408 protein-coding genes, 10 tRNA genes, 3 rRNA genes, 6 pseudogenes and 1 riboswitch (2 of these 428 running past the window's edge) are annotated in these 455,687 nt (G+C 70.3%); of the genes and pseudogenes, 226 read left to right on the top strand and 201 right to left on the bottom strand.

All coding sequences use genetic code 11. The annotated features are described in order from the left end of the window. From OG627_RS19270 to OG627_RS19240, 7 genes are all read left to right on the top strand, one after another. On the top strand, positions 1-161 hold the final stretch of the coding sequence (locus OG627_RS19270) for a hypothetical protein (protein ID WP_329066757.1). It extends 1,870 nt beyond the left edge of the window; only the last 161 of its 2,031 coding nucleotides appear in the window; its start codon lies off the left edge, out of view; it ends in the stop codon at positions 159-161. A gap of 87 nt (positions 162-248) precedes the next feature. After that, positions 249-1,799: an ABC transporter substrate-binding protein gene (locus OG627_RS19265; RefSeq protein ID WP_329066755.1), complete on the top strand. Its 1,551-nt coding sequence runs from the start codon at positions 249-251 to the stop codon at positions 1,797-1,799. A gap of 115 nt (positions 1,800-1,914) precedes the next feature. Then, on the top strand, positions 1,915-3,594 hold the full coding sequence (locus tag OG627_RS19260) for a TIGR02677 family protein (RefSeq protein ID WP_329066753.1): 1,680 nt from the start codon (positions 1,915-1,917) through the stop codon (positions 3,592-3,594). Further along, complete coding sequence (locus tag OG627_RS19255; RefSeq protein WP_329066751.1) at positions 3,591-4,961, top strand: TIGR02678 family protein; 1,371 nt, start codon at positions 3,591-3,593, stop codon at positions 4,959-4,961. The genes OG627_RS19260 and OG627_RS19255 overlap by 4 nt, the downstream gene beginning before the upstream one ends. Continuing rightward, positions 4,958-9,334, top strand: coding sequence for a TIGR02680 family protein (locus tag OG627_RS19250; protein ID WP_329066749.1), 4,377 nt, complete (start codon positions 4,958-4,960; stop codon positions 9,332-9,334). Before OG627_RS19255 ends, OG627_RS19250 begins: the two co-directional genes overlap by 4 nt. Next, entirely contained in the window at positions 9,331-10,770 is a 1,440-nt protein-coding gene (locus tag OG627_RS19245; RefSeq protein ID WP_329066747.1) for a TIGR02679 family protein, read from the top strand. The genes OG627_RS19250 and OG627_RS19245 overlap by 4 nt, the downstream gene beginning before the upstream one ends. 32 nt (positions 10,771-10,802) lie before the next feature. Next, positions 10,803-11,093, top strand: a complete 291-nt coding sequence (locus OG627_RS19240) for a hypothetical protein (protein ID WP_329066745.1) — start codon at positions 10,803-10,805, stop codon at positions 11,091-11,093. Between the two features lie 28 nt (positions 11,094-11,121). On the opposite strand, the gene tatA is transcribed toward OG627_RS19240, so the two are convergent. Beyond that, the gene (gene tatA, locus OG627_RS19235; protein WP_443073504.1) at positions 11,122-11,487 is read right to left on the bottom strand and encodes a Sec-independent protein translocase subunit TatA; all 366 of its coding nucleotides are present in this window, start codon (positions 11,485-11,487) and stop codon (positions 11,122-11,124) included. 142 nt (positions 11,488-11,629) lie between these two features. On the opposite strand from tatA, the gene OG627_RS19230 reads away from it, so the two are divergent. Then, the gene (locus OG627_RS19230) at positions 11,630-13,207 is read left to right on the top strand and encodes an LCP family protein (RefSeq protein ID WP_329066739.1); all 1,578 of its coding nucleotides are present in this window, start codon (positions 11,630-11,632) and stop codon (positions 13,205-13,207) included. Here the strand turns inward: OG627_RS19230 and mgtA are convergent. The 4 genes from mgtA to OG627_RS19210 all read right to left on the bottom strand — a co-directional run bounded on the left by mgtA (position 13,198) and on the right by OG627_RS19210 (position 17,945). Further along, complete coding sequence (mgtA, locus tag OG627_RS19225; RefSeq protein WP_443073503.1) at positions 13,198-16,200, bottom strand: magnesium-translocating P-type ATPase; 3,003 nt, start codon at positions 16,198-16,200, stop codon at positions 13,198-13,200. The genes OG627_RS19230 and mgtA overlap by 10 nt on opposite strands. 7 nt (positions 16,201-16,207) lie before the next feature. Next, a complete protein-coding gene (locus OG627_RS19220; RefSeq protein ID WP_329066738.1) occupies positions 16,208-16,567 on the bottom strand; it encodes an ArsR/SmtB family transcription factor in 360 nt (119 codons plus the stop codon). A 201-nt stretch (positions 16,568-16,768) separates the two neighbouring features. Next, on the bottom strand, positions 16,769-17,026 hold the full coding sequence (locus tag OG627_RS19215; RefSeq protein ID WP_329066736.1) for a twin-arginine translocase TatA/TatE family subunit: 258 nt from the start codon (positions 17,024-17,026) through the stop codon (positions 16,769-16,771). 199 nt (positions 17,027-17,225) lie between these two features. Next, complete coding sequence (locus tag OG627_RS19210; protein WP_329066734.1) at positions 17,226-17,945, bottom strand: hemerythrin domain-containing protein; 720 nt, start codon at positions 17,943-17,945, stop codon at positions 17,226-17,228. Between the two features lie 204 nt (positions 17,946-18,149). Here OG627_RS19210 and OG627_RS19205 point away from each other — a divergent pair, with 204 nt between their 5' ends. Together OG627_RS19205 and OG627_RS19200 are read left to right on the top strand one after the other, a co-directional pair. Further along, positions 18,150-20,003, top strand: coding sequence for a S9 family peptidase (locus OG627_RS19205; RefSeq protein ID WP_329066732.1), 1,854 nt, complete (start codon positions 18,150-18,152; stop codon positions 20,001-20,003). A 151-nt stretch (positions 20,004-20,154) separates the two neighbouring features. Next, positions 20,155-20,907: an SURF1 family protein gene (locus tag OG627_RS19200; RefSeq protein ID WP_329066730.1), complete on the top strand. Its 753-nt coding sequence runs from the start codon at positions 20,155-20,157 to the stop codon at positions 20,905-20,907. Between the two features lie 51 nt (positions 20,908-20,958). Here OG627_RS19200 and OG627_RS19195 read toward each other — a convergent pair whose 3' ends face one another. From OG627_RS19195 to OG627_RS19170, 6 genes are all read right to left on the bottom strand, one after another. Then, positions 20,959-22,308, bottom strand: coding sequence for a DUF4232 domain-containing protein (locus tag OG627_RS19195; protein WP_329066728.1), 1,350 nt, complete (start codon positions 22,306-22,308; stop codon positions 20,959-20,961). Further along, positions 22,305-22,970 carry a SigE family RNA polymerase sigma factor gene (locus tag OG627_RS19190; RefSeq protein ID WP_329066726.1) on the bottom strand — a complete coding sequence of 222 codons (666 nt, stop codon included), beginning with the start codon at positions 22,968-22,970 and terminating at the stop codon, positions 22,305-22,307. Before OG627_RS19190 ends, OG627_RS19195 begins: the two co-directional genes overlap by 4 nt. Before the next feature lie 408 nt (positions 22,971-23,378). Beyond that, positions 23,379-24,512: an aspartate-semialdehyde dehydrogenase gene (locus OG627_RS19185; protein WP_329066724.1), complete on the bottom strand. Its 1,134-nt coding sequence runs from the start codon at positions 24,510-24,512 to the stop codon at positions 23,379-23,381. 23 nt (positions 24,513-24,535) lie between these two features. Beyond that, on the bottom strand, positions 24,536-25,807 hold the full coding sequence (locus tag OG627_RS19180) for an aspartate kinase (protein WP_329066723.1): 1,272 nt from the start codon (positions 25,805-25,807) through the stop codon (positions 24,536-24,538). Positions 25,808-26,074: 267 nt separating this feature from the next. After that, the gene (locus OG627_RS19175; RefSeq protein ID WP_329066721.1) at positions 26,075-26,359 is read right to left on the bottom strand and encodes a hypothetical protein; all 285 of its coding nucleotides are present in this window, start codon (positions 26,357-26,359) and stop codon (positions 26,075-26,077) included. A gap of 50 nt (positions 26,360-26,409) precedes the next feature. Beyond that, on the bottom strand, positions 26,410-27,702 hold the full coding sequence (locus OG627_RS19170) for a hypothetical protein (RefSeq protein ID WP_329066719.1): 1,293 nt from the start codon (positions 27,700-27,702) through the stop codon (positions 26,410-26,412). Between the two features lie 463 nt (positions 27,703-28,165). Between OG627_RS19170 and OG627_RS19165 the strand changes: the two genes are divergently transcribed. Then, positions 28,166-28,600, top strand: coding sequence for a hypothetical protein (locus tag OG627_RS19165; protein WP_329066718.1), 435 nt, complete (start codon positions 28,166-28,168; stop codon positions 28,598-28,600). A gap of 149 nt (positions 28,601-28,749) precedes the next feature. On the opposite strand, the gene OG627_RS19160 is transcribed toward OG627_RS19165, so the two are convergent. Then, positions 28,750-29,610, bottom strand: coding sequence for a helix-turn-helix transcriptional regulator (locus OG627_RS19160; protein WP_329066717.1), 861 nt, complete (start codon positions 29,608-29,610; stop codon positions 28,750-28,752). A gap of 141 nt (positions 29,611-29,751) precedes the next feature. Here OG627_RS19160 and OG627_RS19155 point away from each other — a divergent pair, with 141 nt between their 5' ends. Continuing rightward, positions 29,752-30,747: an aldo/keto reductase gene (locus OG627_RS19155; protein WP_329066715.1), complete on the top strand. Its 996-nt coding sequence runs from the start codon at positions 29,752-29,754 to the stop codon at positions 30,745-30,747. Between the two features lie 66 nt (positions 30,748-30,813). Here the strand turns inward: OG627_RS19155 and OG627_RS19150 are convergent, their stop codons facing one another. Beyond that, positions 30,814-31,032, bottom strand: a complete 219-nt coding sequence (locus OG627_RS19150) for a DUF397 domain-containing protein (RefSeq protein WP_329066713.1) — start codon at positions 31,030-31,032, stop codon at positions 30,814-30,816. Next, entirely contained in the window at positions 31,029-31,862 is an 834-nt protein-coding gene (locus tag OG627_RS19145; RefSeq protein WP_329066711.1) for a helix-turn-helix domain-containing protein, read from the bottom strand. Before OG627_RS19145 ends, OG627_RS19150 begins: the two co-directional genes overlap by 4 nt. 130 nt (positions 31,863-31,992) lie before the next feature. Between OG627_RS19145 and OG627_RS19140 the strand changes: the two genes are divergently transcribed. Further along, complete coding sequence (locus tag OG627_RS19140; RefSeq protein ID WP_329066709.1) at positions 31,993-32,382, top strand: ATP-binding protein; 390 nt, start codon at positions 31,993-31,995, stop codon at positions 32,380-32,382. Next, positions 32,379-32,582, top strand: a complete 204-nt coding sequence (locus OG627_RS19135; protein ID WP_329066707.1) for a hypothetical protein — start codon at positions 32,379-32,381, stop codon at positions 32,580-32,582. The genes OG627_RS19140 and OG627_RS19135 overlap by 4 nt, the downstream gene beginning before the upstream one ends. 58 nt (positions 32,583-32,640) lie before the next feature. Here OG627_RS19135 and OG627_RS19130 read toward each other — a convergent pair whose 3' ends face one another. After that, entirely contained in the window at positions 32,641-33,414 is a 774-nt protein-coding gene (locus OG627_RS19130) for a hypothetical protein (protein ID WP_329066705.1), read from the bottom strand. A 121-nt stretch (positions 33,415-33,535) separates the two neighbouring features. Between OG627_RS19130 and OG627_RS19125 the strand changes: the two genes are divergently transcribed. Further along, entirely contained in the window at positions 33,536-34,339 is an 804-nt protein-coding gene (locus tag OG627_RS19125) for a class I SAM-dependent methyltransferase (protein ID WP_329066703.1), read from the top strand. A gap of 21 nt (positions 34,340-34,360) precedes the next feature. On the opposite strand, the gene OG627_RS19120 is transcribed toward OG627_RS19125, so the two are convergent. From OG627_RS19120 to OG627_RS19110, 3 genes are all read right to left on the bottom strand, one after another. Then, positions 34,361-35,029 (bottom strand): DUF5063 domain-containing protein, encoded by a 669-nt coding sequence (locus tag OG627_RS19120; RefSeq protein WP_329066701.1) that lies wholly within the window; start codon positions 35,027-35,029, stop codon positions 34,361-34,363. Beyond that, on the bottom strand, positions 35,022-35,621 hold the full coding sequence (gene recR, locus OG627_RS19115; RefSeq protein ID WP_329066699.1) for a recombination mediator RecR: 600 nt from the start codon (positions 35,619-35,621) through the stop codon (positions 35,022-35,024). Before recR ends, OG627_RS19120 begins: the two co-directional genes overlap by 8 nt. Before the next feature lie 66 nt (positions 35,622-35,687). Further along, a complete protein-coding gene (locus OG627_RS19110) occupies positions 35,688-36,023 on the bottom strand; it encodes a YbaB/EbfC family nucleoid-associated protein (protein ID WP_329066697.1) in 336 nt (111 codons plus the stop codon). A 325-nt stretch (positions 36,024-36,348) separates the two neighbouring features. On the opposite strand from OG627_RS19110, the gene OG627_RS19105 reads away from it, so the two are divergent. Next, on the top strand, positions 36,349-37,185 hold the full coding sequence (locus OG627_RS19105) for an SLATT domain-containing protein (protein WP_329066695.1): 837 nt from the start codon (positions 36,349-36,351) through the stop codon (positions 37,183-37,185). Positions 37,186-37,264: 79 nt separating this feature from the next. Here OG627_RS19105 and OG627_RS19100 read toward each other — a convergent pair whose 3' ends face one another. From OG627_RS19100 to OG627_RS19085, 4 genes are all read right to left on the bottom strand, one after another. After that, positions 37,265-37,915, bottom strand: coding sequence for a hypothetical protein (locus tag OG627_RS19100; protein WP_329066693.1), 651 nt, complete (start codon positions 37,913-37,915; stop codon positions 37,265-37,267). A gap of 116 nt (positions 37,916-38,031) precedes the next feature. Next, positions 38,032-40,707 carry a dolichyl-phosphate beta-glucosyltransferase gene (locus OG627_RS19095; RefSeq protein WP_329072793.1) on the bottom strand — a complete coding sequence of 892 codons (2,676 nt, stop codon included), beginning with the start codon at positions 40,705-40,707 and terminating at the stop codon, positions 38,032-38,034. A gap of 137 nt (positions 40,708-40,844) precedes the next feature. After that, complete coding sequence (locus OG627_RS19090; protein WP_329066691.1) at positions 40,845-41,528, bottom strand: GntR family transcriptional regulator; 684 nt, start codon at positions 41,526-41,528, stop codon at positions 40,845-40,847. A gap of 201 nt (positions 41,529-41,729) precedes the next feature. Then, positions 41,730-43,097: an aspartate aminotransferase family protein gene (locus tag OG627_RS19085; protein WP_329066689.1), complete on the bottom strand. Its 1,368-nt coding sequence runs from the start codon at positions 43,095-43,097 to the stop codon at positions 41,730-41,732. Between the two features lie 232 nt (positions 43,098-43,329). Between OG627_RS19085 and OG627_RS19080 the strand changes: the two genes are divergently transcribed. Further along, a complete protein-coding gene (locus tag OG627_RS19080; protein ID WP_329066686.1) occupies positions 43,330-45,366 on the top strand; it encodes a serine/threonine-protein kinase in 2,037 nt (678 codons plus the stop codon). 73 nt (positions 45,367-45,439) lie between these two features. Here the strand turns inward: OG627_RS19080 and OG627_RS19075 are convergent, their stop codons facing one another. Next, positions 45,440-46,051: a DUF6879 family protein gene (locus OG627_RS19075; protein ID WP_329066684.1), complete on the bottom strand. Its 612-nt coding sequence runs from the start codon at positions 46,049-46,051 to the stop codon at positions 45,440-45,442. Then, complete coding sequence (locus OG627_RS19070) at positions 46,044-46,313, bottom strand: hypothetical protein (protein WP_329066682.1); 270 nt, start codon at positions 46,311-46,313, stop codon at positions 46,044-46,046. Before OG627_RS19070 ends, OG627_RS19075 begins: the two co-directional genes overlap by 8 nt. A gap of 226 nt (positions 46,314-46,539) precedes the next feature. Between OG627_RS19070 and OG627_RS19065 the strand changes: the two genes are divergently transcribed. Together OG627_RS19065 and OG627_RS19060 are read left to right on the top strand one after the other, a co-directional pair. After that, the gene (locus tag OG627_RS19065) at positions 46,540-46,953 is read left to right on the top strand and encodes a hypothetical protein (RefSeq protein WP_329066680.1); all 414 of its coding nucleotides are present in this window, start codon (positions 46,540-46,542) and stop codon (positions 46,951-46,953) included. Continuing rightward, positions 46,950-49,112 (top strand): tetratricopeptide repeat protein, encoded by a 2,163-nt coding sequence (locus OG627_RS19060; protein WP_329066678.1) that lies wholly within the window; start codon positions 46,950-46,952, stop codon positions 49,110-49,112. Before OG627_RS19065 ends, OG627_RS19060 begins: the two co-directional genes overlap by 4 nt. 195 nt (positions 49,113-49,307) lie before the next feature. Here OG627_RS19060 and OG627_RS19055 read toward each other — a convergent pair whose 3' ends face one another. From OG627_RS19055 to OG627_RS19045, 3 genes are all read right to left on the bottom strand, one after another. Beyond that, on the bottom strand, positions 49,308-49,472 hold the full coding sequence (locus tag OG627_RS19055) for a hypothetical protein (RefSeq protein ID WP_329066676.1): 165 nt from the start codon (positions 49,470-49,472) through the stop codon (positions 49,308-49,310). Between the two features lie 43 nt (positions 49,473-49,515). Further along, positions 49,516-50,577, bottom strand: coding sequence for a helix-turn-helix domain-containing protein (locus OG627_RS19050; RefSeq protein ID WP_329066674.1), 1,062 nt, complete (start codon positions 50,575-50,577; stop codon positions 49,516-49,518). A gap of 460 nt (positions 50,578-51,037) precedes the next feature. Next, entirely contained in the window at positions 51,038-52,288 is a 1,251-nt protein-coding gene (locus tag OG627_RS19045) for a transcriptional regulator (RefSeq protein ID WP_329066672.1), read from the bottom strand. A gap of 167 nt (positions 52,289-52,455) precedes the next feature. Between OG627_RS19045 and OG627_RS19040 the strand changes: the two genes are divergently transcribed. The 5 genes from OG627_RS19040 to OG627_RS19020 all read left to right on the top strand — a co-directional run bounded on the left by OG627_RS19040 (position 52,456) and on the right by OG627_RS19020 (position 56,564). Further along, positions 52,456-53,091 (top strand): hypothetical protein, encoded by a 636-nt coding sequence (locus tag OG627_RS19040; protein ID WP_329066670.1) that lies wholly within the window; start codon positions 52,456-52,458, stop codon positions 53,089-53,091. Continuing rightward, positions 53,091-53,711 (top strand): hypothetical protein, encoded by a 621-nt coding sequence (locus OG627_RS19035; protein WP_329066668.1) that lies wholly within the window; start codon positions 53,091-53,093, stop codon positions 53,709-53,711. Before OG627_RS19040 ends, OG627_RS19035 begins: the two co-directional genes overlap by 1 nt. Positions 53,712-53,744: 33 nt before the next feature. After that, the gene (locus tag OG627_RS19030) at positions 53,745-53,909 is read left to right on the top strand and encodes a hypothetical protein (protein ID WP_266361575.1); all 165 of its coding nucleotides are present in this window, start codon (positions 53,745-53,747) and stop codon (positions 53,907-53,909) included. Positions 53,910-54,012: 103 nt separating this feature from the next. Continuing rightward, positions 54,013-55,179 carry a YcaO-like family protein gene (locus OG627_RS19025; RefSeq protein WP_329066663.1) on the top strand — a complete coding sequence of 389 codons (1,167 nt, stop codon included), beginning with the start codon at positions 54,013-54,015 and terminating at the stop codon, positions 55,177-55,179. Continuing rightward, on the top strand, positions 55,176-56,564 hold the full coding sequence (locus OG627_RS19020; RefSeq protein ID WP_329066662.1) for a TfuA-like protein: 1,389 nt from the start codon (positions 55,176-55,178) through the stop codon (positions 56,562-56,564). Before OG627_RS19025 ends, OG627_RS19020 begins: the two co-directional genes overlap by 4 nt. On the opposite strand, the gene OG627_RS19015 is transcribed toward OG627_RS19020, so the two are convergent. After that, on the bottom strand, positions 56,498-57,817 hold the full coding sequence (locus OG627_RS19015; protein WP_329072791.1) for an MFS transporter: 1,320 nt from the start codon (positions 57,815-57,817) through the stop codon (positions 56,498-56,500). The two genes, OG627_RS19020 and OG627_RS19015, sit on opposite strands and share 67 nt — an antisense overlap. A 536-nt stretch (positions 57,818-58,353) precedes the next feature. Beyond that, the gene (locus tag OG627_RS19010; RefSeq protein WP_329066660.1) at positions 58,354-58,779 is read right to left on the bottom strand and encodes an ATP-binding protein; all 426 of its coding nucleotides are present in this window, start codon (positions 58,777-58,779) and stop codon (positions 58,354-58,356) included. A gap of 170 nt (positions 58,780-58,949) precedes the next feature. On the opposite strand from OG627_RS19010, the gene OG627_RS19005 reads away from it, so the two are divergent. The 3 genes from OG627_RS19005 (at position 58,950) to OG627_RS18995 (ending at position 60,370) form a co-directional block, all read left to right on the top strand. Then, entirely contained in the window at positions 58,950-59,828 is an 879-nt protein-coding gene (locus tag OG627_RS19005; protein ID WP_329066658.1) for a helix-turn-helix domain-containing protein, read from the top strand. Next, positions 59,825-60,034, top strand: coding sequence for a DUF397 domain-containing protein (locus OG627_RS19000; protein WP_329066656.1), 210 nt, complete (start codon positions 59,825-59,827; stop codon positions 60,032-60,034). The genes OG627_RS19005 and OG627_RS19000 overlap by 4 nt, the downstream gene beginning before the upstream one ends. A gap of 126 nt (positions 60,035-60,160) precedes the next feature. Next, on the top strand, positions 60,161-60,370 hold the full coding sequence (locus tag OG627_RS18995; protein WP_329066654.1) for a DUF397 domain-containing protein: 210 nt from the start codon (positions 60,161-60,163) through the stop codon (positions 60,368-60,370). Positions 60,371-60,504: 134 nt separating this feature from the next. On the opposite strand, the gene OG627_RS18990 is transcribed toward OG627_RS18995, so the two are convergent. Then, positions 60,505-60,978 carry a MarR family winged helix-turn-helix transcriptional regulator gene (locus tag OG627_RS18990; protein WP_329066652.1) on the bottom strand — a complete coding sequence of 158 codons (474 nt, stop codon included), beginning with the start codon at positions 60,976-60,978 and terminating at the stop codon, positions 60,505-60,507. A 123-nt stretch (positions 60,979-61,101) separates the two neighbouring features. Between OG627_RS18990 and OG627_RS18985 the strand changes: the two genes are divergently transcribed. Both OG627_RS18985 and OG627_RS18980 read left to right on the top strand, forming a co-directional pair. Beyond that, a complete protein-coding gene (locus tag OG627_RS18985) occupies positions 61,102-61,998 on the top strand; it encodes a DODA-type extradiol aromatic ring-opening family dioxygenase (protein ID WP_329066650.1) in 897 nt (298 codons plus the stop codon). A gap of 112 nt (positions 61,999-62,110) precedes the next feature. Continuing rightward, positions 62,111-63,046 carry an NADP-dependent oxidoreductase gene (locus OG627_RS18980; RefSeq protein ID WP_329066648.1) on the top strand — a complete coding sequence of 312 codons (936 nt, stop codon included), beginning with the start codon at positions 62,111-62,113 and terminating at the stop codon, positions 63,044-63,046. Between the two features lie 125 nt (positions 63,047-63,171). On the opposite strand, the gene OG627_RS18975 is transcribed toward OG627_RS18980, so the two are convergent. Next, the gene (locus OG627_RS18975; RefSeq protein ID WP_329066646.1) at positions 63,172-65,028 is read right to left on the bottom strand and encodes a bifunctional metallophosphatase/5'-nucleotidase; all 1,857 of its coding nucleotides are present in this window, start codon (positions 65,026-65,028) and stop codon (positions 63,172-63,174) included. Positions 65,029-65,323: 295 nt separating this feature from the next. Between OG627_RS18975 and mshD the strand changes: the two genes are divergently transcribed. After that, positions 65,324-66,244 carry a mycothiol synthase gene (mshD, locus tag OG627_RS18970; protein ID WP_329066644.1) on the top strand — a complete coding sequence of 307 codons (921 nt, stop codon included), beginning with the start codon at positions 65,324-65,326 and terminating at the stop codon, positions 66,242-66,244. 108 nt (positions 66,245-66,352) lie between these two features. On the opposite strand, the gene OG627_RS18965 is transcribed toward mshD, so the two are convergent. Continuing rightward, positions 66,353-66,964, bottom strand: a complete 612-nt coding sequence (locus OG627_RS18965) for a LysE/ArgO family amino acid transporter (RefSeq protein WP_329066642.1) — start codon at positions 66,962-66,964, stop codon at positions 66,353-66,355. 89 nt (positions 66,965-67,053) lie between these two features. Between OG627_RS18965 and OG627_RS18960 the strand changes: the two genes are divergently transcribed. From OG627_RS18960 to OG627_RS18930, 7 genes are all read left to right on the top strand, one after another. Continuing rightward, the gene (locus OG627_RS18960) at positions 67,054-67,950 is read left to right on the top strand and encodes a LysR family transcriptional regulator ArgP (RefSeq protein ID WP_329066640.1); all 897 of its coding nucleotides are present in this window, start codon (positions 67,054-67,056) and stop codon (positions 67,948-67,950) included. Positions 67,951-68,044: 94 nt separating this feature from the next. Further along, positions 68,045-68,521 (top strand): GntR family transcriptional regulator, encoded by a 477-nt coding sequence (locus tag OG627_RS18955; RefSeq protein ID WP_329066638.1) that lies wholly within the window; start codon positions 68,045-68,047, stop codon positions 68,519-68,521. Continuing rightward, positions 68,518-69,423: an ABC transporter ATP-binding protein gene (locus OG627_RS18950; protein ID WP_329066636.1), complete on the top strand. Its 906-nt coding sequence runs from the start codon at positions 68,518-68,520 to the stop codon at positions 69,421-69,423. The genes OG627_RS18955 and OG627_RS18950 overlap by 4 nt, the downstream gene beginning before the upstream one ends. Continuing rightward, positions 69,420-70,346 (top strand): ABC transporter permease, encoded by a 927-nt coding sequence (locus OG627_RS18945; protein ID WP_329066634.1) that lies wholly within the window; start codon positions 69,420-69,422, stop codon positions 70,344-70,346. Before OG627_RS18950 ends, OG627_RS18945 begins: the two co-directional genes overlap by 4 nt. Positions 70,347-70,659: 313 nt before the next feature. Continuing rightward, positions 70,660-72,921, top strand: coding sequence for an RNA degradosome polyphosphate kinase (locus tag OG627_RS18940; RefSeq protein ID WP_329066632.1), 2,262 nt, complete (start codon positions 70,660-70,662; stop codon positions 72,919-72,921). Positions 72,922-72,976: 55 nt separating this feature from the next. Further along, a complete protein-coding gene (locus OG627_RS18935; RefSeq protein ID WP_329072789.1) occupies positions 72,977-74,056 on the top strand; it encodes a CHAD domain-containing protein in 1,080 nt (359 codons plus the stop codon). Beyond that, the gene (locus OG627_RS18930) at positions 74,053-74,520 is read left to right on the top strand and encodes an NUDIX hydrolase (RefSeq protein ID WP_329066630.1); all 468 of its coding nucleotides are present in this window, start codon (positions 74,053-74,055) and stop codon (positions 74,518-74,520) included. The genes OG627_RS18935 and OG627_RS18930 overlap by 4 nt, the downstream gene beginning before the upstream one ends. Before the next feature lie 45 nt (positions 74,521-74,565). On the opposite strand, the gene OG627_RS18925 is transcribed toward OG627_RS18930, so the two are convergent. The 7 genes from OG627_RS18925 to OG627_RS18895 form a co-directional block, all read right to left on the bottom strand. After that, complete coding sequence (locus tag OG627_RS18925) at positions 74,566-74,997, bottom strand: PPOX class F420-dependent oxidoreductase (protein WP_329066627.1); 432 nt, start codon at positions 74,995-74,997, stop codon at positions 74,566-74,568. Positions 74,998-75,108: 111 nt separating this feature from the next. After that, positions 75,109-75,939: a JmjC domain-containing protein gene (locus OG627_RS18920; RefSeq protein WP_329066625.1), complete on the bottom strand. Its 831-nt coding sequence runs from the start codon at positions 75,937-75,939 to the stop codon at positions 75,109-75,111. Positions 75,940-76,051: 112 nt separating this feature from the next. Continuing rightward, on the bottom strand, positions 76,052-76,360 hold the full coding sequence (locus OG627_RS18915; RefSeq protein WP_329066623.1) for a hypothetical protein: 309 nt from the start codon (positions 76,358-76,360) through the stop codon (positions 76,052-76,054). 144 nt (positions 76,361-76,504) lie between these two features. Beyond that, positions 76,505-76,741, bottom strand: coding sequence for a DUF397 domain-containing protein (locus OG627_RS18910; protein ID WP_329066621.1), 237 nt, complete (start codon positions 76,739-76,741; stop codon positions 76,505-76,507). Between the two features lie 101 nt (positions 76,742-76,842). Next, positions 76,843-77,694 carry a helix-turn-helix domain-containing protein gene (locus tag OG627_RS18905; protein WP_329066619.1) on the bottom strand — a complete coding sequence of 284 codons (852 nt, stop codon included), beginning with the start codon at positions 77,692-77,694 and terminating at the stop codon, positions 76,843-76,845. A gap of 40 nt (positions 77,695-77,734) precedes the next feature. Continuing rightward, on the bottom strand, positions 77,735-78,262 hold the full coding sequence (locus OG627_RS18900) for a DUF6879 family protein (RefSeq protein ID WP_329066618.1): 528 nt from the start codon (positions 78,260-78,262) through the stop codon (positions 77,735-77,737). Further along, positions 78,240-78,467, bottom strand: coding sequence for a hypothetical protein (locus OG627_RS18895; protein ID WP_329066616.1), 228 nt, complete (start codon positions 78,465-78,467; stop codon positions 78,240-78,242). The genes OG627_RS18900 and OG627_RS18895 overlap by 23 nt, the downstream gene beginning before the upstream one ends. Before the next feature lie 497 nt (positions 78,468-78,964). Between OG627_RS18895 and pstS the strand changes: the two genes are divergently transcribed. The 4 genes from pstS (at position 78,965) to pstB (ending at position 83,246) form a co-directional block, all read left to right on the top strand. Continuing rightward, complete coding sequence (gene pstS, locus OG627_RS18890) at positions 78,965-80,101, top strand: phosphate ABC transporter substrate-binding protein PstS (protein ID WP_329066614.1); 1,137 nt, start codon at positions 78,965-78,967, stop codon at positions 80,099-80,101. Positions 80,102-80,335: 234 nt separating this feature from the next. Beyond that, the gene (gene pstC / locus OG627_RS18885; protein ID WP_329066612.1) at positions 80,336-81,334 is read left to right on the top strand and encodes a phosphate ABC transporter permease subunit PstC; all 999 of its coding nucleotides are present in this window, start codon (positions 80,336-80,338) and stop codon (positions 81,332-81,334) included. Then, the gene (pstA, locus tag OG627_RS18880) at positions 81,331-82,413 is read left to right on the top strand and encodes a phosphate ABC transporter permease PstA (RefSeq protein ID WP_329066610.1); all 1,083 of its coding nucleotides are present in this window, start codon (positions 81,331-81,333) and stop codon (positions 82,411-82,413) included. Before pstC ends, pstA begins: the two co-directional genes overlap by 4 nt. A gap of 56 nt (positions 82,414-82,469) precedes the next feature. Then, positions 82,470-83,246, top strand: a complete 777-nt coding sequence (gene pstB / locus OG627_RS18875; RefSeq protein WP_329066607.1) for a phosphate ABC transporter ATP-binding protein PstB — start codon at positions 82,470-82,472, stop codon at positions 83,244-83,246. Between the two features lie 192 nt (positions 83,247-83,438). Here the strand turns inward: pstB and OG627_RS18870 are convergent, their stop codons facing one another. Then, positions 83,439-84,437, bottom strand: a complete 999-nt coding sequence (locus OG627_RS18870) for an inorganic phosphate transporter (RefSeq protein ID WP_329066606.1) — start codon at positions 84,435-84,437, stop codon at positions 83,439-83,441. 5 nt (positions 84,438-84,442) lie between these two features. Further along, entirely contained in the window at positions 84,443-85,063 is a 621-nt protein-coding gene (locus tag OG627_RS18865; RefSeq protein ID WP_329066604.1) for a DUF47 domain-containing protein, read from the bottom strand. A 219-nt stretch (positions 85,064-85,282) separates the two neighbouring features. Between OG627_RS18865 and OG627_RS18860 the strand changes: the two genes are divergently transcribed. Beyond that, complete coding sequence (locus OG627_RS18860) at positions 85,283-85,648, top strand: metal-sensitive transcriptional regulator (protein ID WP_329066602.1); 366 nt, start codon at positions 85,283-85,285, stop codon at positions 85,646-85,648. A gap of 145 nt (positions 85,649-85,793) precedes the next feature. Here the strand turns inward: OG627_RS18860 and OG627_RS18855 are convergent, their stop codons facing one another. The 3 genes from OG627_RS18855 to OG627_RS18845 all read right to left on the bottom strand — a co-directional run bounded on the left by OG627_RS18855 (position 85,794) and on the right by OG627_RS18845 (position 88,314). Further along, complete coding sequence (locus OG627_RS18855; protein ID WP_329066600.1) at positions 85,794-86,597, bottom strand: siderophore-interacting protein; 804 nt, start codon at positions 86,595-86,597, stop codon at positions 85,794-85,796. A gap of 27 nt (positions 86,598-86,624) precedes the next feature. Then, entirely contained in the window at positions 86,625-87,533 is a 909-nt protein-coding gene (locus tag OG627_RS18850) for a PDR/VanB family oxidoreductase (protein WP_329072786.1), read from the bottom strand. 148 nt (positions 87,534-87,681) lie between these two features. Continuing rightward, on the bottom strand, positions 87,682-88,314 hold the full coding sequence (locus tag OG627_RS18845; protein WP_329066598.1) for an MSMEG_1061 family FMN-dependent PPOX-type flavoprotein: 633 nt from the start codon (positions 88,312-88,314) through the stop codon (positions 87,682-87,684). Between the two features lie 137 nt (positions 88,315-88,451). Between OG627_RS18845 and OG627_RS18840 the strand changes: the two are divergent. Then, a pseudogene (locus tag OG627_RS18840) lies at positions 88,452-89,072 on the top strand (TetR/AcrR family transcriptional regulator); the annotation flags it as partial. Between the two features lie 140 nt (positions 89,073-89,212). On the opposite strand, the gene OG627_RS18835 reads toward OG627_RS18840, so the two are convergent. After that, on the bottom strand, positions 89,213-89,443 hold the full coding sequence (locus OG627_RS18835; RefSeq protein WP_329066597.1) for a hypothetical protein: 231 nt from the start codon (positions 89,441-89,443) through the stop codon (positions 89,213-89,215). A 126-nt stretch (positions 89,444-89,569) separates the two neighbouring features. Continuing rightward, on the bottom strand, positions 89,570-90,412 hold the full coding sequence (locus OG627_RS18830; protein WP_329066595.1) for a hypothetical protein: 843 nt from the start codon (positions 90,410-90,412) through the stop codon (positions 89,570-89,572). Positions 90,413-90,552: 140 nt separating this feature from the next. Here OG627_RS18830 and OG627_RS18825 point away from each other — a divergent pair, with 140 nt between their 5' ends. From OG627_RS18825 to OG627_RS18810, 4 genes are all read left to right on the top strand, one after another. Then, positions 90,553-90,741, top strand: a complete 189-nt coding sequence (locus OG627_RS18825) for a hypothetical protein (protein WP_329066593.1) — start codon at positions 90,553-90,555, stop codon at positions 90,739-90,741. Positions 90,742-90,884: 143 nt separating this feature from the next. Beyond that, positions 90,885-92,522, top strand: a complete 1,638-nt coding sequence (locus tag OG627_RS18820) for an FAD-binding oxidoreductase (protein ID WP_329066591.1) — start codon at positions 90,885-90,887, stop codon at positions 92,520-92,522. A 140-nt stretch (positions 92,523-92,662) separates the two neighbouring features. After that, a complete protein-coding gene (locus tag OG627_RS18815; RefSeq protein ID WP_329066589.1) occupies positions 92,663-93,274 on the top strand; it encodes a hypothetical protein in 612 nt (203 codons plus the stop codon). A 59-nt stretch (positions 93,275-93,333) separates the two neighbouring features. Next, entirely contained in the window at positions 93,334-93,960 is a 627-nt protein-coding gene (locus OG627_RS18810) for a sortase domain-containing protein (RefSeq protein WP_329066587.1), read from the top strand. 67 nt (positions 93,961-94,027) lie between these two features. Here the strand turns inward: OG627_RS18810 and OG627_RS18805 are convergent, their stop codons facing one another. Then, entirely contained in the window at positions 94,028-94,759 is a 732-nt protein-coding gene (locus OG627_RS18805) for a phosphatase PAP2 family protein (protein WP_329066585.1), read from the bottom strand. 293 nt (positions 94,760-95,052) lie between these two features. Then, positions 95,053-96,027 carry a C40 family peptidase gene (locus OG627_RS18800; protein ID WP_329072784.1) on the bottom strand — a complete coding sequence of 325 codons (975 nt, stop codon included), beginning with the start codon at positions 96,025-96,027 and terminating at the stop codon, positions 95,053-95,055. Between the two features lie 422 nt (positions 96,028-96,449). Here OG627_RS18800 and OG627_RS18795 point away from each other — a divergent pair, with 422 nt between their 5' ends. The 6 genes from OG627_RS18795 (at position 96,450) to OG627_RS18770 (ending at position 103,983) form a co-directional block, all read left to right on the top strand. Further along, positions 96,450-96,758, top strand: coding sequence for a hypothetical protein (locus OG627_RS18795; RefSeq protein WP_003985768.1), 309 nt, complete (start codon positions 96,450-96,452; stop codon positions 96,756-96,758). A gap of 305 nt (positions 96,759-97,063) precedes the next feature. After that, on the top strand, positions 97,064-97,930 hold the full coding sequence (locus OG627_RS18790; RefSeq protein ID WP_329066583.1) for a hypothetical protein: 867 nt from the start codon (positions 97,064-97,066) through the stop codon (positions 97,928-97,930). After that, positions 97,920-99,323 carry a hypothetical protein gene (locus tag OG627_RS18785; RefSeq protein WP_329066581.1) on the top strand — a complete coding sequence of 468 codons (1,404 nt, stop codon included), beginning with the start codon at positions 97,920-97,922 and terminating at the stop codon, positions 99,321-99,323. Before OG627_RS18790 ends, OG627_RS18785 begins: the two co-directional genes overlap by 11 nt. Beyond that, positions 99,320-100,873, top strand: a complete 1,554-nt coding sequence (locus OG627_RS18780; protein ID WP_329066579.1) for an SCO6880 family protein — start codon at positions 99,320-99,322, stop codon at positions 100,871-100,873. The genes OG627_RS18785 and OG627_RS18780 overlap by 4 nt, the downstream gene beginning before the upstream one ends. A 67-nt stretch (positions 100,874-100,940) precedes the next feature. Continuing rightward, a complete protein-coding gene (locus OG627_RS18775; protein ID WP_329066577.1) occupies positions 100,941-102,401 on the top strand; it encodes an ATP-binding protein in 1,461 nt (486 codons plus the stop codon). Position 102,402: 1 nt separating this feature from the next. Beyond that, positions 102,403-103,983: a type IV secretory system conjugative DNA transfer family protein gene (locus OG627_RS18770; RefSeq protein WP_329066574.1), complete on the top strand. Its 1,581-nt coding sequence runs from the start codon at positions 102,403-102,405 to the stop codon at positions 103,981-103,983. On the opposite strand, the gene OG627_RS18765 is transcribed toward OG627_RS18770, so the two are convergent. From OG627_RS18765 to OG627_RS18745, 5 genes are all read right to left on the bottom strand, one after another. Next, entirely contained in the window at positions 103,980-104,303 is a 324-nt protein-coding gene (locus tag OG627_RS18765; RefSeq protein ID WP_329066572.1) for a GNAT family N-acetyltransferase, read from the bottom strand. The two genes, OG627_RS18770 and OG627_RS18765, sit on opposite strands and share 4 nt — an antisense overlap. A gap of 109 nt (positions 104,304-104,412) precedes the next feature. Further along, a 5S ribosomal RNA gene (gene rrf, locus OG627_RS18760) occupies positions 104,413-104,529 on the bottom strand. Between the two features lie 96 nt (positions 104,530-104,625). Beyond that, positions 104,626-107,747, bottom strand: a 23S ribosomal RNA gene (locus OG627_RS18755). Between the two features lie 304 nt (positions 107,748-108,051). Next, positions 108,052-109,577 (bottom strand): 16S ribosomal RNA (locus tag OG627_RS18750). Together the 16S, 23S and 5S rRNA genes form the textbook arrangement of a ribosomal RNA operon. A 696-nt stretch (positions 109,578-110,273) precedes the next feature. Further along, complete coding sequence (locus tag OG627_RS18745; protein WP_329066570.1) at positions 110,274-110,843, bottom strand: MarR family winged helix-turn-helix transcriptional regulator; 570 nt, start codon at positions 110,841-110,843, stop codon at positions 110,274-110,276. 105 nt (positions 110,844-110,948) lie between these two features. Between OG627_RS18745 and OG627_RS18740 the strand changes: the two genes are divergently transcribed. Continuing rightward, complete coding sequence (locus OG627_RS18740; protein WP_329072773.1) at positions 110,949-112,256, top strand: MFS transporter; 1,308 nt, start codon at positions 110,949-110,951, stop codon at positions 112,254-112,256. Between the two features lie 46 nt (positions 112,257-112,302). Here the strand turns inward: OG627_RS18740 and OG627_RS18735 are convergent, their stop codons facing one another. After that, positions 112,303-114,102 carry an ATP-binding SpoIIE family protein phosphatase gene (locus tag OG627_RS18735; RefSeq protein ID WP_329066568.1) on the bottom strand — a complete coding sequence of 600 codons (1,800 nt, stop codon included), beginning with the start codon at positions 114,100-114,102 and terminating at the stop codon, positions 112,303-112,305. 200 nt (positions 114,103-114,302) lie between these two features. Next, positions 114,303-115,694, bottom strand: coding sequence for an NAD(P)/FAD-dependent oxidoreductase (locus tag OG627_RS18730; RefSeq protein WP_329066567.1), 1,392 nt, complete (start codon positions 115,692-115,694; stop codon positions 114,303-114,305). A gap of 323 nt (positions 115,695-116,017) precedes the next feature. Here OG627_RS18730 and OG627_RS18725 point away from each other — a divergent pair, with 323 nt between their 5' ends. From OG627_RS18725 to OG627_RS18710, 4 genes are all read left to right on the top strand, one after another. Further along, positions 116,018-116,845: a TetR/AcrR family transcriptional regulator gene (locus OG627_RS18725; RefSeq protein WP_329066565.1), complete on the top strand. Its 828-nt coding sequence runs from the start codon at positions 116,018-116,020 to the stop codon at positions 116,843-116,845. 310 nt (positions 116,846-117,155) lie between these two features. After that, on the top strand, positions 117,156-119,387 hold the full coding sequence (locus OG627_RS18720) for a sigma-70 family RNA polymerase sigma factor (RefSeq protein WP_329066563.1): 2,232 nt from the start codon (positions 117,156-117,158) through the stop codon (positions 119,385-119,387). Positions 119,388-119,647: 260 nt separating this feature from the next. Further along, on the top strand, positions 119,648-120,181 hold the full coding sequence (locus OG627_RS18715; protein WP_329066561.1) for an RNA polymerase sigma factor: 534 nt from the start codon (positions 119,648-119,650) through the stop codon (positions 120,179-120,181). Positions 120,182-120,192: 11 nt separating this feature from the next. After that, positions 120,193-120,981: a hypothetical protein gene (locus OG627_RS18710; protein WP_329066559.1), complete on the top strand. Its 789-nt coding sequence runs from the start codon at positions 120,193-120,195 to the stop codon at positions 120,979-120,981. Between the two features lie 95 nt (positions 120,982-121,076). Here the strand turns inward: OG627_RS18710 and OG627_RS18705 are convergent, their stop codons facing one another. After that, entirely contained in the window at positions 121,077-123,176 is a 2,100-nt protein-coding gene (locus OG627_RS18705) for an asparagine synthase-related protein (RefSeq protein ID WP_329066557.1), read from the bottom strand. Between the two features lie 609 nt (positions 123,177-123,785). Here OG627_RS18705 and OG627_RS18700 point away from each other — a divergent pair. The 4 genes from OG627_RS18700 (at position 123,786) to OG627_RS18685 (ending at position 129,311) form a co-directional block, all read left to right on the top strand. After that, complete coding sequence (locus OG627_RS18700) at positions 123,786-125,354, top strand: sporulation protein (protein ID WP_329066555.1); 1,569 nt, start codon at positions 123,786-123,788, stop codon at positions 125,352-125,354. A 174-nt stretch (positions 125,355-125,528) separates the two neighbouring features. Continuing rightward, complete coding sequence (lhgO, locus tag OG627_RS18695) at positions 125,529-126,806, top strand: L-2-hydroxyglutarate oxidase (protein WP_329066553.1); 1,278 nt, start codon at positions 125,529-125,531, stop codon at positions 126,804-126,806. Positions 126,807-127,103: 297 nt separating this feature from the next. Further along, entirely contained in the window at positions 127,104-127,838 is a 735-nt protein-coding gene (gene trmB, locus OG627_RS18690) for a tRNA (guanosine(46)-N7)-methyltransferase TrmB (protein ID WP_329072771.1), read from the top strand. Positions 127,839-127,955: 117 nt separating this feature from the next. Continuing rightward, positions 127,956-129,311 carry a PrsW family intramembrane metalloprotease gene (locus OG627_RS18685; RefSeq protein ID WP_443073502.1) on the top strand — a complete coding sequence of 452 codons (1,356 nt, stop codon included), beginning with the start codon at positions 127,956-127,958 and terminating at the stop codon, positions 129,309-129,311. A 144-nt stretch (positions 129,312-129,455) separates the two neighbouring features. Here OG627_RS18685 and OG627_RS18680 read toward each other — a convergent pair whose 3' ends face one another. Further along, positions 129,456-130,400, bottom strand: coding sequence for an aldo/keto reductase (locus OG627_RS18680; protein WP_329066552.1), 945 nt, complete (start codon positions 130,398-130,400; stop codon positions 129,456-129,458). 420 nt (positions 130,401-130,820) lie between these two features. Here OG627_RS18680 and OG627_RS18675 point away from each other — a divergent pair, with 420 nt between their 5' ends. Next, entirely contained in the window at positions 130,821-131,837 is a 1,017-nt protein-coding gene (locus OG627_RS18675) for a hypothetical protein (RefSeq protein ID WP_329066549.1), read from the top strand. Here the strand turns inward: OG627_RS18675 and OG627_RS18670 are convergent. After that, a complete protein-coding gene (locus OG627_RS18670; protein WP_329066547.1) occupies positions 131,827-132,894 on the bottom strand; it encodes a M23 family metallopeptidase in 1,068 nt (355 codons plus the stop codon). The genes OG627_RS18675 and OG627_RS18670 overlap by 11 nt on opposite strands. 11 nt (positions 132,895-132,905) lie before the next feature. Beyond that, positions 132,906-133,062, bottom strand: a riboswitch (cyclic di-AMP (ydaO/yuaA leader). Between the two features lie 253 nt (positions 133,063-133,315). Then, positions 133,316-134,080 (bottom strand): SDR family oxidoreductase, encoded by a 765-nt coding sequence (locus OG627_RS18665; protein WP_329066545.1) that lies wholly within the window; start codon positions 134,078-134,080, stop codon positions 133,316-133,318. A 236-nt stretch (positions 134,081-134,316) separates the two neighbouring features. On the opposite strand from OG627_RS18665, the gene OG627_RS18660 reads away from it, so the two are divergent. Further along, positions 134,317-135,162, top strand: a complete 846-nt coding sequence (locus OG627_RS18660; protein ID WP_329066543.1) for a helix-turn-helix transcriptional regulator — start codon at positions 134,317-134,319, stop codon at positions 135,160-135,162. 69 nt (positions 135,163-135,231) lie between these two features. Here OG627_RS18660 and OG627_RS18655 read toward each other — a convergent pair whose 3' ends face one another. From OG627_RS18655 to OG627_RS18635, 5 genes are all read right to left on the bottom strand, one after another. After that, a complete protein-coding gene (locus tag OG627_RS18655; RefSeq protein WP_329072768.1) occupies positions 135,232-136,323 on the bottom strand; it encodes a PP2C family protein-serine/threonine phosphatase in 1,092 nt (363 codons plus the stop codon). A 549-nt stretch (positions 136,324-136,872) separates the two neighbouring features. Further along, positions 136,873-136,946 (bottom strand) — tRNA-Met (locus OG627_RS18650). 62 nt (positions 136,947-137,008) lie between these two features. Further along, complete coding sequence (locus OG627_RS18645) at positions 137,009-137,143, bottom strand: hypothetical protein (protein ID WP_329066542.1); 135 nt, start codon at positions 137,141-137,143, stop codon at positions 137,009-137,011. A gap of 171 nt (positions 137,144-137,314) precedes the next feature. Next, positions 137,315-137,530, bottom strand: coding sequence for a hypothetical protein (locus OG627_RS18640; RefSeq protein WP_329066541.1), 216 nt, complete (start codon positions 137,528-137,530; stop codon positions 137,315-137,317). A gap of 452 nt (positions 137,531-137,982) precedes the next feature. Further along, entirely contained in the window at positions 137,983-138,252 is a 270-nt protein-coding gene (locus OG627_RS18635) for a hypothetical protein (RefSeq protein WP_329066539.1), read from the bottom strand. A 279-nt stretch (positions 138,253-138,531) separates the two neighbouring features. Between OG627_RS18635 and OG627_RS18630 the strand changes: the two genes are divergently transcribed. The 4 genes from OG627_RS18630 (at position 138,532) to OG627_RS18615 (ending at position 141,242) form a co-directional block, all read left to right on the top strand. Further along, positions 138,532-139,776: a helix-turn-helix domain-containing protein gene (locus tag OG627_RS18630; protein WP_329066537.1), complete on the top strand. Its 1,245-nt coding sequence runs from the start codon at positions 138,532-138,534 to the stop codon at positions 139,774-139,776. Positions 139,777-139,861: 85 nt separating this feature from the next. Further along, positions 139,862-140,233 (top strand): DUF6415 family natural product biosynthesis protein, encoded by a 372-nt coding sequence (locus OG627_RS18625; protein WP_329066535.1) that lies wholly within the window; start codon positions 139,862-139,864, stop codon positions 140,231-140,233. Further along, positions 140,230-140,397 carry a hypothetical protein gene (locus OG627_RS18620; protein WP_329066533.1) on the top strand — a complete coding sequence of 56 codons (168 nt, stop codon included), beginning with the start codon at positions 140,230-140,232 and terminating at the stop codon, positions 140,395-140,397. The genes OG627_RS18625 and OG627_RS18620 overlap by 4 nt, the downstream gene beginning before the upstream one ends. A 443-nt stretch (positions 140,398-140,840) precedes the next feature. Continuing rightward, positions 140,841-141,242 (top strand): hypothetical protein, encoded by a 402-nt coding sequence (locus OG627_RS18615; RefSeq protein ID WP_329066531.1) that lies wholly within the window; start codon positions 140,841-140,843, stop codon positions 141,240-141,242. 372 nt (positions 141,243-141,614) lie between these two features. Here OG627_RS18615 and OG627_RS18610 read toward each other — a convergent pair. From OG627_RS18610 to OG627_RS18600, 3 genes are all read right to left on the bottom strand, one after another. Beyond that, positions 141,615-141,687, bottom strand: a tRNA-Lys gene (locus OG627_RS18610). Between the two features lie 164 nt (positions 141,688-141,851). Next, a complete protein-coding gene (locus tag OG627_RS18605; protein WP_329066528.1) occupies positions 141,852-144,104 on the bottom strand; it encodes a DEAD/DEAH box helicase in 2,253 nt (750 codons plus the stop codon). 286 nt (positions 144,105-144,390) lie between these two features. Continuing rightward, entirely contained in the window at positions 144,391-145,020 is a 630-nt protein-coding gene (locus tag OG627_RS18600; protein ID WP_329066526.1) for a hypothetical protein, read from the bottom strand. 132 nt (positions 145,021-145,152) lie between these two features. On the opposite strand from OG627_RS18600, the gene OG627_RS18595 reads away from it, so the two are divergent. The 5 genes from OG627_RS18595 (at position 145,153) to OG627_RS18575 (ending at position 147,701) form a co-directional block, all read left to right on the top strand. Beyond that, positions 145,153-145,503 carry a metallopeptidase family protein gene (locus tag OG627_RS18595; RefSeq protein ID WP_329066524.1) on the top strand — a complete coding sequence of 117 codons (351 nt, stop codon included), beginning with the start codon at positions 145,153-145,155 and terminating at the stop codon, positions 145,501-145,503. A gap of 309 nt (positions 145,504-145,812) precedes the next feature. Continuing rightward, positions 145,813-147,336, top strand: coding sequence for a metallophosphoesterase family protein (locus OG627_RS18590; protein WP_443073501.1), 1,524 nt, complete (start codon positions 145,813-145,815; stop codon positions 147,334-147,336). An 80-nt stretch (positions 147,337-147,416) separates the two neighbouring features. Continuing rightward, positions 147,417-147,489 (top strand) — tRNA-Glu (locus OG627_RS18585). Positions 147,490-147,528: 39 nt separating this feature from the next. After that, positions 147,529-147,603: transfer RNA gene (locus OG627_RS18580), tRNA-Asp, on the top strand. A 21-nt stretch (positions 147,604-147,624) separates the two neighbouring features. Further along, positions 147,625-147,701 (top strand) — tRNA-Phe (locus OG627_RS18575). 50 nt (positions 147,702-147,751) lie between these two features. On the opposite strand, the gene OG627_RS18570 is transcribed toward OG627_RS18575, so the two are convergent. The 3 genes from OG627_RS18570 to OG627_RS18560 form a co-directional block, all read right to left on the bottom strand. Further along, on the bottom strand, positions 147,752-148,639 hold the full coding sequence (locus OG627_RS18570) for a cytochrome c biogenesis CcdA family protein (protein WP_329066520.1): 888 nt from the start codon (positions 148,637-148,639) through the stop codon (positions 147,752-147,754). Then, a complete protein-coding gene (locus OG627_RS18565; protein ID WP_329066518.1) occupies positions 148,636-149,583 on the bottom strand; it encodes a DsbA family protein in 948 nt (315 codons plus the stop codon). The genes OG627_RS18570 and OG627_RS18565 overlap by 4 nt, the downstream gene beginning before the upstream one ends. Positions 149,584-149,644: 61 nt before the next feature. Further along, positions 149,645-150,070, bottom strand: coding sequence for a hypothetical protein (locus tag OG627_RS18560; RefSeq protein ID WP_329066516.1), 426 nt, complete (start codon positions 150,068-150,070; stop codon positions 149,645-149,647). A gap of 268 nt (positions 150,071-150,338) precedes the next feature. Here OG627_RS18560 and hrpA point away from each other — a divergent pair, with 268 nt between their 5' ends. From hrpA to OG627_RS18545, 3 genes are all read left to right on the top strand, one after another. Further along, positions 150,339-154,271, top strand: a complete 3,933-nt coding sequence (hrpA, locus tag OG627_RS18555; protein WP_329066514.1) for an ATP-dependent RNA helicase HrpA — start codon at positions 150,339-150,341, stop codon at positions 154,269-154,271. Between the two features lie 94 nt (positions 154,272-154,365). Then, positions 154,366-154,440 (top strand) — tRNA-Asp (locus OG627_RS18550). Positions 154,441-154,687: 247 nt separating this feature from the next. Further along, positions 154,688-154,957 carry a DUF6274 family protein gene (locus tag OG627_RS18545; protein WP_329066512.1) on the top strand — a complete coding sequence of 90 codons (270 nt, stop codon included), beginning with the start codon at positions 154,688-154,690 and terminating at the stop codon, positions 154,955-154,957. 475 nt (positions 154,958-155,432) lie between these two features. On the opposite strand, the gene bldC is transcribed toward OG627_RS18545, so the two are convergent. Further along, a complete protein-coding gene (gene bldC, locus OG627_RS18540; protein ID WP_003949541.1) occupies positions 155,433-155,639 on the bottom strand; it encodes a developmental transcriptional regulator BldC in 207 nt (68 codons plus the stop codon). Between the two features lie 558 nt (positions 155,640-156,197). Next, the gene (locus OG627_RS18535; RefSeq protein WP_329066510.1) at positions 156,198-157,073 is read right to left on the bottom strand and encodes a hypothetical protein; all 876 of its coding nucleotides are present in this window, start codon (positions 157,071-157,073) and stop codon (positions 156,198-156,200) included. 162 nt (positions 157,074-157,235) lie between these two features. Here OG627_RS18535 and OG627_RS18530 point away from each other — a divergent pair, with 162 nt between their 5' ends. Both OG627_RS18530 and OG627_RS18525 read left to right on the top strand, forming a co-directional pair. After that, the gene (locus OG627_RS18530) at positions 157,236-158,327 is read left to right on the top strand and encodes a Leu/Phe/Val dehydrogenase (protein WP_329066509.1); all 1,092 of its coding nucleotides are present in this window, start codon (positions 157,236-157,238) and stop codon (positions 158,325-158,327) included. 421 nt (positions 158,328-158,748) lie between these two features. After that, complete coding sequence (locus OG627_RS18525) at positions 158,749-159,000, top strand: DUF3073 domain-containing protein (protein WP_329066508.1); 252 nt, start codon at positions 158,749-158,751, stop codon at positions 158,998-159,000. 225 nt (positions 159,001-159,225) lie between these two features. Here OG627_RS18525 and purM read toward each other — a convergent pair whose 3' ends face one another. The 5 genes from purM to OG627_RS18500 form a co-directional block, all read right to left on the bottom strand. Beyond that, positions 159,226-160,302: a phosphoribosylformylglycinamidine cyclo-ligase gene (gene purM, locus OG627_RS18520; RefSeq protein WP_329066507.1), complete on the bottom strand. Its 1,077-nt coding sequence runs from the start codon at positions 160,300-160,302 to the stop codon at positions 159,226-159,228. Positions 160,303-160,453: 151 nt separating this feature from the next. Then, the gene (gene purF / locus OG627_RS18515) at positions 160,454-161,980 is read right to left on the bottom strand and encodes an amidophosphoribosyltransferase (RefSeq protein WP_329066505.1); all 1,527 of its coding nucleotides are present in this window, start codon (positions 161,978-161,980) and stop codon (positions 160,454-160,456) included. A gap of 88 nt (positions 161,981-162,068) precedes the next feature. Then, positions 162,069-163,091 (bottom strand): META domain-containing protein, encoded by a 1,023-nt coding sequence (locus tag OG627_RS18510; RefSeq protein WP_329066503.1) that lies wholly within the window; start codon positions 163,089-163,091, stop codon positions 162,069-162,071. A 61-nt stretch (positions 163,092-163,152) separates the two neighbouring features. Further along, positions 163,153-163,968 carry a maleylpyruvate isomerase family mycothiol-dependent enzyme gene (locus tag OG627_RS18505; protein ID WP_329072766.1) on the bottom strand — a complete coding sequence of 272 codons (816 nt, stop codon included), beginning with the start codon at positions 163,966-163,968 and terminating at the stop codon, positions 163,153-163,155. A gap of 210 nt (positions 163,969-164,178) precedes the next feature. Further along, positions 164,179-166,386: a BTAD domain-containing putative transcriptional regulator gene (locus OG627_RS18500; protein WP_329066501.1), complete on the bottom strand. Its 2,208-nt coding sequence runs from the start codon at positions 166,384-166,386 to the stop codon at positions 164,179-164,181. A 193-nt stretch (positions 166,387-166,579) separates the two neighbouring features. Between OG627_RS18500 and OG627_RS18495 the strand changes: the two genes are divergently transcribed. Together OG627_RS18495 and OG627_RS18490 are read left to right on the top strand one after the other, a co-directional pair. Continuing rightward, positions 166,580-167,458: an alpha/beta fold hydrolase gene (locus tag OG627_RS18495; protein ID WP_329066499.1), complete on the top strand. Its 879-nt coding sequence runs from the start codon at positions 166,580-166,582 to the stop codon at positions 167,456-167,458. A gap of 87 nt (positions 167,459-167,545) precedes the next feature. Beyond that, positions 167,546-168,016: pseudogene (locus OG627_RS18490) on the top strand (ATP-binding protein); the annotation flags it as partial. Between the two features lie 16 nt (positions 168,017-168,032). Here OG627_RS18490 and OG627_RS18485 read toward each other — a convergent pair. From OG627_RS18485 to OG627_RS18465, 5 genes are all read right to left on the bottom strand, one after another. Next, positions 168,033-170,390 carry an FUSC family protein gene (locus OG627_RS18485; RefSeq protein ID WP_443073500.1) on the bottom strand — a complete coding sequence of 786 codons (2,358 nt, stop codon included), beginning with the start codon at positions 170,388-170,390 and terminating at the stop codon, positions 168,033-168,035. Positions 170,391-170,431: 41 nt separating this feature from the next. Then, positions 170,432-170,662 carry a DUF2630 family protein gene (locus tag OG627_RS18480; RefSeq protein WP_443073637.1) on the bottom strand — a complete coding sequence of 77 codons (231 nt, stop codon included), beginning with the start codon at positions 170,660-170,662 and terminating at the stop codon, positions 170,432-170,434. 113 nt (positions 170,663-170,775) lie between these two features. Continuing rightward, on the bottom strand, positions 170,776-171,798 hold the full coding sequence (locus OG627_RS18475) for an endonuclease/exonuclease/phosphatase family protein (protein ID WP_329066497.1): 1,023 nt from the start codon (positions 171,796-171,798) through the stop codon (positions 170,776-170,778). A gap of 406 nt (positions 171,799-172,204) precedes the next feature. After that, the gene (locus OG627_RS18470; protein WP_329066495.1) at positions 172,205-172,660 is read right to left on the bottom strand and encodes a DUF7144 family membrane protein; all 456 of its coding nucleotides are present in this window, start codon (positions 172,658-172,660) and stop codon (positions 172,205-172,207) included. A gap of 217 nt (positions 172,661-172,877) precedes the next feature. Beyond that, positions 172,878-173,744: a hypothetical protein gene (locus tag OG627_RS18465; protein WP_329066493.1), complete on the bottom strand. Its 867-nt coding sequence runs from the start codon at positions 173,742-173,744 to the stop codon at positions 172,878-172,880. Here OG627_RS18465 and OG627_RS18460 point away from each other — a divergent pair. Together OG627_RS18460 and OG627_RS18455 are read left to right on the top strand one after the other, a co-directional pair. Then, positions 173,716-173,919 (top strand): hypothetical protein, encoded by a 204-nt coding sequence (locus OG627_RS18460; RefSeq protein WP_329066491.1) that lies wholly within the window; start codon positions 173,716-173,718, stop codon positions 173,917-173,919. The two genes, OG627_RS18465 and OG627_RS18460, sit on opposite strands and share 29 nt — an antisense overlap. Positions 173,920-174,061: 142 nt before the next feature. Further along, on the top strand, positions 174,062-174,727 hold the full coding sequence (locus tag OG627_RS18455; protein WP_329066489.1) for a hypothetical protein: 666 nt from the start codon (positions 174,062-174,064) through the stop codon (positions 174,725-174,727). 225 nt (positions 174,728-174,952) lie between these two features. Here the strand turns inward: OG627_RS18455 and OG627_RS18450 are convergent, their stop codons facing one another. Together OG627_RS18450 and OG627_RS18445 are read right to left on the bottom strand one after the other, a co-directional pair. Beyond that, positions 174,953-175,363, bottom strand: a complete 411-nt coding sequence (locus OG627_RS18450; protein ID WP_329066487.1) for a VOC family protein — start codon at positions 175,361-175,363, stop codon at positions 174,953-174,955. 95 nt (positions 175,364-175,458) lie between these two features. Next, positions 175,459-175,851: an AraC family transcriptional regulator gene (locus OG627_RS18445; protein WP_329066485.1), complete on the bottom strand. Its 393-nt coding sequence runs from the start codon at positions 175,849-175,851 to the stop codon at positions 175,459-175,461. Positions 175,852-176,189: 338 nt separating this feature from the next. Here OG627_RS18445 and OG627_RS18440 point away from each other — a divergent pair, with 338 nt between their 5' ends. Continuing rightward, positions 176,190-177,179 (top strand): ABC transporter substrate-binding protein, encoded by a 990-nt coding sequence (locus OG627_RS18440; protein ID WP_329066483.1) that lies wholly within the window; start codon positions 176,190-176,192, stop codon positions 177,177-177,179. An 11-nt stretch (positions 177,180-177,190) separates the two neighbouring features. Here OG627_RS18440 and OG627_RS18435 read toward each other — a convergent pair whose 3' ends face one another. The 8 genes from OG627_RS18435 to OG627_RS18400 all read right to left on the bottom strand — a co-directional run bounded on the left by OG627_RS18435 (position 177,191) and on the right by OG627_RS18400 (position 187,754). Next, entirely contained in the window at positions 177,191-177,484 is a 294-nt protein-coding gene (locus OG627_RS18435; protein WP_329066481.1) for a hypothetical protein, read from the bottom strand. Then, positions 177,481-177,915, bottom strand: a complete 435-nt coding sequence (locus tag OG627_RS18430; protein ID WP_329066478.1) for an ATP-binding protein — start codon at positions 177,913-177,915, stop codon at positions 177,481-177,483. Before OG627_RS18430 ends, OG627_RS18435 begins: the two co-directional genes overlap by 4 nt. Before the next feature lie 476 nt (positions 177,916-178,391). After that, complete coding sequence (locus tag OG627_RS18425) at positions 178,392-179,333, bottom strand: D-alanyl-D-alanine carboxypeptidase family protein (protein ID WP_329066476.1); 942 nt, start codon at positions 179,331-179,333, stop codon at positions 178,392-178,394. Positions 179,334-180,077: 744 nt separating this feature from the next. Next, complete coding sequence (locus OG627_RS18420) at positions 180,078-181,610, bottom strand: alanine/glycine:cation symporter family protein (protein WP_329066474.1); 1,533 nt, start codon at positions 181,608-181,610, stop codon at positions 180,078-180,080. Between the two features lie 342 nt (positions 181,611-181,952). Next, positions 181,953-183,332 (bottom strand): lysine N(6)-hydroxylase/L-ornithine N(5)-oxygenase family protein, encoded by a 1,380-nt coding sequence (locus OG627_RS18415; RefSeq protein WP_329066472.1) that lies wholly within the window; start codon positions 183,330-183,332, stop codon positions 181,953-181,955. Positions 183,333-183,523: 191 nt separating this feature from the next. Continuing rightward, the gene (locus tag OG627_RS18410; protein ID WP_329066470.1) at positions 183,524-185,308 is read right to left on the bottom strand and encodes a pyridoxal phosphate-dependent decarboxylase family protein; all 1,785 of its coding nucleotides are present in this window, start codon (positions 185,306-185,308) and stop codon (positions 183,524-183,526) included. Continuing rightward, positions 185,305-186,822 carry a diaminobutyrate--2-oxoglutarate transaminase family protein gene (locus tag OG627_RS18405; protein ID WP_329066468.1) on the bottom strand — a complete coding sequence of 506 codons (1,518 nt, stop codon included), beginning with the start codon at positions 186,820-186,822 and terminating at the stop codon, positions 185,305-185,307. The genes OG627_RS18410 and OG627_RS18405 overlap by 4 nt, the downstream gene beginning before the upstream one ends. Before the next feature lie 512 nt (positions 186,823-187,334). Next, positions 187,335-187,754, bottom strand: a complete 420-nt coding sequence (locus OG627_RS18400; RefSeq protein ID WP_329066466.1) for a hypothetical protein — start codon at positions 187,752-187,754, stop codon at positions 187,335-187,337. 264 nt (positions 187,755-188,018) lie between these two features. Here OG627_RS18400 and OG627_RS18395 point away from each other — a divergent pair, with 264 nt between their 5' ends. From OG627_RS18395 to OG627_RS18380, 4 genes are all read left to right on the top strand, one after another. Then, a complete protein-coding gene (locus tag OG627_RS18395; RefSeq protein ID WP_329066464.1) occupies positions 188,019-188,270 on the top strand; it encodes a hypothetical protein in 252 nt (83 codons plus the stop codon). A gap of 204 nt (positions 188,271-188,474) precedes the next feature. Further along, on the top strand, positions 188,475-189,569 hold the full coding sequence (locus OG627_RS18390; protein WP_329072759.1) for an LLM class flavin-dependent oxidoreductase: 1,095 nt from the start codon (positions 188,475-188,477) through the stop codon (positions 189,567-189,569). 2 nt (positions 189,570-189,571) lie between these two features. Continuing rightward, a complete protein-coding gene (locus OG627_RS18385) occupies positions 189,572-190,273 on the top strand; it encodes an FMN reductase (protein ID WP_329066462.1) in 702 nt (233 codons plus the stop codon). Positions 190,274-190,291: 18 nt separating this feature from the next. Then, the gene (locus OG627_RS18380) at positions 190,292-190,741 is read left to right on the top strand and encodes a universal stress protein (RefSeq protein WP_329066460.1); all 450 of its coding nucleotides are present in this window, start codon (positions 190,292-190,294) and stop codon (positions 190,739-190,741) included. 80 nt (positions 190,742-190,821) lie between these two features. Here OG627_RS18380 and OG627_RS18375 read toward each other — a convergent pair whose 3' ends face one another. Then, complete coding sequence (locus OG627_RS18375; RefSeq protein ID WP_329066457.1) at positions 190,822-191,223, bottom strand: RNA-binding S4 domain-containing protein; 402 nt, start codon at positions 191,221-191,223, stop codon at positions 190,822-190,824. A gap of 465 nt (positions 191,224-191,688) precedes the next feature. Here OG627_RS18375 and OG627_RS18370 point away from each other — a divergent pair, with 465 nt between their 5' ends. After that, positions 191,689-192,819, top strand: coding sequence for a VWA domain-containing protein (locus tag OG627_RS18370; RefSeq protein WP_443073499.1), 1,131 nt, complete (start codon positions 191,689-191,691; stop codon positions 192,817-192,819). An 89-nt stretch (positions 192,820-192,908) separates the two neighbouring features. On the opposite strand, the gene OG627_RS18365 is transcribed toward OG627_RS18370, so the two are convergent. Then, positions 192,909-194,117 (bottom strand): sensor histidine kinase, encoded by a 1,209-nt coding sequence (locus OG627_RS18365; protein WP_329072757.1) that lies wholly within the window; start codon positions 194,115-194,117, stop codon positions 192,909-192,911. Between the two features lie 89 nt (positions 194,118-194,206). Then, a complete protein-coding gene (locus OG627_RS18360) occupies positions 194,207-194,860 on the bottom strand; it encodes a response regulator transcription factor (RefSeq protein ID WP_329066453.1) in 654 nt (217 codons plus the stop codon). Between the two features lie 316 nt (positions 194,861-195,176). Here OG627_RS18360 and metG point away from each other — a divergent pair, with 316 nt between their 5' ends. After that, entirely contained in the window at positions 195,177-196,898 is a 1,722-nt protein-coding gene (gene metG / locus OG627_RS18355) for a methionine--tRNA ligase (protein WP_329066451.1), read from the top strand. Between the two features lie 38 nt (positions 196,899-196,936). Here metG and OG627_RS18350 read toward each other — a convergent pair. The 4 genes and pseudogenes from OG627_RS18350 to OG627_RS18335 all read right to left on the bottom strand — a co-directional run. After that, positions 196,937-197,152: pseudogene (locus OG627_RS18350) on the bottom strand (dioxygenase); the annotation flags it as partial. A 155-nt stretch (positions 197,153-197,307) separates the two neighbouring features. Further along, positions 197,308-198,162, bottom strand: a complete 855-nt coding sequence (locus OG627_RS18345; RefSeq protein WP_329066449.1) for a hypothetical protein — start codon at positions 198,160-198,162, stop codon at positions 197,308-197,310. An 11-nt stretch (positions 198,163-198,173) separates the two neighbouring features. Then, entirely contained in the window at positions 198,174-199,172 is a 999-nt protein-coding gene (locus OG627_RS18340) for a hypothetical protein (RefSeq protein ID WP_329066447.1), read from the bottom strand. Further along, positions 199,156-199,665: a SigE family RNA polymerase sigma factor gene (locus tag OG627_RS18335; protein WP_329066446.1), complete on the bottom strand. Its 510-nt coding sequence runs from the start codon at positions 199,663-199,665 to the stop codon at positions 199,156-199,158. The genes OG627_RS18340 and OG627_RS18335 overlap by 17 nt, the downstream gene beginning before the upstream one ends. Before the next feature lie 247 nt (positions 199,666-199,912). On the opposite strand from OG627_RS18335, the gene OG627_RS18330 reads away from it, so the two are divergent. After that, on the top strand, positions 199,913-200,494 hold the full coding sequence (locus OG627_RS18330) for a DoxX family membrane protein (RefSeq protein WP_329066444.1): 582 nt from the start codon (positions 199,913-199,915) through the stop codon (positions 200,492-200,494). Positions 200,495-200,509: 15 nt separating this feature from the next. Here the strand turns inward: OG627_RS18330 and OG627_RS18325 are convergent, their stop codons facing one another. Together OG627_RS18325 and aspS are read right to left on the bottom strand one after the other, a co-directional pair. Beyond that, positions 200,510-200,698: a hydrophobic protein gene (locus OG627_RS18325; RefSeq protein ID WP_329066441.1), complete on the bottom strand. Its 189-nt coding sequence runs from the start codon at positions 200,696-200,698 to the stop codon at positions 200,510-200,512. A 159-nt stretch (positions 200,699-200,857) separates the two neighbouring features. Continuing rightward, entirely contained in the window at positions 200,858-202,657 is a 1,800-nt protein-coding gene (gene aspS, locus OG627_RS18320) for an aspartate--tRNA ligase (RefSeq protein ID WP_329066439.1), read from the bottom strand. 210 nt (positions 202,658-202,867) lie between these two features. Here aspS and OG627_RS18315 point away from each other — a divergent pair, with 210 nt between their 5' ends. Then, positions 202,868-205,114, top strand: a complete 2,247-nt coding sequence (locus OG627_RS18315) for an ATP-binding SpoIIE family protein phosphatase (RefSeq protein WP_329066437.1) — start codon at positions 202,868-202,870, stop codon at positions 205,112-205,114. 16 nt (positions 205,115-205,130) lie between these two features. Here the strand turns inward: OG627_RS18315 and OG627_RS18310 are convergent, their stop codons facing one another. Beyond that, the gene (locus OG627_RS18310) at positions 205,131-206,060 is read right to left on the bottom strand and encodes a hypothetical protein (protein WP_329066435.1); all 930 of its coding nucleotides are present in this window, start codon (positions 206,058-206,060) and stop codon (positions 205,131-205,133) included. A gap of 444 nt (positions 206,061-206,504) precedes the next feature. Between OG627_RS18310 and OG627_RS18305 the strand changes: the two genes are divergently transcribed. Together OG627_RS18305 and OG627_RS18300 are read left to right on the top strand one after the other, a co-directional pair. Continuing rightward, on the top strand, positions 206,505-207,344 hold the full coding sequence (locus tag OG627_RS18305) for a hypothetical protein (protein ID WP_329066433.1): 840 nt from the start codon (positions 206,505-206,507) through the stop codon (positions 207,342-207,344). Positions 207,345-207,567: 223 nt separating this feature from the next. Next, entirely contained in the window at positions 207,568-208,170 is a 603-nt protein-coding gene (locus OG627_RS18300; RefSeq protein ID WP_329066431.1) for a pentapeptide repeat-containing protein, read from the top strand. A gap of 160 nt (positions 208,171-208,330) precedes the next feature. On the opposite strand, the gene OG627_RS18295 is transcribed toward OG627_RS18300, so the two are convergent. From OG627_RS18295 to OG627_RS18285, 3 genes are all read right to left on the bottom strand, one after another. Next, positions 208,331-209,653 (bottom strand): UDP-glucose dehydrogenase family protein, encoded by a 1,323-nt coding sequence (locus tag OG627_RS18295; protein WP_329066429.1) that lies wholly within the window; start codon positions 209,651-209,653, stop codon positions 208,331-208,333. 95 nt (positions 209,654-209,748) lie between these two features. Next, positions 209,749-210,990: a hypothetical protein gene (locus OG627_RS18290; protein WP_329066427.1), complete on the bottom strand. Its 1,242-nt coding sequence runs from the start codon at positions 210,988-210,990 to the stop codon at positions 209,749-209,751. A gap of 122 nt (positions 210,991-211,112) precedes the next feature. After that, entirely contained in the window at positions 211,113-212,348 is a 1,236-nt protein-coding gene (locus tag OG627_RS18285) for an aminotransferase class III-fold pyridoxal phosphate-dependent enzyme (RefSeq protein ID WP_329066425.1), read from the bottom strand. A 280-nt stretch (positions 212,349-212,628) separates the two neighbouring features. Here OG627_RS18285 and OG627_RS18280 point away from each other — a divergent pair, with 280 nt between their 5' ends. Next, positions 212,629-213,993: a transcriptional regulator gene (locus tag OG627_RS18280; protein ID WP_329066422.1), complete on the top strand. Its 1,365-nt coding sequence runs from the start codon at positions 212,629-212,631 to the stop codon at positions 213,991-213,993. 182 nt (positions 213,994-214,175) lie between these two features. Here the strand turns inward: OG627_RS18280 and OG627_RS18275 are convergent, their stop codons facing one another. The 3 genes from OG627_RS18275 to OG627_RS18265 are packed head-to-tail and all read right to left on the bottom strand — an operon-like array spanning position 214,176 to position 215,463. Further along, on the bottom strand, positions 214,176-214,385 hold the full coding sequence (locus OG627_RS18275; protein WP_329066420.1) for a DUF397 domain-containing protein: 210 nt from the start codon (positions 214,383-214,385) through the stop codon (positions 214,176-214,178). A gap of 14 nt (positions 214,386-214,399) precedes the next feature. Further along, the gene (locus OG627_RS18270; protein WP_329066418.1) at positions 214,400-214,612 is read right to left on the bottom strand and encodes a DUF397 domain-containing protein; all 213 of its coding nucleotides are present in this window, start codon (positions 214,610-214,612) and stop codon (positions 214,400-214,402) included. Beyond that, complete coding sequence (locus OG627_RS18265) at positions 214,609-215,463, bottom strand: helix-turn-helix domain-containing protein (RefSeq protein WP_329066416.1); 855 nt, start codon at positions 215,461-215,463, stop codon at positions 214,609-214,611. The genes OG627_RS18270 and OG627_RS18265 overlap by 4 nt, the downstream gene beginning before the upstream one ends. A 276-nt stretch (positions 215,464-215,739) precedes the next feature. Between OG627_RS18265 and OG627_RS18260 the strand changes: the two genes are divergently transcribed. Both OG627_RS18260 and OG627_RS18255 read left to right on the top strand, forming a co-directional pair. Then, positions 215,740-215,988, top strand: coding sequence for a hypothetical protein (locus tag OG627_RS18260; protein ID WP_329066414.1), 249 nt, complete (start codon positions 215,740-215,742; stop codon positions 215,986-215,988). Between the two features lie 20 nt (positions 215,989-216,008). Continuing rightward, the gene (locus OG627_RS18255; RefSeq protein ID WP_329066412.1) at positions 216,009-216,254 is read left to right on the top strand and encodes a hypothetical protein; all 246 of its coding nucleotides are present in this window, start codon (positions 216,009-216,011) and stop codon (positions 216,252-216,254) included. A 57-nt stretch (positions 216,255-216,311) separates the two neighbouring features. Here OG627_RS18255 and OG627_RS18250 read toward each other — a convergent pair whose 3' ends face one another. From OG627_RS18250 to OG627_RS18230, 5 genes are all read right to left on the bottom strand, one after another. After that, the gene (locus OG627_RS18250; RefSeq protein WP_329066410.1) at positions 216,312-217,421 is read right to left on the bottom strand and encodes an AI-2E family transporter; all 1,110 of its coding nucleotides are present in this window, start codon (positions 217,419-217,421) and stop codon (positions 216,312-216,314) included. An 84-nt stretch (positions 217,422-217,505) separates the two neighbouring features. Further along, complete coding sequence (locus tag OG627_RS18245; RefSeq protein ID WP_329066407.1) at positions 217,506-217,835, bottom strand: helix-turn-helix domain-containing protein; 330 nt, start codon at positions 217,833-217,835, stop codon at positions 217,506-217,508. Between the two features lie 44 nt (positions 217,836-217,879). After that, positions 217,880-218,242 carry a type II toxin-antitoxin system RelE/ParE family toxin gene (locus tag OG627_RS18240; protein WP_329066405.1) on the bottom strand — a complete coding sequence of 121 codons (363 nt, stop codon included), beginning with the start codon at positions 218,240-218,242 and terminating at the stop codon, positions 217,880-217,882. A 289-nt stretch (positions 218,243-218,531) separates the two neighbouring features. Further along, positions 218,532-219,482 carry a pirin family protein gene (locus OG627_RS18235; RefSeq protein ID WP_329066403.1) on the bottom strand — a complete coding sequence of 317 codons (951 nt, stop codon included), beginning with the start codon at positions 219,480-219,482 and terminating at the stop codon, positions 218,532-218,534. A gap of 213 nt (positions 219,483-219,695) precedes the next feature. Continuing rightward, positions 219,696-220,208, bottom strand: coding sequence for an SseB family protein (locus OG627_RS18230; RefSeq protein WP_329066401.1), 513 nt, complete (start codon positions 220,206-220,208; stop codon positions 219,696-219,698). Between the two features lie 200 nt (positions 220,209-220,408). Here OG627_RS18230 and OG627_RS18225 point away from each other — a divergent pair, with 200 nt between their 5' ends. The 3 genes from OG627_RS18225 to OG627_RS18215 all read left to right on the top strand — a co-directional run bounded on the left by OG627_RS18225 (position 220,409) and on the right by OG627_RS18215 (position 224,215). Continuing rightward, positions 220,409-222,235: an acyl-CoA dehydrogenase gene (locus OG627_RS18225; RefSeq protein WP_329066399.1), complete on the top strand. Its 1,827-nt coding sequence runs from the start codon at positions 220,409-220,411 to the stop codon at positions 222,233-222,235. Positions 222,236-222,574: 339 nt separating this feature from the next. Then, on the top strand, positions 222,575-223,876 hold the full coding sequence (locus tag OG627_RS18220; protein WP_329066397.1) for a M18 family aminopeptidase: 1,302 nt from the start codon (positions 222,575-222,577) through the stop codon (positions 223,874-223,876). Between the two features lie 117 nt (positions 223,877-223,993). Beyond that, positions 223,994-224,215, top strand: a complete 222-nt coding sequence (locus OG627_RS18215) for a DUF6458 family protein (RefSeq protein WP_329072755.1) — start codon at positions 223,994-223,996, stop codon at positions 224,213-224,215. 44 nt (positions 224,216-224,259) lie between these two features. Here OG627_RS18215 and OG627_RS18210 read toward each other — a convergent pair whose 3' ends face one another. Further along, complete coding sequence (locus OG627_RS18210; RefSeq protein ID WP_329066395.1) at positions 224,260-226,128, bottom strand: NHL domain-containing thioredoxin family protein; 1,869 nt, start codon at positions 226,126-226,128, stop codon at positions 224,260-224,262. Positions 226,129-226,292: 164 nt separating this feature from the next. Here OG627_RS18210 and OG627_RS18205 point away from each other — a divergent pair, with 164 nt between their 5' ends. Next, positions 226,293-226,787: an LURP-one-related/scramblase family protein gene (locus OG627_RS18205; RefSeq protein WP_329066393.1), complete on the top strand. Its 495-nt coding sequence runs from the start codon at positions 226,293-226,295 to the stop codon at positions 226,785-226,787. 46 nt (positions 226,788-226,833) lie between these two features. Here OG627_RS18205 and OG627_RS18200 read toward each other — a convergent pair whose 3' ends face one another. Continuing rightward, positions 226,834-227,649, bottom strand: coding sequence for a carbon-nitrogen family hydrolase (locus tag OG627_RS18200; RefSeq protein WP_329066391.1), 816 nt, complete (start codon positions 227,647-227,649; stop codon positions 226,834-226,836). A 185-nt stretch (positions 227,650-227,834) separates the two neighbouring features. On the opposite strand from OG627_RS18200, the gene OG627_RS18195 reads away from it, so the two are divergent. Continuing rightward, on the top strand, positions 227,835-228,659 hold the full coding sequence (locus tag OG627_RS18195) for a maleylpyruvate isomerase family mycothiol-dependent enzyme (protein ID WP_329066388.1): 825 nt from the start codon (positions 227,835-227,837) through the stop codon (positions 228,657-228,659). A 125-nt stretch (positions 228,660-228,784) separates the two neighbouring features. On the opposite strand, the gene OG627_RS18190 is transcribed toward OG627_RS18195, so the two are convergent. The 4 genes from OG627_RS18190 to OG627_RS18175 all read right to left on the bottom strand — a co-directional run bounded on the left by OG627_RS18190 (position 228,785) and on the right by OG627_RS18175 (position 232,288). Continuing rightward, positions 228,785-230,089, bottom strand: coding sequence for an MFS transporter (locus tag OG627_RS18190; protein ID WP_329066386.1), 1,305 nt, complete (start codon positions 230,087-230,089; stop codon positions 228,785-228,787). After that, positions 230,086-230,760 carry a GntR family transcriptional regulator gene (locus tag OG627_RS18185; RefSeq protein ID WP_329066384.1) on the bottom strand — a complete coding sequence of 225 codons (675 nt, stop codon included), beginning with the start codon at positions 230,758-230,760 and terminating at the stop codon, positions 230,086-230,088. The genes OG627_RS18190 and OG627_RS18185 overlap by 4 nt, the downstream gene beginning before the upstream one ends. A gap of 102 nt (positions 230,761-230,862) precedes the next feature. Continuing rightward, a complete protein-coding gene (locus OG627_RS18180) occupies positions 230,863-231,786 on the bottom strand; it encodes an NADP-dependent oxidoreductase (protein ID WP_329066382.1) in 924 nt (307 codons plus the stop codon). Between the two features lie 130 nt (positions 231,787-231,916). Beyond that, the gene (locus tag OG627_RS18175) at positions 231,917-232,288 is read right to left on the bottom strand and encodes a MerR family transcriptional regulator (protein ID WP_329066380.1); all 372 of its coding nucleotides are present in this window, start codon (positions 232,286-232,288) and stop codon (positions 231,917-231,919) included. 574 nt (positions 232,289-232,862) lie between these two features. On the opposite strand from OG627_RS18175, the gene OG627_RS35535 reads away from it, so the two are divergent. Next, a complete protein-coding gene (locus OG627_RS35535; RefSeq protein WP_443073498.1) occupies positions 232,863-233,012 on the top strand; it encodes a hypothetical protein in 150 nt (49 codons plus the stop codon). A gap of 823 nt (positions 233,013-233,835) precedes the next feature. Here the strand turns inward: OG627_RS35535 and OG627_RS18165 are convergent. Both OG627_RS18165 and OG627_RS18160 read right to left on the bottom strand, forming a co-directional pair. After that, on the bottom strand, positions 233,836-234,384 hold the full coding sequence (locus OG627_RS18165) for a hypothetical protein (protein WP_329066376.1): 549 nt from the start codon (positions 234,382-234,384) through the stop codon (positions 233,836-233,838). A gap of 163 nt (positions 234,385-234,547) precedes the next feature. Beyond that, positions 234,548-234,751 carry a hypothetical protein gene (locus OG627_RS18160; RefSeq protein ID WP_329066374.1) on the bottom strand — a complete coding sequence of 68 codons (204 nt, stop codon included), beginning with the start codon at positions 234,749-234,751 and terminating at the stop codon, positions 234,548-234,550. 428 nt (positions 234,752-235,179) lie between these two features. Here OG627_RS18160 and OG627_RS18155 point away from each other — a divergent pair, with 428 nt between their 5' ends. Beyond that, positions 235,180-236,103, top strand: a complete 924-nt coding sequence (locus tag OG627_RS18155) for an FkbM family methyltransferase (RefSeq protein ID WP_329066372.1) — start codon at positions 235,180-235,182, stop codon at positions 236,101-236,103. A 258-nt stretch (positions 236,104-236,361) separates the two neighbouring features. On the opposite strand, the gene OG627_RS18150 is transcribed toward OG627_RS18155, so the two are convergent. From OG627_RS18150 to OG627_RS18140, 3 genes are read right to left on the bottom strand one after another with little or no spacing between them, the layout of a single operon-like run. Beyond that, positions 236,362-236,742, bottom strand: coding sequence for a hypothetical protein (locus tag OG627_RS18150; RefSeq protein WP_329066370.1), 381 nt, complete (start codon positions 236,740-236,742; stop codon positions 236,362-236,364). Continuing rightward, a complete protein-coding gene (locus OG627_RS18145) occupies positions 236,739-237,470 on the bottom strand; it encodes a GntR family transcriptional regulator (protein WP_329066368.1) in 732 nt (243 codons plus the stop codon). Before OG627_RS18145 ends, OG627_RS18150 begins: the two co-directional genes overlap by 4 nt. Beyond that, positions 237,463-237,705 (bottom strand): hypothetical protein, encoded by a 243-nt coding sequence (locus OG627_RS18140; protein ID WP_329066366.1) that lies wholly within the window; start codon positions 237,703-237,705, stop codon positions 237,463-237,465. The genes OG627_RS18145 and OG627_RS18140 overlap by 8 nt, the downstream gene beginning before the upstream one ends. Before the next feature lie 670 nt (positions 237,706-238,375). Here OG627_RS18140 and OG627_RS18135 point away from each other — a divergent pair. Together OG627_RS18135 and OG627_RS18130 are read left to right on the top strand one after the other, a co-directional pair. Further along, positions 238,376-239,131 carry a GntR family transcriptional regulator gene (locus OG627_RS18135; RefSeq protein WP_329066364.1) on the top strand — a complete coding sequence of 252 codons (756 nt, stop codon included), beginning with the start codon at positions 238,376-238,378 and terminating at the stop codon, positions 239,129-239,131. A gap of 56 nt (positions 239,132-239,187) precedes the next feature. After that, positions 239,188-239,985 carry a hypothetical protein gene (locus OG627_RS18130; RefSeq protein WP_329066362.1) on the top strand — a complete coding sequence of 266 codons (798 nt, stop codon included), beginning with the start codon at positions 239,188-239,190 and terminating at the stop codon, positions 239,983-239,985. A gap of 62 nt (positions 239,986-240,047) precedes the next feature. Here the strand turns inward: OG627_RS18130 and OG627_RS18125 are convergent, their stop codons facing one another. Further along, on the bottom strand, positions 240,048-240,830 hold the full coding sequence (locus OG627_RS18125) for a glycosyltransferase family 2 protein (protein WP_329066360.1): 783 nt from the start codon (positions 240,828-240,830) through the stop codon (positions 240,048-240,050). Beyond that, positions 240,827-241,615 carry a GntR family transcriptional regulator gene (locus tag OG627_RS18120; RefSeq protein WP_329066358.1) on the bottom strand — a complete coding sequence of 263 codons (789 nt, stop codon included), beginning with the start codon at positions 241,613-241,615 and terminating at the stop codon, positions 240,827-240,829. The genes OG627_RS18125 and OG627_RS18120 overlap by 4 nt, the downstream gene beginning before the upstream one ends. 246 nt (positions 241,616-241,861) lie before the next feature. On the opposite strand from OG627_RS18120, the gene OG627_RS18115 reads away from it, so the two are divergent. From OG627_RS18115 to OG627_RS18065, 11 genes are all read left to right on the top strand, one after another. Further along, complete coding sequence (locus OG627_RS18115; protein WP_329066356.1) at positions 241,862-242,143, top strand: hypothetical protein; 282 nt, start codon at positions 241,862-241,864, stop codon at positions 242,141-242,143. Next, positions 242,140-243,105 (top strand): DUF2637 domain-containing protein, encoded by a 966-nt coding sequence (locus OG627_RS18110; RefSeq protein ID WP_329066354.1) that lies wholly within the window; start codon positions 242,140-242,142, stop codon positions 243,103-243,105. Before OG627_RS18115 ends, OG627_RS18110 begins: the two co-directional genes overlap by 4 nt. Before the next feature lie 103 nt (positions 243,106-243,208). Further along, a complete protein-coding gene (locus tag OG627_RS18105) occupies positions 243,209-245,392 on the top strand; it encodes a cell division protein FtsK (protein WP_329066352.1) in 2,184 nt (727 codons plus the stop codon). A 141-nt stretch (positions 245,393-245,533) separates the two neighbouring features. Continuing rightward, entirely contained in the window at positions 245,534-245,788 is a 255-nt protein-coding gene (locus OG627_RS18100; protein ID WP_329066350.1) for a hypothetical protein, read from the top strand. Between the two features lie 44 nt (positions 245,789-245,832). Then, the gene (locus OG627_RS18095) at positions 245,833-246,027 is read left to right on the top strand and encodes a hypothetical protein (protein WP_329066348.1); all 195 of its coding nucleotides are present in this window, start codon (positions 245,833-245,835) and stop codon (positions 246,025-246,027) included. Positions 246,028-246,072: 45 nt separating this feature from the next. Then, positions 246,073-246,327, top strand: coding sequence for a hypothetical protein (locus OG627_RS18090; RefSeq protein WP_114625144.1), 255 nt, complete (start codon positions 246,073-246,075; stop codon positions 246,325-246,327). Positions 246,328-246,429: 102 nt separating this feature from the next. Next, on the top strand, positions 246,430-246,813 hold the full coding sequence (locus tag OG627_RS18085) for a hypothetical protein (RefSeq protein ID WP_329066344.1): 384 nt from the start codon (positions 246,430-246,432) through the stop codon (positions 246,811-246,813). Between the two features lie 192 nt (positions 246,814-247,005). Further along, on the top strand, positions 247,006-248,982 hold the full coding sequence (locus OG627_RS18080; protein ID WP_329066341.1) for a DUF3987 domain-containing protein: 1,977 nt from the start codon (positions 247,006-247,008) through the stop codon (positions 248,980-248,982). A gap of 76 nt (positions 248,983-249,058) precedes the next feature. Beyond that, complete coding sequence (locus OG627_RS35530; protein WP_443073497.1) at positions 249,059-249,412, top strand: helix-turn-helix transcriptional regulator; 354 nt, start codon at positions 249,059-249,061, stop codon at positions 249,410-249,412. Next, entirely contained in the window at positions 249,406-250,821 is a 1,416-nt protein-coding gene (locus OG627_RS18070) for a tyrosine-type recombinase/integrase (RefSeq protein WP_329066339.1), read from the top strand. The genes OG627_RS35530 and OG627_RS18070 overlap by 7 nt, the downstream gene beginning before the upstream one ends. 342 nt (positions 250,822-251,163) lie before the next feature. Then, the gene (locus OG627_RS18065; RefSeq protein WP_329066337.1) at positions 251,164-251,979 is read left to right on the top strand and encodes an SLATT domain-containing protein; all 816 of its coding nucleotides are present in this window, start codon (positions 251,164-251,166) and stop codon (positions 251,977-251,979) included. Here OG627_RS18065 and OG627_RS18060 read toward each other — a convergent pair. From OG627_RS18060 to OG627_RS18045, 4 genes are all read right to left on the bottom strand, one after another. Next, entirely contained in the window at positions 251,972-252,529 is a 558-nt protein-coding gene (locus OG627_RS18060; protein WP_329066335.1) for a hypothetical protein, read from the bottom strand. The two genes, OG627_RS18065 and OG627_RS18060, sit on opposite strands and share 8 nt — an antisense overlap. 467 nt (positions 252,530-252,996) lie before the next feature. After that, positions 252,997-253,083, bottom strand: a tRNA-Ser gene (locus OG627_RS18055). A 449-nt stretch (positions 253,084-253,532) separates the two neighbouring features. Then, positions 253,533-253,901 carry a hypothetical protein gene (locus tag OG627_RS18050; RefSeq protein WP_443073496.1) on the bottom strand — a complete coding sequence of 123 codons (369 nt, stop codon included), beginning with the start codon at positions 253,899-253,901 and terminating at the stop codon, positions 253,533-253,535. Positions 253,902-254,016: 115 nt separating this feature from the next. Further along, positions 254,017-255,630 (bottom strand): S1C family serine protease, encoded by a 1,614-nt coding sequence (locus OG627_RS18045; protein WP_329066333.1) that lies wholly within the window; start codon positions 255,628-255,630, stop codon positions 254,017-254,019. Positions 255,631-255,927: 297 nt separating this feature from the next. Between OG627_RS18045 and OG627_RS18040 the strand changes: the two genes are divergently transcribed. The 3 genes from OG627_RS18040 to OG627_RS18030 all read left to right on the top strand — a co-directional run bounded on the left by OG627_RS18040 (position 255,928) and on the right by OG627_RS18030 (position 258,942). Further along, positions 255,928-256,737: a glycerophosphodiester phosphodiesterase gene (locus OG627_RS18040; RefSeq protein ID WP_329066331.1), complete on the top strand. Its 810-nt coding sequence runs from the start codon at positions 255,928-255,930 to the stop codon at positions 256,735-256,737. Positions 256,738-256,821: 84 nt separating this feature from the next. Next, entirely contained in the window at positions 256,822-257,538 is a 717-nt protein-coding gene (locus OG627_RS18035) for an ATP-binding protein (RefSeq protein WP_443073495.1), read from the top strand. A gap of 438 nt (positions 257,539-257,976) precedes the next feature. Continuing rightward, positions 257,977-258,942 (top strand): DUF5926 family protein, encoded by a 966-nt coding sequence (locus tag OG627_RS18030; RefSeq protein ID WP_329066329.1) that lies wholly within the window; start codon positions 257,977-257,979, stop codon positions 258,940-258,942. Between the two features lie 514 nt (positions 258,943-259,456). Here OG627_RS18030 and OG627_RS18025 read toward each other — a convergent pair. After that, positions 259,457-260,143, bottom strand: a complete 687-nt coding sequence (locus OG627_RS18025) for a bifunctional DNA primase/polymerase (RefSeq protein WP_329066327.1) — start codon at positions 260,141-260,143, stop codon at positions 259,457-259,459. 816 nt (positions 260,144-260,959) lie between these two features. Between OG627_RS18025 and OG627_RS18020 the strand changes: the two genes are divergently transcribed. Beyond that, positions 260,960-262,636 carry a PP2C family protein-serine/threonine phosphatase gene (locus OG627_RS18020; protein WP_329072749.1) on the top strand — a complete coding sequence of 559 codons (1,677 nt, stop codon included), beginning with the start codon at positions 260,960-260,962 and terminating at the stop codon, positions 262,634-262,636. 201 nt (positions 262,637-262,837) lie between these two features. Next, complete coding sequence (locus tag OG627_RS18015) at positions 262,838-264,337, top strand: aminopeptidase P family protein (RefSeq protein WP_329066324.1); 1,500 nt, start codon at positions 262,838-262,840, stop codon at positions 264,335-264,337. A 57-nt stretch (positions 264,338-264,394) separates the two neighbouring features. Here the strand turns inward: OG627_RS18015 and OG627_RS18010 are convergent, their stop codons facing one another. Further along, positions 264,395-264,988, bottom strand: a complete 594-nt coding sequence (locus tag OG627_RS18010) for an ATP-binding protein (protein ID WP_329066323.1) — start codon at positions 264,986-264,988, stop codon at positions 264,395-264,397. A gap of 326 nt (positions 264,989-265,314) precedes the next feature. Here OG627_RS18010 and OG627_RS18005 point away from each other — a divergent pair, with 326 nt between their 5' ends. From OG627_RS18005 to OG627_RS17965, 9 genes are all read left to right on the top strand, one after another. Beyond that, positions 265,315-266,223, top strand: coding sequence for a hypothetical protein (locus OG627_RS18005; protein WP_329066321.1), 909 nt, complete (start codon positions 265,315-265,317; stop codon positions 266,221-266,223). Positions 266,224-266,380: 157 nt separating this feature from the next. After that, entirely contained in the window at positions 266,381-267,166 is a 786-nt protein-coding gene (locus tag OG627_RS18000; protein WP_329072747.1) for a YcnI family protein, read from the top strand. Between the two features lie 193 nt (positions 267,167-267,359). Then, positions 267,360-268,019, top strand: a complete 660-nt coding sequence (locus tag OG627_RS17995) for an SCO family protein (protein WP_329066319.1) — start codon at positions 267,360-267,362, stop codon at positions 268,017-268,019. Next, entirely contained in the window at positions 268,019-268,501 is a 483-nt protein-coding gene (locus OG627_RS17990) for a copper chaperone PCu(A)C (protein WP_443073636.1), read from the top strand. Before OG627_RS17995 ends, OG627_RS17990 begins: the two co-directional genes overlap by 1 nt. 20 nt (positions 268,502-268,521) lie before the next feature. Beyond that, complete coding sequence (locus tag OG627_RS17985; RefSeq protein WP_329066315.1) at positions 268,522-270,630, top strand: copper resistance protein CopC; 2,109 nt, start codon at positions 268,522-268,524, stop codon at positions 270,628-270,630. Between the two features lie 6 nt (positions 270,631-270,636). Further along, complete coding sequence (efeB, locus tag OG627_RS17980) at positions 270,637-272,013, top strand: iron uptake transporter deferrochelatase/peroxidase subunit (RefSeq protein ID WP_329066313.1); 1,377 nt, start codon at positions 270,637-270,639, stop codon at positions 272,011-272,013. A 177-nt stretch (positions 272,014-272,190) separates the two neighbouring features. Then, a complete protein-coding gene (gene pheA / locus OG627_RS17975) occupies positions 272,191-273,126 on the top strand; it encodes a prephenate dehydratase (RefSeq protein ID WP_329066311.1) in 936 nt (311 codons plus the stop codon). Positions 273,127-273,762: 636 nt separating this feature from the next. Further along, on the top strand, positions 273,763-275,040 hold the full coding sequence (serS, locus tag OG627_RS17970) for a serine--tRNA ligase (protein WP_329066309.1): 1,278 nt from the start codon (positions 273,763-273,765) through the stop codon (positions 275,038-275,040). Beyond that, complete coding sequence (locus tag OG627_RS17965) at positions 275,037-275,879, top strand: HAD family hydrolase (protein WP_329066306.1); 843 nt, start codon at positions 275,037-275,039, stop codon at positions 275,877-275,879. The genes serS and OG627_RS17965 overlap by 4 nt, the downstream gene beginning before the upstream one ends. A 428-nt stretch (positions 275,880-276,307) precedes the next feature. Here OG627_RS17965 and OG627_RS17960 read toward each other — a convergent pair whose 3' ends face one another. The 7 genes and pseudogenes from OG627_RS17960 to OG627_RS17930 all read right to left on the bottom strand — a co-directional run. Next, positions 276,308-277,000, bottom strand: coding sequence for a hypothetical protein (locus OG627_RS17960; protein ID WP_329066304.1), 693 nt, complete (start codon positions 276,998-277,000; stop codon positions 276,308-276,310). 348 nt (positions 277,001-277,348) lie between these two features. Further along, positions 277,349-278,068: an ABC transporter permease gene (locus tag OG627_RS17955; protein ID WP_329066302.1), complete on the bottom strand. Its 720-nt coding sequence runs from the start codon at positions 278,066-278,068 to the stop codon at positions 277,349-277,351. Positions 278,069-278,094: 26 nt separating this feature from the next. After that, positions 278,095-279,006 carry an ABC transporter ATP-binding protein gene (locus OG627_RS17950; protein ID WP_329066299.1) on the bottom strand — a complete coding sequence of 304 codons (912 nt, stop codon included), beginning with the start codon at positions 279,004-279,006 and terminating at the stop codon, positions 278,095-278,097. Further along, on the bottom strand, positions 279,003-279,911 hold the full coding sequence (locus tag OG627_RS17945; RefSeq protein ID WP_329066297.1) for an ABC transporter permease: 909 nt from the start codon (positions 279,909-279,911) through the stop codon (positions 279,003-279,005). Before OG627_RS17945 ends, OG627_RS17950 begins: the two co-directional genes overlap by 4 nt. After that, positions 279,901-280,938 (bottom strand): ABC transporter ATP-binding protein, encoded by a 1,038-nt coding sequence (locus OG627_RS17940; protein ID WP_329072745.1) that lies wholly within the window; start codon positions 280,936-280,938, stop codon positions 279,901-279,903. Before OG627_RS17940 ends, OG627_RS17945 begins: the two co-directional genes overlap by 11 nt. 149 nt (positions 280,939-281,087) lie before the next feature. Then, complete coding sequence (locus OG627_RS17935; protein ID WP_329073218.1) at positions 281,088-281,354, bottom strand: hypothetical protein; 267 nt, start codon at positions 281,352-281,354, stop codon at positions 281,088-281,090. A 281-nt stretch (positions 281,355-281,635) separates the two neighbouring features. Then, positions 281,636-281,986 (bottom strand): annotated as a pseudogene (locus OG627_RS17930) (helix-turn-helix domain-containing protein); the annotation flags it as partial. Positions 281,987-282,291: 305 nt separating this feature from the next. Here OG627_RS17930 and OG627_RS17925 point away from each other — a divergent pair. From OG627_RS17925 to OG627_RS17910, 4 genes are all read left to right on the top strand, one after another. Then, positions 282,292-282,435 (top strand): hypothetical protein, encoded by a 144-nt coding sequence (locus OG627_RS17925; protein ID WP_329066295.1) that lies wholly within the window; start codon positions 282,292-282,294, stop codon positions 282,433-282,435. A 52-nt stretch (positions 282,436-282,487) separates the two neighbouring features. After that, positions 282,488-282,841 (top strand): MerR family transcriptional regulator, encoded by a 354-nt coding sequence (locus OG627_RS17920; RefSeq protein ID WP_329066293.1) that lies wholly within the window; start codon positions 282,488-282,490, stop codon positions 282,839-282,841. A 94-nt stretch (positions 282,842-282,935) separates the two neighbouring features. Next, entirely contained in the window at positions 282,936-283,859 is a 924-nt protein-coding gene (locus OG627_RS17915; RefSeq protein ID WP_329066291.1) for an alpha/beta hydrolase, read from the top strand. 504 nt (positions 283,860-284,363) lie between these two features. After that, the gene (locus OG627_RS17910) at positions 284,364-286,187 is read left to right on the top strand and encodes an SDR family oxidoreductase (RefSeq protein WP_329066289.1); all 1,824 of its coding nucleotides are present in this window, start codon (positions 284,364-284,366) and stop codon (positions 286,185-286,187) included. 507 nt (positions 286,188-286,694) lie between these two features. Here the strand turns inward: OG627_RS17910 and OG627_RS17905 are convergent. Beyond that, entirely contained in the window at positions 286,695-287,594 is a 900-nt protein-coding gene (locus tag OG627_RS17905; RefSeq protein WP_329066287.1) for an LLM class flavin-dependent oxidoreductase, read from the bottom strand. A 181-nt stretch (positions 287,595-287,775) separates the two neighbouring features. Between OG627_RS17905 and OG627_RS17900 the strand changes: the two genes are divergently transcribed. Both OG627_RS17900 and OG627_RS17895 read left to right on the top strand, forming a co-directional pair. Continuing rightward, positions 287,776-288,570 carry a VOC family protein gene (locus tag OG627_RS17900; RefSeq protein ID WP_329066284.1) on the top strand — a complete coding sequence of 265 codons (795 nt, stop codon included), beginning with the start codon at positions 287,776-287,778 and terminating at the stop codon, positions 288,568-288,570. A 190-nt stretch (positions 288,571-288,760) separates the two neighbouring features. Further along, positions 288,761-289,627, top strand: a complete 867-nt coding sequence (locus OG627_RS17895; RefSeq protein ID WP_329066282.1) for a Cof-type HAD-IIB family hydrolase — start codon at positions 288,761-288,763, stop codon at positions 289,625-289,627. An 82-nt stretch (positions 289,628-289,709) separates the two neighbouring features. On the opposite strand, the gene OG627_RS17890 is transcribed toward OG627_RS17895, so the two are convergent. The 5 genes from OG627_RS17890 to hisC all read right to left on the bottom strand — a co-directional run bounded on the left by OG627_RS17890 (position 289,710) and on the right by hisC (position 299,043). After that, positions 289,710-291,572, bottom strand: a complete 1,863-nt coding sequence (locus OG627_RS17890; protein ID WP_329066281.1) for a sensor histidine kinase — start codon at positions 291,570-291,572, stop codon at positions 289,710-289,712. A gap of 20 nt (positions 291,573-291,592) precedes the next feature. Further along, entirely contained in the window at positions 291,593-295,156 is a 3,564-nt protein-coding gene (cydD, locus tag OG627_RS17885; RefSeq protein ID WP_329066279.1) for a thiol reductant ABC exporter subunit CydD, read from the bottom strand. Between the two features lie 15 nt (positions 295,157-295,171). Continuing rightward, positions 295,172-296,176, bottom strand: a complete 1,005-nt coding sequence (cydB, locus tag OG627_RS17880; protein WP_329066277.1) for a cytochrome d ubiquinol oxidase subunit II — start codon at positions 296,174-296,176, stop codon at positions 295,172-295,174. 14 nt (positions 296,177-296,190) lie between these two features. Next, positions 296,191-297,699, bottom strand: a complete 1,509-nt coding sequence (locus OG627_RS17875; RefSeq protein ID WP_329066275.1) for a cytochrome ubiquinol oxidase subunit I — start codon at positions 297,697-297,699, stop codon at positions 296,191-296,193. 264 nt (positions 297,700-297,963) lie between these two features. Next, complete coding sequence (hisC, locus tag OG627_RS17870) at positions 297,964-299,043, bottom strand: histidinol-phosphate transaminase (RefSeq protein WP_329066273.1); 1,080 nt, start codon at positions 299,041-299,043, stop codon at positions 297,964-297,966. Between the two features lie 414 nt (positions 299,044-299,457). On the opposite strand from hisC, the gene OG627_RS17865 reads away from it, so the two are divergent. The 3 genes from OG627_RS17865 to OG627_RS17855 all read left to right on the top strand — a co-directional run bounded on the left by OG627_RS17865 (position 299,458) and on the right by OG627_RS17855 (position 303,081). Further along, positions 299,458-300,570: a LacI family DNA-binding transcriptional regulator gene (locus OG627_RS17865; RefSeq protein WP_329066271.1), complete on the top strand. Its 1,113-nt coding sequence runs from the start codon at positions 299,458-299,460 to the stop codon at positions 300,568-300,570. 381 nt (positions 300,571-300,951) lie between these two features. Then, the gene (locus OG627_RS17860; protein ID WP_443073635.1) at positions 300,952-302,100 is read left to right on the top strand and encodes a metallophosphoesterase; all 1,149 of its coding nucleotides are present in this window, start codon (positions 300,952-300,954) and stop codon (positions 302,098-302,100) included. A 147-nt stretch (positions 302,101-302,247) separates the two neighbouring features. Then, positions 302,248-303,081 (top strand): hypothetical protein, encoded by an 834-nt coding sequence (locus tag OG627_RS17855; protein WP_329066267.1) that lies wholly within the window; start codon positions 302,248-302,250, stop codon positions 303,079-303,081. Positions 303,082-303,240: 159 nt separating this feature from the next. Here the strand turns inward: OG627_RS17855 and thiC are convergent, their stop codons facing one another. Then, positions 303,241-305,052: a phosphomethylpyrimidine synthase ThiC gene (gene thiC, locus OG627_RS17850; RefSeq protein WP_329066265.1), complete on the bottom strand. Its 1,812-nt coding sequence runs from the start codon at positions 305,050-305,052 to the stop codon at positions 303,241-303,243. A gap of 208 nt (positions 305,053-305,260) precedes the next feature. Here thiC and OG627_RS17845 point away from each other — a divergent pair, with 208 nt between their 5' ends. Continuing rightward, on the top strand, positions 305,261-306,757 hold the full coding sequence (locus OG627_RS17845; protein ID WP_329066263.1) for a YibE/F family protein: 1,497 nt from the start codon (positions 305,261-305,263) through the stop codon (positions 306,755-306,757). 54 nt (positions 306,758-306,811) lie between these two features. Here OG627_RS17845 and OG627_RS17840 read toward each other — a convergent pair whose 3' ends face one another. The 4 genes from OG627_RS17840 to OG627_RS17825 all read right to left on the bottom strand — a co-directional run bounded on the left by OG627_RS17840 (position 306,812) and on the right by OG627_RS17825 (position 309,103). Next, positions 306,812-307,246 carry an SsgA family sporulation/cell division regulator gene (locus OG627_RS17840; RefSeq protein WP_114624467.1) on the bottom strand — a complete coding sequence of 145 codons (435 nt, stop codon included), beginning with the start codon at positions 307,244-307,246 and terminating at the stop codon, positions 306,812-306,814. Positions 307,247-307,347: 101 nt separating this feature from the next. Next, positions 307,348-308,118 carry an IclR family transcriptional regulator gene (locus OG627_RS17835; protein ID WP_329066259.1) on the bottom strand — a complete coding sequence of 257 codons (771 nt, stop codon included), beginning with the start codon at positions 308,116-308,118 and terminating at the stop codon, positions 307,348-307,350. Positions 308,119-308,420: 302 nt separating this feature from the next. After that, entirely contained in the window at positions 308,421-308,642 is a 222-nt protein-coding gene (locus OG627_RS17830) for a DUF5326 family protein (RefSeq protein WP_329066257.1), read from the bottom strand. Positions 308,643-308,785: 143 nt separating this feature from the next. Continuing rightward, positions 308,786-309,103, bottom strand: a complete 318-nt coding sequence (locus tag OG627_RS17825) for a cupin domain-containing protein (RefSeq protein ID WP_329066255.1) — start codon at positions 309,101-309,103, stop codon at positions 308,786-308,788. Between the two features lie 15 nt (positions 309,104-309,118). Between OG627_RS17825 and OG627_RS17820 the strand changes: the two genes are divergently transcribed. The 5 genes from OG627_RS17820 (at position 309,119) to OG627_RS17800 (ending at position 312,840) form a co-directional block, all read left to right on the top strand. Continuing rightward, a complete protein-coding gene (locus OG627_RS17820; RefSeq protein ID WP_329066253.1) occupies positions 309,119-309,499 on the top strand; it encodes a phage holin family protein in 381 nt (126 codons plus the stop codon). Continuing rightward, positions 309,492-310,046: a low molecular weight protein-tyrosine-phosphatase gene (locus OG627_RS17815; RefSeq protein WP_329066251.1), complete on the top strand. Its 555-nt coding sequence runs from the start codon at positions 309,492-309,494 to the stop codon at positions 310,044-310,046. Before OG627_RS17820 ends, OG627_RS17815 begins: the two co-directional genes overlap by 8 nt. Further along, positions 310,043-311,176 (top strand): cystathionine gamma-lyase, encoded by a 1,134-nt coding sequence (locus OG627_RS17810; RefSeq protein ID WP_329066250.1) that lies wholly within the window; start codon positions 310,043-310,045, stop codon positions 311,174-311,176. Before OG627_RS17815 ends, OG627_RS17810 begins: the two co-directional genes overlap by 4 nt. Positions 311,177-311,415: 239 nt before the next feature. After that, entirely contained in the window at positions 311,416-312,309 is an 894-nt protein-coding gene (locus tag OG627_RS17805) for a LysR family transcriptional regulator (protein WP_329066248.1), read from the top strand. A 51-nt stretch (positions 312,310-312,360) separates the two neighbouring features. Further along, positions 312,361-312,840, top strand: coding sequence for an NUDIX hydrolase (locus OG627_RS17800; protein WP_329066246.1), 480 nt, complete (start codon positions 312,361-312,363; stop codon positions 312,838-312,840). Positions 312,841-312,903: 63 nt separating this feature from the next. On the opposite strand, the gene OG627_RS17795 is transcribed toward OG627_RS17800, so the two are convergent. Together OG627_RS17795 and OG627_RS17790 are read right to left on the bottom strand one after the other, a co-directional pair. Further along, positions 312,904-314,721: a globin domain-containing protein gene (locus tag OG627_RS17795; protein WP_329066238.1), complete on the bottom strand. Its 1,818-nt coding sequence runs from the start codon at positions 314,719-314,721 to the stop codon at positions 312,904-312,906. Positions 314,722-315,039: 318 nt separating this feature from the next. Next, entirely contained in the window at positions 315,040-315,681 is a 642-nt protein-coding gene (locus OG627_RS17790) for an HAD family hydrolase (RefSeq protein WP_329066235.1), read from the bottom strand. Between the two features lie 205 nt (positions 315,682-315,886). Between OG627_RS17790 and OG627_RS17785 the strand changes: the two genes are divergently transcribed. Next, positions 315,887-316,747, top strand: a complete 861-nt coding sequence (locus OG627_RS17785; RefSeq protein WP_329066232.1) for a GNAT family N-acetyltransferase — start codon at positions 315,887-315,889, stop codon at positions 316,745-316,747. Positions 316,748-316,838: 91 nt separating this feature from the next. Continuing rightward, positions 316,839-317,291: a GNAT family N-acetyltransferase gene (locus OG627_RS17780; protein WP_329066231.1), complete on the top strand. Its 453-nt coding sequence runs from the start codon at positions 316,839-316,841 to the stop codon at positions 317,289-317,291. Between the two features lie 105 nt (positions 317,292-317,396). Here the strand turns inward: OG627_RS17780 and OG627_RS17775 are convergent, their stop codons facing one another. Both OG627_RS17775 and OG627_RS17770 read right to left on the bottom strand, forming a co-directional pair. Then, entirely contained in the window at positions 317,397-318,779 is a 1,383-nt protein-coding gene (locus OG627_RS17775; protein WP_329066229.1) for a serine hydrolase domain-containing protein, read from the bottom strand. Positions 318,780-318,788: 9 nt separating this feature from the next. Continuing rightward, complete coding sequence (locus tag OG627_RS17770; RefSeq protein WP_329066227.1) at positions 318,789-319,292, bottom strand: hypothetical protein; 504 nt, start codon at positions 319,290-319,292, stop codon at positions 318,789-318,791. A 237-nt stretch (positions 319,293-319,529) separates the two neighbouring features. Between OG627_RS17770 and OG627_RS17765 the strand changes: the two genes are divergently transcribed. After that, positions 319,530-319,919 (top strand): LysR substrate-binding domain-containing protein, encoded by a 390-nt coding sequence (locus OG627_RS17765; RefSeq protein ID WP_329066225.1) that lies wholly within the window; start codon positions 319,530-319,532, stop codon positions 319,917-319,919. 118 nt (positions 319,920-320,037) lie between these two features. Here the strand turns inward: OG627_RS17765 and dnaB are convergent, their stop codons facing one another. Then, positions 320,038-321,498 carry a replicative DNA helicase gene (dnaB, locus tag OG627_RS17760; protein ID WP_329072743.1) on the bottom strand — a complete coding sequence of 487 codons (1,461 nt, stop codon included), beginning with the start codon at positions 321,496-321,498 and terminating at the stop codon, positions 320,038-320,040. Positions 321,499-321,939: 441 nt separating this feature from the next. Between dnaB and OG627_RS17755 the strand changes: the two genes are divergently transcribed. Then, entirely contained in the window at positions 321,940-323,277 is a 1,338-nt protein-coding gene (locus tag OG627_RS17755; RefSeq protein ID WP_329066223.1) for an MATE family efflux transporter, read from the top strand. Between the two features lie 148 nt (positions 323,278-323,425). On the opposite strand, the gene rplI is transcribed toward OG627_RS17755, so the two are convergent. From rplI to rpsF, 4 genes are all read right to left on the bottom strand, one after another. Continuing rightward, complete coding sequence (gene rplI / locus OG627_RS17750) at positions 323,426-323,872, bottom strand: 50S ribosomal protein L9 (RefSeq protein WP_114624449.1); 447 nt, start codon at positions 323,870-323,872, stop codon at positions 323,426-323,428. Positions 323,873-323,890: 18 nt separating this feature from the next. Next, positions 323,891-324,127, bottom strand: a complete 237-nt coding sequence (rpsR, locus tag OG627_RS17745) for a 30S ribosomal protein S18 (RefSeq protein ID WP_003967857.1) — start codon at positions 324,125-324,127, stop codon at positions 323,891-323,893. 45 nt (positions 324,128-324,172) lie between these two features. Beyond that, positions 324,173-324,775 carry a single-stranded DNA-binding protein gene (locus tag OG627_RS17740; protein WP_329066219.1) on the bottom strand — a complete coding sequence of 201 codons (603 nt, stop codon included), beginning with the start codon at positions 324,773-324,775 and terminating at the stop codon, positions 324,173-324,175. A gap of 74 nt (positions 324,776-324,849) precedes the next feature. Continuing rightward, positions 324,850-325,140: a 30S ribosomal protein S6 gene (gene rpsF / locus OG627_RS17735; RefSeq protein ID WP_006604399.1), complete on the bottom strand. Its 291-nt coding sequence runs from the start codon at positions 325,138-325,140 to the stop codon at positions 324,850-324,852. A gap of 279 nt (positions 325,141-325,419) precedes the next feature. Between rpsF and OG627_RS17730 the strand changes: the two genes are divergently transcribed. From OG627_RS17730 to OG627_RS17720, 3 genes are all read left to right on the top strand, one after another. After that, on the top strand, positions 325,420-325,734 hold the full coding sequence (locus OG627_RS17730) for a hypothetical protein (protein WP_329066217.1): 315 nt from the start codon (positions 325,420-325,422) through the stop codon (positions 325,732-325,734). 132 nt (positions 325,735-325,866) lie between these two features. Next, complete coding sequence (locus tag OG627_RS17725) at positions 325,867-326,985, top strand: lipid II:glycine glycyltransferase FemX (RefSeq protein ID WP_329066215.1); 1,119 nt, start codon at positions 325,867-325,869, stop codon at positions 326,983-326,985. Positions 326,986-327,100: 115 nt separating this feature from the next. Continuing rightward, positions 327,101-328,132 (top strand): alanine racemase, encoded by a 1,032-nt coding sequence (locus OG627_RS17720; RefSeq protein WP_329066213.1) that lies wholly within the window; start codon positions 327,101-327,103, stop codon positions 328,130-328,132. Positions 328,133-328,277: 145 nt separating this feature from the next. Here OG627_RS17720 and OG627_RS17715 read toward each other — a convergent pair whose 3' ends face one another. Together OG627_RS17715 and OG627_RS17710 are read right to left on the bottom strand one after the other, a co-directional pair. Then, positions 328,278-329,768, bottom strand: a complete 1,491-nt coding sequence (locus tag OG627_RS17715; RefSeq protein ID WP_329066211.1) for a glycosyltransferase family 87 protein — start codon at positions 329,766-329,768, stop codon at positions 328,278-328,280. A 149-nt stretch (positions 329,769-329,917) separates the two neighbouring features. Continuing rightward, positions 329,918-332,545, bottom strand: coding sequence for a transglycosylase domain-containing protein (locus tag OG627_RS17710; RefSeq protein WP_329066209.1), 2,628 nt, complete (start codon positions 332,543-332,545; stop codon positions 329,918-329,920). 369 nt (positions 332,546-332,914) lie between these two features. On the opposite strand from OG627_RS17710, the gene OG627_RS17705 reads away from it, so the two are divergent. The 3 genes from OG627_RS17705 to OG627_RS17695 all read left to right on the top strand — a co-directional run bounded on the left by OG627_RS17705 (position 332,915) and on the right by OG627_RS17695 (position 336,187). Continuing rightward, positions 332,915-333,631, top strand: coding sequence for a PadR family transcriptional regulator (locus OG627_RS17705; protein WP_329066207.1), 717 nt, complete (start codon positions 332,915-332,917; stop codon positions 333,629-333,631). Positions 333,632-333,691: 60 nt separating this feature from the next. Further along, a complete protein-coding gene (locus OG627_RS17700; RefSeq protein ID WP_329066205.1) occupies positions 333,692-334,774 on the top strand; it encodes an inositol-3-phosphate synthase in 1,083 nt (360 codons plus the stop codon). Positions 334,775-334,909: 135 nt separating this feature from the next. Further along, positions 334,910-336,187: an MFS transporter gene (locus tag OG627_RS17695; RefSeq protein WP_329066203.1), complete on the top strand. Its 1,278-nt coding sequence runs from the start codon at positions 334,910-334,912 to the stop codon at positions 336,185-336,187. 65 nt (positions 336,188-336,252) lie between these two features. Here OG627_RS17695 and OG627_RS17690 read toward each other — a convergent pair whose 3' ends face one another. Further along, on the bottom strand, positions 336,253-337,719 hold the full coding sequence (locus tag OG627_RS17690) for a CCA tRNA nucleotidyltransferase (RefSeq protein WP_329066201.1): 1,467 nt from the start codon (positions 337,717-337,719) through the stop codon (positions 336,253-336,255). A gap of 211 nt (positions 337,720-337,930) precedes the next feature. Between OG627_RS17690 and OG627_RS17685 the strand changes: the two genes are divergently transcribed. The 7 genes from OG627_RS17685 (at position 337,931) to trxA (ending at position 347,498) form a co-directional block, all read left to right on the top strand. After that, positions 337,931-340,321, top strand: a complete 2,391-nt coding sequence (locus OG627_RS17685) for a DUF6049 family protein (protein WP_329066200.1) — start codon at positions 337,931-337,933, stop codon at positions 340,319-340,321. 45 nt (positions 340,322-340,366) lie between these two features. Continuing rightward, on the top strand, positions 340,367-342,508 hold the full coding sequence (murJ, locus tag OG627_RS17680) for a murein biosynthesis integral membrane protein MurJ (protein ID WP_329066198.1): 2,142 nt from the start codon (positions 340,367-340,369) through the stop codon (positions 342,506-342,508). Between the two features lie 119 nt (positions 342,509-342,627). Continuing rightward, on the top strand, positions 342,628-344,337 hold the full coding sequence (locus tag OG627_RS17675; RefSeq protein WP_329066196.1) for a protein kinase family protein: 1,710 nt from the start codon (positions 342,628-342,630) through the stop codon (positions 344,335-344,337). Between the two features lie 26 nt (positions 344,338-344,363). Further along, the gene (gene sigM / locus OG627_RS17670; protein ID WP_329066194.1) at positions 344,364-345,068 is read left to right on the top strand and encodes an RNA polymerase sigma factor SigM; all 705 of its coding nucleotides are present in this window, start codon (positions 344,364-344,366) and stop codon (positions 345,066-345,068) included. Next, complete coding sequence (locus OG627_RS17665; protein WP_329066193.1) at positions 345,065-346,024, top strand: hypothetical protein; 960 nt, start codon at positions 345,065-345,067, stop codon at positions 346,022-346,024. The genes sigM and OG627_RS17665 overlap by 4 nt, the downstream gene beginning before the upstream one ends. A 119-nt stretch (positions 346,025-346,143) precedes the next feature. Beyond that, the gene (gene trxB / locus OG627_RS17660; RefSeq protein WP_329066191.1) at positions 346,144-347,118 is read left to right on the top strand and encodes a thioredoxin-disulfide reductase; all 975 of its coding nucleotides are present in this window, start codon (positions 346,144-346,146) and stop codon (positions 347,116-347,118) included. Between the two features lie 23 nt (positions 347,119-347,141). Then, positions 347,142-347,498 carry a thioredoxin gene (gene trxA / locus OG627_RS17655; RefSeq protein WP_443073634.1) on the top strand — a complete coding sequence of 119 codons (357 nt, stop codon included), beginning with the start codon at positions 347,142-347,144 and terminating at the stop codon, positions 347,496-347,498. A gap of 79 nt (positions 347,499-347,577) precedes the next feature. On the opposite strand, the gene OG627_RS17650 is transcribed toward trxA, so the two are convergent. From OG627_RS17650 to rpmH, 9 genes are all read right to left on the bottom strand, one after another. Further along, entirely contained in the window at positions 347,578-348,195 is a 618-nt protein-coding gene (locus OG627_RS17650) for a GNAT family N-acetyltransferase (RefSeq protein ID WP_329066186.1), read from the bottom strand. Between the two features lie 303 nt (positions 348,196-348,498). Then, positions 348,499-349,608, bottom strand: coding sequence for a ParB/RepB/Spo0J family partition protein (locus OG627_RS17645; RefSeq protein WP_329066184.1), 1,110 nt, complete (start codon positions 349,606-349,608; stop codon positions 348,499-348,501). After that, positions 349,605-350,681: a ParA family protein gene (locus tag OG627_RS17640; protein WP_329066182.1), complete on the bottom strand. Its 1,077-nt coding sequence runs from the start codon at positions 350,679-350,681 to the stop codon at positions 349,605-349,607. Before OG627_RS17640 ends, OG627_RS17645 begins: the two co-directional genes overlap by 4 nt. Positions 350,682-350,946: 265 nt before the next feature. Further along, positions 350,947-351,663 carry a 16S rRNA (guanine(527)-N(7))-methyltransferase RsmG gene (gene rsmG / locus OG627_RS17635; protein ID WP_329066181.1) on the bottom strand — a complete coding sequence of 239 codons (717 nt, stop codon included), beginning with the start codon at positions 351,661-351,663 and terminating at the stop codon, positions 350,947-350,949. Between the two features lie 103 nt (positions 351,664-351,766). Continuing rightward, positions 351,767-352,282 (bottom strand): Jag family protein, encoded by a 516-nt coding sequence (locus OG627_RS17630; RefSeq protein WP_329066179.1) that lies wholly within the window; start codon positions 352,280-352,282, stop codon positions 351,767-351,769. Positions 352,283-352,296: 14 nt separating this feature from the next. Further along, a complete protein-coding gene (gene yidC / locus OG627_RS17625) occupies positions 352,297-353,580 on the bottom strand; it encodes a membrane protein insertase YidC (protein WP_329066177.1) in 1,284 nt (427 codons plus the stop codon). A 3-nt stretch (positions 353,581-353,583) separates the two neighbouring features. Then, positions 353,584-353,943 carry a membrane protein insertion efficiency factor YidD gene (yidD, locus tag OG627_RS17620; protein WP_329066175.1) on the bottom strand — a complete coding sequence of 120 codons (360 nt, stop codon included), beginning with the start codon at positions 353,941-353,943 and terminating at the stop codon, positions 353,584-353,586. Then, positions 353,940-354,311: a ribonuclease P protein component gene (gene rnpA, locus OG627_RS17615; protein ID WP_329066173.1), complete on the bottom strand. Its 372-nt coding sequence runs from the start codon at positions 354,309-354,311 to the stop codon at positions 353,940-353,942. Before rnpA ends, yidD begins: the two co-directional genes overlap by 4 nt. A gap of 26 nt (positions 354,312-354,337) precedes the next feature. Beyond that, positions 354,338-354,475 carry a 50S ribosomal protein L34 gene (rpmH, locus tag OG627_RS17610; protein WP_030354375.1) on the bottom strand — a complete coding sequence of 46 codons (138 nt, stop codon included), beginning with the start codon at positions 354,473-354,475 and terminating at the stop codon, positions 354,338-354,340. Between the two features lie 362 nt (positions 354,476-354,837). Between rpmH and dnaA the strand changes: the two genes are divergently transcribed. The 11 genes from dnaA to OG627_RS17555 all read left to right on the top strand — a co-directional run bounded on the left by dnaA (position 354,838) and on the right by OG627_RS17555 (position 369,680). Next, entirely contained in the window at positions 354,838-356,616 is a 1,779-nt protein-coding gene (gene dnaA / locus OG627_RS17605; protein ID WP_329066168.1) for a chromosomal replication initiator protein DnaA, read from the top strand. A 929-nt stretch (positions 356,617-357,545) separates the two neighbouring features. Further along, on the top strand, positions 357,546-358,676 hold the full coding sequence (dnaN, locus tag OG627_RS17600) for a DNA polymerase III subunit beta (protein WP_114624692.1): 1,131 nt from the start codon (positions 357,546-357,548) through the stop codon (positions 358,674-358,676). A gap of 77 nt (positions 358,677-358,753) precedes the next feature. Then, a complete protein-coding gene (gene gnd, locus OG627_RS17595; RefSeq protein ID WP_329066166.1) occupies positions 358,754-359,641 on the top strand; it encodes a phosphogluconate dehydrogenase (NAD(+)-dependent, decarboxylating) in 888 nt (295 codons plus the stop codon). Between the two features lie 55 nt (positions 359,642-359,696). Continuing rightward, the gene (recF, locus tag OG627_RS17590; protein WP_329066165.1) at positions 359,697-360,821 is read left to right on the top strand and encodes a DNA replication/repair protein RecF; all 1,125 of its coding nucleotides are present in this window, start codon (positions 359,697-359,699) and stop codon (positions 360,819-360,821) included. Next, on the top strand, positions 360,818-361,441 hold the full coding sequence (locus tag OG627_RS17585; RefSeq protein WP_329066163.1) for a DUF721 domain-containing protein: 624 nt from the start codon (positions 360,818-360,820) through the stop codon (positions 361,439-361,441). The genes recF and OG627_RS17585 overlap by 4 nt, the downstream gene beginning before the upstream one ends. Before the next feature lie 482 nt (positions 361,442-361,923). Beyond that, the gene (gyrB, locus tag OG627_RS17580; RefSeq protein WP_329066161.1) at positions 361,924-364,005 is read left to right on the top strand and encodes a DNA topoisomerase (ATP-hydrolyzing) subunit B; all 2,082 of its coding nucleotides are present in this window, start codon (positions 361,924-361,926) and stop codon (positions 364,003-364,005) included. Between the two features lie 51 nt (positions 364,006-364,056). Further along, complete coding sequence (gene gyrA, locus OG627_RS17575) at positions 364,057-366,723, top strand: DNA gyrase subunit A (protein ID WP_329066159.1); 2,667 nt, start codon at positions 364,057-364,059, stop codon at positions 366,721-366,723. An 88-nt stretch (positions 366,724-366,811) separates the two neighbouring features. Further along, positions 366,812-367,417 (top strand): DUF3566 domain-containing protein, encoded by a 606-nt coding sequence (locus tag OG627_RS17570; RefSeq protein WP_329066157.1) that lies wholly within the window; start codon positions 366,812-366,814, stop codon positions 367,415-367,417. Positions 367,418-367,475: 58 nt separating this feature from the next. Then, positions 367,476-367,549: transfer RNA gene (locus OG627_RS17565), tRNA-Ile, on the top strand. Positions 367,550-367,795: 246 nt separating this feature from the next. Then, positions 367,796-367,930, top strand: a complete 135-nt coding sequence (locus tag OG627_RS17560; RefSeq protein ID WP_003958712.1) for a DLW-39 family protein — start codon at positions 367,796-367,798, stop codon at positions 367,928-367,930. Positions 367,931-368,231: 301 nt separating this feature from the next. Then, complete coding sequence (locus OG627_RS17555; RefSeq protein ID WP_329066153.1) at positions 368,232-369,680, top strand: hypothetical protein; 1,449 nt, start codon at positions 368,232-368,234, stop codon at positions 369,678-369,680. 62 nt (positions 369,681-369,742) lie between these two features. Here OG627_RS17555 and OG627_RS17550 read toward each other — a convergent pair whose 3' ends face one another. Both OG627_RS17550 and OG627_RS17545 read right to left on the bottom strand, forming a co-directional pair. Next, on the bottom strand, positions 369,743-371,155 hold the full coding sequence (locus OG627_RS17550; RefSeq protein WP_329066151.1) for a serine/threonine-protein kinase: 1,413 nt from the start codon (positions 371,153-371,155) through the stop codon (positions 369,743-369,745). Between the two features lie 242 nt (positions 371,156-371,397). Beyond that, positions 371,398-371,946 carry a helix-turn-helix domain-containing protein gene (locus tag OG627_RS17545; RefSeq protein ID WP_329066149.1) on the bottom strand — a complete coding sequence of 183 codons (549 nt, stop codon included), beginning with the start codon at positions 371,944-371,946 and terminating at the stop codon, positions 371,398-371,400. A 183-nt stretch (positions 371,947-372,129) separates the two neighbouring features. Here OG627_RS17545 and OG627_RS17540 point away from each other — a divergent pair. Next, positions 372,130-372,202: transfer RNA gene (locus OG627_RS17540), tRNA-Ala, on the top strand. 177 nt (positions 372,203-372,379) lie between these two features. Here OG627_RS17540 and OG627_RS17535 read toward each other — a convergent pair. Together OG627_RS17535 and OG627_RS17530 are read right to left on the bottom strand one after the other, a co-directional pair. Next, on the bottom strand, positions 372,380-372,925 hold the full coding sequence (locus OG627_RS17535; protein ID WP_329066148.1) for a TetR/AcrR family transcriptional regulator: 546 nt from the start codon (positions 372,923-372,925) through the stop codon (positions 372,380-372,382). A 152-nt stretch (positions 372,926-373,077) separates the two neighbouring features. Beyond that, complete coding sequence (locus OG627_RS17530; RefSeq protein ID WP_329066146.1) at positions 373,078-374,523, bottom strand: serine hydrolase domain-containing protein; 1,446 nt, start codon at positions 374,521-374,523, stop codon at positions 373,078-373,080. 359 nt (positions 374,524-374,882) lie between these two features. Between OG627_RS17530 and OG627_RS17525 the strand changes: the two genes are divergently transcribed. Together OG627_RS17525 and OG627_RS17520 are read left to right on the top strand one after the other, a co-directional pair. Further along, positions 374,883-376,277 (top strand): sensor histidine kinase, encoded by a 1,395-nt coding sequence (locus OG627_RS17525; protein WP_329066144.1) that lies wholly within the window; start codon positions 374,883-374,885, stop codon positions 376,275-376,277. Continuing rightward, complete coding sequence (locus tag OG627_RS17520) at positions 376,262-376,906, top strand: response regulator transcription factor (protein ID WP_329066142.1); 645 nt, start codon at positions 376,262-376,264, stop codon at positions 376,904-376,906. Before OG627_RS17525 ends, OG627_RS17520 begins: the two co-directional genes overlap by 16 nt. A 161-nt stretch (positions 376,907-377,067) precedes the next feature. Here the strand turns inward: OG627_RS17520 and OG627_RS17515 are convergent. Next, positions 377,068-377,654, bottom strand: a pseudogene (locus tag OG627_RS17515) (SDR family NAD(P)-dependent oxidoreductase). Between the two features lie 281 nt (positions 377,655-377,935). Between OG627_RS17515 and OG627_RS17510 the strand changes: the two are divergent. The 9 genes from OG627_RS17510 to OG627_RS17470 all read left to right on the top strand — a co-directional run bounded on the left by OG627_RS17510 (position 377,936) and on the right by OG627_RS17470 (position 388,760). Next, a complete protein-coding gene (locus tag OG627_RS17510) occupies positions 377,936-378,085 on the top strand; it encodes a hypothetical protein (RefSeq protein WP_329066140.1) in 150 nt (49 codons plus the stop codon). A gap of 127 nt (positions 378,086-378,212) precedes the next feature. Further along, a complete protein-coding gene (locus OG627_RS17505; RefSeq protein WP_329066138.1) occupies positions 378,213-379,112 on the top strand; it encodes an aKG-HExxH-type peptide beta-hydroxylase in 900 nt (299 codons plus the stop codon). A 33-nt stretch (positions 379,113-379,145) separates the two neighbouring features. After that, entirely contained in the window at positions 379,146-380,000 is an 855-nt protein-coding gene (locus OG627_RS17500) for an aKG-HExxH-type peptide beta-hydroxylase (RefSeq protein WP_329066136.1), read from the top strand. A 29-nt stretch (positions 380,001-380,029) separates the two neighbouring features. After that, positions 380,030-381,355: an MFS transporter gene (locus OG627_RS17495; protein WP_329066134.1), complete on the top strand. Its 1,326-nt coding sequence runs from the start codon at positions 380,030-380,032 to the stop codon at positions 381,353-381,355. A gap of 28 nt (positions 381,356-381,383) precedes the next feature. Continuing rightward, on the top strand, positions 381,384-382,712 hold the full coding sequence (locus tag OG627_RS17490) for a condensation domain-containing protein (RefSeq protein ID WP_329066132.1): 1,329 nt from the start codon (positions 381,384-381,386) through the stop codon (positions 382,710-382,712). 21 nt (positions 382,713-382,733) lie between these two features. Continuing rightward, entirely contained in the window at positions 382,734-382,964 is a 231-nt protein-coding gene (locus OG627_RS17485) for a hypothetical protein (RefSeq protein WP_329066131.1), read from the top strand. Then, positions 382,961-386,101 (top strand): non-ribosomal peptide synthetase, encoded by a 3,141-nt coding sequence (locus OG627_RS17480; RefSeq protein WP_329066129.1) that lies wholly within the window; start codon positions 382,961-382,963, stop codon positions 386,099-386,101. Before OG627_RS17485 ends, OG627_RS17480 begins: the two co-directional genes overlap by 4 nt. Positions 386,102-386,109: 8 nt before the next feature. After that, the gene (locus tag OG627_RS17475; RefSeq protein ID WP_329066127.1) at positions 386,110-387,903 is read left to right on the top strand and encodes an amino acid adenylation domain-containing protein; all 1,794 of its coding nucleotides are present in this window, start codon (positions 386,110-386,112) and stop codon (positions 387,901-387,903) included. A 5-nt stretch (positions 387,904-387,908) separates the two neighbouring features. Continuing rightward, complete coding sequence (locus OG627_RS17470; protein WP_329066125.1) at positions 387,909-388,760, top strand: alpha/beta fold hydrolase; 852 nt, start codon at positions 387,909-387,911, stop codon at positions 388,758-388,760. Here OG627_RS17470 and OG627_RS17465 read toward each other — a convergent pair. Further along, on the bottom strand, positions 388,755-389,735 hold the full coding sequence (locus tag OG627_RS17465) for a LuxR C-terminal-related transcriptional regulator (RefSeq protein ID WP_329066123.1): 981 nt from the start codon (positions 389,733-389,735) through the stop codon (positions 388,755-388,757). The genes OG627_RS17470 and OG627_RS17465 overlap by 6 nt on opposite strands. A 391-nt stretch (positions 389,736-390,126) precedes the next feature. On the opposite strand from OG627_RS17465, the gene OG627_RS17460 reads away from it, so the two are divergent. The 14 genes from OG627_RS17460 (at position 390,127) to OG627_RS17395 (ending at position 404,647) form a co-directional block, all read left to right on the top strand. Next, complete coding sequence (locus tag OG627_RS17460; protein ID WP_329066121.1) at positions 390,127-391,053, top strand: LysR family transcriptional regulator; 927 nt, start codon at positions 390,127-390,129, stop codon at positions 391,051-391,053. Between the two features lie 102 nt (positions 391,054-391,155). Beyond that, complete coding sequence (locus OG627_RS17455; protein WP_329066119.1) at positions 391,156-391,896, top strand: SDR family NAD(P)-dependent oxidoreductase; 741 nt, start codon at positions 391,156-391,158, stop codon at positions 391,894-391,896. A gap of 6 nt (positions 391,897-391,902) precedes the next feature. Next, positions 391,903-393,186, top strand: coding sequence for a glutamate-5-semialdehyde dehydrogenase (locus OG627_RS17450; RefSeq protein WP_329066117.1), 1,284 nt, complete (start codon positions 391,903-391,905; stop codon positions 393,184-393,186). Between the two features lie 170 nt (positions 393,187-393,356). Beyond that, on the top strand, positions 393,357-393,482 hold the full coding sequence (locus OG627_RS17445) for a hypothetical protein (protein WP_329066114.1): 126 nt from the start codon (positions 393,357-393,359) through the stop codon (positions 393,480-393,482). Continuing rightward, positions 393,479-394,849, top strand: a complete 1,371-nt coding sequence (locus OG627_RS17440; protein WP_329066112.1) for a TrpB-like pyridoxal phosphate-dependent enzyme — start codon at positions 393,479-393,481, stop codon at positions 394,847-394,849. The genes OG627_RS17445 and OG627_RS17440 overlap by 4 nt, the downstream gene beginning before the upstream one ends. Further along, positions 394,839-396,059, top strand: a complete 1,221-nt coding sequence (locus OG627_RS17435; protein ID WP_329066110.1) for a hypothetical protein — start codon at positions 394,839-394,841, stop codon at positions 396,057-396,059. The genes OG627_RS17440 and OG627_RS17435 overlap by 11 nt, the downstream gene beginning before the upstream one ends. Continuing rightward, positions 396,059-397,585, top strand: coding sequence for a class I adenylate-forming enzyme family protein (locus OG627_RS17430; protein WP_329066108.1), 1,527 nt, complete (start codon positions 396,059-396,061; stop codon positions 397,583-397,585). The genes OG627_RS17435 and OG627_RS17430 overlap by 1 nt, the downstream gene beginning before the upstream one ends. Next, positions 397,569-398,882: a type III PLP-dependent enzyme gene (locus OG627_RS17425; protein ID WP_329066106.1), complete on the top strand. Its 1,314-nt coding sequence runs from the start codon at positions 397,569-397,571 to the stop codon at positions 398,880-398,882. Before OG627_RS17430 ends, OG627_RS17425 begins: the two co-directional genes overlap by 17 nt. After that, complete coding sequence (locus OG627_RS17420; RefSeq protein WP_329066104.1) at positions 398,882-399,154, top strand: acyl carrier protein; 273 nt, start codon at positions 398,882-398,884, stop codon at positions 399,152-399,154. The genes OG627_RS17425 and OG627_RS17420 overlap by 1 nt, the downstream gene beginning before the upstream one ends. After that, positions 399,151-400,386, top strand: coding sequence for an acyl-CoA dehydrogenase family protein (locus OG627_RS17415; protein ID WP_329066103.1), 1,236 nt, complete (start codon positions 399,151-399,153; stop codon positions 400,384-400,386). The genes OG627_RS17420 and OG627_RS17415 overlap by 4 nt, the downstream gene beginning before the upstream one ends. Next, entirely contained in the window at positions 400,379-401,545 is a 1,167-nt protein-coding gene (locus tag OG627_RS17410; protein WP_329066101.1) for an acyl-CoA dehydrogenase family protein, read from the top strand. Before OG627_RS17415 ends, OG627_RS17410 begins: the two co-directional genes overlap by 8 nt. After that, positions 401,542-402,189 (top strand): 4'-phosphopantetheinyl transferase family protein, encoded by a 648-nt coding sequence (locus OG627_RS17405; protein ID WP_329066099.1) that lies wholly within the window; start codon positions 401,542-401,544, stop codon positions 402,187-402,189. Before OG627_RS17410 ends, OG627_RS17405 begins: the two co-directional genes overlap by 4 nt. Continuing rightward, positions 402,186-403,154, top strand: coding sequence for a hypothetical protein (locus OG627_RS17400; RefSeq protein WP_329066097.1), 969 nt, complete (start codon positions 402,186-402,188; stop codon positions 403,152-403,154). The genes OG627_RS17405 and OG627_RS17400 overlap by 4 nt, the downstream gene beginning before the upstream one ends. 2 nt (positions 403,155-403,156) lie before the next feature. Next, on the top strand, positions 403,157-404,647 hold the full coding sequence (locus tag OG627_RS17395) for an AMP-binding protein (RefSeq protein ID WP_329066095.1): 1,491 nt from the start codon (positions 403,157-403,159) through the stop codon (positions 404,645-404,647). 117 nt (positions 404,648-404,764) lie between these two features. Here the strand turns inward: OG627_RS17395 and OG627_RS17390 are convergent, their stop codons facing one another. After that, entirely contained in the window at positions 404,765-405,142 is a 378-nt protein-coding gene (locus OG627_RS17390) for a VOC family protein (RefSeq protein WP_329066093.1), read from the bottom strand. Between the two features lie 213 nt (positions 405,143-405,355). Beyond that, a pseudogene (locus OG627_RS17385) lies at positions 405,356-405,770 on the bottom strand (lytic polysaccharide monooxygenase); the annotation flags it as partial. Positions 405,771-406,071: 301 nt separating this feature from the next. On the opposite strand from OG627_RS17385, the gene OG627_RS17380 reads away from it, so the two are divergent. Then, positions 406,072-406,599: a hypothetical protein gene (locus OG627_RS17380; RefSeq protein ID WP_329066091.1), complete on the top strand. Its 528-nt coding sequence runs from the start codon at positions 406,072-406,074 to the stop codon at positions 406,597-406,599. Between the two features lie 214 nt (positions 406,600-406,813). On the opposite strand, the gene OG627_RS17375 is transcribed toward OG627_RS17380, so the two are convergent. The 4 genes from OG627_RS17375 to OG627_RS17355 all read right to left on the bottom strand — a co-directional run bounded on the left by OG627_RS17375 (position 406,814) and on the right by OG627_RS17355 (position 410,138). Continuing rightward, the gene (locus tag OG627_RS17375) at positions 406,814-407,098 is read right to left on the bottom strand and encodes a hypothetical protein (protein ID WP_329066089.1); all 285 of its coding nucleotides are present in this window, start codon (positions 407,096-407,098) and stop codon (positions 406,814-406,816) included. Positions 407,099-407,199: 101 nt separating this feature from the next. Further along, entirely contained in the window at positions 407,200-407,436 is a 237-nt protein-coding gene (locus OG627_RS17370; protein ID WP_329066087.1) for a hypothetical protein, read from the bottom strand. Between the two features lie 783 nt (positions 407,437-408,219). After that, positions 408,220-409,122: a serine hydrolase gene (locus OG627_RS17360; RefSeq protein WP_329066085.1), complete on the bottom strand. Its 903-nt coding sequence runs from the start codon at positions 409,120-409,122 to the stop codon at positions 408,220-408,222. Beyond that, a complete protein-coding gene (locus tag OG627_RS17355) occupies positions 409,119-410,138 on the bottom strand; it encodes a LysR family transcriptional regulator (RefSeq protein WP_329066083.1) in 1,020 nt (339 codons plus the stop codon). The genes OG627_RS17360 and OG627_RS17355 overlap by 4 nt, the downstream gene beginning before the upstream one ends. Before the next feature lie 233 nt (positions 410,139-410,371). Here OG627_RS17355 and bla point away from each other — a divergent pair, with 233 nt between their 5' ends. Then, a complete protein-coding gene (bla, locus tag OG627_RS17350; RefSeq protein WP_443073633.1) occupies positions 410,372-411,313 on the top strand; it encodes a class A beta-lactamase in 942 nt (313 codons plus the stop codon). 309 nt (positions 411,314-411,622) lie between these two features. Beyond that, a complete protein-coding gene (locus tag OG627_RS17345; RefSeq protein ID WP_329066081.1) occupies positions 411,623-412,000 on the top strand; it encodes a DUF6344 domain-containing protein in 378 nt (125 codons plus the stop codon). 256 nt (positions 412,001-412,256) lie between these two features. On the opposite strand, the gene OG627_RS17340 is transcribed toward OG627_RS17345, so the two are convergent. Next, a complete protein-coding gene (locus OG627_RS17340) occupies positions 412,257-413,000 on the bottom strand; it encodes a DUF5324 family protein (protein ID WP_329072736.1) in 744 nt (247 codons plus the stop codon). Between the two features lie 261 nt (positions 413,001-413,261). On the opposite strand from OG627_RS17340, the gene OG627_RS17335 reads away from it, so the two are divergent. Next, on the top strand, positions 413,262-413,789 hold the full coding sequence (locus tag OG627_RS17335; RefSeq protein WP_329066079.1) for a peptidylprolyl isomerase: 528 nt from the start codon (positions 413,262-413,264) through the stop codon (positions 413,787-413,789). Positions 413,790-413,940: 151 nt separating this feature from the next. Continuing rightward, the gene (locus OG627_RS17330) at positions 413,941-414,849 is read left to right on the top strand and encodes a rhomboid family intramembrane serine protease (RefSeq protein ID WP_329066077.1); all 909 of its coding nucleotides are present in this window, start codon (positions 413,941-413,943) and stop codon (positions 414,847-414,849) included. 324 nt (positions 414,850-415,173) lie between these two features. Here the strand turns inward: OG627_RS17330 and crgA are convergent, their stop codons facing one another. Continuing rightward, positions 415,174-415,431, bottom strand: coding sequence for a cell division protein CrgA (gene crgA, locus OG627_RS17325; protein WP_329066075.1), 258 nt, complete (start codon positions 415,429-415,431; stop codon positions 415,174-415,176). A gap of 146 nt (positions 415,432-415,577) precedes the next feature. Between crgA and OG627_RS17320 the strand changes: the two genes are divergently transcribed. The 5 genes from OG627_RS17320 (at position 415,578) to OG627_RS17300 (ending at position 419,853) form a co-directional block, all read left to right on the top strand. Then, entirely contained in the window at positions 415,578-416,345 is a 768-nt protein-coding gene (locus OG627_RS17320) for a DUF881 domain-containing protein (RefSeq protein WP_329066073.1), read from the top strand. 171 nt (positions 416,346-416,516) lie between these two features. After that, positions 416,517-416,690: a hypothetical protein gene (locus tag OG627_RS17315; protein ID WP_329066071.1), complete on the top strand. Its 174-nt coding sequence runs from the start codon at positions 416,517-416,519 to the stop codon at positions 416,688-416,690. Further along, complete coding sequence (locus OG627_RS17310; RefSeq protein WP_329066069.1) at positions 416,687-417,325, top strand: aminodeoxychorismate/anthranilate synthase component II; 639 nt, start codon at positions 416,687-416,689, stop codon at positions 417,323-417,325. The genes OG627_RS17315 and OG627_RS17310 overlap by 4 nt, the downstream gene beginning before the upstream one ends. A gap of 386 nt (positions 417,326-417,711) precedes the next feature. After that, positions 417,712-418,980 carry a class E sortase gene (locus OG627_RS17305; protein ID WP_443073494.1) on the top strand — a complete coding sequence of 423 codons (1,269 nt, stop codon included), beginning with the start codon at positions 417,712-417,714 and terminating at the stop codon, positions 418,978-418,980. A 51-nt stretch (positions 418,981-419,031) separates the two neighbouring features. Further along, a complete protein-coding gene (locus OG627_RS17300; protein WP_329066066.1) occupies positions 419,032-419,853 on the top strand; it encodes a class E sortase in 822 nt (273 codons plus the stop codon). Positions 419,854-419,949: 96 nt separating this feature from the next. Here OG627_RS17300 and pknB read toward each other — a convergent pair whose 3' ends face one another. From pknB to OG627_RS17270, 6 genes are all read right to left on the bottom strand, one after another. Continuing rightward, positions 419,950-421,974: a Stk1 family PASTA domain-containing Ser/Thr kinase gene (gene pknB, locus OG627_RS17295; protein WP_329066064.1), complete on the bottom strand. Its 2,025-nt coding sequence runs from the start codon at positions 421,972-421,974 to the stop codon at positions 419,950-419,952. 168 nt (positions 421,975-422,142) lie between these two features. Beyond that, positions 422,143-423,606, bottom strand: coding sequence for a peptidoglycan D,D-transpeptidase FtsI family protein (locus OG627_RS17290; protein ID WP_329066062.1), 1,464 nt, complete (start codon positions 423,604-423,606; stop codon positions 422,143-422,145). Next, positions 423,603-425,012: an FtsW/RodA/SpoVE family cell cycle protein gene (locus tag OG627_RS17285; protein ID WP_329066060.1), complete on the bottom strand. Its 1,410-nt coding sequence runs from the start codon at positions 425,010-425,012 to the stop codon at positions 423,603-423,605. The genes OG627_RS17290 and OG627_RS17285 overlap by 4 nt, the downstream gene beginning before the upstream one ends. 26 nt (positions 425,013-425,038) lie before the next feature. Further along, complete coding sequence (locus OG627_RS17280; protein ID WP_329066057.1) at positions 425,039-426,547, bottom strand: PP2C family protein-serine/threonine phosphatase; 1,509 nt, start codon at positions 426,545-426,547, stop codon at positions 425,039-425,041. Between the two features lie 141 nt (positions 426,548-426,688). Next, positions 426,689-427,201 (bottom strand): FHA domain-containing protein FhaB/FipA, encoded by a 513-nt coding sequence (locus OG627_RS17275; RefSeq protein WP_114625303.1) that lies wholly within the window; start codon positions 427,199-427,201, stop codon positions 426,689-426,691. A gap of 10 nt (positions 427,202-427,211) precedes the next feature. Next, a complete protein-coding gene (locus OG627_RS17270; RefSeq protein ID WP_329066055.1) occupies positions 427,212-428,063 on the bottom strand; it encodes a DUF3662 and FHA domain-containing protein in 852 nt (283 codons plus the stop codon). 316 nt (positions 428,064-428,379) lie between these two features. Here OG627_RS17270 and OG627_RS17265 point away from each other — a divergent pair. Both OG627_RS17265 and OG627_RS17260 read left to right on the top strand, forming a co-directional pair. Then, a tRNA-Leu gene (locus tag OG627_RS17265) sits at positions 428,380-428,463 on the top strand. 473 nt (positions 428,464-428,936) lie between these two features. Continuing rightward, positions 428,937-430,103: an alpha-hydroxy-acid oxidizing protein gene (locus OG627_RS17260; RefSeq protein ID WP_329066053.1), complete on the top strand. Its 1,167-nt coding sequence runs from the start codon at positions 428,937-428,939 to the stop codon at positions 430,101-430,103. Between the two features lie 184 nt (positions 430,104-430,287). On the opposite strand, the gene OG627_RS17255 is transcribed toward OG627_RS17260, so the two are convergent. Then, positions 430,288-430,902, bottom strand: coding sequence for an FMN-dependent NADH-azoreductase (locus OG627_RS17255; RefSeq protein ID WP_329066051.1), 615 nt, complete (start codon positions 430,900-430,902; stop codon positions 430,288-430,290). Between the two features lie 128 nt (positions 430,903-431,030). Here OG627_RS17255 and OG627_RS17250 point away from each other — a divergent pair, with 128 nt between their 5' ends. The 3 genes from OG627_RS17250 to OG627_RS17240 all read left to right on the top strand — a co-directional run bounded on the left by OG627_RS17250 (position 431,031) and on the right by OG627_RS17240 (position 432,824). After that, positions 431,031-431,381 carry a winged helix-turn-helix transcriptional regulator gene (locus OG627_RS17250; RefSeq protein ID WP_329066049.1) on the top strand — a complete coding sequence of 117 codons (351 nt, stop codon included), beginning with the start codon at positions 431,031-431,033 and terminating at the stop codon, positions 431,379-431,381. 56 nt (positions 431,382-431,437) lie between these two features. Further along, complete coding sequence (locus OG627_RS17245; protein ID WP_329066047.1) at positions 431,438-432,412, top strand: J domain-containing protein; 975 nt, start codon at positions 431,438-431,440, stop codon at positions 432,410-432,412. A gap of 67 nt (positions 432,413-432,479) precedes the next feature. Next, positions 432,480-432,824 carry a rhodanese-like domain-containing protein gene (locus OG627_RS17240; protein ID WP_329066045.1) on the top strand — a complete coding sequence of 115 codons (345 nt, stop codon included), beginning with the start codon at positions 432,480-432,482 and terminating at the stop codon, positions 432,822-432,824. 123 nt (positions 432,825-432,947) lie between these two features. Here OG627_RS17240 and OG627_RS17235 read toward each other — a convergent pair whose 3' ends face one another. From OG627_RS17235 to paaA, 5 genes are read right to left on the bottom strand one after another with little or no spacing between them, the layout of a single operon-like run. After that, positions 432,948-434,024: a 2Fe-2S iron-sulfur cluster-binding protein gene (locus OG627_RS17235; protein ID WP_329066043.1), complete on the bottom strand. Its 1,077-nt coding sequence runs from the start codon at positions 434,022-434,024 to the stop codon at positions 432,948-432,950. Then, entirely contained in the window at positions 434,025-434,549 is a 525-nt protein-coding gene (gene paaD / locus OG627_RS17230; RefSeq protein ID WP_329066041.1) for a 1,2-phenylacetyl-CoA epoxidase subunit PaaD, read from the bottom strand. Further along, positions 434,543-435,286 (bottom strand): 1,2-phenylacetyl-CoA epoxidase subunit PaaC, encoded by a 744-nt coding sequence (gene paaC / locus OG627_RS17225; protein WP_329066039.1) that lies wholly within the window; start codon positions 435,284-435,286, stop codon positions 434,543-434,545. The genes paaD and paaC overlap by 7 nt, the downstream gene beginning before the upstream one ends. Beyond that, positions 435,283-435,573, bottom strand: a complete 291-nt coding sequence (paaB, locus tag OG627_RS17220; protein WP_329066037.1) for a 1,2-phenylacetyl-CoA epoxidase subunit PaaB — start codon at positions 435,571-435,573, stop codon at positions 435,283-435,285. Before paaB ends, paaC begins: the two co-directional genes overlap by 4 nt. Then, positions 435,570-436,628: a 1,2-phenylacetyl-CoA epoxidase subunit PaaA gene (gene paaA, locus OG627_RS17215; protein WP_329066035.1), complete on the bottom strand. Its 1,059-nt coding sequence runs from the start codon at positions 436,626-436,628 to the stop codon at positions 435,570-435,572. Before paaA ends, paaB begins: the two co-directional genes overlap by 4 nt. Positions 436,629-436,743: 115 nt before the next feature. On the opposite strand from paaA, the gene OG627_RS17210 reads away from it, so the two are divergent. Genes OG627_RS17210 through OG627_RS17200 form a run of 3 tightly spaced genes read left to right on the top strand, consistent with a single transcriptional unit; the run spans position 436,744 to position 439,510 of the window. After that, entirely contained in the window at positions 436,744-437,454 is a 711-nt protein-coding gene (locus tag OG627_RS17210; protein ID WP_329066033.1) for a DUF5819 family protein, read from the top strand. Further along, the gene (locus OG627_RS17205; protein WP_329066031.1) at positions 437,451-438,836 is read left to right on the top strand and encodes an HTTM domain-containing protein; all 1,386 of its coding nucleotides are present in this window, start codon (positions 437,451-437,453) and stop codon (positions 438,834-438,836) included. Before OG627_RS17210 ends, OG627_RS17205 begins: the two co-directional genes overlap by 4 nt. Beyond that, the gene (locus tag OG627_RS17200) at positions 438,833-439,510 is read left to right on the top strand and encodes a TrmH family RNA methyltransferase (protein ID WP_329066029.1); all 678 of its coding nucleotides are present in this window, start codon (positions 438,833-438,835) and stop codon (positions 439,508-439,510) included. The genes OG627_RS17205 and OG627_RS17200 overlap by 4 nt, the downstream gene beginning before the upstream one ends. A 27-nt stretch (positions 439,511-439,537) precedes the next feature. Here the strand turns inward: OG627_RS17200 and paaN are convergent, their stop codons facing one another. Further along, the gene (gene paaN / locus OG627_RS17195; RefSeq protein ID WP_329066026.1) at positions 439,538-441,232 is read right to left on the bottom strand and encodes a phenylacetic acid degradation protein PaaN; all 1,695 of its coding nucleotides are present in this window, start codon (positions 441,230-441,232) and stop codon (positions 439,538-439,540) included. A 154-nt stretch (positions 441,233-441,386) separates the two neighbouring features. On the opposite strand from paaN, the gene OG627_RS17190 reads away from it, so the two are divergent. Together OG627_RS17190 and OG627_RS17185 are read left to right on the top strand one after the other, a co-directional pair. Continuing rightward, complete coding sequence (locus tag OG627_RS17190) at positions 441,387-442,907, top strand: 3-hydroxyacyl-CoA dehydrogenase (RefSeq protein WP_329066024.1); 1,521 nt, start codon at positions 441,387-441,389, stop codon at positions 442,905-442,907. Further along, positions 442,904-443,509 (top strand): TetR/AcrR family transcriptional regulator, encoded by a 606-nt coding sequence (locus OG627_RS17185; RefSeq protein ID WP_329066022.1) that lies wholly within the window; start codon positions 442,904-442,906, stop codon positions 443,507-443,509. Before OG627_RS17190 ends, OG627_RS17185 begins: the two co-directional genes overlap by 4 nt. Before the next feature lie 15 nt (positions 443,510-443,524). Here the strand turns inward: OG627_RS17185 and OG627_RS17180 are convergent, their stop codons facing one another. Continuing rightward, on the bottom strand, positions 443,525-444,082 hold the full coding sequence (locus OG627_RS17180; protein WP_329066020.1) for an Lrp/AsnC family transcriptional regulator: 558 nt from the start codon (positions 444,080-444,082) through the stop codon (positions 443,525-443,527). A gap of 174 nt (positions 444,083-444,256) precedes the next feature. Between OG627_RS17180 and pdhA the strand changes: the two genes are divergently transcribed. The 7 genes from pdhA to OG627_RS17145 all read left to right on the top strand — a co-directional run bounded on the left by pdhA (position 444,257) and on the right by OG627_RS17145 (position 452,626). After that, on the top strand, positions 444,257-445,423 hold the full coding sequence (pdhA, locus tag OG627_RS17175) for a pyruvate dehydrogenase (acetyl-transferring) E1 component subunit alpha (RefSeq protein ID WP_329066018.1): 1,167 nt from the start codon (positions 444,257-444,259) through the stop codon (positions 445,421-445,423). Next, the gene (locus OG627_RS17170; protein WP_329066016.1) at positions 445,420-446,448 is read left to right on the top strand and encodes an alpha-ketoacid dehydrogenase subunit beta; all 1,029 of its coding nucleotides are present in this window, start codon (positions 445,420-445,422) and stop codon (positions 446,446-446,448) included. The genes pdhA and OG627_RS17170 overlap by 4 nt, the downstream gene beginning before the upstream one ends. Then, positions 446,448-447,944: a dihydrolipoamide acetyltransferase family protein gene (locus OG627_RS17165; RefSeq protein ID WP_329072734.1), complete on the top strand. Its 1,497-nt coding sequence runs from the start codon at positions 446,448-446,450 to the stop codon at positions 447,942-447,944. The genes OG627_RS17170 and OG627_RS17165 overlap by 1 nt, the downstream gene beginning before the upstream one ends. A gap of 89 nt (positions 447,945-448,033) precedes the next feature. Continuing rightward, positions 448,034-448,945, top strand: a complete 912-nt coding sequence (locus tag OG627_RS17160) for an NTP transferase domain-containing protein (protein ID WP_329066014.1) — start codon at positions 448,034-448,036, stop codon at positions 448,943-448,945. Beyond that, entirely contained in the window at positions 448,942-450,474 is a 1,533-nt protein-coding gene (locus tag OG627_RS17155) for a molybdopterin molybdotransferase MoeA (protein ID WP_329066013.1), read from the top strand. Before OG627_RS17160 ends, OG627_RS17155 begins: the two co-directional genes overlap by 4 nt. Before the next feature lie 20 nt (positions 450,475-450,494). After that, positions 450,495-451,550, top strand: coding sequence for a potassium channel family protein (locus tag OG627_RS17150; RefSeq protein WP_329072732.1), 1,056 nt, complete (start codon positions 450,495-450,497; stop codon positions 451,548-451,550). An 83-nt stretch (positions 451,551-451,633) separates the two neighbouring features. Next, positions 451,634-452,626, top strand: a complete 993-nt coding sequence (locus OG627_RS17145) for an NAD(P)H-quinone oxidoreductase (RefSeq protein ID WP_329066011.1) — start codon at positions 451,634-451,636, stop codon at positions 452,624-452,626. Between the two features lie 143 nt (positions 452,627-452,769). On the opposite strand, the gene OG627_RS17140 is transcribed toward OG627_RS17145, so the two are convergent. Next, a complete protein-coding gene (locus tag OG627_RS17140; protein WP_329066010.1) occupies positions 452,770-453,312 on the bottom strand; it encodes a bacterial proteasome activator family protein in 543 nt (180 codons plus the stop codon). Between the two features lie 119 nt (positions 453,313-453,431). Further along, positions 453,432-455,687 carry the 3' portion of an ABC transporter permease gene (locus OG627_RS17135; RefSeq protein ID WP_329066008.1) on the bottom strand. The gene runs 585 nt beyond the window's last position, so the window shows 2,256 of its 2,841 coding nt (coding positions 586-2,841); its start codon lies beyond the right edge, outside the window; the stop codon is at positions 453,432-453,434.

The raw sequence follows: 455,687 nt of genomic DNA, 5'->3' as shown, positions 1-455,687 counted from the left end.
CGGCGCTGTGGCTGGCCGCCGATCCCCGTAATCGTGTCGCTCATTCCGCCCCCGAACTCAATTCCACCATCGCGGCGATGTTCCACCGGCTGGCCGCCCTGCCCCACAGCGGCGCCGCGGGTCTCCTCCGGGAGGCCGAGAGGTACGAGCCGCGGCCATGACCGCGCCCCCGCCCCGGCCGACAGAGACCAGCCGACAGAGAGCAACAGGCAGAGAGCAGCGGCACGCCGAGAGGAAGCAGCAGCGCCATGACCACGTCGCTCGCAGACGATCTACCCGACGCCAATCCGCCCATTCCGCGATGGCGTTATGTCGCCATCGGGTTTGTCCTCGTCCTGCTCGTCGGCGCCGGTGCCGTCTGGCTCCTGCGGCCGGAGTCCACCGACTGCGCCGAGGGGGTGAAGCGCGTCGAGGCCGGCGACGCCACGCGCTGCGTCGGCCTGACCGACGGCGCGTACCCGTTCACCAAGGATCTGCGCGCTCTGTTCCAGCTGGTCGAGAACGAGAACCGTGAGGTCGACAAGGAGGCCGCCAAAACGGGCGGCACGCCGTACGTCAGCGTCGTCTATCTGATGGGCATGAGCCCCGGTCCCGGCGACAGCAAGAACACCGAGTCCGTACGGCACGAGCTGGAGGGGGCGTACACCGCGCAGCACGAGGCGAACCACGGCCGTTCCCAAGGCCGTTCGCCCAGGATCAAGCTGCTGCTCGCCGACACCGGCAACCGGCCCGAGCAGAACGCGTACACCCTGGGGCAGATCGAGGAGCGCCTGGACGGGGACCGGATCGTCGCGGTCGCCGGGCTCGGCACCAGCCGCATCGACACGAAGGGGATGGTCGCGCGGCTCAACAGCTGGAACATCGCCTCCTTCGGCTCCGTGATCACCGCCGACGAGCTGGAGAAGTCCGACGGTCTGGTGCGGGTGGCGCCGCCCAACGCCGACGAGGCGGCGGCGGCCGTGCAGTTCCTGGGGACCGGGACGTACGCGAAGACGAGGGTGCTCATCGTCAAGGACTCCAACAAGGAGGACCTCTATACGAGGACGCTCGCGGAGAAGTTCGGCGCCGGGTTCCCGGAGGGAAGGCTGGCGGCGGCGGAGCCCATGCAGTACGACTCCTCCAAGACCCGGCTCGCCACCTACTTCAGCAACCAGATGCCGAACCTCTGCCTGGAAAAGCCGGACGTCGTCTACTTCGCGGGCCGGGGACGCGATCTGCCCGACTTCCTGGCCCCGCTCGCCGAGCGCCAGTGCAGCCGGTCCGAGCTGACGGTGCTCTCCGGTGACGACACCTCACAGGTGTTGCAGGCGGACGGTTTCAACGAGGTCAAGCGGTCCCTGCTGAAGGGGAACATCAAGCTCGTCTACACCGGTCTCGCCCACCCCGGCGCGTGGACCAAGGCCCCCCGGTTCTTCGACGTCAACGCGATCGGACCGTTCCTGACCGGCGGCACCTTCAGGACGGCGTTCCGCGACGACAAGCTCGACGACGGCCAGGCCATCATGGGGTACGACGCGGTCCGCACCGCCGTCAAGGCGATCAGGAAGGCCGTCCCTCTGGAGAACTCGAACCAGAAGATCGAGCGCAAGGACGTCATGCAGAACCTGTCCCTTCTTTATGACGCCAACGCCGTGGCCGGGGCGAGCGGATGGATATCCGTGAAGAACAACGGCAGCCCCATGGCCAAGGCCATCCCCATCATCGAGATAGACGGCACCGGCAGCACCACGACCCTCGCCGTCGTCTCCGGCAACGGCACGGGCACTCCGTACGTCCCGAAATCCGCGAACCCCGGATGAGCCGACCGGGCCGGTGAGATGGTCATACGGTCGCGGAGTGTGCGGTTCGCGGGCGCGCGGTGTGGGGTGAGGAAGCCGTTCGCGACTGTCAGTGGCACTGCGTAGCCTCTTCGTCATGCGGGAACCAGCGGCGGACAGCGACGGCTCGTGGGAACGGCTGACCGCGTACACGTATCTCAGTGCTCCGGAGCGGCTGGAGTACGTCGCGGTCATGCGCGTGTTCTGCTCCACGCTGCTGGCGGACCTGGCCGTGCCGGACGTGCTGGCGAAGCTGGCGGACGGCGCCCCCGGCCCGGCGCGGGAGCTGGGGGCCGAGACGCTCACCGCCCGGCTGGAGCAGCTCGTGCGCTGGGGAAACCTGCTGCGCGGCAGCCATACGGTGAAGGCGTCGAGCATCACCGACTACCAGCGGGCCCGCTCCCGCTACCAGTTGTCGAAACTCGGCGAGCGGATCCAGCGCGACGCGGACGAGGTCCTGGCGGGGGCCGACGCGGCGCGCGAGGTGAGCAGCGAGCTGCTGGCGCTGGTCGAGCGCGGGCTGCGCGAGCTGGCCGAGCGGGTGGCGGGTCCGGAGGGCGTGGAGCCGCAGGACGCGCTGGAGCGGGTCAGCACGGTCTTCGTCCAGTTCAGCGAATTCGCCGACTCCGTCAGGGACTTCTACGCGTACCTGGGCCAGGTGCTCGCCCGCTACGACCTGGACGGCGCGGAGTACCAGGGCTTCAAGGAGCTTCTGCTCGACTACGTCGAGGCGATCACGGAGGACGTGTCCTTCCGCGCGCCCCGGATCGCGGCGGTCCTGGAGCTGCTGTGGCCGGAGCTGCCGGGGCTGCTGAAGCGTCTCGACGCGCACGCCGGGGGGCTGTCCGGGGTGGCACCGGGAGGGGGAACCGAGACGCGGGTGCTGCGCAGCCGGGGACGTGAACTGGCCGACTGGGAGGGGCTGCGCGGCTGGTTCACCGATCAGGACGGCATGGGCAGCCAGGTCGACCAGTTGCGGGACGCCACCCTGCGCGCGTTGCAGTCGCTGCTCGCCAACGCGAAGCGCATGCTGCGCTCGGCGTCGGGCGAGATGTCACGGCGCAAGGACCTGCTGCGGCTCGCCCGGTGGTTCGACGAGGCGGCGCCGGAGGAGGCGCACGACATCGCGGTGGCCGCCTTCGGGATGTACGGCGCCCGGCATCTGGGGGTGCCCCCGGCGCCGGACGAGGCGCTGCCCGCGTACACGAGTTGGTGGACGGGACCGGTGGTCGAGGTGCCGGTGGCGCTCCGGGAGCGCGGCAGCCGCGCGCAGCGGGGCCGGGCGTCGGCGGTGGAGGACCACTCGGCGCAGAAGGACCGGCTCCAGCGGGCCGCCCGCGCCGAGGCGGCGGACCGGCGGGCGGCGGCGGACGAACTGCGCAGCGCCTCGGGCCGGTTCGAGAGCGTGGAGCTGACGTCGGCCGCCCTGGCGCTGCTGCTGGAACTGCTGGCGACGGCGCTGGGCAACGCGCGGCTGCACGGCCCGCGCGGGGCTCCCGACACTGCTGGGACTCCGGACAGCGTGGAAGGCACGCACCAGGAACATGGGGAGCACCCGGAATACCGGGAGTACGGGCAGCACGGGCAGTACGCGGACGGGTTCGCCCTGGAGGCGGCCCGCAGCGAGGACGCGGCCCTCGGCGTACGGCTCACCGTCCGCCGGGTCGCGGACACCCGTACGGTGCTGCGCTCGGTCGACGGCGAACTGATCCTGGACGAGCTGGAGCTGAGCGTCGAGGGGACCGTCGACACCCGGGCCGGGGCGGGTTCCTCATGACGCTCCCCTCCGCACACGACGTCGCCCTCGCCGCCGAGCGCCGCAGCGCCGGGCGGCTGCTGCTCGCCCACCCGCTGGTGACGGCCGACGGCCCGTACGCCGAGCTGTTCCCGCTGATCCGCAGGCACGCCGACTGGCTGGTCGGCCGCTTCCAGCAGGTGCTCGGATACCGGCTGCTGGTGGACACCTCGTACGCCCGGCTGTTCAAGGCCGGGCTCGGCCCCGGCTCCGGGCACCGCCTGGAGCGGTCCACCGGGACGCCCTTCACACCGCACACCTACGCCTGTCTCGCCCTGGCGCTCTCCGTCCTGGTGACCGCGCCCGAACAACTGCTGCTGTCCCGGCTCGTCGCCGATGTCAAGGCGGCGGCCGCCGACGCCGGGGTGGAGCTGGAAGGCACCGGCCGGGCGGCGGAGAAGCGGACGCTGGCCGCCGCGCTGCGCCGGCTGGTCGACTGGGGCGTGCTCACGGAGACCGAGGGCAGTGTGGGCGCGGCCGCGCTGGAGGACGGCGGCGAGGCGCTGATCACCGTGGACCGCGAGATCGCCCGCGCCATCGTCGCGGGCCCGCTCACCCAGGCCCGGGACGGCGCCGATCTGGTGCGCCGGGCCGCCGATCCCGGCTTCGGCGGCCCGCGTACGTACGTACGCCGGATGCTCGTCGAGACGCCCGCCGTCTATCTGGACGAGCTGACCGACGCCGAGCGGGACTGGCTGCGGACCCGGCAGCGGCGCGAGGCGCAGGCGTTCTCCGAGCTTCTCGGGCTCGAAGCGGAGATCCGCGGCGAGGGCGTGGCGCTGGTGGATCCGGAGGAGGAACTGACCGATCTGCGGCTGCCGGGCACCGGTACGGTCGCGCAGGCCGCGCTCCTGCTGGTCGAGCGGCTGGTGGAGCGGCTGCGGCCGGACGAGCCCGGGCATCCGGCGACCGGCGGCCGGCTCACCGTCGGGGTGGCCGTCCCGGACGGTCTGGCGGACGCGCTGCTGGCCGAGGTCGTCGCGGAGTACGGCCGGGGCGGCAGCTGGCAGCGCGGCTATCTGGAGGATCCGGCCGCGCTGCGCGAAGCCGTCCTCGACCTCCTGCTCCGGATGCGGCTGATGGCCCGCGCCGGTCCGCCTGAGTCGCTCAGGGCCGGGGGCCACGGTCTGCCGGAGGGGTACGAGGGCGCGCTCCCCGAGGGCCGTTCCGTCATGGAGGTGCACGGCGCCCGTCCGCACGGTGACCGTCCCCTCGGCGCCGAGGGCGCCCCCGACACCGGCTGGGTGCTGCTCGCGGCGGCGGCCCGCTACGCGCCGCGCGTCACCGTCCGTAAGAAGGCGACCGGGCCGGGACCGGACGCCGCCGTACAACAGGAGCTGACGTCATGACCCAGGCCCCGCCGCCCGCGAACACGCCGCCGAGCCCCATCCCCGCACAGCGCTCGACCGGCGCGGACGGCGCGGTCGCCGCCGCCCCCGCCCGCTTCCGGCTCCACCGCGCCGGTATCCGCAACGTCTGGCAGTACGACGAGCAGGAGTTCGCCTTCGGCGACGGGCGGCTGCTGCTGCGCGGCAAGAACGGCGCGGGCAAGTCCAAGGCCCTGGAGATGCTCCTCCCGTACCTGCTGGACGGCGACTCCCGCGCCCTGGACGCCACCGGCACGGGCCGGACGACGCTCGCCTGGCTGATGCTCGACGGATTCGAGCGGACGAACCGGATGGGCTACCTCTGGGTCGAGTTCCGCAGGGCGACGGCCGGCGGCGGCGACAGCTATCTCACCCTCGGCGCCGCCATCCGCGCCTCGCAGTCCACCAAGAGGGCCGTGCCGTCCTTCTTCGTCACCCCGATGCGGGTCGGCGCCGACCTTCATCTGGTGGACGGGGGCAGACCGTTGCCCCTCGACCGTCTCAAAGAGGCCGTCGGCGCGGAGAACGTCACGGACCGCGCCGTCGAGCACCGCTCGCGGGTGGCCCGGGAGCTGTTCGGCATCACCGACACCGCGCGCTACCGCAACCTCACCCAGCTGCTGCACCGGCTGCGGCGCCCCACCGTGGGCGACCGCATCGAGTCCGGCGGGCTCGTCCCGCTGCTCAGCGAGACGCTGCCGGGGCTGGACGACGAGGTCGTGGAGAAGGTGGCGCGCAATCTGCACGACCTGGACGCCGTCCGGGAGGAACTGGGCAGGCTGGAGCGGACCGACACCGCGTTGCGCACCTTCCTCACCACCTACAGCGGCTATCTGACGGGCGTTCTGCTGCGCGGTTCCGAGGGCGTGCGCCAGGAGCTGGACACCCTCGTACAGCGCCGCCGCGAGGCCGGGGACGCCGCGAAGCGGACCGCCGGGCTGCGCGCCCGGGAGGCCGGGGCGGACGAGCGGCTGCTCTCCCTGCGGGAGGAGCGGCGGGCCGCCACCGCCGAACTCGACGCCCTGCGCGCGAGCGAGGGATACCGGAGCGTCGAGGAGCTGTCGGAGCGCCGGAGCACGGTCACGGCGCTGGGCTCCGCGGCCGGTACGGCGTTCGCCGCCCTGATCAGGGCGCACAGCGCCGAGGAGGACGCGGCGGAGCGGCTGGAGCGGGGCGCGCGGCGGCTGGGCGGCAGGCTCGGTGAGCTGGCCACCGAACACCGGACGCTGCTCGCCCAGGCCGAGCGGGCCGGGCTGCCCGTCGCCCACCTGGGCGAGCCGGTCGCCCTGGCGCGTACGGATCTCGCCGGGGCGACGCGCGAGGAGCTGACCGACCCCGACGGCGGCACCAGGACCGTCCGGCACGCGCCGGCCGGCGGGGTCGACGCGGTCGCCGCCGAGCGGGCGCTGCGCGCCTGGCGGGAGCGGCTGGAGGGCGCCAGGACCGTGGCGCGCAACCGGAGCAGGACGGTCCAGGACGTCGCCGGACTGGCCGCGCTGGCGCGCGAGGCGCAGGCGCGGGCGGCGCGCGCGGACGCCGACCGCGAACGGCTGGAGGAGGAGACGGAACAGGCCGCGGGCCGCCTCGCCGAGAGCCGCGAGGCGATCGCCGAGGAGAGCCGCCTCTACGCGCGCGAGGCCGCGTCCTGGGTGCGGCGTGCGGCGGGGGCCGCCGGTCCCGACTGCCCTCCTTTGGAGGGCGTCCTCGCCACCGTGGCCCACGAGACTTCCCCGTACGCGCCGTTCGCGGAGCGCGTGCTGCCCGCCGGGGCGGACACGGCCGTCGAGGAGGCCGCCCGCGCCGCGCTGGATCCGTACGGCGAGGAGCTGACGGCCCGCCGGGACGCGCTCGCCGTCACCGTCAGCCGGTACGAGGAGGAGCGCGACCGGCTGAGCGGGGAGAAGGCCGACTGGGAGCGGCGGACGGATCCGGAGCCGTCCGTTCCGTACCACCGCGCCGCCGGGCGCGCCCCGGGCACCGGAGCGCCGCTGTACCGGCTGGTGGACTTCGTCGAGGGCCTCTCCCCCTCCACCCAGGCGGGGCTGGAGGCCGCTCTGGAGGCGAGCGGGCTGCTGGACGCCTGGGTCCCGGCGGACGGCGCGCTCATCGACCCGCTGACCTGCGACATCCTGATCCGCCACACCCTGCTCCAGCCCGGGGTGCCGGCGCACGGGGGGCCGACGCTGGCCGAGGCGCTGCGGCCGGCCCCGCATCCGGAGAGCGGCGTCAGCGCGGAGCGGGTGGCCCGGGTGCTGGCCGCCGTCGCGCTGGTCCCGGCGGAGGACACCGCCAGGGCGACGGCCGCGACGAGCACCGCGTACTACGACGGCAGTTGGCGGCTCGGCGCCCTGCGCGGCCGCCATATGAAGGACGCCGCGCAGTACGTGGGCGCCGCCGTGCGCGCCGAGACCCGCCGCCGCGGAATCGCGGAGCTGGCGCGGCGGCTCGCTGAGGTGGACCAACTGCTGGCCGCCGACCGGGAGCGGCTGGCCGAGGCCGAGCGGCGCCGCCGCGAACTGGCCCACGCGTGGCGCGAGTTCCCCCGTACCCGACGGCTGGCCGGGGCCTGGACCAGGGCGGAGGGCGACGAGAACGCCGTACGGGAGCTGACCGGCAGGACCGGCCGCGCCGCCCGCGCCGCCGAGGAGGCGCGCACCCGCGCCGTCGCCGCGCGCGGCGAGGCGGAGGCCACCGCCAGCGCCCACGGCCTGCCGACCGATCCCGACGGCCTCGCGCGCGTGGGGACCGCGCTGACCGCGCTGGCCGGCGGCCTCGACCAGCTCGGCCGGGCCGTCGGCGGCACGGCCGAGGGCCTCGGCGGCAGCCGGACCGAACAGGCCGGGTACGAACGGGCCCGCGCGGACCGCTCGGAGACCGAGGGCGAGTACCGGGCCCGCCTCGACGAGCTGCGCCCGGCCCGGCAGGCCCTCCGCACGCTCGAAGAGACCATCGGCTCGGCCAAGGACGAGATCCTGGCCCGCGAGGAGCGGACCGGGCGCCGGATCGCGTCCGCCGTCCGCGCCCTTCCGGTGGCCCGCGCCGCGCTGGACGAGGTGCGCGCGGAGCGGGTGCGCGCGGAGGAGAGCGAGAAGCGCTGCCGTGAGGTGCTGGTGGGCCAGGAGGCCGCCGTCATCGAGGCGGGCGGCCGGCTGCGCGGCGCCCTCGCCCGCCCGGAGGTGGTGCGCGGCGCGGGACTTGAGGGGGTGTCCGGCGCCGGACTCGGGTCCATCGGCGGTACGGCGGCGGGCGCGGCGGAGGGGGCGGGCGGACCGGTGCCGCCGGACGACGCCCCGGGCCGGGCCCTGGACCACGCCCCGGGCGCCGATGTCCGCAGCCGTGTACGGGCCCTGCGCGAGCTGGCCGACACCGTACGGGAGCGGCTGACCCCGCCGAGGCGCGAGGTCTCGGACAGCACCCTGCTCAACCGGCACACGGAGCTGCGCGACCAACTGGCGGGCGGCTACGACGCGCAGCTCGACGAGCGGGACGGGATCAAGATCTGCCGGCTGGTGGACGACCACGGCCACCACGACGTGGCGCTGGTCGGCACGCTGATCGCCGACAAGGCCGCCGAGGCGCGCGGACGGCTCACCGACCGCGAGCGCGAGGTCTTCCGGCGCTTCCTCACCGGCGAGCTCGGCGACCATCTGTCGACCCAGGTGATCGCCGCCGCCCAGCTGGTCGCCGCGCTCAACGACACCCTGCGGACCGTACGGACGTCGCACGGCCTGGGGGTGGAGCTGCGCTGGAAGCTGGACGAGGACGCGGACGCCGACGTCCGCGCGGCGGTCGGACTGCTCAGCAGCCCCTCGGGGCTGCGGACCCGCGAGCAGACCGAGCAGCTCCGCGAGGTGCTGCAACGCCGGATCGAGGAGGCCCGCAGGGCCGATCCGTCGGCCGGTTACGCCGCGCATCTGCGGACCGCGCTGGACTACCGGGACTGGTTCCGCTTCCACACCTTCGTGGTCGAGGACGCGGCCCCGCGCCGCAGGCGCCGGCTCACCGGCCGCACCGGGCTCAGCCAGGGCGAACAGCGCGTGCTGTCCTACCTGGTGCTCTTCGCCGCCGCGGCCGCGCACTTCACCACCCTCGGCGAGTCGGCTCCGCACGCGCCGCGGCTGATCCTGCTGGACGACGCCTTCGCCAAGGTGGACGAGCCCACCCACGGCAGGCTCGGGCGCATCCTGGTCGATCTGGACCTGGACTTCGTCCTGACCAGCGAGCGGCTGATGGGCAACTGGCCGCAGGTGCCCTCCCTGCACATCTACGAGTGCCTGCGCGACCCGCACGTGCGCGGGGTGGCCACACTGCACTACACGTGGAACGGCCACCGGCGGCACCTGGTGTCCTCATGAGCACCGCCCCGGACGGAACCACGCCAGCGCCCGCCTCGCCCGAAGGAACCCCGCCCGCGTCCGCGCGCGCCCTGCCCGACGGGACCCGCGCCTGGCTGGCGGGCCCCGGCCTCGCCCGGCTCTGGGAGGCGGCGCGCGCCCGCCTGGAGCGCAACGGCCTGCGCGCCACCGGCTCGCTGCGCCTGACCGAGCTGGGAGCCCAGGAGAGAACGGCGCTGTCGCAGCTGGTCGGCAACGGCAAGGTCCTCACCGGTACGACGGCCACCGTCGGCCTCGCCGCGCTCGACACGCGGTTGCGCGCCTCGGCCGCCGGGCTCGGCCTGGTGGAGACCCTGGGCGCGCTCGGCCCGCCGCTCACCGACCGCCGGGCGGTGCGGGCGGACGCCGACGCCCGCCGCGCGCGGATCTGGTCGTCGGTGGCGTCGGCCCTGGACGCCTCGCCGCTGGCCGGTGAGGTCTGGGCGCGGGAGTGGTACGAGGGGCTGCGGCGGGCGGGCGTCCCGGCGGGTGTCGAGCCGGACACGGCGACCCGTACGCTCCTCCAGGCGGTGCGGCTGCTGACCGTACTGCTCGCCCCGGCGGAGGCGGTCCCGGCAACGGCGGCCCCGAAGGCGGCGCTCCCGGAGCAGTCCGGGGCCGGACCGGCGCGCGATCCCCGGACCGCCCGGACCTCCCCGGGCACCCGGACCTCCCGGGGCAGGGGTGAACTCGCCGCCGAGGCCACGGGATCCGCGCACGGACTGGACGACGGCACCTGGCTCTCCCGGCTCGTCCAGCGCGGCATCGCCCTCGCCCACGGCGCCGCCCTCCCCGACAGCGCGGCCGAGCGGCGCGCGCTGTGGCGCCTGGCGGGGGTGGCGCCGGACGAGATATCCAGCACCGTGCTCGCGTACGGGCTGCGCCCAGAAGGCGGCGGCTGGCGCGAACAGGCGCTGCGCGAAAGGGCCGTGCACCACGCGGAGGCCCAGCTCACCCTGCGCGAGCTGCGCGCGCTGCGGCTGTCGCTGCCGGCCGGCACGCTGGTCCGGATCTGCGAGAACCCGCGCGTGGTGGAGGCCGCCGCCGACGCGGGCTGCGGCCGGCCGCTCGTCTGCACCTCCGGCAGCGCCACGACGGCCGTCCTCACGCTGCTCGACGCGCTCGCCGCCACCGGCTGCCGCTTCGCGTACCACGGCGACTTCGACTGGCCGGGGATCGCGCTGGCCAACCGGATCATGCGGCGGTACGACGCGCGGCCCTGGCGGCTGCTCGCCGGGGACTACGAGCTTCTGGCGGCCCGCGCCGCCGAGCGGGGCATCCCGCCGCTGCCGCTCGCGGGGCCCCGGGTCGGCGCGGAGTGGGATCCTGACCTGGCCCCGGCGATGTCCGCGCACGGGGTCGCGCTCCACGAGGAAGCCACCCTCGAACCGCTGGTGAACGATCTGAAGTGGCTATAGTTCAAAGATTGCGCAACCTTTAAAGTGTTGTCATGGGATATGAAGCCAGGGCGCACACGACGACGCAAGGGCAGCAGACACACGGATCGTCGGGAACGACGACGACAGAGACCGCATGGGAGATCGCCGTACTCGACGGCGGCCCCGCGGACGGGGTACGGATGCGGGTCGCCGACCGGCCGTCCGTAGTACAGGTGACGTACCCCTGCGAACTGGACGGACCGGCGGGCGGCGCACAGGTCGACGCGCTCTTCGTCTACCGGCGCGACCTGCGCGTGCAGGGCGAGCCACTGCGGTACGGGGTAGACCTGGCCAGCCCTTGACGCGCACCGCCGGACCGGGCGCGCGGCTTCAGCGCTGCGCGCCCGGGGTGACGGGAGCGTCGGTCACCACGGCGGTCACAGGAGTCACGGGGGCCGCGGGGGCCGCGGGCGTCGTCACGCCCGCGGACGATCCGGGAGCGTCCGCGGCCACGGACGCCTCAGCGGCAGCAGCGGCGGGAGCGGTCGGAGCGGGGGCAGGGGCGGCAGCGGGGGCAGGCGCGGCAGCGGGGGCAGGGGCGGCGGCGGATCCGCCGCCCTCCTCCTTCATCGCCATGGCCTCGCTCTTGAGGATGCGCATGGACTTGCCCAGGGCACGGGCGGAATCCGGAAGCTTCTTCGAGCCGAACAGGACGATGATCACGACGGCCACGACCAGCAGGTGCCATGGCTCCAACCCGTTACGCAACATTTTTCGCCTCGCCTTCCTCTCGTTGAAACCTGGAGGCAACCAACCCAGCGGCCGCACCCATCAATAAAGTTGCTACATTGCGCAACTGTACAACCATGGGGTCGGCCGGAGGGATGAGGGCGCACATATGGCAGGCAGCCGCCAGGACACGGCATCCGCGCGTCGCGGCGACGCTGGACGCGCCGACGCGCGCCGCGCCAACGCCCGTTCCGCGGCCTCCCGCAGACGAAAGAAGCGCGGCGGCAAGCTCCGGCTCACGCTCGCGATAACCCTGTCCCTTCTCGTGCTCGCCGCGTCGGGGGCCGGCTGGGTCTACTTCAAGCTCAGCGGCAACATCGAGACCTTCAGTGCCGACGGCCTCTCCGACAACCGGCCCGAGGCCACGACGAAGGGACAGAACGTCCTCGTCATCGGCTCGGACGCGCGGACCGAGGGGAACAGCGCGCTCGGCGGCGGTGACAAGGAGGATGTCGGCCGCTCCGACACCGCTTTCCTGCTGCATGTCTACGCGGATGGAAAGCACGCCGTCGCCGTCTCCGTACCGCGCGACACGCTGCTGGACATACCGCCCTGCCAGCTGCCCGACGGGAGCTGGACGAAGGAACAGACGAACGCCATGTTCAACGCGGCGTTCTCCGTCGGGCAGACCGCCAAGGGAAACCCGGCCTGCACCCAGAACACCATCGAGAAGCTCACCGGACTCCGCGTCGACCACACGATCGTCGTCGACTTCAAGGGCTTCGCGAGGATGACCGAGGTCGTCGGCGGTGTGCGGGTCTGTCTGCCGACGGACCTCTACCAGCGGGACCTCAACCCCAACCGCGCCACCAAGGGCGACCTCATCTTCAAGCAGGGCGTCCAGAAGGTCTCCGGCGCCAAGGCGCTGGACTACGTGCGGATCCGGCACGGCATCGGCGACGGCTCCGACATCGGGCGGATCAAGCGCCAGCAGGCGTTCGTGGGAAGCCTGATCAAGCAGGTCAAGGACGACGGACTCACCCCGACCAAGCTGCTGCCGCTGGCCAACGCAGCCACCGAGTCCATGACCGTCGACCCGGAGCTGGGCACCGCCGACAAACTGATCAGCTTCATGATGGGGCTGAAGAGCATCGACCTGCACAACACGAAGTTCATCACGATCCCCTGGCGCTACCAGGGCGCGCGCGTCGCCATCGTCGAACCGGACGCCTCGCAGCTCTGGGCGGCGCTCAAGGCGGACCGTACGGTCGACGGCACGGACGCCAGCGGCAAGGGCAAGAAGTCGAAGTCGTCCACCGAGCCCTCCCCCTCGCAGAGCACGTCGCCGAAGGTGTCGGGCGACGGTGTCGCCGTCGCCGTCTACAACGGCACGGAGGTCACCGGACTGGCCGCGCGCGGCGGCAGGATCCTCATGGACCACGGCTTCACGCTCACCGGAACCGCGACGGCGAGCACCCAGGACTACGACGCCACCGTGATCGAGTACGGCCCCGGCGAAGACACGCAGGCCAAGACGACGGCGCGGCTCTTCCCCGGCGCGAAGCTCCAGCAGGCGACGGCGCCGGGCATCAACGTCATCGTCGGTTCGGCGTTCGCCAACGACCCGACGGCCGGTCCCGCCGCCGCCGAGCCCGACCCGAGCGAGAGCGCTTCCGTGCCCTCGGCCGTGGCGGACGACGCGCGTTCGGCGGACGACGACCCGTGCTCGAACCTGTCCTACGGCTGAGCGGAGGAAGCGGAGGACGCGGAGGACGCGGAGGATATGGAGGGCGCCGAGCCGGCCGGGGCGCCCTCCCGTATCGCCGCCCCGACCGCCCCCACCGCGTCGACCGCACCGGCGTCCCCGGCCGACCCGATCGCCTCGGCGGCATCGGCCGCCTCCCGAGCCGCGTGGCGCCGTTCGTGGCGCCCCTTGGCGACGACCAGCCCGACCGCGTACAGCGCGAGCACGGCGGCCAGCAGGACGTAGTACACGGCGGGCAGCGCGGGCATGCCCAGCGCCGGGCCGAACGGGGACAGCGGCAGCAGGATCCCGGTCACGGCGAGCCCGGCGGCGGCCCAGCGCACCGGGCTCGGCGCCCGGCGCCGCTCGGAGCCCTCGCGCGGGCGCCCCAGCACCGTACGCCGCACCCCCGTCCGCAGGAGCAGCATCACCAGGGCCTGGGTCAGCAGGTTCTCGGTGAACCAGCCTGAGTGGAAGGCGGCCTGGCTGTCGATCCCCGATCCGGCCGCCGTGTGCAGCGCCAGCGCGAGCACCGCGAAGGTCGCCATGTCGGCGGTGGCGTTGATCAGACCGAAGCGGGTGATGAAGCGCAGGAACGCCCGCGAGCGCAGCTCGCTCGGCCGGCGCAGCGTCTCGGGCGTGGGCCGGTCGTAGGCGAAGGCGAGCTGCGCGGCGTCGAAGCACAGGTTCTGTACGAGCACCTGGACCGGGAGCATCGGCAGGAAGGGCAGCAGCAGCCCGGCGACGAGCATCGCTATGACGTTGCCGAGGTTGGAGGAGAGCGTTATCCGCAGATAGGTGGCGATGTTGCCGCTGGAGTGGCGTCCGGCGGTGATCGCGTGGTCGATCGCGGTGAGGTCCTTCTTCGCGAGGACGACATCGGTCGACTCGCGGACGACGTCGACGGCGTCGCGCGGACAGATTCCGACATCGGCGGCGTACAGCGCGGGCAGATCGTTGACGCCGTCACCGAGGAACCCGGTGGTGTGCCCGGTGGCGCGCACCACGGCGACGATGCGGGCCTTGTGCTCGGGGGTGCAGCGGGCGAAGACGGTGGTGCGCCGGGCGAGGGCGGACAGTTCGGTGTCGGTGAGCGCGTCGGTCCGGTCGGCGGTGACGACCTCGCCGGGCCCCAGACCGAGGTCCAGGCAGGCGCGGGCGGCCGTGCCGGGGTGGTCACCGGTGAGGATCTTGACGCTCACGCCGCGCTCGTCGAAGACCTTCAGCGCGTCGGCGGCGGTGGGGGCGAGGGCGTCGTGGAGGGCGACGAAGCCCAGGAAGTCGAGACCGCGCTCGTCGGCCGGCGTGTAGTCGCGGTGGCGGGCGGGCCGCTCGGCGACGGCGACCGCGAGCAGCCGCAGGCCGCTGTCCGCCTCGCGTGCGGCGAGCGCGGTGAGCCGGGCCCGTTCCTCCTCGTCCAGCGCGCACCGCTGGAGTACGTCGGCGACCGCGCCCTTGACGACCAGGGTGTGGGTGCCGAGGCGGCCGGGCCGCCGGACGACGGCGGTGGACAGCCGCCGCAGCGGATCGAAGGGGAGGGCCGCGACGCCCTCGGCGCCCTCGGTGGCGGCGTCCTCGCCCACGGCGGCGAGGATCGCGCCGTCCAGGGCGTCGGGGGCGGGCAGGTCGGCCAGTTGCAGCGTCCACCAGGCGTTGACCGCGGCCCAGCGCAGCACCTCGGGATCGGGATTGCCCTGCGCGTCCATCGCACGGTCGACCACGGGCCGGTCCTGGGTGAGCGTGCCCGTCTTGTCGAGGAACAGCACGTCGACCGCGCCCAGATCGTGCAGCGCGGGCAGGCGCTTGACGATGACGCTGTGGGCGCGGGCGAGGCGGGCCGCGCCACGGGCCAGGGCGGTGGTGACGATGACGGGCAGCATCTCGGGGGTCAGTCCGACCGCGACCGCCACCGCGAAGGGCAGCGTCTCCAGGCCGCGCCCGCGCAGGGCGGCGTTGGCCATGAGGACGAGGGGCGGGGTCAGCAGCATGAAGCGGATGAGGACCCATGAGATCCCGTTCACCGACCGGTCGAACGCGCTGGGCGGGCGCCGCCCCGGCCGCCGGCGCGCGGCGCCGAACCGCGTGTGCGCCCCGGTCGCGAAGACGACGGCGGTGCCGCTGCCCGAGGCCACGCTGCTGCCCTGGAAACACAGCTGGGGCTGGGCGAACACCCCGGCGAAGGCGGAGGAGGGCACCGGAGCGACCGGTTCCGCCGGACCTGCCTCGCCTGCCGCGCCTGCCGCGCCTGCCGGTCCCACGGGTCCCGCCCGGCCTGCCGGTTGGGCCGGTTCCACGGGTCCCACGGGTCCCACGGGTCCCGCCGGTCCCACCAGTCCCACCGGCCCTGGCGCGTCCACGGCGTACTTGGCGACCGGGGCCGACTCCCCCGTGAGCGGCGCCTGATGTACGGTCAGGCCGCTCGCGCGCAGCAGCCGTACGTCGGCGGGGACCAGATCGCCGGGCCCGAGGCGGATCACATCGCCGGGCACGAGCTGGTCGACGGGGATCTCCCGGGGCTCGTCCCTGCGCGTCACGGTCGCTGTCGTCGCCACCAGTTCGCGCAGCCCGGCCATGGAACGGTCGGCGCGGTGCTCGCCGGACGAGCGCAGCAGGCAGCTGACCGCGACCAGCGACAGGATGACCAGGGCCGTGCCCCAGGCGGCCACACCGGCGGACACCAGACCGAGACAGAGCAGTACGGCGGTGAACGGGTCCCGCAGGCTCCACAGGAACCGGCGCGGCCAGGACGCCGTACGCCACTCGGGCACCGCGTTCTCGCCGTGGCGCAGCAGTCGCTCCTCGGCCTGCGCCTCCGTGAGACCGCGCGGGCCGCTGTCGAGGTGCCGCAGTATCTGGAGGGCGGTGAGCCCGGTCAGATCCGGTGTGCCGTCGGGGCTGCGGGGCCATGCCCGCCGGTCGTCAGGACCGGCGGGAGCGCCGGGCGGCGGCGCGCCGGTCCCCGGCACCACAGGTTCGGGTACGGCGGACTCGGGCACGACGGACTCACACGCCGACGTCGCTGATCCGGCGCGGGCCGGGGGTGTGCGCGGCGCGGTCGGTGAGCTGTCCGACCATCAGCCGGACCACGGTCACGACATCGGAGTCGTCCACGAAGTAGACCTGCCGGCGGCCCTCGCGCCGGGAGCGGACGAGCCCGGCCAGCTTGAGCTTGGTCAGATGCTGGCTCACGGCGGGCAGCGCACCGCCGACCCGCTCCGCGAGCCCGGTCACATCGCTCTCGCCCTGCGACAGCACCCAGACGATGTGCAGCCGCGCGGACGACGCCAGCAGCCCGAACGCGGCAGCCGCCTCCGCCAGCACCTCGACGGGGGGATCCCCGAAGCCGCCGACATCTGCCGTCACATCGCTCTCCCGTTCCCACGCGGACCGTCGGCCCGTATCCGTATCCCTGAATCCTGCTGAACCAGGCGATTCAGTCTAGGGGCACCCTGTGCGCCGGAAGCCGCGCATCGGCCACAGCGGGCGACGGACCGACCCCGGCCGGTGGCGGGGGCGGCGGCTTTCAGGGACGGGCTTTTCGAAGAACGACGCTTTCAGGTGAGGTCAGGAGGAGCGCGTGGGCGGCTGGTCCCGGTCGACGATCGTGCCGGTGACGATACGGCGCCCGGCCTGCGGCTCGCCCGGACGCACGGAGCCCGTCGGGACGCCGTCGGCCTTCCCGTCCTCCTTGAGCGCGGCCTTCTCGCTCTTGAGGATGCGCGCGGCCTTGCCCGCCGAGCGGGTCAGCTCGGGCAGCTTCTTCACCCCGACGATCACGAAGATGACGAGAAGAATCAGGGCCAGCTCACTGAAGCCGAACATCAGGTCTGCTCTCTCCCGGGGACGGACGGGGTCCGGTGAATCCGATGGATCGCACAAACCTCATGGATCTCATGCGGAAACATCAGGTGATACCCCTCAATGTCTTCATCTACCGCGCTATCCGTATCTACAGCGCTGTAGAAGTATCCCGCACGACCTCCCCGGCCAACAAGCCCGCTTCCGGTCGGGCTACCGCGGCCTACCGCGCCCCTTCCAGCTCGGAGACGCCGAGCGCCCTCTTGACGGATCGGTAACGCGCCAGCAGCACCGGGCGCAGCAACCGCACGGACGCCGGGAAATTACTCATCAGGGCCGTGTGGCCCGGCAGCCGGTCCGGGTCCTCCAGCAGCCCGAACACCAGATGCGGGCCGGTGCGCGGAGCGCTCTGGAGGATCGCGCAGCGCAGTCGCGCGACATCGCGGTCCGGCACCCTCGGGATCAGCTCCAGCAGAACCGGCTCCTCCTCGTCGAAGTGCCTGTTCACCAGGGTCTGTACGCGCTGCGCGGAGGGCAGCCCCGACATCGTGGCCTGGCTGATGATCGCCAGGGCCTCGGCACGCCCGCCGGTCACCTCGCGGGCGGCGATCGCGTTGACCGACCGGTCGAGCGCGTGCAGCTCGGCTTCGAGCGCGTCGCGCTCGGCCACCGTCCGGTCGAGTTCGGCGACGGGACCGGGAAACAGCTCGCGCAGCACCGGCCAGAAGAGCCTGACCTCGCTCGCGCGCTGCCCGCCGACGAAGTCGATCAGCCAGCGGGTGGTCGCGATCAGTGTTCTGACGTCGACGGGCTCTCCGTCGGCGAGACGGGTGAAGGCGGTGACGACCAGGGCGGCACCGCGGCGCATGAGCGTATGCCCGGCCACCAGTTCCTCGTGGATACGGGAACGTTCGGCCTTGAGCGCGGGTGAAACAGCCATCATGTCCCTTCCTTCGCGCGGTACGGCACGAGGAGGCGAAAGCGCTCCGGGACGAGGGCACCTCTCTCCCCCAGAGATGCCCGGTGAGAGATCACCTCACACCTCGATCGCACGTCGAACGGGCCGGTGGGAGCGGGATCGCCGAAGTTATCCACAGGCTGGGGCCGACGCGAACGCGATGTCAGGCCCCGGGCGCAGAATGGGGTCATGACTGAGATCACCGATGCGACGCAGGATCCGATGCCGGAGTGGGAGAAGCGCTTCCGGGCGCCGCGGGTTTCGCTGCCCGACTGGGCGGAGGACGCGCCCGCGCGGTCGCTGTTCGTGTCCAACGCGACAGGGACGTACGAGCTGTACGCGTGGGATCGCGCGACCGGCGAGCAGCGCCAGGTGACCGACCGGCCGAACGGGACGACGGACGGCACGCTCTCTCCGGACGGCGAGTGGATCTGGTGGTTCTCGGACACGGACGGGGACGAGTTCGGCGTCTGGATGCGCCAGCCCTTCCTGGCCGAGGCCCCGGCCACCGGCCAGGACGCCACCGCGCCCGAGGACGCCACCGGCCGGGACGAGCCGGCGACTCCGGGGCTCGCCCCCTCCTATCCGGCCGGACTCGCCCTCGGCCGGGACGGCACGGCGGTCGTCGGGCGGTCGACCGACGAGGACGGCTCGACGGTGCATGTCGTGCGGCCCGGGGAGCAGCCCGTCGAGATCTACCGGCACCGGCAGTCGGCCGGGGTCGGGGACCTCTCCCACGACGGCACACTGCTCGCGATCGAGCACACCGAGCACGGGGACGCGATGCACTCCGCGCTGCGGGTGCTGCGGCTGGACGGCTCGGTGGTGGGCGAGCTGGACGACACCGAGGGCGGCACCCGTGAGCTGGGCCTTGAGGTGCTGGGCTTCGCCCCGGTGGACGGGGACCCCAGGCTGCTCATCGGCCATCAGCGCCGGGGCCGCTGGGAGCCCGCCGTCTGGAATCCGCTGACCGGCGAGGAGACCGACCTCGCTATCGAGCTGCCGGGCGACGTCAACGCCGAGTGGTATCCGGACGGGTCGGAGCTGCTGGTCTCGCACAGTTTCGAGGCCCGTGGCGAGCTGTGGCGCTACGACTTCGCCAAGAGCGCGCTGATCCAGGTGGAGACCCCGACCGGGACGGTGTCCGGGGCGACCGCCCGGCCGGACGGCAGCGTCGAGTATCTGTGGTCGTCGTCGGCCAGGCCGCCGGAGGTGCGGTCCACGGCGGGCGGGGTCGTCCTCGATCCGCCGGGGATGCGGGCGCCCGCCTCTGTGCCGGTGGAGGACGCCTGGGCCGAGGGGCCCGGCGGCCGGGTGCACGCGCTGGTGCAACGGCCGGCCGGCAAGGGGCCCTTCCCCACGGTCTTCGAGATCCACGGCGGCCCGACCTGGCACGACAGCGACGCGTTCGCCGCGGGCCCGGCCGCCTGGGTCGACCACGGTTTCGCGGTCGTCCGGGTCAACTACCGGGGGTCGACGGGCTACGGCCGGGAGTGGACGGACGCCCTCAAGCACCGGATCGGGCTGATCGAGCTGGAGGACATCGCGGCGGTCCGCGAGTGGGCGGTCGACTCCGGTCTGGCCGACCCGTCGAAGCTGGTCCTGGCGGGCGGCTCGTGGGGCGGCTACCTCACGCTGCTCGGCCTCGGCACCCAGCCGGACAGCTGGGCCGTGGGGCTCGCCGCGGTCCCGGTCGCCGACTATGTGACGGCGTACCACGACGAGATGGAAGCCCTGAAGGCGATGGACCGCACCCTGCTGGGCGGCACGCCCGAGGAGGTGCCCGAGCGCTTCGAGGCGTCGTCCCCGCTGACGTACGTCGACGCGGTGAAGGCCCCGGTCTACATCTCGGCGGGCGTCAACGACCCGCGCTGCCCGATCCGCCAGGTGGAGAACTACGTGGACCGGCTCGCGGCCAGGGACGCGGTCCACGAGGTGTACCGCTACGACGCGGGGCACGGCTCGCTGGTGGTGGAGGAGCGCATCAAGCAGGTCAGGCTGGAGTTGGACTTCGCGAGGAGGCACCTCGGACTGGACGGGTGACCCGTCCCCGACCGGTCCCCGCGACGGCCTCGGGGACCGGTCGGGGTACCGGTCGGGGTACCGGTCGGGGTACCGGGACGTAAGGGCGGTCCCGGGGCGTAAGGGTGGCCCCGGGACCGGGCGGCGGGGCGGCGTTCCGTACCGTGGAGGGGTGTACCGGTTCCTGGTGACTCCGCGCTGGTTGGGGATCAACCTCTTCGTCCTGCTGGCGATCCCTTTCTGCATCTTCATGGGGACATGGCAGCTCGGACGTTTCGAGGCCCGTGTCGCGAGCCATGAGGCCGCCAAGACGCGGCCCGATCCCGGGGAGCGGCCCGCCGTCGCGCTCGCGACGCTGCTCCCCGTCGACCAGGAGACGTCGGGGCGCCATGTCACGGCGAGCGGACGGTACGAGGACCAGTTCCTGGTGCCCAACCGGAAGCTGGACGGCGCGAACGGCGCGTACGTTCTGACCATGCTGCGCACCGACGACGGCGAGGCGCTGCCCGTGGTGCGGGGCTGGCTGGCCGAGGGCAGGACGGCGCCCGAGCCCCCCAAGGGCGAGGTGACCGTCACCGGATCGCTCCAGGCGTCCGAGTCCACCGGATCCACCGGGGTGACGGCGGGGGGCGGTCTGCCGCAGGGACAGCTCGCCATGATCAGCGCGGCGTCGCTGCTCAACGTCGTGCCGTACGACGTGTACAACGCCTGGGTGACCCTCACGGACGCGCCGGACGGGCTGCGGGCCGTGCCGGCGGCGGCGCCGCAGAACAGCGGGCTGGACCTCAAGGCGTTCCAGAACCTCGGCTACACCGGTGAGTGGTTCGTCTTCGCCGGGTTCGTCGGCTTCATGTGGTTCCGGCTGGTCAGGCGCGAGGCGGAGACGCTCAAGGACCGGGCGCTCGGCCTGGAGACCGCCGCGTAGGACCGCCTGCCCGCGCGCGTCCCTCCGTCATCTGCCCGCGTGCACCCGGACCTACGAGGCGCTGAGCAGCCCCGTCCGGTAGACGGTGCCGGCGCAGGCGTTGGGGATCGTCGCCGACGCGGTCGGCGCGCCCGCCGCCGTGGTGTGGGAGACGTAGACGCTGCCGTCCAGCGTGCCCTCGTCACCGCCGAGCTGGGACTCGGAGCCAGCGCCACCGTTGTCCACGGTGCCGCCGTCACCACCACCGGGCACGCCCCCCGAGGTGTCCTCCGAGGTCGAGGGGGCGGGTGAGGCGCCGGAGGTCGGGCAGGTGTCCGAGGGCACCCAGGCGAACTTCACCTCGTACGAGCCGTTCGGCGCCAGCGACAGCGACGCCACCGCGAGCGACGGGTCGGGAAGTCCGGTGGCCTCGTCGCCCGCCATGTGCGACGCGACACCGACCCTGGAGCCGTCGGCGGCGCCACCGGTACCGATACCGACCGTGCCGCTGCCGGTGACCGTGCAGGCGGAGCCGGAGACGTTGGTGATACGGAACGTCCCGTACACCTTGCCCGACGCGTCGGGGGCTCCCGCCTCCTGGGCGGTGACCGTCAGCTGGCTCGCACCGCAGCTCATCGACTTCGCCGTGTAGTCGCTCGCGGCGTCGTCCCGGCTGGAGGTGCCGCCGCTCCTGCCGCCCTCGGCGGAACCGGCCGAGGCGGTGGCCGGCTTCTCCGACTCCTCGGGGTCGTCCTGGGCCTCGGACACCTTGTCCGAGGGGTGGTCCTTGTCCTTCTTGCCGCCGCCGGAGTCCTTGTCGGCGCCGGTGCCCCCCTGCGCCTCCTCGCCGTGCCCGGCGGCGATGGGACGGGGCCCGTCGGTGCTGGTCGAGTTCGCGACGTGGACGAACGCGGGGATCGCCGTACCGAACAGCAGCGCGGCGGCGGCCATACCCACGACGGCCTGGCGCTTCCTGGCCCGCCTGGTCGGTACCGCCTTGCGCAGATGGTCGAGGGCGCCCTCGGAGGGCTTCAGCTCGCCCACGGCGCCGAGCATCAGACGGCGCAGCGCCAACTCGTCGCCGTCCAGCAGACCGTTCAGATCGTTGTGCGCGTCCTGAGCGTCGTCCGCACCGTGCGTGTCATCCGGGGCCGCGGCCGCGGCGATGGCCGGAAAGGCGCGGGTGACGACGGCGTCGTCCTCACCGTCCGCGGCGCCGTCACCGGCCGCGTCGCCGCCGGCCGCGTCGTCGGCTCCGGCATCGTCGCGGCCGTTCAGCTCGTTCTCCGGCCCGTTGTCCACAGTTCCGTTCCCAGTCACGTCACGCAACGGCCCGATATCCGGACCGTCCTGATCCTTCTTGTGGTTCTCGCGGCTCTCGTGGTTCTCGCGGTTCTCGCGGTTCTTGTCGGCCCCGCTCATGTCGTGGCCTCCATGGCGACGCGCAGCGCCGCGATACCGCGCGACCCGTACGCCTTCACCGAGCCCAGGGATATCCCCAGCGTCTCGGCGACCTGCGCCTCGGTCATGTCCGCGAAGTACCGCAGGGACAGCACCTCACGCTGCCTGCGCTGCAATCCCCGCATCGCCTTGATCAGCGCGTCCCGCTCCAGCAGGTCGTACGCGCCCTCCTCGGCGCTCGCCATGTCGGGCATCGGCTTCGACAGCAGCTTCAGCCCGAGAATCCGGCGGCGCAGCGCGGACCGGGACAGATTCACCACCGTCTGGCGCAGATACGCGAGCGTCTTCTCCGGCTCGCGGACACGATTGCGCGCGGAGTGCACCCGGATGAACGCCTCCTGGACGACGTCCTCGCACGAGGCCGTGTCGTCCAGCAGCAGTGCGGCGAGACCGAGCAGCGAGCGGTAGTGCGCCCGGTAGGTCTCGGTCAGATGGTCAACGGTGGTCCCCGCGGCCACCGTGTCCTCAACGCCCTCGCGCTGGGACGGTATCCGGGCCGGGCGGGCGGCGGGCATGGGCGCGATCACCGGCATACCACCGCCCGGCGCACGGGGCCGCCGCACGGGGCGTACCGCCGGGCCGCGCATGGGGCCGATCGCTGTGATGTCGAGAACCTCTGCCACGCCTGTTGGACACGCTTCCCCCCGCCAGGGTTGTACGCGCACGTCACCCCGTTTGACGTTGCACCAAATACCCTCATGCGTTACCGCTCTCCCCCTATGCCCCATTTGTGCGGCACCGCACAGGGGCGACCGCAGAGACGCTTCCCGGTCAGCCAGCGGTTGCAGTGCAATCACAGAAAGGCGCACACGCATCGTCGAACAAGACAACGTCCCAGTTCAAGTGGCATAGACAGGCGACTTGCTCACAGGACGCTCACAGGGATCTTACAAAGTTTTGAGCTTTGACGGCTTCCGATTTCGGCCGACTACCGTTCCACGGCCCGGAGTTACCGACTTGGGCGGAGTTGCGCCGCCCGCGCACCGCCCGCGCACCGCCCGCGTACCGGCAGGTACCGCCCAAAGGGCGCGTTACGGCTCTGCGGTCAGCTCGACGGCGACGGCCTCGGCGATCTGGGCGGCGTTCAGGGCCGCGCCCTTGCGCAGGTTGTCGCCGCACACGAACAGCTCCAGCGCCCTGGGGTCGTCCGGCGACCGCCGCACCCGCCCCACCCAGGTCGGATCGGTGCCCACCACATCGGCCGGCGTGGGGAAGTCGGCGGCCCCCGGGTTGTCGAACAGCACGACACCCGGCGATGTCGCCAGGATCTCGTGCGCCCGCTCGACGGTGACCTCCCGCTCGAAGCGCGCGTGTACGGACATGGAGTGCGCGGTGATCACCGGCACCCGCACGCAAGTCGCCACCACCGGCAGGCGCGGCAGGCCGAGGACCTTGCGCGTCTCCTCGCGGATCGCCAGCTCCTCCGAGGACCAGCCGTCCGCCTCCAGGTCGCCCGCCCACGGCACCACGTTGAGCGCCAGCGGTGCGGCGAAGGGCCCGGTGGTGTCGCCCACGGCCCGGCGCACATCGCCCGGGCGCGTGCCCAGCTCCGTACCCGCGACCAGGGAGAGCTGCTCGCGCAGCGCGCCGACACCGTCCCGGCCCGCCGCGCTGACCGCCTGGTACGACGAGACGACCAGCTCGGACACCCCGAACTCCGCGTGCAGCGCGCCGACCGCCACGATCATCGACAGCGTGGCGCACCCCGGACTCGCGACGATGCCGCGCGGCCGGGCGCGTACGGCGTGGGGGTTCACCTCGGGCACGACCAGCGGCACGTCCGGGTCCAGCCGGAAGGCGGCCGACCGGTCGATGACGACCACGCCCTTGGCGGCGGCGACGGGTGCCCACTGGGCGGACACCTTGTCCGGTACGAGGAACAGCGCGACGTCGACACCGTCGAAAGCGGCCTCGGAGAGCGCGACGATCTCGGTCGGCTCGCCCCGTACGAGCAGCGTGCCGCCACCCGGACCCTGACCCGTACCCCCGCCGTCCGCGCGCGGCTCGGCGATGAGCCGGATCTCGCCCCAGACATCCGCGTGCTGCGACAGGATCTGAAGCATGACGGAGCTGACGGAGCTGACGGAGCTGACGGAGGCGACGGAAACGGCAGAGCCGACGTCCCCGGTCGCACCCACGACCGCGAGCGTCGGCATGCCGTCCATCGCGTACTCCCGCCTACGGGCCGCTATCGCCCGGTGCCGCCGTACACCACGGCCTCGTCCGAGTCGCTGTCCAGACCGAACGCGGTGTGCACGGCACGTACCGCCTCGGTGACCTCGTCCGCGCGCGTGACGACCGAGATACGGATCTCGGATGTCGAGATCAACTCGATGTTCACGCCCGCGTCCGACAGCGCCTCGAAGAAGCCGGCGGTCACGCCCGGGTTGGTCTTCATACCCGCGCCGACCAGCGAGATCTTGGCGATCTGGTCGTCGTACCTGAGCGAGTGGAAGCCGATCTTCGGCTTCAGCTTCTCCAGCGCGTCGATCGCCTTGCGGCCCTCGGTCTTCGGAAGCGTGAAGGAAATGTCGGTGAGACCGGTCGAAGCGGCGGAGACGTTCTGCACGATCATGTCGATGTTGATCTCGTTGTCCGCGATGGAACGGAAGATCGTCGCGGCCTCGCCGGGCTTGTCGGGGACCCCGACGACCGTGATCTTCGCCTCGGAGGTGTCATGGGCGACACCGGAGATGATGGCCTGCTCCACCTTGCGGTCCCCTTGCGGTTCGTTGCTGACCCATGTGCCGGGAAGCCCCGAGAAGGAGGACCGTACATGGATCGGAATGTTGTATCGGCGGGCGTATTCCACGCACCGGTGCAGCAGCACCTTGGAGCCGGAACTCGCCAGCTCCAGCATGTCACCGAAGGAGATCCAGTCAATCTTCCGGGCCTTCGTCACGACCCGGGGGTCGGCGGTGAAGACACCGTCCACATCGGTGTAGATCTCACAGACCTCGGCGTTCAGCGCGGCCGCGAGCGCGACCGCGGTGGTGTCCGACCCGCCGCGGCCCAGGGTGGTGATGTCCTTCTTGTCCTGGGACACCCCCTGGAACCCGGCGACGATGGCGATGTTGCCCTCGTCGAGGGCGGTACGGATCCGGCCCGGCGTGACATCGATGATGCGCGCTTTGTTGTGGACCGAGTCGGTGATGACGCCCGCCTGGCTGCCGGTGAACGACTGGGCGTTGTGCCCCAGGTTTTTGATCGCCATGGCCAGCAGGGCCATGGAGATCCGCTCTCCGGCGGTCAGCAGCATGTCGAACTCTCGCCCGGCGGGAATCGGGGATACCTGCCCGGCGAGATCGATCAACTCGTCCGTCGTGTCGCCCATCGCCGACACCACGACGACCACTTGGTGGCCGTTCTTCTTGGCATCGACGATTCGCTTGGCGACCCGCTTGATGCCCTCGGCATCGGCTACGGAGGAGCCTCCGTACTTCTGCACGACAAGGCCCACGTGCGCTCCTCGCTCAGTCCCTAGTCACTGTCGGCTCAGTTTAACGAGCGGCCGCTGTTCGACCGGGTAATACCACATCGTGAGATGTCCCGCTCACTCCGTGATCACCACCGCCGCCGAACACGGCCGCTCGGTGGGGATGCATGCCCCCGATGAGGACAAGCACGCGGAAACGTGGTCCACGTCACGAACGCGGCCGCTTCGCGGGGAGGCCGGGGCGGGAGCGCGCGCGGGACCGCGCTGACATCGGACGTGGTCCACCGGACGTCAGTCCACGTAGTCCTTGAGCTTCTCCGTTTCGAGCGTGATCCCGACCGGGTCAGGAAGCTCGACGACGGCGCCGAAGGGGCGCGTGGTGACGGCGCGGTAGACGCCGTCCTCGGGCTCGGCATGGACGGTGACGGAACAGGTCTCGCCATCCGGCACCGCTTTGACCTGGACCTTTCCATTGAGGAACTCAAGCCGCACCATCTCGGGTGCACGGCGCTCAAGCTCTTCGAACTCCTCGATCGACATCTGGGGCTGGGGCCGGTCAGCGGTCCTGGGGGTCATGGTGTCGCCTCCTTCCCTCCATGGTGCCCTGACCAGCATCTCCTGCACGCTCATTCGGCCTCCGTCGCTCGCGCCCGCCGCACGCGCGCGGCGGGCGCGATTGTCGCGGTCGTCGCGGTCGTCGCGGTCGCGTGTGCGCGTACGGCTTCGCTGTGCACCGGTTCGGGGATCGGGCGGGACTTGAGGCCGGCCAGGGCGCGCAGCTGGTCGGCGCGGCGGGCCACCTCCACCTTGGCGGGGACCGCGCGGAAGGTGTCGGGGACCGCGTCGATGATCTCCCCGGTCTCCTCCGCCGCGTCGTACGCCTCCATCTCCTCCCGGCAGTCGACGCACACACCCCGCAGCAGCAGCGTCGTCGTCTCGTCGCTGTCGCAGGAGATGCAGGTCATGACGGCGCGGCTGATGTAGGCGGGCTCGCTCGCGCTGCTCGGCAAGGGCGGCATGTGGTTCTCCAGTCGGACCCGGGCGATCGCGCCGGGGCTGTGCAGGGGCTGGGGCAGCCCGGCGGTCAGGGATCGGGTGATGTGGTCCGGCGTCGCGCCACGCGCCAGCCACTCGGCGGCGAGCACTTCGAGGGCGGAGCATTCGGCGGCGGACAGGGTCATACGGGGCTCGGTACGCCCGAGCCGGGCGAGGACGCGGTACGCGGGTGCGGTACGGGTGTCGGTGGGGGCGGCGGCGGGGGCGGCAGTGGGGGCGGCAGTGGGGGGCTGCTCGGGTTCGTGCTGAGGCTCTTCGCGCTGAGGCTCTTCGCGCTGAGGCTCTTCGCGCTGAGGCTCTTCGTGCTGAGGCTCTTCGTGCTGAGGCTCTTGGGCTTCTGCGGGCCGGGGCATCGACTCCGGTCCGCCGTCCATGTCGGCATCCGCGTCTGCACGCGTGTCGGCATCCGCGTCTGCGCCCGGTCGTGGTTCCGCCCTCAACCGCCGCTCCAGCTCGGTCAGATCGACCCCGCGCAGGCCGCCCACGTACGCCTTCCACCAGGCGTCGTCCCGCGCCGTACGCGAGAAGTAGGTGCGCGTGACCCAGCGGTAGCTGTTGTCCTCCAGCACCAAGTGCTCCTTCACCCGGCGCAGATGACCGGCGTCCGAGAGGAATCTCAACGCCTTGCCGCACGCCTGCTGCCCGTAGTCGGCGAGGTTCGCGGCGAGCGGCTTGTACCCGATCGCCGCGCCCTCGGGCAGCCGGTCGATGTACGCGGCGATCGCCGCTTCGCGGGGGCGCAGATGTACGAAGTCCGCGCTGCCGCGCGGGGCTTGGTCGGGGGCGGAGCGTTTTCCGTACCCCGGTTTGGCGTGGGGGTGGGCGGAGACTGCAAGGGCAGGACTAAAATCCGTGGAAGCCACGATCGACTGCTTTCGATTCGCTGGTCAGGTCCCGGTTGGTGTGGGTAGCACTGCCGGGGCCGCTTTATGCGGCAAGTGATGCGAACGCTAAAGGTTCACTGCGTTATGTGGCAAGCCGATCACGGATTGTCATACTGTCTGCTCAGAGCGGGTTTCGAGAGAGCCCGAGGGGACCGAGCGGACGACGGAGAGAGGGAAGGGAGGGAGGGTTTACCTCAACCACCCACTCCTCTGGAGAGGGCTCGAAGCCCAGAGCCCGGGGCTCGGGGCTTGAGCCCCGGGGACGCCTCCGCCCGGCGGGCCGGCGGGGCCGGGGATCGTACACGACAGGGCACTTGAAGAATCTTTTCTCCCTCAAGCTTTTCGCACCATGGAGGCTAATCACCTTCGTCCCGGCCGACCGCCCCCGAAGTGCGGGTACCTCTTCTGTGCAGGATCAAATCGCCCTAGCACAGGAGAATCTATGCGGAATCGCTTCAAGGCGTTCTTGGTGACGTGCGCGGTGGTCGCGCCGAGTCTGGCACTGGCCGCACCGGCCCACGCCACGTCGTGCGGGGGCGGGGCATCCAGCGTCGGCCCGATCTCCGTCACCGCGTGCGTGACGAAGTCCCTCGGCAAGGGCACTGTCTCCGTCAGGATCGCGAAGAGCCGGGACGGGGAGCGGAATCTGACCGTGCACTGGCGCTACTCGATCTCGGACCGCGGCAAAGGAGGCAAACCGGCGGGGTGGGTACCGCAGAACTGGTCGATCAGCGAGGCCACAGTGTCGAAGTCGTCGACTGACGGGAAGCTGAAGGGAGACATCGGCGCTGAGTGCCTCCGATTGGAGCTGTTCGTAGTGCACGGCGGGAAGACAGGGCGGACGGTGTCGAACTACACCTGCCAGAAGAGCGTCTGACCGGACCCCGGCACCGGGGGGAACCGTGCGCGCCGGGCACTCCCGGCCCCCCGTAGAGTCGTCGTGATCACGTCACGTCGCCGTGATCACGACGAGGTGGGCCTCATGCGGATCCAGAGTGACAGAGCTGACGCGGCCGACCGGCCGCCTCACCGTACGGGCTTGTCCGCCGCCCCCGTGGGGAACTCCTCGACGCCGAGTACCCGCAGCAGCTCCAGCCGTTCGCGGGCCTCGGCGTTCGCCGGAGTGAGCACCAGCAGCAGCTGCCCGTAGTCGGGCGTCATCAGCGTCTCGCAGTCCATCAGCAGCCGCCCCACCCGTGGGTGCGCGATGGTCTTCCGGTCGGCGCGCCGGACCGCCACCTCGTGCTCGGACCAGAGCCGCCGGAAGTCGGCGCTCTCGGCCCGCAGCCGGTCGACGAGCCTCGCGACGGTCGGGTCGCCGGAGCGGCGGCCGGCGGTCGCGCGCAGGTCGGCCACGAGCTGGCGGGACTGGTGCTCCCGCTCCTCGGGCACGCTGGCGGCGCGGGTGGCGGGGTCGGTGAACCAGCGGTACACGGCATAGCGCCGGTCGCCGGAGAACCCGTCGCTGTCGCCCGTCAGCAGCACCGACGTCCGGTTCTGGGCGAGGATCTCGCCCAGGTCGGACAGGACCAGCGCCGGGGTGTCACCGAGCAGATCGAGCATGCGCACCAGACCCGCGCGGGCCAGGCGCGCCGTCCCGTCTGCGGGCGGCGGCTGGTGACCGGCCAGGTGGAACAGGTGGGCGCGCTCGTCGTCGGAAAGGCGCAGCGCCCGCGCCAGCGCGCCGAGCAGCTGGGTCGAGGGCTGGCTGCTGCGGCCCTGCTCAAGGCGTACGACGTAATCCACCGACATGCCCGCGAGCATCGCCACCTCTTCTCGGCGCAGTCCGGCGGTGCGGCGGCGGGGACCATCGGCGATACCCACCTCGGCCGGGCGGATCGCCTCGCGGCGGTGGCGCAGGAAGTCGGCGAGCTGCTCACGTTCCATGGCTCCATGGTGCATCGCTCCATGCTCCCTCCCGGCGGACGGCCGAGCCAGGGAGCGCCGCTCCCATGATGAACGCTCCGCTTTCGGAGGTCGCGGACCCGACGCAAGGTGGGAGGTAGTTCGACGACGAAGGAGCATGTGATGCGCACACGAACCCTGGGCAACACCGGACCTGCCGTCTCCGCGCTGGGCCTCGGTGCGATGGGCATGTCCGATGCCTACGGCGAGACCGACCGCGCGGAGAGCATCGCCACCGTGCACGCCGCGCTGGAGGCAGGCGTCACCCTGATCGACACCGGCGACTTCTACGCCATGGGCCACAACGAGCTGCTGCTCGCCGAGGCGCTGCGCGGCCGGGACCGGGACAGCTACCAGCTGAGTGTGAAGTTCGGCGCGCTGCGGGGGCCCGACCAGAGTTTCGGCGGCACAGACGGCCGTCCCGAGGCGGTGAAGAACTTCCTCGCCTACTCCCTGACCCGGCTGGGCACCGATCACATCGACATCTACCGTCCCGCCCGGCTGGACCCGGCGGTACCGATCGAGGAGACGGTGGGCGCGGTCAAGGAGATGATCGACGCCGGGTACGTACGGCACCTCGGCCTCTCGGAGGTCGACGCGGCGACGATCCGCCGGGCGCACGCCGTGCACCCGGTCGCCGACCTCCAGATCGAGTACTCGCTGATCTCCCGCGCGGTGGAGGCGGAGGTCCTGCCCACGCTGCGGGAGCTGGGCATCGGCATGACGGCGTACGGCGTCCTCAGCCGCGGCCTCATCTCCGGACACTGGTCCGCCGACCGCGCCGGGGCGCCCGGCGACTTCCGCGCCTTCAGCCCGCGTTTCTCCGAAGGGAACGTGGCGCACAACCTCACCCTCGTGGAGGCGCTGCGCCGCGTCGCCGAGGCGAAGGGGTGCACCGTCGCCCAGCTGGCCATCGCCTGGGTGGCCGCACAGGGCGAGGACATCGTGCCGCTGGTCGGCGCCCGCACCCGCGACCGGCTGGCCGAGGCGCTGCCCGCGCTGGAGCTGGAACTCGGCGCGGACGAACTCGCCGAGATCGAGAAGGCGGTGCCGCCGGGCGCGGCACGCGGCGACCGGTACCCGACGGCGTTCATGTCGAGCCTCGGCGTGGGGAACTGAGCCGGGCGGACCGAGCGGGGCTCCACTCCGGCATCCGCACGCTGGCGCAGGGCGCCCCGTCAGCCCCTACGACTCTCCGTTCTCCGCGTTCTCCGCGCACGCGTACGTGAGGAAGGCGACCCATGCGGCGGCGGGGACGGCGAGTTGGGGGGCGCCGGGGGCGGGGACGTGGCGGAGCTTGGAGTCGCGGACGTGGATGGTGGTGGGGCGGGTGGCCACCTCGACGCAGGCTCCGCCCTCGCCACCGCTGTAGCTGGACTTGAACCACATCAGCTGATCGCTCATAGCTCATTCACCATCTGTTCCAGGAAGCGGGTCGAAGCCTCGGTCCCGAGGGCTTCCATGCGGATCATGCCAAGCCGCTCGATCGCCAGACTGACTTGCTCAGGATCGGACGTCAACTCACCCGTAAACGGGCCTTCCGTATACACACTGTGCGCGTGATCGCCCGCCTCAAGCAGCACCATGGGGCCGTCCATAGCCACCGGAATGGCCCTCTTGAACGGGAGCACTTGGAGCGAGATGTTAGACGCCTCGGACGTCTTCAGGAGGTGGAGCAATTGCTCTCGGTCCACCTGCGGACCGCGCAGAGCTGATTCGTACAGTACGAAACAGCACGCCACAGTCGGCTTACGGGTGAGGATCTCCTGACGCTCCCGGCGGGCTGCAACCCTTTCTTCGACCACGTCTTGGCCGAGTGGCGGCGCGAAACCGCCAATCAGCTTCCTCATACACGCATCCGTCTGCAACAAGCCTGGGATCAAGGCAACTTCGTACCACCACAGGCTGATCGCCTCACGCTCATGCGCCATGAAATCCTGCGCCCGCGCCGGGAACTTCTCCCGCCGCAGATACTGCTTCGCCGCGCTCAGCAGCCCCTCCGCACGAAACAAGTCATCCGCCGCGTCCAGCAGCTTCGGCGTCGGCATCCGTACGCCCTGCTCCATCGACTTGATCGTGTCCGGCGCGTACGCGGCGGCCCGGCCCAGTTCCTCCCGGCTCAGGCCCGCCTTCGTACGCCAGCGTTTCACCTGGTCACCCGCGTATCGCCAGGCAATGGGGGTCTGCGTCTGGGACTGCTGTCGCGGCTGAGGGTTCTGGTTCTGAAGGGACACTTCCGACACCTCCGATAGATACGCCACCTTGGGTACCCGGCTCGTCCCTTCCGAGCGTAATCAGACATCAGCACGCTGTGACCATGAACACAGGAATCCGACCCCACCGGGTTGAGTGGTGACCACCGCCATGTCCACCACCATCGTCATGCGCTTCGCCCGCACCGCCGCCTCCGTGCCGTCCGCCCGTTCCTTCACCCGGGGCGTTCTGCGCGACGCCCGCCTCGACCGTTGCGAGTTGGACGACATCCTTCTCTGCGTCTCGGAGTTGGCGACCAACGCCCTGCGGCACGGCGTGCCCGTGGGCGGGGCGTTTCTGCTGCGGGTGCAGCTCGCGGACGCGCACGTGCGCGTCGAGTGCCACGACGCGAACCGCCGGCGTCCGCGCCTACGGCATCCCGCCGACGACGACCAGGGCGGGCGGGGGCTGTTGCTGGTGGAGGCGCTCGCGTCGCGGTGGGGTACGGGGGAGAGACCGTTCGGGAAGTTCGTGTGGTTCGAGGTGGACCACAAGCGGTGAACCCGGACTCCCCGCGCGGCGCCGCCGTCTGCCTGACCGCTGCCGCCGCGCTCGTCGTCGCGGCGATAGGCGTCAGCGTGTACGTCGCGCTGGACGACGCGCGTCCCCGCCCGTACCCCTCGTACCCGTACCCCTCGCCCCCGTACGCGCCCCCGTACGCACAGGAGTCCGGGAGCCCGGGGAGCTACGGGGCCGAGTGACGAAACGGGCCGTGCCTCGGCAAGAGCCGGAGCCACGGCCCGCGTCCGGGCTCCCGTACTACGTGTCGGCGCCCGGGGCCGCGTGGGTGAACAGCGCCTCGGCCTCGGCCACATTGAGCGCCCGCTCGAACCACATGTCGAGGGTGGCGAGGTCGGTGCAGTCGGTGACGCGTGCGCGAATGTCGTCGGACACAGGGAGCGCCCGCAGGTCGAGCAGACGCAGGACCATCTCAGCCCTCGCCTCTACCTTCGCTTCAGCCTTCGCCTCGGCCTTGCCTTCCAGGTATGCCTCCTCGCGGAGCGTTCCCCTGCCCGGGAAGTGCGTGACGAACGTCATCATGTCCCTCCATTTTTCACGGTCCTCGCTGTCCGCGAGACCGATGTCCAACAGGTCGCCGTAGTACTCGGCAGATTTCACATCCGTCGCCCGCAGGGCCCGAGCCAGTGCTTCCAGTATCGCCGGGGCATCCCGGCTGCCGCTATGCGTCATGGCCGAGAAGGCGGCCATTCCGAGATCCCGCGCCGCTACCGAGGCATCCGTGATCACAGGAACGTTGTCCGGCCCCAGCACCAGCGGATGCGTGCTGAGCGCCGTCCAGCCCCTGGCCCCGCACTCGAACGGCCCTGCCGCCCATGTCGCGGTCGACCGGTCTCGGCAGACCACGAGCAGGAGCACCGGAAGCTTGTACTTCGCCTGTAAGTACGCGACGTAGTACGCCCAGCTCGTGGCCTTGTCGTCGTCCCGGCGGCCCTGGGCCTCGATGGCGACAGGCCGGATCGGGAAATGACCGGCGTCAGCCCTGTACTTCGCCCGTACCGCTCGGGGATTCACGACCCCTCGGGCAGGTGGATCAGAGGTCGGCCGGCGGCAGGCCCCGGTGGTCGTGCCACGCGCGGCGACCGGAACCCGACTACCGCCCCCTCCACGAGAATCGCCCTGCGAGAATGGCCGCATGGCTGACGACCGCACGGACCACGGCTATCTGCTGGACAACCGGCAGTCGGAGGCGGGAATCCGCTTCGACGCCCTCAGCGAGCTGTTCGATCCGGTGACGTTCCGGCACGTCGACCAGCTCGGGATCGCGACCGGGATGCGGTGTTGGGAGGTCGGCGCCGGTGGTCCGTCCGTACCCCTCGGGCTGGCCGAGCGGGTCGGGCCCTCGGGGGCGGTGGTCGCCACCGACATCGACGTGTCCTGGACCCGGGACGTCGCCGGTGGCGTGATCGAGGTGCTGCGCCACGACGTGGCGGCCGACCCGCCGCCGCCCGGCAGCTTCGACCTCGTCCACGCCCGGCTGGTCCTCATCCACATCCCCGACCGGACCGAGGCGCTGCGCCGGATGGTCCAGGCACTGCGGCCCGGCGGGTGGCTGCTCCTGGAGGACGCCGATCCGGGACTTCAGCCGCTGCCGTGTCCGGACGAGTCGGGCCCCGAGCAGCGGCTCGCCAACCGGCTGCGGTCCGACTTCCGCGCCCTGATGACGGCGCGCGGCGCCGATCTCTCGTACGGGCGGACGCTGCCCCGGCTGCTGCGGGAGGCCGGTCTCGACGACGTACGGGCCGACGCGTACTTCCCGATCACCTCGCCGGCGTGTGCCGTCCTGGAGGCCGCGACCGTACGGCAGACTCGCGGGCTTCTGGTGGCGGAAGGGCTCGCCACCGACGAGGAGATCGACCGGCACCTCGCGAACGTCGCCACCGGACGCCTCGACGTCGGCACCGCGCCGATGGTCTCCGCCTGGGGACGCCGCCCGTAGATCTCACCCGATGTGCGGGCCCTACCGCACCGTCCGCAGCCCCAGCGGGCCCGCGATCTCCTCCGCCATGACCCTGCCCGCTTCCTCCGCGAGCACCGCCTCGGCGTCCTCCGTCAGCTCCTGGTCCGTGTCCAAACCGTCGAGCGCCGGCAGGGGCTGGTCCAGGCGGACATGGGCGACCAGGGACTGGAGGGCGCGGAGGGTCGCGGAGGCGGTGGAGCCCCAGTTGGAGAAGTAGGAGAACTGCCACCACCACAGTGCCTCGGTCGTACGGCCCGCCCGGTAGTGGGCCATGCCGTGGCGCAGGTCCGTGACGACGCCCGCGATGTCGTCGGAGATACGGGAGGGGACGGGGGCCTTGCGCGGCTCGTACGGGTCGAAGACCTCGGAGTAGACGTCGATCGGCTCCAGGATCACGGCGAAGCGCTCGCGCAGGTCGTCCACGTCCGGCTCGGGGCCGAGATCGGGCTCGTACCGTTCGTCGGGAAGGATGTCCTCGTGCGCGCCCAGCCGGCCGCCGGCCAGCATGAGCTGGGAGAACTCCAGCAGCAGGAACGGTACGGCGCTGTCCGGCTCGTCGCCCTTCGCCACTTCCGTGACGGCGACGATGAAGCTCTCGATCTGGTCGGCGATCTGGACCGCGAAGTCGTCCGGATCCTGGTTGACGGCGTGCAGCGTTGCGTCAGACATCGAGAAGTCGTCTCCCCTCGAAGGCCCGCCCGAGCGTGACCTCATCGGCATATTCCAGGTCGCCGCCGACGGGCAGACCGCTGGCGAGTCGGGTGACCCGCAGCCCCATCGGCTTGATCATGCGGGCGAGGTAGGTGGCCGTGGCCTCGCCCTCCAGGTTGGGGTCGGTCGCCAGGATGAGTTCGGTGACCGTGCCGTCGGCGAGACGGGCCAGCAGCTCGCGGATCCGCAGATCGTCGGGGCCGACGCCCTCGATGGGGCTGATCGCGCCGCCGAGCACGTGGTACTTCCCCCGGAACTCGCGGGTCCGCTCGATGGCGACGACGTCCTTCGGCTCCTCCACCACGCAGATCACCGTCACGTCGCGGCGCGCGTCGCGGCAGATCCCGCAGCGCTCCTCCTGCGCGACATTGCCGCACACGGCGCAGAAGCGGACCTTGTCCTTGACCTCAAGGAGAGAGTGCGCGAGGCGGCGGACGTCGGTCGGCTCGGCCTGGAGGATGTGGAAGGCGATCCGCTGCGCGCTCTTGGGACCGACGCCGGGCAGCCTGCCCAGTTCGTCGATGAGGTCCTGGACCACGCCTTCGTACAACGGATTGCCTTCCTGATGCTGCCGTGAAGTCGGCTACTTACGTACGCTAGTTGGTGCGCGCCTTCCTTAGAAGGGCAGACCCGGCATGCCGCCCAGTCCCTGCGCCAGCGGGCCGAGCTTCTCCTGCTGAAGCTGCTGCGCGTTGTCATTGGCCGCGTGGACGGCGGCGACGACCAGGTCCGCGAGGGTCTCCGTGTCGTCGGGGTCCACCGCCTTCGGGTCGATCACCAGGCCGCGCAGCTCGCCCGAGCCGTTGACCGTGGCCTTGACGAGACCACCGCCCGCCTGGCCCTCGACCTCGGTCGCCGCAAGCTCTTCCTGGGCTCGCGCCAGGTCCTGCTGCATCTTCTGGGCCTGCTGGAGCAGATCCTGCATATTGGGCTGGCCACCACCGGGAATCACGGTCGCTCCTGAGCGTTCAGACGACGATTTACCTGTAAGCCGAGCCTACGTGGTCCCGTCCCGGCGCGCCCTACCCCGCTGGGACGAACTCTTTCGAGTGAGACCTCTCGGCGCCTCTACCTGATCACGGCCCTCAGCTGGGGTGAAATGCCGAGATTTCGATCACACAGCCCACCATTTGGCGGTAGGAAGTGCATGCGGAAATACAGCGGGAGCACAGCGGCAGTACGGCGCGAGTACCGCGAAAGCACCTGTCCCGCACGCGCCACCCGTCCGACACACACCGTTCACGCAGCGTTACACCAGACCGTAGAGGAGTGCCCAGGTGAGCCAGCCGGAGATGCAGCCCGGAGGCCCTGCCCGGGAGGAGGGCCCCTCGTCCGGTGCCAGGTACGGGGAGGGGCCCGGCGAGAGCGCCGGGGGCGCGGGCACGGAGGGCGCGGAAGGCGCGGGGGACGCCACCGGTGAGGCCGAGGGCACCACCGTGTACGGCGACCTGACCGGAGGCCCCTTCCCGCTCGGCGACTGGGGCGAACCGGCGGAGCGGCTCGACGAGCTGTACCGCTGGGTCGAGACGGGGGCGCTGCGCACCGTCGACTGGTACCTGACCGACCGGTTACGCAAGCGACGGTTCGCGCGCGCTTTGCGGGCCACCACGGCCGTCGCCGTGACGGCGGGGGCGGCGCTGCCGCTGCTGGACGTGACGGGCGCGCTGTCCGGGGCCGCCGGCTGGGGGTACCTGTCGCTGATCCTGGGCGCGGCGTGCGTGGCGTGCGACCGGTACTGCGGGCTGTCGTCCGGCTGGATGCGGGCGGTGGCGACGGCGCAGGCGGTGCAGCGGCGCTTGCAGACGCTCCAGTTCGACTGGGCCTCGGAGTGCGTGCGGGAGGTGCTCGGCCCGACGGAGGGCACGGCGAGCGAGGCCGCCGAACGGTGCCTGGCGGTGCTCAGGCGCTTCACGGAGGACGTCACGGAGCTGGTGCGGGTGGAGACGGCCGACTGGATGGTCGAGTTCCGCTCGGGCCCCGCGCCGCTGATGATGCAGTCGCTGCCGCTGGTCGGGACGCGGAACGAGGGCCACGTACAGCCCACGGGCCGCTTCCCGCTCCCGCCGGGCGCCCGGCCGAACATGCCACGGCAGAGGCCGCCGGAGACGCGGTAGGGGAGGGACCGGGGTACGGGGGCGATATCTCTCGCTCCCGTACCCCGTACCCCGTAGCCCCGTACCGTCCCGGGGCGCCTCAGCTGAAGATGATCATCGAGCCCTGGGCCAGGCTCCGGGTCGCCGCCGCGTGCAGACCAAGCCAGACGTGCCGCTCGCGGGCGAACGGGCTGTCGTCGTACGGGACCGAGATCGCCGGTTCCTCCAGGGACGTGGGCCCCTGCGGCGGGGCCGGGGCGGCCGGCGGGTTGGCCGGGTCGATCCCGATCGCCGGGGCGACGATGGCCAGTTCGCGCAGCAGTCCCTGGGTGGAGCCCAAGGGGCCGCCGCCCGCGAGGAGTTCCTCGTTCGAGAGGGGCGCGTCGAAGTCCACGGGGACATAGGCGCCCGCGTGGTCGTAGTGCCAGACCAGGTGCGACTCCTGGGCCGTCGACTCGAACATCTCCAGCAACTGCTCGTAGTCACCGCCCAGTTCGCCGACGGGCGTGACCGCGAGACCGCAGAGCTGGAGCAGATACGCGCGCCGCAGGAAGTGCAGCGCGTCGTAGTCGAAGCCGGCGACCGGGGCGACGTCCCCCGACAGGCCGGGCATATAGGCGAAGACGGGAACGGACGGCAGCCCGGCGTCGCCGAGCGCCTTGTCGTAGACGGCGATCTCTTCCGCGAAGGGATTGTCGGGGCTGTGGCACAGCACATCGACGAGGGGGACCAACCACAGGTCACAGGCCAAGGGAGGCTCGCTCTCCAACGGGTTCGTACGCGTGCGCGCGATGGTCGGGACAGCGTAATGCGGCGGACACGTTCGGCGAAGGGGCCCGGTCGTCCGTCGTCCCCCGATACCGGCCGCTACCGGTCGGCACTCGCGTCCCCCTCGTCTCCCACGTCCCAGATCCAGACCCCGCCGACCCGCTTCCCCGGCCGCTCGAACAGCTTCTCCAGCGTCTCGTACAGCGCCGCTTCATTGGGCCCCGGCGCCAGCACCACCACGCCCGCCTTCCAGAAGTCCAGGTCGTAGCGCGCCTGCGCGCGCCACTGGGCGCCGATCGCCGGGACCTGGCCGCTGTAACGCACATCACGGAGCAGATTGGAGGTGTAGCGGGCCGGAGCGCCGTAGATCCCCGTCCGGTCCTCGCCCCACGGGCCGTTGAAGTACCCCCGGGGCACGGAGAACCCGAAGCCGCTCGCCGACTGCCAGTGCAGGGCCTCCGCGTCGCCCGGGTCGGGCAGGGGTACGGGGACGACGGACTCGCCCTTCGCGACGTACGACCGGTACAGGCCCTGGGAGATGAAGGCCGGGACGTCCGGCCGGTCCCGTACCGGCAGCGACGTCGGGACGATCGGGAGCAGGGCGGCGGCCACCGCCGCCAGGCCGACGATCCGGTGTACGTACCGCTGCGCGGCGCCGAGCCCGGCGAGATCCCCGGGCGCGCCGAGGCCCCCGAGATCCCCGAAGCCACGGCCTCCTTCCGGGCCCCGCTCCCCCGCCGCCGCCCGCGCGTCCACCAGCCGGTCCACCGCCAGCGCCAGCAGCGCGCCCAGCGCCGGGGCGCAGATCATCGCCACCCGGGACTCGATGACCGACTCGAACAGCGGCTGGTGCGCGAGGGCGCGCCACGGTCCCGGCAGCACGACGTCCGTGAAGGGGATACGGACCTTCGGCCCCAGCGACAGCAGCGCCGCCGCCAGCGCCGTGCAGGCCAGCGCCCTGACCACCGCCAGCCGCCACAGCCAGACCACGATGCCCAGGGTCAGGGAGATCAACGGCCAGCCGTAGAAGGCGTTCTGCTCGGTACGGTTCATCGCGAGGCCGTCGGCCGTCGTCTCGTCGCCGAACAGCGCGCGCCCGGAGAACTCCAGGAAGGCGAGCGGGCTGTTGCCGGCGTTGTCGCCGTGCAGCACGCTGTGGTAGCTCTGCGGGCCGAAGAACTGCCAGCCGAGCGGGAAAGCGACCAGCGGCAGACAGACCAGCAGCCCCCACCCGACCCCGCGCAGCAGGGGCCGCAGCGCCGCCCGCGCCACGTCGCGCCGTACGACGCCGTACGCGCAGACGAAGAGCAGCGTCCCCATCACCGCGATCAGCAGCGGCTCCTCGCCGAGGAAGATCTGATACGTGGCGAAGAGGCCGAGCAGGACCCCGTCCCGTACGACGTTCGTCCCGCCTCTCTCCCCGCCCGCCTTTCCGGTCGGCTTTCCGGCCGGCTTCCCGGCGTCGCAGAGCCGCAGGGTCCGGTCGATGATCACCGGAATCATGAACAGCACGAGGAAGTTGGGGTGCGCGTTCGCGTGCGAGATCATCGGCGGCGCGAAGGCGGCGAGGGCCGCGCCGACGGCGGCGGCCGGGCGGTCGCGGGTGAGACGGCGCGCGAACAGCCAGTACCAGGAGCAGGCCGTGGCCGTCAGCCCGAGGGTGAGGACCAGCGCCCAGGTGACGACGGGGCCGAGGGCGAGCGTGACGGGCGCGAGCGGGACGGAGAGCCCGAGCATGACGGTGTTGGCCATGAGGTTCACACCGTCGGGGAAGTTCTGGAACGTCGTGAACAGCGGGTTCCGCAGATGCGCGACGTTGTCGGCGGTGACCGCGAAGAACCACTCCCACTGGTTCTGGTCCGAACCGGCGTCGGCGAGATACGCGTGGTCGAGGTCCGCCCACAGGCCCTTGTAGAGGAAGAGGGAGGCGAGGAGGAAGAGGCCGACGACGGCCAGATCGGTACGGAGGTGGGGGCGGGCGGTGACGCGGTCGGCGGTGCGGCGCACCACGCCCCGGGGGCGGCCCCCGGCGGGCAGTCGCAGCCTCAGCCGTATCAGCTCCAGCAGCACCCTGCCGTAGTCCAGCGGCCGTACCTTCGACCCCGGCTGGTGCGACCAGCGCACCGGCACCTCCGTGACCGGCCGGCCCGACCGCCGGAAGAAGCGCAGTATCTCGACGTCGATGCCCCAGCCGTCCAGCCGTGAATCCGCGAAGGCCGCGCGCGCCCGGTCGCCCTCGAAGAGCTTGAAGCCGCACTGGGTGTCGCTGATGCCGTCAACGGCGACCCGCTGTATCAGCCGGTTGCCGAGGCGTCCGAGCCACTCGCGCACGGCGAGCTGCCGTACCTCTATCCGCGCGTCGGGGTGCGCGCGCGAGCCGATCGCCGCACCGTCGCCGCCGTCCGCCGTGAGCTGCGCGTCGAGGCGGTCGAGTTCGGCGATCGGGGTCGCGAGGTCCGCGTCGGTCAGCAGCACGCGCCGCCCGCGGGACGCCAGCACGCCCTGGCGCAGGGCGTGCCCCTTGCCGTGGTTGCCGTCGCCCGCCAGCACCCGGACGCGCGGCTCGTCGGCGGCGGCCTCCGCCGCGATGGCCGCCGTGCGGTCGGTCGAGCCGTCGTCCACGACGATCAGCTCCCAGCGGCCCCAGCGGTCCGGGGCGGCGCGGAGGTGGGCGACGACGGCGTCGAGGGTGGGGCGGAGCCGGTGCTCCTCGTTGTAGGCGGGGACGACGACGGTGAGGTCGATGCCGGTGAGGTCGATGCCGGTGAGGTCGATGCCGGGGGCACCCGCACCCGCATCCGTACCCACGCCCGTACCCGTACCCGTACCCGTATCGCTCCCCCTGGCTCCCTTGGCCCCCGTACCGCCTTCGGTATCCGCGTCCGCCGGTCCCGCGCCCCTCGCGTGCTCCGTCACCGCCGTGAACGCTCCAGCCTGTCCGCCCACGAGAGCGAATGATCGTCGTACTCGGCGATCACGGTCCGTACCGCCGCCGCGTCGCCCAGGGTCAGCGCGTCCACCAGCCGCTCGTGCCCGCTCCACAGCCACTTCCCGCCCTCGGCGTCCGCACGCAGGAACGGTACGGAGAACACCCACGCCTGGACGCGCAGCCGGTGCAGGAACTCCGCGACGTAGCGGTTGGCGACCAGAGAGCCCAACTCGCGCCAGAAGCGCAGGTCGTAGCCGATCAGGATGTTCAGGTCCCCGCTCCTGGCCGCGCGCGCGGCCTCCTCGGCCCTGCGCCGTACGGAGACCAGCACCGCGCCGTGCGCCCTGGCGGCCAGCCGCTCGCCCGCCAGATCGCGGAAGACGGCGTCCACGATCAGCGCGCGGGCCTCGACCATGCCCCGGAAGTCGTCCACCGAGAACTGGTGGACGCGAAAGCCCCGGTGCTGGTCGGAGTCGAGCAGATCCTGCGCGGAGAGATCGACCAGCGCTTCCCTGACGGGGGTGGCGGAGACTCCGTACTGCTCGGCGATCTGCTTGACGGTGAATTCCTGGCCGGGGAGTAAACGCCCAGCGAGCACTTCGTCACGCAGCGCGTCGGCGATCTGCTGCCGCAACGTATTGCGGGTCACAGGTCCGCTCGCGCGCATGGTCGTTCCGTCCCCTCATCCGGCTCTGGGACACCTTAGACCGACCGGCAGAAGGGGAACGGGAGGGACAGGGGAGGGACGGGTGTGAGCGAAGAGACGGAAGGGGTCGGTTTCCCCGGGTTCCGTCTCTCCGTCTCTCCGTCTCTCCGCCGCTCCGCCGCTCCGCCGCTCCGCCGCTGCGCGAGCGAACGCCGCCGCGCGTTACACCGTGTGCTCGTCCGCGACCGTCAGCGCGGCGTCCAGGATCGCCAGCCCCTCCTTCGCCTCGGCCTCGGTGATGTTGCAGGCCGGGACCACGTGCGTACGGTTCATGTTCACGAAGGGCCACAGGCCGCCCTTCTTGCACGCGGCGGCGAAGGCTGCCATCGGCGCGTTCGCCTCGCCCGAGGCGTTGTACGGGACGAGCGGCTCGCGCGTCTCCGCGTTCCGTACCAGGTCGAGCGCCCAGAACGCCCCCGTACCGCGCACCTCGCCCACCGAGGGGTGCCGGGCCGCCAGCTCGCGCAGCCCGGGGCCGAGGACGGTCGCGCCGAGGTGCGCGGCGTGCTCGACGACCTTCTCGTCCTCCATCACCCCGATGGTGGCGACGGCGGCGGCGCACGCCAGCGGGTGGCCGGAGTAGGTCAGCCCGCCGGGGTAGGGGCGGGTGGCGAAGGTGTCCGCGATGGCGGCGGAGATGGCGACGCCGCCGAGCGGGACGTAGCCGGAGTTGACGCCCTTGGCGAAGGTCAGCAGGTCGGGCACGACGTCGAAGTGCTCGGCGGCGAACCACTTGCCCGTCCGGCCGAAGCCCGCCATCACCTCGTCCAGGACGAACACGATCCCGTACCGGTCGCAGATCTCGCGCACGCCCGCGAGGTAGCCGGGCGGCGGCGTCATGATGCCCGCCGTGCCGGGGATGGTCTCCAGGATGATCGCGGCGACGGTGGCCGGACCCTCGAAGCCGATGGTCGCTTCGAGGTGTTCGAGCGCGCGGGCGCACTCCTCGGCCTCGTCGGCGGCGTAGAAGGGGGAGCGGTAGAGAAACGGCGCGTTGAAGTGGACGACGCCGGCCGTCCCGCTGTCGGACGGCCAGCGGCGCGGGTCACCGGTCAGGTTGATCGCGGTGTGGGTGCCCCCGTGGTACGAGCGGTACGCGGAGAGCACCTTGGGGCGGCCGGTGTGCAGCCGGGCCATCCGGACGGCGTTCTCGACGGCCTCGGCGCCGCCGTTGGTGAAGAAGATCTTGTCGAGGTCGCCGGGGGTGCGCTCGGCGATCAGCCGGGCCGCCTCGGAGCGCACGTCGATGGCGAAGGCGGGCGCGAAGGTGGTGAGCTTCGCGGCCTGCTCCTGGATCGCGGCGACGACGGTGGGGTGCTGGTAGCCGATGTTGGTGAAGACGAGACCGCTGGTGAAGTCGAGATAGCGGTTGCCGTCGTAGTCCCAGAAGTACGCGCCCTCGGCGCCGGCGACGGCGAGCGGGTCGATCAGCTCCTGCGCGGACCAGGAGTGGAACACGTGCGCGCGGTCGGCGGCCTTCACGGCGGCACCGGCCCGGGGGTCGGCGTGCGGGGTGGCGTCAGGGTTCATGGTGGTCAGGGTAGAGAGGAGCGGAGGCGGGGCGATATGGCCACCTTGTATGGCGTGAGCGGCTCAGGTGGGCATTCTGCCGAGCGGACCGGTACGGTCGCGGCCGGTTGATCGACCGATCGACCGTCTGTTCGCCGACGCTCCGTTCGAGATACTCGACGAGTCGGACCCGGCATGCGAGATGATCCGGGGCGACACAGTGCTGGTCTGGTACGGGAGGGGCCGCGCGGCCATGGAAAAGCTGGCAGCAGGAGATCCACGACGCATCGGTGCCTACCGGCTGCTGGCACGGCTGGGCGCGGGCGGGATGGGCCAGGTCTATCTGGCGCGCTCGGACCGGGGCCGTACGGTCGCGGTCAAGCTCGTACACCGTGAGCTGGCCGAACAGGACCAGTTCCGGGGCCGGTTCCGGCAGGAGGTCGCGGCGGCGCGGCGGGTCGGCGGCGCGTGGACGGCGCCCGTGCTCGACGCCGACACGGAGGCCGAGGTGCCGTGGCTGGCGACGGGGTACGTGGCGGGGCCGAGCCTGGCCACGGTCGTGGCGGGCGATCACGGTCCGCTGCCGGAACGTTCCGTTCGTATCCTCGCCTCGGGTCTCGCGCACGCGCTCCAGGACATCCACAAGGCCGGGCTGATCCACCGCGACCTCAAGCCGTCCAACGTGCTGGTGACCATCGACGGCCCGCGCGTGATCGACTTCGGCATCGCCCGCGCGCTGGAGACGGTCGCCGACGAGGGCCTGACCAGGACCGGCGCGCTGATCGGCTCGCCCGGCTTCATGGCCCCCGAGCAGGTGCGCGGGGACCGGGTGACGGCGGCGTGCGACGTGTTCTGCCTCGGCTCGGTCCTGGCGTACGCGGCGACGGGCCGGCTGCCGTTCGGGGGCGCGGAGACGGGCGCGCACGCGCTGATGTTCCGCATCGCGCAGGAGGAGCCGGACCTGTCCGCGCTCCCCGACGCCCTGGTCCCGCTCATCCGCGCCTGCCTGAAGAAGGACCCGGCCGCGCGGCCGACGACGTACGACATCCTGGCCAAGGTGGGCGAGGCGGCGGACGCGGGGGCGGGCCCCGGCGGGGAGCCGTGGCTGCCGGGCGGGCTGCTGGCGCAGCTGGGGCAGCACGCGGTGCAGCTGCTGGAGCACGAGGATCCGGCGACAGGGCAGATACGGATACCGAAGGAGATGAGGACGGAGCGGGCGGCGGCGGAGGCGTCGAAGGGAGCGTCGGAGGAAACGCCGACGGAGGTGAGCGCGGTGAGCGCGCCGGAGCCTTCGGAGCCTTCAGTGACGCCGACGACGCCCGTGACGCCGAAGGGCCCGGAGAGCACGGAGAGCCAGCAGGATCCGGTGAACCCGACCCTGGCCCTGCCACGCGTCAAAGCAGTCAAACCCGTCACACCCGCTGCCACGCCCCCTGCCACACCGACCGCACCGACCGCACCGACCGCACCCATGGCGCAGGCGCGGCCCCCGGCCCCCGGCCCGACTCCTGGCCCGACTCCTGGCCCGGCCCCTTACGGCTACCCGCAACCGGGATACGGCGGTCCGGGCGGGCCGGGCGGGCCGGGCGGGCCGACCCCGCTGCCTCACGGCTACAGCAGCGCCCCCGTACACCCGACGCCCCCGCCGCCCCCGACCTTCGGCCTGACGCCCCCGTACGATCCCACCCCCGAACAACCGCGCCGCAGCGCCCGGGGCACGGCGGCGCTGATCGTGGTCGCGGTCATCGTCGCGGTCTGCGCGGGCGCCTCGGTCTACGCCTTCATGGGCGGCAAGGGCGCGACGAGCGCCGCCGGGGACGACAAGGGCGGCCGGGCGACCACCTCGCAGCCGCCGAAGCCCCCGGCCGAGGACGCGGACGCCTCCCCGTCCCCCTCGCCCACACCGTCACCGGACGCCACCGAGGAGCCGGACGGCACTGTCCCCAAGAAGTATCTCGGCACCTGGAGCGGCGGCCTGGACACCGCCTCCGGCTACAGCACCCGGCTGCTCGTCATCAAGCAGGGCGAACTCGGCGACACCGTCATGACCTTGACGGCCGAGGGCCCGCTGGCGGGCGGCGGCACCTACAAGTGCGTCTTCCAGGCCCCCCTGGCCACCGCCCCCTCCCCCGACGCCCCCCTCCGCATCGGCCCGTCCCAGGTGACCTCCGGCGCCCCCGCCTCCTCCTGCTCCCCCGGCCCGGAAACCAGCCTCACGCTCCAGGCGGACGGCAGGCTGAGCCGGGTGACGACGAGCGGCGAGTCACTGACGTACGAGAAGAACGGCTGAAGCCGCCCGCTTATGAGGTCTGCCCGTCCCGGGTTGAGGCCGAACGGACCGTGGCCGTGGCCGTGGCCGTGGCTCAGTCCGTGACGGTCGGCGGCGGGAGCGGGGCGATCTCGCGGTCGAAGAAGTCGGCGTACGTCTCTCCCCGCGTGTAGAGCTCGTCGAAGCCCGCCGAGGTCTCCGCGATCAGCTCCGGGTCGGTGTAGTGGTCGGCCCCGGCCGCGTTTCCGTCGCTGTCGTACCGCACCTCGAACATCGCCACACTGCCGAGGATCACCACCTCGGGGACATCGCGCTGCTTCTCGATGTCCGCGATGGTCCTGGCGTCGAGCAACCGGATTTGGTCCCCCACCTCGACCCGCAGGCGAAGCACGTGCAGTTCCCACTGCACGTAGGGCGTCACCGGGAATTCCACCACGCGGAGGCGGCGCTGCATCACTCCGAGCCGGTCTGTTTCCTCGACCTGCCGAATGTAGGCGTCGCGCTTCTCCTCAATGAGTGAAAGCGCCTCGTCCCAGCGCCCGGCCGCGAATGCCTCCCAACTCGCGAAGCCACGTTCCTTGAAATTCTGGCCACGCTCCAGCTTATTGAGGTGCCCAATTCCACTCCTGAGTGTGCGGTAATACTCCTCGTGGTAATGAGGGCGGTCCAGTCGCGTCGAGATTCCCTGGGGAAATGAATCAAACATGGGGGATGTCCGGCTTCGCCGCGATGAGCATGCTCCGAGGGATCACCACGAGCCGCTCGTCGGGGCCGATCGAGACTCCGGCAGGCAGTCTCGCACCGAGAGAACCCGACAAGTCCCGCCCGATGATGGCCACATCGCCATTGCCCAGCTCCCATATGTCGGGGCAGTCGGGGGTGTCCGAAGTGACGCCCAGCTCCTGCGGTGATGTGCCGATCCGCCGCAGGAATGTCGTCTCTGGATCCGCTTCCCATGGTCTTGTCACGGCTACCTCCCTCTGTTCGGGCCCGAATAAATTACGCTAGCAGCGTGAGTGAGAATGGCGATCGATTTTCGCACAGAATTCGAAAGAAACAGGCCATCTCGACCCGCGCGCAACCCGCGAGCGGTTTCCGTGACCCGGTATCGCGGTATCGACGCGTGGGGGATCTCTGCGTAAAGTTGCCGCTGAGCCTCCTGGTTCGAGGGAGAGGATTCGGGGGGGGAGAGGCATGGATCCGGAGATCAGTTCACTGGCTCAGAGCGGCGGCGCCACGCTGGTCGCCTTGATGGCGACGGACGCCTGGCAGGCTGCCCGGCAGGGATTCGTCGAGCTGTGGCGACGCGTACATCCGCAGCGCGCCGAAGCGGTCGCCGCCGAACTGGACGCGGGGTACACGGAGGTACGTGCGGCCGCCGTGACCGGCGACCACGAGGTGCTGAGCGAGGTGCGCGCCGAGTGGCAGGACAGTCTGCGACGGCTGCTCGTCGCACGGCCCGAGGCCGCCGCGGAGCTGCGCCGGCTGCTGGACGGGATCGCGCCGCCCGCGTCGGCGGCGGACGCGTCTGTCACACAACGTGCCACCGCCTCCGGGCACGGCCGTGTCTACCAGGCCGGGCGAGATCAGCACATCACCGAACCATGAGCGGTGAGATGGACGGTCGCGCCCAGGACCACGGCCGCGTCTACCAGACGACAGGCGATCAGCACATCACCGAGCACCATCACTACGGGAGTTACGGTCCCGCCGACATGGGCGGACCCGATTCCGTCCGCCGCCCGGCGGTCGGCCAAACGCCCGTGGCCCTGCGCGACCGCGGCGAGGTGCTGGCGCGCTTACGGGAAGGCCTCACGTCGGGCCGAGGGGCTGAGGTGTACGTCCTGCACGGCATGGGTGGCTGCGGCAAGACCGCCGTCGCCCAGGCGTTCTTCGACATCGCCACGGGGGAGTACGGGCGGGTGGGCCTGTGGGTCAACGCCGCCGACCGGGCCACCCTCCGGGCCGGCATGCTGGCAGCTGCGGCGGACCGAGGCGCACGGGACGGCGAACTGCTCGCCGCCCACCAGGGGCATCGCCCCGCGGCGGATCTCGTGTGGCACCACCTGGACCGGTCGCCCGAGCCCTGGTTCCTGGTGCTCGACAACGCCGACGACCCGGCGATCCTCCGCGACGGCAGCTGGTTGCGCGGCAGCCCGCGCGGCACCGTTCTCGTCACCACCCGCCGTGCCGCCGCCCGTTGGTGGCCGGGCGCGGAATTGCAGCACATCGGCGTGCTGCCACGTGAGGACGCCGCCCGCGTCCTGTGCGACCTCGCCCCCCACAGCGGCACGATGGAGCAGGCGACGGAGGTCGCGGAACGGCTCGGGCGGCTGCCCCTGGCGCTGACGCTCGCGGGCGGCTTCCTGGCCCACCAGGTCATCGACCCGTGGACCATGGACCTCTACGGGCGGCGGCTCGAAGAGGACAAAGCGGCGGAGCTCCTCGATCAGGGAGCGGATGTCCTGGCCGAGGAGGATCCTCGGCATCTGGTGCGCCGGACATGGCAGTTGACACTCGATTCGTTCGAGGAGCGCGGACTGCCGGAGCCGGTTTCCCTGTTGAGGCTGCTGGCCCGCCTGGCGCCCGAGCCGCTGCCCCTGTCCGTGCTGAACCGTCCGGAGATCGCCGCGCTCCTCCCGCTGCCGCGCACGGAGGCCGCCCTGCGGGTGCTGGTCGACCACTCGCTGACCCAACTGGTCGACCTCGGCGACCTGCGGTGCGCACACAGCCACGGGGTACTTCTCGACACGGTCGCCGCCGCGACACCTCCGGCGGACCTTCCCCAGCTCAACACGACCGCCGTTCGGTTGCTGGACGCGGCCGTGCCGGCGATCCCGGCCGCCGGACCGTACGATCCCCGGCTGCGACTGCTCGCGCCGCACGCCCTCGCTCTCCTGCGGAAGACCACCGAACCGTCCGGCACGTCGGACGCGCTGGCCGTCGCCACGCGCCTGGCCACGGCACTCCACCGCACCGGGGACTACCTGTCCGCCTGGGAGACCGCCGGCGCGGCGGCCCCGCTCGCGTCGCGGACGCTCGGCGAGGAGCACCGGCTGGTACTCGCCGCCCACGCCAGGACAGGACGCTCGCTCTTCCGGTTGGGGAGGTACGAGGAGGCGGAGCCGTTGCTCCGCCGGGTCCGCTCCACACAGCTCAGGCTGTACGGAGCCGACGACCCCGACACCTTGGACACGGGCCAAGGGCTGCAACTCGTACTCGGCAACAACGGCAAACGCGAAGAGGCCGTCGCGCTCCTCCGGTCCGTCGTAGCGGGCCGCCGGGCCGCGCTGGGCCCCTGGCACCCCGCGACTCTGCGCTCGCGGGTCAGCCTGTTGGCGATACTCACCGCAGGCGAGACAGCGACCGAGGCCGAGGCGGACGAGACGTTCCTGTCGCTGCCCGACGCCTGTACCCAACGCCTGGGCCCCGAGCACGCCGTCACCCTGAGCGCGCGGCACAACCATGCCCGCGCCCAGTTCGTACTCGGCCGCTACCAGCTGGCTGACGACGAAATCCGTCGGGTTGTCGAGGACTACCAACGGGTGCTGGGCCCCGGTTACCCCGCCGTCCTCGCGGCAAGGCAACTGCACGCCCGGACACAAGCCGCACTCGGGCACCAGGAAGCCGCTGTCGTGCTGATGGCCGAGGTGGTCGCCGGACGCGAGCGCGCCCTGGGTCCGGACCACCCCTTCACGGCGTCGGGCCGGGACCTGCTGAAGGAGCTGAGATCCGGACGATGGACCCCGCCTCGACCGCCGGAGTGACGGCACTCCGACGGGGAACGGTCGGCCCGGTCGGGCCCGCCCTTCGGACCGAGTCCTTCGTGGCTTTGGCTGTGCACGTGTAGTGCCCCGGCCGCTCCGACCGGTTCAGCCGCTTTCTTCTCTGCTCCGGCCAGGAAGGAGCGCGGTGCCGCGCGGGCCGAATCCTCCGCCCCGAAGGCGTACTCCAGGCCCAGCTCAAGCGCGTACCGCCGTCATCGCCTTGTCCAGCGTGGTCAGTTCCCGCAGCGCCTCCCGGGCGACGGCCGGATCCTCGTTCTCCAGGTCGCCGCTCGCCCGGTAGTGCCGGGCGCACAGGCCGGGACGGCGGGCGATCCCGATATCCCGGGCCCAGGCCGGCACCGAGCCACGGACCGGGCTGAGTGTGTGTGGTCGGCCTGGCTGCTCATGGTGTCCGGGACGGCTCGTGGTCGGGGGCCGGGGCAGGGGCCGCTGTGGGCGTGGCGGTGTGGCAGGCGCCGCAGCGGCCGGGTTCCGGGGCGCGGAAGGCGCGATCGCAGCGGTCGCAGTTCTGGAGGGGATGCCGGACGGGCGGTGCGGCGGCCGGTGCGCGGAACGGGGGCGGGGGTGGTAGCTGGGCGGTCAGGCGGTACGCCAGCAGCGCGGCCGGACGTCGCAGTCCATCGGGCGGCAGGTCGGCGGTGAGGGCGTGGTGTACGGCGGCGGGCGCCGCATCGCGCTCCAGCCAGGCGGCGACGCCGGGGGCCAGGTGGGCGGTGTCGCAGGCGGAGAGGAGAAGGCGGGGGTCGAGGGCGCGCAGGCCGGCGAGGACGTCGGTGGCCGCGCGGAGGAGGTCCGGGGAAGAGTAGCCGGGCTGCGGTACGCCGGGCAGGGGCCGCTTCTTGCGGGGCGCGGGGCGTGTGGGCTCGGGGCAGGCGGCGGAGGCGGCGGGGCCCTCGTCGGGGAGCGGGGCGTCCGCCGAGGGCGCCGGGGCGGCCTGCGGGCGCGGGCTGCGGGCGGGCTCGGTGGTACGAACCGTCGCGGTGGCGCGATGCCGGGCCGACGCGGGCTGGTTGCAGGAGATCGTACGGGTGACGATCCGGCCGCCGGGGGTGCGCTCGCGGACCCGGCGCAGATAGCCGTGCGCCTCAAGTTCCCGTAACCCGGCGGCGATACGGGTGGCGCCCTCGGGGAAGCGGCAGGCGAGCGTCTTGATGTCGACGCGGGCCCCGGTGGGCAGCGACTGGATGTGCAGACCGAGGCCCAGGGCGACCAGCGACAGCTCGTGGTGCTGGGCGAGGTGGTTGCCGATCACGGTGAAGCGGGCGGTGTGGCGGGAGTTGTCGTGCTCGACACCGGCGGGATGAACGGCCGACGCGGCTGAGGCCGCCCGGGCCGTCGAAGCCGACCGCCGAACACGGGGACGCCGGTTACCCCGTGAGGGGCGCTGACCGCCCGGTAAGGCTGACGGGGCGTGCGGGGGCACGCTAATGTCGTGAGTATCCATCGGGAAGCTTCTTTCTTCCTTGGTGGTCAGGCCCTCGATCGGGATCGTTACTCCCGGCCGGGGGCCGACATATGTCTGGGGTGATGTGGCTTTCTCCCGCAGAGCGTAAGCCAGTCACAGCACCCGAAATCCACCAGAATCAGGGATGTTCACCCGCCCGAGTGAGTGTGAGCGACGGGCGGGTGGGGTGGGGCTTGGTGGGGTTCTTTCTCCCCTCATGTCCTTTGGACAAAGAGCACCGGAGCCGCCGGAACGCGACGGAACGGGTTCCGGTCGCGCGAGACGCAGTTCGGCCCAGACGATCTTGCGCGGGAACAGCCCTGGCCGCGGTAGGTGGGCAGCGGTTGGCGGTAGCGATGGTTCCGGCTCGCGCGCCGCAGAAACGAAAACCGGTTGTGAGAGCCGTTGTCGCCGGCCGGCGCCAAGGCCGCTCACCCAGGTCAGTTCTCGCAGAGCCCTGTCAGGCGAGAACCTGGCCGAGGAGGTCTCGGGGGCGGCCGGCGAGGGCCTGATGGAGGACTTCGGCCCTGGACCGGATCAGGCCGTCACGGTAGGGGCCTGGGAGGCGGTCGAAGACCCCCGCCGCCATACCGGCCGCGGCTGAGGGGTCGCCGTCGAGACGCAGGCAGGCGGCGGTGTCCATCGCGATCAGGGCCCGGGTCATCACCGAGGGAGAATCGGTGAGGTCGAGGGCGTCGTCCTGGGCCGAGTAGGCGGCCTCGGTGTCCCCGAGCAGGGTGTACGCCTGGGAGAGGTGCACGAAGTGCTTCTGTCCTGGGTAGCCGAACCAGGTGTCGGCTGCTTCCTGCCCGTCGAGGCGCTCGACCAGGTCCCGAACGTCGGTGACCGCCGTCCTCGCGCCCCGGTGGTCGCCGATGGCGGCGAGCGAGCGGGCGGTGACGGCCGCCGCCAACGCTCCGGCCGCGGTGGGCGTCCGGCCGGCTGCTCTGCGGGCTCGGGCGGCGATGCGCACGGCCACCTCGGGGGCGCCGTAGTTCAGCGGCACCATCGCGTGCCGTGCCAGCACCCAGGCGGTCATCCTGCGGTCACCGGATTCCCGGGCCGCCTTCTCCGCCGTTGCGAACCAGCGGAAGGCGTCCCCCTTGTCGCCCCGGTCGTGCTGAACGATGGCGACCAGACCGGCGATCCCGGCGGCGGTGCGGGCGAGATCGGCTCGCGCGCCGGCCGGGTGGGGCTGGTTGAGGACCTGGCCGAGGAGGTCGAGATCCGCCTGCATCTCGCCCAGGACGTCGTCAGGTGCCCGGCCGTGGTAGCCGCCCCGGTGGCGCTCGAACGCCGACTCCAGGTAGGCCAGATCACCGGCCCCGGACCCAGCGAGGGCCCCGTCGATGCCCTCGCGGGCCTGCGCGATTCCAGGCAACGCGGTCGCGCCTACCGCGGCGGCCGCCACCCCGAAGAACCTGCGTCGTTTCACGTCCTCTTTCTCCCTGTACTGGCTACGTCGGTGCTGTCGCGATGCGGCGACCGCCCGCTGCACGTCCGCGACGCTCAGCCCGTACGCGCGGGCGATCGTCTCGTGCCGGTCCGGGACCGGTAACCGCTTCTCCAGTTCCCACCTCTTGATGTTCTCCCAGTCGAACCATCTGCCGTTCTGGGCCCGTTGAACGACCTGGGCCTGCTCGTCGCGAGTACGGCCGGCGTCTTCGCGGATCGCTCGCAGTAAGACGCCGATGCCGTCCGGGGTCACCATGACACTTCCCTCCGTCGCCGTCGGGCAAGGACTTCATCCTGGCCCCCCGGAGCGGCCCCCCACCGGAAAATGCACCCCTTCCTGGCCCCTCATTCCTTGTGTTCCCCGGCAGTTCAATGGACGAACACCGGGCGCCACCCGGACAGAGAGACCACCTGGAGGGGATCATGGACACCGAAGCACCCGTGGAACGGCTGCCGGCTCGCGCCGCGTGGGAGGAGACGGGAACGGCTGTTGTTCCCGGTGTCCTTGAGTCGGACCGCTTCAAGGCACTGGCCGAGGAGGCGCACGGCAGGCTCGACCTGGTCACGCCCCACACCCACGAACACACGGCCGCACACCGCGACGGCTCGTTCGCCTCCCCGGTCCACTGCGGCTTCCTCCCGCCCGGCCCGGTGCTGGAGGCCCTGGCCTACGACAGAGCCCTGCTGATGGCTCTGCGCGGGACCACCGGCATTCCCCGGCTGGTCCCGCGCGGGGGCGCCGTGGTCCTCTACCGGGAAGGCGACTTCCAGGGCCTGCACACGGACTCGGTGAAGTCCACCGTGACCGTGGCGCTCGCGCTGACCGAGAACCTGCCGCCGATGGGCTGGGCCCCAGACCTGCTGGGCGCGTTCCCCGACCGTCTCGGAGAGGTCGTCACCGAGCACGGCATCTTCCCCGAAGGCGAGGGCTTCACCACCCTGACCCACCCGTACGGCGACGGCAGTGTCCGGGCGTTCGCCGGGTACCACGTGCCGCACTGGCGCCGACCGATGAAGTCGACGGGCCTGCTGGTGACCATGTCGTTCATGGACCTGTGATGGCCATGACCCCGCGTCAGCTCTGGCTGACGGAAGGCCGGGCGGTCGTTCCCGAGGACGTGGTCGAACCCGGACTCTGGGAGGAGATCGCGGAGGAGGCCGACCGGTGCGAGCCCCACGCGGTCGTCCGCCACAACCAGCGGCCGGGGCCGCTCGTGATGCGGGACGGATCGATCACCTCCCCCCAGCGGTGCCGGGTCCACACCGGCGGAGACGCGCTCAGCCGGCTGGCCATGTCCAAGTGCCTGGCAGAGGTTGCGGGCGAAGCGACCGGCCGCGCCCGCATGACCCCGATCCGTTTCGGCCTGAAGTTCTACGAGCCCGGCGACTACATGCATGTCCACCGCGACGACGGGAAGTGCTCGATCACCTTCTCGTGCGGCCTGACCCCCGGCCTCGCCTCGATGGGCTGGCTGCCCCGCCTGCGGTGGCTGACCACCCGGCAGGTGGCCGACCGCCTCGGCCACGCCCCTTACCCCGACGGCGGCGAGAGCTTCCCGGTCCGCCACCGCGTCCTCACCGGATTCGACGGAAGCCGAATCCCCCACTGGCGTACCCCGCTCGACTCTCCGTCGCGCGAGGTGCTGATCACCATCTGCTTCACCGACCTCTCGGTGTAGCGGCTTCCTTCCCGAGACCCAGGAGGAACGACCATGTCCCAGCAGATCCCGTCTGCCACGACGCAGGCCGTGGACCCGGCCGACTTCGTGGCCGAGCTGCACGCCGAGGGCAACATGCCGCAGAACTCCGGCGGCGACCCGGCCGTGCCCGACTCCGCCTTCCCCGACACCCACACCTACCCGCTGCCGTCCGCCTGACCGGCGCCGTGGGCGGTAGCTGAACCCGCCCGGCCGTTCGGGCACCCTCCGGTGACCCGGGTGCCCGGCGGCCGGGCTTCGTCATCTGCGAAGGGAAGAGCCCATGCGCAAGGCGTACTTCGACGGCACCCACCGGACCCGCCATCCCGATCAGACCTGGGAGTCGATCCGGCCGCTGTTGATGGCGTACGGCATTACCCGCGTCGCCGACGTGACCGGCCTGGACGACATCGGTATCCCGGTGACCATGGCCGTGCGGCCGCTGGCCCGCACGCTGTCCGTCGCCCAGGGCAAGGGGGCGACGCCGGCCGCGGCCCGGGTCTCGGGGGCCATGGAAGCGATCGAGGCGTGGCACGGCGAGCGGGCCGTCCCGACCGCCGAAGTGCGGGCCCCGGCCGACGGCCTGGAGCTGTCCTATCCCGTGACCGCCCTGGAGAGCCACCCCGGCTCTCTGGTCACCGGCCGGACGGTTCTGGACTGGATCACCGCACGGTCGGCACTGGACGGCGAACCCGTGCTCGTTCCGGCGGCGTGCGTGCGGCTGGGCCGTGAAGTCCACAGCCAGTGGCGGTTGCACCTGCCCAGCGCCTCCACGAACGGTCTCGCCTCCGGCAACACCCGCGCCGAGGCCGTCGCCCACGCTCTGGCCGAGCTGATCGAGCGCGACACGATCAGTGCTCTCGCCGACGGGCGGGACCACGGCCGGCTCATCGACCCCGACAGCGTTGAGGACGAACACTGCGCGGCACTGGTCAGCCGGTTGCGGTCGGCCGGGGCCTGGCTGGAGCTGTGGCAGCTGCCGAACCGTTTCGGGGTGCCCGTCATGAGCTGCTACCTGTGGCGCGAGGACCAGCCGGCCCTGCTGGTCTCCGGCTCCGGCGCCCACCTGGACCCCCACGTGGCGCTGTCCCGGGCGATCACGGAGGCGGCTCAGTCCCGCCTCACCCAGATCTCCGGCAGCCGGGAGGACATCCACCCCGCCGCGTACCGGCCCGCCGTACACCATGGCCCCCGGCCCACCGCGAACCCCGGCGCCGGGTGGGCGGAGGTCGCCGCTCAGCACACCACCGGCTTCGCCACGGACGACGGCGAGGCCGAGCACCTGGCCGCCCGTGTCGCGGCTGTCACCGGTCACTCCCCGCTCGTGGTGGACCTCACCCACGGACTCCACCAGCGGCGCGAGTTCGCCGTCGTCAAGGTGCTGGCCCCGGCCCTGCGGTACGACGCCCGGCACGTCATCCCCCGACCGACCCCGGAGGCGGCCGCATGACCGTTCACGTCTTCTCGGGGCCCACCGTGCCCGGAGCACGGGTCCGGGAAGTGCTCCCCGGAGCCGTGACGCACCCCCCGGTCCGCCACGGCGACCTGATGCGGCTCCGTACCGGCCCCGGCGACACCCTGCTGATCATCGATGGCCTCTGGCACCAGAGCGCCCCGGTGCGGCACAAGGAGATCCTGGCGCTGCTGGCCGAAGGCGTCGCCGTGGTCGGCGCCGCCAGCATGGGAGCCCTGCGTGCCGCCGAACTCGCCCCGTACGGGATGGTCGGCATCGGCCGGATCTTCGAGGACTTCCGCAGCGGCGCCCTGGACGCGGACGACGAAGTCGCCGTGCTCCACACCGACGACGGCCTCCCGCTGTCCGAAGCCCTCGTGAACCTGCGGGCCGCCCTGACCCGGGCCGCCGCCGACGGGCAACTGGACGATGCCGAAGCGGACCTGCTCGCCGATCTGGCCCGCTCCCTCCCCTACACCTCCCGGTCGTGGACCGCGCTGGGCCGCATCGCGGCCGGGGAGGGGCTGGGGCCCGCGTTCAGCCGGGCGGACACCTGGCGCCGTACGCATCCCTGCGACGCCAAGAGGGAGGACGCCGAGCGGGCTCTTGCCCTCCTTGCCGCCGGCCTGCCCCCGGCCCCCGGCGCCGGCGCGTGGGCGGGCGAGGCGTGGCAGACCAGCTTCGTCCGGTACTGGCAGGCGGCCTTCCGGCCGGGTGCGGTGGCGTGCGGGCAGCCCGTGAGCTTCCTCGCCCTCCTGCACCATCAGCAGCTGTACGACCCGGGGTTCCCGGCCCGTTGGAGGACGCGGGTCCTGGCCGCCATCGCCCATGAGAGGTGCGACGACGGGTGCCGCCCGGTGGGATCCGCGGCGGTGGAGCGGTCCGCCCTGCGGTGCGCCGCTGCCGCAGGTGTGGAGGTGGGCAGCATGTCGGGCGACCAGCTGGCCCACTGGCTCACCGAGGAGGAGGTGAGCCGGCTTCCGCCCGAGGAAGCACTGGTACGGGTCGTCGTCCGCTCCGCCCGCTTGGACGGGGCTTGGACGGTGTGGCCCGCCACGATGGCCGAAGCGGGCGACCTGCTCGGTTCCGTTCCCCCGGCCGCTGAAGCCGTCGTCGCCGCCTTGGTCCGCAACGCCGAGATCGAGGCGGCCGACCCCCACCACACCACGGCTCACCTGCGCGCCGGGCGCATCGCCTCTCACCTCGCCCAGTGCTGGGGGCTACCCGAGGGATACGGCCGGGCCATGCTCGACGCGGCGGCCCGGGACCGGGCGTTCCGCGACGTCACCGGCGCCATCGAGGTGGCCAGGGCGTTCTACCTCTCCGCCCGTGCCGTGGGCACAGGCCCGCCGGTGTCCTTGGTCGCTCCCGGCGCGAGGTAGAGCCCCCGGACCTGAGCAATGGCCAGCGGTACGACGGAGGCGGCCGTGATGATCAGGGCGCCTGTCGCCAGGGTGGTGCGGAGCCCGAACAGGTGGGAGGCGGGACCGGCGAGGAGATAGCCGAAGGGCACGGGCAGGATCTGTCCGAGTGTCGAGTAGGACAGGGTCCGGCCCAGCCGGTCCGCCGGAATCCTCTCCTGCACCAGCGAAGCCCACACGGTCATACTGACCGCCAGCCCCGTGCCCGCCACCCCCGTGGCGACCACGAGCACGGGCAGCGGCACGGCCGTGGCCATTGCCGCCAGCGGCACCGCCATCGAGCCGGTGCCCGCACAGACGACGACTCCGACCTGGCGTGGCTTCCACATCAGGGCGAGCGCCGCCCCGGCCACCAGCCCGGCGGTGAAGCCGGACACCACCAGTCCCCACGGGGCAGCGCCGCCGAGAACCTGCTGCCCGTACACCGGGCCGAGGAGCTGGTAACCGACCAGCCACACAGGAACGATCACGGCGGCCTGGCAGACCATCACCCACAGCCAGCGGCGGGAGCGGAAGTCGTCCCAGCCCTCGCGCAGGTCGGCGGTGAACCCGGTACGGACCTTGACCGCCTTGGCCTTGAGGCTGATCCGGGAGAAGAGGAGTGCCGAGGTGGCGAACGTCAGAGCGTCCCACCCAAGGGCCCAGCCGGGGCCGGCCACGGCGACCAGGACGCCGCCCAGGGCCGGTCCGGCCACCTTCACCATGTTCTGGCCGATCTTCAGTAGAGCGTTGGCCGCGTGCCGGAGTTCGGCCGGGACCACCTCCACGACGATGCCCCCGGCCGCCGGGGTGAAGAAGGCTCCCGCCGCCCCGCAGACGGCCGACATCGCCACCAGGTGCCAGACCCTGGCTGTGCCCGAGACCAGCAGCAGCACCGCCGCCACCTCCGCGACCGCACAGACGACGTTGGACCACACCATGACGCGGGACCTGGACAGCCTGTCAGCGACGACCCCGCCGACGAGCAGAAGCAGGATCTGCGGTACGACGCTCGCCGCGAGGACCGCGCCCAGCGCGCCAGGCCCGCCGCCGATCCGGAGGACCGCGAAGGCCAGACCGATGGGCGCCACGGCCGAGCCGGTCCAGGAGAGCAGACGGGCGGTGAAGTGCAGCCGGTACGACCTGATGGACAGTGGAGCGCCCGCCTCCCGGACCCGGGCCGCCCAGCTGATACGTGGAACGGGCCCCGCTGGATTCCGATCGTGCAGCAGCACCTTACGCAAGATCCAACTCCGCCCGGAGAACACGAAATCCCGGCAGCGAGACGCCACCGGGAAGGTTGTCCCGACTCTAGAGCAACCCGAAGATCGTGTATCGCAGACGCACCAGCAGGCAGTTGGCAGAGCCGCCACGCCGATGCCCGAACCGGAACTTCTTCTTCTCGCGGGGCTGGACGACTCGACACCGATCGAGGTCGTGGTGCCCGCGGGGCCGAGTGCCGAGTGCCGAGTGCGGGATCAGTAACGAGCCTCCGCTGATCCTCACCGGCGACTCCGGGAACTGAACAGTGGACTCGGAGACGGGCCGGCCGAATCTCAACGGGCGCCACATGCCCCGGACCGGACCGGGCTCTCCGGGCGGCACAGGAGTGAAGCGGCGGTTCGGGCTCCCGGACCGCAGCCCGTGCCGCAGCACACCAGGCATCCGACGGGTGGGCAGGTGGGGGTGGGACTTGGCGGGGTTCTTTCTTCTCTCACGTCCTTTGGAAAAGGCCACTGCAGCCACCGGAACCCGCCGGAACGGGTTCCGGTCACGCGAGACGCACTTCCGCCCAGACGATCTTGCGCGGGAACAGGCCCTCGGTGACTCCCCAGCGGTCGGCGAGCGCGTCCACGAGCAGCAGCCCACGCCCCGACTCGGCGTACGGGCAGAGCCGTTGAAGTACGGGCAGGAGTTCACGGCGCGTGTCGGCGACCTCGATACGGAGGACGTCACCGACGAAGCGGAGTGTGAGCCGGAAGTCGCGCCCGGCCACCCGTCCGTGGGAGGCGGCGTTGGCGGCCAGTTCGGCCGCGAGAAGGCGGCCGGGATCGGAGGGGAGCCCCCAGTCACGGAGTTGACTCTCCGCGAGCAGGCGGGCGAGGCGGGCACCCCGGGGCGTGGAGGAGAGCAGCACGCTGAAGGTGGGCGCGGCGGGGTCGAGTGGGGCCGTGGTCTCGGCGGTTTCCTGAATCACCTCACTCACAGTGGCCGAAAATGCCTACCCTGATAAGTGACGAAACGATTGCGTACGGTCACTGTCCAGTGCTTGTCCGGTGCTGTCTTGGCTGTCGGCGCAGTTGGCACGGGTAGGGCGAGGGCGCCGGGAAAAGCCAAGGGACGGCGCGGGACTACGGAGGAGTGCGGATGTCGGTGGACGGCGAGGCGGTACAAGCCAGGAGCGAGGCGGACGAGCCCGGGTGGGAGGTGGACCCGGACGACGAGTGGGGCGTGGCCGTTATCGCCACGGTGGGACGGCAGTTGAAGCTGCGCCGCGAGGCGGCGGGGATGCGCGCCGGCGAGTTCGGGAGAACGGTCGGCTACGGCGAAGACATGGTGTACAAGATCGAGGCGGGAAAACGGATTCCCCGGCAGGACTACCTGAGCAGGGCCGATGAGGTGCTGGAAGCGGATGGTCTGATCGCGGCGACGTGGGAGGACGTCAAGAAGGTCCGGTACCCGAAGAAGGTGCGGGCGCTGGCCAAGTTGGAGGCCGAGGCGGTCGAGATCGGCATCTACGAGAGCAACGGCATCAACGGACTTCTCCAGACCGCTGACCACGCGAGGGCGTTGTTCATGGCCATGCAGCCCCCGTATTCCCCGGACGAGGTGGAGCGGATGGTGCTCGCGCGCGTGGCTCGTGCGTCGGTCTTCGAGTGCTCCCCCGCACCCGCGCTCAGCTTCGTCCTGGAAGAGGCGGCCGTGCGGCGCCCGATCGGGGGCACAATGGTGTGGCGCCAGCAGCTCGAACGTCTGTTGGAGGTGGGGCGATTGCACAACGTCGTTCTTCAGGTGATGCCGTTGAACAGCGAGACGCACTCCGGCATGGACGGCAAGATCGAACTGCTGAAATTCGCAGACGGCAGGGCCGTGGGCCGCTCCGATGGCGCGTTCAGCGGTCGGCCCACTTCCGAACTCAAACACCTGCGCATCCTTGAGCTGCGTTATGGCACGATCCGGGCTCAGGCGCTCTCGCCCCGGGAGTCGCTGGCCTTCATCGAACAACTGCTGGGAGTCCCAACATGATCCGCAAGACCACTGCCGGGGACGCCTCCGAGCTGGCGTGGTTCAAGAGCAGCTACAGCAGCGGTAACGACGGCACCTCCTGCGTCGAGATCGCGACCACCCCCGGCACCGTACACATCCGCGACTCCAAAACCCTCGAAGGCCCCCGCCTCACCCTCACCCCCGGCGCCTGGGCGAACTTCGTGACGTACACGGTCGAAAGCTGACGCCTCGCGATGCCAACGTGCCCGCGCATGGTCACACCGGGCGCGGGCACGCACGTCGGTTGCGGCTCAGGCGCTCTCGCCCCGGGAGTCGCTGGCCTTCATCGAACAACTGCTGGGAGTCCCAACATGATCCGCAAGACCACTGCCGGGGACGCCTCCGAGCTGGCGTGGTTCAAGAGCAGCTACAGCGACGGCAACGACGGCACCTCCTGCGTCGAGATCGCGACCACCCCCGGCACCGTACACATCCGCGACTCCAAAACCCTCGAAGGCCCCCGCCTCACCCTCACCCCCGGCGCCTGGGCGAACTTCGTGACGTACACGGTCGAAGACTGACGCCTCAACGGGCCGTGGCCCGCGCATGATCGCACCGAGCGCGGGGCACGTGCCGGGCCCGACCGGCAGACCGTGCCATACGACCGGCGCCCCGGCACCCCTCGGTGTCGAAAACCCCGCCCGGAGACGGCCGTTCAGCCTCCTTCCAGTTCCCCGCGCACGGTGGCGGCGACGCGGGTGAGCGCGGCCTCGAAGTGGCGGCGCTGAGCGGCGCTGAGCGGATCGAACACGAGCCGCTTCACCTGCGCGACGTGTTCCGGCGCGCTCTCGGCGAGCTTCTGCCGGCCGGCGTCGGCCAGGGCGGCGAGAGTGTACCGGCCGTCGGTGGGGTCGGGCCGGCGGGCGACCCAGTCGCGGGCTTCGAAGCGGTCCATCACCTTCGACAGGCGGGGCTGGGTGCTGTCGCAGACCCGGGCCAGGTCGCTGAGCCGCATCGTGGCCTCGTCGGCCATGGACAGCTGCGCCAGAACCCCGTACTCGAAGTTGGAGATGCCCGCGTCCCGCTGCAACTGGCGGTCGAGGGCCGCCGGGAGGGCGATGACGACCGTGAGAAGCGCCTGCCACAGGTCCTGCTGATCGTCGTCGAGCCAGGGCGACTGAGTGTCCATGCACCCCATCATACTTGCCCGGGCAACTCGCATCACTTGCCTGGGCAACTCATGATGCGCTACTTTTTGACTTGCCTCGGCAAGTCACAACACTTGCCCAGGCAAGTGAAGGAGCTGATTTCGATGACCACCACGAGCAGCCCGGTCTCCCCGAACGGCCTGACTTCCCCCTTCCCGTCGCGCACACCGGCCGCGGCCTACGACGACCTCCTCGCCCGGGTCCTGCCACAGGCGCGCGAGCAGCGGGTGTGGAACCCCTCCGACGGGCCCCTGCCCAGCCTCTTCGTCAGCCACGGCGCCCCGTTCACCCTCGACGATCCGCAGTGGCTCGGCGACCTCTACGACTGGGCCCGGTCGATGCCCAAGCCCCGGGCCATCGTGGTCGTCTCGGCCCACTGGGAACGGGCCCCGGTCGCGATATCCGCAGCCGCCGCGGCCACCCCGCTCTACTACGACTTCAGCGGCTTCCACCCGCGCTACAAGACCCTTCCCTACGCGACCCCGGACGCCACCGACCTGGCTCGGCGGCTCACGGGTCTGCTGGGCCGGACGCCGGTGCACGAGTTCGCCGACCGCGGCCTCGACCACGGCGCCTTCATCCCGCTCATGGCCATGTATCCCGCGGCCGACGTCCCGGTCGTGCAGCTGTCGATGCCCAGCCTCGACCCCGGCGCCCTGCTCGCACTCGGGGCACGCCTGCGGCCCCTGCGCGACGAAGGCATCCTCGTCCTCGGCTCGGGCTTCATGACGCACAGCTTCGCCGTCTTCCGCAGGCCGGAGCTGGCCGCCGACACCACGGCCTTCGACGAATGGGCCGTCGACGCCCTCGCCCGGGGCGACGCCGACGCCCTCACCGACTACCGCGACAAGGCACCGAGCGCCGCGGTCGCCCATCCGACGGCCGATCACTTCGTACCGCTGCTGCTCACCGTCGGCGCCGCCGACGACCCCGCCAGCGCCGTGAGCGCCATCGACCGCATGGTGATGGGCAACTCCACCCGGTCGGTGCAGCTGACCTGACCTGAGCGCCTCGTCACCTCGTCACCTCAGCGCCTCAGCACCTCAGCGCCTCATCGCCCCATCGCCCCATCGGTCGGCAACGACACCAAGTACCCCCCTGGAGGAAAGTGCCATGAAGGCAATACGTTTCCACGAGTTCGGCAGCAGCGAGGTCCTGCGCTACGAGGACGTCGACCGGCCGGTCCCCGGCACCGGGCAGGTGCTGGTGCGGGTGGCTGCCACGTCGTTCAACCCGGTCGACGACCACATCCGCGCCGGTGCCCTGGCCGCGATGCTCCCGATCACCCTCCCGTACGTGCCGGGGATCGACCTGGCGGGCACCGTCGCCGAACTCGGCGCGGACGTGACGGGCCTGGAGGTCGGCGACCGGGTCGTGGCGATGCTGCCCCTCGACTCCGCGGGCGGCGCCGCCGAGTACGTGCTCGCCCCGGCCGGGTCCCTGGCCCCGGCGCCCCGGACGACGGAGCTGGTCGACGCCGCGGCGCTGCCGCTGACCGGCCTCGCGGCCTGGCAGACGGCGTTCGAGCTGGCCGAGCTGAAGCCCGGTCAGAGCGTCCTGGTCAACGGGGCGGGCGGCGCGGTGGGCAGCCTCGTGGTGCAGCTCGCCGTCGACGCGGGAGCGCACGTGACCGCGGTGGACGCGCCGCGGCACGCCGACCGCCTCCGGGGCTACGGCGCGGACCGGGTCGTCGGCCGCCTCGCCCTCGCCGCGGGCCCGGCCGCCGTGGACGGTCCGTTCCAGGTCGTGGTGAACCATGTGCGCCTCGCCCCGGAGCAGCTCGCGCGGCTGACGGACTACGTCGCCGACGGCGGGGTCGCCGCCAGCACAGCCGGTCCGATCCCCGAGGACCCCGCCCGGGGGGTGCGCAGCGCGAGCCTGTGGGTCCGCAGCGACGGAGCCCAGCTGACCGAGCTGGTCGCCAAGGTGGATGCCGGCAAGCTCCGGCTCCACGTCACCGCCCACCGCCCGGTGGCCGAGCTGGCCGCCGTACACGAGGACGCCGGTGCCGGCCGGCTGACCGGCAAGACGGTCGTGCTCGCTCCCTGATCACACCCTGACCGCACCCGACCGCCCTTTCCGACCATGCCGAAGGGCGGCAGGCCCGTGGCCCGCCGCCCTTCGTGACTCGCTCGTACCGGACTGCTCGTACGTACCGAGCCGCTCGTACCGGACTACTTGATGATCGTGATCCGGTCCGCCGCCGGCGGGGCCAGCGGGTTCGTGGCCGACGAGTTGGCCTTCAGGTAGGCGTTGAACATGTCCAGGTCGGACGCGCCGACCAGCTTGTCCGTGCCCTCGGCCAGGGCCGCGAAGCCGTCGCCGCCGCCCGCGAGGAACTCGTTCATCGCGACGCGGTAGGTCTTCGACGGGTCGAGCGGCTCATTGTTCAGCTTCACCGTGTCCGTGACGACCCGGGCGGCGCCCGTCTTCGTCATGTCGAGGGTGTAGGTGAGGCCCCTGGAGACCTGGAGGATCTTCGGGGACGCCTCGTTCGAGCCGCTGACCTGCTGCTGGAGCGTGGTGATCAGCTGGGCGCCGGTCAGGTTCACCGCGTTCATCATGTTGGTGAACGGCTGGACGGTGAACGCCTCGCCGTACGTCACCACACCGTCGCCCTCGCTGCCCGACGCCTTGTGGACCAGGTCGGACCTGATCCCGCCCGGGTTCATGAAGGCGATCTGCGCGCCGCCCTTGTCCGCCGCCGCCATGCCGTCGAGCTGCGCGTCCGCGATCAGGTCGCCGAGCGGGGACTCGGGGGTGGTGGCGCCGCGGCCGTTGATGTCCGCCGAGATGTAGCCCTGCGGGGCGTTGGCGATCGGCGCGGCGATCTTGTTCCACCGCTCGATCAGCGAGGTCATGTCCTTGGCCTTGGCCTGGTCACGGCTGACGATGTGGTTCGCCGACTTCACGCTCGTCCGCACGATGTCCTTGGTGCGCAGGTCGTACGTCAGCGTGGTGTCCGTGTACAGCTTGCCGAACGACGACGCCGAGGTGACCAGGCGCGGGTTGCCCGCCGGGTCCGGGATGGTGCAGGCGTACGCCTGGTGCGTGTGGCCGGTCACCAGCGCGTCGACCTTGGGCGAGATGCCCTTCGCGATGTCGACGATGGGGCCGGAGATGCCGTCACCGGCGCCGGGGCTGTCGCAGTCGTAGTTGTACGAGGTGGAGGCGGGGGCGCCGCCCTCGTGGATCAGCGCGACGATCGACTTGACGCCCTGCTTGTCGAGTTCCTTGGCGTACTTGTTGACGGTCTCGATCTCGTCGTGGAACTTGAGGCCCTTGACGCCCTCGGCGGTCACGATGTTCGGCGTGCCCTCCAGGGTCACTCCGATGAAGCCGATCTTGACGCCGTTCTTCTTCCAGACCGTGTACGGCTTGAGGATCGGCTTGCCGGTCTTCTCGGACGTCACGTTGGCCGCGAGGTAGGGGAAGTCGGCGCCCTTGAACTTCTTGCCCTTCTCGTAACAGCCCTCTGTCGGGTGACAGCCGCCGTTCTGGAGCCGGGCGAGTTCGACGGCGCCCTCGTCGAACTCGTGGTTGCCGACGCTCGTCACGTCGAGCTCGACCTTGTTGAGCGCCTCGATGGTCGGCTCGTCGTGGAAGAGACCGGACAGCAGCGGGCTGGCGCCCACCATGTCGCCGCCCGCCGCGGTGATCGAGTACGGGTGGCCCTTGCGCGCGGTGCGCAGCGAGGTCGCCAGGTACTCCATGCCGCCGGCCGGTATCGCCTTGACCGTGCCGTCGGCCTGCGTCTCGTTGACCGAGCCCGCCGAACCGGCCGGGGGCTCAAGGTTTCCGTGCAGGTCGTTGAAGGACAGGAGCTGTACGTCGACGGTGCTCGGCTTCGGCTTGGGCTTCGGCTTCTGGTGGCCGTGGCTCTGGCTGCTGCCGTGCGCCGGGGCCTTGGCCTGCGTCTGGCTCTGCGCGGTGGCCGGCATCGCGGCGACCAGGGCGCCGACGGTGGCCAGACCAGCGGCAGCGGCGAGCACCCGCCGTGCCGCGCGGTTCTTCTGCGGTGTCGCTGACATCGATCCCCTTGGATTGTGCGTGTGCTGGGTGAGGTGGGCCGCCGTGGGGGGCTCGCGAAGCTCCGGAAACCGCAGAGGTCCGCGTGCGGCAGCCTAGAGTCAACGCGCGTAGCTCAACAGGGGGGAACGGGTTACGAGCTGGTTGCCATTACGGTCCGGGGTGCGGGCCCCGGCACGCGGCTCCGGCACGCGGCTCCGGCACGCGGCTCCGGCACGCGGCTCCGCTACTGACCTCCGGTACGGGCACGAGCCGGGCCGGCGGCCCGCAGCCGCGCCGTCGCCGTACCCTCGACGCATGACTGACGCAGCAGCCCACGAGCCCGGCCGGCAGATCCAGACCCTCGACGCGCTCACCCCCGAGCAGGCCGAGGAGGTCCTCGGCCTGCTCGCGGAGGCGGCCGACTCGGACGGCGTGCAGGCCGTCTCGGAACAGGGCCGCCTCCAGTTGCGCGGCGGCCACCGGGAGGGCGTTCGGCACTTCCTGCTCAGCGCCGACGGCGAACTCGTCGGGTACGGACAGCTGGAGGACACCGACCCCATCGAGGCGCCCGCCGCCGAGCTGGTCATCCGCCCCGGCCGCCGGGGCCGGGGGCACGGCCGGGCGCTGGGCGCCGCGATGCTGGCGGCCTCCGGGAAGCGACTGCGGGCCTGGGCGCACGGCGGGAAGTCGGCCGCGCGCCACCTGGCGCAGGTGCTCGGGCTGACGCTCTTCCGCGAACTGCGCCAGCTGCGCCGCCCGTTGAACCCGCTGGCGGTCGCGGAACCGGTACTGCCCGCCGGGGTCACCGTCCGTACCTTCGTACCCGGGCAGGACGACGCGGCCTGGCTCGCCGTCAACGCCGCCGCGTTCGCGCACCACCCCGAGCAGGGCGGCCTGACGCAGCGCGACCTGGACGACCGTACGGGCGAGCCGTGGTTCGACCCGAAGGGGTTCTTCCTGGCGGAGCGCGACGGCGAGCTGATCGGCTTCCACTGGACCAAGACGCACGCGCGGGAGCGGCTGGGCGAGGTGTACGTCCTCGGCATCAGGCCCGACGCGCAGGGCGGCGGCCTCGGCAAGGCGCTGACCGCGATCGGGCTGCGGCATCTGGCGGCGGAGGGACTGCCGACGGCGATGCTGTACGTGGACGCGGACAACTCGGCGGCGGTGACGGTCTACGAGCGCCTCGGCTTCGCCACGCACGAGGTGGACCTGATGTACCGCACGGAGTCCTGAGCCCGCGACGTACCGCACGGAGTCCTGAGCGCGCGACGTACCGCAGGGAGTCCTGAGCGCGCGTACCGGTTGCCGGTCGGTCGCGTGGGTCCGACCGCCCCGTACCGCTCACACCCCCGCCGCGAACGCCGCCGCGCCCGCCAGCATCGTCGCGGCCACCAGGCCGTCGAGGACGCGCCAGGACGAGGCGCGGCGGAAGAAGCCTGCCAGGAGGCGGGCCCCGTAGCCGAGCGCGGCGAACCAGCACAGGCTGGCCAGCACGGCGCCGGCGCCGAACTCCCAGCGCAGCGTCCCGTAGGTGGCCGCGACGGCGCCGAGCAGCAGCACCGTGTCCAGGTAGACATGGGGGTTCAGCCAGGTCATGGCGAGGCAGGTCAGCACGGCCCGGCGTCCCGAGCGCACCTCCGGTCCCCCGCCGTTCAGGCCGGAGGGCCGGCAGGCCCGGCGGACGGCGAGCGCCCCGTAACAGAGCAGGAAGAGCGCGCCGACGACGCGCACCGTCACCAGCGCCGACGGCCAGGCGGTGACCAGCACGCCGAGGCCGCCGATTCCGCAGGCGATGAGCAGCGCGTCGGAGAGCGCGCAGATCGCCACCACCGGCAGGACGGCCTCGCGACGGATGCCCTGGCGCAGGACGAAGGCGTTCTGCGCGCCGATGGCGACGATGAGCGAGAGGCCGGTGCCGAATCCGGCGGCGGTGGCGGTGAGCGCGGTTCCCATACGGGCACGCTATGGACCGGGCGGCACTTTAGACCAGCTAAATTTTCTTATGTGCCATTAGCCTACGTAATGAAACGAGGAGTGCCGCCATGATGTCCGAGCTGCCCCACGATCTGGTCCGCACCCTGCTCACGGTGGTCGACGAGGGGACCTTCGACGCCGCCGCCACCGCCCTCCATGTGACGCCCTCCGCCGTGAGCCAGCGCGTCAAGGCGCTGGAGCAGCGCACCGGCCGGGTGCTGGTGACCCGTACGAAGCCGGTGAGGCCGACCGCGTCCGGGCAGGTCGTGGTCCGCTTCGCGCGCCAGCTGGCCCGGCTGGAGGGCGACGCGCGCGACGCGCTCGGGATGAACGACGCCGGGGAGCACCCTCGGCTGTCCATCGCGGTCAACTCGGATTCGCTGGCGACCTGGTTCCTGCCCGCGCTCGCGACGCTCGCGCACGACGCGCGGATCTGCTTCGACCTGCGCCGCGAGGACGAGGCCCACACGACGGAGCTGCTGCGCGAGGGCGAGGTGATGGCGGCGGTGACCTCCTCGCCCGATCCGGTGGCGGGCTGCTCGGTGCGCCGGCTCGGCAGTATGGGCTATCTGCCGGTCGCCGCACCGGAGTTCGCCGCGCGGTGGCTCTCCGGCGACGATGTGGAACGGCTGCTGCCGCCCGCGCCCGTGGTCTGCTTCGACCGCCGCGACGAACTCCAGGACAACTTCGTCCGCGAACTCACCGGCGGGCGCGGCGCGAGCGCCCTGCGCCACCGCATCCCCTCCAGCGAGGGCTTCGCCGACGCCGTGACGGCCGGGCTGGGCTGGGGGCTGGTGCCGAGAAGCCAGGCCGAGCCCCGGTTGCGCGCGGGCGCGCTGGTCGGCTTCGCGCCGGGCCGGACCGTACGGGTGCCCCTGTACTGGCAGCAGTGGCGGCTCGACTCGCCCGCGTTGGCGGCGGTGGCGGAGGCGGTGGCAGCGGCGGCGGCGCGGTCGCTCGAATGACCCCCTGAACGCGGTGCGCGGGTACGGGCGCTTGACGCCGCCGCCTCCGTACGCCACCCTTTCACTACTTCCTTAGTGAAAGGGTGGTTGCGCGGTGATCGAGTACCGCATCGACCGGCGCAGCGGGGTGGCCACCTATCTCCAGATCGTCCAGCAGACCAAGCAGGCCCTGCGCCTGGGCCTGCTGGAACCCGGCGACAAGCTGCCCACGGCCCGCGAGGTCGTGGAGGCCACCGCCGTCAACGCGAACACCGTCCTCAAGGCGTACCGCGAGCTGGAGCGCGAGGGGCTGGCCGAGGGGCGGCGCGGGCTCGGGACGTTCGTACGGGGAACGCTCGGCCGGGGCTCCGAGGACAGCGCGCTACGCGCGGAGCTGGCCGCCTGGACGGACCGGGCCCGCGCCGAGGGTCTGGACCGGGACGACATGGCCGCGCTCTTCACCTCGGTGATGGACGAAGGCTCGAAAGACGGCGCCGCAGCCGGTTTCACGGACGGCAGCACGGACGGCTCCACGTACGGCACCAAGAACGGCTTCGAGAACGGCTTCGAGAACAAGGGGGACGACCGATGACAACGGCCGCGATAGAGGCGACCGGCCTCGGCAAGCGGTACGGACGGGCCGGCCGCAAACACCGCTGGGCGCTGCGCGACTGCTCCTTCCGCGTCCCCGCCGGACGCGTCTGCGCGCTCGTCGGCCCCAACGGCGCCGGCAAGTCCACGCTCCTCGCCCACGCGGCCGGGCTGCTGGCACCCACCGAGGGGGCGCTCCGTACCCTCGGCTCGGCCGAACCCGCCACCGTGCGGGAGCGCGTCGCCTACGTGGCCCAGGACAAGCCGCTGTATCCGCAGCTGACGATCGGCGAGACGCTGCGGATGGGCCGCGAGCTGAACCCCGGGCGCTGGGACGACGCGATCGCCGAGCGGGTCGTCGAGGGCGGAGGGCTCGGCCACGCCCCGCGCGTCCGCTCCCTCTCCGGCGGCCAGCGCACCCGCGTCGCGCTCGCCCTCGCGCTCGGCAAGCGCCCCGAACTCCTCCTGCTGGACGAGCCGATGGCCGACCTCGACCCGCTGGCCCGGCAGCAGCTGATGGGCGTCCTGCTCTCCGACGCGGCGGAGCGCGGCACGACCGTCCTGATCTCCTCGCACATCGTCACCGAGCTGGAGAACGCCTGCGACTATCTGCTGCTCGTGAACGGCGGGCAGGTACGGCTCGGCGGGGAGGTCGAGGACCTTCTCGGCGCGCACACCCTGGTGACCGGCCCCACGGCCGACCTGGCACCGCACACCGTCGTCGAATCCCGCCCCTCGGGACGCGGGTTCACCACGCTGGTACGCCCCGACGGCCCACTGGCCGACGACTGGCGGACGGCCGATCCGTCCCTGGAGGAACTCCTGCTCGCGCATCTGCGCTCGCCGGAGGCGCCGGTACTGCTCACGCCGTCCGCCACGACGAAGACGGAGGTGGCGGCATGAGCGCGCCGACCCTGCGCGGCCGGGCGCCGGCCCTGCGCGGCCCGGACTGGGTGACCGGGCGGCTGCACCGCCGCTCGCTGTGGGCGGCTCTGGTGATCCTGGTGCTGCTGGTGGGGGCCCTGCTCGGCCTGTGGTGGATCACCAACGCCGCGCACACCGACTTCGCCGCCACCGGATGCCCTGTCAACGACGGCCCGGCCGAGTGCGACGTACCGACCCGGCACTACTGGGACGCCGAGTACCGTTTCCGCGCACTGCTCCAGATCCTCGATCTGCTGCTGCCGGTCCTGCCCGCGGCCGTCGGCGCGTTCGTATCGGGCCCGGTCATCGCCCGGGAGCTGGAGAACGGCACGTACAAGCTCGCCTGGACGCAGTCCGGCTCCCCCGCCCGCTGGCTCCTGTCGCGGCTCGCCCTGCCGACGGTGTGGGCGGTGACGCTCACGGCGGCGTTCACCGTGGCGTACCGGCTGGCCTGGGTGCACGGACCGCACCTCGTCTACGAAGCGCACTGGTACGACGACTTCTACTACCTCGGGCTCGGTCCGGTCCTGGTGGGGTACGTGGTCCTCGGCATCGCGGCCGGCGCGCTGGTGGCGCTGCTGACGCGCGGGACCGCCGTGGCGATGGCGGTGACCGCGGTGGCCGTGGAGGCGATCCTGCTGGCCTTCTCGATCGAGCTGCGGGGCCTGCTGCTGCCGGTCACGAGAGTGACGGGCGAGGAGCAGCGGCCGGACAACAGCTGGGTGGTCGACTGGGGCAGGGTGGAGGTTCCCGGCGCGCCCGGAACCCACACCACGTACCACGAGTACCACCCGTCCTCGCATTTCTGGCCGCTCCAGCTCATCGAGACCGGCGTTCTGCTGGCGCTGGCGGCACTGGCGGTCCTCGCGGCGTTCCGGGTGCTGCGGCGACTGCACGCCTGATCGCGCGCGTACGCCCGGCGGCGAGGACGAGAGCCGGCGGGGGCGGCACCGGTACGGGGGTCCGGTGCCACCCCGCCCTCGCCGTACCACCCCGCAGGTCCCCGTACGCCCCCCGCCGGTCCCCGTACCACCCCCGCCGGTCCCCGCTCCGCTTCCTTATACGTCATGTCCCCGTTACCGGCCATTCAGCCGCCCTTGCGACCCTCTCCCAATGCAGCCCGCTGTGCCCCCCACACCGAGGAACGGCAGGATCCACCTCACCCCGGCTCTCTCCGACGCGCCTGTCGTCCCCTCCGAGCGGCACCATGGAGACATGAGCCAGCAGCAGCCCGCCGGGGTACCGGCCCGCAGCCCGCACCCCCAGCCCCAGCCCCCGCAGCAGCCCTCCGTGGGCTTCATAGCAGCGCGCCGGCCCCATACGGTCGCGGCCACGGGCTCGGCGGGCGATCTCGAACCCGATCTGGACTCCGACCTCGACGTGTACGAGGAGAGCGCGCACCCGGACGGTACGGAGCTGCCCCAGGGCCGGTTCCTGGACCGGGAGCGCAGTTGGCTCGCGTTCAACGAACGCGTTCTGGAGCTGGCCGAGGACCCGGCCACCCCACTCCTCGAACGGGCGAACTTCCTCGCGATCTTCGCGTCCAACCTGGACGAGTTCTTCATGGTCAGGGTCGCCGGCCTCAAACGGCGTATCGCCACCGGAGTGGCCACCCGCTCCGCCTCCGGCCTCCAGCCGCGCGAGGTGCTGGACCTGATCTGGACCCGCTCCCGGGAACTCATGGCCCGGCACGCCGCCTGCTACCAGCAGGACGTCGCCCCCGCGCTGGCCGACGAGGGCATCCACATCATCCGCTGGCCCGAGCTGACCGAGAAGGAGCAGGCGCGCCTGTTCACCCTCTTCCGCCAGCAGATCTTCCCGGTCCTCACCCCGCTCGCCGTGGACCCGGCCCACCCCTTCCCGTACATCTCCGGCCTCTCCCTGAACCTGGCCGTCGTCGTACGCAACCCGGTCACCGGCCACCGCCACTTCGCGCGCGTCAAGGTGCCGCCGCTGCTCTCCCGCTTCCTCGAAGCCTCGCCGCAGCGCTACGTGCCGCTCGAAGACGTGATCGCGGCGCATCTGGAGGAGCTGTTCCCGGGGATGGAGGTGCTCGCGCACCACATGTTCCGGGTCACCCGCAACGAGGACCTGGAGGTCGAGGAGGACGACGCCGAGAACCTCCTGAAGGCGCTGGAGAAGGAGCTGATGCGGCGCCGCTTCGGGCCGCCGGTGCGCCTGGAGGTCGAGGAGTCCATCGACCCGTACATCCTCGATCTGCTGGTACGCGAGCTGAAGGTGTCCGACGCCGAGGTCTATCCGCTGCCGGGGCCGCTCGACCTCACGGCGCTGTTCGGGATCTCGGCGCTGGACCGGCCCGAGCTGAAGTTCCCCAAGTTCATCGCGGGCACGCACCGCGATCTCGCCGAGGTGGAGTCCGCGTCGGCGCCGGACATCTTCGCGGCGCTGCGCGAGCGCGATGTCCTGCTGCACCACCCGTACGACTCGTTCTCCACCTCCGTCCAGGCGTTCCTGGAGCAGGCGGCGGCCGATCCGGACGTCCTCGCCATCAAGCAGACGCTGTACCGGACGTCGGGCGACTCGCCGATAGTGGACGCGCTGATCGACGCCGCCGAGTCGGGCAAGCAGGTCCTGGTACTGGTCGAGATCAAGGCCCGCTTCGACGAGCAGGCGAACATCAAGTGGGCGCGCAAGCTGGAGGAGTCCGGCTGCCATGTCGTCTACGGCCTGGTCGGGCTGAAGACGCACTGCAAGCTCTCGCTGGTCGTCCGGCAGGAGGGCGAGAACCTGCGCCGCTACAGCCACGTCGGCACCGGCAACTACCACCCGAAGACGGCGCGGCTGTACGAGGACCTCGGGCTGCTCACGGCGGACCCGCAGGTCGGCGCGGACCTCTCCGACCTGTTCAACCGGCTCTCGGGCTACTCGCGCCGGGAGACGTACCGACGGCTGCTGGTCGCGCCGAAGTCGCTGCGCGACGGGCTGGTCTCCCGGATCAACAAGGAAGCCGCGCACCAGCGCGCCGGGCGTCCCGCCTATGTCCGTATCAAGGTCAACTCGATGGTCGACGAGGCCGTCATCGACGCCTGCTACCGGGCGGCGCAGGCGGGCGTGCCGGTGGACATCTGGGTGCGCGGGATCTGCGCGGTACGGCCGGGGGTGGCGGGGCTCTCGGAGAACATCCGGGTGCGCTCGGTGCTGGGCCGCTTCCTGGAGCACTCCCGGGTCTTCGCCTTCGGCAACGGCGGGGAGCCCGAGGTGTGGCTCGGCAGCGCCGACATGATGCACCGCAATCTGGACCGCCGTATCGAGGCACTGGTACGGATCACCGACCCGGCCCACCGCGCGGCGATCACCCGGCTGCTGGAGACCGGGATGTCCGACACGACGTCCTCCTGGCACCTGGGCGCGGACGGCAACTGGACCCGGCACTCCACGGACGCGGAGGGCCAGCCGCTGCGGCACGTACAGGAAATGCTCATTGACGCGCGGAGGCGCCGGCGTGCAGCACCATGAAGTGGACACCGACCGAGCCGCCGCCCCGGTGAGCGCCGACGAACGGGCCGAAGGGCTGAGCGAAGGACTCGGCGGGAGACTCAGCGGAGGCGACCTCCTCGCCGGGTATCTGCACTCGCGCGCCGGTGACTTCCTGCGCGGACTGCGGGTGTACGGGGAGAGCGGCGCGGACACCGCGTCGGCCGAGGCGGCGGCCCGCACGCTGCGCGGCGCGGCGCGCAGGATCGGCGGCGGGCTGCACACGTTCCGGCCGCTGCTGGACCCCGGCTGGGCCGACCCGTTCCGTACGGAGCTGGGCTGGCTCTCCGGCACCCTGGCCCAGGAGCACGCCTGCACGGCGCGGCTGCACCGGCTGCTCGGGGCGCTGGCCCGGCTGTCGGGCGGCGGGACCGGCGGGGCGGAGCTGCCGGGGGCCCGTACGGAGACACCGCCGGGCGGTCCGCTCCTGGCAGGTCAGCCAGCGGCTGGTGCTCCCCTGTCCGGCCCTCCCCCGGCCGGTCCGCCGCCGGGCGCGCTGACGGTCGGGGCGTCCCGCGCGGGCGCGCTGCTCGAACGCCAACTGACCCTGGCCCGTACCCGCGCCCACTCGGCGACGCTCCAGGCGCTCGGCTCGTCCCGCTTCCACGCGGTGGCCGACACCGTGGCCGTACTCGCCTCCGAAGTCCTGCTGTCACCGCTCGCCGAGGCCCCCGCCGCCGAGATCCTGACCGCCTCGGTGGAGGCCACCGAGCACCGGCTGCTGGACGCCGTGGCCGCCCTCCCGCTGGCCCGCGCGGCCCATCCGTACAACTCCGACGCCCTGGTGCACGGCCTGGCCACCGCGTCCGACGGCGAGGCGCAGGACGCCCCCTGGCACCACGTACGCCGGCTCCTGCGCATGCACCGCTACGCCCGGGAGGTCTGGTGCGAGGGCCTGCCCCCCGACCCGGCGCTACGGGCCGCCGGCCAGGCCCTGGACCGCCACCGCGACGCCGCCGAGGCGGCCGCCGCCGCAGCGAACGCGGCCCGCACCCCCCGTATCGCCCCCGCGACGGCCTACGCGCTCGGCATCCTCCACGCCGACCAGCGCCACGAGGTCGAGGCCGCCCGCTACGCCTTCCAGCAGCTCTGGCACCAGACGGCGGCCCACCGATGACGGCCACCCCGGGCACCCCGGGCACCCCGGGCACCCCGAGCCCCGGCCCAGGCCCCGGCCTCGTACGCGCGGCGGGCTGCGTCCTGTGGCGCCGGGCCCCCTCCGCGACGGACGGGATCGAGATCTGCCTGGTCCATCGCCCCAAGTACGACGACTGGTCCCACCCGAAGGGCAAACTCAAGCGCGGCGAATCCCCCCTGACGGCGGCGGTCCGCGAAGTACGGGAGGAAACGGGCCACCCCTGCACCCCGGGCCCCCTCCTCGACACCGTCCGCTACCTGGCCCAGGGCCGCCCCAAGGAGGTCACCTACTGGGCGGCCGAGGCGGCCACGGGCACCTTCACCCCGAACCACGAGGTCGACCAGGTCCTCTGGCTCCCCCCACCCACAGCCCGCCCCCGCCTCACCCAACCCAGGGACCGCCTCCTGCTGGACGCCCTGCTGGCCTCACCGCACACGACGTGAGCGGACACCCGCGGCTCGGACGCCGGCAGCTCGCACGCCCGCAGGTCAACGGACCTTGGAGCCGTACACGTTGTCGACCGTCAGCGTGATCAGCACGCGTCGGTCGGACACCATGACCGACCGGTACTCGTCCCAGTCCGGGTGCTCGCCGGCAGTGGCGCGGTAGTAGTCCACCAGTGCCTGGACCTCGGGACCGTGCGGGTCGGTCCCCGGCCCGATGAGCGTGACCGAGCCCTCGGCAGTGGCCCACGCCCAACCGTCCGGGCTGGTCACCTCCAACGCGGCCCGAGGATCACGGCGCAGGTTGGCCGTCTTGGCGGTCGCCTCGGTCGAGGACACCCGGATGACACCGGCGTCCCGGTCGTACGACGGCATGACGGGCGAAAGCTGAGGGCGGCCATCGGCCTTGATCGTCGCGAGCACACCGAGGCGGCTGTCCGCGAGCAGCGCGTGCGGGTCAAAAGAAGTGTCTGCCATGTCCGGCCCAACCCGTAACGCGGTGACCCGTATTCCGGGATTCCACCGCCCTGGTCCCGGTCCGCCCGTACGGCCCAAGCCGACATGCGGCCGACCGGCCGGAAGGTCGGGTCAGCTCAGGTACTCCAGCTCCGTCCTCGCGGCCCGGCGCACGGCCACGGCGATGTCGTCCATGTCCAGGGCACCGAGGTACCGCACAAGGGCGTCCCGGGTCTCCCGTACCCGCTCGGCCAGCGCCGCACCGGCGATGTCGCCCGGCAGAACGATCCGGCGGAACGCCGGCTCCTCGATCGCTCCCGCGATCAGCTTCTCGGCCAGCCACAGCGGGGTGCGCTCCCGGATGGCGAAGGTCAAGTGGACGCTGTGCGCGTCAGGATCGGCCACGTACGGGTTGTGAACCCAGCCCCTCGGCAGCAGGAGCGACTGCCCGGGCCGAAGGTCGATCTCGATATCCGGGCCTGCCGCGTCCCATCCCGGGATGTAGTCCTCCCGCCACACGCGCCAGCTCTCGTTGAACTCCCGCATCGGTGCTTCCACCGGAGGAAGCCACAACTGCCACCGCTTGATGCCCGAGATCTGCGCGATCACAGCCAGCTGCTGGTCCCAGTGGTGACGCAGGCCCTGATTGCCGGGCGGGGTCATGAAGGCGTGCACGTAGTTGGAGTAACCCGTCTCCTGCTGGATGTCCCGGGAGACCGCTGCCAAGAAGGGAACGACCCGTTGCAGATTGCCCAGCCTGATGGTGTGGCCACGGTCGTGGAGCGCGCGCAGTTTGGCGGGGTCCGTACGCCCGTGCGTCATGAACGCGTCCCGGTTCAGCGACGGGCCGGGCGCCTTCACCACGGCGATCTCGCTCGCGGGCACGCAGCCGCTGTCGACGTAGTCGTTCAGGAACACCGAGGTGATGATGCGGTCCAGTTCGGTGGCGCCGCGCTCGTACACTCGCGGCTCCTGTGGCCAATGAGTCAGAAGATCAGCGACGCCGTCCTCGGAAAGGAGCAGGCTGAGCGACATGGCGGCCTCTCGACGAGCGACGAATACACGGACGGGCCGGTCAGGCCGGTGAGAGCGGGCACGGAATCCCGGAATGGAAGCGGTGGGGACAGCAGACCACCGCGAACGACACCAGGTTCGTCGATTTGGTGTAGTGGACCCACACGACATCGTTTCCGCGCGGAAGGTCGTCCTCCGCGTATGCGGCCTTCGTGCCGAGATCGGTGTAGGCCTGACTGCCGTCGGCACGGTCGAAGGGCTGGTGCGCGCCGTGCGTCTTCTTCAGCCAGTCGACCGCATCGACGGCATCTGTCCAGGTCAGGTGCGCCTCAGCCTGGTCTCTGCGCATCAGCCAATGCCCCGTCTGCATGGGCGGCAAAGGCGAGGCGAGGAACGCCCGGGTCTGCTCGTCGTTGGGGTGTGCCCCCGGGCGGCGTAGTCCCTCCTGCCCGTAGGTGTGCCTACTGCCGGTCCACGGACCGTACCCGTGCCAGTGTCCTGACCAGTTCACCGATCAGCCCGCCAGGCCCTGCCGCTTGACCCATCCGGCGGCGAAGCCGTTCAGCTCCGCTTCCGTGAAGCGCAGTTCGCGACCGGCGCCCTCGGGCTTGCTGTCCCGGAGGACGTACGCGAACGTCGCGCCGGGGACAGCGGCGATCTCGACGCACGACTCGTGCTCACCGCCGAGGTTGCCGCCGCAGAAGCTCTCGAACGCGGCTTCCTCCGTGGGGAGGCTGTAGAGACCGCTCATGGATGGTCCTCCTGAGACGTCCGGTGTGCGGGGATCCGATGACTGGAGCATCGGTCCGCGGCATCGTGGGCCTCAAGGGACTTCTACGGACTTGCGTGGATTCACCCGAGTGCGTCGATCGCCGCGGTGATCAGATTGCGGGCGCCCGCTCCGTACACCGCGGCGCCGGCCAGCACTTGGAACGTACGTGTGTACTCGGCGACTTCACACGGCTGTGTCACCGTGAGGTTCGCGGACACCAGCTCCACGGAGACCTGTTCGTCGTCGAAGACACAGAAAGACTCGGTCGGCCAGGCGTTGCCACGCTCGATCCCCATGGGAATGACTCCGAGGCTAACGGAGGGCAGGGACGCCACCGTGATGAGGCGATCGAGCTGCCCGGCCATCACGCGGGGGTCACCGATCACGGTGCGGAGGACCCACTCCTCGATGAGCATGGCGAATCGCTGACGCCCCGAGTGAAGGATCCGCTGCCGTTCCATACGCACCGCGACGGCGGCGTCCACGTCGTCCGGAGCCCCCCGCAGGGCCACCACCGTGCTGAGTACAGAGCGGGTGTAATCGGGAGTCTGGAGCAGACCGGGTACGACCCACGACTGGTAGAAGTGGAAGCGCCGGGTTCTCTCGAAGAGAGGGCGTACCGACTCCTGCACGTGTTTCAGGCCGCCCCGCTCCAGCCGCCGCCACTCGACGTACATCCCCTCGATGCCGCGAGCGGTCGCGACGAGGTCGGCGTTCCGCTCCTCCGCCCGGCACAGCCTGGTCCAGACGCGAATGTCGGCATCGGACGGCGTGGTCCTGCCGTTCTCGATGCGCGACGTCTTGGACTCGTGCCACCCGGCCGCCGCCGCCAGAGCGCGCGCCGTCATCCCGGAGTCCTTCCGGATCTCGCGCAGGCGCGATCCGAGGGCTTCCTTGGCTCTCCGCACGTTGGACGGCGACGACTGGGCCACGGGTCCGCTGTCTCCGCCTCACTCGTAGTCGCGGAACGATTCAGGACGGCTCGTACTCCTCGTGCGGAACCGCCCGCTCCCACACCGCCTCGAAGGCTGCCGAGCAGAGCCGTACAACAGCGGGATCGGCCGTACGCTCCTCGTCGCCTTCCGGGGACAGCTCCCCTTCCCCGGTGAAGTGGAGGAAGACGACCAGGCTGTCGTCGAACAGCCAGAAGTCGTTCCCCGGGAGGGCCAGCTCCGAAGCCCGGCGGCGGGGAAGCCAGCGGACCAGTTCGCCGCCCGCGCTGTTCCCGGCCGTCAGGTGGTGCTCGAACCGGATGTAGTCACTGATCGGCTCGGAGACGATCCGAGCCCGGCGAACCTCGACCCCACGGCCGGTGATCTCCCGCATCAACTCCAGCCAGGGCCGCTGATCCGGATCGTTTTCGGCGCAGACACTGCTCCGGTCCTGCTGCCAGGCGGCGAAGCGCGGATCCGACCGCATATAGCCGTCCCGCATCTCCAGGTGCACCGCCGACCGCTTGGCCAGGCGGAACAGCTCGTCAAACGTCGGTTCCACTGTCACCGCCGGCCTCCGGGAAGAACTGCGCCATGTACGTGGGAATCTCCACGACGGTCTCGTGGCCGGGCAGATCCAACTGCGACAGCCGCTCCTCGTCAAGCACCTTCAAGCCCTGGACCAGGTACTTGTCCGCCACGTCGTCGTAATACACGGTCGCTGACTTGCCTTCGGGAGAATTCGGGTCCTTGCCCAGCATGTGCAGGGTCATGATGACCTCCAGTGCCGCGTCGGACGATCAATGCGTCTCAGCTTGCGTCGTACTCACTCGCCAAGACAGAGACTTGCGTGAACTTGCACCGATTCACGCTTCGGAGACGGTCGGCGAGCGCCTTCCGGAGCCCCCGGGCGCTCTCAGGTGTGCGACTCGGGGAGGAAGAAGTCGGCGGACTCCGCCGGAAAGCTCGTCCCGCCGCGGCATGCGGGGGGGCATCGCCGATCTTGTGCCCCGAGGGACGCCGCCCCCTCCCCGCCGGTTCCCGCGGGTTCCCCCACCTGCCGGTTCCCGCCGGTTCCCGCCGCGCGGAGAGGCCCGCACCAGGCCGCCCGCCACGGTTCACCTCCCGTTCACTCGTCCCCGTCGACGGCTTCACCTGTTCTGCCTAATTTCGGCCTTACACGGTGCGCGGATGGCCGCCGCACCCACCACCACCTCGCACGCCGCCGTAGAACGAAAGACACCGGCGGCTTCTGGAAGGAACACCCGAAGTGAAGCTTCAGCGCAAGAACGGGCTGCGCGCCACCGCGCTCGGTGCCCTCGCCGTCTCCGGCGCCCTGGTTCTCACGGCGTGCGGCTCGGACAACAACACCGACGGTTCCGGCGACGCGGCGAAGCAGACCACCGCGGCTTCGAGCGCGATGTGCAAAGACGCCAAGGGGGAGCTGCTCGCCTCCGGCTCCAGCGCACAGAAGAACGCCATGGACCTCTGGGTCAAGAACTACATGGCCACGTGTTCCGGCGTGCAGGTCAACTACCGGTCGTCCTCCTCCGGTGAGGGCATCGTCGCGTTCAACCAGGGCACCGTCGGCTTCGCCGGTTCCGACTCGGCGCTCAAGCCCGAAGAGGTCGCCGACTCGAAGAAGACCTGCACGGACGGCGGCCAGGGCATCAACCTGCCGATGGTCGGCGGCCCCATCGCGATCGGCTACCACCTGGAGGGCGTGGACAGCCTGGTCCTCGACGCCCCCACGCTCGCCAAGATCTTCGACAGCAAGATCAAGAACTGGGACGACGCGGCGATCAAGAAGCTCAACCCCGACGCCAAGCTCCCGAACAAGCCGATCCAGGCGTTCCACCGCTCCGAGGACTCCGGCACCACGCAGAACCTCGGCAAGTACCTGAACGCCACCGCCGCCTCGGACTGGAAGTACGAGGCCGAGAAGAAGTGGCCGGCCCCGGGCGGCCAGGCCGCGTCCGGCTCGTCCGGCGTCGCCACCCAGGTGAAGCAGGTCGACGGCTCGATCGGTTACTTCGAGCTGTCCTACGCCACCTCGCAGAAGATCTCCACCGTCAAGATCGACACCGGCGCCAGCGCCCCGGTCGAGGCGACCTCCGAGAACGCGTCCAAGGCCATCGCCGCCGCCAAGATCAAGGGCACCGGCAAGGACCTGGCGCTGGACCTCGACTACACCACCAAGGCCGACGGTGCCTACCCGATCGTCCTGGTGACGTACGAGATCGCCTGCGACAAGGGCAACAAGCCCGACTCCCTCGCCACGGTCAAGTCCTTCCTGACCTACACCTCCAGCGACGAGGGCCAGAAGCTGCTCTCCGAGGCCGGCTACGCGCCGATCCCGGCGGAGATCAACGCCAAGGTCCGCGAGACGGTCGCCTCCCTCAGCTGAGGACCGGCGACACCGCACGGCAGACGGCTCCTCCCGGGGGCGGGTCCACACCACCGCCCCCGGGGTCAGCCCCAAGCCCCCCGGCCCGGCCCGGCCGAACCAACCCGGACCGGCCGACCCCGGCCCGACCGACCGACCACCCGGCCCGGCCCAACCGGCCGACCCGCCCCATCCCCCCCCATCCGGTGCACCGCCGCCAGGGGAGCCCCGCTCCCCCACACAGACCGGAAAGACATGGCTTCCACCACACCGATAGACACCCCGCCGGCCCCGCCGGCCCCACCCGGCCCCTCCCTCAGCGGTTCCACCGGGCGCGCGGGCGACAAGATCTTCTCGGGCCTCTCCAAGGGCTCGGGCATTCTGCTGCTCGTGGTCATGGCGTCGATCGCGGGGTTCCTGACCTACCGCGCCGCCATCGCCATCTCCAAGGACCAGGGCAACTTCTTCACCACGTTCGACTGGAACCCCTCCGCGAACCCGCCGGTCTTCGGCATCGCGGTCCTGCTCTTCGGCACGGTCGTCAGCTCGATCATCGCGATGGTCATCGCGGTTCCGATCGCTGTCGGCATCGCGCTGTTCATCTCGCACTACGCGCCGCGCAAGGTGGCGGCCCCGCTCGCCTACGTCGTGGACCTGCTGGCCGCAGTGCCGAGCATCATCTACGGCATCTGGGGCGCCCTCGTCCTCGTCCCGTACCTCGGCGGCCTCAACGTCTGGCTCGACCAGTACTTCGCCTGGACGTACATCTTCGACCAGACGCAGCCCGGCGTGGCCCGCAACATGCTCACCGTCGGCATCCTGCTGGCGATCATGATCCTGCCGATCGTGACCAGCGTCAGCCGGGAGGTCTTCCTCCAGGTCCCGCGGATGAACGAGGAGGCGGCGCTCGCGCTCGGCGCGACGCGCTGGGAGGTCATCCGGCTCTCCGTGCTGCCCTTCGGACGCTCCGGCGTCATCTCCGCGTCCATGCTGGGACTCGGCCGCGCGCTCGGCGAGACGATGGCCGTCGCCACGGTCCTCTCCCCGAACTATCTGATCTCGCTCCATCTGCTCGACCCGGGCGGCGGCACGTTCGCCCAGAACATCGCGGCGAAGTTCGACGAGGCCAACCCGCTCGGGCGTGACGCCCTGATCGCCTCCGGCCTGGTCCTCTTCGTCCTCACCCTGCTGGTGAACGGTGCGGCCCGGCTGATCATCGCGCGCCGCAAGGAGTACTCGGGGGCCAACGCATGAGCCACACAGCCATGAAGGACGCGCACACCCCGGTGGAGCCGTCGGGCGGCGGCCGGGGAAGCCTCAGCCAGCGCAGTCTGCCGCGCTGGGCACCGGCCGGGTTCGCGGCGGCCGGCCTCGCCATCGGCGCGGGCGTCGGCGCGGGCGCGGGCCTGAGCAGCAAGGTCCAGTGGGGCCTGATCGCCGTCGTGGCCTTCCTCGTCATCTCGTACGCCGTCACCACGGTGGTGGAGAACCGCCGCCAGGCCAAGGACCGGCTCGCCACCAGCGTCGTCTGGGTGTGCTTCGTCCTCGCCGTCATCCCGCTGGTCTCGCTGCTCTGGACCACCATCAGCCGCGGTGCGCACTCCCTGGACTTCCACTTCCTGACGCACTCCATGGCGGGAGTCATCGGGACGGATCCGAACGGCGGCGTCTACCACGCGCTGATCGGCACCCTGGAGCAGGTCGGCATCGCCACCGTGATCGCCACGCCGATCGGGCTGCTCACCGCCGTCTATCTGGTGGAGTACGGCAAGGGCGCGCTGGCCAGAGCCGTCACGTTCTTCGTGGACGTCATGACCGGCATCCCGTCCATCGTCGCGGGCCTGTTCATCCTGTCGATCATGCTGATGGCCAAGATCGGCCCGTCCGGGCTGATGGGCGCGATCGCCCTCAGCATCCTGATGGTGCCGGTCGTGGTGCGCTCCACCGAGGAGATGCTCAAGCTCGTACCGAACGAGCTGCGCGAGGCCGCGCTCGCCCTGGGCGTGCCGAAGTGGCGCATGATCCTCAAGGTCGTCCTGCCGACCGCGGTCGGCGGCATCTCCACCGGGGTCATGCTCGCCATCGCCCGCATCGCCGGTGAGACCGCGCCGGTCATCCTGCTCGTCTACGGCAGCCAGTTCATCAACATGGACCCGTTCAACGGTGCCCAGTCCTCGCTGCCCTTCTACATTTACGAGCAGTACAAGATCGGCGAGGTCGAGTCGATCAACCGGGCCTGGTCGGCGGCTCTCCTGCTGATCGCGTTCGTGATGGTCCTCAACCTGGTGGCGCGCGGCATCGCCCGCTGGAAGGCACCCAAGACCGGCCGCTGAGGCCCCGATATCCGGCTCCGCCGCCGCGGGGCCCACCGGAAAGAAGCAGTGATCCCATGGCCAAGCGCATCGACGTCAGCGGCCTGACCGCCTACTACGGCTCCCACCGCGCCATCGACGACATCTCCATGACCGTGGAGCCCCGCTCCGTGACGGCCTTCATCGGCCCGTCCGGCTGCGGCAAGTCCACCTTCCTGCGCACCCTGAACCGCATGCACGAGGTCACCCCCGGTGGCCGCGTGGAGGGCAAGGTGCTGCTGGACGACGAGAACCTGTACGGCGCGCACGTCGACCCGGTCGCGGTCCGCCGTACGGTCGGCATGGTCTTCCAGCGCCCGAACCCGTTCCCCACCATGTCGATCTTCGACAATGTCGCGGCAGGACTGCGGCTCAACGGCATGGCCCGCAAGAGCGATCTGGCGGAGACCGTCGAGAAGTCCCTCAAGGGCGCCAACCTCTGGAACGAGGTCAAGGACCGCCTCAACAAGCCCGGCTCCGGTCTCTCCGGCGGCCAGCAGCAGCGCCTGTGCATCGCCCGCGCGATCGCGGTCGAGCCGCAGGTCCTGCTGATGGACGAGCCGTGCTCCGCCCTCGACCCGATCTCGACCCTCGCCATCGAGGACCTGATCGGGGAGCTGAAGGAGCGCTTCACGATCGTCATCGTGACGCACAACATGCAGCAGGCGGCGCGCGTCTCGGACCGTACGGCCTTCTTCAACCTGGCGGCCGTCGGCCAGCCCGGCAAGCTGGTCGAGATAGACGAGACCGAGCGGATCTTCGCCAACCCGTCCGTGCAGGCCACGGAGGACTACATCTCCGGCCGCTTCGGCTAGAGCCGGTCCGGACCAGTCCGGTCCGATCCGGTCCAGATCTGTCCGGATCTGTCCGGTCCGGTCCACGGGTAGAGCGATCCAGCGTCCTGCGGTGCTGCATGGCGGTGCCACCGCAAGACGAAGGGCCCGCCCCTCTCCCAGGGGGGCGGGCCCACACATGCTCATGCGGTCGTACGCGTACGCGCCTTACCGTCAGCCGAACGCCAGGTTCACGATCCAGAAGCTCAGCGCCGCCACCAGCGCCGCCGCCGGCATCGTGATGAACCAGCCCAGGATGATGTTCTTGGCGATCCCCCAGCGCACCGCCTTGACCCGCTTCGTCGCGCCCACGCCCATGATCGCGGAGGTGATCACATGCGTCGTGGAGATCGGGGCGTGGAAGAGGAAGGCCGAGCCGAACATGATGGACGCGCCCGTGGTCTCCGCCGCGAACCCCTGCGGCGGGTCCAGCTCGATGATCTTGCGGCCCAGGGTGCGCATGATGCGCCAGCCGCCCGCGTACGTGCCGAGCGACAGCATCAGCGCGCAGACGACCTTCACCCAGACCGGAATGGCGTCGCCCTGCCCCTCGACATCGGCGATGACCAGCGCCATCACCACGATGCCCATGGTCTTCTGCGCGTCCTGGAGACCGTGGCCGAGCGCCATTCCCGCCGCCGACACGGTCTGCGCTATGCGGAAACCGCGCTTGGCCTTGTGCGGGTTGGTCCTGCGGAAGATCCACATGATGCCGACCATCACCAGATAGCCGAAGACCAGCCCGATCACCGGGGAGATGAACATCGGGATGACGATCTTCTCCAGCACCCCGCTCCAGATCACCTCCGTACCACCGGCCAGCGCCGCTCCCACCATGCCGCCGAACAGCGCGTGCGAGGACGAGGACGGCAGCCCGAAGTACCAGGTGACCAGGTTCCAGACGATCGCGCCGACGAGCGCGGAGAAGAGGATGCCCATCCCCCGCGAACCGTGCGGTGTGGCGATCAGCCCCTCGCTGACGGTCTTGGCGACGCCCTGGCCCAGGAAGGCACCGGCGAGGTTCATCACCGCGGCCATCGCGAGGGCCGCGCGCGGGGTGAGCGCCCGGGTGGACACCGACGTCGCGATGGCGTTCGCGGAGTCGTGGAAGCCGTTCGTGTACGTGAAGCCGAGCGCGACACCAATGGTCACGATCAGCGCAAAGGTGTCCACGTGGTTCAGGACTCCTTGACCGCGATGGTCTCCACCGTGTTCGCGACGTGCTCGAACGCGTCGGCGGCCTCTTCAAGCACATCGACGATCTGCTTGAGCTTGAGCACCTCCATCGCGTCGTACTTGCCGTTGAAGAGATGGGCCAGCAGCTTGCGGTGGATCTGGTCCGCCTGGTTCTCCAGCCGGTTGACCTCGATCCAGTACTCGGTGAGGTTGCTCATCGTCCGCAGATGCGGCATGGCCTCGGCGGTCAGCTCCGCGGCCCTGGCGAGGACCTCGATCTGCTGCTCGACGCCCTTGGGAAGCTCTTCGATGTTGTAGAGGACGACCAGATCGACGGCCTCCTCCATGTAGTCCATGATGTCGTCGAGCTGCGAGGCGAGGTTGTAGATGTCCTCGCGGTCGAACGGCGTGATGAAGGAGGAGTTCAGCTGGTGGAAGATCGCGTGAGTGGCGTCGTCACCCGCGTGCTCGGCCGCCCGCATCCGCTCCGCGATCTCGGCCCTGGCGGAGGAATCCGCCCCGAGGAGTTCCATGAGGAGCTTGGAGCCCGTGACGATGTTGTCCGCGGACGCGGCAAACATGTCGTAGAAGCTCGTCTCCCTGGGGGTCAGACGAAATCGCACGTGGGGTCCTCGGGTTACATGGATTCGGTCAGGGGTGATGCTAGGCGCATCATCCGGCCACGGCTAACCGGCGGTCCCAGTGTCACTCATGGGGCAAGGTGATGAGCACAGGGCCCTGCCCCAAGGCTCACAGACGGGTATCATATACCCAGGTGGGGTATATACCCCTTTTCGGCCGGACAACGGCCGGCACTTCGGTCAGCACAACGGGAGGACGCGATGACGACCACCGAGGCGGCCGGCGCGGCGACGAGCGACGCGCCCTCCGCATCTGCCCCCGTCACCACCGATCACGACCGGGGGGTGCACGGCTACCACAAGCAGAAGGACGAGCACCTCAAGCGGCTGCGCCGGATCGAGGGCCAGATCAGGGGCCTCCAGCGGCTGGTGGACGAGGACGTCTACTGCATCGACATACTCACCCAGGTCTCGGCCTCCACCAAGGCCCTCCAGTCCTTCGCCCTCCAGCTCCTGGAGGAGCATCTGCGCCACTGCGTGGCCGACGCCGCGGTCAAGGGCGGCGAGGAGATCGACGCGAAGGTGGAAGAGGCGACGAAGGCGATCGCGCGGCTGCTGCGTACCTGAAGTACGGGAAAACACCTGACGTACGTGACATAACTGACACGGCCGCCGGTACGGCTGCCGACGCGGCCACCGGCACGGCCGATGCCGTACCAGCAGGCCGTACCAGCACCCCTACCGACAGCCGTGTCGCCGGGTACGGACGGGATCAGCCGGGGCTCGACCTGCCGTGCCGCCAGTAGCCGTAGAACGCGATGTCGGCCTTCGGCACCCCCCGGTCCCGCACCAGATGGCGGCGGACCCCGGTGGCGAGGCCGGACTCCCCGGCGACCCAGGTGTAGGACCGGCCCTCGCGCGGCGACGACTCCCTGACCGCTTCGAGGGCCGGCGTGCCGGGCCGGACGTCCGCGCCGTCGCGGGCCAGCCAGTGCACGCGTACGCCGTCGGGGGCGGTGATGTCCGTACGGACGTCCTCGCCCGAGGCCACCTCCAGGAAGACATCGGCGACCAGTGACGCGGGGGCGTGTTCGAGGATGGCCAGGATCGCCGGCACGGCGCTCTCGTCCCCGGCGAGCAGCTGCCACTCGGCGCCGGCCGGCGGCAGATAGCTGACGCCCATGTCGAAGATCCCCGCCGGGTCGCCGGGCCGGGCGTCCCGGGCCCACGCGGAGGCCGGGCCGGTGTCGTGCAGCGCGAACTCGATGTCTATCTCACCCAGTTCCGGCCGGGTCCGGCGGATGGTGTAGTTGCGCACCCAGGGCCGCCGCGACTTCGGCAGCAGGAGCACCTGCGCCATCCACGCCTCGTTGGACAGCGTCGGCATCCACAGTCCGTCCTGTCCTTCCCGGGGGAAGAAGAGCCGCACGGCCTGGTCGAAGCCCATGGGCTCCAGGTGCTCCAGTTCGGGGCCGCCGAGCGTGACGGTCGCGAAACCCGGTGTCGGCCTGGCGTTCCGGCGCACCTCCAGTGTGATCATTCGTCGCGTCTCGGGTGCGCGCACCTTGGGCAGCATGTCTCTCTCCACTCTCTGTCGTACGGGTCAGAGGTCCACGACGAGCCGCGGGGACAGCGCGCGGGACACGCAGGCGTACATGCGGCCCGCGGGCGCCCCGATGTCGTCCCGGTGCTCGGGCTCCCCGTCGAGGACGGTGAGTTCGCAGCTGCCGCAGACGCCTTCGCGGCAGCCGGAGGCCAGGGGGTGTCCGGCCTGGGTCAGGGCGTCGAGCACCGATTCGTCGGGCGGCACCGGGACCGTCAGCCCCGACCGGGCGCACACCACCTCGAACTCCGTGTTCGGGGCGTACGTCCTGGCCATCGGCCGGAACCGCTCCGCACGCAGCCGCTCGGCGGGGAAGGCGGCGGCCACCGCGTCGAGCATCGGCGCCGGACCGCAGCAGTAGACGAGCGCGCCCGGGGGCAGCGCGGCGGCCAGGGCGGCGAGGTCGGGCCTGCCCTGCCGGCCCGTGGCGACGATCCGTACCCGCTCGCCGTACGAGGAGCGCAGCTCGTCCACGAAGGGCATGGTCGCGAGCGACTGCCCCAGGTAGACGAGCGAGGCCGGGACGCCCGACGCGACCGCCGCCCGCAGCATCGGCAGGACGGGGGTGATGCCGATCCCGCCGGCCAGGAACAGGTAGGCGGGCGCGGGTTCGAGCGGGAAGTGGTTGCGCGGCAGCGAGACGTCGAGGGGACGGCCCGCGCGCAGGAAGCGGTGGACGTACTCCGAACCGCCCCTGCTGAGGCGCTCGTGCCGGACCGCGACGCGGTAGGACTCCCGGTCCGCCGGGTCGCCGCACAGGGAGTACTGCCGGGTCAGCCAGTTCGGCAGGGCCAGATCGATATGGGCTCCCGGCGCCCAGGGCGCGAGCGGACCGGCGGCGCCGCGCAGGACGAGGGAGACGACGTCCTCGGCGACCCGGTCGATCCGGTCGGCGACGGTCCGCTGCATCAGTGACGTACTCACGCTCTCCCCCACGCTTCCACCCGCGACTTCGCCCATGACTTCCGTGACTTCCATGGCTTCCGTGCCTTCCGTGCCTTCCGTGCCTTCATCCGCGGCGTCACCGGCGATTCCCCCCCTCCATGACCTGGCCTGGTCAGAAGAGCTTCCGGTACGCCTCGTCGAGACCCCGGTCGATCGCCTCCGCCGGGATGTCGAGCCCGAGCATGGCGACGGCGAACTCGCCGGCCGACGGGATCTCCTGGGCGAGAGCCTGGCTCGCGGGGTCCCACAGCCGGGAGCGGATGAGCGCGCGGCCGCAGTGCGGGTAGACCTCCGCCACCTCGACGACGATCGCCAGCTCCGGCTCCCTGGCCTCGGTCCGCATCCGGGCCAGCACCTCGGGTTCATCGGTGGGATAGGCCGAGCCGTTGACCCGCAGCGTCTCCCGCACCCCGGGGATCAGGAAGAGGAGCCCGATCCCGTCGTTCTCCGCGAGATTGCGGAAGGTATCCGCGATCTTGTTGCCGGGGCGGTCGGGAATCGCCAGGGTCCGTTCGTCCAGGACCTTCACGAACCCCGGGTAGTCGCCACGGGGCGAACTGTCCGCGCGCCCCGCCGCGTCCGCCGTGGCCATCGCCAGAAAAGGGGAGTGCGCGATGAAACGGCGGCACTGCTCGTCGATGTGGTCGAAGATCTTGGCCTTGGTCATGGGCTCGGGTTCCCCGAGCCGGGCGCGGACCTCGGCCGGCGGCACCCGCCGGGGACGCGTGCCTGCATGTGTCGTCACGAAGACTCCTCACAAGGGCGTGTCGGGGCTCCGGCCCGCGGCTCTACCGCACCGCTGCGCCGCAGCTCATGACAGTATTGTGAGTAATTACTCAGGTCCCGCGCCACTCGCTTTCGCGGGACTGTCCAGGAGGTGCCATGACATCGGGCCGTCGCCGCCTTCAGCCACGTAAAGAGCCACGCCAGGCCCGGGCCGAACTCACCAGGCAGCGCATCCTCACCGCGGCGGCTCACGTTTTCGCCGAGTACGGCTATGCCGCGGGGACCACCAACCGGATCGCGGAGCAGGCACGGATCTCGATCGGCTCGCTCTACCAGTACTACCCGAACAAGGACGCGATCCTCGTGGAGCTGCTGACCCGGCACCTCGACTCCGGGATGGTCACCGCCCTCAGCGGTCAGGACGGCGGGTTCGCCGGCCCCCTCGAAGAGATCGTCCGCGTCCACGTACGCGCCGCGATCGCGAACCACCTCGACGACCCGCAGCTGCTGCGCGTCATGTTCGAGCAGGCGCCGCGGTCACCCGAGCTGATCGAGAAGGTCTCCCGGCACGAGCGGGCGCGCGTCGCCCAGGTGCACGAGCTGCTCAGGACCCACCCGGAGGTCCGGGTCGACGACCCGTACATCGCCGCGCGGCTCGCCGTGTCCACGGTCGAACTCACCGTCCACCAGCTCATCGCCGCGCCCGACCCCATCGACATCCCCGGGATGGAGAGGGAACTCGTCGCGATGCTCACCCGCTACTTCACGGCCGGACCGCCCCGGACCGCGGACCGCCGGGCGCAGGACGGGGACGACGGTGGCAGCGGCGGCGACGACGCTGACGGCGACGGGGCCGGCCGCCAGGACCGGACCACCGCGCCGTCACCTCACGCGCCGCCGGCTCACTCGCCGTCACCTCACTCACCGCCGCCCCCGCAGGGCTCCCGCCGACGGGCGGACCGGGACGGCTGATGGGGGCACGGGGACGGTGCGGAGCGCTCGCGCCGTACGTTCAGCACCTCGTCGATACGGTCCGGGCTGAGCCGGTCCCCGTCGGTGGCCGACGCGGCGATCATCAGCTCCCCGCACCACTCGATCTCGGCGAGGGCCACGTGGTCGTGGACTGTGGGCGTGCGCGAGGGGGCCACGTGCTGTCACCTCTTCCTGCCGGTCTCGACTTCCTAGCGTAGGGAGCCTGATACACACCGCGCATGGCACGTCCGGACCATTTCCGGCTTGGTCCTCGACGGTTACGGAACCCCGTCCGTGGAGCTTCAGGTCCCGATCTCGCCGTCGTAGATGTCGTCCTTCGGGGGAAGCGTGAGGGTGACCGGCTCCCCGAAGGCGTACAGCAGGGTGGTCGACGACACAGCGACCGTACGCCCCTGGTTGACGTAGCTGAACCGGTGGCGCACCTTGCGCAGCCGCCCGGCCTCGTCCAGATACGCGTCGAACGGCACCGCTTCCTTGGCGAACCCTTTCGCCGCCGCCGCCAGCGCCCCGCGCGCGAACGGCGAGGCCGTCCGCGCGGCCCGCCCGATGTCCGCGACGCCCCGGTAGTGCCACACCCGGGTCCCGGCGAGGTCCTGCTCAGCGACGAAGGTCACCTCCGTCGCGGTACGCAGCAGCTCGGCGGCGGTCAGCGGATCCGTCGCGCCGCCCGTGACGAGATTGCCGTCGTCCAGGGTGGTCGAGTCGACCCTGACCCACTTGTCGTCCGGCACCCCGGCGCCGCGGTTCTTCATGTACAGCGTGTCGGGCGCCAGCAGTTCGGTGATGGGCCGGTGCTCGTCCGCGCCCGAGGGGTCCTTGGGCAGCACGAGACGGAGCCGCCCCATCCGCCGCCCGAAGTCGTACCCGCCCTCGCCCCTGATGGTCACCCGGGTCCCGCCGGCCGCCATCTCCATCGACGTACGGGCCTTCGAACTCCCCGCCGCCATCAGCACGTCGGCCGCCGTCCGCACCGACGCCGCGCTCCGCCCCGGCCGGTCGTCGCCCGCCGCGCCACCGGCACCGCTCCCGCCGCCGCCCGCGCATCCGGCGGCCGCGGCCACGACCCCGGCCACGGTCATGGCCGCGAACGCCACACCTCCGCGTCTGTGCTGCCCCGCCACCATCGCCTGCCGACCCCCAACGCCCAACCGCCGCTTGTCCCAACCGCACCCGCACCGGATAACGACGCCCCGCGCCCCCCGTCACGCCGAACCCGCCCGACAGCGTCGGATACCGGACAGCTACGCGCGGGTACGGTGGAGGTGTGTGCGAGCAAGACACCTCCGTTCCCCCCACCGCCACGCCGCCCGGGACCGCGCCGCCCCACCTGACCTCGACGGTCGAACGCGGCTCGTTCTGTCTGGCGCGCTGCACCTGCGGCTGGTCGGGCCCCGCCCGAAGATCGCGCGACCTCGCGCGCACGGACGCGGGCTCGCACGCCGAGAGCACGTAGCCCGCCGCGCGAAAGCGCGCGAAATCGCCCTCCTCGCGAACAACGTCCTCCTCGTGGAACCCGGAGCCGCACGCGCCCCGTCCCGTACAGCAACGGGACGCCGCACCCGCGCCCCGGGCTCAGCCACCCAGGAGGTCCGTCGTATGCAACGGCGCACGCTGCTCACCGCCGCCGCCGCCGCACTGGCCGCGACGACCGTCGCCACCGGCTGCTCGGCCGGATCCTCCGGCGGGTCCACCGACAGGCCCTCCGGCGGAACGGACGCGACGCGCGGCGCGGACGGAAAGGCGGGCGGGGGCTCGGCGGGCGCCACGAGCGCCGCCTCGACCGGCCGCGTCCCCGCGCCCCGCGCCTCCGCCGGAGCACCCGGCTGGAGCGCGCTGGCGCGCGGGCTCGACGGCCGGCTCGTCCGGCCGCAGGACGCCACGTACGACGCGGCCCGCCGGCTCTACAACACCCGCTTCGACGGCCTGAAGCCCGCGGCCATCGCCTACGTGTCCGGCGAATCCGACATCAAGGAGTGCCTCGCCTTCGCCCGCGCCCACGCCACCCCCGTCTCGATCCGCAACGGCGGCCACTCCTACGCCGGCTGGTCCAGCGGCAACGGACGGCTCGTCATCGACATATCCGCGCTCGACTCGCTGAGCCGGGCCTCGGACGGCATCATCGGCGCGGGCGCCAAGCTCGCCGACGTCTACCGCGCCCTCGCGCGCCACGGCCGCACGATCCCCGCCGGATCCTGCCCCACCGTCGGCGTCTCCGGGCTCACCCTCGGCGGCGGCCACGGAGTCGCCTCCCGCGCCTACGGCCTCACCTGCGACAGCCTCGCCTCCGCCACCCTCATCACGGCCGACGGCAAACGGCTGACCGCCGACGCGCGGCGGAACACGGACCTCTTCTGGGCGCTGCGCGGCGCGGGGAACGGCAACTTCGGCGTCGTCACCGAGCTGCGCTTCGACACCCACCCGGCGCCCGGCACCACCTCCGCCTATCTGACCTGGCCGTGGTCGAAGGCCGCCGACGTGATCGCCGCCTGGCAGGAGTGGGGCCCCGGCCAGCCCGACGAGATCTGGTCGTCCCTCCATCTCGACGGCGGGCCCGGCGGTGTCGCCCCCACCCTCTCCGTCTCCGCCTTCTGCCTGGGCGACGAGTCCGAGCTGCGCAACGCCATCGACCGGCTGGGCGACCGCGCGGGCCACGCCGCCTCCGTATCGCTGCGGCAGCGCGGCTACGAGGAGGCCATGCTCGTCTACGCGGGATGCTCCGGCTACACGCGGGAGCAGTGCCGGCTGCCGGGCAGCACACCGGGCCGCAGCGCGCGGGGCGCGCTCAAGCGCGAGACGTACGCCGCCGCCTCCGACTTCTTCGACCGGTCGCTCTCCCCCGCCGGGATCCGCGCACTGGTCTCGGCGGCCGAGGGGTTCACCCTGCTGCCCGTGTCAGCGGGCGGCGAGGGGTCGCTCACGCTCACCGCGCTCGGCGGGGCCGTCAACCGGGTGGACCCGCTGGCCACGTCCTTCGTCCACCGGCGTTCCCGGATGCTGGCGCAGTACGTCGCGGCCTGGCCGCACGGAGCCGCCGGAACCGCCCAGCGGGCATGGCTGAAAAGCGCTCATGGATCGATGCGCGCGCACGCGTCGGGCGCCGCGTACCAGAACTACATCGACCCGACGCTGACCAACTGGCGCTCGGCGTACTACGGCCCGGCAGCCGACCGGCTGAGCAGGCTGAAGAAGCGGTACGACCCCGACCGGCTGTTCGACTTCCCGCAGGCGCTGTAGGGCCGGGCCGATCCGGTCGGGTTCCGGTGCGCGATAGCCCGTACGGCGCACCGAAGTGGCCGTGCGGGCGGGCTGACGGTGGCCTGTAGGTAGCAACAGCCGCAGGGGGGGCACCGAACCCGACTCGCGAGGGCGTACCCATGCAACGAACCGGACCCGGATCGCGGATAGCCGCACTCGTCGTGGCCGCCGTTCTCCTGCTCGCACTCGGCGGGGCCATGGCCGTGGACCGGCCGGCCGCACCGGGCGTGCCGGGCGAACCGGCGCTCACCGACGCGGAGCTGGGCCGGATGCCGGCGCGGGCGGCGGCAGCGGCGTCGGCGTCGGAGACCGCGTCGTCGACATCGAGGGCGCGCCCGCCGACGACCGCCGCCACGCCACGGGCGAGCACGAGCACCGGCGCGAGCACGAGCGCCGGCGCGAACGCGAGCGCGGGCACGAACAGCCGCCCGCCCGCGCGCACCGCCCCGGCGAAGTCCGCGTCCGTACCCGCCCCCGTACCACCGCACGCCTCCGCGCCCACCTCGGCGCCGCCCTCCGCCGTCGGCGCCCTGAAGGTCACCCCCTCCGGCGCGGCCCGGGGAGGCGCCGACCATCTGGCCGTCGTCGAGGCGCCGCGCCCGGCGGGCCCGGCCGGACCGTCGGCCGCGGCGGAACTCGCCCTGGCCATCGGCACCACCGCCGCCGCCTCCGCCGGCACGATCCTGCTGGTACGCCGCCTCCAGCGGCGCGCGACGGGCGGGGAGCACTGACCGCCCGCCCGGCGGCCACCCCACGGCGGACGGAACCGGCGGTCAAGGTGCTCCTCGCCGTGGCGGCCCTGTGCGTGGTGGCCGCCGTACTCCTGCGCGTCTTCCCGCCAGGACCGGGGTCAGGGCCGGCGGGAGGACGGTCGGCGGCCGGCACCGGCGCCACCGCCGAACCCCGCGTCGTCCGGGTCACGGACACGTCGTCCGCGCCCGTACGGCTCCGTATCCCGGCGCTCGGCGTGAGCGCGGGCGTGCTGCCGCTCGCCCTCGACGACGGCGGCACCCTGGACGCGCCGGGCTTCCGGCACGCGATGGAGGTCGGCTGGTACGCCCACGGGCCCCGGCCCGGCGAGCCGGGCCCCGCCGTGCTCGTCGGCCACCGCGACGCCCCGGCCAACCCGGGCACCGTGCCGGTGGTGGGCGGCCGGGACGACATCAAGAACGCGGTCTTCGCGAAGCTCGGCCGGCTGCGCCCCGGCGATCTGGTCGAAGCGGAGCTGGGGGACGGGCGGCGGGTGCCGTTCCGGGTGACGTCCGTGGACACGTACCCGACCAGGGCGTTCCCCACGGAGCTGGTCTACGGTCCGGTGCCGGACCCGCAGCTCCGGCTGATCACCTGCGGCGGGATCATCGACGCCCGCGGCCACTGGGACTCGAACGTCGTGGTCAGCGCGGCGGCGGTGCGCTGAGAGCGGTTCCGCCGGACAGGAGTCGGACGGTCAAGAGTCGGGCGGCCAGGAGTCGAGCGGCCAGGAGTCAGGCGGCCAGGTTGTTGTCGTCGGGCCGCGGCTCGGGGATCCCCAGCGGCCGGGTCCCGCCGACCGCGGCGGCCCCGGACTCCGTACGGTCCCGCTCGCGCGCCGCCCGCGACCGTACGAGCGGACCGAGGCGGTCCGTACGGGCTACGGCGGAGACGAGCGGCGTCAGCAGGGCGAGCGCGAGGGGGGTGAGCAGCAGGGCGACCGCCGTACCGAGCGCGAAGCCGCCGATCACATCGGTCGGATAGTGGACGCCCATGTAGACGCGGCAGAAACCTTCGAGCAGCGCCAGCCCGATCGCGGCGATGCCGAGCCTGCGGTGCGCGACGAAGACGCCGACGGCGATGGCCATCGCCATGGTGGCGTGGTCGCTGACGAACGAGTAGTCCGTCTTGCCGGTGACCAGGACCTCAAGTCCCTTGTGGTCGAGGAAGGGCCGGGGACGCTCCACGAAACCGCGGATCGGGATGTTGATCAGCAGCGCGACCCCGGCGGCCAGCGGCGCCCAGAGGAGCCCGGCGACGGCGGTGACCGAATCCTCCGCCGAACCGGCCCTGCGCACGCTCCACCAGGCCGCGAGCACGACGAGCACCAGCCCGATCATGATCCCGTACTCGCCGGTGAACGCCATGGCGCGGTCGAACCACGAGGGGGCGTCCTTGGCCAGCCCGTTGATGTCATAGAGCAGGCTGACATCGGGGTTCGACCCATCCAGTACGAGTCCAGCCATCTGCCGCGGCCCCTTGCCTTGTCTCCCGCACGCCGCACATCACGTATGCGCGGCCTCCACCAACCCGCGTGGCCGGTGGGGAACATGCTGCGTGATCAGTACCGCAGCCCTCGTCCAGGGAACGGCCCACACGCCGTCCACGTTCCACTCGCTACCGAATGATCACCATGACGTTATCGAAGAGTGACACATAGTCGCAGCTCAGAGCGGCGGCCGGACGAAGAGTTCCGGCCACTCGGCTCTGCGGCGCGACTTCGCGCGTCCTCCGGTTCAGCCGCTCCGAAGGGCCTGGATCAGGCTTCGGGGCGGTTTTCCGGCAGGGTCGTGGGGAGCGATTTCGCGCCGTCCTCGGTGACGCGGGTCGCCCCGAAGTAGTCCGGCGTATCGATCTTGTCGAACCGGATCACGGACCCCGTGTACGGAGCGTTGATCATGTACCCGCCGCCGACGTACAGCCCCACGTGCCGGATCGCGCGCGAATTGGTCAGATCGTCGGAGAAGAAGACCAGATCACCGGGGAGCAGTTCGTCCCGCGAGGGATGCTCGCCCGCGTTGTACTGGTCGTTGGCCACCCGGGGCAGCTCGATGTCCACGGTCCGGTACGCCGCCTGCGTCAGCCCGGAGCAGTCGAACCGGCCTCCCTGGTCCGCCGTGCCGTTGCCGCCCCACAGATAGGGCGTGCCGAGCTTCTGCTGGGCGAAGTAGATGGCGGCGGCGGCCTGCTTGGACGGCTCCACCCGCCCGACGGGCCGGGAGAAGCTCTTCTCCAGCGTCCGGATGACCTTGACGTAGTTCTGCGTCTCCCGGTACGGCGGCACGCCCCCGTACTTGATGACGGCGTACGCCCCCGCGTTGTAGGCCGCCAGCATGTTGCTGGCCGGGTCCCCGGGCACGTCCTTGACGTAACCGGCCAGTTCACAGTCGTACGAGGCCGCCGAGGGGATCGCGTCGGCCGGGTCCCAGATGTCCTTGACGCCGTCGTTGTCCCCGTCGATCGCGTGCGCTTCCCAGGTGCCGGGGATGAACTGCGCGATGCCCTTGGCGTCGGCGGGGCTCTGCGCGGTCGGGTTCCAGCCGCTCTCCTGGTACAACTGCGCGGCGAGGAGGGCCGGATTGATGGCGGGACAGTAGTTGCCCCACTTCTGCACCAGCGGCTGGTACGCGGCGGGCACCGCCCCCTTGGCCAGCGCCACCGCCCCGCCGCCGCCCCCGGCCATGCCGGCCGCGGCGGAATAGGTGCCGATGACGAGCAGGGCGACGAAGCTCATCCCCAGCCCGCCGACGGCGGACACGATCACCCATGCCTTACGCACCGTCAAACACCCTTCGCGTCAGGGCCACCGTCGTGCGCCAGTGTAGGCGGGCGGGGCCGTGATCCGGAGGTGGACGAGGAGAGAACCGTGGAGAGAGCCGAGGAGAGAACCGTGGAGGTTCGGGGAAGTCATGACCGTAAAGGTGTAACAACGACAGTCATTGCCCAAAGTCACGCAGCGTGATACACAGAGTAACCATGTGCGTCCGCGTATATCCGAACTGTCCCAGGTCAGCGCCCCGGCGTCGGTCATATGTGCGGGGATCGGGTAAAGAGAGCAGCCAAGCGGCATACGAGGCCGGTTCCATCAGCGAAGATAGAGCGTGACCCGTGCCATGGGGCACGGGCGTGAACGACCCAACAGGGGCGGTGAGTTACATGTACCTGGCGGCCGAGAAGGGCGACATCACCACCATCATCGGTGGCATCGCACCGAACTGGGGGCCTTTCGGGACTCTGGGCAACGAGGCCCGCGTCATGATCGAGGTAGTGATGGCCGTGGCCATCCTGCTCTGCCTCGGCATCGCGATCTGGGGCGCGGCCAAACAGCGCATCGGGGCGACAGCGCTCAGGGACACGTTCAGCGCCGAGCAGGGCAAGGGCCTGATCGTCGCCGGACTGACCGGTGTCTTCATCATCGGCTCACTGGGCACGCTCTTCACGATCGTGTACGGGATGGCCGTCTAGTGCGCCTCCCCACACGCCTCGCCCCGTCACGGCACTAGCTCCCGCCGGCCCGCGGCTCCCGGCACGCCGTGCCCGAACTTCCTTGCCGGGACACCGTCCTCCGGTATCCAACAACCCCATCCGTACCGGTCGTCCCCGGACCACCCTCAACACCACCCGTCCGTCGCACCCACCGGCTGAGGTTGCGTCTCCCTGATGTCGAGTCACCACACCGCGCCCGCGCGGCAACCAGCACGGCTACCGTCGTACTACGCGGGCATCGCAGGCAACGCGGACCGGCACACGGCTGAGGGGACGTACCCGGCATGAGCTTCGGCGACGACCACGGCTACGGCGGCGACACCGGCCGTACGGACGACGGCTTCGGCGGTACGGGCCAGACCCGCACCCGCCTGCCCGACGGCAGAACCGGCGACCCCTACGACCCCGCCCGCCGCCCGCCCCGCCCCACGCGCTCCCTGGTCACGGTGGTCGGCGTCGTGGTCCTCCTCATCGCCGCCATCGCCTTCGCCAACCGCGGCGGCGGCGAGGGCGGCACCTCCCGCGACACCGCCGGCGGCGGCGGCAACTCGGGCGCCCAGAGCGACCCGACGGCGGCCTCGGGCGTGAAGCCGGTCACCGGCAAGAACGGAACCATCCCCTCCGGCTTCGCCCGCGACGAACAGGGCGCGGCGAGCGCGGCGGCGAACTACGCGGTGGCGCTGGGGTCCGACGGCATGTTCAACGCCACCGGACGCGACGAGATCATCCGCGCGACGCACGATCCCGCCAAGGCCGACGGCCTCCTGACCGACCTGGACGGGGCCTACTCACCCGCGTTCCTCAAGACCGTCGGGCTCAACGAGGACGGCTCCGCCCCCTCGGGTCTCACCTTCGTCTCCAGAACGGTCCCGATCGGCACGAAGGTCACCAAGATCAGCAACACCGCGGCGACCGTCGAAGTCTGGTCCACCGGCCTGGTGGGACTGGCCGGCGAAGGGTCCACCAAGCCCGTGACCGAGACCTGGTTCACCCTCACCGAACAGCTCACCTGGACCGGCGGCGACTGGAAGATCACCTCTTCCAGCCAGACCCAGGGTCCCACGCCGGTCAGCGCCGGCAACAGAGCCTCGTCCGCCGACGAGATCTCCAAGGCTGTTCAGGGATACGGAGGCTTCACCTATGCCCGGTAGCCGTCGCCTCGGCGCATCCTCGCTCGCCGCCTCCCTGGTGAGCGCTTCCGTACTGGTCCTCACCCTCGCCACCCGGGCCGCGGCGGAACCGACGCCGTCCGCCCCCGCCTCGCCCGGCGCGCCCTCGCCGTCGCCGAGCGCCAGTGACAATCCCTGCGAACTCATCGTCGGCCTCGCCAAGGACTACTGCGAGGACGGCGCGAAGGGAGCGGGCTCCGACCGCGCCGGCACCACCTCCAACTCCGCCGACGCCCTCGACCCCCTCTCCTCCCTCGCCCGGGGCTGCGCCGACGCCGCCGCCTGGATCGTCGGCAAGCTGAGCGACGCCGTGCAGAGCACCGCCAACGTCGACTTCACCAACCCCGCCTTCCTCCGCCAGTACGCCGTCGTCTTCGCCGCGTCCACCGTCCTCACCCTCGTCCTGTGGCTCCTCGCGGTCGCCAAGCGCGCCATCCGCGGCGTGCCGCTGACCACCGCGCTCTCCGAGGCCATCGGCTTCCTCTGGCTGACCGTCCTCGCCTCCGCCTTCACCCCGCTCATCCTCTACACGATCGTCTCCGCCACCGACAGCGTCACCGACGTCATCTCCTCCTCCACCGGCGGACAGACCGACGTCTTCTTCGGCGGCTTCGCCGAAGCCCTCAAAAAGGGCGACGACATCGGCGGCGGCCCGATCATGCTCATCGTCGTCGCCCTCGTGTCGATCCTCGCCGCCGGAGTGCTCTGGCTGGAGCTGGTCATCAGAGCCGCCCTGCTCTACGTCGGCGCCCTCCTCGGCACCGTCGTCTACGCCGGGCTCGTCGACAAGAACATGTGGGGCCACGTCCGCCGCTGGGCCGGCATCATGATCGCCGTCATCATGGTCAAACCGGTCATCGTGATCGTCCTCGGCCTCGCCGGCGCGCTCTCCGCCGACACCGGCCCCGACGCCTTCTCCGCCGTCGTCTCCGGCCTCGCCATCATCCTGCTCGCGATCTTCGCCTCCGCGATGATCTACCGCTTCGTGCCCGGCTTCGGCGACGAGATCGCCTCCTCCCGCACCAACCGCAAGCAGGCCACCGACGGCGCCCAGGCCGCCGCCCTCATCAGTTCCCCCGCCGCCCTCGTCTCCCAGGGCATCAAGACCCACAGCGGCCGCGGCGGCCAGCAGGGCGGCGGCTCCGGCAGCGGCGGCGCCCGCCCCTCCAACCCCGTCTCCGGCGGCGTCGCCGCGCACAGCGCGCGCGGCTCCAACCCCGGCGGAGGCTCGGGCGGCGCGGCCGGCGGCGGGCACATCCCCACCGCCGCGCCCCCGCCCCGTAACAGCAGCCCGACCAGCGGCACCCCGCACAGCGCGCGCGGCTCCCGCTCCTCCGGGACCGGCAACAACAGCACAGGAGGTGGCGGGCGTTGACGACCCAGGCCCAGCCGATGGCGCCCCGCCGTACGTATCTGATCGGCCGCGCCCGGCCGAACGCGATCGTCGGCAAGAACCGCGAGACCGGCGAGATCGCCCTCATCATCGCCGGGGCGTTCCTCGGCATGATGTGCGGTCTGCTCGTCCCCGTCCTGTCCCTGCGGATCGTGACGCTCACCGGCTTCCCGATGATCGCCCTGGCCGCCGTGTACATGCCGTACAAGCACCGCACGTTCTACAAGTGGTTCGAGATCAACCGCAGCTACAAGCGCACCCTGCGCCAGGGCACCACCTACCGCTCCACCGCCATGGAGGCCGGTACGCGCTTCGACGGCCGTGAGGTCGAGGTCGGCCCGCCCCCCGGCATCGGCCGGATCAACTGGCTGGCCGCGCCCTTCGGCCCCGACGAGATCGCCGTCCTGCTGCACGCCGACCGCCGCACCGTCACCGCCGCCATCGAGATCGAGGGCCCCGGCGTCGGACTGCGCGACAGCGAGGACCAGGAAGCCCTCGTCGACCGCTTCGGCACCCTCCTCAAGCACGTCGCCAACGGCGACGGCTTCGTCACCCGGCTCCAGATGCTCGCCCGCACCCTGCCCGCCGACCCCGACGCGCACGAGAAGGACGTCGCCCAGCGCGGCGACTCCAAGTCCCCCGGCTGGCTCCAGGACTCCTACGACCAGCTCCAGTCGATGGTCTCCACCTCCAGCGAGCAGCACCGCGCCTACCTCGTCGCCTGCATGCACTACACCCGCGAACTCGCCGCCGAGGGCCAGGCCATGGCCCGCGCCGCCCGCCAGGCCGCCGGTACGAGGAAACTCGACCGGGACGCGGGACTCGCCGTCGTCATGGCGCGCGAACTCACCGACATCTGCGCCCGCCTCGCCGAGGCCGACATCCGGGTGCGCCAGCCGCTCGGCCAGGGCCGGCTGTCCTCCCTCGTGCACTCCATGTACGACCCCGACCACCCCATCGACCACATCCAGGCCATGACGAAACGAAACGCCTGGCCGGCCGAGCTGGACGCGATGGAAGCGACGTATCTCCAGGCCAAGACCCGCGAGTCGTCCACCCGCGCGCCCTGGTGCCACTCCACCGCCTGGGTCAAGGAGTGGCCGATGACCCCCGTCGGCGTGAACTTCCTCGCGCCGCTGCTCGTCCACACCCCCGATGTGATCCGTACGGTCTCGGTCACCATGGACCTCGAACCCACCGAGATCGCCATCGAGCGGATGCTGACGGAGAAGACCAACGACGACGCGGAAGCCAGCCGCGCCGCCAAGATGAACCGTACGGTCGACCCGCGCGACATCGCCGCGCACGGCCGGCTCGACCAGCGGGGTGAAGATCTCGCCAGCGGGGCGGCCGGAGTCAACCTCGTCGGGTACATCACCGTGTCGTCCAGGTCCCCCGAGAGCCTCGCCAGAGACAAAAGGACCATCAGAGCCTCGGCCGGCAAGTCCTATCTGAAGCTGGAGTGGTGCGACCGCGAGCACCACCGTGCCTTTGTGAACACCTTGCCGTTCGCGACCGGCATCCGCCGATAATCCGACCAGCGCCGGCTCGCCGTCAGCCGGCGACCGACGCCGGCCGACGAGCCGAAAGGGGCCTGTGGTGCGAGATCCGATGTCCATCCTCACGGAAGCCTTCACCAGCTTCCTCTTCGGGAAGGTGGAGACGACCCGCCTGCCGGTCCGTACCTCGACCGGTCAGGCCCAGGCCGTCTACCTGCCCACCGCCGCCCCCGGGCTCGGCGACTCGGGCGTGATCATCGGCCGCGAGGTCTACAGCGGCAAGGGCTACATCTACGACCCGTTCCAGCTGTACGGGCAGCAGCTGCCCGCCCCGCACTGGCTGGTGCTCGGCGAGTCCGGGAACGGCAAGTCCGCGCTGGAGAAGACCTACGTCCTGCGCCAGCTCCGGTTCCGCGACCGCCAGGTCGTCGTCCTCGACGCCCAGGGCGAGGACGGCGCGGGCGAATGGAACCTGATCGCGCAGGAGCTGGGTATAACCCCCATCCGGCTGGACGCGATGGCCGCGCTGGACCACGGCATCCGGCTCAACCCGCTCGACCCGGCGATCACCACGACCGGGCAGCTCGCCCTCCTCCGTACGATCATCGAAGTCGCCCTGGGCCACGGCCTGGACGAACGCTCCGGCTTCGCCCTCAAGGTCGCGCACGCCTACGTCAACGAGAGCATCGTCGAGCGCCAGCCGGTGCTGATGGACATCGTGGAGCAACTGCGCCACCCGGAGCCGGAGTCGGCCGAGGCGATGAACGTGGACCTGGACGACGTACGGGCCTGGGGCCTGGACGTCGCGCTGGTCCTGGACCGGCTGGTCGACGGCGACCTGCGCGGCATGTTCGACGGGCCGACGACCGTCGGCATCGACCTGGACGCCCCGCTGATCGTCTTCGACCTCTCGCACATCGACCGCAACTCGATCGCGATGCCGATCCTGATGGCGATCGTGGGCGTCTGGCTGGAGCACACCTGGATCCGCCCCGACCGCAAGAAGCGCATCTTCCTGGTCGAGGAAGCCTGGCACATCATCAACTCGCCCTTCGTGGCCCAGCTGTTCCAGCGGCTGCTGAAGTTCGGCCGCCGACTGGGGCTGTCCTTCGTCGCCGTGGTCCACCACCTCTCCGACGTGGTCGACGGCGCGGCCGCCCGGGAAGCGGCGGCCATCCTCAAGATGGCCTCGACCCGGACGATCTACGCCCAGAAGGCCGACGAGGCGAGAGCCACGGGCCGGGTCCTCGGCCTGCCCCGGTGGGCCGTGGAGATCATCCCGACGCTCACCCCCGGCATCGCCGTCTGGGACGTCAACGGCAACGTCCAGGTCGTCAAACACCTGGTGACGGAGGCCGAACGGCCGCTCGTCTTCACCGACCGCGCCATGACGGAGAACTCCGCCGCGTCCAACGCCTCGGACGCCGCCGACGCCCTCGCGCTGGGCGGTGGCGGACTACCGGAGGACATGAGAGCGGCGGAGTGGGAGGCGGAACAGCGAGCGGCTCACCTGGAGAGGCAACGCCGGCTGAACGAATCCTCCGAGTCGACGGTGGCATGACATGTCGCGCCACGACCCGCCGCCGCACGACGCGCCCCGGGGGCAGGCCGCCCAGGGCGGCATTCCCGACGGGCTGCTGGTCGGGCTGCTGGGCTTCCTCCTGGGGCTGACGCTGCTGGTCTGGACGGCCACCGGACTGGCGGGCCTGTTCGCGCACGGCGGCTGGCCGGAGGGCGTCACCTTCACCCGTACGCCCATGGCCATGCGCGAACTCGCCTCGGCCCCCCACGACCTGCCGGGGGCCTGGCCGGACACCCCGCCGGGGGAGTTGTCGGGGTACGGGCTGTTCTGGGGCCTGCTGATCAGCCAGCTGATGGTGCTGACGGTCCTCACGGTGTTCGCGCTGGGAGTCACGGCGCGCTATCGCGTGGTACGGGCCCAGCGCCGGGAGCGGGACGCGGCGCCGGAACAGGCGCACGCACCGGGTCCGGTGGATTCAGCGGACGGTACGGCGGTGGAGAGCGTCCCGCAGGCGGTCCCTACGCCCGCGCCCGCGCGACCGGCGCCGGTTGCCCAGGCGCCCGCGACGCCGCTCCCGGAGCCCGCACCCGCACCCGCACCCGCACCCGCACCCGCACCCACCGTGCCTCAGCCGGCTCCGGTGCTGATGGCCACTCCCCTCGTCACGACGCCCGTCCCTCCGCCCGTCCCGGCGCCACGCGTCCGGTACGGCGACCCGGAGACCCGCCGCCCGACCGCCGTGCAGGCGATCCTCGACGCCCAGGGCCCGGCACTCGTCGTCACCTCGGACCCGGCCGTATGGGCGGAGACCAAGGACGCGCGGGCCAAGCTCGGCCCCGTCCTCGTCTACGACCCCGGCCACCTCTGCGACACCCCGGCCCGGCTCCACTGGTCCCCGACCGCCGGATGCGAGGACCCGGGTACGGCGGCGGCGCGCGCGAGCGCGCTGCTCTCCCCCGTACGGCCGAGGGCCCTGCTGGACGCCGCCATGGCCGACACCGCGGAGACCCTGCTGCGCTGCTGGCTGCACGCGGCGGCGGTGGACGGCCGGCCGGTGAAGCAGGTGCTGCGCTGGACACAGGGCGGCGGCGCGCAAGAGGCCGTACGGATACTCCGCACCCACCCGAAGGCCGCCTCCGGCCAGGCGGGCCTGCTGGAATCCGCGCTCACCGCCTACCCCGAACGCCGAGAGACGGCCCAGCAGCTGACGGGCCGTGTGCTGGGCGCCCTCTCGTCGATCCACATCCGGGACGCCTGCACACCCAACCGAACTGATGCGCTCGCCCTGGATTCTTTTGCCGCCGAGGGGGGCACGCTCTATGTGGTGGGTGAGCCGATCGAAGATCCCCGATCCCGCCCGGGTGCGATGCCGCTGCTCACCGCACTCACCTCGCACGTGGTCGAGCACGGCCGCCGCATGGCCGCACGGTCATCTGACGGTCGGCTCGACCCACCAATGACCCTGGTCCTGGACGACATCGCGGCCGTGGCGCCGCTTCCCCAGCTCCCGGAGCTGCTGGTCACCGGCGAGAAGCGCGGACTTCCGACGCTTGCTCTGCTCCGCTCCCCGCAACAGGGCAAGGACCGCTGGCCGCAGCACGAACTGTCGGACAGGGCCTAAGGACGGGCGATCGCCAGCTCCACCTCTCTGAGCAGCGGATCGTCCTGGGCCGGCATACCGGCGCCGGTGGGTGCGAACCCCAGCTTCAGATAGGCGGCACGGGCCCGCTGATTCCTCTCGTGGACATAGAGCCGTACGCGGTCCAGCCGAGGCTCCTCCAGCGACCACGCCCAGTCGAGAGCGGCCCCGACCAGCGCGCCGATCAGCTCGGTGCCGCGGTGCTCAGGACGTACGTACACGCCGACGAGTTGGCCCTGCGCCTGACCGGACGACCTGCCGAAGAAGTCCTTGCTGCCGGCCGCCTCGATGATGACGGCCACCGTGGCGGTCCAGCCACCGTACGCAACGCAGTTTCCGGCTGAACGTGAAAATGCTCCTGAACGCAGAAATGCCCCGCACCATAAGGTGCGGGGCATCCCCACAATAATTGTTCGGCGGCGTCCTACTCTCCCACAGGGTCCCCCCTGCAGTACCATCGGCGCTGTGAGGCTTAGCTTCCGGGTTCGGAATGTAACCGGGCGTTTCCCTCACGCAATGACCACCGAAACACTATGAAGTTAAACAAACACCGGATACACATCTAATTAAAGACGGTCACGGCTGTTCGTTACTTCAGAACTAACACAGTGGACGCGAGCAACTGAGGACAAGCCCTCGGCCTATTAGTACCAGTCAGCTCCAACCGTTACCGGTCTTCCACATCTGGCCTATCAACCCAGTCGTCTACTGGGAGCCTTAACCCCTCTAGGAGGTGGGAGTCCTCATCTCGAAGCAGGCTTCCCGCTTAGATGCTTTCAGCGGTTATCCTTTCCGAACGTAGCCAACCAGCCATGCCCTTGGCAGAACAACTGGCACACCAGAGGTTCGTCCGTCCCGGTCCTCTCGTACTAGGGACAGCCCTTCTCAAGACTCCTGCGCGCGCAGCGGATAGGGACCGAACTGTCTCACGACGTTCTAAACCCAGCTCGCGTACCGCTTTAATGGGCGAACAGCCCAACCCTTGGGACCGACTCCAGCCCCAGGATGCGACGAGCCGACATCGAGGTGCCAAACCATCCCGTCGATATGGACTCTTGGGGAAGATCAGCCTGTTATCCCCGGGGTACCTTTTATCCGTTGAGCGACGGCGCTTCCACAAGCCACCGCCGGATCACTAGTCCCGACTTTCGTCCCTGCTCGACCCGTCGGTCTCACAGTCAAGCTCCCTTGTGCACTTACACTCAACACCTGATTACCAACCAGGCTGAGGGAACCTTTGGGCGCCTCCGTTACTCTTTAGGAGGCAACCGCCCCAGTTAAACTACCCATCAGACACTGTCCCTGATCCGGATCACGGACCCAGGTTAGACATCCAGCACGACCAGAGTGGTATTTCAACGACGACTCCACCTGAACTGGCGTCCAAGCTTCAAAGTCTCCCACCTATCCTACACAAGCCGAACCGAACACCAATATCAAACTATAGTAAAGGTCCCGGGGTCTTTCCGTCCTGCTGCGCGAAACGAGCATCTTTACTCGTAGTGCAATTTCACCGGGCCTATGGTTGAGACAGTCGAGAAGTCGTTACGCCATTCGTGCAGGTCGGAACTTACCCGACAAGGAATTTCGCTACCTTAGGATGGTTATAGTTACCACCGCCGTTTACTGGCGCTTAAGTTCTCAGCTTCGCCAACCCGAAGATTGACTAACCGGTCCCCTTAACGTTCCAGCACCGGGCAGGCGTCAGTCCGTATACATCGCCTTACGGCTTCGCACGGACCTGTGTTTTTAGTAAACAGTCGCTTCTCGCTGGTCTCTGCGGCCACCCCAAGCTCAGGAAGTAAATTCCATCACCTAGAATGGCCCCCTTCTCCCGAAGTTACGGGGGCATTTTGCCGAGTTCCTTAACCATAGTTCACCCGAACGCCTCGGTATTCTCTACCTGACCACCTGAGTCGGTTTAGGGTACGGGCCGCCATGAAACTCGCTAGAGGCTTTTCTCGACAGCATAGGATCATCCACTTCACCACAATCGGCTCGGCATCAGGTCTCAGGCACATGTCATCCGGATTTACCTGGACAACGCCCTACACCCTTACCCCGGGACAACCACCGCCCGGGCTGGACTACCTTCCTGCGTCACCCCATCGCTTACCTACTACCACCTTGGATCAGCGGCTCCACCACTCCCCTTTGCCCGAAGGCTCCAGGACGGCTTCACGGCCTTAGCATTAATGGATTCGATACTGGGCGTTTCAAAGCGGGTACCGGAATATCAACCGGTTGTCCATCGACTACGCCTGTCGGCCTCGCCTTAGGTCCCGACTTACCCTGGGCAGATCAGCTTGACCCAGGAACCCTTAGTCAATCGGCGCACACGTTTCCCACGTGTGTATCGCTACTCATGCCTGCATTCTCACTCGTGAACCGTCCACAACTAGCTTCCGCTGCTGCTTCACCCGGCACACGACGCTCCCCTACCCATCACAGTCCCCGTTGGGGGTATGTACTGCAATGACACGACTTCGGCGGTACGCTTGAGCCCCGCTACATTGTCGGCGCGGAATCACTTGACCAGTGAGCTATTACGCACTCTTTCAAGGATGGCTGCTTCTAAGCCAACCTCCTGGTTGTCTCTGCGACTCCACATCCTTTCCCACTTAGCGTACGCTTAGGGGCCTTAGTCGATGCTCTGGGCTGTTTCCCTCTCGACCATGGAGCTTATCCCCCACAGTCTCACTGCCGCGCTCTCACTTACCGGCATTCGGAGTTTGGCTAAGGTCAGTAACCCGGTAGGGCCCATCGCCTATCCAGTGCTCTACCTCCGGCAAGAAACACACGACGCTGCACCTAAATGCATTTCGGGGAGAACCAGCTATCACGGAGTTTGATTGGCCTTTCACCCCTAACCACAGGTCATCCCCCAGGTTTTCAACCCTGGTGGGTTCGGTCCTCCACGAAGTCTTACCTCCGCTTCAACCTGCCCATGGCTAGATCACTCCGCTTCGGGTCTTGAGCGCGCTACTATACCGCCCTATTCGGACTCGCTTTCGCTACGGCTTCCCCACACGGGTTAACCTCGCAACACACCGCAAACTCGCAGGCTCATTCTTCAAAAGGCACGCAGTCACGACTGACAGCACAAGTGCTGCCAGCGACGCTCCCACGGCTTGTAGGCACACGGTTTCAGGTACTATTTCACTCCGCTCCCGCGGTACTTTTCACCATTCCCTCACGGTACTATCCGCTATCGGTCACCAGGGAATATTTAGGCTTAGCGGGTGGTCCCGCCAGATTCACACGGGATTTCTCGGGCCCCGTGCTACTTGGGTGGTTCTCAAACGAGCCGTACAGATTTCAGCTACGGGGGTCTTACCCTCTACGCCGGACCTTTCGCATGTCCTTCGCCTATCCATACGGTTTCTGACTCGCCGACCGGCCGGCAGACCGATCAAAAGAACTCCCACAACCCCGTATACGCAACCCCTGCCGGGTATCACACGCATACGGTTTGGCCTCATCCGGTTTCGCTCGCCACTACTCCCGGAATCACGGTTGTTTTCTCTTCCTGAGGGTACTGAGATGTTTCACTTCCCCTCGTTCCCTCCACACTGCCTATGTGTTCAGCAGCGGGTGACAGCCCATGACGACTGCCGGGTTTCCCCATTCGGACACCCCCGGATCAAAGCTCGGTTGACAGCTCCCCGGGGCCTATCGCGGCCTCCCACGTCCTTCATCGGTTCCTGGTACCAAGGCATCCACCGTGCGCCCTTAAAAACTTGGCCACAGATGCTCGCGTCCACTGTGCAGTTCTCAAACAACGACCAGCCACCCATCACCCCACCCTTACAGGCGAGTTCACTGGGGCCGGCAACCCGAAGGACAGACTCACACGAGCCCGTACCCTCAGACACCCAACAGCGCGCCCAGCACACCCGATCCCGAACCTGTTTTCCACGCCGAAGCAGTACTCACAGTCCCAAAACCCGATGTGCCGAATAGTCAACGTTCCACCCATGAGCTGACCACCGTCGAACATTTGCCGACGTAGTGGCTCTGGATTCCTTGCGGAATCTAGATGCTCCTTAGAAAGGAGGTGATCCAGCCGCACCTTCCGGTACGGCTACCTTGTTACGACTTCGTCCCAATCGCCAGTCCCACCTTCGACAGCTCCCTCCCACAAGGGGTTGGGCCACCGGCTTCGGGTGTTACCGACTTTCGTGACGTGACGGGCGGTGTGTACAAGGCCCGGGAACGTATTCACCGCAGCAATGCTGATCTGCGATTACTAGCAACTCCGACTTCATGGGGTCGAGTTGCAGACCCCAATCCGAACTGAGACCGGCTTTTTGAGATTCGCTCCGCCTCGCGGCATCGCAGCTCATTGTACCGGCCATTGTAGCACGTGTGCAGCCCAAGACATAAGGGGCATGATGACTTGACGTCGTCCCCACCTTCCTCCGAGTTGACCCCGGCAGTCTCCTGTGAGTCCCCATCACCCCGAAAGGCATGCTGGCAACACAGAACAAGGGTTGCGCTCGTTGCGGGACTTAACCCAACATCTCACGACACGAGCTGACGACAGCCATGCACCACCTGTACACCGACCACAAGGGGGCGACCATCTCTGGCCGTTTCCGGTGTATGTCAAGCCTTGGTAAGGTTCTTCGCGTTGCGTCGAATTAAGCCACATGCTCCGCTGCTTGTGCGGGCCCCCGTCAATTCCTTTGAGTTTTAGCCTTGCGGCCGTACTCCCCAGGCGGGGAACTTAATGCGTTAGCTGCGGCACCGACGACGTGGAATGTCGCCAACACCTAGTTCCCAACGTTTACGGCGTGGACTACCAGGGTATCTAATCCTGTTCGCTCCCCACGCTTTCGCTCCTCAGCGTCAGTAATGGCCCAGAGATCCGCCTTCGCCACCGGTGTTCCTCCTGATATCTGCGCATTTCACCGCTACACCAGGAATTCCGATCTCCCCTACCACACTCTAGCCTGCCCGTATCGAATGCAGACCCGGGGTTAAGCCCCGGGCTTTCACATCCGACGTGACAAGCCGCCTACGAGCTCTTTACGCCCAATAATTCCGGACAACGCTCGCACCCTACGTATTACCGCGGCTGCTGGCACGTAGTTAGCCGGTGCTTCTTCTGCAGGTACCGTCACTTGCGCTTCTTCCCTGCTGAAAGAGGTTTACAACCCGAAGGCCGTCATCCCTCACGCGGCGTCGCTGCATCAGGCTTTCGCCCATTGTGCAATATTCCCCACTGCTGCCTCCCGTAGGAGTCTGGGCCGTGTCTCAGTCCCAGTGTGGCCGGTCGCCCTCTCAGGCCGGCTACCCGTCGTCGCCTTGGTAGGCCATCACCCCACCAACAAGCTGATAGGCCGCGGGCTCATCCTTCACCGCCGGAGCTTTCAACCCTCCCCCATGCGGAGGAAAGTATTATCCGGTATTAGACCCCGTTTCCAGGGCTTGTCCCAGAGTGAAGGGCAGATTGCCCACGTGTTACTCACCCGTTCGCCACTAATCCACCCCGAAAGGCTTCATCGTTCGACTTGCATGTGTTAAGCACGCCGCCAGCGTTCGTCCTGAGCCAGGATCAAACTCTCCGTGAATGTTTACCGGTAATCCGGTCGACACGCACGAGAGCCGGAACCACTGGTCGGAATAAGACCAGTAGTTCACAGCGTCCTCGCTGTGTTTTTCTTCAAAGGAACCTCAACCCACCGAATAATTCGGTAGGTCGGGGTATCAACATATCTGGCGTTGACTTTTGGCACGCTGTTGAGTTCTCAAGGAACGGACGCTTCCTTTGTACTCACCCTCTCGGGCTTTCCTCCGGGCGCTTCCCCTCGGTGTTTCTTTGTTTTGTTTCCGTCTTGCGTTTCCGACTCTATCAGACTCTTTCGTGTCCGATTCCCCGTCGGAGCGGGGCTTGCTTTCCAGTTCTTCGCTTTCGCGCTTTCCCTTTCCAGCGGTTCCGACTCTACCAGATCCTTTCGGGCCTGATTCCCAGTCAGAGTGGGCTGCCATCCGGGCTGTTCGGCCCTTCCGACGTCCCAAACACTAGCGGATTTCTCAGGTGACTCATAATCGAGTCTTCGAAATGAATTCCGGCATGCCGAAATTCTTCCCGGCTGGGAGATCATGCTTGGTTTGAGTGCCGCCGACGCGGCTGGAGTGGTTGTCACGGCTCCATGTCGGCTCCGTGACAACTCGAAGAACCTTACGGATCGCCCAGGGGCCTGTCAAACCCGCCCAGCGCGGGTTTTCCTCGCCCCGCCCGCCTCCACGCACTCCACTGACGCCACTCACTCCAGGCCCGTCAGACGTCCGCCGGCGTCCGGCTGGGCGTGTTCCACTCGGCGCAGCAGGCGGATGAGCATCTCGCCGAGTACTCCGCGCTCGTCGGCGGAGAGGTCCTGGAGCAGTTCCTCCTCGAAGTCCGAGGCCATCCGCATCGCCGCCAGCCACTTCGTACGGCCCTCGTCCGTCAGCTCGACGATGACCCTGACCCGGTTGTTCTCGTCTCGGTCGCGCGTGACCAGGCCCTCGCCCGCCATGCGGTCGATGCGGTGGGTCATCGCGGCCGGGGTGAGGCCCAGGCGCTTGGCGAGTTCGCCGGGGCCCAGGCGGTAGGGGGAGCCGGCGAGTACGAGGGTCTTGAGGACTTCCCACTCCGCGTTGCTGATGCCCAGGTCGGAGACCTGTCTGCCGTACGCGACATTCATCCGGCGGTTCAGCCGGCCGAGGGCGGAGACGACCTTTTCGACCTGGGGGTCGAGGTCGCGGAACTCACGCTGGTAGGCGGCGATCTGCTCGTCGAGGCTCGGCTCCTGGAGGTCCGGTGAGCCGGGTTTCTCGGGGGTGGTCTCTGGCATCGGGGCAGTATGCCACGCACCTCCTGGCGTTGAAGTCCTTCGATGTGTACAGTTCACCTTCTAAGTTTAGCTTTGAAGTCTTGAGGGGTGAGTGTGACCAGGGCGATGGGCGCTGCGATGCGCCGGATCCAGGCGGGGAACGCGCTGAGCGCGTTCGGGCTCGGATTCACGGTTCCGTATCTCTATGTGTATGTGGCTCAGGTGCGGGACCTGGGCGCGAGTACGGCAGGTGCCGTGCTGGCGGTCTTCGCCATGGCGGCGCTGGTCGTGCTGCCGTTCACCGGCCGGGTGATCGACCGGAAGGGTCCGCTGCCCGTCGTGGTGGGGGGCGCGGTGCTGGCGTCCGTGGGGGCGCTGGCCATGGGGCTGTCGGGGAGCGTGCCGGCCGCCGTTCTCTCCGCCGCGCTGCTGGGCGCCGGGACGGCCGTCATGCAGCCCGCGCTGGCCACGATGATCGTGTGGTGCTCGACGCCGGCGACCCGGACCAGGGCGTTCGCGACGCAGTTCTTTCTCGCGAACCTCGGGCTGGGTGTCGGCGGCCTGGTCGGCGGGCAGCTCGTCGACGAGAACAGGCCGGGGAGCTTCCTGCTGCTGTTCTCCGTCGAGGCGGCGATGTTCCTCGTGCTGGCCGCCGTGGCCGGTACGGTCCGGATGCCGCGCCCCGTCGCCCCCGTCTCCCCCGAAGCCCCCGAAGCCGCCGAAGCCGCCCGCCCCGGGCTGCGGGCGATGCTCCGGCACCGGGCCATGGTGCAGCTGTGCGTGCTGGGCTTCGTGGTGTTCTTCGCCTGCTACGGGCAGTTCGAATCGGGCCTCGCCGCGTACGGCACCGAGGCCGCAGGGATCGACCCGTCGACGCTCGGGATCGCGCTGGCCGCCAATACGGCGGTGATCGTGATCGCGCAGTTCGTGGTGTTGCGGCTGGTCGAGCCGCTCAGGCGCAGCCGGGTGATCGCCGCCGTCGGGCTGATCTGGGCCCTCGCCTGGCTCATCGCGGGGTACGCGGGGCTCGGGGACGGCAGCAGGACCATGGCTACAGCCGCGTTCATCTCCACGTACGCGCTGTTCGGGCTCGGTGAGGCGATGCTGTCGCCGACCGTGGCCCCGCTGGTGGCGGATCTCGCGCCGCCGTCGATGATCGGGCAGTACAACTCGGGGTTCGCGCTGGTCAAGCAGCTCGCGCTGGCGGTCGGCCCGGCTGTGGGCGGGCCGATGGGGGCCGCGCTGCACGGACCGTACATCGCGACGTTCGTCCTGTTCTCGCTGTGCATCACCGTGCTGGCCCTGCGGCTGGGACGGCAGCTCACGCCCGTACAGGACCGGCCGTCGCTGCTGTCCGCCTCCCGGGTGGTCGCGCGGCACACGCCGGAGGCCGGGACGGAGAGCGCGAGCCCGCTGGCGTCGTCCGCTCGCTGAGCGGCGCCCGGCGTCGGTGAGAGCGCCGGTGGGACGTCGGTGAGCGTCAGTGGGGCAGGGCGAACTCGCACCAGACGGCCTTGCCGCCCCCCGGGGTACGGCGTGTCCCCCAGGACGAGGCGATCGTCGCGACGATCGAGATACCCCGGCCGGCCTCGTCCGCCGGCTCGGCACGGCGGCGGCGCGGCAGATGGTCGTCGCCGTCCGTCACCTCGATGATCAGCCTGCGGTCCGTGCGGCGCAGCCGCAGGCGCATCGGCGGGGTGCCGTGCTGGAGGGAGTTCGCCACCAGCTCGCTGGTGGCGAGGACGCCCAGGTCGCGCAGTTCCACGGGGAAGCGCCAGGAAGCCAGGACCCCCGTCGCGAAGGCGCGGGCGCGCGGGGCCGCCTCGATGCCGCCGAGCAGGTCGAGCGCCGCGTTGTGGAACAGCTCCGCGTCCGCTCCCGTACGGGCGGGGTGCTGGAGGACGAGCACCGCGACGTCGTCGTCGTGGTCGTCGGTGACGCCCAGGGAGCGGATCAGCCGGTCGCACACGACCTGGGGTGAGCCCTGCGCGCCGGAGAGGGCGCGGGCGAGGGAGGCGACGCCCTCGTCGATGTCCTCGCCGCGGCGCTCGACGAGACCGTCTGTATAGAGGACGGCGGTGGAGCCGGGCGGGAGGGCGATCGTGGCCGAGGTGTGCAGCCAGCCGCCGGTGCCCAGGGGCGGGCCCGTCGGGTCCGGAGCACGCTCGACCGAGCCGTCGTGCGCGCGGACCAGGATCGGGAGATGGCCGGCCGAGGCGTATTCGAGCAGGCCCTCGTTGGGGTCGTGGACGGCGTAGACGCAGGTGGCGATCTGGCTGGCGTCGATCTCGGCGGCGAGTCCGTCGAGGAGCTGGAGGACTTCGTGCGGCGGCAGATCGAGCCGGGCGTAGGCGCGGACGGCGGTGCGCAGCTGGCCCATGACGGCGGCGGCGCGGACGCCCCGGCCCATCACGTCGCCGATGACCAGGGCCGTACGGCCGGCGCCGAGCGTGATCACGTCGTACCAGTCGCCTCCGACGGCGGCGTCCTCGCCGCCCGGCCGGTAGGTGGCGGCGACGCGCAGATCGTCGGGCTGCTCCAGCTCCTGCGGGAGCAGGGAGCGCTGGAGGGTGACGACGGTGCGGCGGTGGCGGCGCTCGCTGGTGCGCAGCCGCTCGGCGGCTTCGGCGTGGTCGGTGACGTCGGCGGCGTAGATGAGGATGCCGTCCGTGCCCCGGCAGTCGACGGGGGTGCAGGTGAGCGTGTAGGAGCGGTCCGCGCCCGTGGCGTGGCCGACGGCGGCGGGGGCCGGCGCGTGGTCGCGGGCCGGCGGCTCGGCGGGGGCGGACCCGGACGCGGGGGTCCGCGTCGGCGCCTTGCGGGACTTGACGGTGCGGGGCTTGCCGCTGCGGAGCACCTGGTCGAGCAGCGGGAGGAGGCCCAGCTCGGCCAGCTCGGGGCAGCTCTCGGCGGCGGTGGCTCCGGGAGGGCGCGGGCCGAAGGCCGTCGCGTAGGCGTCGTTCACGTACGCGACGCGGTGCTCGGGGCCGTACACCAGCGCGACCAGGGCGGGCAGCTCGCCGAGGATGTCGCGTACGGAGAGGTCGTCGAGGGTGGGAATGTCCGTCGCGGGCTCGGGCCGCCGCTCGCGCTCAGCGCTCTCACCCTGCGGCCGGCCCTGCCCGTGGCCCTGGCTCTGGCCCTGGCCCTGGCTCTCGTGCTCACCGCGCTCGTACTCGCCACGGGCCGCCGGCACGGAACCGCGGTCCGTCCGCGCTGCGGCGCGGCGCTGCGTACCGGGGAGGCCGGGGAGACGGGCGCTCCAACGCGTGAAATTCACGGATTCTCAAGCCTCATGGTGTCGTGATGGTGTCGTGTCGCCGTACGTCGCCGCCGGTTGAGCGCGCCGAGCCTGGGTGGATCACTCTGTGCAGATGTGAGCCCACCTATGGTCACACGTCCAGTGTGGCCGACCGCACTGACAGTCGCCTCTCGCCGCGTTCGGATCGCTGCCTCCGGTCGTCGCTCGGACGGCTGACCTCACATGTCCTGCCGGGGCTCGCGTCCTGCGGCCAGTTCGAATTCGGCGCGCGGGTGTTCCAGGGAGCCGAGGGAGACGATCTCTCTTTTGAAGAGCCCGGAAAGCGTCCATTCCGCGAGTACGCGGGCCTTCCTGTTGAAGGTGGGGACGCGGCTGAGGTGGTAGACGCGGTGCATGAGCCAGGCCGGGTAGCCCTTGACCTTGCGGCCGTAGACATGCGCGACCCCTTTGTGGAGGCCGAGGGAAGCCACCGAACCGGCGTACGCGTGACGGTAGTCCCGAAGGGGTTCGCCGCGCAGGGAAGCGACGATGTTCCCGGCGAGAACTTTGGCCTGCCGCACGGCGTGCTGGGCGTTGGGCGCGCACTCCTTGCCGGTCTCGTCGGACGTCAGATCAGGTACGGCGGCGGCGTCGCCGGCCGCCCAGGCGTGCTCGGTGCCCTCGACGGAGAGGGCGGCCGTACAGCGGAGCCGGCCGCGCCCGTCGAGCGGCAGATCTCCGGCGGCGAGAACGGGATGCGGCCGGACGCCGGCCGTCCACACGACCGTACGGGCGGGGAAGCGGGCGCCGTCGCTGAGCACGGCCACCCGGTCCTCGCAGGAGTCCAGGCGGGTGTCGAGCCGTACGTCGATATTGCGGGCGCGCAGCTCGCGTACGGCGTACTTGCCCATCTCGTCGCCGACTTCGGGGAGTATCCGGCCGGTGGCCTCGACGAGGATCCACTTCATGTCCTCGGCCTTGATGTTGTGGTAGTAGCGGGAGGCGTAGCGGGCCATGTCCTCCAGCTCCGCGAGCGCTTCGACGCCCGCGTAGCCGCCGCCGACGAAGACGAAGGTGAGAGCGGCGTCGCGGATGGCGGGGTCGCGGGTGGAGGAGGCGATGTCCATCTGCTCGATGACGTGGTTGCGCAGGCCGATGGCCTCTTCGACGGTCTTGAAGCCGACGGCGTGTTCGGCCAGCCCGGGGATCGGGAGAGTGCGGGCGACGGAGCCGGGCGCGAGGACGAGTTCGTCGTAGGTGAGGTCGACGGTGCCGGTGCCCTCCGCCTCCGAGCCGAGGGTCTTGAGCGTGGCGGTGCGCTCGGCGTGCCGGATGGCGGTGGCCTCGCCGATGACGATGCGGCAGCCGGGCAGCAGGCGGCGGAGCGGCACCACGACATGGCGCGGCGAGATGTTCCCGGCGGCCGCTTCGGGCAGGAAGGGCTGATAGGTCATATAAGGGTCGGGTGTCACCACCGTGACCTCGGCTTCGCCGCTCTTCAGCTGCCGCTGGAGGCGCAGCGCGGTATACATCCCGACGTAGCCGCCGCCGATCACCAGAATGCGCGCTCCGGGCGCGGGTGCGGGGGTCCTCCCCCGAGAGATCTCAGCCTTCACCTTCCCATAACGCATCCGGCCCCGGTGTTTGTCCACAGGCGCGACACATTGTGTGACCGGAGGCCGTCGGGGGCCACGGCCCGTGCGCAGCACGGGTATCGGGGCAGGAGCGCAGGTCAGGGGTGGCGCGAGGGGGGCCGGGAGAAGGGTGAATCAGGCATCTTCCGGTCCTTGCTCCGATCGGGGGGCGCTCCGTGCGGAACCACCCCCTTCTGAATTGCCCCGGGCTCAACTATGTTCGTATCTCGACGGGGTGTCGGGCATGTGACTGGACCGCACGCCCCGGCTGTCAGGGCGGGGAGTCTCCGGGGGGAGACATCATTACCGGGGGAACGCTTATGCATATTCAGGATGCTCGTTGGCAGACCGCTGTCGTCGGAGGCGGCGAGGGACGAGTGGGTGGCGAGGGACGGACGAGTAGTTCAAGTACGGGTACGGGCACGGTGGGCGCCGGTGCCGGGGTCGCGGGCGCGGTGGGTCCGGCGGGGCGTTCGGCTCCGCTGCGGGTGGACGCGCAGCGCAATCTGGAGCACGTACTGCGGGCGGCGCGCGAGGTGTTCGGGGAGCTGGGGTACGGGGCTCCGATGGAGGACGTGGCGCGGCGCGCCCGGGTCGGGGTCGGCACGGTCTACCGGCGCTTCCCCAGCAAGGACGTGCTGGTCAGGCGAATAGCCGCGGAGGAGACGTCCCGGCTGACCGACCAGGCGCGTACGGCGCTGGGCCAGGAGGACGAGCCGTGGTCGGCGCTCTCCCGCTTTCTGCGCACCTCGGTGGCGTCCGGCGCGGGGCGGCTGCTGCCTCCGCAGGTGCTGCGGGTGAGCGTGGACGGGGACGAGGTGACGCTGCCGCGCGCGGTGCCGGACGAGACGCGGGTGCCGCACCAACGGCAGGCGGGCCAGCCCGATTTACGGGTGGTCGGACCGCGGATCTCCGCCTCGGCGGAAGGGCTGGACGCGCCGGGAGCGGTCGAGTTGCTCGATGTCGTCGGGCAGTTGGTGGACCGGGCGCGGGGAGCGGGTGAGCTGCGCGGTGATGTGACCGTGGCGGACGTCCTGTTGGTGATCGCCACGGCCGCGCCCTCGCTGCCGGACGCGGCGCAGCAGGCGGCGGCCTCGGCGCGGCTGCTGGACATCCTCCTTGAGGGGCTGCGGCCGCGCCCGGCCTGAGAGACGGTGGTGGGGATCGGGGCCGGTCGGTGTACGGGCGGTCGGTGTACGGGCGGTCGCTGCACCGACGGTCGGTGTACATGCCATCCGGGTACGGCCGGTTCTCGTCGGCCGGTTCGGCTCCGCTTCTCGAACAGGACTGACGAATAACGCCGTTGATCCTTCCCCGAAAGAGTGAAGGTTAAAGGCCCGATCCAGGAAAGCGCCCCGGACGAGTGGTTGGCGGACTCGAACACTCGGGGTCTCCCGGTGTGCTGTGGCACTCTGGCCCGGTGTTTGGGTCGGAGCGGTGCGTACGGGGGCTTCCGCGATGAGCGGTGACGGACGGGACGAGCCACTCGGTGGCGGCGGCACCGGTGGTAGTGGCGCCGGGTCCGGCGGGATGCCGCCGTCCGAGCAGGTGCCGAGCCAGGGCGGTCCCAAGGAGGTCCCCGGGCCTGCGGCTGCCCACGCCGGTGTTCCCGGGCAGAGCGGGCCGGGCGGGTCCGGGCGGCCGGGCGGTGCCGGGGCCGGTCAGGGCGAGGCGGAGAGCGGTGTGCCGCCGCAGCGTGGGCGGGCCGATGTGCCACCGCCCGAGGTGCCACCGGCCGACCCGCCGACCCTTGAACTGTCCACCGTCCGGCGGGCGGGTGACGAGTCGGCCGCCCCCCAGGCGCCGCCGGCGGACGCCGATCTGATCCAGCGGATGCGGGACGGCGACGACAGCGCGTACGCGGAGCTGTTCCGCAGGCACTCGGGGCCGGTGCGGCGCTATGCCCGTACCTGCTGCCGTGACGCGGACACCGCCGACGACCTGACCGCCGAGGTGTTCGCCCGTACGTTGCAGGCCGTACGCGGCGGGGCCGGGCCCCGGCAGGCGGTGCGGGCGTATCTGCTGACGACCGTACGGCGCGTGGCGGCGAGCTGGACGAAGTCCGCCAGGCGCGAGCAACTGGTCGAGGACTTCGCGGTGTTCGCGGCGCAGTCCGCCGGATCCTCGGAGGTGTCGGACGCGGAGACCCTGGATCTGGGCGCGGATGTCCGGGCGATGCACGAGGCCGAGCGGACCATGGCCATGCAGGCGTTCCGCAGCCTGCCGGAGCGCTGGCAGGCGGTGCTCTGGCACACGACGGTGGAGGAGGAGTCGCCGAGCCAGATCGCGCCGCTGTTCGGGCTGTCCGCCAACGCCACCGCGGTGCTGGCCAGTCGGGCGCGCGAAGGGCTCAAGCAGGCGTACCTCCAGGCCCACGTGAACGCCTCGCTCACCTCGGCGGGCGACTGCTCCCGGTACGCCGACCGGCTCGGGGCGTACGCGCGCGGAGGGCTGCGCATGCGCGCCGAGCGCGGGCTGCGCAAGCACTTGGAGGAGTGCGCGAAGTGCCGTCTCGCCGCCGGTGAGCTGGCGCACGTCAACTCCGGGATTCCGGCGCTGCTGCCGGTCGCGGTGATCGGTTGGTTCGCCGCGGGCTACTCGCTCAAGGCGGCGGGCATCGTGGCGGGCGGCGCGGTGGGCGCGGCGGGTGCCGGAGCGGCGGCCGCCGCGACCGGCGGGGCCGCGACGTCAGGCGGTGCCGCGGCTTCCGGCAGTGCAGCGGCTTCCGGCAGTGCAGCGGCTTCCGGCAGTGCAGCGGCTTCCGGCAGTGCAGCGGCTTCCGGCAGTGCAGCGACCGGGGGTGCGGCGGCTTCCGGTGGAGCGAGTGGCGGAGCCGCCGGGGGCGCCGCCTCCGAGGGGCTGGGCACCCCGGCGAAGGTAGGCATCGGGGCCCTCATCATCGCGGCGGCCGGTGTGGCGTGGGCGCTGTCCGGCAGCGACCACCAGCCCGCCCCGAAGCCGGAGGCGAAACCGCCGGTGGCGCAGCCCCTCGTACCCCAGCCGCCGCCCCCGTCCCCGGAGCCGCCCGCACCGAAGCCGACCCCGCCCGCGCCCACCCCGGCCCCGCCCTCGAAGAAACCCGTGCCCGCCCCTCCGGCGAAGCCCACCCCCAAGCCGACGCCCCGGCCCGCCGGCCCCACCCCCGTAAAGCCCAAGCCCAAGCCCAAGCCCGAGCCGACGCCCGCCGCGCCCAAGCCGACTCCCCCGCCCGCCGAGCCGACGCCGAAGCCCACCCCGAAGCCCCCGCCGCCCGCTCCGGCCGTCTACCAGGTGAACCAGCTGTCGTACAGCCTCACCGGGGACGGCTCGAAGCCCGAGGTGCGGCTCGGGCGGAGCAGTTGGCTCTGGCAGCGCTCCGACGTCTCCATCGGCGGTACCCGCCACGGCCACGGCGTGACCACGCACGGCGCGGCCTCGGTCACCATCGACCTGAACCGGAGCTGCTCCACCTACGCCGCCCTCGTCGGCGTCGACGACCTGACCCTGGGACGCGGCTCCGTGCGCTTCTCCGTGTACGGCGACACCGGACGCCTCTGGCGCTCCCCGGTCCTCAACGGCGGCGACGCGGCCGTCCCCGTTCAGGTCGGCATCTCGGGCCAGCGCAGCATCCGTCTGGTCGTCGAGCCGAACACGGCGTTCGACGTCGCCGCGCTCGCGGACTGGGCGCAGTCCCGCATCAGTTGCGGCTGAGTCGGGTGGGGCCGGGCACCACCGCGCCGTGAGGGCCGGGCCGCAGGGCGGGCCGCAGGGCCGACCAGGCGTCAGCCGCAGGTCACCGGCCGCCCGGCGCCCGGACGCGTGGGCGCGTGGGCGCGATTCCGGCCGGTCCCGCGCCGCCGCGCGACCGGACCCTGTGGCCTTTCCGGCGAACCTCGCGGCACTTCCGGCGACCCCTGTTGCACTTCCGGCGGTGGTGGACACGTAGGGCGCAGAGGCAAGGAAAGGAAGACATGCCCATCCACACCGAAGCCCAGTTCACCGAGGTGTACCGGGCCCATTACGAGGACGTGCTGAGGTTCGTGCGCCGCCGGGCGCATCCGATGAACGTCGACGACATCGTCGGAGAGACGTTCCTCGCCGCGTGGCGGCGCCGGAGCGAACTGCCCGACGAGCCGCGCCCCTGGCTGTTCGGCACGGCGCGCAACGCGATGCAGAACGCGCAGCGCGGTATGCGCCGCAGGTCCGCGCTTGTCGTGCACATCCAGCAGTCGTCCGAGCCCGACACCGCGCACCTCACGCCCGACATGTCGGCCCGGTCGGACGACCGGCTGGATCTCGGCGCGGCCTGGCAGGGGCTCGCCCCCGCGGACCAGGAGGTTCTCGCCCTGCACGTCTGGGAGGAACTGTCCGCCCGCGACGCCGCGAAGGTCCTCGGCTGCACCCGCGCCGCCTATGCCATGCGGCTCACCCGGGCCAAGCGCAGGCTGGCCGCGCGCCTCACCGCCAAGGCCCCGGTTCCGACCGCCCTCTCCGCGACCCGCTGACTGGAGACATCATGACCAACGACCTTTTCGCCCGCCTGGCCAAGCTGGACGCCGCTCCCCGCACCGAACAGACCGCCGCCGAGATCGACCGCGAGGAATCCCTGCTGCGCGCCGTGGTGAGCGACACCGGGCCGGCCGGCCCGGTCGCGACCGTGCGCCGCCCGCTCGTACGGCGCACGGCGTTCACGCTGGTCGGCGGCGTGGCCGCCGCCATGGCCGTCGTCGCGGTGACGGGCGGCCTGCGCGGCTCCGCCGACGGCCCGCTGTCGTCGTCCGAGCTCGCCAGCTGGACCGGCTCCCCGAACACCCTGGACACCTCGGCGGGCCGGGGCTCCGACGCCGAGAAGTGGTGCCTGAACGCGCTGGACGACAGCCCCCGGACCGAGGACTCCATCCGGGTCAGCAACGCCGATGTGCGCGGCACGGTCGCCTCCATGGTCGTCAACCGGGGCGGCGACGCGTGGTACTGCCTGGCCGCCTCGGACGACAGCGGTATCGCGATGGCCATCGATCCGGTGGCCGAGCACACCGCGGCCGACACGATCACCCTGGACACGCTGGGCGCGCGCGGCAGTGACGACGCCGAGTTCAACTACGCGCTCGGATCGGTGGGCGCCGATGTCAAGGACGTCACCGTGCGCGACAACGGAAAGACCGTCCACGCCACGCTCCAGGACGGCCGGTGGACCGCCTGGTGGCCGAAGGGCAGCCCGGACGGCCTGATCAGCGACGCCATCACGCTCACCCTCAAGGACGGCTCGACCCGGACCGTCACGGATGAGGAGCTGATGGAGGACTGAAGCGCGCGCCATGGAAGTGCCGCCCGTCCGGTCGCCGCTCCGGCGACCGGACACGGCTCCCGGACACGGCTCCCCGGACACGGCTCCCGCAGCGGCTACGAACGCAGCGTCGGGCGCGGGACCACTCCCGCCACCGCGCGCTGTCTCGGCGCCGCCGTGCCCGTCCAGCAGGTGCCCCGGCGGGAGAGCAGGCGGCGCAGCCACAGTTCGGTGGAGACGAGGTCGGCGAGGCCGTCGAGGGGGACCGGTTCGCCCTCGGCCGCCGCGCGCAGGGCCTTGCGGACGACGCGCGCCTCGACGAGGCCGGCGTCGGCGAGGAGCGGGGCGTCGAAGAGGGTGATCAGCTCGCCGACGGCCGTGCGCAGACCGGCGCGGGTGGCGGCGGCGGACCCGGCCCGGGAGGTGGCGCCCCAGCCGGGGGGCAGGTCGTGGATGCCGGTGGCGGCGAGGACCGTACGGAGGATCTCCGCGCGGGCGCCGGGCTGGACGCGCAGGGCCTCCGGGAGTTCGCGGCAGGCGCGTACCACCTGGTTGTCGAGGAAGGGGGCGTGCAGCCGCTGGCTGCGGATCTCGGCGGCCTGTTCGAAGACGCGGTGATCGGCGGCGAGCCGGGCGAGGGCGGCGCGGGCGCGGGACTCGCCGGGGCGCTGGACGGAGGTGGGGCGGGTCGCCGCGCTCATCAGGCGAACCGATACTTCAGCCAGCGCCTCCCCGGTGAGCCAGCGCGCCGCCGGGCCGGGCCTGGACCAGGCGAGGGCGGCCAGCGACGCGTTCAACGGGCCGTCGGAGACCGGGGTGCGGGATCTGTTGGCCTCGGGGAGGCGGGCGGCGGCCTCTTCGAGCCCGGTGCGGTACGGGGTACGGGCCAGCCTGCGGGCCGCGCGGTACACGGTGAACGGCAGGAACAGCGAGGCGGGCGAGGGGCCTTCGGCCTTGGCGAGCGCGCTGACCGGATGCAGGAGGTGGCGTCTGCGCCGGTCCAGCAGCAGGTCGGCCATGCGCGCCGGATGCGCGTCGAGCACCTCGCGGGCGCCCGCCCCGGTGAAGTGGTCGGCGCTGCCCGCGGCGAGCCGGCGGCGGTGCCGCTCGGCGGTGACCAGGGAGGGGCCGGGCTCGTCGGTGAGCGGTCCGTCCAGCTCCGCGTACGGCAGGGCCTCCTCGCCGGCCGCGACGACGACGTGGTGCAGCCGGGGGTTGGCGGCGATGGCCCTGGCCCGTTCGAGTTCGGCTTCGTCGCGGCTGGCGCTGGACAGGTCGTTGAAGGTGACGGCGAGCAGCCGCTCCCCCGCGCCGGTGCCGTGCCCCAGGACCGTGCCCGGCGCCCCCGGCAGCCCGGCGGCGAGCAGCGCGAGCGTGCCGGACGCGCTGCCGCCCGACAGGTCGGCGCCGATGCCGGGCACCGGGCCCCCGCGGGCGGCGCGCCGCTCGGCGGGGCCCATGCCGGGCACGGGGCCCGGGTCGGGCGGCAGGGTCTCGGGCGCGTGGCGCGGCGCGAGCAGCCTGGCGCGTACGGCTTCGACGAGCGCGTCCCGTACGCCCTCGACGGCCCGGTCGGCGTCCTTCTCGGGCCCGGCGACGGCGAGCGAGGCGACCGGCTCGTATCCGGTGATCTCGCGCGAGCCCTCGCGCAGGACCAGCGCGTGCCCCGGCGGGATGCGCTTGACGCCGTCGTACGGGGTGGAGTCGCGCAGCGCCTCCGGGGTCTCCGGGCAGGCGAGGAGGGCGGCGAGATGCCCGATGTCGAGCTGGGCCTCGATGAGGTCGGCGAGGGGCAGGGCGGCGGTGGCGTACGCCGTACCGTTCGCCCAGGGGGTGTAGAAGACGGGCCGCGCCCCGGCCAGGTCCCCGGAGACGGTGATCCGGCGGCCGATCTGCGCGACGGCGGTGTAACTGCCCGGCCAGGCGGTGAGATGGCGCAGCGCCCCGCCGCGCGCGGCGAACAGTCCGACGCGCAGCTCCTCGTCCGTGGCCCCGCAGCAGCCCAGCACGGCGAGCCGGGTGAAGGGGTCGACGGTGACGATCCTGACCTCGTCGGGCCGCCAGTCGCCCACGGCCCACAGCGGATCGGGGTCGCCCCACAGGAGTTGGGAGCCGACGGGATGCACGCTGCCGCTCTCGGAGTCACCGACCGGGCCGACGGCCCCTGCCGTGCCGAAGCGCGCGGCGATACTGCTCCATCCCACCAACCAGCGCATCGCCGCCTCCACAGCCTGTGGACAAGTCCTTGCCCGGCCCGCAGGATTCGAGACCGGGGGACGGGCCGGACCGGCTCCGGTCGCACCCGTTCAGGAACATGCTGCCACGACAACGGCGCACAGGAGGGCCTACGGAAGCGGGGGCGGGAATGCGAATGCGCCCCTGGCATTCGCCATTTGGCGAAGATGCGGCCCTCGGCGCATAGGCAGCATTCAGCCAATCTCCGTGCTCAGTACGGCGCTTGAACACCGTCATATGTTCAGTCCGGGAGGCGGATCCCGCCTCCCGGACTGATCCACCGCCCGCGGGGATTGGGGCGGCGGGATCCCCCAGCCCACTGGTTCCAGTACGCAGTGGGCCGACCCACGCAGGTCTCATGGAAGCCCGGACGCTCCTTCCCGGCCAAGAGCGCACGGCCGGGCGCACGGCCACACACCGGGAGCACGGGGGCCCGTCCGGACGCCCGTGCCGCGATCCGCGTACGGACAACAATCCCGCCATCCGGAAGTCCGCCCCTTAACGGCCCGGATGTGGCGAACTACGCTGGGTTTACGAATGCCGCGCGCCTATGCCGCGACGCGGCGGCCGTCTGTGTCGAGGGGTGGCGCATGTCCAGAGAGCAACGAGGGCCGAACGAAAAGCTCGGAACCGTTCTCGCCCTCGCGGGAATCAGCAACGCCGGCCTCGCCCGGCGGGTCAACGACCTCGGGGCCCAGCGCGGCCTGACGCTTCGCTACGACAAGACCTCCGTGGCGAGATGGGTGTCGAAGGGGATGGTTCCGCAGGGTGCGGCGCCCCATCTCATCGCCGCCGCCATAGGGGCCAAACTGGGACGCCCCGTCCCACTCCACGAGATAGGTCTCGCGGACGCGGATCCGGCCCCCGAGGTCGGGCTCGCGTTCCCGCGTGACGTGGGGGAGGCGGTGCGTACCGCCACGGAGTTGTACCGGCTGGATCTCGCGGGGCGCCGGGCGGGCAGCGGTGGCATCTGGCAGTCGCTGGCCGGATCCTTCTCAGTGAGCGCTTACGCGACGCCAGCTTCCCGGTGGCTGATAACACCCGCCGACTCCTCCGTCGCGCGTGACGCGTCGGTGGCGGAGGCGGCGCGGGGAGCGCACGGCGCGGCGAACGGCGGGCAGGGGCAGCACAACGGGCAGGCCGCGCCGAACGGGCACGGCGGCGCGGACGCGAAGCCCGGGGACGCCAAGGCGGACGGCAAGAACGCCGAGGCGAAAGGGGCCGAGGCCGCGGGCGAGGTCCTGCGGGTCGGCCACAGCGACGTCGCCAAGCTGCGGGAGGCGGCGTCTGACGCCCGGCGCTGGGACTCCAAGTACGGGGGCGGGGACTGGCGTTCGTCGATGGTCCCGGAGTGTCTGCGGGTCGACGCGGCTCCGCTGCTGCTCGGCGCGTACAGCGACGAGGTGGGCCGGGGGCTCTTCGGTGCCACCGCCGAACTGACCCGGCTGGCCGGCTGGATGGCCTTCGACACGGGGCAGCAGGAGGCCGCGCAGCGCTACTACATCCAGGCGCTGCGCCTCGCCCGCGCGGCGGCCGACGTACCGCTGGGCGGCTATGTGCTGGCCTCCATGTCGCTCCAGGCGACCTACCGCGGCTTCGCCGACGAGGGCGTCGATCTCGCCCAGGCGGCCCTGGAGCGCAACCGGGGTCTGGCCACCGCCCGCACCATGAGCTTCTTCCGGCTCGTGGAGGCGCGCGCGCACGCCAAGGCGGGCGACGCGGCGGCGGCGGGGGCCTCGCTCAAGGCGGCGGAGGGCTGGCTGGAGCGCTCCCGGGAGGGGGACTCCGACCCGTCCTGGCTGGGCTTCTACTCGTACGACCGGTTCGCCGCCGACGCCGCCGAGTGCTACCGGGACCTGAAGGCACCACGTCAGGTACGCCGGTTCACGGAGACGGCGCTCTCCCGGCCGACGGAGGAGTTCGTACGCTCGCACGGCTTACGGCTCGTGGTCAGCGCGGTCGCCGAGCTGGAGTCGGGCAACCTCGACGCGGCATGTGCGGCCGGCACACGCGCCGTGGAAGTGGCGGGCCGGATCTCCTCGGCGCGTACCACCGAGTACGTACGTGATCTCCTGCACCGTCTGGAGCCGTACGGCGACGAGCCCCGGGTCGTCGAGCTGCGCGAGCGGGCCAGGCCGCTGCTGGTGGCGCCGGGCTGACCACCCTGCGGAACGGGCATATCGGCAGGTACGGCATATGCCTCCGGTCGTACCCGCCGGTATGCCCACCCGGTAGTGAGCCGGCGTGCCGTGCGGTGCCGGCCCGGTGCCGGCCCGTGGTTTAAGCAGGTCGCCCGCGGGCCAGTGCACTATCGGGGTGGGAGGTGACGCGCGATGAGCGAACGCGCGGAGGTCGGACGCGCGGAGATCGACGGCGCGGTGTCGCGGCGCCCGGGGTTCCGGCGCGCCGGGTTCGACTGCGACGTGCTGGTGATCGGCGGCGGGATCGTCGGGCTGTCGACGGCGTACGCGATCACGCGCGCCGCCCCCGGCACCCGCGTCGTCGTGCTGGAGAAGGAGCGGGGCCCGGCCCGCCACCAGACGGGCCACAACAGCGGGGTGATCCACAGCGGCGTCTACTACCGCCCCGGCTCGCTCAAGGCGCGCTACGCGGTGCGCGGCTCGGCGGAGCTGGTCGCCTTCTGCGAGCGCCACGGCATCGCGCACAAGGTCACCGGCAAGCTGATCGTCGCGACCCGGCGCGACGAGCTGCCCCGGCTGCACGCCCTGGTCCAGCGCGGCCGGGAGAACGGCATTCCGGTGCGCGAGCTGGGCCCGGCGCAGATCATGGAGTACGAGCCGCAGGTGCGCGGCCTGGCGGCGATCCAGGTCGCCACGACCGGGGTGTGCGACTTCACGGCGGTCGCTGAGCGGCTCGCCGGAGCGGCGCGGGAGTCGGGCACGTCCGTGCGCTATGGCGCGCGGGTCACGGCCGTCGACCGCCGCGCCTGGGGCGTCGCGGTCCGCACGGCGGCCGGGGAGATCGTCAGGGCGCGCGCCCTGGTGAACTGCGCGGGGCTCCACTCCGACCGGGTCGCGCGGCTGGCGGGCGACGACCCGGGGGCCCGGATCGTCCCCTTCAGGGGCGAGTACTACGAACTGGCCAGGCCGGAGCTGGTACGGGGGCTGGTCTATCCGGTGCCCGACCCGGCGTTCCCGTTCCTGGGCGTGCATCTGACCCGGTCCGTCGACGGCACCGTCCACGTCGGGCCCAACGCCGTCCCGGCCCTCGCCCGCGAGGGCTACTCGTGGTCGGCCGTACGCCCGGCGGAGCTGGCGGCCACGCTGAGCTGGCCCGGCACCTGGCGTACCGCGCGCGAGCACTGGCGGTACGGCGCGGGCGAGCTGCGCCGCTCGCTGTCGAAGCGCGCCTTCGCGACGGCCGTGCGCCGGCTGCTCCCGGCGGTCACGGACGCGGACCTGCGACCGGCGGCCGCCGGGGTACGCGCCCAGGCGGTGCTGCGCGACGGCACACTGGCGGACGACTTCGTGATCCGGCGCGCGCCCCGCACGGTCCATGTGCTGAACGCGCCGTCCCCGGCGGCGACGGCCTCGCTGCCGATCGGGCGGGCGGTGGCGGAACGGGCGCTGGCGGCGCTGGCGGAGGGGTGAACGGGGCGAATCCGGGGCCGAGGTTCGGGACCGGGGTTCGGGACCGGGTCCGGCGCGGGGCCCTGCCGGTGGCAGGGCGGCCGGGGGCACTCGGGGCGCTCCGTAGAATTGGGGCATCGCGGCCGGGCGCGCAACGGCGCGACCGGCGCGCGACCCGGCGGACCGAACCGCCACAGCGGACCCGGCAAACCCAGCAGACCCAGCAAACTCAGCAGACCGAGACGGATGAACGACATGGCCGAGGCGCCCGAGATCCCCGAGATCAGCGACGTGACCGGTGCGGACGGCGCCCACCCCATGAGCCGGATGTTCCCCGACGGGACGGGCCCGGCGGCCGACCCCGCCGGCTCCCACTTCGAGCGGCGCATCCGCAGCTTCCAGCCGCGCAGGAGCCGGGTGACCACCGGCCAGGCCGAGGCGTTGCGCCGGACGTGGGGCAAGTGGGGCACGGACATCGACGGGCAGCGCGTCCTCGACCTGGACGAGATGTTCGGCGGTCTGCCGGTCGTCCTGGAGATCGGCTTCGGCATGGGCGAGGCCACGGCGCTGATGGCCGCCGCCGACCCCGGCACCGGCATCCTCGCCGTCGACGTGCACACCCCCGGGCAGGGCAATCTGCTGCGTCTGGCGGAGCAGAACGGGCTCTCCAACGTCCGGGTCGCCAACGGCGACGCGATCATCCTGATCAGGGAGATGCTGCCGGCCGCCTCGCTCGCCGGACTGCGCGTCTACTTCCCCGACCCGTGGCCCAAGAAGCGGCACCACAAGCGGCGGCTGATCCAGGAGGAGTTCCTCACGCTGGCGGCGGGCCCGCTCAAGCCCGGCGCCGTACTGCACTGCGCGACCGACTGGGAGCCGTACGCCGAGCAGATGCTGACGGAGCTGACGGCGCACCCCGACTACGAGAACACCGAGAGCGCGGGCGGTTACGCGCCCCGGCCCGCGTTCCGGCCGCTGACCCGGTTCGAGGGCCAGGGGCTGGACAAGGGGCATGTGGTGCACGACCTGCTGTTCCGCCGCGCGGGCGGGTAGCGCGCGGCGGGTAGCGCCCGTCGCCGGGTCCCCCTTTATCCCCGCTCCGTCTTGTCCATACTCCGTCTTGTCCATACTCCGTCGCCCGTTGTCAGTGCCCCTCGTTAGGGTCAATGGGTGTCCGAACCGTCCCCGTCCCCGTCCCCGCAGCGCCTCGACCAGCGTCCGGCGATCCCTGTCTACGAGCAGCAGGAGCGTCTCGGCGAGCTGTGGAGCGCCGTGCCGGAGCCCGCCCGCAGGCGCTACCGGCCGCGCGGCGCGTTCTGGCGGCGCCGGGCGGTGCGGACAGGGGCCGTGATCGTGGTGCTCGCCCTGTGCGCCCTGATGATCCTCGCGCTGGTCCGCGACGAGACCGGGACGCGGGGGTTCCTGGTCGGCCTCGGCCTGGCCGTCCTGCCCGTACCGCTGCTCGTGTCGGCCTTCCGCTGGCTGGACCGGGTGGAGCCGGGGCCCTGGCGGAATCTGCTGTTCGCCTTCTCCTGGGGCGCGTTCGCCGCCGCCCTCGTCGCGATCATCGCGAACTCCTTCGCGACGGAGTGGATAGCCACCGCCACCGCGGATCCGGCGGGCGCCGAGTCCCTGGGCGCCACGGTGATCGCCCCGGTCGTCGAGGAGAGCGCCAAGGCGGCGGCGGTGCTGCTGATCTTCCTCTTCCGCAGACGGTCCTTCACCGGGCTGGTCGACGGCGTCGTGATCGCGGGCTTCAGCGCCACCGGTTTCGCGTTCACCGAGAACATCCTCTATCTCGGCAGCGCCTTCGGCGAGGACCAGCACACCGGTGACTCGGGCCTCCGGTCCGTCACCGCGGCGACCTTCTTCGTACGGATCGTGATGTCGCCCTTCGCGCATCCGCTGTTCACCGTGCTCACGGGCATCGGCTTCGGGCTGGCGGCGACGGCCGACCGGCGCCGGAAGGTCCGCCGGGTCGCGTTCCCGCTGCTCGGTCTGGCGCTCGCGATGGGGATGCACGCGCTGTGGAACGGCTCGGCGGACCTCTTCGGCCCGCTCGGCTTCTACGCGGTGTACGCGGCGTTCATGGTGCCCGCCTTCGCCCTGCTGACCTGGCTGGCGATCTGGAGCCGGCAGCGCGAGCTGCGCACGATAGCCGGGGAGCTGCCCGCGTACGCGGTGGCCGGGTGGATCAACCCGGCGGCGCCCCTCGCGCTGTCCTCGATGCGGGCGCGCCGGATGGCGCGCGACTTCGCGGGCCGTACCTTCGGGCCGAGGGCGGCCGGTTCGGTCGGGGAGTACGAGGCGTTCGCGACGTCGCTGGCGTTTCTGCGCCACCGGGCCCAGCGCGGCGCGGTGGGGGCGGACTTCGCCGAGCGGGAACGGGAGCTGCTGCACCATCTGTGGCAGCGCAGGGAGATAGCCGGGCCCGCGCTGACCTACGCGGCGCGGGCCACCGGCCGGGTGTGGGCGCCGCCGCCGTACATCGACTACGACGGCTACAACCCGTACCGCCAGTACTGAACTGACCGGCCTCCTTCGCTGCCCCGTACTCCCGTACCGACGAGTGCCCCGGTACCGACTACCGCCCCGTACCGACTACCGGCCCGTACCGACTGCCGCCCTGTACCGGCTGCTCGGACGTACCGGCTGCTGGGACGTACCGACTTACTGGGACGCGGTCGTCAGTTCGGCCAGTTCCTCGGCCGTCAGCTTCAGCTCGGCCGCCGCGAGCAGCGCGGGGAGCTGCTCGGTCGAGCGGGCGGAGGCGATCGGCGCGACGACGGTCGGCTGGGCCGCGAGCCAGGCCAGGGCGACGGTCGCGAGTTCGGCGCCGTGCGCCTCGGCGACGCGGTCGAGGGCGGCGAGGACCTGCACGCCCCGGTCGCTCTCCAGGTACTTCGCCGCGTTGCCCGCCCGCGCGCTGTCGACGGTCGTGCCCGGCCGGTACTTACCGGTGAGGAAGCCTGAGGCGAGCCCGAAGTACGGGACGGCGGAGAGCCCGTGTGCGGCCACGGTGTCCTGGAGCGCGCCCTCGTAGGTGTCGCGGGAGACCAGGTTGTAGTGCGGCTGGAGCGCCACATAGCGGGCCAGCCCCGCGCGCTCCGAGAAGGCGAGCGAGGCGTTCAGCCGCTCCGGGCTGATGTTGGAGGCGGCGATGGCGCGCACCTTGCCCTCCCGTACCAGCTGGTCGAGAGCGGTGATGATCTCCTCGACGGGCACGGTCTCGTCGTCGAAGTGCGTGTAGTAGAGGTCGATGTAGTCCGTACCCAGCCGGGTCAGCGACGCCTCGGCGGCGGCCTTGATGTTGGCCGCCGACAGCCCCTTGAACCGGGGGTGCGAGCCGACCTTCGTGGCGAGGACGACGTCCGAACGGTTGCCGCGCGCGGCGAGCCACTTCCCGAGGACGGTCTCGGACTCACCGCCCACGTGCCCCGGGATCCAGGAGGTGTACGTGTCCGCGGTGTCGATGAAGTTCCCGCCGACGGCGGTGTACCCGTCGAGTACGGCGAACGACTCCGTCTCGTCGGCGGTCCAGCCGAAGACGTTGCCGCCGAGGTTGAGGGGGTAGACCTTGAGGGCGGACGTTCCGAGCGTACGCAATTGAGTCATACCTACTTATAGCGCGGAAAAGGATCGCCTCATTCCCGAGGCTCGACGCCGCCCGGAGGCGCCGCCCCTCGCGCACACATATCACCCTATACCGGGCGCATGATCGTCCCGTGAGCTTCGGGATTCGGGACCCGAGCCGCTTTTTGACGGATTGGGTGGTGAGGTTCAACCCACCCTCCCACCCTCCTCACGAGCACCCCCACGAGCACCCCCACGGGCACCCCCGCGAGCACCCCCGCCAGCGCCACTGCGGGGCCTCGGCCACGCCCTCCGGCCAGCCAATATGACTTTCGGTGACCGGTTCGCCACACGCTGCCCGAGCCTGTAGCGTGCGCCGCAACGAAACGTAATGCGGCCCCCGCAGGTGCTCAGAACACCAGGCAGGGGCCTCACCAATCAAGATCGAAAGAGGCGATCCCCATGGCGTCCACGCAGCTTAGCCCTGCCCCGCTCCCGACCGACCATCCCCACGCCCGTCCGGGTTACGGAAAACGGCTCGCGCCCGCCCAATCCCCCCGCAGGGCTGACGACTTCGCACAGCTGCCCAGGCGGGAAGCGGCCATCGCCGGGTACATCGACCGGCTGCCCGAGGGCGCCGACATCTCCGTCAAGACACTCGCCAAGCAGCTCGCCGACTACGGCCAGTGCGCCCTGCGGACCGCGCTCAACGACCTGTCCCGCGCCGGACATCTGCGGCGGCACCGCGAAGCGGTCATCGGCGCGAACGGGCAGCAGCGGTGGGTCTGGCGTACGTTCTGGTCGCGGGCGGCCCGCGACAACTCCTGGTGGGAGGCGTTCACTTCGGGCTCGGACAGCCCCGCCGACACCCCCGCCGACGCTCTCACCGACCCCGCCGCCGACCGCACCGACCCCGTGCGGCCCGAAGAACCGGAAGAGCCCGAAGAACCGGAACCGCCTTCCCTCCTGGCCCGTACCGCCGCGTACGACGTCCTCGCCCGGCTCGGCCGGATCGACCCCCGGCTCACCCTCTCCGAACCGGAATGCCGGGCGCTGGAGGAGCACGCCGGGCTCTGGTTCGAACGGGGCGCCGGGCAGGCCCAACTCGTCCAGGCGCTCACCGCCGGATTACCGCCCGTGGTGGCCGCGCCCTACGGGTTCGTACGGGCGCGGCTCCTCGCCAAGCTCCCACCGGCCCCGGCGGAACGGCCGCGCCCGCGCCGGATCATGGAGTGCACCGACTGCGGCGTCCCCGCCGAACCCCGACAGCTGCCGGACGGCCTGTGCCGTGTCTGCCGGGGCGTCCCGGCAGACACAAAACCGTTCGCCCCGCCGGGAGTTGTGCCACCCGAGCACGTCCGCGCCCGCGTGGCCGAACTCCGTACGGCCATGCTGCGCCCCGCGACGGAAACAGGACCAGAAGCAGGACCAGAAGCAGGGGCAGGAACAGGAACAGAGGCTGGAGCCGTCAGGGGTTGATGCCCTTGCCGTTCAGCCAGGACATCGGGTCGATGCCCGCGCCACCGGCCGTGTGGACCTCAAGGTGCAGGTGGGGGCCGGTCACGTTGCCCGTGGCGCCGACCCGGCCGATGACCTCGCCGGTGGAGACCTTCTGGCCCGCCGTGACGGTCATCGAGGACTGGTGGGCGTACCAGATCTCCGTACCGTCATCCAGCTCCAGGACGGTGCGGTAGCCGTACGAGCCCGACCAGCCCGCCGACTTGACCGTGCCGCTGTGCACGGCCTTGACCGGCGTGCCCGTGGGGGCCGCGAAGTCCAGGCCGGTGTGCTGGCCGGAGGACCAGAGCGAACCGGCCTGGCCGAAGGTGGAGGTGATCGTGTACGAGGAGGTGGGGAGGGCGTAGCTGGCGGCCAGCTTGGCGAGGCGTTCCGCCTCGGCCTTCGCCTTGGCCTCCTTCTCGGCCTTCGCCTTCGCCTCCGCGATCTCCTTCTCGGCCGCGGTCTGCTGCTTCTTGGCCTGCGAGGCGGCCTCCACCACGGCGGCGGCCTCAGTGGCGGCCTTCTGGGTGGCGTCGGCCTCGGCCTGCTGCTGCTCGGCCTGCTGGAGGATGCGGGCGCGGAGCGCCTCGCCGGCGTCGGTGGCGCCCTGTTCGGTGTCCGCGACCGTCAGGCCGGCGGAGGTGAGGGGGGCCTGCGCCAGGACCTGCGACGCGGTGTCCTTCTCGGCGGTGGAGGAAGAGCCCATCCCCGGAAGGGACTTGGCGTCCGGAAGATTGTCCGCGATGACATCGGGCAGGGATATGGAGACGGCGGGCTTGTCCTGGGCCGTGGCGATGCCTCCGGCGCCGACGGCGGCGATGACACCCACGCCGAGGACCGTGGAGCTGCGGGCGAGCCCGCGCTGCTTGGCGACGCGGTGCCTGCCGCGGACGGGGCGGACGGTCTCCTCGGTGGGATTCCACTCCCCCCAGGCCCTCTCCGCCTCGCCGCCTTCACCTCGGCCATGGCCGAAGGAGTGGTTCTCGGGTGCGACGGTTGCTACGGGCCCATCGAGGGCAGGCTTGTTGGACGCCACTGGGGCGCGCTCCTTTCCTTCCTTCTCGCCTACCGGGTTAGCTGACGGGTTCGGAGCAGGAAGGTCTCCTACGGGTGTTCACGCTGCCCGCGCAAGGCAGCGAAAGCTCCCGATTCACCCCAATTGGTGGTTCCCCGGTTCCCTTGCGGGATTCGGCGCGTGCGCACGGTGCCATCTCTGGCGACGGCTGGGACAACCGCGCTGCGTTATCGAACGTTAATAGAGACCAGGGCGTTATTCCAAGCTGTTCCCGATGATCGTTAACAACTTCGCATCGGACACACCGGGACACAAGAACGCGCAAGCGGGCGAGTTGACCGGTCATCCGGGGCCTGCGCGTTTCTGACGGTGTGTCACCTGTTATGCGGAGGGGCACGCGCCGATCACACAGCGTGCCGACTCCCTGCGGGATGAGGGAGTGTCAGCCCTTGCGGCCCGGGAGGAGCATGTCCAGCGCCTGGGAGCGCTGTGCGACGAGGTCGTCGTAGGTGCCGTCGCGCTCGGCCCAGCGGTGCATGAGGACGCCCTCGACCAGGATCTCGTCAGGGGTGGGGTTCCTCGCGAGCAGCCCCATGACCTCGGTGGCGAAAACGTCGACTGGCAGCGCGCGCGGGTTCGCCTTCTCCTGTCCTGCCACGGCGACGGCCGGCGGGACCAGCTCGACGACGCTGACACCGGTGCCGTCGAGTTGCGCGCGCAGTGCCTCGGAGTAGGCGTGCACACCGGCCTTTGAAGCGGCGTAGGTGGGCATGGGCGCGAACGGCAGGAAGGCGATGCCGGAGGTGACGGTGACGAAGGTGCCGGCGCCACGTTCGAGCAGGTGCGGGGTGAAGGCGTCGATGACGCGGATGGTGCCGACCAGGTTGGTGTCGATCGTCGTACGCGCCGCCTCGAAGTGCGCCGGGTCGCGCAGGTCCTCCAGGAGCATGACGCCCGACATGGTCACCACGGTGTCCAGCTCGGGGTACGCGGCGAGTACGGCGTCACGGGCGCGTGCGACGGAGGCACCGTCGGTGACGTCCACGGCGAAGGTGCCGAAGCCCTCGTCGGAGAGTGCGGAGAGCGCCTCGGCGCCGCGACCGCCGACAGCCACGGTGCTGCCCGCCGCGGCGAACCGCCGGGCCAGTTCCCGGCCGATGCCCGAGGTTCCGCCGACGACGAGAACGGCACGGTCGGAGAGATCCATGAGGTCTTCCCTTCGGTTCGGAGCACCGCGGTTCGGAGCACCGCGGTGCGGAAGCGCCCGCGGCGGTCAGGCCGGCGGCGCCACGCACGCCGTACGGCGTCGGCGATGCTCTCTGTCTTCTCAAGCAGTGATGCCACAAGTCTTGACGGAATCCGCCGGGTGCGGCAGAGCCCCCGTCTTCCCTGGTCCTGCCAGGGCCCCCTCTGGGACACGCGCACCGCCTTACGGTGGTCGGTATGAAGGATCCGGAATCCGGCAACCGGCTCGGCGACTACCTCCGCGCCCGGCGTGAGCTGGTCTCCCCGGCGCAGGCAGGGCTCCCGCCCGGCGGCAACCGCCGCGTACCCGGCCTGCGCCGTGAGGAAGTCGCCCTGCTCGCCGGAATCAGCGCCGATTACTACCTGCGCCTGGAGCGTGGCCGCGACAAGAACCCCTCGCCCCAGGTGCTCGCGTCACTCGCGCGCGTCCTGCGGCTGGACGACGTCGAGCGGACGTATCTGCTCGGCCTCGCGGGAGCGCGCCCCAGAGCGCCGCGCCGCAAGCGGCCCGAGCACGTACCGGCACGGGTGCACCAGCTCCTCGCCCAGCTCCGGATCCCCGCGTTCGTCGAAGGCCGCGCCTTCGACGTCCTGGCCTCCAACCCCATGGCCCTCGCGCTCTCTCCGCGCCTGCGGCCCGGCCAGAACCGGCTCCGTTCCCTCCTCCTCGACCCCGAGGAACATGCCTTCCACCAGGACTGGGCAGAAGCCGCCGCCGGCTTCGTCGCAGCTCTGCGCACCACCATCGGGGACGACACCGACAACCCCCGGTTCGTCGAACTCGTCGGCGAACTCGCCCTGTCCAGCCAGCGGTTCCGCACCCTGTGGGCCCGCCACGACGTCCGCGGCCTCGACGGAGGCACCACCACCGTCCACCACCCCGTCGTCGGTGAACTACGGCTCCACCGCGACAAACTCCCCATCGACGACGTCATCCTCGTCGTCTACTACCCCGACCAGGACAGCGAGAGCGACGAGAAGCTGCGCCTGCTCGCCGCACTCCCGGCGACCGAACCCGTGGTCACTGTTCGCCCTCCCCCGTGACGTCCTTCCCCAGGACGACCTCGCGGAAGAACGGCCGCGCGGAAGAACGGCCGCGCGGGAGAACAGCCCTCACGGGACGATCGGCATCGTCCTGCGCCGCTCCGGCTGCGTCGGCGAGGGCCTGCTGACGGCGAGCAGCGCCATGTCGTCCTGGCTCCCGCCGCCCGTGTGCAGCCGTACGTCGTCGATCAGCGCCTGGAGCAGTTCGTCGGGCCCCGGGAAGATCCGCCCGTCGAGCCGGTCGCGCGGCGCGTAGAAGACGCCCTCGTGGTCGCGCGCCTCGGTGAGTCCGTCCGTGTAGAAGAGCAGCATCGCGCCGTCGGGGTACGCGTTCTGCTCGGCGCGGTCGGGCCACGAGCCCAGCTCGCTCATCCCGAGGGGGAGCGCGGGATCGCTCGGCACCAGCATCCTTACGCCCCCGTCACCGCATATGAGCAGCGGCTCGGGATGGCCGCGGTTGAGCAGCCGCACCACTGCCTCGCCGTGCGGGATCTCGGCGAGCACGGCCGTGGTGAACCCCTCGAAGACATCGACCCCGGCCCGCCGCGTCCCCTCCCGCAGCAGGGCGCGCTCCAGCCGCTGCGCCACGCCCTCCAGGGACGCCTCCTGCTCGGCGGCCTCGCGGAAGGCCCCGATGAGCACGGCCACCGCCTCGACCGCCTCCAGCCCCTTCCCCCGTACGTCTCCGACCACCAGCCGCACCCCGTACGGCGTGTCCTGTACGGCGAACAGGTCGCCGCCGATGAAGGCGCCCTCCTGCGCCGCCTCGTACCGCGCGGCTATCCGCAGCCCGCCGACCCGTTCGGCGGGTCTGGGCAGCACGGCGCGCTGGGCGGTCTCGGCGATGATGCGGGCGGAGGCGAGCCGCTCCCCGCTGCGTCTGACGACGCCGGTGATGTACATGGCGAGGAGGGAGACGACCAGCACGGTCAGCAGCTGGCTCAGCGACTCCAGGGTGAGCAGCGACCGCGCCCGGACATGGAGCGCGATCTCGGCGGCCAGTGAGGTGACGGAGACCAGCAACGTGCCGAGCAGCGGATAGAACGGCGCGGCGACCAGTGGGGCGGCGGCGAAGAGCGGCGCGGCGGTCACCCGGGTCGGGGTGGAGACGTCGAGGATCACGCCGCCGATGATCACGAGGGCCGGCAGGAAGTTCACGATCCGGCGCCCGGCCCGGCCGCGCGCGCCGGGGCGTCGCCAGCCACGCCTGTGGCGGGCGTGCGGCGCGTGGTCCTCGCCGAGGTCACCGGGCCCCCAGAAGCCCGCGCCCTCGGCGGCCCAGAACCCGCTGCCGCCTCCGGCCCGCCGGCCCTTGCCGCCGATGGCCTCTCCGAGCTTCCTCAGCTTCCCCACCAGTCGTCTCCTGCCCGGTCCGCTCGCGGCTGCGCCAGTACCGCGCTCCACCCAGGCTGGCCGTCACCACGTGGGGCGGCGACTCACCCTCGGCCGAGTGGGCTACGGGGCCGGTCGCCCGGCCCGCGTCCCGGGGTGGGTCCCGGGGACGTCCCGTACAAGCACAGCCGCATGCTTCACGTTACTTGTCATAGCTTGTCACGGCTTGTCCGCGCCCGGAATGAAAGAGGGGTCATCACACCCATGACCGGGCCCCCGGGGATCCGCGCCGGGACCCGCCGGGACCCGCCGGGACCGCCCCGCGCACACGACGAAGGCCCGGATTCACCAGGAATCCGGGCCTTCGTTTTCTTCCAGTAGCGGGGACAGGATTTGAACCTGCGACCTCTGGGTTATGAGCCCAGCGAGCTACCGAGCTGCTCCACCCCGCGCCGTTGAAGACAACTCTACGGCATCCGGAGGACGCTCATGACCACCCCCGGCAGAGCCCGGGTTAAGCGGCCTCCAGCACATCCCCTCGCACGGCGGCGGCCCACTCGATCAGCAGCCGCTGATAACGCTCCTGGTCAGCGGGGAGCAGCACGCCACCGGACCGCGTCCACAGGGCGCGGATCTCCTCATTGACCACAGCGGCGGACCTGACGGACCGGGCCGCGCGCGCACGGCGTAAGGCATCGCGGGCACCGGAAGAAGATACGGACGAGGAAGCGAACATAGGTACAAGGCTACGGCCAGCCACTGACAATCGGCAGAGCGTATCCCCGCACACCTGTCCGAAAAGCTGCCTGTGCGCGCCGGCTCACTCCTCGGCGCCGTACTCGTGCGCGGGTCCGCCCTGCCACTCCACCCAGGCGGGGTCGTCCAGCAGCTCCCAGGCGTCGGGCAGCCCGGCCTGGCGCAGGAACTCGATCAGGTGGTCGTCGGAGTGGGCCAGGCCCATGATCCGCCCCCGCACGGTCACCCGCCGCCCGCCCGTTCCGGACGCTCGGTGTACGACAATCGGCACTTCGTTCATATGCTCACACCACTCATAGGGCCAAGGGTGCGACGATCTCGCCCGGAGCGCAGCATCTGGCGGCGCACTTTCGGGATACGGGGCCGGATACGGCCCGGACGCGAACCGGACGCGAACCGGACGCCGCCCGAACGCGGACCGGCCTTCGGGCCCGACCCGTCGGAAAACGTCAACAGCCCCCGGCCAGATGCACTCTGACCGGGGGCCGCGGTGGTAGGCCATGTCGGACTCGAACCGACAACCAACGGATTAAAAGTCGGCAGGTCCTTCATGCAGTCCCGTCCTGACTCATTCGTTCCCGTCCGGTCCCGTTGGGTAAAGTCCAGCTCAGCGGCACATCGCATGCCGCCTGGCGGTCGAGATCATCCGGTGCCGTTCGCTCCCGCTCGGTCCCGTTGCCTCTCGTTGGGGCCAGCAGGGGGCCAGCGGAAACGCCGTGCAGCCTGGGATTATCAGGCAGCTCCAGCCGCTGGCCCCGCCCCTTTGCGGGCGCGCGGCACAACCGCAGCTGCGCTCTCCGTCAGCCCGTCCTCGTACTCCTCGAACAGCTCCATGTACGTGTCCGAGGTCAGGACGATCGTGCTGTGCCGCAACTTGACCTTCGCATCGTGCGAGTCTCCCCCGCCTGCTTTCACAAGCGCCGCCGCACCGTGCCTGAGATCCCGCAGGTTGATCGGCGGCAGGCCCGCCGCCTCAGAGATGCGCAGGAACGCCTTGCTCACCGTGTCCGGGTGCAGCCACTCGCCGTTCTCCTGGACGAAGATCTTGCCGGTGTCCTTCCTTCAGTACTACCTGTTGTCCATTGTCCGATGAGGCAACCGCGTGGCACCGCCCGAAGATCCGGTTCCGAGCCTCCGCCCGAGCTGGACCTCAGCCCCTGGGCATGACCGCGCCCCGCTCTCCTCCGGGAGGGCGGGGCGCTTTGTCATGACGTGGCTCACACAGAAAGGGCCTCGCCCCATACCCTGGCAGTGACGAGCTGGACAGAGAGGGGCAAGGCCATGCCTGCTGATGCTACCCCGGACCCGTACACCGATCCCCTCGCCTTCGGGCAGAGACTTCAACTTCTACGGACACGGCGAGGGATGACACGCGACCAGCTCGGTGGCCTCATGGGGCGCACCGGGTCATGGGTGAAGGCGGTCGAGACCGGCCGACTGAAGACGCCGAAGCTGCACATGGTCCTGCGATTCGCCGAGCTGCTGCGGGTGCGTGACCTGTCCGAACTCACGGGGGACCAATCCGTGCACGTCGACCTGTTCGCCGGTCCCGGCCACTCTCGGCTTCCTGCGGTCCAGGCCGCGATCAACCGCTTTCCCTTGTCTGACTCCGCCCAGGCGCCTTCGGCCCGGCACATCCGGGCACGGCTGGCACGCGCCTGGCAGGCCCGCCACGAAGCACCGAACCACCGGGACGTCATCGGGGTTCTGCTGCCCGATCTCATCCGGGATGCCCAGCGGGCGGTGCGGCAGTCGGACCGGGCGACCGAGCGGCGCGCGGCGCAGGCCGCGCTGTCCGAGGTCTACTCGCTGGCGCAGTTCTTCGTGGCGTACCAGCCGGACGCCGCGCTGCTGTGGCGCGTGGCCGAGCGGGGCATGATCGCCGCGCAGGAGTCCGAGGATCCACACACGATCGGTGTCGCCGCGTGGCTCGCCGCGCAGGCCCACCGGGACTCCGGCCACTTCGACGCGGCGGACGACGTCACAGCCGAGGCGCTGGCGTACCTCACACCGCTCCTCCCAGACGCCTCTGACGAGGTACGCGCCATCGCCGGGGCGCTCACCTTCGAGGCCGGGTACACGGCCGCGAGGCGAGCGGAGACGGGCACAGCCTGGCGCTACTGGGACCAGGCTCGGGACATGGCCGCGCGACTGCCGGCCGACTACTTCCACCCGGTGACGAGCTTCGGCCGAGCAATCATGGGCGCGCACGCTGTCACCGTCGCTGTCGAACTGCACTCCGGTGGGGAGTCCGTGCGCCAGGCCGCCGCCGCCGACGCGATGCCGATTCCCTCCCGGCCGCGCCGGGCCCGGCACCGGATCGAAGAGGCCCGCGCCTACCAGCTGGACGGACAGCCGGACGTCGCGCTCGACACGCTAGCTCGCGCCCACGAGTCGGCGCCCGAGACGATCAAGTACAACGGGTACGCGAAGCGCATCGTCCTCGAAGAGGCCGAGTCGAGGCACCCGGCCCGACGGCAGAGGGCGTCCGCCCTCGCGGTGAAGCTCGGGTTGCTGGCTGCCTGACGAGGGGGCACAAACTGTGCCCCCTCTACCCACCGGGCGCTCCTACGGTCGAACCATCACCTGACCGCCCGTCACTGGAGCGCCCGTGGTTGATCCACCGCATGCACCCGCCTGCGTCTCCGCCCCAGCCCGCCCGGACATCGAGGCCACCCTCGCCGAGGCCGCCAATATCGTCGGACTGCGCGCCAGCGACTCCGAACTCGGCACCGTCGCGGTTGCCCTGCGGCAGCACGTCGAGTCCATGCTGCCCACCGCCGAGGCCCACGCCGCCACGCTGTGGCGCGGCAGTCGAGAGTGGTACCGGATCCGGTCCACGGTGGACGGGATCCGGAGCGAGATCGCGTCCGCGCCGCCCCTGACGGCTCTGTCCGGGCACGTCCGGGTGGAGCTGCTGCGGCGGTGGTGCGCGTGGCTGCTGGAGCAGTACGGGCCGGGCGCGACGCGGGAGGACCAGTGATCTGCGCGCACTGCGACAAGCCGATCCGACCCGGTGAACCGCACCGCATCGAGGCCGTGGAGACGGGATCCGGGGCCGCGCCGGACGTACAACTTCACCTGGGCTGCCAGCAGGACCCCCTCGTACAGCCCAACCGGGGGCCGCGCGAGTTCGTGCGCTACTGATGGCGCCCGCCTACCGCCCCGGCCGGCCGTCTTCCCCCGTGGACACCGGCCGGGGCTCCCCACGAACCCGGAGCAGCGCATGAAGAAGAGAGCACGGCGACCGCTCGCCGACCTCGGCTGGGGGCTCGGGGTGATGGTCTGCTGCGGCCTCATCGCGCTCGGGCTGGTCCTGGCGGCCCGCACACCGTGACGGACGAGGACCAGAGGCAGAGACGCGTCATGGTGGCGCTGATCAGCATGGGCTTGACGCTGATCGCGTGTGGAGCGGCTCTTGCTGCGCTGATCATCACGATGGTCGCCGAGGCAGTCTGACGCCCGACTGCGATAGGACAGACCGAGCCCCGACTGGCATCACGACCTGCTAGTACCCGCGAGTCACAGCCGCGCCGCTGCACCCCACCTAGACTGCTGGCTGCCCCCGCCCATGTAAGGAATGATCACAAATGCGACCGCCGCGCTTCCAGGACTTCGCCCTCGACCTGATCAAGAACACCACCGGCACGACCCGCGTCCAGACCCTGACCGAGGCCGGCGACACGACGCACCCCTTCGGGGTCGCGGTCACCACCGGCACCGGGGAGACCCGGTGGCAGTTCATCGGGCAGTTGGCCACCGGCGAGAAGCACGACGACCCGGATACCCCCGTTCAGGGGGACCCCGTCGCGCCGTGGGCTGGCGACGTGCCGGCCGACCCCGAGGGCTGGCTCGCCGCCGCAGTCACCGCGGCGGAGTCTCCGGAGATCGTGGCCATCACGCGCTGGTCCACCCGCCCCGGCGAAGCGGCAAAGCCGGGGCTCACCATCGACTTCCACAACGGGGCGAGGATCTTCGTGCGGAAGCTCTAGGCTCCCGGCCGTCGACCGGCGGTCGGGCGGATGCACCACCTGTCAGCACCACCGACGAGGAGGACTGATAGCAATGCGACCATTCGATCCAGGCCGATGCGAGGGCACCTGCCCGAGCTGCGGGCAGGGCGTGGGCTCCCCGCCCGGACAGCCCACCACCGGACACCAGAAGCCACACCCGTCCCGGGAGACCTGCCCCGGCGGCACCACCCAGCAGTAGGCACAGAAGACCCCCGGCCGAGCATGACCGGGGGTCTTCTGTGTCGTGATCGTTTGCACTTCGATTGAGCTTCGCTGGAGCACCAGCCCGAAATGAACTCGAACAAGGACCGCGCCTCACGTCAGGAACACCCCTGACCTGGGGTCTATCGGTAGGCCATGTCGGACTCGAACCGACAACCAACGGATTAAAAGTCCGCTGCTCTGCCAATTGAGCTAATGGCCCTTGGCACAACACACACGAGCATAGCTCGCCAGTGGCGGTGTGCCGATCGGGTATCCCCCCGTGGGGATGTCGCCGGTGAACGGGCAGGGCCCGTGGCCACCTTGGGGGTGGACACGGGCCCTGTCGTACAACTACCGGCCGGCTCTGCCGGTCAGCTCTGCTGATCAGCCGTTGCGCTTCCAGCGGGGCTTGTCGTCGCGGCGGCCGAAGGAGCCGGTGCCGGTGCCGGTGGTGCCGCCGCGGTGGTCGTCGCGGCGGGTCGCCGGGCGGTCGTGGCCGCCCGTGCGGGCACCGGCGGCCGGGCGGTCGTCGCGGCGGTCGCGGTTGACCGGACGGTCGCCGGCGCGGTGGTCGCGGCGCTCGAAGGGGCGCCCGCCACGGTCGTCACGGCGCTCGGGACGGTCACCGCGGTCGTTGCGGTCGCGGTTGAAGCCGCCACCCGTACGGTCGTCACGGCGCTGGAAGCCGCCACGGTCACCGCCGCGGTCGTCACGGCGCTGGAAGCCACCGCGGTCGTCGCGGCGCTCCGGACGGTCGCCACGGTCGTTGCGGTCGCGGTTGAAGCCGCCACCCGAACGGTCGTCACGGCGCTGGAAGCCGCCACGGTCACCGCCGCGGTCACCGCCCCGGTCCCCGCCGCGGTCGTCACGCGGCGTGTAGCCACGCGCGCCGCCACGGCCGCTGCGCTCGCCACGGTCGTCGCGGCGGCCGTAGCTGCCGCGGTCGTCGCGCTGCGCCGACTGCTGCGGTACGGCGGCAGCGGCGGCGGCAGCCGCCACCTCGCGCTCGGCCTCGGCGATGACCTCGGCCACCGCCACCTCCGGGTCGTCGCCCCGCTCGCGCGCGGCGCGGGCGACCAGGCGACCGGCCTCCTCGCGCAGCTCGACGGCGCGGCGCTGGGCACGCTCCAGCTGCTTGGTCAGGTCGGCGGCCTCGCGCTCGGCCTGCTTGGCCGCGTTGTTCGCGGAGTCGGCCTGGACCTCGGTGAGCGAACGGGCGCCGGTGATCTCGGCGACCTCAGGGTCGAACGCGCCCGCTCCGCCGACCATGTGGCGCGTGGCGTCGACGCCCGCGTCCTCCATCAGCCGGAAGATCTGCCGGCGCTGGTGCGGCAGCGACAGGGAGACGACGACACCGGACTTGCCGGCGCGCGCCGTACGGCCCGAGCGGTGCAGGTAGTCCTTGTGGTCGCCGGCCGGGTCCACGTTCAGCACCAGGTCGATGCCGTCCACGTGGATACCGCGCGCGGCGACGTCGGTGGCGACGAGGGCGTTGACGAGCCCCTCCTTGAAGTCCGCCAGCGTCCGCGTCCGCGCGCCCTGCGTCATGCCGCCGTGCAGCGCGTCGGCCTTCACGCCGGACTCGCGCAGCTGCTCGGCGATGCGGTCGGCGCCCAGCTGGGTCCGTACGAAGATGATCGTGCGGCCCTTGCGGGCGGCGATCGCCGCCGTGACGGGGGCCTTGTCCTTCGGCTTCACGACGAGGACGTGGTGCGTCATGGTCGTGACGTTGCCCTGGGCGCTGTCGACCTCGTGGCTGACCGGGTTGGTCAGGTAGCGCTTGACCAGCGTGCTGATCTCGTTCTCCATCGTGGCGGAGAAGAGCATGCGCTGGCCGCCGGCCGGCACCAGGTCGAGCAGCTCGGTGACCTCGGGCATGAAGCCCAGGTCCGACATCTGGTCGGCCTCGTCGAGGATCGCGATCTGGACCTGCTGGAGGGAGCAGGCGCCGCGGTTGATGATGTCGCGCAGCCGGCCCGGGGTGGCGACGAGGACGTCGACACCGCGCTCCAGGGCGTACATCTGGTTGCTCATCGACGTACCGCCGCAGACGACCTTCATCTTCAGGCCGAGCACGTCGCCGTACGGCTGGAGCGCGTCCGCGACCTGCATCGCCAGCTCACGGGTCGGCGTGAGGATGATGCCGCGCGGCTTCTTCTTCTCCGTGTGGCCACCGGCGAGCGTCGCCAGCAGCGGCAGACCGAAGGAGAGGGTCTTGCCGGAGCCCGTACGGCCGCGGCCGAGGATGTCCTTGCCGGCCAGGGCGTCCGGGATGGTCGCTGCCTGGATCGGGAAGGGCGCGGTGACGCCGTTCTGGGCGAGCTTGCGGACGATGCCCTCGGGCAGGCCCAGGTCACTGAAGGAGAGGCCCGGGGCCTCGGCGGGCTCAGCGGCGGACTCGTCGGAGGCGACGGTCTCGTCGGAGACAGCGGACTCGTCGGAGACGGCGGACTCGGCCGTCTCGGCGGGGGCGGCGGAGGCTGAGGGGCCGTCAGTCACGTGGGCCTCGGGGATCTCGGGGGACTCAGTGGCCGTCTCGGGGGCCGCTACGGCCTCTTCCGTGCTCTCGACGACAGCGACCGTTTCGGTGGTGTCGTTCTCGGGCATGACGGCGTGGTCAGTACTGGAAATGGACATGCGAAATGCGAAACCTTCCGGAGTCTCGGCACGCGCCCAAACTCCGTGAGAATTCGCAAATCGACCGCCTCAATGCGGTCAGCCACGGCAAGGGAGAGTACGCGCCACGCGGCGCTCTTCTGTGTCGGCGCCGGGCAATGATCAAACGATCTACTACCATACGCACTCTCCCCCCTCCCTGGCAAACCAGCAGGTGAATCCCCCGGCGAACCGGAATACCGGACTACGGGACAACTCCGGCCGGCCCCCTCGCCTCAGGCCCCGCTCCGGCCCCGCCCCGCCCCGCTCAGACCGGGCCCACCTGCGGCGACGCCTTCGGCTCCTTCCACGCCCACACCCCCTCGGCCACCGCCCCCGTCCGTACGTCCGCCGCCGGGGACGCCGACGGTGCCTCCGGCGACTTCGTCTCCGGCTCGGGCTCCGGCTCCGGCTCCGGGGTCCCCGGCGGCTGCGGGGTGGGGGGCGGCGCTGAGCGCGTGGGGTCCTTGGTCGGTACGGGGTCCTCGCGCGTCGGGCTCGGCCCGCCCGGGTGCGGCCGGGTGCCGCGCGACGGCTCCGGCGAGGCGGTGGCCGGTGAACTGGCCTCCGGGGACGCGCCCTTGCCGCCCTTCCCGTCCTCGCCGGCCTTCCCCTTGACCGGACCGCTCCCGCCGTCCGCCCCCGCGTGCGCGCCGGAGTGCTCCGCCGCCGTGCCCGGTCCCGTACGGCCCTGCCCGGAGTACGGCATCCCGGCTCCGACACCGGCGGCCGTCTCACCGTCGGGCTCGGCGGCGGCTCCGCCCCGGTCCGCGGAGCGGGAAGGCGCCGGATCTCCCTCGTCGTCACCGACGCTCATACAGCCCGCGGAGGCCGCGACCGCCAGTGAGCTGGCGATCCAGACGGCGAGACGGCGGCCTGGGGCGGACAACTGGCGCACGAGCGGCACCTCCGGAGGAAGGGGAACAAGAGCGGGCCACCCCGCCGGCGGCGAGGGAAGTTTCACTGCACAACTTCCTTTTCCCCGCCGGGGACACGCCCGGAGCCGCCCGGGACACGGGACAATGGCCGGGTGCTGGAGATGACACGCGAGACCTTCGAAGAACTGGTGAGCCAGGCCCTCGACCAGATCCCCCAGGAACTGACCCGGGTCATGGACAACGTCGCCGTCTTCGTCGAGGACGAGCCCGCCCCCGACGACCCCGAGCTGCTGGGGCTGTACGAGGGGACCCCGCTCACCGACCGGGGCGAGTGGTACGCCGGGGTGCTGCCCGACCGCATCTCGATCTACATGGGCCCGACGCTGCGCTACTGCGAGAGCCCCGAGGACGTGGTCCACGAGGTCGCCGTGACCGTCGTCCACGAGATCGCCCACCACTTCGGCATCGGGGACGACCGGCTGCACGAACTGGGCTGGGGCTGAGCCCCCGTTGCTCTCCGCTCTCCCGAATCGTTCCGCCGAATCGTTCTCCTGAGCCGCTCCCCTGAATCGCTCCCCTGAATTCGCTGATGTGCGCGAAGGTGTCCGCCGCGCATGGCGGGCCGCAGTCCCGGGCATAGGGGATCAATGGTCCGCGCCCGCGCCGTACAGCGGCTGAAACGCTTCTTCCTCCGTACTAGGCCCGGCCCCGTCCCGCCCGGCCCTGTCCCGCCCGGCCGCGCCCCGGCTCCGCGCTCCGCTCCCACCGGCACGCTCGTCCACGCCCCGCGCCCCTGGGCCCGCGCCCTCGGGATGACCGCCGTCGTGGTGCTCGGCGCCTGGCTCGGGCTGCTGACCGTCGGCAGCGTGCTGACCCCGGTCGGCCCGATGGACACCCGGATGACGCTGCGGCCGTCCCTCACCGGCGGTACGAAGATCAATGTGTCGCCGCTGGGCGCGCTGGAGCTGGACACCCACACCGCGCCGCTCCGCCTGGACGTGGACGTGGACCAGCTGGACCCGGTCCGCTCCCAGGCCCTCGTCGAGCACCCCGAACGGTTCTCCGGCCTCCAGGACGAGGTCAGCCGCGACGTCAGGGACGGCACCACCGAGCTGGCCGTACGCTCCGTCGTCGCCGTCGTGTCCGGCGCGACCGCCCTCGGCCTCGTCGTCTACCGCCGCCCCCGCCGCGCCCTCGCCGCCGGCGGGCTGGCGCTCACGCTGCTGGCCGCCTCCGGCGTCGGCGCGTACGCCACCTGGAACCCCAAGTCGGTGCTGGAGCCCAGGTTCTCGGGGCTGCTCTCCTCCGCCCCGCAGGTCGTCGGCAGCGCCCGCTCGATCGTCACCGACTTCGACGTCTACCAGAAGGAGCTGGCGCGGCTGGTCACCAATGTGACCAAGCTGTACGACGCGACGTCCACGCTTCCCACGTACCAGCCGGACCCGGCCACCCTCCGGGTGCTGCACGTCTCCGACATCCATCTCAACCCGGCGGCCTGGCACATCATCGGCTCGCTCGTGGAGCAGTACGGGATCGACGCCATCATCGACTCGGGCGACACCATGGACCACGGCGCGGCGGCCGAGAACACCTTCCTCGACCCGATCGCCGACCTGGACGTCCCGTACGTCTGGGTGCGCGGCAACCACGATTCGCGGATCACCCAGAAGTACCTCGCACGCATGAAGAACGTACGGGTGCTGGACGACGGCCGGGCCGTCACCGTGGCCGGGGTACGGGTGGCGGGCATCGGTGACCCGCAGTTCACCCCCGACCGCTCGGTGGTGGCCGAGGGCGACCCGGCCGAACGCCTGGCGGGCATCAGGCTCGCCTCGGCGCTGCGCGACCAGGAGCAGGCCGGTACGCCCGTGGACATCGCCGTCGCCCATGAGCCGGAGGCGGCGCGGCAGACCGACGGGCTGGTCCCGCTGGTGCTCGCGGGCCATGTCCACCACCGCGCCACCGAGGTCATGCCGCACGGCACCCGGCTGAAGATCGAGGGCTCGACGGGCGGCGGCGGGCTGCGCGCCCTGCAGAGCGAGAAGCCGGAGAAGGTACGCGCCTCCGTGCTCTATCTGGACCGCACGACGAAGCGGCTCCAGGCGTGGGACGAGATCACGCTCGGCGGGCTGGGGCTGACGACGGCCGAGGTCAGCCGCCATCTCCCGCAGGAGGCGGGCAAGCCGGGCACCGGCCCGACCACCGGCCCGACCACCCGTCCGTCCACCGGCTCGTCCGCCGATCCCTCCGCCGATCCCTCGGCGAATCTCTCCGCGGGTCCCTCCGCCGGCCCGTCCACAGGTCCGTCCCCCGGGGCCCCCGTACCCGCCCCCTAAACCGTTTTGGCGATAGCTCCGCCCATCCCATATGCTTCTGACGTCCCCGACGCGCTGCGAAGCGCCCAGGCGGGCCTTTAGCCCTCATCGTCTAGTGGCCCAGGACGCCGCCCTTTCAAGGCGGTAGCACGGGTTCGAATCCCGTTGGGGGCACGCAACACCGTGTGCGAGACTGGTGCTCGCACATTGCTTGGTCCTGTGGAGCAGTTTGGAGTGCTCGCCACCCTGTCAAGGTGGAGGCCGCGGGTTCAAATCCCGTCAGGACCGCTTGCAGCCGCGAGGCTGCGTGGCTGGGTAGCTCAGTTGGTACGAGCGATCGCCTGAAAAGCGATAGGTCGCCGGTTCGATCCCGGCCCCAGCCACCACGGCCCGCGAGGGCGAAGGCCCCCACCGAGGATCTCGGCGGGGGCTTTTCTCATGCTCCCGGCTTCACCGCGCCGGGCCGCTCGGCCTCCACCGGCGCGCTCGCCACCACGGGTGCGGGCTCCCTGCGCACCCGCAGCGTCCGCCACAGCGTGACCGCGACCGCCACCAGCGCCACCCCGCCCAGCAGCGCCCAGTCGGGCACGGCGGCGCCGACCCCGCGCGCCCACTGCTCCACCGCGAACGAGTCGTCGACCGAGAGCGGACCCGACAGCGCGGTCGTCCCGTCGAAGACGAGGAAGAGGGTGCCCAGGGTGATGAAGAAGAGCCCCGAGAGCAGCGAGTTCGTGTGCAGCGCGAAGCGGCCGACGCCGAAGGCGCGCCCCCGCAGCCAGCGGCGCCCGCCGAGGTCGAACCGCTCCCAGAGCAGCGCCAGCACGAACAGCGGTACGGCCATGCCCAGCCCGTACACCGCGAGCAGCAGTCCGCCGTAGAGCGGGCTGCCGCTGAGCGCGGCCACCGTCAGCACGCTGCCCAGGATCGGGCCCGCGCAGAACCCGGCGAGTCCGTAGACCAGCCCGAGCGCGTACACGGACAGCGCCGTCGTGGGCCTGATCCGGCCGGACAGCTCGGCCATCCGGCGGGAGGCGAAGCCCATGCCGAGGAGCTGGGCGACGCCGAGCGCGATGATCAGCCAGCCGCCGGCGGCGACCAGCAGATCGCGGTGGCCGTAGAACAGCCGCCCGGCGAACGACCCGGCGGCGCCCAGCGGTACGAGCGTGGTCGCCAGGCCGAGGTAGAAGACGCCGGTACGGGCGAGGAGCCGGCCGGCCGAGTCGATGGAGTACGCGAAGAACGCGGGCAGCAGCAGGGCGCTGCACGGGCTCAGCAGGGCGAGCAGGCCGCCGAGGAGGGCGACCGGATAGCCGACGTCGGTCACCGGTCGGCCTCGCGGTCGCCCTTGTCGCCGCTGTCGCCCTTGTCGCTACCGCCGCTGTCGCCCTTGTCGCTGCTCTCGCTCTTGTCGCGGCCGCTGCCCTTGTCGTTGCCGCCGTCCCCCGTACCGCCCTTCTCGGCCCCGGTGTCCGCCTTCGCCGCCGCGTGCGCCGCCTCGATGGCCCGGGTGAAGGTCTCCTTGGGCTGGGCGCCCGCGATGGGGCGGCCGTTGACGAGGAAGGACGGGGTGGAGGTGGCGCCCAGCCCGTACCCCTCCTCCTGGTCCTCGCGTACGGCGGCCGCCGCCTCGTCGCCGCCCCGGTCACGCTCGAACCGGTCGAGGTCCTTCACCCCGGCCGCGCGGGCGAGCGCGGTGAGCCGGTCGGCGCCGAAGCCCTTCCCCTTCGCGCCCTCGGCGTACGCGGCGGTGTGGAACTCCCAGAAGCGGCCCTGCTGTCCGGCGGCCCAGGCGGCGTGCGCGGCGGCCTCGGACTCCTTGCCGAAGATCGGGAAGTTGCGCCACTCGATGCGCAGCGTGCCGTCCTTGACGTACTTCTCGATGAGCGCGGGCTCGGTGTCGCGGGCGAACTTCCCGCAGTAGTCGCACTTGAAGTCGGCGTACTCGACCATCACGACGGGCGCGTCCGCGCGCCCGACGGAGAGCGGGTCCGCCGTCTCGCGCCGGGCGAGCTTGGCCAGCTCCGGGTAGAGGCCGGCCTGCGGATCGGCGGAGACCCCGGCGGCCGGGCCGTCCACCGCCCCGGCGGATTCGGCCGGGGCGACCGATTCGACGCGGCTGGGCGCGTCCGGCTTGGTCGCGGTGTACGAGACGACGCCGAGCAGCGCGGCGGCGGCCACGACACCCGCGCCGATGGCGATCCGGCGCCGGGAGGAGACGGGCGAGGAGGAAGAAGAAGGGGAAGAGGAAGAGGAGGGGGAAGCGGGCATGGCTGTACGGCTCTCCGTGAAAGGGGAACAAAAGGGACGGGTCCGGGAGGGAGCCGTCCCCCTATACGCGCAGTACGGAGAGCCCGACCGGTGAGGGGCCCGGCAGCGGCGGCCGACCGCGCTCGGGCGTGACGGAGGCGACCACCTGGTCGGCGGCGCTCCAGGGACCGCCGGCGCCGTGCGCGTCGTACAGCGCGGGCAGCAGTTCGGGCCCCGAGCCGCCGCGCGGCGGTACGACCGGCCGGCTGCCCAGGTCGTCCTGGCCGCCGCGCCCGCAGCCGGGGGTCCCCCGCTCGTACCCTCCGTCGGCGACGGCGACGGAAACGGCCACGGCCTCACCGGCACCGGCACCGGCACCGGCCACGGCCCCCGGCACCAGCGCGGCGGGCGCGGGTGAGTGGACGCAGAACAGCAGCACCGCCAGCACCCCGAGCAACACCGCGCCGACGCCGGCGAAGCGGCCGCGCGCGCTGCCGGTGTGGCTCATCCGCGAAGCCTCTCGGGTCGGGCGGTGACCGGCGGGCCGGTCGGGACGTGCCTCGCATCGTAAGGGCTGCTCGCCAGGATCGGGCAATACGCCCGCCGCCACGCCGCAAGCCGGTCGCACCCGCCCCGCGGCGCTGTCCGAAGCATCGTCCGAAGCCTGCCCCGAGCCCCGTCCCGACCCTGTCCCGAGCGCCCCGGAGCACACCGCCCGGCGGATCGCCGAAACTGGTTCGCCACTCCCGAGCCCCGGGTGAGATCCTGGGCTCGGTATGTCTACTTCCTTCGCCGACCTCCAGACCCTGCTGGCCGACGTCTCGCTGCGCGACGCGCGGCGACTCGGCCGCCGTCTCGAAGGCGCACGGCGCATCCGCAAACCCGACGCGCGGCAGACCGTGCTGGACGAGATCGCCGGTGAGGCCGGGAAGGCCACCGAGCGGATCCTCAGGCGGCGGGAGCGGGTGCCGTCGGTCTCGTACCCGGAACAGCTGCCCGTCAGCCAGAAGAAGGACACGATCCTGGAGGCGATACGCGACCACCAGGTCGTGATCGTCGCCGGGGAGACGGGGTCCGGCAAGACGACCCAGATCCCCAAGATCTGCCTGGAGCTGGGCCGTGGCGTGCGCGGCATGATCGGGCACACCCAGCCCCGCAGGATCGCCGCCCGTACCGTCGCCGAGCGCGTCGCGGACGAGCTGGACACCCCGCTGGGCGAGGCGGTCGGCTGGAAGGTCCGCTTCACCGACCAGGTGAACCAGGACGCGACCTTCGTCAAGCTGATGACCGACGGCATCCTGCTCGCCGAGATCCAGACGGACCGCGAGCTGCTCGCGTACGACACGATCATCATCGACGAGGCCCACGAGCGCAGCCTCAACATCGACTTCCTGCTCGGCTATCTCGCCCAGCTGCTCCCCCGCCGCCCCGACCTCAAGGTCGTCATCACCTCGGCGACCATCGACCCGGAGCGCTTCTCCCGGCACTTCGGGGACGCGCCCATCGTCGAGGTCTCCGGCCGTACGTATCCGGTGGACGTCCGCTACCGCCCTCTTCTGGAGGAGGACGGCGAGGAGGGCGACCGGGACCAGATCACCGCGATCGCCGAAGCCGTGGACGAACTCCAGTCGGAGGGCCCCGGCGACGTCCTCGTCTTCCTCTCCGGCGAGCGGGAGATCCGTGACACGGCGGACGCCCTGGAGAAGCGCAAGCTGCGCTCCACCGAGATCCTGCCCCTCTACGCGCGCCTCTCGCACGCCGAGCAGAACCGCGTCTTCCAGCGCCACGCCGGCCGCCGGGTCGTGCTGGCGACGAACGTCGCCGAGACCTCGCTGACGGTCCCCGGCATCAAGTACGTGATCGACCCGGGCACCGCCAGGATCTCCCGCTACAGCCACCGCACCAAGGTCCAGCGGCTGCCGATCGAGCGCATCTCGCAGGCCAGCGCCAACCAGCGCAAGGGCCGCTGCGGCCGTACCTCCGACGGCATCTGCATCCGGCTGTACTCGGAGGACGACTTCACCTCCCGGCCGGAGTTCACCGACGCGGAGATCCTCCGTACGAACCTCGCCTCGGTCATCCTCCAGATGACCGCGGCCGGGCTCGGCGAGATCGAGAAGTTCCCCTTCATCGACCCGCCGGACCACCGCAACATCCGCGACGGCGTGCAGCTGCTCCAGGAGCTGGGCGCGTTCGACGCGGTGCAGAAGGACCCGAAGAAGAAGCTCACCCCGCTCGGCCGCAAGCTCTCCCAGCTCCCCGTGGACCCGCGGCTGGCCCGCATGGTCGTCGAGGCGGACCGCAACGGCTGTGTACGGGAGGTGATGGTGATCGCCGCCGCGCTCTCCATCCAGGACCCGCGCGAGCGCCCCGCCGAGAAGCAGACCCAGGCCGACCAGCAGCACGCCCGGTTCAAGGACGAGACGTCCGACTTCCTGGCCTTCCTCAACATGTGGCGTTACGTACGGGAGCAGCAGAAGACGCTGTCGTCCTCCGCGTTCCGCCGCATGTGCAAGTCGGAGTATCTGAACTTCCTGCGGATCAGGGAGTGGCAGGACATCTACTCCCAGCTGCGCACGGTCGCCAAGCAGATGGGCATCCACCTCAACGAGGAGGACGCGGCGGATCAGGCCGTCCATGTCTCGCTGCTCGCCGGGCTGTTGTCGCACATCGGCATGAAGGACGTGAAGGAGGGCGCGAAGAACGAGTATCTGGGGGCCAGGAGCGCGAAGTTCGCGGTCTTCCCCGGCTCGGCCCTCTTCAAGAAGCCGCCGCGTTTCATCATGTCGGCCGAGCTGGTGGAGACCTCCCGGCTCTGGGCGCGCGTCAACGCGAAGGTCGAGCCCGAGTGGATCGAGCCGCTGGCCGGTCATCTCCTGAAGCGCACGTACAGCGAGCCGCACTGGGAGAAGGACATGGCGGCCGTGATGGCGTACGAGAAGGTGACGCTGTACGGCGTGCCGATCGTCGCCCAGCGCAAGGTCAACTTCGGGCGGATCGACGCGGAGGCGTCCCGGGAGCTGTTCATCCGGCACGCGCTCGTGGAGGGCGACTGGCGGACGCCCCATCAGTTCTTCCATGACAATCGCAAACTTCTGGGCGAGGTAGAGGAGCTGGAGCACCGCGCGCGGCGCCGCGACATCCTCGTGGACGACGAGACGCTGTTCGACTTCTACGACCGGCGGGTGCCCGAGGACGTGGTGTCCGGGGCGCACTTCGACGCGTGGTGGAAGGCGAGACGGCGGGACGAGCCGGAGCTGCTCGACTTCGAGCGGTCGATGCTCATCAACGAGAAGGCCGGGTCGGTCACCAAGGACGACTATCCGGACTCCTGGCGCCAGGGGCCGCTGAAGTTCCGGGTGACGTACCAGTTCGAGCCGGGTACGGACGCGGACGGCGTGACCGTCCACGTACCGCTCCAGGTGCTCAACCAGGTCACCTCGGAGGGCTTCGACTGGCAGATCCCCGGGCTGCGCGAGCAGGTGGTCGTGGAGCTGATCCGCTCCCTGCCCAAGCCGGTGCGCCGGCACTACGTGCCCGCGCCGAACTACGCCGCCGCCTTCCTGGACCGCGCGGTGCCCCTCCAGGAGCCGCTGCCGGTGACGCTGGCGCGCGAACTCCAGCGGATGGTGGGGGTGCCCGTCACGGCGGACGACTTCGATCTCTCCCGGATCCCGGACCACTTGAAGATCACGTTCCGGATCGTCGACGAGCGGCGCCGCAAGGTCGCCGAGGACAAGGACCTGGAGGCGCTCAGGCTCCAGCTGCGCCCCAAGGCCCGCAAGGCGCTCTCCCAGGCCGCCGCGGCCACCGCCGAGCGGTCGGGCGGCGAGACGATCGAGCGCACGGGGCTGACGGACTGGACGATCGGGGAGCTGGTACGGGTCTTCGAGACGCGGCGGGCCGGCCAGCCCGTCAAGGCGTACCCGGCCCTGGTCGACCAGGGCGCGAGCGTGGCCGTGCGCCTCTTCGACACGGAGGCCGAGCAGCAGCAGGCGATGTGGGCGGGGACGCGGCGGCTGATCCTGCTGAACATCCCGGTGAATCCGGCGAAGTTCGCCTCGGACAAGCTCACCAACCAGCACAAGCTGGCGCTCTCCCGCAATCCGCACGGCTCGGTCCAGGCGCTGTTCGAGGACTGCGCCACGGCCGCGGCCGACAAGCTGATCGCGGACCACGGCGGTCCCGCGTGGGACGAGGAGTCGTACCGGAAGCTGTACGAGAAGGTGCGCGCCGATCTCGTCGAAGCGACGGTGCGGACCGTCGGCCAGGTCCAGCAGATCCTGGCCGCCTGGCAGGCCTGTGAGCGCCGTCTGAAGGCCACCGGCAGTCTGGTGCTGGTGAACAACGTCCAGGACGTCAGGGACCAGCTGGCGGCCCTCGTACCGGCCGGCTTCGTCACGCGTACGGGGCTGCGCCGGCTGCCGGACCTGATGCGCTATCTCGTGGCCGTGGACCGGCGGTTGCAGCAGATGCCGACGGCCGTCCAGCGCGACACGACGCGGATGGAGAAGGTCCACGAGATGCAGGACGAGTACGCGTGGCTGCTGGAGCAGCTGCCCCGGGGGCGGCCGGTGCCGCGCGAGGTCCTGGACATCCGCTGGATGATCGAGGAGCTGCGGGTGAGCTACTTCGCGCACGCGCTGGGGACGGCCCAGCCGGTGTCGGACAAGCGCATCGTGAAGGCGATCGACGCGGCGGCGCCGTAGGCCGGCGCGGGTCGCCGCCTTCGGTTCGACCGCACCCTCCGAGCTGCTGTACAGTCTGTCTTCGCAGCCCACGGAAACAAGGGCCGCGAAACCTGGTCCTGTGGAGCAGTTTGGAGTGCTCGCCACCCTGTCAAGGTGGAGGCCGCGGGTTCAAATCCCGTCAGGACCGCAAGACAAGAGCCCGCATCCCCTCCGGATGCGGGTTCTTTCGTTGCGCCCGCCCGCCCGGTGGCGTGCGGCGGTACTTCCTCGCCTACGGCAAGGAGCGTCGACGCCGTGGTCACGCGGCGGTAATGCCGGGTCCAAATCGCGGGCGCCGGGACCTCGGCATCTTGACTGCGTCACCGCCCCGGGAGTACCTAAGCAGGAGAGCCCCTCGTCCGTTTCCGCAGGGGGCCGCACCGGGGGTGGTGTGCGTGACCGCATCGACGACGACGAAGCCACTGAGGCACGAGACCCGCGCGCTGCTGCGCGCCCATCTGGCGGCCGCCTCCGGGCACCCGCATCGCACGGGCCACTGCCCGATCTGTCATCGGCTCCAGCGGCTCGCCATGGAGTCCGTCCCGGGCGACGACCTCTTCGCCGGCGCTCCGGGTACGGGTGAACTCTTCGCGTACGTCGCGGTGGAGGCGCTCGGCGTGGAGCCGGCCGGCTTACCGGACGGCCAAAGCCCCCCGGCCGCCTGACGTTTGGCTCCGAGTCAGGCCGGACGAACGTGATCCGCCGGGGTCCGCGCGCCTCGTTGACAAGACCCGAGCGGTGTGACGGGTGTCACTCGAAGAGTTTTAAGAAGGACCAGACTTACACCCTCCATACAACGTACCAATTTAATATGTGCAATTGCACTGCGCTTCCGGCTCTCCCCGGCCGACTCTCCGCACCCCCCACACAGCCTCTCAACAGGGACGCGACAGGCTCCTCACACCGCGCAAAAAAGATCGCGCTGGACTCGGCGGAGTCCAGCGCGATCGACGACTTACCCGTGTTGCGAGGGCATGGGACCTGTTGGGGCAGGTGCCCGTCGTATGGAGCTATGTGCAGGGATCGACCGAGTTGGGGGAACCCGGCCATCACCCTGGATCGTTGACCCCCAGGGGTCCTGGTGGACCCCATGGGGCTCAGGTTGAGCCCTGTTGAGCGTTGCTGAGCCTTGCTGAGAGGTCAGGCTTCGCTGCGCTGCTGCGGAATACCCGCAAGCAGTGCGCGAACCTCTGCCTCGCGATACCGGCGATGCCCACCGAGCGTGCGGATGGACGTGAGCTTGCCGGCCTTTGCCCAGCGCGTGACCGTCTTCGGGTCCACACGGAACATCGTGGCAACCTCAGCCGGGGTCAGCAGCGGCTCGGCATCAGGGGTGCGAGCGGTCATGAGCGGCCTCCTCGGGAGAACCGAACCTTCTCGGTTCTTTCCTCTAAATTCTGCACCTTGACCCGCGTTGCCCGAAATGGCGGACGCGGGCCGAGTCGGTTATAGGACGAACGGCTTGTCCTCGGCACTACAACTACACCATCCGTCCAGCCACGTCGGCCAAACCGATGGAATTGCCCTCTGAGGTGTTCATCAGCGGCGGAAGCCGATGGACCATGCCATAGCGGACAGTTACGTCGCAGATACGATCAGTCACAGAGCGATCAGGAGTCACCAGACCCCCCGTATAGAGTGCAATGCTGAGTAATCCGCCCACACTTGGACGGATGGAGCCCTCCCCGGACTCCTTGTCCTATTTTGGCACGAGGGGGGGTGATGGGCGCAAGAGCCCCGTTAGTGCGGTCCGTCACGCTTGAGGCAAAGGCCCGGATCGGGACTTCCGCCCCAGAGCCCGGTTCAAGTCTGGTTCAAGGCTTCCCCATGCCCGTTTCACGCCCGTTTCAAGGACGTCGGACTTGAGTCGGGCAGCCACCCGATCGCGTGACGGCGCGAGCACGCTCAGTTCGCGAACTGACGGTCCCTGACCGCGCGCCAGCGCTCGCTGAGCCGTCCGTACGCCTGACCCGCCAGCTCCCCGTCGCCCGCGCGCAGCGCGGCGATCGCCGCGGTCAGATCGGCCGCCGACCGGTCCTCGGCGAGCTGGGCGCCGGACAGGACGTGGACGAGCCCCCCGTAGTCCAGTTCGACCAGTGAACGCGGGTGGAATTCCTCCAGCCACCGCCCCACGTCGACCAGCCCCTCGGTCATCGGCCCGTCGTCCACCGCGTCCCGCAGGGTCTTCAGCGAGCGGGCCAGCCGGCGTCTGGCCTCCACCATCGGGGTCCGGTAGCGCAGGGAGGGGGTCCGCGGGCCACCCGCCTCGCCAGGCCCGCCCGACTCCGCCGGTTCACCCGGCTCGTAGTCGCGCTCCTCGTCGGAGAAGAGCGTGAACCAGCGCACCGGCACCTGCCACACCGCCGTCCTGATCCAGGGCCGCGCGTCCGGATTGCGGTCGCGCCAGCGCGCGTAGTCCGCCTCGGCCTGGCCGCGCACCACCTCGGGCAGGACCGCGTCCAGCAACTGCGGCGGCAGCGTCCGCGTCAGCTCCTCCAGCGCCAGCCAGCCGCGCAGCCGGGTGCGCCACGGACAGACGCACACCACACCGTCCACCTCGGTGACGAACGCGTCCCCGCTCTCGTGCACCGGAACGGCCACCGGCGGCGTCGGCAGCAAGTCGGCCAGGGAGCGGCGCAGTTCGTCCTGCGCTCCCGGCGTGCGGTCCCGGGTGGCGTAACGCCGCCAATGGCCCCTCTCGGGTTCGGGAAAGGCCGCCAGCGGCTCGTACACCCGCAGGTAGGACGCGTAGGGCACAGGAACCAAAGACACCGCCGGCATGGAGCGCATCGTCCCACGCCCGTCACCCTCCAGGGGGTGATCCTGGGCACTGCGGCCGATCCACGCGTGCGGAGGACTTAACCTCGTGCATGCCCCACCGGTCCCTCCCCCACACACCGGAGGGACTTTCCCACCGCCGCTCCGTACTTGGGAGTCACCACCGTGACCGATGTTTCCGGCGCACCCGCTGACGTACTGCACACCCTGTTCCGCTCGGAGCAGGGCGGCCACGAGCAAGTCGTGCTCTGCCAGGACCGCGCCAGCGGCCTCAAGGCCGTGATCGCGCTCCACTCGACCGCCCTGGGCCCCGGCCTCGGCGGCACCCGCTTCTACCCGTACGCCTCCGAGGAGGAGGCCGTCGCCGACGCGCTGAACCTCTCCCGGGGCATGTCGTACAAGAACGCCCTGGCCGGACTGGACCACGGCGGCGGCAAGGCCGTGATCATCGGGGATCCCGAGCAGATCAAGACGGAGGAGCTGCTGCTGGCGTACGGCCGGTTCGTGGCCTCGCTCGGCGGCCGGTACGTCACCGCGTGCGACGTCGGCACCTATGTCGCGGACATGGACATCGTGGCGCGCGAGTGCCGCTGGACCACCGGGCGCTCCCCCGAGAACGGCGGCGCGGGCGACTCGTCCGTGCTGACCGCCTTCGGCGTCTTCCAGGGGATGCGGGCCAGCGCCCAGCACCAGTGGGGGGACCCCTCGCTGCGCGGCCGCCGGGTCGGGATCGCGGGCGTCGGCAAGGTCGGGCACCACCTGGTGGAGCATCTGCTCAAGGACGGCGCCGAGGTCGTGATCACGGACGTACGGGAAGAATCGGTTACCCGGATCACCGACCGGCGCCCCGAGGTCGCCGTCGCCGCCGACACCGAGGCGCTGATCCGTACGGAGGGGCTGGACATCTACGCCCCGTGCGCGCTCGGCGGCGCGCTGAACGACGACAGCGTGCCCGTGCTCACCGCGTCGATCGTCTGCGGAGCGGCCAACAACCAGCTGGCCCACCCGGGCGTGGAGAAGGATCTCGCGGACCGCCGGATCCTCTACGCGCCGGACTACGTGGTGAACGCGGGCGGGGTGATCCAGGTCGCCGACGAGCTGCACGGCTTCGACTTCGAGCGGTGCCGCGCGAAGGCCGCGAAGATCTTCGACACCACTCTGCAAATCTTCGCACGTGCGAAGATCGACGGGATTCCGCCGGCCGCCGCGGCCGACAGGATCGCCGAGCACCGGATGGCCCAGGCTCGTCGGGGCTGACCTCGGGGCCGCCCGGCGGAGACTTCCGGCGGGCGGCCGGACGACTGCCCGAAGACCGCGGAAAGACGCGAAAGGGACGCGGGAGAGCCCCCGGGAGAGCGGCCGGAAGGCGCCCCGGGACGGCTTCCCGGGCACCCGCGGGAGAGCCCTGGGCGGCCGGAGGGCGCAAGGGAGACCAGACTCACCCCGGTCGGCGGGTCGGCTCCTCAGAAGAGGTTAAAATCGCAGCTGACCAGGGAGGACGGGGCGTCTCACTGGTCCTGCGCCGGGGCGCGTCATGCGGGCGGCGTACCGTATGGCCGCGAGAGCAGGTACCGTTGAAGCCCTACGGACGGGTCTCTCCGCGGAGAGCTCGTTCTGATTCATGAACGCGTGTCAAGACTCTGGGGCCGTCGAGCCCCGTCACCGAGGGGGTCGAGCCATGGGGCGCGGCCGGGCCAAGGCCAAGCAGACGAAGGTCGCCCGCCAGCTGAAGTACAACAGCGGCGGCACCGACCTGTCGCGTCTGGCCAACGAGCTGGGCGCATCGCCTTCGAGTCAGCCACCGAACGCAGAGCCGTTCGAGGATGACGAAGAGGAAGATGACCCGTACGCACAGTACGCGGATCGATACAACGACGACGAGGACGAGGACGACCAGTCCGGACCCTCGGCGCGGCGCCGCGGCGCTTGACGTCCGTATCCCCCGAGCATCAGCTCATTCGCCCGGTCCGGGGCAGTAGTCCTGGACCGGGTTCTGTGCTGTCCGGGGAAGCCGGCCGGAGGAGGCCGCGGGAGCGCGGGTCGCTTCCCCCGCGCCTCCCCTGACCTGTACCTGCCTGGCCTGCTACCGGCCCTGGCCTGAACCGGGCCCTGGTCCGTACCGGCATCGGCAGCTCGTGGACCGTCCGGGCCGCGCTCAGCCGTTGCTCGCGTAGTCGCCGGTCAGCGCCGCGCCCGTGGTGTGGTCGCCGCGCTCGGTGATCTCCCCGGCGATCCAGGCGTCCACGCCCCGGTCGGCGAGTGTGGTGAGCGCGGAGTCGACCGAGTCCGCCGGGACGACGGCCATCATGCCGACGCCCATGTTCAGCGTCTTCTCCAGCTCCAGCCGCTCCACCTGTCCGGCCTTGCCGACGACGTCGAACACCGCGCCGGGCGTCCAGGTCGAGCGGTCCACCGTCGCGTGCAGCCCGTCCGGGATCACCCGCGCCAGGTTGGCGGCGAGGCCGCCGCCGGTGATGTGGCTGAACGCGTGCACATCGGTGGTCCTGGTGAGCGCCAGGCAGTCCAGGGAGTAGATCTTGGTGGGCTCCAGCAGCTCCTCGCCGAGGGTGCGGCCGAACTCCGCGACCTCCCGGTCCAGCGCCCAGCCGGCCCGGTCGAAGACCACGTGCCGGACCAGCGAGTACCCGTTGGAGTGAAGCCCGGAGGACGCCATCGCGATCACCGCGTCACCCGTACGGATACGATCCGCGCCGAGCAGCCGGTCCGCCTCGACCACGCCCGTACCGGCGCCGGCGACGTCGAAGTCGTCCTCGCCCAGCAGCCCGGGGTGCTCGGCGGTCTCGCCGCCGACCAGGGCGCAGCCGGCCAGTACGCAGCCCTCGGCGATGCCCTTGACGATGGCGGCGACGCGCTCGGGGTGGACCTTGCCGACGCAGATGTAGTCGGTCATGAAGAGAGGCTCGGCGCCGCAGACGACGAGGTCGTCGACGACCATGCCGACGAGGTCGTGGCCGATCGTGTCGTACACGCCCATCTTGCGGGCGAGGTCGACCTTCGTGCCGACACCGTCGGTGGCGGAGGCGAGCAGCGGGCGCTCGTAGCGCTTGAGGGCTGAGGCGTCGAAGAGGCCGGCGAAGCCGCCGAGGCCGCCGAGGACCTCGGGGCGCCGCGTCTTCTTCACCCACTCCTTCATCAGCTCGACCGCGCGGTCACCGGCTTCGATGTCGACGCCCGCGGCGGCATAGCTGGCACCAGTAGTCGTTTCGGACATGGCTGGATACTTTCCTGTCGTCATATGGGTCATCGAGAATTGATCATCGAGGTCGGTGATCGTCGGGGTCGGTGATCGTCGGCCGTCGTGGCCGGTCCGTCGGTCCGCCCACGGTGATGACGTGGGCGGACCGGACCGGGCGATGACCGGGTCAGGGGCGCCGCAGCGCGTCGGTGGCCGCCGTGTTGGCCGGTCCCGCCGCCAGCTCGGTCTCCAGCAGCCGCTTGCCGAGCAGCTCGGGATCGGGCAGCTCCATCGGGTACTCCCCGTCGAAGCAGGCGCGGCAGAGATTGGGCTTGGCGATCGTGGTCGCCTCGATCATCCCGTCGATGGAGATGTAGGAGAGCGAGTCGGCGCCCATGGAGATGCCGATCTCCTCGACCGACATGCCGTTGGCGATCAGCTCCGCGCGCGTGGCGAAGTCGATGCCGAAGAAGCAGGGCCACTTCACCGGCGGCGACGAGATCCGGATGTGGACCTCGGCGGCGCCCGCCTCGCGGAGCATCTTGACCAGGGCCCGCTGGGTGTTGCCGCGGACGATCGAGTCGTCCACGACCACCAGGCGCTTGCCCCGGATGACTTCCTTCAGCGGGTTCAGCTTGAGGCGAATGCCCAGCTGGCGGATGGTCTGGGACGGCTGGATGAAGGTCCGGCCGACATAGGCATTCTTGACGAGGCCCGAACCGTACGGAATGCCACTGGCCTCCGCGTAGCCGATCGCGGCGGGCGTGCCCGACTCCGGAGTCGCTATGACCAGATCGGCGTCGACCGGCGCTTCTTTGGCGAGTTTCCGCCCCATCTCGACCCGGGACAGATAGACGTTCCGCCCGGCGATGTCCGTGTCGGGACGCGCCAGGTAGACGTACTCGAACACACAGCCCTTGGGCTTCGCTTCCGCGAATCGCTGGGTGCGCAGTCCGTTCTCGTCGATGGCGATCAGCTCGCCCGGCTCGATCTCCCGGACGTACGAGGCGCCGCAGATGTCGAGGGCGGCACCTTCGGAGGCGACCACCCAGCCGCGCTCCAGCCGGCCGAGGACCAGCGGGCGGATGCCCTGCGGGTCACGGGCCGCGTACAGCGTGTGCTCGTCCATGAAGACGAACGAGAAGGCGCCCTTCACATCGGGCAGGATCTTGGCGGCGGCTTCCTCGACCGTGAGGGGCTTGCCGTCGTCGTCCGTCTGGCTGGCCAGCAGGGCCGTCACCAGATCGGTGTCATTGGTGGCGGCGACGCGGGTCGTCCGGCCGTTCTCCTTGGGCAGGTCGGCGACCATCTCCGCGAGCTGCGCGGTATTGACCAGATTGCCGTTGTGACCGAGCGCGATGGAGCCGTGGGCCGTGGCCCTGAAGGTCGGCTGCGCGTTCTCCCACACCGAGGCACCGGTGGTGGAGTAGCGGGCGTGACCCACCGCGATATGACCCAGCAGAGAGCTGAGGGATGTTTCGTCGAAGACCTGTGAGACGAGGCCCATGTCCTTGAACACAAGGATCTTGGACCCGTTGCTCACTGCGATGCCCGCGGACTCCTGTCCGCGGTGCTGAAGGGCATACAGTCCGAAATAGGTGAGCTTGGCGACCTCTTCGCCCGGGGCCCAGACTCCGAAGACGCCGCAAGCGTCCTGGGGGCCCTTCTCTCCGGGGAGCAGGTCGTGGTTGAGTCGTCCATCACCACGAGGCACGCCACCGAGTGTAGGCGAGATCGACCACTGGTCCGAATTGGGGATACGGATCAGTGGGCCGGATCACCCCTGCCGGCTCCTCGCCGGATCACTTCCGGGCGGTGGCGTGGGCCTCCACGCCTGGGCCGTTCTCGGCCAGCAGAGTCAGACGGTTGTGGCTCAGCTCATAGCCGACCTCGCCCTTGAGCACCTTCGCGAACCGCTCTTCCAGTGCCATTTGGGGCTTGGCGCAGGCTTTCCTGGTGGTACGCATCGGACCGAAGGTGATCTTGTTCGTGGCCTCGGAGATCTTCGCGGAGCCACGGAAGGTGTTGCAGCCGTCGTTGCCCTCCACGGTGCCGCTCCCGCCGTCCGCGCCCTTACTGAACGTGAGGGACGCCTTGCCCTCGGTCCCCTGCGGCAGGGAGCCCTCGGTGTCGCCGGGTTCGAGGACGGAGTCGATGACACCGCTCACCGTCCAGGACGTCTCGGTGAGGGGCGCGGGCGGGTTCAGGGTGAGGACGATCGCGTCGCCGCCGGGGGCGGTGAGGGTGAGGCGCTTGGTGTCGGTCCTGGTGTCCTTGGCTTCCCTCTTGGCGTCCGTCTTGGCGTCCTTGGCGTCCTTGGCATCGGACTGGGCGGGGACGGTCTCGACCCGGGCCGTGAGCTTTCCGCTGAACACCTTGTCGAAGGCGTCGGCGAAGGGTCGCTCCTCGTCCCGGCAGAGTTTGAGGGTGGACATCCCCTGATCGTCGCCCACATCGAGGGTGTCGCCCTTCACGGTGACCTCGCCGGCGGTGCGGAGGTTGCAGTCCGGGGACGAGCGAACCGTTCCGTCGGGATCGACCCGCATACGGGCGCCGTCCACGGGCGTGGTCTTCTTGCCGTCGACCGTCACGCTGTCGATGTCCCAGACGGTGCCCTTGACGCCGTTGGTGCCCTTGGTGTTGCGCAACGTCTCGGTGAGCGAAGTGGTGTCGGCCCCGGACACGGACCGGGAATCCCCGCCCGAGCCCGCCCCCGCGCCCGACTCCGTGCCGCAGGCGGACAGGAGGAGCAGGGCGAGCGCCGTGACCGCGGTAGCCGCGGTGACGGTCCCGGGGGCCGTGGTGGTCTGCTGCTGCTTCGTCATGCCGCTGTGACGGAGGCGGCGGCGTTACGGTTCCGCCTCCGCCGTACCGGCTACCGGCCCGTCACCCCATGAGCGGGAGCAGGCCGGAGAGGTCCGCGCGCTCCCCGCTCGCGCTCACCCGCGCCGTGTCGAGCGCCTCGGCCCAGGCCGTACGGCCGGTGGCGAGCCTGATCCAGGTCAGCGGATCGGTCTCCACGACGTTGGGCGGCGTACCGCGCGTGTGCCGGGGACCCGGCACGCACTGCACCACCGCGTACGGCGGTACCCGTACCTCGGTCGACGCGCCGGGCGCCTTGACGGCGAGCGCGTCGGCCAGCAGCCGCGTGCAGGCGGCGAGCGCCTGGCGGTCGTACGGGATGCTCAGCCCGGCCGCCCGGTTCAGGTCGTCGGTGTGCACGATCAGCTCGACGGTCCGGGTCACCAGGTAGTCCGCGAGCCGCATCGCGCCCACGCGGGTCACGAGCACCCGCCCGTCGTCGGCCGCCGGCAGCAGCGCCTCGAACCGTTCGGCGGCCCGCCCGAGCAGTTCGCCGGGCGGTGCGGTCGCGGCGAGCGCCGTGACGTTGTCGGCGATCGAGCCGGCGTACCGGGCGGTCAGATACGGCCACTCGGACAGCACGATCACGGGCCCGGCCTCGGCGACGACGGCCGCCTCGGACCGCACCGGCTGCTCCAGGCAGAGGTTCACCGACTCGACCGCCACGCTCAGATGCGCGGCCAGCTCCCGTACGGTCCACGTCCCGAGCCCGGTCGGCAGCGCCAGCTGCTCGGGCGTCAGCGCCCGCACCGCCTCCCGCACGTGCCCGAACTGGGCCGACACGGCGGCGCGGATCTTGGCGGGGTCGTAGGTGCGCGGGCGCTTCTTGGCGGGGTTCACGGCTGGTGGCATGGCGACGAGGCTAGTGGGAGGCGACCGTAACGCGCCCTTCGATAATCGCCGCTCCGCTCACGCCCGTGTCAGGGATCCATCGGCAGCAGGCGGAAGGAATGGTGGCCGGTCAGGGGCCGTATGGTTATGCATATGCCACCGCACACATACCTGTGTGTTCAAGGGCTGAGCGGTGGGCGGAGGCATGACAAAGCGCTCTCACCGGGGGCGGCGCAGCGCGGCGGTGAGTGCGTCGAGGTAGGGGGCGACCGGTCCGAGGGTGAGCAGCCCGCTGCCCGCGCCGGCCAGTTCCGCCGCGGCGGGGGCGAGCGCGCGGTGGGCGCGTTCCATCGTCTCGCGGTCGCCGAGGGCGAGGGCCGCGCGGGCGGTGAGGCACCACAGGGCCTCGAACAGCAGGTCGTGAGGTGGTTCGGGGACCTGGCGCAGCGCGTCGGCGGCCTCGTCGCGACGGTCGCGCGCCAGCAGCAACAGGGGGCGGACCCAGGGCTCGTAGGGCTCATAGGACTCGTAGAGCCCGTAGGGTCCCCGGTCGGTGTTGTGCCGCTCGTCGGCCAGGGACGGGGGGATTCGGCCGGGGCCGCCGGGGGGCGCCTGCCGCAGGCGCAGGGACAGCAACGCGAGGGGCAGCAGGCCGCGTTCCAGACCGGGCATCCCGGCGCCGTCGAGACGCGCGGCGGCGGCCCGGTAGGCGGCCTCGGGGTCGGGGTCGGGGTCGGGGTCGGGGTCTGCCCCGGGCTCGGGTCCTCTCCCGGGCTCCGGCTCCGGCTCCGGCTCCGGCTCCGGCTCCCGCGTCGTCGTCGCGGCGAGGCGCAGCGCCCGGTACCACTGCGTGAATACGCCCACCAGCGGCCGCTCGTTCCGCTCGGCCAGGCGTTCGGCGGCGGTCGCGTGTGCGTCGGCTCCGGTGAAGTCCCCGAGCGCGCCGCGCGCCTGAAGGCGGATGAGATGTCCGAGGACCTCGAAGTTGACGAGGCCGTGCCGGGCGGACAGCGTGATCAGTTCGGCGCCGATCCCGTCCCGGCGCGGGGCCAGACCCGCACGGTGACAGCTCTGCATGAACAGGCCGCTGAGGGCGAACGCCAGGAGCGTGGGATCGTCCAGCCGGCGGGCGGTCTCCTCCGCCTGCCGGGCGGCCCGGAGCCCGCGCGCCGTGTTCGTCCCGCGTGATTCCAGGGCGACGGTGGCCAGCAGCCGGGCCCGCGCCGCGTCGTGCCCGCCCGGCGGGAGGGCGGTCAGGGCGCGTTCGGCCGCCGCGACGACGCGTCGCGACTGCTCGGGATCGTCGGAGCGGGTCCAGATCGCCGGGACGTCGTACGCGCCGATCACGCGGGCGGTCAGCTCCGCGTCACCCAGCTCCTCCGCCGCCTCGATGGCCGCGAGGCGGTGCCGGCGGGCCGCCTCCAGACCGCCGCCGCCGGTCACAGCGAGGTCGCGCAGCAGCCCCACCGTCGACTCCAGCCGGGCCCGTGCGCCGGATGCCACGGTGCGGTCGTAGGCGGCGGCCGCCTGCGCCCAGACCCGTCCGGCGGCGTCGGCCCGTACCTCGTGACCGTCATCGCCGCCCTGAGGTGTCTGGAGTGTCTGAGGTGTCTGAGGTTTCTGGGGTGTCTGATGCCTCTGGTCCAGGTGAGGTGCCTGGTGCAGGATGTCCGACTCCAGGCGGCGCAGCGCCGGGCCCGGCTCGATCCCGAGCTGCCCGGCCAGGAGCGCGCGCGCCCGGCGCAGCACCGCGAGCGCGTCGCCCTGGCGGCCCGTGCGGTACAGCGCGAGCGCGAGCAGCCGCCAGGCGTCCTCGCGCCAGGGGTGCTCGGCCACGTGCGCGTCCAGGTCGGGCACCGCCCGCGCGGCCCTGCCCAGGGCGAGCCGGGCCTCGGCCTGCCGCTCGACCGCGTACAGCCGCAGTTCCGCCAGCCGGGAGCGCTCCGCGCGCGCCCAGGTCTCGTCGGCGAACTCGGCGTACGCGGGACCGCGCCACCATCCCAGGGCCTCGTCGAGCCGCGCGAGCACGTCGCGGGGAGGCAGTGTCGCGGCGTCGGCGACCGCCCGCTCGAAGCGCCAGGCGTCGACCGCCTCCGGCTCGGCGCGCAGCGCGTACCCCGGCCCCTCGGTGATCAGCAGCCGCGCCGTGGCCCGGGGCGGGCGCTCCGGTTCCAGCGCGCGGCGCAGCGCGCCCACGAACGTACGTACCGCTCCCACCGCGCCCGGGGGCGCGTCGCCCGCCGCCCACAGGTCCTCGACCAGCCGGGCCACCGGGACGACACGGCGGCGGGCGACGATCAGCCGGGCCAGCACCGCGCGGTGCCGGGGCCCCTTCAGGGCGATCGCGTTCCCGTCCCCGTTCCCGTTCCCGTTCCCGTCCCCGTCCCAGGCCGTCACCGGCCCCAGCACGCCGAACACGACCCGCACCGGAGACCGTCCTTTCCCGAGGCTCCCGAGACTCCTGAGGCTCCCGAGGCGTCGCCCCTCGGCCACGGTATAGCGCGGTGCTGATCGGATGCTCATCCGCGCGCGGCAGGCTGGGAAACACCGGGCAAGCAGGCAGGGAGGCGGACGCCGACCGACCGGCCCCGGAGAAAACCCCGAGAAAGAGGACAGCACCATGGCTCCCGTCATCGCGGACTTCACCTACCGGCGCGTACCCGTCGCGGACGGCGTGTCGCTCAACGCGGCCGTCGGAGGCGTGGGCAGCCCGATCGTGCTGCTGCACGGCTTCCCGCAGACCCATCTGATGTGGCGGCACGTCGCCGCCGACCTCGCCGCCGACCACACGGTCATCTGCCCGGACCTGCGCGGGTACGGGGCCAGCGACAAACCCGCCGAGGCGGACAGCGCCACCTACTCCAAGCGCACCATGGGAGCCGACATCGTCGCCCTGGCCCGGGAGCTGGGGCACGAGCGCTTCGCACTGGCCGGGCACGACCGGGGCGCGCTCGTCGCGATCCGTACCGCGCTCGACCACCCCGAGGTGATCACCCACCTGGCCTCGCTCGATGTGCTGCCGACCCTGGACATGTGGGACGTGATGCACGGGACCACGGCGGCCGTCGGCTTCCACCTCTATCTGATGGCCCAGCCCCCTGGCCTGCCCGAGCAGATGATCGCCGCCAGCTCCGACGCCTTCTTCGGCCACTTCCTCGACATCTGGACCAACGACCCGGACGCGATCCCCGCCGACGTCCGCGCCGCCTACCTGACCGCCTGCCGCGACGCGGTGCCCTCGATCGTCGCCGACTACCGCGCCTCGGCGGGCATCGACGTCGAACACGACCGCGCGGACCGCGCGGCCGGCCACCGGCTCCGTATGCCCGTCACCGTGCTCCAGCAGGACTGGGGCTCGGCGCTCGGCTTCGACGCCAAGGCCCTGTGGAGCGCCTGGGCCCCCGACCTGCGGCACACCGGCGTCACCTTCGGCCACTTCATGGCGGAGGAAGCACCCGCCGAGGTCGCCGGGGCGCTCCGCGACCTGCTCACCCGCTGACGCCCGCCAGGTTTTCTCGCGCACGGCCGACTCACAACACCCCCCGGTTCCTGGGGTGTTATCAGGGTGATCGACTGTCGCGCGCGAATGCTCAGAGTCACCTTTCGCACACGGAAAGTAAAAGTCGTGTCACAGGGAAGGTCTGTCCCTATGAACCACGACGGTGAACAGCGCGACCAGTACGACCAGTACGACCAGAGCCGCCGGCACGACCACTGTGTGACCTTCCGGCTGCCCAGCCATCCCAGGAGCGTCGGGCGGGCCAGGGAGATTCTCCATCGGGACTTCGGCTTCCCCGGGGAGCCGGGCGACACCGCCGCACTCCTCCTGTCGGAGCTCGTCACCAACGCGCTGCGCCACGGGAGTCCGCCCGGCCGGGAGGTCGCCGTCACGCTCCACCACAGCGACGGGCTGTTCAGACTGGAGGTCGAGGACGCGGGCGATTATCTGCCGCGTCCGCGCACCCCGGATCTGGACGACGAGTGCGGGCGGGGGCTCGCGCTGGTCGCGGCGCTGGCCGACGACTGGGGTGTGGTGCCGCGTCGCGGGCCCGGCAAACGGGTCTGGGTCATGCTCAAGGTGGCGGGCCAGGCCGGTCAGGTCTGTCCGATCGGTCCTGCCGGTCCTGCCGGTCCTGCCGGGCTCCCCGGTCCTGCTGGTCCTGCTGACCGGGCCGCTCTCGGGTGTCAGGCTCATCTTCCCGAGCGGCCCGAGCCGCCCGACGCGCTCGAACGGGCGCCACAGTCCGGTCGTTGAGACCGGCCAGGCGGCCCGGGGACACGATCGCGCGCGCCGCTCGTACCTCGTGGCGCAGCGGCGCGAGCAGTCCCCTCTCGTCGCCATCGCCGTCGCCGTAGCCGTAGCCCTCGCCGTCGCCATCACCGTCGCCCGTGTCGGGGGCGTCGGCCCGTACTGCGGTCGGGGTCTCGTTCGCCCGCATGCCGTCCGCCAGCTCGCGCAGGTCGCGTTCGATGCCGGCGGTCTCGGCCGGGGCGGGCGGTGCGGCGCCGTGGTTGACGCGGACGCGGGCGGCCGTCGTCGCGTCCACGATGCGTTCCAGCGCGACGACGAGCGGCCACCAGGCCATGGCGCGGGTGCCGGTGGGCGGGGGTTCGGTCAGGGCGCGCTGGAACTCGGTGCGTACGGCGGAGAGGTCGCGGTAGATGCGGCGGCGCTGACGTACCCGTTCCGTCTGGTCCGCGCCGGGCGCGAACGCCGACCGTACGTAGCGCGCCGTGTCCTCGACGGCGTCCGCGAGCCGGGTCCCGACCCGGGTGTGCCAGCTCTCGGGCCAGAGCAGATAGCCGGCGATCAGGGCGATGCCGCAGCCGATCATGCTGTCCACGAAGCGCGGCAGGACAAGGTCGAAGCCCTGGTGGCCGAGGATGTCGGAGAGCAGCAGGATCACCGGGGTGAGGGCCGCCGTCTGGAACGCGTACCCCTTCGCGGACACCGCCGGGACGATCCCCGCGAGCACCAGCATCACCACCACGTCCCACCAGCCGCGCGGTGTCGCCGACAGGACGGCCGCCGCGACGACGAGCCCGGCCACCGTGCCCAGCGCGCGCAGCACCGCGCGCGAGAAGACCGAGCCGAAGTCCGGTTTGAGGATGAAGGTGACGGTGAGCGTCACCCAGTACGAGCGCGGCACCGCGATGAGCGAGACCAGCGCCTGGGCGAGGCCGATGCAGAGCGCGAGGCGCAGCCCGTAGCGCCAGGACGCCCCGGACAGCAGCACCGCGCGCGTGGCGCGGCGGGCCCGGACGCGCAGGGCGGCGGGGCGGCCGAGCCGGTCGTCCTCGGAGTCGCTGGGGGTGGCGGAAGCGGAATCGTTCGCTTCGGCGCGGCCCCCTTTCGCGCGGTCTCCTGCCCCGGGGCCCCGATTCGCGCGGTCGCCTACCTCGCGATCCCCTACCCCGCGGTCCCCTTCCCTGTCGCCTGCTTCCGCGTCTTCGGCTCTTTCCGCGTCTTCGGCCCGGTGGACCACCGCCGCCGCGTACCGCAGCGCGGCATCGACGGCGCGTTCGGAGGCGGTGGTGGGCGCGGGCAGCTCCAGGGGCGGGCCGCCGGTGCGGCCGGTGGCGACCGCGTCGGCCAGCTCCCGTACCGCCGCCGGGATCGCGGCGGGCAGCGGCCGGCCCCCGCCCGTCAGATGGACGGCGGGGGTGGCCTCGACCAGCGGGATGATCACGTTGAGCTGGGCGAGCAGCCGTACGAGCGCGGCGGACCGGCCGTGCTCGCGCGCGCGACGGGCGAGCACGAGGTCGTACGCCTGATTGAGCGACTCGGTGACCGCCTGCCGCTTCGTGTCGTACGTATCGCCCGCAGCCATTTCGCCCGCACCCGTATCGCCCCCGCCCGTACCGCCCCCGCCCGTACCGCCCCCACCTGTACCGCCCGCGGCCTCCAGCAGGTCGGCGACCGCGCGGTACGTCCCGGCCACGGCGGCCCGTTCGGGGCCCCGGCCGCGCAGGGGCCAGGCCAGCAGGGACAGGCCGAGCACGAACAGCCCGCCCAGCGACAGCAGCAGCGGGGCCATCCACCACGGTTCCGGCATCGGCAGGCCCGCGCCCACCACCGTGTTGATCAGGAGCAGCAGCCCGGCGACCGAGGCCACAGCGCCGATCGAGGAGATCATCCCGGAGAGGAGCGCGATCAGCGTCAGCACACCGACGGCGAGCCAGCCCCGGCCGAGGACCAGCGTGCCGACCGTGACGCCGACGGCGCCGAAGAGCTGCGGAAGCGCGATGTTGAAGATCCGCATCCGGTAGGCGTCGGCGGTGTCGCCGAGGAGGGCGAAGAGCGCGCCCATCGACACGAGAGCGCCGTAGGCCGTCCGGTCCGTGACGAGGCCGACCGCCAGGGGCGTGGCCATGGCGACCGAGGCGCGGGCGACGGCGGCCCAGGGGACGGGCGCCGGCTGGGGGCGCACGGCCGCGAGGAGCCAGGCGGGCGGGGCGAGCCGTTGCGTCCTCAGCCCTGGTACCCCTCGACCTCGCCTGCGGGCCGTACCGCCGCCTCGTCCGGGTTCTCACCGAACTCGGACTTCGCGCGGCGCTGGCGCAGCAGGTCCCAGCACTGGTCGAGCCGGACCTCGACGGAGCGCAGCCGCTGCTGCTCGTCGTCGGCGAGGCCGAGGTGCTGGGTGGCGCGGGAGCGCAGGGCGCGCTCCTCGGCGACCAGTTCGTTGATGGTGCGGAGGATCGTGTCGTCGGAGTCACCTGTACGGGGCGCTCCCGTACTGGGTTTTCCCGTTCCGGGGTTTCCCGCACCCGGCGTCGGGTTCGTGGCGTCCATGGTTCGATCCTCGCGCCGTACTACGGCACCCGCATTTCGGTACCTCGCGTTTCGGTACCGCGCAGTTCCAGCCCGACGAGCAGCGAGCGGTGGTCCGTGTCCGCGAGGTCGATGAAGCGGGCGTCCCGTACGGAGAAGTCGTCGCTCACCAGCACATGGTCGATCTGCGCGCCCAGCGGCCTGGGCAGCTGCGACGGCCAGGACGGCGTGTGGCCGGCCCCCGCCAGCAGCGCGCTGTCCCGCAGCCCGCCGTCCTTCAGCAGCGCGCGGAAGAGGGCGTGGTCCCGGGTGGCGTTGAAGTCGCCCGCCACGATGACCGGGTCACCGCCCTGGTGCGCGGCGGCGTACGTACGGATGCCGCCCAGCTCGGCGCGCCAGTCGTCCACCATGCCGGGGATGGGCGGCAGCGGGTGGGCGAGCTGGAGGTGGACCGTACGGTCGCCGACGCGGGCGGCGGAACCCGGCATGGCGAGGGTGCCTTCCACGCCTTCGGCCTCGGTGAGCGGGAAGACGGAGAGGATCGCGGAGCCCTCGGCCCGGCCGGCCTTGACGACGTTGCGGAACGGATAGTCCGCGCTCGGGATGCGGTCGGCGAGGAGCCGCGCGCAGACGAACTCGCACTCCTGGACGAACACCAGGTCGGGCTTCTCGCGGCGGATGGTGTCGATGAGGCCGAGCGTTCCCTGCCCGAACTCGACGTTGGAGGTCAGGACCCGGATCCGGGTGGTGCCGGTGGTGCCGCTGGTGCCACTGGTGCTCGATGTCGCGTACGTGTCGGATGCGCCGTCGTCCGTGTCGTACGCGTCGTACGTACGTGACGTCCACCCCGTCACGGCGAGCAGCACCAGCGCCCAGACCGCCCCCGTACGCCAGCGCAGCAGAGCCGTGAACAGCGCGGCCAGCGCCACCGGGACCAGCAGCCAGGGCAGGAAGGCGAGCAACTGCGGTACGGGCGTGATGCCGTCGACGCCCAGCAGCCGGCAGCCGACGAGGAAGGTGGCCCCGGCGAGGAACAGGCCCGTGACGCCGGTCAGGAGCCGCACGTGGAGGGGGCTCGTGGTGGGGGCTCGCGTGGTGAGTGAGTGTGCGGCGGGGGGCTGTGCGGCAGGGGGCTGTCCGGCGGGGGGCTGGTGGTCCTGGGCGTTCAAGGGGATGTGCCTCTCGCTCGACGGGCCTCGTCGGCCACGACGTGGCCTCTCATCGTCCTTGCCTCTCATCGTCCTTCGGTCAGACGCGGCGTGGCGAACGACAGTTGCACCGGCACGGGCGGGGGTAGTGGCGGGAGGTGGCGGGAGGTGGCGGGAGACACAGATACGCGCATACGGGGACAACGACGTCGGCCGTTGTTCCCGTATGCGCGTACGTGTGTGTGGGATCGGATGGTCGGGTTGGTGTGGGGGGTTCAGTGTGGGGGGAGTTGGGTGGGAGTGGTGTGGACCGTGGTCGGCGTCAGGTTCTGGCACCGGATCCAAGTCCGCCCCGCTCCGTGGCCAGCGCCCAGATCAGATAGGCCGACAGGGCCATGCCCACGACCGCCCAGACCGGCTGGTACGGCAGGTACATGAACTGCGCGACCAGGTTCAGCGCCGCGAACGTTATACCGAGGTACCTGGCCCACTTGTGGCGCGTCGCGAGAAGCGCGATACCCGTGACGACGAGCAGAACGCCGATCGCGAAGTGGATCCAGCCCCACGAGGTGAGGTTGAACCGGTAGGCGTATCCGGAGACGCCGTTGAGGAAGGAATCCCTTCTGATGGCTGTGATGCTCTGGAGGATGTTGGTCGCCCCTGTGACCAGCAGCAGGACACCGGCAAGGATGCTGCCGCCAACAGCCCAGGCGGCCTTTCGCTCGGCATGCGCGCCGGTTCCCGCGCCGTAACCGGTGCCGGTACCGGACGTACTCATGCCCCTTCCTGTGCCAGTTGTGCCTGTGCCCACGCCCGTGCCTGTGGTGGTGGGGGGCCTGTGTGCTGTGTTCTGGCTCATACCCACCATGGTGCTCCACATGGAACAAAAGGGACATTCGGTCGGGTGGTATCGGCATAAAGATTCAGTAAAGTCCGGCGTGTCCCCCTCCCACCTGCGAATTCGCCCGGCCCCTGAGCGCGCGGTTGTCGGAGCATCAGGTGCCGGTCGGCCGGAAGCGGGCGTGCCACGCGCCCCTGAGCCGCCCGGTGAGCCACGTACCGACGGCCAGAACGAGCCCGGCGGCCAGGACGGACCAGGCCGTCAGCCGGAGCGACTCGGTCAGCGCGTCGAAGATCGCGCGGGCGGCGGACCGGTCGCCGTTGTTGGGCAGGTCGGCGGGGATCGAGCCGCGCGCCACGGCGACCGCGATGACCAGCAGCCCCGCGCCGATCGCGCACGCCGCGCCGACGCCGATCAGCGCCCGCGCCCGGCCGCCGCGCCCGGCGAGCAGCACGGCCGCGACCGCCGCCACCACGGTGCCGACGGCCGGCCAGATCCCGGCGGCGCGGAGCCCCTGCGCGACATCGCGCCAGACCCCGAGCCCGTTGGCCTCCAGGACGGTGGTGTCCTCGTGCCGTACGGGGATCCGGTCGGAGAAGGGCACGTTGTCGGCCATCAGTTGCTTCTTCACCTGCTCGGTGATGGGCGCCAGATCGATCGTCACCGTATCGCCGCCGCTGCTCAGGACCTTTTCCACGGCGGCGTGGGCGGCGCGGACCGCCGTACGCCAGGCGTTCCGGAAGGCGTCGGTGGTGGCGAAGGACAGCACGGCGTCGTGCAGGAGGTTGCGGACGCCCTGCTGGAGCGGTCCCACCTTGACCTCGGCCATGACCTCATCGGTGATCCGGTCAGCGACCGCCCGCTGGACGTGGATGTCGGAGTCGAGCGGCGCCACGGTGGAGACGAAGCGGCCGGTGTCGCCGATCTCCAGATCGGACCAGGCCGCGACCGCGCTGACGGGGGTGAGGACGGCCAGCAGGACGATCAGGGACGTGGAGAGGGCCGCGAGGAACCGGGACATCACGGTGGGGTGCGAGGAGGAGAGAGAAGAGGGGGACGAGGAGCACGACGAGGACGAGGAGGACGGAGGAGTGGAGGAGGAGAAGCGAGAGATCCGAGAGATCCGAGAGGTCCGCACTCCTCAAGGGGATGGCGCGCGCACAGCCGACGCGAGCGGGGCGCCGCCGACCCGGTGAGCGCGGCGGGCGTTGGGGTTGACGTGCGTGACCACCGGGTGTGCTCTGGAGAGAAGACCGAAGAGGTAAGAGAAAGACCGAAGCGGAAAAAAGGAGGGGCAATCGGGGGGCAGTGGGGGGCGTAGGGAAGGAGTTCCCCACCATGGCCACACCCGTCCGGATGCCGCCGCGCCACCGCGCCTCAAGGCTCCACGCTTCCCACCGGACCACCGACAGGACCACCGTCCCCGGGCGCAGGACCGGCCCGCAGGGCGCCTCGCGGTACGACACCGGGCACCTCGCCTCCGCGCGCGGAGCCGGGCGAGGCGCCGCCCAGGGCGCCACACCGACCGTCGCGCAGGGCGTCGCGCACGGCACGCGCCACCGGCTGTCGCCGCTCGCGCTGGGGGTGCCGCTCGTCCTCGGCATCATCTACGGCGCCTACGCGGCGGCCATCGCACGCGACGGCGGCCCCGCCACGTACGGCCAGCTCGCCCTGGCGCTGGTCTCCGGAGCGGCGCTGCTCGCGCTGCTCGTCGGCCTCCTCCTCGTACAGCGCTCCCTGCCGCGCGAGATACGCGCCGTGGCCTGGGGCGCGGTGGTGGCAGCGCCGATCGGCTTCCTCATGTGCCTCTCCGGGCACAGCGTCTTCTCGTCCTCGGGACTCGCGCTGTTCGTGGCGGCGTGCACGGCGGCGGCGGTGTTCTACAGGCTGTACACGAAGGAGCCGTCACAGCCCCGGGCCCAGTCGCAGGCACGGACACGCGAGTACCCGGAGAGCACGCGGCCTCGCGCGCGCCGCGTCGCCCGGACTGGTCGGGCACGCTGAACCGGCGCGCTGATCGCCGCCCTTCAGCTCGTCAGCCTGCCGGTGGGCGCCAACCGGAGGTCGGCCCACGGCACCGTCCCGCCCGGCAGCACGTCTCCAGCCGAACCGTGGTGTCCGACCCCCGTCAACAGCGATACGGAGGCGCGGCCCCGAGCGGAGGCGCGGCCCCGAGCGGAGGCGCGGCCCCGTCAGCGCACGACGCGCCGTACGAGGCCGGCCGGGGGCTCAGGTCTTCGGCTGGGTGAAGCGGATGCGGTTGCCGAAGGGGTCGCGCAGGCCGCAGTCGATCCCGTACGGGCGCTCGGTCGGTTCCTCGGTGAACTCCACTCCGCGCTCCAACAGGGTCTCGTAGGTCTTGCGGCAGTCGCTGGTGGTGAAGATGAGCCAGCCGCCCACCGCCCCCTTCGTCACCAGCTCGCGCACCTGCTCCGCCGTCTCCTCCGACATCGCCGGAGCGCCGGGCTTCTCCAGAAGGATCTGCCGTTCGGGGTGGCCGGGAAGGCTGACGGTCAGCCAGCGCATGAGCCCCAACTGGACGTCTGCGGTGACTTCCAGGCCCAGCTTGCCGACGTAGAAGTCGAGGGCCCGGTCCTGGTCGAGGACGTATATCTGTGACTGCGTGATGGCGTTGAACATGGGACTCACGCTATCGACCGGTCGCGGCGAGAACTTATCCGAAACTGCTCAGTCGGCTGAAGGGCGGACCCACGGCCGCCGGCCGACTGAGCGGGTCAGGTACGCGGGCGGGTCCACGCCATCGTGAAGCACGTGGGCACACCCACGGCCGTCGCCTCCTTGCGGTACGTCCGGGGCGACCGGCCGACGATGTCGCGGAACGTACGGCTGAAGGTGCCGGGGCTGGTGAAGCCGACCTCGAAGCAGATGTCCGTCACGCTGCGGTCGGTCTCCCGCAGCAGGAACATCGCCCGCTCCATACGGCGGCGTTGCAGATAGCGGTGCGGCGTCTCACCGAACGTGGCCCGGAAGGTGCGCGTGAAGTGCGCCTGCGACACATGAGCGATCCGCGCCAGCGCCGGGACGTCCAGCGGTCGCGCGTAGTCGCGGTCCATCGCGTCCCGCGCCCGGAGCATGCGGCGGTTCGTGTCTTCTGCGGCCAGGCTCACGGCGCCCTGTCCCTCCCCTTCACCCGCACGTCGCGGACTTTCCTGTCATTCAGGGAATCCGGCGCGGTAACTGGGCGAGCCCTTCGGCGCCTTGCCGTTCCACTCGCTCGCAATCCTCCTCGGTGAAACGGGAGCACTCGACCAGTGCCGTACTACCGCTTCCCGTCATGACCCGTCCGGATCCGCCGGGCGCACTCGAAGCACGGCAGCAGGCTACCCAACCCGCCCGACGAGAAGCCCTCTTCCTCCGAAACCGACTTGTTGCGCGGGCGGCGCCAAGATTAGGTTTGCCTTACTTGGTCCGGGAGAGTCCGGGCTGCCGTCAGGGAGGCCCCACCGTGCCCAGAACCTTCACCGGCCGCATCACCCTGGCCGCCGCCGTCGCCACCGCGCTCGCCGTCACCCTCACCGCGTGCGGCAGCGACGACGAGTCCCCGGCCGCCAAGGGCAAGACCCCCGGCGGCGCGGGCGGCGCGGGTACGCACACCGTCAAGACGGCCATGGGCGACGTCCAGGTCAACGACGCGCCCCAGCGGGTCGTCGTCCTGGACACCGACTCGCTGGACTCGGCCGTCACCCTGGGGATCACCCCCGTCGGCGCCACCACCGTCGCGGACAAGGCCCCCTTCTCCGCCTACCTCCCCGCCGACCAGCTCAAGGACATCAAGCCCGTCGGCGTCATCGCCGAGCCCAACCTCGAAGCCATCAACGCCCTCAAGCCGGACCTGATCCTGAGCAGCAAGGTCCGCGACGAGAAGAACTACAAGGCGCTCTCCGCCATCGCCCCGACCGTCTTCTCCGAGTCAACCGGCGGCACCTGGCGCGCCAACTTCGCGCTGCACGCCGACGCCCTCGGCAAGAAGACCGAGGCGAAGAAGGTCGTCACCGACTACACCGCCCACGTCGAGCGGGTGACCGAGGCGCTGGGCGGACCGGCGAAGGCGGCGCAGACGAAGGTCGGCTTCGTACGCTTCGTGGAAGGCGCCGACACGCGCCTCTATCTGAACGACACGTTCGTCGGCTCCCTCTTCAAGGACCTCCAGGTCGGCCGGCCCGCCAACCAGGACAAGGACGGCTTCTCGGTCGACGTCAGCCCCGAGCAGATCGACCAGGCCGACGCCGACGTCCTCTTCTACTCCGCCTACGGAGACCCGAAGAAGGCCAAGGAGACGGACATCACCGGCGGCCCGCTCTGGAAGAACATCGACGCCGTGAAGAAGAACAAGGCGTTCAAGGTCGACGACAACCTGTGGATGCTCGGCATCGGCTACACGGGCGCGAGCCAGATCCTGGACACGATGGAGAAGGACCTCGCGTCGAAATCATGATCTGCCCGAAGTCATAACCTGCCCCACCCACGAAGGCGCGGGAGTTGAGCCGCGCGCACGGTCACGAGGACCGGCGCGCGGTGGCAGTGACAGATGTACGAGTACGACGGGCCCGCGTCCGCCCTCGTACCCGGTGCCGCCCCGGCCCCCGCCGCCGCGTCGGACTCCGCCTCGAGCAACAGGGCCCGCGCCTCCTCCCCCGGGTCCGAGGACGACGCCCACAGCACCGCCACCACGAGCACGAGAAAACTGCCGGCGAGCGCGACCACGCCCCACAGCCGCTGGTCGGTCACGGGCTCGATCACCCCACCCCACCGCCGCCCCGGTTGACGCTGCCGGTCCCGGCGCCACCGCGCACGTCGAACTCGGCGAACACCGTCTTCCCGACCGTCCGGGGCTCCGTCCCCCAACGGTCCGCGACCTGCGCCACGATGCCCAGCCCCCGCCCGAAACACTCGTCGTCCGCCGCGATCCGCGCCAGCGGCAGCCGTTCGCCCCGCGGGTCGCTGACCTCGACGCGCAGACCGCTGGGCCGCAGGACGCTGCGCACCTGAAAGAGCCGGCCACGGATCACGCCGTACTTCAGGGCGTTCGTGCCGAGTTCACTCACCACCAGCGCGACGGACCAGGCGAGTTCGGGATGCCCCCACTCCGCGATGAGCCGCGCGGCGCGATGCCGCGCGAGGGTGACGCTGCCTGCGACGGGGGTGTAGTTCAGCCGGTCCTCGTGGAGCACGGGCTCGGGGCAGGGCTCGGGGTTTTCACGGTCTGAGGCCCTGGACGCGCACCTCCATGTGCGGTCGGGGGCGTTGCCCGTACGGGCGGATGCGCGGCGGTGGCGATACCGGTGCCCGCGGCTGCCGTTGGGCAGGGCGGGGCGGTGCGCTTCCGCTGGGCGGTTGACGCCCCTCTCGTAGCCGCTGAGGGCCGCCGCATATCGCGTCTGCTCCTCGCCCTCCGGCAGGTCCACCGCGCGCCCGGCATCCCCTGCGACTATGCGCGATGTTGCATAAACACGAGCCCTGGATCGCTCTCACGGGCACCGCCACGTACCCGCCTCCCGCAGCAGGAGAGCCACCGGCCCCACCCTGCGCGTCTCTCCAGCCGGCCGGCAGACCTTCACGGCTCTCGTCGGGCGCCGGCAGACCCGGTGTCAGGGCGTCACCGGAGTTTCGGTGACGCCCTGACGTGTCGATCAGAACGGGAGCGGACTCAGTCGCGCTGCGTGTTCGCCGGGAGTTTGCGGAGCTTCATGTTCTTCGCGGTGTCCGAACCGAACCCGTAGTCCAGCATCTTCGCCGCGTCGCCGTAGCGGTCGGTGCTGTTCAGGACCGTGCCGACGAGGGTCTTGGCGCCACGGGTGGCCGCGAAGACCAGGCATTCGCCCGCAGGGGTCGTCGTACCGGTCTTGATGCCGATGACACCGTCGTACGAACCGAGCAACTGGTTCGTGTTGTTCCAGGTGTAGTACCGCGTACGGCCGTTGGCGGCCGGAGCTTCCGCCTTGTACTGCTTGGTCGCGACGACCGTACGGAAGGTGTCGTCCGTCATGGCGTACCGGGCCAGCTTCGCCAGCTCGGTCGGGGTGCTGGAGTCGGTGCCCGCACCGTCGAAGGAGTCGAACTCGGTCTTCGGGAGGGCGAGTTCGTCGGCCTTCGCGTTCATCTGGGAGACGAAGGACTCGGTCCGCTCTTTGGTGGTGTCGCCGGTGCCGAAGGTGTCGGCGAGGGCGTAGCCCGCGTCGGCGCCGGAGGGAAGCAGCGACGCGTAGAGAAGCTGACGGATGGTGAGCTTGTCGCCGGTCTGGAGATCCGCCGTGCTGGTGCCGTGTTCGGTGACGTAGTCGCGGTACTCCTGCTTGACGGGCACCTGGCGGTCCAGGTCGGCGCCTTGGTCGAGCACCACGTACGCGGCCATGATCTTCGCCGTGCTGGCCATGGGGCGCGCGGTGTCCGCGTCCTTGCCGTAGAGCGTCTCGCCGCTGTCGCCGTCCACCAGGGCGGCGCCCTTGGCGGTGACGGTGGGTTCGGGCTGGGCGGCGGCGACGGCGGTCTGGGCGACCAGTGGGGAGAGCGCGAGCAGCACGCCACCGGCGACGGCGGCCGCGGCCTTGCGCTTGGTCGGTATTTTGGCAGTCAAGTGGAAATGCTCCATATCCGCATCGCTTGGGTTGAACTGTCGTACGTGAGGGCCCGTGGGGTGTGAGTGCCCCCGCACTTGGAACGTCATGGCACGGCCGATTGGTTGTCACGTTTACCGATGACGCCTCCCGGCGGTGGACCGTCCAGCCGTCCCCGGCGCCACCTGCGGCCTCGGTCCACGCCTGGGAGCCCGTGGCCACGTCGATGAGCACCACGTCACCGCCCAGGTCCACGTACTCGGCCGAGGGCGCGGCGAGTTGGGCGACGAAGTGGGCGGTCCGGTTGTCGAGGAGGCCGGAGCCGACACGGGCGGCGCGGGTCTCGCCGTGCCGCCGTACCAGCAGGGGACCCAAAGTCGGTGTTGAGTTCTGCCGCGACTCTGTCGTCGGCTTCGCGTTGCCGTTCGGGGCTGGTGGTCTCGTCGGTGAGCACGGACAGCCGGACGCACGCCGCACCCCGGAGGGTCTCGGTTTCGAACACCGCGCCCGCGAGGGGGTTTCGGGGTGTGCTGGTCATGCCCCCTGTAGGGACCGAGGAGGTTCCGCTACCATCCCTGACCAGCGTTGATGCCACCATGCCCGCACTCCAGAACCGCTGGATTGGAGTGTTGGGAGACCTCGACGGTCATGAGTTCTGTGTGTTGCCCCCCGCATAGGCCGCCTCGGGCGAGTCGGTGGCACGGAGGCTGCCCACAGGGGCAGTTGCCGCCCGGCGTCGCCGGCCCCCGGACGGGGGCAGGCGACGCCGGGCGCGCGGGTCAGGACCGGGAAGCGGCCGGGGTCTTCTCGTCGTCCTCCTCCACGGCACCGCTGTCGTGCCGGCGCACGTAGGCCAGGAACGTTTCGAGTTCCCGCTTGACGACCGGCGCGAGGAAGTAGAGGCCGATGATGTTGATGACGGCCAGGGTGAACAGCACGGCGTCCGCCATGTCGATCAGGGTCTGCAGGGTGAGCAGTGAACCGCCGACGGCGAACAGGGTGTAGATCACCTTGTAGGTGATCTCGCTGATCCGGCTGCGGCCGAAGAGGTACGACCATGCCTTGAGGCCGTAGTAGCCCCACGTCAGGACGGTGGAGATCGCGAAGAGCAGCACCGCGACGGTGAGCACGTACGGGAACCAGGGCAGCACGGTCTCGAAGGCGTCTGAAGTGATCGTCACGCCGCCGATGTCCTCACCGGTGCGCGCCTCGGCCCAGCTGGCGGGGTTGGCGATCACGATCGTGAGTGCCGTCATGGTGCAGATGATGACGGTGTCGATGAACGGCTCCAGCAGAGCCACCAGGCCCTCGCTGGCCGGGTGCTTCGTCTTGACCGCGGAGTGGGCGATCGGTGCGGAGCCCAGACCCGCCTCGTTGGAGAACGCGGCACGCTTGAAGCCGATGATGAGCGCGCCGAGCACGCCGCCCGCGACGCCCTCGGGGTTGAAGGCACCCTCGATGATGGTGACGACGGCGGACGGCACCTGACCGACGTTGACGAGAATGACGACGAGGCAGGCGACGATGTAGATGCCGGCCATGGCGGGGATCAGGCGGCTGGTGACCGACGCGATCGAGCGGATTCCGCCGATCAGGACGATGCCGACGAGCGCCGCCACCACGAGGCCGAAGAACAGGGCGCCGGTCGAGGAGCCCACGGCGCCGTTCTCGCCGCCGGTGACCGAGACGAGCTGCGCGTAGCTCTGGTTGACCTGGAACAGGTTGCCACCGAAGAGGCCGAAGAAGAGGATCATCGCCGAGGCGAGGACCGCGAGGACCTTACCGAACGACGCTCCGCGGCTGCCGAACCTCTCGGCGAGGCCCTTGGGCAGATAGTGCATGGGCCCGCCGGAGACCGTGCCGTCGGCGTGCACCTCGCGGTACTTCACGCCGAGGGTGACCTCGACGAACTTGCTGGCCATGCCGAGCAGCCCGCAGAGGATCATCCAGAACGTCGCTCCGGGGCCGCCGATGCTGACCGCGACCGCGACACCGGCTATGTTCCCCAGCCCCACGGTGCCGGAGACGGCGGCCGTGAGCGCCTGGAAGTGATTCACCTCGCCGGCCGCCGACTTGTCGTCGTACTTGCCGCGCACCACGTCGATGGCCAGCCGGAACCGGCGGAACTGCACGAACCCGAACCAGCCGGTGAAGACGAGACCCGCGACCACCAGCCAGGCCACGATCAGGGGCAGATCGGTGCCTCCGACCGGAACGGCGTAGAACACCACCTCCCCGAGCCAGGAAGCTATCGGTTCGAAGAATCCGCTGACGGATTCGTCGACCGATCCGGTGAATGAGTCCAGTGACATCTGACTACCTCGGGAGAGCGGGCCGACGCGGAGGGGGCGCCGGGTGGGGGCAGGCATGGATGACGGCCATGTCCGGGACCGTCGAGGGCGCCCCGGTCCGCAGACCCGGACCGGACTCACCCCGGTGCTAGGTGCCGGTGCGCACCGGCATCCCCGCTGCCGGATAGAGGACGCCCGGAAGCGGAGTTGTGTAGTCCTACCACGCCTTTTACCAACTTTTTAGTGACGTGCGTCACAACCTCGGGCCCATTTATTTACCCTTGGGCCCAGTTGGCGTGATCGTTATACGGATCTGAGCTTCTGTTGAGCGAAGCGCGGGCGAGGCGTGGGCCGGCGCGCGCCTCACACCCCCGGCGCCCCGAACGTCGTCCACGCCGCGCGGGGCGGCAGGCGCAGTACGGGGCGGTCCGCGAGGGCGTTGAGGATGGTGGCGGCCCGCCACGCGCTCAGGGTGAGGTCGGGCGTGCCCACGCCATGGGTGTGGAGTTCGGCGTTCTGGACGTAAAGGGCGCCGGTCACACGGGGGTTGAGGGAGACGCGGTAGTCGCCGTCCACGCGGTAGCGGCCCCGGTCGTCCCAGTCGACGAGTCCGGCGAGGGGTTCGAGGAAGGCGGGCCGGGTGGCCGCGTAGCCCGTGGCCGAGACGATCGCGGCGGTGCGGATCTCGAAGACCTTGTCCTGCTGGACATGGCGGCAGGTCAGTACGTAGTCGTCGCCCGCGTCGTCGTAGCGGGCGCCCTCGATGGCGACGCCCGGGTGGAGGGCGGCGCGTGGTTCCGTACCGCCGATGGTGCGTTCGTACAGCTCGTCGTGGATGTCGGCGAGGGTCTCCTCGCTGACGCCCTTGTAGAGCTGCCACTGCTCGCGCACGAGGTGCTCGCGCCGCTCCTCGGGGAGGGCGCGGAAGTAGCGGATGTAGTCGGGGGTGAAGTGCTCCAGACCGATCTTGGAGTACTCCATCGGCGCGAAGGCCGGGGTACGGGCCAGCCAGCGGACGTACGGGCCGCCCGCGCCGTCGCCGTCCTGGTGGCGGAGCAGGTCGAGGGCGACCTCGGCGCCGGACTGGCCCGCGCCGACGACCGTGACGTCCGCGAGCGCGGCCAGCGCGGTGCGATGGGTGCGGTAGTCGGCGCTGTGCAGGACGCGGCCCCGGCCCCGGTCCCGGTCCCCGCCCCGGTCCTGGTGATCGTCCGTCAGCAGGGCGCGCAGCGGCTGCGGTACGACCGGGTCCGTACCGACGCCGAGCACGACCTGCCGCGTCCACACGCGCGACACCGCGCCGTCCGCCGCCGACCGGTAGGTGACCGCGAAAGCGTCGGACGTGTCGTCCCAGGCCAGCTCCGTGACGCGCGCGTCGAAGCGGCAGGAGGGGAGGTGTTCGGCGACCCAGCGGCAGTAGTGGTCGTACTCGCGGCGCGGTATGTGGAAGCGCTCGGAGAAGAAGAAGGGGAACATCCGGTCGTGTTCGCGCAGGTAGTTCAGGTACGACCAGGGGCTGGTCGGGTCGGCCATCGTCACCAGGTCGGCGAGGAAGGGGACTTGCAGGGTCGTTCCTTCCATGAGCAAGCCCGGATGCCAGGAGAAGGCGGGCTTGGCGTCGAGGAAGAGGGTGCGGAGTTCGGGAACGCCGTCCGAGAGCGCTGCCAGGGAGAGGTTGAACGGACCGATGCCTACGCCGACCACGTCGTAGATCTGATGTCCGTCTTGGTGCTCGGTCGTCACCGGGGGGCCTCCGCCGGGGTGGGTGGGGTTCTGTTCACGCGCGCGAGTGCGTGAGGGCGCAAGTGCGTAAGTGCGTAAGTGCGTAAGTGAATGTGTGGGTAGGTGCGTGCGTGCTCAAGTCTGTACGGGGCGACGGGGAACGCTCGGGCGGGGACGGCGGCCGGGGGTTTTCCGGTCCCCGGCCCTGACCGTCACCCCGCCGCCGCCTCTTCCTCCTCGGCCCGCCCCGCCGCCACCACCTCGAAGAGCAGCCGCTCCACCTCCTCGGCCGTGGTGTGCGGGTTGAGCAGGGTCAGCTTGAGCCGCACGCGTCCCGGCCCTTCGCCCGGCAGCTCGGTGCGGCCGACCACGGCGCGGCCCTCGCGCAGCAGCCGGCGGCGGAGCGCGGCGTTGATGTCGTCGCTCCGCTGTTCGTCGTCGCCGTGTTTCTCGTCGGCGTCCACGGGCCGGTAGCGGAACACGAAGGCCGTCAGCACCGGTTCGGCGTGCAGCTCCAGGCAGGGGTGGCTCCGTACGGTCCGCGCCCCGGCCAGGGCCAGTTCGTGGCAGGCGTCCACGAGCCGCCCCAGCCCCTCCCGGCCCAGGGTGCGCAGCGTCACCGCGATCTTGAAGGCGTCGGCGCGGCGGGTCGTGCGCAGCGAGAGGCCGAGCAGGCTCGGGTAGCCGGCCTCCTCGTCGTCGGCCGGGTTGAGGTACACCGCCCGGCGGGCGAGCGAGGCGTACGTCTCGGACTCGGCCACCAGGAAGACCCCGGCGGCGGCGGGCTGCCAGCCGAGTTTGTGCCAGTCGAGGGAGACGGAGTCGGCGAGTGCGAGCCCGTCCAGGAGCGGCGCGAGCCGGTCGGAGAGCAGCGCGCCGCCGCCGTACGCCGCGTCCACGTGCAGCCAGGCGCCGTGCTCGGCGGCGAGGGCCGCGCAGGCGCGCAGCGGGTCGATGGAGCCGGTGTCGGTGGTGCCCGCCGTGGCCACGATGGCGATCGGCAGCTCGCCGCGCTCCGCGCAGCCGTCCAGGAGCGCCGCCAACGCGTCGGTGTCCATACGGAGTTGATGGTCGACCGGTACGGACAGCACCGCGTCCTCGCCGAGCCCGAGGAGTGCGGCGGCGCGCTGTACGGAGAAGTGCGCGACGGCGGAGGCGAGGATACGGGGGCGGATGCCCGAGGTGGGCCGGAGGCCGGTGAGTTCGATCGGCCCGCCGGTCGCCGCTCCCAGGACGCGGTCCCTGGCCAGCATCAGCCCCATGAGGTTCGACTCCGTACCGCCGGAGGTGAGGACCCCGGCGGCCCGGTCCCGGTCGTAACCGACCAGCCCCGCCAGCTCCTGGAGCAGCAGGGTCTCCAGGACGGTCGCAGCGGGCGCCTGGTCCCACGAGTCCTGGGAGGGGTTGAGCGCGCTGACGGCGAGGTCGGCGGCGACGGCGACGGCCAGCGGCGGGCAGTGCAGGTGCGCGGCGCAGGAGGCGTCGGCGGGGTCGGCGCTGCCGTGGGCGAGGAGTTCGGTGAGCCGGTCCAGGGCGGCGGGGCCGGTGGCTGCGGGACTGGTGGCGGCGGGGAAGGCGGCGGCGGGGGAGGTGGCCGCAGTGGTCCCTGAGCCGACGCGGCCGGTGGTGGCCAGGCCGGTGGCGCCCTCGCCGGTGGCCCCGGAGCCGTAGAACGCCTCGGCCACGGCCGCCGCCGCCTCCTCCGGGCTGCCGGGGGCGACGGGGCCGCCCCGGGTCTTGGCGCCTTTGACGAGGGCGTCGAGCACGGTGGAGACCAGCGGGGCGAGCGCGTCGGGGCCCGCGACGCCGCCGGACAGGGCGGCGGCGGGATCGTGTGCGGTGTGCTGCGCAGGAGCGTGTGCGGACGCATGACCCGACGTGCGACCGGTGGTCCATGCCGCCTGCTGCCCCGACGCCTGTCCCGACGTCTGTCCCGACATCTGTCCCGACGCCTGCGCGGGGACGCGTGGCTGCGTCTGCCTGGATTCCGTGGTCATGCCTGCCGTCCCTGCTTGTCCTGGCGACCGCCCGCCGAAGCGTGCGCGATCGCGTCCGTGAGCCGGTCGAGGACCGCTTCCGCCTGCTCGTCCGAGATGGTCAGCGGGGGCAGAAGGCGGAGAGTCGCGTCGAAGCGTCCGCCCAACTCGATGATCAGGCCCCGCTCCAGACAGGCAGCGCGGACCCGTACCGCCAGTTCGGGGGCGGCCGGGCGGGCACCGCACGAGTCCACCGGCCCTTCGGGGTCGACCAGTTCGACCCCGATCATCAGCCCGCGCCCCCGTACGTCACCGATCACGGGCAGTTCGTGGCGCAGCCCGTCCAGCCGCGCGGTCATCCGCGCGCCCACGGTCGCGGCGCGGTCGGCCAGGCCCTCCCGGGCCACGTACCGCAGCGTCGCCGCGCCCGTCGCCATGGCCAGCGTGTTGCCCCGGAACGTGCCGGTATGGGCGCCGGGGAGCCACGCGTCGTAGTCCTGGTCGTAGACGATCACGGCGAGGGGCAGACCGCCGCCGATCGCCTTCGACATCACCATCACGTCCGGGATGATCCCGCTGTGCTCGACGGCCCAGAAGGCGCCCGTGCGCCCCACGCCGGTCTGCACCTCGTCCACGATCAGCGGGATCCCGCGTTCCGTGGTGATCCGGCGCATCTCGCGCAGCCACGAATCGGGCGCGGGCACCGCGCCGCCCTCGCCCTGCACCGCTTCGAGGATCATCGCGGCGGGGGGCACGACACCGCCCACGGGGTCGTCGAGCAGCCGTTCCGTATAGGTCGCCGCCAGCTCGCCGCCGCGCTCGCCGCCGACACCGAACGGGCAGCGGTACGGGTACGGATACGGCAGCCGGGTCACCTCGGCCACCCCCTCCGCCACCCGCTCCCTGGCCGAGACGCGGCCGGTCACCGCGAGCGCCCCGGCGGTCATGCCGTGGTAGGCGCCGGTGAACGCGAGCACCCCGCCCCGCCCGGTCGCGGTCCGCGTCAGCTTCAGCGCCGCCTCGACCGCGTCCGTACCGGCGGGGCCGCAGAAGTGGATCCGGGCGCGGTCGGCGAAGTTCCCGGGGAGGGTGGCGAAGAGGGCGTCGGTGAAGTCGTCCTTCTCCGGCGTCGCGAGGTCGAGGACGTGCAGCGGCGCGCCGCTCTCCATCGTGCGCCGTACGGCCTCCAGTACGACGGGGTGGTTGTGGCCGAGGGCGAGCGTGCCCGCGCCGGAGAGGCAGTCGAGGTAGCGGCGGCCGTCCGTCCCCTCGATCGTCATGCCCTTGGCGCGGGCCGGCACGATCGGGAACGAGCGGGCGTAGGTGCGCGCCGAGGACTCCCGGGCGCGCTGGCGGCGCAGGATGCCGGCGGCGCGGTCGCCCGCGCCGGAAGCGGCGCCTGAAGTGCCGCCGGAAGTGCCGCCCGATGAACCAGCGGTGGCCGGAGCGTGCGGGGTACCTGGCCCTTCGGCCGCCTCCGGTGCGCCCTCGGGGGGCCGTTCACTCACGGGCGGGGAGATGGGGGGCACGGTCATGACACGGCTCCGGAGGATGAGGAGGAAGACTCAGAGCGGATGGCGCTCGGCGACGGGGCGGCCGGGGACGGGCGGTACGGCTGACTCCCGGCCGGAGGAGAGCCCGTAAGGGACCCGGTGGAAGGGTCCCCAGGGGAGAACGATCAAGTCGCCGACGCGTATTCGTTCGATCGGCACGTCCCACGGAAGGGTGTCCCCGGGCCGGGCCCCGAGACCGCTCGGGCCCCGGAACGCGGGCGATGGGGAGTGGACGGACACGGCTGGCGCTACCTCGATGTGGGGCGATACGGATCGGGCACATGCCAAGTAGCTTTCACCGCAGGGGCCTTGGTACGCATCCGGACGGACGCCGTCGCTGCGGCGCGCCCTCCCGGCACACCCCTCGACGGGCCAACTTAGGTGACCCTAACCTAACGCTTCGTCCGGTGCCGCGCCACGGGGGCTTGACAGCCGCGCCGGGATCCGGGAAGCGCCACGACCGGCGGCGGCAGACTCAGCCCCGGGACGTCGCCCTACCCGGCCCCCGCCGAAGTCGATCCGGAAACCGCCGCCTTGGCCGCCGCCTCCACGAGGGCGATCCCGGACTCCATGCTGACGTTGCCCTTGGAGAGCACGGCCAGCAGATAGCCGTGGCCGTCGGCCTCCGTCCGCCCGATGCTGTTGATGTCCCACACCCCCGTGGCACTGCGGGACAGCCGGCCGTTCTTCAGCCCCGTCGCGGCAGCGGCCGCCGACACGCCCCAGTCCTGGCCGTCCGCCATCCCGCCCATCAGGCCCCGCACGTAGCTCCGCGAGGCGGCGCCGAGCGGGGACACGTCCGTGGTTCCCGCGTCCTCGACGCCCGCGTCCTCAACACCCGCACCGTCGATGCCCGTACCGTCGATGCCCGTACCGTCGTCGAACACGGCGTTCAGCAGGGTCAGCTGGATCATCGAGGTCGCGCAGGCGCTCTCCGCCGCCGTGAGAACGCGGTCCTCGTCACATGGCGCGAGGCCAGGAACGGCGACTGCGGCGGACCTGTGCACCGGCTGGGGCCGGGCTGGGTCCCGCGGGAAAAGCGGCCGGTCCGCCGCACCCGGAGTACGCTGAGATCGCCGGGGACATTTCAGGCAATCGCCACCAGACCCAGTGCCGCTCCCCGGCAGGCTCACGGCACCGGGCACCACCGGCGTACGCGCCGAGGAGGCGGGTGCCTCATGAACAACTGGTGGGTCAGCGTGGTCGTGATCCTGGCCCTGATCGCGGTGGGCGTCCTGCTCATCCATCTGGTCAACGCGCACCACCGGCAGGACATGGCCTCGTACCCGTACAGCCGGAGCCTGTGGGCACCCGGCAGGAGGTCCCGGCGCGCGGACGACGTCCGCACGGACGACCGGCGCACGGACGACGGACGCGCGGACGACGACAACGGCAACGAGTGGGACGAGGAACGCCGCGACTCCGACTGACACAACGGACAGCGGACAGCGGACAGCGGACCGCAGAGGTCATCCGGACGGCACGCGGCACAGGCCGGCCGGGGGCAGCAGCCCCCGGCCGGCCTCGCCTTTTCCCGGGGGGCGGAATAGCGGCCGGGGGTCCGCCGTTGTACAGTTCAGTTGAAGTTGAAGCTTCAACTAATGCGACGGATCACGAGAGAAGTGGTGAGCGCGATGCAGTTCGGGATCTTCACCGTCGGCGATGTCACGACCGACCCGACCACCGGACGTACGCCGACCGAGCACGAGCGGATCAAGGCGATGGTGACCATCGCGCGCAAGGCCGAGGAGGTCGGGCTCGACGTCTTCGCGACCGGTGAGCACCACAACCCGCCCTTCGTCCCGTCCTCCCCCACCACCATGCTCGGCCACATCGCGGCCACCACCGAGCGGCTGATCCTCTCCACCTCCACGACGCTCATCACCACCAACGACCCGGTGAAGATCGCCGAGGACTTCGCGATGCTCCAGCACCTCGCGGACGGGCGCGTCGACCTGATGATGGGGCGCGGGAACACCGGCCCGGTCTATCCGTGGTTCGGCGAGGACATCCGCAAGGGCATCCCGCTCGCCATCGAGAAGTACGCCCTGCTGCACAGGTTGTGGCGCGAGGACGTCGTGGACTGGGAGGGCCAGTTCCGTACGCCGCTCCAGGGCTTCACCGCGACACCGCGCCCGCTGGACGGGACCCCGCCGTTCGTCTGGCACGGCTCGATCCGGTCGCCCGAGATCGCCGAGCAGGCCGCGTACTACGGGGACGGCTTCTTCGCCAACAACATCTTCTGGCCGAAGGAGCACTTCCAGCAGCTGATCCGCCTCTACCGCAAGCGCTACGCGCACTACGGGCACGGCACCCCGGAGCAGGCGATCGTCGGCCTCGGCGGCCAGGCGTTCATGCGGAAGAACTCGCAGGACGCGGTGCGGGAGTTCCGCCCGTACTTCGACAACGCGCCGGTGTACGGGCACGGGCCCTCGCTGGAGGACTTCACCGAGCAGACGCCGCTGACCGTGGGCAGCCCGCAGGAGGTCATCGAGAAGACGCTGTCGTTCCGCGACTCCTTCGGCGACTACCAGCGCCAGCTGTTCCTGATGGACCACGCGGGACTGCCGCTGAAGACGGTGCTGGAGCAGCTCGACCTGCTGGGCGAGGAAGTCGTCCCCGTCCTGCGCAAGGAGTTCGCGGCGCTGCGGCCCGCCGGGGTGCCGGACGGACCGGTGCACCCGGCGGCAGCGTCGTCGGCAGCGGCAGCGGCACGGAAGGAGGTCTGACCATGGCCGGTCAGCTGAAGATCGTCACGGTCTCCGCGGGACTGAGCAAGCCGTCCTCGACCAGGCTGCTGGCCGACCGGCTGACGGAGGCGGCCGGCCGCGAGCTGGCCGCCGCGGACCGCAAGGCGGACATCACCGTCGTGGAGCTGCGCGATCTCGCGGTCGACATCGCGAACCACCTGGTCACCGGCTTCCCGGCGCCCGCGCTGCGGGACGCGCTGGCGGCGGTGGCCGGGGCGGACGGGCTGATCGTGGTGACGCCGGTCTTCGCGGCTTCGTACAGCGGACTGTTCAAGTCCTTCTTCGACCTGGTCGAGCCGGACGCGCTCAGCGGTACGCCCGTGCTGCTCGCCGCGACCGGCGGCACCGCGCGCCACTCGCTCGTGGTGGAGCACGCGCTGCGCCCGCTCTTCTCGTATCTGCACGCGCTCACCCTCCCGACGGCCGTCTTCGCGGCCACCGACGACTGGGGTACGGGCGCGGACCGGCACGCGGGCGGGCTGCCGGCCCGCATCGACCGCGCGGGCGGCGAGCTGGCGCGGCTGCTGGGCGGGACCTCTACGGCCGCGCGGACGCCTGAACCGGCGTCCTCGGGGCAGGCGGGGCATGAGGGACGGGAAACGGGAGAGAGGGACGGTATCGGCATCGACGAGGTCGTACCGTTCGAACAGCTCCTCGCGAACGTCTCGGCGAACGGTCGGTAGGACAGCAGGAGGAATGTGATGAGCAGCAGCACCATCGTGGTCGGCGTGGACGGCTCGGAGTCCTCGGTCAAGGCGCTGCACTGGGCCGTGGGGCAGGCGAAGCTCACCGGCGACCGGCTGGCGGCCGTGATCGGCTGGGAGTACCCGGCGACCGGCTGGGCGGGGATGATGCCGGGGCAGGTGATCCCGGTCGACTTCGACGCGGAGAAGCTGGCCCGGCAGATCCTGGACGACACGCTCGACAAGCAGCTGGATCCGGAGACCGCCGCGTCGGTCGACCGCCGCGTGGTGGACGGTCCGGCCGCTCAGGTGCTGCTCGACAACGCCGAGGGCGCGTCGCTCCTGGTGGTCGGCGACCGGGGCCACAGCGGCGTCGCGGCGGTACTGCTCGGCTCGGTCAGCGCCAACGTCGCACAGCACGCGAAGTGCCCGGTGGTCGTGGTGCGCGGAGAGACCACCGAGGACTGACAGCCGAGAACAGACAGCCGAGAACAGACAGCCGAGGACAGACAGACCACCCAGGACCGACGAAGAGCGGCCGCCCGGGGTCACTGGCCCTGGAGCCGGTCCATCTCTCTGCGGTCCCGCTTGGTGGGGCGGCCCGTGCCCCGGTCGCGGACGGCGACGGGCGTGGCGAGTTCGCGCGGCGGGGGCGGCGGGCTGTGGTCCACGTAGCACTGCACCGCGACCGGCGGGCCCACCCGCTTGCGTACGGCGCGGGAGACCACCACGACCCTGTCCCGGCCCGCGTGGCGCAGCCGGACCTCGTCGCCCGGCTTGAGCGCGTACGCGGGTTTGACCCGGTCGCCGTTGACACGCACATGGCCCGCACGGCAGGCGGAGGCCGCCTGGGAGCGGGTCTTGGTGAGCCGTACGGACCAGATCCAGGTGTCGACCCGCGCGGACTCCGCGCCCGCGACCGGGAACTCAGCAGCTGCCTCAGAAGCCATACACCGAGGGTAAGCGCGGCGGGCCCGCCGTGGACATGGGCTGCGAGCGCGGCCACGACGCGGTACCGTCCACCGCACACGTGGGTCGCCCCTGCCGGAGTTCACCGGCCGGGGCCGCTAACCTTACGTATCCGCCCTGGCCAGGGATGCGCGTTCCCCGGCGGCGGACACCGCACCCAACTCATCTGGAAGGGCTCGCCCATGGGCTTTCGGAGCTTGCTGCGCAAGGTGTTCGGACGCGACCGTGCGGAGGAGCGCAACGAGTCGGCGACAGCCTCCGTACCGGCGCAGGCCGACCGTACGGATTCGGTGGAAGCGACGTCCGGGGAATCGGCCCCCGCGTCGGCTCCGGCCTCCGAGTCCGCTTCCGTCTCCTCCTCTTCTTCCTCCGCTTCCTCCTCTTCTTCTTCCGCGGCTGCTTCTTCCGCGGATTCCTCGGATTCCTCCTCGTCGGCGCGTTCGCGCGTGACCGTGAAGGCACCGGCGGCGGCCGATCTGGTGGCGGAGGCGTTCGACAAGGCCCGTCCGTCCGAGACGGAGCGCACCGTGCCCTCGCAGGCGTCGCGGTCCCGCGGCACCGAGGAGCCGTCCGCGCCGACGACCGCCCCCGCGCCCACGGTGCCCGCTCAGGCGTCGGCGGAGCAGGAGCCCAAGGCCGAGGTCAAGGCGGAGCCCAAAGCCGAGGTCAAGGCAGCAGAGGTCAAGGCCGAGCCCGCCCCCGCCCCCGCCCCCGAGGAGGAGTCAACTCCCCTCCCCGCGGCGGACGTCGAGCCGGAGCCCAAGCCCGACCCCGAGGTCCGGCCCGAGGTCGAGCCCGAGGCCGAAACCGCCCCCGAGCCCGCCCCCGAGCCCGTGGCCGCCGCCGCACCCACGCCCGAGCCCGCGACCGCGACGGCGCCCGCCCCCAAGGCCGCCGCCGCCCGCCCCGCCTTCACCCTGGCCCGCGTCAAGTCCCGCGCCGCCGGGCTCGTGGAGCCGTACAAGGCCGCCGGGGCCGCCCTCAAGAAGGCCGGTCTCGGCGGGCAGCGGGCGACCGTCTACCTCGTCCTCGACCGGTCCCTGTCCATGCGGTCCTTCTACCAGGACGGCAGCGCCCAGCACCTCGGTGAGCGGGCCCTCGCGCTCGCCGCGCACCTGGACGAGAGCGGCACCGTCCCCGTCGTGTTCTTCTCGACCGACATCGACGGCAGCGGCGAACTCGCCCTCGACACGTACGAGGGGAAGGTCGGCGAACTGAACGGCTCCCTCGGCCGGATGGGGCGGACGAACTACCACCGCGCCGTCGAGGAGATCGTGGAGCTGCACGAGAAGTCCGGCGCCACCGGGCCCGCGCTGGTGATCTTCCAGACGGACGGCGCGCCCAGCGCCGTACGCCTCGCCAAGCAGGCGTTCGCCGAGGCCGCGCGGCTGCCGCTGTTCTGGCAGTTCGTCGCCTTCGGTGAGCACGACGCCAAGGACTTCGACTTCGCCCGCAAGCTCGGCGCCGACGAGTCCGCCGCGAACGTCGGCTTCTGCCACGTGGGCCCCGCGCCGCGCGACGTGCCGGACGCCTCGTTCTACCGCGAGCTGCTCGCCACCTGGCAGCCCGCCCGCTAGACGGACAAGGTCACGCGTACCGACGTCCCGCGTACCGGACCCGAAAACTGAACCGATACCGATACCGAACCCGCTGCCGCCGGCCCCCGTCACTTCTCGACGCGGGCCGGCGGCAGTTTCACGGTCACCGCGAGCCCGCCGCCCGCGCCGCCCGGCGCCGCCGTGACCGTCCCGCCGTGCGCCTCGGCGATGGAGCGGACGATGGAGAGACCGAGCCCGGCCCCCCGGCCCATCCGGTCGCGCCCCTCGCCCCGTCTGAACGGCTCGAACAGCACCGGGATGTCCGCCTCGGCCACCGTCGGCCCGGTGTTCCGCACCCGGACCACGCATCCGTCGACCGCGACATGGACCGTCCCCGTACCGTCCGTCACGTTGTAGCGCACCGCGTTCGCCAGCAGATTTCCCACCAACTGCCCGAGCAGCAGCCGGTTTCCCCTGACCACCGCTGCGTTCGTCACGGACAGGGACATCATCAGGGAGACGTCCCTGCGGCACCGCGCCGTCTCCTCCGACACCGCCTCGCCGAGATCGACCGGCTCCAGGTCCTCCACATCGCGCTCGCTGCGCGCCAGCACCAGCAGCCCCTCGATGAGCTGCTCGCTGCGCCGGTTGTTGTCGAGGAGCGTCTGTTTCGTACGGGCCAGCTCCTCCGGTGAGCTGAAGTCGTCCAGCCCGACCTGGATCGCGGTGCGCTGGGTCGCCAGCGGGGTGCGCAGTTCGTGCGAGGCGTTGGCGATGAAGCGGCGCTGGCTGTCGAACGCCTTCTGGAGCCGCGCCAGCAGCGCGTCCAGCGTGTCGCCCAGCTCCTTCAACTCGTCGTCGGGGCCGGAAGCGCCGATCCGTTCGTGAAGATTGCGCTCGGAGAGCCGGCGCGCCTTCGCGGTCATGGCGTGCACGGGGCGCAGCACCCGCCCGGCCGTCCACCAGCCGACCCCGACCGCGCACGCCGTCATGACCAGCAGCGACACCAGGGACCAGAACAGCAGCTCGTTGGAGGCGACATCGGTGACGGTGTCGGTGAGCTGGTAGGCGGTGACCGGCTCGACCTGCTGCTCGGTGATCAGTCCGCTGACGGAGCCGGCGGGCATCGAGGGCACCACCTGGGCGGGGGTCACCCGCCCGGCGATCTGCTGGGCCTCGCTCTGCGTACCGGCGCTGGAGAGCAGGTTGACGATGGCGAGCAGGCCGCCGCCGAGCACGAGGAAGACGCCGCCGTAGATGAGGGCGATGCGGGTGCGGATGGTCGTACCGCGCATCGGCAGGCCCGCCTCCGGCAGCCCTCGCCGCAGCATCCCCATCCCCCGCAGACCGCCGCGCTTGAACCCGCCCTTGAGCCGGCGCCCGCGCTCCTGGCAGCGGCGCCCGGCGAGGCGCAGCACCGTGCCCTTCACAGCGCGTACCCGGCGCCCTGCACCGTGCGGATCAGGGCCGGGTCGCCGAGCTTGGCGCGCAGTTTGCTCAGGCACACCCGGACGGCGCCGGTGAACGGGTCGGCGTGCGCGTCCCAGGCCCGTTCCAGCAGCTCCTCGGCCGAGACGGGCGCGCCGTCCGCCTCCAGCAGGATCTGGAGCACGGAGAACTCCTTGGGCGACAGGTCCAGCTCCACGCCGTCCCGCCAGGCCACCCGCCGTACGGAGTCGAGCCGCACCCCGAGCCGCTCCAGCTGCGGCGGTACGGGCCTGGCGCTGCGCCGGCGCAGGGCGCGCACCCGGGAGACCAGCTCGGGGAAGTCGAAGGGCTTGCCCATGTAGTCGTCGGCGCCCAGGTCGAGCCCCTCGACGCGCTCCTCCATGGAGGCGGACGCGGTGAGCATCAGGATGCGCGTACGGGAGGACTCGGCGACCAGCTTGCGGGCGACGTCGTCGCCGTGGACGCGGGGCAGATCGCGGTCGAGGACGACGACGTCGTAGTCGTGCAGTCCCAGGTAGGCGAGGGCGGCGTCGCCGCTGTACACGGTGTCGACGGCGAATCCGGCTCTGCGCAGCCCGGTGGCCACCAGCTCTGCCAGGACCTCTTCGTCCTCGGCGACCAGTACCCGCATGGTGTCGTCCCCTGCCCCTGTCCCGTGCCCCGTCCCGTGACCGTTCCCGCCGCTCCCCGTCCCTGTCCCCGTCCCCGTACCGCGCCCCATCGCCTGCCCAGCCTCGTACATGATGCCCTTCTCCTCCCGGGATGGGCATGTCTACCGCAATGGCTGTTTCCGAAAGCTCTCCTCACTTTCCCCACCCGGCCCCCACGTCCCACCACTCCCCTCCGCACCACATATCCGGGCGCCCCATGAGGGAACGGTCGGATACGATATTGACGTTCCGTAGACCAAATAATCACCCCGTGTAGCGACTTGGGAGCAGCCTGCAATGGCTCGACACCTCATCACCAGCGCCCTTCCGTACATCAACGGGATCAAGCATCTGGGCAACATGGTGGGGTCCATGCTCCCGGCGGACGTGTACTCCAGGTACCTCCGCCAACGCGGTCACGAGGTGCTGTACATCTGCGCCACCGACGAGCACGGCACCCCGGCCGAACTCGCCGCGAAGGAGGCCGGCGTCCCGGTCGATGCCTTCTGCACCGAGCAGCACGACGCCCAGAAGGCGATCTACGACGGCTTCGAGCTGTCCTTCGACTACTTCGGCCGCAGCTCGTCCGTCCAGAACCGCGAGATCACCCAGCACTTCGCACGCAAGCTCCAGGAGAACGGCTTCATCGAGGAGCGCGCGATCCGGCAGGTCTTCTCGATCGCCGACGACCGCTTCCTCCCGGACCGCTACATCGTCGGCACCTGCCCGCACTGCGGCTACGACAAGGCGCGCGGCGACCAGTGCGAGAACTGCACGCGCGTGCTGGACCCGACCGACCTGATCGAGCCGCGCTCCGCGATCAGCGGCAGCAGCGAGCTGGAGGTCCGCGAGACCAAGCACCTCTTCCTCCTCCAGTCGAAGCTGGCGGGCGAGGTCGAGGAGTGGATCGACGCGAACGGCACGGAGTGGCCGCAGCTCGCCTCCTCCATCGCCCGCAAGTGGCTGACCGAGGGCCTGCACGACCGGTCGATCACCCGCGACCTGGAGTGGGGCGTGCCGGTCCCGGCCGACACCTGGCCGGAGCTGGCGGCCGAGGGCAAGGTCTTCTACGTGTGGTTCGACGCCCCGGTCGAGTACATCGGCGCGACGAAGGAGTGGGCGGACCAGGACCCGGCGAACCGCGACTGGAAGTCGTGGTGGTACGAGGCCGACGCCACCGTCCGCTACACCGAGTTCATGGCCAAGGACAACGTCCCGTTCCACACGGTGATGTTCCCCGCCACCCAGCTCGGCACCCGCGAGCCGTGGAAGAAGGTCGACTACGTCAAGGCCTTCAACTGGCTGAACTACTACGGCGGCAAGTTCTCCACGTCGCAGAAGCGGGGCGTCTTCACCGACGCCGCGCTGGAGCTGCTGCCCGCCGACTACTGGCGCTACTTCCTGATCGCGAACGCGCCCGAGTCGGACGACACGTCCTTCTCCTGGGAGCACTTCACGGCGACGGTCAACAAGGACCTCGCCGACACCCTCGGGAACTTCGTCAACCGCGTCCTGTCCTTCTCGCGCAAGCGCTTCGGCGACGACGTCCCGGCGGGCGGCGCGCCCGGCGAGGCCGAGACGCGGCTCGGCGCGCAGATCGCGGAGCTGCTCGCGGAGTACGAGGGTCACATGGAGGCGCTCCAGTTCCGCAAGGCCGCCGCCGCGCTGCGCGCGCTGTGGTCGGCGGGCAACTCGTATCTGGAGGAGAAGGCGCCGTGGCTGGAGATCAAGACGAATGAGGAGGGCGCGGCGCTGACCCTCCGTACGGCGATGAACCTGATCCACCTCTACGCGGTGGTCTCCGAGCCGTTCATCCCCGCTTCGGCCCGCGCCATGCGCGAGGCGTTCACGCTGGCCGGGGACACGGCGCCGTGGGTCACGGCCGACGAGGCGAAGACGCTGGCCGCCGTCCCGGCCGGTACGCCGTTCACCGTTCCGCCGGTGCTCTTCGCGAAGATCACCGACGAGGATCTGGCGGCGTACAAGGAGCGCTTCGGCGGCGAGGACGCGGCCGAGTAGAGCGCGAAGGGCAGCGGACAGAGGGCAGCGGACAGAGGGCGGAGGGTGAAGGGGATGCCCTCCTTGTCCTCGGTGATGTCCTTCCGGATCTTGTCGGCGTCGATGCAGTACGGGCCCTCGGTGGTCTGCGAGGTGAGGGTGTAGCACTCCTCGGCGGCCTTCGGGGGCGCCTTGGCGACGGCCGCGCTGCCTGCGACGATGACCCGACGCCGCGTCAAGTCTTTTTTGTGTTTGGGGAGTTGGGTGTCTGTCATGCGACGGGTCGCTAGGCGGCCAAGCTGGCAGCCACACAGGTAAGGGCTGTGGGCCGCCGGGGATGGCCGATAGGCGCCCCTGGGGTGGGGCCCGGGGGCGGTGTGGCCCCCTGGCGTGGAGCCCGGGGCAGCGCCCCCTGGCGTGGAGCCCGGGGTCAGTGGGACAGCGACTCCTCGTCCCCCATCACCACGACCGGGCGCTTCGCGGGATCCAGGATGTGCAGCAGCTCCTCCATCCGCTCCTGCGGCACCGAGACGCACGCCTGGGTGGGGCCGCCGTGGTCCACATGGATCCAGATGCCGCCGCCCTTCTCCATGCCGAGCGGCCGGGTCCAGTCGAGCGGGCTGGTGCCGGGCACCCGGTTGTAGTTGATCGCGACCACGTAGTCGAAGGAACCTTCCAGCGGCTCGCCCTCGAACCCCTCGCCCGAGACGGTGAAGGCGGGGCCCTCGTCGTACGGGAGCTTCGTGCCCGGGTCGGGCAGCCGGCCGCCCGCGTCGGTGAGCGTGAACACCCCGATGGGTGAGCGCAGGTCGCCCTGGTCATGGTCGTCGGTCCAGCCGCGCAGGGCGTTGTGGGAGGGCCAGACGGCGGTGACGGGCACCCAGCCGTTGACCGGATCGCGCTCGTAGACCAGGACGGAGGACTCGTTGGAGTCCCGGTCGGCGCCGGTCACCACGACGGCCTGGGTGGTCTCGGGGGAGATCTCGGCGCGGGTCCTGCGGCCGAGGCCGGGGATCTCCTGCGGCACGACGGCCCGCGCCCCGGCGCCCGCAAGGCCCGGGATGCCGGAGCCGCCCGCGCCGCCCGAACCGCCGCCGCCACTACGGGACTCGGCGCTGACGGAGTCCTTGTCGCTCACGGCCGTGCCGCCCGGCGCGGATCCCGCCTTGTCGGCGGTCCGGGTGTCGTCCCCGACGCCCCCGCAGCCGGTGAGCAGCAGACCGGCCGTCAGCAGCACGGCGGCCAGCGGTCCTCTGCGGACAGTGCGGACGGAGCACACAGACATGGACGGGCCTTTCATTTCGCGTTCCTGGGAGGGGTGGGACTGGAGGTGGGGCCGGAGTGGGTGGGGCCGGAGCTGGTGGCGGCGGTGGAGCCGTTTGTGGGGGGTTCGTCCGGTCCTGTCACGAAGTCTGCGCTGGCGATCATCGTATGGACGTCCTCCACGACCACCGGCGAGTCGCCGCCGAGACAGAGGCTGACGGCGAACTCCGCCCGGTTCGAGGGACCGCCCAGCAGGGCGCCGTACTCATTGACGCCGCCGATGTTCCGGCAGAAGGAGGACGGGGAGCCCACGAGGGACAACTCGGACAGACCCTGGAGTTCGACCGACCGGGCATCCCCGGAGGCGGGCGCGATGCTGACCAGAGCGCCGCTGGGCAGCAGCGAGACGATCGGGCCGCACTCCGTCAGCTCCTTGGTGTCGCAGGCCGGGGAGTGGTCGGCGAGCGGCTGGTTGGCGAGAAAGGCGTGGGCGTACGGCCCGGACACCGCGTCCTCGGGACTCATCTGCGCCCGCCAGCCCGGGAGCAGCCGCAGGCTCAATCCGCCCAGCTGGGGGAATCGGACGCGCTCGTCCTGCCCGTCGCTCCGGGACGGTTCCGGCGTGGCGCCGCGGCCCCCGCCGTCGCGGCCTCCGTCGTCGTGGTGGCTGACGGAGGGGCCGGGGGCGGCGGGCGGTACCGGCCCGGAACCGCCGCGCAGGACCCCGGGGAGGAGCACCCCGGCCAGGACGAGCGCGGTCACGGTGGCGGCGGCCGCCCCGGCCGTACGCCGCCTGCGCCGGGCCAGTACGACGCGTTCCCGCACCCCCGCCAAGCGGCCCTCGGGGTCGGGCAGCCGGGGGACGGCCCGCTCCAGCAGAACCCGCAGTTCTTGTTCCTGCTGTTCCTGCTGGCCCTGGCCCTGGCTCTGGCTCTGCTGATCCTGCTGATCCTGCTGATCCTGCTGGTCCTGATCGCCCGCCCGCCCGTCCACCGGGCCGGAGCCCGGTCGCGGCTCACCCACAGCGGTCACCGCCGTCCACCCGCTCGGGCAGCAGGGCCCGCAGCGAGCGCAGCGCCCTGGAGGACTGGCTCTTGACCGTGCCGGGGGAGCAGCCGAGCGCCGCCGCCGTGTCCTGCACGCTCAGGTCCTCGAAGTACCGCAGCACGACCACGGCCCGCTGTCGCACCGGCAGCGCCTGGACGGCCGCCGCCAGCGACTGCTCCAGATCCACGTGCGCGTACGAGTCCACCGCCCCGGCCCTGTCCGGGACATCGGCGTACGACAGCTCCCCGCGCCAGCGCCGCCGCCACCAGGAGGCGTGCAGATGCACCAGCGCCTTGCGGACGTACGCCTCGGGCCGGTCCCCCGATATGCGCGACCACTTCGGCCACACCTTCGCGAGGGTGCTCTGGAGCAGGTCCTCGGCCAGATGCGCGTCGCCCGTCAGCAGCCACGCCACCCGCAGCAGCCGCGCTCCCCGGGCGGCGACGAATGCCTCGAAGTCGGCGTCGCCCGGATCCATGGTCCTGTCCTCGCCATTCTGTTCGATCTGCCACGCCTGTGGAACGCGATGGGACACGGATCGGGTTGCCCGCGACGCGGAAAATATCCGGCCGTCCGGCAAAGGGCCTGGTGAGGGGCGCGCCAAGGGGCCTGGGGGACGACCGGAGAGGCCCGGCGAGCGGCCCGGCCGGCCGTCTCACAGGGATTTGCTGTAACTTTCAAGTACAGCGTCCCTCACCCCCCTCACCTCAGGAGAGAACGCCGCTATGTCATCCCCCTCGCGCACCAGCGCCAGCACACTCAACCCCGGCACCACCGGCCTCACCGGCCTCGGCGCCCCCGCCGCACCCCACGCCGCCACGCCGTACGCCTATGACGTCGGCCTGCTGCTGCTCCGTGTCGTACTCGGCCTGACCATGGCCGCGCACGGCAGCCAGAAGCTGTTCGGCTGGTTCGGCGGCGGCGGGATCGACGGCACGGGCGCGTTCTTCACCATGAGCGGCTACCCGTCGGGCAAGGCGCTGGCCGTCGTGGCCGGGCTGAGCGAGACCCTCGGCGGTCTGGGCCTGGCGATCGGCCTGCTCACCCCGCTGGCGGGCGCGGCCGTGGTCGGCACGATGGTGAACGCCATCGCCGTGAAGGGCACCGGGCACTTCTTCGCCCCGGCCGGCATCGAGTACGAGCTGCTCCTCACGGCCGGGGCGGCGGCCCTCGCCCTCACCGGCCCCGGCCGTATCGCCGTGGACCGCTTCCTCCCGTGGGTCAGGGCGCACCGCCTCGCCTACGGTGCGACGGCGGTGGCCCTCGGCCTGGTGGTGGCGGGCGTCACCCTGCTGCTGCGCAAGTAGGGCACGCCAGGACGGCTACCAGCGGTACCAGCGACCCCGTCCGTTACCGGCTCCCGATCCGGAGCCCGAGGACGGCCGCCGGATCAGGAAGCCGAGCAGCCAGAGCACGAAGAGCACGACCGCGATCCACCAGAGGGCGTGCAGCACGAAGCCGAGCCCGAAGACGATCAGGACGATCAGAAGCACGATCAGCAGTGCGCCCATGACGACCAACTCCCAGCGGAATCCGCCCGGAGGGGACACAGGCGTGCATACCGGGCATTTATCACTTTACTCCGCCGGGCCGCGCACGACGGCCGAGGGGCCCGGGACCTTTACGTAAAGGTCCCGGGCCCCTCGGCCGTCGTCGTACTCGCCGTTCGGCTACTTCTCGGCGGGCTTCTCGGCCGGCTTCTCGCCGGTCTTCGCCACCGGCTTGCGCAGCGCGATGTTCAGCTCCCGCAGCCGCGTCTCGTCCAGCACCGTCGGCGCGCCCATCATCAGGTCCTGCGCGTTGCCGTTGAGCGGGAAGGCGATCGTCTCGCGGATGTTCGGCTCGTCCGCCAGCAGCATCACGATGCGGTCCACGCCCGGGGCGATGCCGCCGTGCGGCGGGGCGCCGAGGCGGAAGGCGCGCAGCATGCCCGCGAACTCGTGCTCGACGGTCTCGCGGTCGTAACCGGCGATCTCGAACGCCTTCAGCATCAGCTCGGGCTCGTGGTTACGGATCGCGCCGGACGACAGCTCGATGCCGTTGCAGACGATGTCGTACTGCCACGCCAGGATGTCCAGCGGGTCCTTCGTCTCCAGGTCGTCCAGACCGCCCTGGGGCATCGAGAACGGGTTGTGCGAGAAGTCGATCTTCCCGGTCTCCTCGTCCTTCTCGTACATCGGGAAGTCGACGATCCAGCAGAACCGGAACACGCCCTCCTCGAAGTGCCCGGCGCGCTTGGCGGCCTCGACCCGGACCGCGCTCATGATCTTGGAGACCTCGTCGAACTCGCCCGCGCCGAAGAAGATCGCGTGGCCGGGGACGAGCGAGAGGCGCTCGGTGAGGACCTTGACGTCCTCCTCCGTGAGGAACTTGGCGATCGGGCCGCTCAGCGCGCCGTCGTCACCGACCCGCACCCAGGCCAGGCCCTTGGCGCCCTGCTCGACGGCGTAGGCACCGAGCCCGTCGAAGAACTTGCGCGACTGGCCGGCGGTGTCCGGCACCGGCAGGGCGCGCACGTGCTTGCCCGCGAACGCCTTGAACCCGGAGTCGGCGAAGACGTCCGAGATGTCGACCAGCTCCAGCTTGGCCCGCAGGTCGGGCTTGTCGTTGCCGTACTTCAGCATCGACTCACGGAACGGGATGCGCGGGAACGGCGAGGTGACATGACGGCCGCCGCCGAACTCCTCGAACAGCTCCGTCATCAGCTTCTCGATCGGCCGGAAGACGTCCTCCTGCTCGACGAAGCTCATCTCGACGTCGAGCTGGTAGAACTCGCCGGGCGAGCGGTCGGCGCGGGCGTCCTCGTCGCGGAAGCACGGCGCGATCTGGAAGTAGCGGTCGAAGCCCGAGATCATCAGCAGCTGCTTGAACTGCTGCGGGGCCTGCGGCAGCGCGTAGAACTTGCCGGGGTTCAGCCGGGACGGGACCACGAAGTCACGGGCGCCCTCGGGGGAGGTCGCGGTGAGGATCGGGGTGGCCATCTCGTTGAAGCCGAGCGCGGTCATCTTGTGCCGGATGGCCGAGATGACGGCCGTACGCAGCATGATGTTGCGGTGCATGCGCTCGCGGCGCAGGTCGAGGAAGCGGTACTCCAGGCGCCGCTCCTCGTTGACGCCGTCCTCGGTGTTGATCGTGAACGGCAGCGGACCCGCCGCGCCCAGGATCTCGACCTCGGAGACCTCGATCTCGATCTCGCCGGTCGGCAGCTCCGGGTTGACGTTCTCGGAACCGCGCGCGGAGACCTTGCCGTCGATCCGGACGACGGTCTCCTTGGTGAGCTTGGACAGCTCCTCGTTCGCGGCGGTGCCGGGACGGGCGACGAGCTGCACCAGACCGTAGTGGTCGCGCAGATCGATGAAGAGGATGCCGCCCAGGTCTCGGCGATTGTGCAGCCAGCCGCTCAGCCGGACGTCGGTGCCGACGTCAGAGGCGCGGAGTTCGCCGCAGGTGTGGGACCTGTACCGATGCATCGTCGTTCATCCAGTCTTGGCAATCGAGGGGTGGGCCAGGAGACACAAGGTTAGCGCCCGGAGCCCCGGCCCCTTGCGGGCACCGGCCTCCGCCCCCTTCCCGGCCCCTCGCCCAGGCGCTCTTCCAGGCCCTCTTCCGGCTCTGTCCGGGACCGGCCCTTTACGCCCCCTCGGTGGCGTTTGGTCTGCACATATTCATAAAGTGGGGCAATGCGCACCGAGGAAGTCCTGGCCGCCATCGAGACCGGCCTGTGGTACTGGGACAACGCGGCCGGATCGGTCACCCTCGACGCCGAAGCGGCACGGCTGTTCGGACTGGCGGCCGAACCCACCGTCATGGCCGAGAGCGCGATGCGCTCCCACTTCCACCCCGTCGACTGGAACGAGATCGCCGCCATCGTCGGTCTCGCCGTCGCCGAGGACACCCTCGCCGAGGCCCGGCTGCGGATCGTGGACAGCACGGGCCGGGTGCTGCGCACCGTACGGTCCCGGTGCAAGCCGACCGTCAAGACCCTGCCCGACGGCACGCAGGACTTCGAGATGATCGGCACCGTCCAGGAGGTGTCCGAGCCGCGCCCCGGTACGGCCGTCGAGGGCACCTCGATCACCGGCGACTGGCGCCGCTCCCGCGAGGCGTTCCTCCTCGACGCCGGGCGGGCGCTGGCCGAGGCCCGCTCCACCAACGAGGTGCTGCGGGTCGCCGCCTCCCTGTCCATGCCGGGCTTCTCGCCGGACGGCCTCGCGGTCTTCAGCGTCTCCGGTGACCGGCTGCGGATCATCGGGCACCACGGGCACGACGCCGGGGACGTCGGACCGTTCGAGGACATGCAGCTGAACACCGACTACCCGGCCGCCGAGGCGGTCAGGACCGGCCGGGCCATCTATCTGCCCACCCCGGAGGCGTACGAGAGCCGCTATCCGACCACCTGGCAGTACGTGCAGCGCTTCGACCGCCACTCCTGGGCCTTCGTGCCGCTGGTCGTGGCGGGACGCACCCTGGGCACCTGGATGGCCGCCTTCAAGCACCGGGTCGCCTTCTCCCCCGACGAGCGGTCCGTCCTGACGACGGTGGCGCGCATGCTGGCGCAGGCGCTGGCGCGCGCCGGGGTCGCCGAGTCCGAGCGCGAGCTGTCCCTCGGGCTCCAGCGCTCGATGATGCCGACGATCGGACCCGAGATCCCGGGGATGATGGTCGCCGCGCGCTACGTACCGACCGGCGGCGGGCTCCAGGTCGGCGGCGACTGGTACGACATGATCCCGCTGCCGGGCGCGGGCCCGGGACGCGGCAGGTTCGCGCTGGTCATCGGGGACGTACAGGGGCACGACGTACGGGCCGCCGGCCTCATGGGCCAGCTGCGGATCGCGCTGCGGGCGTACGCCTCCGAGGGGCACCGGCCCGACGCGGTGCTCTCGCGGGCGTCCCGGTTCCTCGCCGGGCTCCAGCTGTACCCGGGACGGGACGGCGGGGTGATGGGCGGGGCGGAGGGCCATCTCGGCGCCGTGGGCGGCGCCACGGGCGGCGGCGGGAGGCTCGGGGGCACGGAGGGCGGGCCGGCGGCCGGGCCGCTCTCCGACGAGGAGGAGTACGCGGCCTCAGGACCGCGCTTCGCGACCTGCCTCTACCTGGAGGTCGACCCGGAGCGCGGCACGCTCGACATCGCCCGCGCCGGTCACCCCGACCCGGTGATCCTCTCGGCCGACGGTACGGCCGTCATCCGCCAGACGGCGGGCGGGCTGCCGCTCGGCATCGAGACGGACTCCGACTATCCGACGACCCGGCTGGACCTGGAGCCCGGCGAGACGCTGATGCTCTGCACGGACGGGCTGATCGAGACCGGCGGCCACGACCTGGCCACCGGCTGGACCCGGCTGCGGCCCGTCATGGAGGAACACGGCGGCGGGTCCCTGGAAAGGCTGGCGGACGCGCTGGTCCAGGCCGTACACGGGCCCACGTCGCACTACACCACCGGTCCGCTGGTGGACCGCCGCGAGGACGACATCGCGCTGCTCCTGCTCGCCCGCGACCGTACCCCCGCCCCCGCCACCCGTCCGAAGGCCCGGCGCACCGCCCTGACCGTCGCCCAGGCCGAGCCGGAACGGATCGCGGGCGCCCGGCGGCAGCTGCGCCAGCTGCTGCACGACTGGACGGACGCGGAGCAGATCGACTCGGCCGAGCTGATGGTCTCCGAGATGCTCACCAACGTCCTGGTCCACACGGACAACGACGCCCTCCTCGTCGCGGAGGCCAGGGGCGAGCCGGGCGAACGCAGGCTCCGCGTCGAGGTCGCGGACACCAGCGACCAACTGCCGCACCGCAGGCGCCCCGGCGAGCTGGCGTCGAGCGGGCGGGGGCTGCTGCTGATGGAGATGCTGGCGGACGCGTGGGGGGTGGACCCGAGGGGCGAGGGCAAGTCGATCTGGTTCGAGCTGTACGAGGGCGGGGACACGGAGTCCTGACGGGAACGGACCCGCCTCAGCGGGGCGGCCCGCAGGCGACGGCACGGGCCTGGGCGGCGCGGGCGCGGACCTGCTCCGGCGCGAGGGGCGCTGGACGCCGTACGGGCACGGGCAGCCCCCGGCACTCACCGCATTCGCCGCCCACCAGCGCCTCGGGCCGCCCGGGGGCCCGGCAGGTGGAGCACTCCATGACGCGCAGGGGTGGCCGTGCGGCCGCCTCGGGCTCGGGCGGCTGGACCGGCTCGGGCGGAAGTTTGGCGATGAGCCGGGCCCGGACGATCCCGGCGGGGTGGTGTACGGCGGCGGGCAGCCCGTCCGTGAGCGCGCGCAGCACGTCCTCGTCACCGGCACCGCGCGCGAACCACTCGGCGGCCAGGGGTTCCAGCGCCGCGCAGTCGGCGGCGGACAGGGACACGGCCGGGTTCCGCCGCCCGAGGGCGGCGAGCACGGCGTAGGCGCGGGAACGGGAGGCGGCCGGGGCACCCGGGGAGGGCGGGGCGGCCGGGGCGGGAGGCGCGGGAGGCGCGGTACGGGCAGCACCATCACCGGAGCCCTCGTCAGGACCCTCGGGGCGGTCCTCGGCCACGTCATCGGCCACGTCATCGGCCACCTCTCCGGAGACGAAGGAGGCCCACCAGGAATCGTCCCGGGCGGTACGCGAGAACCACGTACGGGTGACCCACCGCGCCGCGCCGACCGTCACCAGATGCTCGCGCCCCCGCCGTAAGTGCCCTGTCCGCTGAAGGTGGTTGAGGGCGGTCCGCAGCGCGCACTGCCCGTAGTCCAGCACCTTGGCCAGGGCCTTCACGGAAATGTCGGCGCCCTCGGGCAGCCGGTCGATGAACCCGGCGATGGACGCCTCACGGGCGGGAAGAGCGGCGAAGGCACCACCGGACGCCTCGGCCGGGCCGGGCACGGAGCGTTTGCCGTAACCGGGACTGGCCATGGGATGGCGGGATACGCGCGCGGGGCGCGGGGCACTACTAAACTGGCTGTCAGCCATGGGGATCGCCTTCTATCTTCGATCTCATGTGGTCAGGCCCTCGCCGGTGGTTGCACACCAGGCGGGGGCCATTTACGTCAGGTTGTGTCAGGTATGTCTGGGGGCACGCTAGACCGCGCTCACCCAAAGTGGCAAACCGGTCGCGGGAAGTCACCCGGCGTCCCGCCGGGCGGGTCAGGGAGGGTGGGTGGGTTCAAAGACCAACCGATCCCTGAAAACAGGGCTCGCCCCTCGAAGCTCAAATCCCAGCCCCCCGCCCCACCCCGAACCCCCAGCTCAGCAGGGCCCCTTCACTCCATCCGAGCTCCGAGCACCGAACTCCGAGCCACGGTTCACAGAACCGGGACATTCCTCGAAATACGACGGGAACTTGGTACGTTCCGGCGTATGACACTGCGTTCGGTTGATCTGCGCAAGGAGCCCGTGGAGGCCGTACTCAACCGTGTGGAGCGATCGCTGGAAGTGCGCCTGGACCGGAAGCCGCTGGTGCGCAAGCGCCGGTCTCTGGGCGCGCGTACGAATCGCGGCACCTGGGTCCGGATCGAGCGGCGCGGGCTCGACCGGATCGGGGTTCAAGGAGGGGACGGCACCGCGTCCGCCGAGGCCCTGCTCGGGATCGCGAAACCGGCCTGGCTCGCCGGCGTAGCGTGGCGGGACGAGAGCGAGCCGGTGGTGTGGCGGGCGGACGAGACGGATCTGCTGCCTGGGGCAACTGTCGGCAATGCGGTGGTGACGGAGGCTCCACAGCTGTCCGAGTGGTGGTGGGCCGCGATGAACGCCTCTCTGGACGCCCTCGCCGCGCAGCACACCAACCGGATCGCCACACCGGATACCGAGACCCTCACCCCGGAGCTGGTCACGGGAACGATCCACCGCGTCTTCCCCGGCATCGATACGACCGTAGGCGAATGGCGTCCGGCCCACGCGGATTTCAACTGGGCGAATGTGACGGCGCCCGTGTTCTGCGTGTTCGACTGGGAGGACTGGGGCATGGCCCCGCGCGGCCTGGACGCGGCAAACCTGTGGGGCGCCTCCCTCGCAGTCCCCGCTTTGGCCGGCCGAGTCCGCGGTGAGCGGCATGACGATCTGGAGAGCCGGGACGGCAAGCTGATGACGCTGTTCATCGCCGCGAAGATCCTCGGACCTCACGCAGACCCGGACGACCCCCGGCCAGGGGCTGCCCGGCAGACGGCCGAGCGAGTGGCGCGGGAACTTCAGGCGTGTTGAGACTTCAGGGCGGATCGTCTCTGGCCAAACGTCCCTGGGCAGCTGGAAAAAGAGAAGTAACCGTCCCACTGTCGGCACCCTCCGGGGGTGTCGACAGTGCAGGTCATCGAGTCACCGCGCTGAGTTGAGAGGCTGTTGATGGACACCCGTACGATCCGCCGCACGAGCGTCACTCTCCCCGCCCTGAACGAGCCGGGGCCTCTACCTCTCCCGTGTCGCCTCGTTGGAGAGCGGCCGTGGCCGGCTGGCGGAGTTCCACTACGCCGACGCCGATCTCAGGGACCTCGACCTGACGGACACTCACCTGGTGGACGGGCGGATCACCGGCCTCACGGCCCAGCGCACCCGACTGGAGAAGCTCCGTGTCGACTCCGTGGAGTTTGCCGACTGCGACCTGACCGCCCTGCGGTGGACCGACAGCAAGGTCTCGCGAGCCGTCTTCCGTGGCTGCAAGCTGATGGGCGCCATGCTCGAAGACGTCACCCTGGACAACGTCCTGTTCGAGAACTGCAAGTTCGACTACAGCTCCCTCACCCGCGTCCGTGCCGCCGGGCCCGTGATCTTCTCCACGTGCTCTCTGCGCGAGACCGTCTTCTCCGCCGCCGACCTCGGTGCCGCACTGATCGACGGACGCGACCTGCGACTGACCGAATTCGACGGCGGTAAGTACCGCGGCCTGGACCTTCGGGGCAACGATCTCTCCCGGATCCGCGGCCTCGGCTCGCTCAAGCAGATCGTCATCGACCGGGCCCAGACACTCCAGGTGGCCGAAGCCCTCACCGCCGAGCCGGACGTCACCTTCGGCGAAGACCTCGACGCGCAGTAGTCCCGACATCGGCTGCGGCGCGTGCATTGGCACCGCCCGCACGGCGGAGAACAATGTCAGGACTGTTCACAGCGCGAGACCCCCACCACGCTTCAGAGCTTGATGATGTCTTGCGGGCCCCACCTCTGACGTCTTACGGGCCCACCGCTCGGGCCAGGTTCTACTTCCCGGGCCGCCCGAGCTGGTGAACGGTCCAGCCCGACGCTCGCCAGGGCTCGGGGTCCAGGGTGGTGCGGCAGTCGATGAGCAGAGGATTCGCGGGGCGGCCCACGAGAGCCTGGGGGTTGACCTGCTGGTACTCGGGCCACTCCGTGGCCAGGACGACGAGATCGGCACCGTCGAGGGAAGCGGGCAGGTCGTCGGTGTAGTCGAATTCGGGGTTCCGAATCACGGCCGTGGCCACGGCCTGCGGGTCGTGAATGGTGACGGTGCCGCCAACCTGCTGGAGGGCCTGAGCGAGGGCGAGGGCCGGGGACTCGCGGACATCGTTCGTACCGGGCTTGAACGCGGCACCCCACACAGTGACCCGGGCGCCCTTGACGGGGCGGTCGCCCAGGGCGCGGGTGATGAGCCCCAGGGCAACGTCGGTGCGGTTCTCGTTGATCTCCTCGGCGGCCCGCAGCAGAGTGGCCGCCCGGTCGGCGCCGAGCTGCCGCGCGGAGGCGGTGAAGGCGCGGACATCCTTCGGCAGGCAGCCGCCGCCGTAGCCGATGCCGGGCCTCATGCCGCCGCTGCCGATGCGGGGGTCGATGCCGAGGATCTCCACGATCTTGGAGATATCGGCGCCGGCGGCCTCGCACATGTCGGCGACGCCGTTGATGTAGGAGATCTTCAGGCCGAGGAAGGTGTTCGCCGCGCCCTTGGCGAGCTCAGCTGTCTGCGGGTCGCAGACGAACAGCGGGACACCGGCGTCCAGGATGGGCGCGTAGACGGCGCGGACCGCCTTCTCCGCCTCGGCGGTGGTCAGACCGGCGATGAGGCGGTCCGGGCGGAGGGTGTCCTGCACCGCGTGCCCCTCACGAAGGAACTCCGGGTTCCACACGACATCAACACCCGTGCCGGCGGGGGCCAGTCGCTGGGCGAGGGCGGTGACCTGGACAGTGGTGCCGACAGTGACGGTCGACTTCCCGATGATGGCGCAGGCCCTGGTCAGGTGGGGGGCGAGTTGGCGAATGGCGCCGTAGACCTGTCCGGTGTCGTAGGAGCGGCCGTCGGCGTCGATGGGGGTGCCGACACCGATGAAGTGCACGTCGGCGAAGTCGGCGGCCTCGCGGATGTCGGTGGTGAACCGCAGGCGTCCGCTCGCGGTGTGGCGGGCGAGCAGTTCGGGAAGCCCGGTCTCGTAGATGGGGCATTCGGCGGCGTTGAGCCGGCCGACCTTAGCCTGGTCGACATCCACGCCGATGACCTCGTGGCCGAGTTCGGCCATCGCCGCCGCGTGTGGGATACCGAGGTGACCACAGCCGATCACGGAAACACGCATAGCAGGACGTCCTTGTCGGATCGGGGGCACACCGTGCTCGGTGTGCCCCCGACGCTATCGGTACGGAAGGGGGCGCGAAGCGGGGTTGCCTTCGCTCAGACGCTCACGTTGAGGAGTCCGGCCAGGCGGAGCAGCGCGGGGGTGGCCTCGGAGCGGACCACGACATCGCCTTCCCTGGCGCCCTCGATGAGATAGGGCTTGTGGACCCCGTTCTCGGTGACACCCTCGGTGTCCAGGTAGAAGATTTTCAGGCCGCGCTCGCGGGCGCGGTCCTGGACCGCACGCCGGTCGGCGTGCAGACCGATCACGAGCACGGACTTGGCGTCGTCGGGGAACGGCATGTGCGGGGTGCGCTGGTCGTAGCGGCGCATGAACGCCTCCGCCAGCCCGGCTCGGGCGAATAAGCGGTCGAAGTTGTGGGTGGCCACCGGGCCGGTCATCGCTCCGGCGTCATAGAGGGCCTTCAGGGCCCGGTGCGCGCCGGTCGGCTCGGCAAGGACCACGGACTGGAACATCGACACCATGTCGCCGACCTTCCGGTCCGTTTCCGTCAGCATCTCCTTGATCAGGGTGTCGGCGGACGGTGCGAGAGTGAAGGCATAGCCCTGGGTGAGGTCGTCACCCGTGCGGTCGGTGACCCGGTAGACCTCGTGCAGCCAGTGCAGCGGCGGGATGCCCGCTTCGATGCTGGTGCCGCAACCGGCTTCCACGACGAACGGCAGGTGGTCCAGCAGGCCCGACAGATCGTCGGCGTAAGTCGGGTTACCGCGCTGCCCCTTGACCCGGATTCCTCCGGCCAGCACGTCCCAGGGAAGGTTCCGAGCGGCCCGGGTGAGGCTGTAGTCCTCCGAGTGGATCGCCACGTCGAGGGACGTGAATCCCTCCGGGGTGTCACGGCCGGCCCGCTCGTCCTGCGGGTGGACGGCGTACTCGGCGACGGTGGCGTACAGGTCGCCGTGCCGTCGGCCGTTCTCGTCGCCGGTGGGCTTCCACCGGCCGTCGGTGAGCCACTGGTCCACATCACGACGGTGGTCGGCGATCTCGGCGGCCGGAGCCAGCCACGACACGTACAAGTACAGCTCCTCCAGTACCAGGCGCTCCATCGGCTGGGTCCGGTCGAGGCCATAGTGGAGGCGGTAGTGCACGACGCGGCGGCGGCCGGAGGAACCCTCGGTCCACCCGGACTGCTCGGCGTTGGCCGGATCCTGGGTGCGCCTCCAGATGCCCTCCTCGATGGCCGGGCGCCGCTGCGCACTGGCCTCCGGGGAGAACGTCGCGTCCCACATGAGGACCTGGTCAGGGGTCAGGGAGTCAATTACGGGGTGAGGCAGGAACACGGTGTTCTCCTTGATGCATCGGATGGCCCGTGAGGGGCCCGATGGTGCGGTGCCGGTGCGCGTTGCAAGCACGGCGGTCCAGGAAGCACAGATGATGCGTGTCCGACAGCCGGCGGAGCGGCTCAGCCGTCTCGGTGCAGGGCGCTCACCGTGTCGCGGAGGACCGCAGTGAGATAGCTGATGTCCTCGTCCGTCGAATTCAGTGGAGGGGCGACGACCAGACCCTCGCTTCTCGGCTCACCGGCTCCGGTGAACGGGTAGAAGAACACCCCTCGTTTCTCGGCCTCTTTCATCAGGGGCCAGAGCAGACCGGGCGCGAGCTCCACGCCGTACAGGTGGCCGATGCCCCGGACGTCCCGTACGGCGGTCAGGCCGGTCAGCGGCCGCAGGAGCGACCCGAGCCGTTCGCCCCGGGCCCGTACGGCGCCCGGATCCATGGATTCCAGCTCGTCCAGGACACCGAGGCAGGCCGCCGCCTGAAGGGGATGGGCGGCCATGGTGCCCATCGCGGGCAGGGGGTCCGCGTCGTCGTGGCGGAGCAGCGGCGCGACCTCGGGGGACACCAGTACCGCGCCCACGCTGGTGTAGCCCGCGCCCAGCCCCTTGGAGAGGATGCACAGGTCCGGCTCGGCGCCGTCCCAGTGGTTGCTGGCCAGGGGGGTGCCGGTGCGCCACAGTCCGGTCAGGACCTCGTCGTGGATGACGAGGACCCCTCGTTCCCGGCAGATCTCCGACACGCGTCGGAGATATCCGTCGGGCGGCACGTAGGCGCCGCCGGTGGTGCCGTTGATGGGCTCCAGCAGGACAGCGGCGACGTTCTCCGGGCCCCTGCTGTCGATCGCCGTCGCCACTTCGTCGGCACACGAGGCATCACACGCGCGCTCCGCGTGGTCGTGGGCCGGGGGGTAGGGCGCAGGAAAGGCCGGACCGAGACCGAGCGCGTCTTCCGGCCTCGGCCGCCGGGCGTGATTACCGGCGAGCGCGAGGGTGAGCGCGCTGTTGCCGTGATAACTCAGGCTGGACGTCAGGATGTCCCCGCGCTGCTTCCCGCCCCGGACGCGCGCGATGTTCCGGGCCAGCCCGACGGCGACCTCCACGCCAAGGGTCCCGCACGTCACCAGCGCGACGGAGTCCCGCGGACGCCCCACAGCGCGGCACAGACGGTCCATCAGCTCCACTTGGACGTGGGGTCGTACCACGGCGGCGCCACCGAACGAGGAGCGGAAGAACTGCCGCTCGATGCGGGAGAGCACCTTACGGCTGCCCTGGCCCACGTTCACGCAGATGAGTCCGCTCGATCCGTCGAAGATCCGGCGGCCGTCAGTGCAGTGGAGCCAGGGCCCACTCGCTCTCACCACATCGAAATCCGGCAAGGGCCTGGACGAGGTCAGCAACCGGTCGCGCCGGGGCAAGTACCGATCCACGGAGACATCCCTTCCTGGGTGTGCCCAACGGGCTGGTGAAGAGAGATCCTGGCGCGCCGTCACCGGCCGCAGAAGCACGGTGCGACTGCCTCGCGATGCCTCGCCGTGCCTCCCCGTGCCTCCCTGCTCCGGCCTCTTGACCTACCGGCCCCGATGGGCAGGACACTGACCCCTACTGGATCGGGGCACACATGCGGAGGGGCGGGACACAGATATGGCCGATTCCGCGGAAGAGGACCTGATTCAGCGCGTATTGGACCTTCTCGGCTGCCTCGACCGCGCCGCCTTTCTCCGGCGCGTGGCGGCATGGCACGAGTCCCTCGGCTTCGGAGTGATGGCCACCAGGCCGGAGAAAGTCAGCCGGTGGAAGCGGGGGGTACGCCCCGACCGCTACACGGAGACGGCCATGGCCGCCATGCTCGGCGTGCCGACCGACCAGGTCCGTGCGCTGGGCTGGCCGCACTGGCTGCGCGTGGCGCTGGACGCCGACCAGGTACTGCTGACCGCACCGTGGACTCCGGCCGGTGCGCTCACGGCACTGGACCATCTAGGAAGGCCGGACACCATGGACCGACGAGCAGCACTCTTCACCGGCGGCGCCCTGGCCGCCACCACCCTCGCCAACTGGGCAGCGGCGTCACCTGCGACAGCTGTGCTCACCTCCGGTCGGCCGCGCGTCACCGACCGCAGCGCGGCACTGATCGACGCCCGCCTCACGGCACTGCGCCAGCTCGACGACGAGATCGGGTCCGCCGAGACGTACGCACTGGCCCGCGCCGAACTCAGCTCGATCACCACGGTGCTGCGTACCCGCTCCTACAGCGAAGCCGTCGCCCGCCAGCTGTTCGCGACCGCCGCCGAGGCATCGCGGATCTGCGGGTGGTGCGCGTTCGACTCCGGGGACACCGCCGTGGCGGAGCGCCACTACATGGCGGCCGCGCGGGCCGCCGCGAGCGCCCAGGACCCGGTCGTGACTGCAAACCTGTTCGCCTTCTGGGCCATGGCCCGCTACAGCGACCACGACACATCCGGCGCCCTGGACTACGCCGATGAAGCTCTCAGGAACGCGCGACGCACCGGCTCCCCCCGGATGATCGCCATGATCCACGCGCGCACTGCCCGTGCCCATGCGAAGTCCGGAGACCTGCGTGCCAGCCGTCGCGCCGAGGCCGCCGCATTCACCGCCTACGACAACGCCGGCCGCCCGGACGACGAACCGGCCTGCGTCTACTGGGTCAGCCGAGCCGAGTTGCACAGCTGGGCCGCGAACAACGCTTCCGATCTCCACGACCCCCGCCGGGCACTGACCCACTACGCGGCCGTCGCCGCGCCCCGGGACGAGACGTACGACGGCGACGCCTACCCCCGCTCGCGCGCGCTGCGCCTGAGCCGCGAAGCCGATGTCCACCTCTCGCTCCGCGACGTGGATGTAGCAGTGCACACGGCCGACCAGGCTGTACGCGCCATGGGCGGCGTCACCTCCGGGCGAGGCACGAGTGTCCTCACCGATCTGCGGACCAAGCTCCGAGCCCACCAGCACCTGCCCGAAGTCCGTGAATTCCTGGACCGAACCGTCTGATTCGAGGCCCTTCGCGCCGGCCCTCGACCGACGACTGGACACCGTCCCGAACGCACTCGCACCGCACACACGCACTCCTGCGGTTCAGCGTCACCCGCCTCCGCTAAGCGTCCGCCCGACACGCAACGGAGCCCCGCCACTCCAGGGAAGGGTGACGGGGCCGTGAGGCAGTGAGGCGGAGGTCAGGAAGCGTCGAACCGCCCCTGCCGGACAGCACCGACGAAGGACGCGAACGCCCCCGCCGGGGCAAGCAGTACGGGCCCCTGCGGGTCCTTCGAGTCGCGGACCGGGACTATGCCGGTGGCGGTCGCGTGCGTGGGGGCCCACTCGACGCAGGTGCCGCCGTTGTTGCTGTAGGAGGACTTGAACCAGAGGCGGGACTCGGTCGCCATGGAGTGCCCTTCGGTCAGACGGTGCCGAACTCTCCGGACTTGATACCCGTCACGAAGGACGCGAACGCGCGGGTGCGGACGGTCAGCATCGGGCCGCGCGGGACCTTCGAGTCCCGGACGGGGACTATGCCGGTGGCGGTCGCGCGCGTGGGGGCCCACTCGACGCAGGAGCCGCCGTTGCCGCTGTAGGAGGACTTGAGCCAGAGGGAGGAGGGAACGTCGGTCATCTCGGGGTGCCCTTTCGTACCTCGTTGATCACGGCCACTGATGCCGCCTGGGAGAGCGCTTCGGCCTGTAGTTGATGGTAGGCCCTCACCAGCGGCAGTACGGAAGTGATCTCCCTGTCGAGATGCCCGTTGGTCTGGGACTCGACGTAGGACATGACGGAACGGTCGGGCAGGGTCAGCAGATTCACCAGCCGGTTGAACGGACAGCGCTCGCCTATGGCGAAGGGAGCCAACTGGAGCACCGTGTCCGGCTGCTCGGCGAACTCGATCAGATGCGCCAACTGGCGCTCCATGACCCCGTCCCCTCCGATCCGGCGCCGGATGCAGCTCTCGTCCAGGACCACGATCACCATGGGCGGAATGCGCCGCACCAGCGCAGCTTGCCGTTCCACCAGGGACTCAACCCGCTCAGCGGCCTGTTCGGGGATGAGCGTGCCCCGCTTCACATTGCCCTCTTCCATGGCTCTCGCGTACTCCGGGGTCTGGAGCAGTCCGGGAATCGCCGCTACTTCGAACAGGCGGATCTCCGCCGCGCGCGCCTCCTGCCCCAGGTACTCCGGAAAGCCCTCCAGCAGACTGCCGTTGCGGATCTCGCCCCATGTCCGTTCGAACGACTCAGCGGTCCCCGTCAGCCCGAGGGCGGTATCAACGCTGCGCGAAAAGCGGAGGGTCGGCGGCTTACGGCCGGTTTCGATTGCTGAAATGTGCCTGCCCGAGTAGCCGATCAGCTCGGCGAGATCGTCCTGTTTCCAGTTATGCGCTTCGCGAGAGCCGCGCAGGCGCGCGCCGAAGGCCGCTCGCGGGCCTGCCTCGGGGTTCAACTCCTTGAGGTTTACCAACGTGCTCTCCATCTCTGGAACGTTGAAGGCCGCTCAACCGTAGGCCACTCTGGTCGCCCTGGGTAGTGGCTCCACTACGGATAGGAGTGATGGTGCCCGGAAACAGCGTTCCTGCCAAGCGGCGGAAACCCCTCCCCCTCAGCGACACCCACGAACTGCACACGCTGGTCGGCGCCGGGGGCTTCCACCGGCTGACCCCCGACTGGTGGCCGGATCAGGATCAGTTCGCGACCCCCGACCGTCCCCTTCTCCTGCGGGTTGAGGCAGCACTCAAGGCGAGGTTGACCGATGGACAGTGAAGACAGGAGCGAGGCACGGGAGTTGCTGTCCCGCCTCTCCGACGCGTTCGGCGGGAACGGCGTTTTCGTGGTCGGCAAGGGACCCGGAAGCGAAGGCGCGGACCTTGCCCCCAGCTCCGCCCTCACCTGGCCCCCGTGCGAGTGCGGCAAGCCGGTCTGCCCGGACTACGACCCCGAAAAACCCATGCGGGCCAAGCTCACCGACCGCAACAGGCGCAGCAGCCGGGGTGGACTGTGACTCGGGTACGAGAGTGGTTCATGAGCCCGCGTCGGCGGCGCGTCGTCCGGGATGACAAGGCGCGGAGGGCAAACCACGATGACGCCCTGCGGCTACTCCAGAACATCCGGGAGCGAGTCGCGTTGCGGCGACAGTACGAAGCGACGATCGCCCAACTGGGAGAGCTGCGGCAGGAGATGATCGCGACGGAGCTGCGCGTGCTGGACGACGGCGTGCTGTTTGAACGTATCTTCAGGCGCCCGCCGGAAAAACAGCCGGACGAATGAGCCGCCCGCCGATTGCCGCCCGTCGAAGGCCCAGCGCCCCAGCGCTCCGGAGCCTGCCTACGGGCGGTCCTCCCCGCCCGTACCCCGCTCTCTCGTCCCCAGCTTCCCCGGCCCCTCGGTCCTGCCGTACCGCTCCCGCAGCTCGGAGAGCACGCCGAAGGCCGCCGCCGTCAGGGGTACGGCGAGCAGCATGCCCAGGATCCCGGCGACGCTCGCGCCCGCCGTGATCGCCAGCATCACCACGGCCGGGTGCATCTGGACCGTACGGCTCTGGATCATGGGCTGGAGCACATGCCCCTCCAGCACCTGCACGGCGAGCACCACCCCGAGGGCCCAGAGGCCGATGACCCAGCCCCGGTCGGCGAGGGCGACCAGCACGGCCACGGCGCCGGAGATGAAGGCGCCGAGGTACGGGATGTACGCGCCGACGAAGACCAGCGCGCCCAGTCCCACGGCGCCGGGCACCCGCAGGATCAGCAGGCCCACGGTGATGCAGATCGCGTCGATCAGCGCGATGACCGTCGTCCCGCGCATGAACCCCTCGACGGCCCCGAAGGCGCGCCGCGCCATCGCCACGACGGTCTCGCCGGTCGAGGCGGGCGCGAGGGATCTGAGCGAGCCCGCCACGCGTTCGGAGTCGCGGAGGAAGAAGAACATCAGCAGCAGCGCGAGCACGGCGGTGGCGATCAGTTCGCCGACGACGCTGATGCCGGTGAGCACCCCGGAGGCGGCGGTGGCGCCGAACTTCCCGATCAGGTTCTTGGCGTTCTTCGCGAGATCGTCGAGCGAGGCGCCGGCCGCGCCGAAGTGCTTCGACAGGTCCTGCGCCGCCTGCCGCAGCGAGGAGACGATCTGGTCGCCGCTGTCGATGAGGGCGTTGACGACGATGTACCCGGCGCCGCCGACCACGGCCACGACGGCGACGCAGGTCAGCCCGGCGGCCAGCGACTTGTTCAGCCGGGCGATCCCGACGAGCCGCCGGTGCAGCGGCCGCAGCAGCGCGGTGCCGAGGACGGCCAGCAGGACGGGCGTGACGGCCGTCTTGAAGGTGACACACAGCCAGATCGCCACCGCGCCGACCCCGGAGACCAGCAGCAGCACCCCGCACCACGCGCCGAGGCGCCGGGCACTCTCGGGCAGGAGGGAGGGCGTCGACGGCGTCTGCACTCCTCCACCCGAGCACGGCCGCCCGCCGCTGTCCCGCCGAAGGGCGCCGCCCGGGTGACGCGACGGGGCCGGCGGTGTCCGGGATCAGCCGACGCGCAGTTGCCGGTCACCGAAGTCGGCGACCAGCCGTAGCGTGCCGCCGAGGGCTTCGACGTACGCGGCGATGGTCGCCAGCTCCGACCGCCCCAGCTCGCCCCGCTCGAAACGCGAGACGTTCGACTGGGTGGTCCCCATGGCCGTCGCCACCTCGGTCTGCGTCAGCGACTGTTCCTCACGGATCTCGGCGAGCCGGTAGGCACGGATCCGGCCCTCCATCTCCGCTCGGATCTCTCTTCTGCGCTCGTCGCTGATCCGGGTGCCGTTCTCCTCATGGATGGCGGCCGCTTCAGCCCTGGTGTCCTTCCAGTTGTGCATGATCAGTCCTCTCCAAGCCGCTCACGCGTCGTTCACCGATATTGTCAGCGGTCCAGCTCATCAAGGTGCCGGTCAAAGCGATCGTCCGCGACGGGGATATTGCGGTCGTACCAGGCGTTCCAGGAGCCACTCTTGTCACCGGCGACCATGATCAGGGCCTGCCGGCGTGGATCGAACGCGAACAGTATGCGGATCTCCGAATTTCCGGTGGACCCCGGGCGTAACTCCTTCATGTGGTGATGTCTGGACCGACTGACCCGGTCAACCAGTGGACGCCCGAGCATGGGCCCCACTTCCGAAAGCAGATCGATCGCCTCTCCCGCGAGGTGCGCCGATACGGGGTCCTTACGGGCGAGGTCCAGGTACCAGTCGTGGACTTCCTCGCACAGGATGATTTCCCATGTCACAGAAGGCAATTATGCGTCACGTGAGCTATATCCCGCAAGTTATATCCGCAGGAAGTGGCGTCGAAGGCGCCTGCACTCCTCCCCCGAGCACGGCCGCCCGCCGCTGTGGTGACGTTCCCCATGGCCGTCGTACCGTTCCTCAGCACGCTCAACGTCCTGTGGTGCTGCTGGGACCAGCCCAATCGCCAGTGCCTGCACGACAAGGTCGTCTCCAGCGTGGTCGTCAAGCAGTACCCCTGACGAGCAGGGCCCCCTGACAAGCAGGCCCCTGACGAGCACGGCCCGGGGGCTAGGACGTGGCCGGGACCGTGCCGAGGCGGCCCGCCTGGAAGTCGTCGAACGCCTGCTTGAGTTCGGCGTGACTGTTCATCACGAACGGCCCGTAGTGCGCCATCGGCTCGCGTATCGGGCGGCCGCCGAGCAGGACGACCTCCAGGTCGGGCGTGTTCGAGTCCTGGTTCTCGTCGGCCCGTACGGTCAGCGTGCCTCCCGCGCCGAACACGGCCGTCTGGCCGGTGTGTACCGGGCGGCGGTCGGTGCCCGCCGTGCCGCGGCCGGCCAGGACGTAGGCGAGGCCGTTGAAGTCCTCGCGCCACGGCAGCGTGACCTCGGCGCCCGGACGCAGGGTGGCGTGGATCATCGTGATGGGGGTGTGCGTGATGCCGGGGCCCTCGTGGCCGTCGAGCTCGCCCGCGATCACGCGCAGCAGCGCGCCGCCGTCGGGGGAGGTCAGCAGCTGCACCTGGCCGCCGCGGATGTCCTGGTAGCGGGGGTCCATCATCTTGTCGGACGCCGGGAGGTTCACCCACAGCTGGAGGCCGTGGAACAGCCCGCCGGACATGACCAGGGCCTCCGGCGGCGCCTCGATGTGCAGCAGGCCGGAGCCCGCCGTCATCCACTGCGTGTCACCGTTCTGGATGGTCCCGCCGCCACCGTTGCTGTCCTGGTGGATGAAGCTGCCGTCGATCAGGTACGTGACGGTCTCGAAGCCGCGGTGCGGGTGCCAGGGGGTGCCCTTCGGCTCGCCCGGCGCGTAGTCCACCTCACCCATCTGGTCCATCATGATGAACGGGTCGAGGTGTTCGTACCGTATCCCCGCGAACGCGCGGCGTACCGGGAAGCCCTCGCCCTCGAACCCGCTGGGCGCGGTCGTGACGGTGAGTACGGGGCGGGCCACGGCGTCGGCCGGAGCCGCCACCCGGGGCAGGGTCAGCGGGTTTTCGACAGTCACTGCGGGCATGGAGAGCCTCCTCGGAAGTTTCAACCATCAATTTAGTTGAATGGTGAACATCCCGCAAGGTGTCGCGTATTCCGGCCGGGCGAGCAGGCACCACACACGACCGGGGCCCGTACCGATACGACAGGTACGGGCCCCGGGGGCGCACGCGCGTAAAACGTGGAAACAGGCAGGTCAGCAGGCAGGGTCAGTCGTCAGCCGTGCGCAGGTCGGCCGTCAGCCGTACATACGGCGCATCGCGAAGTCCACCATCTGCTCGACCGCCTTCGCGTCGAACACCATCCGATGGTCCCCCTCCATGTCGAGCACGAAGCCGTACCCCGTGGGCAGCAGATCGATCACCTCCGCGCCCGTGATCACGAAGTACTTCGACTCCTTGCCCGCGTACCGCCGCAGCTCCTTGAGCGTGGAGAACATGGGGATCACCGGCTGCTGGGTGTTGTGCAGCGCCAGGAAGCCCGGGTTGTCACCGCGCGGGCAGTAGACCTTCGACGTCGCGAAGATCTGCTGGAAGTCCTCGGCCTGGAGCGACCCCGTGGTGAACGCGCGTACGGCATCACCCAGCGACGGAGGGGACGGTTCCGGATACAGCGGCTGCTCGGCGTAGCCACCCGCGGCGGCGCCGCCCATCTGTCCCGGCACCTGATGGGACTGGTGCGCCTGGTGTGACTGATGCGGCTGCTGGGCGTACTGCTGCTGGGCGCCAGGACTCTGGTCGTAGCCGTACATGAGCGCAAGAGTACTGAGGAATGCCGACCCCGCGGGCCGCGCCCGTCCCGTCGTTCACCTCGTCACATGAACGGGGTCCGGGGTTGCATCTTATTACCCATGGGTAGCATCATCGTAGCTACCCGCTGGTACTCGCCGGTAGGTATGAGGAAACCGCCTTCCCGATCCTTACGGACCACGGACCATACGGAGTCGTCGCCATGGGGCACTACAAGTCGAATCTCCGCGACATCGAGTTCAACCTCTTCGAGGTCCTCGGGCGCGACAAGCTGTACGGAACGGGTCCCTTCGCGGACATGGACGTGGAGACCGCCAAGAGCATCCTCGGCGAGGTCGTCCGCCTCGCGGAGAACGACCTCGCCGAGTCGTTCGTGGAGGCGGACCGCAACCCTCCGGTCTTCGACCCGGAGACCAACACCGCTCCCGTGCCCGCGGCCTTCAAGAAGAGCTACCAGTCCTACATGGACTCCGAGTACTGGCGGCTCGGCCTGCCGGAGGAGATCGGCGGCACCCCGTCGCCCCGCTCCCTGATCTGGGCCTACGCGGAGCTGCTCCTCGGCGCGAACCCCGCCGTATGGATGTACGCGTCGGGCCCGGCCTTCGCCGGCATCCTCTTCGAGGAGGGCAACGAGGCGCAGAAGAAGGCCGCCGCGATCGCCGTCGAGAAACAGTGGGGCTCCACGATGGTCCTCACCGAGCCCGACGCGGGCTCGGACGTCGGCGCGGGCCGCACGAAGGCGGTCGAGCAGGCGGACGGCACCTGGCACATCGAGGGCGTGAAGCGCTTCATCACCTCCGGTGAGCACGACATGTCGGAGAACATCCTTCACTACGTCCTCGCCCGCCCCGAGGGCGCCGGTCCCGGCACGAAGGGCCTGTCGCTCTTCCTCGTACCGAAGTACGAGTTCGACTGGGAGACCGGCGAACTGGGCGCGCGCAACGGCGTCTACGCCACGAACGTCGAGCACAAGATGGGCCTCAAGGCGTCCAACACGTGCGAGATGACCTTCGGCGACCGCCACCCCGCCAAGGGCTGGCTGATCGGTGACAAGCACGAGGGCATCCGCCAGATGTTCCGGATCATCGAGTTCGCCCGGATGATGGTCGGCACGAAGGCCATCGCCACCCTCTCCACCGGCTATCTGAACGCGCTGGAGTACGCCAAGGAGCGCGTCCAGGGCCCCGACCTGGCGCAGTTCACGGACAAGGCCGCGCCCAAGGTCACCATCACGCACCACCCCGATGTGCGCCGCTCGCTGATGACGCAGAAGGCGTACGCGGAGGGCATGCGCGCGCTCGTCATGTACACCGCGTCGGTCCAGGACGAGATCGCCGTCAAGGAGGCCGAGGGCGAGAACGCCAAGGCGCTGCACGGGCTGAACGACCTGCTGCTGCCGATCGTCAAGGGCTACGGCTCCGAGCGGTCGTACGAGCAGCTCGCCCAGTCGCTCCAGACGTTCGGCGGCTCCGGCTACCTCCAGGAGTACCCGGTCGAGCAGTACATCCGGGACGCCAAGATCGACACCCTCTACGAGGGCACCACGGCGATCCAGGGCCAGGACTTCTTCTTCCGCAAGGTCGTCCGCGACCAGGGCCAGGCGCTGAACACGGTCTCCGAGGAGATCAAGACGTTCCTCGCGGTCGGCACCGGCGGCTCGGAGCTGGCTCCCGCCCGGGAGGCGCTCGCCAGGGCGGCCGGCGACCTGGAGGCGATCGTCGCCCGGATGCTGACCGACCTGACCGCCACCGGTGAGGACGTCAAGAACATCTACAAGGTCGGGCTCAACACGACGCGGCTGCTGATGGCCTCCGGCGACGTGATCGTCGGCTATCTGCTGCTGCGCGGGGCCGCCGTGGCCGCGGAGAAGCTGGAGACGGCCGCGGCGAAGGACGTGGCGTTCTACCAGGGCAAGATCGCGGCGGCGAAGTTCTTCGCGGCGAACGTGCTGCCGGGGGTCGCGACGGAGCGGCTGCTCGCCGAGTCGGTCGACAACTCGCTGATGGAGCTGGACGAGGCGGCCTTCTAGCAGGGCTACGGCCCAGCAGGGATACGGCACGATCCCGGGCGCCGGGTGTGGGCACTTCTCACGAGAAGTGCCCACATCTGTGTCCGCCTCTCCGTCGGTGCGCGTGCCGGTGCCGGTGCCCGCGCCCGTGCCCGTTTCGCTGCCCGGCGTGTCCGTCTCTCCGCCTCCCCGTCTCTCCGCCTCCGGCGCCGGTGCCGCAGTCTGTCCCGCTGTCTGTCCCGCTCCTCCGCCCTCGGGCCGGGCCTGATCCACCCATGTGCGGAGCTTGTCCGCCCTTGGCACCTGCCGTTACAACCGGTGCGCGGCCCGGTGCCGGAACCCGTCGTTAGGGTGAACCCCATGAGCACTTCCGCCCGCTTCGACCGCGGCCACACCGACGACCTCATGTCCTTCCTCGCGGCCAGTCCGTCGCCGTACCACGCCGTGGCCAACGCCGCCGAGCGCCTGGAGAAGGCGGGCTTCCGTCAGGTGCGGGAGACGGACGCCTGGGACGGGTCCACGGGCGGACGGTTCGTGCTGCGCGGCGGGGCGCTCATCGCCTGGTTCGTGCCGGAGGGCGCCGCACCGCACACCCCCTTCCGGATCATCGGCGCGCACACGGACTCACCCAATCTGCGAGTGAAACCGCGTCCGGACACCGGTTCGTACGGCTGGCGCCAGATCGCCGTCGAGATCTACGGCGGGACGCTCCTCAACACCTGGCTCGACCGCGATCTGGGCCTCGCGGGCCGGATCTCCCTGCGCGACGGCTCGCACCGGCTGGTCGACATCGACCGCCCGCTGCTGCGCGTCCCCCAGCTCGCCGTGCACCTCGACCGCTCGGTGAACACGGACGGGCTCAAGCTGGACCGGCAGCGCCACATGCAGCCGATCTGGGGGCTCGGGGAGCCCGAGGAGGGCGATCTGATCCGCTTCGTGGCGGAGGAGTCGGGCGTCGACGCGGCGGAGGTCACCGGCTGGGACCTGATGGCGCACGCCATCGAGCCGCCCGCGTACCTCGGCCGCGACCGCGAGCTGGTGGCCGGGCCCCGGATGGACAACCTGCTGTCGGTGCACGCGGGTACGGCGGCGCTGGCCGCCGTCGTCACGGCCGCCGAGGGCGGCTCCCTCCCGTACATCCCGGTGCTCGCCGCCTTCGACCACGAGGAGAACGGCTCGCAGTCGGACACCGGCGCGGACGGACCGCTGCTCGGTACGGTGCTGGAGCGCTCGGTGCTCTCGCGCGGCGGTACGTTCGAGGACCGCGCGCGGGCCTTCGCGGGAACGATCTGTCTCTCGTCGGACACCGGCCACGCCGTGCACCCGAACTACGTCGACCGCCACGACCCCACGCACCACCCGCGCGCCAACGGCGGCCCGATCCTCAAGGTCAACGTCAACATGCGGTACGCGACGGACGGCAGCGGCCGGGCCGTGTTCGCGGCGGCGTGCGAGCGGGCGGGCGTGCCGTGGCAGACGTTCGTCTCCAACAACTCGATGCCGTGCGGCACGACGATCGGCCCGATCACGGCGGCGCGGCACGGCATTCAGACCGTCGACATCGGGGTGGCGATCCTGTCGATGCACAGCGCGCGCGAGCTGTGCGGGGCGGACGACCCGTATCTGCTGGCGAACGCGCTGGCGGCGTTCCTGGAGAGCTGACCGCCCGCCGGGCGCCGCCGACCGCCGAAATCCCGTCGCCCGCATGGGTGTTGCGCACCGGGGTACCCGATGCAACGGCCCGGTACGGCCACCACTCTTCTTCAGGAGGCGGGATCCATGGGCATAGGCGGCTGCATACTCCTCATCGCGGTGGGCGCGATCCTCACGTTCGCGACCGACTGGGAGGTCGACAGCGTCAACCTCGATCTGGTCGGCGTGATCATGATGGCGGTCGGCATCATCGGCATCGCCACCTTCGTCAGCATCGCCCGCCGCCGGCGGATCATCTCCCCGGTCGCCCCGACGGTGGTGGAGCGGGACGACCGTACGGGCTTCTGATCCGCGGGCTTCCGATCCTCGGGCCCCTGCCTCGGGCCCCTGCCTCAGGCCCCTTCGGCGTCGGGACCGGCGTCGGGACCCGCGTCGAGACCGGCCAGGACGAGCCCCAGCCGGGACGTCCCCGCCTCCGTCACGTGTACGGGGACGCCCCAGTCCTGTTGGTGCACATGGCAGGCCGGGTACTCGTTCAGCGGGTCGTCGTCGCAGGAGGCCGCCATCGCGGAGACGTGCAGCACGCCCTCCGTGACACCGCTGTCCGGGCCCGCCAGCACCAGTTCCCGGCTCAGATCCGTACCGGCCCCCGCGCCGTCCGCCAGCAGCTCGGGCGGGGTGGCGGAGACGAGCAGCCGGGTCGACGGGCCGTAGCGGGTGTCGAGCTTCTGGCCGGTCGGCGCGGAGAAGACGATGTCCAGCCGGAGCGCGCCGGGGGCCACCTCGGTCGCGGCCCGCCGGGTGCGGTGGGCGACGGACTCGACGCGCACCGCCTCGTCCGGCAGCCGCAGCCGGGTCAGCCGGTGGCGCGCGGACTCGACCACCACGATGTCCTCGCCGACGAGCACGGCGTCGCTCGGCTCCCGCAGATCGGTCGCGAGCGTGGTCACCTCGCCGGTCGCCGGGTCGAAGCGGCGCAGCGCGTGGTTGTACGTGTCGGAGACGGCGACCGAGCCGTCCGGCAGCGCGGTGACGCCCAGCGGGTGCTGGAACAGGGCCTGCTCCGCCGCGCCGTCCCGGTGGCCGAAGTCGAAGAGGCCGGTGCCGACGGCGGTGCGCACGACGAACCCGTCGCCCTCGCGCTCCACGTAACGCAGCGCGCTGTTCTCCGAGTCGGCCACCCACAGCCGGTCCCCGTCCGCGCTCGGCGCGAGCCCGGACGGCTGGGCGAACCACGCCTCGGCGGCGGCCCCGTCGACCAGCCCCTCGTTGGTCGTACCGGCCGCGACCTCCACGGTTCCGGCGGCCGGGTCGTACGTCCACAGCTGGTGGACCCCGGCCATGGCGATCCACACCCGGTCCGCCCACCAGGCGACGTCCCACGGCGAGGAGAGGTCCACCTCCGGCGCGGGCCCCGAGACCGGCGACCCCTGCCACCACTGCCTGCCGGTCCCTGCGACGGTCTCGATCGCGCCGCTGACCGGGTCGTACGTCCGCAGCGCGTGGTTCACGGTGTCCGCGACGATCACCTTGCCGTCGGGCAGCAGGGCGAGCCCCTGCGGCTCGCTGAACGCGTCGGCGCCGAAGCCGCGCTCACCGCCGCCGATCCGCCGTACGACCCGCTCGCCGTCCGGCGCCAGCTCGACCAGCTGATGGCGGGTGGAGTCCGAGACGAGGAAGTTCCCGTCCGGCAGCACCAGCACCTTCCCCGGGAAGCGCAGATCGCTCGCCACGGCCTCCGGCTCCACGTACGGCCCGTCCCCGCGCCGCAGGGTCCCCTTGCCCGCGTGCTCCGCCTCCAGCTCCGTCACGAGCCTCTCGATGGCGTGCGCGTGCCCCTCGCCCGCGTGCTGGGCGACGACGTACCCCTCGGGGTCGATCACGACGAGCGTGGGCCAGGCCCGTACGGCGTACTGCTTCCAGGTCGCCAGCTCGGGATCGTCCAGCACGGGGTGGTGCACCTGGTAGCGCTCCACGGCGTCCACGACCGCCCGGTGCTCGGCCTCGTGCACGAACTTCGGCGAGTGGACGCCGATGATCACCACCGTGTCCCGGTGCTTCTCCTCCAGCTCGCGCAGCTCGTCCAGCACGTGCAGACAGTTGATGCAGCAGAACGTCCAGAAATCGAGAATCACGATGCGTCCCCGCAGGTCCGCGAGGGTATAGGCGGTGTCACCCGTATTGAGCCAGCCGCCCTTGCCGATCAGTTCGGGGGCGCGCACGCGGGCGCGACGGGCGGGGGCGGGAGTCGCATCGTTCATGAATCAAGGGTGCCACTCCGCCGCCGGCGCACCTGCGGGAGGTGCCTCTCCGGGGGCTCCCCGGGGCCTCTCCGGGGGCCTCTCCGGGAGAGACCGCACCACCCGTACGCGTGCACCCGCCCCCGTACGGTCGTCGGACCGCTTCTCCGGGGTAGGCGTTCGGCATGAAATATCTCGTGCGCGACAAGATCTTCGCGATCGGCGACGACTACTGGATCGAGGACGAGCAGGGCCGGCAGGCCTTCCTCGTCGACGGCAAGGCGCTGCGCCTGCGGGACACCCTGGAGCTGAAGGACCCCTCGGGTCGGGTGCTGATCACGCTCCGCAAGAAGCTGATCAGCCTGCGGGACACGATGACCATCGAGCGGGACGACGAGACGCTCGCGACCATCCGCAAGAAGCGCCTCTCGCTGCTGCGCAACCACTACCGCGTGAGCCTCGCCGACGGCAGCGAGCTGGATGTGAGCGGGAAGATCCTCGACCGGGAGTTCGCGGTCGAGTACGACGGCGAGCTGCTGGCGCACATCTCGCGCCGCTGGCTGCGGGTGCGGGAGACGTACGGGGTGGATGTCGTACGGGAGGACGCGGACCACGCGCTGCTGATCGCGGTGGCGGTGTGCGTGATCCGGATGGCGGAGAAGGAACGCGAGGACGACTGACGACGCGCGCCGCTGTGGCGGGGCGTCACATCGTGACGGCCCGTCGTCAGGCGCCGGACGGAGGGGCCAGTCCCAGCCTCCGGTCCCGCAGCACCGGGAACCGCTCGCGGGTCGTGGCGACCGTACCGGGGTCGAATTCGACCGTCAGCACCTCCTCGCCCGTCCCCGCCTCGGCGAGTACCTCGCCCCAGGGGTCCACGACCACGCTGTGGCCCGACTGCTCCACGCCCGCGTGCGTACCGGCGGTGGCGCAGGCCAGGACGTACGCCTGGTTCTCCACGGCGCGGGCCCGCGCCAGCAGCGTCCAGTGCGAGCGCCGGCGGGCGGGCCAGCCGGCGGGGACGACGAGCAGTTGCGCGCCCGCGTCGACCAGGCCGCGGAACAGTTCGGGGAAGCGCAGGTCGTAGCAGGTGGCGAGGCCGAGCGTGGTCCGCGGCCGGGAGCCGCTCGCGGGCACGTCCACGGTGACGAGCGTGTCGCCCGCGTCCATCAGCGTCGCCTCGCCCTTGTCGAAGCCGAAGCGGTGGATCTTGCGGTACGTACGGACCAGCTCACCGGCGGGGGAGATGACGAGCGAGGTGTTGTACAGCCGGCCGTCCCCCGCCCGCTCGACCACCGAACCGGCGTGCAGCCAGACCGCCGCGTCGCGGGCCGCCCGCGACACCGCCGCGAACGTCGGACCGTCGGCCGGTTCCGCCTCCTCGGCGAAGGATTCGTACGCGAACGCCCCGACGGGCCACAGCTCCGGCAGGACGACGAGATCGACGCCACGCTGCTCCCGTACCAGCGTGGCAACACGGCGCCTGCGGGAATCGGCCGATTCGCCCGGGTCTACTGCGATCTGGAGCAGGGAAGCGCGCACAGTACCACCGTCCTGGCATTCGAGCCGTCAACACGGGCCTACGATCGTCACACGAAAGCACTGCCGGGGTGCCATCGGGCAGCGTAACTTAGCTGCCGAGCCTCCTACGCAGCCCGCAGCCGTACAGCCGTAGCCCGCCCGCCTAGCAAGCCAGCCCGCGTACCGCAGAACCGCCGAGGGGTCCCGTGACCGTCCATCCCAGCCTTCAGAACTACGCCGATGCCTGGACCCATTCCATCGAGGCCATAGTCGAGCTGGTGCAGCCACTCGTCGAAGGCGAGTGGAACCGGCGCACGCCGTGCCCCGGCTGGTCCGTACGGGACATCGTCTCGCATGTCATCGGCATGGAGTGCGAGATGCTCGGGGATCCACGGCCCATTCACTCGCTGCCACGCGATCTCTACCATGTGCAGAGCGAGTTCACCCGCTACATGGAGATGCAGGTCGACGTCCGGCGCCACCACACCGCGCCGGAGATCGTCTCGGAGCTGGAGTACACGATCATCCGCCGCAACCGGCAGATGAGGAACGAGACCCGCTCGCCCGAGACCATGGTCCCGGCGCCGCTGCGCACCCAGCAGACCCTGGAATCCGCCATGCGGGCGCGGGCGTTCGACCTCTGGGTGCACGAGCAGGATCTGCGGACGACGCTCAGCAAGCCCGGCAACATCGACTCCCCCGGCGCCCTGGTCGCCCGGGACGTGCTGCTGGCCGCGCTGCCGAAGGTGGTGGCCAAGGACGCGGGGGCGCCGCCGAATTCGGCGGTCGTGATCGATGTGACGGGCCCTCTGGAGTTCCTCCGTACGGTCAGGGTGAACGCGGACGGGCGCGGCTCGATCGACGGTTCACCGTCGCTCGGTCCCGTGGTGACGCTGGCGACGGACTGGGACACGTACTTCCGGCTGGCGTGCGGGCGGGTCCGGCCGGCGGCGGTCGCCGACCAGATCAAGATCGACGGTGACGAGGAGCTGGCGGCGGCGATCCTGCGCGAGTTCGCGGTGACGCCGTAGGCGCGTAGGCGCTGCGCGCGGGCGTGCTGAACCTGCGCATCACGCATCACGCACCGCGCCCCGGGAACCGAGGCCCCCCCCGGCCGCACGCACGCACCCGGCCTCACACGGGTACGTGCACGGCCTCACACGGGTACGTGCACGGCCTCCACCCGGCTCGCCACCAGCCGCTCCCGCTCCCGGCGGGCCGTGCGGTCGCGCAGCCGCAGGATCTGTACGACCCCGATCGCTTCGAGGACGAAGACGGACGAGAAGGCGATCCGGTAGTTGTCGCCGGTCGCGTCCAGGATCACGCCGACCGCGAGCAGCGTCGTCATCGAGGCGACGAAACCGCCCATGTTGACGATTCCGGAGGCCGTTCCCTGACGCTCCGGCGGGTTCGCCGGCCGGGCGAAGTCGAAACCGATCATCGACGCGGGACCGCACGCCCCGAGGACCGCGCAGAGCGCGATCAGCAGCCACATCGGGGCGTGCGCGCCGGAGTTCAGCAGCGTGGCCGCCCAGAGCAGCGCGGTCGCAGCGACGGTCCCCAGCGCGAGCGGGGTCCTGGCCGCGTGGTGCCGGGCGATGACCTGCCCGTACACCAGGCCGACGACCATGTTGGAGAGCACGATCAGGGTGAGCAGCTCACCCGCGACGGCGCGCGACAGGCCCTGCGCCTCCACGAGGAACGGCATCCCCCACAGCAGCAGGAAGAACATCGCGGGGAACTGGGTGGTGAAGTGCACCCACATCCCGAGCCGGGTGCCGGGCTCGCGCCAGGACGCGCTGATCTGCCTCCGTACGTAGGCGGCGCCCGCGTGTTCGGCGGGCGGCGGCTCGTGGCCCTCCGGGTGGTCCTTGAGGAAGAGGAGCATCAGGACGAGCACGGCCACCCCGGCGAGCGCGCTGCCGGCGAAGGTGGTCGTCCAGCCGAGGCCGTGCAGGGTGCGGGAGATGAAGATGGTGGAGACGAGGTTGCCGGCCATGCCGAAGAGGGCGGCGATCTGAGCGATCATCGGCCCGCGGCGGGCCGGGAACCAGCGGGTGCCGAGCCGCAGCACGCTGATGAACGTCATCGCGTCGCCGCAGCCGAGCAGCGCGCGGGAGGCGAGGGCCGTGCCGTACGAGGGGGAGAAGGCGAAGCCCAGCTGTCCGACGGTGAAGAGGACCACGCCCAGCGTGAGCACCTTCTTGGTGCCGAGCCGGTCGACCATGAGGCCGACGGGTATCTGCATGCCCGCGTACACGAGCAGTTGGAGGATGGAGAAGGTCGACAGGGCCGAGGCGTTTACCTGGAACCGGTCGGCGGCGTCGAGACCGGCCACCCCCAGGCTCGTACGGAAGATGACGGCGACGAAGTAGACGGCGACGCCGATGCCCCAGACCCAGGCGGCGCGGCGGCCACCGGGCGGATCGCCGGGCAGGGTGACGGAGACGGCACTGCTCACCGGGCTTCCCCCCTGACCAGCACCTTGACCCGGCCGACATGGCTCCGCACGCAGGCGGCGGCGCGGTCGGCGTCGCCCGCCCTGATGGCTTCGAGCATCTCGGCGTGCTCGGTGACGTTCTTGGCGATACGGTCCGGGTGCGCCTCCAGCACGGCGACCCCCATCCGCAACTGCCGGTCCCTGAGCTGGTCGTACAGCTTCAGCAGGATCTGGTTACCGGCGTTGCGCACGATCTCGGCGTGGAAGCTCCGGTCGCTCACGGCCACCGCCGCGAGATCCCCGTCCTCGGCCCGCCGGCGCTGCTCCTCCAGCCGCTCCTCCAGCCGGGCGATCAGCGCGGCGGACGCGGGCACGGCCTTCCGTACGGCGAACTCCTCCACCAGCAGCCGCGTCTCGACGACATCCGCGATCTCCTGCGCGGAGACGGCCAGCACGAGGGCGCCCTTCTTCGGGTAGAGCTTGATCAGCCCCTCGACCTCCAGCTTGAGCAGCGCCTCGCGCACAGGAGTACGGGACACCCCGACCGCGTCCGCCAACTCCCCCTCGGTGAGCAGGGTGCCGCCCTCGTAGCGGCGGTCGAGCACCGCTTCCTTGATGTGGCTGTAGACCCGCTCGGCGGCGGGTGGCGGTTTCACGGGCACGACGGGGGCGGGGGCGGGCGCGGATGGCATGTGCACAGCTTAGATACAAGACAGGTGCAACAGAATCCCCGTCCATCATCCGGACGCGGGCCCGAGCGAAACCCCCCTCCCCCACCCCCTCCCCCTCTCAGGTCACGCCATGTCGATGACGACCTTGCCGAGGGCGTGGCCGTGCTCCACGAGGGCCAGGGCTTCGGCTGCCTGGGAGAAGGGGTAGGTCTTGACGACATACGGGTCGAGACGCCCCTGGACCATGAGCGCGGCGGCGCGCTCCAGGTCGGACCGGTCCACCCGGCGGCGCACCATCTCGCCACCGAGTTCGGACACCGTCGGGTCGGTGACGGACACCACCTTCCCGACCTCGCGCGCCAGCGGCGCCACGGCGCGCAGGGACGCGCCGCCGACGAGGTCCACCACACCGTCGACACCGTCAGGCGCGAGGTCGCGCACCTGCCGGACGGCATCGCCGTCGGTGTAGTCGACGAACGTCACGCCGACCGCCTCGGCGAGCGTCCGCTTGGCGGTGCCGCCCGTACCGATGACGTTCAGGCCGCGGTCGCGGGCGACCTGCGCGGTCACCAGCCCGACGCCTCCTCCGACCCCGTTGACCAGGACGGTCGCCCCGCCGGGCAGGCCGAGCTGGTCCACCGCGTTGAGGGCGGACGTGACCGCCACGGGGATGGTGGCCGCCCAGTCGTCGCGGAGCCCCTCGGGCTTGCGCGCGGTGTTGGCCCCGTCCAGGACCGTGGTCCGCGCGAAGGTGCCGGCCCCGGTGAGCGTGCAGCCGAACACGGTGTCGCCCACGGCGATTCCCTCGACCTCAGCTCCCACCGCCAGCACGACACCGGTGGCCTCCGCCCCCAGCACGTGCGGGAACGGCTGTTCGCCGTAGAACTGCGGGGCGATGCCGGAACGCAGCTTGAAATCAAGGGGGTTGACGCTGGCGACGGTGACCCGCACCAGCACTTCCGCCGGATTCGGAACCGGATCCGGCCGGTCGAAGAACACCTGGACCTGCGGACCGCCGAACTCACGGAACCCGAACGCTTCACTCATTGTCATCTCCTGGACCACGTCCCACGGGCGCCGACGCCTCGCGGCGTCAGCACCCTGCCGATGACTCCAGACGCTAGGACTTGACACCGGTGTCAAGTGCAAGTCATGCCCGCGAGTGCGGGCATCCGCGTCAGGGCGCTGACGTGGCGGCGCAGTCGTGGTGGGGGTTGACCGCGGCGTCGATCACTTCGTCCAGGCGGTCGCGCACCCCATGCAGATCGGAGATCCGCTGCTCCACCCGCCGACGCTCGGCCGTCAGCAACTCCACCACCCCCGGAGCCACCTCGCCCGCGTCCACCGAGGGCAGCACCTCACGGATGGCCTTGCTGGAGAGCCCCGCGCCATAGAACAGCTGAATGAGCCGCACCCGCTCCACGGCACTCTCGTCGTACTGCCGGTGCCCGGCCGGCGTCCGCGTCGAGACGAGCAACCGCTGCTGCTCGTAGTAGCGAAGCACCCGAGTACTGACTCCCGCTCCCGCGGCCACGTCACCGATCCGCACCGGCTCTCCTCCTCCACCCCACAGAACACCCCCCACTCCCCACCCGACAACCCTGACACAGCCGCCGCCCTGCCGACCGCGCCCTCTCAGGCAGGCAGAGACCTGCGGCACAAGAAACGCCAAAGGGGCGCCTCCACCCCGGAGACACCCCTTCTGACCTGCTGCGGTGGGTGTGGGATTTGAACCCACGGTGACATCGCTGCCACGACGGTTTTCAAGAGGATCCAGCGCCCGATTCCCGTAAGCCGCTGACCACTACGAACACCACATCACGGGCGACTCGGGGCCCCCGTGGGGGACACCAAGGGGACAGGAGGTGCGGTACAGCGGTACGGGCCTCAGCCCGCCGCTCCCTCCCCCTCACGCCGAGCGGCCGGCAGCAGGAGGCCCGCTCACCACTCCTCCAGCACCCCTAGGACGTCGAGGAGGCTGCGATGAAGTTTCCACCCGGTGCGCAAGATGCGGCGCGGGAGGTCCGCCGTTGAGCGGTGCGGCACCCCGGTTTAACCGGTGCCGTCGTGTCACCTCCCCTTGCAGGGGGGGAGGTGCGCAGTCAGTTCCTGCCGTATTTACGATGGTAATCGTCGTCGTTGTCATAGTTACCGTCGTAATACTCGTCAGCATTACCGTGCTTACGGTGCCACTCGCCGTCGTTACCGTAGTTTCCGTCGTAGTAGCCGTCGTTGTCGCGCGCGTCACGATGCCAGCCTCTCGTGGTCTTTAAGCCCTTGCCGGGCTCAGGGGCGTACGCGGTGGCGGGAGAGTCGAACGGTATAGCCGGTGTCGGCGGACTTTCTTCGGACTCGGGAGACGAAGGGGCGTACGACTCAGCAGAGCTGACATCAGACTCTGAGTACACGGCAGTGGGCAGTCCAGAGGGGCTAGAGCCGGGCTCCTCGTCAGAGTCGATGGCCACGCCGATGACCATGGCGAAACCGACGACAAGAGCCGCAAAGCCCCATACAGCTCCTCCATTGACTTTCTTCACAGTCTCCCCTCGGCCTTGATCGGCGGGAAGGCCCCGTTTCATCCGACTCTGCTCCGAGGTGTCGAGGTCAGGCAATTTGGATCTGTAACCGGGTCTGAGGAGGGCGATCCGGGCGCGCTCGGACCGGTCGGCGCGCTCGGAAGGGGTGAGCCACCGTTGCTCAGTGCCGTTGGGAAGTGCCCGCCGAGCGCCGGTCCATGCGTGGACAGCTTCGCTTGAGTGGCGGCGGGTGGCGTCGGATATCGACTCCTCGTCGACGAGCGTGAGAGGGATTCCGCATTTCGCGCACTGCCAGTCCATCCTGTTTCCCCCAATACCTGATGCTGTTGATGCCAGTCGAGTTGGGTATTCGACTCCGAAATCTCTGAGTGGGCGATCATCTAGCTGGTTCGGCTGATAATTCCTTGGCAAGGTCGAAGAATTCGTTGGTCAAGACAACTTTGCGTTGGAGGGCAGAGAAGCAAATCCCACCCGGTACAGCCAGGGGGCGTGACCGGGGCGTGGAGGCAGCGGGGAGCCAGGCAGGCGCGATGCGAGCCTCAGCCTGCCAACCCTCTCTTCAGTCCGCCGCTCCTTCACCATCCCGCCGGGCGGCCGGCAGCAGGAGATCCCGCTCGGGATGGTTTTCCCCAGTGACCTTGCCCTGAACTCCGAGATCCACGCGAGCCGCCTCATGGAACTCGTTGATCTCTCGGAAGACGACCCGGTTCCGCTCCCGCCACTCGTCCAAAGTGCCCTCAGTTCTCCCGGTGGCCTGCCAGTCGATCGCGCGAACCGCGGCATGCAGCTCGTGAGCCGCCTCCACCACCTCGTCGCCACCGAGCAGCATGATCTGCTCAAACGACCGCCCCCGCTGCCTCTCGGCCTCCGCAAGCTCCCCCCGCATCTCGACCTCGGGCCGCTCGCTCCGCCGGATCCCTTCCACATGCTCGTACAACTGCACAGCCAGAAAGATCCCAGCCCGCACCCGGTCGACGTATCCCCCGTAGGCATCCAACTTCCGGTCGTCCCACCGGGTCAGCAGCTCGCGCTGATGCCGGCTCCGCTCCATCACATAGTTGGTGAGATGCGTCGTCATCGCGCCCAACAACACGGCAGCGATGGTCACGAGCTGCTCGCCGGTACCCAACCTGTCCCCCAGCAGCCGAAGTCATCTAGATCTCTCAGAATCTTAGAAGCGCGGCCGCTGGGGGACAGCGGTAATGCTGAAGCAGGAACTTCACGGCCCGCCTCGTTGGCTCGGGTCGTCAGCCTCAGAGCACGGTGAAGCGCTACCGGAGGGCGATGACGAACGCAAGGATGCCGACCACAAGAGCGACGCCGGTCATGGCAACGACGAGCGGCGTGGAAAGGCTCGGGTGTTGGTGCGCCACATACAGCAGGCCAACGAAGACCACCATGAGGAATCCGAAGACCAACACGAGTACGAGCAACAGAAGCATCTGGGTGTGGTCCTGGGGACCGGTCGAGCTCATCGGGCTTCGTCCTTCAAGGGACTCGGGCGTACGGCAGACCGAACGCGGAAGGGTGCTCCGCCCCCTCAGAACGGGGTAGCTGGAGCAAGACGGGGACACTTTGGCGAGTGCGGTAGTTAGCCACGCAAGCTCGCCGAGAGCGGTTCTGTCTTGGCTCCACCGGGCGGCGCCACCCGGCGTTGGCCTGGCACCAGACTTGCCAGCGAACGACTTCCATTCAATGGATCTGACCTGCGGCTATCCGGTATTTCTGCCACCCGGCAGCCTTGAATGGACGGCGCATCCACGCTATGAAACGCGCGGCAGCCGGGCCTTGGACGGGTGCCCTTACACCGGCGCCCGCATAGCCACGCAACCCTGAAGTGAGCATCGCGAGCGCCTCTCGGCCGGGCTACGGTTTACGCGGACCCGGCGGAGAGGCCAGTTGGATGCTCAGTCGCAGCTCAGATCTATTGATCACCCTCGGGAGGGGCTACGTACGAGACGCCCCCGGGGCCCTCGGCAAGGCCGCCTTGGCCGGGCGGTACTTGAACCCGCGGCTCCGTGAACGCCCACGGCGGCGGGTTACCCGGTCCCGGTTCGACGCCCGATTCGCCGTCGACACAGAGGATCTGATCCAGCGGTACCTGTACATGTTCGGGGTGTGGGAACCGCACATGACGCGGTGGCTTCAGGGGCGGCTGCGGCCCGGGGACACGTTCGTCGACGTCGGCGCGAACATCGGGTACTACAGCGTGCTGGCGGCCGGGCTGGTCGGGGCCGAGGGCCGGGTCGTGGCGATCGAAGCTTCGCCCGCATTCCATCAGAGGCTGCTGCAACACACGCAACTCAACGGCTGCGACAACGTCCGAGCGGTCAATGGCGCCGTCTCCGACAGCCGGAAGACCTTGACGTTCGTGCTGGCCAGCTCGGCGAACATGGGCGCGAACAGCATCGTCCCGTACGACGGGCCGGCCGAGTCGTCGTTCGAGATCGAGGCGTTGCCGCTGCCCGAGCTGCTCACGGTCGAGGAGATCACGAGCGCCCGGGTGATCAAGATCGACGTCGAGGGGGCCGAGGGGCCGGTCGTACGGGGGATGGTGCCCCTGCTCGACAAGCTGCGGCCGGACGCCGAGATCACGGTCGAGGTGACCCCCGACCGGATGGCGCTGCTCGGCGACTCCGCCGAGGAGTTGCTGCGGACGATGCGGGATCACGGTTTCCACGTCTACCGGCTCGCCAATGACTACGCGCCCGAGAGCTACCCGGCGGCGATCCGGAACAAGGCCGTCGTACCCGTGCGGTGGCGGGGGCCCCTCGATGGCGAGAGCGATCTGATCTTCTCCCGGATCCACGCGGAGACACTCTCCTGACGTACGCCCCACGCACTGCGGGCCGGCGCCCCCATGTAGAGGGGGCCGACCCGCAGTCAGCAGGGCGACGCTGTCACCAGCGGATGGGGTCCAGCGTTCCGCCGGCGCAGAGCGGGCAGGCGACTCGGTACGTGCCGAGGCAGGTCACACAGCCCTCGAAGCCGAAGCAGTCCGGGCACCAGATGACCCGGTGTCCGGTACAACATCCGCAATGGGTGCTGGGGCGACGGCTCTCCGGTGGTGTCTGAGCCGCGGCGGTCATACCGCCGTCTCCGCAGGTAGCTCAGGACCGCCATCCTGGTCGTCGTCATCGTCCGACACCGACAACCGCGCCGCTCGGCTCTCCGCCACCCGGAGCACGTCCCCGAGCGCCTCCGTCACCCGCGTCAGTGCGAGGCGGAGGTCACTCGCGTTCGCTTTTCGGCCGGCAAGGATGGCTGTGGCGTCGTCCAGCACCTCCGCCGCCACGCCGGTCTGTGCTTCCTCCACGTCGTCGGCGAGCCGGGACATCATGCTGCCGCGACCGTCGGTGCTCAGGAAGCAGGGGTTGCCCTCGGGGCTGGACCACGGCAGCAGCCGAAGGGAGTTGACGCGTAACTGCGTCGGCGCCGGAGCGCTGTCGTCCTGATGGCCGGTCATCCCGTCGCCTCCAACTCGTCGGCCGCAGAACGGCCCGTGTGCAGAATCTCGCTGCGATCACCCGGCAGCACGAGGAGCGCCCCCTCCACCACGCGCCCGCCAGAGTCGGTAGAGAACCGTTCCACCGCGAGCACCGGCGACCGTCGGGTGATGTGCAACAGCTGTGCCTCGTCGCCCGTGGGGAACCGGGCCGTGACGCGCTCGGTCGTGGCCGCCGCCCGTACCCCGACCGCCGTCAGCAGATCTCGTACGTCGTCGCCCCACGGCGAAGTCCCGTTCCTCTCGACCGCACCGAGCCGCGCCACGGCGTACGGCACGTACACCCGGGCCAGGCTGCGCGGGGAGGCACCCTGGTGGCCGATGAATACGTACTCCATGAGCGGGCTGCCCACCCGTACGGCCAAAAGCAGCGCCAACCGGCCGTCGGCCTTCACCATGTTCCGGTCGTGGCTGACGCTGAGACCGACGCTGACAGCCGCGTTGGCCGGGCGCTCACTGGCGTACGTGAGGCGCTGCCCGGGACGGCGGACGAAGTTGCCGGCGCCGTGGCGCTTCTCCACCAGTCCCTCGCTCTGGAGAACTTCCAGGGCATTGCGCAGAGTTGGGGTACTGACCCGGTAGCGCGCGGCGAGTTCCTGCTCGGCCGGCAACCGCTCGCCGACCGGCCACGTACCCGCCGCGATCAGTCGGCGGAGGTCGTCCGCGATGTGTTGGTAGCGGTTACCCATGCGTCCGCTCCTTTCCTTCTGCCTCGCTGGAATCGCCGTCTCCGCCCGTACCGCCGGAGACGGCGACAGCCCGCAGATGGCAGGCACAGACGCACGCCTCGTAGACGATCGGCACGTCAGCCGGCGGAATCTTGGGCTCCGCCTCTCCGCACTCGTGCGTGCCGATGCGGCAGGGGAGCGAGTAGTACGGCACCGCCGCAGCGATGGAGGGCACTTGTCGGTGGCGGATGGACATCACAGAACCTCCGCGACATCGAAGTGCGGGCGGACCAGGAGCGCGCGGCGGCGCGGCGTGCGCCACAGATGTGCTCGTTCCTCGCTGGTCAGTACGTACGGGCGGATGAGGAGGTTGTCCTCTCCTCGAAGCGGCTCCGCATGCTTCGGATACCGCGGCGTCCGAGCCGCGGACGGTACCGGGGGCGGCGCGGCCCGGTACGCGGACGGTCGCCGTCGCCGACGCGTCGAAGGTGCAACGAGCTGCCATCCAGTCCACGCGGCAGCACGCCGGATAAAGTCGAACACGCTGATCAGCTCCCTATAGCTGATGGCTGTGCCCCCGGACGCCGCTGGCTGTCGCGGGGGCATTTTTGCTGACTGCGGCCCATGCGATGCGGCCCCCGGCGCTGGTGACGACAAGCCCGAACCAGTCGGCCGTCTCCAGTACCGATAAAAGCTCCTTCCAGGAATCGGCCCTGGCCAGAACCGATTCCGGTACCTCCGTCTCCACGCACAGGTGGCCGGAGTGGTCCAGCACGCGTACGGCGAGCCCGAGTCCGGCGCCGGAGAGACGTGCGGCCATCCGGTCAGCACGAATTCGAGGTGAGGGCACACGACCTCCGTCGCCACGGGATCACTTTACGTAAAGCTAGTTAACTAGATTAGAGCTAGTGGACTAGATTTTCCATATGCGAGAGCAACCGCCCTACCTCCGGATCGCCGACGTGCTGCGGCAGCGCATCGCCGATCAGGAGTGGACGCCGGGCGACCGGCTCCCGTCCCGTGCCCAGCTCGCACAGGAATGCGAGGTGGGAGAGAACGTCATCCGCCGCGCGCAGGAGCTGCTCATCTCGCTGGGCGTGCTTGAGGGGCGTACAGGATCCGGTACGTACGTGGCCGAACCGCGCGAGCGGCTGCGCATGGTCCGCTCGCAGTACCGCGAGCAGCGCGGCGGCTCGCCGTTCTCCGCAGACATGGCGTCACTCGGCAAACGCGGTACGTGGGAGAGCCGTACGGACGCGAAGGTCCCGGCCCCGGCCGGTATCGCGGCGCGGCTCGGCATCACGGAGGGGGACCTCTGCGTCCGTACGGCTTACGAGTTCCTGGTCGACGGCAAGCCGGTTCAGGTGTCGACCAGTTGGGAGCCGTACGCCCTCACGTCGGGCACGCTGATCGTGCTGCCCGAGGGCGGACCGCTCGCCGGCGCGGGAGTCGTCGACCGTATGGCCGAGATCGGCATCACGGTCGGCCACGTCGTGGAACAGCCCCAGCCCGGAGAGGCCGACGCCGAGGAAGCGACGCTGCTCGGCGTACAGCGCGGCGCGCTCGTGACCCGGATCCGGCGAACGTACTACAGCGACGAGGCGCGGCCGGTCGAGACGGCGGACATCGTCATCCCGGCCGCCACCTGCGAGATCGTCTACGAGGTGCCGGTCAGCCCGTAACCGGTCAATGCCTCAATGCCGTTGCGATGTCAGACCCGAGTGCGACACTTCGGCGTATGTCTCTCGCCGATCTCAGTCTCGACCAGTGGCGGCTCTTCGAGCTGTCCGCCGCGCGCCGCGTCGCCCAGGAAACAGCCTCCCGGGTGGATGGCCGTGTGACCGTCGTCGAGACCGTTGATCACCTCGGCGCTCCGCTGCACCGTGTGCGGATCGAGCGGGACGGGCAGGAGTTCGCCCTGATACCCGGCGGCCCGGTGACCCTCGGGTTCGACCTTGACGCCTGGCATCCGACGCCCGAGCAAAGTGCCGACTACGCGGAGAGCCTGGAACAGGGCTTCGGCTACGGCTCTGAACTGCGGGCCCACCTCGCCGAGGTACTCAGCCCGCGCCGAAGTGCCGTGCTGGCCACCGTGCTCATGGCCGTGGAGGACGAGAACCTGACCGAACCGCCCGCCGACATGCCGGCCGTCCTCGCGGCACGTGGCCTACGGATGCCGAGTTCCGATGAGTGGGAGCACGCCTGCGGCGCCGGCGCGAACACTCTGTTCCGGTGGGGCAATGACTGTCCCCTCGACCGCATCCCCTACGGGGACGACACCGGCCCGCATCAGCAGCTGAGCGGCTTCGGGCTGCGGATCGCGTACGACACCTACCGCACGGAGCTGACCAGCGACAGCACCTCGGTCCACGGCGGCGACGGCGGCGAGTCCGTGTGCGGGGGATACGGCCACGTGCTGGCGTGGCTGCCCCTGGCCACCGCCAACCGCAACCCTGCCCTGGCCGAGTTCATGTACGGCCCGGACGGTGAAGACCTCTGCGAGGACCTCTCCACCCGGCCCGTACTCACACTCTGACCCGCTACTCACACTCTGATCCCGCTCAGGGCACTCAGAACGCTCCTGAGAACTCGGGACACTCAGGAGACAAGGCCGGGGTCTGCCGGGAAGCCCCACCCCAGCCCCGGCAACGCCCGCGCCCGCGCCTCCACCACCGCCATCCGCGCCTCCCGCTCCGCCGGGTCCACGTGCGCGGCCTGGCCGGTCGCCTGGCCGGGCCACTTGCGGTAGAGGAGCCCGACCTCGGGGGTGAACCAGCCTCTGCTGACCGCGTCCAGCGCGAGCAGGAGCCCGGTGTCCTCGGAGGCCGGCAGCGCCATCCATCCGCCGAGCGCGAGCACCAGCTCCCGACGGGCGAAGAGCGTCGCCGGGTGGACCGGGGCGCGGTAGTCGTTGGCCGACCAGTACGCCAGCACGGCGCCGCGCGCGAGGGGGCCAGCGTCGGGGTCGCCCGGGAAGCCGGCCGTGGAGCCGTCCGGCAGCAGGTCCAGTACGCGCGACGTCGCCCAGCCGATCGTGCGGTCGGCTTCGAGCGCGGCCAGGTCGCGGGCCAGCGCGCCTACCGGCAACTGGTCGTCGGCGTCCAGGACCTTCACGTACTCGCCGTCCGCGTGCGCGAGCGCGAGCGTACGGGCGGTCCCCGGGCCGCCCGGGCGACCCTGATGGAAGGTGACGCGCGGATCATCGGGCACGTGCGGCGCGACCTCGTCGCTCCGGCCGTCCTCCTGGATCAGCCAGTGCCACTCCCACCCCTCCGGCAACTCCTGCGCGCAGAGCGACTTGTACGCGTCCGGCAGGAAGTGGGCGGAGGGCGCGTGGACAGCAGTGATGACGATGATGCGCCGACTGCTCACGGCACTCACCACCTTTCCAGGGGAGTGACGAAGAGCATTTCGGTGCGGTCACCGGGGAGGGTGACGTCGGACATCTCGACGACGCGGTCGTTGAGGTCGAACGAGGTTTTCCGGAGCAGGAGGACCGAGGTGCCGGGCGGTAGCTCAAGCTCCTCGGCCTCTTCCGGAGTCGGCGGCCGGGCAGTGACGCGTTCCTCTATACGGTCCAGTTCGATCCCGACCGAAAGCAGTTGGCTCTGCGTACCGCCGGGCCAGGGCTCGTTGGCCGCGTCCAGGAGGTCAGGGTTCGACTCGACCAGCGCGCGGACGAGATATGAGGTGACCAGCGCGAACGGCGCGGTCTCGGCCGCGTACCGCGTCCGGTAGGTGCGCTCCACCAGGGCGCTTCCCTCAGGGACGCCGAGCGCCTCGGCGACCTCCTTGTCCGCCTCGGTCTCGCGGTACGACGCGTGGAAGACGAGATCGTTGACGCCGAGGCCGGTGTCATGCTCGGTGGAGCCCGTCTCCAGCCGCTTGGCTTCCGGCTCGCGCGCCCGGTCCTTCTCCCACTGGTGCCGGTCGTTGGTGCGCAGCACCCTCGTACGGGCCCGGCGGACGAAGTTGCCGCGGCCGTGCTGCTTCTCGACCAGCCCCTCGTCCTGGAGCAGCCGGAGCGCGTCCCGGATCGTCGGAACGCTGCGCCGGTACCGCTCCGCGAGCTTCGTCTCCGAGGGCAGGCGGTCGCCGGGCTTCAGCTCACCTGCGCGGATGGACTCCCGTAGCTCGTCCGCGATCCGCTCGTATGCCTTGGCCATGCGTGGTCACCGTCCTGTCGTTCGACGGCGCCAGCATACGACTCCTAAAGAGGTCTTGACGACTTGGGGAGAGCTGAGTCATAGTCAGTAACTCCTAAAGAGGAGTTGAGGAGAAGACCTCTTTAGGAGTTGCTCGCAGTTGCTTCGCTACGAGTCGCCCGTGGCGGTCGACGGGTCACACGATGCCCGCCACGCGCCGACTCGCCCCCAGACCCGTCCAGCCCCATCAGCCCCAGGAGAGACCCCGTGCGTATGCGTATGTACGAGCCGGATCCCCACGCGTCGGATCCCGAGGACTTCCGCGCCCTGTTCCTCGGCGAGCGCGGCGAGAGCGCCCAGGAGCGCCGGATTCGGGAGGCGGCGGCCCGTGACGTACTGGCTGAGCTGATCGAAGAGGGCCGGACCGACGCGATCGGCCGGCTGAACGCCGCGTACGCGTTGCTGCTCAGCATCAGCAGCAACAGCAACAACGTCGTGCCGATGACGCGCTCGGACGCCGCGCCGGACGCCGAGGGAAAAGCCGCGTGAGCGCCGTCTCGACCATCCCCAGCGCGAGCACGGCGCCTCCCCCGCTGAGCACGGCGGAGAAGGCATTCCTCGGTGCCGTACTGCCCGCCGGTGCCGGCGTGGGCAGTCTCGGTCTCGTCGCCTCTTTCGACTCCGTCTCCTCCGCCGCGAGCGACTGGGGATTCACCGAGGCGTGGATGCTGCCGGTCGGTATCGACATCGCCATCCCGGTCTTCACAGCAGCCAATCTGCTGCTGATCAGGCTCGGCATGCCGCTGGTGTGGGTGCGCTTCGTACCGTGGGCGCTCACCCTCGTCACCTGTTGGCTGAACATCGCGGCGGGAACGTCGGTCTCGGCGAAGGTCGCCCACGGCGCCATGCCGCTGCTGTGGGTCGTGCTGAGCGAGATCGCCGCGCACGTCTACGCCGTACGCATCGGGGTCGCCACCGGCGCCCGGATGGAACGTATCCGCCGCTCGCGCTGGCTCTTCGCACCCCTCACCACCCTCATGCTCTGGCGCCGGATGGTGCTGTGGGAGACGACCGACTATCGCGAGGCACTGGCGCTGGAGCGGCAACGACTCATGGTCCGGGCCGAGTTGCGCGAGAGCTACGGCCGTAACTGGCGACGTACGGCGCCGCGCCGCGCTCTCGTCCTCCTCAAGCTGGGCGAACTCGCGCCGGAGGGATACCTCCCGACCGACGCGGAGAAGGAACCCCCGGCCGACTCCGAGGCCGACGGTCGGGCCAAGCCGGAGAAGTACCGCCCGCGCCTGACGTGGGACGAAGCGATCGCCAAAGCCCGCGAGAAGACAGCGGATTGGCCGTACGAACGGCTGGACGCCGAGCCGATCCGCAAGGCCGTCGGCTGTAGCCAGGGCCGTTCGCGGCAGCTGCGCGACGCGCTGAGGGCCGAACGTCGCCCTGTCCCTCCCTCCGCGCCGCCCAGAGCCGGACTTGAACCGGCACGCCCCGCCGGCTGAGGCGAAGAACCCACCACGAACTCACGAACTGAGGCCCGGCCGCTGCTTTGGCGGGTAGGGCCGGGCCTCAGCTCTCTCCATCCCTCTCAGGAAGGAAGTGCCAGTGAAGCACGGAGATAACGACGATCAGGAGCGCGAACTCTTCGCGCGCTTCGAGAAGGAGTTGGCTGCCGACTCCGGCGATTCCCCTCACGACAAGGCCAATGCCAAGACCCCGACCGAGTCGGCCGACCCTGCCGCGACGCTCACGGTCGACCGCCCCGGCGGGCCGTCCGGCCGCGGGCTGCTCGATCGGGTACGGGGCGCCAAGCGCCGGTCGGTCATCCCCGCATGGGCCACCTCCCGCTCCGAGTTCCGGGCCGCCGGCCTCGGTGTCGTTACGTACGCCTGGCACGTCACCGCGTACCACGCGGTGCGCTCGCCCTGGTACACCTTCCGCCTCGCGCTCCAGGCCCCGCGCGGCGCCGCCCGCTTCGTCGGCGGTTCGCTGCGGTGGCTGGTCGACGCCGAGGGGGAGCCGTTCCGGCAGTCGGCCGCCGCGAACGACGACATCGACGACTATCTGAAGCTCTCGCGGCAGCGCGACCGTCGGGTGCGGTGGCGCGCGGTCGTCGCCGTCGCCGCGTCGGTCGTGGGGGTGGCGTCCAGCCTGGCCCTGTACGTTCTCGCCCCCGGCTGGCTGCTGACGCTGTGCGGCACGGTCACAGCCCTGACGCTGGGCCGACTGGGCCAGCCGACCGACAATCCCGTGATCCACCGCGCCGTGGAAATCCCCAAGGCGACCAAGCTGACCAGCGACATCGTGGTGCGCGCGCTCGGCTCCCTCGGGCTCGCGGCGATCAACCAGGCACAGGCGAAGGGCGGCCCGGGGTTCACCTTCACCGCTCCCATCACCCGGGACGGCCCGGGGTGGCTGGCCGTGGGGGATCTGCCGTACGGCGTCACGGTGACCGACGTCGCCGACCGCCGCGACAAGCTCGCTTCCGGTCTGCGCCGCCCGCTGGGGTGCGTATGGCCCGAGGCCGTACCCGACGAACACACCGGACGCCTGCGCCTGTGGGTCGGCGACCAGGACCTGTCACAGACCGGCCAGGAGCAGTGGCCGCTCGCGAAGTCCGGCGCCACGACCGGCACCGATCTCTTCGAGCCGGTGTCGTGGGGCACCGACCAGCGCGGACGGTGGGTCGGCGTCACGCTGATGTTCATCGCCGGTGTCATCGGCGCCATCCCCCGGATGGGAAAGACGTTCCTGCTGCGTCTGCTGCTGCTCGTCGCCGCACTGGACGTACGCGCCGAGTTGCACACGTACGACCTCAAGGGCACGGGTGACCTGGACGCGGTCGGCGACCGGGTCGGCTACCGGCACCGCGCCGGCGAAGAAGACGCGGACATCGAGTACGCGATCGCCGATCTGCGCGCACTCCAGGGCGAGTTGAGGCGGCGCGCGAAGGTAATCCGCTCGCTGCCCCGGGACATCTGCCCGGAGTCGAAGGTGACCACCGAACTCGCCTCGAAGCGCTCCCTCGGCCTGCACCCGATCATCGTCGGCGTCGACGAGTGTCAGGTCTGGTTCGAACACCACAAGTACGGGGGCGAGTTCAAGGACATCTGCACAGACCTGGTGAAGCGCGGGCCGGCCACCGGGATCGTGCTGCTGCTCGCCACACAGCGGCCGGACAAGGACAGCATCCCGACGGCGATCAGTGCCAACGCCTCGGCCCGCTGGTGCCTCAAGGTCATGGGACAGGTCGAGAACGACATGGTCCTTGGCACGGGCGCGTACAAGCGCGGTGTACGGGCGAGCATGTTCGCCTGGGGCGACAAGGGCATCTGCTACTTCCTCGGTGAGGGGGCGGACGCGCGTATCGTCCGCTCTGCGTTCATCGACGCCGTACAGGCCGATGTCATCGCGCTCCGGGCGCGGGCGCTGCGGGAGCGCGCCGGCACCCTCGCCGGACACGCCCTCGGCGAGCAGCCCGAGCCGGATCCGGCCGCGTCGTACGACCTGCTCGCCGACCTCAGCGCGGCGATCCCCTCCGACAAACCGAAGCTCTGGAACGAGTCCGTGGTCCCGCGCCTCGCCGAACTCCGCCCGGACGTCTACGGCGGTTGGACGCCGGAGCAACTCACCAGCGCGCTGAAGCCGTACGGCATCCGCACCGCGCAGGTGTGGGGCACGACGGAGGACGGCAGGGGCGCCAACCGGCGCGGTATCAAGCGCGCGGATGTGCTCACGGCGCTCGCGGAACGTGACGGAAAGCGCGACGGAACGGCCGACGCGGCATAGCCGCACGGGGTGCCGGACCTAGCAGGAACCCGCGCTAGGTCTAGCGCCCCCGCTAGCGGCCAAAACCACACCTGAACAGGCAACTAGCCCCTAGCGGCCTGCCTCGCTCATGCTCTGTTCCCCGCCCTGGAAGGGGTTTCGATGCCCTCCCTGCTCTCTGCTGTGCCGATTCTGATCTTTCTCACGCTCTGCTACGCGCTGCTGTGTGCGGCGAGCCCGTACGGCACCTGCCGCAAGTGCGAAGGATGGGGACACGCCATCGTCCGCACCCGGCGCTCGGGGCGGCTGAAGCGGGGCAGGCAGTGCCGCCGCTGCTCGGGGTACGGAACGCGGCTGCGCGTCGGCCGGCGCCTCTACAACGGCGTCACTCGGCTCCACCACGACGGCACCCGCTGACACCCACACCCCATCCATCCACACCGTTCGAGGGGACCAGCCACATGCTCTTGACGATCTCCGCACTCGCGCTCTTCGGGCTCTTCCTGCTGCTGCTCCTGCGCTTCAAGGCGCTCGGAGTTGGGGCCGCCGTCGTCGCCGTGCTCTTCGGCTTCTACCTCGCCCGGACCGGAGCCGCCGAGTCCATCGACCAGATCATGACCGCGCTCGGCAACGCCATCCGCGACATAGGCAACTGACTCAACCAGCGTCCGCACCCACACTCACCGAGAGGAACCCCACCCATGTCCGAGCAGCACGAGACCACCACCCCGCCCCGTATCTCGCTGATGGCCGCGGCCGAACTCCGCGACGCTCTCCGGGCGCTCGGTGAGGGACGCGGCCCCGCCGCCATCGCGTCCCTGATGGCCATCGACGCCGACTCCTGGGAAGCGGTCGAGCAGCGCCTCGCCGCCATCGTCGGTAACGACCTCCGGGCACTCCTTCTGTCGGCTGCCGGCGGCACCACCGATACGGAAGCGGCCAAGTTCCTCGGCTGACGACCCCCTGTGCGGCCTCATCTCCGCAGCTCCGTAAGCGGAGTTGGGACCGCGCGGAGGACCGGACAGCCCGGCCCGTACCCCGACCCCGGAGGACCGCCCGTGCACACCGCCCACACCCACCACGACCAAGTCCCCGCAACCACCGCCTACGAGGACGCCCCGAGCATCGTCACAGAGATCTCCTGGGTAACCCGCGCCACGACAGACCGCTTCCTCGGCCAGGAGCCGGACCGCGAGTTCTGGCTCCGCAAGGCGGCTGTCCTGGACCGCATCGCGATCGACGAGTCCGCCCACTACGCCCCGGAGGTCGCCGCCGCCGCGGTGCCGACCGCGGCCCTGGCCGCACGGCGGCTGGTCGAGGCGGACGTGACGCACTCCGGGCTGAGCCTCAAGGGCTCGGAGCTGGTAACCGACGACGACCACCGTGACTACGTCCGGCGCGCGTACCGGGAGTGGTGCCTCGCCCCGACCGACCAGCACTGACTTCGCCCGGGGCAGCGGTCGACGGGTCAAAGAAGCCCGCTGCCCCGGTTCCTCCCCCATCCCATCCACGGAATCAGGAGGTGCCACAAGCATGCACCACGTCCGCTCTCACCACCGTGCGGTTGCCCATTTGTCGGATCGCGGCACCACTCACCGGAACAGCGCCGCTCCTCGTACGCGAGGGGTCGTCCGATGAACGGCGACTCCCCCTCGTACGACGACGACACCAGCACGGCGCCGCCGAACGACCAGGACGCCGAGCAGGCGGCCCTCGGCGCCATGCTGCTGTCGCGCGACGCGATCAGCGCCGTCAGCGCTATCGTCGTTCCGGACGACTACTACCGCCCCGCGCATACGACCATCCACACGGCGATCATCGAGATGCATGCGGCGGACCATCCCGCCGACCCCATCACCCTCGCCGCCCGTCTCCGCGATGCGGGAGACCTCCACCGCGTCGGCGGAGCGGGCTACCTGCACACTCTCGTCCAGGCCACGCCCACGGCGGCGAACGGTTCGTACTACGCGCAGATCATCGCCGATACGGCCAAGCAGCGCCGTCTCATCGAGACCGGCGTCCGCCTGATCGCCGAGAGCCGCCAGGGCACAACAGACACGGCGCAGATCGCCGCCCGCGCCACCACCGCACTGACCACCATCCACACCTCCGAGCAGTGGCCGGCGCCCGTCCCCCTCGGCACCCACGCCCCGCTGCCCACCTTCCCGGTCTCGGCCCTGACACCCTGGATTGCCGAACACGTGTCGGCTGTAGCCGAGTTCACGCAAACACCACCCGATCTCGCCGCCACGATGGCCCTGGCCGCCGTCTCCACCGCGGCCGGCGGTCGCGTCCATGTGGAGATCCGGCCGGGGTGGCGCGAGCAGGCGAACCTCTACCTCGTCTGCGCGATGCCGCCCGCTTCCCGCAAGTCCGATGTCTTCGCGGCCATGACCGAGCCGATCTACGACGTAGAGCGCCAGATGCAAGAGGAGTCCCGCGCCCGGATCATCGAGGCGGAGACCGAGAAGGAGGCCGCTCTCGCCGAGGCCGAAGGTCTGATGGCCAAGGCGCGCAAGCCCGGCGGCACGATCGACCGTACGGCGCTGGTCGCCGAGGCGTCGGCGGCGAAGCTGCTCGCCCAGGAGATCCACGTACCCCCGCGACCGCGCCTGACAGTCTCCGGAGACATCACCCCGGAACCGCTAGCCCAGCAACTGGCCGTTCACCGCTGCCTCGCGGCCCTCTCCCCCGAGGGCGACCTCTTCGACATCATCGCCGGCCGCTACAGCGCGAAGCCGAACCTCGGCGTCTTTCTCCAGGCGCACAAGGGCGAACGTCTCCAGACCGACCGCATTACCCGCGAGCAGCCCAGCGTGGACAAGCCCGCGCTGACCATCGGCGTGACGCCCCAACCGGCCGTACTCCAGGACTTGGCCGGAGCCCCTGGCGCCCGTGACCGAGGACTCCTCGCCCGCTTCCTGTACGCGCTGCCACCCTCGAACCTCGGCTACCGCCGCACCCGCACCACCCCGGTACCGCCGCCGGTATCCCAGCGCTACCACTCCCACCTCACCCACCTCCTCCGCACCCTCTGCGCGCTGCCCGAGCCCGTAACGGTCCCGCTCACACCACAGGCAGACCGAGCAGTAGAAGCCCTGCAAGACACCCTCGAAGCATCGCTCCGCCCGGGCCAGCCGCTCGCGCACCTCCCCGACTGGGCGGGAAAACTGGTCGGCCATACGGCACGGGTCGCGCTCCTGCTCCACCTCGCCGACCGGATCGCCGCCGAGACCTGGGGCCACCCCATCGGCGAAGACGTCATCACCAGGGCCGCGACGATCACCGACTACTACACCCAACACGCCCTGGCCGTGTTCGACCTGATCGCCTCCGATCCGGCCACGGACGCGGCCCACACCATCCTGGAGTGGCTCCGCCGCCCCAGGACGGACGGCACATGGCGTACGACGTTCAAACGCCGCGACGCAGTCGCCGCCTCCCGCCGCTTCCGCACGGTCGCCCAGGTAGAACCGGCGCTCGCACTCCTCGAAACCCACGGCTACCTCCGCACCGACACCCCGCCCCGAACCGGCCGAGCCGGACACCCCGCGACGGCGACGTACCGCGTCCACCCCTCCCTCCAGGAGGAAAACGACGATGCCCGCTAACCGTCAGCAGCGTCAGCAAAACCCGCTGACCAGCAAGAACAACGGAAGACACAAGGTCAGCGGAAGTCAGCAAGGTATGCACAGGCCCACCGGATTCAAGCGGACGCTGCTGACAGCTGCTGACCCTCGTCAGCACCCCAAAACCCCTGGTCAGCGGATTCCGCTGACGCTGCTGACCCCGGCCACCGCCACCACACCCGCGTCACAGCTCCACCACGCACCGAGGGGATGGACCACCCTGCGCCGCGAACCCCACATCAAGCTCGCCGACCTCCTGACCGAACTCGACATGTCCCGCGCCGCTTTCTACTGCATGCGCGCCCGAGGCAAGGCCCCCCGGTCCATCAAGCTCCCGAACGGTCAACTCCGCTTTCGCCGCTCGGACTTCGAGAAGTGGCTTCACGACCACGAGGAGGTGCCCGCGTGCTGACCTTCGACGTGCGCATGTTCGCGATCGAGGTACGTCCCGACCGCCGGAAGCCTTTCCGGGTGCGGTGGCGCGTCGGCACCCGGAAGCACTCGGAGAGCTACGTACTCAAGGGCCAGGCGGACGGACGCAGGTCCGAGTTGATGGCCGCGCTCCAACGGGGCGAGCAGTTCGACACCGAAGAGGGACTCCCGGCGTCGGAACTACGCGTCCTCGACTCCATCACCTGGTACCAGCACGCTCAGGACTACGCCCGGATGAAGTGGCCGCGCGCTGCTGCCAAGCATCGGGCGAGCATCGCGGACGCCTTGGCCACGGTGACACCCAAGCTCATCGCGGCCGGCGTACGCGGCTACCCGAAGCCGCTCGTACTCCGGGCCGCGCTCTACGCCTGGGCCTTTCGGATGGTCCGAAACGACGAGGGCGAACTCGTACCGCGCTCGATGATGGAGACCCCACCGACCGAAATCACCCAAGCCCTGGCGTGGATCACAAAGAACTCCCTCCCCATCGCCGAAGCCTCGAAGCCCGAGCATGTACGCAAGGCACTCGGCGCGATCTCGGTCAAGCTCAACGGAAAGAACGCCGCCGAGAACACCACCAGGCGCAAGCGGATGATCCTCAACAACGCCTTCACGTACGCCATCGAGCGCGATCACTTGACCGCGAACCCCCTCAAGCGCATCGACTGGCAGCCCCCGCCCACGGACGACGAAGTCGATTTCCGTTACGTCCCGAACCCCCAACTCGCCCGAGCCCTGATCTCAGCTGTCCAAGCCCAGGGCTCTCGTGGAGAGCACCTTGAGGCATTCTTCGGCTGCATCTACTACGTGGCGATGCGACCGGGCGAGATCGCGGCGCTGAAGAGCAGCGACTGCATCCTTCCGGGCAACGCCGAAGACGCATGGGGCGAACTAATCCTCGCCGAAAGCCACCCCGAAGTAGCCTCAGGCTGGACGGACGACGGCACCCCGTACGAAAGACGCGGCCTGAAACGCCGAGCCCGCAAGGCCACCCGCTCGGTCCCCATCCCACCCGCGCTCGTACAGCTGCTCCAAGAACACAAGAAGCGCTACGGCGCCGCCCCTGACGGCCGGCTCTTCCGCGCAGCCCACGGTGGCCGCGTCCGCTCCACCGAGTACTGCGAAGTATGGAAGGAAGCACGCAAACAGACCCTCACCCCCGAGGACACCAAGACCCCCCTGGCTGAAGTCCCATACTCACTCCGCCACGCGGGAATCTCCCTCTGGATCAAGGCCGGCGTCGAACCACCGGAGGTAGCCCGCCGCGCAGGCCACAGCCTGGCCGTCATGTACAAGGTCTACGCCAAAATCCTCCGAGGCCGCCAAGCCCACGCCAACCAACTCATCGCAGCAGCACTCGACGACGAAGAATCTCCCAACTCTCCCTGAGGTCCCGAGGTACGTCACCAGGGGGCCCGCCAGATTGGCGGGCCCCTATCGGCTGACTCAACGCCCAACACTTCCGAGAGCCCATCTGCTAGTTCTAGCCGAATCGGCTCTGGCGTTGCGGCAAGAACGCATCGTGGCTCAGGGAGGCGGTTCTCAGGCTTGCGTCAACTCCTCAGTCCGGGTGTGTCCCGCAGCGGGCTAGACCGGTGTACGGGCCCCTGGCCACGATCCCCCAGATTTGGTAGACCGCAGTCAAACACGCTCCATCGACCTCACAAACTGGCAGACTTCACCAAGTGTCCTTCGTCGAAGGTCACGCGCCACGTGGAGGAGGCAGAACCAGTGAGCACCACCGATGCCTTAATCCAGCATCGCCGCGAAGTAGCCGACCTCAAGCAGCGCATCAAGAATCGGCGTCTACAGGTCTTTGGGCTCTACGGCACCCCAATTACAATTGCGCTAACAATCTCCACATGGGCAAGCCTTAAAGCATTCATTTGGCTGGAAACCACCATCCCAAGCACGATCATCCAAATTTTTACCGGCTTCCTATTTTTCCTAGTAGTCGCCACCGTCGCACAAGCAATAGCAGAGTTCTCCTCACCATCCCCTTGGAAAGATCCCAAAACTCCGGTAAGAAATCTAAAACTTGCTCTCGATTTGGCCGAGGAACGCCGCATCCTAGAGGCCCGAAGGCTCACTCCTCCGACAATGGATCGACAGGCATCCTACAAGGAACACATCCCCGGAGAGATAGCCAGGCTGAGAAAGGAGTCCCGACACTATCGACGCGTGCATCTTTTAATGCAATGGCTGCTATTTATCAGCTCAGCATCAATTTCCGCAGTTACTGCTTGGTATGACCCACCTCAACCCGCAAAGGGAGCCCTTATAGCCCTAGGCTTCACTGTCACCGTAATTACGGCAGCAGCTGGCTACTTTAAGCCCCGCGAGCGGGCCTTCAATCTCCAGCAGACCGCCGACAGTATGGATCAGCACACTACCGCCCTCGAATTGGGCATCGCCCCGCACACCGAAACCGACGACAGAGCCAATCTCGAGTCGTTCGCTACCACCGTAGAAGGGCTACGCGCAGATCAGCGCATGCGCGAACAACAACTTGACCAACCCCAGCAGGGTCAGCAGGCAGTCATCTAAATTTCGCATCATTCAAACCGCGCCGACCCAACAATCTGCGCCACCACGGCTCCTCTGGCCGCGTAACCTCCCTCATATATACGCTTCTTCCTTTGCTTAGCAGAGTGATAGAAGAACCAATCCCCCTAGGGTCCCAAATCTTCAACAGTTCATCGTTGCTCTCTGGGACTGCAACCAGTTCCTCAAGCTTCTTGATGGACCCCTTGACTTCGTCCATGCCCGGGAACTGCGGCAAGGCCTGAACCTCCACTCTCGCTCGACCAATTGGCTCCAAAATAGCGAAGACATAATCTTCTCTCTGCTTAAAAACCGTTGCATCGATTTCACCAAGTGCCACTATGTACCGACTCCCGGCATCGGCGGCTTCGATGAAGTGCTGAAGCGCGGTCTCAAATCGAGCAGCATCAAATTTCGCGATCTCCAACTTCCCTTCCCACCGGATTCGATCCTGAGCTACCCCGCGCTGCGTCCATCGAGTGACGCCTCCGACGATGAGCGCGGCGCCAGCGGTAATGATGGGCGCCACAGTGGCTATGGAATCAAGCTTCATAGTCGTATGGTGCATGATTCGCCGCTGCAACAGGCTACAAATCGATCAACTCGCCGCTCTCCCTCTGGGCCCATGGCGGCCCATCCCGGAGTCAGACCACCCGACGCCGGAGGCATGCGGGCGCCCTGTTCTCCTCTATGCGCTTGGGCCCTATCCATAGTGAGGCGCCCGCTCGGCGGCAGGAGCGCCGCGCGGAGCGAAAGCAAAGCCGAGTGCATCCAATCCGGCAAACGGACCCCCAAGCAAGCCGGATCCGGAAGCAGTTGTAGCTGAGCTGCTCCGATTCTGTGGCACGAGGAGTCACGATTCGATCTACTCAAGGGGTCGCCGGTTGTGGGGGACGGCTGGGGGACGAACACTGATCCCAGGTGGTCCACAAGCGAGACAGAGTAAGACAGGCCGAACGCAGAAGGGGTGCCCCTCACCGAGGGACACCCCTTCTGACCTGCGCCTACGTTGACCTGCTGCGGTGGGTGTGGGATTTGAACCCACGGTGACATCGCTGCCACGACGGTTTTCAAGACCGTTCCCTTAGGCCGCTCGGGCAACCCACCAACACCCCGCCCACCTGCTGCGGAGCAGCTACAGCCTACCGGCCCCGGCTCCCCGGGGTGGCCTTTGGTCCGTCCCTGGTGCACGGGATCCGAAAACGGCCCGCGCTGACGGTCTCAACCAGGTGCCACTGCGCGCTCAGCGTCATGCCGAGGCACTGCCGTCGTCGCGGCGAGTGGTCGGCAGCAGGAGGTCCCGTTCGGGATGGCTCTCGCCGGTGACCTTGCCTTGCACCCAGCGGTTCACTCGGGTGAGCAGCCCCCAGGTACGAGGCACGGCTCAGCGGAGAGGGGACGGAGACGGACCTTGACAATGCGAACGAGCAGAACGCGGCGATCCTCTGGGGTGCCCCGTCGTTCGAGGAGTTCGCCTACCGGTTCTGGGTGGAAAACCGTCTCTGGTGCGCGATCAACGATGGGCAACTTGCTGAGCTAGAAGGTCGGTTGCAGGACTACTTGCGCTTCTCTTCACCACCCGAGGCAACTGGGCAGGGGCCGGGGTCCGCAAGGCTCACAGTTTGCCGGTGATGGCTCCGCGCCAGGTCCACCCGGCGCCCAGGACGGTATCCCGCAAGGGGTTCTTCAGGTCGGCGCTGTCGAAGCTGAACGTCTTGGGTGCGGACGAAGAAGCTCTGCCAGGCCGGGTCCAGAAGGCGCCACTCGGCCACCAGGTCGGCGCCCTCCTCGCGGCCGTCCCGGACGGTGTACGGGACGTCGGCGGTGTTGAGGCTGAGCAGAGCCGCGTGGACCTCATCGGCGGATCGCGGGGCGACACCGTCGGCGGGGCGCTTGGTTCCGGTCAGCTTGTCGAAGAGTCCCATGAAATCAACCTATGCCGACCCTGGAGCCGTCGGAAAGCACTCCAGGGCCCACGCGTCTTCCTGACCGCCGCAGCCGTCGCCGTCGACGTCGCCGTCGCCGTCGCCGTAGCTGGTGTCAGTTGTCGCCTTCGCGCTTGCCCAGGGTGACTTGGGCCGTGGACTCCTTGCCGTCGCGCTTGTAGGTGAGGGTGACCGTGTCGCCGGGCTTGTGGGTCCAGATCTGGCCGATCAGGGTGGGGCCGCTGTCGATGGGGGTGTCGTTGAACTTCGTGATGACGTCGCCCGCCTTCAGGCCCGCCTTGGCCGCCGGGCCGTCCGGGGAGACCGCGGCGGCGCCGCCCTCGCCCTGGGGGGAGATGACCGCGCCGTCGCCCTCCTCGCTCATGGTGACCGTGGCGCCGATCAGGGGGTAGACGGGCTTGCCCGTCTTGATGAGCTGTTCCGCGACGTTCTTCGCCTGGTTGATCGGGATGGCGAAGCCGAGGCCGATCGAGCCGGCCTGCGACTGGCCGATGCCACCGCTGCCCGCCGACTGGATGGCCGAGTTGATGCCGATGACCGCGCCCCGGGAGTCGAGGAGCGGGCCGCCGGAGTTGCCCGGGTTGATCGAGGCGTCGGTCTGGAGAGCGCTCATGTACGAGTTGCTGGAGCCGGAACCGTCCCCCGAGGCCACCGGGCGGTTCTTGGCGCTGATGATGCCCGTGGTGACGGTGTTGGAGAGGCCGAAGGGGGCGCCGATCGCGATCGTCGTGTCGCCGACCGCGACCTTCTCCGAGTTGGCGAGCGGGAGCGGGGTCAGACCGGAGGGCGCGTTCTTCAGTTTCACCACGGCCACGTCGTAGCCCTCGGCCCGGCCGACGACCTCGGCGTTGTACTTCTTGCCGTCGGAGAACGTCGCGGTGAGGTCACCGCCGTTGGCCGCGGAGGCCACCACGTGGTTGTTGGTGAGGATGTGGCCTTCCTTGTCGTAGATGAAGCCGGTACCCGTACCGCCCTCACCGTTGCCGCCCTTCGCCTCGATGGTCACGACGCTCGGCAGTGACTTGGCCGCGACGCCGGCGACCGTACCCGCGTCGCGCTTGACTTCCTTCGGGGTGTCCGCGGCCGAGACCGTCGTCGAACCGATCGAGCCGTCGCTGCTCTTCGCGCCCCAGTAGCCGATCCCGCCGCCGATGCCGCCCGCGACCAGCGCGGCCACGACCACGGCGGTGACCAGGCCGTTCGTACGCTTGCGCGGCGGTACGGGCTCGTGTCCCGGCACCGGCGCGCCCCACACGGGGCCACCGCCGCCGACGCCCTCATGCGTCCCGTCGCCGCCGTGGGTCCCGTACGCGGGGAGTACGGGCGGAGGCGGCGGCCAGACACCGGCCGCGGCCGGTGCGCCCGTGGGCGCACCAGCAGGCGCACCAGCGGGCGCGGGCTCGTGCGTGGGCGCGGGCCCGTACGCCGGCGCGGAGGCGTGGCCCGCACGCTCCGTCGCCGCCGGGTCGTACGGCTGGTCGTACTGGGGCTGGGGCTGCGGGGGCTGGGGCTGCTGGGCCGGGGGCTGGGTGTGGGGCTGCTGATCACCCTGCCGCTGGTGATCCTGGTGGTGCTGCTGGCGCTGATCGTGCTGCTCGGGCGCGGCCTCACTCGGAGCGGACGCGGCTGTGCCCCCAGGAGTGGCATCCGGCACGGGAGGTACGGACGGGGCGGCGGGGACCGCGTTGCCCTCGTTCTCGGTGCTCACAGCTCTTTCTCCTCGGTTCCACATCAGTCTTCGGCAAGAGTTCCGCTGTTCGGCTGTCGCGCTGTGCAGGTGTCGCGGTGCAAGTGTCCGGCAAGTCTCTGCGGTCAGCTTTTCCCACAGCGCGTCAGGCCACTGTAAGCAGGAGCTGTGTATCTGGCCCGCCAACCTTTATTTACGGACATAACGCACGCACTCCGCGACGACGGGCTGATGAACGCCCATCGTTCACCCGTCCATCACCCGTCCATCTCTCACTTGTCCCACTCGCCTACCCCGACACGATGACACCATGGCGCGGTGACTCAAGCACGACAGCGCAGTATCCAGGTCATCGCCCACCGCGGAGCGTCGGAGGACGCGCCCGAGCACACCCTGGCTGCCTATATGAAAGCCATCGAGGACGGTGCCGACGCGCTTGAGTGCGACGTACGGCTCACCGCGGACGGACATCTGGTCTGCGTCCACGACCGGCGGGTGAACCGCACCTCCAATGGACGTGGCGCCGTCTCGGCCCTGGAGCTGGCCGATCTCGCGGCGCTCGACTTCGGCTCCTGGAAGGACAGCGAGGAGAGCCCGGACTGGCGGGATCCCGAGTTCACCTCCGTACTGACGCTGGAGCGGCTGCTCGAACTGGTCGCTGACGCCGGCCGCCCCGTCCAGCTCGCCATCGAGACCAAACACCCCACCCGCTGGGCCGGTCAGGTGGAGGAACGGCTGGTGCAGCTGCTGTGGCGCTTCGGGCTGGACACTCCGCCGGCGAACGCCCCGGGCGAGTCTGCCGTACGGATCATGAGCTTCTCCGCGCGCTCGCTGCACCGGATCGCCTCCGCCGCGCCCCAGCTGCCGACCGTCTACCTGATGCAGTTCGTCTCCCCCCGGGCGCGCGACGGCCGGCTGCCCGCCGGCGCGCAGATCGCGGGGCCCGGGATCCGGATCGTACGGAACCAGCCCGGTTACATCGCCCGGCTGCACCGGGCGGGCCGCCAGGTCCACGTCTGGACGGTGAACGAGCCGGAGGACGTCGATCTCTGCGTCCGCCTCGGTGTGGACGCGATCATCACCAACCGGCCCAAACAGGTGCTCACCCAGCTCGGACGCACTGTCTGACCTCGGCCGACATCGTCCGGCGCGCTGTCGCGGACGGTGACGGGAGGTGCCCCGGCGCGTTCATTCCGGGTTCCGTCGCGACGAGTGCGTCAATGGCCTCCCTCCGGCCGGTTTCCGGCCCAGGCCGTTGGGGCATCCACACCGTGGCGTGGGGCGAAGGAGGTCTCGGGGGTGGCGTTTGTGGTGGCACAGGAAGTGCCCGCGTCGTCGAGCATGGCCGTTCCCCATGGCCCTGCGGGCGTGGGCAGAGCACGGCACCGGATGCGGGAGCAGTTGAGCCGCAGCGGGGTCTCGGACGCGGTGGTCGACGATGCCGTACTGATCCTTTCCGAACTTCTCAGCAATGCCTGTCGGCACGGCAGGCCGCTGGGGCACGCGGAAATCGGTGACGGCGACATCCGCGCCGCGTGGCGCGTGGACAAGACGGGCCGGCTGACCGTCGAGGTGACGGACGGTGGTGGTCCGACCCGGCCCATTCCGGCCACACCGTCGGTGACGGCCAGAGGCGGGCGCGGGCTCAACATCATCACGTCCCTCGCGCAGGACTGGGGCGTCCGGGACAGCGCTTCCGGTGAGGTGACGGTCTGGGCGGTCCTCACGGATGGCCATCGGCGTGATGATTTCGCTACGCGCGTCACGGGTCCCGGGCTCGCGGGGCTGGACGGCATCGACGGGCTCGACGGCATGGAGGACCTGGACGACATCGGCGGCATGGGCCGGCTCGACAGCATCAGCGCGCTCGACGGACTGGACGGGCTCGACGGACTGGGCTTCGCGGGAGCGTTCGACGACGCCGGGTGAGGACGGTCGGCGCGGTGGCCGGTTGGCCGGTTGGCCGGTTGGTCGGCACCAGGCGGGGCCGGTTGGTCGGTTGGTCGGCACCAGGCGGGGCCGGTTGGTCGGTTGGTCGGCACCAGGCGGGGCCGGTTGGTCGGTTGGTCGGCACCAGGCGGGGCCGGTTGGCTGCGCCAGTACGGGCACGAGCGCGGGCAACGAGCGCGGGCAACGGGTACGGGCACAGGTACGGGCACAGGTACGGGCACAGGTACGGGCACAGGTACGAGTGCTGGTGCGAGTACGGGTAACAGGTACCGCCGCGCCTGGGGATCCCGGGGCGCCTGGCCGCCGTGCGTACGGCCCGTACCCGCGACAGCGTCGGCCCGCCGCGCGGCGGGCCGTTCCCGCGAAGCACTAGGCTCGCGCCGACACCGCATCGCCGCTACCGGGAGAAGCCACAACATGGCCAAGAAGCGCCCCCAGACGAAGGCCGCGAAGCCTCAGCTCACGGACGGACCGGTTCCGGTGGTAGGGGCCCGTGAGCCCTGCCCGTGCGGTTCGGGCCGCCGCTACAAGGCCTGTCACGGGCGCGCCGCCGCGCACGCCGTGACCGAGCTGATCCAGCGCCCCTTCGAGGGTCTGGCCGGCGAGTGCGACTGGGTCGCGCTGCGCGAGCTGGTGCCCGCCGCGACCGTCGAGCTGACCCTCAAGGACGGGCTGCCCGAAGGCGTACCGTCCGTGACCCTCGCGACCGTCCTGCCGATGGCCTGGCCGGCGCTGCGTCGCGACGACGGTTCCGTACTGCTCGCGCTCCAGAACGACACCTCGTCCGGCGATCTGAGCCGGGACCTCGCCGATACGCTCCGGCGTGCGCTGGTAGCGGAGCCGGGCAGCCCCGTCGCCGCGCACCGGGTGGAGGCCGACGGTCCGCGGCTTCAGGACCTGCTCGACCCGCAGGCCGCGTTCACGCCGGTCATCCACCCCGGGTTCGAGTTCTGGGTGCCGGACGCGGAGAACGCGTCGGCCGACGTGGCCGCCTCCCTGGAGCGCGCCAACGCCGCCGCGATCCCGACCGCCCTGCTCTCCGGCACGGACGCCGCGTACTGGTGCGAGACGCCGGAGAAGAACCACCTGCGCTGGGTCATGCCGTACCCCGAGGAGAAGCTGCTCGACGCGCTCGCGCGGCTGCACGCGGCGGGTACGTCGGGCCTCGGCGAGGGCACCCGGCTGGTCGGCTCCTTCCGGGCGCACGGACTCACCGTGCCGGTGTGGGACCTGCCCAGCGGCATGGGCGCCGAGGAGTGCGAGAAGCCGGCGGCGGAGTTCGCCGAGCGGCTGGCGGCGGCGCTCGCGACCGACGCTCCGCTGACCGGCGACGAGCGCAGGGCACGCGGCGGGCTCACCAACCGGCAGGTGACGCTCAGCTGACAGCTGGGCGTGAAGGGCCTGGGGACGTCACGAGTCCCGGGGGGCGTGAAGAGTCCCGGGGGGGCGTGACGAGCGGGGACGGGCGTGAAGAGCCTGGGAACGTGACGAGCCGGGGCGGGCGTGACGAGCCCAGGACGTGAAGCCCGGCGCCCTGAGGGCCGAGTGTCACAAGCCTTCAGAGGTTCATCGGTAGGTCGGCGGTAGTTCAGCCGGCTCAGTGATACCTGTCACACCTTGCCTTACCGGCAAGTAATTCGTTGTCCGAATACACCGGATCGAATTTGCTAACCGCCGATCTCTTGTTACGGTTCTAGAAGCCCGGTCGCTGGTGCATCCCCCGTCGCCAGCGACCGGGCGTTCGCGTTCCCGGGTGCGCCCCCGGCACAGCCAACAGGACGCCGGGGGCCGGGAGTTGTGCCGCACGCGCCCGTCACGCGCCCCTCGCACTCCCCCGACACACTCCCCAGCCCCCGCAGCGCCCCGGCGCATTGCGTCCGTACGCGCCCCTGCCCCGTCAGTACGCGAGCCTGCTGCCCCCGTCCGGCGCTCCGGTGCTCGCCTCGACCAGCGCGTCGACGACGGCCTCGACATCCGGCAGCCAGGGCGCCGCGGAGTCCTTCAGCGGAGCCCGCTCCCAGCGCACCTGCCCGCCCGCGGCCTCGGACGGCGGCAGTACGTGATAGCCGCCCTCGCCGTGGAACCTGAGCGAACTGGGCACCCAGTCCTTGCTGTAGAGCAGCTCGCCGAGCTGTTCGAGGGTGTACGGAGCGACCAGCAGCGACCAGCGCGTGGGCGTCGCCACGACCGGCCCGAGCCGCATCCCCATCCGGTCCAGCTCCACCAGCGCGCGAGCACCCGCGACGGCCGGCAGGCTCACCGCGCAGGGGGCGCTACCGCCGGTGGCCAGGACGATGGGCGCGGTGGGACGGTTGTTCCACCACCAGCGCACCATGCGCGCGTCGGTGGTCGCCGCGAGCAGCCCCGGGTCGAAGGGGTGCGCGCCGGGTACGACGCATTCCGGGTCCGGACAGGAACAGCCCTGCCCACGTGTTCCGCGCCCGCCGGCCGTCTTGAGCCCGGCGCCCGGGAGTACGGGCCAGTTCCACGCGGTGGCGCAGGTGAGCGCCGCTTCGAGCTGGCCAGGCCGCCGTCCGTTGCGCCGGAACCAGAGCCTGCGTCGCCTTCCGGGGATCTCGCGCATGAGCGCTCGTTCCTTTCCGTTGAACGCCGAGGTCCACATGACACTGACACCATGTGTGTGCATCACTTCACTGTGCGTACATCGCGTGCAGACATGCCCTGACGTGCGTTGACGTGCATAACGGTGCGTACATCGGTGCGTAGTTCGTTGCGTGCGTCGGTGCGTGCGTGCGTCGGTGCGTACTTCAGACTTACATCAGCGCGCGTGTCCGACGTTCGGCCGCCCCCGCGCATGGCACGGACAGACCCAGGCCCTTCAGCTCCACGGCGCGTCGCACCGTCCCTGAATCGATCGCGGTCTGTCTTCATTGAACGTGTGGCGAGGGATGGCGTGCGCGTGGCGCTTGTTGTTCCGCTGCTGTCCCGCTGCTGTCCCGCTGTACTTTTCTCGCCACTCCGGGGGATGGGGCGTGGCCTACGGCGGTTAAGACGCCCGGTCCCGCCGCCAGGTTCCAGGGCGGCCGCAACTGCCCCTGTCCGTCACCGTTTACGTACCCATCACGTTCGGAATGACGCTCCACCCGAGCCGTACACGAGCCCGGCCCTGGAGGATCCCCCAGTCAAGCGCCCTCAGTCGATCGCAAAACCCAGTCAGGCAGGTCATTTTTCGGCCAAGCTCAGAACTCCACGGATACCCGGCGGATCTCCCGCAGATAACCGCTGTCGCATCGGGACAATGCTGGACATTACATCCGGTGTGCGTGTACATGTGGATGCACTGACGGCCGCGCAGAATGAGCGGAATGACATGGGGGTTCGCGATGCTATTGAGCGAAACGCACCGGTCGCAAAGTCGGCTGCCATGAGCGCCCGACACATGCCGAAAGTGGCTGGAATCGATGCCCTGGTACCCGCTCCCGCCCACACTGATCCGCCGCTCGACGACCTGCCCGTCGCTCCCGTCGCGTTCATCCAGGACCGGCTGGCCGGCTGGGTCTCCGATCTCACCACCCTCCATGAGCTCACCGAGCGGCTGGCCGGAATCCGCTCCCTGGACGCGGTACTCCATGAACTTCTGCGGGCCGGCGCGGCCCTGGTGGGGGCGGGCCGGGGGCTGGTCGTACTCGAACCGGCCGACGGGCTGGGCCCTGTCACCACGCTCGGCCTCGGTCTCTCGCACGCCGATCTCGGCCAGCTGGAGACCGTGCCGCGCCACGTCACCTCGTACGGCGCGCTGTTCGCCGGGGCCCATCGGTACGCCGAGTGCACCGAGTGCACCGGGGTCAACGGGCACGCGGCGACCACCGGGTACCCCGGCACCGCCGGACGGCCGGAACCCGGCGGCGTCCCCGAACCGGTGTGCGTCCCCGATCTGCTCGCCCTGCCCGACCTGGACCCGCGCGAACGCGAGGTCGCGGCCCGGCTCGGCTACGGCGCCAGTTACGCCGTACCGCTGACCGGCATGGCCGAGACCGCGGCCTCGGCGGCGACGCAGGAGACAGAGGCGGGAACAGAGGAGGGAACAGAGGAAGAGGCAGCGGGGACAGGTACGGGAAGCACGGGAGACACGGGCAGTACGGGCAGTACGGGCAGCAGAGGCAGCGTCGGAGCCGCTGGAGCCGTCGGAGCCACCGCGGACACGGCCGCCGGTACGGGCCCGGGAAGAGCTGCGGCCACCCCGCCCCCCGAACAACTCGGCGCCGTCATCTGGCTGTACGACGAACCCGCCGAGCCGACCGAACGGCAGCGCCATCTCGTCAGCCTCTACACCCGGTACGCGGGCGAGCAGCTCGCCCGGATGGTGGAGCTGCACCGGGCCCGTACGCGGATGACCGCCCTCGCCGAGGAGCTGCTGCCCAGCCTGCTGCCCCGGGTGCCCGGCGTACAGCTCGCCGCGCGCCACCGCACGGGTCCGCTCGGCGGCGGCGACTGGTACGACGCGCTGCCGCTGCCCGAGGGCGCCCTGAGCCTGGCGGTCGGCTCGGTGAGCGGCTCCGGGCCCGGCGCGGTGGCCGCCTCGGGGCGGCTGCGCGCCTGTCTGCGGGCGTACGCCGTGATGGAGGGCGAGGACCCCGTCGCCGTACTCTCCGATCTGGAGCTGCTGCTGCGGCTGACCGAACCGGCCCGTACCGCCACCGCGCTCTTCGCGTACGCGGAGCCGGACCGGCGCCGCATCGTGCTGGCCGGGGCGGGGCACGCGCCGCCGTTGATCGTCGGGGACCGGCGCACCGAGTTCGTCGAGACGTCCCTGTCCGCGCCGCTCACCGTGCTCAGCTGCTGGCAGGCGCCGAGCGTGGTGGTGTCGCCCGCACCGGGCGAGACGGTGCTGCTCTATACGGACGGACTGCTGCGGCGCACCGGCGAGCCCATGGACCGCGCCTTCGCCCGGCTGCACGCGGCGGCGGCGAGCGTGCCCGCCGCCGCCAGGCGGGATCCGGGGGCCATCGCCGACCACGTACTGCGCGGGCTGCTGCCGGAGCCGGCGCAGGGAGCCGGCCGCCGTGGGGACGACTGCGGAGACGACATCGTGCTGCTGGCCGCCCGCTTCGACTGAACCCGACCGGCCTGCCTACGGGCCGACAGGCTCACCATCCGATCGTCCGGCTGTCCGATCGTCCGACTGCCGGGCTGTCCGGCTGGCCGATCGTCCGGCGTCCGACCGGCCAGGGGTCCAGCGGTCCTGGGGTCCCCCTTCCCCTCGCGCATACGATGGAAAAGATGGCCCATTGTTGTAGTCATATAAGGAGAAGAAGCCGTGGCTGAGGAGCTCACCCCGGTAACCCCGGATACGCCGGAAATCCCGGATGCGGAGACCCCTGAGACAGAAGAAGCACCGATCAAGCCGAGGAAGAACGGTCTGTACCCGGGCGTGTCCGATGAGCTCGCAGAGAACATGAAGTCCGGCTGGGCCGATACCGAGCTGCACGGCCTGGAGCCGATCGCGCAGGCGTCCCACACCGCCGCCCGTCGCGCCGCGCTCTCCGCGCGCTTCCCGGGCGAGCGCCTGGTGATCCCCGCGGGCAATCTCAAAACGCGCTCCAACGACACCGAGTACGCCTTCCGCGCCTCCACCGAGTACGCCTATCTCACCGGCGACCAGACGCAGGACGGCGTCCTGGTCCTGGAGCCGAAGCCGGGCCAGGACGGCCACGAAGCGACCGTCTACCTGCTGCCGCGCTCCAACCGGGAGAACGGCGAGTTCTGGCTCGACGGCCAGGGCGAGCTGTGGGTCGGCCGCCGGCACTCGCTGACCGAGGCCGAGCAGTTGCTGGGCATCCCCGCCAAGGACGTCCGGGAGCTGACCGCCGCGCTGAAGGAGGCCACGGGCCGGGTCCGTAACGTACGGGGCCACGACGCCGGCGTCGAAGCCGCGCTGACCGACAAGGTCACCGCCGAGACCGACGAGGAGCTGCGCGTATACCTCTCCGAGGCGCGCGCGGTGAAGGACGAGTTCGAGATCGGCGAACTCCAGAAGGCCGTCGACTCGACCGTCCGGGGCTTCGAGGACGTCGTACGGATCCTCGACAAGGCGGAGGCGACCAGCGAGCGCTACATCGAGGGCACGTTCTTCCTGCGCGCCCGCGTCGAGGGCAATGACATCGGGTACGGCTCGATCTGCGCGGCGGGACCGCACGCCACCACCCTGCACTGGGTACGCAACGACGGCGACGTGCGCCGGGGCGACCTGCTGCTGCTCGACGCCGGCGTGGAGACGCACACCCTCTACACCGCCGACGTCACGCGCACGCTGCCGATCGACGGCCACTACACCGACCTCCAGCGGAAGATCTACGACGCGGTGTACGAGTCGCAGGAGGCCGGCATCGCTGCGGTGCGGCCCGGCGCGAAGTACCGCGACTTCCACGACGCCTCGCAGCGCGTGCTCGCCGAGAAGCTCGTCGAGTGGGGCCTGCTGGAGGGCCCGGTCGAGAAGGTGCTGGAGCTGGGGCTCCAGCGCCGCTGGACGCTGCACGGCACGGGCCACATGCTCGGCCTTGACGTCCACGACTGCGCGGCGGCCCGCCGGGAGGCGTACGCGGACGGGACGCTGGAGCCCGGGATGTGCCTGACGGTCGAGCCGGGGCTGTACTTCCAGGCCGACGATCTGACCGTACCGGCGGAGTACCGGGGGATCGGCGTCCGGATCGAGGACGACATCCTCGTCACGGAGGACGGCAACCGGAATCTGTCGGCCGGGCTGCCGCGGCGGTCGGACGAGGTCGAGACGTGGATGGCGGGCCTGCGGACCAGCTGAGCCTTCAAGGCTCTCGGAGGTCAGAGGGAGGGCGCTCCTGCACTCGTCAGTGCCGGTTCATACGGCCCTGAGCAGGGCGTCCTCCCGCCATTTGAGGATCTTGTCGAAGCTGACCACGGCCCCGTGCCCCGGCTGGTTGCGCACATACACGTGGTCGGTGAGCTGCTCGATCAGACACAGCCCACGGCCGCTCTCGGCCATGAGGGCGGCGGTCGGCGGCGCCGGCGCGGAAGCGAGCACGACGGGCGCGGGAGCGGGCGCGGGAGCGGGCGCGGGAGCGGGCGCGACAGCGGGCGTGGAGGCGGGGGCGGACATGGGACCGGGCGTGGGAGCCGGAGCAACGGCCGGAGCGGGCGCGGCGCGGCGCGTCAGCCGACGGGCGGGAAAGCCGGGCCCCGAGTCGGACACCTCGATACGGCACAACTCGCCGTCCAGATAGGCGGTCACCCGGTACGCCCCCGGCGCCTCGCCGGGGCCCTGGACGCCGCCGTGCTCCACCGCGTTCGCGCAGGCCTCGCTGAGGGCGACGGACAGATCGAAGCAGACGTCCGGATCGACACCGGCGGTCTCCATGGTGCCGAGCAGCAGGCGCCGGGCGAGCGGAACGCTCGCGGCTTCGCGCCGCAAGTGGAGAGACCACCAGATGCTCATGCTCCAGCCTCCTGGCTGCGGCTCGACGTACCGATACTTATTGCCCCTCATCTGGCCGTAAGCACCTGATTGGCGCGATACCCCTCATTCGGCGGACGCGAGTGGGGCGCGGGCCGGTGTATAGGACGGCGCAGGCGCTCCGCGCCGGGCGCTCGGGGTCTCGGGGGTACGGCCGACGGGCTCGTGACCTGGCTCGTGATCGGGTACGGGACGAGGCGCGACCGGCGGGGGGACGAGGCGCGTGAAGCGCGGCGTACGGGGGCAGAGGGTGACCTTCCGGACCTGCCCCACGGAGCGTACGGCCGCAGTGCGATGATGACCCGGCCATGTCCATTCCCGTGCGCGTTCGTGCCACAGCCGCACCGCGGCTGTTGAGAGCCGCGGTGTTCACCGCGGTCTGCGTCGTGCTGTCGGCGACGGGACATGTCATGGCGGCCTGTGCCCCGGTGCCCTGGTGGACCCTGCTCATCGGCTTTCTCGGAGTGTTCGCGGTCGCTGTGACGCTCTCGGGACACGCACGCTCCACCGCGTCCATCGTCGTGGCCCTGGCCGGCGGGCAGTTCGGCCTGCACAGCCTCTTCGGCCTGGGGCAGCAGCGCCTCACCATGTCGGCCGCCCGGGACGACGTACTGATCAGGATGGCCGCCAAGCTCGTCTGCGGAGCGGGCCCCGGCTCGCTCAGCCCGCTCGACGCACAGCGGATCGTCGCCGACGCGGGGCTCAGCCCGGCGGGTTCGGCGGGTTCGGTGGGATTCGCGGGATCTGTGGGATCGATGGGTTCGGCGGCGGGCGGCATCCATCAGCACCTGGCGACGGGCGGAACCGGCGGGATCGCGGCCGACGTGACGAACGGGCTCACCGCCGGGGCCGCGAACGGCGGCATGGGCGGTGGCATGGCCGGCGGCCTGCTGCCGTCGCTGCCCATGCTCCTCGCGCACCTGCTGGCCGCCCTCGCCGCCGGGTGGCTGCTGAGGCACGGCGATCTCGCGCTGCTCCGGCTCGGCCGGCTCTCGGCGCAGGGCATCGGCGACGTCACGGACAGCGCGGCGCTGCGTGCCCTGCGCGCGGCCTTCGCGCTCGTACGGGCCATGCTCGCCGGGCTGCCCGGCGCCATCGCGCCGCGGCCGCACGCCCCGCGCACCTCCCCCGTACCTCCCCCGCTGTCCGGCGGGGAGACACTCCAGCACTCGGTGATCAGACGCGGCCCTCCAGCCGTATTCGCTCTCGCAGCCTGACGCGACGCACTCCGCACTCCGTACGGACGGGGGTGCCGTCGCCGTGCCGCCGCGCGTCCGCGCGGCGACGCCTCCTGCCCGATCGCCCGATCGCCCGATCGCTCGGTCACCCGCTCACCTCACACCGTGGAGTGTCTCCGTGTTCTCAGCCTTCTCGATGTCCTCGGCCTCGGCCTCGACCAGAAACATCTCCCGCGTCTGCGTCGCCGGCGGTATCGCCGCGAGCGCGCTGCTGCTGCTGGCGGGTCCCGCGTCCGCACACGTCAGCGTGCAGCCGCAGGGCGAGGCCGCCAAGGGCGGTTACGCCACGATCAACTTCAAGGTCCCCAACGAGCGCGACGACTCGGCCACCGTCAAGGTCGAAGTCAACTTCCCGGCCGACCACCCGCTGGCGTCCGTCATGCCGCAGCCGGTGGCCGGCTGGGACATCAAGGTCACCAAGGACAAGCTGGCGAAGCCGCTGAAGATGCACGGCAACACCATCACCGAGGCCGTCTCCAAGGTCACCTGGACCGCGACCGGCGGCAAGACGGGACCGGGGATCGGCGCGGGCCAGTTCCAGCAGTTCCCGCTCTCCGTCGGACAGCTTCCCGAGGACGCCGACCAGCTGGTCTTCAAGGCCCTCCAGACGTACGACAACAAGGAAGTCGTCCGCTGGATCGAGGAGCCCAAGGAAGGCGCCGAGGAGCCCGAGAGCCCCGCGCCGGTCCTGAAGCTCACGGCCGCCACCGGCGACGAGCACGGCACTACGGACAAGGCAACGGCCGAGACCGACGCCAAGCAGGCCGACGCGGACCGCGACACCGCCTCCGCCTCGACGTCCGCTGCCTCCGCCGACAGCAGCGACACCACCGCCCGCGTCCTCGGCATCATCGGGATCGTCATCGGCGTGGGCGGGGTCGCGTACGGAGTCCTGGCCGGCCGCCGCCGCGGCAACGCCTGACGTACCGCGGGACGTACGGCATGACGTACGCCACGACGCACAGCACGACATGCGGCCTGACGTAACGCGCGCCTCGCACACCACGCACCACGCACCGCCCATCGTGACCTTCGCGGCGCGCGGGGCCGGGTCCCTTCCGGCCTCGCGCGCCCGACGGCCCGCACCACACGACCCAGCACCAGGACATATCCCCATGCGCAAGAAGACCGTGACCACCGTCGCCGCCCTCACCGTCGCGGCGGCCCTCACCCTGACCGCCTGCGGCAGCGGTGACGACTCCGCCTCGAAGCCGATCGCCGACATCTCCGCCTCGGCGAAGACCCAGGCCGCGACCGTGCTCGACCAGCCGTTCAAGAAGCCGAACCTCGTCCTCACGGACACCAAGGGCAAGCCGTACGACCTCCGTGAGGCCACCAAGGGCAAGCCGACGCTGGTCTACTTCGGCTACACCAACTGCCCGGACGTCTGTCCGCTGACGATGAGCAACATCGCCATCGCCATGAAGTCGCTCTCCAAGGCCGACCGGGAGAAGCTCCAGGTCGTCTTCGTCACCACCGACCCCGAGCGGGACACCTCCGCCGAACTCGCCAAGTGGCTGCCGAGCGCGGGCGATCCGTCCTTCATCGGGCTCACCGGCGACTTCCCCACCATCCAGGCGGGCGCCCGTCAGCTCGGCATCGGCATCGACGCGCCCAAGAAGGAGAAGGACGGCACCGTCACCTCCATGCACGGCACCCAGGTCATCGCGTTCTCCCCGAAGACCGACGCCGGGTATGTCCTGTACGGCGAGGACGCCACCGCCGACGACTACGCCAAGGACCTGCCGAAGCTCGTCAAGGGGGAGAACCCGTGATCCGCCGCGCGCCCCTGGCACTCTGCGGCGGCCTCACGGCCGCCCTGGTCCTGGCCGTGACCGGCTGCTCCTCGTCGTCCGCCTCCTCTTCCGATTCCGACGCCTCCGGCGGCACGCCCCGGCTGAAGGTCAGCGGCGGCTACATGCCCAAGCCCGTCAGCGACATGGCGGCCGGCTTCCTCACCGTCACCAACAGCGGCCGCTCCGCCGACCGGCTCACCTCCATCACCAGTGACATCTCGGACGACGTCACGATCCACCGGACCGAGAACGCGAAGATGCGGGAGGTGAAGTCCTTCGACATCCCCGCCGACGGCGAGCTGGATCTCGAACGCGGGGGCAACCACATCATGTTCGCGAACCTCAAAAAGCGGCCCTCCCAGGGGCAGGAAGTCGGCATCGAGCTGCACTTCGAGAAGACCGACCCGATCAAGGTCGAACTTCCCGTGAAGGAGATCAACTACAACCCGGCCACCCACTGACCGAGGGACTGAGACACGCCATGACAGCCACCGCCCCGCGCTTCGGAGCCGCCGGCCCCACCAGAGCCATATCCCTGGTGCGCCTGCTGCTCGTCTCCACGGTGCTCATCGGCACCGTCTTCACCGTGCTCTCCGGTACGGCGTCGGCGCATGCCGCGCTGACCGGCAGCACCCCCGAGGACGGGGCGGTGGTCGCCACCGCGCCCAAGGACATCACCCTCTCCTTCTCCGAACAGGTCGCGCTGGGCGACGACTCGATCCGCGTACTCGATCCGGACAGCAAGCGCGCCGACACCGGGAAGGTCCTCGACCTGAGCGGTGGCGGCAGCGTGCGGTACGGCGTCGACCTCAACCCCGATCTGGCCGACGGCACCTACACCGTCGCCTGGCGGGCCGTCTCGGCCGACAGCCACCCCATCTCCGGCGCCTTCACCTTCTCCATCGGAGCCCCCTCGGAGACCACCGCAGCCCTGCCCACCGAACAGGCCGGCGGCGGACTGGTCGGCACCCTGTACGACATCGCGCGCTACGTCTCGTACGCCGGCTACATCCTGCTCGTCGGCGGCGCCGCCTTCATCCTCTGCTGCTGGCAGCGCGGCGCCTCCGTACGGCCCCTGCAACGCCTCGTCGTCCAGGGCTGGCTGACCCTGACCGGAGCCACGCTCGTCCTGCTGCTTCTGCGCAGCCCGTACACCGGCTCGGGCAAGCTGGCGGACGCCTTCGACCTGAACGGGCTCCAGGACGTCCTGGCGACCAAGACCGGCGCGGCCCTCGTCTCCCGGCTGCTGCTCCTCGGCGCGGCCGCACTGATCATCGCCGTCCTCTTCGGCGCGTACGCCAAGCGCGAGGCGCCCGCGGCAGAGGGGGAGAGCGAGCAGGAGACCAGCGAGCGGGAGAGCCGGCAGAGCAAGGAGAAGAAGGACCTCACCTTCGGCCTCGCCATGGGCGGCACCGTCGTCGCGGCCGGGATCGCCGGAACCTGGGCGCTCGCCGAGCACGCCTCGACCGGGATCCAGCCCGGACTCGCCATGCCCATGGACGTCCTGCATCTGCTGGCGGTGGCCACCTGGCTCGGCGGCCTCACCGCGCTGCTGGTCGCTCTCTACCGGGCACCCTTCATAGAGAGCGCGGCGGTACGGCGCTTCTCCCGCACCGCCTTCATCAGCGTCGTGGTGCTCGCCGCGACCGGGCTCTACCAGTCCTGGCGTCAGGTCGGATCGTGGTCGGCGCTCGGGGAAACGTCATACGGACAGCTCCTTCTGGTCAAGATCGGGCTCGTCGCCCTGATGGTCGGTATCGCTTGGTTCTCCAGGAGGTGGACGGGACGGCTGGCAGAACGGCCGGAGCCGGAGTCGGAGCCGGAGTCGGATTCATCGGAGTCGAAGTCGAAGTCGGAGGAGGAAACGGCCGTCACGGGCGGGACCACCTCGGACGAAGCGGCCGAGGCGACCGAGGCGACCGAGGGGACCGAGGCGGTCGTGGCCGCGACGGAACCGGAGACCGGGAGGACGACCGGGACCGCCGCGACGACAACCGCCTTTGGTGGCAGTGAGAGAGCTACCCAGCTCGCCCGCCAGAAAGCCGCATTGGCGACCGCACGCCAGAAACGGAACCGCGACGTCGATCCCGTACGCACCGGACTGCGTCATTCCGTACTGGCGGAGGCCGGCGTCGCCGTGGTACTCCTCGCCGTCACGACCGTACTGACCTCGACCGAGCCCGGCCGCACCGCCGAGCAGGAGGCGAGCAGAACCGGCGGTACGGCCTCGGCCACCGGCGAGCAGAAGGAACCCGTCAGCCTCAGCGTGCCCTTCGACACCGGCGGCGCGAAGGGCAGGGGCACCGTACGGCTCACCCTCGACCCGGCCTCCCCCGGCGCCAACGTGATGGACGTCCAAGTCGACGGGCCCGACGGAAAGCCGCTGGACGTGCCCGAGGTCAAGGCCGCTTTCACACTCAAGGCCAAGAAGATCGGCCCGCTGCCCATCACCCCGGAACGCACCGGCGCCGGGCGCTGGAAAGCGGACCCCGTGCTGATCCCGATGCCGGGCGAGTGGCAGCTCCAGCTGACCGTACGGACCTCCGACATCGACCAGACCACCATCGACAAGAACGTCAAGATCGGCTGACCCACCGTGAGCGACACCCGACAGAACCAGGACCGCACCCCCGCCCTCTCGGGCACCGACGCCGACGGCGTCACCGGGGACAGCACCGGTGACACCCGCCCCGCCGCCATCTCCCGGCGGCGGCTGCTCGGCACGGCGGGCGCCGCCGGCGCCGCTGGACTGGCGCTCGGCACGGTCGGCGGCGCCACCGGCTACGCGGCCGGGCGCCCCGAGCCGGTGGCCGCTCTGACCACCATCGGCACGGGCTCCGTCCCCTTTCACGGCGCCCACCAGCCCGGCATCACCACCCCGATGCACGCCGGCGGCCATCTGGTCGCCTTCGACCTGCTCCCGGGCGCGGGCCGCAAGGAAGCCGCCGCGCTGCTGCGCCGCTGGTCGGCCTCGGCGCGGGCCCTGATGGCCGGCGAACCGGCCACGAGCGGCACGGGAACGTCCGGCGGAAAGGGCGCTAAGGCCCCCTCCGTGGGCCACGACACGGGCATCGCCCTGGACGCGGGACCGTCCTCCCTCACCGTCACATTCGGTTTCGGCCACAGCTTCTTCGGCCGCACCGGCCTGGCCGACCGGCGCCCCGCCGCCCTGGACCCGCTGCCCGCCTTCTCCTCCGACCGTCTCGACGCCCGGCGCAGCGAGGGCGACCTGTGGATCCAGATCGGCTCCGACGACGCGCTGGTCGCCTTCCACGCCCTGCGCACCCTCCAGAAGGACGCGGGCGCTGCGGCCCGGGTGCGCTGGCAGATGAGCGGCTTCAACCGGTCGCCCGGCGCGACCCCGCACCCCATGACCAGCCGCAATCTGATGGGCCAGATCGACGGCACCGGCAACCCGAAACCGTCGGAACCGGACTACGACCAGCGGATCTTCGTCCCCGCGAACCCGCCGGCCGGCACCCCCGACTGGATGGCGGGCGGCTCCTACGCGGTGGTGCGGCGGATCCGCATGCTCCTCGACGACTGGGAGAACCTCAGCGTGGGCGCGCAGGAGCACGTGATCGGCCGCCGCAAGTCCGACGGCGCCCCGCTCACCGGCGGCACGGAGACCACCGAGATGGACCTCGACCGGATGGGCTCCGACGGAAAGCCCGTCATTCCCGTCAACGCGCACGCCCGGATCTCCAAGCCCGAGGCGAACGGCGGAGCCGCGATGCTGCGCCGCCCGTTCTCCTTCCACGACGGGATCGGCGCCGACGGCACACCGGACGCGGGACTGCTCTTCGTGTGCTGGCAGGCCGACCCCCTCAAGGGCTTCGTGCCCGTACAGCGCAAGCTCGACCGCGGAGACGCGCTGTCGGCGTTCATCCGCCACGAGTCGAGCGGCCTGTACGCGGTGCCCGGGGGCGCGCGGCAGGGGGAGTACGTGGGTCAGCGGCTGCTGGAGTCGTGAGGAGGGGTACGTAAGTACCTATGACGCGTGTACGGCCGACGGGCACGCGTCATCGCTACGGCCTCGTACGCCGCATGGGCCGGGCAGCGGGCACGGGGAACGGGGAGAGGGGGAGCGGGGAAGCGGGGAGCGGGAAGCCGGGAACGATGACCCCGGTCGGCCCATTAAGGTGACCGTATGTCGGCCATGCGCTATACGTATCTCGGCCCCGAGGGCACCTTCACGGAAGCGGCTCTCCGTACGCTCCCGGAAGCCGCCACGCGGGAACTCGTCCCGATGGTGTCCGTCCCAGCGGCCCTCGACGCCGTACGGAACGGCGAGGCCGCGGCGGCACTCGTACCGATCGAGAACTCGGTGGAGGGCGGCGTCACGGCGACGCTCGACGAGCTGGCCTCCGGTGAGCCACTGATGATCTACCGCGAAGTGCTGCTGCCGATCGCCTTCGCCCTGCTCGTACGGCCGGGGACCGGGCTGTCCGACGTCAAGACGGTGACCGGGCATCCGGTCGCCCAGCCGCAGGTGCGCAACTGGCTGCGGGCCCATCTGCCGGACGCGCTGTGGGAGTCCGCCGCGTCCAACGCGGACGGGGCCAGGCTGGTGCAGGAGGGCCGGTTCGACGCGGCCTTCGCGGGCGAGTTCGCGGCGGCGCCCTACGGGCTCGTCCCCCTGGTCAGCGAGATCCACGACGCGGAGAACGCGGAGACCCGCTTCGTGCTGGTGGGCCGGCCCGCGCGGCCCTCGGCGCCGACCGGCGCGGACAAGACGTCGGTGGTGATCTGGATGGGCGACGACCACCCGGGCGCGCTGCTCGAACTGCTCCAGGAGTTCGCGGTGCGCGGGGTCAACCTGATGCTGATCCAGTCGCGGCCGACCGGCGCCGGGATCGGTAACTACTGCTTCGCCGTGGACGCCGAGGGCCATATCGCGGACCGGCGGGTGGGCGAGGCGCTGATGGGGCTGAAGCGGATCTGCCCCAAGGTGCGGTTCCTCGGCTCGTACCCGCGCGCGGGCGTGTCCCCGGCGGACGTACCGACGCTGCGGCCCGGCACCTCGGACTCGGAGTTCATCGAGGCGGCCGAGTGGCTGGCGCGCAGCCAGGACGGCCGCGCCTGAGCCGCGCGGCGGCCCAAGCTCTGTGGCGGGCCGAGCCTTGTGGATGCCCGTGCTCTGTGGGTGCTCTGTGGATGCCCGTGTCCTGTGGATGCACAGGAAAGTTATCCACAGGCATTCTTCTCGACCTGGGGACAAGTCGACAGCAACATCTGACACAGTCGACAAATCGCCCCAGTCACCCCACTTCCATCCACAGGGCACCAGGTCGCCCCGTGTCAGCTCAATTCCAGTGATCAACTCGTTAGAGCGAGTAATTCCCACCCGAATGAGTGGGCGAAGCGGGTTTGAGAAGGGAATTCCACAGAGCTTCCGCAGCCTCCCGGTCCACGAATTCCGTGATCCACAGATCTCCCACACAGCCTGTGGATAACTTTTCCCACCCTCGCCTTTCTGTGGACAACGGCCCCGTCGACCCACCCCAAGTCCCGCCCCCCGCAAGGGAGGTGAGTCAAGACGGCAGCACCGGAATGCCTCATTCCGGGGAATTGCGGCCCCTTTATTGACGAACGGAGAGCGAACGCCGAGCAACTCGCCTGGACGCTCTCCCCACCCTCCCTAATTGCCGCAATTTGGACAAATAGCCACGCCTGTCACTATCGAGTGGGCGCTGTCGGTGCACACCGGTAGCCTGGTGGGGTGATTGACCTTCGCCTGCTCCGTGAGGACCCCGACCGTGTTCGCGCCTCCCAGCGCGCCCGTGGAGAGGACGTCGCCCTCGTCGACGCCCTGCTCTCCGCCGATGAGCGGCGCAGGTCGTCCGGCGTCCGTTTCGACGAGCTGCGCTCCGAGCAGAAGTCGCTGGGCAAGCTGATCCCCAAGGCCACCGCCGACGAGCGGGCCGAGCTGCTCAAGAAGGCCGAGCAGCTGAAGGCCGACGTGAAGGCGGCCGACGCCGAGCAGCACGAGGCGGACGACGAGGCCAAGCAGCTCCTCCTCCAGCTGGGGAACGTCGTCCATCCGGACGTGCCGGTCGGCGGCGAGGAGGACTTCGTCGTCCTGGAGACGCACGGCACGGTCCGCGACTTCGCGGCCGAGGGCTTCGAGCCCAAGGACCACCTGGAGCTGGGCGAGGCACTGGGCGCCATCGACGTCGAGCGCGGCGCCAAGGTCTCCGGCTCGCGCTTCTACTACCTGACGGGTGTCGGCGCCCTTCTCGAACTGGCCCTGGTCAACGCGTCGATCGCGCAGGCCACCGAGGCCGGTTTCATCCCGATGCTCACCCCCGCGCTGGTACGCCCGCGCGCCATGGAGGGCACCGGCTTCCTCGGCCAGGCCGCGGAGAACGTGTATCACCTGGAGAAGGACGACTACTACCTGGTCGGTACGTCGGAGGTCCCCCTCGCCGCGTACCACATGGACGAGATCATCGAGGCCGACAAGCTCCCCCTGCGGTACGCGGGCTTCTCGCCGTGCTTCCGCCGCGAGGCCGGTACGTACGGCAAGGACACCCGGGGCATCTTCCGGGTCCACCAGTTCGACAAGGTCGAGATGTTCTCGTACGTCGACCCGGCGGAGGCCCAGTCCGAGCATCAGCGGCTGCTGGACTGGGAGAAGCAGTGGCTGACCTCCCTCGGCCTGCCCTTCCAGGTGATCGACGTGGCCTCGGGCGACCTGGGTTCGTCGGCCTCGCGCAAGTTCGACTGCGAGGCGTGGATCCCGACGCAGGGCAAGTACCGCGAGCTGACCTCGGCGTCGAACTGCGACGGCTTCCAGGCCCGCAGGCTCTCGGTCCGTATGCGTGACGGCAAGCAGGTCAAGCCGCTGTCGACGCTGAACGGCACCCTCTGCGCCGTACCGCGCACGATCGTGGCGATCCTGGAGAACCACCAGCTGGCGGACGGTTCGGTACGGGTGCCCGAGGTGCTGCGTCCGTATCTGGGCGGCCGTGAGGTCCTGGAGCCGATCGCCAAGTGAGCACGGACCCCGCGCCCGCAGTGGCCGCGCCGACGTCGTCGTTCCCGTACAAGCTCGTCGCGACCGATCTCGACGGCACGCTGCTGCGCGGCGACGGCACGGTCTCCGAGCGCACCCGGAAGGCGCTCGCCTCGGTGACGGCGGCGGGTGCCGCGCACATCATCGTCACGGGACGTGCCGTGCCCTGGACCAGGAACATCCTGGACGACCTGGGTTACGAGGGTCTGGCGGTGTGCGGTCAGGGCGCGCAGGTTTATCACGCCGGTGAGCACAAACTGCTGACGTCGCTGACGCTGGACAGGCAGCTGGCCAAGCTGGCGCTCTCCCGGATCGAAGAGCGGATCGGCGCGCCGACGCTGGCCGTGAGCCGGGACGGGCTGGACGGTGAAGTGCTGGTCGGCCCCGGCTACCGGGTGCACGAGGGCCCGCTGCCCGCCCTGTTCGTGGACGACCTGGCGCAGCTGTGGGCGGCGCCGCTCAACAAGGTGTACATCCAGCATCCGGAGCTGGGCGACGACGCGCTGGCCGAGGAGGCGCGGGCGGCCGTCGGCGGGCTGGTGGACGTGGTCATGGCGGGCCCGGGCGTCGTGGAGATCCTGCCGCTGGGCCTGACCAAGGCCACCGGGCTCTCCCTCGCCGCACGGAGGCTCGGCGTGAAGGCGGCGGACACGATCGCGTTCGGGGACATGCCGAACGACATCCCCATGTTCGGCTGGGCGGGATACGGCGTGGCGATGGCCAACGCGCACGAGGAGCTGAAGGCCGTCGCTGACGAGGTCACCGCGTCGAACGGGGACGACGGCATCGCGGTCGTGCTGGAGAAGCTGCTGCTCGGTTAGCCGCCCTGTCCTGGCCGACCGGCCGTCGCAGGTGGTCCGGGAGGAGTGGTCCGGGCGGAGTGGTCCGGGCGGAGTGGTCCGGGAGGGGTGGCCCGCGCGGATGCGCGCTCGAAGCGGCCACCCCCGGGCAGCGCGCCGGCGGCTGCGCGGAGTGGTGATGGCTACTCCGGTGCCTGCGCGGTGCTGCCCTGCTGGGAACTCGACGGACTCGGACTCCCGGTCATCGCCGTGCTCCGCTCCCGGTCTGTGGGGTCTTCCGGACCCACCACAACTGTGCCCGGAACCTCGGTACGGCGCCACCGAATATCCGCCAACGGCCCGTGCCCGCCGTGGACTCACCGCCGGCGGTCACAGCGGGCACAGCGGGCACGGCGGACACGGGCCTGCCGGGCCGCCGCGCGACCCGGCCTACCGCCTCACCGGGCGGATCAGCGGCGCTTGCGGCCGCGGCGCAGATCCCGCACCTGATGGGCGAGGTCGTCCACCTTCGCGTCGACCCGGTTGAGATGGGCGGAGACGTCGCACAGCCGGTTGCTGAGCGCGGCGACCACCCGGTTGGTGGCGTCGAGCCGGCGGTCCAGACTGTCGAGCCGGTACGACATCCGGTTCAGGACCGGCCCCAGCTCCTGAAGCGCGAGCCCGACGCCGCCGAGGCAGGACTCGATGTTCGTCACGCGCCGGTCGAGGTCCGCGTACCCCTTGCGCAGCTCCTCCTCGGCGTCGAGGAGGTACGTACGGACGCTGCGCGCGATGTCGCTGTCGCGGAGGAGCATCGCGATGTTGAGCACGGCCCGGCGGGGGTGGAGCGTGAGACTGGAACGCCTCTGTGGATAACTTCCGACGCCTCCCGATGAGAGTGACAAGTTGTCACTCTGATATTCGCGCAGGTCAGAGCCGCGCAGCACCCGCATCCCGTTCTCGCACAGCTCCGCGCGATGCCTCGCCGTCAACTGCCTGATGACGCCTGTGGATACTTCGAAGTACCGCGCGACGTCCTCCGTACGGACATGGATACCGTCCGGAAGCATCGTCAGTGCCTTGATCTTGTCGAGCGCCTCGACCCGCCCCATGACGCTGTCGCGCATCGTGCGCGATTCGAGCAGAGCACCTTCAGGTGGCATGTACATGCCTTCCTCTTCGTGAACCGATGATGGTCGGCCCTCTCCCCGGGCTTCAGGGGTGGAGGTCGGCTCACGGTGCTACTCACTCAATGACCGGTGCGGCCGTCCTGTGCGACCACCGGCAATCCCCAGATTCACGAACGCTCGACGTAACGAACTCCAGTTGCCTCCACGCCCCCTGCCAAACGAACAGATAAGCCTACAGTTACGCGGCAACCCCCGCCTATCGGGCGGGGGTTGTCCTACCGAACGAGGATTACGGTGCTCCAAGTGCTCCAAGTGCTCCAAGTGCTCCAGGTACTCCCCCGGCGCTCCAGATGCTCCCTGTCCTCCCGGTGCTCCCTGCGCTCACTCCTCGCCCGCGAGCGTCAGCGTCCGGAGCTTCTGCCCCGCGTACCACGTCGCGGCCACGGACACCCCGACCAGCAGAATCACCGCGAGCGGCAGCGTCACGTCCGAGGTGATGATGCCGTCACCACCGATCTTCTGGGCGAGCGCCAGGGCCCACTGCTGGACGCTGAGCGTCCGCGCGCCGGACACCAGGCTGCCGAAGAGCGTCTCCCAGACCAGCGCGTAGACCAGCCCGATGACCACGGCGTGGCGGCTGACCGTACCGAGCAGCAGGAACAGCGCGCTGTACGCGATGGAGGCGACGAGGGCGGCCACGGTGTACGCGATGGCGATCTGCTGCCCGTTGCCGTTGAGGATCCACCCGGCGATGAAGGTGGGGATGGCGGAGAACGCCATGGTCACGGCGATCGCCACGATCAGCTTGGTGAAGATGATCGACGAACGCTTCACCGGCTTGGAGAGCAGATAGACGATCGAGCCGTCGTCGATCTCGGGGCCGATCGCGCCCGTACCCGCGATCACGCCGATCAGCGGCACCATCGTGGCGAGCGCGAAGCCGCCCAGCACATCGGCGGCGATCTGGTCGTCCACGCCGTTGAAGGCGCGGACGGCCACCGACATCAGGATGAGCAGCGCGGGCAGGATGAGGAGGATCGCGGCCCGGCGCCTGCCGAGCAGGGCCCGGTAGGTGAGCCGGGCGACTGTGGGGTTGTACATGGACGTCACAGCTCCTTTCAGGCCGCTCAGGCCGCTACGAGATAGGAGAAGACCGACTCGAGGGACTCGTCGGAGGGCGAGACCGTGAGCAGCCGGATGGAGTGTTCACGGGCGACCTTCGGGAGCAGCTCGGTGAAGCGCCCGAAGTCGACGGCCTGGATGCGCAGGGCGCCTTCGGCCACATCGACGTCGATGCCGGCCGTCGACGGGTCGGCGATCAGGGCGGCGGCGAGCGCGCGGTCGTCGCTGGAGCGTACGAGGTAGCGGTGCGGCCGGTCGGTCATCAGGCGACGGATCTTGCGGAAGTCGCCGGAGGCGGCGTGCCGCCCCGCCACGATCACCTCGATGTGCGAGGCGAGTTGCTCGACCTCCTCCAGGATGTGGGAGGAGAAGAGCACGGTGCGGCCCGTGGCGCCCATACGCCGCAGCAGGTCCATGAGCTGCATGCGCTGGCGCGGGTCCATGCCGTTGAACGGCTCGTCGAGCAGCAGCACCGACGGGTCGTGGACCAGCGCGGACGCCATCTTCACGCGCTGGCGCATGCCCTTGCTGTACGTCCCGATCCTGCGGTCCTGCGCGTACTCCATCTCGACCGTGGCGAGCGCGGCACGGGCCGCCTTCGGGCCCAGTCCGTGCAGTTCGGCGTTTGCCACGACGAATTCGAGGCCGGTGAGGAAGTCGTACATCCCCTCCCGCTCCGGCACGATGCCGAGCTGCCGGTAGGCGGACTCGTTGCGCCAGATCGGCTCACCGTCGAGGGTGACGGTGCCCGTGGAGGGGGCGAGGAAGCCCGCCATCATGTTGATGAGGGTGGACTTGCCCGCGCCGTTGGGGCCGAGCAGGCCGGTCACACCGGGGCCGATGGTCATGGTCACGTCGTTGACGGCGACCACGTTGCCGAACCAGCGCGAGGTGTGCTCGATATTGATGGTGGTCACAGCCCGACCTTCCGGTAACGGCTCATGAGAACGGCGTACGAGCCGAAGATGAGCCCGAGTACGACGAGCAGATAGACCACGCCCACCCCGGCCGAGGGGCCCGCGCTCGCCGGGAAGGACGACGAGGCACCGAGAAACGCGGTCTGGAGGCCGTCGATGAGCGTGATAGGTGAAAAGAGGCCGATCCACTTGACGGCGGATCCCTCCCCCGCGGACGAGGCGATCGCCTGGAGGATGGAGACGGCTCCGTAGGAGATGGTCAGCGTCGCGATCACGGCGGCGACACCGAAGCCCCGGCGCGGGGTGAGCGCGGCCATCACCAGGCCGAGCCCGCCGAACAGCAGGGAGAGCACCGCGATCGAGACCAGTCCCTGGCCGAATCCCTTGGTCTGCTCGACGAAGTCCATCTTGGCCAGCAGCGAGCCCACATAGAGGATCAGCACCGGCACCCCGGTCAGTACGAAGAGGGCGGAAGCCATCGCTCCGTACTTCGCGAGGACGTAGTCGACGCGCTCGATCGGGCGCGAGAAGTAGAGCGGGACGGTCTTGAAGCGCAGGTCGCGGGAGACGGACTGCGGTGCCTGCGAGGCCAGGTAGAGGCCGATGATCGCCTGGGTGAAGATCGCGTAGCGCGTGTAGTCGAGCGGCAGCTTCTTCAGGTCGGTCGCGACGGCGACCGCGACGATGATCGCCGCGGGCAGACACATCACCGCCAGGAGGATCATCGGAAGAACCTTGGACTTGGCCGAGCGGCCCAGTCCGTACGCGCCGCGCAGGGACTGCACGTACAGGGAACGGCGGGCATAGGCGCGGCCGAGGCGCGCGCCGTCGTAGTTGCGGTACCCGATGTTGTGGATACGGGTGGTGTCGGCCCCGGTGCCGGTCGGCCGGATCTCAGTGCTCATCGCGGGCGCCTCCCTTCTGGAGTGCGTAGTCGGCCGCGTTCTCGTTGGCGGAGGGAGTGCTCGCTCCGTCTCCACCGGGCCCGTCCGCCTCCGCCTGGCGCGGGCGGAAGACCTCCGCGATGTGGTGGCGGCGCTGCTCCATCCGTACGAGACCCAGGCCGAGCCCGGCGACGGTGTCGCGGACGGTGTCGTATGTCTCCTCGCCCTTGGCCTCGATCAGGAGGATGTGGCCCGCGCCCGGCAGCCCGTCCTCCGAGCCCGGGTGGATCGTGACACCGGCCGCCGACAGGGCCTCGCGCAGCGCCCCCGTACCGTCGGGGTGCGTGTCGGTGTCGGTGACCTCGACGGCGAGGGTCGTGGTGGTCTGGGTGAAGTCGCTGGTGGAGCTGGAGCGCAGCAGCGTTCCGCCGTCGATGACGACCACGTGGTCGCAGGTGCGCTCCAGCTCGCCCAGAAGGTGCGAGGTGACCAGGACGGAGATGCCGAAGTCGGTGTAGACGCGGCGGATGAGGCCGAGCATCTCGTCGCGGCCGACCGGGTCGAGGCCGTTGGTCGGCTCGTCCAGCAGCACCAGCTGCGGGTCGTGGACCAGCGCCTGCGCGAGCTTGACGCGCTGCTTCATGCCGGTGGAGTAGCCCCCGATGGGGCGGTACCGCTCCTCGTAGAGGCCGACGTGGCGGAGGGTGTCGGCGGTCCGCTCGCGGGCGGCCGTCGCGGGAAGTCCGGACATGCGCGCCATATGTACGACGAACTCGGTGGCCGAGACGTCGGGCGGCAGACAGTCGTGCTCGGGCATGTATCCGACCCGCTCACGGATGGCGCCGCCGCTCGTGGCGACGTCGAGCCCGAGCACCTCGGCCCGGCCTTCCGTGGCGGGGGACAGACCCAGCAGGATCTTGATCATGGTGGACTTGCCGGCTCCGTTGGCCCCCACCAGCCCGGTCACACCGGGGCCGATGTCCAAGGAGAGCCGGTCAAGCGCGGTTACCCGGGGGAACCGCTTACTCAGGCTTTCGGTCGCGATCACAGTCACCCCTCGAAGGTAGTGGTGTCGGCCACATCGGTCGTCAGACCAGGCGGCTGTATCCGTGTCAGCCTCCAGGCGTAGGCACCCGTAAGGGCCACGTAAGGCCGGGGACGCCTTAGGGTCGACGCTCGAAGTCCTTCGGGGGTTGATCATGTAGCTGGTCTGGTTGAGGATTCTTCCTGGTGATCGGCGGTGTGCCGGTCGAGTCTGGCCAGCAGATCGTCCAGGTCGGTGGTGGTGAACTTCCACTGGAACGGCTGTGCTGTGGCGTTGTAGCGGTCTTCGAAGGCGCGGAGCCGGTCCCTGACCCCGGTGAGGTCGGTGAAGTCGTCGGGGGTGACGACCTTGCGCTGGACGATCGAGAAGAAGATCTCGATCTGGTTCGTCCAGGAGGCGTGCACGGGGGTGTGGACCATGACCGCGTTTGGGAACGCCGCGGTGAGGCGGTCGACACGCGCATGGCGCGGGCCTGGCCGGGGGCGAGGGTGGGGTGGCAGCGGCAGCGGCAGCGGGTCTGGACGGAGGTCTTCTCGTCCGCGCTGATGACGTACTCGTCCGTGCCCAGCGGCGTGCCCTCGAAGGTGCGGGCGTACAGGTCAAGGACGCACTTGGCCTTGGGGCGGAAGTCCGGGGCGGTGATGAAGATCCAGGACTGGTGCTGCCACGGCTTGAGCGCGTCGGCCCCGAGCCGGCGGCGCACGGTGGAAGCCGATACGAAGCTGACGATGCCTTGCCGGGCGGCCTCGCGGGCCAGTTCCGGGCATGACCAGTGTGAGAGCGGCACGCCGGTCTCGGCGGGCAGCCGGCAGGCCATGGCCTTGACCTCGGTGACCTGCATGGGGGTGAACGAGGCCGGGCGGCCGCAGCGTTCACGGTCTTTGAGCCCGGGCATGCCCGCCTCGGCGAACCGGCCCCGCCAGCGGCGCACGGTGTCCAGGTGCAGCCCCGTCTCCCGCGCGATACGCGCATTGGAGCGTCCACGCGCGGCATGCAGCACCACCTGCGCACGCACCCGCAGCCGGTGCTCGGTCCGGTGACCGTAGGCCATCTTCTTCAGCCGCACGCGGTCGGCGGCGCTCGGGGCTATCGGACAGGCGGTGCGGACGGGCATGGCGGGCGAACCGATCGGCCGAAGTGGATCACTGGCAAGCCGCAGCCTGCCCCGCCCGTCGCGGGGGCGGAGCCCACACGTCGCGACCGGGTGCGGATCGGGCAGGATGCAGACCATGCCCACACCGCCGTCCTCCACCAAGACCTCCCTCGCCCAGCGGCTTTCGGCGCGCGCCCGCACCGCCTGGCCCCAGCTGGCCGCCGTGCACGTACGTCACCGGGGCGCCTTCGCCTACATGGCCCTTGGAGGAGGTACGCGGTACCGGGGACCAGACCCTGCTCGTCTACACGGCCGAACCCCACTCCCGCTCCGCACAGGCCCTGTCGTTCCTCTCCGGATGGGCGCCCACGGCCGAGCACAGCCCTCCCGCAGACCTGGCCATCTGACCCTGTCCGGCAGATGTGCGGGGACCCGCTGGTGCGGAGAGGCGGCAGGAACATGAGGATCGGCGAATTGTCCCGGCGCACGGGAGTCACGCGCCGATTGCTGCGGTACTACGAGGAACAGGAGCTGATCCATCCCGAGCGCCTGGCCAACGGCTACCGCGACTATCCGGACCGGGCTGTCGAGGACGTGCTGCGTATCCGTGACCTGCTCCGTTCCGGTCTGCCGACCCGGGTCATCCGTGACGTCCTGCCGTGTCCGCACGGTCCCGGCGACACCCTCACCAACCCCGATCTGCTGCGGGCCCTGGTAGCCGAGCTGGGTGCGATGGAGAGCCGGATCGCCTGCCTGGCCATGAACCGCGACGCCATCCGCGGATACCTGCGCCAGCAGGGCGTCCAGGTCTGATCTGGGGGCCGGTTTGACCTTCACACAGGTGAGAGCCTTTTACGGTGCTCCGCGTGGCCGAACACCGGCCGCTCGACGATGCGAGGAGCACAGTATGTCCGTCACAGACGCAGGTCAGTTCGTGGACCGGTTCTACGAGGAATGGGGCGAGCGCACCGCCCGTGCTCTCGCCGCACTGGAGGCCTCCGGCACCCTGGGCACGGTCCGGGAGGACTACGACGCGTTCCTGAGCGAGAACTTCCCCGCCCCGGCGGGCGTGAGTTTCGCGACCGTGGACGTGGCGGGCCTGGCCGCCGAATGGGCCACCCCGCAGGACCGGGCGCCGGGACGGGTTCTGCTGTACCTGCACGGCGGCGCCTACCTCGTGGGCGGTCCCGGGGGCTACCACGGCTTGGTCGGCGCCTTCGCCCGGGACCTGCGGGCGCGGGCCCTGGTCCCTGATTACCGCCTCGCGCCCGAGGCGCCGTTCCCCGCCGCGATACAGGACGGGGTGGCCGCCTACCGGTGGCTGCTGGACCAGGGGGTGGACGCCGGGGACATCGTCGTGGCGGGTGACTCGGCCGGCGGCGCGATGGCGGTCAGTGTTCTGGTCGCCGCGCGTGATGAAGGACTGCCGATGCCGGCCGCGTCGATCGCGTTCTCCCCCTGGGCCAATCTCGAACACACCGGTGCTTCGATGACCACGCGCAACGGCATCGACCCCTCCGCGAACCGGGAAGGGCTCCATCGGGCCGCCACCGCCTTCCTCGCGGGGACCGACCCCAGCCACCCGTTGGCCTCTCCGGTCTTCGCCGACACCCGCGGGCTGCCGCCCGTGCTCATCCAGATCGGGGAACGCGAGGTCATGCTCAGTGACGCGATCCGCCTCGCGGCCCGGCTCGCGGACACCGCGGTCGCCACCCGCCTCGACGTCGCCCCCGGTATGGCCCATGTCTGGCACCTCTTCGCCGGCCGCCACCCGGCCGCCGACAAGGCGCTTGCCGATGCCGTCGCCTTCGCCAAGGAACACCTGCGCTGAGGAACGTCCGCCCAGGGCCCTGAGCGGACGATTCACACCAGTAAGTGACTCCGTCGGGAATCTTGAGATCCAGGGCCATTTGCCTTGCCGCCACCAGGCCCATGAGTGGCGCCCTTCGGGCGTATCTCCTCCAACTGCCTACCTCACCACCCCCGACGTCTGGCCCAACACCCCGCACAACCCCGGCTCCACAGTCAACCCCCGAAGGACTTCGAGCGTCGACCACTTAGCGGGCGCCGCGGCGGTGTGGCGTCGGTGTCGCGTCGGTGTCGCGTCGGTGTCGCGTCGGTTATCCACAGGCAGGACGGTGTGCTTGACGTGGTCGTCGGCCGTTGCGAGATTCGTGGGTGTCACGTTACGGACACGTAGCGCGCAGGGCGGGGGCGTGTGGTGCGTGCGGTGTGTGGCGGCCGGAGCGGCAGAGGCAGACGCTGTGCAGGAGGAGCGGCAGGGGCAAGAGCGAAGACGGAGCCAGCGGCAGCGGCAGGCAGAGACGGAGGCGTGATGAGCGACGGAGACCGTACGGCCCCTGAGCCGGGGCGGGCCGGGAGGGCCGGGCGGGGCGCCGGGCTGGAGGGGGCTCGGCAGCGCCGGATCCCGACGGGCGGGGTGGAGTTGTGTGTCGCGGAGCTGGGCGACGCGGCGCGGCCGACCGTGGTGCTCGTGCACGGTTATCCGGACAGCAAGGAGGTCTGGTCGGAGGTCGCGGTCCGGCTCGCGGAGCGGTTCCATGTGGTGCTGTACGACGTGCGGGGACACGGCGGTTCGACGGCGCCGCGTCCGCTGCGCGGCGGTTTCACGCTGGAGAAGTTGACGGACGACTTCCTGGCGGTCGTCGACACGGTGAGCCCGGACCGTCCGGTCCATCTGGTGGGGCACGACTGGGGGTCGGTGCAGTCCTGGGAGTTCGTCACCGTGGCCAGGACAGCGGGCCGGATCGCCTCGTTCACCTCGATCTCAGGGCCGTCCCTGGACCATCTCGGGCACTGGATCAAGCAGCGGGCTGCCCGGCCCACCCCGCGCCGGGTCGGTCAGCTCCTGGGGCAGGGCGCCAGGTCCTGGTACATCTATCTGCTGCACACGCCCGCGCTGCCCGAGCTGGCCTGGCGCGGCCCACTCGGCAGGCGGTGGCCGCGCATCGTCGGCCGGGCCGAGAAGCTCCCCCCAGGGGCGTATCCGACCGCCTCCCTGCCGCGCGACGCGGCTCACGGGGCCTGGCTCTACCGGGACAACGTCCGGCCCAGGCTGCGCGATCCGCGTACCGACGCCTACGCGCACGCGCCCGTCCAGCTGATCACTCCGACCGGCGACGCCTTTCTGTCGGAGCGGATCTACGACGATCTGGAGCAGTGGGCTCCGGGGCTGATACGGCGCTCGCTGGCTGCCAAGCACTGGGTGCCGCGCACCCGGCCCGACCAAGTGGCCCGCTGGGTCGATGACTTCGTCACCGGTCAGGAGTCCGGCGACCGGCCGGCCGGGGTCACCGCGCCGACCGGTCCGTACGCCGAGCGCTTCGGCGGCCGTCTCGTCCTCGTCACCGGCGCGGCGAGCGGTATCGGCCGGGCCACCGCACTCGCGTTCGCCGAGGCGGGCGCGCGGGTCGTGGTGGTCGACCTGGACGAGGAAGGGGCCCGGGAGACGGCAGAGTTGGCGCGGCGGACCGGCGCGGCCGACGCCTGGGCGGAACAGGTCGACGTCGGCGACAGGGACGCGATGGAGAAGCTCGCCGAGAAGGTCACGGCGGAGTACGGCGTCGTCGATGTCCTGGTGAACAACGCGGGGATCGGCCTGTTCGGGCCCTTCCTCGACACCAGCGCCGAGGACTGGAAGAAGGTCCTGGACGTCAATCTGTGGGGCGTCATCCATGGTTGCCTCCTCTTCGGCCGGCGGATGGCCGAGCGGGGCCAGGGCGGGCATATCGTCAACACGGCCTCAGCGGCGGCGTTTCAGCCATCAAGGGTGCTGCCCGCGTACGCCACGTCCAAGGCGGCGGTCCTGATGCTCAGCGAGTGCCTGCGGGCCGAACTGGCCGGTCAGGGCATCGGGGTGTCCACGATCTGTCCCGGCATCGTCAACACCGGCATCACCTCCACCGCGCGTTTCCTCGGCGTCCCGGCCGAGGAGCAGGAGCGGCTCAGAAAGAAGACGGCCAGGCTGTACGGTCTGCGCGGCTATCCGCCGGAGAAGGTCGCCGCCGCCGTACTGCGCGCGGTCGTGCGCAACCAGGCTGTCGTACCGGTCACTTCAGAGGCCCGCGGCGCCCGGATCCTGTCCCGGCTCGCGCCCGGAATGCTGCGCGCCATCGCCCGGGTGGAGCCGCCTCTGTGAGCACTGGATGGACAAGGAGGGCACACGCAACGGCCCTCCAGCGACGGATGTGTTCAGCCAGGCAACCGCCGAACGCACGCTGTGAGCAGGGAGCTTGGCCATACCAACCTCAACTAAGCGACATAACTGCCATATTGCTCAAAAGGGTTGAATCGCAAGCCAGTTGTCCACAGATTCAGCAAATATCCTGTGGATAAGCCAAGTTGGCTGTGGATCAAACCTGTGTCCCCGAACTGGCCTAAAGAAGGTCGTGGCGAAAAACAGGAGCGATGCGGTGATCGGACGAAACGAATAACCGATAAGCGATGCGACATCACGACACGGCACGGCACGGCCATGCCACGCCATGCCACGCGACGGCTCCGGACGGCCGGCCGGTCGGTCAGGCCGGTCCGGCCGGTCCGGCCGGTCCACTGCCGACCCGACCCGACGCGACCTGACCCGATCCGATCCGACCTGATCCGATCCGGCCGGTCCGCGGTCGGCCGGTCCGCGGTCGGCCGGCCGCTACGGGCGCAGCTGTCCCAGCGCCTCCGTGGCGATCCGCTCGAAGACCCGTTCGTCGGCCGCGAAGTCCGAATCCGGGATCGGGGCGTGCACCGCGATCTCAGTGATCCCCAGCGCGAAGTGGCGGCCCGCGAAGTCCACGAACGCGTCGAGCGACTCCATCGGGCCGCCCCGCTCCGGGGTGAATCCGGTCAGCAGGATCCTCTCCACCTCAGACACCTCACGCCCGATCTCCGCGCACGCCTTGCCGAGCCGTTCGATCTGCCCGCGAATCGCCGCCGCCGACTCCTCGGGCGTACCCGTCTCGAACAGCTTCGGATCGCCGGTCGTCACCCACGCCTGACCGTGCGCCGCGGCGAGCCTCAGCCCGCGCGGGCCGGTGGCCGCCACCGCGAAGGGCAGCCGGGGCCGCTGCACACACCCCGGAATGCCACGCGCCTCCGAGGCCGAGTAGAACGTCCCCTCGTACGACACGGAGTCCTCGGTCAGCAGCCGGTCCAGCAGCGGTACGAACTCGGCGAACCGGTCGGCCCGCTCCCTGGGCGTCCACGCCTCCTGCCCCAGCGCCGTGGCGTCGAACCCCGTACCGCCCGCGCCGATGCCCAGCGTGATCCGGCCGTTCGAGACGTCGTCCAGCGAGAGCAGATCCTTGGCGAGCGTCACCGGGTGCCGGAAGTTCGGCGAGGTGACGAGCGTCCCCAGCCGCACCCGCTCCGTGGCGGCGGCAGCGGCCGTGAGCGTGGGCACCGCCCCGAACCAGGGGCCGTCGCGGAAGGTCCGCCACGACAGGTGGTCATAGGTGTACGCGGTGTGGAAGCCGAGCCGCTCGGCGCGGAGCCACTCGTCGCGGCCCCCCTCGTTCCACCGGCGGACAGGAAGGATCACGGTACTCAGACGCATGCCCCGAGCCTACGTGGGCGCTGCCCCGGGCGGGATTCCCCGCATCCCTGGCCGCCGGGCCCACAGGGATCCGCCCGGCGGCCAGGGATGCGGGATCGGCCCGGCGCGAGCAAGGTGGTCGAGGGGGGCCCGCCGACCGTGGGCGGCCGCTCACGGCGGACCAGAGCTTTGGAGACGCGAGATGCCCGAGGTCACCACCCCCTACGCGCCCGGCACACCGTGCTGGGTCGATCTGATGGTCCCCGACCAGCAGGCCGCCCTCGACTTCTACCGTGACCTGTTCGGCTGGCAGGGCGAGGTCGGTCCCGACGACATGGGCGGCTACTCGGTCTGCACGCTCAGGGGCAAGCCGGTCGCCGGGATCATGAAGACGATGGCCCCGGCGGGCAGCCCCCCGCCGCCGCCACCCCACTGGACCAGCTACTTTGCCAGTACGGACGCCGGTGCCACCGAGGCCGCGATCAGCGCGAACGGCGGCTCGGTGATCTCTCCGGCGATGGACGTCAGCACGATCGGCCGCATGCTGATCGCCTCGGACCCCCAGGGCGCCGTCTTCGGGGTCTGGGAGGCGCTGGAGTTCCCGGGAGCGCAGATCGTCAATGAGCCCGGCGCCCTGGTCTGGAACCAGCTCACCACCTCCGATCCCACGGCCGCCGGGACCTTCTACCGGGCCGCGCTCGGCCTGGACGCCGGCCCGATCCCGGAGATGCCGGGGTTCACGGGATTCCATGTCAACGGACACATGGTCGGCGGTGTCCAGGGCATGGAGAACCTTCCGGAGGGCACCGCACCGCACTGGCTCGTGAACTTCGCCGTGGACGACACGGACAGCGTCGTCGACGCCGTCGTACGGGCCGGGGGCTCGGTGCTGGCGCCGGCCTTCGACATGGAGCGGATCGGCAGGATGGCCGTCCTCCAGGACCCGCAGGGCACGGTCTTCGCGGTGGTCGCGCTCAACGGGCCGACGGCGGCCTGACCCGTACCCGCCACAGACCCCGCCCCGCCCCGGACACACACCGCCCGGTGCCCGCCCTGTCCGGAGCGGGCACCGGGCGGGGCAGTGGCGCGGGGCACCGGGGCACCGGGCGGACACCGAGGCACCGGGCGCACACTCAGATGTGCGACCCTCCGCACGCCCGTGCGCATCCGTACGGGAGAATGACCTCGTGACCTCGCCCCGTGGATCAGAGACCCCGCCCGCCGGCTCCCCCCTCCCCGCCCGGCCCCGGCTCATCGCCACCGACCTGGACGGCACCCTGCTGCACGACGACAAGTCGGTGTCGGACCGTACGGTCAAGGCGCTCGCGGCCGCCGAGGAGGCCGGTATCGAGGTCTTCTTCGTCACCGGACGGCCGGCCCGCTGGATGGACGTGGTCAGCGACCACGTGCACGGCCACGGAATGGCGATCTGCGCCAACGGCGCCGCCGTCGTCGACCTGCACGCGGGCGGCAAGCTGATCCAGGACCGTCCGCTGGACCGCGCGATCGCGCTGGACGTCGTACAGGCACTGCGTGACGCCGCTCCCGGGACGAGCTGCGCGGTCGAGACGACCGCCGGCATCCACTACGAGCCGGCCTACCCGCGCTTCCTGGACGACCCGGGCGCGACCCTCGACACGGCGGAGAAGCTGCTGCGGGAGTCCGGCGAGGGCTCCGCCGCCCCGGTGCTGAAGCTGCTCGCGCACCACCCCGAGCTGACCCCCGACGGCTTCCTCGCCCTGGCCAGTACGGTGGCGGGCGACCGCGCCACCATCACCCGCTCCAGCCCGACCGCGCTGCTGGAGATCAGCGGCCTCGGCGTCAGCAAGGCGAGCACGCTCGCGCTCTGCTGCGCCGAACGCGGCGTCTCGTCCGACGAGGTCGTCGCCTTCGGTGACATGCCGAACGACCTGGAGATGCTGACCTGGGCCGGCACCTCGTACGCGATGGCCAACGCCCACCCGGACGTACTTGCCGCCGCCTCCGGGCGTACGGTCACCAACAACGAGGACGGCGTCGCGGTCGTCATCGAACAGATCCTGGCGCGGCTGTAGCCACGAAGCCACAGACCTGCGGAGCCACGAAGCCACAGACCCACAGACCTGCGGAGCTACGGCAGGGGACACCGCCCGGGGCTCACAGCGGCACCTCCCAGAGCACCCTCGTACCACCCGCCGCCCCCTCACCGATGCCCCGCTCGCACCTGCTCGACCCGCCCAGCGCCTCGGCCCGCCGCCGCAGATTGCGCAGTCCGCTGCGCCGCCCGCCCTCCGGGATGCCCACCCCGTCGTCGGCCACCGACAGCCGTACCGCCCCCCTGCCGTCGGGCAGCTTGGCGGTGACGTCCAGCACGACTTCGATACGGCTGGCGTGCGCGTGCCGGAAGGCGTTCGAGAGGGCCTCGCGGAGCGCGGCGATCAGGTTCTTCCCGGCGAGTTCACCGACGGCGGCGTCGACCGGGCCGACGAAGCGGTGGGTGGGCTGGAAGCCCAGCGGCACAGCGGCCATGTTGATCTCCCGCAGTACTCGGCTGCGCATCCCCGACGGAGCGTCCGCCGAGCCCTGCTGGAGCGCGAAGATGGCCGTACGGATCTCCTGAATGGTCACGTCGAGGGCCTCGACCGCCTTGTCGATGCCCTGGTGCACCTCGGGCGCGACCGATCCGCGATGGGCGCTCTCCAGCATCAGACCGGTGGCGAACAGCCGCTGGATGACAAGATCGTGCAGGTCACGGGCGATCCGGTCACGGTCCTCCAGAACGGCCAGCCGCTCCCGGTCGCGCTGCGCCTCGGCCATCATCAGCGCCAGCGCCGCCTGCGAGGCGAACTGCGTGGCCAGGAGGCGTTCCCGCTCACCGAAGCGGCGCCCGCCGCGCACCCTGGGCGTGACCAGGGCGCCGAGCACCCGGCCGTCCGTACGCAGCGGCAGCAGCATGCTCGGGCCGAATCCCGTGGCCAGCGTCGATGCCATGCGCGGGTCGGTGGGGGAGTCGTCCACGAAGACGGGCTCGCCGGCAAGGAGCGTCGCGGCGACCGGGCTGTCGGCCGGGATGACGTCTCCGGGCCGGGCGGTCGGATGGTCGGCGGAGACCGCCACGATCTCCAGTCCCCCCTCCGGCGTGCGCAGCAGCACCACGCCGACCGCCGAATCCGCCAGTCTGCGGGCCTGTTCGGCGACGACGGACAGCGCGTCGTCCGCGTCACCGCCGGAGAGCAGGGCGGTGGTGACGGCGACGGAGCCGTCGATCCACCGCTCGCGCTGCCGGGCGGCCTCGTAGAGCCGGGCGTTGCCGATGGCGATACCGGCCTCGTTGGCCAGTACGCGCAGCATGTGCAGGTCGTAGTCGTTGAACTCGCCGCGCGCGCCGCCGCCGTCCGCACGAAGCCCGCCGTCCGCGTCCGCGCCGTCCGCGCGAGGCCCTTCGCCCCCGCCGTTCCCGCCGTCCCCGTCCCGGCCGTCCCCGCCATTCGCGCCGGTCCCGCCGTCCCCGCCGTTCCCCCCTCCACCGGCTCCGCCCGACTTCTCCGCCAGGTAGAAGCTGCCGACGGTCTCGCCCTGCACCTGAATGGAAACCCCGAGGAACGTACGCATCGGCGGATGGCCGGGCGGAAACCCGGCGAAGCGCGGATCCGCCGTCAGATCCGCGAGCCGGATCGGGCCGGGATGCCGGATCAGGGCGCCGAGAAGTCCGCTGTGCCCGTCCGGCCTGCGCCCGATCCGGCGGGCCACGTCCTCACCGACCCCGTGCACGACGAAGTCCGCGAGGCGCTCGCCCGTCTCGTCCATGACCCCGATCGCGGCGTACCTGGCCCCGATGAGTTCGGCCGCCGTCCCGCAGATCCGGTCGAGCGTGGCGTGCAGGCCCAGCCCCGCGCCGACGGAACACATCGCTTCCAGCAGTTGCGGTACGCGCGCGGTGGTCTCGGCGGACAGGCCCTCAAGGCTGCCCGCCGCGCGGGTGGCGGCTTCGAGGGGATCCATGGACTCGGGCACTTTCATACCCAAGAGCCTAGTAAGTCCTATTTGATGGGGAAAGTCGACTTCTGGGCTCCGAGCAGATCCCCGGCCCGCTCCCGCTCCAGCATCCGCCGCAGCGGCCCTTCCCCGGCGGCGAGTTCGGCGTACGGACCACGCTGTACGCAGCGGCCCCCGTCGAGCACGATCACTTCGTCAACGGTGTCCAGACCCCGCAGCCGGTGGGTGATCAGCAGCGTCGTGCGCCCCTCGGTCGCCGTCAGCAGATCGGCGGTCAGCTCGTCCGCCGTCGCCAGGTCCAGGTGCTCCGCGGGCTCGTCGAGGACCAGCACGGGAAAGTCCGCGAGCAGCGCGCGGGCCAGGGCCAGCCGCTGCCGCTGTCCCCCGGAGAGCCGGGCTCCGTGCTCCCCGACATGGGTGTCGAGACCGGCGGGCAGGGCGTCCACCCAGTCGAGCAGCCGGGCCCGGCGCAGGGCGTCGCGCAGTTCGTCCTCGGAGGCGTCCGTACGGGCGAGCCGCAGGTTCTCGCGTACGGAGCTGTCGAAGAGGTGCGCGTCCTGGGCACACAGCCCGACGAAGCGCCGGACGGTGTCCCCGTCGAGGGCCGCCAGATCCGTACCGCCGAGCCGGCACTCGCCCTCGCGCGCGTCGAGGAAGCGCAGCAGCACATGAGCCAGCGTGGTCTTGCCCGAGCCCGAAGGGCCGACGACGGCGACGCGGCTGCCCTCGGTCAGCGTCAGGTCGAAGCCGCCGAGCGCGTCCCGCCGCTGCCCCGGGTACCGCGCGGCGAGCCGTCGTACCTCCAGCGGGAACGGGGATACGGGGGCGGCGACGGGCTCCTCCGGCTCCTGTACGGGTACGGGGGCGTCCAGCACCTCGTACACCCGCTCCGCGGCGCGCGCGCTGCGCTGCCGGTGGCGCACGGCGAGCGGCAGCCCGCTGACGGCCTCGAAGGCGGCGAGGGGGGTCAGGACGACAACGGCGAGTTCGACGCCCGCCAGCCGTCCGTCGGCGACGGCCCCGACCCCGACGAACGCGGCGGCGGCCACGGTCAGGCCGCAGATCAGGGCCGAGAGGCCGCCGCCGAGCCCGTTGGCGCTCGCACCGCGGGCCGCGACCTTCGTCAGCGTCCCGTCGGCGCGCGCCACCTCGCGAGCGCGGCTGGTGAGCGCGCCCGCCACGGTCAACTCGGCCAGTCCGCCGAACAGATCGGTGACGCGGGCGGCGAGCAGTCCGCGCGCCGGCGCCAGTTGGCGTTCGGTACGGCGGACGACCGCACCGCTCAGCAGCGGTACGGCCACCCCGGCGACGAGCAGCCCGGCGGCCAGTACGGCGCCCGCCTCGGGCAGCAGCCATGCGGTGAAGCCGACGGAGCCCACGCCGACGACCAGGGCGCTGCCGACGGGCAGCAGCCATCGCAGCCAGTAGTCCTGGAGTTCGTCCACGTCCGCGACGAGCCGGGACAGCAGGTCTCCGCGCCTGGTCTCGCGCAGTCCGGCGGGGGCGACGCGCTCCAGCCGCCGGTACACGGAGACCCGGAGGTCGGCGAGCATCCTGAGTACCGCGTCGTGCGACACGAGGCGCTCGGCGTAGCGGAAGACGGCGCGGCCGATGCCGAAGGCACGGGTCGCCGTCACCGCGACCATCAGATAGAGCACGGGCGGCTGCTCGGAGGCGCGCGAGATGAGCCAGCCGGACACCGCCATGAGTCCGACGGCGGAGCCGAGGGCGCAGCTCCCGAGGAGCAGGGCCAGCGCGAAGCGTCCGCGCAGCGGCCGGGAGGCGGCCCGCATCCGCGCGAGCGGGCTCCTGGACGGTACGGCGGCTCCGCGGTCCCCCGCGCCCACGCCCGTCCTCGTGGTCCCGGTCGTCCGATTCGTCCCCGTCGTCCCCGCGACGGACTCCGCGCCGTCGGCGGCGGACCGGTCCCGGGACCGCGGCACAGCGGCAAGGCCGTCGCCGGGCAGGCTCACCGGCCGCGCCGGCAGGCTCACCACCCGGTCCGCCACCGAGAGAAGCGCCGGGCGGTGGACGACCAGCAGCACCGTACGGCCCTCGGCCAGCCGGCGCACGGCGTCGACGATGCCCGCCTCCGTCTCCCCGTCGAGCGCGGCGGTGGGCTCGTCCAGCAGCAGCAGGGGGCGGTCGGCGAGGAAGGCGCGGGCCAGCGCGAGCCGCTGGCGCTGGCCGGCCGAAAGCCCGGCACCGTCCTCGCCGAGCACGGTGTCCAGCCCCTGGGGGAGCCCGGCCACGAAGTCGGCCGCCCCCGCGTCGCGCAGCGCCTCCCACAGCGCCGCCGCTTCGGCGTCCGGCCTGGCCAGACGTACGTTCTCGGCGATCGTTCCGGCGAAGAGATGGGGGTGCTGCGGCACCCAGGCGATCCGTTCGCGCCAGCGCTCCAGGTCGAGCGAGGCAAGATCCCGGCCGTCCACCCGCACCCGGCCCTCGTCGGGTACCGCGAATCCGAGCAGCACCTGGAGCAGCGTGGTCTTCCCCACGCCGCTCGGGCCGACCAGCGCGACCGTCTCTCCCGGCTCGACCGTCAGCGTGGCCGCGTCCAGCGAGGGCTCCGTACGTCCCTGATGGCGGACCGTCACCCCGGTCAGCTCCAGCCGCAGCGCGTCGGGCACCTGGCCCGTACCGCCCGCAGGAGACCGGGTCTCCAGGACCGTGAAGATCTCCTCGGCGGCGGCCAGGCCCTCGGCCGCCGCGTGGTACTGCGCCCCCACCTGCCGGAGCGGCAGATACGCCTCGGGGGCCAGCACCAGTACCACCAGGCCCGTGTACAGATCGAGTTCCCCGTGGACGAGCCGCATCCCGATGCCGACCGCGACCAGCGCCACCGAGAGGGTGGAGAGCAGTTCCAGCGCGAAGGACGACAGGAAGGCGATCCGCAGCGTCCGCACCGTGGCCTGCCGGTACTGCGAGGTGATCGAGCGGATCGACTCGGCCTGCGCCTTGGCCCGGCCGAAGACCTTGAGCGTCGGCAGCCCGGCGACCACATCGAGGAAGTGGCCCGACAGCCGTGACAGCAGCCGCCACTGACGGTCCATCTGGCTCTGGGTGGCCCAGCCGATGAGCGCCATGAACATCGGGATCAGCGGCAGCGTCACCACGATCACGGCCGCCGACACCCAGTCCTCGGTGACGATGCGCGCCAGGACCGCCACCGGCACCACCACCGCGAGCCCCAGTTGCGGCAGATAGCGGGAGAAGTAGTCGTCCAGTGCGTCGACCCCCCGCGTGGCCAGCGCGACCAGCGAGCCGGTGCGCTGGCCGGCCAGCCAGCCGGGCCCCAGGGCCGTCGCCCGCTCCAGCAGCCGTCGGCGCAGCTCGGACTTGACCGCGGCGCTCGCCCGGTGGGCGGCCAGCTCCGTCAGCCAGGAGACCAGAGCGCGTCCGACGGCGACGGCGACCAGCAGAAGCAGCGGAGTACGCAGCCCGGAGCCGCCCAGTCCGTGCTGGAAGGCGCCCACCACCACTTCGGCGATCAGCATCGCCTGCGCGATGACCAGCGCCGCTCCGGCCAGTCCGAGCGCCACGACGGCCGCCAGGAAGAACCGGGTGGCGCGGGCGTACCTGAGCAGACGCGGATCGATTGGTTTCACGTGAAACACCCGCCTTCAGTGCTGGGCGTCGGCGATGTGCTGCGTACCGATCCGCTTGCGGAACACCCAGTACGTCCAGCCCTGGTAGAGCAGCACGACAGGGGTGGCGATGCCCGCGCACCACGTCATGATCTTCAGGGTGTACGGGGTGGAGGAGGCATTGCTGACCGTCAGGTTCCACGCCTCGTTCAGCGAGGACGGCATGACGTTCGGGAAGAGCGCCAGGAAGAGCGTCGCGACCACGGCCACGATCGTCACGCCGGAGAGCCCGAACGACCATCCCTCGCGCCCGGCCGCGATGGCTCCGATCGCGGCGGCCAGCGCCACGACGGCGACGATCACCGTGACCAGGCTCCTGCCGTTGCCGCTGTCCGCCTGGGTCCAGATCAGGAAGCCCAGGGCCAGCGCGACGGTGACCGCGCCCAGAACGAGCGCCAGCCGCCTGGCCCTGATCCGGATGTCCCCGACCGTCTTGAGCGCGGCGAACACCGTGCCGTGGAAGGTGAAGAGGGCCAGGGTGACCAGTCCGCCCAGGATCGCGTAGGGGTTGAACAGATCCCCGAGACCGCCGACGTACTCCATCCGCTCATCGATCTTCACGCCGCGCACGATGTTGCCGAACAGCATCCCCCACAGCGCGGCGGGGACCAGCGACGTCCAGAAGATCGTGTGCTCCCAGTTGCGCTGCCACTTCTCGCCCGGCCGCTTGGCCCGGTACTCGAAGGCGACACCGCGCAGGATCAGGCAGATCAGGATGACCAGCATCGGCAGGTAGAAGCCGGAGAAGAGGGTGGCGTACCAGTCGGGGAAGGCCGCGAAGGTGCCCCCGGCGGCGCTCAGCAGCCAGACCTCGTTGCCGTCCCAGACGGGTCCGATGGTGTTGATGAGGACCCGCCGCTCCTTGCGGTCACGCGCGAGAAGTTTGGTCAGGATCCCGATGCCGAAGTCGAATCCTTCGAGGAAGAAGTAGCCGGTCCAGAGGACGGCGATCAGGACGAACCAGACGTCGTGGAGTTCCATAGCTCCTCAACTCCTCAGTACGAGAAGGCCATCGGCCGGTCGGCGTCCACATGGTCGCCGCCGATCTTGGTGGGCGGGTTGAGGTCGTCCTCCGTCAGCTCGGGCGGCCCGGCCTTGACGTACTTCACCATCAGCCTGACCTCGATCACCGCGAGGACGGCGTAGAGCAGGGTGAAGACGATCATCGAGATCAGCACCTCGGCCTGGGAGACCCCGGGAGAGACCGCGTCGGCGGTGCGCAGCACCCCGTACACGACCCAGGGCTGGCGGCCCGTCTCGGTGAAGATCCAGCCCCAGGAGTTGGCGATCAGCGGGAAGAGCAGGGTCCAGAGGGCGGTGATCCAGTACCACCTGGCGAGCTTCGGGCTGAGGGCCTTCTTCCTGAAGAGCACCAGATTCGGCACCTCGTCCTCCCCCGTACGCAGCGCGGGTGGCAGCAGGAACTTCTTGCGGGTCAGCCAGAGCCCGAGCAGACCGAGGGCGAAGGACGCCATGCCGAAGCCGATCATCCAGCGGAAGCCCCAGTAGGCGACCGGGATGTTCGGCCGGTAGTCGCCCGGCCCGAACTTCTCCTGCTCCGCCTTGTTGACGTCGTTGATGCCGGGGACGTACGAGGTGAAGTCGCTGTTGGCGAGGAACGAGAGCACTCCGGGGATCTCGATGGCGACGGAGTTGTGCCCCTTGTCGACGTCGCCGTAGGCGAAGACGGAGAACGGCGCCGGCCCCTCACCGTCCCAGAGCGCCTCGGCCGCGGCCATCTTCATCGGCTGCTGCTTGAACATGACCTTGCCGAGGGTGTCACCGCTGACGGCGGTGAGCATGCCCGCGATCACCACGGTGATCAGGCCGAGCCGCAGCGAGGTGCGCATCACCGGAATGTGCTTCTTGCGGGCCAGGTGAAAGGCCGCGATTCCGACCATGAAGGCACCGCCGACCAGAAAGGCGGCGGTCAGGGTGTGGAAGAACTGGGTGACCGCGGTGTCCTGGGTGAGCACTTTCCAGAAGTCGGTGAGTTCGGCCCGCCCGGCCTCCTTGTTGATCCGGTAGCCGACCGGATGCTGCATCCAGGAGTTGGCCGCCAGAATGAAGTACGCGGACAGGATCGTGCCGATCGAGACCATCCATATACAGGCCAGATGGATCTTCTTCGGCAGCTTGTCCCAGCCGAAGATCCACAGCCCGATGAAGGTGGATTCGAAGAAGAAGGCGATCAGCGCCTCGAAGGCGAGCGGGGCACCGAAGATGTCGCCGACGAACCGCGAGTAGTCGGACCAGTTCATCCCGAACTGGAACTCCTGGACGATGCCGGTGACGACACCCATCGCGATATTGATCAGAAAGAGCTTGCCCCAGAACTTGGTGGCCTTGAGGTACTTGGGGTTCTCCGTGCGCACCCAGGCGGTCTGCAGTCCCGCGGTGAGCGCGGCGAGCGAGATCGTCAGGGGAACGAAGAGGAAGTGGTAGACGGTGGTGATGCCGAACTGCCATCGCGCCAGGGTCTCCGGCGCCAGAGCGAGGTCCACGTCTTCTCTCCTTACATCACTTCGCCGTAGTCAGAGCGACGGCTTGCCCCTTTCGCCCTGGACGTAACGCCAGGAACGGGACACGCTTGTGAACGCGTTCACATTCACAAGCATTATTACGCACACCGCTTCCGGATCTTCGCGTGGGGGGTCCCTCAGTCCGGACGTCAAGGGGTGCGACAAGAGAGACACGGGATCCGACCGGAAAAGCGTCCGGGGCGGCCTCGAAGGAGACCGCCCCGGACGACATACCCACCGCGCCCGCTACAGCTCCTTGCGGAACGCCTCGGCGGCCCGGAGGAAGAGGTCATTGGCCTCGCACTCGCCGATCGTCACCCGCACGCCCTCGCCCGCGAAGGGCCGTACGACCACACCCGCCGCCTCACAGGCCGCGGCGAAGTCGAGCGTGCGCTCACCCAGCCGCAGCCACACGAAGTTGGCCTGCGTCTCGGGCACGGTCCAGCCCTGGTCGACCAGGCCGCCGTACACCCGCGCCCGCTCGCCCACCAGCGAGCCGACGCGCCCCATCAGCTCGTCCTCGGCCCGCAGCGAGGCGATCGCCGCCTCCTGGGCGATCTGGCTCACCCCGAAGGGAACCGCCGTCTTGCGCAGCGCCGCCGCGACCGGCTCATGGGCGATCGCGAAGCCGATCCGCAGCCCGGCGAGACCGTACGCCTTGGAAAAGGTGCGCAGTACGGCCACATTCGGTCGGTCGCGGTAGATCTCGACGCCGTCCGGCACCTCCGCGTCCCGGATGAACTCGCGGTACGCCTCGTCCAGCACCACCAGCACATCGCTGGGCACCCGGTCGAGGAACCGTTCCAGCTCGGCCCGGCGCACCACCGTGCCGGTCGGATTGTTGGGGTTGCAGACGAAGATCAGCCGGGTCCGCTCGGTGATCGCCCCGGCCATCGCGTCCAGGTCGTGCGTCTCGCCCGCCGTCAGCGGCACCTTGACCGAGGTGGCGCCCGAGATCTGCGTGATGATCGGGTACGCCTCGAAGGAGCGCCAGGGGTAGACGACCTCGTCGCCGGGGCCCGCCGTGGCCTGAAGCAGCTGCTGGGCGACGCCCACCGAGCCGGTCCCGGTCGCCAGGTGCGAGACGGGCACCCCGAAGCGGTCGGCCAGCTCGTTCATCAGCCCCGTGCACGCCATGTCCGGGTAGCGGTTGAAGACCCCGGCGGCCGATACGGCCTGCTCCATCACCCCGGGCAGCGGCGGATACGGGTTCTCGTTCGAGGACAGCTTGTACGCGAGGGGCCCGCCGGACGCGGCCGGCCTGCCCGGCTTGTACGTGGGAACGCCGTCCAGCTCGGCGCGCAACTTGGGGCTCGTCTCGCTCACCGCAGGTCCTCCTCGGCCGTTCACGGATCCGTACACCTTCAATACTGCTCACCTTATGAGGATTCCCGGCCGTGGCGAATGGCGGGAGCGAGGGAGAAAGGACCGGACCGGAGGGGACGTCGCGGAGCACCCCGACGACGAGGGCTCCGGGGAGGGGCGCGTTCGCCGGTCAGGCGTGCGCCCATGGCTCGCGCCGTGGCGCGCATCGCCCGTAGAGGTGAGTTGAGACCTCTTCGAAACATGGACCGTTCGACAGGTCCAGACCGTTCCTTGCATAGTAGATCATGGAGAAACCCACCAACCTCCTTATTTTCCAAGTCAGTTCAGGCCATTAGACCTTGCAGAAACGTGACTGCTGCCGGGTGCATATGCGACCGGCCCTACCGCCCGCCCGAGCCCTACTATCGGCTCGCCATGACAGCAGCAGGGAAACACCAGGTGAGCCGGACGGACACGACGCGTCGGGGAAACCGGCAAAGCCGGGCGGGCATCAGGGACGTGGCCGCCGCAGCCGGTGTCTCCATCACGACTGTCTCGGACGCGCTCAACGGCAAGGGCCGCTTACCCGAGGCCACGAGACGCCACGTCCGGGAGGTCGCCGAACGCCTCGGCTACCGGCCTTCCGCCGCGGCCCGAACCCTCCGTACCGGCAAGTCCGGCCTCATCGGCCTGACCGTGACCACGTACGGGGATGAACCTTTCACCTTCACCGAGTTCGCCTACTTCGCCGAGATGGCCAGGGCCGCGACCTCGGCCGCGCTCGCCCGCGGCTACGCCCTCGTCATCCTCCCCGCCACCTCCCGCCACGACGTCTGGGCGAACGTCGCCCTGGACGGCACCGTCGTCATCGACCCCTCCGACCACGATCCGGTGGTCGCCGAACTCGTCCGCCAGGGACTCCCGGTCGTCTCCGACGGCCGGCCCGCCGGCACCGTGCCCGTCACCGCGTGGGTCGACAACGACCACGAGGCGGCCGTCCTCGATCTGCTCGACCACCTCGCCGACGCGGGCGCCCGCCGGATCGGCCTGCTCACCGGCACCACCACGGACACGTACACCCGGCTCTCCACCACCGCCTATCTGCGCTGGTGCGAACGCGTCGGCCAGGACCCGGTGTACGAGTCGTACCCGGCCCACGACCCCTGTGCGGGCGCCGTCGCCGCCGACCGGCTGCTGGCCCGCCCCGACCGCCCCGACGCCGTCTACGGGCTGTTCGACCCCAACGGCACCGATCTGCTCGCCGCCGCCCGGCGGTACGGACTGCGCGTGCCCGAGGATCTGCTGCTGGTCTGCTGCAGCGAGTCCACCGTGTACGCCGCCACCGAACCGCCCATCACCACCCTCTCGCTCAAACCGCGCCGCATCGGCACCGCCGTCGTCCAGCTCCTCATCGACGCCATCGAAGGCATCGACACCGGCCGGCCGGTCGAGCAGGTGATACCGACCGAACTGATCATCCGGACCTCCTCGCAGCGGCGTCCGCCGCGCACCACGGTCAGTCCGCCGCGCTCCCCCGCGGGCGACTGACCGCGTACGGCCGGGCGCCCGGGGAGCCCGGAGGCCCGGGGCGGTAAACCCCGGGCCGACTCCCCCGGGCCACTGAGGGCCGTCAGGGCGCCGCGAGGGCGTCCGGATTCCGGTGTACCGGTGTCCCGGCAACAGTCCGGGGCGGGACGGCCGTAGACTCCCGGGAGTCGGCCGGAGGACCAGACCTTTCGCATTTGGGGCGATCGGCGCGAAAATCGTCGCCGATCCGGAGGTCCGACCGGATTCACCACCCCTGGTGCGTCCCACAGGACCAGCGGCGTTCCTATGATGGGCGCACGACACCACGGACTTTCCCCTATCGTCGATGGGCTCATCCCCATCCCGGCCGGGCGGGCCCTAGAGGTGTACGGCGGCGCGACGGTGGTGGAGGGGTCGATGACACAGGGGGCCGGCCAGGGACCCGCGGTGCGGACGGCGACGTTGCGCGACTTCCGCGTACCGCCGTACGCGCAGGTGCCCGTGCAGTCCGGAGAGCCGGGGCCGCCGGCACAGCCGCGGCAGCCGGTACCGCCGCCCGTCGCCGTGGTGGCGGACGGCCCGTCCGGGCACCCCGGCAACGCGATCCCGGCCGACGAGCCACCGGAGGGCTACACGCCCACCGAACGCGACCTCCCGGTGATCAACCGGGGGGACACCGTCCAGGTTCACGTGGACCCCGTCGACATCCCCGCGACCGACGCCCTCGGCCCGCTCTACGCCGTCGGCGACGTCCACGGCTACCTAGACGAACTGGTCGCCGCTCTCGCCGAACAGGGCCTCATCGACGGGGAGGGCCGCTGGGCGGCGGGCAACGCCCGCCTCTGGTTCCTCGGCGACTTCACCGACCGGGGCCCCGACGGCATCGGCGTCATCGACCTCGTCATGCGCCTCTCCGCCGAAGCGGCCGCCTCCGGTGGCTACTGCAAGGCTCTGATGGGCAATCACGAACTGCTGCTCATCGGCGCGAAGCGATTCGGCGACACCCCCGTCAACTCCGGCGCGGGCACCGCCACCTTCCAGGCCGCCTGGCTGCTCAACGGCGGCCAGCGCACCGACATGGAGCGGCTCCAGGACGTCCATCTCCAATGGATGTCACGGCTCGACGCGATCGTCGAAGAGGACGGGCATCTGCTGATGCACTCCGACACGACGGCCTATCTGGACTACGGCTCGACGATCGACGACGTCAACGACACCGTGCACCAGATCCTGACCCGCAATGACGCCGATGAATGCTGGGATTTGTTCCGCAAGCTCACCAAACGCTTCGCGTTCCGTGACGAGGGCGGCCCGGAGGCCGTGCGCGAACTGCTCTCCCAGTACGGCGGACAGCGAGTCGTCCACGGCCACAGCCCCATTCCCTATCTGCTCGGCGAAGTCGGCACCGAAGACGACGCGGACGGCGAAGAGGACTCGGGTCCCGTAGTGGAAGGGCCACACGTATATGCCGAAGGACTTGCCATCGCCATGGACGGCGGCGTCACCATGGCGGGGAAACTGCTGGTGGAACAGCTTCCGTTGACCGGCTGAGGAAAAGCGGGACAGGTGATTTCCGGAAACCCCCTGTCACCCCGCGCCGAAACAGCTCTACCATCGCCTTATCCGTAGCAGGCTCTCCTCCGTTTCCGCCAACTGTCCGTCCTGTACGGACGACCCGGCCCTACGGAGTATCGGGGGATGCACATGAATAGCGCTCCACACCTGCTGAGCGAGGATCGCGCGGATTTCGAGCGGATCCTCGACGAAGCACTGCGCAATGCGCACGACCGCCCGGATCTCGCCGAGATCGGTCGACGGCTCAATGCCGAACAGCTGCGCACCATGGCTCTGAACGCCACGGTGCTGATCACCACCGCCGCGGCGGCGGAGTACGAGCACTACGCGAAGATCCGCGAGGACGCCCGCTCGCCGGCCCTCGTCGCCTCCTCGGTCCAGGAATCCGTCCTCGACGCGGGAGACGACGACACACCGGGTTCCGGCGCCGGATTCGCGGCCGTCATCGCCGTGCTGCTCCCGATCCTGGGCGGCACGGCCGCGTTGATCTTCCTGCTCGTCGGCTATCTGCTCAAGGCCCTCGACCCCGCGCCCGCGTTCGCCGACAGCATGCTGGCCGTCGGCTGGTTCTTCGCGGCCGTCACCGTGCTCGGCATCCTGGCCGCGGCGGTCGCTCTGCTGGTCACCGCCCTGCGCAACAGCTCCACCCAGCTCCCGGCCGCGGAATCGCCGAGCGGCGAGCTGCCCGACGAGGTGGCCCGCGCGCGGGAAGCCTGGCGCCACGCCCTGCTGGAGCGGGGCATCCTGCCCTTCCTGCGGGACGCCCTGGCGGACCCCAGCGCCGATCCGACCGCGCCGGGACCGCCGCGCCGGGTCAAGCACCTGCCCAAGATCGGCTACAGCCGTCCGGACTTCTCCAGCCCCGACGAGGGCGCCACGGACGGCCAGCGTCCGACCTTCAGCAGCCCGGACTTCACGAGCCCGGACTTCGGCGGCCCGGACCACCGGCCGGAGTAGCTCCGGCCGGTGGTGCCGGGCCCCGGTGGCGCTGCCGACCGCGGGTGGTCGGCGCGGTCCGACCGTACGTACCGGATACGAGGCGGTACGAGGCCGCCCGAGCCCACGCGTCCTCCCGTCGGACGGACGCTCACCGCGCTCGCCACGTCGGACGGACGCTCAGTCGGCCAGCGGCAGATAGACCCGGTTCCCGGTCGCGGCGAACTCCCTGGACTTCTCCGCCATGCCCGCCTCGACCTCGTCCGCGTCCATGGCCTCGCCGTGCCGCCGCCTGATGTCCTGCGAGATCTTCATCGAGCAGAACTTCGGACCGCACATCGAGCAGAAGTGCGCCGTCTTCGCCGGTTCCGCCGGCAGGGTCTCGTCGTGGAACTCCCGCGCCGTGTCCGGGTCGAGCGCCAGGTTGAACTGGTCCTCCCAGCGGAATTCGAACCGCGCGTCGGAGAGGGCGTCGTCCCACTCCTGCGCCCCGGGATGCCCCTTGGCGAGATCCGCCGCGTGCGCGGCGATCTTGTACGTGATGACACCTGTCTTGACGTCATCGCGGTCCGGCAGCCCGAGGTGCTCCTTGGGAGTGACGTAGCAGAGCATCGCGGTGCCCCACCAGGCGATCATCGCCGCGCCGATGCCGGAGGTGATGTGGTCGTACGCCGGAGCCACATCGGTCGTCAGCGGGCCGAGCGTGTAGAACGGCGCCTCCTCGCAGATCTCCTGCTGGAGGTCGATGTTCTCCTTGATCTTGTGCATGGGCACATGGCCCGGACCCTCGATCATCGTCTGCACGCCCAGCCGCTTGGCGGTCGTGTTCAGCTCGCCCAGCGTGCGCAACTCGGCGAACTGCGCCTCGTCGTTGGCGTCGGCGATGGAACCCGGCCGCAGGCCGTCACCCAGGGAGTACGTCACGTCGTACGCGGCGAGGACCTCGCACAGCTCCTCGAAGTTCTCGTACAGGAACGACTCCTTGTGGTGCGCGAGGCACCACGCGGCCATGATCGAGCCGCCGCGCGAGACGATGCCGGTCTTGCGGCGGGCCGTCAGCGGCACGTACCGCAGCAGTACCCCGGCGTGGACGGTCATGTAGTCGACGCCCTGCTCGGCCTGTTCGATCACCGTGTCCCGGTAGATGTCCCAGCTCAGCTCCTCAGCCTTGCCGTCGACCTTTTCGAGCGCCTGGTAGAGCGGGACGGTGCCGATGGGCACGGGGGAGTTGCGCAGTACCCACTCGCGGGTGGTGTGGATGTTGCGGCCGGTGGAGAGATCCATGACGGTGTCCGCGCCCCAGCGGGTCGCCCAGGTCATCTTCTCCACCTCCTCCTCGATGGACGAGGTGACCGCGGAGTTGCCGATATTGGCGTTGACCTTCACCAGGAACCGCTTGCCGATGATCATCGGCTCGATCTCCGGGTGGTTGACGTTGGCGGGCAGTACGGCGCGGCCCGCCGCGATCTCCTCGCGCACGACCTCCGTAGAGACGTTCTCGCGGATCGCGACGTACTCCATCTCCGGGGTGATCTCCCCGGCACGGGCGTACGCGAGCTGGGTGACCGGCCTGCCGGAGCGGCCCCGGCGCGGGCGGCGCGGCCGTCCGGGGAAGACCGCGTCGAGACCCCGCAGATCAGTCGTTCCGCTCCGGAGCTGCCCCCCGCGCGGTGTGGTGTGCTTGAGGCCGTCGTCCTCGGGGCGGACCGGCCGCCCCTCGTACTCCTCGGTGTCGCCGCGCGCGACGATCCAGTTCTCCCGCAGGGGCACGAGGCCGCGGCGTACGTCGGTTTCGACGGTGGGGTCGGTGTACGGCCCCGACGTGTCGTACAGCGTCACGTCCTTGCCGTTGGTGAGGTGCACCTGTCGGACCGGCACCTGGAGATCGGGGCGTGAGCCCTCCACATATCCCTTGTGCCAGCCGATGGACTTCCCGGCCTCGCTCGGAGTTCCCGAATCGGAGGCAGGCGTGCGTGCGTCCTGAACGGTCATGAGACCTACTCCCTACGCCGGCATTACCCGGTAACAGGTTCAGCGGTCGACGCAGCTCAGGTAGGTGGGGGAAGAGTCCCGCACCACCTCGTTCAGCGCCCTCTCAGCCCGGTGCTCCGAGCTCCCGCGTGTGCAAAGGTGTCCCCACGCTAGCGTCATTTCGGGCGTGCTGAACAGGGGGCCCCTTGCTTCTTGCGATGATCTGGCGGTGACCTCACCCCAGCAGACTCACGAGCCGCACGGCCACTCGCACAGCCATGGGCCCGCCGCGCCGGTCTCACTCCATCTCCGCAAGGTGATCGCGGCGGTCCTGATCCCGTTCGCGGCCGCAGTGGTCGTCGGGCTCGCCGTGCTCTGGCCGGGCGGTGCCCCGGCGCACGAGCGCACCGGTGTGGGCTTCGACCGGCAGACCGAGCAGGGACGGGTCGTTCAGCTCGAACGGATCGACTGCAAGGACGTGAACGCCTCACAGATCCCGGCCACCGGTGACACCTCCACGCCGCAGGGCCGCGAGGCGGTGCAGGAGGAGACCGGCAGCTGCAAGAAGGCCACGATCGAGGTGACCAGCGGCAAGGAGAAGGGGCACACGTTCGTCGAGATCGTCCAGCCGGACGCCCCGCGGCAGTTTCACGTGAAACAAGGCGTGGTGGTGGCGTACGCACCCGACGCGCCCCGTGATCTCCAGTACTCCGTGACCGATGTGGACCGTCAGTTCCCCATGGCCCTGCTGGCCGGGATCTTCGCCCTGGCGGTGGTCGTGGTGGGACGGATGCGCGGAGTCATGGCGCTGGTCGCGCTCGCCATCTCCTTCGCCATCCTGACGCTGTTCATCCTGCCCGCGATCCTCCAGGGCTCGAATCCGCTGATCGTGGCGGTGGTGGGGGCGAGCGCGATCATGCTGATCGCGCTCTACGCCTGCCACGGCCTGACGGCCCGTACCTCGGTCGCGGTGCTCGGCACGCTGATCTCGCTGCTGCTGATCGGGCTGCTGGGATCACTCTTCATCGGCTGGGCGAGCCTGACCGGCAACACGGACGACAACACCGGTCTGATCCACGGTCTCTATCCCGAGATCGATATGAGCGGTCTGCTGCTGGCGGGCGTCATCATCGGTTCGCTGGGTGTGCTCGACGATGTGACGGTGACCCAGACGTCCGCGGTCTGGGAGCTGCGCCAGGCGGATCCGACGATGGGACCGCGCGCCCTGTACCGCGCGGGGATCCGGATCGGCCGGGACCATATCGCCTCGGTGGTCAATACCCTCGTGCTGGCCTACGCGGGCGCCGCGCTGCCGCTGCTGCTGCTCTTCTCGATCGCGCAGTCGAGCGTCGGCTCGGTGGCCAACAGTGAGCTGGTCGCGGAGGAAATCGTACGGACCCTGGTGGGCTCGATCGGGCTGGTCGCCTCCGTCCCGGTGACCACGGCGCTGGCGGCGCTGGTGGTGTCCGCCGACCGGCAGGCTCCCGGAGAGGCGGCCCCTGCCGCGGCCGGACCGGGAGTGACAGGACCGGGAGCGTCCGGGGCGGGAGCTTCCGGAGCTGGTATGTCCGGGGCGGGTACCGAGGGCGCCGGCCCGGTCGGACCGGTCGGGCCGGGTATGCCGGGCCCGGCGTCCGGAGGGCCCGAGGAAACTCTTTCCGGGCCGCTTCCGGGTGCTCCGGCACGCGGTCTGGGCGGGGGCCGGGGCCGCCGTCGCAAGAAGTAACGCGGGCGGCGGAAATCACCCGGACGGCCCTGTCCGACGGGCGTCGGCCCCGGCTCAGCCGGCGTTCTCCTCGGCGAGAATGCGGCCCAGGGCCTCTTCCAGATTGCCCTCGAAGTCACTCAGCGTGCGCTCCTGGCCGAGCGGGACCAGTCGGTCCGTACGGTCGAGGAAGGCCACCAGCGGGGCCGCGCTGACCCGGAAGAGCGCGTGATCGTCGCCCACCTGGAGCCGCATATGGACATCGGAGAGATCGTCGGGGGTGGTCGGCGCGATGTGCACATCGCCGTCCCCGCTGGGTGTGTTGATGCCGTCGAGCAGCAGTTCGCGACCAAACGTCCAGGTGACAGGCGCGTCGCCGGGCAGATGAAAGGTCATCCGCACCGCGTAGGGATCCCTCACTTCGTAGTGAAGTTCCACCGGGATACGGAACGAGAGCTCCTCGGAGACGAGGAAGCTCATCAGGACCTCGGCCTGGACCGACTCGCGCATCGTGTACTCCGGAGTAGATGAAGCATGGCTGGGAATGATCCCCTTGGACCCTCTTGACGCCATCGTGCTGTAAGCGCTAGCAGATCACAAGGAGTAATTTTTCAGATACTGATAGAGAAGGCTAGCGAGGTCAGCAGCGCACCGATCTCTCTGTGTAACCGTTCGACTGCTGGGAGAAGTCTCTCCCGCTCGTCAAACGGTACAGAAATGGCCACCGCGGCGGCTGTGGAACCCACAGTGACGGGCACCGCCGCGCAGACGGTGCCCAGGGCGTACTCCTGCCGCTCCAGGACCGGTTCCATCCGCCCCAGCGAGCCCAGCCGATCCAGCAGTGCGCCGCTGTCCGGTACGGAGTGCGGCGTGAGCGGGCTGACGGGATGGCGGCACAGGTGGTCGCGACGCTCCTCGGGAGTGAGCTGGCTCAGCAGACACTGCCCGATCGCGTGGGCGTGAGCCGTCTCGCGGAAGTCGGCCCACTCGTCGATCGCGGGGGCCGCGGCGCTGTCGGCGACGGCGACCAGGCCGACCTCGCCCTCGTGGTAGATCGCGAAGTACACCGGGGCGCCGATGATGTCGCGCCAGTGGCCGAGAGATTCGGCAATCTTGCTGCGACGATTCTGCAGCGCCTCGCTGTGCCCCAGCCGCTCCACCGCGTCGCCGAGGACGAAGACACCTCGCTCGCGGCGGAGGTAGCCCTCGTAGGCCAGCGTGCGCAGCAGGTGATAGGCGGTGGGCAGCGGCAGTCCGGCCTCACGTGCCAGCTGTTTGGCGGTGGCTCCGTCCGGATGGGAGCCCGCCGATTCCAGCAGTCGCAGCGCTCGCCGTACCGAGCCGATCAGAGTAGGGGCCGCGGTGGTGGTTGCTGTGGCCAAAGGTCACCCCCAGGCATGTGACGGGCATCGTGCCCGCCCGCGGGGGCCGCCCCCGCGCGCCCGCCGCACCCTGACAAGGGACCGAGAGATCAGAGACCACCGAAGGAGCCTGGTCAGGCGGACCCTGGAATCCCTGAAACCCCGCCCGGATAGATCGCACAAACCCATGTTCGGAGCGATCGTCTTGGGTGTTTTCCCAGGGTGCGGCAGAGATTTGCCACTCTAGGGGCAGGCCGGGGCCCAGGATGGTTTCCCGTTCACCTTTCCCCCCCACGGGCTAACCGTCATACGGGACGACAGCCCTACCAGTCGCCTCGCGAGGACGACGAGGACGACATGAACTTCCGTACGACGTAGATCAGTCCACCGACCAACGCCACGAAGACCAGCACCTTGAAGAGCACCGAGATCACGAACGTGAGCAGGCTGACGATCAGTCCGCCGAACACGACGAGGGCGATCACGGGCACCGCGACCCACTTCACCCACCACGGCAACCCCGTGAATATCTCCCGAACCGCCATCGCCCTTACCTCGCTTCACCGAGTCGCACAGGAATCTGCCTGACCCGGTCGATGCTAGAGCGCGCGAAGCGCTCACGGTGGCCCGCGACCCCCCGCTCTCCCCTGATCCGACCCTGAGACGCGCATAAGGGTCGAAGCCGCCGTCAGCCCTCGGGCGGAGAGAACACCACCATCACCCGCAGATCCTCCGAGATGTGGTGGAACTTGTGCGCCGTTCCCGCCGGCACGTACACCACGCTGCCCCGTGCCACCTGCGTCGTCTCCATCCCGACCGTGATCGCGGCCCGGCCGCTCACCACGAGGTACACCTCGTCCTGCGCGTGCGGTTGCTGCGGGTCGGTCGCCCCGGCGTCCAGCGCGTACAGCCCCACGGACATATTGCGCTCACGCACGAACTGCAGATACGCGCCGTCGTTGGCGGCACGCTCCGCCTCCAGCTCATCAAGTCGGAATGCCTTCATGCCACGATCAGACACATGAAGAATTTCCTAGTCAAGACACTCGCCAACGCCGCGGCCCTGGCCGTGGCGATCTGGCTCGTCCGGAACATCACCCTCGCCGGCGGCAGCACCGGGACGAAGATCCTTACGCTGGTCCTCGTCGCGCTGCTCTTCGGCGTCGTCAACTTTGTCGTCAAGCCGGCGGTGAAGCTCCTCACGCTGCCCCTGTTCGTCCTCACCCTCGGGCTGTTCACCCTCGTGGTCAACGCCCTGATGCTGCTGCTGACCTCATGGCTCGCGGACAAGCTGAACCTGAGTTTCCATGTCGACGGCTTCTGGACGGCGGTACTGGGCGGTCTGATCATCTCGGTCGTCTCGTGGGCGCTGAACATCGTTCTGCCCGACGACAATGACTGACCGTCCCGCCGGCCACACCGCGAGCCGGGCCGCCGCGGGCCGTCCCGCGTCCGGCCCGTACCGCGTCTGCTTCGTCTGCACCGGCAACATCTGCCGTTCCCCGATCGCCGAATCCGTCGTCCGCGCGCTGCTGGCCGACGCCGGGCTCGACGGCGCCGTGACGGTGGACAGCGCGGGCACCGACGGCTGGCACGAGGGCGACGGGGCCGACCCGCGCGCCGTCGCCGTACTCGACGCCCACGGCTACCCGGGCGACCACACCGCCCGGAGGTTCCAGGCCGCGTGGTTCCCGCTGCTCGACCTGGTCATAGCCCTCGACGAGGGACATCTGCGGGAGCTGAGGCGGCTGGCGCCCACCCCCGCCGACGCCGCGAAGGTCCGGCTGCTGCGCTCGTACGATCCCGACGCGGAAGCGGACGGCGCACTCGACGTGCCCGATCCGTACTACGGCGACAGGGCCGGCTTCGAGGAGTGCCTGCGGATGGTGGAAGCGGCGGGCGAGGGGTTGCTCACGGCCGTACGGAACGCGATACAGGAGACGGAATGAACGACGACAGAACCATCGGGGACGGCACCCGCGCCGTCCGGGCCGGGCTGCCCGACCCCGTGAAGTACGAGCCGACCCTGCCGGGTCCGGTCTTCGCCGCCCACTTCCACCTGCCGGGCGAACCGGCCGGACCGTACACCTACGGGAGGGACGAGAACCCGACCTGGACCCATCTGGAACGCGCCATCAGCGAGTTGGAGGCACCGGGGGAGTCCGTCGAGACCGTCACCTTCGCCTCCGGGATGGCCGCGATCTCCGCGGTCCTCTTCTCCCAGCTCAAGGCCGGCGAAGCCGTCGTCCTGCCCGACGACGGCTATCAGGCCCTTCCCCTGCTGCGGGAACGCCTTGAGGCGTACGGCGTCGAGGTACGGACCGCGCCGACCGGCGGCGACGCCCAGCTGGACGCGCTGCCCGGGGCCCGGCTGCTGTGGATCGAGACCCCCTCCAACCCCGGGCTCGACGTCTGCGACGTACGGCGCCTGGTGCGCGAGGCGCATGCGGCGGGCGCCCTGGTCGCCGTCGACAACACCCTCGCCACGCCTCTGGGCCAGCGGCCGCTGGAGCTGGGCGCCGACTTCTCGGTGGCGAGCGACACCAAGGGCATGACAGGCCACGGAGACATCCTCCTCGGCCACGTGACCAGCGGCGATCCGCGACTCGCGGCGGACGTACGGCGCTGGCGCAAGGTCGTCGGAGCCATTCCGGGACCGATGGAGGCATGGCTCGCGCACCGCTCGCTGGCCACCCTCCAGCTGCGCGTCGACCGGCAGTGCGCCACCGCCCTGGAGCTGGCGAAGGCGCTGGAGGGACGCGACGAGGTGAGCGGGCTGCGCCACCCCGGGCTGCCCGGCGACCCCTCGCACCCGATCGCCTCGCGGCAGATGCGCCGCTTCGGCTCCGTGGTGTCGTTCGTCCTGCCCGACCGGGCCCGGGCCGAACGCTTCCTGGAGGGGCTGAGGCTGGTGGACGACGCGACGAGCTTCGGCGGCGTGCGGTCCACGGCCGAGCGGCGCGGCCGGTGGGGCGGCGACGCCGTACCGGAAGGCTTCATCCGCTTCTCCGTCGGGGCCGAGGACCCCGAGGACCTGATCGCTGACGTACTGCGCGCCCTGGACGCGGCGGCGGGCTGACCCGGCGCCCGGCCACGCTCGCGCGTCCGGGCGTCCGGCGTCACGGAAAGCGGACGGTCCGAGCCTCCCCCCTCATGGCTCGGACCGTCCCAGGTTCCACGCGCGGAGAACCACCTGTCCAAGGCTAGTTGACTCTGCGTCAGTGTCCAATCACAGTAGCGACAGGAAGCTATCGACTTATTTATAGTTGACGGTCCGAAGTGGCTGCGGGGACGAGGTTCAAGACGGGAGAGCAGGACATGGACCTGGCTCTGCTGCGCACCTTCGTCACCGTGCACCGCGCGGGATCCTTCACCCGCGCCGCCGCCCTGCTCGGCCTCTCCCAGCCCGCCGTGACCGGCCAGATCCGCACCCTGGAACGGCAGCTGGGCCGCCCGCTCTTCCTGCGCCAGGCCAGAGGCGTGACCCCCACCACGATCGGCGACGAACTCGCCCACCGCGCCGCACCCCATCTCGACGCGCTGGTCGAGATCGCCGAGACCGGACTGGAGGAGGAATCCGGCGCACGGACCCTCCACCTGGCCGGACCACCGGAGTTCACCTCCCTGCGCGTCCTGCCCGCCCTCACTCCCCTCACCACCCAGGGCCTCGCGCTGCGCACCTCGTTCTTCGGCAACGCCGAGGAAATACTCGAAGGTCTGGCCGCCGGACATCATGATCTGGCCATCGCCACCGCCCGTCCCCGAGGCGGACTGCTCACGGCGACTCCGCTCTGCGACGAGGAACACGTACTGATCGCGGCGCCCCGCTGGGCGGCCCGCCTGGGCCACACCGTGCTGCGCGAGGGGCAGGTGGTGCTGGAGCAGCTGCCGGTCGTGGAAGTGCACGAATCACTCCCCCTCGTCTCCCGCTACTGGGCCTCCGTCTTCGATTCCCGGCCGGCCGCCGCGGGGACGGTCATCGTGCCCGATCTGCGCGCCGTACTCGAATGCGCGGCCGCCGGCGCCGGACTCGCCGTACTGCCCCGCTATCTCTGCGAAGGAGCCCTGGAGCGCGGAGAGGTGGTCGCCCTCCTCGATCCGCCGGTGCCCCCGCTGCGCACCTACTTCCTGGTCGTACGTACGGGCACACTGGCCCTGCCGCCGATCGCACGGGCGCACGAGTGGCTGCTGCGCGCGGCCGTCGACTGGTGACAGCGGGGGCGGAGGAGTTTCAGACACGGTGTCGCGGGCGAACCTCTTCCCATGACCGAACGGCCCGTGGTCAAGCGCACCGCACGCGCCATCCTGCTGGACGGCGCTGACCTTATCCTCATCAAACGCACCAAACCCGGCGTGGATCCCTACTGGGTCACTCCCGGCGGCGGGGTCGAGAAGAGCGACGCCACCGTCATCGAGGCGCTCCACCGCGAGGTGGACGAGGAACTCGGCGCCAAGATCGTCGATGTGGTGCCCTGCTTCGTGGACACCGTGGAGCACATCGCCGGCGGCGGAGTGACCGGCGTGAAGGTGCAGCACTTCTTCGTCTGCCGGCTGGAATCCATGGACCCCTCCCTGAGGCACGGCCCCGAGATCGAGGAGCCGAGCGGGGAGTACGAGATCGTCAGAGTTCCGTTCAGCCGGGTCGGAATCGCCGCGGTCCATCTCGTACCGCTGTCGCTGCGGCACTACCTGGACGGCAACATCGAGGGCGTGCGCGCGATGCACGCCCCCGATCTGGGCTGACAGCCGCACCGAGCCGGCCGACGCCGCCGGACCGGCCGGGGGCCGGGGCCGTTCGCCGTTGCTTTAGTTGGCTGCTGCCAGCAGCTCCTCGAGGGAGTCGTGCCGGATCCGCTCCGACGGGATCCCGACTCCCCTGAGCGCGTCGAGGCCACTGCGGATCAGCCCGGGAGGCCCGGACAGATACCCGTCGTACTCGTGCCAGGGGCCGTAGTCGCGCACCGCCTCAGGGAGACGGCCCGTAAGGCCCTGGCTCGGCCCCTCGGCGACCACGGGACGCACCGCCAGCCACGGATGCTCGCTCTGGAGGCGCAGCATCGTCTCGATGTCGTACAGGTCCTGATCGTTGCGCGCACCGTAGAACACCTCGACCCTGCGCCGGTGCCCGTGCTCGGCGACGTCCTCGATGAGTGCCTTGATCGGCGCGATGCCGGTGCCTCCGCCCAGGCAGAGCAGACCGTTGTCGGTGCTGTGGTCGACGGTCATGGAACCGACAGGAGGCCCCAGCCGCAGGACATCGCCGGGTCCGGCGCGATGGACCAGGGCGTTGGAGACCCAGCCGGCCGGCACCGCCTTGATGTGGAAGGACAACAGGCCGTCGGGCCGGGGCGCCGAGGCGAAGGAGTAGTGCCGCCAGACCCGGGGCCACCACGGCGTCTCCATGCTGGTGTACTGACCGGCGCGGAACGGATAGGGCTGGTCGGGCCGGACCGTGACGACAGCGATGTCCGAGGTACGGCGCTCGTGCGAGACCACTTCGGCCTGCCACCAGGCCGGCGCGTGCTGCTCGTTCTCGGCGGCCGCGTCGATCATGATCTGCGAGATCGTGGTGTACGTCCTGACCCAGGCGTCCTCGGTCTCGTCGTCCCAGGTGCCGACGGCATAGCGGGACAGCGCGCCCATCAGTGCCTCGCCGACGGCCGGATAGTGCGTCGCGCGGGTGCCGTACTTGCGGTGTCCCCGGCCCAGGTGGCGGAGATAGTCCGTCAGAACAGCCGGCGAATCCATGTGCTCGGCGGCCGTGAGCAGTGCCTTGAGCAGCCGGTCGCGCTGGGCGTCCATGGCCACGGGGAACAGAGCCCGCAGGTCCGGATTGCGGACGAACAGCAGCGAGTAGAAGTAGGACGTCACCTGGTCGGAGACCGGGGCGATCTCGGCGAGCGTACGGCGCACGAGCACGGCGTCGGGCGAGGCATACGGATCGACGACCGCGGCGGGCGGTGGCCCGGCCGGCTCCTGCGCGGCCTCCACTTCGGGCGGCAGTGCGACCGACACCGGCACCTCCGGTGGCAGAGATCCCGAGCCGCCACCGCTCTCCGCTTCCCCCGCGGCCTGCTCGGGCATGGCTCCGGACGGCGCGGGCTCCGGCTGCGGGGAGTCCGACTGCTCGGGATGGGGGCGAACGTCGTCGGGCGGCAACTGCTCCGGCAGCGCGGCGGCAGTGGACGCGCCGGCCTGCGGGGCCTGTGTCAGAGCCTGCTCGGCGTCGCCGTCCACCGCTGCGGCAGACCCCTCGGGGACCTGGGGGTGGGAAGAGGGCCCGTCGCCGCCCTGGCGGCCCTTGTGCCGCGGCTGGAAGGCATCAGGGACGTCGGCCGCCGGCGCGGCGGCGTCGCCGTCCGTCCGGCCCTCTTGCCCCTCGCCTTCACGCGGGGGCGGCGCGGGACGGGTGCCGCCGGAACCCACCGGGCGTATGGAGGCAAGTGAGCGGCTCGGGACGGGTATTCGTTCCCGGCCCGCCGCCTCAGCACCGCCTGCCGTCCCGGCATCCGGTCGGCCGCCGCTGCCGCCGGGGGCCTTGCGGGGAGCGAACCAGCCGCTTCCCGAGGTACCACCGTCTCCGGAAGTGCCGTTGTCGGCCGACGTGGTGGTCGGAGCGTCCATGGTGTGCCTCGCCTCGAACATCTTTCAGTCGGTCTGAGCGCTCCCGCTGGACCGGAATACGCTGGTAATTCCCCCGCTCTGACTAGGACTGCCGTCAGCTCATGTCAACCTCCGCCGTAGCCCCGAAGAGGGCACGAGGTGACGCAATGCGACATTGCTCGCGGTGCCTGTCGTCGCAGCATGCCAGCCCCCACGGTCACAGGGGACAAAAAGCGCGAAGTCCGGCCATCCGTACCGGATTTACCGTTAGGCTGCATTGCTCCGTGTTCATCTGCCGGATTCCGACCGCGTTTCCGCAGCACCGCGGGGGCCAGAGTATTACTGCTGGACGTACGCCAGTTCATAGGCCTCACGCAGATCGCCCCCCGAGTACGCGTACGTGGCGAGCCCCGACAGATGGTGATCCGCATTCACCGCCACCGACCTGGGCACCACCGCGAAGATCTCCGCGTCCGACATCGAATCACCATAGGCAACACAGTCGTCCATACTCACCCCGAACTCTGCACACAGCTGGTTCGCGATCTTCACCTTGGCAGCCGGAGTGAGAATGCCCGCCCGATCGACGGGGTCGACAAACGGCAGCGCGGGCCAGCGCGAACCATGAGCCGCATGCACACCCCAGCCCAGCAGCCGCGAAACAAAGAAATCGGGCGAGAGGGAGATAACGGCACAGTAATCCCCGCGCTCCCGAATGTCCGCCCACACCTCACGGATGCCAGCCAGCCAGGGAGCACCATCGAAGGCCGCGGCCACCTGCGCCACGGTGAGTTCCGCCCACAGTTCCCGGGCCCTGAACGCGAATTCGCCCGGCGCCAGTCCTCGCGTCAGGAAGTCGCTCTCCAGCTGGGCGATTTCGGCACTCAGCCCCAACTGACGGGAAATTTCCACAGCGGCAGCCGACCCCCGGATGAGTGTTCCATCGAGGTCGAAGAGATGAAGCCTGCGCACGCTCGCCATGTGCACCGAGGTTAGTACCTGTGCCTGCCGCCGTCGCCCCACGTCCAACGAGCGGGCAGCCGGTGCCGTGTTTCACGTGAAACATCCCCCGCCCCGGCCCGCACGACGTGACCGGATATCAACTCGACGACCGGGCACGAGCTGTCCTGATCACTTCCCGTAAAACGGTGGACGAACGATCTCCCGCTCCGACAGCCTGACCCTCATGCCGACACCGCTCTCCCTACCGCCCATCCGAGCCCTGACCATGGGCGACCTCATGCCCTGCGCGGACCTGGCCGAAGACCGCGGCTGGGCGCGCGAGGAACACAAATGGAGCCTGCTGCTGACGGCGGGCACGGGCTACGGCATCACCGACCCAGAAGACCCTGAGGGCAAGCGGCTGGCCGCCGCATGCGTGACCACCCCGTACGGCTCCCGGCTCACCGCCATCGGCATGCTGCTCGTCGCGCAACGGCACGCCCGGAAGGGGCTCGGACGGCGATTGATGAGCCATGTGCTGCACAAGGCGGATCACGCACCTCTCATGCTCTACGCGACACCGTACGGTCAGCCCCTCTACCGGCAGCTCGGCTTCACCGATGTCGGCGCGGTGGAGAAGCTGAGCGGGCACCTCCGCCCACCCGTGGCCGCCACACAAGTCACCACCCGCGCCGCGACCGCGGGTGACCTCCCGGCCATCATCCGCCTGGACACCGAGGTATCCGGAGTCGACCGCACCCCTATGCTCGCGCGACTCCCCGCCTTCGCTGACCGGCTCAGAGTCTCCGAAGAAGGCACCGTCCTCACCGGATACGCGGCGGCCTGGCCCACCCCCGAGACAGATGTCGTCGGCCCGCTGATCGCACACGACACGGAGACCGCCAAGGCGCTGATCACCTCACTGGCGAAGCCGAGCAGACCGCTACGCCTGCACATCGATTCACGCCATCAGGAGTTGCTCGACTGGGGCAGGGAACACGGCCTCGATTCCGGCGCCCTGACCACCACCATGGTCCACGGGCTCCCGGACCTGCCGGGTGACTGGAAGCGACGCTTCACACCGCTGAGCCTGGCAACGGGCTGATGCACCGACGGAACCGGCCCGGCCAAGGCCATCACGACCGGCACCAACCGGGCCGGACGTCGGTCTCGCGGCTCGACGTAGTCTGCGGATCATGAGCGATCTGACGATACGGCCTGCCGCCCTCGACGACATTCCCACCATCGTGGCCATGCTCGCGGACGACCCGCTCGGCGCCCAGCGCGAGTCCCCCGACGACCTCACGCCGTACATCGCGGCATACCAGCGCCTGGCCAACGACCCCAACCAGCACCTCATGGTTGCCGTACGCGGCGACCGGGTGGTCGGCACACTCCAGCTCACAGTCATCCCCGGACTGTCCCGGCGCGGCGCCACCCGCTCCATCATCGAAGCTGTCCGGATCCATGCCGAGGAGCGCGGCAGCGGGCTCGGAACCCGATTCATCGAGTGGGCGGTCGATGAATCGCGGCGCCAGGGGTGCCAACTGGTCCAACTCACCTCCGACGCCGCGCGCACCGACGCCCACCGCTTCTACGAGCGGCTGGGATTCACCGCCTCCCACATCGGCTTCAAGCTGAGTATCTGAAACCGCGTCCTGTCGGCGGACCCGTCATCGGCGCCCTCGGACCCGCCCGTGTTCCCACGCCGGCCGAGGGCGACGACAGGTTTCACGTGAAACATCGGCGCCGCCCTACTCCCCGACGCCTCGCCAGCCGCCTTCGTCCACGCCACCGGGAACAGCGTCACCCGGCTCGTACGGCTCACGGGTGAAGACGAACGAGCCGAGATCGAGATGGCTGACCGATTCGTCCGACCGCCGCACCACACGCAAGGTCTCCCCCGCGTAGTAGTCGTCGAGACCCGTCCATGTCCCATCGGGCTGTACGGCGAAGCGGGAGCCACGACCACCCCCGCGCAGCGGACGCAGCTCCAGCCCCCGATCCGCCACCAGCTTCAGCCCGAAAGCGCTCGTGCCCCAGTACCAGGGCCCTGTCAGCGCCAGCAGCTCCTGATCCACCTCGGGCAGCGGTGTCCACGGTCCGGGCATCCGAGGTTCCGCATCGGCCACAATGCCGACGAGATCCGCGGCCACGGCACCGATCTGCGGCCCGGACGTCGCGTTGGCCAGCGCCACTGCGGCCACTCCGTCCTCCACGCTCGCCCACAGACACGCCACGAAGCCGGGCAACGATCCCGTATGCCCGATCAGGGTCCGCCCGCCCCGGCGGGCCAGCTGCACCCCGAGCCCGTAGCCGCCGTCCCACTCCCCGGCCCCCGCGGGTACCGACGGGGTGCGCAGCTCCGCCACAGAGGCGGCGTTCAGCACCTCGGCATCCCCCTCGACGAGGAACATCGCGAAGCGGCAGAGATCCGCGGCCGTCGACCAGAGCTGCCCCGCCGGAGCCATCAGCCCCAGATCCTCCGCCGGCTCGGGCAGCATCACGTCGGCCCACGGGTGCACGGCCCACCCACGCGCGTGCGGAGCGACCGGCTGAGCGCCCGTACGGTCCATGGCCAGTGGCACAAGAACCTCGCGCCGCAACGTCTCCTCCCAGGACGCTCCCCGCACGGCCTCCACCAGAGAGCCGAGCAAGGTGTATCCCGTATTCGAGTAGTGGTGGCGCCGCCCCGCGGGATGCAGCATCGGCCGCTCACCCAGCACATCCGCCAGCCCCGGACGGAGCACACCGGGGGTCCGCTCCCACCAGGGCGCCGGAGACTCGGCGCTCAGCCCCGCGCTGTGGCCGAGGAGCTGGGCGACGGTGACCTCGCCGACGCCTGTGCCCGGAAGATGCTTCTCCAGAGGATCGTTGAGGTCGAGCAGCCCCTCATCGCGCAGCCGCAGCACCAGAACAGCGGTGAAGGACTTGGTGATCGACCCGATGCGGTACTGCGTCCCGGCATCCGGCGCACGCCCGTCCACACCACCGCGCGCCCCCGACCACACCACCCGCCCCTCACGCGCCACCGCCCCGACGAACGAGGGAGCGCGCCCCTCGGCCTGCGCACGGGCGATGCGATGCGTCAGGGCCCGCCGAGTACCGGGCAACAGCTCTTCCCAAGGTGAGGTCATGCCCCACATCTACCGGTGGGATCCCACCGAGTCGACTCCATTTCGCCCAGCGCCGAAGACCAACTGACTGAAGTAGTGGCCTTCTTCGATGTCCGCGATCAGTCCAGGGTGCGTGGGCAGCCAGCCGAGACGTTCCCGGGTCAGTGCGCTCGACGTCGGGCTGTCGGTCGAGACCAGCGGGGCAAGGAAGCCGAAATGCCGGCTCGCCTCCTCGGCCGTCAGGCTGACGGCCGGGAGCTCCAGCCGGCGGCCGATGGCCTCCGCGATGTCCCGGAACGGCACCTCCTCCTCGGCGACCGCGTGCAGTCCCGTACCGGCCGGAGCTGATTCCAGGGCCAGCCGGAACAGGGTCGCCGCGTCAAGCCGGTGCACGGCGGGCCAGCGGTTCGATCCGTCACCCGCATAGGCCGACACACCATTTTCCCGCGCGATACCGATCAGGATCGAGATGAATCCGCGTGCGTCCCCCTGACCGTGCACGGTCGGCGCCAGCCGTACCGAGGATGAGCGCACGCCGCGTTCACCCATGGCGAGGACGGACTTCTCAACCGGGAGCCGCAGGGCTGTGAGTGCGCTGGGCTCGTCGGGGGTCCGTTCGGTGAGCAGGCGGGCCCCGGCGTGCGGCCGATGACTCCCGAGGCGACCGCGAAGGGCTTGTCAGTCCCTTCCAGCGCCACACCGATCGCCTCCGCCGCGTTCAGCTCGGCCTGCGCGCGAGCAGCCGGGTCGGTGGTTTACGAGGAGCCCCGGGTGCTCCTGGTGCCCGCGGCGCATCGCCTTGCGGGCAAGGAGTCGATCACGCTCGACGACTTCGCCGACGAACCGCTCCTGCGCTACGCGGAAGCCGCCTACGACGCGTTCTGGCGTATCGACCCCCGCCCGGACGGCCGCCCGGCACCCGACGGCCCGCTCGTCGAGACGCACGCGGACAAGCTCGAAGCCGTCGCCGGCGGCCGGGCCCTCGCCCTTGCACCGACGGGCGGCGGGAACAGCGCTGTCAGGCGTGACCTCACGGCCATTCCGGTGGCGGGGATCGAGCCGTGCACAGTCGTGATCGCGACCCGCGCCGGCGAACGCGGCCACCTGGTCACAGCCTTCCGCGAATCAGCCCGGGCAGCATCGCACCGGTCGCGATTCTGACCGCGGGAAGCCGATGGGCGACGGCCCACCAGCAAGCTCACGACGGCATAAGCGCCACCACTGTGCCGTCGGAGCCGAGAATCGTGCCGCGAAGTCCGAGAGGCCCTACGGCCGCCGCTCAGGTCTGCGCCATGTCCACGAAGCGGGAGTAGTGGCCCTGGAAGGCCACCGTGATCGTCGCGGTGGGGCCGTTACGGTGCTTGGCCACGATGAGGTCGGCCTCACCGGCGCGGGGGGATTCCTTTTCGTAGGCGTCCTCGCGGTGGAGCAGGATCACCATGTCGGCGTCCTGCTCGATGGAGCCCGATTCACGCAGGTCGGAGACCATCGGCTTCTTGTCCGTACGCTGCTCGGGGCCACGGTTCAGCTGGGACAGGGCGATGACGGGCAGTTCCAGCTCCTTGGCGAGGAGCTTGAGGTTTCGCGACATGTCCGAGACCTCCTGCTGGCGGTTCTCGGCGCGCTTCGACCCGCCGGACTGCATCAGCTGGAGGTAGTCGATGACCACGAGCTTGATGTCGTTCCGCTGCTTGAGGCGGCGGCACTTCGCGCGGATCTCCATCATCGAGAGGTTCGGGGAGTCGTCGATGTAGAGCGGGGCCTGGGAGACGTCGGGCATACGGCGGGCGAGCCTCGTCCAGTCCTCGTCCGTCATCGTGCCGGACCGCATGTGGTGCAGCGCCACCCGCGCCTCGGCGGAGAGGAGGCGCATCGCGATCTCGTTGCGCCCCATTTCCAGGGAGAAGATCACGCTGGGCAGGTTGTTCTTGATGGACGCGGCGCGGGCGAAGTCGAGGGCGAGGGTCGACTTGCCCATCGCGGGACGGGCGGCGATCACGATCATCTGACCGGGGTGAAGGCCGTTGGTGAGGGAGTCGAAGTCGGTGAACCCGGTCGGCACACCGGTCATCTCGCCGTTGCGCGAGCCGATGGCCTCGATCTCGTCGAGCGCGCCCTCCATGATGTCGCCGAGCGGCAGATAGTCCTCGCTGGTGCGCTGCTCGGTGACGGCGTAGATCTCGGCCTGGGCGGAGTTGACGATCTCGTCGACGTCTCCGTCGGCCGCGTATCCCATCTGCGTGATCTTGGTGCCGGCCTCGACGAGGCGTCGCAGCACCGCCCGCTCGTGGACGATCTCCGCGTAGTAGGAGGCGTTGGCCGCGGTCGGGACCGACTGGACGAGGGTGTGGAGATACGAGGCGCCGCCGACGCGGGTGATCTCGCCGCGCTTGGTCAGCTCGGCGGCGACCGTGATCGGGTCGGCCGGCTCCCCCTTGGCGTACAGGTCGAGGATGGCCTGGAAGACGGTCTCGTGCGCGGGACGGTAGAAGTCGTGGCCCTTGATGATCTCCACGACGTCGGCGATCGCGTCCTTGGACAGCAGCATGCCGCCGAGGACGGACTGCTCGGCGTCGAGGTCCTGCGGAGGGACCCGTTCGAAGCCGGCCGATCCACCGTCCCAGGGGCCGCTGTCGCTGCCCCGGTCGTGCTGCTCTCCTCGCCCCCGGCCCTCCCCACGGCGCTGCCGGGAGACAGGCAGACGGTCACTGGGACCGGCATCGGTCCAGGGGTCGTCCAATGGCTCGGGAATGCTCACCGGCCACCTCCTCACGTCCGCTCAGCGGACCTCGCCGTGCCACTTCTTTCTACGGCACGACACTGACAAAACGAGAGGTCTGACTCCGGTTCCGGCGCGTCGGACGCCGGTCCACGGTAGGCCCGCGAGCGACGTCAGCCAATCTTGTTATCCACAGGCCATGTGGACGAAGCGCGAGATGCTGTGGAGAACTCGGCAGAACCTGTGCACGGACCGGGGGACAGCACTGTGGACAAAGTCATACCGACGTCACCGCAACCACTCTGAGCTGGGCTTTTTTCATCCACCGGCTGTGCAGGAGAAAAACTTTCCCGACTGGACCAAGATCAGAACAAACGGTCCTCCACCCGACCTCCACAACCCCGCCAGGTAAGGATCAATAGCGTCTTGCGTCTCTTACCTGTGGAAGATTAGATTGAGTGCATGACACAGGCTCCCGCGGCATCCAGGACGGGCCGGCGACAGCACGACCGCGAGATCATCGCACTCGCCGTTCCCGCCTTCGGCGCCCTCGTCGCCGAGCCCCTGTTCGTCATGGTCGACAGCGCGATTGTCGGCCATCTCGGCACCCCGCAACTCGCCGGGCTGGGAATCGCCGCAGCCCTGCTGACCACCGCGGTGAGCATCTTCGTCTTCCTCGCCTACGCCACCACCGCGGCCGTCGCCCGGCGGGTCGGTGCGGGCGATCTGAAGGCCGCCATCCGCCAGGGCATGGACGGCATCTGGCTGGCGATGCTGCTCGGCGCCGGAGTCATCGCCGCCACCCTTCCCACCGCCCCCTGGCTGATCGGCCTGTTCGGGGCGTCGGACACCGCCGCCCCGTACGCGGTCACCTATCTGCGGATCTCCAGTCTCGGCATCCCCGCCATGCTGATCGTGCTCGCCGCCACCGGGGTGCTGCGCGGACTCCAGGACACCCGTACCCCGCTGTACGTCGCCATCGGCGGGTTCAGCGCCAACGCGGTGCTCAATGTCGCTCTGGTCTACGGAGCGGGACTCGGTATCGCAGGCTCCGCCTGGGGCACGGTGATCGCCCAGTGGGCCATGGCGGCCGTCTACCTCGTCGTGGTCGTACGGGGAGCACGCCGGCATGGCGCGTCGCTGCGCCCGGACGCCGCGGGGATACGGGCGAGCGCCCAGGCCGGCGTACCGCTGCTCGTCCGTACACTCTCGCTCCGGGCGGTCCTCATGATCGCCACCGCGGTCGCCGCCCGGCTGGGCGACGCGGATATCGCCGCCCATCAGATCATTCTGTCGCTGTGGAGCCTGATGGCGTTCGCCCTCGACGCCATCGCCATCGCGGGACAGGCCATCATCGGTCGCTACCTCGGAGCCGGTGACACCAAGGGCGCCCGGGAAATCTGCCGCCGCATGGTGCAGTGGGGCATCGCTTCCGGGGTACTGCTCGGCGCGCTGATCGTAGCGGCGCGGCCACTGTTCATTCCGCTGTTCACGGGCGACCAGGTGGTGCGGGACACGCTGCTGCCCGCCCTGCTGGTCGTGGCCGTCACCCAGCCGATCGCGGGGGTCGTCTTCGTACTGGACGGCGTACTGATGGGCGCGGGGGACGGCCCGTACCTCGCCCGAGCCATGCTGGTGACCTTGGCCGTGTTCGCCCCGGTAGCGCTGCTCGTCCCCCAGCTGGGCGGGGGACTGACGGCACTCTGGTGGGCGATGGGCCTGATGATGGCGATCCGCATGCTGACCCTCTGGCTGCGCACCCGCTCCGGCCACTGGCTGGTCACGGGCGCCACACGCTGATCGAGACGTTCGACCCGTTTCACGTGAAACATCCGCCTTGGCTGGTTTCACGTGAAACGAGCCTTCGGCAAACAGAGCGACAGAGCGAGAGGGCCGCATCCCCTGGGGGATGCGGCCCTCTCCATGCTCTACCGAGTTGAGACGACGCTTACGCGGCGACGACCTCGATGCCGAGCTTCGCTGCGACCTCGGGGTGCAGGCGCACCGACACCTGGTGCGAGCCCAGGGTCTTGATCGGCGAACCCAGCTCGATACGGCGCTTGTCGACCTCCGGACCACCGGCGGACTTGATCGCCGAAGCGAGGTCAGCCGGGGTGACGGAGCCGAAGAGGCGGCCGGCGTCGCCGGAGCGAACGGCCAGCTGCACCTTCACGCCTTCGAGACGGGCCTTGATCTCGTTGGCCTGCTCGATGGTCGCGATCTCGTGGATCTTGCGGGCGCGGCGGATCTGCGCCACGTCCTTCTCGCCACCCTTGGTCCAGCGGATCGCGAAACCGCGCGGGACCAGGTAGTTGCGAGCGTAGCCGTCCTTGACGTCCACGACGTCGCCGGCGGCACCGAGGCCGGAGACCTCGTGGGTGAGGATGATCTTCATTATTCGGTCACCCTTCCCTTATCGCGCGGTGGACGTGTAGGGCAGCAGCGCCATCTCACGGCTGTTCTTGACGGCCGTGGCGACGTCACGCTGGTGCTGCGTGCAGTTGCCGGTAACGCGGCGGGCACGGATCTTGCCGCGGTCGGAAATGAACTTCCGCAGCATGTTCGTGTCCTTGTAGTCCACGTACTGGGTCTTGTCCTTGCAGAACGCGCAGACCTTCTTCTTAGGCTTGCGCACAGGCGGCTTCGCCATGGTGTTTCTCCTGTGTGATCAAGAAGTGGGGTGCGAGCCCGCCCTTTAGAAGGGAGGCTCGTCCGAGTAGCCGCCGCCGGAGCTTCCGCCCCAGCTGCCTCCATTGCCGCCGCCCTGCGACTGCTGCTGGCCGCCGCCGCCGGCCGCCGGCGCACCGGTGGCCCACGGGTCGTCGGCGGGAGCACCGCCGCCGCCCTGCTGACCGCCGCCACCGGAGCCGCCGCCCCAGTTGCCGCCGCCGCCCTGCTGCTGGCCGCCGCCGTAGCCGCCCTGGCCCCCACGACCGGTGGTCTTGGTGACCTTCGCCGTGGCGTTCTTGAGACTGGGGCCGACTTCCTCGACGTCCAGCTCGTAGACCGTGCGCTTGACGCCCTCACGGTCCTCGTAGGACCGCTGCTTCAGCCGGCCCTGCACGACAACGCGCATGCCTCGCTGGAGCGACTCCGCGACGTTCTCCGCCGCCTGACGCCAGACCGAGCAGGTGAGGAAGAGGCCTTCGCCGTCCTTCCACTCATTGGTCTGCCTGTCGAAGATGCGGGGAGTGGACGCGACACGGAACTTCGCGACCGCCGCACCGGACGGGGTGAAGCGCAGCTCGGGGTCGTCGACGAGATTGCCGACAACCGTGATCACGGTCTCGCCTGCCATGGGTGAACCTCTCGGCGGGGATTGCTTCTGGCTGCTTGCTGCTACTCGAACCCGATGACCGCTGAGCTAGAAGCTCAGTGGGTCTCGGGGCGGAGGACCTTGGTCCGGAGGACCGACTCGTTCAGGTTCATCTGTCGGTCGAGCTCCTTGACGACCGCAGGCTCGGCCTGGAGGTCGATGACCGAGTAGATGCCCTCGGGCTTCTTCTTGATCTCGTAAGAGAGACGACGACGGCCCCAGGTGTCGACCTTCTCGACCTTTCCGTTGCCCTCACGGACGACGGAGAGGAAGTTCTCGATCAGCGGGGAGACAGCTCGCTCCTCGAGATCGGGGTCGAGGATGACCATCACTTCGTAGTGACGCATGTGGAACCCACCTCCTTTGGACTCAGCGGCCACGGTCGTTCCGTGGCAGGAGGGTCGTGATGCGTTCGCAACGGTATCGGCCGCCACTGACAATCCAGCTCGACGTGCGAGGGATCGCTTTCTGGCATGGGCAGACACCGGTGCAGACCGTACAGACTACCCGCACAACGGCTTCCGGTTGAAATCCGGTCGCCCTTGGCCGCAATCTGTACACATCGGGTGTGTGCGGCGCTACGAAGCGCCGCCTCCGGCAGGGCCACAGGGCTCAGGAGGTGCCACATGGCACAGGCAATGCGACCGAACTCCGCAACCTCTCTCTTCGCCACCGACGGGAAGCCTCATCCGCTCCAGGACACCCTGGTGGCGGTGACGCTGACGCTGGGCGTTCTCGCGTTCGTCTCGGCGTTCTTCCACGATCTGCATCTGCTCAGCTCATGGGCGGGGCTGGTGGGCATCCTGACCGGCGCGTACAGCCAGTTCGTCTCGGTGACGACCCGCGAAAGGTTCCTGACGGTCATCGGTCTGGGGGCCTCCGCCGTCGGCTTCTTCCTCGGTATGGCCCACGGCGGGCTGTTCGGGGGGATCATCGGCTAGTACTCGCGCCGCAGTACGAGCCGGGCGCTCCGCCCCACGGCCAAACGGGGCGCTCCATCGGCGCAGTAGGCTTCGGCGCGAGAGCCGGAGCCCCTGTATCCATGGGGACACACCTGCCGAGGAGCGCCCCGTATGAGCCTGACCCTGAGGACCATCAGCCGTGAGCAGCATCTGGCGTACATCCAGAGCCTGCCCGCGGCGAGTCACTGCCAGGTCCCGGCATGGGCTGACGTCAAGACGGAGTGGCGCTCCGAGAACCTGGGCTGGTTCGACAAGAACGATCAGCTCGTCGGTGCCGGACTGGTGCTCTACCGTCAGCTGCCGAAGATCAAGCGTTATCTGGCGTATCTGCCCGAGGGCCCGGTGCTGAACTGGTACGCCCCCAATCTCGACGAGTGGCTCCAGCCGATGCTGGCCCATCTCAAGCATCAGGGCGCCTTCTCCGTGAAAATGGGGCCGCCGGTCGTCATTCGGCGCTGGAACGCCGCGGCGATCAAGTCCGGTATTCAGGATCCGGACGTCAAGCGGCTGCGCGATGTCGAGGCGTCGCATATCGAGCCGCGCGCCTTCGAGGTGTCCGACCGACTGCGCAAGATGGGCTGGCAGCAGGGCGAGGACGGCGGCGCCGGATTCGGTGACGTCCAGCCCCGCTATGTCTTCCAGGTACCGCTGGCCAACCGCTCGCTGGACGATGTCCTCAAGGGCTTCAATCAGCTGTGGCGGCGCAATATCAAGAAGGCCGAGAAGGCCGGCGTCGATGTCGTCCAGGGGAGCTACGAGGACCTGGGCGAGTGGCAGCGCCTGTACGAGATCACGGCCGAGCGGGACCATTTCCGGCCGCGGCCGCTGTCGTACTTCCAGCGCATGTGGTCCGTCCTGAACACCGAGGACCCCAACCGGATGCGCCTCTACTTCGCCCGTCACGAGGGTGAGAACGTGGCCGCGGCGACGATGCTGATCGTCGGCGGCCATGTCTGGTACTCGTACGGCGCCTCGGCCAATCACAAGCGTGAGGTACGGCCGTCGAACGCGATGCAGTGGCGGATGCTGCGCGACGCCTACGCGATGGGCGCGACGGTCTACGACCTGCGCGGTATCTCCGATTCGCTCGACGAGACGGATCACCTCTTCGGTCTGATCCAGTTCAAGGTGGGCACCGGCGGGGAGGCCGTCGAGTACATCGGCGAATGGGACTTCCCGCTCAACAAGCTGCTCCACAAGGCGCTGGACATGTATATGTCCCGCCGCTGATATATGTCGCGCCGCTGACCGCGCGGATTCATTCCTTACGGCCGACGGCCGTCAAGGCCTTCCCGACCATTCGCATTCTTCTTCACCGCAGCCGAGAGAAAGGTTCCGGACCGGCATGGCGCTCTCCCTCTACGTCGACACCGCGCGCTGGCGGGCGCACCAGAAGTCGGTCATCGAGCAGTTTCCGGGGCTCGTCCCGGTCTGCAAGGGCAATGGTTACGGCTTCAGTCATGAGCGGCTCGCCGACGAGACCAATCGCTTCGGCTCCGACACGCTCGCCGTGGGAACCATTTACGAGGCGGCCCGCATAAAGGACTGGTTCAGCGGCGATCTGCTCGTCCTCACGCCTTTCCGGCGGGGCGAGGAGCCGGTGCCGCTGCCGGACCGCGTCGTGCGTTCCGTCTCGTCCGTCGACGGTGTCTTCGCCCTGGTCGGCGCCCGGGTCGTCATCGAGTGCATGAGCTCCATGAAGCGGCACGGGGTGAAGGAGGAGGAGCTCGGCCAGCTGCACGCGGCCATAGAGGACGTGCGCCTGGAGGGTTTCGCCCTGCACCTTCCGCTCGACCGCACGGACGGCTCCGACGCGGTCGAGGAGGTCATCGCCTGGATGGACCGGCTGCGGGCGGCGCGGCTTCCGCTGCACACCATGTTCGTCAGCCATCTGGGGGCGTCGGAGCTGGCGCGGTTGCAGCAGCAGTTCCCGCAGACGCGTTTCCGCGCCCGTATCGGTACGCGGCTGTGGCTCGGTGACCATGACGCGACCGAGTACCGGGGTTCGGTGCTGGATGTCACGAGGGTCGCCAAGGGCGACAGGTTCGGCTACCGGCAGCAGAAGGCCGCTTCGGACGGCTGGCTGGTGGTCGTGGCCGGCGGTACGTCGCACGGGGTCGGGCTGGAGGCCCCGAAGGCGCTGCACGGTGTGATGCCTCGTGCGAAGGGCGTCGCCCGGGCGGGTCTGGCGACGGTCAACCGGAATCTCTCGCCGTTCGTGTGGGACGGCAAGCAGCGCTGGTTCGCGGAGCCGCCGCACATGCAGGTGTCGATCCTGTTCGTGCCGTCGGACGCGCAGGAGCCCAGGGTGGGCGACGAGCTGGTGGCGCATCTGCGCCACACGACGACGCAGTTCGACCGCATCGTCGACCGCTGACTCAGCTTGGTCTCGCTTGGTACCGCTTGATCCCGTGAACTCAAGGCCCCTCGCCGCTCAAGCCGCCGAGGGGCCTTGAGCGGCTTCGGAGCACCGATGCGGCAGGGGGAAGCCCGGTAGGGACTTGTACGGCCTTACGGGCCGCTCAGGCGGCTCCTGGCGGCCGCACTCCCCACTCGACACGCGGCCCTTCGGCCAACTGCGCCTCGTGCTGGACCGGGCGGACCGTCTGACCGAGGACGAATCTGTCCTCGGCTCCGTCGAGGACGCCGCCGGACGGGTCGTCCGAGCCGTCCGCCCGTACACCGTCCCGTTCGGGCATCAGGATGTCCCGTACGACCAGAGCACACAGGTAGAGCGTGCCCGCGAGGTGCAGCGCGATGGCGAGCTGATAGCCCTCGGTGGGCAGTCCCTTGTGGGCGTCGCCGCTGGTCGTGTAGGCGAGGTACATCCAGATGCCGAGGAAGTACATGACCTCGCACGCCTGCCAGATCAGGAAATCCCGCCAGCGCGGCCGGGCGAGGACGGCCAGCGGAATCAGCCACAGTACGTACTGCGGTGAGTAGACCTTGTTGGTGAGGATGAACGCGGCGACGACCAGGAAGGCCAGCTGCGCGAAGCGCGGGCGGCGGGGCGCCGTGAGGGTGAGGGCGAGGATGCCTGCGCAGGCCAGGACCATCAGCAGCGTCGCGTAGGTGTTGACGCTCTCGACATCGATGGACTTGCCCGTGCGCTGGGTGATGATCAGCCAGAAGGAGCCGAAGTCGACCTGTCGCTCCTGGCTGAAGGTGTAGAACTTCTTCCACCCTTCGGGCGCGAGCATCATGACCGGCAGATTCACCGCGAGCCAGGCGCCGGCGGTCGCGAGCAGGGCCGTCGCGTACTCGCGGAACTTCCCGGCCCGCCAGCACAGGACGAGCAGCGGTCCCAGCAGGAGTACGGGGTAGAGCTTCGCGGCGGTCGCGAGGCCGATGAGGATGCCGAAGGCCAGGGCCCGGCCCCGGGACCACATCAGCATCGCCGCGGCGGTGAGGGCCACGGCCAGCAGGTCCCAGTTGATGGTGGCGGTGAGCGCGAAGGCCGGGGCGAGGGCGACCAGCAGGCCGTCCCAGGGGCGGCGCCGGTGGGTGCGGGTGACACAGACCGCGATGACCACGGCGCAGATCATCAGCATGCCCGCGTTGACCATCCAGTACATCTGCTCGCGGTACTGGATGGATCCGCCCGGGGTGAGCCAGGAGGCGACTTCCATGAAGAGTCCCGTCAGTACGGGGTACTCCAGGTACTGCATGTCGCCGCTGAGCCGGTCGAAGTACGGGACCAGGTTGTCCGCGAAGCCGCGCCCGAGGAAGAGATGCGGGATGTCCGAGTAGCAGGCGTGGGTGTACTGCGAGCTGGCGCCCCGGAACCATGCCCAGTTGTAGCAGGGCATCTTCTGGACCATTCCCAGCGCGAACATCCCGATGGCCACCAGCGCGACGACCCGTACGGGGGAGAGCCGGCTGGTACCGAACCAGGCCCGGCGTCCGGCGGGACCGCCGATCAGTTCGCTGCCGGCGGCGGCCACCTCGTCCCGCCGCGTGGGCGGTACGTCGGACCGGTCCTGGTGCACGGTTCTCTCTTCTGCGCTCGGCATGCCGCCCATCCTGCCGTACGCCTCTGTGGACGGGGCGAGGGCCGCCGCGCCGTACGTACATGTGTCTGTACGTGTCCGGTGCGACGGCCCTCGTGGCGGGTTCCGTGCGGCCGGGGAATCGGGTCCCCCGGGGCGGGTGCGGCGCGACGCTAGTCTCTCGTGCCGCCGATGAAGCCGTTGCCTCCGCCTCCGCCGTTGTCGGTCTCCTCTTCGGGCTCGGACGTCGTGGGGCTCGCCTCCCCGGTCGACCCGGCGTTCTCGTTGCCCTGGTTGTTCCCCGCGGTGTCGCCGCAGCCGAACAGGTTCTTGCAGCTCTCGGACGGATCCGGCGTCGGGGTCACGGAGGGCTCCTCGGACGGAGTCTCGGACGGCTCCTCGGAGGGCTCCTCGGACGGCTCCTCGGACGGCTCCTCGGACGGGGTGGGGGTCGGGCTGGCGGCGCCGCCGCCGTACACGGCCTCGCCGATGGGCTCGGGCTTGGGGAAGCGCAGGACCTTCTCGCCCTTGAGCGCTTCCTTCATGTAGTCCTGCCAGATCTCGGCGGGGAACGAGGCGCCGTGGATCTTGTCCTGGCCGCCGGTGCCGAACATCTCCTCGAACTTACGGTCCTTGTTCGTTTCGTCGTCGTCCAGGCGGTACATGTCGATGGCGGTCGACAGCTGCGGCGTGTAGCCCACGAACCAGGCCGACTTGTTGCCGTCGGTCGTACCGGTCTTGCCCGCGACGTCACGGCCCTCCAGCTTGGCGCTGGTGCCGGTGCCCTTCTCCACGACCGTCTTCAGTACGTCGGTCACGTTGTCGGCGATCTGGGCGGGGAAGGCCGTCTTCTGCGTGCCCTCGTGCTCGTAGATGACCTTGCCGCGCTTGAGCACCTTGGTGACGGAGTACGGGTCGTTCCGCTTGCCGCTCGCCGCGAAGGTGGCGTAGGAGCCCGCCATACGGATGGCGCTGGGGGAGGAGATACCGATCGAGAACGACGGGACGTTCGACTTGGAGAGCGTGTCGTCGTCGCGCAGTCCGGCGTCGATGGCGGTCTGCCTCACCGTGGAGATGCCGACGTCCATGCCCAGCTGGACGAAGGGGGAGTTGGCGGATTCACGCATGGCCTCACGCAGATCGATGGGCCCGTACGACTTGTCGCCGTCGTTGCGCTGAAGCCACTCCTTGTCCTCTTCGTTGGTCCAGATCGAACCGTCATAGTTCTTGATCTTCAGCTTGTTGTCGCCGTTGTAGATGCTCTTGTCGGGCGATACCTGCGTCCGCTGGGCGTCGGACTGGTCGGTTCCGAGGCTGGGATCGCGTTTGCCGTGCTGCATCGCCGCGGCCAGGACGAACGGCTTGAAGGTCGAGCCGACCTGAGCGCCCGTCTGGTCGGCGTTGTTGGTGTAGTGCTTGGTGGCGTCCTCGCCGCCATAGATGGCGACGATCTTTCCGGAGCCGGGCTCGACGGAAGCGCCACCGAACTGGACGTGCGTATCGGTATCCGGACGCGCCTTGGGGTCGATATTGGCCTTCTTGACCTTGGATACGGCCTTCTCCAGCTTTTCGACCTTCTTCTTGTCGAAGGTCGTGTGGATCTCGTACCCGCCCTTGGAGAGATCCGCGACGGTGAGGCCCTCCTTGTTGCTGTTGATGAAGTTCGCCTTGGCGAGGTCGACCAGGTACCCGATCTGACCGCCGAGGTCGTCGCTCTGCCGCACCGGCTTCGGCATGGGGAACTTCGTGTACTTGTTCCGCTCCGCCGCGTCGAGATGGCCGTCCTTCACCATCTCGTCGAGGATCCAGGTCCAGCGCTTCGTCGCACGCTCGGTGTTGGCCTCGCGCGTGGCGTTCGGGTTGTATCCGGGGTTGCCCGCCGGGTCGTAGAGAGTGGCGCCCTTGAGGAGCGAGGCGAGGAAGGCGCACTCGCTGGCGTTCAGGTCCTTCGCGTCCTTGCCGTAGTACGTACGGGCGGCGGCCTGGATCCCCCAGGCGCCACGACCGTAGTACGAGGTGTTCAGGTAGCCCTCCATGATCTCGGGCTTCTTTACGGTGTTGCCGACCTTCATGGAGATGAACAGCTCTTTGAACTTGCGGTCCAGGGTCTGGCTCTGGTCACCCAGCCGCGCGTTCTTGACGTACTGCTGGGTGATGGTGGAGCCGCCCTGGGTGTTGCCGCCCATGGCCATGTTGTAGAGCGCCCGGCCCATGCCCATGAAGTCGACGCCGGGGTCCTTGCGGAACGACTTGTTCTCGGCGGAGATGACCGCGTTCTGCATCGCGTCGGGGATCTGGGCGATCCCGATGTTCTGCCGGTTGGCCGAACCACCGGTCGCGGCGAGCTGTGAGCCGTCGGCCCAGTAGTAGACGTTGTTCTCGGCCTTCGACGCCAGATTCTGGTCGGGTACCCGGACCAGGGCGTAGGAGACGGTCCCCGCGAGGAGTATGGAGCCGACGAACGCCACGCCCAGTCCGGTGGTCTGCTTCCAGGAGGGCATCCACCGCTGCCAGCCGTCCTTGTTGTGGCGCGGGTAGTCGATCAGCCGCTTCTTGCCCGGCTCACCTCCGCCACGACCCGGTCCGTCGCCGCCGCCACGCCGGCCGCCGCGCTGGGCCGCGCGTCTGGCCTCGGCGCGGCTGCTGAAGACCGGCTCCTCCCCGTCATGGGCCCCGGAGGGCGACGCGGTGGATTCTCGGGAAGGGGCAGCACGGCGGCCTGACGACTGCTGGGACGCACGCCTGGCCGCGGCTCGACCGCCGCCCTGTGGCTGCGGCGGCTTGCGACGGTGCTCGCTCATCGAACGACTACTCCTCGGGCAGGCGCGTACGCCTGGAAGCGGCTGTTGAGTTCCGGTCCCCCGAAATGAACTACGGACCGGCCCGGCATCGGGCTCATCCGAGATGCATGCGGTGAGCCGAGAGTCTTGACGCCGACCGGCGTCAATCGGTTCCCGGTGGTCTGCATGCCGCACACACTACGCACGGTCAAACCCCACCGAGGACTGAAGTTCACCCTAAATCAGGCAAGTTGCTTCATGAGAATTATTGATGTGACGCCGTTCACCATGAGCCCCCTTGTCCCCACCGTCACTCCGTTCTATCGTCGAGATGTATCGAGTCGATACATCAGTGCGGCATAAGCGTCCCGGAGAGCAGAGGAGGCGACGGTGAGCAGACGCTCGGGCATCCTTGAGTTCGCCGTCCTCGGACTGCTTCGTGAGTCCCCCATGCACGGCTATGAGCTGCGCAAACGACTCAATACGTCGCTGGGGATCTTCCGGGCCTTCAGTTACGGGACGCTGTATCCATGCCTCAAGACGCTGGTGGCCAGCGGCTGGTTGATCGAGGAGCCGGGCAGCGCCCCGGAGGACGCGCTCGCCGCCTCGCTCGCCGGACGCCGGGCCAAGATCGTCTACCGGTTGACCGCGGACGGTAAGGAGCACTTCGAGGAGCTTCTGTCCCACACCGGGCCCGACGCCTGGGAGGACGAGCACTTCGCTGCTCGGTTCGCCTTCTTCGGGCAGACGGAGCGCGAGGTACGGATGCGGGTGCTGGAGGGCCGCCGCAGCCGGCTGGAGGAGCGTCTGGAGAAGATGCGCGCCTCCCTGGCCCGTACGCGCGAGCGTCTCGACGACTACACGCTTGAGCTTCAGCGCCACGGCATGGAGTCCGTGGAGCGCGAAGTGCGCTGGTTGAACGAACTCATCGAGAGCGAGCGGGCGGGGCGGGATCAGAGACGGTCCGGCCCTGGCAACCCCGCAGTACGAGAAGGCGCATCCGAAGAAACGGACGGCCTGCCCCGGCCCCGGGACGCCGCGTCTTCCGGGGGCACGCCCCCGGGACGTCCTGGCCAGCCGGATCCGTCCGCGGACAGCGCCGAGTGAGGCACTGCATCTCCGCAGGGCCTCATCACGACCACTGACATCACACAGGGAGCAACCGGAATGGGTTCCGTACGCGTAGCCATCGTCGGCGTGGGCAACTGCGCCGCCTCACTGGTGCAGGGCGTCGAGTACTACAAGGACGCCGACCCGGCGGCCAAGGTACCGGGTCTGATGCATGTCACGTTCGGCGATTACCACGTGCGGGACATCGAGTTCGTGGCCGCCTTCGATGTGGACGCGAAGAAGGTCGGCCTCGACCTCGCGGACGCCATCGGTGCCAGCGAGAACAACACCATCAAGATCTGCGACGTGCCGTCCAAGGGCATCACCGTGCAGCGCGGCCACACCCTCGACGGTCTGGGCAAGTACTACCGCCAGACCATCGAGGAGGCGCCCGAGGCGCCCGTGGACATCGTCCAGGCCCTCAAGGACAGCAAGGCCGACGTCCTGGTCTGCTACCTGCCCGTGGGCTCGGACTCCGCCGCGAAGTACTACGCCCAGTGCGCCATCGACGCCAAGGTCGCCTTCGTCAACGCGCTGCCGGTCTTCATCGCCGGCACGAAGGAGTGGGCGGACAAGTTCACCGAGGCCGGTGTCCCGATCGTCGGCGACGACATCAAGTCCCAGGTCGGCGCCACGATCACGCACCGCGTCATGGCGAAGCTCTTCGAGGACCGGGGCGTCGTCCTGGACCGCACGATGCAGCTGAACGTCGGCGGCAACATGGACTTCAAGAACATGCTCGAGCGTGAGCGCCTGGAGTCCAAGAAGATCTCCAAGACGCAGGCCGTCACCTCCCAGATCCCCGACCGCGACCTGGGTGCCGACAACGTGCACATCGGTCCTTCGGACTATGTCGCCTGGCTCGACGACCGCAAGTGGGCCTACGTCCGCCTCGAAGGCCGCGCCTTCGGCGATGTCCCGCTGAACCTGGAGTACAAGCTCGAGGTCTGGGACTCCCCGAACTCCGCCGGGGTCATCATCGACGCCGTGCGCGCCGCGAAGATCGCCAAGGACCGCGGCATCGGCGGCCCCATCCTCTCCGCGTCCTCCTACTTCATGAAGTCGCCGCCGGTGCAGTACTTCGACGACGAGGCCCGCGAGAACGTGGAGAAGTTCATCGCCGGCGAGGTCGAGCGCTAAAACCTGACGGGCGCTCAAAGCTCCCGTCCGGATCGTGCCGGGCCCCGTGCCCGTGAGTGCGAGAAGGGTCACCCGACTACCCGTCCGGTGACCCTTCTCGCATGTCCCGCCGACGCGTGTGTGACGCTGGCCCACATGCCTGTCGCACGTGATCTGCGCGTACTCCTGCGCCTCGGCGACTTCCGGCGGCTGCTGGCGGTCCGTCTGCTCTCCCAGGGCGCCGACGGCGTCTTCCAGGTCGCGCTCGCCGCGTATGTCGTCTTCTCCCCCGAGAAACAGACGTCACCCGCCGCGATCGCCTCCGCGATGGCGGTCCTGCTGCTGCCGTATTCGCTGGTCGGACCGTTCGCCGGGGTACTGCTCGACCGCTGGCGGCGTCGGCAGGTGTTCCTCTTCGGGAACCTGCTGCGCGCCTTCCTGGCGACCTGTACGGCGCTGCTCATCGTGGCGGAGGTCCCCGACTGGCTCTTCTACGCCTCGGCGCTCTCCGTGACCGCGGTCAACCGGTTCGTACTCGCCGGCCTCTCGGCCGCGCTGCCTCGCGTGGTGGACGACGAGCGTCTCGTCATCGCCAACTCGCTCTCCCCGACCGCCGGCACGCTCGCCGCGACGGCGGGCGGCGGACTGGCCTTCGCCGTACGGCTCACCATCGGGGACTCCGATGGAGCGGTCATGCTGCTCGGCGCCCTCCTCTATCTCTGCGCGGCCCTCACCTCCCTGCTGCTCGGACGCGAGTTGCTCGGGCCCGAGCCGTCACTGCTCCAGCCCCGGCTGGGCGCCGCGCTGGCTTCCACGGCACGTGGACTCGCGGACGGTGTGCGCCATCTCGTGGAGCGCCGGGCCGCGGCGGGCGCTCTGGCCGCCATGACGGTGATGCGCTTCTGCTACGGAGCGCTGACGGTGATGGTGCTGATGCTCTGCAGATACGCGTGGACAGAGCGGGAGGCGGACGGGCTGGCGCTGCTGGGGCTCGCCCTCGGCATCTCCGGGGCGGGATTCTTCGCCGCCGCGGTTCTGACTCCGTGGGCGGTGGGCCGGCTCGGCCCCTATGGCTGGATGGCACTGTGCGCGGGGTCGGCCGCTGTCCTTGAGCCGGCCCTCGGGCTGCCGTTCACCCCGGTGCCCATCCTGTTCGCGGCGTTCGTCCTCGGTTTGATCACCCAGGGCGCGAAGATCGCCACGGACACCGTGGTGCAGACGATGGTGGACGACGCCTACCGAGGCAGGGTCTTCTCCCTCTATGACGTGCTGTTCAATGTCGCCTTCGTGGGCGCCGCAGCGGTCGCAGCGCTGATGCTGCCGCCGGACGGCCGATCCGCCGCACTGGTGGTGACAGTCGCCGTTCTGTACGCGGCGGTCGCTGTGGTCCTGGTACTTCGGGGACGTACGCCGAAGGGGCGTTGTTTCACGTGAAACAACGCCCCTCGAAGATGCCGGGCGGGTCATGTTTCACGTGAAACATGACCCGCCCGGCACGGTCACTCCCGCGCGGCCCACCACTCCTTGAGAGCCGCGACGGCCTCGTCGTGTCCCATGGGGCCGTTTTCCAGCCGTAGCTCCAGCAGGAACGTGTAGGCCTCGCCGATCTCCCGGCTGGGACCGATGCCCAGAATCTCCATGATCTGGTTGCCGTCCAGATCGGGCCTGATGGAGTCCAGTTCCTCCTGCTCCTGGAGCTGCGCGACCCGCTCCTCCAGGCCGTCGTAGGCCCGGGACAGGGCCATGGCCTTGCGCTTGTTGCGTGTCGTGCAGTCGGAGCGGGTCAGCTTGTGGAGCCTTCCCAGGAGGGGACCGGCGTCACGGACATAGCGGCGCACCGCCGAGTCGGTCCACTCTCCGGTGCCGTAGCCGTGGAAGCGCAGATGCAGCTCCACCAGCCGCGAGACGTCCTTCACCAGCTCATTGGAGTACTTGAGCGCGGTCATCCGCTTCTTGGTCATCTTCGCGCCCACCACCTCGTGGTGGTGGAAGGAGACCCGGCCGTCCTTCTCGAAGCGCCGCGTCCGGGGCTTACCAATGTCATGGAGCAGGGCGGCCAGCCTCAGTACCAGGTCAGGGCCGTCCTCTTCCAGATCGATGGCCTGTTCCAGCACGATCAGCGAGTGGTCGTAGACGTCCTTGTGCCGGTGGTGCTCGTCACTCTCCAGCCGAAGCGCGGGCAGCTCGGGCAGTACGTGCTCGGCGAGCCCGGTGTCGACCAGCAGCGCCAGCCCCTTCCGGGGGTGGGCGGAGAGGATCAGCTTGTTCAGCTCGTCACGTACCCGCTCGGCGGAGACGATCTCGATACGGGCGGCCATGTCCTTCATGGCCGCGACCACCTCGGGCGCCACATCGAAGTCCAGCTGGGCGGCGAAGCGCGCGGCCCGGAGCATACGCAGCGGATCGTCCGAGAAGGACTCCTCGGGGGTGCCAGGCGTGCGCAGTACACGCTCCGCGAGATCGTCGAGTCCGCCGTGGGGATCGATGAACTCCTTCTGGGGCAGGGCGACGGCCATCGCGTTCACGGTGAAGTCCCGGCGCACGAGGTCTTCCTCGATGGAGTCGCCGTAGGACACCTCAGGTTTGCGCGAGGTCCGGTCGTAGGCCTCCGAGCGGTAGGTCGTCACCTCGACCTGGAAACGCTGATCGGTGTCGCCGACGCGGGCGTCCTTCTGGCAGCCGACGGTGCCGAAGGCGATACCGATCTCCCAGACGGAGTCCGCCCACGGCCTGACGATCTTCAGAACGTCCTCCGGCCGGGCATCGGTCGTGAAGTCCAGGTCGTTGCCGAGCCGACCGAGAAGGGCATCCCTGACCGAACCGCCGACCAAGGCGAGGCTGAATCCGGCCTCCTCGAATCGGCGCGCGAGATCGTCGGCGACCGGGGACACCCGCAGCAGTTCACTGACCGCGCGGCGCTGCACCTGGCTGAGGGCTCTGGGATTGTCTTCATTGGCGTTCGGCACAACAGAAAAGGTTACGTGCCACAGCCTGTGGGGGCGCCCCTGTTTCGGCTCCCCCGGCTCCGATGCATGGGTTTTCTGTGACGCATGAGATTCTTCCGATCATGTGGAGCAGTCCCCAGCACTTCGCCACAGCGCACATCGTTACCATGCGTGGACGCATTAATGGACAACCACCAACGGCAGCAGACGATGACGAGGGACGGGCGAGCGCGTGGCCGAGGCGGCAGACTTCCAGGGGATGGGCCCTTCTCCTGCCCGCCGGTGGCTGCGGCGCACAGCCTCTGTAGTCGCGGGGGTTCCGCTCCTGGCGAGTCTGCTGGCGGGCACAGCCGCGCCTGCGGCACAGGCGGCGCCCCAGGCCACCGGCTCCCGTACGGTCAGTGTGGCGCTGGACACACTGGCGCCCAGCGCGCCGGTGAAGGGCGACACCCTGACGGTCTCCGGAACGGTGACCAACAATGGCAAGAGCACGATCACGGACGCGCAGGTGGATCTGCGCGTGGGGCCACGGCTCGCCGGCCGGACCGCCATCGACGACGCCGCCGCGCGCTCGGGCAGCAGTGCCTCGGGTGATGTGGCCCCGGTCGGTGGCAAGTACAAGGTCGCCTTCCCGAAGCTCGCGGCCGGTATCTCGCAGGATTTCGCTCTCTCCGTACCGGTCGACAAGCTGGAGCTCGGTGAGAACGGCGTCTATCAGCTGGGCGTCTCGGTGACCGGCAGGACCGCCGCGACCCCGTACGACCAGGTGCTGGGCATCCAGCGCACCTTCCTCCCCTGGCAGCCCGAGGCCACGGACCAGAAGACACAGCTGACGGCCCTGTGGCCGCTGATTTCGTCGGTGCATCTCTCCGCCGAGACGGGTTCGGACGATCAGCAGACCCCGGTCTTCGAAAACGACGACCTGGCGGAGGAGCTGGCCCCCGGCGGGCGGCTGGAGCAGATGGTCGCCCTCGGCAGCCAGCTGCCCGTGACCTGGGTCATCGACCCCGATCTGATCGCCACCGCCGACGCGATGACCCGGAACTACAGCGTCAGGAACGGGGACTCCGTCGTCCCCGGCAAGAACCAGGCGGTCGCCACCCAGTGGCTCAACGCGCTGGAGAAGGCGGTGAAGGGGAGCAAGGTGATCGCGCTGCCGTTCGCCGATCCCGACCTGGCTTCACTGGCACATCGCGGCAAGGACGTCTCCGGGGCGCTCAGCCATCTTCAGCCCGCGACCGACGTGGCCGGCAAGACCGTGGAGACGATCCTCCACGTACAGCCCTCCGTGGACTTCGCCTGGCCCGTGGACGGCGCGATCGACCCCTCGATCATCGACGTGGCCACCTCGGCCGGGGCGCACAAGGTCATCACCCGCAGCGACAGTCTCCAGGACAACCTGTCGTACACCCCGAACGCCGCGCGGCCCATCGGCGGCGGAACAACGGCGGTGGTCGCGGACACCCGGCTCTCCACAGCCTTCCAGAGCGACATGACGGCAGCCAGCAGTTCCACGCTCGCCGTGCAGAAGTTCCTCGCACAGTCGCTGGCCGTCACTCTTCAGGAGCCCGACAACCAGCGCAGCATCGTCGTCGCCCCGCAACGGATGCCGACGGCGGCCCAGGCGCAGTCCATGGCGCGTGCGCTGCGTGCGCTGGAACCCGAGCGCTGGACACAGCCGACCGATCTGATCGCCGCGGCGGCGGTGCAGCCCGACGCCGACGCCACCACGAAGGTGCCGAGCACCTCGCGGTACCCGAGCAAACTGCGCGCCAAGGAGCTGCCGACCGAGGCGTTCCAGTCGATCAAGAAGACGGAGGAGCGGCTCGACAACTTCAAGGCCATCCTCAGCTCACCGGACCGAGTGGCCGCTCCCTTCGGCAACGCGGTGAGCCGGGCGATGTCGACGTCCTGGCGCGGCTCCCCGGTCGAGGCGACGCAGTACCGCGACCGGGTGGACGAGTATCTGGGGAGCCTCACCAGCGAGGTGCAGCTCATCCCGAAGTCCGTCCTCACGCTGTCGGGACGCAGCGCCACCATCCCGGTGACCGTGCAGAACAAGCTGTTGCAGGGCGTCCAGGACCTGGTGCTGCGGCTCAAGTCCGACAACCCGACCCGTCTCAAGCTCGATGACGACCAGGCGGTGGCGGAGCGTCCCATCAAGATCGACGGTGGGCACAGCCAGTCGGTGAAGTTCACCGGCGCGGGCAACGCCAACGGTCCGGTCCAGGTGACCGCCCAGCTCTACACGGTGGACGGCACGCCGTACGGGGGTCCCATGACCTTCCAGGTCAAGGTCTCCGAGATCACCCCCACCGTCATGCTCGTCATCGCCGGCGGTGTGCTGCTGCTGGTGCTGGCCGGTGTGAAGATGTACAGCCAGCGCAAGCGGGCGGTGGCCCGCAAGGCGGCCGCGACGCCCTCGGACGACGCGGACGGCAGTGGCGACACCGGCGCGGAGGCCGACGACTCCTCCGGCGAGCAGAACACGCACGACACCAAGGACACGGCCGGCGCACGGGCCTCAGAAGGCGCAGATCCCGGGCAGCCGAGTGACCCGACACCGGACACCGGACCGGAAAGCGCTGACGCGTCGGGCACGGGTGAGAAAGTGGACCGTTGAGCGATGTCGTGGCCGGTCGGCCGGGGACGATGAGGTGGGGTAACCATGAACGCGCCGTACGACGGTGACCGTGGGCAGGGCGCGGGCGGCGATCCCGCAGGGCAGGTCCCGCCCTCTCCGCCGCCTGCCCCTGATCCCTATGTCCAGGACGCCTACAAGCAGGACCCCTACTGGGCACAGGATCTCTCCGCACAGGATCCGGTGACCGAGGCGCTGTACGACCGCGCCTCCCACCCGCCGCCGCCCCCGGGCACGTACCAGGAGACCCAGGAGCTGTATCAGCAGCCTCCGGCTCAGCAGTACGCGCCCGATCCCCGTATCTGGGCCCAGACACCGCCTCCTGAGCCCTCCGGGCCGTCCCGGCATCTCCCGTACGGGGACGACGCGCGGACGACCCAGTTCACGGGCGTCGATGATCTCGTCTCGCGGGCCGGGGACGAGAGCCCCCCAGCGGACGCGTTCGCGCATCTCTACCGCGATCAGCAGGGCAGCGGGCAGGTACTGACCGCGCCGGAGCCCGAGGCGGCGCCCGCCCCGCCGCCCGCCAAGAAGTCCGGTGGCAAGGCAGCGGGGCTGCTGAAGTCGAGCGCGGTGATGGCCGCGGGCACGCTGGTGTCCCGGCTCACCGGGTTCGTACGCAGCCTGGTGATCACGGCGGCCCTGGGTGCGGCACTGCTCGGTGACTCCTTCACCGTCGCCTACACCCTGCCGACGATGATCTACATCCTCACCGTCGGCGGCGGCCTCAACTCCGTCTTCGTCCCACAGCTCGTACGGGCGATGAAGAACGACGACGACGGTGGCGTGGCCTATGCCAACCGGCTGCTGACCCTCGTCATGGTCGCGCTCGGCGCGATCGTGGCCGCCGCCGTGTTCGCGGCGCCGCTGCTGGTCCGTCTGATGTCGGACACGATCGCCAGCGACCCGGCCTCCAACAACGTCGCGGTCACCTTCGCCCGCTACTGCCTGCCCACGATCTTCTTCATGGGTGTGCACGTGGTGATGGGCCAGATCCTCAACGCGCGCGGGAAGTTCGGCGCGATGATGTGGACTCCGGTCCTCAACAACATCGTCATGATCGCCACGTTCGGTCTCTTCATCTGGGTGTACGGCACCGCCGCCGACTCCAGCATGACCGTCCGGACGATTCCGCCGGACGGTGTGCGGCTGCTGGGCCTCGGTACGCTGCTCGGCCTCGTCGTGCAGGCTCTCGCGATGATCCCGTATCTGACCGAGACCGGGTTCCGGTTCCGGCCCCGCTTCGACTGGAAGGGCCACGGCCTCGGCAAGACTGTCAAGCTGGCCAAGTGGACCGTCCTGTTCGTCCTCGCCAACCAGGCCGGCGTACTGGTCGTCACCCAGCTCGCCACCGCGGCCGGCGAAGCCTCCGGCAAGACCGGAACCGGCATCCTGGCCTACAGCAACGCCCAGCTGATCTGGGGCATGCCGCAGGCCATCATCACTGTCTCGGTCATGGCCGCGCTGCTGCCCCGGATCTCCCGGGCCGCCCACGACGGCGACCCGGGCGCGGTGCGCGACGACATCTCCCAGGGGCTGCGCAACTCCGCCGTCGCGATCGTCCCGATCGCCTTCGGGTTCCTCGCGCTCGGCGTCCCGCTGTCCATCCTGATGTTCTCGTCCAGCGGCATGGAATCGGCGCGGTCCATGGGCTTCATCCTCATGGCGTTCGCCCTCGGGCTCATTCCGTACTCCGTGCAGTACGTCGTGCTCCGTGGTTTCTATGCCTACGAGGACACCCGGACGCCCTTCTACAACACGGTCATCGTCGCCGCGGTCAACGCCGCGGCTTCCGCCCTCTGCTACGTGTTGCTGCCGTCCCGCTGGGCCGTGGTCGGCATGGCCGCCTCGTACGGGCTGGCCTATGCGGTCGGCGTCGGTGTCGCCTGGCGACGGCTGAAGAACCGGCTGGGCGGCGATCTGGACGGCGGCCGGGTCCTGCGTACGTACGCGAGGCTCTGTCTGGCTGCCGTGCCCGGCGCCCTCGCGGCGGGCGGCGTGGCCTACGCCGTTCTCGGCGCCCTCGGCAGCAGCGCCGTCAGCTCGGTGGTGGCGCTGGTCGCCGGAGGCGTCGTTCTGCTCGCTGTCTTCTTCGTCGCGGCGAAGAAGATGCGGATCGAGGAGATGAACGCCATGGTCGGCATGGTGCGCGGACGGCTCGGACGCTGAGCCGCGGTGGCCGAGCACAACCATCCTCGGCCACCGCGTGTCGTGCATAGCGTCCAACTGTGGGCACAATTGGCTTGGCTGTTGGATGGGACGCAATGGATGGGGAGGCAGGAGCGACGGTGGCGGAACGTAGCACGGCTGCCGTCGACGTGGCCGACAACAGCGGTGATGAACCGCTGACCGCCAAGGCGGACAAGGCCACGGCCGACGGGTCGGCGGAAACCCAGGAGACGGCGGAGCAGTCCGCACCGGACACGGACCGTGAGCGGCAGAGCGGCGGACCGGGCATCGCGACGCCCGACCTGCACAGCGGCCATAAGCTCGCCAGACGTTACCGCCTGGAGGAGTGCGTCACCCGTCTGGACGGTTTCAGCAGCTGGCGTGCGGTCGACGAGAAACTGCGCCGCGCCGTAGGTGTGCATCTGCTGCCCGCCGACCATCCGCGGGCCCGTTCCGTACTGGCCGCGGCCCGCTCGTCCGCTCTCCTCGGTGATCCGCGCTTCGTGCAGGTCCTGGACGCCGTGGAGGAGAACGACCTCGTCTACGTCGTCCACGAGTGGCTGCCGGACGCTACCGAACTCACCGCTCTCCTCGCCGTCGGGCCGATGGAGGCCCACGACGCCTATCAGCTGGTCAGCCAGGTCTCCCAAGCCATGGCCGCCGCCCACCGCGAGGGGCTCGCGCATCTGCGGCTGACTCCGGGGGCGGTCCTGCGGACCTCCAGCGGCCAGTACCGGATCCGCGGCCTCGCGGTGAACGCCGCACTGCGCGGAATCCGTGCCGAACGGCCGCAGCGGACGGACACCGAGGCCATCGGCGCACTCCTCTATGCCGCGCTCACCCAGCGCTGGCCGTACGAAGCGGATGCCTACGGACTCTCCGGTCTGCCCAAGGGCGTCGGCCTGATCGCCCCCGACCAGGTCCGCGCCGGAGTCCACCGCGGACTCTCCGAGCTGGCCATGCGCGCTCTGGTCAACGACGGCGCCACCGCCTCCCGCCAGGAACCGCCGTGCACCACTCCGGACGAGCTGGCCGCGGCCGTCGCGGAGATGCCTCGTATCCGGCCTCCGGAGCCCACTTTCACAGCGCCGCCCGAGTATCAGCGCACCACCTACCAGCAGGGCACGTACGGACGGACGCAGCAGGGCCTCGGGCCCCCCACGGCCCCTGTGGCCGTCCCGCCGCCGCCACTCCAGAGCCGCACCGGCAAAGCCCTGAAGTGGACCGTCGCCGCCCTGCTCATCGCCGCCCTGGGGCTCGGCAGCTGGCAGGTCGCCGACCGGCTTCTGGACCAGCGCAAGGAGTCCGAGACCACCCCGACCCAGACGACCACGGGGGACGACGACAAGGCGATCAAGCCCGTCAAGGCGCTGAAGATCGCCGAAGCGAGCGAGTTCATGCCCGGTGGTTACGGCATAAAGCCCGGGCTCGCGCCGAACACCATCGATGGTGAAGCCAAGACGTCCTGGATCACGGATCAGTACTGGAACTTCCCCAACTTCGGCAATCTCCCGAAGTACAAGGAGGGCAGCGGCATCATCGTTGACCTCGGCAGCGTGCAGCGCGTCTCCGTCATCAACATCGACATGTACCGCAGCGGTCAGAAGGCGGAAGTCCTCGCCGCCGACAAGGACGCGTCGAACCCCACGAGTCTCTCCGACTTCTCCCAGCGCCTCACCAAGCTGGAGACGGTGGGGGGCACTCTGAAGAGCACCCTCGACAAGCCGGTACGGACCCGGTACGTATTGGTCCACATCACCGAGGTGCCCACGGACGGAAGCAGCAGCCGCTTCAGGGGCGGAATCACGGAGATCCAGCTCAAGGGCTGACCGGACCGGGGGAGGGGGGCTCACCGTTGGACGATGTCGCACTCGGCGAAAGCAGTGACCACGACCTGCTGAGCGCTCATGTCCAGGGGCATCCTCACGCCTTCGGTGAGCTGGTACGACGCCACCGCGACCGTCTCTGGGCGGTCGCCCTGCGGACGCTGGGCGACCGGGAGGAAGCCGCGGACGCCGTGCAGGACGCCCTCGTCTCCGCTTTCCGTGCTGCCCATACCTTCCGCGGCCAGTCCGCCGTGACGACCTGGCTGCACCGCATCACCGTCAACGCCTGCCTCGACCGGGCCCGTAAGGCCGCGTCCCGCAAGACCTCCCCGGTGGACGACACCGAGCGGCTGGAGCAGCTCCTGGAGCCCCATGAGTCGGCGGAGGCTCCCGCCGAGCGCGGGGATCTGCACCGGGAGCTGCTGGCGGCGCTGGCCAAGCTCCCCGTCGACCAGCGCGCGGCGCTCATCCTCGTCGATATGCAGGGCTACCCCGTCGCGGAGGCCGCCGCCGTACTGGGAGTGCCCACCGGAACGGTGAAGAGCCGCTGCGCACGCGGCCGGGCCAGACTTCAGCCGATGCTCACACATCTACGTGCGGACATCGGGGATATCAGCGGTTCGGGCAGGGGAAGGAACCGCACGCCGGGGGCATCCGTCCCACCGGCATCGGAGCCAATGGATTCAGGATCGGGTGATCCTGCCGGCGTGAAGGGCGGAGGTGGGCGCACGTGACATCGACGACCGACACGACTGAGCACCCGGATGTCTCGGAGATCTCCGAATTCTCGGAAGGGCTGGTCCCGCCCTCCCGGGCGACCGATCTGAGGCTCCACCTCGACAGCTGTGATCTCTGTGCCGACGTCCATGACTCCCTGGAAGAGATCAGGGGACTGCTCGGGACCCTGCCGGGACCGTCGCGGATGCCCGCCGACATCGCCGGCCGTATCGATGCCGCTCTGGCGGCCGAGGCGCTGCTCGACTCGACGTCTCCCCCTCTCTCCGTCTCCGCTACGTCCGGGGCCGACCGCTCCCCCGATGTTTCACGTGAAACATCGCTCGCGTCCCAGAACCCGGCGGGGGCGGCTTCCGCTGCGGCGGAGGGGGTACGGGCCGACCGGCCCGCAGGCCGTCCGAAGGCTGCCACCGGACCGGGGCGCGGGAGGACACGCCGCCGCCGTACCGCTGTCCTGGGTGCTGTCCTCGGAACGGCCGCGGTGGGCGTCAGCGTCCTGCTCTTCCAGTCGTTCCGGCCGGTGGACGATGATCTCGCAACGTCCCAGGCCGACGCGACGGCCAGCTCCTCGGCCCGGCAGAGTGCCGACGAGTTCTCGGCAACCGATCTCCAGAGCCGGGTCGACACACTGCTGGCCACCCCCGCCTCCACCAAATCCGAGCGCCGCGGCGCCGGCGAGGGGCTGGATTCCTCGGAGCTGGGCGCCTCGAATGCACCCATGCTCCAGAACTCGCCCAAGGTTCCGGCCTGTATTCAGCAGGGCACGGGACGTGCCGAGGCCGCCCTGGCCGCGGAGCAGGGCAGCTATCAGGGCAGCCCTGCCTATCTCGTCGTCCTGCCGCACCCCGGGGACACCACCAGGGTCCAGGCCTATGTGATCGATGCGACCTGTGTGGAGGGGGCTTCCACAACCGAGGGAAAGGTCCTGCTGACGCACTCCTACCCTCGCCGCTGACGACACCCCCGTGTGGGCCGGACGACCTCGGGAATGCAAGACCCGTAGGATCCGTTGGATGGGGTGAAAGTCGTTGATCCGGCCCCAGTAGGCAGTCTGCAGAGACGAGGAAGAAACCCGTGAGCGACGTCCGTAATGTGATCATCATCGGCTCCGGGCCCGCCGGCTACACGGCCGCGCTGTACACCGCGCGCGCTTCGCTGAAGCCGCTGGTCTTCGAGGGCGCCGTCACCGCCGGTGGCGCTCTGATGAACACCACCGATGTGGAGAACTTCCCGGGCTTCCGCGACGGCATCATGGGCCCCGATCTCATGGACAACATGCGGGCACAGGCCGAGCGCTTCGGCGCCGAGCTGGTTCCGGACGATGTCGTCTCGGTCGACCTCACCGGCGACATCAAGACGGTCACCGACACAGCGGGTACCGTCCACCGTGCCAAGGCCGTCATCGTGACGACCGGCTCCCAGCACCGCAAGCTCGGCCTGCCGAACGAGGACGCCCTCTCCGGCCGGGGTGTCTCCTGGTGTGCCACCTGTGACGGCTTCTTCTTCAAGGACCAGGACATCGCCGTGGTCGGCGGTGGCGACACCGCGATGGAGGAAGCCACCTTCCTTTCGCGCTTCGCCAAGTCCGTCACCATCGTCCACCGCCGGGACACCCTGCGCGCCTCGAAGACCATGCAGGACCGTGCCTTCGCCGACCCCAAGATCAAGTTCGCCTGGGACAGCGATGTCGCGGAGATCCACGGCGACCAGAAGCTCTCCGGTCTGACCCTGCGCAACACCAAGACCGGCGAGACCTCCGCGCTTGCCGTGACCGGCCTGTTCATCGCGGTGGGCCACGACCCGCGGACCGAGCTGTTCAAGGGACAGCTCGACCTGGATCACGAGGGGTACCTCACCGTCGACGCCCCCTCGACCCGGACGAACCTCTCCGGAGTCTTCGGCGCCGGCGATGTCGTCGACCACACCTACCGTCAGGCGATCACCGCCGCGGGCACCGGCTGCTCGGCCGCCCTGGACGCCGAGCACTTCCTCGCCGCGCTGAGCGACGGCGAGAACGCTGCCGAGCCCGAGAAGACCGCCACCGTCTGATCAGCAAGTCCCCACCCCACGAACTGAAGGAGGCCGCCGTGGCCCTGAAGCAGGTAACCGACGACTCATTCGACGCCGACGTCCTCAAGAACGACAAGCCCGTTCTGGTGGACTTCTGGGCCGCCTGGTGCGGACCGTGCCGGCAGATCGCGCCGTCGCTGGAGGCCATCGCGGCCGAGCACGGCGACAAGATCGAGATCGTCAAGCTCAACATCGACGAGAACCCGGGCATCGCGGCCAAGTACGGCGTCATGTCCATCCCGACGCTGAACGTGTACCAGAACGGCGAGGTCGCCAAGACCATCGTCGGCGCCAAGCCCAAGGCCGCGCTCCTGCGCGACCTGGACGACTTCATCGGTGAGGGCGCCGTCAAGGGCTGACTCTCGATGTTTCACGTGAAACGGGTCCACCCCCTGTCGGGGGTGGACCCGTTTCTCATTCCACAGAGCGCCGTGGACCTCACAGCGGACGCGGCACCGGTTCCTTCTTCACCGCGCCCAGAAGCCGGTCGAGGGCCAGCTCCATGTCTTCCTTCCAGGAGAGCGTGGTCCGTAGCTCCAACCGCAGCCGTGGGTACCTCGGATGCGGTCGTACGGTCTTGAAGCCCACCGCCCGCAGATGGTCGGCGGGAAGCACACAGGACGGCTCGCGCCACCGCGCGTCTCCGAATGCTTCTACGGCCTTGAACTCCCGGCGCAGCAGATCCTTGGCCACGGTCTGCACCATCACGCGGCCGAGCCCCTGACCCTGATAGCGGGGCATGATCCAGCCCGTCATCAACTGGACCGCGTCCGGGGAGACGGGGCTGGTGGGAAACGCCATGGCTCTGGGCACATAGGCCGGCGGCGCGTAGAGGACGAAGCCGACCGGTACCTCATCGACATAGACCACCCGGCCGCAAGATCCCCACTCCAGCAGGACCGCCGAGATCCACGCCTCTTTCTGCGCCGCCGCTCTGCCGGCTTTTACCGCGGCTTCTCCGCTGACCGGATCAAGCTCCCAGAAGACACACGAATGACAGCGCTCGGGGAGGTCCGGAAGGTTGTCCGGCGTGAGCGGTACGAGCCGACGCCCCATGGAGGCTGTTCCTCACTTCCCTCACCTGCCGCACCACGGGCGGCGGCCAGCACACTGCGTTCCCGAAGCAGACTCGCCACAAAGCCGCCGAGCACGCCAAGGCCCAGTCCAGCTGACACCAGTTGGCTGCGGCTCACCGATCGCATGGCCCTTTGGCTCCTTTGGAGGTGGATCGAGGTGGATGCGCCGTACCAGATCGCATCGTATCCACCCAGAGCCACGTGGCATACCGAGAGACAGCAAAGGGCGGGCTGTGTTCCGGTCATTGTGGAACACGGCCCGCCCTGGGACGGTGAGAGAGCGTCAGCTCTCGTCATCCTCCGCTGAATCCTCGCTGAGGCTCTTCTCCAGGACGCGCCCCTCGCCGGGAGCGAGGGTGCCGAGAATGCGCTCCAGATCGTCCATCGAGGCGAACTCGACCACGATCTTTCCCTTCTTCTGCCCCAGGTCGACCTTTACCCGGGTCTCGAAGCGGTCCGAGAGGCGCGATGCCAGATCGCCCAGCGCCGGCGAGAGCCGCGCGCCCGCCCGGGGTCCCTTGGACTTGGGAGTGGCCTCGGGACGAGAGCCCATCAAGGTCACGATCTCCTCGACGGCCCGCACCGAGAGCCCTTCGGCCACGATGCGATGTGCCAGCCGGTCCTGCTCCTCGGAACCCTCCACCGAGAGCAGCGCCCGCGCATGACCGGCCGAGAGCACCCCGGCGGCCACCCTGCGCTGGACAGGGGGAGAGAGCCGCAGCAACCGCAGGGTGTTGGAGACCTGCGGACGCGAGCGTCCGATCCGGTCGGCCAACTGGTCGTGCGTGCAGTTGAAGTCCTTGAGCAACTGGTCGTAGGCGGCTGCCTCTTCCAGCGGGTTCAGCTGGGCGCGGTGCAGGTTCTCCAGCAACGCGTCGAGCAACAGCTTCTCGTCGTCCGTGGCGCGGACGATCGCCGGAATTCGCTCCAGTCCGGCTTCCCTGCATGCCCTCCAGCGCCGCTCGCCCATGATCAGCTCATAGCGCTCCGGCGCCACCTGCCGTACGACCACGGGCTGGAGGAGCCCCACTTCCTTGATGGAAGTGATCAGTTCGGCGAGTGCGTCCTCGTCGAACACCTCACGGGGCTGCCTCGGGTTGGGCGTGATCGCATCGATCGGTACCTCGGCGAAGTACGCCCCGCCCGTCGTCGCCAGCTCCGGCTCGGCCACCGCTCCGTACTCCGGCACCACTGGCTCCGTCTCCGGTGACGAAGCCGCCTGCGGCAACGAACGCACCTTCTCGGACGCCATATCCCGCTCGGCGATCAGCACCGGTGCTGCCGCTCCGGAAGAGGCCGTGGCCACTCCGGGGGAGGGCACCTGCTTCTCCTGCGGAGCGGCAGGAATCAGCGCACCGAGCCCACGTCCCAGGCCTCTACGTCGCTCGCTCACTGGATCCCCTCCGACATACTCTGCTGACTGTTCTGGCTGCCCACATGCGCCTGCTGGGCGTCGTAATGCACCCCGACCCCCCGCAACGCGATCTCACGGGCGGCTTCGAGGTACGAGAGGGATCCACTGGATCCCGGGTCATACGTGAGCACCGTCTGGCCATAGCTCGGTGCCTCCGAGATGCGTACGGACCGAGGAATACTCGTCCGCAGCACCTCCTTGCCGAAGTGGCTCCGCACCTCGTCCGCCACCTGTGAAGCGAGTCGGGTCCTGCCGTCGTACATGGTGAGCAGGATGGTCGACACGTGCAGTGTGGGGTTGAGGTGTCCGCGGACCAGTTCGACATTCCGCAGCAGCTGTCCCAGCCCCTCCAGCGCGTAGTACTCGCACTGGATGGGGATGAGGACCTCTGCTCCGGCGACCATCGCATTGACGGTCAGCAGGCCGAGCGAGGGCGGGCAGTCGATGAGGATGTAGTCCAACGGCTGCTCATACGCTTCGATCGCCCGCTGTAGCCGGCTCTCCCGTGCCACCAGCGACACCAACTCGATCTCCGCACCGGCGAGATCGATGGTGGCCGGGGCACAGAAGAGACCTTCGACGTCCGGCACAGGCTGGACCACCTCGGAGAGCGGCTTGCTCTCCACCAGGACGTCATAGATCGAGGGGACTTCGGCATGATGGTCGATCCCGAGCGCCGTGGAGGCGTTGCCCTGTGGATCGAGGTCGACCACCAGCACTCGCGCTCCATGGAGCGCGAGGGAGGCGGCGAGGTTGACCGTGGTGGTGGTCTTCCCTACGCCGCCCTTCTGATTGGCGACGACCATGACACGCGTCTGCTCGGGGCGGGGCATTCCCTCACCGGCGCGGCCCAGTGCCTCCACCGCCAGCTGGGCAGCACGGCCAATGGGGGTGTCGTCCATCGGGGGCGGTGTTTCACGTGAAACATCCTCCCCCGCCGACTCGGTGCGGGGACCGGGGACCGGATCGGTCATCGGTCCCGCGATGTTGGCGTCGGACCGCAAGGATTCACTCTCCTCGACTTCAGACTCGCAATGGACAGAGCCTGCCATGCTTTCGGGGTCGTGAACCAGCGAGGCCCTTGGTTCTGTGGACGAATCCACCGTTGTGGAAAACCTCGCCCCCCTGACGAGGGGCTTTCGGCCGCGCGGTGTGGCAGCCGCGCGGCCACGGCCGATGATGCCCTGGAGCAGTGAGCGACGTTTCACGTGAAACACGATGCACGGGCCACAGGGCTAGGTCGTCACGACACTCCGCAATGCGTAGGTATGGCAGCTTGTATGGAGCATCACTGATAGGCAGTACGGACTGTACGGCTCAACGGCGGCGTCGCGCACGGCCGACCTGAGCGGCCTTGGCCCGCTTCGTCGCGAACCTCACCCCGCCCGGACTCTCGCCCACCTCCACCCGTACCACGGTGGCCAGCGGGTCCACGATGCCCTCTCCGACCTGGAGCACCGAGGTCTCGACCACACCGAGCTTGCTCAGCGCCGCGCGAGCCCCCTTGATCTCCTCCTCCGCCGTATCGCCCTTGAGCGCCAGCATCTCTCCGTAGGGACGCAGCAGGGGCACTCCCCAGCCCGCCAGGCGGTCCAGGGGTGCCACCGCCCGCGCCGTCACCACATGCACCGGCTGGAGCGTCCCGAGGACCTCCTCGGCGCGGCCACGCACCACCGTCACATGGTCCAGGCCGAGCAGCTCGACCACTTCCTGGAGAAAGTTCGTCCGCCGCAGCAGCGGCTCCAGCAAGGTGATCTTCAGGTCGGGCCGCACCAGCGCCAGCGGTATACCCGGCAGCCCCGCGCCCGAGCCGACATCGCAGACCGTCACGCCCTCGGGAACGACCTCCGAGAGCACCGCACAGTTCAGCAGATGCCGCTCCCACAGCCGTGGCACCTCACGTGGACCGATCAGACCTCGCTTGACCCCCGCGTCCGCCAGCAGCTCCGCGTAGCGGACAGCTTCCGGAAAGAACTCACCGAATACCGTGCGTGCCTCGTCCGGTGCGGGGGGAAGCTCTGCTGCCTCCGTCACGGAACCGTCCTTCCATACCGAACCACCGATGGGTGGCTGACTATCAGGCTGACAAAGATCGGCCCCGCCTGCACAACAGACGGGGCCGAAAACGTTGGACCGCTCAGGCAGGGAGCACCACGACGAAGCGCTGAGGCTCCTCGCCCTCCGATTCGCTGCGCAGGCCCGCGGCCGCGACCGCGTCGTGCACGACCTTCCGCTCGAAGGGCGTCATCGGGTTCAGCTTCACCGGCTCACCGGTGCTCTTCACCTCGTCCGCGGCCTTGGCCCCCAGCTCGGCGAGTTCGGTGCGCTTCTTCGCCCGGAAACCGGCGATGTCCAGCATGAGACGGCTACGGTCCCCGGTCTCACGGTGCACGGCCAGGCGCGTCAGCTCCTGAAGTGCCTCCAGCACCTCCCCGTCACGACCCACAAGCTTCTGCAGATCCCGTCCGGAATCGCTGATGATCGAAACCGCGGCCCGGTCCGCCTCGACGTCCATGTCGATATCGCCGTCGAGATCAGCGATATCGAGCAGACCCTCGAGGTAGTCGGCCGCGATCTCCCCTTCCTGCTCCAGGCGGGTCAGGGTGTCGCCCTCTTCGGCGGGGGCGGCGGCGGAGATGGTGCCTTCCGTCACGGATGGACTCCTTTTTACTTCTTGGACGGGTGCTTGGGCCGCTGCTGACCCTTGCGCTGCCCCGACGACTTGGCTTTTTGGCGCGTGGCACCGGCGGCGGGCCGGTCCGACGGCGTGGACTTGGGGTCCTGCGGCTCGTCCTTCTTCTGCAACGAGGTCTTCGCCGGCTCACCGGGGGCCTCGGAGTCCTTGGCCTCGTCCGGCTTCTCAGCGGCCAGCTGGGCGGCCGCCTGGCGCTGCGACTTGGTCAGACGCTTCGGCTGCTGCCGCTTCTGCCCGCCGCCGGCCTCGGCCTCGGCGGCCGCGGTGTCGCTCTTGATGACCGTGCCGTCGGCCTGCGGGGCCAGGCCCACCTTGGCCAGGCTCATGACGAACTTGCGCTCGTTGTCGTTACGGTCCGGGCCCTTGGCCACGATCGCCTGGACGATCGTGCGCTTCCGACGGGAGCGCACCTCGCTGTGCGTGGTGATGTTCTTCACCAGCCGCGTGAGGTACTGGTCCTGGGCCTTGCTGCCCGGAGTCGGGTTCTGGTTGATCACGTACATCTGCTGGCCCATGGTCCACACGTTGGTGGTCAGCCAGTAGACGAGCACACCCACGGGGAAGTTGATGCCCGTGACGGCGAAGATCAGCGGGAAGATGTACATCAGCATCTTCTGCTGCTGCATGTACGGCGTCTTGACCGTCAGGTCGACGTTCTTCGTCATCAGCTGGCGCTGCGTGTAGAACTGCGACGCCGACATCATGATGATCATGATCGCGGTGACCACACGCACATCGGTCAGCGAGGAGTTCAGGGAGGCGACCTTGTCGCTGCTGTCCGTGAACTTCGCGGCCAGCGGGGCGCCGAAGATGTGTGCCTGGCGCGCGCTGTCGAGCAGGCCCTGGTTGATCACGCCGATGGTCTTGCCGTTGGCGATGCTGGAGAGCACGTGGTACAGCGCGAAGAAGAACGGCGACTGCGCCAGGATGGGCAGACACGAGGAGAGCGGGTTGGTACCCGTCTCCTTGTACAGCTTCATCATCTCTTCGGACTGACGCTGCTTGTCGTTCTTGTAGCGCTCCTGGATCGCCTTCATCTTCGGCTGGAGCACCTGCATGTTGCGGGTCGACTTGATCTGCTTCACGAAGAGCGGGATCAGGCAGATCCGGATCAGCACCACCAGGGACACGATGGACAGTCCCCAGGCCCAGCCCGTGTCAGGGCCGAAGATCATCCCGTACAGCGAGTGGAACTGGACGATGACCCATGAAACAGGTGTGGTGATAAAACTGAACAGACTGGCAATCGTGTCCACTAATCAGGCTCCTTGAGCATTGGGCGAAGTCTCTGCGGCCGGACTGGGGGTGTCGGGGGCTGATCCCCCGGAAGGCACGCCAGCTGCGGAGTGCCCGCCCTTATCGCTGCGCCACGCGTTGCGCAGCAGTTCGTGCCAGCGCGGGCGTTTGCGCGGCGGGACATGGTCCACACCACCCGGCGACCACGGATTGCACCGCAGAATGCGCCAAGCGGTCAGCGCCGTGCCCTTCACCGCGCCGTGCCGGTCGATGGCGGTATATCCGTAGTGCGAACACGACGGGTAGTACCGGCAGACAGGCCCGAGAAGCGGGCTGATCGTCCACTGGTACAGCTTGATCAGAGCCAGCAGCGGGTACTTCATCGCGCGCCCCCTCCCAGCAGCCGCCGGAAAGCGGCGTCCAGGTCTCGGGCCAGCTGTGCATGATCGGCGTCGCCCGCTCCGGGCAGCGCCCGTACGACAACCAGGCTACCGGGGGGCAGCTCGGAGAGTCGGTCGCGTATGAGATGGCGAAGCCTGCGCTTCACCACGTTACGTACGACGGATCCACCCACGGCTTTGCTTACGACGAAACCCGCACGCGACGGGGGAGCGCTCTCCCCAGGCGCGTGCGGGTCCGTTGAACCGCTGCGTAGATGAACGACAAGAAGCGGGCGGCCAGCCCGGCGTCCTCGGCGTACCGCGGTCGCGAAATCCTCGCGCCGCCTCAGCCGATTCTCGGTAGGCAGCACGTCATGACCTGTTGGCTATCAGGCGATCAGGCCGACAGACGGGCGCGACCCTTGCCACGGCGGGTCGCCAGGATCGCGCGGCCGGCACGGGTACGCATGCGCAGTCGGAATCCGTGGGTCTTGGCGCGACGACGGTTGTTCGGCTGGAAGGTGCGCTTGCTCACTCGGGGGCTCCAGAAAATGATGTGTGGATGGCGGGACATCGCCTGGCTGTCACCGTGCGCCCACGAGAAGCTCGCGATTACGCCCTAGTGCACCGCTTCACAACCACAGCTCGTGATCTTTGCCCATCGGAGGCAGGCGGCAGCAGCCATCGACAACTCGACCTGGTCACGGTACGCGCGGCTACGCCATCCGGTCAAACCAGCTCCGTGCCGGGTGCCATTGTGCACAGGCTGTGGACAACGACTTGAACCGCGCGGGTCGGCCTGACTACCTTGGCTGAACTCCGGATTCTTTTCCTGCCGGTCTTCCCACCCCGTCCCGAGAACCACACATTCGTGGGACCTGCGAGAGAGCGTGCCCTGTGGCTGATGTACCTGCCGATCTTGCCGCAGTGTGGCCACGAGTGCTGGAGCAGCTCCTCAGAGAGGGCCAGCAGGGCGTCGAGCCCAAGGACAAGCAGTGGATCGAACGCTGCCAGCCACTGGCCCTCGTCGCCGACACCGCGCTGCTCGCCGTCCCCAACGAATGGGGCAAGCGCGTCCTGGAGGGGCGGCTCGCACCGCTCATCAGCGAGACGCTGAGCCACGAGTGCGGCCGGCCCATCAGGATCGCGATCACGGTCGACGACTCGGCCGGAGAGCCCACGCCGCCGGCTCCCGCCGTACCCCAGCAGCACCGCTACCAGGGCCCGTCCCACGACGAGCAGCGGCAGCACGACGGGTACGACGGCTACGGCCACCGCCAGCAGGACGACGGGATGCCCTCGGTACGCCCCGCGTACCCGGACTACCAGCAGCAGCGCCCGGACCCCGGCGCCTGGCCGCGGACCCAGGAGGACCTGTCCTGGCAGCAGCCGCGGCTCGGCGGCTACCAGGACCGCGATCCGTACGCCACCGCTCACCCGCAGCAGCCCCAGCACGACTACCGGCAGCCGCAGGGCCAGGACCGCTCCCCGTACGATCGGCACGTCGAACGGCACGACGCGCACGATCCGCAGGAGCCGCCGGCGCCCCGGCACGGCGGCGGACAGAGCGTGGGGCGCGCGCGCAGCGGAGCACCCGGCCCGCTGGGCGCCCAGCCCGCGCCGGCGCCGGGTCCCGGGGAGCCGCAGGCCCGGCTCAATCCCAAGTACCTCTTCGACACCTTCGTCATCGGCGCGTCCAACCGGTTCGCGCACGCGGCGGCGGTCGCCGTCGCCGAGGCGCCGGCGAAGGCGTACAACCCGCTCTTCATCTACGGCGAGTCCGGGCTCGGCAAGACCCATCTGCTCCACGCGATCGGGCACTACGCGCGGAGCCTGTACCCCGGCACGCGGGTGCGGTACGTCAGCTCCGAGGAGTTCACGAACGAGTTCATCAACTCGATCCGTGACGGCAAGGGCGACACCTTCCGCAAGCGGTACCGCGATGTCGACATCCTCCTGGTCGACGACATCCAGTTCCTGGCGAGCAAGGAGTCGACGCAGGAGGAGTTCTTCCACACGTTCAACACGCTCCACAACGCCAACAAGCAGATCGTGCTCTCCTCGGACCGGCCGCCCAAGCAGCTGATCACCCTGGAGGACCGGCTGCGCAACCGGTTCGAGTGGGGGCTGACCACGGATGTGCAGCCGCCCGAGCTGGAGACCCGTATCGCCATCCTCCGTAAGAAGGCGGTGCAGGAGCAGCTGAACGCTCCTCCGGAGGTGCTGGAGTTCATCGCCTCCCGGATCTCGCGCAACATCCGTGAGCTGGAGGGCGCGCTCATCCGGGTCACGGCGTTCGCCTCGCTCAACCGGCAGCCGGTGGATCTCGGGCTCACCGAGATCGTGCTCAAGGATCTGATCCCGGGCGGCGAGGACGCGGCCCCGGAGATCACCGCGGGAGCGATCATGGCGGCGACCGCCGACTACTTCGGGCTGACGGTGGAGGACCTCTGCGGCTCCTCACGGAGCCGGGTGCTGGTGACGGCGCGCCAGATCGCGATGTACCTCTGCCGCGAGCTGACCGATCTCTCGCTGCCGAAGATCGGCGCGCAGTTCGGCGGCCGGGACCATACGACGGTGATGCACGCCGACCGGAAGATCCGCGCGCTGATGGCCGAGCGGCGCTCCATCTACAACCAGGTCACGGAGCTGACCAACCGCATCAAGAACGGCTGACAGCCGCCCGGACAGGGCCTGGGGCGCCCCGGGGAGACCGTCGTACGGAGACGGTCCTCCGGGGCGCCCCTTCGTCGTCCCGCGGTGCCCTGGACGCGTCCTGCCGGGCGCCTCGGAAGGACGCCGCGGGTCTCCGGGACGGCCTCGCCGGGCCTTGGGCGGGGCACCGGCGGGTCGTCGGCGGGTCGTCGCTGTTCGAATACAAGGCCGCAGGGCCCACTTCTCCACAGATCGGGGGAGAATCTTCCGTCCACAGCCTGGGGACCCGTAAGTTGTTCAGATCCTGTCCACAGGCGCGGTGGACGCTGGGGCGTCGAGCCAGGTCAGAGCCCTGTGGATTTGTGGCCGAAGCTTGTCCACAGACTGTGGACAGAATTTCCGTCCACAGGGGCACGTCGCGACTGTCCACCGGCGGCCCACAGGCAGGGCCCGGTTGCCCACACCTTCTCCACAGCGCTGTCCACTGTTCGGCAACGAAACGCGCGGGATCGCTGAGTCGAGTGAAAGGCGTCACACCAAGGGGGCGGGTTGGGCTGTGGGGAAGGTGGGTAAACCTGGGGACGCAGCTGGGGAGAAGTAGGGCTCCCCTGTGCATCGGGTGTGCACAACTTTCGCCTGTCCACAGAAGAGGCCGGTTGTCCACGGGCTGCGCCCACAGGACCGGTGGACAAAAAACCGGCGCTGACCTGCGCAGACGACGTTATCCACGGTTTCCACAGGCCCTACTACTACTACCCCCTTGAGTTAGCGATAGATCTGCTTCGAAGTGGGGCCTGTGCACAACTTCGGCTCGGAGCCCGCGCCGCCTCTCGCACCGACTTGACCCGCAGCCGCACCGACTGTCGGTGCCGTACGTCAGACTGGTCCCCGGCATCACAGCCACGACGAAGGCCAGCAGGGCGAGTCAGCAACAGCAGGAGGCGGTTCCGGTGAAGATCCGGGTGGAGCGCGATGTACTCGCTGAGGCGGTGGCCTGGGTGGCCCGCAGCCTCCCGGCCCGTCCGCCGGCGCCCGTACTCGCGGGCCTTCTGCTGAAGGCCGAGGACGGCGCACTCAGCTTCTCCAGCTTCGACTACGAGGTCTCGGCACGGGTCTCGGTGGACGCGGAGGTCGAGGAGGACGGCACGGTTCTCGTATCGGGCCGGCTGCTCGCCGACATCTGCCGCGCCCTGCCCAACCGGCCGGTGGAGATCTCCACAGACGGTGTACGGGCGACGGTGGTCTGCGGGTCCTCCCGCTTCACGCTGCACACCCTGCCGGTGGACGAGTACCCCGCGCTGCCGCAGATGCCCACCGCGACCGGCACCGTGCCCGGCGAGGTCTTCGCCTCCGCCGCCGCCCAGGTGGCCATCGCCGCGGGCCGCGACGACACGCTGCCGGTGCTGACCGGCGTACGGATCGAGATCGAGGGCGACACCGTCACCCTGGCCTCGACCGACCGCTACCGCTTCGCGGTCCGCGAGTTCCTGTGGAAGCCGGAAGCCGCGGACATCTCCGCCGTCGCGCTGGTGCCCGCCAAGACGCTGCTGGACACCGCCAAGGCGCTCACCAGCGGTGACACGGTCACCCTGGCGCTCTCCGGGTCGGGCGCCGGCGAGGGCCTCATCGGCTTCGAGGGCGCGGGCCGTCGCACCACCACCCGGCTGCTCGAGGGCGACCTGCCGAAGTACCGGACGCTGTTCCCCACCGAGTTCAACTCGGTCGCGGTGATCGAGACCGCTCCGTTCGTCGAGGCCGTCAAGCGCGTGGCCCTGGTCGCCGAGCGCAACACGCCCGTACGGCTCAGCTTCGAGCAGGGCGTCCTGATCCTGGAAGCGGGTTCCAGCGACGACGCACAGGCTGTGGAGCGCGTGGACGCGCAGCTGGACGGCGACGACATCTCGATCGCCTTCAACCCGACCTTCCTGCTGGACGGTCTGAGTGCGATCGACTCCCCGGTGGCCCAGCTGTCCTTTACGACCTCCACGAAGCCGGCGCTGCTGAGCGGCAAGGCGGACGTGAAGGCCGAGGCGGACGAGGCGTACAAGTACCTGATCATGCCGGTACGCCTGAGCGGCTGACCCCACAGGTGAGTAGCCGGGTCCGGGCGTAGGCTCGGGCCCGGGTACGAATCGCCTCAACGTGTAAGGAACGCCTGATGGAGCTCGGTCTCGTCGGTCTCGGCAAGATGGGCGGCAATATGCGCGAGCGCATCCGCCGCGCCGGCCACACTGTCATCGGATACGACCGCAATCCGGACCTCGCCGATGTGCACAGCCTTCAGGAGCTGGTGGGCAAGCTCAAGGGCCCGCGCGTGGTGTGGGTGATGGTCCCGGCGGGCGCCGCGACCCAGGCGACCGTCGACGAGCTGGCCGAGCTGCTCTCACCGGGCGATGTCGTGGTCGACGGCGGGAACTCCCGCTGGACGGACGACGAGAAGCACGCCGTCGAGCTGGGCATCAAGGGCATCGGCTTCCTCGACTGCGGTGTCTCCGGCGGCGTCTGGGGCCTGGAGAACGGCTACGCGCTGATGTACGGCGGCGACCCCGAGAACGTCACGAAGGTCCAGCCGATCTTCGACGCGCTCAAGCCCGAGGGCGACTTCGGCTCGGTCCACGCCGGCAAGGTCGGCGCCGGGCACTTCGCCAAGATGGTCCACAACGGCATCGAGTACGCCATGATGCAGGCGTACGCCGAGGGCTGGGAGCTGCTGGAGAAGGTCGACTCGGTCACGGACGTCCGGGAGGTCTTCCGGTCTTGGCAGGAGGGGACGGTCATCCGTTCCTGGCTGCTCGACCTGGCGGTCAACGCCCTCAACGAGGACGAGCACCTGGACGAGCTGCGCGGCTTCGCGCAGGACTCCGGCGAGGGCCGCTGGACGGTCGAGGCGGCCATCGACAACGCGGTGCCGCTGCCCGCGATCACCGCTTCCCTCTTCGCGCGGTTCGCGTCGCGCCAGGACGACTCGCCGCAGATGAAGATGATCGCGGCACTGCGCAACCAGTTCGGCGGCCACGCGGTCGAGTCGAACGCTCCGAAGAAGTAGCAGCACCCAGAAGCACCGAGAAGCGCCCCGGACCGGGAGAGGCCCGCGTACACCCATGCACGTCACGCATCTGTCGCTGGCCGACTTCCGCTCCTACGCCCGGGTCGAGGTCCCTCTCGATCCGGGCGTCACCGCGTTCGTGGGGGCGAACGGGCAGGGGAAGACCAATCTGGTCGAGGCGGTCGGCTATCTGGCGACCCTCGGCAGCCACCGGGTCTCCTCCGACGCCCCGCTGGTGCGGATGGGCGCGGAGCGCGCGGTGATCCGGGCGGCCGTGACGCAGGGCGAGCGGTCGCAGCTGGTCGAGCTGGAACTCAACCCCGGCCGGGCCAACCGGGCGCGCGTCAACAGGTCCTCGCAGGTCAGACCGCGTGATGTGCTGGGCATCGTACGGACCGTGCTGTTCGCCCCGGAGGACCTGGCGCTGATCAAGGGCGACCCGGGCGAGCGCCGCCGGTTCCTGGACGAGCTGATCACCGCGCGCTCGCCCCGGATGGCGGGGGTGCGCTCCGACTACGACCGGGTGCTCAGGCAGCGCAATACGCTGCTGAAGTCCGCGGCGATGGCGCGGCGGCACGGCGGTCGTGGCATGGACCTGTCGACGCTGGACGTCTGGGACCAGCATCTGGCGCGGGCGGGCGCTGAGCTGCTCGCGCAGCGGGCGGATCTGATCGCGACCTTGCAGCCGCTGACCGACAAGGCGTACGAGCAGCTGGCGCCCGGGGGCGGTCCGGTGGCGCTGGAGTACCGTTCCTCCGCCGAGGAGCCGGTCGTGGGCTCGCGCGACGAGATGTACGAGGGGCTGCTGGCCGCCCTGGTCGCCGTGCGCAAGCAGGAGATCGAACGGGGCGTGACGCTGGTCGGCCCGCACCGGGACGATCTGGTGCTCAAGCTCGGCCAGCTGCCGGCGAAGGGGTACGCGAGCCACGGCGAGTCCTGGTCGTACGCGCTGGCGCTGCGGCTGGCCTCGTACGACCTGTTGCGCTCCGAGGGGAACGAGCCGGTGCTGGTCCTGGACGACGTCTTCGCCGAGCTGGACGCGCGGCGGCGCGAGCGGCTGGCGGAGCTGGTGGTTCCGGGCGAACAGGTACTGGTGACGGCCGCGGTGGACGACGACGTGCCGGGCGTGCTGGCGGGGGCGCGGTTCGAGGTCGCCGACGGCGCGGTGGAGCGGGTATGAGCGGCCGGGGTACGGCGCCCGACCCGTCGGGACGGCCGTCGGGGCAGTCGTCCGCCGAACTGCCCGGGCTGGGGGCCCAGGCGCCCGCCGAGAGCGCGCCGCCGCCGGTTCCCGAGGCGTCGGGCGTGGATCTTGCGCGGGTCGCGCTGCGCGCGGCGAAGGAGCAGGCGCGGGCGCGCGGCGCCGCCGTGCAGCAGAAGAAGCAGGCCAGGCGCGGTGGCGGGCTGCGCTCCGGGTCGGGCGCCGACGGCCGCGATCCGCTGCCGCTCGGGGCGGCGATCAACCGGCTGATCACCGAGCGCGGCTGGGAGACGCCCGCGGCGGTGGGCGGCGTGATGGGCCGGTGGCCGCAGATCGTCGGCGAGGACCTGGCCAAGCACTGCGTGCCGCAGCGGTACGACGACGGCCATGACGAGCGGGTGCTGACCGTACGGTGCGACTCGACGGCGTGGGCGACGCAGCTGCGGCTGCTGGCGCCCCGGCTGGTGGCCCGGCTGAACGAGGACCTGGGGCACGGCACCGTACGGACGATCAAGGTCCTGGGGCCCGGCGGACCGCCGTCGCGGTCCGGCCGGCTGCGGGCGCCGGGCAGCCAGGGGCCGGGCGACACGTACGGCTGACAGGCGGCCGGGCCGGTTCGCCGCCCGCGTACGCGGCCCTGCCGCCCCTGCCCTGTCCCCGCCTCCCACCGCCCCGACAGCCCCTCCCCGCGGCCGCCCGCCGCCCTCCCCGGCACCCCCGGAACCGCCTCGGCGACGGCCGCGCGGCACCCGCTCCGTACCGCCTCCGTACCCCTGCCGTACGCCGCGCCGACCCGGCCGGAAGGCCCCGCCGAGTGAGGCGTCCCTCACCGTAGCGGGAGGTTGACAGGCCGAAGCGCTCAATGCCGGTGTGAGCCTCTTGGAGCCCCTTCCCGAATATGGGGAGTCGTGAGCCGCTCATTCAGGGCGGCACATGCGGACTCAGGTACCGGCAAACCCCCATTCGGGTCGGCGCTACCGGTAGACTGATGGCAATTCCCGCTGTGCTTGCGGGAGCAGTCAACAGATGCTGACACAAGCCGAACGACGCAGCCGCTTCCCGCTTGCTCGGAGAACGGCCTGTGCTGTGCCAGAAAGGGCGCTTCGTGGCCGATTCCGGCAACCCCAATGAGAAGACTCCGTCCACCGGCATTGGCGAGCACGGCGAGGTGACCAACGCCTACGACGCCAGTGCCATCACCGTGCTCGAAGGTCTGGACGCGGTCCGCAAGCGGCCCGGCATGTACATCGGCTCGACCGGTGAGCGCGGGCTCCACCACCTTGTGCAGGAAGTCGTCGACAACGCCGTCGACGAGGCGATGGCCGGGCACGCGGACACGATCGACGTCACGATCCTCGCCGACGGCGGGGTCCGGGTGATCGACAACGGCCGCGGGATCCCGGTGGGCATCGTTCCGTCCGAGGGCAAGCCGGCCGTCGAGGTCGTGATGACCGTGCTGCACGCGGGCGGCAAGTTCGGCGGCGGCGGCTACGCCGTCTCCGGCGGTCTGCACGGCGTGGGCGTCTCCGTCGTCAACGCGCTGTCGACGAAGGTCGCGGTCGAGGTCAAGACGGACGGTCACCGCTGGACGCAGGACTACAAGCTGGGCGTGCCGACCGCGCCGCTCAAGCGCAACGAGGAGACGGCCGACTCCGGTACGACGGTCACGTTCTGGGCCGACCCGGACGTCTTCGAGACGACGGACTACTCCTTCGAGACGCTGTCGCGGCGCTTCCAGGAGATGGCCTTCCTCAACAAGGGCCTGACCCTGACGCTGACGGACGAACGCGAGTCGGCGAAGGCCGTCGTGGGCGCCGACGTCGCGGGCACGGACGCCACCGAGGACCCCGGCGAGGAGCCGCCGGCCCGCTCGGTGACGTACTTCTACGAGGGCGGCATCGTCGACTTCGTGAAGTACCTCAATTCGCGCAAGGGCGAGCTGATCCACCCGACGGTCATCGACATCGAGGCCGAGGACAAGGAACGGCTGCTCTCGGTCGAGATCGCGATGCAGTGGAACGCCCAGTACAGCGAGGGCGTGTACTCGTTCGCGAACACGATCCACACGCACGAGGGCGGTACGCACGAGGAGGGCTTCCGCGCGGCGATGACCGGTCTGGTCAACCGCTACGCGCGCGAGAAGAAGTTCCTGCGCGAGAAGGACGACAACCTGGCGGGCGAGGACATCCGCGAGGGTCTGACGGCGATCATCTCGGTGAAGCTCGGCGAGCCGCAGTTCGAGGGCCAGACGAAGACGAAGCTCGGCAACACCGAGGCGAAGACCTTCGTGCAGAAGATCGTGCACGAGCACCTGACGGACTGGTTCGACCGCAATCCGAACGAGGCCGCGGACATCATCCGCAAGTCGATCCAGGCCGCCACGGCCCGGGTCGCGGCCCGCAAGGCGCGTGACCTGACCCGCCGCAAGGGGCTGCTGGAGAGCGCCTCGCTGCCGGGCAAGCTGAGCGACTGCCAGTCCAACGACCCCTCCAAGTGCGAGATCTTCATCGTCGAGGGTGACTCCGCCGGCGGCTCGGCGAAGTCGGGCCGTAACCCGATGTACCAGGCGATCCTGCCGATCCGCGGCAAGATCCTGAACGTCGAGAAGGCGCGGATCGACAAGATCCTCCAGAACACCGAGGTGCAGGCGCTGATCTCGGCGTTCGGCACCGGGGTGCACGAGGACTTCGACATCGAGAAGCTCCGCTATCACAAGATCATCCTGATGGCGGACGCCGACGTCGACGGTCAGCACATCAACACCCTGCTGCTGACGTTCCTGTTCCGCTTCATGCGCCCGCTGGTCGAGGCCGGACACGTCTATCTGTCGCGCCCGCCGCTGTACAAGATCAAGTGGGGCCGGGACGACTTCGAGTACGCCTACTCCGACCGGGAGCGCGACGCCCTGGTCGAGCTGGGCAAGCAGAACGGCAAGCGGATCCGCGAGGACTCGATCCAGCGCTTCAAGGGCCTGGGCGAGATGAACGCCGAGGAGCTGCGGGTCACCACGATGGACGTCGACCACCGCGTGCTCGGCCAGGTCACCCTGGACGACGCGGCCCAGGCCGACGATCTCTTCTCGGTGCTGATGGGCGAGGACGTCGAGGCCCGGCGGTCCTTCATCCAGCGCAATGCCAAGGACGTCCGCTTCCTCGACATCTGAGTCGGTCTCAGCTGACGGATTCGAAAAGGCCGAAAGGAACACTGACCAGCAATGGCCGACGAGAACACCCCTGACAACCCTGACCTCCCCGAGAACTCCGGCGTCCCCGGCACCCCTGGCACCCCCGTGGTCCAGGAGGCCGTCGAGGCGGTGGAGGGACTGGCGATGCGCGTAGAGCCCGTCGGGCTCGAAACGGAGATGCAGCGCTCGTATCTCGACTACGCGATGTCCGTCATCGTGTCGCGCGCGCTGCCGGACGTACGGGACGGCCTCAAGCCCGTACACCGCCGTGTGCTGTACGCGATGTACGACGGCGGCTACCGGCCCGAGAAGGGCTTCTACAAGTGCGCCCGCGTCGTCGGTGACGTCATGGGTACGTACCACCCGCACGGCGACTCCTCGATCTACGACGCGCTGGTGCGCCTGGCGCAGCCGTGGTCGATGCGGATGCCGCTGGTGGACTCCAACGGCAACTTCGGTTCCCCGGGCAACGACCCGGCCGCCGCCATGCGGTACACCGAGTGCAAGATGATGCCGCTGTCGATGGAGATGCTCCGGGACATCGACGAGGACACCGTCGACCTCACGGACAACTACGACGGGCGCAACCAGGAGCCGACGGTCCTGCCGGCGCGCTTCCCGAACCTGCTGATCAACGGTTCGGCGGGCATCGCCGTCGGTATGGCCACGAACATCCCGCCGCACAACCTGCGGGAGGTCGCGGCCGGCGCGATGTGGGCGCTGGAGCACCCGGAGGCGAGCCACGAGGAGCTGCTCGACGCGCTCATCGAGCGGATCAAGGGGCCGGACTTCCCGACCGGCGCGCTGGTCGTGGGGCGCAAGGGCATCGAGGAGGCGTACCGGACGGGCCGCGGCTCGATCACGATGCGCGCGGTGGTCGAGGTCGAGGAGATCCAGAACCGCCAGTGCCTGGTGGTCACGGAGCTGCCGTACCAGACCAACCCGGACAACCTCGCGCAGAAGATCGCCGACCTGGTCAAGGACGGCAGGGTCGGCGGTATCGCCGACGTCCGTGACGAGACGTCCTCGCGCACGGGACAGCGGCTGGTCGTCGTCCTGAAGCGGGACGCGGTCGCCAAGGTCGTGCTGAACAACCTGTATAAGCACACCGACCTCCAGTCCAACTTCAGCGCGAACATGCTGGCGCTGGTGGACGGTGTGCCGCGCACGCTGTCCCTGGACGCGTTCATCCGGCACTGGGTGACGCACCAGATCGAGGTCATCGTCCGGCGGACGAAGTTCCGGCTGCGCAAGGCCGAGGAGCGGGCGCACATCCTGCGCGGTCTGCTCAAGGCGCTGGACGCGATCGACGAGGTCATCGCGCTGATCCGGCGCAGTGACACGGTGGAGATCGCGCGCGAGGGCCTGATGGGGCTGCTCACGATCGACGAGATCCAGGCGAACGCGATCCTGGAGATGCAGCTGCGCCGGCTGGCCGCGCTGGAGCGGCAGAAGATCGTCGCCGAGCACGACGAGCTCCAGCAGAAGATCAACGAGTACAACGCGATCCTGGCCTCGCCGGAGAAGCAGCGTCAGATCATCCGTGAGGAACTGACGGTCATCGTCGACAAGTTCGGCGACGACCGGCGCTCGAAGCTCGTACCCTTCGACGGTGACATGTCCATGGAGGACTTGATCGCCGAGGAGGACATCGTCGTCACGATCACGCGTGGTGGCTATGTGAAGCGTACGAAGGCGGACGACTACCGCTCGCAGAAGCGCGGCGGCAAGGGCGTGCGCGGGACGAAGCTCAAGGAAGACGACATCGTCGACCACTTCTTCGTCTCGACGACGCACCACTGGCTGCTCTTCTTCACGAACAAGGGCCGGGTCTACCGGGCCAAGGCGTACGAGCTGCCGGACGCCGGCCGGGACGCGCGCGGTCAGCACGTGGCCAATCTGCTGGCTTTCCAGCCGGACGAGCAGATCGCCGAGATCCTGGCGATCCGGGACTACGAGGCCGTGCCGTATCTCGTTCTCGCAACAAAGGCGGGGCTGGTGAAGAAGACCCCGCTCAAGGATTACGACTCGCCGCGCGCCGGCGGAGTCATCGCGATCAACCTCCGCGAGACGGAATCCGGCACGGACGACGAGCTGATCGGCGCCGAGCTGGTGTCGGCGGAGGACGATCTGCTGCTGATCAGCCGGAAGGCGCAGTCCATCCGGTTCACCGCGACGGACGACGCCCTTCGGCCAATGGGACGAGCGACATCAGGCGTCAAGGGGATGAGTTTCCGCGAAGGCGACGAGCTGCTCTCGATGAATGTCGTCCGGCCCGGTACTTTCGTCTTCACCGCAACGGACGGCGGGTACGCGAAGCGGACCGCCGTCGACGAGTACCGCGTCCAGGGTCGCGGCGGCCTCGGTATCAAGGCTGCCAAGATCGTGGAGGACCGCGGTTCCCTCGTCGGCGCGTTGGTGGTCGAGGAGACTGATGAGATCCTTGCCATCACGCTCGGCGGCGGTGTGATTCGCACGCGCGTCAACGAAGTCAGGGAGACGGGCCGTGACACCATGGGCGTCCAACTGATCAACCTGGGCAAGCGCGATGCCGTCGTCGGTATCGCACGCAATGCCGAGGCGGGGCGTGAGGCCGAAGAGGTCGACGGGAGTGATGACCCGTTGACCGACGAGGCCGGTACGGCCGAGGTCGTAGCCGAGGGCACTCAGTCCTCGGCCGGGGAGCACGAGGAGTAAAAGCGTGAGTGGAGCCACGGGCGCCGGATCGAACGCTTCCGCAGGGAACGGTGCCCGTGGCCCTGCCACGGACTCCCAGGGGGTAACGGTGACCGATACCCGGGGGCAGCAGCCCCCGTACGAGACATACGGCGCCGAGCAGCCGAAGCCGGTCGCTCAGCCGTACCACCCACCGCAGGCATACCCCACGCCCCAGGGCGGCGGGGGTACGCAGGGCGGACAGAAGCAGGGCCAACAGGGAGCCTCCGTGACAACTGCCGCTTCGGGTACCGCCGCGGCTGCCGCCGTACGAGTGCCGCGTACCGGCGCGCGAACCACCCCGCGTACGCGCAAGGCGCGGCTGCGGGTGTCGAAGGCCGATCCGTGGTCGGTGATGAAGGTCAGCTTCCTGCTCTCCATCGCGCTCGGCATCTGCACGGTCATCGCGGCGGCCGTGCTGTGGATGGTCATGGACGCGATGGGCGTCTTCTCGACCGTCGGCGGAACGATCAGCGAGGCAACGGGCTCCAACGAGAGCAACGGCTTCGATCTCCAGTCGTTCCTGTCGCTGCCGCGGGTGCTCGTCTTCACGTCGGTCATCGCGGTGATCGACGTCGTGCTGGCCACCGCGCTGGCCACGCTCGGAGCGTTCATCTACAACCTGTCGGCGGGCTTCGTGGGCGGTGTTGAGCTCACGCTCGCCGAGGACGAGTGAGGACCGGCTATCGATTTTGGGGCTGGCCCTGAAGTGCGCTAATCTTCAGGGGCAGCGCGGGGCTATAGCTCAGTTGGTTAGAGCGCATCCCTGATAAGGATGAGGCCACAGGTTCAAATCCTGTTAGCCCCACCGCGAGGAACGGCCCGTACGGAATGATCCGTACGGGCCGTTCGCATGAGGCGGTGCGTGCGGGGTGGTGAGTGTGGATGGTTCACCGCCGGGATGGTTCGGCCGCCAGGATTTTCGGATCGGCTTCTTTTTCCGGGCCTATGAAGTCGGTGGGCCGGGGCGCGGGCAGGTCACCGATCGGTATCGGTCGGTGTGTATAGTCGGGCGCCAGAAGTCCCCTACGTCAAGGAAAGACGAGGTCGCGCGGTGAAGAAGCTTCTCTTGGTCGCACTGGCCGCCATCGGCGGTCTCCTCGTGTACCGCCAGATCCAGGCGGACCGCGCCGAGCAGGATCTGTGGACGGAGGCGACCGACTCCGTGCCCGCAGGTTCGGGTGTGTGAGACGCAGCAGTCCGAATTGCGAGCCCCGGCCGCCGAGCGGCCGGGGCTTCGTGCTGTCCTGGGCGGGTTTCGTGGGGTTCCGGGCTGGTTTCGTGGTGCTCCGGGGTGGGCTTCGTGCTGTCCCGGGTGGGCGCGGCGTGATTGAATTCACTTAAGCGAACGTATTGATTGCTATGGCAAATGCGTGGGTGGGTGGGGGGTCGGGGGGCGATTCGGTTGGCTGGCGGACAACGGCGGGACGGCCGGGGCACGATGGACCGGCAGCGCGGAGCGGGACGGCCGAGAGGGCAAGGGGAAGCGCGTGAACAGGCGGGGCGGCAGGGGCCGGGCGAGGATGAGGGCGGCCGGGGCGTCGGCGATGTGCCTGGCGGCCGTCGTGTGCGGGCCGGCGGTGCTGCCGGGGCAGGCGTGGGCGGCCGACGGGCCGAGCGCGTACGCCTTCGAGCCGGGCGCCGAACGGATCACCGGGGCGACGACCACCAGCGGCGCGCGGCCGCTCGACGCGGGTGCCACGTACCGGGACTCGATCAAGCCGGGCGGCAAGCTCATCTACCGGCTCGACCTCGACGAGGCGAAGACGAGCACGTACGTCTCGGCGGTGGCCGTGCCCAAGCCGGACGCGGCGGTCGACTCCACGGACCGGATCAAGGTCTCGTTGCAGAACAGCGAGGGATACGACTGTAGTTCGAACGAGGCGAGGTTCGGCGTCGGGAACGAGTTCCCCCGCCCGCTGGCGGCCTACGCCTACCGGACGGCCGACAGGAGCGTGTACTCCTGCAAGGATCCGGGCCGGTACTACCTGGTCGTGGAGCGGCTCGGCGATTCGCCCGCCACGTCCGACCCCTGGGGCCTGGAGATCCGGCACGTCTCCGAGCCCGGACTGGCGAAGGCCGGTCCCACCAAGGCCCCGTCGGCCTGGCCGAGCGCCTCCCCGGCGCCGGCGCGGAGCGGCGGGACGGAGGAGCGTACGGGCGGCAGCAGCTTCTACGACGCCAAGGGACTGGTCGGGGGCGAGTGGACGACGGAGATCGAGCCGGGTGCGTCGCTCTTCTACCGGATCCCGGTGGACTGGGGACAGCAGGTCTTCGTCGGCGCGGATCTGAGCAGTTCGGAGCAGCCGGACGGGGAACGGGTGAACGGCGCGTTCGCCATGGCCCTCTACAACCCGGCGCGCGGGCTCGTCGGCAGCAGCAACTCGATCTCGTACGACGGCAAGCAGAAGACGGCCACCATCGCCCCGCTGCCGCCGGTGGCGTACGAGAACCGGTTCGGCTACAGCGGCGGTGACCGGGACATGCGGTTCGCGGGCTGGTACTACCTGCGGGTCAGCCTCAACCCGGAGGTCGGCACGGCGTTCGGCGAGAAGCCGCTGCCGCTGACCCTGCGGGTGAACGTCGAGGGCGAGCCGAAGGAGGGTCCGGCGTACGCGGGTCCCGCGGGCGACTTCAGCGTGAGCCCCGCCGACCGGGATCTGGCCGAGGGCGGGCAGAGCCGGGTGGACGAGGCGGACAGCGGCGCCACGATGAAGCTGGTCGCGGCGGCCGGGTTCGGCACGGGGACGGTGCTGCTGCTGGGCCTCGGGGCGTGGACGCTGATCGCGCGGCGGAACGCGGGACGGGGCGCGGCGGGCGGCGGGCCGGGGGACGGCTCGGGAGGCGTGCCGACGGCTGCGGCCGTACCGGCGCAGTCACAGGCGCTGCCGCAGCCGACGCAGTCGACGCAGCAGTACGGTCCGCCCACCAACTGGTAGGCGCGGTACGGGTGGTGGCCGGGCGGCTCACGTCCGGCGGGTTCCTGGCCGGACGGCTCGGCTCAGGTCTGGGTGAGCGCCCAGATGCCCACCGCGAAGCAGGCCAGCGCCAGCACCAGGATCGGGACCGCCACCTTGAGGGGCGGTCCCGGCCGCTTGTGGGGCGCGTGGTGGGTCGGTCGGGGCGTCTGGTGTGGCTGGTGGGCCTGCTGCGCCTGGTGCACCGGCTGAGGGGGCTGCTGTGCGTGCTGGGGCTGTGCTGGTGCGGGGAGCTGAGCGTTCTGCGCGGTGTACGCCCGGGTGAGCGCCGGATCGGGACGTACCGCCGCGGTCTGCGCCTGGGCCAGGGACACTTCGGTCGGCGTGGGGTGCGGGGGGAGGTCCGGCCGCTCCCGGCTCGGCGGAGGGGGGAGGTGGAAGCTGCCGGTCTCGGACATGGAGGGCTGGGGGGCCGATGTGCCGGAGGCCGCGGAGGCGCCGGAGGCTGCCGAGGTCCCGAAGGTCGCGGAGGTCGCGGAGGTCCCGGAGGTCGCGGAGGTCGCGGAGGCTTCCGGCGGGGCGGTGGGCGCGGGCAGGGCTGGTGTTGCGGGCGCCTTGAGCGGGCCTGTGGGGCCGAAGCCGGCCGGGAGCGGGCCGATCTGGTCGAAGACCTCGACCGGCTCGTCGTCCGCCGTCGGCTCGGGGAGCAGCTCCACGGCGGTGGTCAGCGCCTTGCGCGCGCCGGTGGCCGTACGGAACCGGGCGTGCGGATCGGGCTGGAGCAGCCCCGCCAGGACCTGCCACAGCGGCTCGGGGATGCCCTGGGGCGCTCCTGGGGTGCCGTGCGCGGTGAAGTACTCCACCAGCGCCTGGGAGTCCGGCTTCTGGCCCTGGAGGAGGTACAGCGCGACCAGGCCGACGGCGAAGAGGTCGGAGGGGAAGTCGGGCTCGGCGCCCATCAACTGCTCGGGCGCGAAGTAACCGGGCGTCCCCACCACGTAGTTGGTCTCGGTGAGGCGCGGCTCGCCCTTGCGCATGGAGATGCCGAAGTCGGAGAGGCGCAGGTGCGGCCGTGCCGTGCCGGTCGCCTCCATGAGGATGTTGGCCGGTTTGATGTCGCGGTGCACCACGCCTTCGGCGTGCACGGCGGCCAGCCCGGCGAGCAGCTGGTCGAGCAGGGTGCAGACGAAGCGGGGCGGCAGCGGCCCGTAGTCGCCGATGACATGGGCCAGTGACCCGCCGCTGACCAGATCCATGGTGAACAGGACCTTGTCGTCGTCCGCCGCCCAGCTGGCCGGGGCGAGCACGTGCGGGTGGTCGATCCTGAGCGCCTGTTCGCGGACGAATCTCAGCAGCGTGTGCGCGTCGCTCTGCTGGAGGACCTTCGCCGCGACGTAGCGCCGCCGCCGCTGGTCCCAGGCGCGCCATACGGCACCGACCCCCCCACGCCCGATCGGGTCGATCAGCTCGTACCGTCCCGCGAAGATCTCACCCATTGCGCCGCGCCCGCTCCCCGTCGTCCCAGTCGTGTCATCCGCCGGCCCGCCGCGCGCCGGCCCGGCTGCCCGCTGCTCGCCAGTGCCCCTCCCGGCAAGCTTTGCCCCGTCGCGCGGCCCAGCACGCACGCTCGTCGCGTTGGCCAAAAGCCCTGGTAGCTCCGCTACAAGGACTTCCGGCCGCCTTGCGATCGCACGCACCGGACGGCGCTCCTTCGGGGCAAACATTGCCGGTCGCGGCACTAGCTCTGATGTGCCTCGTAGTGCGCGACCGCTTCGGCGGTACGCCCGGCGCCGTACACCCGGAGGAACTCTGCCAGTTCCGGCTGGGTCGGGGCGAGGGCGTCCGCCGCGTCTATGATGTCGCCGGCCGCGGCGACCGACCGCAGGAGCGACTGGATCTCGCGGACCACCCGGCGCACGGTGGGGGCGCCCGTGCTGTTCGTCGTCTGGCTGGTGGCGGTGAGGACGGAGCCGCCCTGCGACTTCTTGATCTCCTCCATCCGGTCCGTGGCCTCCCCCGCGCTGACGCTGCCGTCGGCGACCTGCCCGGCCAGATCCTGGAGCGCCTGGACGCGCTGGACGACCGCGGGATTGCCGATCTTCGCGCGCTGGCCGCTCATCAGCTGCGAGAGCATCGGGGCGGACAGCCCGAGCACCGAGGCCAGCCGGGCCTGGTTGAGCCCCAGGTCATCGATGAGGCGCCGGAACAGCGCTCCCAGAGGCTCTCCGTACCAGCTTCGCTGAAGCTCTCTGGCTCTGGCTGTCGATTCCTGCTGTGCGGCGTCCATGCGCGTCTCCCCATCGCTTCCCCTGCGGCAGCTTCGCTGCTGCGAACCTCGTGGGGCATCTTACGGAGAGTGGTCGCGCACGGGGAGCCCCAATCCTTTTACGGGATACCGGTCCGCACCCGGTACTCTTGTCCCCGGTGATGGGCGAACCGGTCTCTGGTGGTCGGCGTACCCACCCGTCGCGGGGCCTTAGCTCAGTTGGTAGAGCGCTGTCTTTGCATGGCAGATGTCAGGGGTTCGACTCCCCTAGGCTCCACTTGTGAAAACCCCTCTGACCTGCGGAAACGTGAGTCGGAGGGGTTTTTTGTCCCGACTCTCCGTGCCGACATGACGGCGCGTTCGTGCCGGCCCGTGCCACTGGAAGCCTCATTTTCCGGGGCCGGGCAGGGCTCTGGCCCCAGTCGTCCGTGGTCCTGAGTCGGTGCGTCCTGCGTCAGTTCGAGAGCAGTACGTCGGCCGCCGTGTGCAGGTTCGTCGCGGCCACTCCGTCTCGCAGCTGCGTGGAGATGCCCAGGAGAAAGCCGTGGACCGTGGATGTCATCCCGCCGATATCGGCGTCGGCATCGAGTTCACCGGAGGTGACCGCCGCTTCCACGCAGCTCCTGATGCGCATGCGGTCGGCTTCCCGGCGGGCCAGGACGGCTGCGCGCGCGCCGGCGTGATCCTCCCCCGGCGCCCGCATGGTGCCGGACAGGGCGATGAGGCAGCCGTCAGGGTGTGAGGGGTCCGCCTGCATGTCGATCGAGCGGTGCGGCAGGCCGGCGATGGCCTCGCGGGGGCCGACCGTCTCGTCGGCGCCGAAGTCGGTGGCGAGGTCGGTGACGCTGCCGGGGCCCTTCACGTAGTGCTCGACGACCTGCTGGAAAAGGCCCTCCTTCGACCCGAAGGCGGCGTACAGGCTCGCGGAGGACAGCGGGCACACGGCCTGGATCCTCGACACCGGCGACGGGCGTCGGATCGTGGCCTTCGGCGACGCCATGCACTCATCACCCGTCCAGGCCCAGGCCCCCGGCTCACGCGTCAGCAGCACCTACGACGTCAGCACCTGAACCTCAGCACCTACGGCCTCAGCACCTACGACCCGCGAGGAGAGCCGCGATGAGCTTCGGCCGGCGTGGGTGCGGTGGGGGCTCAGGAGCCGGTCGGCGTGGACTCGGGCTTGGTGGGGATCGGCTTGTCGAGCATGGCGCACACCGCGGCGTTCACCAGGGCCTGCTGGGCGGCGCGGGGCTTCGGCGAGGCCAGACCGAAGATCGTGTTGGTGAGGACCGAGACCGTGCGGCGGCCGACGGCGTCGGTGTAGTTCTCGCTGGAGTAGCCGGGGACCTCGCCGTTGTGGCCCCAGACGGTGCCACAGGGAGTGACCACCTTCTCCAGACCGAGCCCGTACCGGCGGTTCGGGAACTCGGACTCCTCGGCGCGGGTGGTGCGCATCTCCTTGAGCAGGGCGGGCGGCAGCAGCTTGCCGGACATCAGCGCGGTGTCGAAGCGGGCCCAGTCCTGCGCGGTGGAGACCATGCCGCCGGCGGCCCACGTCGTGCTGGCGTTGATCCAGGTGGTGTCGACGTATCCCGCGGACCGGGCCGGGCCGGCGAACGCGGTCCCGGCGGGCATGCCCGGGGGGAGCAGCGGGACGATGTGGTCGGCGTCCGGTTCGTAGCCGTGGGCGAGTGCGGGACTCTCCGGGGCGTCGGTGTCGGTGTCGGCGCCGTTGCCGGTGACCAGATAGGTGTTCTTCAGGTGGAGCGGACCGGCGATCCGCTGCTGGACCAGGTCGTCCAGGGCGTCTCCGGTCACCTTCTCGGCGATCAGGCCGAGCGCGATGTAGTTGGTGTTGCTGTAGGAGTAGTCCGTGCCGGGTGCGAACATCGGGTCGTGCCGGACGCCGGCGCCGATCAGCTCCTGTGGCGTCCATGCCCTGTTGTCCTGGCCGGTGAACGCCTTGAGCACCTCGGGGTCGAAGGTGTAGTTGAACAGGCCGCTGGTGTGGTTGAGCAGCATGCGTACGGTGATCGCGTCCCCGTTGGGGATCAGGCCGGGCAGCCACTCGTCCACCGGGTCGCTCAGCTTGAGCCGGTCCTCGGCGACCAGTTGCAGGACCACGGTGGCCACCATCGTCTTGGTGTTGGAGCCCATCCGGAACTCGTCGCTCGCGGCGAGCGTACGGTCGGCCTTGGTCCAGGGCGCCTGCCGGGTGATCTCGATCGGCTTTCCGTTGCCGTCGTCGACCCGGACGATCGTTCCCGGGGCTCCGGCGTCCACGACCTGCTGGGCCAGCGCGGCCAGTTGGTCCCGCTGGTCCTGCCTGTCCCGCCCGTCCTGCCCGTCCTGCCGGTCCTGCCCGTCCCGCCGGTCCTGCCCGTCCCGCCGGTCCTTCCCGTCCTGTTGGGACGCGGCCGAGCCGGTGGCCGCGGCCTTCGCGGAGACGGTCGGCTGCTCGGCCGCCGCCGAGTCGCAGGCGGTGAGGGTGCCGGTAAGAGCCACGGCCGCGAGAAGCGCCAGGCCCGTCTGGCGGCGGTGGCGCGAGGACAGGCGCGGAGACGGGGACAGTCGCGGGGACGACGTGTTACCGGACATGAGGGGGTCCTCCTGAATGAGAGGGCGTCGGTCTGGGGCGTCCGACGCCGGCACATGGACGCAGGCCGGCGGTCGGCGGCGGTGCTTCCCGGCGGTACCTTCCTGCCCTTCCAGCCTCTCTGCGCCGGGGCGGCGGAACACGGGGGATGAGCCCCCAGGGGGGTGGAGAAAACCCCACTGTGCGGACCCCGGCCACCCGGTCATGATCGAGGTCCGGCCGGTGGGCACGGACCACGTGGACCACAAGGACCACACCGGCCACACCGGCCACACCGGTCACACCAGCCACGCGGACCACACGGACCGGTGGCGGCCGGCAGGCCGGCTGCCCCGGCACCGATGCACGATGATGGAGCGTGATGACCGATTCCCGCGCGACTCGCCTGCCCGGCGACGGACTGCCCTCGGGAACACGCCCGGTGCCCGGCGGCCCTGTCCCGCACTCCGGTCCCGCGCCGCGCTCCGGGTTGGCCCTGCGGGTGAGCCTGCTGGGCTGGTCGCTGGTGCTGCTGCTGGGCGCGGCCCTGGGCGCCGCCCTGGCCACGCTCTGGATCACCTCGTTGTCGCTCGTCGCGCTCGGGGCCGGAATCCCGCTCACGCTGCTCGCGACCGTACTGGTCCGATGGTTCGCCGACCTGCACCGCCGCTGGGCCGCCGACCGGCTCGGCGAACCGGTGGCCCGGTCCTACCTGCCGCCCCCGGACGCCGGATGGCCGGTGCGGCTGTGGGCGAGACCGTGGGCGCGGCTGTGGGCAAGGCTGTGGACGATCCTGCGCGACCCGGCGAGCTGGCGGGACTGGGCCTGGCTGGTGGCCAACTCGATCACCGGGTGGTGCACGTACGGACTGTCGCTCCTCCTCTTCCTCTGCGGCATCGTCTACTCGATCTATCCGCTCCTCTACCGGCTGACCCCGCCCGAGGTGTTCGGCACCCCCCTGGGCAACGGCTTCCGCCTGCACAGCGTCCAGGAGTCGTTCGCGCTGGTCCCGCTCGGCCCGGTGTTCCTCCTGCTCTGGTACGTCACCGCCGTGCGGCTGGCGAACCTCAACGCCCTGGTGATCCGCTCCCTGCTCGGCCCGACCGAGCAGGCGCGACTGCGGTCCCGCGTGCGGCAGCTGGCGGACTCGCGGGCCGAGACCGTCGACACCCAGGCCGGTGAGCTGCGTCGGATCGAACGGGATCTGCACGACGGCGCGCAGGCCCGTCTGGTGTCGCTGGGCATGAGCCTGGGCCTGGCCGAGCAAATGCTGCCCACCGATCCGCAGGCCGTCCAGCGGATGCTGACCGAGGCCCGGGAGGCGACCACCGAAGCCCTGGCCGAACTGCGCGACCTGATACGCGGTATCCATCCGCCGGTCCTGGCGGACCGTGGCCTGGACGGCGCGCTGAGGGCCCTGGCCCTGGTCAACCCCGTTCCCACCACGGTGGTGACCCACCTGCCCGGACGGCTGCCCGCGCCGGTCGAGTCCGCCGCCTACTTCGCCGTCGCCGAGGCACTGTCGAACGCCATCAAGCACGCCCGGTCCCAGCACATCCGGATCGAGGTGGAGTTCACACCCCATCCGGGCGGCGATTCGGGGGAGTTGACGATGCGGGTGTGCGACGACGGCCGCGGGGGCGCCGCCATCGACGCCGGTACCGGCCTGCGCGGCGTCGCCCGCCGCCTGGCCGCCTTCGACGGCACCCTGACCGTCGACAGCCCGCCCGGCGGCCCCACCGAGATAAGGATGTCGTTGCCGTGCGCATCGTCGTAGCCGAGGATCTCGCCCTGCTCCGCGAGGGCCTGATCAGGATCTTCCAGACCAACGGCTTCGAGGTCGTGGAGGCCGTCGACAACGGCCCCTCGCTGATGCGGGCGCTGACGACCCACCGGCCCGACGTCGCCATCGTCGACGTACGCCTGCCGCCGACCTTCACCGACGAGGGCCTGCGCGCCGCGATCGACGCGCGCCGGCAGATCCCCGGCCTGCCTGTCGTGGTGCTCTCGCAGTACGTCGAGCAGCTCTACGCACGGGAGTTGATGTCGGACCGCGCCGGGGCGGTGGGCTATCTGCTGAAGGACCGGGTCATGGCCGTCGAGCAGTTCGTCGCCAACGTCCGGCAGGTCGCGGCGGGCAGCACGATCATGGACCCCGACGTGGTCGCCGCCCTTCTGACCCACCGCTCGGCAGACCCTCACCTGCTGGCGCTGAGCCCCCGTGAGCACGAGGTCCTCTCGCTGATGGCCCAGGGCCGCTCCAATGCCGCGATCGCCGCCCGGATGTTCGTCACCGAGAAGACCGTCAGCAAACACAGCTACAACATCTTCACCCGACTCGGACTGGAACCGTCCGAGGACGACAACCGCCGCATCCTGGCCGTCCTCGCGTACCTGGAAGGCTGAGCCGCCACCGTCGCCACTGCCGTCCGCCATCCGCCACTGCCGTCCGCCACCGGAGCCCGCTAGCGCCGATCCGGACCCGGACGAGGGTGGTGCTCCGGGAGACGACCTGGCCGAGCAGCGCGGAGGTCGGGGACCTGTTGGTCACCGTTCGTGTGCGGGGGTTATCCGGAGATGGTGCTGAGGTCGGCGCCGGTCAGGTCACAGCTTGCGTCCCACAGCCGTGTCGCGACGGAGTGGTCGGCCAGGTGGTTCCACAGCGCTTCGCGTCGGGGCTCGCCGCGCAGGCCGAAGACGCGCGGTCCCCACAGCTGGCCTCCACGGCCTCCGGCGCGGCCGACAGCAGTGGCATCAGCCAGTGGGTCAGGACGAAGTGTCCAAGGTGGTTCGTGCCGAACATGAGCTCGTGACCGTCCCCGGTCTCCCCGCGCGGCGGGTCGTCAAGGGCGACGCCGGCGTTGTGGACCACCGCGTCAAGGCGCTCCACCTCCAGTGAATCCACCGTTGCTTCGAGCGAGGAGAGGTCGGCGAGGTCCAGCCGTAGGGCCCGCACCCGTGCACCGGGGACACGCGCACGGATCGAGGCCGTGGCGGCCTCGGCCCTGGTGGGACTCCGGCTGCCGAGTACGACGGTGGCTCCGGTTGCCGACAACTGCTCGGCGGCGAAGTACCCGATGCCGCCGGTGACGAGGAAGACGCGGCCATCGGCAGCCGGCAGGCGTTGGACATTCCAGGGTGGGGCTGAGGACATGGCGGCGGGGCTCCCTTGCTGTTGAAGACCGACGCTTCTCCGCGTCGGCCTTGATGGCGAGTGACGCCTCTCGCCTGATCCTCGTGTTGTGGGCGCAATCGTCAGGTCGGAGCGAGATCCGAGGTGACCGGTTGTTTGCGCAGGTCAGTGGTTCCTATATCAATAATTTCTATTCGTGGAAAATCGATGTGACCTGGGTCACATCGATTTCTATTTGATGCCGGTACTGTCCTTCGTGTCGGGCGAAAGGGTTCGCTCGAAAACCAAAAGGAGAAACCATCATGGGTTCCATCCGTCTGGACGAGATCGTTGCCGGCGTTGTTGGTCAGGTTTCTACTGAGGATGTTGCCGCGGCTGCCCAGGTCTCCGCGAACCTCGAAGAGGACAAGATGACCTTCGGTCCGGTCAACATGTTCGCGCTCGACAAGTAAGAACAGGGCATCGAATGATGAGGCCTGGCCGGAGACGAATAACAGGCCGGTCAGGCCTCATCGGCACTCGGGAATGTGAAACAAATTTCACGGATTACGTAATTCTACGATCACCAGGGCGGGTGCGATGATTTCCCTGAAAGGCCCCCAGAGCGTTGTTGAGACCCTCTACGTGGTCTCCAGCGCGCACGCGGTGAAGACGAATCGGACGGCGGCGACCGGCGGCGACGCGCTCGCCTCGCTCCGCGCCTCGTACCACCTGATGATCAGCGACATGCAGCCGGTGCTGCGCGACGTTCTGCCGTGCGCGACGGTCCTGCCGGTCGCCGTCGGCGCGGGCGAGTCGCACACCGGCCTGGTCAAGGCGTTCATCGGCTCGGTCGCCGGCGAGGACTCCGTCGACTACGACATCTTCGCGCGGCTTCAGGAGCATTCGGAGGAGGAGCTGCGGCTCAAGCGCCTGCCGGTCGAGGCCGCACTGGCCGAGGCGGAGCGGAGCTGGCCCGAATTCCGGAGCCTGTACGAGCTGCTCGTACCGGTTCTGCTCTACGCACCGGACGGCGGACTGGCAGGCGGCACCGCGAGCACTGTACTCGGCGTGCTGTGGCTGGACCCCAAGGAGCACTGGAACACGGTTGACATCCAGGAGTTCCTGCTCCACGAGTTCATTCACCACACCCTGTTCCTGGAGGAGCGCCGCTTCGGCTTCTACAAGAACATGGGGCTGCTGGTCGAGGATCGCTATCTGACGCGCTCGGCCATTCGCCAGGACCGCCGCCCGCTCGACAAGGTCCTGCACAGCATCGTCGTCGGTACCGAAGTGCTGCTCGCGCGGCACGAGAAGCGCATCCCGCATCGCGAGGGCGTCGAGCTGAGCCTGCATCCGGAGAGCGGTGAACTGCTTCAGGGAGTGCTGACGAGCCTGGACGAGGTGTTCGCGCTGCCCCTCACCGAACTGTTGCGGCCGCGCCCTATCGAGATCCTCGAACTCTGCCGTGAGCGTCTCGCGGCGATCCCCGCATCCTGACCCCCGCATCTCTGGCACGCAAGGAGGCCGCACATGTATCACCTCGAAGGAAGTCCTGAGATCCTCAGAAATGCTGCGGTGCTCAGCCACCCTTATCTGGAAGATCCAGATTCGGTTTCGGCGGGAGCTCTAAGAATCGCCTATCTATGTTTCCTTCGGTCGCTGGCCGGGTCAGGTGATTATGCGGATTACCTTGACGTGCGTATTAAGCAGCGCGATGCCGATGCTGATTTCGAGATGCTGTTCACGGACGGAAGTCTGGAGACGAATATTCTCGGATCGATATTCGGAAATCCGGACGTGGGGGGGCCTGTCGAATTTTCCCCGGCTGCCGCGTGGCAGCTGGAAAAATGTCGGGCCGGCGGTGATTTCATTGCTGAAAAAGATGCTCGGCTCGCCGGGATTATCTCGCTCCTGACACACACGGTGTTCACGGTGGAGACCTCGTGGAAGGGGTCGATGTCGGATCGGAATGCGATCGGTGCCACGCTGATTATCCCGGGTGAGAACTGGCACGAGAATGACATCGCCGAGGCATTCATCCACGAGTTCACGCACACCGCCCTCTTCATGGACGAGCGTGCCAAGGGGCACTTCCGGGCCGGCGCCGACGAAGTGCTGCTGCACTCGGCCATCCGCAAGGATGAGCGCACCCTGCCCGCCGTCGTGCACAGCTTGCTGGTGGCCACCGAAGTGTTGTCGTGGCGCAAGGCACACGGTCTCTGGGAGGGCATCCCATTCCGGTTGCACGGCAGTTCGCAGGCGATGCTGGAGAAGGCCGGGGATTCCTACCGGACGCTGGTCTCCCTCCCGAACTGGAACGGAATCGTCAAGGAGCGCATGTTCCGGCTCGTGGACGCGGCCGGCAAGCAGCTCGAGATGTTCTGACCAGAAACGTTCCGATCGAAGGAAGTGACATGGGGGGGTCCTCGAAAGCGGAGTCCGGTCGAGGCGGCCGCCGCAATGGCCTGGCCATCCTGGTCTTCACCGCCGTGACCAATCTTGCCGACGGAGCCCTCAAGGTGACCCTTCCGCTGCTGGGGGCTGGCCTGACATCCTCGCCCCTGGCGGTCGGCACGCTGTCGGCGATGCTGATGCTGCCCACGCTGCTGCTGTCTCTGCACATCGGCGTCCTGGTCGACCGGTACGACCGGCGGGCGCTGCTTTGGCTGTCCAACGCTGTCCGTGTCGGCTCCCTCGGCGTTCTGCTCACCTGCGCGCTCACCGGGGCACTCAGCCTTCCCCTGCTCTGCGCCCTCGGGTTTGCCCTCGGTATCGCGGACGTGGTCGCGGCCACCGCGGTCAGTGCTCTGATTCCCAGCGTCATTCCGAAATCGGGCTGGGAGAAGACGAACGCGTGGGTGGCCGGAATCGAGACCGTGGCCCAGGAGTTCTGCGGCCCGGTTGTCGGCGGTCTGCTCGTCGCGGCCGGCGCGAGCGCCGCCGTCGGCGCGAGCGGGGCAGCGTACGTTCTGGCAGCGCTCACTCTGGTGCTGCTCGCAGGGGGTGCCGGGAAACCGCCCCGGAGCGGGACGGTCCAGAAGGATGTGACGCGGCAGATCGTCGAGGGCGTCACCTTCCTGTGGCAGCAGAGAATGCTGCGCCTGACGTCCCTCGCCCTCACGGTGCTGTGCGCCTGCTGGGGCGCCTGGCTGGCGCTCATGCCGCTCGTCGCCACCCGGGACCTGGGTCTCGGCCCCGAGGAGTACGGGGTGCTGCTCAGCGCCCTCGGAGTCGGCGGGCTGGTCGGAGCGGCGGCCGTGTCGTGGCTCAACCGGCTGTTCGACCGTCGCTGGGTCATGTTCGCCGATTTGGTCGGCACCTTCGCGATGATGGCCGTACCGCTCCTCACCGCGAACAAGTGGTTCATCGGCGCGGCCGCGTTCGCTGGCGGTGTCGGCGGAGTGCTGTGGTCTGTCAACGCTCGCACCATCAGTCAGCACCTTGTTCCGGACGAGATGCGCGGTCGGTACAGCGCCACGGCCCGGGTGTTCACCTTCGGGGCGATCCCCATCGGTGCCGCTCTGGCCGGTGTCCTCGGTGAATTCTTCGGGCCGCGCGTGGCACTCGGCCTGTTCACCGCGCCTGTCCTGCTGCTCGTCGTGCCTTTCCTGCGCACGCTGACCCCGGCCGAACTGGCGGAGGTCTTTCGGGACGAGGGCACGAAGGCCGAAGAAGCCGAGGACGGCACTGCCGGATCCCAGGACGGGCCGGCACCCGAGACCGCCGTCCGCTCCCACTGACCCAACCCACGGACCCAGGGGGTCGGCAATGAACACACACAGCGCGCTCGTGTCGTACGAGCAGTTGCTGATGCTTCGACGCATGGCCCAGTCCCCGCACCCCTCGGCGTACATCACGGCCGTGCGCATCGCACTGACCGGAGCCCTGAACCCCGAGGCACTGCACCGCTCCCTCGACGTCCTTGCCGTGCGCCATCACGCCTTACGTACCCGCTTCGTCGCCGCGCCGGACGGCGGATGGAGTCAGGCCGTCGACGCGCCCCGGCCGGTGCGGTACGCGGAGCACGACTTCACCGCCCTCGCACCCGACGGGCGCGAGGCGGGAATACGGACGCTGGTCGAAGACTTCACCGAGCGGCCTTTCGACATCGCCGAGGGGCATCTGCTGCGCACCGCGCTCGTCCGCACCGGCCAGGACCGGTGGGAGCTGTTGCTTGCTTACCACCATCTGATCGTGGACGGCTGGGCGCTGCGGATCCTGCTGGAGGATCTGTCCGCGCTGTACGTGGCCGAGGCGGGCGGGCCCGCTCCGGCGACGGTGCGGTCGCAGCCCGCCGATCACGCCCGCGCGCAGCGGGAGGACGTGGATGGCGAGCAGCGGGTGTCGGCTCTGCGGCACTGGCTGGACCTGCTGGGCGATCGCTCTCAACTACTCGATCTGCCTGCTGACTTTCCGAGGCCCGCAGGTTTCATCGGACGCGGCGAGGCCCACGTCTTCGCCCTGGGGCGGGAGCCTCACGATGGGGTGCGGCGGCTGGCCGGGCAGTGCGGGGTGACGCCGTTCGTGGTGCTGGCTTCGGCCGTGGCCGTCCTCATGTCCCGGCTGACCGGGCGGGGCGACATCGTGCTGTCGGTGCCGTTCTTCAACCGCACCGCCGAGTACGAGCGGGTTGTCACCTGTATGGCCGGCCCGCTGCTGCTGGTGTGCGAGGTGAGGCCGGGGGACTCCTTCACCGATCTGGTGGAGCGTACTGGCGACCGCTTTTTCACGGCCCTTGAACACAGTGGTGTTCCGTTCACGGACCTGCTGGACGCACTGGTCGCCGAACGAGGCTGGACGAGTCAGGATCCGCCCACGGTGGCGGTGGCCATGCAGAACTTCGGTCTGGACGACGCGTTGACCCTGCCCGGGGTGAGCGCCGCGACGCATTTCGAATCGCTGCGGGTCGCCTATACGGACCTGGTGCTCAACCTGACCGATACCGGTGAGGGTGTCGACGGCGTGGCCGTGTACCGCAGCGAGCTGCTGCGCGCCGAGACCGTCGCCGACTGGACCCGGGAGCTGACCGCGCTTGTGGCGGACCTGGTGACCGAGCCCGGCGTCCCGTTCACCGTAGAGCCCTTCGTCCGCGGCTGAGGCAGAGACATGGAGAGTGCAATGAACGCAACCGCAGGGCTGGACGAGGTCATCGCGGCCTACGCGTCGGGGGAGTTCGACGACGCCACGCCGCTTGCCGAGGTCGGTGTGGCTTCCTTGGCCGTCCTTCGCATCGTCATCGATGTATTCCCCGACCCCTCGTACGAGTTGAACACCGAGGAGCTCGCGGCGGTCTCCACCGTCGGAGATTTGAAGCGGTGGTTGTGCGCGCTCCCCGGAGTGCGGGCATGACGCTCTCCAGCGCCCTGGCGCTCCCCCTGTCCGAATCCCAGCAAGGGCTGCTCGTCATCGATCGGCTGATTCCCGTCGGGCATCTCTACAACGGCGTCTTCGAGCTGGAGCTGACGCCTGGGCATTCTCCCGAGCGAGTACGGGAGACGCTGGCGGCGGTGGTCGCCGTGCAGCCCGCGTTGCGCCAGGTTTTCCGGGTCCTGCCCCAGCCACACGGTGTGCTGGCGGAGCCCCCTTCCGCGGCGGAACTGCCGTACGAGGATGTCCCGGACACCTCCTCCCAGGCGCTGCGGGATGCGGTGGCCCGGATGGGCGCCCACACCTGGGACGTCGAGCAGGGGCCGCTGTACCGCTTCGTGTATCTGCATTCCCCTGAGCGAGCGGTACTTCTGATGGTCGTGCACCATCTCGTTTTCGACGCTGTGTCCGTTCACCCGTTCGTACGCGATCTGGAGGCGTCCCTCGCAGGTCTCCTGGAGGAAGCCGGGCGGGCGGAGTCGAGGGCACGGCGGGAGGCGGACCTGATCCGCGAGGCCGCCGCGCATGCCCGGCTGGCCGGCGAAGCGGCGACGGCTGAACTGGCGCGTGTGTGGGCCCGGGAGCTGGCGGAGCGCCCTGCGACGGTCCTCAATCCCCGGCCGCGGCGGGCCGTGGAGACTTCCTTCACCGGTGCGCGCGTCGAGTGGGAGCTGGACGAGAGGGAGTCGGCGGCCGTAGCGCAGGTGTGCCGGCGGCTGGGCGTGAGCGCGTACGAGTTCTTCCTCGCCGTGTACGGAGCGGTGGTCGCCAGGCACGCCGCGACTTCGTCCGTGGTGATCGGCAGCCCCATGATGTCCCGCCGCACGGTCGGCTCCTTCGATCTGTGCGGGTTCTTCGTCAATACGCTGCCCGTGGCGTTCGATGTGGACTGGACTCGGTCCTTCTCCTCGTACACGCGGGAGGCGGTACGGTCCGCAGTGGGCGTCGCCCGCTCCCGGATCCGGGTCGCGTTCAACCAGATCGTCGAGCATGTCCGGCCGGACCGCTCCGGCAACCGCAACCCCGTGTTCTCCTGCATGCTGGCCATGCAGGACGACATCACCCCCGCGCCGGGCGGGGCGGTCACCTCGGTACGTGAGCACGGCAACGGAACCGCGAAGTTCGACCTGTGGCTCGGTGTGACCCCGGTCGGCGGGCGGTGGCGGCTGGAGTTGGAACACGACACCGAGCTACTGCCGGAGCCGGTCGCCCGAGCCCTTGTCGACTCGCTGCGCACGGCGCTTGCGCGCGCCGGCGCCGATCCGGACCGGGCACTCGCGGATCTTTTCCTGGACGCCTCGCTCGCCGAGTCCCGCAAGGACGACGGCCGCCGGGTGAGTCGGACGGCGCCGACACTCACCGGTTGGGTGCGGCGCACGGCCCTGGAGCGCCCGGACGCGGTTGCCTTGTCCTGGCCCGGTGGCGAGCTCACCTACCGGGAGCTGGAATGCCGCACGGCACAGGCTGTGCGCACGCTCCGCGGCCGCGGTGTCGAGCCCGGGGATGTCGTCGGGGTGGGCGCCGGCGGGTTCGTCGACACGATTGTGGCCATTCTCGGAGTGCTGGGCGCGGGTGCCGCGTATCTGCCCTTTGATACCGGACTGCCCGAGGAACGCATCCGGTACATGCTGGAACAGGCGGATTGCTCTCTGGTGATCGGCGGGTCCGCGGCCGGGCGCGGGGTGCGGAACGTGGAGGCGTCGGAGCTCGCACGTGGCGCGGATGCCGAGCCGGGTGTCCTGCCGGCGGCCGATCCGGACCGGCCGGTGTACGTGATGTTCTCTTCCGGCTCGACCGGGCGGCCCAAGGGCATCGAGATGACCGAGGGGGCGCTGCTGAACCTGGTGTCGTGGCAGATCGACGCGTTCGGCATGAACGGTCGCACCCGTTTTCTGCAGTACGCACCGCTGGGCTTCGACGTGTCGTTCCAGGAGCTGCTGCCCACGCTCGCCGCAGGCGGCACCGTGATCTCCCGGGAGCCCGCCGACCGGCGGGACTTCCCGGCCCTCGTGGAGCGGCTGCGGGAGAGCGGGGTCACGCATGTCTATCTGCCGGTGGCCGCGCTGCGGCCGTTCGTCCAGGCCGCGCAGAGCGCGGACGCCGTGCTGGCGGAGCTGCGCAAGGTGTGCGTGTCGGGTGAGCAGCTGCTGGTGGACGACGAGATCCGTGCGTTCTTCCGGTCCCGCCCGCAGCTGGAGCTGATCAATCTGTACGGGCCCACGGAGACGCACGCGGTCACCACTCACCGGCTCGCGGGCGGCGACGCGCGTTGGCCCACTCACGTGGCGATCGGTATCCCGCTGAGTGGGGTGCGGGCCTACGTCGTCGATGTGACAGGGCATCTCGCACCGGCCGGGGTGCAGGGTGAGTTGTGCCTGGGAGGCGCCTGCCCCGCCCGCGGGTATCGCAACGCTCCCGAGCTCACCGCACGCTCCTTCCGTAAAGACCCTTACGCCGAGGGCGACGGGCGGATGTATCGCACCGGCGACCAAGTGCTGCGGGACGAGCACGGGCTGCTGCAGTTCCTCGGCCGGACCGATGAGCAGGTCAAGATTCGCGGGTACCGGGTGGAGCTCGGCGAGATCGAGGCGGTGGCGCACGGCACCGGCGAGGTCGGGCGGGCCGTGGCCGCGGTCCGGGAGGGCGGAGCCGGCCGCGAGCTCGTGCTGTTCACCCTGTCCGAGGGAGTGGACGATCAGTCCCGGCTGCGTGAGCTGCTGATGGGACGGCTGCCGGACTATATGGTTCCACGCTGGATTCTGCCTGTCGACGCGATCCCGGTGACCGCGAACGGCAAGGTCGACCGGGCCGCGCTGCTGCGGGGCGCCGAAACGGCCATCGCGGACCGGCTGGCCGCCGCGGAACGCGTACGGGTGTGCAACGCGGATTCGCTTGAGGAGGAACTCGCTTCACTGTGGAGCGAGTTGCTGGCCTCGCCCGCGCTCGACCGTGAGGTGTCCTTGCTGGACAACGGGGCCCATTCGCTGATGATTCTCACGGCTCTGTCGCGGGTGCGCCAGCGCTACGGGGTCGAGATATCCCTGCGAAAGTTCTTCCATACGCCCACCATCGCCGCACTCGCCGACGCGGTGCGTGGCGGCCTCCCGGCCGAGAGGTGAGACGACAGATGTCCCGTGACACCCTGCACCGGGCCTTCGAGGCCACGGCTCGCCGCCACCCTGGCCGGATCGCGGTCAGCGCGGCGGACGCGACCCTCACTTACGCCGAACTCGACGCGCGCGCCGAACGGGTGGCGGAGGTCTTGAGGGTCCGAGGTGTCGGTCCTGGCACGCTCGTCGGATTGTGCGCGGACCGCAACAGCGCACTGGTGACCGGACTGATCGGCATCCTCAAGGCGGGTGCGGCCTATGTACCGCTGGACCCTGCCTATCCGCCCTCCCGGATCCGGCTGTTGCTCGCGGACACCGGGGCGACGGTGGTGGTGGCGACCAGTGAGACAGCCTCCGTGGTCGAGGGGCCGGAGCGTGAGGTGCTGCTGGTCGACCGGATCGACTCCATCGGGGCCGGGACTGATATCGACCTGGAACGGGACGCGGCCGCGGACGATGTCGCGTATGTCATTCACACCTCCGGTTCCACCGGGACCCCCAAGGGTGTCTTGGTGGAACACCGCCAGGTGCTCCGGCTGTTCGAGGTCTGCGATGAGCTGTTCCGGTTCGGGCCGAATGACGTGTGGACGCTGTTCCACTCCGTGAGCTTCGACTTCTCGGTGTGGGAGCTGTGGGGTGCGCTGCTGCACGGCGGACGCCTGGTCGTCGTACCGCTGGAGACAGCACGATCCCCCGAGCTGTTGCTCGACCTGCTGCACAGGGAACGGGTCACCGTGCTCAATCAGACACCGTCCGCGTTCCGCGGGCTGATCGCCGCCGACGCGGCACGCCCGGAGAAGCTCGGGCCCGTGCTTCGGACCATCGTCTTCGGAGGAGAACGGCTGGATTCGGGCATGCTGCGGGGGTGGATCGAGCGGTACGGGGACGCGGCACCCGAGCTGATCAACATGTACGGAATCACCGAAACCACCGTGCATGTCACCCATCGTCGCATTCGCGTGGCCGACCTGGCCGCACCGACGGTCAGTCCGATCGGAGTCCCGCTCGCCGATCTGCGGATCCGGCTGCTGAACGAGGATGGCCGGCCGGTGCCTGACGGGGTGCCCGGGGAGATTCACGTCGGCGGAGCGGGGCTTGCTCGCGGCTATCTGAACCGTCCGGAGTTGACCGCCGAGCGCTTCCTTGTCGTGGGCGGCGAGCGTTGGTACCGCTCCGGGGACCGTGCGGTACGGGGTCCGGACGGTGAACTCCACCATGTCGGTCGGTCCGACGATCAGGTGAAGGTACGCGGCTACCGCATCGAACCCGGCGAGGTCGAGGCATGCTTGGCGGCCGCTTCCGGCATCGCCTCTGTCGTCGTGGTCCCGCGCGATCACGGCGAAGGCGATGTGCGGCTGACCGCGTACGTCCTGCCGACACTCGCCCGGTCCGATCCAAGTCTGGCCGGACGTCTGGACCGGCTGGCCCGGGCCGCGCTCCCCGCCCACATGCGGCCTTCCGCCTACCGGACGGTTTCCGAACTGCCGCTGACCCCGCAGGGAAAGACGGACCGTGGGCGGCTTGAGGAGTTCGTCGTCGAGGATCCCGCGGCCGACTCCGAGCCGGACGCGTCGGAGAAGTCGGGGGAACTGGAGACCGCCGTGGACCGGATCGTGCGTGAGGTCCTCGAATGCCCTGCCGTCGGCGTGGACGCCGATCTGACCGGCTTCGGGGCGACCTCACTGTCTTTGGTACGGGTGGTGATGCGGATGCGCCTGGAGCTGGGCGTCGAGGTGACGCTGACCGAACTGGGCGAGCGGGTGAGCGTACGGCGGCTCGCGGAGTGCGCCGGCGACGTGGTGAGGGGCTGAGTGGCATGCGGACGGGACCGGCTGCGGAGCGGACTGTGGTGCGGGGGGCCGACGGTGTCCCCCTGCTGGTGTACGCGGCTGGGGAGCGGCACCGGCCCGTGGTGGTGATCGCCACCGCATGCGGCATGCCGGTAGAGCTGACCGATCCGTGGATCCGGGCCCTCGCGGCTGATTCCTTCGTCGTCACCTGGGAGACCCGGGGAATTTTTGCGGAGAGCGCGCTCTCGCCGACGGAATTCGATGCGCTCGGACACGACGTAGCCGCCCAGGCAGGTGATCTGTGCGCCGTGCTCGACCACTTCAAGGTGGAGCGGGCGCACGCCATGGGCTTCTGCGGAGGAGCGGTGATCGCACTGCGGGCCGCGGCGGACCAGCCGGGCCGGTTGTCCTCGCTGAGTCTGTGGAACGGTGACTTCGCACTGCCCGGACATGCCACGACCGACCATCAGCGCAATCTGAAGGCCGTGATGGAGATGGCTGCCCGGGACCGTACGACGGCGGCGGAACTTCTCGCGCTTCTCCGGCAGCTGGTTGCCGGACAGGTCCCGCCGGAGCTGGCGGATCTGGTGCTGTACCCGTACGCGGATGCCGAACGCTTCCACCGCTACTGCCGGCTCAACGGTGCGATCATGGCCGCCGATCTGGCGGCGTTGCTGCCGGGTATCGATGTCCCCGCGCTGGTGGTCACCGCGGTGACTGACACGACGACGCACCCGGACGGGTCCCGGGGGGCGGCGCGGCTGCTGTCCGGCAGTGAACTGTGCGAGGCAGGACAAGGAAGCCATCTCGCGGTGTTCGAGGCCACGCGGGCTCACCGCGCGCTGCTGGAATCCTTCCGCGCGCGCCATACTTCATGAGGTCCGCGCGGAATCCAGCCCGAAAAGATAACCGGCGTGCATCCGGCTTTTCGCGCCGATCTCTTTCATGATTTCGGAGATATGGCGTCTACAGGTCCGCACGGACATTCCCAGGTCCCGGGCTATTGCCTCATCGGTGGCACCGTCGAGAAGCATGCGTGTGATGACGGCCTGATGTTTCTCGGTGACTGCTCGCGCCTTTTCTCGGCTGGTTTCCACGGAAAATGGCTCGGCGTCGATCCACATGTGCTCGAACGAGGAGACGGCGAACTGTACGACGCTGGGATCACGGATGATGACGGCGGCCATGGGATCGTCCTGATGCGAAATGACAGCACAGGACCTGTCGAAGGCGATCAGCCGGATCAGCGGAGACGCTGAGGTGCGTACCTGGGCTCCCTGATCGGCCACCCGCTCGACGTACGCGATCGTCGACTGACTGAAGAGCGCGGTTTTCTGATAGAGCGTCCGCATCTGTACGCCTCGCTGCAGCATGGCCTCGTCGCGCACGATCGCCTCCTCGAGTACGGCGGTCGCGCGACCGCCGCCGGGCTGGCAGGTCAGTACTTCCAGCGTGCAGTGCGCCGCCAGCTCTCCGAGGGTGCTGCGGACGCCTTCCAGTGAGGACAGCGTTTCCACCGATTCCAGCCGGCTGTTGTGCAGGGAGCTGTTGGCGTAGAGCGCGAGCAGGGTGTCCATGGTCTGGCGTAGCTGGGCGACCTGCTGTTGATGCTGGGCGAGACCCCGGTGCAGGGGTGCCAGTAGCTGGGCCGACGCGCTCAATGGGTGGACAGCGGACAACCTTCCGGGCTGGCCGGCCGCGGGCTGCAGCAGGTTCATGGCGACGAGTTCCCGGCAGGTCTTCTCCGCTGTCGCCACCGGAAGATCGAACTCGGTGGCCAACTCCGCGGGATCCACGGAGAGCCTGGCTATCGCGAACTCGTAGACACGGCTGCTCGTCGCTGAAAGCTCCATATCCCCACCTTTTGGAGTTAGTGCCCGATATTCACCGTACTGTCCAGTGGTCACGTTGTGGACTTGCAGGCTCATGATCCCACGTGGGTCTGGTCCGGGTGGGGTCGGCGGCGACATTCTGGCAGAGCCGCCGGGGACGGATTCCACGGAAGGCAAATGGCTGGCGACAGCCCTGGACGAGAACTGATTGGGATGTGAAATGAATCGCTTCCGCATGGTGTTCTGCGTACTCTCTTCCCTGTGTGTGGCCGCGTCCGGATTTTCTCTGGCCGTTGAGTCCTCGTCCGCCTCTCAGGCAGCCGTCGCCGCAGGCAAGCAGTCGGTTGCGAACGGCGGGAGCGATACGGGGTGGGGCGTTGCACCGCAGAACTCGTCGATGGCGTTCTGACGGATGAACACAAAGCAACTCGATGCATTTCTGGCGGTCGCCGAACTGTCGAGTTTCACCAAGGCCGCCCATAGCCTGGGAGTTTCCCAGCCCACTGTGACCGCCCGGATCAAATCTCTGGAACTGTCTTTTGGGATTTCTCTTCTGCACCGTAGTGCGGGAGGGACGCGGCTCACTCCCGCCGGCCGTCGGCTCCACCGTTACGCGAGCCGGATCGTGCGGCTCAGCGAATTCGCCCAGCGGGCGGTGTGTGATGCGGCGGAACGTCCACCGACCTTCGTGGTCGGGGCGGCGGAATGCCTCACCGCGTACAGGCTGGTGCCACTCATCGAGCACATGCATCTGCGACACCCCGGCGTCGAACTGTCCATCCACTCCCTGCAGGACGATCCCGTCACGCTGGTCCGCGACGAGGCCGTCGACTGTGCCTTCTACATCGGCGCTCGCGCCGCCTCGCCCGCGGACATCGGCCACCAGCTGCTGTACCCCGAACCCCTTACCCTGGTCGCTGCTCCCTTCCATCCACTTGCCGCTGCCCGGACCGTGTCCACCCGCGAACTGACCGGCCACACGGTGGCCTGCGTACAGCGTGGCAGCAGTTACCAGAGCGGTTTCGAGCAGGCATTCGCCGGCATCGGCTCAGGCGCTCCCGGCATTCTCAGCCTCGGCTCCATAGAGGCGGTCAAGCGAGGTGTCGCCGAGGGCATCGGCATAGCGCTGCTGCCCGAGATCACCGTCACCGACGAACTGCGCGGCGGAACGCTGCGCCGCATCGACTGGCAGCCGCCCTTCGAAGTGTTCGCCCAGTGCGTCTGGCGCCGCGATCTCTCCGACAGCGCGATCTTCCGCGCCGTATTCGACGCCGCACTCCAGCTGACCGCCGAGCAGGCCGAGGCACACGAGGCCCGCCAGCTCCAGACTGCCTGCTGACATTTCCGACGGAGTATGCCTCGTGAATTTCCTGGCCGTATTCGATGTCGGCCTGCTCACTGCCCGCCTGCCCATTGGGCCCGTACCGCAGGAGTCCGCGCGATGACCAAAGGTGCCCCGCTCGCCGTGGTGACCGGTGGAACCCGTGGCATCGGTCTCGCCCTGTCCCGGCGACTGATCGGCCTCGGCTACCGCACGATCGCCGTCTACCGCGCCGACAAAAGCGCCGCTGAGTCGGCCGCACGCACGCACGGGCTGATCACCGTAAGGGCTGATGTGTCCGACAGTCTCTCGCTGCGGGAGTCCGCACAGTGGATTCTCTCCGAATATGGCACGCCCCGGGTACTTGTCAACAACGCGGGCATCAACATCGACCGGCCCTTCCTCGAACTCACCGAATCCGACTGGCGGCAAGTACTGGACACCAACCTGTCCGGCCCCTTCCACCTCACCCAGGCATTCGCCCCGGCCATGCTCGCGGCCGGCGAGGGCACCATCGTCAATGTCGGTGCCACCACCGGCATTCGGCCCAGGAAGAACGGGGCCAACTACGCGGCGAGCAAGGCAGGACTGCTCCACCTCACCAAATGCCTGGCCCTGGAACTCGCCCCCACACTCCGTGTCAACTGTCTGATCCCCGGCATGACCGAGACCCAGGAGTTGGTCACCCGCTTCCGGCTGACCGAACCACAGCACCGCGCCGCGGCGCTGTCCGAGATCCCGCAGCGACGCATCGGTTCACCCGACGACATCGCCGACGCCCTCGAGTACCTCGTCGGCCCGCTCAGCGGCTACGTCACCGGCCAGAAACTAATCGTCGACGGCGGCCAGTTCATGTGGTAGGAGACCATGACCGAAGCCATCATCACCCCGGCGCGCCAGGCCCTGGCCGACGCACCGCCGATCGGCGACCGGGCCTATGAGCGCTACTGCGTCCAGCTCGCGCGACACCTCGAAGCCCATTGGCCGACGATCCTCGCGGCCAACGCCGAGGACCTCGTACAAGCGGCTCGAGCCGGGCTGTCCGGTGTCCTGCTCGACCGGCTCCGACTGACCGATACCCATCTCGACCGTGTGCGCGCCCTCACGACCGCCGCTCTCGCAGAGCTTGCGGCGGTCACCGCGCCCGACCCCGGAATCCGGGTACCGGGCCGCGGCCTGCTGCGCCGTGTCCCCAAACCGCTCGGCCTGGTCCTGATGGTGTACGAAGCGCGGCCCACGGTCACGGTCGAAGGGGCCCTGCTCCCCGTGGTCGTCGGCAACGGCGTGCTGCTGCGTGGCGGCAAGGAGATCGCCTGTACCAACGCGGCACTCACCTCCGTCGTCCGGGAGGCGCTGGTCGCCGCCGGACTGCCCGTCGGCCTGGTCACCGTGCTCGACGACCCTGACCGGAGGCAACTGCGCACCCTGCTCGGCCGCTCCGACGCGGTCGACGTCCTCATTCCGCGGGGCAGCCCCTCGCTGATCGAGTACTGCCGTACCGCGAGTTCCATACCGTTGATCGCCAGCGGCGGCGGGGTCAACCATGTGTACGTCCACCACAGCGCCGATCTCCCGCTGGCCGCCGAGATCGCTCTGGACAGCAAGCTGCCCGAGCCGACCGCCTGTAATACGGCGGAGCTGATGCTGGTCGACGCGGAGATCGTCGACGAATTCACCGCCACCCTGCTGAAGGCCGCCGAACGCGACGACCGTCAGGTGACCGTGCGGCTCGATCGCAGGATCGGTGTCCCCGCGTCCAGCACGGGCCGTCAGCGGATCGAACCTCTGCGGGAGCACGACCTGGGCCGTGAGTTCCTCGACGCCACCATCGGCGTCCGCCCGGTCAACGGCCTGGTTGAGGCGTTGGAACACATCAGACGATATGGCTCGGGACACACCGAGGGTGTCGTCGCCGGCGATCCCGTGACGACCGAGGAATTCGCCCGGCGGGCCGATGCCGCGGCGATTGTCGTCAACGGCTCTCTGCGTCTGCACGACGGGCCCACCCTCGGACTGGGTTCCGAGATCTCGATCAGTACAGGCCGTATGCACGTCCGGGGGCCGGTGACCATCGGGTCCCTCATCACCCACAGCTGGCTCATCGAAGCGGAGGGCGCGCTGCGCGGCCCGTCGGCGCCGCAACCGTCCTGACTTCCCACGGAGGAACTGTGATTACCGGACTTGACCGCACCGCGGTCGCCGATTCCGTCAAGCGTGTCGTCATCTCCGAATCGCGACTCTCGCTACGGCCCGCCGACATCGACGACCACGAACCACTCAATGGCGAGCTCCTGAGAGTCAACTCCCTAGGATTCGTTGGCATGTTGGTGATTCTGGAAGACGAACTCGATGTCGTCCTGCCCGACGACCTTTTCGTCGGCCGGGCCTTCCACACCGTCCACGATCTGATCGAGGTCGTGCTGCTCGGGGCAGAGGCGTCCCGATGAGCCGGCCCGGACCGCCCGACCACTGGCGCAGCGTCCTGCCGCATCTGCCCGAGCGGCTTCCCGAGGACCGTACGCCCCGGACGGTCGGTGGTAAGGGCGTACAGGTCAACGTGCCTCTGGAACTGGTGCGCCAGAGTGTGCGGAAGAAGGAGTTCTGGAGCGTTCCGGCAGAGGTGCTGGACGCCTACCGGGCTTTCCGGCCGACTCCGCTGTGGCGGGCGCGCGGATTCGAGCGGGAGGTCGGCGCCCGGGTGCCCGTGTACGTGAAGTACGAGGGCGGGAACATCTCCGGCAGCCACAAGCTCAACACCGCACTGGCGCAGGCGTACTACTACGCGAAGGCCGGTGTGCGGGAACTGGTCACAGGAACGGGTGCCGGGCAGTGGGGGACCGCGCTCGCCGCCGCCTGCGCGATGTTCGGCATGAAGTGCACGGTGTTCATGGTGGGCGGCAGCCTGCGCCGCAAGCCCTACCGCGGCACTCTGATGCGGACCCTGGGCGCGACCGTGCACGCCAGCCCCAGTGCGCTCACCGAGGTGGCGCGGCACCAAGGCGGCGGGGCCGTCAACAGTCTGTCCCTCGCGATCGGTGAGGCGGTGGAGTACGCCGGGCGGACCGAAGGCGCCGCGTTCTGCATCGGCAGCGGGGAAACGTACAGCATCCTGCACCAGTCGGTGATCGGCCTGGAGGCACAGGATCAGCTGAGAGAGCTCGACGCGCGGATCGACGCGGTTGTCGGCTGTGTGGGCGCCGGATCCAATTTCGGCGGTATCGCGCTGCCGTTCTACGCGTCCGCGGCCGCCTCGGGTGAGCGGCCGCCGGTGCTGGTGGCCGCCGAATCGACGAGTACGCCGAAGCTCACCCGGGGCACGTACGCGTACGACCGCACGGACGCCACGGGCAGTGGTCCGCTGGAGGCGATGTACACGATCGGCAGTTCCTACCCGATCCCCGATGCGCACGCCGCCGGACTGCGCTTCCACGGCGCGGCGAAACTGCTCTCCGCGATGCGGCACCGCGACGAGATCACCGCGACCGCGGTCGGGCAGACCGAGGCGCTGGAGGCGGGCCGCCTCTTTACCCGGAGCGAGATGGTGCTCCCGGCACCCGAGTCGGGGCACGCCCTGGCGGTGGCCGCCCGTCTGGCCGGCTCGGGGACGGAGACGACCACCGGGGAGCTCCGTGCCCAGCGAGGTGTCGTCGTCTGCGTCAGCGGACACGGATATCTGGACCTGGCCGCGTATCAGCAGTTGCTGGACGGGGAGCTGGACGACAAGGGCGCTGATCCGGTCGCGCTGGGGGCGGCCATCGGCAGCCTGGACCGCGTGCGGCCGCTCGTCGACTCGGGAGCCGGCCGTGTCTGGTGACGCTTCTGTCGCGGGCGGCACGGTCGACTGCCGGCTGTTCGACTGCTTGCAGGTCAACCTGGCGCTGCTGGCCGACCGGCAGCACGGTCCCGGTACCCATCTGAACCTCGGTGCGGTGCTGGGTTTCCGGCCGGCCGAGGGCCCACACGGGCTTCCGACGGTCGCCCGCTCCACGCGTCAGCAGCTCGCCGAGACAGCCCCACGGCTGGGGCTCGCGGTACTGGACCGGCGGACGGCGGACGGCGGCGAACTGCTTCCGACGCCGGGCCGTTATGTGGTGGCTGACGCCTTCCACCTGCCCTGGGTTCCGTACTTCGGGCAGCAGCACATGGAACACAGCTTCCTGCTGGAACCGGGCCCCGCCGGTGCCGGTGTGACAGTCGTCGACGGCTATCACAACGAGACCCGATGGGGCAGCGCCCGCCCCGTGCAACGTGTCCTGGACCACGCCGCCATGGCCGCGGCCGTGCCCGGACCGGCGCTGGCGGTCACCTTCGGGCCCGGTGAGTACGTGCGGGCCGACGAGCCCGTCCACGATCTGGCGGACGAGGGAGAGATGGCCGGATACGTCGCCGCGTACGCGGAGCATCCTGATCGGGCCGCCGCCCTGCACGCGCTCACCCTGGAGACCTGGCTGCTGGCGCGGTCCCGTGCCCTGCACGTACGTTTCCTTCAGATCCGTGGACTCCTTGGACCGGATTCCGCCGAGGGGGCAGCTGCTCGCGCACACGTCCGGGCCTGGGAGTCCCTCGCGGAGGCCACGTATCTCAGCTCCCGCCGGGTCGAACGTGCTCGGCCGGTGAATCCGCGCCTGTACGGACTTCTGGCCGACCAACTCCACTGTGACCGAAAGCTGTTCGGAGCACTCGGCACTATGGTGAACGCCCCGTCCTCCGGCGCCGCCGGCCCGGTGGCCGGGACGATCGTGCCCGACCTGCTGCGTGAGCACGTGGCCGTCACAGTCGCGATGGTGCTGCGTGTCGATCCGGGGGCGTTGCTCGGCGGCCGCGTGCTCGCCGAGGTGCCCGGATTCAGTTCGTTCCGCGTCGTCGAGATCGTCGAGCGGCTCGAGCGGGGCCTGGCCGTCGAATTCGCCCCGTCCGACCTGGTGCCGGAGAACCTGCATCACCTCGACGGTATCTGCCGCATCGTCCAGCGCGCTCTCCCGCCCGGAGCGTCTCCGCGACTCACCCGAATCGGAGGGTTCTGATGTCCCCACGCGTGGCGCTGCTCCACGACCTGCTCGACAGAGCGGCCGACCGCTGGCCCGACCGGCCCGCGGTGACCTCCGGTGCGCACACTGTTGGCTACCACGAACTCGCCGAAGCCACGCGGCGTCTCACCGGCTGGCTGTACTCCTGTGGACTGCGCCGCGGGGACCGGCTGCTGGTCCATGCCCCCGGATCGACCACGCTCGCCGCGCTCGTGTACGCCGCGTCCCGCGCCGGAGTCGCGTTCTCGCTTCTGCACGAGAAGACGCGTGACATACAGCTTCAACACGTGCTGGACGACTGCGAACCGGCTCTGCTGGTCACCGACGACGCCGAGGCTGCCGCAGCCTTCCGTGGCCAGGGCGTACGCGCTGTCTCCATTGACGCCGTCAGAGCGCTGGCCTTCGCTGCCTACGGTGCACCCGGCCCGGAGGCCGTGACACGTTTCCCGGGGCCACTCGCCGTGGACCCGGTCTGCCTCATCTACACATCAGGCACCACCGCCCTGCCCAAGGCCGTGGTCAGCACCCATCAGCAGGTGGTCTTCGCTGTGGACGCCATTCAGCGAATGCTGGGCTACCGGTCCGACGACATCGTCTACTGCCCGCTGCCGCTCTCCTTCGACTACGGGCTCTACCAGCTCTTCCTCGCCGCGCACTCGGGCGCGCATGTCTGGCTGGGAAGGCCCGCGGAGGTCGGTCCTCGGCTGCTGGCCAACCTGGTCCGCGCCGGGGCCACTGTGCTGCCTGCCGTCCCAGCCATCGGTGACGCTCTGGCCCGGCTGCTCAGCAGGTCCGGCGGCGACCGTCCGGCACTGCGGCTGCTGACGAACACGGGGGCCGCCATGCCCGCCCCCACCTTGCGCACCCTGCGCACCGAACTCCCCGGACTGGTGGTTCAGCTCATGTTCGGCCTGACCGAGTGCAAGCGGGCCACCGTCATGCCGCCCGACGGGGATCTGGACAGACCCGGCTCCTGTGGCCGCGCACTGCCCGGCACCGAGGTGCTGATCGTCGACGAGGAGGGCCGGCGCCGTCCGCCCGGGGAGATGGGAGAGATCGTCGTACGCGGACCGCATGTCATGTCCGGCTACTGGCGCCGGCCAGAGTTGACCGCACAGCGCTTTCCGAGGGCGGACGGGCTCTTCCCCGAACTGCGCACCGGCGACTACGGGTGGCTGGACGAAGCGGACTTCCTGTACTTCGAGGGCCGGCGCGACGACCTGTACAAGGAGAACGGTTTCCGGGTCAGCGCCACCGAGGTGGAGGCCGCCGCCCGGCGGGTCACCGGAGTGGCCGAAGCGGCCTGCCTGCCACCCGGCAGCGGGGCTGCCGCGCTGCTCTTCACCATGGGCACCCGGTCGCCGGCCGAGGTACTGCGCGGGATGCGTGAGCAGATCGAGGAGTTCAAGATCCCGTCACGTTGTGTGGTGCTGGACGAACTACCGCTCACCGGTAACGGGAAAGTCGATCGCAAGGCGTTGGCCGCGATCGCGAAGGGGGCCGCCGGTGTCCGCGCCGACTGAGACCGGGAACGCCCCCACCGCGTCGGTCGACCTGGTGCCGCCCACGGTGCTTGCCGCCGTACCGACGCCCGCTTACGTGTACGACGTGGCCGTCGTACGCCGCAACCACACAGCACTCCGGGATGCCCTGCCCGAAGGCACCGCCCTGTATTACTCCCTCAAGGCGAATCCGCATCCCGCGCTGCTCACCCTGCTGCGGGAACGGGGAGCCCTCCCGGAGGTGTGCTCAACCGGGGAGCTGGACGCGGCGCTCGCCGCCGGATGGCCTGCCGCGGATGTGCTCTACACCGGACCGGGCAAACGCGACGAGGATGTCACCGCCGCCCTCAAGACGGGGGTCCGGCTGTTCTCCGTCGACTCTCCCCACGCCATCGAACAACTGGACCGGCTCGCGGCCGCCCAGGACGTGCGCGCCCGCTGTCTCCTGCGGGTCAACGACGACCAGCCGGTGCCGGGCCAGGGGCTCACGATGACCGGGGTCGCCTCGCAGTTCGGCGCCGATGCCACGTGGGTGCTCGCTGAACCCGCCGGATTCGCGAACCGCCCGCATGCCGAGGTAACCGGCCTGCACCTGTACATGGGGACGAACCTCACCGAAGTCGACGCTCTCCTGGGACAGTTCGCGCGGTCACTGGCCACTGCCCGCGCTCTTGCCGACGCGCTCTCCACCCAGGGGGTACAGCTGCGCTTCCTCGACCTCGGCGGGGGGTTCGGCGCTCCCTTCGGGACCACCGGGGAGGCTGTGGACCTCACCACGCTGCGCCCCCGGCTGACCGCGCTGCTGGACGCCCAGGCGGCCGGGTGGAGGGAGGGGCAGCCGGAAATCGCGTTCGAATCCGGCCGCTATCTGGTCGGCACGGCGGGCGTTCTGGTGACCACGGTCCTCGATGTGAAGCGCTCACACGGTAAGGACGTCGTCGTCCTCGAATCCGGCATCAACCACCTCGGAGGCATGTCCGGGTTGCGTCGGCTGCCGCCGCTCAACCCGCACCTCGTGGCCGGCCCGGCTGTCGGTACCGCCCTGGACGCGCTTGTCGCCGGCCCGCTGTGCACCCCGCTGGACACGTGGGCGCGGTCCGCGCGGCTGCCCTCGCTGAGTCCCGGTGATCTGGTCGCCGTACCTGGAGTCGGGGCCTACGGCCTGTACGCGAGCCTCGTCGCCTTCCTCGGGCACCCGCTGCCCGCGGAGGCCGTCTACGACGGTGACCGGCCTGCGGCCCCCCTCGACATATCCCGTCTGGAGCTCAACCGTACGCCCGTCCCGGCTGTAGCCGGTGCCAACCCTGGAGTGATGTGATGGACAACCGATTCACCGAACTACTCACCCCTTTCCTGAAGTTCCTCGGAGACCGGGAGATCGCTCCCGACGCGCCGTTGCGGGAGCTGGGACTGGACTCCATGCAGGCCATAGAGCTGCTGTTCGCCATCGAGGACACTTTCGGCGTCACCCTGCCGGACGACGACATGAACGACGAGACGTTCGCCACGGCCCGCAGCCTGTGGGCCGTGGTGAGTGCCGCCCTGGACGGCACCCGTCCCGCCGACGGCGAACAGGTGAGCGTCGCGTGACCACGACCACGACGACCATCAATGCCGGCCCCGGGCCCCGGCCCGGCACGATGAGGCCGGACCATTCCGCCATCTCGGCGCCGGCGGATCTGGCCGGACTCATCGCTCGGGTCGCCACTGTCGCGGAAGCTCATGTGGTGCGTACCGACCGCGACGCCACATTCCCGGCCGAGGCGCTCGTGGAGCTGCGCCGGACAGGACTGCTCGGCCTGCTGGTGCCCGTGGCATACGGGGGGCTGGGTGGGAGTACGGACGACATGGTCCGCGTCGGCCTCGCGCTCGGCCGGGTCGACATGTCCGTCGCGATGATCTTCACCATGCACTGCCAGCAGGTGGCGGCGCTCGTTCGGTACGCCGGCGACCGGCTGCGCGAGGAGGTGCTGCCCGAGATCGCGGCCGGCCGGCTGTATCTCGCCTCCGTCACCACCGAAGCGGGTAAGGGCGGGCATCTGCTCAGCTCCGAGTCCGTGCTGACAGCGCGCGGCGACGATCTCCTGTTGGACCGCTTCGCTCCCATCGTCACCGGGGGCGAGTACGCGGACGGTTTCCTCGTCACCACGCGCAGTCCGGCGGCGGCCTCTCCGAACCAGGTCTCGCTTGTGTACGCGCACAGAGACCAGCTCACCGTGGAACGTTCCGGCGACTGGCAGCCGCTCGGAATGCGGGCCAGTCACAGCGTGGCGCTGCGGCTGACCGGCAGCGTGCCCGGACACCAAGTGGTCGGTGACCACGGATCGTTCCGGACGATCGTGACCACGGTCTTCGGACCGGTGGCGCATATGGGCTGGTCCGCGTGTTGGCTGGGCACCGCGGCGGGCGCGCTGTCCCGCGTGGTGAAGATGCTGCGCGGGCCGGAGACCCGGGGCCGTTTCGACCTCGGGTCGGAGCTGCTGCTCACCCGGATATCCACGGCCCGGCGGCGGCTCGATGCCGTGCACGCGCTGCTGGAGCGCACTCAGCGGGTGGTCGAGAACGCCGAAGACCTCAGCCTGCCGCGGATCCAGCTGCTGCTCAACGGACTCAAGATCACCGCGGCGGAGGAGTGCTACCGGGCCGTCGACGGGCTGGTGGACGCCGTCGGCATGCGCCACGGCTACCTCAAGGACTCGCCCACGCGGCTCGAACAGGCCCTGCGGGACCTGAGGTCCGCCGCCCTGAACTACAGCAATGACCGACTCCACCTCGTGGACGGCAACCTCGCCCTGCTCGACGCGGAGGTGCGCTTTGACTGAGTTGACGCACGCGGCCGCGGCGGCGGTCCGCCCCGCGGTACCGGGCTACCGCGCCCGCGTGGACGCGGCACTCGCCGACACGGCGCCCAACGACTCCGCGTCCCAGGTGTGGTCCGCGCTGGGTGCGGCGGAAGTGCTGCGCGACCTTTACCACCGCGGTGGAGTGGCCGGGATCGGCCCGGACCCGGACAGGCTCGCGGACCTTCTCGGCGTCGTGGACGCACGCGCTGACAACGGGGTGACGCTCACGGTACTGGTCCAGGCCGCGAGTGCCGTCCCTTTGCTGGCGGCCTGCGCCCCGGCCGACGGCCCGGTTCGGCATGCCCTGGACCAGGTGCTGTCGGGGGCGGCGATGGCGGCGCTGGCCGCGACCGACCGCACAGCCGCGGGATCCGACCTGTCAGGGCTGGGCACCGAGGTGGCCCTGCACGTGGACGGGACGAGTGAACTGCTGGTCGACGGGGGCAAGCGCTGGATCGCCACCGCGTGTGAGGCGGACTACCTCCTGGTCCTCGCCCGGCACCGGCCCGGTCGGCATTTCACCAGCTTCACCTGGGTGCTGGTGCCGGCGTCGGCCCCCGGAGTGGGGATCCGGTCGGCAGACACGGATCTGCTCACCAGCTCGGGCACCGGGCATATCGAGCTGACTGGCGTTCGCCTCCCGATGGACCACCTCGTGGGCAGGCCGGGGCGCGGCATGGTGGAGTTCGCACGGCATATGGGCACCGAGCGGTTTGCCGGAGCGCTGTGGGCGGTCGCCCTGACCAGCAGGGTGCTCGCCGATACCAGGCAGGCTTTGGTCACCCGGGAGATCGACGGCCTGTCGCTGTGGGACAACCCCGCTGTGCGCCAGCGGTTCGCCGCCTGCCTGGTCCGCGTACGACAACTGCGCGCGTTGTGCGAGGTGCTGGGCGGACGGGTCGTGAATCACCACGATCTGGCCGCCGCCGCCATGCTCAAATCGGCGGCCGGGCTCACCGTCGACCCGGTGCTCGCCGAATGCGCGCAGCTCCAGGGAGCCGAGGGCTTCGCCCGTGGCGGAGCCCAGCGGATCCGCAGCGAAGCCGGCGTCCTGGGCATCGGCGGAGGCGTCACCGAGTTGGTCCTCGGAACGGTCGCGGACAGCGCGGACGCCCTGCTCGCGGAGCTGCGTTCATGAGCCCGCCGCTGACCCTGCTCATGGAAGAGACAGCCCCCGGTGTCTGGGTGGCGCTCGGAAACCGGGCCGAATGGCTCGGCGTACGACCGCATCCACATGAGCGGGCGTCCACCGGAGTGCTGCCGGCCTGGCGAACCGAGGAATTCTTGGCGAGCCGGGCGCTGCTGCGACACGTGCTGCGCATCGTGATGCCCGAAGTGGCGGGGGCGGCCGTACGCAATGACAGGAACGGCCGGCCGGTCCTCGATGGCCACCCCGGCACGGGCATCAGCATTTCTCACGACGGGGAGGCCCTGGCTGTCGCGGTCGCCCCCCACCGGCAGGTCGGTGTCGACGTCCAGATCCCCCCTGACACCGTGTCCGACGGACTGCTGCGCCGCTGCCTGCGCGGGCGTGCCCCGGAAGTGGCCGCCTTGCCCGAGAGCGCGCGGGCCACCGAGCTCGCGTGGGTGTGGACCGTCCAGGAGGCCTGTGTAAAGGCGGAGGGCACCGGACTGTCCGGTCGACCGTGGGCCATCGACATCGAGCCTGCCGCCGCGCGTGGTCGATGGGGCGACTACCGGTGGATCAGCCTGCGTACTCTCAGCGGCACTCCGCTGAGCTGTGCCTTCTCCGGCACGGGCACCTATGGGGAGGCGGTATGACGTTGCGGGACGACCAGGGACTGCTCCCTGTGGCACCTCCCGATGTCAGCTGCTACACCACGAACCTGCTGAGCTACCTGACGGCTGATGTCCCCGAAGCGGGGCGCCGCCTGGCCCGGTCGGTCCGGCTCGCGGTACGCACCGATCTGCCCCCGGGCGAACTGGCTTTCTCGCACCACGCCCGAGTGGACCGGACCGCCGACAACCGCGAACTCGCCTACCGGGGCGCGGCCGACTGGTCCGGTGCCCGGGCGGGACTGCGGGACGCTCTGGACCGGGATGGCCGGGTGCTCGCTGTCGCGGGCACTGCCCGGCTGCCCTGGTCCCCGGCATACGGCCGTGCGGATGCCCCGCACTGGGTACTGATCCACGGCTGCCGGGCGGGCCGCTGGCTGGTGGCCGACCATTTCACGGCGCTCACTCCGTACGGCGAGCATCGGCCCCATCTGGGCCGACTGGACGACGCCGAACTGGCCGGTGCGCTCGCGCTCGCGGTGGACTCTCCGGTCGAGGTCGTCCGTCGGGACAGGCTGGCACTCGGCAGCGAGGTGCCGCTGCCGTCCATTGGCCCGTACCGGTGGTTGGCGCGCGTGCCTGTGGCGATGGGCGACTCCGGTCCCGAACCAGGTCCGGGCCAGTGGATCCACGAGACGGCACGGTCGCTCACCCATATCCGTGCGGTCATGGCCGCGCACCCGGACGCCGTCGGGCGTTTCTCCGAGGATCTCTGGGCGGCCGCCCGGCACCATGCCTACGCGCTGGCCTGCGCGGGCGCGGAGGGTAGCGCCCACACACCACACCGGGCCGCTTCCGCCGCATGGGCCGAACTGCCCCGTGCCTTGCGTTTCGCGGCCCAGTCGGCGGAGCGCGGGCGACCTCGGCCCGGTCTTGCGGCCCGGGCTCTGACTCAACTCATCTCGGCCGAAAGTGCCTTGCCCGGCACCGGCGTCCCGGACGGAGGCTGACGATGGAACGGACCCTGTACGAGTGGTTCGCCGCGAGCGTGGAGCGATACGGCGACCGGCTCGCCCTGGAGGTGGGCGAGGAACGCCTCACCTACCGGCAGCTGGCCGCGCTCGCCGACCGGGTGGCGGCCGCGATTCTCGCCTGTCACGGAGACGTCCCGCGCCGCGTCGGCCTGCTGGCCGAGCGTGGCGTCCTCGCCTACGCCGGCTATCTCGGCGTGCAGCGGCTGGGCGCGACGGTGGTCCCGCTGGGACCCGGCTTCCCCGCTGCTCGCAATGCGGCTGTCGCGGCCGCTGGTGAACTGGACCTGGTCCTCACCGAGGACGCCACGATCTGGACGGGGCCCGTCCCCGCGACGGTCCTGACACGGAAGTCGGCCGGCCCGCGGCCCGTGTTGCCGCCCTGCCCGGCGAAGCCGGACTCCACGGCGTACATCCTGTTCACGTCCGGCTCGACGGGCGTGCCCAAGGGGGTGCCGATCCGTCACCGCAACGTCTCCGCGTACCTGTCGCACATCGTGCCGCGCTATGAACTGGGACCTGGCTGCCGGATGTCGCAGTTCTTCGAACTCACCTTTGATCTGTCGGTCTTCGACATGTTCGGGGCTTGGGGAAGCGGAGCGGCCCTCGTCGTGCCGACCCGAGGGGAGCTTCACGCGCCCGTGCGCTTCGCTGTCGAGCGGAAGCTGACCCACTGGTTCTCGGTCCCGTCGCTGGTGTCGTACGCGCAGAGGCTGCGCAGCCTCGCACCCGACAGCCTGCCCGCGCTGCGCTGGAGCCTGTTCTGCGGCGAGCCGCTGACTCTGCAACAGGCCGAGGCATGGCGGGCGGCGGCCCCCGGCAGTGAGATCGAGAACCTGTACGGGCCCACCGAACTCACCATCAGCTGCAGCCAGTACCGGCTGCCGCGTGACCCCACCGACTGGCCCCGGCCCGCCAATGGGACCGTGCCGATCGGTACGCCCTATCCAGGTATGGAGTTCGGGGTACGGGACGGTGAACTGTGCGTGCGGGGATCGCAGCGCTTCCCCGGATATCTGGACCCGGCTGACAACGTGGGCCGATTCACGGCCGACGTCACAGGTCGCGAAGGGAAGGGGGAGCCGACCCTCGACGAGCACTGGTACCGGACGGGGGACCGGGTGATGTGGGCAGACGGTCAGCTCGTCCACTTGGGACGGCTGGACCACCAGGTCAAGGTGCACGGCTACCGGGTGGAACCCGGCGAGATCGAGGCAGTCCTGCGCGAACAGCGAGGGGTGGTCGAAGCCTTGGTGGTGGCCCTCGACTCGGGGCAGGCAGGCTGCGAACTGGAGGCGGTCTGCGCCGGATCCGTACCTGACCCGGAAGGGCTGCTGGACGCGTTGCGAATGAGGCTACCCGCGTACATGGTGCCGCGCGGGGTCACGGTCTACGAGGAACTCCCGCTCAACGCCAATGGAAAGGTCGACCGGAAGAAGGTGACGGCCGAGATAGCGTCCGCCCACGCCTGATGAGAGCCCGCACGATGTCGGAAAGCCTCCTCGAAGGCGGGACCTGGACAGCGGGATCTTCGCGCTGAACGTGCTGCCGTGGTCCGCTGCGCGGTCAACGCGGGTGGCGACGTGCTCTCAGTGCTGGAGCAGGCAGAAAGGGTGGCCTGCCGGATCCGCGTAGATGCGCCAGCTCCGCCCCTCATGGCCGTCGTCGAGCACCACCGCTCCCCAGGCCAGCACCTTCTCCTGGGCTCGGTCAAGGTTCGGCACACCGAAGTCCAGATGGAATTGCTGGGGCCGCTCCGGGTTCGGCCACTGCGGGGGCTGGTAGTCCGGCGCCCCCTGGAAGGCCAGCACGAGACCGGACGGCAGGTGCAGCGTTGCCCAGGCATCGTCCAGACTCCAGCGCTGGTCCTGCTGATTGACGGTCCCGCCGAGCAGCGACCGGTAGAATTCGGCAAGTCGCATCGGATCGGAGCAGTCCAGCACCACACACTGCAGTTCAGCGATCATGGTCAGATTCTAAACAGTCACCAGAAAAAAGGCACGATCTGTACCCGATCGCCCGATATATCGGGATCGGCACGAGCTGGCATCGGCGGATCGAACCGGCTTGAGCAGGGCTCGGCGGGATGAAAGCAGAACCAAGGGCCCGGTGACCGGGCCGCACGCGCGGTGGTGGCGCGTGCGGCCCGGGGGCGGTGACGATCCCGAAGCGGGGGACGCTCAGGTGAAGTTCACGTCACTGCACAGGAAGTACGTCTGGTCCATGTGCGAGGCCTGCCGGATCGTGTAGACGACGTGCCGGCCGCTGTAGCCGCTGGTGGTGACGGGGATCTCGTAGTTCTGGCTCGGCCCGTACTGGCCGGTCTGCTTGACCAGTTGCAGATCGTTCCAGGTCGGCGCCTGCGTGGCGGGGCCGAAGCCCTGCCGGGTGACGTAGACGAGGAAGTAGTCCGCGCCGTGGCTGGCCTGGTCTTACAGCTTCACCGTGAAGTCCTTGGTGACATCCGTGGTCTTCCACGCGCCGGGCGTGTCCAGCGAGTTGTAGCGGCCGCTCTCGGTCCGGCCGCCGCTGCAACAGCTGACCGTTCGGGATGACCGCCTGGAAGTTGCCCGCGGAGCCGTCGCGGTAGAGCCCGGGTTCCGGTATGGGAGCGCTCCCATATTACGTTTGTGTTGCGCGGCGACCTAGGTCTGAAACGCGCCATCGCATCCGCCGGGGTGTTTGTCGTCGCAATGTTTTGTGTATCCGGAAATTACTGGTGAGGGATTATTTATCCATCGATAAGGGATGTTTGGAGCGTTAAAATTGGAACGTTCAAAGTATTGACGAACCTTCCGCCGGGAAGCCACGATTTGCTGGCCACCGGCACGGGTGGTCGAACCATCGGAATTCTGTCCGTTTGATTTCGTGCCCCATGCGAAGGGTCGGTACGTCCGTGTTCCCCCACACGCTCCAGCGCAAAATCGGCACAGCCATCGTGGCGCTCGGTGTCGCCGCTTCATCTCTCGTGATCGGTTCCGGCTCGGCCCAGGCGGCCGAAGCGGCCGTGGCCGAGGACAACGCCAACGCGATCGTCACTTTCACCAACAACGTCAGCGGCGGGGTGTACACCTGCGAGGTCACGACGCCCAACGGCCTCGGACACCCTCCCACCCAGCCTCATCAGCTCTCCTGGCGGTCGGTCGTCGTATGCGGTGTCGTCGTGCGCATGTACGGGGTCAGCGCCTCGTACGTGTGGGGCAGCGACCTCGCCTACTACCCGGGCAGTACGTACGACATCACCGGCACGATCGCCGAGACCGTCGGCAGGGTCAACGTGCCGCCGGGGGCATGGGGGTTGAACAGCAACGTCATCATCTTCACCCCGGCCGGGTACACGGCCACCCCGGGCAACGGCTGCGCGACCGTGGCCGACGACCAGACCAAGTGCACCGCCACGGCCGGTCCGATCCTGGTCAGTTGAGTCCGATGACGTTCCGCGGCCCCGGTCTTGGGGGCCGGGGTCCGGAGGTCCGGAGGTCCGGTCCAGGAGGCCCCGTCCAGGGAGTCCTTGGCCAGGAGGGATCCGGTCCGGGGGGCAGACGCGGGCCGGTTCGTGGTCCGTCGCGGTGGTGCCGGTGACCTCGAACTCCGCGTCGGCGACCTGCGTCCCGTCGGCCGCCTCGGCCACGAGCGTGTCAACGGCCGCCCGGTTCGCCGACGGCGGTGATCTTCTGGCCGTCCGGGGCGACGAACACGATGCGGGCGGTCGCTCCGTCGGCGTCGGCACCCGGGAAGCACCGCTCCACCAGGTCGAACGCCTTCTGGGACTCGCTCCCCGGCATGGAGTTCGAGTCGTCGGGGGCGGCGGGAGCCTGGACGGCGGAGAGACCCACGACTGCCAGGACGGCCACCGACAGCAGGGTTATGTACCGGCGTTGCTGGAGGGCGATCCGGCCCAGCCGATAGAGGAAGGTCGCCACGGGGAGAGGTCTCCAGGGTCTGTTTCGGAGGTGTCGCGGTTCGGGGGCCGCGCCGACTCACCGGTCAGGGGATACGGCGGCAGGGTACGGCGGCGGGAACGTCAGGCTGACTGCCGCTGACCGCTCTGCTGAGTGCTCTGCCGACCGCTCGGCCGACCGTTCCGCCGGTCGCTGCCCCGCAGCAGGCTGACGCCCGCCCCGAGCGAGACGACGCCCATGCCGACGCTCGTCGCCACGCCCTGCGCGCCGTCGACGACGAAGGGCGCGACCGCGGCGACGACCAGGTTGAACAGGAAGAGGAACCAGAGGACCGGCTTGGAGGAGAGCAGCGACTTCATGACGTTTCCTTACGAAGGGGAGCGGTGAACCTTTCGCCTTCCACGATCCCGGCGCGGGCCGGACGGCACGAGAGAGCACGCTCCCGGACGGTGGTGTAGCCCGCTACACCACCGTCCGGGAGCGCGCATCCTCGTGACGGAGGGGGGACGCGGGGATCGTTGGACCCGGCTGATCCCAGAGGTTTGCCGCCCCTCTTCGTAAGGAACCGTCATGAAGTCGCTGCTCCTGCCCGGGCCGGAGACGGCGTACGAAGCGCGCCGCGCGGAGCGGCTCCCGGAGCGCGGCACGCAGCGGCTCCCGGAGCGCGGTACGGACCGTACGGACGGCGGTACGGCGGGCCCGCGCCCCGGTCCGCTGGCCTCCTTCACCCGGTTCGTCCTCTGCGGCGGCGGGGTCGGCGTGGCCTCCGGCGCGGCCGTGGCGCTGCTGGCCGGGGCGATGCCCTGGGCGGTGGCGAACGCGCTGATCACCGTCGCCTCCACCGTTCTCGGCACGGAGCTGCACGCCCGCTTCACCTTCGGCGCCGGCGGGCGTCCCGGATGGCGCCGGCACCTCCAGTCGGCGGGATCGGCCTCGGCCGCCTACGCGGTGACCTGCGCGGCGATGCTCGTCCTGCACCTGCTGCGGCCCTCGGCCGGGGCGCTCTCCGAGCAGGCCGTCTACCTCGCCGCCTCCGGGCTCGCCGGAGCCGGACGATTCCTGCTGCTGCGCCTCTTCGTCTTCGCCGGCGCTGGCGCCGGTGCTGGGTCCGGCACCGGTGCTGGGTCCGGCATCGGCAGGCGCTACAGCTGGCGCAGGTGGTCGCGCAGCGTCCGGGCGGCCTGCGCCATGAGGGCGTCCGCGCCCGGCTGGGCGTTCGCGGGGACCAGGGACTCGGTGAGGACGGCGACGGCGAAGGCGCTGCCGTCCGCGTGTTCGACCACGCCGATCTCGTGGCGGAGGTTGAGGAGCGTGCCGGTCTTGGACGACCACGTGGTGGCGTCGGAGCTGAAGTCGGGGGCGAGGCGGTGGCGCAGCACGTTGTGCGACATGAGCCCGCGCACCCGGTCGGCCACGTCCGGATGGATGGTGGTCGGCGTCCACAGGGCCTGGAGCAGGTCGACGTAGGCACGGGCGCTGCCGGAGTTGGCGCGGGCCACGTCGAGCTGCGGCAGCCGGTGGCCGTGGCCCTGGGTGCCGGCGTCTATGGCGAGCGCGTGGGCCAGATGTGCCTGGGCGGCGTCGAATCGTTCCGCCGGGGTGTCGCTCAGTCCGCGCGTGTCGTGCCGTACGGAGATGCCGTGCAGGCCGAACCGGTGCAGGATGCCGGCGACCTCGGCGGGCGGGGTGAGTTCGAACAGCGCGTCGGCGGCCGTCCCGTCGCTCACACAGGTGCTCAGATAGAGCAGGTCGTCGATCGCGATCCGGGCCGGGTGGCGGAACCGGCTCAGCCCGGTGGGTCCCGGTGTGGTGATCCGGCCGGGCCGTACGTCGAGCGCGGTCGCCCCGTCCAGTTCGCCGCGCCGGATGCGCTCCAGCGTCGCCAGCGCGAGGGGGATCTTGACCAGGGAAGCGGTGGGGAGCTGGGTGTCCGGCTCGATGCCCAGCTCCTGGCCGGTGCGCAGATCGCGGACGAGGAGGCAGCCGTGGAGGCCGCCGTCGAGCAGCTCCTGGCGCAGGCGGCGCAGCATCGCCTCGGTGCTCATGAAGTCGCCTCGCGCTCGGTGCGGCCGCCGGTTCTGTCTCTGCTGCTGTGGCTGCCGCTGCCGCTGTCTCTGCCGCTGTTCGGCCCCGTGCCTGTGCCCGTGCCCGTATCGGTTCCCGCGCCCGTACGTGTATACGTCGGCGCCGCCGCTTCCGTTCCCAGGCAGCGGGCGATCGCGTCGCCCAGCCGCGCCCGTACGCGCTCCGGGTCGCCGGTGGCGGCCGAGGCGAGGGCGAACCCCCGGCTGAGCGCGCTCTCGCCGACGGGACGCCAGTGCAGGCCGAGTTCCGCCGCCTGCGCCGGTGAGCACAGCAGCACGTCGCGCGAGCAGAGGACCTCCGCCGCCGCGGACGTCAGGTCGGGTGCGACGACGAGCTGGGCGGGCCGCAGCCCCACCGCGTCGCGCAGCCGCGTCAGCGGGTCGCGGATGTGCGGTACGTCGTCCTCCGGCTGGATCCAGACGCGGCGGGCCGGTCCGGGGGAGGCGCGCCCCAGGCGCAGCGTCTCGACGTAGACGCGGTTCACGCCGGGGTCGTCGGCGCCCGCCAGCCCGAGCGGGAGCGACCAGGCGGCCTCGTCGGGCGGTACGGCGAGCAGCGCGGCGCGCACCTGCTGGGTGTGGAGCAGCTCGGCCCGCTCCGCCGGGGGCGCGACGCGCAGCTCCAGCATGATGCCCCGTCCGCGCCCGTCGGCGACGAGGCGGGCGAGGCCGGCCGGCGGGCAGATGCCGGGCACCGCGAGCCGCCAGGGCTTGCGCCGGGCTGCCTCCGCCTCGTGGTGGAGCACCTCGGCCGCCCGTACGAGCGCTCGCGCCGCCGACAGCATGTCCCGGCCGAACGGGGTGAGGGTCGCCCGTCGCGAGGTGCGCTCGAACAACTGCTCTCCGAGGTGTTCCTCCAGCGCGGCGACGCGCCGGCTCGCCACCGGCTGGGACATCCGCGCGGCGGCCGCCCCGACGGTGAAACTGCCGCGCTCGCTCACGCTGACGAACGCCCGGCACGCTCCCACCAGATCCATGGCCCCACCGTATGCGTTCGTATGCATTTTCGTCATGAAGGGACGCACAAGCGTATTGGACCGCATGGCCGCCGGAGGGTGAGGTGGAGGTGGCAACCGCGACCGTGCCCCGGCTGGGCCCGGTCGCCCCTTTTCCCGTGCGCTTCGCGCGTTCCCGTGCGCTCCGCGCGACGGGGTCGGCCAGGAGGTCAGCATTCATGCCCATGCCCGTGCTCATGTCCACGTCCATGCCCATTCAGTACGCCCGTGCCCGGCGCGCCCTTATCGGGGCGTTCGGCATGCTCGTCCTCGTACCGCTCACGGCCTGCGGACAGGACGGCGTGGCCGGGGACGCGTCCGCGGCCACGCCGTCCGCGAGAGCGACGGCCTCTGCCACGGCTACGGTCACTCAGCCGTACGCCGACGCCTTCAAGGGACTTGAGAGCAAGTTCGACGCGCGGCTGGGGGTGTACGCGGTCGACACCGGGACCGGCGAGGAGGTCGCGTACAACGACGGCGAGCGCTTCGCCTTCGCCTCCACGTTCAAGGCCCTCGCCGCCGGTGCCGTACTGCGGAAGCACGCGCCCGACGGGATGGAGAAGGTCGTCACGTACTCCGAGAGCGACCTCGTCAGCAACTCACCCGTGACCGAGAAGCACGTCGCGACCGGCATGACGCTGCGTGAACTCTGTGACGCCGCCGTCCGCTTCAGCGACAACACGGCGGCCAACCTGATGCTCGATCACATCGGCGGGCCCAAGGGCCTCAACGCCGTACTCAAGAAGCTGGGCGACGACGTCACCCGGATGGAGCGCCGCGAGCCGGGGCTGAACGAATGGGTCCCGGGTCAGACGCGTGACACCAGCACCCCGAAGGCGCTCGCCGCCGACCTGCGCGCGTTCGTGCTCGGGGACGCCCTCGGCGCGGGGGAGCGCGCGCAGCTGACGAAGTGGCTGCGGACCAACACCACCGGCGACGAGCTGATCAGGGCCGGGATGCCCAAGGACTGGGTGGTCGGCGACAAGACCGGGGCCGGCGGCACCTACGGCACCCGCAACGACATCGCCGTGGTGTGGCCCTCCGACGGCGCTCCCCTGGTCATGGCGATCCTGTCGAACCGGACCGAGAAAGATGCCGAGTACGACAACAAGCTGATCGCGGAAGCGGCGTCCGTGGTCGCTGACACGCTGTCATAGCCCCGGCGCGGTGGGCCTGTCGGGCGGCGGATCGAGCGGCGGATGGGCGGCGGATCGGGCGGCGGGCACCGGTCGGTGGAAGGGCTGTGCGGGAAGCGCGCGAGTGCCGGTTGGACCGTACGAGTGGTGTTCATCCGAAGAACTGCGTACGGGCGGCGTCGCTCCCTGGATTCCCGGGGTGCGTCCACATCATGAGGAAGGTATGTAGATCGCGCAACTCGACAGCGCGATCGAGAACCGACCGAACTCGACCGAGATCCGCACCACACCGAACCACACCGAACCGAAACGAAACGAAAGCGAGGGGTCATGGCCGCCAACAAGGTCAAGACACTGTGGACCGTCCTCATCACCGCCTTCTTCGCGATGCTCGCCTCCCTGGGGCTCACCGCCCCGGCCGCCGCCGCCGGCACCGCCGTGCAGCAGCCGGCCGACCAGCCCGCGCCGGCACCCGCCGCCGCGTCGCACCACGCCGCCGAGGCCGGTACGGCCAGAAGGGCGGTGGTGCCGAGGGCGCTGCCGCGTGACCGGTCGCTGCCGCCCACGATCAAGCAGCGCATCCGCGCCGAGGCGCACGGTTCGTCACCGTCGGTCCGTCATCTGCCCGCCGTTCTGCCGAGCGAGACCGACGCCGCCGCGGCACGGACGAGCACGTACGCGGCCGACGCGGCGCTCGTCGCAGCGTGAGGCGCCGGGAAACCCGCGGTCTCCCGGCGCCCGTCGAATCCGGCAGCCGCAGTAGCAGCCGCAGCGGTCACAACCGCAGCAGCCGCCACCGGGGCACCAGTACCAGCCACAGCACCAGCCACATCACCAGCACCAGCACCAGCCCCGGTCACACCAGAATCCCCGGTCACACCAGAATCCCCGGTCACAGCAGAACGTCCTCCCGTGACCCGTTCTCCCGCGACCGTGACCCGTTCTCCCGCGACCCGTTCAGTGATCAGGGACGGTCGTCCCGATTCCGGTCCCGCTCCGCCGCCTCGGCCTCTGCCTCGGCCTGCTTGGCCTCGACCTCGGGATCGAGTGGATCGAGCGGATCTGCGGAGTGGACCACATGGCTGCCGTCCACGGACGTCAGCGGAGCCCGCTCCGAGACCTCGGTAGCGGCCGGCGGCTCCACCAGCCAGTCCGGATTGGCCTGCTTGTCCCACCACTTCCAGGCGGCGAAAGCCCCACCGGCCACTACACCGAGGACCGCCAGGCCCTTGACCAGCCGGCCGGCCCTGGCCCGCCGCTCGTGCTTCCTCACCAGCTTCTGGATCTCCTTCGTCGTGACCTGTCCGCGCAGCGCGGCCAGAGCCGCCGCGGAACGTGCCGCCGCCTGCTCGGCGACCGGCTGTGCCGTGGCCACCGCCTGCTCGACCCGGGGCACCGTGTAGTCGGCCGCCTGACGGGCGGCCTTGCGAGCATGGTGCACACCGCGGTGAGCGGCCTCATCGAACTTCGGGGGTACTCGGGGCGCCACATGGGCGCCGTACTGCTTACGTGCTTGTTTACGCGCCTGCTGCGCGGCCTTCGACACGGTCGGGGCGAGCTGCTTGCGCGCCTCGCGGGCGTATACAGCGGCCTGTTCCTTGGCCAGAGCGGCCTGTTCCTTGGCCGTACCGGCGTAAGGTGCCACCGCTTCCGCGGCGTGCTGCACGCTTTCCTTCGCCGAACCGGTAGCGGCGCGCACGCTGTCCATGCGGGTCACAGGATCATCCTCCTCGGTGGCGTTCCGTATTTCGCCTATCCACCCTTTTCGAAATCATGCATGGCACGGACCGCTCCGGCATGCATTACGCGCATCCGGGTCATGACCGAGGGTCACGCGACGCGACGTGGGCAACGCCCCGCGCCGCCGCTCACGGCTGCCCTTTCGTACCGTCCGCGGCTTCTGTTCCCGGTCCGTACCCCTTCCGTGCGAGGATCGTGAGAGTCAGCGAAGACTCACGGAAGGCACATCGTGGCCGAGCAGCTTTACGCCACCCTCAAGACCAACCACGGCGACATCGAGATCCGGCTCCTGCCGAACCACGCGCCGAAGACGGTCAGGAACTTCGTCGAGCTCTCCCAGGGTGAGCGCGAGTGGGTCAACCCGGAGACCGGGCAGAAGTCCCAGGACCGGCTGTACGACGGGACCGTCTTCCACCGTGTCATCGGCGACTTCATGATCCAGGGCGGCGACCCGCTGGGCAACGGCACCGGCGGCCCGGGGTACAAGTTCGCGGACGAGTTCCACCCCGAGCTGGCCTTCACCAAGCCGTACCTGCTGGCCATGGCCAACTCCGGCCCCGGCACCAACGGCTCGCAGTTCTTCATCACCCTGGCGCCGACCGCCTGGCTCACCGGCAAGCACACCATCTTCGGCGAGGTCAGCAGCGAGGCCGGCAAGAAGGTCGTGGACGCCATCGGCGCCACGCAGACCAACCCGCGCACCGACCGCCCGGTGCAGGACGTCGTGATCGAGTCCGTCGCCGTCGAGACCCGCTGACGAAGTGCCGACACCGCACAGACCGTAGGGTTCCCGGGGTTCCGGGAACCTTCCCGCCCTGCCCGTCCGTAGTGGTTACATACCGGGTGGGCGGGGCGGTGCGCTGTGCCCGGCCGCGTACCGTCCGCCGCTACGAAGACCGAGGGGACCGATGGACCACCCGCCAGGCGGCCACGGAGGCCAGGACCAGCAGCCCGCCGTCAACCAGTCCGCGCCCAGCTGCTACCGGCACCCGGGCACGGAGACCGGCATAAGCTGCACGCGCTGCGAGCGCCCTATTTGTCCCGAGTGCATGATCAGTGCCTCCGTCGGGTTCCAGTGCCCCGACTGCGTCAGGCAGGGCTCCGGTACGGGACACGGGCCGGCGGCCAACCAGCCGCGCACCCTCGCGGGCGGCTCGATCGCGGCCGACCCCCGGCTGGTCACGAAGATCCTGCTGGGCATCAACGCGGCGGTCTTCATCGCCGTCCTCGCGGTGGGCGACCGGCTCGTCGAGGATCTCGACCTCATCGGGCGTGTCCAGTACGCCATGTTCGAACCGCTGGCCGGCGTCGCCGAAGGCCAGTGGTACCGGCTCTTCACCGCGATGTTCCTGCACCAGGCGATGATGCACTTCGCCTTCAACATGCTCAGTCTGTGGTGGCTCGGCGGACCGCTGGAGGCGGCGCTCGGCCGCGCCCGCTATCTGGCGCTCTACCTGGTCTCCGGACTGGCGGGCAGCGCCCTGACCTATCTTCTCTCCGCGCCGAACCAGCCCTCGCTCGGTGCGTCCGGCGCGATCTTCGGGCTGCTCGGCGCCACCGCCGTACTGATGCGCCGGCTCAACTACGACATGCGGCCGGTCCTGATCCTGCTCGCGCTGAACCTGGTCTTCACCTTCGCCTGGCCCGGCATCGCCTGGCAGGCCCATGTGGGCGGGCTCATCGGCGGTACTGTCATCGCCATCGCCATGGTGCACGCGCCCCGCGAGCGGCGGTCCCTGGTGCAGTACGGCGCCTGCGGTCTGGTGCTGCTCGCGACGGTGATCGTGGTCGTGGCCAGGACCGCGGCGATCACCTGACGCGTCCTCTCCCAGTCTCTCCGGACTTCTCTCCGACTTCTCTCCGGGCGGGCGCGCGACGCGCGAACGAGCGAGTCGGGGAAAAGTTGTCCACAGACTGTGGCGGATCTTGTGCATCCTGTGGGGAACGGGCGCGCCCCTTGTCCTCGGTGCCGGACTGACCAGCAGGGACAAGGGGCGAGCGCGTCATCAGGATGGGCGACCCAGTCACACCGGCGTCAACATCCCGTGGAGTTATCCACAGATCTTCTGACCTTTTCCCCTGCTTGTGGATAACCGTGTGGACAAGTCAGGGGAGAGCTTGACGGCCCGGAAGGGGACCGGCTACTTCCACTGGGTGGAGACACCGAAACCGGCGGCGATGAAGCCGAACCCGACCACGATGTTCCAGTTCCCGAAGCTCTGCACCGGCAGATCGCCGTCGGTCACATAAAAGATGACGATCCAGGCCAGCCCGATCAGGAACAGCGCCAGCATGACCGGGGCCACCCAGCTCCTGTTGGTCAGCCTTATGGCGGTCGCCTGCTTCGCCGCCGGGGGCGGCGTGAAGTCGGCCTTCTTGCGGATACGTGACTTCGGCACGAGGGACTCTCCTGTCGATGCGCTGCGTTACCGCGCAGGGAACTGTCAAGGGCGGTGACCGAAGGCGGGGAGCAGGGGGATCACCGCCGCCGTCGGGCGTCCGTTAGCGTAGTGCTTCCGCGGCGCCTTAAGGAGATAAGGATACGTTGAGCAATTCCGCCGACTCGAACCCAGGCCCGGTCCTCCGGCGGGTCCGGCGACCCGTCCGGCTGCTCACCGCCGCTGTCTTCGCGCTCGCCGGTCTCATCTTCGTGACCAGCTTCAATACCGCCAAAGGCACCAATATCCGCACGGACGCCTCGCTGCTGAAGCTCTCCGACCTGATCCACGAGCGGGACCGCAAGAACGCCGAACTGGGCGACTCCACCGCCGCCGTACGGAGCAGGATCGACGCCCTCGTCGCCCGCGACCACGGCTCGACCGCCGCCGAGGAGGCCCGGCTGCGGGCGCTGGAGACCTCAGCGGGCACCAAGCAGCTCACCGGCAAGGCCCTCACCGTCACCCTGGACGACGCCCCGCAGAACGCCACCGCGAACCCCGGCTACCCCGATCCGCAACCCAATGACCTGGTGATCCACCAGCAGGACCTCCAGGCCGTCGTCAACGCCCTGTGGCAGGGCGGCGCCGAGGGCATCCGCGTCATGGACCAGCGGCTGATCTCCACCAGCGCCGTGCGGTGCGTGGGAAACACGCTGATCCTCCAGGGCCGCGTCTACTCCCCGCCGTACAAGATCACCGCCGTCGGTGACCAGGGCAGGCTGCGCAAGGCCCTCGACGATTCCCCGGCGATCCAGAACTACCAGCTGTACGTCAAGGCGTACGGACTCGGCTGGAAGGTCGATGAGCTGGGCAAGGAGACGCTCCCCGGCTACTCGGGCACCGTCGATCTGCACTACGCGGAGCCCGCCGGATAGCCGTTCCGACGGCGGGCCGCCGACCCGTCGGCCGCGGGACCCCTGTGGCGCCTGTGACGAAGAGCAAGTCCCGAACGTCCGTGCAGCTGCCCCATGCACCGCCCACGCGCCGGTGCGGGCCTTTAGTCTGGTGCGGTACCGCCGGGCGCGGTACCGGACGGAAGGGACCGCATGTACGGCTGGATCTGGCGGCATCTGCCGGGCAACGTATGGCTGCGGGCGGCGTTCTCGCTCGTATTGGCGCTGGCTGTCGTCTACGTGCTGTTCCAGTACGTCTTCCCGTGGGCGGAGCCGCTGCTGCCGTTCAACGACGTGACGGTCGACGGAGCGGGGGCCGCCCGGTGAGTGCCCGGATCCTCGTCGTCGACAACTACGACAGCTTCGTCTTCAACCTCGTCCAGTACCTCTACCAGCTCGGCGCCGAGTGCGAGGTGGTACGGAACGACGAGGTGGCCACCGCGCACGCCGAGGACGGCTTCGACGGCGTGCTGCTCTCCCCCGGCCCCGGCACCCCCGAACAGGCCGGTGTCTGCGTCGACATGGTGCGCCACTGCGCCGCGATCGGCCTGCCCGTCTTCGGTGTCTGCCTCGGCATGCAGTCGATGGCCGTGGCGTACGGAGGCGTCGTCGGCCGCGCCCCCGAGCTGCTGCACGGCAAGACGTCGCCGGTCACGCACGAGGGCAAGGGCGTCTTCGCCGGACTCCCCTCGCCGTTCACCGCGACCCGCTACCACTCGCTGGCGGCGGAGCCCGCGGAGCTGCCGGCCGAGCTGGAGGTCACGGCGCGGACGGCGGACGGCATCATCATGGGCGTACGCCACCGTGAACTGCCCGTCGAGGGCGTGCAGTTCCACCCGGAGTCGGTCCTGACCGAGCACGGGCACCTGATGCTGGCCAACTGGCTGGCGCAGTGCGGCGATCCCGGCGCGGTGGCCCGCTCGGCGGGCCTGGCGCCGGTGGTGGGCAAGGCGCTCGCGTGACCGCACTCCGCCCCGAACACGACGCGGGTCACGGGGCTTCGTACGGACAGGGCGGGTACGAGGACGACGGCGCGTTCGAGTCGGCGGTGGACGGGTTGGCCGACCCGCTGAACGATCCGCTGCCGGGGCAACGGCCCTCGGCGCAGCCGCCGTTGGACCAGCCGATGCCGGCGCGCAGACCCGGGCGGCACCGGGGGCCGCGGCAGGAGGCGCCGCCGGGGGTTCCGCAAGGCGTCCCGCAGGGGCCGCCCGCGCACCCCGTACCCCCCGCGCAACCCGTACCCCCCGCGCAACCCGTACCCCCCGCGCAACCCGTACCCCCTGCGCACGCCGTACCGGCGTCCCAGCCTCTGCCTCCGGCTCAGCCGATGCCGCCGACTCAGCCCATGCCGGCGGTCGGGGCGGCTCGGCCCGTACCTCCGGCCCAGCCCGCGCACCCCGCCCAACCCGGCGAGTACTACGGCCAGTACGTGGCGGAGGCCACCCAGACCTTCCAGCCGCCGCCCGCCCCGCGCGGTCGGTCCGGCCCGTCCGGCTCCAGGACCCCGCCGCCCCCGCCGCCCCCGCCGCCGCCCGCGGCCGCTCAGGGGCCTCGGAGCGGGCCGGGGCCGCAGGAGGGGTGGTCCGGGGGCTCATCGGCTCTCGTGGCCGGACAGACGGCCCCTCTGCCCATCGTGGAGCTGCCCGACCAGGCCGGCCCGACCGCACCCGAGGCGCACACCCCTGCGACCGCGACCGGTGGCCGGGCCGAGCGCCGCAAGGCCGCCAAGGGCGGCGGTGGCCGGGGCCGCAGGCGTACGGACGGACCGCCGCCCGGGGCGGGCGCACCGGCTGGAGAGGGAGCGGGCGGAGAAGGCGCCGGTGGAAGAGCCGGTGGAGGGGCCGGAGACACAGCCGGGTCCGACGCGGCGTCCGCCATGACGGCCAACCGCATTTCGAGGCCGCTCTCGCGCATGGAGGCCCGGCGCGCCGCGCGTGCCCTCAAGGAGAGCCCCGCCGTCATCATCAGCCGGGCGGTCGGCGAGCTGTTCATCACCTTCGGTGTGCTGATGCTGCTGTTCGTCACGTATCAGCTCTGGTGGACGAACGTGCGGGCCGATCAGTACGCGGGCAAGGAGACCAACAAGATCCAGGAAAGCTTCACCAAGGGCCGCACGCCCGGCGCGTTCGAGCCCGGTCAGGGCTTCGCGATCATGCACATCCCCAAGCTGGACGTGGTCGTTCCGATCGCGGAGGGCATCAGCAAGGGGAAGGTCCTCGACCACGGCATGGTCGGCCACTACGCCGAGGGCAGCCTCAAGACGGCGATGCCCGCCGACAAGCAGGGCAACTTCGCGGTGGCCGGTCACCGCAACACCCATGGTGAGCCGTTCCGTTACATCAACCAGCTGAAGCCCGGCGACAAGATCATCGTCGAGACGCAGGACGCGTACTACACGTACGACATGGCGAGCATCCTGCCGCAGACCCCGCCGTCGAACGTGAGCGTCATCCAGCCCGTGCCCCAGGGGTCGGGTTTCACGAAGCCCGGCCGGTACATCACGCTGACGACCTGTACCCCGGAATTCACCAGTACGTACCGCATGATCGTGTGGGGCAAGATGGTGGACGAACGGCCGCGCGCCGAGGGCAAGCCGGACGCTCTCGTCCGCTGACAGCGCCCGCAGGGGCCGGCCGCAATCACGACAGGGACGGGGACGGGTGCGGTGGCAGCGAGTACCGAACACGACGAACAGGCCGACGCGCCGCCACCGCCCCGCTCGCCCCGGGACCGGGACCACGCCCAGGACCACGCCCAGGACCGGGCTCCGGCGGAGGCCCCCCGCGCCCGTCGCCCCCGAAGCCGCGTCGCGGCCGCGGTCAGCGTCTTCGGCGAACTGCTCATCACCGCGGGCGTGGTGCTGGGTCTCTTCGTCGTCTACTCGCTGTGGTGGACGAACGTCCTGGCCGACCGCGCTGCGGCCAAGCAGGGCGACGACGTCCGCAACGGCTGGGCCCAGCAGGAGAACAGCACCGGCACCGGCGGCGGCCCCAAGACCTTCGACTCGGCGGACGGCATCGGCTTCCTCCACGTCCCGGCGCTGGGCGGCAGCGAGATCCTGGTCAAGAAGGGCACCAGCACCACGCTGCTGAACGACGGGATCGCCGGCTACTACACGGACCCGGTCAAGTCTGCCCTCCCCTGGGACAAGAAGGGCAACTTCACGCTGGCCGCGCACCGCGACGGCCACGGGGCGCGCTTCCACAACATCCACAAGATCAAGACGGGCGACTACGTCGTCTTCGAGACGCGCGACACCTGGTACATCTACAAGGTCTACAAGGAGCTTCCGAAGACCTCGAAGTACAACGTGGACGTGCTGGCGCCGGTGCCGGAGGAGTCGGGCAGGACCAAGCCGGGCCGGTATCTGACCCTGACGACCTGCACGCCGGTCTACACCTCGGACTTCCGCTACATCGTCTGGGCCGAGCTGGACCGCACGCAGAAGGTCGACAAGCAACGCACGCCGCCGCCGGAGCTGCGCTGAGGTTCAGGCAGGCAGGCGGACGAACGGAAGAAGCCCCGTCCCCCACCGAGCACGGTGGGGGACGGGGCTTCTTGGTTGTGCGCTTACCGGCCCGGGTCAGCCCGTTCCGCCGATGAAGCCGGAGTTGTTGCCCCCGTTGCCGTTTCCGCCGTTCCCGTTGTCGCCGCCGTTGCCGTTCTGGCTGCCGAAGACCCTCAGTGAGACGGTGTCACCCTTGTTGAGCTCGCTGCCGCCGCCGGGATCGGTGTCGAGAACCCGTGCGCCGTCAGGGGTGTTCTCCGGGACGGAGACCTGGAGGCCGAGTCCTTCGAGCATGCCGCGTACGGCTCCGACCGTGCTGAACTTGATGCCGTCGTTGGGGATCGTCACCTTCTCGGGCTGCTCATCCTGCTTCGGCCCGTTGGAGACCTCAAGGGAGACCTGACTGCCCTTTTCCGCCTTCGTGTTGCCCGACGGGCTCTGCTTGATGACGGTGCCCGCCGGCTCGTCCGAGTCGACCTGGGTCGGGTTGACGGTGAAGCCGAGGATGGTCAGCTGCGACTGGGCGTCGGCCAGCGCGTTGCCGGTCACGTCGGGCACGCTGACCTTCGCCTGCTTCGCGATCGTCAGTGTGACGGTGGTGCCCGTCTCGACTTCCTTGCCGGCCTCGGGGTCCTGGCTGAGCACCGTGCCCGGAGTGGCGCTGTCCGACTCCTCTTCCTTGGTGTCGACCTTGAACTTCTCGCCTTCGAGGATGTCCGTCGCGCTCTGCTTCTGCTTCTCCGTGACGTCCGGGACCTTGACCTGCGGCGCGCCCTCCGAGACGACGACCTGAACGGTGTCGCCTTCGTTGATCTTGCCGGTCTCCGGGATCTGGCTGCAGATGGAGCCCTTGGGTACCTCGCAGCGTTTGGAGTCGATCTGTTCGAGCTTCACATGCGAGTTCTCGGCCATGGATTCGGCCTCTTTGAGGGTCTTGCCGACGACCTGTGGCACGTCCACCGGGTTGGGGTCGTTGCCGTCGCCGCTGAAGAGCGCCCTGCCGATGAGGATCGCGCCGATCAGCACCAGGATGCCCGCGACCGCGAGCAGGATCGTGGAGGTGTTGGACTTCTTCTGGTTGCCGCGCCGCCGGCCCTGCCGGTCGTCGTAGCCGTCGTAACCGCCGTCGTCCGGGTTCATCGGCGGGAGCATCGACGTCGGGGCGCCCGCGTTGCCCTGGTGCATGGCCGCCGTCTGCTGGTCCTGGCCGCCGTAACCGCCGTATCCGACCGCGCCCATGGCGGCGGTGGCGGCGACGGGCTGGCCGTCGAGGCAGGCCTCGATGTCGGCCCGCATCTCGTCGGCGGACTGGTAGCGGAAGTCGGGGTCCTTGACGAGCGCCTTGAGGACGATCGCGTCCATCTCGGGCGTGATCTCGGGGTCGAAGACGCTCGGCGTCTGCGGCTCTTCCCTTACGTGCTGGTACGCGACCGCGACCGGGGAGTCCCCGATGAAGGGCGGCCGGACCGTCAGCAGCTCGTAGAGGAGGCAGCCGGTGGAGTACAGGTCGGAGCGCGCGTCGACCTGCTCGCCCTTGGCCTGCTCGGGGGAGAGGTACTGGGCGGTGCCGATGACGGCGGAGGTCTGCGTCATCGTCATGCCGGAGTCGCCCATCGCGCGGGCGATGCCGAAGTCCATGACCTTGACCTGGCCGGTGCGCGTCAGCATGACGTTGGCCGGCTTGATGTCGCGGTGGACGATCCCGTTGCGGTGCGAGTACTCCAGCGCCTGGAGGATGCCGACCGTCATCTCCAGCGTGCGCTCGGGCAGCAGCCTGCGCCCGGAGTGCAGCAGTTCGCGGAGGGTCGAGCCGTCGACGTGCTCCATCACGATGTACGGGAGGGAGACCCCGTCGACGTAGTCCTCGCCGGTGTCGTAGACCGCGACGATCGCCGGGTGGTTCAGGGAGGCAGCCGACTGGGCCTCTCTGCGGAACCGCGCCTGGAACGACGGGTCACGGGCGAGGTCCGCCCGCAGGGTCTTCACGGCGACGGAGCGGCCGAGCCGGGTGTCATGGGCGAGGTAGACCTCCGCCATGCCACCACGGCCGAGCACCGAGCCCAGCTCGTACCGGCCGCCGAGGCGACGCGCCTCTTCCATAACTGTTCCAGCCCTCTCCGTCAGTCCCGACCGCACCGGTGTGTGGTCCGGCGGTGTGCTGTTCGCGCCTACGCTACCGGGGACGCCGTACGCGGTTGGCCCGTAACGGTCACCTGATATACGACCGGTATCGCAATGTGCAGGTATGGACATGAGCCGTGACCGGCGTCACTTCTTGTCGACGACCGCCTGCATGACGGACTTCGCGATCGGGGCGGCGAGACCGCCTCCGGAGATGTCGTCACGGTTGGCGCCCGAGTCCTCCACCACGACAGCGACGGCCACCGGGGAGCCCCCGTTCACCTTGGCGTACGAGATGAACCAGGCGTACGGGTTCTTGCTGTTGTTCTCGCCGTGCTGGGCGGTACCGGTCTTGCCGCCGACCGTCACGCCGGGGATCTTGGCGTTGGTGCCGGTGCCCTTCTCGACGACCGTCTCCATGATGCTCTGGAGCATCTGCGCGTGCTCCTGGGAGAGCGGCCGGCTCTGCTCCTCCGGCTCCGTCTTCTCCAGCACGTCCACGCCCGGCGTCTCCAGCCGGTCGATCATGTACGGCTTCATCAGCTTGCCGTCGTTGGCGACCGCGGCGGCGAGCATGGCCATCTGGAGCGGGGTGGCGCGGGTGTCGAACTGGCCGATGGAGGAGAGCGCGGTCTGCGACGCGTTGATGTCCTCGGGGAAGAAAGAGGCGTTGGCGCGGACCGGGATGAACTGCTCCTCGTTGAAGCCGAACTTCTTCGCGGTCTCCAGCATCTTGTCGGCGCCGACGTCGGTGCCGAGCTTGCCGAAGACGGAGTTGCAGGACATCCGCAGCGCCTCGCGCAGCGAGACGTCCTTGCAGGGGATGTTGTTCTCGTTCGGCAGCGGGGTGGTGGTGCCCGGCATGATCCACGGGAGCGGCGAGTCGGTCTTCGCGTCGACGTCCTTGATCACGCCGTGCTCCAGCCCGGCGGCCGCGGTCAGCACCTTGAAGGTGGAGCCGGGCGGGTAGGTCTCCCGCAGGGCCCGGTTGAGCATCGGGTTGTCGGGGTCGCTCTTGGGCTGGAGGGCGTTGTACGCCTTGCTGTCCGCGTTCTTGCGGCCCGCGAAGGTACTGGGGTCGTAGCTCGGGGTGGAGGCCAGCGCGAGGATCTTCCCGGTCTGCGGGTCGATGGCCGCGACGGCGCCCTTCTTGTCGCCGAGCCCCTCGAAGGCGGCCTTCTGGGCGGCGCCGTTGAGCGTGGTGACGACGTTGCCGCCCTTCTTCTCCTCGCCCGTGAACATGCCCAGGGTGCGGTCGAAGAACAGCCGGTCGTCGTTGCCGGTGAGGACGCCGTCCTCGAGGTTCTCGATCTGGCTGGCGCCGAAGACCTGCGAGGCATATCCGGTGACGGGAGCCCACATGGGGCCGTTGGTGTAGGTGCGCTTGTACGTGAACAGCGTGTCGTCCGTCTTGGCTGAGCCGGTGATGGGCTTGCCGTCGACGATGATGTTGCCGCGTTCGCTCTTGTAGCGCTCGATGTCGACGCGCTTGTTGTACTCGCTCGCGTTCAGCTCGTCCGCTTTGACGTACTGGAGCCAGTTGACCCGTACGAGCAGGGCGAGGATCAGAAGTCCGCAGAAGATCGCGATGCGGCGCAGCGGCTTGTTCACGGTCGGACCACCTGGGTCATCTCGGCGTCGGGGGACGGGGCAGGTGCCGGGGCGGGGCGCCGCGCGGTGTCGCTGATACGGATGAGGATGCCGATCAGGGCCCAGTTGGCGAGGACGGACGAACCGCCGTACGCGACGAACGGCATGGTCATACCGGTCAGCGGGATGAGGCCCATGACGCCGCCCGCGACGACGAAGACCTGGATGGCGAACGCGCCGGAGAGGCCGATGGCGAGAAGCTTGCCGAAGGGGTCGCGGGCGGCGAGGGCGGTGCGCACACCGCGCTCGACGATCAGCGCGTAGAGCATCAGGAAGGCCATCGTGCCGGCCAGCCCGAACTCCTCACCGACGGTGGTGAGGATGAAGTCGGCGTTCGCGGCGTAGGTGATCAGGTCGGAGTTGCCCTGGCCGAGTCCTGTACCGAGAGTGCCTCCGGAGCCGAAGGACATGAGCGCCTGGCCGATCTGGTTGCAGGCGTCGCTCGTCTCGTAGCAGGAGAAGGGGTCCAGCCAGGCGGTGACACGGGCCTGGACGTGCGGCTCGAACGTGGCGACGCCGACGGCGCCGCCGACCGACATCAGCAGGCCGAAGACGATCCAGCTGGTCCGCTCGGTGGCGACGTACAGCATGACCACGAAGAGGCCGAAGAAGAGCAGCGAGGTGCCGAGGTCGGTCTCGAAGACCAGGATGAGGATCGACAGACCCCAGATGGCCAGGATCGGTCCGAGGTCGCGGCCCCGCGGCAGGTAGAGGCCCATGAAGCGGCGGCTGGCGAGGGCGAGCGCGTCGCGTTTCACCATCAGATAGCCGGAGAAGAAGACCGCGATGACGATCTTCGCGAACTCACCGGGCTGGATGGTGAAACCGGCGATGTTGATCCAGATCCTGGCGCCGTTCACCGGGCTGAAGAACATCGGCAGGATCAGCAGGACCAGACCGACGGCCATGGAGATGTACGTGTAGCGCTGGAGGATGCGGTGATCCTTCAGGAGTACCAGTACCGCCGCGAAAAGGGCGATGCCGAGCGCCGAGTACATCAGCTGCTTCGGCGCGTCGGGTTGGAAACCGCCGAAGGCCTTGCCACGCTCGATGAGCCGCGGTGACTGGTCCAGACGCCAGATCAGCACCAGCCCGAGCCCGTTGAGCAGGGTCGCCAGCGGCAGCAGCAGCGGATCGGAGTACGGGGCGAACTTGCGCACCACGAGATGCGCGACGCCGGCGAGCAGCGCGAGGCCCAGCCCGTAACCGGCCATGCCCGCGGGCACCTTGCCGTCGAGCGCCAGCCCCACGTTCAGGTACGCGAACACCGGAATGATGACGGCGAACGCGAGCAGGGCTAGCTCGGTGTTGCGGCGGCTCGGTGCTTCGATCGCGCCGATGGTGGTCGTGTTGGTGACAACGCTCATGGTGGTGAAAGGCCCCCTACGGCCGGCTACTGCTGCTTCCCGCAGTTCGAGACCACTTTCTGTTCATCCTCCGAGAGGCTGGGGCCAGGAGTGGGGGTCGCGGTTTTCGGCTTGGTGTCGGTGGTCACGGTCGAGGTGCTCGTACCGGTGGTGCCGCCGGCTTCTCCCTGGCCGGTGACCGCTTCGGCGCTCTGCTCGGTCTCGCGGCGCTTCTCGTCCTTCTCGCAGGCCGACGCCTGGGTGGCGAGTTCCTGGATCTTGACTCGGCCGTCGGCGAGATTGCCTTCGGCGATGGTGGCCTCGACCTGCTTGCGCTGATAGGGCGGGAGGTACTTGAGTTTGATGGTGGGGTGGTCCTTCTCGATCGTCGAGAGGGAGATCCAGGCCAGATCCTGGCTGATGCCCCGGTAGAGAGCGACGTGTTCGCCGTTGGCGCCGACGTAGTACTGGTTCTGGGTCCAGCGGTAGCCGCCGTAGACGCCGCCGCCGATGACGGCGAGTGCGAGCACGGTGTAGAGGGATCCCTTGATCCAGCCGCGCTTGGGGCGCGGCTTGATGTATTCCTCTTCGTCGTAGCTCCCGTAGGAGCCGTCCTGCGGCGCGGAGCCGTAGCCGGCGTCGTCCCCGCTGCCGGGCGGGCCGAAGCCGCCGGCGTGCTGCTGCGGCACGGCGCGGCCGAGGCCGGCCGCGCGGCCGGCCGGGGTCTGCATCGCGGCGGCGTTCTCGGCGGAGCTGAGCGGGAGCTGGTTCTCCGCGACGGCCCCGACGACGACCGGGGTGTCGGTGACCTGCCCGGCCAGGGTGTCGTTGGACTCGACGTCCAGGACGTCGGCGACGATGCAGGTGATGTTGTCCGGGCCACCACCGCGCAGCGCGAGCTGGATGAGGGCCTGGATGGTCTCCTGGGGGCCCTGGTAGCTGGCGAGCGCCTCTTCCATCGTCTGGTGGGAGACGACGCCTGACAGGCCGTCGGAGCAGATCAAGTAGCGGTCGCCGGCGCGGACTTCGCGGATGGAGAGGTCCGGTTCGACATGGTCGCCGCTGCCCAGCGCGCGCATCAGCAGGGAGCGCTGCGGGTGGGTGGTGGCCTCTTCCTCGGTGATCCGGCCCTCGTCGACCAGCCGCTGCACCCAGGTGTGGTCCTGGGTGATCTGGGTCAGCACGCCGTCGCGCAGCAAGTAAGCACGGGAGTCGCCGACATGGACGAGGCCGAGGCGCTGGCCGGTCCAGAGCAGGGCGGTGAGCGTGGTGCCCATGCCCTCCAGCTGGGGGTCCTCCTCGACCATGACCCGTAGCTGGTCGTTGGCGCGCTGCACCGCCGTACCCAGCGAGGTGAGGAGGTCGGACCCCGGTACGTCGTCGTCGAGCTGGACGAGCGTGGAGATCACCTCGGAGGAGGCGACCTCGCCGGCCGCCTGGCCGCCCATGCCGTCGGCGATGGCCAGCAGCCGGGGGCCGGCGTAGCCGGAGTCCTCGTTCCCCTCCCGGATCATGCCCTTGTGCGATCCGGCGGCGAAACGCAGAGACAGACTCATGCGCACCTCACCCGTCGGTTCGCCCGCTGAATGTGGTGCCAGCCGGTCTCGAGCCACACTGCCCACCCTCCGGTCGGGAGTCCGCCGCGGCCCGCTGTCGGGACCGTGGCGACTCGCTCGCTCCGCTCGCTCATTGTCGTACTACTTCCGCAGCTCGATGACGGTCTTGCCGATGCGGATCGGAGCGCCCAGTGCGATCGGCTGCGGGGTCGTGAGCCGGGTCCGGTCGAGATAAGTGCCGTTGGTGGACCCGAGATCCTCGACGATCCACTGGCCGTCACGGTCCGGGTAGATCCTGGCATGGCGGCTGGACGCGTAGTCGTCGTCCAGCACGATCGTCGAATCGTGCGCGCGGCCCAGCGTGATGGTCTGCCCCTGGAGCGCCACCGTGGTGCCGGTGAGCGATCCCTCGGAGACGACCAGCTTTGTGGGTGCTCCCCGGCGCTGCCTGCCCCCCTGCTGCTGGCGCTGCTGAGGCGGCGCCGGTGTCTGGCGTGGCTGCTGCGGTCGGGCATCGGCGTTGCGGCGTGAGCCGCGCTGCGTGACGCGTGTTCCGAACAGATCGCTGCGGATGACCTGTACGGCCACGATCACGAACAGCCACAGAACGGCCAGAAAACCTAGCCGCATGACCGTCAGGGTCAGCTCTGACATTGCCCCCGCTTCACCCTTCGGCTTGCCTGAAAACGATGGTGGTATTGCCCACGACGATCCGCGAGCCGTCGCGGAGCGTAGCGCGGGTGGTGTGCTGTCCGTCTACCACGATGCCGTTGGTGGACCCGAGATCCTGGATCGTGGAGGGCGTTCCGGCCCGGATCTCGCAGTGGCGGCGCGACACCCCCGGGTCGTCGATCCGTACGTCGGCGTCGGTGCTGCGGCCCAGGACCAGTGTCGCCCGGGAGATCTGGTGGCGGGTGCCGTTGATCTCGATCCAGCGGCGCACCTGGCCCTGCGGCATGGCTCCCGGACCGGGCGCGGCCGGTCGGCCCGCGCCCGCGTGGGAGGGCGCGGAGGACGGCAGCGGGGGCACCGCGCTGGGCGGGTAGCCGTAGCCGCCGGGGGCGCCGGGCGGTGGCGAGGACGGCGGCGGGGGGCCGGCGTGGCCGCGCTCGGGCGCCGGCGCCGCGCCCGCCTGTGACGAACTCGACGCCAGGGTGCGGCTGCGCACCCGGTAGAGCCCGGTGTCGAGGTCCTCGGCCTTCTCCAGATGGACCTTGATCGGGCCCATGAAGGTGTAGCGCTGCTGCTTCGCGTAGTCGCGGACCAGCCCGGACAGCTCGTCGCCGAGCTGCCCGGAGTAGGGGCTGAGCCGCTCGAAGTCGGGCGTGCTCAGCTCCACGATGAAGTCATTGGGTACGACGGTCCGCTCCCGGTTCCAGATCGTCGCGTTGTTGTCGCACTCACGCTGGAGGGCACCCGCGATCTCGACCGGCTGGACTTCGGACTTGAACACCTTCGCGAAGGTGCCATTGACCAAACCTTCGAGACGCTGCTCGAAACGCTTCATGACTCCCATAAGGCACCTCCTCCGTCGTTGCCGTCCTGGTACTGCTTACTGATCGTATCCACGCGTCGGGAAATCGGCTGGTTCCCCTTGTCTGCCCCGTCGATGAGTGTCACCTCTCACACGGGATCGTAGAGGCGGTCCGCCGCCAGTGTCCCGCACCCCGGGGGTAGTCAGGAGGAGCGGGGGCGACGGCTGTCCGTTCCCTGCTCCAGGTGCCGGTCGTGAAACAAACGGATGTGAAGGCACCCCCGGGTGCGTGCTAATCTTCTCGATGTCGCCAGGAGCACACACCAGCAGGTGGGAGCCACCGGAGGACACACCCAATGCGCGGGTGGCGGAATAGGCAGACGCGCTGGATTCAGGTTCCAGTGCCCGAAAGGGCGTGGGGGTTCAACTCCCCCCTCGCGCACAGCGGTCAACCGACCCAATGAGGCCGGTCGAAGCGATGAAAGTCGCTTCGACCGGCTTCTTTGTGTGCTGGACAGACCTGTGGCCCCGTACCGGATCGGTACGGGGCCACTCTTGTTGGCGCGGGTCGCCGGTTCCGGGCTGTGCCGGGCGGTTCCGGGGGCGCCGGGCTGTGTCGGGGGGTGCCGGGAGCGGCTTCCGGGGCGGCGGTCGAACATGGCCGAATCGCGGCGGTGGGTCTTCGGCGGCTTTTCGGCGGCCCGGCCGGAGAGTGAGTGATATCCACCACAGCGAGCCGGGGCCGTGGGGCGCGGGTCGCGCCGCGGACATCACCGTCGGCGGACAACTCGTCCGGACCGGGGCGCGTCCTTGGGGGTGGACGGCGGGCGCTGACGGGGAAGCGGATGGGGAAGCGGACGGGGAGAGAGACGGATGGACGGGGAGAGGGACGGATGGACGGGGAGAGGGACGGATATGGGACAGCCTTTCGGCTCCTACCAGAACGAGATCTACCTCGACGGGCTGAGCGGCGTCGTGCCGCGATTCCCGATGAGCTTCGCGGAGCTGGAGGACGGGGCGCGGTCGGCACTGCCCTCCTCGGTGTGGTCGTACGTCGCCGGCGGCGCGGGCGACGAGCACACTCAGCGGGCCAACGTGGCCGCCTTCGAGCGCTGGGGACTCGTTCCCCGGATGTTCGTCGGCGCCGCTGAGCGCGATCTGTCCGTGGAACTGTTCGGGATGCGGCTGTCCTCACCGGTGTTCATGGCGCCGGTCGGTGTCATCGGCCTCTGCGCCCAGGACGGGCACGGCGACCTGGCCGCCGCGCGAGCCGCCGCGCGCACCGGCGTGCCGATGATCTCCTCCACGCTCTCCGTCGACCCGATGGAGCGGGTGGCCGCCGAATTCGGGGACACCCCGGGCCTCTTCCAGCTCTACACCCCCACGGACCGGGAACTCGCCGCGAGCCTCGTCCACCGTGCCGAGCGGGCGGGCTACCGGGGCATCGTGGTCACCCTGGACAGCTGGGTCACCGGCTGGCGCCCCCGCGACCTGGCCACCGCCAACTTCCCCCAGTTGCGCGGCCACTGCCTGGCCAACTACACCAGCGACCCGGTCTTCCGCGCCCGGCTGGAGCGCACGCCGGAGGAGGACCCGGGGGCCGCGATCCTCCTGTGGACCGAGATCTTCGGCAACCCGCTCACCTGGAGCGACCTGCCCTGGCTGCGCTCCCTGACCGATCTGCCGCTGATCGTCAAGGGCATCTGCCACCCCGAGGACGTGCGCCGGGCCAGGGACGCGGGCGTGGACGGCGTCTACTGCTCCAACCACGGCGGCCGGCAGGCCAACGGCGGGCTCCCCGCCCTCGACTCGCTGCCCGCCGTCGTCGAGGCCGCCGACGGTCTGCCGGTTCTGTTCGACTCCGGAATCCGCAGCGGCGCCGATGTGGTGAAGGCGCTCGCCCTGGGCGCTTCCGCCGTCGCCGTCGGCCGCCCGTACGCGTACGGTCTCGCCCTCGGCGGCGCCGACGGCATCGTCCACGTACTGCGCTCGCTCCTCGCCGAAGTCGACCTGATCATGGCGGTCGACGGCTACCCCGCGCTCGCCGAACTGACCCCGGGGAGTCTTCGGCGCGTCGTGTGACGGGCCGGGCACCGCGCGCCGCCCCCGCTCCCGCTCCGGCCCCGGTCCCGGTCCCGGCCCCCGCTCCGGCCCCGGTCCCGGCCCCGGTCGTGGTCGTGGCGGGACGTGATCCGGGGCGGGTGGTCCGGAGGCGGGTGGTCCGGAGCGGGGGCGGCGCGGGCGGGTGGTTCAGGCCGCGGGTGGTTCAGGCGGCGTGGCGGGCGGCCAGGGCCTTGGCCTTCTGGGCGGCTTCCTCGCGGGCCTTGGCGCGGGAGGCGTCGGCGAGGGGGACGAGGTCGGCCATCTCCGGCTTGGAGCGGGCGAGAGTCAGCTCGGGGACGATGAACTCGACCTCGGTGGCGCCGAACATCCCCTGGAGGACCTTCTCCAGGTAGTTCTGGACGAACTCGAAGTCCTCGCGCGGGGTTCCGGCGGCGTACGAGCCGCCGCGGCTGGCGACGATCGTGAACGGGGTGGCGGCCAGCGGACTGGTGTCGCCCGCGTTGTGGCCGACGATGATCGCCTGGTCGAGCCACGCCTTGAGCGTGGACGGGATCGAGAAGTTGTACATCGGGGCGCCGATCAGCACGGCGTCCGCCTCGGCCAGTTCGGCGGCCAGCTCGGCGCGCAGCTCGTCGCCGGGGCCGGCCATGGCCGCGGCGAGGTCCAGGTGGGGAACGGGGGACGCGGCGAGGTCGCGGTAGATGACCTTGCCCTCGGGGTGCTGTTCCAGCCAGGACTCGACGAAGGCCGCCGTGATCTCCCGGGAGGCGGAGCCTTCGGGGAAGAGGGCGGAGTCGATGTGTAGAAGCGTGGCCATGGGGGTCTCCATCGGGCGTGGGTGGTACGGGGTGGCTGAAATGCGTACGGACTTTCTGTTCGCACCTATGGATAACATAGTCACTTACTTTTTTTCATCCCGCTCTGGGGGGTCAGTACTCTGTGGGTATGGCGCACCCCGGAGAGAGCGAGTGCACGAGAGTCGACGTGGGCATCACCCGGGTCTTCGGACTGCTCGGCAAGCGATGGACCGGGCCGATCATTTCCGTGCTCATGGCGCAGCCGGTCTACTTCGCGGATCTGCGGCGGGCGATCCCGGGGATCAGCGAGCGAATGCTTTCGGACCGGCTGACCGAGCTGGTCGCGGCGGATCTGGTCGTGCGTGAGGTCGACGAGGGGCCGCCGCTGCGGGTCTCGTACCGGCTGACGGCGGCGGGGGCGGCGATGGAACCCGCGCTGAAGGAGCTGTCGTTGTGGGCCGAGACACATATGAACGGGCTTCCGGACGGCGGCTGTTAGGCCCTGTCCGGGAGCGCGGGACGGGGCGGGGCCGCGGGCGCCCGTAGGCTGGACGGGTGATGCACGACGCCCCTGGGGAGCCGACGATCCGTAACGACGACGAGCAGGACGTACGACGAGACGTGCCGGAGGCGACGGACGTGGCAGACGTGACGAACATGACGGACATGACGGACGTGACGGATGCGGCCGGTCCCGCGGACGCGGCGGGTGCCGTCGGGCCCGCGGACGTGGCCGGGGCGGTCGGTGACGTGCCCGTACGCCCCGAGGCGCGGCTGGAGAAGGCCGTGCGCGCTGCCGAGCAGGCGCTGATCGAGTTCGAGATCGCGCTGGAGACGTTTCGGATCGAGGTGGAGAACTTCTCCCGGCTGCACCACCAGCGGCTCGGTCCGATGTACGCCCGGCTGGACGAGCTGGACGCGATGATCGCCGAGGCGCGCGCGGCCCGCAGCGGCGACCCCGAGGACCTGCGCAAGGCGCGGGAGGCGCGGGCGCTGGTGCAGCCGATGCCGGGGGTGGACGAGCTGTTCCACGAATGGCTCGACTCGGACGGCCTGTCGCCGGAGGCCGCGGCGATGCTGACCGACCAGCCCGTACGGCCGCCGAAGCGGGTCCGGCCGAGCGACGAGGCGCGCAAGCTCTACCGCGAGCTGGTGCGCAAGGCGCACCCTGACCTGGCGCAGGACGACGGCGAGCGGGCCCGGCGCGAGGAGTTCATCACCCGGGTCAACGCCGCCTACGGGCGCGGGGACGAGCCGCTCCTGCACGAACTCGTCGCGGAGTGGGCGGCGGGCCCCGGGCCGACCGCGCGGCGGCTGAGCGAGAGCGAGGAGCTGTACGCCCGGCTGGAGTGGCTGTCGCACCGCAAGGAGGCGCTGACGGTGGTCGCCAAGGAGCTGGAGGAGAGCGCGATCGGCGCGATGCTCAGGATGGCGCCGGACGACCCGGACCGGCTGCTGGAGGAGATCGCCGAGCAACTGCTCACGGAGGTCGCCGAGCGCGAGCGGGAGCTGGGCAAGCTGGTGGAGTAGGTTTTCCGGAGCCGCCGGACCACCGGATCCGGCCCCTGTCGGATCCGTACGAGAGAAGGCCACCTCCATGAATTTCGCCCCGCTGCCCTCGGTCGACGCCGCGGCGGTCCCGGCCGACGGCCTGGTGCTGGACGTCCGGGAGAACGACGAGTGGGCGGCGGGCCATGTCGAGGGCGCGCTGCATGTCCCGATGAGCGACTTCGTGTCCCGCTTCGGCGAGGTGACCGAGGCGGTGGCCGAGGGCCGCACGGCGTATGTGATGTGCCGGGTCGGCGGGCGCTCCGCGCATGTCACCCAGTATCTGGTGGGGCAGGGCGTGGACGCGGTGAACGTGGACGGCGGCATGCTCGCCTGGGACGGCGCCGGGCGGGCCATGGTCGCGGAGACCGGCAGCCCGGCGTTCGTCCTCTGAGACGCGCTCGGAGGGCCTTGAGACTCCGCGTGGAGGGCCCGGGGCCCGAGACCCGCGCGCGGGTCTTGCTCAGCCGTCTCGGCAGTCTCGGCAGTCTCGGCAGTCTCGGCAGTCTCGGTGGTCTCAGCGGTCGAAGTCCAACTCCACTTCTCCCGTGGCCGGATGGGACTGGCAGGCCAGCACGTAGCCCGCTTCCGTCTCGTCCGGTTCGAGTGCGAAGTTGCGGTCCATCCTGACCTCGCCGGAGACCAGGAACGCCCGGCAGGTCCCGCACACCCCGCCCTTGCAGGCGTACGGCGCGTCCGCGCGGCCGCGCAGCACCGTCTCCAGCAGGGATTCCCCGTCCCGGACCGGCCAGCTGCCGGAGCGGCCGTCGAGCGTCGCGGTCAGGGTGGCGCCGGCGAGGTCGGAGGCCGCTGCCCCCGCCGCTGCCGGGGCGCCGGCCAGCGCCTCGTCCACGTGGAATATCTCCTGGTGGATACGGTCGCGCCGGACACCGAGGCCGCGCAGCGCGCGCTCCGCGCCGGCGACCAGCCCCAGCGGGCCGCAGAGGAACCAGCCGTCGATGTCGTCCACCGGGAGCAGGGCGGGCAGCAGCCGGGTCAGCCTCTCCCGGTCCAGCCGCCCCGATCCCAGCCCGGCCTGCTGCTCCTCCCGCGAGACCGCCGTGACCAGCTGGAAGCGGTCGGGACAGCGGTCCTTGAGATCGGCCACCTCCTCCAGGAACATCGTCGAGGCCACGGTGCGGTCGCTGCGGACCAGGCAGAAACGGGCGTCGGGCTCCCGTGCCAGCAGGGTGGAGGCGATCGACAGCACCGGTGTGATCCCGCTGCCGCCGACGATCGCCGCGAAGTGCCCGGGGCGCGGCTCCAGCACGAAGCGGCCCGTCGGCTCCATCACCTCGACGGTGTCGCCGACGGCGAGTTCCTTCAGGGCCCAGGTCGAGAACTCACCGCCCTCGACCAGCCGGATGCCCACGCGCAGCGCCGGCTCGGGCCCGGCGGGCGCGCAGATCGAGTACGTACGCCGTATCTCCCCCCGTACCCCCTCCTCCCCGGCCGCGGCGGCGCGGCGCACGGCGATGTGCTGGCCGGGGGTGTGCCGGAACGTCTCGCGCAGCTCGGGCGGCACGTCGAAGGTGACGGCCACCGCGTCGTCGGTGAGCCGGTCGACCTCGCTGACCCGGAGCGGATGGAACATCTACAACTCCTTGAAGTGGTCGAACGGTTCACGGCAGGCCGTACACCGGCGCAGCGCCTTGCACGCCGTGGAGGAGAACCGGCTCAGCAGCTCGGTCCCGGTCGAGCCGCAGTGCGGGCAGCGGATGGCGAGCGACAGCGGTACGGGCCCGGCCGGGCCGTGCGGGCGGGGCGGGGCTATGCCGGACTCGGCGAGCTTGCGGCGGCCCTCCTCGCTGATGTCGTCCGTCGACCAGGCGGGAGACAGGACAGTGACGACCGAGACCCGCGCCATTCCCCGGTCGCGCAGCACGCTCTCGATGTCCGAGGACATCGCCTCGATCGCCGGGCAGCCGGTGTAGGTGGGGGTCAGCTCGACATGGACCGTGCCGGGGGCGGAGACCCGCACGGCGCGCAGGACGCCCAGCTCCGCGAGGGTCAGCACCGGCAGCTCGGGGTCGGGGACGGCGCCCGCGAGGCGGAACAGCTCGGCCTCCAGGGCGGTGGAGGCTGCGGGGGCCGCCGGGGAGCCCGTCGCGCTCACCATGACGCCCCCGGGTGGCTGCGGTGCAGATGCTGCATCTCGGCGATCATCGGCCCGAACGGCTCGGTGTGCAGGCCCTGCCGGCCCGCGCCCGCCGTCCAGGCGCCGGTACGCGGTCCCTCCGGGACGCCGAGCGTCGCCCGCTCCAGCACCTCGGTGACGGAGGCGAGCCAGCCCTTCTCCAGAGCCGCCCAGTCGACATCCAGTCCCTCGACGGGCTGGAACATCTCGCCGGTGAACCGCCAGAGCGCCTCGCACGCCCGGCTCATCCTCCCGTGGCTCTCTGGTGTGCCGTCGCCGAGCCGCACCGTCCAGTGCTCTGCGTGGTCCTGGTGGTAGGCGACCTCCTTGACGGCCTTGGCCGCGAGGCCGCTGAACGGGCTGTCCCCGGCCACCAGCTCCCGGTACAGCGCGAGCTGGTAGGTGGAGAAGTAGAGCTGGCGCGCGATGGTGTGCGCGAAGTCCCCGTTCGGCTGCTCGACGAGTTGCAGATTGCGGAAGTACCGCTCGTCGCGCAGATAGGCCAGCTCGTCCTCGTCCCCGACGAGGGAGAGCAGGATCCGCGCCTGGCCCAGCAGGTCGAGCGCGATATTGGCGAGGGCGACCTCCTCCTCCAGCGCGGGGGCGTGCCCGGCCCACTCCCCCAGCCGGTGCGAGAGGATCAGCGCGTCGTCGCCGAGGGCCAGGGCCGCCGCGGTGGCCCGTACGTCCAGCGCGTCATTCGCCGGTACACCGTTCACAGGTGGCGCACCCCCTCCGGGATCTCGTAGAAGGTCGGGTGGCGGTAGGGCTTGTCGGCGGCCGACGCGAAGAACGGGTCCTTCTCGTCGGGGGAGGACGCGGTGACCGAGGCCGACGGCACCACCCAGATCGAGACGCCCTCGTTGCGACGGGTGTAGAGATCGCGGGCATTGCGGAGCGCCATCTCCGCGTCCGGGGCGTGCAGACTGCCCGCGTGGGTGTGCGAGAGCCCCCGGCGGGACCGTACGAACACCTCCCACAGCGGCCAGTCGGTCGAGCTGCTCATGCCGTCGCCTCCATCCGCGTGGTCCCGTCGTGCCCTGCCGCGTCGTGCGTTGCCTCGTCCTGCTCGGTCCCGGCGCGCGTGCTCCCGGCGTCCGGCGCCGGGCGGTGCTTCGCCGCGTAGGAGGCCGCCGCCTCCCTCACCCAGGCTCCCTCTTCGTGCGCCCGGCGGCGCTGGGTGATCCGCTGTTCGTTGCACGGCCCGTTGCCCTTGAGGACCTCGCGGAACTCGGTCCAGTCGATCGCGCCGAAGTCGTGGCGCCCGCGCTCCTCGTTCCAGCGCAGGTCGGGGTCAGGGAGCGTCAGCCCGAGGACCTCGGCCTGCGGGACGCAGATGTCGACGAAGCGCTGTCGCAGCTCGTCGTTGGAGTGCCGCTTGATCTTCCAGGTCATGGACTGCGCGGAGTGCGCCGACTCGTCGTCCGGCGGGCCGAACATCATCAGCGACGGCCACCACCAACGGTCCACCGCGTCCTGCGCCATGTCGTGCTGGGCGGGCGTCCCCCGGCTGAGGGCGAGCAGCAGCTCGTAGCCCTGGCGCTGGTGGAAGGACTCCTCCTTGCAGACGCGGACCATCGCGCGGGCGTAGGGGCCGTACGAGCAGCGGCACAGCGGCACCTGGTTGGTGATCGCGGCGCCGTCCACCAGCCAGCCGATCGCGCCGACATCTGCCCAGGTCAGCGTGGGGTAATTGAAGATCGACGAGTATTTCTGGCGGCCGGAGTGGAGCTTGTCGAGCAGCTCGTCGCGGCCGGTGCCCAGGGTCTCCGCCGCGCTGTAGAGGTACAGGCCGTGCCCGGCCTCGTCCTGCACCTTGGCCATCAGGATCGCCTTGCGACGCAGCGACGGCGCGCGGGCGATCCAGTTCGCCTCCGGCTGCATGCCGATGATCTCGGAGTGGGCGTGCTGGGCCATCTGGCGGACCAGCGTGGCGCGGTAGGCGTCCGGCATCCAGTCGCGCGGCTCGATCCGCTCGTCGGCCGCCACGGCCGCGTCGAACGCCGCCTGCCGTCCGTCCATCGCCGCCTCCGCGGCCGTCCCCTCGGTCACTGCCGTCATCCGGACCCCCTACCGACCGATCGTTCGGTTTATGGACTTCAATGGTGGGTCGGGGGCCCGTAGGGTGTCAACCTCTGTGGATAAGTGGCCGGAGCACGACGGGGATCGGGGCGGGATGGATTCGAACGACGACGAGGCTGTGAAGGCCGGACCAGCACGGTCCGGCTCGGGCATAGCCGGCCTCTCGCTCCCGTACCAGATCGTCGCGGCGGTGGCGTTCGCCGTCGTCGGACTGCTCGCCTGCGTCCACGTGGCCATGGTGTTTCTCCACGTCGCGCCGTCCAACACGGTCACCAAGAACCAGGGCAAGACCATCGACGCGTGGGTCTATCCCGAGTTCGAACAGAACTGGAAGCTCTTCGCGCCCAACCCGCTCCAGCAGAACGTCGCCGTCCAGGTGCGCGCCGAGGTCGAATCGGCCGGCGGCGCGACGAACACCACCGGCTGGATCGACCTCTCCGCGCAGGACGGCGAGGCGATCCGGAACAATCCGCTGCCCAGTCATGTCGACCAGAACGAGCTGCGGCGCGGCTGGGACTTCTTCGTCGGGGCGCACGACAGCAAGAACCGTCCCACCGGACTGCGCGGCCGGCTCTCCGAGACCTATGTCCGCCGCATCGTGATGCTGCGCCTGGAGAGCCATGACCTGAGCGGTCCCGTGAAGCGCATCCAGGTCAGGTCGGCCACCGCCGCCGTCGAGTCGCCGCGCTGGAGCCAGGAGAAGGTCGACACGCGCCCGTCCTACCGGGTCTATCCCTGGTGGACGGTGAGCGCCGAGGATCTTCCGGCGGGCGTGAGCAACGGCCGTACGGAGGCGGGGGAATGAGCGAGCGGACGAGCGGGCCGGTGAACGAGCAGTCGGGCGAGCAGGTGGGCGAGCAGCCCGGCGGGCAGCCGGGCGAACGGGTGGGCGAGCGGGTGGGTGGCCGGGGCGACGGGCAGGCGGGCGACGAGCCCGGCCGGAATCCGGCTGGCCGGCCGGTCGGTAAGCCGGGCAGGCGGTCCACTCTTGAGCAGCGCGCCGCCCACGCCCTCCAGCGCGTCACGACCATCCCCTTCGGCCGGTACCAGAGCGCCGTCGTACGGATCGGGTTCGCCGGTACCTGGCTGCTCTTCCTGCTGCGCGAACTGCCCCACCGCCAGGAGCTGTACGGGCCGGACTCCCCGTGGGGCTGGGACCTCGCCCAGCAGCTGATCGCGAAGAACGGCGCCTTCACCGCGCTGATGTGGTCGGACAGCACGGTCTGGTTCGAGATCGTCTACGCCGTCGCGGTGGTCTCCAGCGCGCTGCTGCTGATCGGCTGGCGGACCCGCACGATGTCCGTGTTCTTCATGTTCGGGGTGCTGTCGCTCCAGAACCGCTCGATCTTCATGGGCGACGGCGGCGACAACGTCATCCATCTGATGGCGATCTATCTGGTGCTCACCCGCTGCGGACAGGTCTGGTCGCTGGACGCGCGCCGCGCGGCGCGCGCCGGATCGGACGCCGCCGCTGCCGTACGCGACCGGGCCGGGCCCGTCCTGTGGATGCTGTCCGGAGCGTTCCTCCTGGTCGGCACGGTGTGGGACGGGGCCCTTCCGGAGCTGTGGCTGGTGTTCCTGTTCTGGGGGATGTGGGTCGCGCAGGGGCTGTGGTGGGCGGCCAACCGGTACGCGCCCGACGGCGAGACGCGCTCTCTCCTCGACATCGTCGCCAACCTCGTCCACAACGCGGGACTCGTCGTCATCATGGCGGAGGTCTGCCTCGTGTACGCCACCGCGGGCTGGTACAAGATCCAGGGTTCGCGCTGGCAGGACGGCACCGCCCTGTACTACCCGCTCCATCTGGACTACTTCTCGCCGTGGCCGTTCCTCTCCGACCTCCTCGCGTCCAACGCCCTGATGGTGCTGGTGCTGACCTACGGCACGGTCCTCGTGCAGGTCGCCTTCCCCTTCACCCTCTTCAACCGGCGCGTCAAGAACGTGCTGCTGGTCGCGATGATGCTGGAGCACGCGGGGATCGCGGTCCTGCTCGGGCTGCCGTTCTTCTCGCTCGCGATGATCGCGGCCGACGCCGTGTTCCTGCCGACGAACTTCCTGCGCTGGCTCGGCGCCACCGTCTCCCGGCTGTGCGACCGCTTCTTCCCGCGCCTGCGGCAGGCCGACCGGGCCGCCCCGCCCGCGCAGCGGAGCGACAGCCCTGATCAGCCACGTACTCTCGTGGGGTGAGCAGCGAGACACCGGCCGAGGCGCTGGAACCGGTCCAGTACGACGAAGGCTTCGGTACGGAGATCGGCGTCGGACCGCACAGCGAGCCCTGGCCCGACGACCAGCGGTACGACCCCGAGCTGCTGGCCGCCGGCGACCGGCGCAATGTCGCGGATCAGTACCGCTACTGGACGCGTGAGGCGATCGTCGCCGACCTCGACACCCGGCGCCACGACTTCCATGTGGCGGTGGAGAACTGGGGCCACGACTTCAACATCGGCTCGGTGGTCCGCACCGCCAACGCCTTCCTCGCCAAGGAGATCCACATCGTGGGCCGGCGGCGCTGGAACCGGCGCGGCGCCATGGTCACCGACCGGTACCAGCATGTGCGCCACCACCCGGACACCGAGGGGCTGACCGCCTGGGCGGCGGCGGAAGGGCTGCCGATCATCGGGATCGACAATCTGCCGGGGGCCGTACCGCTGGAGCGCACCGAGCTGCCGCGCCGCTGTGTGCTGCTGTTCGGGCAGGAGGGGCCGGGGCTGACCGAGGAGGCCCGCGCGCACGCCTCGATGGTGTGCTCGATCGCCCAGTTCGGCTCGACCCGCTCGATCAACGCGGGAGCGGCCGCGGCCATCGCGATGCACGCGTGGGTCCAGCGGTACGCGCGGATCCCGGAGCCGCCCGCCCGCTGACCCGCGGGCGGTCCGGGGGCCTGCCGCTCAGCCCTGGCGCCGGACCTCCACCACACGGAAGCGGTTGGCCACGAACGCCGCGTCGCACAGCGCCGCGTTCGCCGCGGGGTTGCCGCCGGAGCCGTGGAAGTCCGAGAAGGCCGCCGTCTGGTTCACGTACACCCCTCCCGTGAGGTTGAGCGAGAGCTGCGCGGACTCCTCCAGGCAGACGTCCTCGACGGCGCGCTCGGTCTCCGGCGAGGTCGTGTAGGCGCCGACCGTCATCGCGCCCCGGTGGCACACGGTGTACCGCAGCAGATCCAGCGCGTCCGCCGTCGAGTCCACGGCGACAGCGAAGGACACCGGTCCGAAGCACTCGGAGAGATAGCCGGGCTCCTCCGGCCCCTCCCAGGTCTTACGGGCGCCGTCGGCCTTCACGAGCGCGGGCGTACGGACCACGGCGTCCGGGAAGTCCGGGTGGGTGATCTCGCGCGAGGCCAGCGCGAGGTCCCCGAGCCCGGCCGCCGCGTCCAGGCGGGCCTTCACCTCCGGGTTGACCAGCGCGCCGAGCACGGCGTTGGCCCGCGCGTCGTCGCCCAGCAGGCCCGACACCGAGGCCGCGAGATCGGCGACCACCTCGTCGTACGACTTGTGGCCCGCGTCCGTCGCGATGCCGTCCCGGGGGATCAGCAGATTCTGCGGGGTGGTGCACATCTGGCCGCTGTACAGCGACAGCGAGAAGGCGAGATTGGCGAGCATTCCCTTGTAGTCGCCGGTGGAGTCGATGACGACGGTGTTGACGCCGGCCTTCTCCGTGTAGACCTGCGCCTGGCGGGCGTGGGTCTCCAGCCAGTCCCCGAAGGCGGTCGATCCGGTGTAGTCGATGATCCGGATCTCGGGCCGGACTGCCAGGGACTTGGCGATGCCCTCACCGGGGCGCTCCACGGCCAGCGCGACCAGATTCGGGTCGAAGCCGGCCTCCGCGAGCACCTCGCGGGCGACCCGCACCGTCAGCGCGAGCGGCAGGACCGCGCGCGGGTGCGGCTTGACCAGCACGGGGTTGCCCGCGGCCAGGGACGCGAACAGGCCCGGGTAGCCGTTCCACGTCGGGAAGGTGTTGCAGCCGATCAGCAGCGCGATGCCGCGCGGCACGGCGGTGAACGTCTTGCGCAGCTCAAGAGGGTCGCGCTTGCCCTGCGGCTTCGACCAGTCGGCGGCGGCGGGCGTACGGGTCTGCTCCTGGTACGCGTACGCCACGGCCTCCAGACCGCGGTCCTGGGCGTGCGGCCCGCCCGCCTGGAGCGCCATCAGGAACGCCTGCCCGCTGGTGTGCATCACCGCGTGTGCGAACTCGTGCGTCCGCGCGCTGATCCGCGCCAGGATCTCCAGACAGACCAGCGCGCGCGCTTCGGGGCCCGCCTCGCGCCACGCGCCCATGCCCGCGCGCAGTGCGGGCAGCAGGACGTCCGGGTCCGCGTGCGGATACTCCACGTCGAGCGCGGGGCCGTAGGGCGAGATCTCCCCGCCCGTCCAGCCGTCCGTGCCCGGCTGGTCCAGCTCGAAGCGGGTGCCGCGCAGGGCCTGGAAGGCGGCGAGCCCGTCGGCGGCGGCACTCTCGCCGTACGCCTTGGGGTGTTCGGGATGGGGAGACCAGTACGCGCGGGTGCGGATCGCGTCGAGGGCCTGATCGAGCGTGGGCCGGTGCTTATCGGCGAGCTGCTGGGGGCTGAGCTGGGCGGCCATCACGGACCAACTCCTCATCGAGCGTGGCAGGGACACAAGCCGGCGGACAGAGTTAGAGTAACCGAACGATCGGTCGGGACAAGGGGGCCCGGCCAACCTGTGGACAACTCGGCCGCGGGCAACCCACCGCGACAGATACGGGAGGATTGCGTTCATGACAGCAATCGAGCCGCACCGCGTCGTCGCGGTCGTCGGCACCGGCACGATGGGGCAGGGCATAGCGCAGGTGGCGCTGGTCGCCGGTCACCCCGTACGGCTCTACGACGCCGTGCCGGGCCGGGCGGAACAGGCGGCCACCGCTCTCGCCGCACGCCTCGGCCGGCTGGTCGAGAAGGGCCGCCTCGACGCCTCGGCGCGCGACACGGCGCTGACCCGGCTGCACCCCGCCACCGACCTCGCCGAACTGTCCGACGCCGCGCTCGTGGCCGAAGCCGTCCTGGAGCGGCTCTCCGTCAAACAGGAGCTGTTCGCGGCGCTGGAGGACGTCGTGGCCGAGGACTGTCTGCTCGCCACCAACACCTCCTCCCTCTCCGTCACGGCCGTCGCGGGCGCGCTGCGCCACCCCGGCCGCTTCCTCGGACTGCACTTCTTCAACCCGGCGCCGCTCCTCCCGCTCGTGGAGGTCGTCAGCGGCGCCGCGACCGACCCGGCCGCCGCCGAGCGCGCGCACGCGACGGCCGGCGCCTGGGGCAAGACCCCCATACGCTGCGCAGACACCCCGGGCTTCATCGTCAACCGCGTCGCGCGCCCCTTCTACGCCGAGGCGCTGCGGGTGTACGAGGAGGGGGCCGCCGACCCCGCCACGATCGACGCCGTCCTGCGTGAGTGCGGCGGCTTCCGGATGGGCCCCTTCGAGCTGACCGATCTGATCGGCCAGGACGTCAACGAGGCCGTCACCCGATCGGTCTGGGAGTCCTTCTTCCAGGACGTGCGGTTCACGCCCTCGCTCGCGCAGCGCCGGCTCGTGGAGTCGGGGCGGCTGGGCCGCAAGACGGGGCGGGGATGGTACGCGTACGGAGCGGACGCCACGCGCGCCGAGGCGCACACGGCCGCCCCGGAGCGGGCGCCCGCGTCCGTCACGGTCCGGGGCGATCTCCTCGCCGCCGCCGCGCTGCCCGGACTGATCCAGGAGGCGGGTATCGCCGTCGTCCTCGAAGAGGACGGTGTCGCGGGCTACCCGGGATGGATCGAACTGTCCGACGGCACGCGGCTGTTCCTCGCGGACGGGTCGGCGGCCGACGACGCGGCCATGCCCGTCGTCCACTTCGATCTGGCGCTGGACTACCGGGCCGCGACCCGCGTCGCGCTCGCTCCCGCCGCCGGGGTCACCGCGACGGCCCTGGCGGAGGCCGTCGGGCTCTTCCAGGCGCTCGGCAAGGACGTCAGCGTCATCGCCGACGTCCCCGGCCTGATCGTGGCCCGTACGGTCGCGATGCTCGCGGACTTCGCGCTGGACGCGGCGGCGCGCCGGGTGGCCGCCCCCGAGGACATCGACACCGCGATGCGGCTCGGCGTCAACTACCCGCGCGGTCCCGTCGAGTGGGGCACGGAACTCGGCGCGCGGTGGGTGCGGGACACCCTGGAGGCCCTGCACGAGGAGTACCCCACCGGCCGCTACGCCCCTTCCCAGGCCCTGCGCCGCCTGGCCGCCGCCCAGGAGGACGACGCCTCATGACCACCCCCAAGCGCGACACCTACACGCCCGAGACCCTGCTGACCGTGGCCGTCCGCGTCTTCAACGAGCGCGGCTACGACGGCACGTCCATGGAGCACCTCTCGAAGGCCGCCGGGATCTCCAAGTCCTCGATATACCACCATGTGGTCGGCAAGGAGGAGCTGCTGCGCCGCGCGGTCAGCCGCGCCCTGGACGGCCTCTTCGGGATCCTGGGGGAGGAGGGTGCCACCCGGGGGCGGGCGATCGCGCGCGTCGAGTACGTGACCCGCCGCACCGTCGAGGTGCTGATGGCCGAGCTGCCGTATGTGACGCTGCTGCTGCGGGTCAGGGGCAATACGCAGACCGAGCGCTGGGCGATGGAGCGGCGCAGGGAGTTCGACCAGCGCGTGGCCGATCTCCTCAAGGCCGCCGCCGCGGACGGCGATCTGCGCGCCGATATGGACATCAGACTGGCGACCCGGCTGCTCTTCGGGATGGTCAACTCCCTGGTGGAGTGGTACCGGCCGCAGGCGGCCGGCGGCTACGACCGCGAGCAGGTGGCCGACGCCGTGGTGCGGCTGGCCTTCGACGGGCTGCGTACGGCTCCGCAGAAGGCCTCCTAGGGTCTCCGCCGGGGTTCAGGGCCTGTCCGGCGGCGCGGCGCCCGGGGTCAGGTCCGTCTCCTCGAACACCAGCAGGGTGCGGGTGGAGAGCACCTCCGGAATGGCCTGGATACGGGTGAGCACCAGCTCGCGCAGGGTCCGGTTGTCCGGGGTGTGCACCAGCAGCAGTACGTCGAAGTCGCCGCTGACCAGGGCGATGTGCGTGGCCCCCGGCAACTCCTGGAGCTGTTCGCGCACCGTGCGCCAGGAGTTCTGGACGATCTTCAGGGTGATGTAGGCGGAGGCGCCCTGGCCCGCCCGTTCGTGGTCGACCCTGGCGCTGAAGCCCCGGATCACGCCGTCGTCGATCAGCCGGTTGATCCGGGCGTAGGCGTTGGCGCGCGAGACGTGGACGCGATCGGCCACCGACCGTATCGAGGCGCGGCCGTCCGTCCGCAGGATGCGCAGGATGTCCCGGTCGGTGGAGTCCAGGGGACGCGCCGCCGCGACCGGCTCCGTACCGCCGGCGTACCCCTCGCCGTACCCGGTCTCGGGGTCCCTGCCGATGCCGTCGGCCATTTGTTCAGCTTCCATGTCTCCCCGCCTCCTCGCCATGGACGAGCTGCGTCCATCCCAGGCTGTGGAGAACCGTTTGTCCACAGGCTGAGGGCGTGTGTAGCCAAAATGGCCCGGCGACCGAACAATCGGTAGGTGAGGCGTGCCACATTCAGGCACCCCGTTTGCCCGCTCCCACGAGGAGGTGCACGCGTGAAGAAAAGCAGTACGTCCGTCCAGGAGTTGCCCGCCGCCGCGGCCTACCGGCCCACCCCGCCCCCGGCGTGGCGGCCGCGCACCGATCCCGCACCGCTGCTCCCCGACCCCGAGCCGTACCGGGTGCTGGGGACGGACGCCGCTGCGGGCGCGGAGCCCGCGCTGCTGCTGCGGCTCTACACCGAGCTGGTCCGCGGCCGCAGGTACAACACGCAGGCCACGGCGCTCACCAAGCAGGGCAGGCTCGCGGTCTATCCGTCGAGCACGGGCCAGGAGGCGTGCGAGGTAGCCGCCGCGCTGGTGCTGCGCGCGGAGGACTGGCTCTTCCCCAGCTACCGCGACACCCTCGCGGCCGTGGCGCGCGGACTCGACCCCGTACAGGCGCTGACGCTGCTGCGCGGCGACTGGCACACGGGCTACGACCCCTACGAGCACCGCGTCGCACCGCTGTCCACCCCGCTCGCCACCCAGCTGCCGCACGCGGTCGGTCTGGCGCACGCGGCCCGGCTCAAGGGCGACGACGTGGTGGCGCTCGCGCTGGTCGGCGACGGAGGCACCAGCGAGGGCGACTTCCACGAGGCGCTCAACTTCGCCGCCGTCTGGCGCGCTCCCGTCGTCTTCCTCGTACAGAACAACGGCTTCGCCATCTCGGTGCCGCTCGCCAAGCAGAGCGCGGCGCCCTCCCTGGCCCACAAGGCCGTCGGGTACGGCATGCCGGGCCGGCTGGTCGACGGGAACGACGCGGTGGCGGTGCACACGGTGCTCGGGGAGGCCATGGCGCGCGCGAGGCGTGGCGAGGGGCCGACGCTGGTCGAGGCCGTCACCTACCGCGTCGACTCCCACACGAACGCCGACGACGCCACGCGCTACCGGGACGCCGAGGAGGTCGAGACCTGGCGGGCGCACGACCCGATCCGGTTGCTGGAGCACGAGCTGACGCGGCGCGGGCTGCTCGACGAGGCGGGCATCGCGGAGGCCGCCGAGGCGGCCGAGAGGATGGCCGCGCGGCTGCGCGACCGGATGAACGCCGAGCCGGCGCTCGACCCGGCGGACCTCTTCGCCCATGTCTACGCGGAGCGGACGCCCCAGCTGCGCGAGCAGGAGGCCCTGCTGCGCGCGGAGCTGGACGCCTCCGCCGGGGAAGGGGCCGGTGAGGCGCGATGACCGCCGTCGGGACCGTCCCCGTCGCGGCCGAGGCCGCCAAGCCCGCCACCATGGCGCAGGCCCTGCGGCGCGCGATGCGCGACGCGATGGCCGAGGACCCGTCGGTCCATGTCCTCGGAGAGGACGTCGGCACCCTCGGCGGTGTCTTCCGGATCACCGACGGGCTCGCGGCGGAGTTCGGGGACGAGCGCTGCACGGACACCCCGCTCGCCGAGGCTGGCATTCTGGGCGCGGCCGTCGGGATGGCGATGTACGGGCTGCGGCCCGTCGTGGAGATGCAGTTCGACGCCTTCGCCTATCCGTCGTTCGAGCAGCTCATCAGCCATGTGGCGAAGATGCGCAACCGCACGCGCGGCGCGATGCCCCTGCCGATCACCGTCCGGGTGCCGTACGGCGGCGGGATCGGTGGCGTCGAGCACCACAGCGACTCCTCCGAGGCGTACTACATGGCGACTCCGGGGCTCCATGTCGTCACGCCCGCGACGGTGGACGACGCCTACGGGCTGCTGCGCGCGGCGATCGCCTCGGACGATCCGGTGATCTTCCTGGAGCCGAAGCGGCTCTACTGGTCGAAGGCCCAGTGGTCGCAGGACGCGCCGACGGAGGTCGAGCCGATCGGCCGGGCCGTCGTGCGGCGGCCGGGGCGCAGCGCCACCCTGATCACGTACGGGCCGTCCGTGCCGGTCTGTCTGGAGGCGGCGGAGGCGGCCCAGGAGGAGGGCTGGGACCTGGAGGTCGTCGATCTGCGCTCCCTGGTGCCGTTCGACGACGAGACGGTGGCCGCGTCGGTCCGGCGGACGGGGCGCGCGGTCGTCGTCCACGAGTCCGCCGGCTTCGGCGGTCCCGGCGGCGAGATCGCCGCCCGGGTCACCGAGCGCTGCTTCCACCACCTGGAGGCGCCGGTCCTTCGCGTGGCCGGATTTGATATTCCGTATCCGCCGCCGATGCTGGAGAGGCACCATCTTCCGGGAGTGGACCGGGTGCTGGACGCGGTAGCGCGGCTCCAGTGGGAGACGGAGAGCTGATGGCCCAGGTGCTGGAATTCAAACTGCCCGACCTCGGAGAAGGGCTGACCGAGGGCGAGATCGTGCGCTGGCTGGTGGCGGTGGGGGATGTCGTCGCCGTCGACCAGCCGGTCGTCGAGGTCGAGACGGCCAAGGCGATGGTCGAGGTGCCCTGCCCCTACGGGGGCGTGGTGACGGCGCGTTACGGCGAGGAGGGGACGGAGCTGCCGGTGGGCGCGCCGCTGCTGACGGTGGCGGTGGGCGCGTCCGAGGCGGTGCCGGAGGCGGGCGGGGACGTGCCCGCCGCCGGGTCCTCGCCGGAGACCGCCGGGCCGTCGGAGCCGGCGGCCCCGGCCGCGTCCGCCCCGACGGACGCCTCGGCCGAGGCGTCGGGCAATGTGCTGGTCGGGTACGGGACGGGGGCGCCGGTGGCGCGCCGTCGCCGGGTCCGGCCCGACCGGTTGGCCCGGGCTGCTCTCGCGGCGACGCACTCCGCCGCCGGGCCGGTGAACGGTACGGGCGCGGGACAGGCCCTGGCACAGGCACAGGGGCCTGTCCCGGTCGTCTCGCCGCTGGTGCGCCGGCTGGCCCGTGAGCACGAAGTGGATCTGCGCGGGCTGACCGGCTCGGGACCGGAGGGGCTGATCCTGCGCTGCGACGTCGAGCAGGCGATCAGGGAGGGCGTGGCTGCCGCGGCGCCCGCTGCCGCGGCGCCGGTGGCCGCACCCGTACGGGTACCCGTAGTACCCGTACCGGCATCCGTACCGGCGCCTGGCACCGCCGCTTCCGCCGCCGCTCCCGCTTCCGCCGCCGGGGCCGGGCAGGCCGGGGCGACCCGGGTGCCGTTGCGGGGTGTGCGGGGCGCGGTCGCTGACAAGCTCGCGCGCAGCCGGCGCGAGATCCCGGACGCGACCTGCTGGGTCGACGCGGACGCCACGGAGCTGATGGCCGCCAGGGCGGCGATGAACGCCGCGGGCGGCGCGAAGATATCGCTGCTCGCCCTGCTGGCCCGGATCTGTACCTCGGCGCTCGCCCGCCATCCCGAGCTGAACTCGACCGTGGACATGGCGGCGCGGGAGGTCGTACGCCTGCCCGCTGTGCATCTCGGGTTCGCCGCGCAGACCGACCGAGGGCTGGTCGTCCCCGTCGTACGGGACGCGCATCTGCGCTCCGCCGAGTCGCTGAGCGCCGAGTTCGCGCGGCTGACGGAGGCGGGCAGGGCCGGACGGCTGACGCCGGCCGATCTCACGGGCGGAACGTTCACGCTCAACAACTACGGGGTGTTCGGCGTCGACGGCTCCACGCCGATCATCAACCACCCGGAGGCGGCGATGCTCGGCGTCGGCCGGATCGTGCCCAAACCATGGGTGCACCAAGGGGAGCTGGCGGTGCGTCAGGTCGTGCAGCTGTCGCTCACCTTCGACCACCGGGTCTGCGACGGCGGTACGGCGGGCGGTTTCCTGCGCTATGTGGCGGACTGCGTCGAGCAACCGGCGGTGCTGCTGCGCACGCTGTAGGGACCGCCGCCGGGGTCCTGGAGGGATACGCGCGGATACGGGCCGCCTCGGGTGCTTCGAGCATGCGGACGGCGGCTCATACTTCAGTCATGACCGCCTATGACGCCATCGTGCTCGCCGGAGGTGCCGCGAAGCGGCTCGGTGGGGTCGACAAACCGGGAGTACGGGTCGGGGGCCGGCCGCTGCTCGACCGGGTGCTGGCGGCCTGCGCACAGGCCGGGAGCACCGTGGTCGTGGGCGGCAGACGGCCCACCGCGCGTCCGGTGCGCTGGGCGCGCGAGGATCCGCCGGGCGGCGGGCCGCTCGCCGCGCTCGACGCGGGGGTGCGGTCTCTCGCCGCCGGTACCGAGACCGTGGTCGTCCTCTCGGCCGATCTCCCGTTCCTGGAGAAGCCGACGGTCCAGCGGCTGATCGGGACGCTGGACGCCACCGGCCGGGAGGCCGCTCTGCTCACCGACGCCGACGGGCGGGACCAGCCCCTGGTCGCCGCCTACCGGGCGGAGCCGCTGCGCCGCGAGATCGCCCTGCTCGCCACCGAGTACGGCAGTCTCGCCGGTCTGCCGCTGCGGCTGCTCGCGGCGGAACTCGACCTCGTCCGGGTCGGGAGCGACCCGCTCGCCTCCTTCGACTGCGACACCTGGGAGGACATCTCCACGGCCCGGGCCCGGATCAGAGAGCATGGGTCCGTGCTGGACGAATGGATGACCGCAGTCAAGGAAGAACTCGGTATCGAGCTGGACGTCGATACCCATGTCCTCCTCGATCTCGCCCGCGACGCCGCGCACGGCGTCGCCAGGCCCGCCGCGCCGCTGACGACCTTTCTGGTCGGATACGCGGCGGGCAGGGCGGCCGGAGACGGTCCCGAAGCCGTGGCCGAGGCGTCGCGCAAGGCCACGGCGCTCGCTCTCCGCTGGGCGGACGAGACGGGCGAGACGGGCGGGACGGACGCGCCGGACGGGGGGAGCGCCGGAGGCGCGCCCAAGGGGGCCGAAGCCGGATGAGCGCCCACGACCGTGAGGCCGAGGGGATCGACGGGGTCGAGGACGCCCTCGCCCTCGTCGGCCGAGGCGCGGCGAGGACGCGCGCGCGCCATCAGGGCCCCGGACCGGGTGCGGATCGCGCCCGATCCGCCGCCGACCATGAGCGCAGCGACCCGCACGACCCGCACGACCACGGCGGCAACCGCGGCACGGGAGCCGCATCCGCCCCGACGGACCGCGGCCGCGCCACGCCGTGGCCCGCCGCCCGCGCGCTCGCGTCCCGTGCGGCGCGTTCCGCCGAGGCTGTCTCGCCCGCCCGCGCCCGCCGGGTGCCCCTCGACCAGGCACTGGGCCTCACCCTCGCGGAGCCGCTGACCGCGCTCACCGACCTGCCGTCCTTCGACACCTCCGCCATGGACGGCTGGGCGGTCTCGGGGCCGGGCCCCTGGTCCGTACAGACCGCGGCGGCCGGATCTCCCGGACCTCCCACATCTGCCGCATCTGCCACGTCTGCCGGATCAGCCACGCGCGTCACGCGGTCCGGGGGAAAGACCCCTCCGGCGGGCATACTCGCCGGTCAGGGCAGGGCTGAGCCGCTCCCCGACGGGGTGGCGGTACGGATCGCCACCGGCGCCCGCGTCCCGGCCGACACCACCGCCGTGATCCGCAGCGAGCACGCCCGTACGGACAGCACCGGCCATCTCCACGCCGTCCGCGAACCGACTCCCGGCCAGGACATCAGGTCACGCGGCCAGGAGTGCCGCTCCGGCGACCGGCTGCTGCCCGCCGGCTCCTCGGTGACGCCCGCCGTGCTGGGCCTGGCCGCGGCCGCCGGTTACGACGAGCTGCTGACCGTCCCCCGTCCGCGCGTCGAGGTCCTCGTCCTCGGCGATGAGCTGCTGACCGGGGGACTCCCCCACGACGGGCTGATCCGCGACGCCCTGGGGCCGATGATCGCGCCCTGGCTGCGCGCTCTCGGCGCCGAGGTCATCGCCACCCGCCGACTCGGTGACGACGCCGAGGCGCTCCATCGCGCGGTCACCGAATCCGAGGCGGATCTGATCCTGACCACCGGTGGAACGGCGGCGGGGCCGGTCGACCATGTCCACGCGGTGCTCGCCCGAGCGGGCGCCGAGCTGCTGGTGGACGGGGTCGCCGTACGGCCGGGCCACCCCATGCTGCTGGGCCGGCTGCCGTCGGGGCGCCACCTGGTGGGCCTCCCCGGCAATCCGCTCGCCGCCGTCTCCGGCCTGCTGACCCTCGCCGAGCCCCTGCTGCGCGCCCTGTCCGGACGGGTGCAGCCCGCTCCGTACCACGCACCGCTGCGCGAGGCGGTCCAAGGCCACCCGCACGACACCCGGCTGGTGCCCTTCGTCTACCGTGACGAGGGCCTCGTACCGCTGCGTTTCCACGGGCCCGCCATGTTGCGCGGTATCGCCGCATCGGACGGGCTCGCGGTGGTCCCGCAGGGGGGCGCGCGGCCCGGCGACGAACTGGAAGTACTCGACCTGCCCTGGACGGCATCGGTCGACGGAGGGTGTTTCACGTGAAACTTCCCGGCCACGACGCGATGGCCCGGCACGCGGACGAGTATCTGGTCACCGCGCGGGTGAAGCTGCCGCGCCGAAAGATCGTCCGGCCCCTGCGGCAGGTCAGCAGAAGGCTGTTGATGGCGCTGTTCGTCCTCGCCCTGACGGTGTTCATCGTCTATATCGACAAGGAGGGCTACCACGACAACGCGGACAACTCCGTCGACTTCCTCGACTCCGTCTACTACGCGACCGTCACGCTCTCCACCACGGGGTACGGCGACATCGTTCCGTACAGCGACGGCGCGCGGCTGGCCAATGTGCTGCTGGTGACCCCGCTGCGGGTCCTCTTCCTCATCATCCTGGTCGGTACGACTCTTGAGGTGCTCACCGAGCGCACCCGCGAGGAGTGGCGGCTGAACCGCTGGAGGTCCAACTTGCGTGACCACACCGTCATCGTCGGCTACGGCACCAAGGGACGCTCGGCGATGCAGACCCTGTGTGCGACGGGTCTGAAGAAGGAGCAGATAGTCATTGTCGACCCGTCCGGCAAGGTCATCGAGGCCGCCAACGCCGAAGGGTTCGTGGGCGTCGTCGGCGACGCCACCCGCAGCGATGTGCTGCTGCGTGCCGAACTCCAGCGCGCCCGGCAGATCGTCATCGCCACCCAGCGCGACGACACCGCCGTGCTGGTGGCGCTGACCGCGCGCCAGCTCAACCGTGGCGCGAAGATCGTCGCGGCGGTGCGCGAGGAGGAGAACGCGCCGCTGCTGCGCCAGTCCGGCGCGGACGCCGTCATCACCAGCGCCAGCGCCGCCGGACGGCTCCTCGGCCTCTCCGTGCTCAGCCCCAGCGCCGGCACGGTGATGGAGGACCTCATCCAGCAGGGCAGCGGCCTCGACCTCATCGAACGCCCGGTCATAAAGGCCGAGGTGGGGCGGAACGTACGGGAGACGGACGACCTGGTGGTCAGCGTCCTGCGCGGGCACCGGCTGCTCGGTTACGACGACCCGGCCGCGAGCCCGCTCCAGCTCACCGACCGTCTGATCACCATCGTCCGCGCGAGCAGCCTCACGGCTCCTGAGGGCTCCGGCTGAGCCCGGCTCGGCTCGGCTCCGCGTGAACCGGTGCGCGGTGCGCTCCGGCCGGGAGCGGCCCTCGCCGGAGTAGCCTCGCGGCCATGCATGCGATCACGATTCCGGAACCCGGTGGCCCCGAGGCGCTCGTATGGGCCGAGGTGCCCGATCCCGTACCCGGCGAGGGGGAGGTGCTCGTCGAGGTGGTGGCGAGCGCCGTCAATCGCGCGGATCTGTTGCAGCGGCAGGGCTTCTACGATCCGCCGCCCGGCGCTTCCCCGTACCCCGGTCTCGAATGTGCCGGGCGCATCGCCGCGCTGGGACCCGGGGTCTCGGGGTGGGCCGTCGGGGACGAGGTGTGCGCGCTGCTGGCCGGGGGCGGTTACGCCGAGCGGGTGGCCGTGCCGGCCGGTCAGCTGCTGCCCGTGCCCGAGGGGCTGGAGGTGGCCACGGCCGCCGCGCTGCCCGAGGTGGCCGCCACCGTCTGGTCGAACGTCTTCATGGTCTCCCACCTGAGCCCCGGCGAGACGCTGCTCGTGCACGGCGGGGCGAGCGGGATCGGCACCATGGCGATCCAGCTCGCCAAGGCGGTCGGCGCGCGCGTCGCGGTGACGGCGGGCGGGCCCGACAAGCTGGCGCGCTGCGCCGAGCTGGGCGCGGACATCCTGATCGACTACCGCGAGCAGGACTTCGTGGCGGAGATCGACCGGGCCACGGACGGCGCCGGCGCGGATGTCATCCTCGACATCGTCGGCGCGAAGTATCTGGAGCGGAACGTGCGGGCGCTGGCCGTGAACGGCCGGCTCGCGGTGATCGGCCTCCAGGGCGGCGCGAAGGGCGAGCTCGATCTGGGCGCCCTGCTGAGCAAGCGCGCCGCCGTCACGGCGACCTCGCTGCGCGCCCGCCCGCTGGCCGAGAAGGCGGCGATCATCGCCGCCGTACGGGAACACGTCTGGCCGCTCATCGAGGCCGGCCAGGTCCGGCCGGTCGTGGACCGTACGCTGCCGCTGCCCGAGGCGGCCGAGGCGCACCGCGCCCTGGAGGCGGGCGGGCACTTCGGCAAGCTGCTGCTGGTCAACCCCGCGACCGCAGGCTGACACGGCGCCGCACGCCCCGTACCCGACCCGTATCCGTACCGGTACAGACAGCTCAGCGGCCCGGCACACCGTGGGGTGTGCCGGGCCGCTGAGCTGTGCCATGGGCGGGTGCGGATACGGGTGCGGGTACGGGACGGGGGGACCTACAGGTACGGGCCCGAGCGGATCGCGCCGTGACCCTGGTCGCCCTCTTCCTCGGGCACCGAGCCGGGCGGCAGCGCGCGCCGCATCGATTCCAGCTGGGCCCTGGCCGCCATCTGCTGCGCGAACAGCGCCGTCTGGATCCCGTGGAAGAGACCTTCCAGCCATCCCACCAGCTGCGCCTGCGCGATGCGCAGCTCCGCCTCCGAGGGGATCGCCTCGTCGGTGAAGGGCAGTGAGAGGCGCTCCAGCTCCTCCACCAGCTCAGGGGCCAGGCCGTCCTCCAGCTCCTTCACGGAGCCGGCGTGGATCTCCTTGAGCCGTACCCGGCTCGCCTCGTCCAGAGGAGCCGCCCGCACCTCCTCCAGAAGCTGCTTGATCATGCTGCCGATGCGCATGACCTTCGCGGGCTGTTCGACCATCTCCGTCACCGGGATCTCGCGCCCCTCGTCGCCGGCTCCACCACCGCCGAGCGCCATCCCGTCCTGCCCCACCACGAGGACATGGGGACTCTCCTGCGACCGTTCGTTACTCGGCATCTCCATGGGGCCATTGTCGCGCACACATGGGTCCCGACGCGGTGTGCCCCCGTACGAAGGCGGTCGTCCTTCTTCATACGGGGGCACACCCTCACGCGTTCACGCGTTCCGTGAAGCCGTGCCCGTTATGTCGCCGCCCTGCGGCCCAGCGTCCGGTGCGAGCGGGTCACCAGCGCGGCCAGGAGGGCCGCGCCGACCGGGACGGCGATCAGCAGCATCGCCATGGTCTCCCAGGGGATGACGATCGGCACGTACGGCACGTCGGGCGTGCCGCTCAGCGCCTTGTCGAGTGCCTCGTGGTACCAGGCCATCTCCTCGCGCTTCTGGGTCAGCCGCAGCCCGATCGCCGGGAGCACCCCGGCCACGGAGCCGAGCACCACACCCATCACGGCCACCACCCCGCACTGGAACCCACTGAGTGTCCTGCGGACCCGCGCCGGGGCCCCCACCGAGGCGAGCGTCTTGAGATCCGCCTCGGCGTCGGCCTGGGCGAGACCGGTGGCGATGCCGGCGGCGCCGATCGTGATCAGCCCGGCGAAGACCGTCAGGACCAGCAGCTCCAGGTTGTACCGGCTTGTGTAGCCCTCCTCGATGCGGAGGTCCACCTCACTGCCGGTGCTGGCGATCTCGCTGTCCAGCCGCTGCTTCTGGTCGTCGCTGGGCGCCTGGTCGAGCGAGTAGTACGCACCGGCAGGGACCGTGCGGAGACCGGCGGACTTGGCCATGGCCGGAGTCAGGACCAGGGAGACGCCGTACGCGTTGGGGTCGCCGGGGACCTGGTGCGCGGTGAACGACTTGATCTCGCCCGGCCAATCCTCGCCCTTCTGCGCAGCCAGATCCGCCTTCTCCATGTCCGTGACCAGCCGGATACCGACCTTGCCGTCGGCGTCGACGTTCTGCTTGTCCAGCGAGACGATCCGCCCGTCCGCGAGCGCCTTCTCGGCACCCGGATCCTCGATGCCGAGGACCTTGAGTACGTTGGCGTCACCGACCAGCACGCCGCTGGGGATGTAGGTGTAGACGCCGCTGTCGCCGGCGCACCGCCAGTCCTTGGCGAGCTTCTGACGCTCGGTTTTGCTGAAGACCTCGGAGGCGTCCTTGTCGCCCGTGTCCCACAGCGGACACCTGTTGGCCTTGGGGACGATCACCTCGTAGTAACCGCACTCGTCGTCCGGGCAGTTCGGCTTGCCGACGACGATGCGGTCCACCGGGGCCCGGACATCCGTGGAAAGGATCTTCTCGACGGCCGTCCGTACGGTCGGGACGTCGCGACCGTTGTCCTCGGTGATGGTGAACGACGCGGCGCCGCCGGGCAGCTGCGGTGCGTAGGCGGCCCTGTCCTGCGCTTCACTGCTCGCGGCGTACGTGGAGACCGCCACCGTGCCCGCCACCGCGGCCAGCACCGCCGCCACGGCGGGCGCCGTGCGTCCCCGGTTGCGCACGGCGTCGCGGAGCGCGAGCCGGGGCGACAGCGGCAGCCAGCGGCCGACCCTGCCGAAGAGGCCCACCAGTGCCGGGGTCATCGCGACGATCCCCAGCTCGGCGATGGCGCTGCCCCCCGCGACGATCACGAACTTCTTCGACACCAGCGACCCGTACAGCGCGATCGTGGCTCCGCCCAGAAGCGCGACCAGCCCCAGGAGGGGCAGCACCCTGCTGCTCTTGCGCACACCGCGGCGGCCGGTGAGCGACGACAGCACGGACTGACGGGACGACGTGATGGCCGGGACCAGTGCGGAGAGCAGGCCGGTGATCACGGCGAGGAGCGCGATGCCGAGGATTTCCAGCGGCCGGATCTCGAAGCCGCCGAAGCGCTTGCCCAGATACTCCTCCAGCACGGGGCGCAGGGCCGCGGTGAGGCCGATGCCGAGGGCCGTACCGACCACCGCCGAGACGACACCGATGACCAGGCCGCCGGCGAGGACGATGGCGCGGATATGGTGCCGGGCACCGCCGTTGGCACCCACCAGGCCGAGCTGACGGCGCGAGCGCCGGGCGCCGACGGCGAAGGCGGGGCCGGCCAGCAGACAGATCTCCAGCATGGCCAGACCGACCACCGTGGCCAGGACGGCCAGTTCGGTGGTGCTGGCACCCGGGCTGGTCTCCCAGCTTTGCCAGTCGTCCATCTGATAGAGGGGCACATCCGCGTCGGCGGGCGGATTCAGGGCCACGGCACGCGAAGTGACCACCACACCCTTGGCGTTGGCCCCCTGCACCATGTTCCACGTGAAACCACCGGAGGTGCTCACCAGCAGCGTGGTGTCCGGCCGCGGGACCACCAGCCCATCGGCCTTCAGCGCCTTGGCGAGCGGCGCCAGCAGCGCGCCGGGCAGAGCGTTGACCTGGTCGGTGTCGAGATCGCTGGGCAGCTCGTACGAGCC

The organism is Streptomyces sp. NBC_01429 (assembly GCF_036231945.1).
Taxonomy (GTDB): Bacteria; Actinomycetota; Actinomycetes; order Streptomycetales; family Streptomycetaceae; genus Streptomyces.
The sequence above is the reverse complement of the archived record's forward strand: the minus strand, read 5'-3'. Positions and strand labels throughout refer to the sequence as shown.

What these genes read in the sequence shown, in the direction of transcription:
- OG627_RS19265 (WP_329066755.1), top strand. Translation starts at nt 249, where the DNA reads ATGACCACGTCGCTCGCAGACGATCTACCCGACGCCAATCCGCCCATT.
- OG627_RS19260 (WP_329066753.1), top strand. Translation starts at nt 1,915, where the DNA reads ATGCGGGAACCAGCGGCGGACAGCGACGGCTCGTGGGAACGGCTGACC.
- OG627_RS19255 (WP_329066751.1), top strand. Translation starts at nt 3,591, where the DNA reads ATGACGCTCCCCTCCGCACACGACGTCGCCCTCGCCGCCGAGCGCCGC.
- OG627_RS19250 (WP_329066749.1), top strand. Translation starts at nt 4,958, where the DNA reads ATGACCCAGGCCCCGCCGCCCGCGAACACGCCGCCGAGCCCCATCCCC.
- OG627_RS19245 (WP_329066747.1), top strand. Translation starts at nt 9,331, where the DNA reads ATGAGCACCGCCCCGGACGGAACCACGCCAGCGCCCGCCTCGCCCGAA.
- OG627_RS19240 (WP_329066745.1), top strand. Translation starts at nt 10,803, where the DNA reads ATGGGATATGAAGCCAGGGCGCACACGACGACGCAAGGGCAGCAGACA.
- OG627_RS19230 (WP_329066739.1), top strand. Translation starts at nt 11,630, where the DNA reads ATGGCAGGCAGCCGCCAGGACACGGCATCCGCGCGTCGCGGCGACGCT.
- OG627_RS19215 (WP_329066736.1), bottom strand. Translation starts at nt 17,026, where the DNA reads ATGTTCGGCTTCAGTGAGCTGGCCCTGATTCTTCTCGTCATCTTCGTG.
- OG627_RS19210 (WP_329066734.1), bottom strand. Translation starts at nt 17,945, where the DNA reads ATGATGGCTGTTTCACCCGCGCTCAAGGCCGAACGTTCCCGTATCCAC.
- OG627_RS19205 (WP_329066732.1), top strand. Translation starts at nt 18,150, where the DNA reads ATGACTGAGATCACCGATGCGACGCAGGATCCGATGCCGGAGTGGGAG.
- OG627_RS19195 (WP_329066728.1), bottom strand. Translation starts at nt 22,308, where the DNA reads ATGAGCGGGGCCGACAAGAACCGCGAGAACCGCGAGAACCACGAGAGC.
- OG627_RS19185 (WP_329066724.1), bottom strand. Translation starts at nt 24,512, where the DNA reads ATGGACGGCATGCCGACGCTCGCGGTCGTGGGTGCGACCGGGGACGTC.
- OG627_RS19175 (WP_329066721.1), bottom strand. Translation starts at nt 26,359, where the DNA reads ATGACCCCCAGGACCGCTGACCGGCCCCAGCCCCAGATGTCGATCGAG.
- OG627_RS19165 (WP_329066718.1), top strand. Translation starts at nt 28,166, where the DNA reads ATGCGGAATCGCTTCAAGGCGTTCTTGGTGACGTGCGCGGTGGTCGCG.
- OG627_RS19160 (WP_329066717.1), bottom strand. Translation starts at nt 29,610, where the DNA reads ATGGAACGTGAGCAGCTCGCCGACTTCCTGCGCCACCGCCGCGAGGCG.
- OG627_RS19155 (WP_329066715.1), top strand. Translation starts at nt 29,752, where the DNA reads ATGCGCACACGAACCCTGGGCAACACCGGACCTGCCGTCTCCGCGCTG.
- OG627_RS19150 (WP_329066713.1), bottom strand. Translation starts at nt 31,032, where the DNA reads ATGAGCGATCAGCTGATGTGGTTCAAGTCCAGCTACAGCGGTGGCGAG.
- OG627_RS19140 (WP_329066709.1), top strand. Translation starts at nt 31,993, where the DNA reads ATGTCCACCACCATCGTCATGCGCTTCGCCCGCACCGCCGCCTCCGTG.
- OG627_RS19125 (WP_329066703.1), top strand. Translation starts at nt 33,536, where the DNA reads ATGGCTGACGACCGCACGGACCACGGCTATCTGCTGGACAACCGGCAG.
- OG627_RS19120 (WP_329066701.1), bottom strand. Translation starts at nt 35,029, where the DNA reads ATGTCTGACGCAACGCTGCACGCCGTCAACCAGGATCCGGACGACTTC.
- OG627_RS19090 (WP_329066691.1), bottom strand. Translation starts at nt 41,528, where the DNA reads ATGCGCGCGAGCGGACCTGTGACCCGCAATACGTTGCGGCAGCAGATC.
- OG627_RS19085 (WP_329066689.1), bottom strand. Translation starts at nt 43,097, where the DNA reads ATGAACCCTGACGCCACCCCGCACGCCGACCCCCGGGCCGGTGCCGCC.
- OG627_RS19080 (WP_329066686.1), top strand. Translation starts at nt 43,330, where the DNA reads ATGGAAAAGCTGGCAGCAGGAGATCCACGACGCATCGGTGCCTACCGG.
- OG627_RS19075 (WP_329066684.1), bottom strand. Translation starts at nt 46,051, where the DNA reads ATGTTTGATTCATTTCCCCAGGGAATCTCGACGCGACTGGACCGCCCT.
- OG627_RS19065 (WP_329066680.1), top strand. Translation starts at nt 46,540, where the DNA reads ATGGATCCGGAGATCAGTTCACTGGCTCAGAGCGGCGGCGCCACGCTG.
- OG627_RS19060 (WP_329066678.1), top strand. Translation starts at nt 46,950, where the DNA reads ATGAGCGGTGAGATGGACGGTCGCGCCCAGGACCACGGCCGCGTCTAC.
- OG627_RS19050 (WP_329066674.1), bottom strand. Translation starts at nt 50,577, where the DNA reads ATGGATACTCACGACATTAGCGTGCCCCCGCACGCCCCGTCAGCCTTA.
- OG627_RS19045 (WP_329066672.1), bottom strand. Translation starts at nt 52,288, where the DNA reads ATGGTGACCCCGGACGGCATCGGCGTCTTACTGCGAGCGATCCGCGAA.
- OG627_RS19040 (WP_329066670.1), top strand. Translation starts at nt 52,456, where the DNA reads ATGGACACCGAAGCACCCGTGGAACGGCTGCCGGCTCGCGCCGCGTGG.
- OG627_RS19035 (WP_329066668.1), top strand. Translation starts at nt 53,091, where the DNA reads ATGGCCATGACCCCGCGTCAGCTCTGGCTGACGGAAGGCCGGGCGGTC.
- OG627_RS19030 (WP_266361575.1), top strand. Translation starts at nt 53,745, where the DNA reads ATGTCCCAGCAGATCCCGTCTGCCACGACGCAGGCCGTGGACCCGGCC.
- OG627_RS19025 (WP_329066663.1), top strand. Translation starts at nt 54,013, where the DNA reads ATGCGCAAGGCGTACTTCGACGGCACCCACCGGACCCGCCATCCCGAT.
- OG627_RS19020 (WP_329066662.1), top strand. Translation starts at nt 55,176, where the DNA reads ATGACCGTTCACGTCTTCTCGGGGCCCACCGTGCCCGGAGCACGGGTC.
- OG627_RS19005 (WP_329066658.1), top strand. Translation starts at nt 58,950, where the DNA reads ATGTCGGTGGACGGCGAGGCGGTACAAGCCAGGAGCGAGGCGGACGAG.
- OG627_RS19000 (WP_329066656.1), top strand. Translation starts at nt 59,825, where the DNA reads ATGATCCGCAAGACCACTGCCGGGGACGCCTCCGAGCTGGCGTGGTTC.
- OG627_RS18995 (WP_329066654.1), top strand. Translation starts at nt 60,161, where the DNA reads ATGATCCGCAAGACCACTGCCGGGGACGCCTCCGAGCTGGCGTGGTTC.
- OG627_RS18990 (WP_329066652.1), bottom strand. Translation starts at nt 60,978, where the DNA reads ATGGACACTCAGTCGCCCTGGCTCGACGACGATCAGCAGGACCTGTGG.
- OG627_RS18985 (WP_329066650.1), top strand. Translation starts at nt 61,102, where the DNA reads ATGACCACCACGAGCAGCCCGGTCTCCCCGAACGGCCTGACTTCCCCC.
- OG627_RS18980 (WP_329066648.1), top strand. Translation starts at nt 62,111, where the DNA reads ATGAAGGCAATACGTTTCCACGAGTTCGGCAGCAGCGAGGTCCTGCGC.
- OG627_RS18975 (WP_329066646.1), bottom strand. Translation starts at nt 65,028, where the DNA reads ATGTCAGCGACACCGCAGAAGAACCGCGCGGCACGGCGGGTGCTCGCC.
- mshD (WP_329066644.1), top strand. Translation starts at nt 65,324, where the DNA reads ATGACTGACGCAGCAGCCCACGAGCCCGGCCGGCAGATCCAGACCCTC.
- OG627_RS18965 (WP_329066642.1), bottom strand. Translation starts at nt 66,964, where the DNA reads ATGGGAACCGCGCTCACCGCCACCGCCGCCGGATTCGGCACCGGCCTC.
- OG627_RS18960 (WP_329066640.1), top strand. Translation starts at nt 67,054, where the DNA reads ATGATGTCCGAGCTGCCCCACGATCTGGTCCGCACCCTGCTCACGGTG.
- OG627_RS18950 (WP_329066636.1), top strand. Translation starts at nt 68,518, where the DNA reads ATGACAACGGCCGCGATAGAGGCGACCGGCCTCGGCAAGCGGTACGGA.
- OG627_RS18945 (WP_329066634.1), top strand. Translation starts at nt 69,420, where the DNA reads ATGAGCGCGCCGACCCTGCGCGGCCGGGCGCCGGCCCTGCGCGGCCCG.
- OG627_RS18940 (WP_329066632.1), top strand. Translation starts at nt 70,660, where the DNA reads ATGAGCCAGCAGCAGCCCGCCGGGGTACCGGCCCGCAGCCCGCACCCC.
- OG627_RS18930 (WP_329066630.1), top strand. Translation starts at nt 74,053, where the DNA reads ATGACGGCCACCCCGGGCACCCCGGGCACCCCGGGCACCCCGAGCCCC.
- OG627_RS18925 (WP_329066627.1), bottom strand. Translation starts at nt 74,997, where the DNA reads ATGGCAGACACTTCTTTTGACCCGCACGCGCTGCTCGCGGACAGCCGC.
- OG627_RS18915 (WP_329066623.1), bottom strand. Translation starts at nt 76,360, where the DNA reads ATGCAGACGGGGCATTGGCTGATGCGCAGAGACCAGGCTGAGGCGCAC.
- OG627_RS18910 (WP_329066621.1), bottom strand. Translation starts at nt 76,741, where the DNA reads ATGAGCGGTCTCTACAGCCTCCCCACGGAGGAAGCCGCGTTCGAGAGC.
- OG627_RS18895 (WP_329066616.1), bottom strand. Translation starts at nt 78,467, where the DNA reads ATGACCCTGCACATGCTGGGCAAGGACCCGAATTCTCCCGAAGGCAAG.
- pstC (WP_329066612.1), top strand. Translation starts at nt 80,336, where the DNA reads ATGGCTTCCACCACACCGATAGACACCCCGCCGGCCCCGCCGGCCCCA.
- pstA (WP_329066610.1), top strand. Translation starts at nt 81,331, where the DNA reads ATGAGCCACACAGCCATGAAGGACGCGCACACCCCGGTGGAGCCGTCG.
- pstB (WP_329066607.1), top strand. Translation starts at nt 82,470, where the DNA reads ATGGCCAAGCGCATCGACGTCAGCGGCCTGACCGCCTACTACGGCTCC.
- OG627_RS18860 (WP_329066602.1), top strand. Translation starts at nt 85,283, where the DNA reads ATGACGACCACCGAGGCGGCCGGCGCGGCGACGAGCGACGCGCCCTCC.
- OG627_RS18855 (WP_329066600.1), bottom strand. Translation starts at nt 86,597, where the DNA reads ATGCTGCCCAAGGTGCGCGCACCCGAGACGCGACGAATGATCACACTG.
- OG627_RS18850 (WP_329072786.1), bottom strand. Translation starts at nt 87,533, where the DNA reads ATGCAGCGGACCGTCGCCGACCGGATCGACCGGGTCGCCGAGGACGTC.
- OG627_RS18830 (WP_329066595.1), bottom strand. Translation starts at nt 90,412, where the DNA reads ATGGTGGCGGGGCAGCACAGACGCGGAGGTGTGGCGTTCGCGGCCATG.
- OG627_RS18820 (WP_329066591.1), top strand. Translation starts at nt 90,885, where the DNA reads ATGCAACGGCGCACGCTGCTCACCGCCGCCGCCGCCGCACTGGCCGCG.
- OG627_RS18815 (WP_329066589.1), top strand. Translation starts at nt 92,663, where the DNA reads ATGCAACGAACCGGACCCGGATCGCGGATAGCCGCACTCGTCGTGGCC.
- OG627_RS18805 (WP_329066585.1), bottom strand. Translation starts at nt 94,759, where the DNA reads ATGGCTGGACTCGTACTGGATGGGTCGAACCCCGATGTCAGCCTGCTC.
- OG627_RS18800 (WP_329072784.1), bottom strand. Translation starts at nt 96,027, where the DNA reads ATGAGCTTCGTCGCCCTGCTCGTCATCGGCACCTATTCCGCCGCGGCC.
- OG627_RS18795 (WP_003985768.1), top strand. Translation starts at nt 96,450, where the DNA reads ATGTACCTGGCGGCCGAGAAGGGCGACATCACCACCATCATCGGTGGC.
- OG627_RS18790 (WP_329066583.1), top strand. Translation starts at nt 97,064, where the DNA reads ATGAGCTTCGGCGACGACCACGGCTACGGCGGCGACACCGGCCGTACG.
- OG627_RS18785 (WP_329066581.1), top strand. Translation starts at nt 97,920, where the DNA reads ATGCCCGGTAGCCGTCGCCTCGGCGCATCCTCGCTCGCCGCCTCCCTG.
- OG627_RS18770 (WP_329066574.1), top strand. Translation starts at nt 102,403, where the DNA reads ATGTCGCGCCACGACCCGCCGCCGCACGACGCGCCCCGGGGGCAGGCC.
- OG627_RS18745 (WP_329066570.1), bottom strand. Translation starts at nt 110,843, where the DNA reads ATGCCAGAGACCACCCCCGAGAAACCCGGCTCACCGGACCTCCAGGAG.
- OG627_RS18740 (WP_329072773.1), top strand. Translation starts at nt 110,949, where the DNA reads ATGGGCGCTGCGATGCGCCGGATCCAGGCGGGGAACGCGCTGAGCGCG.
- OG627_RS18730 (WP_329066567.1), bottom strand. Translation starts at nt 115,694, where the DNA reads ATGCGTTATGGGAAGGTGAAGGCTGAGATCTCTCGGGGGAGGACCCCC.
- OG627_RS18725 (WP_329066565.1), top strand. Translation starts at nt 116,018, where the DNA reads ATGCATATTCAGGATGCTCGTTGGCAGACCGCTGTCGTCGGAGGCGGC.
- OG627_RS18720 (WP_329066563.1), top strand. Translation starts at nt 117,156, where the DNA reads ATGAGCGGTGACGGACGGGACGAGCCACTCGGTGGCGGCGGCACCGGT.
- OG627_RS18715 (WP_329066561.1), top strand. Translation starts at nt 119,648, where the DNA reads ATGCCCATCCACACCGAAGCCCAGTTCACCGAGGTGTACCGGGCCCAT.
- OG627_RS18710 (WP_329066559.1), top strand. Translation starts at nt 120,193, where the DNA reads ATGACCAACGACCTTTTCGCCCGCCTGGCCAAGCTGGACGCCGCTCCC.
- OG627_RS18705 (WP_329066557.1), bottom strand. Translation starts at nt 123,176, where the DNA reads ATGCGCTGGTTGGTGGGATGGAGCAGTATCGCCGCGCGCTTCGGCACG.
- OG627_RS18700 (WP_329066555.1), top strand. Translation starts at nt 123,786, where the DNA reads ATGTCCAGAGAGCAACGAGGGCCGAACGAAAAGCTCGGAACCGTTCTC.
- lhgO (WP_329066553.1), top strand. Translation starts at nt 125,529, where the DNA reads ATGAGCGAACGCGCGGAGGTCGGACGCGCGGAGATCGACGGCGCGGTG.
- trmB (WP_329072771.1), top strand. Translation starts at nt 127,104, where the DNA reads ATGAGCCGGATGTTCCCCGACGGGACGGGCCCGGCGGCCGACCCCGCC.
- OG627_RS18680 (WP_329066552.1), bottom strand. Translation starts at nt 130,400, where the DNA reads ATGACTCAATTGCGTACGCTCGGAACGTCCGCCCTCAAGGTCTACCCC.
- OG627_RS18675 (WP_329066549.1), top strand. Translation starts at nt 130,821, where the DNA reads ATGGCGTCCACGCAGCTTAGCCCTGCCCCGCTCCCGACCGACCATCCC.
- OG627_RS18665 (WP_329066545.1), bottom strand. Translation starts at nt 134,080, where the DNA reads ATGGATCTCTCCGACCGTGCCGTTCTCGTCGTCGGCGGAACCTCGGGC.
- OG627_RS18660 (WP_329066543.1), top strand. Translation starts at nt 134,317, where the DNA reads ATGAAGGATCCGGAATCCGGCAACCGGCTCGGCGACTACCTCCGCGCC.
- OG627_RS18640 (WP_329066541.1), bottom strand. Translation starts at nt 137,530, where the DNA reads ATGAACGAAGTGCCGATTGTCGTACACCGAGCGTCCGGAACGGGCGGG.
- OG627_RS18630 (WP_329066537.1), top strand. Translation starts at nt 138,532, where the DNA reads ATGCCTGCTGATGCTACCCCGGACCCGTACACCGATCCCCTCGCCTTC.
- OG627_RS18615 (WP_329066531.1), top strand. Translation starts at nt 140,841, where the DNA reads ATGCGACCGCCGCGCTTCCAGGACTTCGCCCTCGACCTGATCAAGAAC.
- OG627_RS18605 (WP_329066528.1), bottom strand. Translation starts at nt 144,104, where the DNA reads ATGTCCATTTCCAGTACTGACCACGCCGTCATGCCCGAGAACGACACC.
- OG627_RS18590 (WP_443073501.1), top strand. Translation starts at nt 145,813, where the DNA reads ATGACCGCCGTCGTGGTGCTCGGCGCCTGGCTCGGGCTGCTGACCGTC.
- OG627_RS18565 (WP_329066518.1), bottom strand. Translation starts at nt 149,583, where the DNA reads ATGCCCGCTTCCCCCTCCTCTTCCTCTTCCCCTTCTTCTTCCTCCTCG.
- OG627_RS18560 (WP_329066516.1), bottom strand. Translation starts at nt 150,070, where the DNA reads ATGAGCCACACCGGCAGCGCGCGCGGCCGCTTCGCCGGCGTCGGCGCG.
- hrpA (WP_329066514.1), top strand. Translation starts at nt 150,339, where the DNA reads ATGTCTACTTCCTTCGCCGACCTCCAGACCCTGCTGGCCGACGTCTCG.
- bldC (WP_003949541.1), bottom strand. Translation starts at nt 155,639, where the DNA reads ATGACCGCTCGCACCCCTGATGCCGAGCCGCTGCTGACCCCGGCTGAG.
- OG627_RS18535 (WP_329066510.1), bottom strand. Translation starts at nt 157,073, where the DNA reads ATGCCGGCGGTGTCTTTGGTTCCTGTGCCCTACGCGTCCTACCTGCGG.
- OG627_RS18525 (WP_329066508.1), top strand. Translation starts at nt 158,749, where the DNA reads ATGGGGCGCGGCCGGGCCAAGGCCAAGCAGACGAAGGTCGCCCGCCAG.
- purM (WP_329066507.1), bottom strand. Translation starts at nt 160,302, where the DNA reads ATGTCCGAAACGACTACTGGTGCCAGCTATGCCGCCGCGGGCGTCGAC.
- OG627_RS18510 (WP_329066503.1), bottom strand. Translation starts at nt 163,091, where the DNA reads ATGACGAAGCAGCAGCAGACCACCACGGCCCCCGGGACCGTCACCGCG.
- OG627_RS18495 (WP_329066499.1), top strand. Translation starts at nt 166,580, where the DNA reads ATGGCTCCCGTCATCGCGGACTTCACCTACCGGCGCGTACCCGTCGCG.
- OG627_RS18470 (WP_329066495.1), bottom strand. Translation starts at nt 172,660, where the DNA reads ATGAGTACGTCCGGTACCGGCACCGGTTACGGCGCGGGAACCGGCGCG.
- OG627_RS18465 (WP_329066493.1), bottom strand. Translation starts at nt 173,744, where the DNA reads ATGTCCCGGTTCCTCGCGGCCCTCTCCACGTCCCTGATCGTCCTGCTG.
- OG627_RS18455 (WP_329066489.1), top strand. Translation starts at nt 174,062, where the DNA reads ATGGCCACACCCGTCCGGATGCCGCCGCGCCACCGCGCCTCAAGGCTC.
- OG627_RS18450 (WP_329066487.1), bottom strand. Translation starts at nt 175,363, where the DNA reads ATGTTCAACGCCATCACGCAGTCACAGATATACGTCCTCGACCAGGAC.
- OG627_RS18425 (WP_329066476.1), bottom strand. Translation starts at nt 179,333, where the DNA reads ATGGAGCATTTCCACTTGACTGCCAAAATACCGACCAAGCGCAAGGCC.
- OG627_RS18420 (WP_329066474.1), bottom strand. Translation starts at nt 181,610, where the DNA reads ATGTCACTGGACTCATTCACCGGATCGGTCGACGAATCCGTCAGCGGA.
- OG627_RS18410 (WP_329066470.1), bottom strand. Translation starts at nt 185,308, where the DNA reads ATGACCACGGAATCCAGGCAGACGCAGCCACGCGTCCCCGCGCAGGCG.
- OG627_RS18405 (WP_329066468.1), bottom strand. Translation starts at nt 186,822, where the DNA reads ATGACCGTGCCCCCCATCTCCCCGCCCGTGAGTGAACGGCCCCCCGAG.
- OG627_RS18400 (WP_329066466.1), bottom strand. Translation starts at nt 187,754, where the DNA reads ATGATCCAGCTGACCCTGCTGAACGCCGTGTTCGACGACGGTACGGGC.
- OG627_RS18395 (WP_329066464.1), top strand. Translation starts at nt 188,019, where the DNA reads ATGAACAACTGGTGGGTCAGCGTGGTCGTGATCCTGGCCCTGATCGCG.
- OG627_RS18390 (WP_329072759.1), top strand. Translation starts at nt 188,475, where the DNA reads ATGCAGTTCGGGATCTTCACCGTCGGCGATGTCACGACCGACCCGACC.
- OG627_RS18385 (WP_329066462.1), top strand. Translation starts at nt 189,572, where the DNA reads ATGGCCGGTCAGCTGAAGATCGTCACGGTCTCCGCGGGACTGAGCAAG.
- OG627_RS18380 (WP_329066460.1), top strand. Translation starts at nt 190,292, where the DNA reads ATGAGCAGCAGCACCATCGTGGTCGGCGTGGACGGCTCGGAGTCCTCG.
- OG627_RS18375 (WP_329066457.1), bottom strand. Translation starts at nt 191,223, where the DNA reads ATGGCTTCTGAGGCAGCTGCTGAGTTCCCGGTCGCGGGCGCGGAGTCC.
- OG627_RS18365 (WP_329072757.1), bottom strand. Translation starts at nt 194,117, where the DNA reads ATGGGGATGCTGCGGCGAGGGCTGCCGGAGGCGGGCCTGCCGATGCGC.
- OG627_RS18360 (WP_329066453.1), bottom strand. Translation starts at nt 194,860, where the DNA reads ATGCGGGTACTGGTCGCCGAGGACGAAGAGGTCCTGGCAGAGCTGGTG.
- metG (WP_329066451.1), top strand. Translation starts at nt 195,177, where the DNA reads ATGGCTCGACACCTCATCACCAGCGCCCTTCCGTACATCAACGGGATC.
- OG627_RS18345 (WP_329066449.1), bottom strand. Translation starts at nt 198,162, where the DNA reads ATGTCTGTGTGCTCCGTCCGCACTGTCCGCAGAGGACCGCTGGCCGCC.
- OG627_RS18335 (WP_329066446.1), bottom strand. Translation starts at nt 199,665, where the DNA reads ATGGATCCGGGCGACGCCGACTTCGAGGCATTCGTCGCCGCCCGGGGA.
- OG627_RS18330 (WP_329066444.1), top strand. Translation starts at nt 199,913, where the DNA reads ATGTCATCCCCCTCGCGCACCAGCGCCAGCACACTCAACCCCGGCACC.
- OG627_RS18325 (WP_329066441.1), bottom strand. Translation starts at nt 200,698, where the DNA reads ATGGGCGCACTGCTGATCGTGCTTCTGATCGTCCTGATCGTCTTCGGG.
- aspS (WP_329066439.1), bottom strand. Translation starts at nt 202,657, where the DNA reads ATGCATCGGTACAGGTCCCACACCTGCGGCGAACTCCGCGCCTCTGAC.
- OG627_RS18315 (WP_329066437.1), top strand. Translation starts at nt 202,868, where the DNA reads ATGCGCACCGAGGAAGTCCTGGCCGCCATCGAGACCGGCCTGTGGTAC.
- OG627_RS18310 (WP_329066435.1), bottom strand. Translation starts at nt 206,060, where the DNA reads ATGGCCAGTCCCGGTTACGGCAAACGCTCCGTGCCCGGCCCGGCCGAG.
- OG627_RS18305 (WP_329066433.1), top strand. Translation starts at nt 206,505, where the DNA reads ATGACACTGCGTTCGGTTGATCTGCGCAAGGAGCCCGTGGAGGCCGTA.
- OG627_RS18295 (WP_329066429.1), bottom strand. Translation starts at nt 209,653, where the DNA reads ATGCGTGTTTCCGTGATCGGCTGTGGTCACCTCGGTATCCCACACGCG.
- OG627_RS18280 (WP_329066422.1), top strand. Translation starts at nt 212,629, where the DNA reads ATGGCCGATTCCGCGGAAGAGGACCTGATTCAGCGCGTATTGGACCTT.
- OG627_RS18275 (WP_329066420.1), bottom strand. Translation starts at nt 214,385, where the DNA reads ATGGCGACCGAGTCCCGCCTCTGGTTCAAGTCCTCCTACAGCAACAAC.
- OG627_RS18270 (WP_329066418.1), bottom strand. Translation starts at nt 214,612, where the DNA reads ATGACCGACGTTCCCTCCTCCCTCTGGCTCAAGTCCTCCTACAGCGGC.
- OG627_RS18265 (WP_329066416.1), bottom strand. Translation starts at nt 215,463, where the DNA reads ATGGAGAGCACGTTGGTAAACCTCAAGGAGTTGAACCCCGAGGCAGGC.
- OG627_RS18260 (WP_329066414.1), top strand. Translation starts at nt 215,740, where the DNA reads ATGGACAGTGAAGACAGGAGCGAGGCACGGGAGTTGCTGTCCCGCCTC.
- OG627_RS18255 (WP_329066412.1), top strand. Translation starts at nt 216,009, where the DNA reads ATGAGCCCGCGTCGGCGGCGCGTCGTCCGGGATGACAAGGCGCGGAGG.
- OG627_RS18245 (WP_329066407.1), bottom strand. Translation starts at nt 217,835, where the DNA reads ATGCACAACTGGAAGGACACCAGGGCTGAAGCGGCCGCCATCCATGAG.
- OG627_RS18235 (WP_329066403.1), bottom strand. Translation starts at nt 219,482, where the DNA reads ATGCCCGCAGTGACTGTCGAAAACCCGCTGACCCTGCCCCGGGTGGCG.
- OG627_RS18230 (WP_329066401.1), bottom strand. Translation starts at nt 220,208, where the DNA reads ATGTACGGCTACGACCAGAGTCCTGGCGCCCAGCAGCAGTACGCCCAG.
- OG627_RS18225 (WP_329066399.1), top strand. Translation starts at nt 220,409, where the DNA reads ATGGGGCACTACAAGTCGAATCTCCGCGACATCGAGTTCAACCTCTTC.
- OG627_RS18220 (WP_329066397.1), top strand. Translation starts at nt 222,575, where the DNA reads ATGAGCACTTCCGCCCGCTTCGACCGCGGCCACACCGACGACCTCATG.
- OG627_RS18215 (WP_329072755.1), top strand. Translation starts at nt 223,994, where the DNA reads ATGGGCATAGGCGGCTGCATACTCCTCATCGCGGTGGGCGCGATCCTC.
- OG627_RS18210 (WP_329066395.1), bottom strand. Translation starts at nt 226,128, where the DNA reads ATGAACGATGCGACTCCCGCCCCCGCCCGTCGCGCCCGCGTGCGCGCC.
- OG627_RS18205 (WP_329066393.1), top strand. Translation starts at nt 226,293, where the DNA reads ATGAAATATCTCGTGCGCGACAAGATCTTCGCGATCGGCGACGACTAC.
- OG627_RS18185 (WP_329066384.1), bottom strand. Translation starts at nt 230,760, where the DNA reads ATGCCATCCGCGCCCGCCCCCGCCCCCGTCGTGCCCGTGAAACCGCCA.
- OG627_RS18180 (WP_329066382.1), bottom strand. Translation starts at nt 231,786, where the DNA reads ATGAGTGAAGCGTTCGGGTTCCGTGAGTTCGGCGGTCCGCAGGTCCAG.
- OG627_RS35535 (WP_443073498.1), top strand. Translation starts at nt 232,863, where the DNA reads ATGGTAATCGTCGTCGTTGTCATAGTTACCGTCGTAATACTCGTCAGC.
- OG627_RS18160 (WP_329066374.1), bottom strand. Translation starts at nt 234,751, where the DNA reads ATGAGCTCGACCGGTCCCCAGGACCACACCCAGATGCTTCTGTTGCTC.
- OG627_RS18155 (WP_329066372.1), top strand. Translation starts at nt 235,180, where the DNA reads ATGCTCAGTCGCAGCTCAGATCTATTGATCACCCTCGGGAGGGGCTAC.
- OG627_RS18150 (WP_329066370.1), bottom strand. Translation starts at nt 236,742, where the DNA reads ATGACCGGCCATCAGGACGACAGCGCTCCGGCGCCGACGCAGTTACGC.
- OG627_RS18145 (WP_329066368.1), bottom strand. Translation starts at nt 237,470, where the DNA reads ATGGGTAACCGCTACCAACACATCGCGGACGACCTCCGCCGACTGATC.
- OG627_RS18140 (WP_329066366.1), bottom strand. Translation starts at nt 237,705, where the DNA reads ATGTCCATCCGCCACCGACAAGTGCCCTCCATCGCTGCGGCGGTGCCG.
- OG627_RS18135 (WP_329066364.1), top strand. Translation starts at nt 238,376, where the DNA reads ATGCGAGAGCAACCGCCCTACCTCCGGATCGCCGACGTGCTGCGGCAG.
- OG627_RS18130 (WP_329066362.1), top strand. Translation starts at nt 239,188, where the DNA reads ATGTCTCTCGCCGATCTCAGTCTCGACCAGTGGCGGCTCTTCGAGCTG.
- OG627_RS18120 (WP_329066358.1), bottom strand. Translation starts at nt 241,615, where the DNA reads ATGGCCAAGGCATACGAGCGGATCGCGGACGAGCTACGGGAGTCCATC.
- OG627_RS18100 (WP_329066350.1), top strand. Translation starts at nt 245,534, where the DNA reads ATGCCCTCCCTGCTCTCTGCTGTGCCGATTCTGATCTTTCTCACGCTC.
- OG627_RS18095 (WP_329066348.1), top strand. Translation starts at nt 245,833, where the DNA reads ATGCTCTTGACGATCTCCGCACTCGCGCTCTTCGGGCTCTTCCTGCTG.
- OG627_RS18090 (WP_114625144.1), top strand. Translation starts at nt 246,073, where the DNA reads ATGTCCGAGCAGCACGAGACCACCACCCCGCCCCGTATCTCGCTGATG.
- OG627_RS18080 (WP_329066341.1), top strand. Translation starts at nt 247,006, where the DNA reads ATGAACGGCGACTCCCCCTCGTACGACGACGACACCAGCACGGCGCCG.
- OG627_RS35530 (WP_443073497.1), top strand. Translation starts at nt 249,059, where the DNA reads ATGCACAGGCCCACCGGATTCAAGCGGACGCTGCTGACAGCTGCTGAC.
- OG627_RS18060 (WP_329066335.1), bottom strand. Translation starts at nt 252,529, where the DNA reads ATGAAGCTTGATTCCATAGCCACTGTGGCGCCCATCATTACCGCTGGC.
- OG627_RS18050 (WP_443073496.1), bottom strand. Translation starts at nt 253,901, where the DNA reads ATGGGACTCTTCGACAAGCTGACCGGAACCAAGCGCCCCGCCGACGGT.
- OG627_RS18030 (WP_329066329.1), top strand. Translation starts at nt 257,977, where the DNA reads ATGGCCAAGAAGCGCCCCCAGACGAAGGCCGCGAAGCCTCAGCTCACG.
- OG627_RS18025 (WP_329066327.1), bottom strand. Translation starts at nt 260,143, where the DNA reads ATGCGCGAGATCCCCGGAAGGCGACGCAGGCTCTGGTTCCGGCGCAAC.
- OG627_RS18020 (WP_329072749.1), top strand. Translation starts at nt 260,960, where the DNA reads ATGCCGAAAGTGGCTGGAATCGATGCCCTGGTACCCGCTCCCGCCCAC.
- OG627_RS18010 (WP_329066323.1), bottom strand. Translation starts at nt 264,988, where the DNA reads ATGAGCATCTGGTGGTCTCTCCACTTGCGGCGCGAAGCCGCGAGCGTT.
- OG627_RS18005 (WP_329066321.1), top strand. Translation starts at nt 265,315, where the DNA reads ATGTCCATTCCCGTGCGCGTTCGTGCCACAGCCGCACCGCGGCTGTTG.
- OG627_RS18000 (WP_329072747.1), top strand. Translation starts at nt 266,381, where the DNA reads ATGTCCTCGGCCTCGGCCTCGACCAGAAACATCTCCCGCGTCTGCGTC.
- OG627_RS17995 (WP_329066319.1), top strand. Translation starts at nt 267,360, where the DNA reads ATGCGCAAGAAGACCGTGACCACCGTCGCCGCCCTCACCGTCGCGGCG.
- OG627_RS17985 (WP_329066315.1), top strand. Translation starts at nt 268,522, where the DNA reads ATGACAGCCACCGCCCCGCGCTTCGGAGCCGCCGGCCCCACCAGAGCC.
- pheA (WP_329066311.1), top strand. Translation starts at nt 272,191, where the DNA reads ATGTCGGCCATGCGCTATACGTATCTCGGCCCCGAGGGCACCTTCACG.
- OG627_RS17960 (WP_329066304.1), bottom strand. Translation starts at nt 277,000, where the DNA reads ATGCCACCTGAAGGTGCTCTGCTCGAATCGCGCACGATGCGCGACAGC.
- OG627_RS17955 (WP_329066302.1), bottom strand. Translation starts at nt 278,068, where the DNA reads ATGTACAACCCCACAGTCGCCCGGCTCACCTACCGGGCCCTGCTCGGC.
- OG627_RS17945 (WP_329066297.1), bottom strand. Translation starts at nt 279,911, where the DNA reads ATGAGCACTGAGATCCGGCCGACCGGCACCGGGGCCGACACCACCCGT.
- OG627_RS17935 (WP_329073218.1), bottom strand. Translation starts at nt 281,354, where the DNA reads ATGGTCCACACCCCCGTGCACGCCTCCTGGACGAACCAGATCGAGATC.
- OG627_RS17920 (WP_329066293.1), top strand. Translation starts at nt 282,488, where the DNA reads ATGAGGATCGGCGAATTGTCCCGGCGCACGGGAGTCACGCGCCGATTG.
- OG627_RS17915 (WP_329066291.1), top strand. Translation starts at nt 282,936, where the DNA reads ATGTCCGTCACAGACGCAGGTCAGTTCGTGGACCGGTTCTACGAGGAA.
- OG627_RS17910 (WP_329066289.1), top strand. Translation starts at nt 284,364, where the DNA reads ATGAGCGACGGAGACCGTACGGCCCCTGAGCCGGGGCGGGCCGGGAGG.
- OG627_RS17905 (WP_329066287.1), bottom strand. Translation starts at nt 287,594, where the DNA reads ATGCGTCTGAGTACCGTGATCCTTCCTGTCCGCCGGTGGAACGAGGGG.
- OG627_RS17900 (WP_329066284.1), top strand. Translation starts at nt 287,776, where the DNA reads ATGCCCGAGGTCACCACCCCCTACGCGCCCGGCACACCGTGCTGGGTC.
- OG627_RS17890 (WP_329066281.1), bottom strand. Translation starts at nt 291,572, where the DNA reads ATGAAAGTGCCCGAGTCCATGGATCCCCTCGAAGCCGCCACCCGCGCG.
- cydB (WP_329066277.1), bottom strand. Translation starts at nt 296,176, where the DNA reads ATGGAACTCCACGACGTCTGGTTCGTCCTGATCGCCGTCCTCTGGACC.
- OG627_RS17865 (WP_329066271.1), top strand. Translation starts at nt 299,458, where the DNA reads ATGACAGCAGCAGGGAAACACCAGGTGAGCCGGACGGACACGACGCGT.
- OG627_RS17855 (WP_329066267.1), top strand. Translation starts at nt 302,248, where the DNA reads ATGCACATGAATAGCGCTCCACACCTGCTGAGCGAGGATCGCGCGGAT.
- thiC (WP_329066265.1), bottom strand. Translation starts at nt 305,052, where the DNA reads ATGACCGTTCAGGACGCACGCACGCCTGCCTCCGATTCGGGAACTCCG.
- OG627_RS17840 (WP_114624467.1), bottom strand. Translation starts at nt 307,246, where the DNA reads ATGCGCGAGTCGGTCCAGGCCGAGGTCCTGATGAGCTTCCTCGTCTCC.
- OG627_RS17830 (WP_329066257.1), bottom strand. Translation starts at nt 308,642, where the DNA reads ATGGCGGTTCGGGAGATATTCACGGGGTTGCCGTGGTGGGTGAAGTGG.
- OG627_RS17825 (WP_329066255.1), bottom strand. Translation starts at nt 309,103, where the DNA reads ATGAAGGCATTCCGACTTGATGAGCTGGAGGCGGAGCGTGCCGCCAAC.
- OG627_RS17820 (WP_329066253.1), top strand. Translation starts at nt 309,119, where the DNA reads ATGAAGAATTTCCTAGTCAAGACACTCGCCAACGCCGCGGCCCTGGCC.
- OG627_RS17815 (WP_329066251.1), top strand. Translation starts at nt 309,492, where the DNA reads ATGACTGACCGTCCCGCCGGCCACACCGCGAGCCGGGCCGCCGCGGGC.
- OG627_RS17810 (WP_329066250.1), top strand. Translation starts at nt 310,043, where the DNA reads ATGAACGACGACAGAACCATCGGGGACGGCACCCGCGCCGTCCGGGCC.
- OG627_RS17805 (WP_329066248.1), top strand. Translation starts at nt 311,416, where the DNA reads ATGGACCTGGCTCTGCTGCGCACCTTCGTCACCGTGCACCGCGCGGGA.
- OG627_RS17800 (WP_329066246.1), top strand. Translation starts at nt 312,361, where the DNA reads ATGACCGAACGGCCCGTGGTCAAGCGCACCGCACGCGCCATCCTGCTG.
- OG627_RS17795 (WP_329066238.1), bottom strand. Translation starts at nt 314,721, where the DNA reads ATGGACGCTCCGACCACCACGTCGGCCGACAACGGCACTTCCGGAGAC.
- OG627_RS17790 (WP_329066235.1), bottom strand. Translation starts at nt 315,681, where the DNA reads ATGGCGAGCGTGCGCAGGCTTCATCTCTTCGACCTCGATGGAACACTC.
- OG627_RS17785 (WP_329066232.1), top strand. Translation starts at nt 315,887, where the DNA reads ATGCCGACACCGCTCTCCCTACCGCCCATCCGAGCCCTGACCATGGGC.
- OG627_RS17780 (WP_329066231.1), top strand. Translation starts at nt 316,839, where the DNA reads ATGAGCGATCTGACGATACGGCCTGCCGCCCTCGACGACATTCCCACC.
- OG627_RS17775 (WP_329066229.1), bottom strand. Translation starts at nt 318,779, where the DNA reads ATGACCTCACCTTGGGAAGAGCTGTTGCCCGGTACTCGGCGGGCCCTG.
- OG627_RS17755 (WP_329066223.1), top strand. Translation starts at nt 321,940, where the DNA reads ATGACACAGGCTCCCGCGGCATCCAGGACGGGCCGGCGACAGCACGAC.
- rplI (WP_114624449.1), bottom strand. Translation starts at nt 323,872, where the DNA reads ATGAAGATCATCCTCACCCACGAGGTCTCCGGCCTCGGTGCCGCCGGC.
- rpsR (WP_003967857.1), bottom strand. Translation starts at nt 324,127, where the DNA reads ATGGCGAAGCCGCCTGTGCGCAAGCCTAAGAAGAAGGTCTGCGCGTTC.
- OG627_RS17740 (WP_329066219.1), bottom strand. Translation starts at nt 324,775, where the DNA reads ATGGCAGGCGAGACCGTGATCACGGTTGTCGGCAATCTCGTCGACGAC.
- rpsF (WP_006604399.1), bottom strand. Translation starts at nt 325,140, where the DNA reads ATGCGTCACTACGAAGTGATGGTCATCCTCGACCCCGATCTCGAGGAG.
- OG627_RS17730 (WP_329066217.1), top strand. Translation starts at nt 325,420, where the DNA reads ATGGCACAGGCAATGCGACCGAACTCCGCAACCTCTCTCTTCGCCACC.
- OG627_RS17725 (WP_329066215.1), top strand. Translation starts at nt 325,867, where the DNA reads ATGAGCCTGACCCTGAGGACCATCAGCCGTGAGCAGCATCTGGCGTAC.
- OG627_RS17720 (WP_329066213.1), top strand. Translation starts at nt 327,101, where the DNA reads ATGGCGCTCTCCCTCTACGTCGACACCGCGCGCTGGCGGGCGCACCAG.
- OG627_RS17715 (WP_329066211.1), bottom strand. Translation starts at nt 329,768, where the DNA reads ATGCCGAGCGCAGAAGAGAGAACCGTGCACCAGGACCGGTCCGACGTA.
- OG627_RS17710 (WP_329066209.1), bottom strand. Translation starts at nt 332,545, where the DNA reads ATGAGCGAGCACCGTCGCAAGCCGCCGCAGCCACAGGGCGGCGGTCGA.
- OG627_RS17700 (WP_329066205.1), top strand. Translation starts at nt 333,692, where the DNA reads ATGGGTTCCGTACGCGTAGCCATCGTCGGCGTGGGCAACTGCGCCGCC.
- OG627_RS17695 (WP_329066203.1), top strand. Translation starts at nt 334,910, where the DNA reads ATGCCTGTCGCACGTGATCTGCGCGTACTCCTGCGCCTCGGCGACTTC.
- murJ (WP_329066198.1), top strand. Translation starts at nt 340,367, where the DNA reads ATGAACGCGCCGTACGACGGTGACCGTGGGCAGGGCGCGGGCGGCGAT.
- OG627_RS17650 (WP_329066186.1), bottom strand. Translation starts at nt 348,195, where the DNA reads ATGGGGCGTCGGCTCGTACCGCTCACGCCGGACAACCTTCCGGACCTC.
- OG627_RS17640 (WP_329066182.1), bottom strand. Translation starts at nt 350,681, where the DNA reads ATGGCAGGCTCTGTCCATTGCGAGTCTGAAGTCGAGGAGAGTGAATCC.
- yidD (WP_329066175.1), bottom strand. Translation starts at nt 353,943, where the DNA reads ATGAAGTACCCGCTGCTGGCTCTGATCAAGCTGTACCAGTGGACGATC.
- gnd (WP_329066166.1), top strand. Translation starts at nt 358,754, where the DNA reads ATGGAGCTCGGTCTCGTCGGTCTCGGCAAGATGGGCGGCAATATGCGC.
- recF (WP_329066165.1), top strand. Translation starts at nt 359,697, where the DNA reads ATGCACGTCACGCATCTGTCGCTGGCCGACTTCCGCTCCTACGCCCGG.
- OG627_RS17585 (WP_329066163.1), top strand. Translation starts at nt 360,818, where the DNA reads ATGAGCGGCCGGGGTACGGCGCCCGACCCGTCGGGACGGCCGTCGGGG.
- gyrA (WP_329066159.1), top strand. Translation starts at nt 364,057, where the DNA reads ATGGCCGACGAGAACACCCCTGACAACCCTGACCTCCCCGAGAACTCC.
- OG627_RS17550 (WP_329066151.1), bottom strand. Translation starts at nt 371,155, where the DNA reads ATGGGTGAGATCTTCGCGGGACGGTACGAGCTGATCGACCCGATCGGG.
- OG627_RS17545 (WP_329066149.1), bottom strand. Translation starts at nt 371,946, where the DNA reads ATGGACGCCGCACAGCAGGAATCGACAGCCAGAGCCAGAGAGCTTCAG.
- OG627_RS17535 (WP_329066148.1), bottom strand. Translation starts at nt 372,925, where the DNA reads ATGGCGTCGCCGAAGGCCACGATCCGACGCCCGTCGCCGGTGTCGAGG.
- OG627_RS17530 (WP_329066146.1), bottom strand. Translation starts at nt 374,523, where the DNA reads ATGTCCGGTAACACGTCGTCCCCGCGACTGTCCCCGTCTCCGCGCCTG.
- OG627_RS17525 (WP_329066144.1), top strand. Translation starts at nt 374,883, where the DNA reads ATGACCGATTCCCGCGCGACTCGCCTGCCCGGCGACGGACTGCCCTCG.
- OG627_RS17510 (WP_329066140.1), top strand. Translation starts at nt 377,936, where the DNA reads ATGGGTTCCATCCGTCTGGACGAGATCGTTGCCGGCGTTGTTGGTCAG.
- OG627_RS17505 (WP_329066138.1), top strand. Translation starts at nt 378,213, where the DNA reads ATGATTTCCCTGAAAGGCCCCCAGAGCGTTGTTGAGACCCTCTACGTG.
- OG627_RS17500 (WP_329066136.1), top strand. Translation starts at nt 379,146, where the DNA reads ATGTATCACCTCGAAGGAAGTCCTGAGATCCTCAGAAATGCTGCGGTG.
- OG627_RS17495 (WP_329066134.1), top strand. Translation starts at nt 380,030, where the DNA reads ATGGGGGGGTCCTCGAAAGCGGAGTCCGGTCGAGGCGGCCGCCGCAAT.
- OG627_RS17490 (WP_329066132.1), top strand. Translation starts at nt 381,384, where the DNA reads ATGAACACACACAGCGCGCTCGTGTCGTACGAGCAGTTGCTGATGCTT.
- OG627_RS17485 (WP_329066131.1), top strand. Translation starts at nt 382,734, where the DNA reads ATGAACGCAACCGCAGGGCTGGACGAGGTCATCGCGGCCTACGCGTCG.
- OG627_RS17480 (WP_329066129.1), top strand. Translation starts at nt 382,961, where the DNA reads ATGACGCTCTCCAGCGCCCTGGCGCTCCCCCTGTCCGAATCCCAGCAA.
- OG627_RS17475 (WP_329066127.1), top strand. Translation starts at nt 386,110, where the DNA reads ATGTCCCGTGACACCCTGCACCGGGCCTTCGAGGCCACGGCTCGCCGC.
- OG627_RS17470 (WP_329066125.1), top strand. Translation starts at nt 387,909, where the DNA reads ATGCGGACGGGACCGGCTGCGGAGCGGACTGTGGTGCGGGGGGCCGAC.
- OG627_RS17465 (WP_329066123.1), bottom strand. Translation starts at nt 389,735, where the DNA reads ATGGAGCTTTCAGCGACGAGCAGCCGTGTCTACGAGTTCGCGATAGCC.
- OG627_RS17460 (WP_329066121.1), top strand. Translation starts at nt 390,127, where the DNA reads ATGAACACAAAGCAACTCGATGCATTTCTGGCGGTCGCCGAACTGTCG.
- OG627_RS17455 (WP_329066119.1), top strand. Translation starts at nt 391,156, where the DNA reads ATGACCAAAGGTGCCCCGCTCGCCGTGGTGACCGGTGGAACCCGTGGC.
- OG627_RS17450 (WP_329066117.1), top strand. Translation starts at nt 391,903, where the DNA reads ATGACCGAAGCCATCATCACCCCGGCGCGCCAGGCCCTGGCCGACGCA.
- OG627_RS17445 (WP_329066114.1), top strand. Translation starts at nt 393,357, where the DNA reads ATGTTGGTGATTCTGGAAGACGAACTCGATGTCGTCCTGCCCGACGAC.
- OG627_RS17440 (WP_329066112.1), top strand. Translation starts at nt 393,479, where the DNA reads ATGAGCCGGCCCGGACCGCCCGACCACTGGCGCAGCGTCCTGCCGCAT.
- OG627_RS17430 (WP_329066108.1), top strand. Translation starts at nt 396,059, where the DNA reads ATGTCCCCACGCGTGGCGCTGCTCCACGACCTGCTCGACAGAGCGGCC.
- OG627_RS17420 (WP_329066104.1), top strand. Translation starts at nt 398,882, where the DNA reads ATGGACAACCGATTCACCGAACTACTCACCCCTTTCCTGAAGTTCCTC.
- OG627_RS17405 (WP_329066099.1), top strand. Translation starts at nt 401,542, where the DNA reads ATGAGCCCGCCGCTGACCCTGCTCATGGAAGAGACAGCCCCCGGTGTC.
- OG627_RS17400 (WP_329066097.1), top strand. Translation starts at nt 402,186, where the DNA reads ATGACGTTGCGGGACGACCAGGGACTGCTCCCTGTGGCACCTCCCGAT.
- OG627_RS17395 (WP_329066095.1), top strand. Translation starts at nt 403,157, where the DNA reads ATGGAACGGACCCTGTACGAGTGGTTCGCCGCGAGCGTGGAGCGATAC.
- OG627_RS17390 (WP_329066093.1), bottom strand. Translation starts at nt 405,142, where the DNA reads ATGATCGCTGAACTGCAGTGTGTGGTGCTGGACTGCTCCGATCCGATG.
- OG627_RS17370 (WP_329066087.1), bottom strand. Translation starts at nt 407,436, where the DNA reads ATGAAGTCGCTGCTCTCCTCCAAGCCGGTCCTCTGGTTCCTCTTCCTG.
- OG627_RS17360 (WP_329066085.1), bottom strand. Translation starts at nt 409,122, where the DNA reads ATGAGCACCGAGGCGATGCTGCGCCGCCTGCGCCAGGAGCTGCTCGAC.
- OG627_RS17355 (WP_329066083.1), bottom strand. Translation starts at nt 410,138, where the DNA reads ATGGATCTGGTGGGAGCGTGCCGGGCGTTCGTCAGCGTGAGCGAGCGC.
- OG627_RS17345 (WP_329066081.1), top strand. Translation starts at nt 411,623, where the DNA reads ATGGCCGCCAACAAGGTCAAGACACTGTGGACCGTCCTCATCACCGCC.
- OG627_RS17340 (WP_329072736.1), bottom strand. Translation starts at nt 413,000, where the DNA reads ATGGACAGCGTGCGCGCCGCTACCGGTTCGGCGAAGGAAAGCGTGCAG.
- OG627_RS17330 (WP_329066077.1), top strand. Translation starts at nt 413,941, where the DNA reads ATGGACCACCCGCCAGGCGGCCACGGAGGCCAGGACCAGCAGCCCGCC.
- OG627_RS17315 (WP_329066071.1), top strand. Translation starts at nt 416,517, where the DNA reads ATGTACGGCTGGATCTGGCGGCATCTGCCGGGCAACGTATGGCTGCGG.
- OG627_RS17305 (WP_443073494.1), top strand. Translation starts at nt 417,712, where the DNA reads ATGCCGGCGGTCGGGGCGGCTCGGCCCGTACCTCCGGCCCAGCCCGCG.
- pknB (WP_329066064.1), bottom strand. Translation starts at nt 421,974, where the DNA reads ATGGAAGAGGCGCGTCGCCTCGGCGGCCGGTACGAGCTGGGCTCGGTG.
- OG627_RS17285 (WP_329066060.1), bottom strand. Translation starts at nt 425,012, where the DNA reads ATGAGCGTTGTCACCAACACGACCACCATCGGCGCGATCGAAGCACCG.
- OG627_RS17280 (WP_329066057.1), bottom strand. Translation starts at nt 426,547, where the DNA reads ATGAGTCTGTCTCTGCGTTTCGCCGCCGGATCGCACAAGGGCATGATC.
- OG627_RS17275 (WP_114625303.1), bottom strand. Translation starts at nt 427,201, where the DNA reads ATGTCAGAGCTGACCCTGACGGTCATGCGGCTAGGTTTTCTGGCCGTT.
- OG627_RS17270 (WP_329066055.1), bottom strand. Translation starts at nt 428,063, where the DNA reads ATGGGAGTCATGAAGCGTTTCGAGCAGCGTCTCGAAGGTTTGGTCAAT.
- OG627_RS17260 (WP_329066053.1), top strand. Translation starts at nt 428,937, where the DNA reads ATGGGACAGCCTTTCGGCTCCTACCAGAACGAGATCTACCTCGACGGG.
- OG627_RS17255 (WP_329066051.1), bottom strand. Translation starts at nt 430,902, where the DNA reads ATGGCCACGCTTCTACACATCGACTCCGCCCTCTTCCCCGAAGGCTCC.
- OG627_RS17250 (WP_329066049.1), top strand. Translation starts at nt 431,031, where the DNA reads ATGGCGCACCCCGGAGAGAGCGAGTGCACGAGAGTCGACGTGGGCATC.
- OG627_RS17240 (WP_329066045.1), top strand. Translation starts at nt 432,480, where the DNA reads ATGAATTTCGCCCCGCTGCCCTCGGTCGACGCCGCGGCGGTCCCGGCC.
- OG627_RS17235 (WP_329066043.1), bottom strand. Translation starts at nt 434,024, where the DNA reads ATGTTCCATCCGCTCCGGGTCAGCGAGGTCGACCGGCTCACCGACGAC.
- paaD (WP_329066041.1), bottom strand. Translation starts at nt 434,549, where the DNA reads ATGGTGAGCGCGACGGGCTCCCCGGCGGCCCCCGCAGCCTCCACCGCC.
- paaB (WP_329066037.1), bottom strand. Translation starts at nt 435,573, where the DNA reads ATGAGCAGCTCGACCGACTGGCCGCTGTGGGAGGTGTTCGTACGGTCC.
- paaA (WP_329066035.1), bottom strand. Translation starts at nt 436,628, where the DNA reads ATGACGGCAGTGACCGAGGGGACGGCCGCGGAGGCGGCGATGGACGGA.
- OG627_RS17210 (WP_329066033.1), top strand. Translation starts at nt 436,744, where the DNA reads ATGGATTCGAACGACGACGAGGCTGTGAAGGCCGGACCAGCACGGTCC.
- OG627_RS17205 (WP_329066031.1), top strand. Translation starts at nt 437,451, where the DNA reads ATGAGCGAGCGGACGAGCGGGCCGGTGAACGAGCAGTCGGGCGAGCAG.
- paaN (WP_329066026.1), bottom strand. Translation starts at nt 441,232, where the DNA reads ATGGCCGCCCAGCTCAGCCCCCAGCAGCTCGCCGATAAGCACCGGCCC.
- OG627_RS17190 (WP_329066024.1), top strand. Translation starts at nt 441,387, where the DNA reads ATGACAGCAATCGAGCCGCACCGCGTCGTCGCGGTCGTCGGCACCGGC.
- OG627_RS17185 (WP_329066022.1), top strand. Translation starts at nt 442,904, where the DNA reads ATGACCACCCCCAAGCGCGACACCTACACGCCCGAGACCCTGCTGACC.
- OG627_RS17180 (WP_329066020.1), bottom strand. Translation starts at nt 444,082, where the DNA reads ATGGAAGCTGAACAAATGGCCGACGGCATCGGCAGGGACCCCGAGACC.
- OG627_RS17170 (WP_329066016.1), top strand. Translation starts at nt 445,420, where the DNA reads ATGACCGCCGTCGGGACCGTCCCCGTCGCGGCCGAGGCCGCCAAGCCC.
- OG627_RS17165 (WP_329072734.1), top strand. Translation starts at nt 446,448, where the DNA reads ATGGCCCAGGTGCTGGAATTCAAACTGCCCGACCTCGGAGAAGGGCTG.
- OG627_RS17160 (WP_329066014.1), top strand. Translation starts at nt 448,034, where the DNA reads ATGACCGCCTATGACGCCATCGTGCTCGCCGGAGGTGCCGCGAAGCGG.
- OG627_RS17155 (WP_329066013.1), top strand. Translation starts at nt 448,942, where the DNA reads ATGAGCGCCCACGACCGTGAGGCCGAGGGGATCGACGGGGTCGAGGAC.
- OG627_RS17150 (WP_329072732.1), top strand. Translation starts at nt 450,495, where the DNA reads ATGGCCCGGCACGCGGACGAGTATCTGGTCACCGCGCGGGTGAAGCTG.
- OG627_RS17145 (WP_329066011.1), top strand. Translation starts at nt 451,634, where the DNA reads ATGCATGCGATCACGATTCCGGAACCCGGTGGCCCCGAGGCGCTCGTA.
- OG627_RS17140 (WP_329066010.1), bottom strand. Translation starts at nt 453,312, where the DNA reads ATGGAGATGCCGAGTAACGAACGGTCGCAGGAGAGTCCCCATGTCCTC.